This is a genomic window from Streptomyces gobiensis, assembly GCF_021216675.1.
Taxonomy (GTDB): Bacteria; Actinomycetota; Actinomycetes; order Streptomycetales; family Streptomycetaceae; genus Streptomyces; species Streptomyces gobiensis.
The window spans coordinates 2,690,730-3,142,500 of record NZ_CP086120.1; the positions used below are offsets into that span (position 1 = coordinate 2,690,730).

Annotated in this window: 405 protein-coding genes, 15 tRNA genes, 18 pseudogenes and 1 riboswitch (2 of these 439 only partly in view); of the genes and pseudogenes, 237 read left to right on the plus strand and 201 right to left on the minus strand. The window is 68.4% G+C overall.

The annotated features are described in order from the left end of the window. The 3 genes from metE to test1122_RS12450 form a co-directional block, all read left to right on the plus strand. Positions 1-1,826: the 3' portion of a 5-methyltetrahydropteroyltriglutamate--homocysteine S-methyltransferase gene (gene metE / locus test1122_RS12440; protein ID WP_232269236.1), read on the plus strand. It extends 490 nt beyond the left edge of the window; the window shows 1,826 of its 2,316 coding nt (coding positions 491-2,316); its start codon lies beyond the left edge, outside the window; it ends in the stop codon at positions 1,824-1,826. Positions 1,827-2,020: 194 nt separating this feature from the next. Then, positions 2,021-2,455, plus strand: a complete 435-nt coding sequence (locus test1122_RS12445) for a subtilase-type protease inhibitor (RefSeq protein ID WP_232269237.1) — start codon at positions 2,021-2,023, stop codon at positions 2,453-2,455. Positions 2,456-2,642: 187 nt separating this feature from the next. After that, positions 2,643-2,882: a hypothetical protein gene (locus tag test1122_RS12450; RefSeq protein ID WP_232269238.1), complete on the plus strand. Its 240-nt coding sequence runs from the start codon at positions 2,643-2,645 to the stop codon at positions 2,880-2,882. A gap of 110 nt (positions 2,883-2,992) precedes the next feature. Here test1122_RS12450 and test1122_RS12455 read toward each other — a convergent pair. The 3 genes from test1122_RS12455 to test1122_RS12465 form a co-directional block, all read right to left on the minus strand. Beyond that, positions 2,993-3,066, minus strand: a tRNA-Met gene (locus test1122_RS12455). Between the two features lie 62 nt (positions 3,067-3,128). Further along, positions 3,129-4,145 (minus strand): lytic transglycosylase domain-containing protein, encoded by a 1,017-nt coding sequence (locus test1122_RS12460; RefSeq protein ID WP_232271885.1) that lies wholly within the window; start codon positions 4,143-4,145, stop codon positions 3,129-3,131. A gap of 264 nt (positions 4,146-4,409) precedes the next feature. After that, complete coding sequence (locus test1122_RS12465; RefSeq protein WP_232269239.1) at positions 4,410-5,204, minus strand: VOC family protein; 795 nt, start codon at positions 5,202-5,204, stop codon at positions 4,410-4,412. Positions 5,205-5,355: 151 nt separating this feature from the next. Here test1122_RS12465 and test1122_RS12470 point away from each other — a divergent pair, with 151 nt between their 5' ends. Beyond that, entirely contained in the window at positions 5,356-6,243 is an 888-nt protein-coding gene (locus test1122_RS12470) for an LppU/SCO3897 family protein (RefSeq protein WP_232269240.1), read from the plus strand. Positions 6,244-6,401: 158 nt separating this feature from the next. Here test1122_RS12470 and test1122_RS12475 read toward each other — a convergent pair. Further along, positions 6,402-6,474 (minus strand) — tRNA-Arg (locus tag test1122_RS12475). Between the two features lie 161 nt (positions 6,475-6,635). Further along, positions 6,636-6,725 (minus strand) — tRNA-Ser (locus test1122_RS12480). A 210-nt stretch (positions 6,726-6,935) separates the two neighbouring features. Between test1122_RS12480 and test1122_RS12485 the strand changes: the two genes are divergently transcribed. Continuing rightward, on the plus strand, positions 6,936-7,355 hold the full coding sequence (locus tag test1122_RS12485; protein ID WP_232269241.1) for an SSI family serine proteinase inhibitor: 420 nt from the start codon (positions 6,936-6,938) through the stop codon (positions 7,353-7,355). A gap of 189 nt (positions 7,356-7,544) precedes the next feature. Then, positions 7,545-11,069 (plus strand): PAS domain-containing protein, encoded by a 3,525-nt coding sequence (locus tag test1122_RS12490; protein WP_232269242.1) that lies wholly within the window; start codon positions 7,545-7,547, stop codon positions 11,067-11,069. 49 nt (positions 11,070-11,118) lie between these two features. Here the strand turns inward: test1122_RS12490 and test1122_RS12495 are convergent, their stop codons facing one another. The 11 genes from test1122_RS12495 to test1122_RS26575 all read right to left on the minus strand — a co-directional run bounded on the left by test1122_RS12495 (position 11,119) and on the right by test1122_RS26575 (position 22,324). Then, positions 11,119-12,771 carry a long-chain fatty acid--CoA ligase gene (locus test1122_RS12495; protein ID WP_232269243.1) on the minus strand — a complete coding sequence of 551 codons (1,653 nt, stop codon included), beginning with the start codon at positions 12,769-12,771 and terminating at the stop codon, positions 11,119-11,121. Positions 12,772-12,905: 134 nt separating this feature from the next. Beyond that, positions 12,906-13,457, minus strand: a complete 552-nt coding sequence (locus test1122_RS12500) for a SigE family RNA polymerase sigma factor (RefSeq protein WP_232269244.1) — start codon at positions 13,455-13,457, stop codon at positions 12,906-12,908. 133 nt (positions 13,458-13,590) lie between these two features. After that, positions 13,591-14,421, minus strand: a complete 831-nt coding sequence (locus test1122_RS12505) for a DUF1906 domain-containing protein (RefSeq protein ID WP_232269245.1) — start codon at positions 14,419-14,421, stop codon at positions 13,591-13,593. Between the two features lie 52 nt (positions 14,422-14,473). After that, complete coding sequence (locus tag test1122_RS12510; protein WP_232269246.1) at positions 14,474-15,640, minus strand: lipid-transfer protein; 1,167 nt, start codon at positions 15,638-15,640, stop codon at positions 14,474-14,476. Then, a complete protein-coding gene (locus test1122_RS12515) occupies positions 15,637-16,080 on the minus strand; it encodes a MaoC family dehydratase (protein ID WP_232269247.1) in 444 nt (147 codons plus the stop codon). Before test1122_RS12515 ends, test1122_RS12510 begins: the two co-directional genes overlap by 4 nt. Continuing rightward, positions 16,077-17,129, minus strand: a complete 1,053-nt coding sequence (locus test1122_RS12520; protein WP_232269248.1) for an acyl-CoA dehydrogenase family protein — start codon at positions 17,127-17,129, stop codon at positions 16,077-16,079. Before test1122_RS12520 ends, test1122_RS12515 begins: the two co-directional genes overlap by 4 nt. Then, the gene (locus test1122_RS12525; protein ID WP_232269249.1) at positions 17,129-18,028 is read right to left on the minus strand and encodes a Zn-ribbon domain-containing OB-fold protein; all 900 of its coding nucleotides are present in this window, start codon (positions 18,026-18,028) and stop codon (positions 17,129-17,131) included. The genes test1122_RS12520 and test1122_RS12525 overlap by 1 nt, the downstream gene beginning before the upstream one ends. Continuing rightward, a complete protein-coding gene (locus test1122_RS12530) occupies positions 18,025-19,194 on the minus strand; it encodes an acyl-CoA dehydrogenase family protein (protein WP_232269250.1) in 1,170 nt (389 codons plus the stop codon). The genes test1122_RS12525 and test1122_RS12530 overlap by 4 nt, the downstream gene beginning before the upstream one ends. A gap of 138 nt (positions 19,195-19,332) precedes the next feature. After that, entirely contained in the window at positions 19,333-19,641 is a 309-nt protein-coding gene (locus test1122_RS12535; protein ID WP_232269251.1) for a hypothetical protein, read from the minus strand. 1,121 nt (positions 19,642-20,762) lie between these two features. Then, the gene (locus test1122_RS12545; protein WP_232269252.1) at positions 20,763-21,485 is read right to left on the minus strand and encodes a hypothetical protein; all 723 of its coding nucleotides are present in this window, start codon (positions 21,483-21,485) and stop codon (positions 20,763-20,765) included. Between the two features lie 716 nt (positions 21,486-22,201). After that, positions 22,202-22,324 (minus strand): hypothetical protein, encoded by a 123-nt coding sequence (locus test1122_RS26575; protein ID WP_277879823.1) that lies wholly within the window; start codon positions 22,322-22,324, stop codon positions 22,202-22,204. A 164-nt stretch (positions 22,325-22,488) separates the two neighbouring features. On the opposite strand from test1122_RS26575, the gene test1122_RS12550 reads away from it, so the two are divergent. Beyond that, positions 22,489-25,320, plus strand: coding sequence for a hypothetical protein (locus tag test1122_RS12550; protein ID WP_232269253.1), 2,832 nt, complete (start codon positions 22,489-22,491; stop codon positions 25,318-25,320). Positions 25,321-25,921: 601 nt separating this feature from the next. Here test1122_RS12550 and test1122_RS12555 read toward each other — a convergent pair. Next, positions 25,922-26,008 (minus strand) — tRNA-Ser (locus test1122_RS12555). A gap of 43 nt (positions 26,009-26,051) precedes the next feature. Beyond that, complete coding sequence (locus test1122_RS12560; protein WP_232269254.1) at positions 26,052-27,458, minus strand: S1C family serine protease; 1,407 nt, start codon at positions 27,456-27,458, stop codon at positions 26,052-26,054. Positions 27,459-27,658: 200 nt separating this feature from the next. Between test1122_RS12560 and test1122_RS12565 the strand changes: the two genes are divergently transcribed. The 3 genes from test1122_RS12565 to test1122_RS12575 all read left to right on the plus strand — a co-directional run bounded on the left by test1122_RS12565 (position 27,659) and on the right by test1122_RS12575 (position 30,164). Then, on the plus strand, positions 27,659-28,441 hold the full coding sequence (locus test1122_RS12565; protein ID WP_232269255.1) for a glycerophosphodiester phosphodiesterase family protein: 783 nt from the start codon (positions 27,659-27,661) through the stop codon (positions 28,439-28,441). 69 nt (positions 28,442-28,510) lie between these two features. After that, positions 28,511-29,116, plus strand: a complete 606-nt coding sequence (locus test1122_RS12570; protein ID WP_232269256.1) for an ATP-binding protein — start codon at positions 28,511-28,513, stop codon at positions 29,114-29,116. A gap of 79 nt (positions 29,117-29,195) precedes the next feature. Then, positions 29,196-30,164 (plus strand): DUF5926 family protein, encoded by a 969-nt coding sequence (locus test1122_RS12575; RefSeq protein WP_232271886.1) that lies wholly within the window; start codon positions 29,196-29,198, stop codon positions 30,162-30,164. A 207-nt stretch (positions 30,165-30,371) separates the two neighbouring features. Here test1122_RS12575 and test1122_RS12580 read toward each other — a convergent pair whose 3' ends face one another. Both test1122_RS12580 and test1122_RS12585 read right to left on the minus strand, forming a co-directional pair. After that, positions 30,372-31,028, minus strand: coding sequence for a hypothetical protein (locus test1122_RS12580; protein ID WP_232269257.1), 657 nt, complete (start codon positions 31,026-31,028; stop codon positions 30,372-30,374). An 81-nt stretch (positions 31,029-31,109) separates the two neighbouring features. Then, on the minus strand, positions 31,110-31,784 hold the full coding sequence (locus test1122_RS12585; protein WP_232269258.1) for a bifunctional DNA primase/polymerase: 675 nt from the start codon (positions 31,782-31,784) through the stop codon (positions 31,110-31,112). Positions 31,785-32,390: 606 nt separating this feature from the next. Between test1122_RS12585 and test1122_RS12590 the strand changes: the two genes are divergently transcribed. From test1122_RS12590 to test1122_RS12625, 8 genes are all read left to right on the plus strand, one after another. Continuing rightward, positions 32,391-33,881, plus strand: a complete 1,491-nt coding sequence (locus test1122_RS12590; RefSeq protein ID WP_232269259.1) for a PP2C family protein-serine/threonine phosphatase — start codon at positions 32,391-32,393, stop codon at positions 33,879-33,881. Positions 33,882-34,654: 773 nt separating this feature from the next. After that, positions 34,655-36,109 carry an aminopeptidase P family protein gene (locus tag test1122_RS12595; RefSeq protein ID WP_232269260.1) on the plus strand — a complete coding sequence of 485 codons (1,455 nt, stop codon included), beginning with the start codon at positions 34,655-34,657 and terminating at the stop codon, positions 36,107-36,109. Between the two features lie 308 nt (positions 36,110-36,417). Continuing rightward, on the plus strand, positions 36,418-38,508 hold the full coding sequence (locus test1122_RS12600; RefSeq protein WP_232269261.1) for a hypothetical protein: 2,091 nt from the start codon (positions 36,418-36,420) through the stop codon (positions 38,506-38,508). A gap of 31 nt (positions 38,509-38,539) precedes the next feature. Then, positions 38,540-40,159, plus strand: coding sequence for a GT4 family glycosyltransferase PelF (gene pelF / locus test1122_RS12605; protein WP_232269262.1), 1,620 nt, complete (start codon positions 38,540-38,542; stop codon positions 40,157-40,159). Continuing rightward, a complete protein-coding gene (locus test1122_RS12610) occupies positions 40,156-41,616 on the plus strand; it encodes a hypothetical protein (protein WP_232269263.1) in 1,461 nt (486 codons plus the stop codon). The genes pelF and test1122_RS12610 overlap by 4 nt, the downstream gene beginning before the upstream one ends. A 5-nt stretch (positions 41,617-41,621) precedes the next feature. Beyond that, complete coding sequence (locus tag test1122_RS12615) at positions 41,622-42,299, plus strand: spherulation-specific family 4 protein (RefSeq protein ID WP_232269264.1); 678 nt, start codon at positions 41,622-41,624, stop codon at positions 42,297-42,299. Positions 42,300-42,313: 14 nt separating this feature from the next. After that, positions 42,314-43,153: an endo alpha-1,4 polygalactosaminidase gene (locus tag test1122_RS12620; RefSeq protein ID WP_422397070.1), complete on the plus strand. Its 840-nt coding sequence runs from the start codon at positions 42,314-42,316 to the stop codon at positions 43,151-43,153. Positions 43,154-43,249: 96 nt separating this feature from the next. Beyond that, positions 43,250-43,918: a hypothetical protein gene (locus test1122_RS12625; RefSeq protein WP_232269265.1), complete on the plus strand. Its 669-nt coding sequence runs from the start codon at positions 43,250-43,252 to the stop codon at positions 43,916-43,918. Positions 43,919-43,977: 59 nt separating this feature from the next. On the opposite strand, the gene test1122_RS12630 is transcribed toward test1122_RS12625, so the two are convergent. The 4 genes from test1122_RS12630 to test1122_RS12645 form a co-directional block, all read right to left on the minus strand. Further along, positions 43,978-44,091: a DUF418 domain-containing protein gene (locus test1122_RS12630; RefSeq protein ID WP_277879900.1), complete on the minus strand. Its 114-nt coding sequence runs from the start codon at positions 44,089-44,091 to the stop codon at positions 43,978-43,980. Between the two features lie 37 nt (positions 44,092-44,128). Then, positions 44,129-46,897: a SpoIIE family protein phosphatase gene (locus tag test1122_RS12635; RefSeq protein ID WP_232269266.1), complete on the minus strand. Its 2,769-nt coding sequence runs from the start codon at positions 46,895-46,897 to the stop codon at positions 44,129-44,131. A 123-nt stretch (positions 46,898-47,020) separates the two neighbouring features. Continuing rightward, positions 47,021-48,670 carry a glycoside hydrolase family 13 protein gene (locus test1122_RS12640; RefSeq protein ID WP_232269267.1) on the minus strand — a complete coding sequence of 550 codons (1,650 nt, stop codon included), beginning with the start codon at positions 48,668-48,670 and terminating at the stop codon, positions 47,021-47,023. 295 nt (positions 48,671-48,965) lie between these two features. Continuing rightward, positions 48,966-49,412, minus strand: a complete 447-nt coding sequence (locus test1122_RS12645; RefSeq protein ID WP_232269268.1) for an ATP-binding protein — start codon at positions 49,410-49,412, stop codon at positions 48,966-48,968. A gap of 169 nt (positions 49,413-49,581) precedes the next feature. Here test1122_RS12645 and test1122_RS12650 point away from each other — a divergent pair, with 169 nt between their 5' ends. The 15 genes from test1122_RS12650 to test1122_RS12720 all read left to right on the plus strand — a co-directional run bounded on the left by test1122_RS12650 (position 49,582) and on the right by test1122_RS12720 (position 65,951). Next, positions 49,582-50,412: a hypothetical protein gene (locus tag test1122_RS12650; RefSeq protein ID WP_232269269.1), complete on the plus strand. Its 831-nt coding sequence runs from the start codon at positions 49,582-49,584 to the stop codon at positions 50,410-50,412. A gap of 93 nt (positions 50,413-50,505) precedes the next feature. Further along, positions 50,506-51,231, plus strand: a complete 726-nt coding sequence (locus test1122_RS12655) for a YcnI family copper-binding membrane protein (RefSeq protein ID WP_232269270.1) — start codon at positions 50,506-50,508, stop codon at positions 51,229-51,231. 76 nt (positions 51,232-51,307) lie between these two features. Then, positions 51,308-51,997 (plus strand): SCO family protein, encoded by a 690-nt coding sequence (locus tag test1122_RS12660; protein ID WP_232269271.1) that lies wholly within the window; start codon positions 51,308-51,310, stop codon positions 51,995-51,997. Continuing rightward, positions 51,994-52,452, plus strand: a complete 459-nt coding sequence (locus tag test1122_RS12665) for a copper chaperone PCu(A)C (RefSeq protein ID WP_232269272.1) — start codon at positions 51,994-51,996, stop codon at positions 52,450-52,452. The genes test1122_RS12660 and test1122_RS12665 overlap by 4 nt, the downstream gene beginning before the upstream one ends. A 13-nt stretch (positions 52,453-52,465) precedes the next feature. Then, positions 52,466-54,418 (plus strand): copper resistance CopC/CopD family protein, encoded by a 1,953-nt coding sequence (locus tag test1122_RS12670; RefSeq protein WP_232269273.1) that lies wholly within the window; start codon positions 52,466-52,468, stop codon positions 54,416-54,418. Between the two features lie 25 nt (positions 54,419-54,443). After that, a complete protein-coding gene (efeB, locus tag test1122_RS12675) occupies positions 54,444-55,712 on the plus strand; it encodes an iron uptake transporter deferrochelatase/peroxidase subunit (protein WP_232271889.1) in 1,269 nt (422 codons plus the stop codon). Between the two features lie 42 nt (positions 55,713-55,754). Further along, positions 55,755-56,684 carry a prephenate dehydratase gene (gene pheA / locus test1122_RS12680; RefSeq protein WP_232269274.1) on the plus strand — a complete coding sequence of 310 codons (930 nt, stop codon included), beginning with the start codon at positions 55,755-55,757 and terminating at the stop codon, positions 56,682-56,684. 566 nt (positions 56,685-57,250) lie between these two features. Next, positions 57,251-58,528, plus strand: a complete 1,278-nt coding sequence (serS, locus tag test1122_RS12685) for a serine--tRNA ligase (protein WP_232269275.1) — start codon at positions 57,251-57,253, stop codon at positions 58,526-58,528. Then, positions 58,525-59,328 carry an HAD family hydrolase gene (locus tag test1122_RS12690; protein WP_232269276.1) on the plus strand — a complete coding sequence of 268 codons (804 nt, stop codon included), beginning with the start codon at positions 58,525-58,527 and terminating at the stop codon, positions 59,326-59,328. Before serS ends, test1122_RS12690 begins: the two co-directional genes overlap by 4 nt. A gap of 613 nt (positions 59,329-59,941) precedes the next feature. Further along, positions 59,942-60,943, plus strand: coding sequence for an ABC transporter ATP-binding protein (locus test1122_RS12695; protein WP_232269277.1), 1,002 nt, complete (start codon positions 59,942-59,944; stop codon positions 60,941-60,943). After that, on the plus strand, positions 60,930-61,853 hold the full coding sequence (locus test1122_RS12700) for an ABC transporter permease (protein ID WP_232269278.1): 924 nt from the start codon (positions 60,930-60,932) through the stop codon (positions 61,851-61,853). The genes test1122_RS12695 and test1122_RS12700 overlap by 14 nt, the downstream gene beginning before the upstream one ends. After that, positions 61,850-62,767: an ABC transporter ATP-binding protein gene (locus test1122_RS12705; RefSeq protein ID WP_232269279.1), complete on the plus strand. Its 918-nt coding sequence runs from the start codon at positions 61,850-61,852 to the stop codon at positions 62,765-62,767. The genes test1122_RS12700 and test1122_RS12705 overlap by 4 nt, the downstream gene beginning before the upstream one ends. Before the next feature lie 71 nt (positions 62,768-62,838). Next, entirely contained in the window at positions 62,839-63,561 is a 723-nt protein-coding gene (locus test1122_RS12710) for an ABC transporter permease (RefSeq protein WP_232271890.1), read from the plus strand. Between the two features lie 96 nt (positions 63,562-63,657). Beyond that, positions 63,658-64,518 carry an ATP nucleotide 3'-pyrophosphokinase gene (locus test1122_RS12715; RefSeq protein WP_232269280.1) on the plus strand — a complete coding sequence of 287 codons (861 nt, stop codon included), beginning with the start codon at positions 63,658-63,660 and terminating at the stop codon, positions 64,516-64,518. Further along, positions 64,500-65,951: a dihydrolipoyl dehydrogenase family protein gene (locus tag test1122_RS12720; protein WP_232269281.1), complete on the plus strand. Its 1,452-nt coding sequence runs from the start codon at positions 64,500-64,502 to the stop codon at positions 65,949-65,951. Before test1122_RS12715 ends, test1122_RS12720 begins: the two co-directional genes overlap by 19 nt. Positions 65,952-65,961: 10 nt before the next feature. Here test1122_RS12720 and test1122_RS12725 read toward each other — a convergent pair whose 3' ends face one another. Continuing rightward, a complete protein-coding gene (locus test1122_RS12725) occupies positions 65,962-66,666 on the minus strand; it encodes an SDR family NAD(P)-dependent oxidoreductase (RefSeq protein ID WP_232269282.1) in 705 nt (234 codons plus the stop codon). Positions 66,667-67,017: 351 nt separating this feature from the next. On the opposite strand from test1122_RS12725, the gene test1122_RS12730 reads away from it, so the two are divergent. The 5 genes from test1122_RS12730 to test1122_RS12750 are packed head-to-tail and all read left to right on the plus strand — an operon-like array spanning position 67,018 to position 72,092. After that, on the plus strand, positions 67,018-67,881 hold the full coding sequence (locus tag test1122_RS12730) for a M24 family metallopeptidase (protein ID WP_232269283.1): 864 nt from the start codon (positions 67,018-67,020) through the stop codon (positions 67,879-67,881). After that, on the plus strand, positions 67,878-69,659 hold the full coding sequence (locus test1122_RS12735; RefSeq protein ID WP_232269284.1) for an SDR family oxidoreductase: 1,782 nt from the start codon (positions 67,878-67,880) through the stop codon (positions 69,657-69,659). The genes test1122_RS12730 and test1122_RS12735 overlap by 4 nt, the downstream gene beginning before the upstream one ends. A gap of 41 nt (positions 69,660-69,700) precedes the next feature. Next, entirely contained in the window at positions 69,701-70,603 is a 903-nt protein-coding gene (locus test1122_RS12740; protein ID WP_232269285.1) for a metal-dependent hydrolase, read from the plus strand. A gap of 4 nt (positions 70,604-70,607) precedes the next feature. Further along, positions 70,608-71,591, plus strand: coding sequence for a MerR family transcriptional regulator (locus test1122_RS12745; RefSeq protein ID WP_232269286.1), 984 nt, complete (start codon positions 70,608-70,610; stop codon positions 71,589-71,591). Positions 71,592-71,615: 24 nt separating this feature from the next. Next, positions 71,616-72,092 (plus strand): hypothetical protein, encoded by a 477-nt coding sequence (locus test1122_RS12750; protein WP_232269287.1) that lies wholly within the window; start codon positions 71,616-71,618, stop codon positions 72,090-72,092. Between the two features lie 8 nt (positions 72,093-72,100). Here test1122_RS12750 and htpX read toward each other — a convergent pair whose 3' ends face one another. The 3 genes from htpX to test1122_RS12765 all read right to left on the minus strand — a co-directional run bounded on the left by htpX (position 72,101) and on the right by test1122_RS12765 (position 74,586). After that, on the minus strand, positions 72,101-73,003 hold the full coding sequence (gene htpX / locus test1122_RS12755; protein WP_232269288.1) for a zinc metalloprotease HtpX: 903 nt from the start codon (positions 73,001-73,003) through the stop codon (positions 72,101-72,103). Positions 73,004-73,090: 87 nt separating this feature from the next. Next, positions 73,091-73,651, minus strand: coding sequence for a PspA-associated protein PspAB (gene pspAB, locus test1122_RS12760; RefSeq protein ID WP_232269289.1), 561 nt, complete (start codon positions 73,649-73,651; stop codon positions 73,091-73,093). A gap of 2 nt (positions 73,652-73,653) precedes the next feature. After that, positions 73,654-74,586: an LLM class flavin-dependent oxidoreductase gene (locus test1122_RS12765; protein ID WP_232269290.1), complete on the minus strand. Its 933-nt coding sequence runs from the start codon at positions 74,584-74,586 to the stop codon at positions 73,654-73,656. A 99-nt stretch (positions 74,587-74,685) separates the two neighbouring features. Between test1122_RS12765 and test1122_RS12770 the strand changes: the two genes are divergently transcribed. After that, positions 74,686-75,549 (plus strand): Cof-type HAD-IIB family hydrolase, encoded by an 864-nt coding sequence (locus tag test1122_RS12770; protein WP_232269291.1) that lies wholly within the window; start codon positions 74,686-74,688, stop codon positions 75,547-75,549. 7 nt (positions 75,550-75,556) lie between these two features. Here the strand turns inward: test1122_RS12770 and test1122_RS12775 are convergent, their stop codons facing one another. From test1122_RS12775 to test1122_RS12790, 4 genes are read right to left on the minus strand one after another with little or no spacing between them, the layout of a single operon-like run. After that, the gene (locus tag test1122_RS12775; protein ID WP_232269292.1) at positions 75,557-77,293 is read right to left on the minus strand and encodes a sensor histidine kinase; all 1,737 of its coding nucleotides are present in this window, start codon (positions 77,291-77,293) and stop codon (positions 75,557-75,559) included. 54 nt (positions 77,294-77,347) lie between these two features. Beyond that, entirely contained in the window at positions 77,348-80,839 is a 3,492-nt protein-coding gene (gene cydD / locus test1122_RS12780) for a thiol reductant ABC exporter subunit CydD (protein ID WP_232269293.1), read from the minus strand. A 15-nt stretch (positions 80,840-80,854) separates the two neighbouring features. Further along, the gene (gene cydB, locus test1122_RS12785; RefSeq protein WP_232269294.1) at positions 80,855-81,862 is read right to left on the minus strand and encodes a cytochrome d ubiquinol oxidase subunit II; all 1,008 of its coding nucleotides are present in this window, start codon (positions 81,860-81,862) and stop codon (positions 80,855-80,857) included. An 18-nt stretch (positions 81,863-81,880) separates the two neighbouring features. Continuing rightward, on the minus strand, positions 81,881-83,389 hold the full coding sequence (locus tag test1122_RS12790) for a cytochrome ubiquinol oxidase subunit I (RefSeq protein ID WP_232269295.1): 1,509 nt from the start codon (positions 83,387-83,389) through the stop codon (positions 81,881-81,883). Between the two features lie 121 nt (positions 83,390-83,510). Here test1122_RS12790 and test1122_RS12795 point away from each other — a divergent pair, with 121 nt between their 5' ends. Continuing rightward, on the plus strand, positions 83,511-83,879 hold the full coding sequence (locus test1122_RS12795; RefSeq protein WP_232269296.1) for a cyclophilin-like fold protein: 369 nt from the start codon (positions 83,511-83,513) through the stop codon (positions 83,877-83,879). Positions 83,880-84,390: 511 nt separating this feature from the next. Here the strand turns inward: test1122_RS12795 and hisC are convergent. Then, complete coding sequence (gene hisC, locus test1122_RS12800) at positions 84,391-85,470, minus strand: histidinol-phosphate transaminase (protein ID WP_232269297.1); 1,080 nt, start codon at positions 85,468-85,470, stop codon at positions 84,391-84,393. 334 nt (positions 85,471-85,804) lie between these two features. Here hisC and test1122_RS12805 point away from each other — a divergent pair, with 334 nt between their 5' ends. From test1122_RS12805 to test1122_RS26695, 5 genes are all read left to right on the plus strand, one after another. Then, on the plus strand, positions 85,805-86,917 hold the full coding sequence (locus test1122_RS12805) for a LacI family DNA-binding transcriptional regulator (protein WP_232269298.1): 1,113 nt from the start codon (positions 85,805-85,807) through the stop codon (positions 86,915-86,917). Between the two features lie 232 nt (positions 86,918-87,149). Next, positions 87,150-88,178 carry a metallophosphoesterase gene (locus test1122_RS12810; protein ID WP_232269299.1) on the plus strand — a complete coding sequence of 343 codons (1,029 nt, stop codon included), beginning with the start codon at positions 87,150-87,152 and terminating at the stop codon, positions 88,176-88,178. 276 nt (positions 88,179-88,454) lie between these two features. Then, positions 88,455-89,348, plus strand: a complete 894-nt coding sequence (locus test1122_RS12815; RefSeq protein ID WP_232269300.1) for a hypothetical protein — start codon at positions 88,455-88,457, stop codon at positions 89,346-89,348. A 240-nt stretch (positions 89,349-89,588) separates the two neighbouring features. Then, positions 89,589-89,807 (plus strand): hypothetical protein, encoded by a 219-nt coding sequence (locus test1122_RS26690; protein ID WP_338423534.1) that lies wholly within the window; start codon positions 89,589-89,591, stop codon positions 89,805-89,807. 7 nt (positions 89,808-89,814) lie between these two features. Then, entirely contained in the window at positions 89,815-89,961 is a 147-nt protein-coding gene (locus test1122_RS26695) for a CBS domain-containing protein (protein WP_338423535.1), read from the plus strand. Between the two features lie 147 nt (positions 89,962-90,108). On the opposite strand, the gene thiC is transcribed toward test1122_RS26695, so the two are convergent. Continuing rightward, positions 90,109-91,884 (minus strand): phosphomethylpyrimidine synthase ThiC, encoded by a 1,776-nt coding sequence (thiC, locus tag test1122_RS12825; protein ID WP_277879824.1) that lies wholly within the window; start codon positions 91,882-91,884, stop codon positions 90,109-90,111. A 192-nt stretch (positions 91,885-92,076) separates the two neighbouring features. Between thiC and test1122_RS12830 the strand changes: the two genes are divergently transcribed. Beyond that, positions 92,077-93,327 carry a YibE/F family protein gene (locus tag test1122_RS12830; protein WP_232269301.1) on the plus strand — a complete coding sequence of 417 codons (1,251 nt, stop codon included), beginning with the start codon at positions 92,077-92,079 and terminating at the stop codon, positions 93,325-93,327. A 39-nt stretch (positions 93,328-93,366) separates the two neighbouring features. Here the strand turns inward: test1122_RS12830 and test1122_RS12835 are convergent, their stop codons facing one another. From test1122_RS12835 to test1122_RS12845, 3 genes are all read right to left on the minus strand, one after another. Further along, on the minus strand, positions 93,367-93,786 hold the full coding sequence (locus test1122_RS12835) for an SsgA family sporulation/cell division regulator (RefSeq protein ID WP_232269302.1): 420 nt from the start codon (positions 93,784-93,786) through the stop codon (positions 93,367-93,369). A gap of 242 nt (positions 93,787-94,028) precedes the next feature. Continuing rightward, positions 94,029-94,241, minus strand: coding sequence for a DUF5326 family protein (locus test1122_RS12840; RefSeq protein ID WP_232269303.1), 213 nt, complete (start codon positions 94,239-94,241; stop codon positions 94,029-94,031). A 138-nt stretch (positions 94,242-94,379) separates the two neighbouring features. After that, complete coding sequence (locus tag test1122_RS12845) at positions 94,380-94,697, minus strand: cupin domain-containing protein (RefSeq protein ID WP_232269304.1); 318 nt, start codon at positions 94,695-94,697, stop codon at positions 94,380-94,382. A 50-nt stretch (positions 94,698-94,747) separates the two neighbouring features. Here test1122_RS12845 and test1122_RS12850 point away from each other — a divergent pair, with 50 nt between their 5' ends. The 5 genes from test1122_RS12850 (at position 94,748) to test1122_RS12870 (ending at position 98,467) form a co-directional block, all read left to right on the plus strand. Next, positions 94,748-95,125 carry a phage holin family protein gene (locus tag test1122_RS12850; protein WP_232269305.1) on the plus strand — a complete coding sequence of 126 codons (378 nt, stop codon included), beginning with the start codon at positions 94,748-94,750 and terminating at the stop codon, positions 95,123-95,125. A 139-nt stretch (positions 95,126-95,264) separates the two neighbouring features. After that, positions 95,265-95,699: a low molecular weight protein-tyrosine-phosphatase gene (locus test1122_RS12855; protein WP_422396976.1), complete on the plus strand. Its 435-nt coding sequence runs from the start codon at positions 95,265-95,267 to the stop codon at positions 95,697-95,699. Continuing rightward, positions 95,696-96,844, plus strand: a complete 1,149-nt coding sequence (locus test1122_RS12860) for a cystathionine gamma-lyase (RefSeq protein WP_232269307.1) — start codon at positions 95,696-95,698, stop codon at positions 96,842-96,844. The genes test1122_RS12855 and test1122_RS12860 overlap by 4 nt, the downstream gene beginning before the upstream one ends. 192 nt (positions 96,845-97,036) lie before the next feature. Beyond that, positions 97,037-97,933 carry a LysR family transcriptional regulator gene (locus test1122_RS12865; RefSeq protein ID WP_232269308.1) on the plus strand — a complete coding sequence of 299 codons (897 nt, stop codon included), beginning with the start codon at positions 97,037-97,039 and terminating at the stop codon, positions 97,931-97,933. A 36-nt stretch (positions 97,934-97,969) separates the two neighbouring features. Continuing rightward, complete coding sequence (locus tag test1122_RS12870) at positions 97,970-98,467, plus strand: NUDIX domain-containing protein (protein WP_232269309.1); 498 nt, start codon at positions 97,970-97,972, stop codon at positions 98,465-98,467. A 99-nt stretch (positions 98,468-98,566) separates the two neighbouring features. On the opposite strand, the gene test1122_RS12875 is transcribed toward test1122_RS12870, so the two are convergent. The 3 genes from test1122_RS12875 to test1122_RS12885 form a co-directional block, all read right to left on the minus strand. Beyond that, positions 98,567-99,373 (minus strand): pyridoxamine 5'-phosphate oxidase family protein, encoded by an 807-nt coding sequence (locus tag test1122_RS12875; protein ID WP_232269310.1) that lies wholly within the window; start codon positions 99,371-99,373, stop codon positions 98,567-98,569. A gap of 24 nt (positions 99,374-99,397) precedes the next feature. Continuing rightward, positions 99,398-100,705 (minus strand): globin domain-containing protein, encoded by a 1,308-nt coding sequence (locus test1122_RS12880; RefSeq protein ID WP_232269311.1) that lies wholly within the window; start codon positions 100,703-100,705, stop codon positions 99,398-99,400. 570 nt (positions 100,706-101,275) lie between these two features. Further along, complete coding sequence (locus test1122_RS12885; RefSeq protein ID WP_232269312.1) at positions 101,276-102,367, minus strand: restriction endonuclease; 1,092 nt, start codon at positions 102,365-102,367, stop codon at positions 101,276-101,278. Between the two features lie 135 nt (positions 102,368-102,502). Between test1122_RS12885 and test1122_RS12890 the strand changes: the two genes are divergently transcribed. Further along, complete coding sequence (locus test1122_RS12890) at positions 102,503-102,955, plus strand: GNAT family N-acetyltransferase (protein WP_232269313.1); 453 nt, start codon at positions 102,503-102,505, stop codon at positions 102,953-102,955. Between the two features lie 86 nt (positions 102,956-103,041). Here test1122_RS12890 and test1122_RS12895 read toward each other — a convergent pair whose 3' ends face one another. Continuing rightward, on the minus strand, positions 103,042-105,747 hold the full coding sequence (locus test1122_RS12895; RefSeq protein WP_232269314.1) for a transglycosylase domain-containing protein: 2,706 nt from the start codon (positions 105,745-105,747) through the stop codon (positions 103,042-103,044). Positions 105,748-106,122: 375 nt separating this feature from the next. On the opposite strand from test1122_RS12895, the gene test1122_RS12900 reads away from it, so the two are divergent. Continuing rightward, a complete protein-coding gene (locus test1122_RS12900) occupies positions 106,123-106,755 on the plus strand; it encodes a PadR family transcriptional regulator (protein ID WP_232269315.1) in 633 nt (210 codons plus the stop codon). Between the two features lie 50 nt (positions 106,756-106,805). Beyond that, positions 106,806-107,888 (plus strand): inositol-3-phosphate synthase, encoded by a 1,083-nt coding sequence (locus test1122_RS12905; protein WP_232269316.1) that lies wholly within the window; start codon positions 106,806-106,808, stop codon positions 107,886-107,888. Between the two features lie 158 nt (positions 107,889-108,046). Here the strand turns inward: test1122_RS12905 and test1122_RS12910 are convergent, their stop codons facing one another. The 3 genes from test1122_RS12910 to test1122_RS12920 form a co-directional block, all read right to left on the minus strand. Further along, positions 108,047-109,078 carry an alanine racemase gene (locus test1122_RS12910; protein WP_232269317.1) on the minus strand — a complete coding sequence of 344 codons (1,032 nt, stop codon included), beginning with the start codon at positions 109,076-109,078 and terminating at the stop codon, positions 108,047-108,049. Between the two features lie 48 nt (positions 109,079-109,126). Next, complete coding sequence (locus test1122_RS12915; RefSeq protein WP_232269318.1) at positions 109,127-110,248, minus strand: lipid II:glycine glycyltransferase FemX; 1,122 nt, start codon at positions 110,246-110,248, stop codon at positions 109,127-109,129. Between the two features lie 127 nt (positions 110,249-110,375). Continuing rightward, a complete protein-coding gene (locus test1122_RS12920) occupies positions 110,376-110,702 on the minus strand; it encodes a hypothetical protein (RefSeq protein WP_232269319.1) in 327 nt (108 codons plus the stop codon). Between the two features lie 289 nt (positions 110,703-110,991). Between test1122_RS12920 and rpsF the strand changes: the two genes are divergently transcribed. From rpsF to rplI, 4 genes are all read left to right on the plus strand, one after another. Further along, positions 110,992-111,282, plus strand: a complete 291-nt coding sequence (gene rpsF, locus test1122_RS12925; RefSeq protein ID WP_232269320.1) for a 30S ribosomal protein S6 — start codon at positions 110,992-110,994, stop codon at positions 111,280-111,282. 108 nt (positions 111,283-111,390) lie between these two features. Then, positions 111,391-111,975, plus strand: coding sequence for a single-stranded DNA-binding protein (locus test1122_RS12930; RefSeq protein WP_232269321.1), 585 nt, complete (start codon positions 111,391-111,393; stop codon positions 111,973-111,975). A gap of 46 nt (positions 111,976-112,021) precedes the next feature. Further along, entirely contained in the window at positions 112,022-112,258 is a 237-nt protein-coding gene (gene rpsR, locus test1122_RS12935; RefSeq protein ID WP_003978893.1) for a 30S ribosomal protein S18, read from the plus strand. An 18-nt stretch (positions 112,259-112,276) separates the two neighbouring features. Next, complete coding sequence (gene rplI, locus test1122_RS12940) at positions 112,277-112,723, plus strand: 50S ribosomal protein L9 (protein ID WP_232269322.1); 447 nt, start codon at positions 112,277-112,279, stop codon at positions 112,721-112,723. 93 nt (positions 112,724-112,816) lie between these two features. On the opposite strand, the gene test1122_RS12945 is transcribed toward rplI, so the two are convergent. Further along, positions 112,817-114,175 (minus strand): MATE family efflux transporter, encoded by a 1,359-nt coding sequence (locus test1122_RS12945; protein WP_232269323.1) that lies wholly within the window; start codon positions 114,173-114,175, stop codon positions 112,817-112,819. Positions 114,176-114,623: 448 nt separating this feature from the next. Between test1122_RS12945 and dnaB the strand changes: the two genes are divergently transcribed. The 3 genes from dnaB to test1122_RS12960 all read left to right on the plus strand — a co-directional run bounded on the left by dnaB (position 114,624) and on the right by test1122_RS12960 (position 119,159). Next, positions 114,624-116,108 (plus strand): replicative DNA helicase, encoded by a 1,485-nt coding sequence (dnaB, locus tag test1122_RS12950; protein WP_232269324.1) that lies wholly within the window; start codon positions 114,624-114,626, stop codon positions 116,106-116,108. Positions 116,109-116,182: 74 nt separating this feature from the next. Further along, positions 116,183-117,652, plus strand: a complete 1,470-nt coding sequence (locus test1122_RS12955) for a glycosyltransferase family 87 protein (RefSeq protein ID WP_232269325.1) — start codon at positions 116,183-116,185, stop codon at positions 117,650-117,652. A 226-nt stretch (positions 117,653-117,878) separates the two neighbouring features. Next, positions 117,879-119,159, plus strand: coding sequence for an MFS transporter (locus tag test1122_RS12960; protein ID WP_232269326.1), 1,281 nt, complete (start codon positions 117,879-117,881; stop codon positions 119,157-119,159). Positions 119,160-119,267: 108 nt separating this feature from the next. Here test1122_RS12960 and test1122_RS12965 read toward each other — a convergent pair whose 3' ends face one another. Next, a complete protein-coding gene (locus test1122_RS12965; RefSeq protein ID WP_232269327.1) occupies positions 119,268-120,800 on the minus strand; it encodes a CCA tRNA nucleotidyltransferase in 1,533 nt (510 codons plus the stop codon). A 192-nt stretch (positions 120,801-120,992) separates the two neighbouring features. On the opposite strand from test1122_RS12965, the gene test1122_RS12970 reads away from it, so the two are divergent. The 7 genes from test1122_RS12970 (at position 120,993) to trxA (ending at position 130,550) form a co-directional block, all read left to right on the plus strand. Further along, complete coding sequence (locus test1122_RS12970) at positions 120,993-123,296, plus strand: DUF6049 family protein (protein ID WP_232269328.1); 2,304 nt, start codon at positions 120,993-120,995, stop codon at positions 123,294-123,296. 98 nt (positions 123,297-123,394) lie between these two features. Beyond that, on the plus strand, positions 123,395-125,563 hold the full coding sequence (gene murJ, locus test1122_RS12975; protein ID WP_422397071.1) for a murein biosynthesis integral membrane protein MurJ: 2,169 nt from the start codon (positions 123,395-123,397) through the stop codon (positions 125,561-125,563). A gap of 119 nt (positions 125,564-125,682) precedes the next feature. Beyond that, complete coding sequence (locus test1122_RS12980) at positions 125,683-127,359, plus strand: protein kinase family protein (protein ID WP_232269330.1); 1,677 nt, start codon at positions 125,683-125,685, stop codon at positions 127,357-127,359. 23 nt (positions 127,360-127,382) lie between these two features. Then, complete coding sequence (sigM, locus tag test1122_RS12985) at positions 127,383-128,108, plus strand: RNA polymerase sigma factor SigM (RefSeq protein WP_422397072.1); 726 nt, start codon at positions 127,383-127,385, stop codon at positions 128,106-128,108. Beyond that, positions 128,105-129,082: a hypothetical protein gene (locus tag test1122_RS12990; protein WP_232269332.1), complete on the plus strand. Its 978-nt coding sequence runs from the start codon at positions 128,105-128,107 to the stop codon at positions 129,080-129,082. Before sigM ends, test1122_RS12990 begins: the two co-directional genes overlap by 4 nt. A 123-nt stretch (positions 129,083-129,205) precedes the next feature. Beyond that, positions 129,206-130,192, plus strand: a complete 987-nt coding sequence (trxB, locus tag test1122_RS12995) for a thioredoxin-disulfide reductase (RefSeq protein ID WP_232269333.1) — start codon at positions 129,206-129,208, stop codon at positions 130,190-130,192. 34 nt (positions 130,193-130,226) lie between these two features. Then, on the plus strand, positions 130,227-130,550 hold the full coding sequence (gene trxA / locus test1122_RS13000) for a thioredoxin (RefSeq protein WP_232269334.1): 324 nt from the start codon (positions 130,227-130,229) through the stop codon (positions 130,548-130,550). 98 nt (positions 130,551-130,648) lie between these two features. Here the strand turns inward: trxA and test1122_RS13005 are convergent, their stop codons facing one another. The 9 genes from test1122_RS13005 to rpmH all read right to left on the minus strand — a co-directional run bounded on the left by test1122_RS13005 (position 130,649) and on the right by rpmH (position 136,914). Continuing rightward, a complete protein-coding gene (locus test1122_RS13005) occupies positions 130,649-131,266 on the minus strand; it encodes a GNAT family N-acetyltransferase (protein WP_232269335.1) in 618 nt (205 codons plus the stop codon). 46 nt (positions 131,267-131,312) lie between these two features. Then, a complete protein-coding gene (locus test1122_RS13010) occupies positions 131,313-132,437 on the minus strand; it encodes a ParB/RepB/Spo0J family partition protein (RefSeq protein ID WP_232269336.1) in 1,125 nt (374 codons plus the stop codon). Further along, positions 132,434-133,483 carry a ParA family protein gene (locus test1122_RS13015; RefSeq protein ID WP_277879825.1) on the minus strand — a complete coding sequence of 350 codons (1,050 nt, stop codon included), beginning with the start codon at positions 133,481-133,483 and terminating at the stop codon, positions 132,434-132,436. Before test1122_RS13015 ends, test1122_RS13010 begins: the two co-directional genes overlap by 4 nt. 265 nt (positions 133,484-133,748) lie before the next feature. Continuing rightward, positions 133,749-134,480, minus strand: a complete 732-nt coding sequence (gene rsmG / locus test1122_RS13020; protein WP_232269338.1) for a 16S rRNA (guanine(527)-N(7))-methyltransferase RsmG — start codon at positions 134,478-134,480, stop codon at positions 133,749-133,751. After that, on the minus strand, positions 134,477-134,992 hold the full coding sequence (locus test1122_RS13025) for a Jag family protein (RefSeq protein ID WP_232269339.1): 516 nt from the start codon (positions 134,990-134,992) through the stop codon (positions 134,477-134,479). Before test1122_RS13025 ends, rsmG begins: the two co-directional genes overlap by 4 nt. A 14-nt stretch (positions 134,993-135,006) precedes the next feature. Next, positions 135,007-136,095: a membrane protein insertase YidC gene (gene yidC / locus test1122_RS13030; protein WP_232269340.1), complete on the minus strand. Its 1,089-nt coding sequence runs from the start codon at positions 136,093-136,095 to the stop codon at positions 135,007-135,009. 3 nt (positions 136,096-136,098) lie between these two features. Beyond that, complete coding sequence (yidD, locus tag test1122_RS13035; RefSeq protein WP_232269341.1) at positions 136,099-136,386, minus strand: membrane protein insertion efficiency factor YidD; 288 nt, start codon at positions 136,384-136,386, stop codon at positions 136,099-136,101. After that, positions 136,383-136,751: a ribonuclease P protein component gene (rnpA, locus tag test1122_RS13040; RefSeq protein ID WP_232269342.1), complete on the minus strand. Its 369-nt coding sequence runs from the start codon at positions 136,749-136,751 to the stop codon at positions 136,383-136,385. Before rnpA ends, yidD begins: the two co-directional genes overlap by 4 nt. Before the next feature lie 25 nt (positions 136,752-136,776). Continuing rightward, a complete protein-coding gene (rpmH, locus tag test1122_RS13045) occupies positions 136,777-136,914 on the minus strand; it encodes a 50S ribosomal protein L34 (protein ID WP_232269343.1) in 138 nt (45 codons plus the stop codon). A 438-nt stretch (positions 136,915-137,352) separates the two neighbouring features. Here rpmH and dnaA point away from each other — a divergent pair, with 438 nt between their 5' ends. The 12 genes from dnaA to test1122_RS13105 all read left to right on the plus strand — a co-directional run bounded on the left by dnaA (position 137,353) and on the right by test1122_RS13105 (position 152,363). Next, the gene (gene dnaA / locus test1122_RS13050) at positions 137,353-139,119 is read left to right on the plus strand and encodes a chromosomal replication initiator protein DnaA (protein WP_232269344.1); all 1,767 of its coding nucleotides are present in this window, start codon (positions 137,353-137,355) and stop codon (positions 139,117-139,119) included. Between the two features lie 1,243 nt (positions 139,120-140,362). Continuing rightward, on the plus strand, positions 140,363-141,493 hold the full coding sequence (gene dnaN / locus test1122_RS13055) for a DNA polymerase III subunit beta (RefSeq protein WP_232269345.1): 1,131 nt from the start codon (positions 140,363-140,365) through the stop codon (positions 141,491-141,493). A 101-nt stretch (positions 141,494-141,594) separates the two neighbouring features. Then, positions 141,595-142,485, plus strand: a complete 891-nt coding sequence (gene gnd, locus test1122_RS13060; RefSeq protein ID WP_232269346.1) for a phosphogluconate dehydrogenase (NAD(+)-dependent, decarboxylating) — start codon at positions 141,595-141,597, stop codon at positions 142,483-142,485. Between the two features lie 35 nt (positions 142,486-142,520). After that, positions 142,521-143,645, plus strand: a complete 1,125-nt coding sequence (recF, locus tag test1122_RS13065) for a DNA replication/repair protein RecF (RefSeq protein WP_232269347.1) — start codon at positions 142,521-142,523, stop codon at positions 143,643-143,645. Beyond that, a complete protein-coding gene (locus tag test1122_RS13070; protein WP_232269348.1) occupies positions 143,642-144,214 on the plus strand; it encodes a DciA family protein in 573 nt (190 codons plus the stop codon). The genes recF and test1122_RS13070 overlap by 4 nt, the downstream gene beginning before the upstream one ends. A gap of 256 nt (positions 144,215-144,470) precedes the next feature. Further along, positions 144,471-146,540 carry a DNA topoisomerase (ATP-hydrolyzing) subunit B gene (gene gyrB / locus test1122_RS13075; protein ID WP_277879826.1) on the plus strand — a complete coding sequence of 690 codons (2,070 nt, stop codon included), beginning with the start codon at positions 144,471-144,473 and terminating at the stop codon, positions 146,538-146,540. Between the two features lie 43 nt (positions 146,541-146,583). Further along, a complete protein-coding gene (gene gyrA, locus test1122_RS13080; protein ID WP_232269349.1) occupies positions 146,584-149,175 on the plus strand; it encodes a DNA gyrase subunit A in 2,592 nt (863 codons plus the stop codon). A gap of 101 nt (positions 149,176-149,276) precedes the next feature. Continuing rightward, the gene (locus test1122_RS13085) at positions 149,277-149,837 is read left to right on the plus strand and encodes a DUF3566 domain-containing protein (protein ID WP_232269350.1); all 561 of its coding nucleotides are present in this window, start codon (positions 149,277-149,279) and stop codon (positions 149,835-149,837) included. A 71-nt stretch (positions 149,838-149,908) separates the two neighbouring features. Next, positions 149,909-149,982, plus strand: a tRNA-Ile gene (locus test1122_RS13090). Between the two features lie 120 nt (positions 149,983-150,102). Beyond that, positions 150,103-150,237 (plus strand): DLW-39 family protein, encoded by a 135-nt coding sequence (locus test1122_RS13095; RefSeq protein WP_219818897.1) that lies wholly within the window; start codon positions 150,103-150,105, stop codon positions 150,235-150,237. 311 nt (positions 150,238-150,548) lie between these two features. Continuing rightward, complete coding sequence (locus tag test1122_RS13100) at positions 150,549-150,872, plus strand: hypothetical protein (RefSeq protein WP_422396977.1); 324 nt, start codon at positions 150,549-150,551, stop codon at positions 150,870-150,872. A 120-nt stretch (positions 150,873-150,992) separates the two neighbouring features. Next, positions 150,993-152,363, plus strand: a complete 1,371-nt coding sequence (locus test1122_RS13105) for a hypothetical protein (RefSeq protein WP_232269351.1) — start codon at positions 150,993-150,995, stop codon at positions 152,361-152,363. 38 nt (positions 152,364-152,401) lie between these two features. Here the strand turns inward: test1122_RS13105 and test1122_RS13110 are convergent, their stop codons facing one another. Next, entirely contained in the window at positions 152,402-153,601 is a 1,200-nt protein-coding gene (locus test1122_RS13110; RefSeq protein WP_232269352.1) for a serine/threonine-protein kinase, read from the minus strand. 40 nt (positions 153,602-153,641) lie between these two features. Then, positions 153,642-154,190 carry a helix-turn-helix domain-containing protein gene (locus test1122_RS13115; protein ID WP_232269353.1) on the minus strand — a complete coding sequence of 183 codons (549 nt, stop codon included), beginning with the start codon at positions 154,188-154,190 and terminating at the stop codon, positions 153,642-153,644. 129 nt (positions 154,191-154,319) lie between these two features. On the opposite strand from test1122_RS13115, the gene test1122_RS13120 reads away from it, so the two are divergent. From test1122_RS13120 to test1122_RS13145, 6 genes are all read left to right on the plus strand, one after another. Next, positions 154,320-154,392, plus strand: a tRNA-Ala gene (locus tag test1122_RS13120). 83 nt (positions 154,393-154,475) lie between these two features. After that, complete coding sequence (locus test1122_RS13125; RefSeq protein ID WP_232269354.1) at positions 154,476-154,688, plus strand: hypothetical protein; 213 nt, start codon at positions 154,476-154,478, stop codon at positions 154,686-154,688. Between the two features lie 15 nt (positions 154,689-154,703). Continuing rightward, positions 154,704-155,924 (plus strand): tyrosine-type recombinase/integrase, encoded by a 1,221-nt coding sequence (locus tag test1122_RS13130; protein WP_232269355.1) that lies wholly within the window; start codon positions 154,704-154,706, stop codon positions 155,922-155,924. A gap of 91 nt (positions 155,925-156,015) precedes the next feature. Further along, on the plus strand, positions 156,016-156,300 hold the full coding sequence (locus tag test1122_RS13135; RefSeq protein WP_232269356.1) for a hypothetical protein: 285 nt from the start codon (positions 156,016-156,018) through the stop codon (positions 156,298-156,300). Beyond that, positions 156,300-156,545 carry a hypothetical protein gene (locus test1122_RS13140; protein ID WP_232269357.1) on the plus strand — a complete coding sequence of 82 codons (246 nt, stop codon included), beginning with the start codon at positions 156,300-156,302 and terminating at the stop codon, positions 156,543-156,545. Before test1122_RS13135 ends, test1122_RS13140 begins: the two co-directional genes overlap by 1 nt. 42 nt (positions 156,546-156,587) lie before the next feature. Next, on the plus strand, positions 156,588-157,028 hold the full coding sequence (locus tag test1122_RS13145; RefSeq protein WP_232269358.1) for a hypothetical protein: 441 nt from the start codon (positions 156,588-156,590) through the stop codon (positions 157,026-157,028). 627 nt (positions 157,029-157,655) lie between these two features. Here test1122_RS13145 and test1122_RS13150 read toward each other — a convergent pair. The 5 genes from test1122_RS13150 to test1122_RS13170 all read right to left on the minus strand — a co-directional run bounded on the left by test1122_RS13150 (position 157,656) and on the right by test1122_RS13170 (position 165,531). Continuing rightward, positions 157,656-157,877 (minus strand): hypothetical protein, encoded by a 222-nt coding sequence (locus tag test1122_RS13150; RefSeq protein ID WP_232269359.1) that lies wholly within the window; start codon positions 157,875-157,877, stop codon positions 157,656-157,658. An 80-nt stretch (positions 157,878-157,957) separates the two neighbouring features. Next, entirely contained in the window at positions 157,958-158,659 is a 702-nt protein-coding gene (locus tag test1122_RS13155; RefSeq protein ID WP_232269360.1) for a 4'-phosphopantetheinyl transferase family protein, read from the minus strand. Positions 158,660-158,663: 4 nt separating this feature from the next. After that, a complete protein-coding gene (locus test1122_RS13160; protein ID WP_232269361.1) occupies positions 158,664-163,562 on the minus strand; it encodes an SDR family NAD(P)-dependent oxidoreductase in 4,899 nt (1,632 codons plus the stop codon). A 23-nt stretch (positions 163,563-163,585) separates the two neighbouring features. Continuing rightward, entirely contained in the window at positions 163,586-164,950 is a 1,365-nt protein-coding gene (locus tag test1122_RS13165; protein WP_232269362.1) for an acyltransferase domain-containing protein, read from the minus strand. A 155-nt stretch (positions 164,951-165,105) separates the two neighbouring features. Further along, on the minus strand, positions 165,106-165,531 hold the full coding sequence (locus test1122_RS13170; RefSeq protein ID WP_232269363.1) for a helix-turn-helix transcriptional regulator: 426 nt from the start codon (positions 165,529-165,531) through the stop codon (positions 165,106-165,108). 509 nt (positions 165,532-166,040) lie between these two features. Here test1122_RS13170 and test1122_RS13175 point away from each other — a divergent pair. Beyond that, positions 166,041-166,166: pseudogene (locus tag test1122_RS13175) on the plus strand (transposase); the annotation flags it as partial. Then, a pseudogene (locus test1122_RS26815) lies at positions 166,166-166,261 on the plus strand (transposase); the annotation flags it as partial. The pseudogenes test1122_RS13175 and test1122_RS26815, both read left to right, overlap by 1 nt. A 131-nt stretch (positions 166,262-166,392) precedes the next feature. Here the strand turns inward: test1122_RS26815 and test1122_RS13185 are convergent. The 6 genes from test1122_RS13185 to test1122_RS13210 form a co-directional block, all read right to left on the minus strand. Then, complete coding sequence (locus test1122_RS13185; RefSeq protein ID WP_232271893.1) at positions 166,393-167,166, minus strand: transposase family protein; 774 nt, start codon at positions 167,164-167,166, stop codon at positions 166,393-166,395. A 103-nt stretch (positions 167,167-167,269) separates the two neighbouring features. Next, complete coding sequence (locus tag test1122_RS13190) at positions 167,270-167,485, minus strand: hypothetical protein (RefSeq protein WP_232269365.1); 216 nt, start codon at positions 167,483-167,485, stop codon at positions 167,270-167,272. A 113-nt stretch (positions 167,486-167,598) separates the two neighbouring features. Then, positions 167,599-167,844: a winged helix-turn-helix domain-containing protein gene (locus test1122_RS13195; RefSeq protein WP_232269366.1), complete on the minus strand. Its 246-nt coding sequence runs from the start codon at positions 167,842-167,844 to the stop codon at positions 167,599-167,601. Between the two features lie 203 nt (positions 167,845-168,047). Next, positions 168,048-168,266 (minus strand): DUF397 domain-containing protein, encoded by a 219-nt coding sequence (locus test1122_RS13200; protein WP_232269367.1) that lies wholly within the window; start codon positions 168,264-168,266, stop codon positions 168,048-168,050. Then, positions 168,245-169,096, minus strand: coding sequence for a helix-turn-helix domain-containing protein (locus tag test1122_RS13205; protein WP_232269368.1), 852 nt, complete (start codon positions 169,094-169,096; stop codon positions 168,245-168,247). Before test1122_RS13205 ends, test1122_RS13200 begins: the two co-directional genes overlap by 22 nt. A 236-nt stretch (positions 169,097-169,332) precedes the next feature. Continuing rightward, positions 169,333-169,959, minus strand: a complete 627-nt coding sequence (locus test1122_RS13210) for a DUF5324 family protein (protein ID WP_232269369.1) — start codon at positions 169,957-169,959, stop codon at positions 169,333-169,335. Positions 169,960-170,245: 286 nt separating this feature from the next. Here test1122_RS13210 and test1122_RS13215 point away from each other — a divergent pair, with 286 nt between their 5' ends. Together test1122_RS13215 and test1122_RS13220 are read left to right on the plus strand one after the other, a co-directional pair. Next, the gene (locus tag test1122_RS13215) at positions 170,246-170,773 is read left to right on the plus strand and encodes a peptidylprolyl isomerase (RefSeq protein WP_232269370.1); all 528 of its coding nucleotides are present in this window, start codon (positions 170,246-170,248) and stop codon (positions 170,771-170,773) included. Positions 170,774-170,927: 154 nt separating this feature from the next. Continuing rightward, positions 170,928-171,827, plus strand: a complete 900-nt coding sequence (locus test1122_RS13220; RefSeq protein WP_232269371.1) for a rhomboid family intramembrane serine protease — start codon at positions 170,928-170,930, stop codon at positions 171,825-171,827. 265 nt (positions 171,828-172,092) lie between these two features. Here test1122_RS13220 and crgA read toward each other — a convergent pair whose 3' ends face one another. Then, entirely contained in the window at positions 172,093-172,347 is a 255-nt protein-coding gene (crgA, locus tag test1122_RS13225; protein WP_232269372.1) for a cell division protein CrgA, read from the minus strand. 99 nt (positions 172,348-172,446) lie between these two features. Here crgA and test1122_RS13230 point away from each other — a divergent pair, with 99 nt between their 5' ends. The 6 genes from test1122_RS13230 to test1122_RS13255 all read left to right on the plus strand — a co-directional run bounded on the left by test1122_RS13230 (position 172,447) and on the right by test1122_RS13255 (position 176,760). After that, positions 172,447-173,193: a DUF881 domain-containing protein gene (locus test1122_RS13230; protein WP_232269373.1), complete on the plus strand. Its 747-nt coding sequence runs from the start codon at positions 172,447-172,449 to the stop codon at positions 173,191-173,193. 6 nt (positions 173,194-173,199) lie between these two features. After that, complete coding sequence (locus test1122_RS13235) at positions 173,200-173,919, plus strand: class E sortase (RefSeq protein WP_232269374.1); 720 nt, start codon at positions 173,200-173,202, stop codon at positions 173,917-173,919. Between the two features lie 91 nt (positions 173,920-174,010). Then, entirely contained in the window at positions 174,011-174,172 is a 162-nt protein-coding gene (locus test1122_RS13240; protein WP_232269375.1) for a hypothetical protein, read from the plus strand. A gap of 15 nt (positions 174,173-174,187) precedes the next feature. Next, complete coding sequence (locus test1122_RS13245) at positions 174,188-174,817, plus strand: aminodeoxychorismate/anthranilate synthase component II (protein ID WP_232269376.1); 630 nt, start codon at positions 174,188-174,190, stop codon at positions 174,815-174,817. After that, positions 174,814-175,977, plus strand: a complete 1,164-nt coding sequence (locus tag test1122_RS13250) for a class E sortase (RefSeq protein WP_232269377.1) — start codon at positions 174,814-174,816, stop codon at positions 175,975-175,977. Before test1122_RS13245 ends, test1122_RS13250 begins: the two co-directional genes overlap by 4 nt. Positions 175,978-176,016: 39 nt before the next feature. Next, a complete protein-coding gene (locus tag test1122_RS13255) occupies positions 176,017-176,760 on the plus strand; it encodes a class E sortase (RefSeq protein ID WP_232271894.1) in 744 nt (247 codons plus the stop codon). A gap of 45 nt (positions 176,761-176,805) precedes the next feature. Here the strand turns inward: test1122_RS13255 and pknB are convergent, their stop codons facing one another. The 6 genes from pknB to test1122_RS13285 all read right to left on the minus strand — a co-directional run bounded on the left by pknB (position 176,806) and on the right by test1122_RS13285 (position 184,689). Continuing rightward, a complete protein-coding gene (gene pknB, locus test1122_RS13260; protein ID WP_232269378.1) occupies positions 176,806-178,806 on the minus strand; it encodes a Stk1 family PASTA domain-containing Ser/Thr kinase in 2,001 nt (666 codons plus the stop codon). 130 nt (positions 178,807-178,936) lie between these two features. Next, positions 178,937-180,397, minus strand: coding sequence for a peptidoglycan D,D-transpeptidase FtsI family protein (locus test1122_RS13265; protein WP_232269379.1), 1,461 nt, complete (start codon positions 180,395-180,397; stop codon positions 178,937-178,939). After that, a complete protein-coding gene (locus tag test1122_RS13270) occupies positions 180,394-181,800 on the minus strand; it encodes an FtsW/RodA/SpoVE family cell cycle protein (RefSeq protein WP_232269380.1) in 1,407 nt (468 codons plus the stop codon). Before test1122_RS13270 ends, test1122_RS13265 begins: the two co-directional genes overlap by 4 nt. A gap of 14 nt (positions 181,801-181,814) precedes the next feature. Next, complete coding sequence (locus test1122_RS13275) at positions 181,815-183,266, minus strand: Stp1/IreP family PP2C-type Ser/Thr phosphatase (protein ID WP_422396978.1); 1,452 nt, start codon at positions 183,264-183,266, stop codon at positions 181,815-181,817. Between the two features lie 66 nt (positions 183,267-183,332). Next, complete coding sequence (locus tag test1122_RS13280; protein ID WP_232269382.1) at positions 183,333-183,842, minus strand: FHA domain-containing protein FhaB/FipA; 510 nt, start codon at positions 183,840-183,842, stop codon at positions 183,333-183,335. A gap of 10 nt (positions 183,843-183,852) precedes the next feature. Further along, positions 183,853-184,689: an FhaA domain-containing protein gene (locus test1122_RS13285; RefSeq protein ID WP_232269383.1), complete on the minus strand. Its 837-nt coding sequence runs from the start codon at positions 184,687-184,689 to the stop codon at positions 183,853-183,855. Positions 184,690-185,043: 354 nt separating this feature from the next. Here test1122_RS13285 and test1122_RS13290 point away from each other — a divergent pair. The 3 genes from test1122_RS13290 to test1122_RS13300 all read left to right on the plus strand — a co-directional run bounded on the left by test1122_RS13290 (position 185,044) and on the right by test1122_RS13300 (position 187,026). Continuing rightward, positions 185,044-185,130: transfer RNA gene (locus tag test1122_RS13290), tRNA-Leu, on the plus strand. 251 nt (positions 185,131-185,381) lie between these two features. Further along, complete coding sequence (locus tag test1122_RS13295; protein WP_232269384.1) at positions 185,382-186,200, plus strand: hypothetical protein; 819 nt, start codon at positions 185,382-185,384, stop codon at positions 186,198-186,200. A gap of 31 nt (positions 186,201-186,231) precedes the next feature. Next, positions 186,232-187,026: a cobalt-precorrin-6A reductase gene (locus test1122_RS13300; RefSeq protein WP_232271895.1), complete on the plus strand. Its 795-nt coding sequence runs from the start codon at positions 186,232-186,234 to the stop codon at positions 187,024-187,026. On the opposite strand, the gene cobF is transcribed toward test1122_RS13300, so the two are convergent. Beyond that, on the minus strand, positions 186,956-187,756 hold the full coding sequence (gene cobF / locus test1122_RS13305) for a precorrin-6A synthase (deacetylating) (RefSeq protein WP_232269385.1): 801 nt from the start codon (positions 187,754-187,756) through the stop codon (positions 186,956-186,958). The two genes, test1122_RS13300 and cobF, sit on opposite strands and share 71 nt — an antisense overlap. A 360-nt stretch (positions 187,757-188,116) precedes the next feature. Here cobF and test1122_RS13310 point away from each other — a divergent pair, with 360 nt between their 5' ends. From test1122_RS13310 to meaB, 3 genes are read left to right on the plus strand one after another with little or no spacing between them, the layout of a single operon-like run. Further along, a complete protein-coding gene (locus tag test1122_RS13310) occupies positions 188,117-189,988 on the plus strand; it encodes a methylmalonyl-CoA mutase family protein (RefSeq protein WP_232269386.1) in 1,872 nt (623 codons plus the stop codon). After that, the gene (gene scpA / locus test1122_RS13315) at positions 189,988-192,201 is read left to right on the plus strand and encodes a methylmalonyl-CoA mutase (RefSeq protein WP_232269387.1); all 2,214 of its coding nucleotides are present in this window, start codon (positions 189,988-189,990) and stop codon (positions 192,199-192,201) included. Before test1122_RS13310 ends, scpA begins: the two co-directional genes overlap by 1 nt. A 12-nt stretch (positions 192,202-192,213) precedes the next feature. After that, complete coding sequence (gene meaB / locus test1122_RS13320) at positions 192,214-193,203, plus strand: methylmalonyl Co-A mutase-associated GTPase MeaB (protein WP_232269388.1); 990 nt, start codon at positions 192,214-192,216, stop codon at positions 193,201-193,203. An 82-nt stretch (positions 193,204-193,285) separates the two neighbouring features. Here the strand turns inward: meaB and test1122_RS13325 are convergent. After that, a pseudogene (locus test1122_RS13325) lies at positions 193,286-193,402 on the minus strand (DNA-binding response regulator); the annotation flags it as partial. A 413-nt stretch (positions 193,403-193,815) separates the two neighbouring features. Between test1122_RS13325 and test1122_RS13330 the strand changes: the two are divergent. From test1122_RS13330 to test1122_RS13340, 3 genes are all read left to right on the plus strand, one after another. Beyond that, a complete protein-coding gene (locus test1122_RS13330) occupies positions 193,816-194,262 on the plus strand; it encodes a peptidoglycan-binding domain-containing protein (RefSeq protein ID WP_232269389.1) in 447 nt (148 codons plus the stop codon). Positions 194,263-194,600: 338 nt separating this feature from the next. After that, positions 194,601-194,801: an HAD family hydrolase gene (locus test1122_RS13335; protein ID WP_232269390.1), complete on the plus strand. Its 201-nt coding sequence runs from the start codon at positions 194,601-194,603 to the stop codon at positions 194,799-194,801. Continuing rightward, complete coding sequence (locus test1122_RS13340; protein WP_232271896.1) at positions 194,801-194,998, plus strand: HAD family hydrolase; 198 nt, start codon at positions 194,801-194,803, stop codon at positions 194,996-194,998. Before test1122_RS13335 ends, test1122_RS13340 begins: the two co-directional genes overlap by 1 nt. A 22-nt stretch (positions 194,999-195,020) precedes the next feature. On the opposite strand, the gene test1122_RS13345 is transcribed toward test1122_RS13340, so the two are convergent. The 5 genes from test1122_RS13345 to test1122_RS13365 form a co-directional block, all read right to left on the minus strand. After that, positions 195,021-195,446 carry a hypothetical protein gene (locus tag test1122_RS13345; RefSeq protein ID WP_232269391.1) on the minus strand — a complete coding sequence of 142 codons (426 nt, stop codon included), beginning with the start codon at positions 195,444-195,446 and terminating at the stop codon, positions 195,021-195,023. A 204-nt stretch (positions 195,447-195,650) separates the two neighbouring features. Beyond that, positions 195,651-196,067: a PIN domain nuclease gene (locus test1122_RS13350; protein ID WP_232269392.1), complete on the minus strand. Its 417-nt coding sequence runs from the start codon at positions 196,065-196,067 to the stop codon at positions 195,651-195,653. Continuing rightward, entirely contained in the window at positions 196,064-196,318 is a 255-nt protein-coding gene (locus test1122_RS13355) for a type II toxin-antitoxin system VapB family antitoxin (protein ID WP_232269393.1), read from the minus strand. Before test1122_RS13355 ends, test1122_RS13350 begins: the two co-directional genes overlap by 4 nt. A 169-nt stretch (positions 196,319-196,487) precedes the next feature. After that, entirely contained in the window at positions 196,488-196,952 is a 465-nt protein-coding gene (locus test1122_RS13360) for a prevent-host-death family protein (protein WP_232269394.1), read from the minus strand. 114 nt (positions 196,953-197,066) lie between these two features. Continuing rightward, complete coding sequence (locus tag test1122_RS13365; protein ID WP_232269395.1) at positions 197,067-197,717, minus strand: FMN-dependent NADH-azoreductase; 651 nt, start codon at positions 197,715-197,717, stop codon at positions 197,067-197,069. A 107-nt stretch (positions 197,718-197,824) separates the two neighbouring features. On the opposite strand from test1122_RS13365, the gene test1122_RS13370 reads away from it, so the two are divergent. The 3 genes from test1122_RS13370 to test1122_RS13380 all read left to right on the plus strand — a co-directional run bounded on the left by test1122_RS13370 (position 197,825) and on the right by test1122_RS13380 (position 199,579). Next, positions 197,825-198,187 (plus strand): winged helix-turn-helix transcriptional regulator, encoded by a 363-nt coding sequence (locus test1122_RS13370; protein ID WP_232269396.1) that lies wholly within the window; start codon positions 197,825-197,827, stop codon positions 198,185-198,187. A gap of 32 nt (positions 198,188-198,219) precedes the next feature. Continuing rightward, the gene (locus test1122_RS13375) at positions 198,220-199,026 is read left to right on the plus strand and encodes a hypothetical protein (RefSeq protein ID WP_232269397.1); all 807 of its coding nucleotides are present in this window, start codon (positions 198,220-198,222) and stop codon (positions 199,024-199,026) included. Positions 199,027-199,240: 214 nt separating this feature from the next. Further along, entirely contained in the window at positions 199,241-199,579 is a 339-nt protein-coding gene (locus test1122_RS13380; protein ID WP_232269398.1) for a rhodanese-like domain-containing protein, read from the plus strand. Here test1122_RS13380 and test1122_RS13385 read toward each other — a convergent pair. From test1122_RS13385 to paaA, 6 genes are all read right to left on the minus strand, one after another. After that, positions 199,567-200,649 (minus strand): acyl-CoA dehydrogenase family protein, encoded by a 1,083-nt coding sequence (locus tag test1122_RS13385; RefSeq protein WP_232269399.1) that lies wholly within the window; start codon positions 200,647-200,649, stop codon positions 199,567-199,569. The two genes, test1122_RS13380 and test1122_RS13385, sit on opposite strands and share 13 nt — an antisense overlap. A 62-nt stretch (positions 200,650-200,711) precedes the next feature. Further along, on the minus strand, positions 200,712-201,755 hold the full coding sequence (locus test1122_RS13390) for a 2Fe-2S iron-sulfur cluster-binding protein (protein ID WP_232271897.1): 1,044 nt from the start codon (positions 201,753-201,755) through the stop codon (positions 200,712-200,714). Next, entirely contained in the window at positions 201,755-202,249 is a 495-nt protein-coding gene (gene paaD, locus test1122_RS13395; protein ID WP_232269400.1) for a 1,2-phenylacetyl-CoA epoxidase subunit PaaD, read from the minus strand. Before paaD ends, test1122_RS13390 begins: the two co-directional genes overlap by 1 nt. Next, complete coding sequence (paaC, locus tag test1122_RS13400; RefSeq protein ID WP_232269401.1) at positions 202,243-202,947, minus strand: 1,2-phenylacetyl-CoA epoxidase subunit PaaC; 705 nt, start codon at positions 202,945-202,947, stop codon at positions 202,243-202,245. The genes paaD and paaC overlap by 7 nt, the downstream gene beginning before the upstream one ends. Continuing rightward, complete coding sequence (gene paaB, locus test1122_RS13405; protein ID WP_232269402.1) at positions 202,944-203,231, minus strand: 1,2-phenylacetyl-CoA epoxidase subunit PaaB; 288 nt, start codon at positions 203,229-203,231, stop codon at positions 202,944-202,946. The genes paaC and paaB overlap by 4 nt, the downstream gene beginning before the upstream one ends. Further along, complete coding sequence (gene paaA / locus test1122_RS13410; RefSeq protein ID WP_232269403.1) at positions 203,228-204,244, minus strand: 1,2-phenylacetyl-CoA epoxidase subunit PaaA; 1,017 nt, start codon at positions 204,242-204,244, stop codon at positions 203,228-203,230. Before paaA ends, paaB begins: the two co-directional genes overlap by 4 nt. Before the next feature lie 123 nt (positions 204,245-204,367). On the opposite strand from paaA, the gene test1122_RS13415 reads away from it, so the two are divergent. Then, positions 204,368-205,048, plus strand: a complete 681-nt coding sequence (locus tag test1122_RS13415; RefSeq protein ID WP_232269404.1) for a DUF5819 family protein — start codon at positions 204,368-204,370, stop codon at positions 205,046-205,048. Further along, on the plus strand, positions 205,045-206,343 hold the full coding sequence (locus test1122_RS13420; RefSeq protein ID WP_232269405.1) for an HTTM domain-containing protein: 1,299 nt from the start codon (positions 205,045-205,047) through the stop codon (positions 206,341-206,343). The genes test1122_RS13415 and test1122_RS13420 overlap by 4 nt, the downstream gene beginning before the upstream one ends. A gap of 54 nt (positions 206,344-206,397) precedes the next feature. Here test1122_RS13420 and test1122_RS13425 read toward each other — a convergent pair. Then, positions 206,398-208,322: pseudogene (locus test1122_RS13425) on the minus strand (ABC transporter ATP-binding protein). Between the two features lie 229 nt (positions 208,323-208,551). Here test1122_RS13425 and test1122_RS13430 point away from each other — a divergent pair. Next, positions 208,552-209,790, plus strand: coding sequence for a S8 family peptidase (locus tag test1122_RS13430; RefSeq protein WP_232269406.1), 1,239 nt, complete (start codon positions 208,552-208,554; stop codon positions 209,788-209,790). Between the two features lie 33 nt (positions 209,791-209,823). Beyond that, positions 209,824-210,633 carry a TrmH family RNA methyltransferase gene (locus test1122_RS13435; protein ID WP_422396979.1) on the plus strand — a complete coding sequence of 270 codons (810 nt, stop codon included), beginning with the start codon at positions 209,824-209,826 and terminating at the stop codon, positions 210,631-210,633. Here test1122_RS13435 and paaN read toward each other — a convergent pair. Next, positions 210,590-212,284: a phenylacetic acid degradation protein PaaN gene (gene paaN / locus test1122_RS13440; protein ID WP_232269407.1), complete on the minus strand. Its 1,695-nt coding sequence runs from the start codon at positions 212,282-212,284 to the stop codon at positions 210,590-210,592. The two genes, test1122_RS13435 and paaN, sit on opposite strands and share 44 nt — an antisense overlap. 97 nt (positions 212,285-212,381) lie before the next feature. On the opposite strand from paaN, the gene test1122_RS13445 reads away from it, so the two are divergent. Both test1122_RS13445 and test1122_RS13450 read left to right on the plus strand, forming a co-directional pair. After that, entirely contained in the window at positions 212,382-213,878 is a 1,497-nt protein-coding gene (locus test1122_RS13445; RefSeq protein ID WP_232269408.1) for a 3-hydroxyacyl-CoA dehydrogenase, read from the plus strand. Continuing rightward, complete coding sequence (locus test1122_RS13450; RefSeq protein ID WP_232269409.1) at positions 213,875-214,462, plus strand: TetR/AcrR family transcriptional regulator; 588 nt, start codon at positions 213,875-213,877, stop codon at positions 214,460-214,462. The genes test1122_RS13445 and test1122_RS13450 overlap by 4 nt, the downstream gene beginning before the upstream one ends. A gap of 58 nt (positions 214,463-214,520) precedes the next feature. On the opposite strand, the gene test1122_RS13455 is transcribed toward test1122_RS13450, so the two are convergent. From test1122_RS13455 to test1122_RS13470, 4 genes are all read right to left on the minus strand, one after another. Further along, the gene (locus test1122_RS13455; protein ID WP_232269410.1) at positions 214,521-214,859 is read right to left on the minus strand and encodes a hypothetical protein; all 339 of its coding nucleotides are present in this window, start codon (positions 214,857-214,859) and stop codon (positions 214,521-214,523) included. Continuing rightward, positions 214,856-215,173, minus strand: coding sequence for a hypothetical protein (locus test1122_RS13460; RefSeq protein WP_232269411.1), 318 nt, complete (start codon positions 215,171-215,173; stop codon positions 214,856-214,858). The genes test1122_RS13455 and test1122_RS13460 overlap by 4 nt, the downstream gene beginning before the upstream one ends. A gap of 83 nt (positions 215,174-215,256) precedes the next feature. Then, positions 215,257-215,574 (minus strand): hypothetical protein, encoded by a 318-nt coding sequence (locus tag test1122_RS13465; protein WP_232269412.1) that lies wholly within the window; start codon positions 215,572-215,574, stop codon positions 215,257-215,259. Positions 215,575-215,771: 197 nt separating this feature from the next. Further along, positions 215,772-217,001 (minus strand): helix-turn-helix domain-containing protein, encoded by a 1,230-nt coding sequence (locus tag test1122_RS13470; protein WP_232269413.1) that lies wholly within the window; start codon positions 216,999-217,001, stop codon positions 215,772-215,774. A 471-nt stretch (positions 217,002-217,472) separates the two neighbouring features. Between test1122_RS13470 and test1122_RS13475 the strand changes: the two genes are divergently transcribed. Beyond that, the gene (locus test1122_RS13475) at positions 217,473-217,955 is read left to right on the plus strand and encodes a hypothetical protein (protein WP_232269414.1); all 483 of its coding nucleotides are present in this window, start codon (positions 217,473-217,475) and stop codon (positions 217,953-217,955) included. Between the two features lie 302 nt (positions 217,956-218,257). After that, positions 218,258-219,268, plus strand: coding sequence for a hypothetical protein (locus tag test1122_RS13485; RefSeq protein WP_232269415.1), 1,011 nt, complete (start codon positions 218,258-218,260; stop codon positions 219,266-219,268). A gap of 111 nt (positions 219,269-219,379) precedes the next feature. Here test1122_RS13485 and test1122_RS13490 read toward each other — a convergent pair whose 3' ends face one another. Next, positions 219,380-219,571: an SUMF1/EgtB/PvdO family nonheme iron enzyme gene (locus test1122_RS13490; RefSeq protein ID WP_232269416.1), complete on the minus strand. Its 192-nt coding sequence runs from the start codon at positions 219,569-219,571 to the stop codon at positions 219,380-219,382. Positions 219,572-219,627: 56 nt separating this feature from the next. Between test1122_RS13490 and test1122_RS13495 the strand changes: the two genes are divergently transcribed. Further along, positions 219,628-220,587, plus strand: a complete 960-nt coding sequence (locus tag test1122_RS13495; RefSeq protein WP_232269417.1) for a pirin family protein — start codon at positions 219,628-219,630, stop codon at positions 220,585-220,587. Between the two features lie 210 nt (positions 220,588-220,797). Here test1122_RS13495 and test1122_RS13500 read toward each other — a convergent pair whose 3' ends face one another. Beyond that, on the minus strand, positions 220,798-221,358 hold the full coding sequence (locus test1122_RS13500; protein WP_232269418.1) for a bacterial proteasome activator family protein: 561 nt from the start codon (positions 221,356-221,358) through the stop codon (positions 220,798-220,800). Between the two features lie 416 nt (positions 221,359-221,774). On the opposite strand from test1122_RS13500, the gene test1122_RS13505 reads away from it, so the two are divergent. Then, the gene (locus test1122_RS13505) at positions 221,775-221,966 is read left to right on the plus strand and encodes a hypothetical protein (RefSeq protein ID WP_232269419.1); all 192 of its coding nucleotides are present in this window, start codon (positions 221,775-221,777) and stop codon (positions 221,964-221,966) included. Between the two features lie 97 nt (positions 221,967-222,063). Here test1122_RS13505 and test1122_RS13510 read toward each other — a convergent pair whose 3' ends face one another. From test1122_RS13510 to pdhA (test1122_RS13540), 7 genes are read right to left on the minus strand one after another with little or no spacing between them, the layout of a single operon-like run. Beyond that, a complete protein-coding gene (locus test1122_RS13510) occupies positions 222,064-223,041 on the minus strand; it encodes an NAD(P)H-quinone oxidoreductase (protein ID WP_232269420.1) in 978 nt (325 codons plus the stop codon). A gap of 55 nt (positions 223,042-223,096) precedes the next feature. Beyond that, on the minus strand, positions 223,097-224,275 hold the full coding sequence (locus test1122_RS13515) for a potassium channel family protein (protein WP_232269421.1): 1,179 nt from the start codon (positions 224,273-224,275) through the stop codon (positions 223,097-223,099). Beyond that, positions 224,272-225,534 carry a molybdopterin molybdotransferase MoeA gene (locus tag test1122_RS13520; protein ID WP_232269422.1) on the minus strand — a complete coding sequence of 421 codons (1,263 nt, stop codon included), beginning with the start codon at positions 225,532-225,534 and terminating at the stop codon, positions 224,272-224,274. Before test1122_RS13520 ends, test1122_RS13515 begins: the two co-directional genes overlap by 4 nt. After that, positions 225,531-226,385, minus strand: coding sequence for an NTP transferase domain-containing protein (locus test1122_RS13525; RefSeq protein ID WP_232269423.1), 855 nt, complete (start codon positions 226,383-226,385; stop codon positions 225,531-225,533). Before test1122_RS13525 ends, test1122_RS13520 begins: the two co-directional genes overlap by 4 nt. A 3-nt stretch (positions 226,386-226,388) precedes the next feature. Beyond that, the gene (locus tag test1122_RS13530) at positions 226,389-227,657 is read right to left on the minus strand and encodes a dihydrolipoamide acetyltransferase family protein (RefSeq protein WP_232269424.1); all 1,269 of its coding nucleotides are present in this window, start codon (positions 227,655-227,657) and stop codon (positions 226,389-226,391) included. Continuing rightward, on the minus strand, positions 227,657-228,709 hold the full coding sequence (locus test1122_RS13535; RefSeq protein ID WP_232269425.1) for an alpha-ketoacid dehydrogenase subunit beta: 1,053 nt from the start codon (positions 228,707-228,709) through the stop codon (positions 227,657-227,659). The genes test1122_RS13530 and test1122_RS13535 overlap by 1 nt, the downstream gene beginning before the upstream one ends. Further along, positions 228,706-229,839, minus strand: a complete 1,134-nt coding sequence (pdhA, locus tag test1122_RS13540; RefSeq protein WP_232269426.1) for a pyruvate dehydrogenase (acetyl-transferring) E1 component subunit alpha — start codon at positions 229,837-229,839, stop codon at positions 228,706-228,708. The genes test1122_RS13535 and pdhA (test1122_RS13540) overlap by 4 nt, the downstream gene beginning before the upstream one ends. A 188-nt stretch (positions 229,840-230,027) precedes the next feature. Here pdhA (test1122_RS13540) and test1122_RS13545 point away from each other — a divergent pair, with 188 nt between their 5' ends. Further along, positions 230,028-230,480: an Lrp/AsnC family transcriptional regulator gene (locus tag test1122_RS13545; RefSeq protein ID WP_232269427.1), complete on the plus strand. Its 453-nt coding sequence runs from the start codon at positions 230,028-230,030 to the stop codon at positions 230,478-230,480. A gap of 120 nt (positions 230,481-230,600) precedes the next feature. Here the strand turns inward: test1122_RS13545 and test1122_RS13550 are convergent, their stop codons facing one another. Beyond that, positions 230,601-231,092, minus strand: coding sequence for an SseB family protein (locus test1122_RS13550; RefSeq protein ID WP_232269428.1), 492 nt, complete (start codon positions 231,090-231,092; stop codon positions 230,601-230,603). Between the two features lie 135 nt (positions 231,093-231,227). On the opposite strand from test1122_RS13550, the gene test1122_RS13555 reads away from it, so the two are divergent. Further along, on the plus strand, positions 231,228-233,054 hold the full coding sequence (locus test1122_RS13555) for an acyl-CoA dehydrogenase (protein WP_232269429.1): 1,827 nt from the start codon (positions 231,228-231,230) through the stop codon (positions 233,052-233,054). 141 nt (positions 233,055-233,195) lie between these two features. After that, the gene (locus test1122_RS13560; protein ID WP_232269430.1) at positions 233,196-234,482 is read left to right on the plus strand and encodes a M18 family aminopeptidase; all 1,287 of its coding nucleotides are present in this window, start codon (positions 233,196-233,198) and stop codon (positions 234,480-234,482) included. Between the two features lie 197 nt (positions 234,483-234,679). Here the strand turns inward: test1122_RS13560 and test1122_RS13565 are convergent, their stop codons facing one another. Continuing rightward, on the minus strand, positions 234,680-236,488 hold the full coding sequence (locus test1122_RS13565; RefSeq protein ID WP_232269431.1) for an NHL domain-containing thioredoxin family protein: 1,809 nt from the start codon (positions 236,486-236,488) through the stop codon (positions 234,680-234,682). A 54-nt stretch (positions 236,489-236,542) separates the two neighbouring features. Beyond that, positions 236,543-237,322: a carbon-nitrogen family hydrolase gene (locus test1122_RS13570; RefSeq protein WP_232269432.1), complete on the minus strand. Its 780-nt coding sequence runs from the start codon at positions 237,320-237,322 to the stop codon at positions 236,543-236,545. A 136-nt stretch (positions 237,323-237,458) separates the two neighbouring features. On the opposite strand from test1122_RS13570, the gene test1122_RS13575 reads away from it, so the two are divergent. Further along, the gene (locus tag test1122_RS13575) at positions 237,459-238,283 is read left to right on the plus strand and encodes a maleylpyruvate isomerase family mycothiol-dependent enzyme (protein ID WP_232269433.1); all 825 of its coding nucleotides are present in this window, start codon (positions 237,459-237,461) and stop codon (positions 238,281-238,283) included. Positions 238,284-238,314: 31 nt separating this feature from the next. Here the strand turns inward: test1122_RS13575 and test1122_RS13580 are convergent, their stop codons facing one another. From test1122_RS13580 to test1122_RS13590, 3 genes are all read right to left on the minus strand, one after another. After that, a complete protein-coding gene (locus tag test1122_RS13580; RefSeq protein WP_232269434.1) occupies positions 238,315-239,625 on the minus strand; it encodes an MFS transporter in 1,311 nt (436 codons plus the stop codon). Further along, complete coding sequence (locus test1122_RS13585; protein WP_232269435.1) at positions 239,622-240,296, minus strand: GntR family transcriptional regulator; 675 nt, start codon at positions 240,294-240,296, stop codon at positions 239,622-239,624. Before test1122_RS13585 ends, test1122_RS13580 begins: the two co-directional genes overlap by 4 nt. 118 nt (positions 240,297-240,414) lie before the next feature. Next, entirely contained in the window at positions 240,415-242,115 is a 1,701-nt protein-coding gene (locus tag test1122_RS13590) for a Stk1 family PASTA domain-containing Ser/Thr kinase (protein ID WP_232269436.1), read from the minus strand. A gap of 276 nt (positions 242,116-242,391) precedes the next feature. Between test1122_RS13590 and test1122_RS13595 the strand changes: the two genes are divergently transcribed. Then, positions 242,392-244,038 (plus strand): protein kinase domain-containing protein, encoded by a 1,647-nt coding sequence (locus test1122_RS13595; protein WP_232269437.1) that lies wholly within the window; start codon positions 242,392-242,394, stop codon positions 244,036-244,038. A 75-nt stretch (positions 244,039-244,113) separates the two neighbouring features. Continuing rightward, positions 244,114-245,151 carry a phosphotransferase gene (locus test1122_RS13600; protein ID WP_422396980.1) on the plus strand — a complete coding sequence of 346 codons (1,038 nt, stop codon included), beginning with the start codon at positions 244,114-244,116 and terminating at the stop codon, positions 245,149-245,151. Positions 245,152-245,435: 284 nt separating this feature from the next. Here the strand turns inward: test1122_RS13600 and test1122_RS13605 are convergent, their stop codons facing one another. Further along, positions 245,436-245,843 carry a pyridoxamine 5'-phosphate oxidase family protein gene (locus tag test1122_RS13605; RefSeq protein ID WP_232269439.1) on the minus strand — a complete coding sequence of 136 codons (408 nt, stop codon included), beginning with the start codon at positions 245,841-245,843 and terminating at the stop codon, positions 245,436-245,438. Then, positions 245,809-246,429, minus strand: a complete 621-nt coding sequence (locus test1122_RS13610; RefSeq protein WP_232269440.1) for a response regulator — start codon at positions 246,427-246,429, stop codon at positions 245,809-245,811. Before test1122_RS13610 ends, test1122_RS13605 begins: the two co-directional genes overlap by 35 nt. A gap of 403 nt (positions 246,430-246,832) precedes the next feature. Here test1122_RS13610 and pdhA (test1122_RS13615) point away from each other — a divergent pair, with 403 nt between their 5' ends. From pdhA (test1122_RS13615) to test1122_RS13625, 3 genes are read left to right on the plus strand one after another with little or no spacing between them, the layout of a single operon-like run. After that, entirely contained in the window at positions 246,833-248,008 is a 1,176-nt protein-coding gene (pdhA, locus tag test1122_RS13615) for a pyruvate dehydrogenase (acetyl-transferring) E1 component subunit alpha (protein WP_232269441.1), read from the plus strand. Positions 248,009-248,010: 2 nt separating this feature from the next. Further along, a complete protein-coding gene (locus tag test1122_RS13620) occupies positions 248,011-249,000 on the plus strand; it encodes an alpha-ketoacid dehydrogenase subunit beta (protein ID WP_232269442.1) in 990 nt (329 codons plus the stop codon). Between the two features lie 23 nt (positions 249,001-249,023). After that, on the plus strand, positions 249,024-250,418 hold the full coding sequence (locus test1122_RS13625) for a dihydrolipoamide acetyltransferase family protein (RefSeq protein ID WP_232269443.1): 1,395 nt from the start codon (positions 249,024-249,026) through the stop codon (positions 250,416-250,418). An 86-nt stretch (positions 250,419-250,504) separates the two neighbouring features. Here test1122_RS13625 and aspS read toward each other — a convergent pair whose 3' ends face one another. Next, positions 250,505-252,292, minus strand: coding sequence for an aspartate--tRNA ligase (gene aspS, locus test1122_RS13630; RefSeq protein WP_232269444.1), 1,788 nt, complete (start codon positions 252,290-252,292; stop codon positions 250,505-250,507). Between the two features lie 152 nt (positions 252,293-252,444). On the opposite strand from aspS, the gene test1122_RS13635 reads away from it, so the two are divergent. Then, positions 252,445-254,562: an ATP-binding SpoIIE family protein phosphatase gene (locus test1122_RS13635; protein WP_232269445.1), complete on the plus strand. Its 2,118-nt coding sequence runs from the start codon at positions 252,445-252,447 to the stop codon at positions 254,560-254,562. A 19-nt stretch (positions 254,563-254,581) separates the two neighbouring features. Here test1122_RS13635 and metG read toward each other — a convergent pair whose 3' ends face one another. After that, a complete protein-coding gene (metG, locus tag test1122_RS13640; RefSeq protein WP_232269446.1) occupies positions 254,582-256,294 on the minus strand; it encodes a methionine--tRNA ligase in 1,713 nt (570 codons plus the stop codon). Between the two features lie 98 nt (positions 256,295-256,392). Next, a complete protein-coding gene (locus tag test1122_RS13645) occupies positions 256,393-257,634 on the minus strand; it encodes a VWA domain-containing protein (protein WP_232269447.1) in 1,242 nt (413 codons plus the stop codon). Between the two features lie 117 nt (positions 257,635-257,751). Between test1122_RS13645 and test1122_RS13650 the strand changes: the two genes are divergently transcribed. Further along, a complete protein-coding gene (locus test1122_RS13650; protein ID WP_232269448.1) occupies positions 257,752-258,813 on the plus strand; it encodes an ABC transporter permease in 1,062 nt (353 codons plus the stop codon). Between the two features lie 40 nt (positions 258,814-258,853). Here test1122_RS13650 and test1122_RS13655 read toward each other — a convergent pair whose 3' ends face one another. Further along, positions 258,854-259,057 carry a cold-shock protein gene (locus tag test1122_RS13655; RefSeq protein ID WP_010986199.1) on the minus strand — a complete coding sequence of 68 codons (204 nt, stop codon included), beginning with the start codon at positions 259,055-259,057 and terminating at the stop codon, positions 258,854-258,856. A gap of 274 nt (positions 259,058-259,331) precedes the next feature. Between test1122_RS13655 and test1122_RS13660 the strand changes: the two genes are divergently transcribed. From test1122_RS13660 to test1122_RS13670, 3 genes are all read left to right on the plus strand, one after another. Further along, on the plus strand, positions 259,332-259,631 hold the full coding sequence (locus test1122_RS13660) for an SCO5918 family protein (protein ID WP_232269449.1): 300 nt from the start codon (positions 259,332-259,334) through the stop codon (positions 259,629-259,631). A gap of 61 nt (positions 259,632-259,692) precedes the next feature. Then, the gene (locus test1122_RS13665; protein WP_232269450.1) at positions 259,693-260,148 is read left to right on the plus strand and encodes a tellurite resistance TerB family protein; all 456 of its coding nucleotides are present in this window, start codon (positions 259,693-259,695) and stop codon (positions 260,146-260,148) included. 111 nt (positions 260,149-260,259) lie between these two features. Further along, positions 260,260-261,558 carry a glycosyltransferase family 87 protein gene (locus test1122_RS13670; protein ID WP_232269451.1) on the plus strand — a complete coding sequence of 433 codons (1,299 nt, stop codon included), beginning with the start codon at positions 260,260-260,262 and terminating at the stop codon, positions 261,556-261,558. 175 nt (positions 261,559-261,733) lie between these two features. Here the strand turns inward: test1122_RS13670 and test1122_RS13675 are convergent, their stop codons facing one another. Next, positions 261,734-262,099 (minus strand): PH domain-containing protein, encoded by a 366-nt coding sequence (locus test1122_RS13675; protein WP_232269452.1) that lies wholly within the window; start codon positions 262,097-262,099, stop codon positions 261,734-261,736. A gap of 202 nt (positions 262,100-262,301) precedes the next feature. Between test1122_RS13675 and test1122_RS13680 the strand changes: the two genes are divergently transcribed. Then, complete coding sequence (locus test1122_RS13680) at positions 262,302-262,952, plus strand: LmeA family phospholipid-binding protein (protein WP_232269453.1); 651 nt, start codon at positions 262,302-262,304, stop codon at positions 262,950-262,952. Further along, positions 262,949-263,212 carry a hypothetical protein gene (locus test1122_RS13685; RefSeq protein ID WP_232269454.1) on the plus strand — a complete coding sequence of 88 codons (264 nt, stop codon included), beginning with the start codon at positions 262,949-262,951 and terminating at the stop codon, positions 263,210-263,212. Before test1122_RS13680 ends, test1122_RS13685 begins: the two co-directional genes overlap by 4 nt. A 392-nt stretch (positions 263,213-263,604) precedes the next feature. Here the strand turns inward: test1122_RS13685 and test1122_RS13690 are convergent, their stop codons facing one another. From test1122_RS13690 to test1122_RS13730, 9 genes are all read right to left on the minus strand, one after another. Continuing rightward, positions 263,605-264,561, minus strand: a complete 957-nt coding sequence (locus test1122_RS13690; protein ID WP_232269455.1) for a ribose-phosphate diphosphokinase — start codon at positions 264,559-264,561, stop codon at positions 263,605-263,607. Next, positions 264,558-265,643: an alkene reductase gene (locus test1122_RS13695; protein ID WP_232269456.1), complete on the minus strand. Its 1,086-nt coding sequence runs from the start codon at positions 265,641-265,643 to the stop codon at positions 264,558-264,560. The genes test1122_RS13690 and test1122_RS13695 overlap by 4 nt, the downstream gene beginning before the upstream one ends. A 42-nt stretch (positions 265,644-265,685) precedes the next feature. After that, on the minus strand, positions 265,686-266,630 hold the full coding sequence (locus test1122_RS13700; protein ID WP_232269457.1) for a pseudouridine-5'-phosphate glycosidase: 945 nt from the start codon (positions 266,628-266,630) through the stop codon (positions 265,686-265,688). 7 nt (positions 266,631-266,637) lie between these two features. Next, positions 266,638-266,868 (minus strand): tautomerase family protein, encoded by a 231-nt coding sequence (locus test1122_RS13705; protein WP_232269458.1) that lies wholly within the window; start codon positions 266,866-266,868, stop codon positions 266,638-266,640. An 85-nt stretch (positions 266,869-266,953) separates the two neighbouring features. Then, positions 266,954-270,805 (minus strand): amino acid adenylation domain-containing protein, encoded by a 3,852-nt coding sequence (locus test1122_RS13710; RefSeq protein ID WP_232269459.1) that lies wholly within the window; start codon positions 270,803-270,805, stop codon positions 266,954-266,956. A 26-nt stretch (positions 270,806-270,831) separates the two neighbouring features. Continuing rightward, on the minus strand, positions 270,832-271,743 hold the full coding sequence (locus tag test1122_RS13715; protein WP_232269460.1) for an EamA family transporter: 912 nt from the start codon (positions 271,741-271,743) through the stop codon (positions 270,832-270,834). After that, complete coding sequence (upp, locus tag test1122_RS13720) at positions 271,740-272,405, minus strand: uracil phosphoribosyltransferase (protein WP_232269461.1); 666 nt, start codon at positions 272,403-272,405, stop codon at positions 271,740-271,742. Before upp ends, test1122_RS13715 begins: the two co-directional genes overlap by 4 nt. A gap of 101 nt (positions 272,406-272,506) precedes the next feature. Then, a complete protein-coding gene (locus tag test1122_RS13725; RefSeq protein ID WP_232269462.1) occupies positions 272,507-273,190 on the minus strand; it encodes a phosphoribosylanthranilate isomerase in 684 nt (227 codons plus the stop codon). A gap of 98 nt (positions 273,191-273,288) precedes the next feature. Further along, positions 273,289-273,978 carry a nitroreductase family protein gene (locus test1122_RS13730; RefSeq protein WP_232269463.1) on the minus strand — a complete coding sequence of 230 codons (690 nt, stop codon included), beginning with the start codon at positions 273,976-273,978 and terminating at the stop codon, positions 273,289-273,291. A gap of 74 nt (positions 273,979-274,052) precedes the next feature. Between test1122_RS13730 and test1122_RS13735 the strand changes: the two genes are divergently transcribed. The 4 genes and pseudogenes from test1122_RS13735 (at position 274,053) to test1122_RS13745 (ending at position 275,702) form a co-directional block, all read left to right on the plus strand. Continuing rightward, complete coding sequence (locus test1122_RS13735) at positions 274,053-274,544, plus strand: MarR family winged helix-turn-helix transcriptional regulator (RefSeq protein WP_232269464.1); 492 nt, start codon at positions 274,053-274,055, stop codon at positions 274,542-274,544. A 488-nt stretch (positions 274,545-275,032) separates the two neighbouring features. Next, positions 275,033-275,161, plus strand: a pseudogene (locus test1122_RS26820) (hypothetical protein); the annotation flags it as partial. Between the two features lie 44 nt (positions 275,162-275,205). After that, positions 275,206-275,427, plus strand: coding sequence for a hypothetical protein (locus tag test1122_RS13740; protein WP_232269465.1), 222 nt, complete (start codon positions 275,206-275,208; stop codon positions 275,425-275,427). Positions 275,428-275,432: 5 nt separating this feature from the next. Continuing rightward, positions 275,433-275,702 (plus strand): hypothetical protein, encoded by a 270-nt coding sequence (locus test1122_RS13745; RefSeq protein WP_232269466.1) that lies wholly within the window; start codon positions 275,433-275,435, stop codon positions 275,700-275,702. Positions 275,703-275,775: 73 nt separating this feature from the next. Here the strand turns inward: test1122_RS13745 and test1122_RS13750 are convergent, their stop codons facing one another. The 3 genes from test1122_RS13750 to test1122_RS13760 form a co-directional block, all read right to left on the minus strand. After that, positions 275,776-276,087: a response regulator transcription factor gene (locus test1122_RS13750; protein ID WP_232269467.1), complete on the minus strand. Its 312-nt coding sequence runs from the start codon at positions 276,085-276,087 to the stop codon at positions 275,776-275,778. 283 nt (positions 276,088-276,370) lie between these two features. Further along, positions 276,371-277,327 (minus strand): hypothetical protein, encoded by a 957-nt coding sequence (locus test1122_RS13755; protein ID WP_232269468.1) that lies wholly within the window; start codon positions 277,325-277,327, stop codon positions 276,371-276,373. Positions 277,328-277,440: 113 nt separating this feature from the next. After that, positions 277,441-277,845, minus strand: coding sequence for a peptidase inhibitor family I36 protein (locus tag test1122_RS13760; RefSeq protein WP_232269469.1), 405 nt, complete (start codon positions 277,843-277,845; stop codon positions 277,441-277,443). Between the two features lie 253 nt (positions 277,846-278,098). Here test1122_RS13760 and test1122_RS13765 point away from each other — a divergent pair, with 253 nt between their 5' ends. From test1122_RS13765 to test1122_RS13780, 4 genes are all read left to right on the plus strand, one after another. Further along, positions 278,099-278,590, plus strand: coding sequence for a hypothetical protein (locus test1122_RS13765; RefSeq protein ID WP_232269470.1), 492 nt, complete (start codon positions 278,099-278,101; stop codon positions 278,588-278,590). Between the two features lie 65 nt (positions 278,591-278,655). Next, entirely contained in the window at positions 278,656-280,122 is a 1,467-nt protein-coding gene (locus test1122_RS13770) for an efflux RND transporter periplasmic adaptor subunit (protein WP_232269471.1), read from the plus strand. Continuing rightward, positions 280,119-280,841 carry an ABC transporter ATP-binding protein gene (locus test1122_RS13775; protein WP_232269472.1) on the plus strand — a complete coding sequence of 241 codons (723 nt, stop codon included), beginning with the start codon at positions 280,119-280,121 and terminating at the stop codon, positions 280,839-280,841. Before test1122_RS13770 ends, test1122_RS13775 begins: the two co-directional genes overlap by 4 nt. A 14-nt stretch (positions 280,842-280,855) precedes the next feature. Next, on the plus strand, positions 280,856-282,103 hold the full coding sequence (locus test1122_RS13780) for an ABC transporter permease (protein WP_422397073.1): 1,248 nt from the start codon (positions 280,856-280,858) through the stop codon (positions 282,101-282,103). Positions 282,104-282,121: 18 nt separating this feature from the next. Here test1122_RS13780 and test1122_RS13785 read toward each other — a convergent pair whose 3' ends face one another. Beyond that, on the minus strand, positions 282,122-282,421 hold the full coding sequence (locus test1122_RS13785; protein ID WP_232269473.1) for a hypothetical protein: 300 nt from the start codon (positions 282,419-282,421) through the stop codon (positions 282,122-282,124). Between the two features lie 251 nt (positions 282,422-282,672). Here test1122_RS13785 and test1122_RS13790 point away from each other — a divergent pair, with 251 nt between their 5' ends. Then, positions 282,673-282,894: an excisionase family DNA-binding protein gene (locus test1122_RS13790; protein ID WP_232269474.1), complete on the plus strand. Its 222-nt coding sequence runs from the start codon at positions 282,673-282,675 to the stop codon at positions 282,892-282,894. Positions 282,895-282,921: 27 nt separating this feature from the next. Beyond that, entirely contained in the window at positions 282,922-283,248 is a 327-nt protein-coding gene (locus test1122_RS26700; protein ID WP_338423536.1) for a hypothetical protein, read from the plus strand. Between the two features lie 183 nt (positions 283,249-283,431). On the opposite strand, the gene test1122_RS13800 is transcribed toward test1122_RS26700, so the two are convergent. After that, positions 283,432-283,505 (minus strand) — tRNA-Gly (locus tag test1122_RS13800). 232 nt (positions 283,506-283,737) lie between these two features. Here test1122_RS13800 and test1122_RS13805 point away from each other — a divergent pair. The 4 genes and pseudogenes from test1122_RS13805 to test1122_RS13820 all read left to right on the plus strand — a co-directional run bounded on the left by test1122_RS13805 (position 283,738) and on the right by test1122_RS13820 (position 286,304). After that, positions 283,738-283,902, plus strand: a complete 165-nt coding sequence (locus tag test1122_RS13805; protein WP_232269475.1) for a hypothetical protein — start codon at positions 283,738-283,740, stop codon at positions 283,900-283,902. 59 nt (positions 283,903-283,961) lie between these two features. Then, the gene (gene dcd, locus test1122_RS13810; protein ID WP_232269476.1) at positions 283,962-284,537 is read left to right on the plus strand and encodes a dCTP deaminase; all 576 of its coding nucleotides are present in this window, start codon (positions 283,962-283,964) and stop codon (positions 284,535-284,537) included. 37 nt (positions 284,538-284,574) lie between these two features. Further along, positions 284,575-284,679: pseudogene (locus tag test1122_RS13815) on the plus strand (phosphoribosyltransferase); the annotation flags it as partial. A gap of 104 nt (positions 284,680-284,783) precedes the next feature. Then, on the plus strand, positions 284,784-286,304 hold the full coding sequence (locus test1122_RS13820) for a ricin-type beta-trefoil lectin domain protein (RefSeq protein WP_232269477.1): 1,521 nt from the start codon (positions 284,784-284,786) through the stop codon (positions 286,302-286,304). A gap of 83 nt (positions 286,305-286,387) precedes the next feature. Here test1122_RS13820 and test1122_RS13825 read toward each other — a convergent pair whose 3' ends face one another. From test1122_RS13825 to test1122_RS13855, 7 genes are all read right to left on the minus strand, one after another. Further along, positions 286,388-287,272, minus strand: coding sequence for a Yip1 family protein (locus test1122_RS13825; protein ID WP_232269478.1), 885 nt, complete (start codon positions 287,270-287,272; stop codon positions 286,388-286,390). Positions 287,273-287,385: 113 nt separating this feature from the next. Continuing rightward, on the minus strand, positions 287,386-287,808 hold the full coding sequence (locus tag test1122_RS13830) for an ATP-binding protein (protein WP_232269479.1): 423 nt from the start codon (positions 287,806-287,808) through the stop codon (positions 287,386-287,388). Next, on the minus strand, positions 287,802-288,698 hold the full coding sequence (locus test1122_RS13835; protein ID WP_232269480.1) for an MEDS domain-containing protein: 897 nt from the start codon (positions 288,696-288,698) through the stop codon (positions 287,802-287,804). Before test1122_RS13835 ends, test1122_RS13830 begins: the two co-directional genes overlap by 7 nt. A 221-nt stretch (positions 288,699-288,919) precedes the next feature. After that, positions 288,920-291,211, minus strand: a complete 2,292-nt coding sequence (locus test1122_RS13840; protein ID WP_232269481.1) for a (Fe-S)-binding protein — start codon at positions 291,209-291,211, stop codon at positions 288,920-288,922. Between the two features lie 590 nt (positions 291,212-291,801). Beyond that, on the minus strand, positions 291,802-292,899 hold the full coding sequence (locus test1122_RS13845) for a M23 family metallopeptidase (protein WP_232269482.1): 1,098 nt from the start codon (positions 292,897-292,899) through the stop codon (positions 291,802-291,804). Between the two features lie 138 nt (positions 292,900-293,037). Further along, positions 293,038-294,144: a sensor histidine kinase gene (locus test1122_RS13850; protein WP_232269483.1), complete on the minus strand. Its 1,107-nt coding sequence runs from the start codon at positions 294,142-294,144 to the stop codon at positions 293,038-293,040. Further along, positions 294,138-294,818, minus strand: a complete 681-nt coding sequence (locus test1122_RS13855) for a response regulator (RefSeq protein WP_232269484.1) — start codon at positions 294,816-294,818, stop codon at positions 294,138-294,140. Before test1122_RS13855 ends, test1122_RS13850 begins: the two co-directional genes overlap by 7 nt. Positions 294,819-294,961: 143 nt before the next feature. On the opposite strand from test1122_RS13855, the gene test1122_RS13860 reads away from it, so the two are divergent. From test1122_RS13860 to test1122_RS13885, 6 genes are all read left to right on the plus strand, one after another. Next, positions 294,962-295,846 carry a DUF4344 domain-containing metallopeptidase gene (locus tag test1122_RS13860; protein WP_232269485.1) on the plus strand — a complete coding sequence of 295 codons (885 nt, stop codon included), beginning with the start codon at positions 294,962-294,964 and terminating at the stop codon, positions 295,844-295,846. Positions 295,847-295,995: 149 nt separating this feature from the next. Continuing rightward, the gene (gene dnaK, locus test1122_RS13865; RefSeq protein WP_232269486.1) at positions 295,996-297,870 is read left to right on the plus strand and encodes a molecular chaperone DnaK; all 1,875 of its coding nucleotides are present in this window, start codon (positions 295,996-295,998) and stop codon (positions 297,868-297,870) included. Further along, on the plus strand, positions 297,867-298,547 hold the full coding sequence (gene grpE / locus test1122_RS13870; protein WP_232269487.1) for a nucleotide exchange factor GrpE: 681 nt from the start codon (positions 297,867-297,869) through the stop codon (positions 298,545-298,547). The genes dnaK and grpE overlap by 4 nt, the downstream gene beginning before the upstream one ends. A gap of 39 nt (positions 298,548-298,586) precedes the next feature. Further along, positions 298,587-299,768 carry a molecular chaperone DnaJ gene (gene dnaJ / locus test1122_RS13875; RefSeq protein WP_232269488.1) on the plus strand — a complete coding sequence of 394 codons (1,182 nt, stop codon included), beginning with the start codon at positions 298,587-298,589 and terminating at the stop codon, positions 299,766-299,768. Between the two features lies 1 nt (position 299,769). Beyond that, on the plus strand, positions 299,770-300,219 hold the full coding sequence (locus tag test1122_RS13880) for a heat shock protein transcriptional repressor HspR (RefSeq protein WP_232269489.1): 450 nt from the start codon (positions 299,770-299,772) through the stop codon (positions 300,217-300,219). 63 nt (positions 300,220-300,282) lie between these two features. Further along, complete coding sequence (locus test1122_RS13885; RefSeq protein WP_232269490.1) at positions 300,283-301,110, plus strand: trypsin-like serine peptidase; 828 nt, start codon at positions 300,283-300,285, stop codon at positions 301,108-301,110. A 315-nt stretch (positions 301,111-301,425) separates the two neighbouring features. On the opposite strand, the gene test1122_RS13890 is transcribed toward test1122_RS13885, so the two are convergent. Together test1122_RS13890 and test1122_RS13895 are read right to left on the minus strand one after the other, a co-directional pair. Then, positions 301,426-301,830, minus strand: a complete 405-nt coding sequence (locus test1122_RS13890) for a pyridoxamine 5'-phosphate oxidase family protein (RefSeq protein ID WP_232269491.1) — start codon at positions 301,828-301,830, stop codon at positions 301,426-301,428. A 24-nt stretch (positions 301,831-301,854) separates the two neighbouring features. Then, positions 301,855-302,418 (minus strand): annotated as a pseudogene (locus test1122_RS13895) (Uma2 family endonuclease). A gap of 181 nt (positions 302,419-302,599) precedes the next feature. Between test1122_RS13895 and clpB the strand changes: the two are divergent. From clpB to test1122_RS13960, 13 genes are all read left to right on the plus strand, one after another. After that, positions 302,600-305,206: an ATP-dependent chaperone ClpB gene (gene clpB / locus test1122_RS13900; protein ID WP_232269492.1), complete on the plus strand. Its 2,607-nt coding sequence runs from the start codon at positions 302,600-302,602 to the stop codon at positions 305,204-305,206. Between the two features lie 118 nt (positions 305,207-305,324). Continuing rightward, positions 305,325-305,858: a type III secretion system chaperone family protein gene (locus test1122_RS13905; RefSeq protein ID WP_232269493.1), complete on the plus strand. Its 534-nt coding sequence runs from the start codon at positions 305,325-305,327 to the stop codon at positions 305,856-305,858. 243 nt (positions 305,859-306,101) lie between these two features. Beyond that, complete coding sequence (locus test1122_RS13910) at positions 306,102-307,235, plus strand: aminotransferase class I/II-fold pyridoxal phosphate-dependent enzyme (RefSeq protein ID WP_232269494.1); 1,134 nt, start codon at positions 306,102-306,104, stop codon at positions 307,233-307,235. A 945-nt stretch (positions 307,236-308,180) separates the two neighbouring features. Then, entirely contained in the window at positions 308,181-308,705 is a 525-nt protein-coding gene (locus test1122_RS13915; protein ID WP_232269495.1) for a DUF2617 family protein, read from the plus strand. Between the two features lie 88 nt (positions 308,706-308,793). Then, positions 308,794-310,479 carry a polyamine aminopropyltransferase gene (locus test1122_RS13920; protein WP_232269496.1) on the plus strand — a complete coding sequence of 562 codons (1,686 nt, stop codon included), beginning with the start codon at positions 308,794-308,796 and terminating at the stop codon, positions 310,477-310,479. A 61-nt stretch (positions 310,480-310,540) separates the two neighbouring features. Next, positions 310,541-311,263 (plus strand): SRPBCC family protein, encoded by a 723-nt coding sequence (locus tag test1122_RS13925; protein WP_232269497.1) that lies wholly within the window; start codon positions 310,541-310,543, stop codon positions 311,261-311,263. A gap of 305 nt (positions 311,264-311,568) precedes the next feature. Next, a complete protein-coding gene (locus test1122_RS13930) occupies positions 311,569-312,387 on the plus strand; it encodes an aldose epimerase family protein (protein ID WP_232269498.1) in 819 nt (272 codons plus the stop codon). A gap of 10 nt (positions 312,388-312,397) precedes the next feature. After that, complete coding sequence (gene pyrE, locus test1122_RS13935; RefSeq protein WP_232269499.1) at positions 312,398-312,937, plus strand: orotate phosphoribosyltransferase; 540 nt, start codon at positions 312,398-312,400, stop codon at positions 312,935-312,937. Between the two features lie 190 nt (positions 312,938-313,127). Continuing rightward, positions 313,128-314,150, plus strand: a complete 1,023-nt coding sequence (gene fbaA, locus test1122_RS13940; protein WP_232269500.1) for a class II fructose-bisphosphate aldolase — start codon at positions 313,128-313,130, stop codon at positions 314,148-314,150. Positions 314,151-314,239: 89 nt separating this feature from the next. Further along, positions 314,240-314,653 (plus strand): DUF3151 domain-containing protein, encoded by a 414-nt coding sequence (locus test1122_RS13945; protein WP_232269501.1) that lies wholly within the window; start codon positions 314,240-314,242, stop codon positions 314,651-314,653. A gap of 78 nt (positions 314,654-314,731) precedes the next feature. Further along, entirely contained in the window at positions 314,732-315,544 is an 813-nt protein-coding gene (locus test1122_RS13950; RefSeq protein ID WP_232269502.1) for a tryptophan 2,3-dioxygenase family protein, read from the plus strand. A 264-nt stretch (positions 315,545-315,808) separates the two neighbouring features. Next, a complete protein-coding gene (gene kynU / locus test1122_RS13955; RefSeq protein WP_232269503.1) occupies positions 315,809-317,044 on the plus strand; it encodes a kynureninase in 1,236 nt (411 codons plus the stop codon). Positions 317,045-317,049: 5 nt separating this feature from the next. Beyond that, positions 317,050-317,757 carry an alpha/beta hydrolase family protein gene (locus test1122_RS13960; RefSeq protein ID WP_232271900.1) on the plus strand — a complete coding sequence of 236 codons (708 nt, stop codon included), beginning with the start codon at positions 317,050-317,052 and terminating at the stop codon, positions 317,755-317,757. On the opposite strand, the gene test1122_RS13965 is transcribed toward test1122_RS13960, so the two are convergent. The 4 genes and pseudogenes from test1122_RS13965 to test1122_RS13980 all read right to left on the minus strand — a co-directional run. Continuing rightward, on the minus strand, positions 317,723-318,595 hold the full coding sequence (locus test1122_RS13965; RefSeq protein WP_232269504.1) for a hypothetical protein: 873 nt from the start codon (positions 318,593-318,595) through the stop codon (positions 317,723-317,725). The genes test1122_RS13960 and test1122_RS13965 overlap by 35 nt on opposite strands. Then, entirely contained in the window at positions 318,592-319,881 is a 1,290-nt protein-coding gene (locus test1122_RS13970; RefSeq protein ID WP_232269505.1) for a glycosyltransferase family 4 protein, read from the minus strand. The genes test1122_RS13965 and test1122_RS13970 overlap by 4 nt, the downstream gene beginning before the upstream one ends. A 230-nt stretch (positions 319,882-320,111) precedes the next feature. Then, on the minus strand, positions 320,112-320,450 hold the full coding sequence (locus test1122_RS13975; RefSeq protein ID WP_232269506.1) for an XRE family transcriptional regulator: 339 nt from the start codon (positions 320,448-320,450) through the stop codon (positions 320,112-320,114). A 100-nt stretch (positions 320,451-320,550) separates the two neighbouring features. Next, positions 320,551-320,856 (minus strand): annotated as a pseudogene (locus test1122_RS13980) (type II toxin-antitoxin system RelE/ParE family toxin); the annotation flags it as partial. Between the two features lie 88 nt (positions 320,857-320,944). On the opposite strand from test1122_RS13980, the gene test1122_RS13985 reads away from it, so the two are divergent. Next, complete coding sequence (locus tag test1122_RS13985; protein ID WP_232269507.1) at positions 320,945-322,168, plus strand: cytochrome P450; 1,224 nt, start codon at positions 320,945-320,947, stop codon at positions 322,166-322,168. Between the two features lie 360 nt (positions 322,169-322,528). Here the strand turns inward: test1122_RS13985 and test1122_RS13990 are convergent, their stop codons facing one another. After that, the gene (locus test1122_RS13990; protein WP_232269508.1) at positions 322,529-323,815 is read right to left on the minus strand and encodes an adenylosuccinate synthase; all 1,287 of its coding nucleotides are present in this window, start codon (positions 323,813-323,815) and stop codon (positions 322,529-322,531) included. Between the two features lie 135 nt (positions 323,816-323,950). On the opposite strand from test1122_RS13990, the gene test1122_RS13995 reads away from it, so the two are divergent. After that, the gene (locus test1122_RS13995; protein WP_232269509.1) at positions 323,951-324,766 is read left to right on the plus strand and encodes a diacylglycerol kinase; all 816 of its coding nucleotides are present in this window, start codon (positions 323,951-323,953) and stop codon (positions 324,764-324,766) included. On the opposite strand, the gene test1122_RS14000 is transcribed toward test1122_RS13995, so the two are convergent. Continuing rightward, positions 324,734-325,270: a GbsR/MarR family transcriptional regulator gene (locus test1122_RS14000; RefSeq protein WP_232269510.1), complete on the minus strand. Its 537-nt coding sequence runs from the start codon at positions 325,268-325,270 to the stop codon at positions 324,734-324,736. The genes test1122_RS13995 and test1122_RS14000 overlap by 33 nt on opposite strands. 94 nt (positions 325,271-325,364) lie before the next feature. Here test1122_RS14000 and test1122_RS14005 point away from each other — a divergent pair, with 94 nt between their 5' ends. From test1122_RS14005 to test1122_RS14020, 4 genes are all read left to right on the plus strand, one after another. Then, positions 325,365-326,342: an ABC transporter ATP-binding protein gene (locus test1122_RS14005; protein WP_232269511.1), complete on the plus strand. Its 978-nt coding sequence runs from the start codon at positions 325,365-325,367 to the stop codon at positions 326,340-326,342. Next, positions 326,339-327,997 (plus strand): ABC transporter permease, encoded by a 1,659-nt coding sequence (locus test1122_RS14010; protein ID WP_232269512.1) that lies wholly within the window; start codon positions 326,339-326,341, stop codon positions 327,995-327,997. The genes test1122_RS14005 and test1122_RS14010 overlap by 4 nt, the downstream gene beginning before the upstream one ends. 163 nt (positions 327,998-328,160) lie before the next feature. Next, the gene (locus tag test1122_RS14015; RefSeq protein WP_232269513.1) at positions 328,161-328,781 is read left to right on the plus strand and encodes a hypothetical protein; all 621 of its coding nucleotides are present in this window, start codon (positions 328,161-328,163) and stop codon (positions 328,779-328,781) included. A gap of 17 nt (positions 328,782-328,798) precedes the next feature. Further along, positions 328,799-329,473 carry a class F sortase gene (locus tag test1122_RS14020; RefSeq protein ID WP_232269514.1) on the plus strand — a complete coding sequence of 225 codons (675 nt, stop codon included), beginning with the start codon at positions 328,799-328,801 and terminating at the stop codon, positions 329,471-329,473. Here test1122_RS14020 and test1122_RS14025 read toward each other — a convergent pair. The 3 genes from test1122_RS14025 to test1122_RS14035 form a co-directional block, all read right to left on the minus strand. Beyond that, positions 329,431-329,613, minus strand: coding sequence for a hypothetical protein (locus test1122_RS14025; protein WP_232269515.1), 183 nt, complete (start codon positions 329,611-329,613; stop codon positions 329,431-329,433). The two genes, test1122_RS14020 and test1122_RS14025, sit on opposite strands and share 43 nt — an antisense overlap. A 119-nt stretch (positions 329,614-329,732) precedes the next feature. Further along, positions 329,733-330,179 (minus strand): MarR family winged helix-turn-helix transcriptional regulator, encoded by a 447-nt coding sequence (locus test1122_RS14030; RefSeq protein WP_232269516.1) that lies wholly within the window; start codon positions 330,177-330,179, stop codon positions 329,733-329,735. Next, entirely contained in the window at positions 330,176-330,793 is a 618-nt protein-coding gene (locus test1122_RS14035; protein ID WP_232269517.1) for a DJ-1/PfpI family protein, read from the minus strand. The genes test1122_RS14030 and test1122_RS14035 overlap by 4 nt, the downstream gene beginning before the upstream one ends. A 129-nt stretch (positions 330,794-330,922) precedes the next feature. Here test1122_RS14035 and test1122_RS14040 point away from each other — a divergent pair, with 129 nt between their 5' ends. Both test1122_RS14040 and test1122_RS14045 read left to right on the plus strand, forming a co-directional pair. Continuing rightward, positions 330,923-332,263, plus strand: a complete 1,341-nt coding sequence (locus test1122_RS14040; protein WP_232269518.1) for an aspartate aminotransferase family protein — start codon at positions 330,923-330,925, stop codon at positions 332,261-332,263. 29 nt (positions 332,264-332,292) lie between these two features. Beyond that, positions 332,293-332,970, plus strand: a complete 678-nt coding sequence (locus test1122_RS14045) for a GntR family transcriptional regulator (protein WP_232269519.1) — start codon at positions 332,293-332,295, stop codon at positions 332,968-332,970. Positions 332,971-333,156: 186 nt separating this feature from the next. On the opposite strand, the gene test1122_RS14050 is transcribed toward test1122_RS14045, so the two are convergent. From test1122_RS14050 to purD, 4 genes are all read right to left on the minus strand, one after another. Beyond that, positions 333,157-334,056, minus strand: a complete 900-nt coding sequence (locus tag test1122_RS14050) for a phosphoribosylaminoimidazolesuccinocarboxamide synthase (RefSeq protein ID WP_232269520.1) — start codon at positions 334,054-334,056, stop codon at positions 333,157-333,159. 103 nt (positions 334,057-334,159) lie between these two features. Continuing rightward, positions 334,160-335,647 (minus strand): N,N-dimethylformamidase beta subunit family domain-containing protein, encoded by a 1,488-nt coding sequence (locus test1122_RS14055; protein ID WP_232269521.1) that lies wholly within the window; start codon positions 335,645-335,647, stop codon positions 334,160-334,162. A 195-nt stretch (positions 335,648-335,842) separates the two neighbouring features. Further along, positions 335,843-337,363 (minus strand): hypothetical protein, encoded by a 1,521-nt coding sequence (locus tag test1122_RS14060; RefSeq protein WP_232269522.1) that lies wholly within the window; start codon positions 337,361-337,363, stop codon positions 335,843-335,845. A gap of 225 nt (positions 337,364-337,588) precedes the next feature. Beyond that, positions 337,589-338,860, minus strand: a complete 1,272-nt coding sequence (gene purD, locus test1122_RS14065) for a phosphoribosylamine--glycine ligase (RefSeq protein ID WP_232269523.1) — start codon at positions 338,858-338,860, stop codon at positions 337,589-337,591. A 531-nt stretch (positions 338,861-339,391) separates the two neighbouring features. Here purD and test1122_RS14070 point away from each other — a divergent pair. Then, on the plus strand, positions 339,392-340,120 hold the full coding sequence (locus test1122_RS14070; protein WP_232269524.1) for an SLATT domain-containing protein: 729 nt from the start codon (positions 339,392-339,394) through the stop codon (positions 340,118-340,120). A gap of 440 nt (positions 340,121-340,560) precedes the next feature. Here test1122_RS14070 and test1122_RS14075 read toward each other — a convergent pair whose 3' ends face one another. The 4 genes from test1122_RS14075 to test1122_RS14090 form a co-directional block, all read right to left on the minus strand. Further along, positions 340,561-341,211: a hypothetical protein gene (locus tag test1122_RS14075; protein ID WP_232269525.1), complete on the minus strand. Its 651-nt coding sequence runs from the start codon at positions 341,209-341,211 to the stop codon at positions 340,561-340,563. Between the two features lie 156 nt (positions 341,212-341,367). Then, positions 341,368-341,440, minus strand: a tRNA-Gly gene (locus tag test1122_RS14080). Between the two features lie 74 nt (positions 341,441-341,514). Beyond that, positions 341,515-341,586 (minus strand) — tRNA-Gly (locus test1122_RS14085). Positions 341,587-341,686: 100 nt separating this feature from the next. Next, the gene (locus test1122_RS14090) at positions 341,687-342,004 is read right to left on the minus strand and encodes a histone-like nucleoid-structuring protein Lsr2 (protein WP_232269526.1); all 318 of its coding nucleotides are present in this window, start codon (positions 342,002-342,004) and stop codon (positions 341,687-341,689) included. Positions 342,005-342,340: 336 nt separating this feature from the next. On the opposite strand from test1122_RS14090, the gene purS reads away from it, so the two are divergent. The 3 genes from purS to purL are packed head-to-tail and all read left to right on the plus strand — an operon-like array spanning position 342,341 to position 345,551. Then, entirely contained in the window at positions 342,341-342,616 is a 276-nt protein-coding gene (purS, locus tag test1122_RS14095; protein ID WP_232269527.1) for a phosphoribosylformylglycinamidine synthase subunit PurS, read from the plus strand. Continuing rightward, positions 342,613-343,293: a phosphoribosylformylglycinamidine synthase subunit PurQ gene (gene purQ, locus test1122_RS14100; RefSeq protein WP_232269528.1), complete on the plus strand. Its 681-nt coding sequence runs from the start codon at positions 342,613-342,615 to the stop codon at positions 343,291-343,293. The genes purS and purQ overlap by 4 nt, the downstream gene beginning before the upstream one ends. Next, entirely contained in the window at positions 343,290-345,551 is a 2,262-nt protein-coding gene (purL, locus tag test1122_RS14105; RefSeq protein WP_232269529.1) for a phosphoribosylformylglycinamidine synthase subunit PurL, read from the plus strand. Before purQ ends, purL begins: the two co-directional genes overlap by 4 nt. Before the next feature lie 56 nt (positions 345,552-345,607). Here the strand turns inward: purL and test1122_RS14110 are convergent, their stop codons facing one another. Continuing rightward, positions 345,608-346,171: a PH domain-containing protein gene (locus tag test1122_RS14110; RefSeq protein ID WP_232269530.1), complete on the minus strand. Its 564-nt coding sequence runs from the start codon at positions 346,169-346,171 to the stop codon at positions 345,608-345,610. 74 nt (positions 346,172-346,245) lie between these two features. Here test1122_RS14110 and test1122_RS14115 point away from each other — a divergent pair, with 74 nt between their 5' ends. From test1122_RS14115 to purM, 3 genes are all read left to right on the plus strand, one after another. Beyond that, positions 346,246-347,049 (plus strand): maleylpyruvate isomerase family mycothiol-dependent enzyme, encoded by an 804-nt coding sequence (locus tag test1122_RS14115; protein WP_232269531.1) that lies wholly within the window; start codon positions 346,246-346,248, stop codon positions 347,047-347,049. 417 nt (positions 347,050-347,466) lie between these two features. After that, positions 347,467-349,032, plus strand: a complete 1,566-nt coding sequence (purF, locus tag test1122_RS14120; RefSeq protein ID WP_232269532.1) for an amidophosphoribosyltransferase — start codon at positions 347,467-347,469, stop codon at positions 349,030-349,032. Between the two features lie 69 nt (positions 349,033-349,101). After that, entirely contained in the window at positions 349,102-350,187 is a 1,086-nt protein-coding gene (gene purM, locus test1122_RS14125) for a phosphoribosylformylglycinamidine cyclo-ligase (RefSeq protein ID WP_232269533.1), read from the plus strand. Positions 350,188-350,304: 117 nt separating this feature from the next. Here the strand turns inward: purM and test1122_RS14130 are convergent, their stop codons facing one another. Together test1122_RS14130 and test1122_RS14135 are read right to left on the minus strand one after the other, a co-directional pair. Further along, positions 350,305-350,565, minus strand: a complete 261-nt coding sequence (locus test1122_RS14130) for a DUF3073 domain-containing protein (RefSeq protein ID WP_232269534.1) — start codon at positions 350,563-350,565, stop codon at positions 350,305-350,307. Positions 350,566-350,885: 320 nt separating this feature from the next. After that, positions 350,886-351,992 carry a Leu/Phe/Val dehydrogenase gene (locus test1122_RS14135; RefSeq protein ID WP_277879827.1) on the minus strand — a complete coding sequence of 369 codons (1,107 nt, stop codon included), beginning with the start codon at positions 351,990-351,992 and terminating at the stop codon, positions 350,886-350,888. A 157-nt stretch (positions 351,993-352,149) separates the two neighbouring features. On the opposite strand from test1122_RS14135, the gene test1122_RS14140 reads away from it, so the two are divergent. Together test1122_RS14140 and bldC are read left to right on the plus strand one after the other, a co-directional pair. Then, on the plus strand, positions 352,150-352,986 hold the full coding sequence (locus test1122_RS14140; RefSeq protein ID WP_232269535.1) for a DUF8083 family protein: 837 nt from the start codon (positions 352,150-352,152) through the stop codon (positions 352,984-352,986). A gap of 458 nt (positions 352,987-353,444) precedes the next feature. After that, on the plus strand, positions 353,445-353,651 hold the full coding sequence (gene bldC / locus test1122_RS14145) for a developmental transcriptional regulator BldC (RefSeq protein ID WP_003949541.1): 207 nt from the start codon (positions 353,445-353,447) through the stop codon (positions 353,649-353,651). A gap of 388 nt (positions 353,652-354,039) precedes the next feature. Here bldC and test1122_RS14150 read toward each other — a convergent pair whose 3' ends face one another. The 7 genes from test1122_RS14150 to test1122_RS14180 all read right to left on the minus strand — a co-directional run bounded on the left by test1122_RS14150 (position 354,040) and on the right by test1122_RS14180 (position 361,103). Continuing rightward, the gene (locus test1122_RS14150) at positions 354,040-354,222 is read right to left on the minus strand and encodes a DUF6274 family protein (RefSeq protein ID WP_232269536.1); all 183 of its coding nucleotides are present in this window, start codon (positions 354,220-354,222) and stop codon (positions 354,040-354,042) included. A 512-nt stretch (positions 354,223-354,734) separates the two neighbouring features. After that, positions 354,735-354,809: transfer RNA gene (locus test1122_RS14155), tRNA-Asp, on the minus strand. Positions 354,810-354,924: 115 nt separating this feature from the next. Continuing rightward, a complete protein-coding gene (gene hrpA, locus test1122_RS14160; protein WP_232269537.1) occupies positions 354,925-358,905 on the minus strand; it encodes an ATP-dependent RNA helicase HrpA in 3,981 nt (1,326 codons plus the stop codon). A gap of 165 nt (positions 358,906-359,070) precedes the next feature. Then, positions 359,071-359,144, minus strand: a tRNA-Phe gene (locus test1122_RS14165). 22 nt (positions 359,145-359,166) lie between these two features. Continuing rightward, positions 359,167-359,241 (minus strand) — tRNA-Asp (locus tag test1122_RS14170). Positions 359,242-359,280: 39 nt separating this feature from the next. Further along, positions 359,281-359,353: transfer RNA gene (locus tag test1122_RS14175), tRNA-Glu, on the minus strand. Positions 359,354-359,471: 118 nt separating this feature from the next. Then, positions 359,472-361,103, minus strand: a complete 1,632-nt coding sequence (locus test1122_RS14180) for a metallophosphoesterase family protein (RefSeq protein ID WP_338423537.1) — start codon at positions 361,101-361,103, stop codon at positions 359,472-359,474. A 68-nt stretch (positions 361,104-361,171) separates the two neighbouring features. Here test1122_RS14180 and test1122_RS14185 point away from each other — a divergent pair, with 68 nt between their 5' ends. From test1122_RS14185 to test1122_RS14235, 11 genes are all read left to right on the plus strand, one after another. Continuing rightward, entirely contained in the window at positions 361,172-361,534 is a 363-nt protein-coding gene (locus test1122_RS14185; protein ID WP_232269538.1) for a metallopeptidase family protein, read from the plus strand. Positions 361,535-361,547: 13 nt separating this feature from the next. Then, positions 361,548-362,087 carry a fluoride efflux transporter FluC gene (locus tag test1122_RS14190; protein WP_232269539.1) on the plus strand — a complete coding sequence of 180 codons (540 nt, stop codon included), beginning with the start codon at positions 361,548-361,550 and terminating at the stop codon, positions 362,085-362,087. After that, positions 362,084-362,458: a fluoride efflux transporter FluC gene (locus test1122_RS14195; RefSeq protein ID WP_232269540.1), complete on the plus strand. Its 375-nt coding sequence runs from the start codon at positions 362,084-362,086 to the stop codon at positions 362,456-362,458. The genes test1122_RS14190 and test1122_RS14195 overlap by 4 nt, the downstream gene beginning before the upstream one ends. Before the next feature lie 103 nt (positions 362,459-362,561). Further along, on the plus strand, positions 362,562-363,080 hold the full coding sequence (locus test1122_RS14200) for a hypothetical protein (protein ID WP_232269541.1): 519 nt from the start codon (positions 362,562-362,564) through the stop codon (positions 363,078-363,080). 243 nt (positions 363,081-363,323) lie between these two features. After that, positions 363,324-365,303 carry a DEAD/DEAH box helicase gene (locus test1122_RS14205; protein ID WP_232269542.1) on the plus strand — a complete coding sequence of 660 codons (1,980 nt, stop codon included), beginning with the start codon at positions 363,324-363,326 and terminating at the stop codon, positions 365,301-365,303. A 176-nt stretch (positions 365,304-365,479) separates the two neighbouring features. Then, positions 365,480-365,552: transfer RNA gene (locus tag test1122_RS14210), tRNA-Lys, on the plus strand. Positions 365,553-366,295: 743 nt separating this feature from the next. Beyond that, positions 366,296-366,583, plus strand: a complete 288-nt coding sequence (locus test1122_RS14215) for a hypothetical protein (protein ID WP_232269543.1) — start codon at positions 366,296-366,298, stop codon at positions 366,581-366,583. A 669-nt stretch (positions 366,584-367,252) separates the two neighbouring features. After that, complete coding sequence (locus test1122_RS14220) at positions 367,253-368,407, plus strand: tyrosine-type recombinase/integrase (protein ID WP_232269544.1); 1,155 nt, start codon at positions 367,253-367,255, stop codon at positions 368,405-368,407. A 65-nt stretch (positions 368,408-368,472) separates the two neighbouring features. Further along, positions 368,473-369,576 carry a tyrosine-type recombinase/integrase gene (locus test1122_RS14225; protein WP_232269545.1) on the plus strand — a complete coding sequence of 368 codons (1,104 nt, stop codon included), beginning with the start codon at positions 368,473-368,475 and terminating at the stop codon, positions 369,574-369,576. A gap of 16 nt (positions 369,577-369,592) precedes the next feature. After that, positions 369,593-369,943, plus strand: coding sequence for a helix-turn-helix domain-containing protein (locus test1122_RS14230; RefSeq protein WP_232269546.1), 351 nt, complete (start codon positions 369,593-369,595; stop codon positions 369,941-369,943). Then, positions 369,940-372,357 (plus strand): site-specific integrase, encoded by a 2,418-nt coding sequence (locus test1122_RS14235; RefSeq protein ID WP_232269547.1) that lies wholly within the window; start codon positions 369,940-369,942, stop codon positions 372,355-372,357. The genes test1122_RS14230 and test1122_RS14235 overlap by 4 nt, the downstream gene beginning before the upstream one ends. 59 nt (positions 372,358-372,416) lie before the next feature. Here the strand turns inward: test1122_RS14235 and test1122_RS14240 are convergent, their stop codons facing one another. Further along, positions 372,417-372,995: a GNAT family N-acetyltransferase gene (locus test1122_RS14240; protein ID WP_232271903.1), complete on the minus strand. Its 579-nt coding sequence runs from the start codon at positions 372,993-372,995 to the stop codon at positions 372,417-372,419. 265 nt (positions 372,996-373,260) lie between these two features. On the opposite strand from test1122_RS14240, the gene test1122_RS14245 reads away from it, so the two are divergent. Together test1122_RS14245 and test1122_RS14250 are read left to right on the plus strand one after the other, a co-directional pair. Further along, positions 373,261-373,587, plus strand: coding sequence for a helix-turn-helix domain-containing protein (locus tag test1122_RS14245; RefSeq protein ID WP_232269548.1), 327 nt, complete (start codon positions 373,261-373,263; stop codon positions 373,585-373,587). An 11-nt stretch (positions 373,588-373,598) separates the two neighbouring features. Beyond that, complete coding sequence (locus tag test1122_RS14250) at positions 373,599-375,044, plus strand: site-specific integrase (protein WP_232269549.1); 1,446 nt, start codon at positions 373,599-373,601, stop codon at positions 375,042-375,044. 39 nt (positions 375,045-375,083) lie between these two features. On the opposite strand, the gene test1122_RS14255 is transcribed toward test1122_RS14250, so the two are convergent. The 6 genes from test1122_RS14255 to test1122_RS14275 all read right to left on the minus strand — a co-directional run bounded on the left by test1122_RS14255 (position 375,084) and on the right by test1122_RS14275 (position 378,569). Then, entirely contained in the window at positions 375,084-375,614 is a 531-nt protein-coding gene (locus test1122_RS14255; RefSeq protein ID WP_232269550.1) for a hypothetical protein, read from the minus strand. Between the two features lie 330 nt (positions 375,615-375,944). Beyond that, positions 375,945-376,073, minus strand: a complete 129-nt coding sequence (locus tag test1122_RS26580; protein WP_277879828.1) for a hypothetical protein — start codon at positions 376,071-376,073, stop codon at positions 375,945-375,947. Next, a complete protein-coding gene (locus test1122_RS14260) occupies positions 376,060-376,614 on the minus strand; it encodes a glycine-rich domain-containing protein (RefSeq protein ID WP_232269551.1) in 555 nt (184 codons plus the stop codon). The genes test1122_RS26580 and test1122_RS14260 overlap by 14 nt, the downstream gene beginning before the upstream one ends. Before the next feature lie 174 nt (positions 376,615-376,788). Beyond that, positions 376,789-376,959, minus strand: coding sequence for a hypothetical protein (locus tag test1122_RS14265; RefSeq protein WP_232269552.1), 171 nt, complete (start codon positions 376,957-376,959; stop codon positions 376,789-376,791). Beyond that, the gene (locus tag test1122_RS14270) at positions 376,959-377,192 is read right to left on the minus strand and encodes a hypothetical protein (RefSeq protein WP_232269553.1); all 234 of its coding nucleotides are present in this window, start codon (positions 377,190-377,192) and stop codon (positions 376,959-376,961) included. The genes test1122_RS14265 and test1122_RS14270 overlap by 1 nt, the downstream gene beginning before the upstream one ends. A gap of 165 nt (positions 377,193-377,357) precedes the next feature. Then, positions 377,358-378,569, minus strand: coding sequence for a helix-turn-helix domain-containing protein (locus test1122_RS14275; RefSeq protein WP_232271904.1), 1,212 nt, complete (start codon positions 378,567-378,569; stop codon positions 377,358-377,360). A gap of 131 nt (positions 378,570-378,700) precedes the next feature. Here test1122_RS14275 and test1122_RS14280 point away from each other — a divergent pair, with 131 nt between their 5' ends. Beyond that, positions 378,701-378,925: a hypothetical protein gene (locus tag test1122_RS14280; protein ID WP_232269554.1), complete on the plus strand. Its 225-nt coding sequence runs from the start codon at positions 378,701-378,703 to the stop codon at positions 378,923-378,925. Here test1122_RS14280 and test1122_RS14285 read toward each other — a convergent pair. The 4 genes from test1122_RS14285 to test1122_RS14300 all read right to left on the minus strand — a co-directional run bounded on the left by test1122_RS14285 (position 378,915) and on the right by test1122_RS14300 (position 382,044). Then, entirely contained in the window at positions 378,915-379,295 is a 381-nt protein-coding gene (locus test1122_RS14285) for a hypothetical protein (protein ID WP_232269555.1), read from the minus strand. The genes test1122_RS14280 and test1122_RS14285 overlap by 11 nt on opposite strands. Before the next feature lie 9 nt (positions 379,296-379,304). Then, positions 379,305-379,748: a hypothetical protein gene (locus test1122_RS14290; protein ID WP_232269556.1), complete on the minus strand. Its 444-nt coding sequence runs from the start codon at positions 379,746-379,748 to the stop codon at positions 379,305-379,307. Positions 379,749-380,073: 325 nt separating this feature from the next. Further along, positions 380,074-380,622, minus strand: a complete 549-nt coding sequence (locus test1122_RS14295; RefSeq protein ID WP_232269557.1) for a hypothetical protein — start codon at positions 380,620-380,622, stop codon at positions 380,074-380,076. Between the two features lie 879 nt (positions 380,623-381,501). Continuing rightward, a complete protein-coding gene (locus test1122_RS14300) occupies positions 381,502-382,044 on the minus strand; it encodes a GNAT family N-acetyltransferase (protein WP_232269558.1) in 543 nt (180 codons plus the stop codon). A 415-nt stretch (positions 382,045-382,459) separates the two neighbouring features. Here test1122_RS14300 and test1122_RS14305 point away from each other — a divergent pair, with 415 nt between their 5' ends. The 3 genes from test1122_RS14305 to test1122_RS14315 all read left to right on the plus strand — a co-directional run bounded on the left by test1122_RS14305 (position 382,460) and on the right by test1122_RS14315 (position 385,916). Continuing rightward, positions 382,460-382,870, plus strand: a complete 411-nt coding sequence (locus tag test1122_RS14305; RefSeq protein WP_232269559.1) for a DUF5994 family protein — start codon at positions 382,460-382,462, stop codon at positions 382,868-382,870. 115 nt (positions 382,871-382,985) lie between these two features. Next, a complete protein-coding gene (locus tag test1122_RS14310) occupies positions 382,986-384,116 on the plus strand; it encodes a PP2C family protein-serine/threonine phosphatase (protein ID WP_232269560.1) in 1,131 nt (376 codons plus the stop codon). A 565-nt stretch (positions 384,117-384,681) separates the two neighbouring features. Then, positions 384,682-384,816: riboswitch (cyclic di-AMP (ydaO/yuaA leader) on the plus strand. 11 nt (positions 384,817-384,827) lie between these two features. After that, positions 384,828-385,916, plus strand: coding sequence for a M23 family metallopeptidase (locus tag test1122_RS14315; protein ID WP_232269561.1), 1,089 nt, complete (start codon positions 384,828-384,830; stop codon positions 385,914-385,916). A gap of 147 nt (positions 385,917-386,063) precedes the next feature. Here the strand turns inward: test1122_RS14315 and test1122_RS14320 are convergent, their stop codons facing one another. The 4 genes and pseudogenes from test1122_RS14320 to test1122_RS14335 all read right to left on the minus strand — a co-directional run bounded on the left by test1122_RS14320 (position 386,064) and on the right by test1122_RS14335 (position 390,750). Further along, on the minus strand, positions 386,064-387,359 hold the full coding sequence (locus test1122_RS14320; protein WP_232269562.1) for a preATP grasp domain-containing protein: 1,296 nt from the start codon (positions 387,357-387,359) through the stop codon (positions 386,064-386,066). Between the two features lie 62 nt (positions 387,360-387,421). Further along, a complete protein-coding gene (locus test1122_RS14325) occupies positions 387,422-388,144 on the minus strand; it encodes a hypothetical protein (RefSeq protein WP_232271905.1) in 723 nt (240 codons plus the stop codon). Then, complete coding sequence (locus test1122_RS14330) at positions 388,144-388,608, minus strand: PPOX class F420-dependent oxidoreductase (protein ID WP_232269563.1); 465 nt, start codon at positions 388,606-388,608, stop codon at positions 388,144-388,146. The genes test1122_RS14325 and test1122_RS14330 overlap by 1 nt, the downstream gene beginning before the upstream one ends. A gap of 29 nt (positions 388,609-388,637) precedes the next feature. Further along, a pseudogene (locus test1122_RS14335) lies at positions 388,638-390,750 on the minus strand (prolyl oligopeptidase family serine peptidase). A 284-nt stretch (positions 390,751-391,034) separates the two neighbouring features. On the opposite strand from test1122_RS14335, the gene test1122_RS14340 reads away from it, so the two are divergent. From test1122_RS14340 to test1122_RS14350, 3 genes are all read left to right on the plus strand, one after another. Further along, positions 391,035-391,259 carry a hypothetical protein gene (locus test1122_RS14340; RefSeq protein WP_232269564.1) on the plus strand — a complete coding sequence of 75 codons (225 nt, stop codon included), beginning with the start codon at positions 391,035-391,037 and terminating at the stop codon, positions 391,257-391,259. Positions 391,260-391,426: 167 nt separating this feature from the next. After that, on the plus strand, positions 391,427-393,397 hold the full coding sequence (locus test1122_RS14345) for a pre-toxin TG domain-containing protein (RefSeq protein ID WP_232269565.1): 1,971 nt from the start codon (positions 391,427-391,429) through the stop codon (positions 393,395-393,397). Then, positions 393,398-393,934: a hypothetical protein gene (locus test1122_RS14350; protein WP_232269566.1), complete on the plus strand. Its 537-nt coding sequence runs from the start codon at positions 393,398-393,400 to the stop codon at positions 393,932-393,934. Positions 393,935-394,017: 83 nt separating this feature from the next. Here the strand turns inward: test1122_RS14350 and test1122_RS14355 are convergent, their stop codons facing one another. From test1122_RS14355 to test1122_RS14370, 4 genes are all read right to left on the minus strand, one after another. Further along, positions 394,018-394,155 (minus strand): hypothetical protein, encoded by a 138-nt coding sequence (locus test1122_RS14355; RefSeq protein ID WP_232269567.1) that lies wholly within the window; start codon positions 394,153-394,155, stop codon positions 394,018-394,020. 194 nt (positions 394,156-394,349) lie between these two features. Beyond that, positions 394,350-395,147, minus strand: coding sequence for a hypothetical protein (locus test1122_RS14360; protein WP_232269568.1), 798 nt, complete (start codon positions 395,145-395,147; stop codon positions 394,350-394,352). A gap of 333 nt (positions 395,148-395,480) precedes the next feature. After that, positions 395,481-395,687: a hypothetical protein gene (locus tag test1122_RS14365; RefSeq protein ID WP_232269569.1), complete on the minus strand. Its 207-nt coding sequence runs from the start codon at positions 395,685-395,687 to the stop codon at positions 395,481-395,483. Between the two features lie 523 nt (positions 395,688-396,210). Further along, positions 396,211-397,788 carry an ISL3 family transposase gene (locus test1122_RS14370; protein ID WP_422396982.1) on the minus strand — a complete coding sequence of 526 codons (1,578 nt, stop codon included), beginning with the start codon at positions 397,786-397,788 and terminating at the stop codon, positions 396,211-396,213. Positions 397,789-398,109: 321 nt separating this feature from the next. Between test1122_RS14370 and test1122_RS14375 the strand changes: the two genes are divergently transcribed. The 10 genes and pseudogenes from test1122_RS14375 to test1122_RS14415 all read left to right on the plus strand — a co-directional run bounded on the left by test1122_RS14375 (position 398,110) and on the right by test1122_RS14415 (position 407,078). Beyond that, the gene (locus test1122_RS14375) at positions 398,110-398,673 is read left to right on the plus strand and encodes a hypothetical protein (RefSeq protein ID WP_232269570.1); all 564 of its coding nucleotides are present in this window, start codon (positions 398,110-398,112) and stop codon (positions 398,671-398,673) included. Positions 398,674-398,838: 165 nt separating this feature from the next. Continuing rightward, positions 398,839-399,588 carry a dienelactone hydrolase family protein gene (locus tag test1122_RS14380; RefSeq protein WP_232269571.1) on the plus strand — a complete coding sequence of 250 codons (750 nt, stop codon included), beginning with the start codon at positions 398,839-398,841 and terminating at the stop codon, positions 399,586-399,588. A 346-nt stretch (positions 399,589-399,934) separates the two neighbouring features. Then, positions 399,935-400,507: pseudogene (locus test1122_RS26825) on the plus strand (lasso peptide biosynthesis B2 protein); the annotation flags it as partial. Then, a pseudogene (locus test1122_RS26830) lies at positions 400,422-400,655 on the plus strand (hypothetical protein); the annotation flags it as partial. The pseudogenes test1122_RS26825 and test1122_RS26830, both read left to right, overlap by 86 nt. A gap of 36 nt (positions 400,656-400,691) precedes the next feature. Further along, positions 400,692-401,150, plus strand: a complete 459-nt coding sequence (locus test1122_RS14390) for a hypothetical protein (protein WP_232269572.1) — start codon at positions 400,692-400,694, stop codon at positions 401,148-401,150. After that, positions 401,117-401,713, plus strand: a complete 597-nt coding sequence (locus tag test1122_RS14395; RefSeq protein ID WP_232269573.1) for a pentapeptide repeat-containing protein — start codon at positions 401,117-401,119, stop codon at positions 401,711-401,713. The genes test1122_RS14390 and test1122_RS14395 overlap by 34 nt, the downstream gene beginning before the upstream one ends. 532 nt (positions 401,714-402,245) lie before the next feature. Then, complete coding sequence (locus test1122_RS14400) at positions 402,246-403,319, plus strand: DNA-methyltransferase (RefSeq protein ID WP_232269574.1); 1,074 nt, start codon at positions 402,246-402,248, stop codon at positions 403,317-403,319. Position 403,320: 1 nt separating this feature from the next. Continuing rightward, positions 403,321-404,034, plus strand: a complete 714-nt coding sequence (locus test1122_RS14405) for a hypothetical protein (RefSeq protein WP_232269575.1) — start codon at positions 403,321-403,323, stop codon at positions 404,032-404,034. Next, on the plus strand, positions 404,031-405,254 hold the full coding sequence (locus test1122_RS14410; protein ID WP_232269576.1) for an McrB family protein: 1,224 nt from the start codon (positions 404,031-404,033) through the stop codon (positions 405,252-405,254). The genes test1122_RS14405 and test1122_RS14410 overlap by 4 nt, the downstream gene beginning before the upstream one ends. A gap of 267 nt (positions 405,255-405,521) precedes the next feature. Continuing rightward, a complete protein-coding gene (locus test1122_RS14415; protein ID WP_232269577.1) occupies positions 405,522-407,078 on the plus strand; it encodes a DUF2357 domain-containing protein in 1,557 nt (518 codons plus the stop codon). Between the two features lie 100 nt (positions 407,079-407,178). On the opposite strand, the gene test1122_RS26835 is transcribed toward test1122_RS14415, so the two are convergent. Continuing rightward, complete coding sequence (locus test1122_RS26835) at positions 407,179-408,162, minus strand: PGN_0703 family putative restriction endonuclease (protein WP_422396983.1); 984 nt, start codon at positions 408,160-408,162, stop codon at positions 407,179-407,181. A gap of 279 nt (positions 408,163-408,441) precedes the next feature. Here test1122_RS26835 and test1122_RS14425 point away from each other — a divergent pair. The 3 genes and pseudogenes from test1122_RS14425 to test1122_RS14435 all read left to right on the plus strand — a co-directional run bounded on the left by test1122_RS14425 (position 408,442) and on the right by test1122_RS14435 (position 410,619). Continuing rightward, positions 408,442-409,238 (plus strand): annotated as a pseudogene (locus test1122_RS14425) (IS5 family transposase). 442 nt (positions 409,239-409,680) lie between these two features. After that, positions 409,681-410,433, plus strand: coding sequence for a hypothetical protein (locus test1122_RS14430; protein WP_232269579.1), 753 nt, complete (start codon positions 409,681-409,683; stop codon positions 410,431-410,433). Next, positions 410,434-410,619, plus strand: a complete 186-nt coding sequence (locus test1122_RS14435; RefSeq protein WP_232269580.1) for a hypothetical protein — start codon at positions 410,434-410,436, stop codon at positions 410,617-410,619. It abuts the gene before it with no gap. Here test1122_RS14435 and test1122_RS14440 read toward each other — a convergent pair. Continuing rightward, positions 410,616-410,825 (minus strand): hypothetical protein, encoded by a 210-nt coding sequence (locus tag test1122_RS14440; protein WP_232269581.1) that lies wholly within the window; start codon positions 410,823-410,825, stop codon positions 410,616-410,618. The genes test1122_RS14435 and test1122_RS14440 overlap by 4 nt on opposite strands. 655 nt (positions 410,826-411,480) lie before the next feature. Here test1122_RS14440 and test1122_RS26840 point away from each other — a divergent pair. After that, a complete protein-coding gene (locus test1122_RS26840) occupies positions 411,481-411,819 on the plus strand; it encodes an RDD family protein (RefSeq protein WP_422396984.1) in 339 nt (112 codons plus the stop codon). Between the two features lie 230 nt (positions 411,820-412,049). Here test1122_RS26840 and test1122_RS14445 read toward each other — a convergent pair whose 3' ends face one another. The 3 genes from test1122_RS14445 to test1122_RS14455 all read right to left on the minus strand — a co-directional run bounded on the left by test1122_RS14445 (position 412,050) and on the right by test1122_RS14455 (position 413,382). After that, the gene (locus test1122_RS14445) at positions 412,050-412,244 is read right to left on the minus strand and encodes a DUF397 domain-containing protein (protein ID WP_232269582.1); all 195 of its coding nucleotides are present in this window, start codon (positions 412,242-412,244) and stop codon (positions 412,050-412,052) included. A 75-nt stretch (positions 412,245-412,319) separates the two neighbouring features. Beyond that, entirely contained in the window at positions 412,320-412,520 is a 201-nt protein-coding gene (locus test1122_RS14450) for a DUF397 domain-containing protein (RefSeq protein ID WP_232269583.1), read from the minus strand. A 10-nt stretch (positions 412,521-412,530) separates the two neighbouring features. After that, the gene (locus tag test1122_RS14455) at positions 412,531-413,382 is read right to left on the minus strand and encodes a Scr1 family TA system antitoxin-like transcriptional regulator (RefSeq protein ID WP_232269584.1); all 852 of its coding nucleotides are present in this window, start codon (positions 413,380-413,382) and stop codon (positions 412,531-412,533) included. 690 nt (positions 413,383-414,072) lie between these two features. On the opposite strand from test1122_RS14455, the gene test1122_RS14460 reads away from it, so the two are divergent. Next, the gene (locus test1122_RS14460) at positions 414,073-414,594 is read left to right on the plus strand and encodes an ATP-binding protein (protein ID WP_232269585.1); all 522 of its coding nucleotides are present in this window, start codon (positions 414,073-414,075) and stop codon (positions 414,592-414,594) included. 210 nt (positions 414,595-414,804) lie between these two features. Beyond that, positions 414,805-415,226 (plus strand): annotated as a pseudogene (locus tag test1122_RS14465) ((deoxy)nucleoside triphosphate pyrophosphohydrolase). A 22-nt stretch (positions 415,227-415,248) separates the two neighbouring features. On the opposite strand, the pseudogene test1122_RS14470 reads toward test1122_RS14465, so the two are convergent. Continuing rightward, a pseudogene (locus tag test1122_RS14470) lies at positions 415,249-415,608 on the minus strand (DUF3427 domain-containing protein); the annotation flags it as partial. A 47-nt stretch (positions 415,609-415,655) separates the two neighbouring features. On the opposite strand from test1122_RS14470, the gene test1122_RS14475 reads away from it, so the two are divergent. After that, positions 415,656-416,455 (plus strand): IS5 family transposase gene (locus test1122_RS14475; RefSeq protein ID WP_422397074.1). Its coding sequence is split into 2 segments (ribosomal slippage): positions 415,656-415,991 and positions 415,994-416,455, totalling 798 coding nucleotides; the frame shifts between segments, so codons are not numbered across the junction. A gap of 4 nt (positions 416,456-416,459) precedes the next feature. Here the strand turns inward: test1122_RS14475 and test1122_RS14480 are convergent. After that, positions 416,460-419,159 (minus strand): annotated as a pseudogene (locus test1122_RS14480) (DEAD/DEAH box helicase family protein); the annotation flags it as partial. 363 nt (positions 419,160-419,522) lie between these two features. Here test1122_RS14480 and test1122_RS14485 point away from each other — a divergent pair. Both test1122_RS14485 and test1122_RS14490 read left to right on the plus strand, forming a co-directional pair. Next, on the plus strand, positions 419,523-419,678 hold the full coding sequence (locus test1122_RS14485) for a hypothetical protein (protein WP_232269587.1): 156 nt from the start codon (positions 419,523-419,525) through the stop codon (positions 419,676-419,678). A gap of 316 nt (positions 419,679-419,994) precedes the next feature. Next, entirely contained in the window at positions 419,995-420,999 is a 1,005-nt protein-coding gene (locus test1122_RS14490) for a ligand-gated ion channel (RefSeq protein ID WP_232269588.1), read from the plus strand. A 332-nt stretch (positions 421,000-421,331) separates the two neighbouring features. Here test1122_RS14490 and test1122_RS14495 read toward each other — a convergent pair whose 3' ends face one another. After that, positions 421,332-421,766, minus strand: coding sequence for a hypothetical protein (locus test1122_RS14495; RefSeq protein ID WP_232269589.1), 435 nt, complete (start codon positions 421,764-421,766; stop codon positions 421,332-421,334). Positions 421,767-422,010: 244 nt separating this feature from the next. After that, a pseudogene (locus tag test1122_RS14500) lies at positions 422,011-422,681 on the minus strand (IS5 family transposase); the annotation flags it as partial. A 160-nt stretch (positions 422,682-422,841) separates the two neighbouring features. Here test1122_RS14500 and test1122_RS14505 point away from each other — a divergent pair. From test1122_RS14505 to test1122_RS14525, 5 genes are all read left to right on the plus strand, one after another. Continuing rightward, the gene (locus test1122_RS14505) at positions 422,842-423,801 is read left to right on the plus strand and encodes a cucumopine synthase-related protein (protein WP_232269590.1); all 960 of its coding nucleotides are present in this window, start codon (positions 422,842-422,844) and stop codon (positions 423,799-423,801) included. Between the two features lie 83 nt (positions 423,802-423,884). Next, positions 423,885-424,931, plus strand: coding sequence for an NAD(P)/FAD-dependent oxidoreductase (locus test1122_RS14510; protein WP_232269591.1), 1,047 nt, complete (start codon positions 423,885-423,887; stop codon positions 424,929-424,931). Positions 424,932-424,986: 55 nt separating this feature from the next. Continuing rightward, positions 424,987-426,768: a carbamoyltransferase family protein gene (locus tag test1122_RS14515; protein WP_338423539.1), complete on the plus strand. Its 1,782-nt coding sequence runs from the start codon at positions 424,987-424,989 to the stop codon at positions 426,766-426,768. Between the two features lie 90 nt (positions 426,769-426,858). Next, positions 426,859-427,338 carry an SRPBCC family protein gene (locus test1122_RS14520; protein ID WP_232269593.1) on the plus strand — a complete coding sequence of 160 codons (480 nt, stop codon included), beginning with the start codon at positions 426,859-426,861 and terminating at the stop codon, positions 427,336-427,338. A gap of 5 nt (positions 427,339-427,343) precedes the next feature. Next, positions 427,344-427,961 (plus strand): histidine phosphatase family protein, encoded by a 618-nt coding sequence (locus tag test1122_RS14525; protein WP_422396985.1) that lies wholly within the window; start codon positions 427,344-427,346, stop codon positions 427,959-427,961. A gap of 94 nt (positions 427,962-428,055) precedes the next feature. Here test1122_RS14525 and test1122_RS14530 read toward each other — a convergent pair. Next, positions 428,056-428,527: pseudogene (locus tag test1122_RS14530) on the minus strand (PucR family transcriptional regulator ligand-binding domain-containing protein); the annotation flags it as partial. Positions 428,528-428,715: 188 nt separating this feature from the next. On the opposite strand from test1122_RS14530, the pseudogene test1122_RS14535 reads away from it, so the two are divergent. The 6 genes and pseudogenes from test1122_RS14535 to xdhC form a co-directional block, all read left to right on the plus strand. Next, positions 428,716-429,171 (plus strand): annotated as a pseudogene (locus tag test1122_RS14535) (FAD binding domain-containing protein); the annotation flags it as partial. 323 nt (positions 429,172-429,494) lie between these two features. Next, positions 429,495-431,834: a xanthine dehydrogenase subunit D gene (gene pucD / locus test1122_RS14540; RefSeq protein ID WP_232269594.1), complete on the plus strand. Its 2,340-nt coding sequence runs from the start codon at positions 429,495-429,497 to the stop codon at positions 431,832-431,834. Between the two features lie 151 nt (positions 431,835-431,985). Then, the gene (locus test1122_RS14545) at positions 431,986-432,489 is read left to right on the plus strand and encodes a nucleoside deaminase (protein WP_232269595.1); all 504 of its coding nucleotides are present in this window, start codon (positions 431,986-431,988) and stop codon (positions 432,487-432,489) included. An 829-nt stretch (positions 432,490-433,318) separates the two neighbouring features. After that, a complete protein-coding gene (locus test1122_RS14550) occupies positions 433,319-434,782 on the plus strand; it encodes a xanthine dehydrogenase small subunit (protein ID WP_232271908.1) in 1,464 nt (487 codons plus the stop codon). After that, complete coding sequence (gene xdhB / locus test1122_RS14555; protein WP_232269596.1) at positions 434,779-437,220, plus strand: xanthine dehydrogenase molybdopterin binding subunit; 2,442 nt, start codon at positions 434,779-434,781, stop codon at positions 437,218-437,220. The genes test1122_RS14550 and xdhB overlap by 4 nt, the downstream gene beginning before the upstream one ends. A 1-nt stretch (position 437,221) precedes the next feature. Further along, positions 437,222-438,031: a xanthine dehydrogenase accessory protein XdhC gene (gene xdhC / locus test1122_RS14560; RefSeq protein WP_232271909.1), complete on the plus strand. Its 810-nt coding sequence runs from the start codon at positions 437,222-437,224 to the stop codon at positions 438,029-438,031. Positions 438,032-438,066: 35 nt separating this feature from the next. On the opposite strand, the gene test1122_RS14565 is transcribed toward xdhC, so the two are convergent. Genes test1122_RS14565 through test1122_RS14580 form a run of 4 tightly spaced genes read right to left on the minus strand, consistent with a single transcriptional unit; the run spans position 438,067 to position 442,966 of the window. Next, positions 438,067-439,419 (minus strand): PrsW family intramembrane metalloprotease, encoded by a 1,353-nt coding sequence (locus test1122_RS14565; protein WP_422396986.1) that lies wholly within the window; start codon positions 439,417-439,419, stop codon positions 438,067-438,069. A 16-nt stretch (positions 439,420-439,435) separates the two neighbouring features. Next, on the minus strand, positions 439,436-440,185 hold the full coding sequence (gene trmB, locus test1122_RS14570; protein ID WP_232271911.1) for a tRNA (guanosine(46)-N7)-methyltransferase TrmB: 750 nt from the start codon (positions 440,183-440,185) through the stop codon (positions 439,436-439,438). Positions 440,186-440,230: 45 nt separating this feature from the next. Continuing rightward, on the minus strand, positions 440,231-441,463 hold the full coding sequence (lhgO, locus tag test1122_RS14575) for an L-2-hydroxyglutarate oxidase (RefSeq protein WP_232269597.1): 1,233 nt from the start codon (positions 441,461-441,463) through the stop codon (positions 440,231-440,233). A 45-nt stretch (positions 441,464-441,508) separates the two neighbouring features. Continuing rightward, complete coding sequence (locus tag test1122_RS14580) at positions 441,509-442,966, minus strand: NsdA family TPR-like regulatory protein (protein WP_232269598.1); 1,458 nt, start codon at positions 442,964-442,966, stop codon at positions 441,509-441,511. Between the two features lie 609 nt (positions 442,967-443,575). Here test1122_RS14580 and test1122_RS14585 point away from each other — a divergent pair. Further along, positions 443,576-445,729, plus strand: coding sequence for an asparagine synthase-related protein (locus test1122_RS14585; protein ID WP_232271912.1), 2,154 nt, complete (start codon positions 443,576-443,578; stop codon positions 445,727-445,729). A gap of 454 nt (positions 445,730-446,183) precedes the next feature. Here test1122_RS14585 and test1122_RS14590 read toward each other — a convergent pair whose 3' ends face one another. Together test1122_RS14590 and test1122_RS14595 are read right to left on the minus strand one after the other, a co-directional pair. Beyond that, the gene (locus tag test1122_RS14590; RefSeq protein ID WP_422396987.1) at positions 446,184-448,127 is read right to left on the minus strand and encodes a sigma-70 family RNA polymerase sigma factor; all 1,944 of its coding nucleotides are present in this window, start codon (positions 448,125-448,127) and stop codon (positions 446,184-446,186) included. Between the two features lie 224 nt (positions 448,128-448,351). Further along, positions 448,352-449,197: a TetR/AcrR family transcriptional regulator gene (locus test1122_RS14595; protein ID WP_422396988.1), complete on the minus strand. Its 846-nt coding sequence runs from the start codon at positions 449,195-449,197 to the stop codon at positions 448,352-448,354. A 412-nt stretch (positions 449,198-449,609) separates the two neighbouring features. Between test1122_RS14595 and test1122_RS14600 the strand changes: the two genes are divergently transcribed. Together test1122_RS14600 and test1122_RS14605 are read left to right on the plus strand one after the other, a co-directional pair. Further along, positions 449,610-450,992, plus strand: coding sequence for an NAD(P)/FAD-dependent oxidoreductase (locus tag test1122_RS14600; RefSeq protein ID WP_277879903.1), 1,383 nt, complete (start codon positions 449,610-449,612; stop codon positions 450,990-450,992). A gap of 165 nt (positions 450,993-451,157) precedes the next feature. Continuing rightward, positions 451,158-451,771: the 5' end (the start) of an ATP-binding SpoIIE family protein phosphatase gene (locus test1122_RS14605; RefSeq protein ID WP_232269600.1), read on the plus strand. The gene runs 1,144 nt beyond the window's last position; the window shows 614 of its 1,758 coding nt (coding positions 1-614); the start codon lies at positions 451,158-451,160; its stop codon lies beyond the right edge, outside the window.

The window sequence follows — 451,771 nt, forward strand, 5'->3', positions numbered from 1 at the left end:
GCTTTCTGCTGCTGGCCAAGCCCGCGCCCGGTACTGATCCCGGCTTCGCGCCGTTGACCCTGCTCGACCGGCTGCTGCCCGTATACGCCTCCGTACTCGCCGATCTACGGGCGGCCGGCGCCGAGTGGGTGCAGCTCGATGATCCCGTACTGGTCCAGGACCAGCCGGGCTCGGTGCTGGGCGCCACCGCTCGCGCCTACCGCGAACTGTGCGCCGCCGCGCCCCGGTCGGACCGTCCAAAGCTCCTGGTGGCCTCCTACTTCGACACCCTCGGCGAGGCGCTGCCGGTACTGGCCGACTCACCCGTCGAGGGGCTGGCCCTGGACTTCACCGGCCCGGCGGCGGCCAACCTCGACTGGCTGGCCAACATCGGCGGGGTGCGGGGAAAGCGGCTGATCGCGGGAGTGGTGGACGGCCGCAATGTCTGGGCGGCCGACCTGGGGCACGCCCTGGGCACCCTCGCCACCCTGCTCGGGCTGGCCGGTTCGGTGGATGTGGCACCGTCCTGCTCGCTGCTCCATGTCCCGCTCGATGTCGCCGCCGAACGGGATCTCGACCCACAGATCACCCGCTGGCTCTCCTTCGCCCGGCAGAAGACCGCCGAAGTGACCGTACTGGCCCGCGCCCTGACCGGGGGCCGGGACGCCGTCGCCCCGCAGCTCGCCGCGTCCCGGGCCGCGCGGGCCTCCCGGGCGGGCTCGGCGCTCACCCGGGACCCGGCCGTACGGGCGCGGTGTGCGGCGGTCACCGCCTCGGATGCCCGGCGCCCACAGCCGTATCCGGAGCGGGCCGCCGCCCAGCGGGCCCGGCTGGGGCTGCCGCCGCTGCCGACGACCAGCATCGGTTCCTTCCCGCAGACCGGCGAACTGCGCCAGGCGCGGGCGGCCTTGCGCGCGGGGCGGATCAGCGCGGACGCCTACCGGGAGCGGATCGCCGAGGAGATCCGCACGGTCATCGGCTGCCAGGAGGAGGCCGGGCTGGACGTACTGGTGCATGGCGAGCCCGAGCGCAACGACATGGTGCAGCACTTCGCCGAACGGCTCAGCGGCTTTCTTGCCACCCGGCACGGCTGGGTGCAGTCGTACGGCACCCGCTATGTACGCCCGCCGATCCTGGCCGGTGATGTGTCCCGTACGGCGCCGATGACCGTTGAATGGACCAGCTTCGCCCAGTCGTTGACCGACCGCCCGGTGAAGGGCATGCTCACCGGGCCGGTCACCATGCTGGCCTGGTCCTTCGTACGGGACGATCAGCCGCTGGCCGATACCGCCCGCCAGGTCGCCCTCGCGCTGCGCGATGAGGTGACCGATCTGGAGGCGGCGGGTACGGCGGTGATCCAGGTCGATGAGCCGGCGCTGCGTGAGCTGTTGCCGCTGCGGCGCGCGGCCCATCCGTCGTATACACGGTGGGCCACGGAAGCCTTCCGTCTCACCACCGGCAGAGTGCGGGCCGACACCCAGATCCACACCCATATGTGCTACGCCGAGTTCGGCGAAATCCTCTCCGCCATCGACGACCTGGACGCGGATGTGATCAGCCTGGAGGCGGCCCGGTCCCGGATGGGCATCGCCGCGGAACTGGCCGCGTCCGGCTACCCACGGGCCGTCGGACCAGGGGTGTACGACATCCACTCGCCGCGGATCCCCGGGGTCGGGGAGCTGACCGCACTGATCGAACAGGCCCTGCGCGCACTGCCGTCGTCCCGGCTGTGGATCAACCCGGACTGTGGTCTCAAGACCCGTACAACAGACGAAGTCCAGGCGGCTCTCCGGAACATGGTCACCGCCGCGCGGAATGTTTCAGGCCGATTGCGGGACGGTGCGTAACCGGCCATACACGCTTGGCGCCGGGTCCTGGGCAGCGATCCTGCCCAGGGCCCAGGGGTCAAAGCCCGTCACTTCCGGCCACTGATTCAACACGAAACGTTACTGAAACCGGCGGGTTCGATGTGCGTTTCGTGGAGATTCTCGGCAGACTCCGGAGCGTAATCCGTCACACACCAAGCGGAAGGATGCACACAATGCGGAACACCGCGCGACTGGCGGCGGCGGGCACTCTGTTAACAGCAGCAGTGTTCGGACCGCTGGGCGGCAGCGCCCTTGCCACCTCCACACAGTCGCCTTCTTCGCTCTACGCGCCCTCGGCGCTCACGCTCACCTTCGCCCATGGTGAGAGCGCCGCAGCCAGCACGCCGGAGCGGGCAGTGACCCTGTCCTGTACACCAAAGCCGACCGGCAGCCACCCGAAGCCGAAGGAAGCCTGCGAACAACTGCAGGCCGCGAACGGCAACTTCAACGCCCTGCCCGGCAGCGGCCAGGGGTACTGCACGATGGAGTACAACCCGGTGGTCGTGACCGCCCAGGGCGTCTGGGAAGGCAAGCGCGTCAACTACGAGCGCACCTTCGGGAACGACTGCGTCAAGAAGGCCGAAGGCATGGCCGTCTTTGACTTCTGAGGCCGGCTTCTGAGGCCAGCTAAGGCCCGCTTCTGAGGCCATTTCAGGCCGACCAGACCGTCCCGCGCCACCTCCCCGATGCGGGACAGGGCCGGGGGCGGCCGGGAGAAACCCCCGTTCTCCCGGCTCGCCCCCGGTTTCATTACTGGCGAGCACCAGAAATCGAACGCCAGTATGATGCCGAGTCGTGAGCGAGTACGAGTTCCCTGCGGATCTGCTGGAGGCCAAGCGGGAGTGGTTCGCCCTTGAACAGCAGTTGACAGAGCTCTCACCGCGGGAGGCGGAGCTACGGCGGCGCTTCCGTGAGCTATCCATTCAGATCTCCATCCATCCGTACTGGGAGACCTTCACAGACGGCGGCGTGGTCGCTGCGAGAATGGCGCTCAGACAGGCGGTCCGACCCCCATGGAGCCGCGATGGCCAGTAGTGACCCCGATGAACAGACCCGGCGACTGGCCCCTCGCGGTAGCCGTACGCGGTAGCTGTCACAAGAAATACCGCAGGGCCAGCACTTGAGTGCTGGCCCTGCGGCAGTAGTAGCGGGGACAGGATTTGAACCTGCGACCTCTGGGTTATGAGCCCAGCGAGCTACCGAGCTGCTCCACCCCGCGTCGGTAAACCCCACTCTACGCGACTGAGACCCCTCACGGAAATCGCATTCCGGAACCGGTCGTCAGCTGCCGCCAACAGACAGGGGCGACACCTTCCCCGTGGCCGGTACAGCGTCATTGTCCGTGTCTGTGTCCGTGTCCGCGTCGGTGTCGACGTCGGGAAGCTCAACCTCCGGGACGGTGACGCGGAGCTCATCGGACTCCGCCTCACGGCGGGGCTGCTCCGTCTTAGTCTTCGGTGTCGGCGATGGGGTGGCGGCGGGCGGGGGTGATGCCGGACTGCTGCTACTCGTCGGCGTGGGGATCGGCGTGGGCCGCGGTGTGCTGGGGGACTCCGCCTTGGGAACAGAGCCGCGGGGTGCCGTACCGGTGCTGTCCGGCAGCTCCCGGTAGCCCGTCTTGAAGTACGCGAACCATGACTTCACCACGCGCAGATACTCGGTGGAGCGGTTATAGCCCAGAATCGCGCGGTCAAGGTCGTACGGGTCCGACAAGTCCCGCCCGCCCGCGCACAGATAGCGTCCGGCCGCGAGGGCCGCGTCGTAGATGTTGTTGGGGTCCGTCTTGCCATCGCCATTGCTGTCCGCTCCCCAGACCGCCCAGGTGGACGGGATGAACTGCATCGGCCCGACGGCGCGGTCGAACACCCCGTCACCGTCATGGAGGCCGTTATCGGTGTCCCGGATGACAGCAAACCCATCGCCGTTCAACTGCGGTCCGAGGATGGGTGCCAGCGTCGTACCGGACGCGTCCACCCGGCCACCGCGTGCCTGGCCGGACTCCACCTGCCCAATGGCGGCAAGGAGCTCCCACCGCAGATTGCAGCCCGGCGCGCTCTTCGCAAGCGCCGCCTCCGCGGCCCTGTACGCGTCAAGAACAGTGGCCGGTATCCCGCCACGTCCCGCCGCGACAGATCCGGACGATACGGAGCCGACCTCATGAGTCACCAGCGGCGGCAGCTCAGTGCGGTACGGCGAATCCCCCGAGACCGTCGGCCCCGCCGACACCGCCGCCCGCTCCGCCGGTTCAGAACTCCGCCCCACTACCCCCGGCGCCTGCGAAGCGGTCAACGTCACCATCACCACCCCCGCGGTGAGCGTCCGCCTCATCCCCCTGCGCACTCGCAACGCAGCCCAAGCCGCCATACGCCAGACCCCTCCCGCATACACAACCGGTGCCGCGCCAGCTCACCGCGCGGAACCCCTGTCACCCTCTCTACGCGGCAAGGTGACGGATCCGTCGCGGAAGTTGGCCCCTTCCGCCTCCAGCTCGTGAAGGGGGAAGGGGCCTCTCCGGCCCGGCCCGGCCCGGGTGCGGGCGGCGAACCACCGTCGGCCGGGAGATCACATCTCAGCTGGGGTGAGCACGACGAAGTCCGCGCCGGACGGATCGACACAGACGGCCAGTCGGCCGACGCCCTCCGCGTCCTCCGGCCCCATCTGCACGCTGCCGCCATGCTCGGTGACCCTGGTGACCGTGGCGTCACAGTCCGCGGACCCGAACACCGGGTGCCAGTAGGGGCGGCCACCGGTCAGGGTGAGGTGCTCCGCGGCGAGCTGCATGATGCCGCCGTGCATACGCTCCGGGTCGAGGCCGGAAGGGGTGATGAGCGCATACGTACCGCCGCCGCCCGGCAGCGGTACGTCCTCGTACTGCCAGCCGAAGAGCTTGCCGTAGAAGTCCTTCGCGGCGGCCGCGTCGGTGGTGTAGAGCTCGGTCCAGGACAGGGTGCCCGTCCCGTCCACCGCCTCCAGGCCCTGATTGCTCCCCGGCTGCCATACGGCGAACTGGCCGCCCAACGGGTCACTGAGCTGAGCCATCCGGCCCTCCCCATCGGCGTCGAACGGGCCGACCCGCACGGTGCCGCCCGCCTCCGCCACGGCCTGGGCCGTGGCATCCGCGTCGGGGGTGTTGAAGTAGATCGTCCAGGCCGAGCGGGCCCCCTCCTCGGTGAGCGGGCCGACCGCGCCGACGGTCTTCCCGCCCAGTCGGAAGAGGCCGTATCCGCCGGCGTCCGGACCGAAGGACTGGTGCTCCCAGTCGAACACCGCACCATAGAACGCGGCCGCGGCGGCGACATCGGGGGCGCCCAGGTCGAGCCAGCAGGGGGAGCCGGGAACAAAGTCAGTAGTGATCATGCGATTTCCCTCCGTAATCAGTGACGATCCCAGCGTGACACCCACCCCGGACAGTCGCTCGCCGAGCTGCGGGCTGACGGGGACCGGTCAGCCCGGCGGATAGCATGCACACGCCACGCACATACGTTCGCAGACCGTTCCGGGGGACAGCATGAGCAACTCGTACGGGCCACCTGGCCAGTTCGGACCGGGTGCGCCGGGCCCACCACCCGGCCCGCCGCCGAGCCCGCAGATGCCGTACGGCCCGCCCTTTCCGCCCGGCGGCCCGCAGGGCCCCCGCAGGAACAACGGCGCGACGGTCGCGATCATCGTGATCTGCGGCGGCCTGGGGCTCGTGCTGATCGCGGGGCTCGCCCTGGCCTTCGGGCTGGGGTGGTTCGACTCCACGTCCGGCAACCGGGCGAAGGGGCCATCCATCTCCGGCGCCCCCACCTACGACAGCGACTCGGGCTACAGCTCGGGAGGGTCGTACGACACGCCCACCCCTGAGCCCACCACGGCGACCCCCGACCCCACCGCCACTGCCTTCAAGGCGGTCTCGGCCGGGGACTGCCTCACCGTCTACGACACCGGCTACGGCGGCAGCACCGCCCAGTGGAGCACGGACGTCCCACCGGCTCCCATCTCCTGCAGGAGCGAGAAGGCACTGGTCCAGGTCACCAAGGTCACGACCTACTCCAGCAGCTGCTCAAGCGGGACAGGGAAGTCCTACTGGTCCTACCGGTCCACCACCGACGGCGAGACCACGGTGCTCTGCCTCACCCGCATTTACCACAAGAACTACTGCCTCCTGGGCAAGCAGACCGGCACCGGCAGCAACGCCAGGATCAGCCTGGGGCCGATGACCGCCGTGAACTGCACGGACAAAAAGGTCCCCACCGCCTACAACCAGATCATGCACATCACCGGCGTCTACCAGGCACCAGCCAATGCCTCAGCCCGCAACTGTGCCCGCGTCCAAGGCGATCAGACGACGTACTGGGCATGGACGGTCAACGACGGCAAGACCCTGCTGTGCACCACGATCTTCAGAGGCTGAGCCGGGAGGCGAGGGCGGGACTCCCGCCCTCGCCGCAGCGGGAGTTGAGAAGAAGGCGGGATCTGTGGCGCCGGGAACCGGTTCTCCCACATTTCTCCCCGAACGACGAACGGGCCCCTAATGATCTAGATGATCAAGGGACCCGCTGGTCAGAGATGCGCGCTCGGCAGGATTCGAACCTGCAACCTTCTGATCCGTAGTCAGATGCTCTATCCGTTAAGCTACGAGCGCTTGGCTTTCCGGCGGTTTTCCCTGGCCGGTCGGCGTTGCGGGAACAACATTACATGACCCGTGCCCGGAGGCGAAATCCGTTTGGGGGACCCCCGCTGACCTGTGAAAAAACGGAAAAGCCCCGGTCGCGGACCGGGGCTTTGGTGATCGCGAAGATCGAGCGGAGGCTCCGGGATTTGAACCCGGGATGGGGGATCACCCCAAACCGCATTAGCAGTGCGGCGCCATAGACCAGACTAGGCGAAGCCTCCAGACACACCGGGACGAGCCGTGGTGTGTGCAGATGATGGCACAGCTCCAGGGGCTGCACCAATCGCCCCCTACGTTACCCGGCGGGCAGGCTCCTGGGCAAAGCGCTTATCGGAGAGCGCCCGAGTTGCGCAACGGCGCACGGGGCGGAGCGTTAGTAAGGGGTGGGACTCGACTCAGGTCCCGTCCGTCGCTGCCCTCCGGGAGCCATCATGATGCGCCGTATCGCCGCCACCGGTATTGCTGTGACCGCCGCCTTCTCCATTGCCGCCACCGTCCCCGCGCTGGGCTGCCCACCACCCGCCGGGGAGCACAGGCTCACCATCACATACAAGGAAGACAAGGACGCGGACGAGAAGGAATACGTCCTCCGGTGCAAACCCACCGGCGGCAACCATCCCGACGCGCAGGCTGCTTGTGACGCGGTGGACAAAGCGGTCAAGGGGCCCAAGAACCCCTGGGAGCCGGTCCCCGAGGACGCCCTCTGTACCCAGATCTACGGCGGTCCCCAGACCGCCCGGGTCACCGGGGTGTGGAACGGCCAGAAGATCAAGTCCGACTTCGACCGGACCAACGGCTGCGAGATCGCCCGCTGGGACACCCTCGTACCGGCACTGCCCAAGGCAGAGTGATCGCGCTCCCAGTCAGCCACAGGCATATGTCCGTCCCTGAGCGGGTGCGGGGGCTTTCATCCCCCGTCGGCAAGTCCACATCGACCGCCGCACGGACCGCCGCTGCCCGTAGACTCCCCCTGGTGACATGCCCGGGGTGGAAGGCAGACTGACCGGGCACCACGTGGTCAGCAGGGAGGAACGTTCGTCGTGAGCAGCAGGCCATCCCGAGGCGCTGCTCGCCTCGCCGCCATACTCGACGCGCTGCCCGATGCGCTGCTGCTCGTCAACGCCAACGGCACCGTGGTCAACGCCAACAGCATCGCGCTTGAGGTCTTCGAGACCCCGGGCACCGCGCTCATCGGGCGCGGGCTGCTCGATCTGCTGCCCGCCTTTGACTCCAAGCGCATCCCCGGTTCGATGCGCCGCCCGGATGAGCAGATCGAGGGACGGCAGCCGCCGACCCGCATGGTCGCGCGACGCACCGACGGCAGTGAGTTCCCGGTCGAGGTGACCAGCGCCAATCTGGCGAACGGGCGCACGCCCTACGAGTCCTCGTTCGAGGCGGCCTTCGCCGACCACGGCAACAGCTACACCGGCGATGAGCTGCTGATGCTTGTCGTACGGGACCTCACCGGCACGCTGGACACCGAGGCCGAGCTGGCCCGGCAGCAGCGGCAGACGGAGATGATCCTGCGCGCCGCCGCCGAGGGGGTCGTAGGCACCGACACCGAAGGCCGGGTCGTGCTGGTCAATCCGGCGGCCGCGCACATACTCGGCTACCGGGCCAGCGATCTGGGCGGACAGGAACTGCATCCGCTGGTGCACCACTCACGGGGTGACGGCTCTCCGCTCCCCTATGAGGAGACGCCGTTGGCCGACACGCTGCGGTCCGGGCGCAAGCACCGGGTACGTGGACAGGTGCTGTGGTCCAAGGACGGCCAGCGGGTGCCGGTGGATATGACCACCGCACCAGTGCGCGACGGTGAGCAGCTGGTCGGCGCGGTGCTGACGTTCACCGACCGGCGGGCGCAGGACGCCCTGGAGGCCCGGCATGAGCAGTTGCTCGCCGTGGTCGACGACGCGCTGCGGGGACCGCTGGAAGAGCTGCGCGGCGAGCTCGCGGGGCTGGCGGCTGATCCGGCCGGGCAACTATGGCCGGAGGCCAACCAGATCCTGCACCATCTGGCGGCCGGGTACGCCCGGATGACGACACTCGTCGACAATGTCGTGAGTTATCAGCGGCTGGATACGGGCTGCGACAAGCTGGAGCGTCAGCAGGTATCGCTGGACACCGTGGTGACCGCCGGGGTGGAGGGCGCGGTCGAGCTGATCGGTCCGGGGCGGGCGCAGTTCGCGGTGCACGCCCCGCCGATCAGGGCCGAGGTCGACCCGGACCGGCTGGCACTGGCGGTAGCCCACCTGGTCGCGGATGTGGCGGGTGTGGACGCCACCGGTTCCCGGATGGGCGGTGGCTCGGGCGACTCCACGATCGTGGTGGCGGCGGCGCACCGGGGTGGCGACAGCGACGGTGGCGGGGTCGTACGGATCGAGGTCCGTGGGCCGTACAGCGGTGGTAATCCGGTGCACCTGCCGATCGTGCGGGGCATCGTACGGCTGCATGGCGGCGTGCTCCAGACCCATGAGGTGCCGGGTGCGACGGGTGGCAGCGCGTATGTGCTGGAGGTGCCGGTCGGCACGGTGAGCGGGAACGCCACCGAGGCCGCTGCCGAGGGCGGTGCCGAAGGCGGTGCCATGGTGAAGGAGCCGCAGCGGGAGAACGAGACGACGGTGATGCCGGTTCCGGCGCAGCCGGCGCGGGGCACGCAGGAGGCGCGTGCCGCACAGCAGGTGTCGAGGCCCGAGCCTGAGCGGGCAGCACGGTCGGCCGCCGTGCCCGGGCCACGGGCCGAGATCGAGCCCGTGCCCGCGACCCCGACCGGGCGGCGGGCGCGGCGGGCGCTGAAGCCCTTGGAGGAGCGGAGCGACGGGGCGGGGGCGCGGAGCGACGGGGCGGGGATGCCGAGCGACGGGGCCGGGGTGCCGTCCGACGGCTCCGGGGAGCACTCCTTGGGGGGCCAGATCCCGGATCAGGTGCAGCCCGGCACCGGTCGGCGGGGCCGCCGGGCGAAACCCGACAGCCCCCAGAGCCCCCAGAGCCCCCAACCGCCTCAGACTCCCCAGCCCGCCGAGCAGCGCGCCCCGTTCGCACTGCCCCCTGCGGCCGCCGACCAGTCCCCGGCCCCAGCCCCAGCCCCCGCCCCACAGCCGGAACCCCAGCCGGAGCCGCAGCCCGCACCCCAGCCCGCACCCGAGCCCGCATCCGCCCCCGGCGCCGAGACGGACCGGCCGACCGGGCGGCGGCGTAAGCCCACACCGCCGCAGGAGGAGCCGCCACCGGCGTCCCCGGCCGCCCATCCGTTGCCGGAGGAGGTGCGTACCGGCGGGGAGCCGGAGGACCCCCGTGCCGCCGGGCATACGGTGGTGGCCGCGAGCCCCATCCTGGGCGGCGCCGCGCCGAGCCCCCCGGCCCAGCCCCAGCCGCTGTCAATGCCGGGCGGCAGGGAAAGCAACGGCGAAACGTCCTCGGGGATCAGCGTGCGTACCCTCGGCCAGGGCGTGTCCCTCACCCAGCAGGTCCCCGAGCAGCACTCCGGCCAGCACCAGATTCCGGCCCAGGACCCCCGTTCGCACCCCCAGCACACGCCTGCCAGCGGTACGGGCCGCCGTCGGAAGCTGGCCGCACCGGCGGAGAACGGCGAGGGCTCGGAGCAGCAGCCAGAAACGCAGGCCACAGCGGACCACGAGTCCGCCGTCCAGCCCGCGCCGCAGCCCGCGCTGCAGGGCGCCAGCTCGGCTCCGGCGCCCGCCCGGGAGTTCGCGATAGGCGCCCCGGATGCCGGTGCCGCCGAGGGCCCAGAACCGCTGGACGGCCCGAACGGCGCGGTTGAGGTGACCGACGCCGCCGCGATGACCACGCCGCTGCGGCCCATGGATGTGGACGACGAGCTGCCGCCGGAGCCGCTGGACAACCCGCGGCGGCTGCTCGTATGGCCGGAGCCGGATGTCCCGACCCAGCAGGCGCTGACCGATCGCGGCTACCGGCCGGTGATTGTGCACTCCCGGGAGGAGGTCGACGCCCAGATCGCGGCCTATCCGGCGGCGCTCTTCGTCGACCCGCTGACCGGCCCGATCACCCGCACCGCGCTGCAGTCGCTGCGCCAGGCCGCGGTCGCCGCCGAGGTGCCGGTGCTGGTGACGGCCGGTCTGGGGCAGGCGACCCGGGAGGCGGCCTATGGCGCCGACCCGGCCGTACTGCTCAAGGCGCTCGCCCCGCGCGACAGCGAGCAGCACCCGCCACGGGTGCTGCTCGTCGAGGAGCGGCAGGCGATCGCCCAGGCCTTCGCGGCGACCCTGGAGCGGCGGGGTATGCAGGTCGCGCACGCCCCGACCGACACCGAGGCGGTGCCGGTCGCGGAGCAGATCCGGCCGAATCTGGTGGTGATGGATCTGCACCAGGTCCGCCGCCGACGCGCCGGGATCATCGACTGGCTGCGGGTCAACGGCCTGCTGAACCGCACCCCGTTCGTGGTCTATACATCGGCCGATCTCGACCCGGCCGAGCTGCCTCGGCTCGCTTCGGGCGAGACGGTGCTGTTCCTCGCCGAGAGGTCCACGAGCCCGGAGGTGCAGTGCCGGATCGTGGACCTGCTCGCGAAGATCGGTGCCAACTAGAGGCCAGCCGGGGCCAGCCGGGGCGAGCCAGCGGCCAGCCAGGAGCTGGCTAAAGCCGTGTCACGTCCAGTTCGCCCGCCGCGTACTGGGCGCGCAGCACCTTCTTGTCGAACTTCCCCACGCTGGTCTTCGGCACCGTCGGTATCACCGACCAGCGCTCGGGCAGCTGCCAGCGGGCGATCCGCTCGCCGAGGAAGGTGTGCAGCTGCTCATAGGTGGCCTCAGCGCCGTCCCTGAGTACGACGGTGGCCAGCGGGCGCTCCCCCCACTTCTCGTCCGGAACGGCGACGACCGCCGCCTCGGCGACCGCCGGGTGGGCCATGAGATGGTTCTCCAGCTCCACCGAGGAGATCCATTCCCCACCGGACTTGATGACGTCCTTGGCCCGGTCCGTCAGCGTCAGATAGCCGTCCGGTGAGATGGTGCCGACATCGCCCGTGCGCAGCCAGCCGTCCTCGCTGAACTTGTCCCCGGGGCGCAGCGGCTCATCGGACGCCGCACCCCCGTAGTAGGCCCCCGCGATCCATGGGCCGCGTACCTCCAGCTCACCGGCTGTCTCGCCATCCCAGGGCGCGAAGGAGCCGTCAGGACTGGCGAGTCGTGCCTCGACGGAGGCGGGGAAACGGCCCTGGGTGAGGCGGTAGGCCCAGGTCTCGTCCTCGCTGAGCCCGGCGGGCGGGTGCGCGACCGTGCCCAGCGGTGAGGTCTCGGTCATGCCCCAGGCGTGTACGAGCGTGACGCCGTACCGCTCCTCGAAGGCGCGCATCAGGCTGGGCGGACAGGCTGAGCCGCCGATGACGACGCGGGCCATGGAGGAGATGTCGCGGGGCTTGGCGTCCAGCTCGGCCAGCAGCCCCTGCCAGATGGTGGGGACGGCGGCGCCCAGGCTGGGCCGTACCGTCTCGATCATCTCGGCGATCGGGCCGGGCTGCAGAAAGCGGTCCGTCATCAGCATCGAGGTGCCCGACATATAGGCGGCGTGCGGCAGCCCCCAGGCGTTGACATGGAACATCGGCACCACGGCCAGGGCCGTATCGGCCCCGGTCATACCGAACGCCTCGGCGCTGTTGACCTGCAGTGCGTGCAGATAGACCGAGCGGTGGCTGAAGAGCACGCCCTTGGGGTCGCCGGTCGTTCCGGAGGTGTAGCAGAGCGAGGCGGCCTGGCGCTCATCCACCTCCGGCCAGTCGTACGTGGTCGGACGGCCGGCGAGCAGTTCCTCGTACTCGTGCACCCGCGCGGTCGCCCCCTCCAGCGCGGAGCGGTCGCCCGGACCGGCCACGACGATGTGCTCAATGGAGGGGAGCTTCGGCAGCAGCGGAGCGAGCAGCGGCAGCAGGGTGCCGTTGACGATGACGACCCGGTCGGCGGCGTGGTTGACGATCCACACCAGCTGCTCGGGCGGCAGCCGCAGATTGAGGGTATGCAGCACCGCGCCCATGGACGGAATCGCCAGATAAGCCTCAAGGTGCTCGGCGTTGTTCCACATCAGCGTCCCGACCCGCTGATCGCCCTCGACGCCGAGCTCATCGCGGAGCGCGTGGGCGAGCTGTGCCGCGCGGGCGCCGGTCTCGGCGAAGGAGCGGCGCTGCGGCTCGGCCTCTCCGGTCCATGTGATGACCTGCGCCGTGCTATGCACCTTCGTGCCATGGGCGAGGATACGGCTCACCGTCAGCGGTACATCCTGCATCGTGCTCAGCACCAGGGGCCTCCTGAGGTATCGGATGTTTACGCGCGAGTAGCGCGAGCTCATCCCTCGGCAGCCTGCCACCGACCAAGCGGTATGTCACCCCGTCGTACGCGAAGTCATCCGGCAAAGTCCCGCGCTAGCGGCCCCTAGGCCGCGGTCCCCACCACATCCGCCGCGAGCTGCGCGTCCTCCCGCAGTTTGGCCAGCGCCCGGGACACCGCGCTCTTGACGGTGCCGACCGAGACGCCGAGCACCTCGGCGGTCTGCGCCTCGCTCAGATCCTCGTAGTACCGCAGCACGACCATGGCCCGCTGCCGGGCCGGCAGCTTGAGCACAGCTCGCCACATGGCATCCCGTATCGCCTGCTGCTCGGCCGGGTCCGGGGCCGGGACCGGTTCGGGCTCGGGCAGCTCGTCGCAGACGAACTCATCGACCTTGCGCTTACGCCACTGCGAGGTGCGGGTGTTGAGCAGCGCACGGCGCACATAGCCGTCCAGGGCCCGGTGGTCCTCGATCCGCTCCCACGCCAGGTATGTCTTGGTCAGCGCCGTCTGGAGCAGATCCTCGGCATCACTCGGGTTGGCCGTGAGGGAGCGGGCAGTGCGCAGCAGCACGGGCCCGCGCGCCTGCACGTACGACGAGAACGTCAGCGGCGTCACAAGCGGCGTCACGGTGGCGGATGTCCCAGGCGTGGTCATGGCTCAACGCTAGAAGCGGGCGGGGTACGGGCGGATCGGCCGGAAGTGCCGAGAAGGCTCCGCCTCAGGTTGTAGGGGTGGGGGCGGCCCCACCTCCTTGGGGTGGAGGCGGAGCACACGACAGATCAGGGACTCACCTGATGATCGCCACCGGAGCGTCCACCATATTGCTGTCGATCCGCATGCCGTGACCGCCGTAGCTGCGGTGTACATCCCCCTCGTACTGATGGATACGGCGGTGCGGAAACCACGCTGCGGGATCCAGCGAGGGCTCATCGCGGACCGAGGGTGCGACCCGCCATCGGGCGAACCAGATCACATCCGGCAGATCCATCACCCCTTCCTTACGCGCGGCCTCCATATGGGCCACCCCGGAGTCGGCGCCACTGTAGAAACCGGGGAAATAGCCATGCAGGCGCACCGCGCGGTTCCAGCCCCGGACGAAGCCGAGGGTGGTCGCGGCACAGGCGGTGTCGTGGTGGTCGTACTTCTCCATGTCCAGATAGAGCGGGCTGCCCTTCGCAAAGCCGTGGGCCCTGGCCTGCTCGACCGCGTCCAGCCCCTCACTCATGCCCTGACTCCAGGGCCTGTCGCTGTCCATCCGGACGCCTTGCTTGTTGGCGGCGCCGACGCAGGGGGACTGGGAGCCGACGTAGAGCGGCAGCACCTTCCAGCCCAGCCGGTCCACATTCCGTACCCAGGTCGCGTCGAGGTTCGGCTGTGTCGGGCAGGCCCGGCCCCGGCCGCCGAAGTAGACGCCGATGGCGCGGTACGGGGAGTCCAGCCAGGCCCGCATGGTGGCGTACGCCGGGGTCCGGCAGGTGTCCAGCGCGCGGCCGGTGAAGACGTCCGCGCCCTTCTCCCGGATATCGGCCTCCAGCTCGGAAGGGGGCGTGGGCGCGGCCCCGGTGAGGGCGGTGACCAGCACCAGCAGGAGGGCCGTCAGCTGAGTTCTCTGCCGCATACGGTGAGTGAAAGATCCGTACGCCGCCATACCCGGCAGACACGCCCGCCGTTCAGCCGTCTGCCCCGAGGAGCAGCCCGGAGGTTGGTACCCCGGTGCCCGCGGTGACCAGCACATGGGCGGCGCCGTCCACCTGGTTGACGGAGCTGCCCCGCACTTGCCGTACGGCCTCCGCGATGCCGTTCATGCCATGCAGATACGCCTCGCCGAGCTGCCCGCCATGGGTGTTGAGCGGCAGCATGCCCTCGGCGACGAAGCCGGCGGCCTCGCCCGGCGCACAGAAGCCGAACTCCTCCAACTGCATCAGTACGAACGGCGTGAAGTGGTCATAGAGGATGCCGACATCAACCTCGGCGGGGGTGAGTCCGCTCGTCCGCCACAGCTGCCGGGCGACCACGCTCATCTCGGGCAGCCCGGTGAGGTCATCGCGGTAGAAGCTGGTCATCTGCTCCTGTGCGCGGCCCGCCCCCTGCGCGGCGGCGGTGACGACGGCGGGACGTTGCCGCAGCTCCCGGGCGCGCTCCACTGACGTCAGGACCAGGGCCTGCCCGCCATCGGTCTCCTGGCAGCAGTCGAGCAGCCGCAGCGGTTCGGCGATCCACCGGGAGGCCGCATGGTCGGCGAGGGTGATGGGCCTGCCGTGAAAGTACGCGGCCGGATTCGCCGCCGCGTGCCGTCGGCCGGTGACGGCGACATGCCCGAAGACCTCGGGGGTGAGGCCGTAGGCGTACAAGTAGCGCTGCGCCGCCATCGCCACCCAGGAGGCGGGCGTAAGCAGCCCGAACGGCAGCGACCAGCCCAGCGCGACCCCTTCCGCGGACGGCTCGCGCCGCTGTACCCCGGCCCCGAAGCGCCGCCCGGAGCGCTCATTGAACGCCCGGTAGCAGACGACGACTTCGGCCACCCCGGCGGCTATGGCGAGCGCCGCCTGCTGCACGGTGGCGCAGGCGGCACCGCCGCCGTAGTGCACCCGGGAGAAGAAGGACAACTCGCCGATCCCCGCCGCCTGGGCGACGGTGATCTCCGGGCTGGTGTCCATGGTGAAGGTGACCAGCCCATCGACGTCACCCGGCCCGAGACCGGCATCCGCGAGCGCCGCTCGCACGGCCTCCACAGCCAGCCTGAGCTCACTGCGCCCGGAGTCCTTGGAAAACTCGGTGGCCCCGATCCCCACGATGGCGGCTTGGCCGCCGAGCGTGTCCGCGGTACGGATACTCATCCCCTGTCCCGCCCGATTGAGGGCCGGGGGTCTGGGGGCGGAGCCCCCGGGAACTCCACGGTCACCGTGCCGGTGACATGCGCGCCCAGCCGGTTCCTGCCGGTCACGGCGACCTCCGCGGTGCCGCCGCGCACCGCGGTCACCGTGCCGGTGAGGGTCATCTCATCCCCCGGGTAGTTCGGGGCGCCAAGCCGGATCCGCACCTGCCGTAACCGGGCCGTCGGCCCCGCCCACTCGGTGATATAGCGGCCGACCAGGCCGTTGGTCGTCAGGATGTTCATAAAGATGTCCGGCGACCCCTTCTCCTTGGCGAGCTCCACATCGTGGTGAACGTCCTGGTAGTCGCGGGTGGCGATGGCGCCCGCGACGATCAGAGTGCGGGTGATGGGGATACGCAGCGGGGGAAGCTCGTCCCCCGCTCGGGGGCTCGTGCCCGTCATCCGGCGGCCCTGCCTTCCTTCTCGGGCTGAGCGAGCAGCGAGCCAAGCTCGGCGAGCAGTTCAGCCGGGGAGCCGAGGTAGGCGTCCAGCTGCCGCCCCCAGAGAAAGTGCCGGTGGACCTCGGAGGTGACATCGGCGCCAACGCCGCCATGCAGATGCTGGCCCGTATGGACGACACGCCGGCCCGCCTCCGCCGCCCACCAGGCCGCGGTCAGCGAGTGCGTGTCGGCAGGCAGCCCCTGGTCATGGCGCCAGGCCGCCTCATGGGCCGTGACCCGAATGGACTCGATGTCCATATACGCGTCGGCGGCGCGAAGCTGGACCCCCTGGTTGGTGCTGAGCGGACGGCCGAACTGTTCCCGGTCGCCGGTGTACGCGACGGCCAGCGCGAGAGACCCCGCACAGACCCCGGCTTGCAGCGCCGCGAAGCCCGTACGAGCACGGGCGAGGGTGTCGTCATACCCGCCCGGACCCAACGCCACCGCGGGGGCGGCCGCCAGGGTCAGACGCCCGGCATCCCAGGGCGCGGTGGTCTCCACGGGCTCGATCAAGGTGGCGTCCTCGACCCGAAGCAGCCAGAGCTGTTGATCCGTATCGGGGATGAGGACATGGCTGGCGTCGCGGAGCCAGGGGACCAGCGGCAGGGTGCCGGTCAGCCGGTCACCGCCGTGCGAGCGTACGCGGCCACGCTGTGGAAAGGCGCCGGTGGCGACGGCCGTACCGGCGAGCAGCGCGGGCAGCAGCTGCGCCCTCAGCCCGGTGGTGCCATGACGGCTCACCGGTCCGATGCCGTAGAGGCAGGTGGCCGCGAGCGGAATCCCGGCGGTGCGCTTGCCCGCCTCCTCCAGGAGCAGACAGGTGCCCAGCAGCCCGGTCTCGGTTGCCCCCTCGAGCACGCCGGACGTACCCAGCGCCTTCCACAACTCACTGCCGGTGCCGTCGGCCTTGCTGTCGGCCTTGTCATCGGCCTTGTCATCGGCCTTCTCATCGAGGATCCGCGCGGCCAGCTCCACCAGTGCCAGCTGATCCTCATTGGGCGTGAAGTCCATCAGGCATCCACCCCCCGGAACACGGGCAGCTCCAGCTCCTCGTCCTCCACCCGGAGGAACTCCAGCTGAACGGGCATACCGATACGCACCTTGTCGTACGGCACACCGGTGATGTTGCTGATGATCCGCACGCCCTCGGCGAGTTCGATCAGAGCCACCGCATAGGGCGGGTCGAAGGCCGGGAAGGGCGGATGGTGCATGACCACATACGAGTACACCGTGCCGTGCCCGGCGGCTTCGACCGTGTCCCATTCCTGGCCACCGCACGCGTTACAGCCCGGGAGCCAGGGAAAGCGCAGGGTCGCACAGCGGGTGCAGCGCTGGATGAGCAGGCGGTGCTCGGCCACGCCCGCCCAGAAGCCCGCGTTGTCGCGGTTGACGACCGGCCGCGGACGCTTCTCCTTCGGCCTGCCCCGGCCCTTGTACTTGAGAATCCGGAAGCGGTGCCTGCCCGCGAGCTGATCACCCGCCCGGACATCCATCCGGGTGGTGATGAAGTAACCGGTGCCCAGCTTTGTGGCCTTACGCGTGGAGACCGACTCAATGACCGCGTCAAAGGTGATCCGGTCCCCGGGGCGAAGCGCCCGTGGATACTCCTGCTCGCAGTCGGTCGCGACGACCGACGTACAGCCCGCCGCATCGAGCGCGCCCAGCAGCGCGTCATAGGTGTCCGAGCGCCCGGAATCCGCCGGATGCCCGGCCAGCCCGCCCATCGTCCACACCTGGAGCATCGTCTGAGGCGCGGAGCCGTCCGGCGGCACGGGATGGCCCATCGCCTCGCACCAGTGCCGGATCATCGGCTCATTGACGGGATCCCTGCCCACGCCGGCCGTGGCCGCGGGCTGCCCCTCATACACCCTCAGCCGCTCATACAGCTCATCCCGCTCGCCCCCGCTCACCGCTGCTTCCTCCGCATACCCAGCCGCATCTTCGCGACGATCTCCCGCTGGACCTCGCTCACTCCGCCGCCGAAGGTGTTGATCTGCGCGGCACGATTCATCCGCTCCAGCTCACCGTCCCCGAAGACGCCCGGCGATCCGGCGCGGATCAGCCCGCTCTCACCGGTCACCTCCTGGCAGAGGGCGTACACGGCTACGGCGCTCTCGGTACCCGCGAACTTCACCCCGCTGGCATCCCCCGGGCTGAGCCGCCCCGCACCGACATCCCCCACCAGTCGCCAGCTGAGCAGCCGGGTCGCGGCGAGCCGGGCGTGTGCCTCGGCCAGCCGGGCCCGTACCCAGGGCTGGTCGGCCGGTCGTTCGCCAGTGGCGGGGTCGGGTGTACGGGCGTGGGTGAGCGCCGCCGCGTAGTGGTCCTCGGCCTGCATGCCCATGGCGGCCAGCGCGACCCGCTCATGGTTGAGCTGATGGGTGATGAGGCTCCAGCCGCCGTGCTCCGGACCGACGAGGTTCCCGGCGGGCACCCGTATGCCGTCGTAGTACGTCGCGGTGGTGGTCAGTCCGCCCACCGTCTCGATGGGCGTCCAGGAGAACCCGGGGGCGTCCGTCGGCACCAGGATGATGGAGATCCCCTGGTGCTTGGGGGCTTCCGGGTCCGTACGGCAGGCGAGCCAGATCCAGTCGGCGTGCTGGGCGTTGCTGGTGAAGGTCTTGTTTCCGTCGATGACCCAGTCGTTCCCCTCCCGCACCGCCCTCGTTCGGAGGGCAGCGAGGTCCGTACCGGCGCCCGGCTCCGTATAGCCGATGGCGAAGACCAGATCGCCGCGGAGGATGCGCGGCAGAAAGTAGGACTTCTGCTCCGCTGTCCCATACGTCATCAGGGTCGGCCCGACGGTATTGAGGGTGACCATCGAGACGGGTGCCCCGGCCCGGTAAGCCTCGTCGAAGAAGACGAACTGCTCCTCGGCACCGCGCCCCTGGCCGCCGTACTCGACCGGCCAGCCCAGGCCGAGCAGCCCATCGGCGCCCATCCGGCGGAGCAGCCGCCGCTGCCCGGCCGGATCACCGTTGAGAGCGGTGCGGCCACCCTTGGGCATCAGCCGGCGGAAGTACGCACGCAGCTCTGTACGCAGCTCCTGCTGGCGCGGGGTGGATGCGAAATCCATTCCCTGACTGTCCGTCAGATAGCGGGGCAGTGTCAAGGCCGGGCCCCCCAACACGACCGCGCGGCCGCACCGAAGTGCGGCCGCGCGGCCCTGACCCGTTCCCTTGGCGCCGGTCCCCCCAGAGGACCAGCTACCGGTTCACCAGGGGTAGAAACCGTAAGTGACCGAGTAGTTGGCCTGGTCAATGTGGCTGTGACCCCAGCCGTTCACGCTGGCGTTGTTGGCCTGGTTGGAAGCGCCCGCACCAGTGGCAGCCTGCTGGTTGGTGGTGGAGTTGCCGTTGTTGTCACCGGCGACGCCGCTGCCCACGCTGCCGACGGCAGACGCGTTCGATCCATCGTCCGCGAACGCGCCATTGTCGGCGTGGGCGACCCCGCCGAACAGGGCCACAGCCAGTGGCAGGGCGGCAGCTGTGGCGAAGACGCGGGCGATACGGATGCTTGCCATGTCAATTCCTCCAGGAATTTCTAACTCACTTACTCAGCGAGGTGGTTGGCCTAACCGCCTCGCGTTGCTACGACGTCGCGGGTCCAAAGGTGCCCGTAAAAACCCCGGCGAACCACCCACACCAACGCGATTCCCTCGCACGTATGACGATGTGTCGATAAACCTGCTTCGCGCCCCCAGAACGCGACTCCATGGGCCGTAAGAGATGAAGCGTTCCGGCAATCGCACCCCCGGGGACCCCCTTCCGGAAGAGAAAATTCCGCACGACTCCGGCCATACGGCCCCTCTCGACCACGCGCTGGCCGCGGCATCACCTCATCGGTCTCGACCTGGACGTATCCCATGGCGCGGACGGCCGCCGCGAACTCCAGTGCCTGACCCGCCAGCATGGCTTCGCCGCCCCGAGGCGATCACCGTGCTCAACCAGGGGGCGGCCACCACCTCTGGCTAGGCGGCCCCAGCTCCGTGACCGCCCGAGGCACCTACCATCCCGCCCCCGGCAGCACCACGCGAGCGCCCGCGCTGATCCCGCCCGCGCTGCCCCAACTCCTCACGCCCCTGCCGCCCGCCGCACTACCGGCCTCACCCGCTTTCGTACGCACCGCCCCGGCCGACCAGCACAACGCCCAGCTCTTCTGGGGGACCTGCCGGACCTTCGAATCGGGCCACGGCGGCGAACTCACTGCGGAGCCGACCGGAGCAACTGCGCCCACACGCGCGGTGCTGACCATCACCCCCGTCCACCCGACCACCACAGCCCGAAGGGTGACTGATCACCGTGGCTCCGCCCGCGAACGCCACCTCGAGCTCGCCGACGTCCTGGATGAACTCAGCATGTCCCGCGCCGCCTTCTACCGTCTGCGCGCCTGCGGCAAGGCTTCCCAAGTGCCTGAAGCTCCCCAACGGCCAGCTCCGCTTCCGCCACCGCGACGTCGACACCTGGCTCGACAACTGTGCGGGGGACCCAACTTGCTGACATTCGACGTCCGGATCTACTCGATCGAGGTCCGTCCGGACCGACGAAAGCCCAATCGCGTCCACTGGCAGGTGGTCGGCACGCCGCACTGGGAGGGGCGGCGCGGCGCGCGCGCAAGGCCCGGCCGCGGCCGTGTGTTCCGTCGTCAGGTGAGGATGCCGCCGCCCGCCGTGAGCCCGCCGATCCACATGACCACGCCGAGGAGCACGACCACCACCAGCGCGTACTTCACGGTGCTCCGTGCCGGGCCGTCGCTCTGCCACCTGGCCAGGGTGCCGAGCCCGGTGATCGCCAGCCCGATCACGCCGAACCCGGCCGAACCGATCCCGTTCTGGACCAGATTGCCCTGGCCCTCTTCGTCAGCGCGCAGCACCTCGTCTATGCCGTACTCCTCGACGAGCGCGCGCGCCGGGAAGGAGTCGCCGGGCTGCAGACCATCGGCGTCGTGCTTCTCGGTGAGTTCAACATCCTCGGCGACGGTCTTACCGTCAGAGGAGCGGAAGGTGCCGGTGCAGCGGGTCTCGCCCCCGCTGCTCGTGCCGCCCGTGCGCGCGCAGGAGCTCAGCGTGAAGGTGCCCTTGGTGCCGGTCTCCATGACCTCCCGGGGCCCCAGGTACTTCGACTCGAGCATCGCCCAGCTGATGAGCAACAGCAGCGCTCCGACGATCAACGCGCCGACCATCCTGGGACCCCGCGTGGAATCACGGTTCCGGGAGGCACCGCCCTGCCTCGCCCGGCCCTTCCCTCCCACGGCGCGCTTCGCCTCGCTCGGCCCCTCGCTGCCCTGCGTCCGCTGCCGCTCCGGCTGCTCCGGCTGCTCCGGCTGCTCCGGCTGCTCCGGCTGCTCCGGCTGCTCCGACGTACCCATTCCCAACCCCTCGTGCCTTGCCGCCGCTTCCTCGCGGGGAGGTACTTTAGGGCCTCCGCTGCGCAGTAGGGCCATGAGCTTCCCCTGCTCCCAGGGGCCTCGCCCTCGCGCCCTCGCCGCCCTCCGGCCCTCCGAAGGCGGTGCGGGCGGCAGCTGGGCTGGGCTTAGGTTCGTCGTTTGAGTCTTCGTGGAACAGCGAGCGGCGTCCGGTGCGTGCAGACGCAAGTCGGAGGATGTCCTCATGCTGGGCGTACTCGGACTCCGACAACGCAGCAGATGCGCGTGCCAGGCGTCGCGAGACGGCGAGCTTGCCCAAGCGGGTCGCATCGCCACCGTCCGGTTCCGCGTATGTCCGGGATCCGATGGGCACAGGGGGGCACACGGTCGCGAGACGGTTCGAATACAGAAGGGGTGCCACCGAATCCGGTGGCACCCCTTTTGACCTGCGTATACGTTGGCCAGCGCGGAGGCGGTGGGATTTGAACCCACGGTCACATCGCTGCCACGGCGGTTTCTAGAGGGTTTCCGTATTGCCCAACGCAGAGCGCTGGCCTAAGCGTTAGCGTTAGCATCGAATGAACCTGTTCTCAGATTCTTGGAATATCTCTGGGACACCGCAGGCGGAGAGACGCCGTCTACATCAGTAACTGTTCCTTTCGTCAGGGGTTTGGGCAAATGGCCCCGGCCCCTGACGTTTTTGGGGGGACGGGTGTGGGCTACGGGGCGAGGTGGTCTAGGAGCCAGGTGACGGCGGCGCGGACGGTGCCGGAGACGGCACCGCTGAGGGTGGCCCGGGCCAGGGTGAGGCGCTCGCGGCGGGTCAGGCGCTTGCGGGACATGAATACTCCACGGGTCGTGGTCAGCGAGTGGGCAGCCGGTCGGCTCGCTGACCACGTTCGACCCCGCGTGAAGATCGACTCCCAGTTGCGACGTGGCGGCAACTGAGGCCCAAGTTCGGGCTGTTCAGTCGATGTCAGGTGCGGGTGATGGGGATGATGGTGCGATGAGTCGCGACACGAGGGGCGGCCCGGCGAAGAGGCCTCGGACGCTGGAGCGGGCGCGGGTGGGATGGCCGCGTGCGCTGCGGGGACTGAAGGACTTGCTGTACGAGGTGTACCTGGCGGCGGGCACGCCGAGCCTGGATGAGATCGCCAATGACATCGCCAATGACATCGCCTCTGATGACCAGGGTCTGTCGGGGGCTCCCAGCAGGGATACCGTCCGCCGCGTCATCAGCGATCCGGGTCTGCCGCCCGGCCAGGCCGATGCGGTAGCGGTCGCCGTGGTGCTGGCCCGTCGCGCTGCATGGGAGGTGCGGGATCTGGCTGGGCAGGTGCGCGCGCTGTGGGTGGAGGCCCGGATGGTCCGGGGTGCGGGGCGGCCGATCGGCGAGTTCGACGACCGGCTCGTCCTGGACGACCTGGAGGTTCATCGGGCACTTGACGCCGGTGCCGACTGCCAGCAGCTCGGTGCCCTGCCCGCGTACGTCCCACGCGCGTTCGACGTATCCCTGCGTGAGGTGGTCGACTCCGCCGCGGACGGGCAGAGCGGGATCGCGGTCCTGGTTGCGGGATCTTCCACGGGCAAGACCCGCGCGTTGTGGGAAGCCATCAAGCAGCTACCGCACCCCTGGCGGCTGTGGCACCCCCTCACCCCCACCCGCCCCGATGCAGCCCTCGCCGAACTGCCGGACATCGCCCCCAGGACCGTGGTGTGGCTGAACGAAGCCCAGCACTACCTGACCCCGGACTCGGTTGGTGAACGAGTGGCCGCGGGCCTACGCGAGCTGCTACACAACCCGGCGCGAGGCCCGGTGCTGGTTCTGGCCACCCTGTGGCCCGAGCACTGGGATCGGCTCACCACGCGCTCTGACCCCGACCGGCACGCCCAGGCACGGGAGCTGCTGCGCGGGCACATGATCGGCGTGCCCGATGCGTTCACCGAGGCCGACTTGGCCGCTCTCGCGGACACAGCCAGCACCGACCCCCGGCTCATCGAGGCCGTCGAACGCACACGCGACGCCCAGATCACCCAGTACCTGGCCGGCGTACCTGTGCTCATGGACCGCTACCAAACCGCCCCGGCTGCCACCCGGGCACTCATCCACGCGGCCATGGATGCCCGGCGCCTCGGCGCCGGTCCCCGGATTCCGCTGGCCTGGCTGGCGGACGCGACCCCCGGCTACCTGACCAACACCGAGTACAACGCCCTCGGCGACAGCTGGCTGTCCCAGGCTCTCGACTACGTCACCCGGGAATGCAACGGCATCCGCGGCATTCTCACCCCCATCAAACCCGCCGCACCCCGCAACCAGCGCAACCGCCGCACACCGGCCGCCGCACACCCGACCGCCGGGCAGCCCGCCCGAGACACGCACGGGCCTCAGTACCAACTGGCCGACTACCTCGACCAATACGGCCGTAGCCGCCGTGCCAACCAGACACCACCCCTCGACTTCTGGACCGCAGCCGCAGACCACGCTCACCCAGCCGACATGACCCCACTCGGCGACGCCGCCTGGAACCTTGGCCTATATCGAGACTCCGCTCAACTCCACAAACACGCCACCGCCCATGGCAACCCTCAAGCGGCGATGCGCCTCCTCCGCTGCTTCCAACACCTGCATCCCACCGACCCCCGCCCCGCCCAATGGGCCGCGGCTCACGCCTCCCTCGATGACCCGAGCGGGGTGGCTTTCCTGTTGACCGCATTGCGGGACGCGGGGGCGGAGGAACAGGTTGGTGTGTTGCTGGACCGCGACCCCGCCATCCACACCCCCCTCGATGACCCGCTCGAGGTGGCCGAGCTGTTGGACAGCTTGCGGGAGGCGGGGGCGAAGGAACAGACGGCGGCCCTGGCCGCACGGGCCGTAGCCCAAGTTCCCCTCTATGACCCGAGCGAGGTGGCTTACCTGTTGGTCAGCTTGCGGGAGGTGGGGGCGGAGGAGCAGATGGCGGCCCTGGCCGCATGGGCCGTAGCCCAAGTTCCCCTCCATGACCCGAGCAAGGTGGCTTACCTGTTGGACAGCTTGCGGGAGGCGGGTGCCGAGGAGCAGGTTGGTGTGTTGCTGGACCGCGACCCCGCCGCGAATGCACCTGTCCATGCCCCGGGCGGAGTGGCTTACCTGTTGGACAGCTTGCGGAAGGCGGGGGCGGAGGAACAGACGGCGGCCCTGGCCGCACGGGCCGTAGCCCAAGTTCCCCTCGATGGCCCGAACGAGTTGGGCTTCTTGTTCGCCGTATTGCGGAAGGCGGGTGCCGAGGAGCAGGTTGGTGTGTTGCTGGACCGCGACCCCGCCATCCACACCCCCCTCGATGACCCGCTAGGGGTGGCTTACCTGTTGGTCAGCTTGCTCGAGGTGGGGGCGGAGGAGCAGATGGTGACCCTGGCTGCACGGGCCGTAGCCCAAGTTCCCCTCGATGACCCGGGCGGGGTGGCTTTCCTGTTGGTCGGATTGTGGAAGGCGGGGGCGGAGGAACAGACGGCGGCCCTGGCCGCACGGGCCGTAGCCCAAGTTCCCCTCGATGACCCAAACGAGTTGGGCTTCTTGTTCGCCGTATTGCGGGAGGTGGGGGCGAAGGAGCAGATAGCGGCCCTGGCTGCACGGGCCGTAGCCCAAGTTCGTTTCGATGACTCAAACGAGTTGTTGGGCCTCGTGCTCGCCGCATTGCGTGAGGTGGGGACGGAGGAGCAGATAGCGGCCATGGATGCACTGCTTCCGGTCGCAAGAGACCTCGGTCAATACAACAAGGTCGGCGGCAGCCAGGAACTCCGACTCGGGCGTGAGCCCGATGGAAGTGCCACCTCTCCGTGGACGTGGGAAGACCTGGAGTGAGCCGAGCTGAGCAGAAAGTTGTTCCCCCTCCCGTGCCGTCACCAGCGTGCCTGAATAACCCTCAGATGGACGTCCGAGATTCGGATGGTTGTTACGTGACCCGCATGAACAAGGCTCAACGGGCGACCGCGGCGGCCTGGGGTACACAGGCGGGTCAGAGCGTCTGAGTTGTCACACAGAACAGCTACTGAGCTGGCGAATGACCAGCTTCGGCTACAACAGATCCCAGTGTTTGGACCGCCGCCCATCCCCCAACACCGGTAGCGGCAGAGCTGGTCGGGAGGGCCAACCCCTCATGGACGCCCATATCCATGGAAGGCAGCGAAGCCTGCCTGGCCTGAGTAGATCCGGTGGAGGTGGCCAGGCGCGCTGGCCACAGTCCGGCAGTCCTGTGGCGGTTTTACGCGAAGCTGCTGCGAGGGCAGCAGTTGGAGGGCTCAGAGGAGTAGCCCGATACGGGCGGCCGACCCGACTTGGCCACAGGTTGGCCGCAAACGCCGGTCCACGCTGGAACAAGGTGGGGCAGGCTGACACAGAGAGTCACGAGCAAAGGCGCCCGGAGATCCGGGCGCCTTTCTCATCTGCGGCTTTGCCGTCTGGGCGGAGGCGGTGGGATTTGAACCCACGGTGACGTTGCCGCCACGACGGTTTTCAAGACCGTTCCCTTAGGCCGCTCGGGCACACCTCCCCACGCCGGGTCCGTGGACGCGGCGTGGGGATAGCCTAACCGGTCAGTCGTCGCCGGTGCGCTTGCCCAGGGTGATCTCGGTTGTGGCCTTTTTGCCGTTGCGCTCGTAGGTCACCTTGACCTTTTCGCCGGGCTCATGGGTCCAGATCTCGCTGATCAGGGTGGGGCCGCTGTCGATCGCCGTGCCGTCCATCCTGGTGATGACGTCGCCCGGCTTCAGTCCGGCCTTGTCCGCCGGGCCGCCGGGGACCACGGAGCCGGTGCCGTCCGCGGCCCTGGCCGAGATGGTGGCGCCCTGGCCCTGCTTGGTCATGTCGACCGTGGCGCCGATGACCGGGTAGACCGGGCGGCCGGTCTCGATCAGGGTCTGTGCGACCCGCTTTGCCTGGTCGATCGGGATGGCGAAGCCGAGGCCGATGCTGCCGGCCGAGCCGCCGCCGAGGCCGTCGCTCGCCGACTGGATGGCGGAGTTGACGCCGATGACCGCGCCCTTGGCGTTGAGCAGGGGGCCGCCGGAGTTGCCCGGGTTGATGGAGGCGTCGGTCTGCAGGGCGCTCATGTAGGAGGCCTTGGAGCCCTCGCCGTCGCTGGAGGCGACGGGGCGGTTCAGGGCGCTGACGATGCCGGTGGTGACGGTGCCGGACAGGCCGTAGGGGGCGCCGATCGCGATGGTCGGGTCGCCGACGGCGACCTCGTCCGACTTACCGAGGGGTACCGGCTTCAGCTTGCGGTCGCCGGGGTTCTTGAGCTTGATGACCGCGACGTCATAGCCCTGGGCACGGCCGACGACCTCGGCGGCGTACTTCTTGCCGTCGGAGAAGACCGTGGTCAGCCGGCCGCCGTCGGCCGCGCTGGCGACCACGTGGTTGTTGGTGAGGATGTGGCCCTGCTTGTCGAAGACGAAGCCGGTGCCGGTGCCGCCGCGGCCGCCGCCGTTGGTCTGGATCGTCGCCACGCTCGGCAGCGCCTTGGCGGCGATTCCGGCGACCGAGTCGGGGGCACGGCTGACGCTCTTGGGGCCGGACGGCGCGGTGATGGTGTCCGAGCTGGGGGCGTTATTGCGGTCGGCGGCCCAGAAGCCGATGCCGCCGCCGACGCCGCCCGCGATGAGGGCCACCGCGAGTGCGGCGGCGATGAGGCCGCCGCGCCTGCGCTCCGGGGGCGGCGGAGGCGGTATGGGAGCGCCCCAGGGCTGGCCGGGGCCGCCGTACGGGGGCGGCGGCGGACCGGCGGGGGCGGGGGGCGGCGTGGGGACGCCCCAGGGGCCGGGGTGACCGGCTGGCGGGGGCGGGCCGGGGGCGGCCGGGGGTTCCTCAGCGGGGTCGATCTTCCTTAGCTGGGTCGTCGACGACTCCTGCGGCGCCTCCTGCGGCACGCGGTCGGCAGGCGCCGTCTCGTCGGCCCGGCCCGCCTCCGGCGAGCGGTCGACGCCCTCGTGCTCGGTGCTCACAGCTATCTCCTCAGGTACACGGCAGTCACAGACAGGCAATCACGTTATGTCCAGTGTGCAGTCAGCTTTTCCCATCGCGTGTCAGGTCGGCGTAAGCCATACGGTGCACCGGCCCGCTCATTTCTTATCCCGGCAGAACGGGGCGCGGGCCGCTCGTAGCCGCGGCATCGTCCGACCGGGTGCGGTGGGACGATAATCCAGTGCGCCCCATTTCCGTCATCGCTCACCGCGGCGCCTCCGAGGATGCCGCCGAGCACACCCTCGCCGCGTACCGCAAAGCCATCGAGCACGGTGCTCACGCGCTCGAATGCGATGTGCGGCTCACCGCCGACGGCCATCTGGTCTGTGTCCACGACCGCCGGGTCAACCGCGTCTCCAACGGCCGTGGCGCCGTCTCCGCGCTGGAGCTCGCCGACCTCGCCGCGCTTGACTTCGGCTCCCTGAAGGACCCGTACGAGGGGCCCGACAGTGAGGACCGGGGCCGTACCTCTGTGCTGACCCTGGCCCGGCTGCTCAGGCTGGTCAAGGAGTCCGCTGAGGCAGGGCACCCCGTTGAGCTGGCCATTGAGACCAAGCACCCCTCCCGCTGGGCGGGCCAGGTCGAGGACCGGCTCATCGGCCTCCTCAGGGAGTACGAGCTGTCCACACAGGTCCGGGTGATGAGCTTCTCGGCCCGGTCACTGCACCGGATCCACACCGCCGCGCCACACATTCCGACCGTCTATCTGATGCAGTTCCTGCTGCCGCGCCACCGTGAGGGGCGGCTGCCGCCCGGGGTGCGGATCACGGGACCGAGCATGCGGATCGTCCGCAGCCACCCGGACTATGTGATCCGGGCGCAGCGCGCTGGGCACCAGGTGCACGTATGGACGGTGGACGATCCCATCGATGTCGAGCTCTGCGCCCGGCTCGATGTCGACGCCGTGATTACTAATCGACCGCGGCAAGTCTTGTCTCAGTTGTCGGAACTTGGGTGCGTCTAAGGCTTTAGTACTGGCGACTCAATTACGGGGAGTGCCCCGGCGCATTCGTTCCGTATCGCTTCGTTACGAATGCGTCAAGCGATCGCACCTGGCCGGTTTCCGGTCTGGGCCATTGGGGCATCCATCACGTGGCGTGGGGCAAAGGAGGTCTCGGGGGTGGCGTTGGTGGTGGCACATGAGGTGCCGACTTCGTCGACCATGGCCGTGCCCCATGGTCCTGTGGGCGTAGGTCAGGCGCGACGGCGTATGCGTGCGGAGCTACGCGCGTCCGGCACGCCCGATTCGGTTGTGGAAGACGCGGTTCTGATCCTTTCCGAAATGCTCAGCAACTCCTGCCGTCACGCGCGGCCGCTCTCCCCGGACGATTCGATACGGGCCGACTGGAGCCGGGACGCGGGAGGCGAGCTCACGATTTCCGTCACCGATGGTGGTGGCCCGACCCGACCACTTCCGGCCACTCCCTCGGTCACCGCACATGGCGGCCGGGGTCTGTCGATCATCACTTCGCTCGCCCGGGACTGGGGCGTACGCGAGGACGGCGCCATTGGCGGGGTGACCGTATGGGCCGTGGTGGCACCGGCCAATGGCTTTGGCACCGCACGCGGCTTCGGCCTGATCGACATCGAGAGCATCGATGAGATCGGCGAGATGAATGAGATAGACGAGCTCACGTAACACACGGAACGACGGGTAACGACGGGTTAGGCTCGCGCGCGACAGTGTTGCCAGGTTGTACGACACGGAGACCCGCGCCATGGCCAAGAAGCGCCGACCCCAGCCCAAGGCTTCCCAGCCGCAGCTCATCGACGGGGAGATCCCGGTCGTCGGTGCCCGTGAGCCATGCCCCTGTGGCTCCGGCCGCCGCTACAAGGCCTGCCACGGCCGTGCGGCCGCCCAGGCCGTGACCGAGCTGGTGCAGCGGCCGTTCGAGGGGCTCCCCGGAGAGTGCGACTGGGTCGCGCTGCGCGAGCTCGTGCCCGCCGCGACCGCCCCGCTCACCCTCAAGGACGGCCTCCCGGAGGACGTACCGTCGGCCACGCTCGCCACCGTGCTGCCGATGGCCTGGCCCGCGCTGCGCCGGGACGACGGCAGCGTCCTGCTGGGTCTGCAGAACGACACCTCGTCCGGTGACATCAGCCGCGATCTCGCCGATGTGCTGCTGCGCGCGATGAGCGACAAGCCCGGTAATCCGGTCGCCGCCGAGCGCACCACGGGTGAGGGTCCGCGACTTCAGGATCTGCTCGACACCAGCGCACCGTTCACGCCAGAGGTGCACTCCGGCTTTGAGTTCTGGCTGAGCGACGCCGAGAGCGCCACCGGCGAGGTGGCGGCCTCCCTGGAACGCGCCAACTCCGCCGCGCTGCCCACCTCCCGGCTCACCGGTGTGGAGGCCGCCTACTGGTGCGAGACCCCGGAGAAGAACCATCTGCGCTGGGTCATGCCGCATCCGGAGGACCAGCTCCTGAACGCCCTGGCGCGACTGCAGGCAGCGGGCGCCTCCTCGCTCGGTGAAGACACCCGTCTGGTCGGCTCGTTCCGGGCACATGGACTGATGGTGCCGGTCTGGGACCTGCCGAGCGGGATGACCGCCGACGCGTGCGAGCGGCCCGCGACAGCCTTCGCTGAGCGGCTTGGTGAGGCACTGGCCAGCAGCGCCCCGCTCAACTCGGAGGAGCGGCGGGCACGGAGCGGGCTCACCAACCGGCAGATCACCTTGAGCTAGCCGTCACCTTGAGCTAGCCGAACGAAGTAGTTGAATGATCAAGGAAGCGTGATTCCGGTCACAACTCCCGGCTTGAACAGTTAAATCCGCGTCTTAAAAGGCACGCCGGAATTTGCGAACGGCCAATCTCTTGTTACCGTTCTAGGAGCCCGGTCGCTGGTGCATCCCCCGTCGCCAGCGACCGGGCGTTTCCATATCCGGAACCGGTCAATCCACTTGTTCCGTAGGAGAGTTGCTTCCCGAGCGCAGCAGCATCCGGTCCTCACCCGGCGCCTCGATCTCCGCCACCGCCGAATAGGGGTGTTCACCCTGCACCGGGTGCACCGTGCGCTGCCGCGGGGTCTCACACATTCCCGGCCCACCCGACGCGGGCAGCGCGCAATACACCTGAAGTGTCCGCCCATCGGGCCGCATCAACGTCATGACGCCACGCAGCGGACGGCCACTCGTATTGCGGTAGTAGGTCCGTCCCCAGGTCGCGTGGTCCTCCGTCAGTACGCAGGTCTGCGCCTCCACCCCGGCGGTGGAGGCGAGTTCGGGGCCGCAGATCGCGGAAGGTCCGCTACCGGTGGCCGAGGAGAGGTCTTTTCCAGCCAGCGGCCCATCGGCCAAAGGAGTGCCCAGCGGCACACCCTGGGGAGAGGGCGACGCCCCGGCGGTTTGCCCCGGCGGGGCATCGGGAGAGGACACGGCGCGGGACACCCGTGACAGGGAGCCGGTCTTCCCGTCCTCCACTGTGGCTGGCTCCCCCGGCCCGGCCGTCGCGACCGCGAGAGGCAGCGCGACGGCGAGCGTGACCGCGACGGTGAGCACGGCCACGCGAAGGTTCGAGGCACGCTGCGACTTTGCCTGCGACTTTGACATGAGTCAGAACATATCGGGGGAATCACGGTGCTTGGCGCACTTCCAACCCGTATGGCGGACACGGCCGATGCCGCTCACACATCAGTACGCCAGCTGGCTCCCGCCGTCCGGTGCGGTGGCACTGGCCTGGACGAGGACATCGAGCAGCGCGTCCATCCGGGGCAGATACGGCTGACCCGCCGAGGCCCGCCCCCGCCCCACCGTCGGCGGCCGCTCCCAGCGCACCCGGCCGCCCCCCGTGGTCGAGGGCGGCAACGGCACATAACCGCCCTCCCCATGGAAGCGGAGCGAACTGGGCACCCAGTCCTGGGCGTAGAGCAGCTCGCCCAGCTCCGCGAGGTCGTACGGGGCCACCAGCAGGGAGAAGCGGCTGAGGGTCGCTACCACCGGGCCGGTGCGCACACCGCGCCGGTCGAGCTCGCGCAGCGCCCGCGCCCCGGCGATCGCCGGGAGGCTGAGCGCACACGGCGCCTGGCCGCCGGTGGCCAGAATGATGGGCGCGGTGGGGCGATTGGTCCACCACCAACGGACCATCCGGGCATCGGTCGTGGCGGCCAGCAGGCCGGGGTCGAAGGGATGCGCGCCGGGCACCACACAGTCGGGGTGCGGACAGGCGCACATACGTTTGGACTGGCGCTTGGACTCTCGCAGAGCCGCACCGGGGAGCACCGGCCACTGCCACTGGGTGGCACAGGTGAGCGCGGCACTACGCCGCGCCCAGCGGGTCACGCGTCGCCTTCCGAGGATCTCGCGCATGAGCGCTCGTTCCTTTCCGTTAACGCCAAAGATCGACAAGGATCTACCAAGGCCGACAAGGACCGTCGAGCCCATCACAACACGTGGATCTCACGTCACCGCACGTACAAAGCAGCGCATCACGCCGTGGGCCGAGCGTGGAACGTGGCGGGGGGTGGCGCGCGCATGGCGCTTACGCTCCGTACAGTCTGTACTTGCCTGGTGCTGTACTTGCCTGGTGCCCTGATCTTTTCGCCACTTACGGACACGGGCCCGGCAACTGCCGACTGAGACGCAGAGACCCGTCACCAGGTTCCGACCGGGCCCCTCTACCCCGCGTCCTGCATTTCCATACCTACCCAGAACCGGCCTTGTGACCGCTGCTGAATGACGTCAGTCGACCTCGAATTGACGCAACCAGGGTACTTTTCGCGCCAATCTGCGGGACACTCGGCTTGTCACCCCCCATAGCCAGGCACCGCCTGGACACCATCGCCCGCACAAGGACAATGCTGGACATCCTGTCATCAGTGCGTGTACATGTGGATGCATTGCTGGCGGAGTTCGCATGACATGGGGGTTTGCGATGCTATCGAGAGAAAAGACCTCCGGCGAAAGCCGCTGGCCATGAGTACGCACCACCCGCCAAAAGTGGCTGGAATCAACCCACCTGCGTCGCCGCCGGAGCACACTGCCCCGCCGAGTTCCTCCCCGCGCAGGTCACCCCGGCCCGCCGAGCCCGCGCACGGGTGCGCCGGGGAACACACCGCCCACGCCCCCGTCCCGGACGCCACCACCCGGACCGTTGACCAGCTCGCGGCCGTCCAGGACCGGCTCGCGTGCTGGATCGGCGACCTCACCACGCTGCATGACCTCACCGAGCGGCTGGCGCGCGCCGCCACCCTCGATGACACCCTGCAGGAGACGCTGCGCGCTGGTGCCGATCTGGTCGGCGCGCGCCGTGGGCTCATCGCACTGGAACCCACCGATGGTCTCGGTCCGCCCCGGATGATCGGGCTCGGCCTCGGACGGTCAGATCTCGGCCAGATCGAAACGCTTCCGCAGGCCTCGGCTCCCTATGGCCGCCTGCTGGACGGGCTGCCCGCACCCGGGCCCGGTCCCGACCCCGCGTACCGGGACCGGGACCGGGAAGAAATCACTCACTCCGATATCCCCGAGGAGGACGGCCTCGACCCCCGGCACCGCGAGGTCGCCGCGCGGCTCGGCTACGCCGCCAGCTACGCCGTCCCGCTGAGCACCGCCCACCCGGACCGGATGGGGGCCGCCGTCTGGCTCTATGACGAGCCCGCCGAGCCGACCGAGCGCCAGCGCCATCTACTGGGCCTCTACCTGCACTGCGCGGCGGAACACATCGCCCGGCAGATCGCCCTCGCCCGGGCCCAGGCCGCCGTCAGCACCGTCCGTGAGGAGCTGCTGCCCAGCCGGCTTCCCCGGGTGTCCGGGGTACGGCTGGCGGTACGGCACCGCACCGGGTCACGCGGTGGCGGTGACTGGTACGACGTGCTGCCGCTGCCCGAGGGCGCGCTCGGGCTCTCGGTTGGCGGGGTTACCGGCACCGGGCCGAGCGCGATCGCCGCGATGGGGCGGCTGCGGGCCTCCCTGCGCGCGTACGCGGTGATGGAGGGCGAGGATCCGGTCGCGGTGCTCTCGGATCTGGAGCTGCTGATGCGGCTTACGGAGCCGGCCCGTTCCGCCACGGCGCTCTTCGGCTACGCCGAACCGGCCGCCAGGAGGGTGGTGATCGCTGGGGCCGGGCACTGTCCGCCGCTGATCGTCGGGCCGCGGCGGTGTGAGTTCGCGGAGACCACGCTCTCCGCGCCGCTCGGGATGCTGGCGTGCTGGGAGGCGCCCAGCGTGGAACTGACGCTGGACGCTGGCGAAACGCTCCTGCTCTACAGCGACGGGCTGCTCCGCCGTACCGGTGAGCCGATGGACCGGGCCTTTGCCCGGCTGCAGGCTGCGGCGCTGCGTGCGGGGGCCTCGGTGGGGGATGATCCGGACGCGCTGGTGGACCAAGTCCTCAATACCGTCCTGTCGGACGGGCGGGCCGACGTGGACAGCGAGGAGGACGTGGTGCTCCTCGCCGCCCGGTTCTGACGCCCGCCCCGGGGCTCGCCGCGCTCGCGCCTACGGCGCGACCCAGCGGCTCCGCCGCGCGTGGCGGGGTTTGCGCCTGGCTGCGGGGTGCCGGGGTGGGTTTCCCCGTATCCCGCCCCTTCCCGGCTGTGCCGATATGCGGCTCCGCCGCGTGGCGGGGCTTCGCCCCGGGGCCCCCGGGAGGTTGGCCGGTGCGGGACGGTGGCCGGGGGTTGTGCCCACCACCCGCCCTTTCCCGGCTGCACCGATATGCGGCTCCGCCGCGCGGCGGGGCTCGCGCCCGGCTGCGGGGTGCCGGGGTGGGTTTCCCCGTATCCCGCCCCTTCCCGGAAACCGGGGCTTCGCCCCGGGGCCCCTGGGTGGCCCGGTGCGGGCCGGTGGCCGGGTTGTGCCCACCAAGCGTCGCGAGCTCCGTTGCGGGGTGGGCCGGAGCGTCGTGGCTGGTGTGGGTGGGTCGTTGCGTAGCAGGGCGGGCCCACGCCCCTCGCGGGGCTGCGAGTGCCCACAACAGGGGTGGGGTCTGGGGGCGGCAGCCCCCAGTTTCGGGAAGGGGCGGGTCAGGGGAACTCCCACCGCCGACAGCGTCGCTCAGCCAGCACCGACGGACGGAGTCCGGCGCAGGGGGCCGAAGCCCTTGAGGCGCCCCCGGCGCCGAGAGGTGCGAGGGCGCCGTTAAGAAGGGGCGGGCGCCGTTAAGCAGGGGCGGGTGCCGTTGAGAAACGGGCGCATACGATGGGGGTCCGGTCCCAGTGCGTACGCAAGGAGGCAGCGACGTGGCCGAGCAGCAGACTCCGGAGACCCCGGACGAGCAGCCCATCAAGCAGCGGAAGAACAGCCTGTACCCAGGCGTATCCGACGAGCTCGCCGAGAACATGAAGACCGGCTGGGCCGACACAGAGCTCCGTGACCTCCAGCCCATCGAGCAGGCTGAGCACACCGCCCGCCGCCGTGCAGCGCTCTCCGCCCGCTTCCCGGGTGAGCGCCTGGTGATTCCCGCGGGCAATCTCAAGACCCGCTCCAACGACACCGAGTACAGCTTCCGGTCATCCGTGGAGTACGCCTATCTCACCGGTGACCAGACCGAGGACGGCGTGCTCGTGCTGGAGCCCAGGGATGAGGGCGGGCATGACGCCGCGCTCTATCTGCTGCCGCGCTCCAACCGGGAGAACGGCGAGTTCTGGCTGGACGGCCAGGGCGAGCTGTGGGTCGGCCGCCGTCACAGCCTCACCGAGGCCGAGCAGCTGTACGGGATGCCGTGCGCGGATGTCCGTACGGTCGCCGACACCCTCAGGGCCGCGACCGGGCCGGTCCGTATCGTCCGGGGCCATGACGCCGGGCTGGAGGCCGCGCTCACCGACAAGGTCACCGCCGAGCGTGACGAGGAACTGCGGGTCTTCCTCTCCGAGGCGCGGCTGGTCAAGGATGAGTTCGAGATCGGCGAGCTGCAGAAGGCCGTGGACTCCACGGTCCGTGGCTTCGAGGACGTCGTGAAAATCCTCGACAAGGCCGAGGCCACCTCCGAGCGCTATATCGAGGGCACCTTCTTCCTGCGCGCCCGCGTCGAGGGCAATGACATCGGCTATGGCTCCATCTGCGCGGCTGGACCGCACGCCACCACCCTGCACTGGGTGCGCAACGACGGTCCCGTACGCTCCGGCGAGCTGCTTCTGCTGGACGCCGGGGTGGAGACCCACACCCTCTACACCGCCGATGTCACCCGCACCCTGCCGGTCAACGGCCGGTACACCGACCTGCAGCGCAAGATCTATGACGCGGTGTACGAGGCCCAGGAAGCGGGTATCGCGGCGGTCAAGCCGGGCGCCAAGTATCTGGACTTCCACCACGCCGCACAGCGCGTCCTCGCCGGGAAGCTGGTGGAGTGGGGGCTGCTGGAGGGCCCCGTGGAGCGGGTTCTGGAGCTGGGTCTGCAGCGCCGCTGGACGCTGCACGGCACCGGGCACATGCTCGGCATGGACGTTCACGACTGTGCGGTCGCCCGTCGGGAGACCTACGCCGAGGGGACGCTGGAGCCCGGGATGTGTCTCACCGTCGAGCCCGGTCTCTACTTCCAGGCCGACGATCTGACGGTGCCCGAGGAGTACCGGGGCATCGGCGTCCGTATCGAGGATGACGTCCTGGTGACGGAGGACGGTAACCGCAATCTGTCCGAGGGGCTGCCCCGCCGTTCGGCGGAGGTCGAGGCGTGGATGGCCACCCTCAAGGGCTGACGCGACGGCTGACGCCCGCCCAACGCAAGCCGCCGGGGCCGGACCTCTCCATGGAGAGGTCCGGCCCCGCTGCATAAGGCGGCTCGCCCACCCTTGCGCTCGCTACACCGTTTGCATCCTGTATGTTCGACTTTTAGCCAGCAGCACGCCATAGCTGGACTCAAGTCCGATGATTGGCTTTGCGGACGAATTGAGATTCAACACACACTCAGTCTGATTCGGCCACAACAACGCTGGTGAACCTCCATGCTGTTGCGCGACCGCTTGATCACGACTGGTTGAACTTCGCGCCTGCTGGGGGGACTTGTATGGCTCGCAGACCGTTCGCCGCCGGTGCCGCCGCGCTGCTGCTGGCCCTCGGGGCGGCTGACTACGGTGCAGCCGCGGCGGAGGGTCCCGGGGAGCCGGTACCCCGCATCGATCTGCGGGTCCTGGTGCTCGACAACGGCGGTCCGGCCACCGCCGCGATCCGCGCCCGACTGGACGGCAGCGGCACCCCGTACACCGCCGTAGACCTCACCGACCGGGCCCGTGAACGCATTGACGCCGACTTCCTCACCGCCACCGACACCACCGACACCGACAGCACTGACGGCGGCCGCCCGCACGCCCGCTTCCAGTCAGTGGTGACACCGGACGAGCAGCCGGCCGGTCTGGGCGGCGCCGAAGCCGATGCCCTCGCCGACTACCGGGCCCGCTTCGACATCCCGCAGGTGAACGCCTACGTTTATCCGAGCCCCGCGGTCGGTCTCAACTGGCCCGAGGAGCCCGGCTATACCGGCCCCCTGGACGGCGTAACGGCCAAGCTGACCAAGGCGGGCCGGGCCGGACCGTTCGGCTATCTCAGCGGCACCGTGCCCTTTGACGATCTGGACCCGGAGACCTCGGAGAGCTATGGCGCGCTGGCCGTGCCGCTTGCCGATCCCCCGGAGGGCAGCGAGTACACCAGCCTGCTGGACGCCCCGATCCCCGGCGACGGCACCGATGGGTCACTGATCGGCGAGTACGAGCACGACGGCCTGCGCGACCTGGTGGTGAACTTCGGCTACAACCAGCACCAGGCGCAGTTCCGGCTGCTGGCCCGGGGCATCGTCGACTGGCTCACCGACGGCGTACGGCTCGGCATGAGCCGTAACTACTTCGCCGTTCATGTCGACGACGTCTTCGCCCCCGACGACCGCTGGGACACCCAGCACAACTGCACCCCGGGCGACCACGACTGCGGTGCCGAAGGCCCCGGCCAACAGCCCAGCCCCATCCGGATGACCGCCGCCGACGCCCGGTACGCCGCCCGGTGGCAGCGGAACCACGGCTTCACCCTGGACATGGTCTACAACGCGGGCTCCGGCGAGATGTGGAAGCGGCAGAACGGCGGCCGGGACCCGCTCACCGACCAGCTCGTGGCCGACCGGGACGCCTTCCGCTGGATCAACCACACCTACACCCACCCCTATCTGGGCTGCCTCCAGGATGTCTCCGTGGTGCCGTGGCGCTGCGCCACCGACGCGGACGGCAACACCCGCTGGACCAGCCGGTCCACCATCACGGCCGAGATCCAGCGCAACCTCGACTGGGCCGCCACGCACGGTCTGCCCGTGGACCGCACCGAGCTGGTCACCGGCGAGCACTCCGGGCTCAGGACCCTGCCGCAGCAGCCCGACGACAACCCCAACCTCGGCCCGGCGCTGCGGGACACCGGGGTGCGCTGGATCGCCAGCGACAACTCACGGGAGCCACGGCAGCGCACCGTCGGGCCGGCCCGTACCGTGCCCCGCCATCCCATGAGCCTCTTCTACAACGTCGGCACCGCCGCCGAGCTGGTCGACGAGTACAACTGGATCTACACCAGCAAGGCCGACGGCGGCAGCGGCAGCTGCGAAACCGACCCCGCTGCCACCTGTCTGCCCGCACCGCTTGACCCGGACACCGGCTTCACCGGCCATATCGCCCCGCTGGAGGCCCGTACGGCCCTCACCCACGTGCTGGCGGGCGACCCGCGCCCGCACTACATCCATCAGTCCAACCTCGCCGAGGACCGGCTCGCCTACCCGGTGCTGAAGCGGGTGCTCGACGACTACCGCAAGCTGCACGCCGACAACACCCCGCTGATCAGTCCACGGCAGCGGGAGACCGGCACCGAGCTGCGGCGCCGGGCCCAGTGGCAACAGGCGCTGGCGGCCGGACAGATCACCGCCTACCGCATCGGTGACACCATCACCGTCCAGACCGCCGCGGGTGCCAACGCCCGCGCCATCCCGGCCACCGCACCCACCGGCACCACCACGACCGGCCCAGACGGCGGCACCACACCGTTCGGAGCCGCCTACGCCAACAACCGCTCCGGCTGGACCACACCTGACCGGCCCGGCACCACCCTCACTCTCAACCTGCCCCACTGACGCCATTCCTGCCCTGGGGGGAACCGCAGTTATGAGCGCCCTGCTGCACAGCGTGACGCGCGACTATGCCCGCAGCCGGCGCGGCGGCCGCCGCGTCACCCTGCTCACCGAAGGCACCTACCCACATGTCCATGGTGGGGTCAGCACCTGGTGCGACCAGCTCGTACGCGGCATGCCCGAGGTGGAGTTCCAGGTCATATCCCTGACCGGCAACGGCCGTGAGCCCGTCACCTGGGAGCTGCCGCCCAACGTCAGCCGGCACAGCGCCGTACCGCTGTGGGGCACACCGCCCGGCGGTGCCCGCCGGGCGCCCAGAGGCCGGCACCGCAGACGCTTCCTGGAGAGCTACGAGCGCTTCCTGCACGCGCTCCTCGACCCCGAACCCAGCGCTGAATTCACCCATGGCCTCTACGAGCTGGCCGCCCTCGCCCGCGCCGGACAGCTCACCGCCGCACTGCGTACCGAGGCCGCACTGCGCGCCCTCACCCGGGTGTGGACCTGGCCCTACGCACCCATCGCCGCCGCCCGGCCCACCCTGCACGACGCCCTCACCGCCACCGACCTGCTGGAACACACTCTGCGCCCACTCGCCATCCGGGTGCCGTCGGGCGGTATAGCGCACGCCGTCAGCGGCGGCCTCGCCACCCTGCCCGCGCTCGCCGCCCAGGAGCTGGACGGCACCCCCTTCCTCCTCACGGAGCACGGCATCTATCTGCGCGAGCGCTACCTCAGCTACCGCGGCACAGCGCCCAGTTCACCCAGTTCACCCGGTTCAGCCGATTCAGCCAGTTCGCCCAGCTCACCGGTCAAGGCGCTGATGCTCGGCTTCTACCGGCAGCTCGCCGCCGAGGGTTACCGCGCCGCCCGCCTGGTCACCCCCTGCAACCAGTACAACCGCCGCTGGGAAGAGCGCGGCGGCACCCCGGCCGAGCGAATCCGCACCGTCTACAACGGCGTTGACCCGAACCTCTTCCCGCACACCGGCCCGGAGCCGGAAACACTCACCCTCACCTGGGCGGGCCGTATCGACCCCATCAAGGACCTGGAAACCCTCATCCGGGCCTACGCCCTGCTGCGCCCCGAATTCCCCCAGCTACGGCTGCGGCTCTTCGGGGGCGTACCCAGCGGCGGCGAACGCTACCGGAACCACTGCGCCAAACTCGCCGCCACCCTCGGGGTGCTCGACGGCGTCACCTTCGAAGGCCGGATCAGCCAGGTCAGCCGGGCTTACGCGGCGGGCAGCGTGGTGCTGCTCTCCAGCATCAGCGAGGGCTTCCCCTTCAGCCTGATCGAGGCGATGTCCTGCGGCAGGGCCACCGTCTCCACCGATGTCGGGGGCGTCAGGGAAGCGGTCGGCGACACCGGGGAGGTGGTGCCGCCACGCGACCCCGAGGCGATGGCCGACGCCACCGCGGCGCTGCTGCGCGATCCGGAGCGCCGCGCCGAGCTGGGCGGCCGTGCCCGGCAGCGGGTGATCGACCAGTTCACGCTGCGCGCCTCGGTTGACGCGTTCCGGCGTATATACCGGGAGCTGGGCGCCGATATCCCGGTCGCACCCTTCACCCCGGCCGCCCCGGACAGCTGGGCCACCTGGGGCACCTGGGCCGCCACCCGCCAGGACGGCTCGCTCGCCCTGGGCGGCGCCCGGTGAACGACCGCAGGCAGGGGCACGGTCCGGGCCCCGCGGCCCGTACGAGCCGTGCGACCGTCACCGCGTGGAAGACCGCGCTGGAGGATCTCACCGACCGGATGTGGGAGGACTGCGCGGCGGCCGTACATCCGGAGGAGATCGCCGCGCTGCTGGAGGCCGATGGCCTGACCGACACACAGATCCAGACCCGTTACGGCTTCCCGGACTCCTTCGCGCTGGCCGAGGAGCTGTTCGCCCTGGTCCCCCGGGACCACCACCGGCCACCCCCGCCACAGCAGGCCACCCCATCCCCCGCCGAGCTGCTCCGCTACGGGCTGCGCGGCCTCGTCTTCGCCCTGCCCGCGCTCGGCTATGTCCTCGGCAGCCCACTGCTCAGCGGCCCCGCCGACGCGCCCACGCCGGGCAGCCTGCCGCCCGGCACCCTCACGCTGCTCGCCGGGGCGCTCACCGGCTGGGCCTGGAGCCAGGCGCTGGCGCACCGCGCCTACTTCCTGCTCGGTCTGGGCGACCGGGCCGCCGCCGCCCGCGCCCTGGCCCGGGGCGGGGCCCTCGGAGCGCTGGCGTCCGCCGTCGTGGCCGCCGCCGCGCCGGGTGGCGGGGCGGGCCCCTGGTCGTTCGCCGCCGGACAGGCCTGCTATCTGGCCAGCGCCACCGTGCTGCTGGTGTCAGGCCAGGAACGCGCCCTGTTCGCCGCCCTGTTACCGGTCACCGCCGGGGGTATCGCGGCCACGGCGTACGACCTGCCGGACGCTCTCCGCGCCGCCCTGCTGGGCTGTTCGCTGGCCGCCGTGGTGGCGCTGGCCGTGATGACCGTACTGGAGCAGCTGGCCGCTGACGGGGACGGCACCGACCGCCCGGCCGCCCCGGCACCGGCGCTGTGGGCGTCCGTGCCGTACGGGCTGCTGGGGCTGGGCACGGGTGTCCTGGTGATGCTGGCCATCCTCGCCGATGTGCTGCGGCACGGCGCCGAGGGCAGCATCGCCGCGCCCACCGCCCTCGCCCTCTCCCTGAGCATGGGACCCGCTGAGTGGCTGCTGGCCCGCTTCCGGGCCCGTACGCTGGCGAAGCTCCGGGACCGGACCACCTTCGCCGCCTTCCGCGGCACGGTCGCCGCGGAGCTGGCCTGCGGACTGCTCGGCTATCTGGCGGTGCTCGCGCTGCTCACCTGGGCGGGCGGCGTGCTGTGGCCCTACGGCCCGGACCCGCACGGCGCGGCGGGGCTCGCGCTACCGCTGCTGCTGGGCACGGTGCTGTGGACGGCGCTGCTGCTCCAGTCCTTCGGCCGGATCGCCGCCGCGGTCACGGCGTGCGGGGCGGCGGCCATCGCCGATGTCAGCGCGCTGCTGCTGCACCCGGCCTCCCCCGTCGCCATCCAGCTCGCGGTGTGCGCGGTGGCCGCGGCGGTACTGCCCGTACTGGCCTGGGCGCTGCTGGCCCGGGCGTGTTCTCACCGGTAACGGGGATGGACCCGAGGAGAGGCGTTGTGCGCCTGCTGGTGCCGCTGTACGAACACCCCGCCGACCGCCCCGAGGCCTGGCGCCAGCTGCTGCGCGCGGCACCCCGCCTCTACGGCGTCGTGCTCAACCCCGCCAGCGGTCCCGGCGCCGCCCCCGATCCCGGCTTCGCCCGGGCGGTGGACCGGCTACGCGCCGCCGGGGTACGGGTGCTCGGCTACGCCGATACCGACTACGGGCGCCGCCCGCCCGCCGACGTCCTCGCCGACCTGCTGCGCTACCGCCGCTGGTACGGCACCGACGGGGCGTTCCTGGACCAGGCGGCCGCCAGCCCACAGGCGCTGGCCCGCTACCGGGAACTGGCCGACGCGGCCCGCCAGGAAGCCGGTATCCGCACCCTCGCCCTCAACCCCGGGGTGCACCCCGACCCCGGCTATGCGGAGCTGGCGGATCTGCTGGTCACCTTTGAGGGCACCTGGCGGAGCTACCTGGCCGACCGGGTGCCTCGCTGGGCCCGGCTCCAGCCCCCGCAGCGGCTGTGCCATCTGGTGTACGGGGTCCCCCGTGGCCAGGGCGCCCACGCCGCCGCCCTGGCCGGACGGCGCGGCGCCGGGGTGTGCTGCGCGGTGCCGGGCACCATGCCGCACCCCTGGGACGGCCTGCCGGAGGAGCTGGTGACCGAGTGAACCGTATGAACGGTATGAACGGTGTGAACGGTGTGAGGTGTACAAAGCGGCGGTACGCGGCTGTCGCCGCCGCCCTCCTCGGCGTCCTGCTGGCCGCATGCTCCGCGGAGCCCACCTCCCCCCGCCCCGATAAGCCCGACAGCCGCCCCACCGGCGAGCGCTGGCAGCCCGGACCGGGCACCGACTGGCACTGGCAGCTCACCGGCAAGCTGAATATGGAGGTGGATGTCCCGGTCTATGACATCGACGGCTTCAACCACGACGCCTCGGTCGTCAAGCAGCTGCACAACCGGGGCGTCAAGGTCATCTGCTATATCAACGTCGGCGCCTGGGAGGACTTCCGCCCGGACGCCGACGCCTTCCCCAAGGAGCTGCGTGGCCGTGGCAACGGCTGGGAGGGCGAACGCTGGCTGGATATCCGCCGCACCGAGACGCTGCGTCCGCTGATCGCCAAACGCTTTGATATGTGCCGGGACAAGGGCTTTGACGCGGTGGAGCCGGATCTTCTGGACGGCTACCGCAATAAGACCGGCTTCCCGCTGACCGCCGCCGACCAGCTCAGCTACAACCGCATGATCGCGAAGCTGGCCCAGGACCGTGGCCTGGCCGTCGGGCTCAAGAACGACCTGGATCAAATCCCCGAGCTGGTCGACGACTTCGACTTCGCGGTCAACGAGGAGTGCGCCGCGTTCGATGAATGCGAACGCCTGAAGCCCTTCATCGACGCGGGCAAGGCCGTGTTCCATGTGGAGTACAACCTGCCAACGGAAAAGTTCTGTGCCCGGTCCCGGGAACTGAAGCTCAGCTCGATGGCCAAACGTCTCCATCTGGACGCCTGGCGCGCTCCCTGCTGACGTCCCCCATTTGGCTTTCCCCAGTGGTCCAGACCGGTTCCCGGATATCCCATGTCTCTGGGCGCGTTTCTGTCTCTCCCGCGTCCTGGAGGCACCATGCGTATACATACTCTCGCCGCCGCCGGAGCTCTGTCCACCGTGATCGCCCTGGGGACAGCGACACCAGCGGTGGCCGGCAGCGACATCATCATCCAGCCCAATCCGGTGGCACCAGGCGGTGATTTCTCCGTCTTCGACGGCGGAAACTGCACCACTGACACCGGTAGGGCCACCTTCAAGCCGCCAGAGGGCGGCGTCGGGCTGCCCGACGTGGAGATGGGCATGCTCGCCAATATGGTCGGCGGTACGGGGAAGGTGCCCACGGACGCCAAGCCAGGCCAGTACGAGGTCTCCGTCACCTGCGGCACCGAGGGCCCTTTCCTCGGCACCCTCACGGTGACCGGCGCCAGCAGGACCGCCAAACCTACCGGCGCGCCGAAGGACATCGAGAAAGACTTCGACAAGGACTTCGGGAAAGACGTCGAGAAGGGTTTCGAGAAGGACGTCGAAAAGGAAGCCCCGACCACCGGACCAGCCAAGCCTCCGCACAAATCCCTGGATAAATCCCCGCACACCTCTCCGTCCGCGGTCCCGAAGGGCCCGGTGAAGGGCGGCGTCGGCGGTTCGAACGAATCCATCAACTCCACGGCCTGGGCAGCCGGTGGAGCAGTGGTACTCGCGGTGATCGGCGGCGCCCTCTGGTACCGCCGCCACGGCCAGGCTTGACGGTGACCACCGCAGCCGTCCTCGCCGCGGCCCCGGCCACGGCGAGGACGGCTGCGGTGTCAGCGCCGTAGCGCCCGCTTCTGCACCGCCTCCAACGGCCCTTGGAAGAACCGGCGCAGCCACCAACTGGAGCCGACCAGGAGCAGCAGGCAGTACGCGCAGAACGCCCCCAGCTACCGGAGGACGGAGGACGGAGGGCGGGGGCAGGCGCTAGGGCAGTGGCTGTTCGGCCCAGATGACCTTGCCGAGGGGGGCGTATCTCGTTCCCCAGCGTTCGGCGATCTGAGCGACGAGGAACAGGCCACGGCCGCCTTCGTCCGTGGCGGCCGCATAGCGAAGGTGGGGAGAGGTGCTGCTGGCGTCGGACACCTCGCAGAGCAGGGTGCGGTCACGCAGCAGTCGCACCCGGATCGGCGGAGTGCCGTAGCGGATGGCGTTGGTGATCAGCTCGCTGAGGATCAGCTCCGTGGTGAAGGCCAGCTCGTCCAGGTCCCACGCGGCCAGCTGGGCTGCGACCGCTGCGCGCATATCGGCGACGGCCGCGGGTTCGAAGGGCACGTCCCATTCGGCGACCTGGTTGGCGTCCAGCACATGGGTGCGGGCGACGAGCAGGGCGACATCGTCGCTCGGCTGCTGGGGCAGCATGGCGTTGAGCACCGCTGAGCAGGTCTCCTCCGGTGACCGGCCGGGCTGGGCCAGAGCGTTCCGGAGGAGTTCGAACCCCTCGTCGATGTCCCGTTGCCGGTTCTCGATGAGCCCGTCGGTGTAGAGCACCAGCTGGCTTCCCTCGTCCAGCTGCAGTTCGGCGGTCTCGAAGGGCAGGCCCCCGACGCCGAGGGGCGGACCGACGGGCAGCTCGGGGAACTCGGCGGTGCCATCGGGGCGGACCAGCGCGGGACCGAGGTGGCCGGCCCGGGCCATGGTGCAGCGCCCGGAGACCGGGTCGTAGATCGCGTAGAGGCAGGTGACGCCCGTGATGCCTTCGGAGTGGCCTGCGGCCATCTCGTCCTGATCGATGCGGCCGACCAGCTCGTCGACGTGTCCGAGCAGCTCATCGGGCGGCAGGTCGAGGGTGGAGAAGTTGTGGACCGCGGTACGCAGACGGCCCATCGTGACGGCGGCGTGCAGGCCGTGGCCGACCACGTCGCCCACCACCAGCGCCACGCGGGCGCCCGGCAGCGGGATGACGTCGAACCAGTCCCCGCCCACCCCGGCCTGGGCGGGCAGATAGCGGTGGGCGATGGTGAGGGCGCTCTGCTCCGGCAGTCCCCGGGGCAGCAGGCTGCGCTGCAGCGTCACCGCCATGGTGTGTTCGCGGGTGAAGCGGCGGGCGTTGTCGATGCTGAGCGCGGCGCGGGCGGCCAGCTCCTCGGCCACGGACAGATCGTCCTCCTCAAAGGCCTCCGGCCGCTCGGAACGCCAGAAGGTGACCATGCCCAGGGAAACGCCCCGCGCCCGCAGCGGGACCGCGATCATCGAGTGGAATCCCTGCTCCACCACCCGTCTGGCCCGCTCGGGATCCTGCTCCTGCCAGCCGCCGAACGCCGGCATATCCGCCTCGAGAACCGCCCGGCCGGTGCCGAAGCCGAATGCCTGCGGTGTGCCCGGCGCGAAGCTGATCAGCTCACCCAGCGGATAGAAGGGGTGGCCCTCCTGGACGCCGCTCAGGGCCGTCCGGCGCATAGCCGTGCCCACCGGCTCCTCGCCGCGCAGTACCGAGTCCACCAAGTCGACGGAGACCGCGTCGGAGAAGCGGGCGACCGCGAACTCCGCCAGTTCCTCGGCGGTCCGCACCACATCGAGGGTGGTGCCGATCCGCATCCCGGCGTCGTACAGCAGTTGCAGCCGCCGCCGTGCCACCTCGGCCTTGCCGGAGAGGGCACGCAGCTCGGTGGTGTCCCGCAGCGTCGCCACGCTGCCGGGCGGCCCTCCGGGCCAGGCCGTGGGCCGGTGGTTGACGGCCAGCAGCCGGTCCCCGGCCATATGCACCTCGTCCGTGGCTATCCGCCCCGAGGTCAGCAGCCGCACCATGCCGGGGTCCAGGCCCAGGTCGGTGACGGGCCGCCCCTCCGCGTCCGGGGGCAGCGCCAGCAGCCGCGACGCCTCGTCGTTCGCGAGCAGCAGCCGCTTGTCGCCCCCGACGATGAGCACACCCTCCCGGACGCTGTGCAGGACGGTGTCGTGGTGCTCGTACATGCGCGTCATCTCGACCGGACCGAGGCCATGGGTCTGCCGCCGCAGCCGCCTGGTCACCAGCGCCGTACCGCCCAGCGCCACGGCGAGCGCGGCCGCGCCGGTACCGAAGATGATCGGCAGCTGCCGGTCCACCTCGCTGGTCACGTTCTCGACCTTGAGTCCGGCGGACACCAGGCCCACCACCGAGCCATCGGCACCGAACACCGGGACCACCGCCTGTACCTCGTGCCCGAGGGGGCCGTCCACGCTCTCCACGTGGGTACGGCCGGCCAGCGAGGGTTCGATGGTGCCGACGAACCTCTTTCCGATCCGGTCCGGCTGGGGGTGCGAATAGCGAATGCCATTCGTGTTCATGACAACGATAAAGTCGACACCGGCTGCTTTCCGGGCCGCTTCGGTACGTGGCTGGAGCACCGCGGCTGGATCGGGGCCCCTCAGCGTCTCCTCAAGACCCGGGGCGTGGGCGAAGCTCTGTGCGACGGCCACCGAACGGTCACGGGCCTCTTGCGAACCAGCGGTCCGGGACTGCAGGACGAGCGCCAGCACCGCTCCGACGACAAGCAGCAGCACGACCGCCACCTGCAGAATGAAGACCTGCCCGGCGACGCTGCGCACGTTGAGCTTCACCCGCCGCCGCTGTCCCGGCTGCTGCTCGGGCACATCGTGTCCGTGCCCCTCAGACTGGCCTTGATCCACATCCGGACCACTGCCCCGGCTGTGCACGCGCCGACCGGCCAGCGACCGGCTCCGCGCATCGCGGAAACGGCCAAAAAACCGGATCATGCTGACATATCTACATCCCCCAGCCAAGGTCTTCAACCCGGAGACCTGACCGAGTGTGCCAGGCCCGCCCAACGAACGCTTCAGCAGGTCTCTGGTCAGCGGGCAAGCTCCGGGCGCGGACCGTTACCGCGCGAGCCACACCGCGGTGTCCGGGGGAAGACGATCCGCCGTGAGCGGCTGGCTGGCCAGCAGCACCTCGTCGTGCGGCGGCAGCCGGTACGGCTCGGTCGAGAGATTGACGGCACACACGAAGCCGGGTTCGCGGGCGAAGGCGAGCACCCCGGCCGGTGCGTCCAGCCAGTGCAGGGTGCCCTCGCCCAGGGCGGCGTGCTCCCGGCGCAGGTGCAGGGCACGGCGGTAGAGCTCCAGCATGGAGGTGTCATCGCCGGTCTGCGCCTCGACGCTGCGGTTCTTCCAGTCCACCGGCTGGGGCAACCATGGCTCAGCCGTACTGCCCGGCGGGCTGAACCCGAACGGCGCGGTCCGGCCGGACCAGGGAATCGGCACCCGGCAGCCGTCCCGCCCCCGCTGGGTGTTCCCGGAGCGCTGCCAGATCGGGTCCTGGAGCACCTCCTCGGGCAGATCCTCCACCTCCGGCAGGCCAAGCTCCTCGCCCTGGTAGACATAGGCGCCGCCGGGAAGAGCCAGCATGAGCAGGGCCGCCGCCCGGGCCCGCCGCGTACCGAGCTCGACGTCGAGCGGATCGTCGGTGGAGAAGGGCTGCCCGGCCCCCCACTTGCGCTGCGGCCGGCCAAAGCGGCTCAGGTGACGTACAACGTCGTGGTTGGACAGCACCCAGGTGGCCGGTGCGCCCACCGCGTCCAGCGTCGCCCGGGTGGTGTCGATGACGTCGCGGAGCTGTGCGGCGTTCCATGTGGACAGCAGGAAGTCGAAGTTGAACGCGGTGTGCAGGCCGTCCTGCCGTACGTAGGCGGCCAGTCGCTCGGGGCTGTCCGCCCAGGCTTCGGCGACGAACATCCGGTCGCCGGGGAACTCGTCCGCCACGCGCCGCCAGGCGCGGTAGATGTCGTGCACCTCGTCCCGGTCCCAGTGCGGGTGACTGACACGCTGCTCCGCTGTCGCCGCCGCGGCCGATTCCGCGGCCACGTCCGCCAGCTCGGGGTGCTTGACCAGGCCGTGTGCCACGTCGATACGGAAGCCGTCGACGCCACGGGTGAACCAGTAGCGCAGGATCGACTCGAACTCCGCGCGCACCTCGGCGTGTTCCCAGTTGAGATCCGGCTGCTCGGGGGCGAAGAGGTGCAGATACCACTCACCCGGGCTGCCGTCGGGTTCGGTGACCCGGGTCCACGCCGGGCCGCCGAAGCCGGACTTCCAGTTGTTGGGCGGCTCGTCACCGCACGGGCCGCGGCCGGTACGGAAGATGTAGCGCGCCCGCTCCGGGCTGCCCGGCCCGGCCGCCAGCGCGGCGCGGAACCATGTGTGCTGATCGGAGGTGTGGTTGGGGACGATGTCAGCGATAACGCGGATGCCGTGCTGATGCGCCTCGTCAAGCAGCGCCTCGGCCTCGGCGAGCGTGCCGAACACCGGCTCGATGCCACGGTAGTCCGCCACGTCGTAACCGTGGTCGGCCATGGGGGACGGATACCAGGGAGTGATCCAGATGGCGTCGATGCCCAGATCCCTCAGATAGGGCAGCCGGGAGCGGATACCGGCGATGTCGCCGACCCCATCGCCGTTCCCGTCGGCGAAGCTGCGGATGTAGATCTGGTAGATGACGTCACTGCGCCACCAGGATGTGGAGCGGGGCATGTTCCTCCTTGACGTCTGAGCTCTTGGGGCAACTGCTCGGACGGCGGTGGCAGCCGTCGGCCACGGCGCGGCGTGCTCCGCTCCTCCGGCGTCTGCCGGAAGGACGCGCTGAGCGATCAGAACCATGATCAGACCATGAATGGCACAGCGTCCTGCCCACCCAGCTGAATCCTGCCCGGCAGCACACCCCGTCACTCCGCGGGCAGGCGGACACCGGCACGAACGCCACCGACACGGCCTCACCGGCTCGCCACGCATGACGGCCCCGCCCCAGCCGACCGGCGCTATGCCCCCTTCAGGACGCCTTGAGCAGGGCGTCGTCGCGCCACTTGAGGATCTTGTCGAAGGTCACCACCGCGCCATCGCCCGGTCGGTTACGGAAGCGGACATGGTCCGCGAGCGCCTCGATGAGATAGAGACCACGGCCGCACTCGGTCTGCGGGGAGTCCGCCAGCAGCATGGGCCTGCCATGGTGGCCATCCGGAAATCCAGGGCCATGGTCGGTGACCTCAATGCGGCACATATCGCCGTTCAGATATGCCGAAACGCGGTAACCATCGCTGCCCCCCTCCTCGCCCCCATGCTCGACGGCGTTTGCGCACGCCTCCGAGAGGGCGACGGAAAGTTCATAGGCGATATCAGGCTCCACCCCCGCTGTCTCCATCGTGCCGAGCAGAAGCCGCCGGGCGAAGGGAACGCTCGCAGCCTCGCGCCGCAAGTGGAGAGACCACCAGATGCTCATGCTCCAGCCTCCTGGCCGCGGCTCGACATACCGCCGACATACCGCTACGTATTGCCCTTATTGGCGGACCGTAAGCGTGAAGTTGACGACACACCGCCCATTCGGCGGATACAGGGAATCCCGAACCGGATGTAGAGCCATCGGTCACCGATGAGATGATGGGGCCGCCATGGATATGCCCGTCGTGCGTGCGAGCGCCGATATGCGACTACTGCGGGCCGCGGTCTTCACCGCGGCTTGCGTCACGCTGTCCGCAGCCGGGCACATTCTCGCGGCAGGTGCCACGATTCCGCTGTGGACGCTGGGCGCCGCCGTCGTACTGGTTTTCGCCGTCGCCGCGCCGCTGGCCGGACGCGAACGGTCGCTGCCGGGAATCGCCGGCGGGCTCGCGGGCGGGCAAATCGCCCTGCATATGCTCTTCGCCTGTGGCCAAGGCGCCACGGTGGCACCCTCCGGCGGCTCCGAGCGGGGCGGGCTGATGGCGCTCGCCAGCAGCCTGGTGTGCAATGCCCAGGCCCTGGGGCCGATGACCGAGGCGGAAGCCCACCGGATCGTCACCGATGCCGGGCTGGGCGGGCTGGTCGCTGAGCAAGGCGGGCATGCGACGGCTGCCCTCGGCTCCGGCGCCGGTCTCTCCCCCGGCGAGTGCCTGCAAGCCGTGGTCCGTACCGCGCTCGCCATGGCCTCCGGGCCCATGCTGCTGGGCCATCTGGCCGCCGCGCTCGGCGCGGGCTGGCTGCTGCGGCGCGGCGAGGCCGCGCTGTGGCGGCTGATCCGGCTGTCCGCCGTCGCCACCGATGAGCTGCTGCTGCGCGCGCTGCGGTCCGCCCTGGCCTGCGTACGTGCGCTGACCGCCGGGCTCGGGATGCCCGATGTGACCGTACGGATCGCCGACGCGGACCGGCACAACTCCCGTGCGCCCCAGCCGGGCGCGCTGCGGCACACCGTCACCCGGCGTGGACCACCCGCCGTGACCAGCGACTACGCGCTGACGGCCTGACGCGAGCACTCCCACGGCTGGGATGGGACAGCGGCGTCCGGCCGGACCTCACCCTGTCCTTACCCCTTCTTTCCTGTGGAGTGGTTCAACACCATGAACACCCTCTCGCGTTCTCTCACCACCATCGGTGGCCTCACAGCCGCCGCCGTACTGACCCTGACCGGCCCCGCCTTCGCGCATGTCTCCGTTGACCCCGGTGAAGTCCCGCAGGGCGGCTTCGCCACCATCAACTTCAAGGTCCCCAACGAGCGGGACAGCGCCTCAACCAGCAAGCTCGAGATCACTCTCCCCACCGATCACCCGGTGGCCTCGGTGATGCCGGAGCCGGTCCCCGGCTGGGACGTCAAGGTGGAGAAGGCCAAGCTCGACAAGCCCCTCACCATGCACGGTGAGGAGATCGACGAGGCCCCCAGCAAGATCACCTGGTCCGGTGGCACGATCGAGCCCGGCACCTTCCAGCGCTTCCCGGTCTCGATCGGACGGCTGCCCGAGGACGCCGACCAGCTGGTCTTCAAGGCGATCCAGACCTACGACAACGACGAGGTCGTGCGCTGGATCGAGGCACCGAAGGAAGGCGCCGACGAGCCCGACCACCCGGCTCCCGTCCTTGCCCTGACCCCTGCCTCCGACGACGGCCACGGCAGCCCGGACAGCCAGGGCAGCCAGAGCGGTGAGGACGCGCAGAACACCGCCAACGCCAGCGAAGAGAAGAGCTCCATGGACACCACCGCCCGGATCCTCGCCGCCATCGGCATTGTCACGGGCATCGGCGGCATCGGCTATGGGGTCCTCGCGGGGCGTCGCCGCAGCGCGGCCTGACAACCGCAGTATCCGTAGAAACCCGCAGAAACCCGCAGAAGCCGTAACCCACATAGCTGAGCAAGGAACAGGCTCCATGAACCCCTCACACGCACCCGCGCGCCGGGCGCGACGGCGCAGGGCCGGCCTCGGCCTCGCCCTCGCCGCCGCGCTCGCCGTGGGCGCCACCGCGTGCGGTAGCGCCGACAACGGCGACAGCGACTCCGTCGCCGATGTCTCCACGACACAGGACACCAAGCAGGGCATCGTGCTCGACCGGCCCTTCGAGAAACCGGACCTCGTGCTCACGGACACCAAGGGCAAGGAGTACGACCTGATCGAAGAGACGCAGGGCAAACCCACCGTGATCTACTTCGGCTACACCCACTGCCCCGATGTCTGCTCGCCGACCATGAGCAATATCGACATCGCCAAGAGAGCCCTGCCCAAGGCGGATCAGGACAACCTCAAGGTCATCTTCGTCACCACCGACCCCGAGCGGGACACCCCCGAGTCACTCGACAAGTGGCTGGCCGCCGTCGCCCCCGGCACCGTCGGTCTCACCGGCGACTTCGACACCATCCAGGCAGCCTCCCGCTCCCTGGGCATGGCGATCGACGCGCCCGTCAAGAAGAAGAACGGCGAGATCCTCTCCCAGCACGGCACCCAGGTCTTCGCCTTCTCCCCCAAGGACGACAAGGCCCACGTCATCTACCCGAATGACGCCGCCACCGTTGAGAACTTCGAGAAGGACTTCCCGAAGCTGATGAAGGGACAGCACCCATGATCCGCCACCGCACCACCCTGGCCTGCGCCTTCGCCCTGACCGCCGGACTGGCGCTCGGCGCCTGCTCAACCGGCGAAGCCAGCTCCGGTCCGCAGCTGAAGGCGGACGGCGCGTATGTGCCCGAGCCGGTCCTGGACACGATGGCCGCCGGCTACGTCACCCTCACCAACAGCGGTGACCAGGCCGACAAGCTCACCTCGGTCACCAGCGACCTCTCCGACGATGTGACGCTCCACAAGTCCGCCGGCAACAAGATGGAGCAGGTGAAGTCCTTCGGCATCCCCGCGAACGGGGAACTGAAGCTCAGCCGGGGCGGCAATCACATGATGTTCGCGGACCTCAAGAGAAAGCCGGACGCCGGCGAACGGGTTTCGGTGGAGCTGCACTTCGAAAAGTCCGATCCGATCAGACTCGACGTACCGGTCGAAGCGAAGAACTACGCCCCGCAGAAGTGAGGTTCTGACCGCGATGGCCACCACCGCCCCCCGCGCCGTAGTACGGCTGCCGCTCACAGCGGCAACAGCGGCCGTACTGCTCATCGCGGTGCTCAGCGTGTTCGGCAGCGCCACCCCCGCCGCCGCGCACGCCGCGCTGACCGGTAGCAGCCCGGCGCAGGGATCGGTGGTGGCCACAGCACCCGACACGGTCACCCTGACCTTCTCGGAGAAGGTCGCCATGTCCGATGACTCCATCCGGGTCCTCGACCCGGACGGGAAACGCGTCGACACCGGCGAACTCCAGGAGGACCTGGGCAGCGGCTCCGTCATCACCTACGGTGTCACACTGCGGCCCGAGGCACCCGACGGCACCCTCACCGTCGCCTGGCAGGCCGTCTCCGCCGACAGCCACCCCATCTCCGGTGCCTTCACCTTCTCCATCGGCGCCCCCTCCAAGACCACCGTCGACCTCCCCGAGCAGACAGTCGGCGGCGGCACCGTCGGCGCCCTCTACGGTGTGGCCCGCTACGCCGCGTACACCGGCTTCATCCTGCTCACCGGCGGCGCGGCCTTCGTACTCGGCTGCTGGCGCCAAGGTGGACAAACCCGGCCCATCCAGCGGCTGGTGGTCACCGGCTGGGCGACGCTGACAGCGGCGACCCTGACGATGCTGCTGCTCCGCCACCCCTATACGACCACTGGCGCGCTGTCCGACGCGTTCGACCTGACCGGGCTGAAATCCGTGCTGGATACCAAGCCGGGCGCGGCGCTGGTCTCCCGCCTGCTGCTCCTGGCGGTGGCAGCGCTCTTTGTCTCGGTGCTCTTCGGCACCCTCACCGCCCGGCACGGCGAGACCACCGGGCACCGCGAGGAGAAGGACCGCCGGGATCTGCTCTTCGGCCTCGCCATCGGCGGCACAGTGATCGCCACCGGACTCGGCGCGACCTGGGCCATGGCCGAGCACGCCTCCGCCGGTATTCAGTCCGGCATCGCCATGCCCTCCCATGTTCTGCATCTTCTCGCGGTGGCCTGCTGGCTCGGCGGCCTGGCTGCCCTCGTCAGCACCCTCTACTGGGGCCCGCCCGTGCCCCGTACCGCTGTCCGCCGCTTCTCCGGCCTCGCGTTCGGCAGCGTGCTGGTCCTTGCCGCCACCGGCCTCTATCAGTCCTGGCGCCAAGTCGGCAGCTGGTCCGCCCTGACCTCCACGTCGTACGGCCAACTCCTTATCGTCAAGGCCGCCCTGGTGGGCCTGCTGGTCGGCATGGCGTGGTTCTCCCGCCGCTGGACGGCCCGGTTGGCGGAAGTGCCGCCCACCGCCACCGCCACCGCCACCGCCACCGCTGACGACGACACACCGGGCGACGCCGACCAGGAAACCCCCACCCCCACCCCCACCGCCGACCCCGACACCGACCCCGACCCCGAGCGCGCCGCGCAGCTCGCCCGGCAGCGGACCGCCGTGGCAGCCGCCCGCCGCAAACGGAACCGGGACGCAGACCCGGAGCGCGCCGGGCTGCGGCGTTCCGTGCTGGCCGAGACCGCCGTAGCCGTCGTACTGCTCGCCGTGGCCACCGCGCTCACCAGCACCGAGCCCGCGCGGACCGTGGAAGCCGCCCGCGCGGCCAGCCCCGGCGCCACCACCGCCGTGCCCGACCGGCCGGTTTCCCTGTCCGTCCCCTTCGACACCGGCGGCCCCGAGGGCAAGGGCACCGCGCAGCTCAAACTCGACCCGGGCCGTTCCGGCGACAACTCCCTCGACGTCCGGACCGATGTGGACGCGGCCGAGATAAAGGTCGCCTTCACCCTCCCGGACAAGAACATCGGCCCGCTCCCGGTCACGCCCGGACCAGTGGCGAAGGACAAACGCCGCTGGCGGGCGGACGGCGTTCAGCTCCCCATACCCGGTGAGTGGGAGATCGCCGTCACCATCCGTACCTCGGACATCGACCAGGTGACCGAGACCAAGAACGTAAAGATCGGCTGAAGCGAAGCTCCCCATGAACAACGGCATGAACGACGGCATGAACGACAGCGTGAACGACAGCACAGACAACGACCTCACCCTCTCCCGACGCCGCCTCCTCGGTACCGTCAGCGCGGCAAGCGCCACCGGCATAGCGCTGGGCGCGGCGGGCGGCGCACTCGGCCACGCGACCGCCCAGGGCGACACCCCCACCGCGCTGACCACGGTCGGGACGAGTGCCATCGGCTTCCACGGCACCCGCCAGCCCGGCATCACCGATCCCCAGCAGGCGCACGGCCACCTGCTCGCCTTCGACCTGGCGCCGGGCGCGGGCCGTAAGGAGGCCGCCGCGCTGCTACGGCGCTGGTCGAAGACGGCCGAACAGCTCATGGCGGGCAAGGTGCCGACGGATGACACCGGCATCGCCCTCGACGCCGGACCGGCCTCCCTCACCGTGACCTTCGGTTTCGGCGCCAGCTTCTTCGACCGTACGAAGCTCACCAGCCAGCGCCCCGCCGCGCTCGCCCCACTCCCCGAGTTCTCCAATGACGCCCTTGACCCCAAGCGATCAAACGGCGACCTCTGGCTTCAGATCGGCGCCGACGATGCCCTCGTCGCCTTCCACGCACTGCGCGCGCTCCAGCGCGAGAGCGGCGATACGGCCCGTATCCGCTGGCAGATGAACGGTTTCAACCGTGCCCCCGGGGCCACGGCGAAGCCCATGACCGCCCGCAATCTGATGGGTCAGATCGACGGCACCAACAACCCCAAGGAGTCGGATGAGGACTTCGCCGAGCGGATCTTCGTGCCGCGCGATGGCGATCCAACCTGGATGAGAAACGGCTCATACGCCGTCGTACGCCGCATCCGGATGCTGCTGGACGACTGGGACCAGCAGTCACTGGCCGCCCAGGAGAAGGCCATCGGCCGCCGTAAGTCCGATGGCGCACCGCTGTCCGGAGGCACCGAGACCACTCCGCTCGATCTGGCGAAGCGCGGCAAGGACGGCCAGCTGGCCATCGCCGTCGACGCCCATGCCCGGATCTCGGCCCCGGAGACCAACGGCGGTGCGGCGATGCTCCGGCGGCCGTACTCGTACCACGACGGCTTTCTGCCGGATGGCGCCCCGGACGCCGGGCTGCTGTTCATCGCCTGGCAGGCGGACCCGCTGAAGGGCTTTGTCCCGGTACAGCGCAAGCTCGACCGGGGCGACGCGCTGTCCCGCTTCATCCGCCACGAGACGAGTGCGCTCTTCGCCGTTCCGGGCGGCGCGGGCGAGGGCGAGTACGTCGGCCAGCGGCTGCTCGAAAGCTGAGACCAGAGGACGCCCCAGGTCACCTCTGACTACTGTTGTCGCATGTCACCAGCGAGCCGCTACACCTATCTGGGTCCCGAGGGGACCTTCACCGAGGCCGCACTCCGTACGCTGCCCGAAGCCGCCACCCGTGAACTGGTGCCGATGGTGTCGGTGCCGGCCGCGCTCGATGCCGTACGCGCCGGGGAAGCGGCCGGCGCGCTCGTACCGATCGAGAACTCCGTGGAGGGCGGTGTCACCGCGACCCTCGATGAGCTGGCCTCCGGCGAGCCGCTGATGATCTACCGCGAGGTGCTGCTGCCGATCACCTTCGCGCTGCTGGTACGGCCCGGGACAAGCCTGGAAGAGATCAAGACGGTCACCGGGCATCCGGTCGCCCAGCCGCAGGTGCGCGGCTGGCTGGCGGCGCACCTGCCGAACGCGCTGTGGGAGTCGGCGGCATCCAACGCGGACGGCGCCCGGCTGGTGCAGGAGGGCCGCTATGACGCGGCGTTCGCGGGGGAGTTCGCGGCGGCGACCTACGGCCTTGAGGCTCTGATCACCGATATCCACGACGCCGAGAACGCGGTGACCCGTTTCGTACTCGTCGGCCGCCCGGCCCGTCCACCGGCTCCGACCGGGGCGGACAAGACCTCGGTGGTGATGTGGCTGCGCGAGGACCACCCCGGTGCGCTCCTTGAGCTGCTGCAGGAGTACGCCTCGCGCGGGGTCAACATGATGCGGATCGAGTCGCGGCCAACGGGTGAGGGAATCGGGCGTTACTGCTTCTCGGTGGACTGCGAGGGGCACATCCAGGACCGCCGGGTGGGCGATGTGCTGATGGGCCTGAAGCGGGCATGCCAGCAGGTCCGCTTCCTGGGTTCGTATCCGCGCGCCGACGGCGTGCGGCCCACACTGCGCGCCGGAACAACGGACACGGAGTTCACGGAAGCAGCGGACTGGGTGATGCGCTGCCTGGACGGCCGGGGCTGACCACTGCCCAGCACCACTGCCCAGCACCACTGCCCAGCGCTACTTAAAAAAGTTATCCACAGGGTGGATGCCGACCTGTGCACAAGTCGACAGTTGAGCCTGACGCTGTCGACAAATCCGCACTCGGGCCGAGAGCCGTCCACAGAGGAGAAGGTTGACCTTTGTCACCTTCATTCCCTCGACCAACCCTTTGGGGTGAGGTAAACCCCCTCGAATGAGTGGGAATCGGGGGTTTGAATAGGGATTTCACCGCCCCGCGCAAATCCCGCGGAACGATCTTCCCTAACTTCCACAGCTCCCCCCACGACCCTGTGGATAACTCATGGGGGAGGGTACAGGCGCTGTGGATAAGTCAGGCCAACTCCCGCCCCCCACAGGCCAGATCAGTCCACCTCGCTACCCAGTGTGCCCCATTTTAGTGGCATTGCCGAATTGATTGACCCCAAACATTTCACTGAATCAATAAAGCCCAGCAAACCGGGCAAAAAAGACAAAGAGCTGCAAAAGCTCTGCACCCCGCTCCGGCCCACTCCTGCCCCACTCAGGGGCAGGGATACCCTGGAACGGTGATTGACCTTCGCCTGCTCCGTGAGGACCCCGACCGTGTGCGCGCGTCCCAGCGCGCCCGAGGAGAGGATGTCGAGCTCGTCGACGCGCTCCTTGCCGCCGATGAGCGGCGCAGGTCATCCAGCGTCCGCTTCGATGAGCTGCGCTCCGAGCAGAAGCGGCTCGGCAAGCTGATCCCGAAGGCCACCGGCGACGAGAAGGCCGAGCTGCTGAAGAAGGCGGGCGAGCTGTCCGCCGCGGTGAAGGCCGCAGACGCCGAACAGGACGAGGCCGCCGAGGAGACCCAGCGGCTGCTGCTCCAGCTCGGCAATCTGGTGCACCCGGAAGTCCCCGTCGGCGGGGAAGAGGACTTCACCGTGCGGGAGACCATCGGTACCGTTCGCGACTTCGCGAGCGAGGGCTTTACGCCGAAGGACCATCTGGAGCTCGGCCAGCTGCTGGGCGCGATCGATGTCGAGCGCGGCGCCAAGGTGTCCGGTTCCCGCTTCTACTACCTGACCGGTGTCGGTGCCCTGCTGGAGCTGGCCCTGGTCAACGCCGCGATCGCGCAGGCGACCGAGGCGGGCTTCACCCCGATGCTGACCCCGGCGCTGGTCAAGCCGCGCGCCATGGAGGGCACCGGCTTCCTCGGCCAGGCCGCCGAGAACGTCTACCACCTGGAGAAGGACGACTACTACCTGGTCGGCACCTCCGAGGTCCCGCTCGCCGCGTATCACATGGACGAGATTGTCGAGGCCGACCGGCTGCCGCTGCGCTACGCGGGCTTCTCGCCCTGCTTCCGCCGCGAGGCGGGCTCATACGGCAAGGACACCCGGGGCATCTTCCGCGTCCACCAGTTCGACAAGGTCGAGATGTTCTCTTATGTCGACCCGGATGACTCCGAGGCCGAGCATCTGCGCCTGCTGGAGTGGGAGAAGCAGTGGCTGACCGGGCTTGAGCTGCCCTTCCAGGTGATCGATGTGGCCACCGGTGATCTGGGCTCCTCGGCCTCGCGCAAGTACGACTGCGAGGCGTGGATCCCGACCCAGGGCAAGTACCGCGAGCTGACGTCCGCCTCGAACTGCAATGAGTTCCAGGCGCGGCGGCTGTCCATCCGGATGCGCGACGGCAAGCACGTCAAGCCGCTGGCCACGCTGAACGGCACGCTCTGCGCGGTGCCGCGCACGATTGTGGCGCTCCTGGAGAACCACCAGCAGCCGGACGGCTCGGTGCGGGTGCCGCAGCTGCTGCGGCCGTATCTCGGCGGGCGCGAGCTGCTGGAACCGGTCGCCAAGTGAACTTCCCTTACGGTCTGGTCGCCACCGACCTCGATGGCACGCTGCTGCGCGGCGACGAGACGATCTCGCGGCGCACACGTGACGCGCTCGTCGCCGCTACGGCGTTGGGCGCCGCGCATATCGTGGTGACCGGGCGTGCCGTGCCCTGGACCAAGCACATCCTGGCCGACCTGGGATACCAGGGCCTGGCCGTCTGCGGCCAGGGTGCGCAGGTCTACCACGCGGGTGAGCAGCGGCTGCTGACCTCGGTCACGCTGGACCGGCAGTTGGCCGGGCTGGCACTGGCCAAGATCGAGGCGGAGGTCGGGCCGCTGGCCCTGGCGGCGTCCCGGGACGGCCTCGACGGCGACGTCCTGGTCGGCCCGGGGTACCGGGTCCAGGACGGCCCGCTGCCGGTACGGACCTTGCGGGACCCGGCGGAGCTGTGGGCGGCGCCGCTGAACAAGCTGTATCTCCAGCACCCGGAGCTGGACGACGACGCCCTCGCCAGGGCCGCCCGCGATGTCGCCGGGAATCTGGTCGGCGTCACCATGGCGGGTGAGGGCGTCGTTGAGCTGCTGCCGCTGGGTCTGTCGAAGGCGACTGGGCTGTCGTTGGCGGCCCGTCGGCTGGGCATCCGCGCGGAGGCGACGATCGCCTTCGGCGATATGCCGAACGACATCCCGATGTTCGCCTGGGCGGGGTGTGGTGTCGCCATGGCCAACGCGCATCCGGAGCTGTTGGCTGTCGCCGACGAGACGACGAAGTCGAACGAGGACGACGGCATCGCCCACACCCTGGAACGCCTGCTCCCCAGCTGACCAGCACCCCGGGAGGGTCTCCCCAAACCCGTTGTGGGCACCGCCCCGCCGAGTGTTGTGGGCACTCTCCCCCAGCTAACGCTGGGAGGTGCCCCCAGCCCCGCGAGGGGCGTGGGCCCACCCTGCTACGCAACCGCCCACCCACACCAGCCACAACGCTCCGGCCAACCCGGGGCGGAGCTCGCGACGCTTGGTGGGCACAACACCCGGCCACCGGCCCGCACCAGACCACCCCGGGGCCCCGGGGCAAAGCCCCGGTTCCGGGAAGGGGCGGGAATTGGGGGAACCCACCCCCGCGCCAGGCGAAGCCCCCGCACGCGGCGGAGCCGCATATCGGTGCAGCCGGGAAGGTGGGGGCACCTCCTGGGGGCACCTCCCAGACGAAGTCTGGGGGAGGTAGCTGGGGGAGGGATACGGGGACACCCACCCACGGCACCCCCGTAGCCGTACAGCCGGGAAGGGTTGGGCACAGGGAGACCCCCGGGGCGGAGCCCCGGCAGGGGGAGCCCTCCCTGGGGGCGAGGCCCCTACGGGGGCGTACGACCTGAGGGTGAGAGGGATACAGCCGCTCGGGCTGACGCCACATGTGCCCCGCACCACTACCGTCAACCACGTGACTGTGATCGCGACCGAAAGCCTCAGCAAGCGGTTCCCCCGGGTGACCGCGCTCGACCGGCTGACCGTCGACATCACACCAGGCGTGACCGGCCTGGTGGGTGCCAACGGAGCCGGTAAATCAACCCTGATCAAGATCTTGCTCGGGCTCTCCCCGGCGACCGAGGGCAACGCCAGCGTCCTCGGTCTGGATGTCCGTGACAACGGCTCCGCCATCCGGGAGCAGGTCGGCTATATGCCCGAACACGACTGTCTGCCGCCCGATGTGTCGGCGACCGAGTTCGTCGTCCATATGGCGCGGATGTCCGGGCTGCCACCCACCGCCGCCCGGGAACGCACCGCGGACACGCTGCGCCATGTCGGCCTCTATGAGGAGCGATACCGCCCCATCGGCGGCTACTCGACCGGTATGAAGCAGCGCGTCAAGCTGGCCCAGGCGCTCGTCCACGACCCCAAGCTGGTCCTGCTCGACGAGCCGACCAACGGCCTCGACCCGGTCGGCCGCGACGACATGCTGGGCCTGATCCGCCGTGTCCACACCGACTTCGGCATCTCGGTCCTGGTCACCTCGCATCTGCTCGGTGAGCTGGAGCGCACCTGCGACCATGTTGTCGTCATCGACGGCGGCAAGCTGCTGCGTTCCTCATCGACCGCCGACTTCACCCAGGCCACCGCGTCCCTCGCGGTGGAGGTGACCGATACCGACGCCCACCCCGACGGCACCGCCGCACTGCGCGCGGCGCTGGACGAGGCCGGGTTGCGGGTTCAGCCCTCCGGCGCGGTGGCCGATGACGCGCCCGGCGCCGGGCACATCCTGCTGGTGGACCTCATCGACGACACCGCGTACGACACCGTCCGGGACGCGATAGCGGACCTCGGCCTCGGCCTGGTCCGGATGGAGCAGCGCCGCCATCGCATCGCCGAGGTCTTCCAGACCGACCGTACTGATGGGACCGACCAGACCGACCGGGAAGGGGGCACCGGCGATGCAGCAGCCTGAGGCCACCCCAACGGCCGTCGCCGAGCGCGGCGGTACCAACGGGGCCAGCATCCACAACATCGGCTACCGCAACTACGAGGGCGCCCGGCTCGGCCGCGGCTATGTCCAGCGGTCGCTGTTCGCGCAGTCCCTGCGCGGCGCCTACGGCCTCGGCCGGTCGGCCAGGTCCAAGGCGCTGCCGATGGTTCTCTTCGGCGTGATGGTCGTGCCGGTCCTGATCGTGGTCGCGGTCGCCGTGGCGACGAACGCCAAGGACCTGCCGATGAAGTACACCGACTACGCGCTCTATACGGGGCCGCTCATCGGTCTGTATCTCGCCGGAATGGCACCGCAGTCCGTCTCCCGTGATCTGCGTTTCCACACCGTCCCGCTCTACTTCTCCCGGCCCCTTGAGCGTGTCGACTATGTGCTGGCCAAGTACGCGGCGATGGCCTCGGCGCTGTTCATCTTCACCGCCACGCCCCTCGTCGTGCTCTACGCGGGCGGGCTGCTGGCCAAGCTGGGCTTCGCCACCCAGACCAAGGGGCTGGCCCTGGGGCTTGTTTCGGTGGCCGTGCTCTCCGTCCTCTACGCCGGGATCGGCCTGGTCATCGCCGCGCTCACCCCGCGCCGTGGCTTCGGTGTCGCCGCGATCATCGCGGTGCTGACCATCCCCTACTTCGCGGTCACCACGGTGCAGTGGATCGCCTGGGAGCAGGGCGCGGCCAGTGCCGTCAGCTGGCTGGGCCTCGCCTCGCCGGGCACCCTGATGTCGGGCCTCCAGACGAAGTTCCTGAACGGGACGTCCGAATTCCCCGGCGAGCTCGTGCCCAGCCACGCCGCCGGGATCTGCTATCTCCTCGTAACCCTCGCCCTGGCCCTTGGCGCGTATGCCGTGCTGATGCGCCGTTACCGGAAGGCGGGCCTGTGAGCACCATCCGTATCGACCATGTCTCCCGCTGGTTCGGGAATGTCGTCGCCGTCAACGACATCACGATGGACATCGGCCCCGGTGTCACCGGACTGCTCGGCCCCAATGGCGCGGGCAAGTCCACGCTGATCAATATGATGGGCGGCTTCCTCGCCCCCTCCGTTGGCACCGTCACCCTCGATGGCACCACGATCTGGCGCGATGAGCAGGTCTACAAGGAGATTGGCCTCGTCCCCGAGCGGGAGGCGATGTACGACTTCCTCACCGGTGAGGAGTTCGTCCTGGCCAACGCCGAGCTGCACGGTCTGCCCGACCCCGGTGCTTCAGCCAGGCGCGCCCTGGCGACGGTGGAGATGGAGTACGCGCAGGACCGCAGGATCTCCACCTACAGCAAGGGCATGCGGCAGCGCGTCAAGATGGCCTCGGCCCTGGTCCACCACCCTTCCGTGCTGCTGCTGGACGAGCCGTTCAACGGCATGGACCCACGCCAGCGGATGCAGCTGATGGAGCTGCTGCGGCGGATGGGCGATGAGGGACGTACGGTCCTGTTCTCCTCGCACATTCTGGAGGAGGTCGAACAGCTCGCCTCCCACATCGAGGTGGTCGTCGCCGGACGGCACGCCGCCAGCGGCGACTTCCGCAAGATCCGCCGACTGATGACGGACCGCCCGCACCGCTATCTCGTACGCTCCACCGACGACCGGGCCCTGGCGGCCGCGCTGATCGCCGATCCCTGCACGGCCGGTATCGAACTCGACTGGAGCGAGCGGGCACTGCGCGTCCAAGCCATCGACTTCAACCGTTTCACCCAGGAACTGCCGCGCATCGCCCGCGCCCATGACATCCGGCTCCTCACGGTCTCCCCCTCGGATGAGTCCCTGGAGTCCGTCTTCTCCTACCTCGTCACCGCCTAGTAAGGGAGCCTTTCGCGATGTCTTCGGCGTCTTCAGCGTCTTCAGCGTCTCCGGTGTCTTCGGCGTTCTCGGTGTATGACCCCACCGTCGCCCGGCTCACCTACCGGGCCCTGCTCGGCCGCCGCCGGGCACTGATCCTCTGTGCGCTGCCCGCGCTGCTTCTCCTGATCGCCATTGCCGTACGCGGCTTCGGCGCCGCCGACGACGCGGTGGCGGTCCGACTGCTCAGCGGCTTCGCGCTCGCCACGATGGTGCCGCTGATCGGCGTTGTCGCCGGGACCGGTGCGATCAGCCCGGAGATAGATGATGGTTCGATCGTCTATCTGCTGGCCAAGCCGGTGCGGCGGGCCACGATCATCCTCACCAAGCTGACCGTCGCCATCGGCATCACCATGGCCTTCTCAGCGGTTCCGATGCTGATCGCCGGCTTGATTCTGGTCGGCAACAGCCAGCAGATCGCTATCGCCTTCACCATCGCCGCCGTTGTCGCCTCCATCGCCTACAGCGCCATCTTCCTGCTGCTGGGCACGGTCACCCGGCACGCGGTGATCTTCGGTCTGGTCTATGCCCTGGTCTGGGAGGCCCTGGTCGGCAATCTGGTGGCGGGCGCCCGAGCGCTCAGCGTGCAGCAGTGGTCGCTGGCGCTCGCCGACAAGGTGGTGGGCAGCGGAGTGAACATCGACCCCGAAGTCGGCCTGCCGGCTGCCGCGGTGCTGCTGGTGCTGGTGACCGTCGTGGGCACCTGGTACGCCGGGCGGAAGCTCGGGGTGCTGACCCTGGCCGGGGAGGAGTGACCAGAAACAGCCATCGGGCGTAAGCCCCGTTACACGCTGAATCCGTGCGCCGTTATACGCCGCGCAATGGCCGGACCAGCGAATGGGGCTTCCCCGATGACGTTCACCTTTCAGGCCGCCTGTACCGGCCGTACTGGCCGTACTGCCCGTGTCGTGACCGGGGCCGCCCTCGCCGCCGCGCTCAGCATGGCTTCCGTCCAGGGGGCCGCCGCCGTGAGCGTGGCCCAGCCGGGCGGCCCCGTCGCGCACAGCCCCTATCAGCCAGCCGATGACGGCTGGGAGAAGGACGGCCTGCGGCTGAACTCCGCGGACAACAGGGCCGTTGACGACTTCATCGACCAGGCCAAGCGGGCCGAGAAGGAGATCAGCCCGCAGATCAAAGCGGCCGCCGCGTGGAGCGGCGCCGAGCTGACCGGCTTCGACAAGCGCCTCAAGACGCCGGACTCGCTGAAGCGCAAGGTCGCCACCTGGCTGACGGCGGATCCCCACCAGAGCGTGCACGAGGCACTTGACGACATCAATGACTCGGTCCGCTATACCTTCCAGTGGCCGGACGAGCGGTACACCGAGGGCGTACGGACCGCGGCAGCCACCCTCTCCGGCTGGCGGCATGAGAACATCCGGTGGCGTAACACCTGGAAGAACCGGACCAGTTACAAGGCCATCAACTCCGCTTGGCGCGATCCCAAGCTGGCGCACAAGTACGAGGTGCAGTTCCACACCCCGGCCAGCCACAAGGCCACCGTGGACACCCATCCGCTCTACGAGGAGCAGCGGCTGCCCAGCACCCCGCCGGAGCGAGTGGCGGAGCTGCGGGAAGAGCAGGGCCGTATCTTCGCCGCCGTCCCGGTACCCGAGGGCGCCGACGACCTCGGCCCGCCGGAGCCCCGCCGACCGGCCCGAGTGCCCACACCCGCCGCCTGGGCCATCATGACGGGATGGACCTCTATGACGTGATCGTGCTCGGCGCGGGACCGCCAGGGGAGAACCTGGCCGACCGGGCCCGCGCCGCCGGACTGTCCGTGGCCATCGTGGAGAGCGAGCTGGCCGGCGGCGAGTGTTCCTACTGGGCCTGTATGCCCAGTAAGGCGCTGCTGCGGCCGGTCACCGCGCTGACCGAGGCCCGCCAGGTCGCCGGTGCCCGGGAGGCGGTCACCGGGGAGGTCGACGCGGCGGCGGTGCTGGCCCGGCGCGATGAGTTCGCCGCGCACTGGGACGACGAGGGGCAGCTGCGCTGGATCTCTTCCACCGGCGCCGACTTCGTACGCGGCCACGCCCGGATCGACGGTCCGTACCGGGTGATCGTCGAGACCCCGGAGGGCGTCCAGCGGCTGCTGACCGCCCGGCACGCGGTGGCCGTATGCACCGGCAGCCGGGCGGCGCTGCCCGAGCTGCCGGGCCTGGACCGTACCCAGCCCTGGACCAGTCGGCAGGGCACCGCCGCCCAGCGGGTCCCCGCCCGGCTGGCGGTGGTGGGCGGCGGCCCGGTCGGTGTGGAGCTGGCCACCGCCTGGCAGTCCCTCGGCTCGGCGGTGACCCTGCTGCTGCGCGGCGACCGGCTGCTGCCCCGGATGGAGCCCTTCGTCGGTGAGCTGGTCCGGGAAGGGCTGACGGCAGCCGGGGTGGAGGTCAGGAGGGGAGTCTCCGTGGCCGAGGTGCGGCGTGCGACACCGGAGGGCCCGGTGACGCTGCGGCTGTCCGGCCGGACGGCGGGGACAGGGGCGCAGGGGGCGGAGCTGATCGCGGACGAGGTGCTCTTCGCGACCGGCCGGGCACCGCGCACCGACGACATCGGACTGGAGACCATCGGCCTGGAACCGGGCAGCTGGCTGACGGTCGACGACACCTGCCGGGTGACCGGCGTGAACGGCGGCTGGCTCTACGCGGTCGGCGACGTCAACCACCGTGCGCTGCTGACCCACCAGGGTAAGTACCAGGCCCGGATCGCGGGTGCGGCCATCGTCGCCCGTGCCCAGGGTGTGCCGCTGCTGGAGACCGACCGCTGGGGCGCCCATGTGGCGACGGCGGACATCGTGGCCGTGCCCCAGGTGGTCTTCGGCATTCCGGAGGCCGCCGCGGTCGGGCTGACCAATGAGGAGGCACAGCGCCAGGGCATCCGGTCCCGCCCGGTCGACGTCGAGCTGGGCCAGGTGGCGGGCGCCGGGCTGTACGGCGACGACTACCGGGGACAGGCCCGGATGGTTGTCGACCTGGACCGGGAGGTGCTGGTCGGCGCCGCCTTCGTGGGGCCCGGGGTCAGCGAGCTGCTGCATTCGGCGACCGTGACGGTGGCCGGTGAGGTGCCGGTCGAACGGCTCTGGCACGCGGTTCCCGCCTTCCCGACGATCAGCGAGATCTGGCTGCGGCTGCTGGAGGCGTACCGGGGGTGAAGACCTGGGGCTATCCGCTGGCGGCTGACGAGTGGCCGCGCAGCGCGGCGCCGTTGACCTGGATCACCTGCGCCGTGATGTGCCCGGCCGAGTGCGAACCCAGCCAGTGCAGGGTCTCCGCCACATCGCCCGGCCCACCACCATCCGCCTCGCCACCCGCCTCGCCGTCCGTCTCCCTGGGGCCCGGCGATACGAGGTTGACGGTGATGCCCCGGTGGCTCAATTGCCGTGCCAGGCCGAAGGCATACGGGTGCAGTGCGGCCTTGCTCGCCGCGTAGGCGCCTGATCCGGTTGAGCTGAGGAAGAGCACCCGGCCGCCCGGGGAGGCGAGCCGGTCGCGCAGTGCCTCGGTGAGGAGTACGGCCGTAAGGGTGTTGAGCTGGAAGTTCACCGTCCAGTCGTGTGCGGCCACCGAGACCGGATCCCGGTCGGGGCCCTGCTCGGCGAGGCCGCCGGGCTCCGGCTCGGTGGTGTGCACCAGGACGTCCACCGCGCCGAGCTCATCCGCGATAAACCGGGCGGCATCCCGGGTGCCCTCGACCGTCGCCAGATTGGCTGCGAGGGGCACCGCGCCAGGGACCTCGCCGGTCGTCCGCTCCAGCGGCTCGGTGCGCCGCCCGATGAGCAGCACCTGGTCGCCGTCGGCCACGAAGCATCGGGCTGTGGCCAGGCCGATGTCTGTGCCGCCGCCGCTGATCACTACCGTGCGTGTCATAGCGGGAGCGTAACCCTGGCCGGGGGCGATACCCCGGCACCCCGGCCCTCCCCGTTTCGGGGCAGGCCCCCGGCTGTGCCGATGCGCGGCTCCACCGCGCGGCGGGGTTCCGCCCCGGGGTGCCGGGTTTACCCCGGGGTGCCGGGTTTACCCCGGGTGCAGGCCGGTGGCCGGTGTTGTGCCCACCCTCCCCCAGACTTCGTCTGGGAGGTGCCCCCACGCCTTGCGGAACGACTGCCCACAACACTTGGGTTACCTGGGGTATCCACAGGTTGTGCAGAGCTCTTGACGTAGCCACGTGGCGTTGTCACATTCGTCAGTGTCAAGTTACCCGCGACGGGACGGATGGCCATGTCTTCAGCTGCCCAAGGTGCCCAAGCCGCCCAAGCCGCCTCAGCCGATCTCCAGGGCTTCCGGGAGGTGCAGCGGCTCAGCTATGAGTGCGCGGAGGCGGTCGCCGCCCAGCTGGCACCGGGCGTAACCGAGCGCGAGGCCGCGCGCATGCAGCGCGAGTATCTGCGCGAGCGCGGCGTACGGGACTGGTTTCACCTGCCGTTCGCCTGGTTCGGCGACCGCACCGCCTTCACCGGCTTCAAGATCCCGCTGCAGTTCTTCCCCACCAATCGGCGGCTGGAGCCGGGCATGCCGTTCATCCTCGATATGGCCCCGGTCTACCGGGGCTATACCGCGGACATCGGATACTCCGGCTGCCTCGGCCTCAACCCGGTGCACAACCGGCTGCTCGCCGACCTGGAGGCGCACCGTGAGCTGATCCTGCGCGAGGTGCGCGAGCGCCGCTCGCTGCGTGAGATCTACGAGGACGTCGAGCGGCTGATGACACGGCAGGGCTACGCCAACCGGCACCGCGCGTATCCCTTCGGCGTCATCGCGCACAAGGTGGACCGGGTCAAGCCCCGCCGCTGGTCACCCACGCTCTTCGGCTTTGGCACCCAGTCGCTGAAGGGCCTGGCCAGCGACGCCCTGCACGGTCACCGGGAAGGCTGGTCCCCGCTGTGGAGCCCGTACAAGTTCTCCGACCATCCACCGCAGCCCGGCCTGTGGGCGGTCGAGCCCCATCTCGGCTTCCGGGGCACCGGCGCCAAGTTCGAGGAGATCCTGGTCGTCACCGACTCCAAGGATCCCGGGGAAAGCGCCTTCTGGCTGGACGACGATCTGCCGCATGTGCGGCGCTGGCAGGAGGAGAAGGCCGCATGAGCACGGAACTCAAGGGTGCGCGGGAGCGCTGGGTTCGGACCCCGGAAGGTATTGAGCTGTGCGTCGCCGAGATGGGCGACACTACGCAGCCGACGGTGGTGCTGGTGCACGGCTACCCGGACTCCAAGGAGGTCTGGTCGCAGGTCGCTCAGCGCCTGGCGGACCGCTTCCATGTCGTGCTGTACGACGTACGCGGCTGTGGCCGCTCCTCCGCGCCCAAGCCCCTGCGCGGCGGCTTCACGCTGGAGAAGCTGACCGATGACTTCCTGGCGGTCGCCGACGCCGTCTCCCCGGACCAGCCGGTACATCTGGTGGGGCACGACTGGGGCTCCGTGCAGGCCTGGGAGTTCGTCACGGTCAAGCGCACCGAGGGCCGTATCGCCTCCTTCACCTCCATGTCCGGGCCGTCCCTCGACCACTTCGGGCACTGGCTCAGGAAGCGGATGGTGCGCCCCACCCCACGCCGGGTGGGCCAGCTGCTCGGCCAGGGCGCCAAGTCCTGGTACGTCTATCTGCTGCACACCCCGGTACTGCCCGAGCTGGCCTGGAAGGGCCCGCTCGGCAAGCACTGGCCGAAGCTCCTGCGGCGAGTGGAGAAGGTCCCCGCGGACAACAACTATCCCACCGCGTCACTGCCCACCGACGCCGCGCACGGCGCCTGGCTGTACCGGGACAATGTGCGTGCCCGGCTCTTCCGCCCCCGTGCCGACGCCTACGCCCACGCGCCGGTACAGCTGATCACCCCGACCGGGGATATGTTCCTCTCCCCGAAGCTCTACGACGAGCTGGAGCTGTGGACACCCCAGCTCACCCGCCGCACGCTGCCCGCCAAACACTGGGTGCCGCGTACCCGCCCGGACCAGCTGGCCTCCTGGATCCATGAGTTCATCACGGCCACCGACTGGCGGGCAGGCACGGGCCCGGCCCGTGAGACGCTGGCCACCGGCGCTTACGCGGACCGGTTCGGCGGTCAGCTGGTGCTGGTCACCGGGGCCGCCAGCGGCATAGGGCGGGCGACCGCCTTCTCCTTCGCCGAAGCGGGGGCGCGCATCATCGCCGTCGACCGGGACGCCGAGGGCGCGGCCCGTACGGCCGATATGGCGCGGCTGATCGGCGCCCCCGACGCGTGGGGCGAGGCCGTCGATGTCACCGATGAGCAGGCCATGGAGAAGCTGGCCGACAAGGTCGCCGCCGAGTACGGGGTGCTGGACGTGCTGGTAAACAATGCCGGAATCGGGCTCTCCGGGTCTTTCCTCGACACCACGGCGGAGGACTGGAGGAAAGTCCTCGATGTCAATCTGTGGGGCGTCATCCACGGCTGCCGCCTCTTCGGCAAGCAGATGGCCGAGCGCGGCCAGGGCGGCCATATCGTCAACACCGCCTCGGCCGCCGCCTATCAGCCCTCCCGCGATCTGCCCGCCTACAGCACCTCCAAGGCCGCCGTGCTGATGCTCAGCGAGTGTCTGCGCGCCGAGCTGGCCGGACAGGGCATCGGTGTCTCCGCGATCTGCCCCGGCTTCGTCAATACGAACATCACCGCCACCGCACGGTTCACGGGCGTCAACCAGCAGGAGGAGAAGCGCCGCCAGGCCAAGGCCTCCCGCCTCTACGGAATGCGGAACTACCCGCCGGAGAAGGTCGCCGACGCGGTACTGCGCGCCGTCGTCCGCAACCAGGCGGTCGTCCCGGTCACCCCGGAGGCTCGCGGGGCCCACCTGCTGTCACGCTTCTCACCGCGCGCGCTGCGGGCGATAGCCCGCGTCAAACCACCGGTATAGGGCGGGCCGCCCGCGTTGCGACGCAGGAGGAGAAACACTCCATGAGGGACGACCACTACACCATCACGCCCCGCCGGGTCTCTTTCGACTGGCGGCGGACCCCACTGCACTGGATACCGGACGAGCCCACCGCCACCCATGTCGTCAACGTCCTCCATCTGCTTCTCCCCGCAGGGGAGCGGTGGTTCGTCAAGGTGTTCAAAGAGGCCCTGCCTCTCGTCCGTGACGAGGAGCTGATGAAGGACGTCAAGGGCTTCATGGGCCAGGAGGCCACCCACAGCGTCCAGCACTCCTATGTACTGGACCTCTTGGCGGCGCAGCGGCTGGACACCCGGCCGTATACCCAGCACATCGACTTCCTCTTCGAGAAGCTGCTGGGCGAGACCCCGCCCTTCAGCGTGCCTGTGCCGCCCAGGGAGTGGCTGCGCTTCCGGCTCTCACTGATCGCGGCCATCGAGCAGTTCACGGCCGTGCTGGGCAACTGGGTGCTGCACGCCGAGGGCCTGGACCGGGCGGACTCGGACGAGGTCATGCTCGATCTGCTGCGCTGGCATGGCGCCGAGGAGGTTGAGCACCGGCATGTCGCTTTCGATATGTACGAGCACTGCGGCGGCGATGGTCTGGCCCGCTATGCCCGCCGGATCGAGGGCATGGTGGTCACCGCCCCCATCCTCCTGTGGCTCTGGATCTGGGGAGCGTCCTACCTGATCCGCCACGATCCCCAACTGGCGGGCCGACTACGCTACTCACTGCGTGAGCACAACAAAGCAGTGGCCAAGGGCCTGCTGCCCACCTGGGGCGAGCTGTTCACGGCGATACCGCGCTACTTCCGCCGCTCCTACCACCCCTCGCAAGAAGGCTCGCTGCGCAAAGCCGTCGAGTATCTGGCGACCTCCCCAGCGGCCCGCGCCGCCGCGGGCGCCATCACCCGCAAGGCTGTGTGAACCCATGACCGAACCCACGACCGCCGCCGAGTACCGCGCCGAACACCGCGCCGAGTACCGCATTGAGGATCTGGCGCACCACAGCGGTGCCACGGTCCGTACGATCCGCGCCTACCAGGACCGCGGACTGCTGCCCAAGCCACAGCGCCGCGGCCGGGCCAATGTCTACGACGACACCCATCTGTCCCGGCTGCGCCAGATCGCGGATCTCCTGGATCGCGGCTACACCCTGGCCAGCATCAAGGAGCTCCTGGAAGCCTGGGACAACGGCCGTGGCCTGGGCGGGGTGCTGGGCCTGGTCGCCGAGGTCGACGGCCCCTGGACCGATGAGTCCCCGGACCGCGTCACCCGCGCCGACCTGGACGCCAGCTTCGGCGGCGAGCACAACGACGAAGCGGTCGCCGAGGCGGTGGCGCTGGGTGTGCTCGTCCCCGTCCCCGACCGCCCGGACGAGTTTCTGGTACCGAGCCCCCAGGAGCTGGCGGTAGCCGCCGAGCTCTACGCGGCCGGGGTGCCGTTGCTCGCCGTCACCGAGCATCTGCGCGAACTGCGTACCCAGGTCGAGCACATCGCCGCCCGTTTTCTGGACTTCACCCAGGAGCATGTCTTCGCCCGCTATCTGGGCCACCTCCACACCGACACGGAAGCGGCCGAGGCGGCGGCTCTGGTCCGCCGGCTGCGCCCGCTCGCCCAGCAGACCGTCGACGCCGAACTGGCCCGCGCCATGCGCACCCTGGCCGCCCAGCACCTGCGCCACCATCTGCACGCCATCCCCCCGTCCCCGGCCCCGCGGCCGGTCCCCCTCCCGCCGGAGACGGTCCGCGCGGTCCGTGACCTGGTGGGCGAGGGCGATATCGCCGCCTTCATCACGGCCGCTACCGAACGGGAAGTACAGGCCCGCACCATGGACAAGCTCACCCAGCAGAGTTCTTCCCCCGAAACCAGCACCACCGCGGCAGGGAAGGCAGCCCCCAGCCGGAACCCATAAGGACCCAAACCCCTCTTCCCAGGCGTGAGGACCGACCTGCCGCCGCGAACGCCGACCACCGTGCTGCTGGGAGAGCGGGAGTTCACCCTGCGACGGTCCCCGAGCGCCACCCGTACCCCCGAGGCCAGAGCGGGGGGCTGGCAGGACTGGAAGCTCTTCGAGGGCGACGATGTGGTCGCCGAGCTGTGGGATATCGCCGCCCCTTACCCCGGCGCGGCGGCGACCCGGACCCTGCACGGTGATCTACGCGGCGAGGAGCTGACCGTCACCGCCCGGCAGTCGCTACGCGCCCGGCGCCGCTTCATCGAGTTCACCGCCGCCGGCCGGACCCTGCGCATCGAGGCCCGCCCCTTCGGCCGCCAGGTGTGGGTGCGCGACCGCGTGGACGACGACCGCGAAGTCATCATGCTGGCCCTGCTGCACGCCTCCGGCGCCGAACGCTACGTCCTCGCTTCACCGCTGTGGCCAGTGAGGACGCAGCGTTCGGCGCCGGACCGCTGAGCGGACCCTCAGGGCCGTCCCAGTTCGCGGGAGATACGGCCCAGTTGGTCCAGGCGCTGTTCCAGCGTGGGGTGGGAGGCGAACAGCCGGCTCATCGACTTGCCGGAGAAGGCCGGGGCGAAGAAGAAGGCGTTGAACGGTTCCGCCTGACGCAGATCGCGGGTGGGGATCTGGGACATCTGCCCGGTGATCTTGGTGAGGGCGGCAGCCAGGGCCGAGGGCTTGCCGGTGAGCAGCGCGCCGCCACGGTCGGCGGAGAGCTCACGGTAGCGGGAGAGCAGCCGGGTGAGCAGGAAGCTGATCACGTAGACGACGGCGCTGATCAGCGGGATGAGCAGTGCGAGGATCGCGGTCTGGTTGTTGTGACGGCCACTGCGCATCAGACCGCTCCACAGCGCCATCCGGGTGATCGTCCCGGCCAGGACGCCCAGGAAGGCGGCGAAGGTCATGACGGCCACATCACGGTGGGCGACATGGGAGAGCTCATGGGCGAGAACGCCCTCCAGCTCTTCCGGGTCCAGTCGGCGCAGCAGCCCCGTTGTGGCGCAGACCAGGGCCTTTTCCTGGCTGCGTCCGGTGGCGAAGGCATTGGGGACATCGGAGTTGGCGATCGCCACGCGGGGCTTGGGCATATCGGCCATCGCGCACAGCCGGTCGATGGCGGCGTGCAGCTCAGGCGCCTGCTCGCGGGTGACCTCGCGGGCGCCCATGCTGTAGGCGGCGATCCGGTCGCTGAACCAGAACTGCGCGATGAACAGGCCGCCGGTGAAGACCAGGATCAGCAGCCAGATGTCGGGGAACGCGGCCAGCAGCACACCCATGAAGACCACGTACAGCAGCCCGATGAGGAACATCGTGGTCACCATGCGGCTTGTGAGCCCGCGATCCCGTGCGTATCGGGTCCGTGCCATGCGTCTCGCCTCCTCTTTGGACTGTACCGCCTTGTCCTGTTTGGGTGGCGTCAGTGCCTCTGCGTCAGTACGTCTGCGGGAGCACGTCTACAGGCCGGGGGCTCCCCAGACCGGGAACCAGCGGCTCAGGTCCTGCTCGACCGGGAGGTCGTTCGCCAGCAGGCTCCGCATCTGCAGCTCCAGCGCGTTGTCCCGCTTCTCCCCGCCCCGGGGCTCGGGGGCGAAGGGGTAGAACGTACCGCGTTTGTAGAGATACACCAGGCCCAGCGAGCGGCCCCGGTCGTCCTGGAAGGCGATGAGGGAGCAGAGCAGCTGCGGGCCGAAGCCGCCCTCCTGAAGGAACGTATTGACCGCGTGCAGGTCATTGACCAGGGACGCGATGTCATCGGGGGTGTGCCGGGAGAGCACCCAGGTGTAGCCGTACTGGTCCCGGCTGAACTCCACGGAGTCGAGCAGCCCCCGCACATCCTGCTGGAGCCGGTCGAAGGCGCCGCCCTCGACACTGGCGAAGCAGACCGAGCCAAGCCCGGTGGGGGTGAAGCCGCCCCCCGTCTGCAGGGTGATGGCGGCCGATGGCAGGGCGAAGAGCCGGTCGAGGTCGGGGCGGACGGGCTTCTTACGGCCGAAGAGCGTGTCCAGAAACCCCATGGTCAGCTCCCCTGCTCCGTCAGTTGGCCCTGCTGTGTCAGTTGGGCCAGGCCGTCCAGGGCAATCTTCTCAAAGACCCGCTCATCGGCGTCGAAGACCGTGCCGGGCAGCGGCCAGTGCAGCACGATCTCGTCGATGCCCAGCTCGGCGTAGGCCCCCGCGATATCCACAAAGGCGCTGACCGAGTCCAGCGGCCGCTCCGGGTTGAAGCCGGTGAGCAGGATCTTCCGGAGCTCGGCGGGGTCGCGGCCCGCCGCCACGCAGGCCTGGCCCAGCCGGTCGATCTGGCGGCCGACCGCGGCGAGCGAGTCCGCCGGGTCGCCGCTCTCCCGGGCCTTCGGATCACCGGTGGTCACCCACGCCTGGCCATGCCGGGCGGCCAGCCGGAAACCACGTGGCCCGGTGGCGGCCACGGCGAAGGGGAGCCGGGGGCGCTGCGTACAGCCGGGGATGTTGCGTACTTCGTGTGCGGAGTAGAAGTCGCCCTCGAACGAGGTGACGTCCTGGGACAGCAGCCGGTCGAGCAGCGGCACGAACTCCCCGAAGCGGTCGGCCCGTTCCTTCGGTGTCCAGGCCTCCTGCCCCAGCGCTGTGGCGTCAAAGCCGGCGCCGCCCGCGCCGATGCCCAGCGTGATCCGGCCACCGGAGATATCGTCGAGAGACAGCAGCTCCTTGGCGAGGGTGACCGGATGCCGGAAGTTCGGGGAGGTCACCAGGGTGCCCAGGCGGATGTGCTCGGTCGTCGTCGCCGCGGCGGTCAGGGTCGGCAACGCGCCGAACCAGGGGCCGTCTCGGAAGGGGACGCGCCAGGAGAGGTGGTCGTAGGTGTACGCGGTGTGGAATCCCAGCTCCTCGGCCCGCTGCCAGCGGTCCCTGCCGCCCTCGGCCCAGCGCCGTACGGGGAGGATGACGGTACTCAGTCGCAACGAAGCCATGCGGTCGAGCGTAAGGGCTGTCACCGGCAAGCCGTGACAGCGAGCTCATTCGGGCACCTTTCCGCACGCCTGTGCGTGCGCATGAGCGAGGATGTGACCGTGACTGAAGCCCCCGCCGCGCCCCCCGTCCGCCGTAACCGTCGCAGCCATCGCGTCCGGCTGATCGCCACCGATCTTGACGGCACCCTCCTGCACGACGACAAGTCCGTCTCGGACCGTACGGTCGCGGCGCTGGCGGCTGCCGAGCAGGCCGGGATCGAGGTCTTCTTTGTCACCGGGCGCCCGGCCCGCTGGATGGATGTCGTCAGCGACCATGTGCACGGGCATGGGCTGGCGATCTGCGCCAACGGGGCGGCCGTCGTCGATCTGCACCAGGGGCGCCGGATCGTGAAGGTGCGGGAGCTGTCGCGGGAGGCCGCGCTGGCGGTGGTGGCCGCGTTGCGCCTGGCCACGCCCGGGGTCAGCTTCGCCGTCGAGCGGACGAGCGGCATTCACTACGAGCCGGAGTATCCGCCGCTCTTCGAGGATCCGGGGGCGGTTGTCGCACCGGTCGCCAAGCTGCTCGGGGAAGAGGGCTCGTATCCCGGTCAGCCGGTGCTCAAGCTGCTCGCCCACCATGGCGAGCTGGAGCCGGACGCGTTCCTCCGGCTGGCCCGGGAGGCCGCGGGGCAGCTCGCCGAGTTCACCCGCTCCAGCTCGACCGCGCTGCTGGAGATCAGCGGCTCCGGGGTGAGCAAGGCCAGCACCCTCGCCGGCTGCTGCGCGGAACGCGGCATCGCGCCGGAGGAGGTCATCGCCTTCGGCGATATGCCCAACGATCTCCAGATGCTGGACTGGGCGGGTACCTCCTACGCCATGGCCAACGCCCACCCGGATGTGCTGGCTGCGACCACGCACCGTACGGACTCCAACGAGGACGACGGCGTAGCAGCCATCATCGAGCATCTGCTGAGCGCCCCCTAGACCTGGCCTAGACCGGCACCTCCCAGACCACCGCTGTACCGCCACCGTGCTCGCCGATCCCCGGCCCCCAGCGGCTGCTGCCACCCAGCTCCTCGGCCCGCCGCCGCAGGTTCCTCAGCCCGGAGCGGCGACCACCCGCCGGAACCCCCACCCCGTCATCGGCGACCGTCAGCCGCACCGCGTCCCGGCCGTCCGCCAGGACCGCCGTGGCGTCGACGGTCACCTCGATACGGGACGCCTCAGCGTGCCGTATCGCGTTCGACAGCGCTTCCCGCACCGCCGCGACCAGATTCCGGGCCGTCAGCTCACTCACCCTCGCGTCCACCGGACCGGTGAAGGTCGCCGACGGCTGGAACCCCAGCGGCAGCGCCACCATGCCGATCTCCCGCAGCACCCGGGTGCGCAGTGACGAGGGCGCCTCCGCAGGACCCTGCTGCAGCGCGAAGATCGCGGTGCGGATTTCCTGGATGGTCGTATCCAGCTCCTCGACGGCCTTGCTGACGCCCTCCCGCACCTCCGGGATCATGGCCCGGCGCTGGGCGCCCTCCAGCAGCATGCCGGTGGCGAAGAGCCGCTGGATCACCAGATCGTGCAGATCGCGGGCGATCCGGTCGCGGTCCTCATAGACCGCCAGCCGCTCCCGGTCCCGCTGTGCCTCGGTCAGCACCAGCGCCAGCGCGGCCTGGGAGGCGAACTGCTGGGCGAGGGTGCGCTCCGTCGTGGTGAAGCGCGGGGCCCCGGGAGCCCTTGGCAGCGCGAGCGTGCCGAGCACCCGGCCGCCGCTGTTCAGCGGCAGCAGCATGCTCGGGCCGAAACGGGAGGCCACCTTGGTGGTCATCCGCGGATCGGTCGCCGAGTCATCGACGAACACCGGTTCGCCCGCGAGCAGATGGGCGGTCACCGGGCTGTCCGGCGGCACCCTGGTGCCGACCAGGCCCGCCGGATCCTCCCCTGCGGCCGCCGCGATCTCCAGCCCGCCCTCCTCGGTGGGCATCAGCACCACCCCGGCCGCCGCGTCCGCCAGCTGTCTGGCCTGTTCGGCGACGACCTCCAGCGCATCATGGCCGTCACCCTGGAGGAGTGAGGTGGTCAGCGCCGCGCTGCCGTTGATCCAGCGCGACCGCTGCCGCGCCGACTCATGCAGCCGGGCATGGCCAATGGCGATCCCCGCCTCGGTGGCGACCACCCGCACCATATGCAGATCACCCACGCTGAACGGGCCACCGTCCCGCTTGTCCGCCAGATAGAGACTGCCGAACGGCTCCCCCTGCACCCGGATGGGCACGCCCAGGAAGCTCCGCGTCGGCGGGTGACCCGCCGGGAAGCCGGCGAACCGTGGATCGGCCGCCACATCCGGCACCAGGACCGGCTCCCCTTCCCTGGCCACCGCACCGAGCAGCCCGGCCCAGCCATCGGGCGGCCGCCCGGTCCGCTCCCGCGTCGCTTCATCGATGCCGACGCCGACACCGACGCCGACGCCATGGGTGATGAACTCCGCCAGCTCCGTGCCATCGGGGCTGAGTACGCCGATCGCCGCACAGCCGGCGCCGGTGAGCTCGGCGGCGGTCTCGGCGATCCGGTCGAGGATCGTCCGCAGCCCGACATCGGTACCGATGGAGACCATCGCCTCCAGCAGCTGCGGCAGCCTGCGAGCGATCTCGGGAGACAGACCCTGCAGGCTCTGGGCAGCCCGCAGCGCCGCGAACGAGCCGGTCTCATGCCGCTCAGGGAAGGGAACCGCCATGAGCGCGAGCCTAAAGCCTCGGACGAAAACGCGAAAATACTCCTTTAGATCCCTTTACCCGACACTTATCAACTGCTCAGTTTCCCGCTCCCGGGCCAGCATCTCGCGCAGCGGCCCCTCGGCCGCCGCCAGCTCCCGATACGAGCCGCGCTGCACAACCCGGCCCGCATGGAGAACGATCACCTCGTCAACCGCCGCCAGCCCCGTCAGCCGGTGTGTGATCAGGACCGTCGTACGGCCCTCGGTGGCGGCGAGCAGATCCGCGGTGAGCGCATCGGCGGTAGGCGGATCCAGGTGCTCGGCGGGCTCGTCCAGCACCAGCACCGGGAAGTCGGCGAGCAGGGCCCGTGCGAGCGCGAGACGCTGCCGCTGACCGCCGGAGAGCTGGGCGCCATGCTCACCGACGAGGGTGTCCAGACCCTTGGGCAGGGTGTCCACCCAGGTGAGCAGCCGGGCGGCGGCGAGGGCATGGCGGAGCTCATCGTCGGTGGCGGTGGTCCGTGCCAGCCGGAGATTCTCGCGCAGGGTGCTGTCGAAAGTGTGGGCGTCCTGGGCGCACAGGCCAACGCTGCGCCGCACGGTGTCCCCGTCGAGCTCAGCGGCCGGGATTCCGCCGAGGGTGTACGTCCCCTCCGCCGCGTCCAGAAAGCGGAGCAGGGTCAGCGCGAGGGTCGTCTTCCCGGAGCCGGAGGGCCCGACGACGGCCACCCGGCGGCCCGGGGTGAGGTCGAGGTCCAGCCCCGCGAGGGCGGGGCGCGACTGCCCGGGGTGCCGTGCGGTGAGCCCCCGCACGGTGACCGGGAACGGCGAGGGGGGCGCGGGCCTGGGGTCGGCCGGCTCCTGAACGGGTACGGGGGCGTCCAGCACCTCGTACACCCGCTCCGCGCTACGGCGCACCCGTTGCCGGTGCTGTACGGCGAGCGGCAGACCGAGCACCGCCTCAAAGGCGGCCAGCGGCGTCAGCACGACGACCGCCAGCCATACCCCGGCGAGGCGCCCCTCATACACGGCCTGTGCGCCGAACCAGGCCGCGGCGGTCACCGTCAACCCGGTGGCCAGCGCGGTCAGTCCGCCCGCCAGCGCGGTAGCGGCGGACGACCGGGCGGCGATCCGGGTGAGCGCGGTGTCGGCTTCCCTGACCGCCGCCATCCGGGCGGGCAGCGCCCCGGCGACCGTCAACTCCCCGGTGCCGGTGAGCAGATCGACGGTACGGGTGGCCAGGGTGCCCCGTACGGGGGCGAGTTGCCGCTCGGCACGGTGGGCGAGGGCGGCGGTGAGCAGCGGCACCCCGACCCCGGCGACGGCCAGCCCGACGGCGAGCACGGCCCCGGCTTCGGGGAGCAGCCACCCGGTGAACGCGACGCTGCCGGCTCCGACAACGGCCGCCACGGTGGCGGGCAGCAGCCACCGCAGGAAGTAGTCCTGCATCGCGTCCACATCCCCGACGAGCCGCGCCAGCAGATCCCCCTTACGCGTCTCCTTCAACCCCGCCGGAGCGAGCCGCTCCAGCCGCCGGTAGACACTCACCCGCAGATCCGCGAGTACGCGCAGGACCGCGTCATGGGACACCAGCCGCTCGGCATACCGGAATACGGCCCGCCCGATCCCGAAGGCCCGGGTGGCCGTCACGGCCACCATCAGATACAGCACCGGCGGCTGCTCGGACGCCCGGGAAATCAGCCACCCCGAAACAGCCATCAGCCCCACAGCACTGCCCAACGCGAGCGCCCCCAGCCCAGCCGCCAGCCCAAACCGCCCCCGCACCCCGTACCCGGCCCCCCGCACCCGCCCAAGCAGCGAGGTTTTCCCCAGCCCCGCCCCTTCCCGAAACCGGGGGCTCCGCCCCCAGTCCCCAGTGTTGTGGGCAGTCGTTCCGCCAGGGGCGGAACGGGTGGGCACAACACGACCCGCACCCGACAACGAACCGGAGTCCGGGGCGGAGCCCCGGTTTTCGGGAAGGGCCGGGATCGGGGAACCCAACCGCACCACCCGGTCGGCCAGTGACAGCAGCGCCGGACGGTGCACAACCAGCAGCACCGTACGCCCACGCGCCAGCCGCGCAACGGCCTCGACGACCGCAGCCTCCGTCGCCCCGTCCAGCGCCGATGTCGGCTCGTCCAGCAGCAGGACGGGCCGGTCGGCGAGGAACGCCCGTGCCAGGGCGACCCGTTGACGCTGGCCCGCGGAGAGCCCGGTGCCGCCCTCACCGAGCACCGTGCCGGGCGCCAGCTCAGCCGCGCTGGCGTCCCGTAGCGCCGCCAGGACCTCCGTATCCGATGCGTCCGGGCGGGCCAGCCGCACATTGTCGGCGATCGTGCCCGCGAAGAGATACGGGTGCTGCGGGACCCAGGCGATCCGGTCGTGACCGGGCGCCTGGACACGGCCGGAGTCGGGGCGGACGAAGCCCAGAATGGCGTTCAGGAGCGTGGTCTTACCGGACCCGGAAGGACCGACGACGGCGACCGTCTCACCGGGGGAGACCGCCAGACTGGTCGCGGGGAGTGAGTCAATCTCCCGGCCCGGGTGGCGTACCACCAGCTCCTCGACGCTGATCCCCGTGCTGCGCACGGGCCGCGCGTCAGCGGCTGGCGGCGCGGTCTCCAGGACCGTAAAGACCTCCTCGGCCGCCGAGAGCCCTTCGGCGGCCGCGTGATACTGCGCCCCGACCTGCCGCAGCGGCAGATACGCCTCCGGGGCGAGGATCAGCACCACCAGCCCCGTATAGAGGTCAAGTTCGCCGTGCACCAGCCGCATTCCGATGCCGACCGCGACCAGCGCGACCGAGATCGTCGCAAGGAGCTCCAGCGCGAACGAGGAGAGAAAAGCGATCCGCAGCGTGCGCAGCGTGGCGCGGCGGTAGTCCGCGGTGATGGCGCGGATGTTCTCCGTCTGCGCCTTCGCCCGCCCGAAAACCTTGAGCGTCGGCAGCCCGCCGACGACATCCAGAAAGTGGTGCGAGAGCCGGGACAGCATCCGCCACTGCCGGTCCATATGGGTCTGGGTGGCCCAGCCGATGAGCACCATGAAGACCGGGATCAGCGGCAGTGTGACGACGATCGTCAGCGCCGCGATCCAGTCGGACCACAGGATCCGCGCGAGCACGGCCACCGGCACCACGACCGCCAGGCCGAGCTGGGGGAGATAGCGGGCGAAGTAGTCGTCCAGCGCGTCCACGCCCCGGGTGGCCAGCGTGGCCAGCTCGCCGGTGCGCTGACCGCTCAGCCACCCGGGCCCCAGCGCCGTGGCGTGCGCCAGCAACCGCGTACGGAGCTCGGACTTGACCGCCGCGCTGGAGCGGTGCGCGGCGAGCTCGGTCAGCCAGGAGACCAGCGCCCGGCCGAGGGAGACCAGGATGAGCGCCAGCAGCGGCGTACGGAGGTCCGCCGCCGACGCGCCCTGCTGAAAGGCCCGTACGACGACTTCGGCGATGAGCATCGCCTGGCCGATGACCAGGCCCGCACCGGCCAGCCCGAGCACCACCGTGGCGAGCAGAAACAGCCGGGTGGTGCGGGCGTACCGGAGCAGGCGCGGGTCGACGGGTCGCATACGGTCCTCGCGGCCTCAGTGGTGGACGGGTTCGGCGATGTGCTGGGTGCCGATGCGCTTGCGGAAGACCCAGTAGGTCCAGCCCTGGTAGAGCAGGACGACGGGCGTGGCGATGGCCGCGAGCCAGGTCATGATCTTCAGGGTGTACGGGCTGGAGGAGGTGTTGGTGACGGTCAGGCTCCACTCCGGGTCCAGCGAGGACGGCATGACGTCCGGGAAGAGCGCCAGGAAGAGCATCGCGACCGTGGCCGCGATGGTCACCCCGGAGAAGGCGAAGGACCAGCCTTCTCGCCCGGCCATATTCGCCCCGAGCGCCGCGACCAGCGCCAGCACGGCCACGGTCATCGCGGCGAAGCTCTTGGCGTCACCGCTGTGCGACTGGGTCCAGCTCAGGAAGACCAGCGTCAGCGCCGCCGTCACCAGCCCCAGCGTCGTGGCCAGCCTGCGCGCCCGGATACGGATGTCTCCGACCGTCTTGAGTGCCGTGAACACCGCGCCATGGAAGGTGAAGAGGGTGAGGGTGACGAGCCCGCCAAGAATCGCGTGGGTGTTCAGCAGGTCGAAGAAGCTCCCGGCGTACTCCTTGTCGGGGCCGATCCGCACCCCGTACACGATGTTGGCGAAGATGACGCCCCACAGGAAGGCGGGCAGCAGGGAGGTCCAGAAGATGGCGTGCTCCCAGTTCCGCTGCCAGTGCTCCTCGGGCCGCTTGGCGCGGTACTCGAAGGCGACACCGCGCACGATGAGGCAGACGAGGATGATCAGCAGCGGCAGATAGAAGCCGGAGAAGAGGGTGGCGTACCAGTCGGGGAACGCGGCGAAGGTGGCGCCGCCGGCCGTCAGCAGCCACACCTCGTTGCCGTCCCAGACCGGCCCGATCGTGTTGATCAGGACCCGGCGCTCGCTCCGGTCGCGGGCGAGCACCTTGGTGAGGACGCCGACGCCGAAGTCAAAGCCCTCCAGGAAGAAGTAGCCGGTCCACAGGACGGCGATGAGGACGAACCAGATGTTGTGGAGTTCCATCACTCGCTCCTCAGCGGCTCAGTACGAGAAGGCCATGGGCCGGTCGGGGTCTGTGTCGTCGCCGCCGATCCTGGTGGGCGGGTTGAGGTCGGCCTCCGTCAGTTCGGGCGGTCCGGCCTTGACGTACTTCACGAGCAGCTTGACCTCGATCACGGCGAGCGCCGCGTAGAGCAGGGTGTAGACGGTCATCGAGGTGATCACTTCGCCCTGCGAGACGCTGGGCGATACGGCGGAGGAGGTGGGCAGCACCCCGTAGACCACCCAGGGCTGGCGGCCCATCTCGGTGAAGATCCAGCCCCAGGAGCTGGCGATGAGCGGAAAGCCAAGGGTGAGCACGGCGGCCCGCCAGTACCAGGTGGTCAGCTTGGGGCCGAGCTCCCCGTCCTTGGTGAGGGCGAGCCGTGGCACCTCGTCCTCACCGGTACGCAGCCGCTCGCTGAGCCAGCGCCTCTTACGGGTCAGCCAGAGTCCGATGACGCCGAGCCCGAAGGAAACCATGCCGAAGCCGATCATCCAGCGGAAGGACCAGTAGGCGACGGGGATATTGGGCCGGTAGTCGCCCGGTCCGTACTTCTCCTGCATCGCCTCGTTGGTGTCATTGATGCCGGGGACCGGATCGGAGAAGTTGTCGTGCGCGAGGAAGGAGAGCACGCCGGGGACCTCGATGGCGACCCTGTTGTGTCCCCTGTCGACATCACCGATGGCGAAGAGGGAGAAGGGGGCCGGGCCCTCGGTGTCCCACAGCGCCTCGGCGGCGGCCATCTTCATCGGCTGCTGGTCGTACATGATCTTGGCGAGCCGGTCGCCGCTGACGACCACGAGCAGTCCGGAGACGACCATGGTTACCAGCCCGAGGCGGAGCGAGGTCCGCATCACCGGTATGTGCTTCCTGCGGAGCAGGTGGTAGGCGGCGATGCCGACCATAAAGGCGGCGCCGGTGAGGAAGGCGGCGGTGATGGTGTGGAAGAACTGCGCCACCGCGGTGTTCTGGGTGAGGACCTGCCAGAAGTCGGTGAGCTCAGCCCGCCCGGCCTCCTCATTGATGCGGTAGCCGACCGGGTGCTGCATCCAGGAGTTGGCCGCCAGGATGAAGTACGCCGACAGGACCGTGCCGATCGCGACCATCCAGATGCAGGCGAGATGGATCTTCTGCGGCAGCTTGTCCCAGCCGAAGATCCACAGGCCGATGAAGGTGGACTCGAAGAAGAAGGCGATCAGCGCCTCGAAGGCGAGCGGAGCGCCGAAGACATCACCGACAAAGCGGGAGTAATCTGACCAGTTCATGCCGAACTGGAACTCCTGCAGGATGCCGGTGACGACACCCATCGCGATGTTGATCAGGAACAGCTTGCCCCAGAACTTGGTGGCCCTGAGGTACTTCTCCTTGTTGGTACGCACCCAGGCGGCCTGGAGGCCCGCGACGAGCGCGGCCAGCGAGATCGTCAGGGGAACGAAGAGGAAGTGGTAGACGGTCGTGATGCCGAACTGCCATCGCGCCAGGGTCTCCGGCGCCAGCGCGATTTCCACGTCGCTCCTCCGATTTTGTGAATGCGTTCACAATCACAAGCCATTATGACGCACCTCTGTTCGGGATCTTTGCGGGGGTACCCCCTTCACAGATTCGTCAACAAAATGTTGAATCGCGCCTATGGAGATTCGCATCATCTGGCCCGCCGGCCAGCTCACCGCACAACTCGACGACACCCCGACCAGCCGAGCGCTGCTTGACGCGCTCCCTATCGAGTCCTCGGCGAACACCTGGGGCGAAGAGGTCTACTTCGACACCCGGCTCACCCCGGTGCTGGAAAACAGCGCCCGCCAGGTCGTGGACCCCGGCACGGTCGCCTTCTGGACCGACGGGGACGCGCTGGCGCTGCCGTATGGCCCGACCCCGATTTCGCGCGGGGACGAGTGCCGTCTCGCCAGCCCGTGCAATGTGCTGGGCCGGGTGGACGGCGACCCCCGCGTCCTGGCGACCGTACGCAGCGGCGACCCCATTCGCGTAGAGGCCACGTAGCCCCTCCTCAACGGCACCCTCGCCCCGGGCTTCGGCCTCCCCTAGCCCTGGCGGGCTGGGAACCCCGTCCGTCAGTGGTGGCTGAGCCCCGCAGTCGGCGAAGGAATCCCCCTAACCCGACCCCTTCCCGGCTGTACCGTTTCGCGGCTCCGCCGCGTGGGCGGCTACCGCCCCCAGACCCCTCCACGTGTTGTGGGCACTCGCAGCCCCGCGAGGGGCTGTGGGTGGGCACAACACCGGCCACCGGCCCGGCACCGGACCAACCCCGGGGCCCCGGGGCGCGAGCCCCGGTTTCCGGGAAGGGGCGGGATAGGGGAAAACCCACCCACAGCACCCGCAGCCGGGCGCAAGCCCCGCCCCGCGGCGGAGCCGCATACCGGCACAGCCGGGAAGGTGGGGGCACCTCCTGGGCCGCACCTCGCACCCCCGCAGCCAGGAGGGACCACCCCGCGAGCCCGAGCCAAAGCGCGGGACCCAGGGGCAGCGCCCCAGGCCAGCCCCCACCGGCCGGCTACAGCTCCTTGCGGAAGGCCTCCGCCACCCGCAGGAAGATGTCATTCGCCGCAACCTCCCCAATCGTCACCCGCACCCCCTCCCCCGGAAAGGGCCGCACCACGGCCCCCGCCCGCTCCGCGGCCGCCGCGAAGTCGACCGTACGGTCCCCCAGCCGCAGCCAGACGAAGTTGGCCTGAGTCTCGGGGACCGTCCACCCCTGTGCGACCAGCTCACGGAAGACCCGGGACCGCTCGGCGACCAGCGCGTCCACCCGCTCCAGCAGCGCCGCCTCGCTGCGCAGCGAGGCGACCGCGGCATCCTGGGCGACCTGGCTCACCCCGAAGGGGACGGCCGTCTTACGCAGCGCCGCCGCGACCGGCTCATGCGCGATGGCAAAGCCGACCCGCAGCCCGGCCAGGCCGTAGGCCTTGGAGAAGGTGCGCAGCACACAGACGTTCGGACGGTCCCGGTAGAGCTCGATACCGTCCGGGACGCGCTCATCGCGGACGAACTCGCGGTAGGCCTCATCCAGCACGACCAGTACATCGCTCGGCACCCGGTCCAGGAAGCGCTCCAGCTCAGGGCGGCGAATGGCGGCACCGGTGGGGTTGTTCGGGCTGCAGACGAAGATCAGCCGGGTGCGCTCGGTGACCGCGTCCGCCATCGCGTCGAGGTCATGCTCCTCGGTTCCGGTCAGCGGCACCCGTACCGAGGCCGCCCCGGAGATCTGGGTGATGATCGGATATGCCTCAAAGGAGCGCCAGGCGTAGATCACCTCATCGCCCGGACCGGCCGTCGACTGCAACAGCTGCTGTGCCACCCCAACCGAGCCCGTCCCCGTCGCCAGATGCTCGACGGGAACCTCGAAACGATCTGCCAGCTCGGCCATCAGGCCCGTACAGGCCATATCCGGGTAGCGGTTGAAAGACCCGGCCGCGGCGACGGCGGACTCCAGCACACCGGGGAGCGGCGGATAGGGGTTCTCGTTGGAGGACAGCTTGTAGGCGACGGGACCATCCGCAGCCGCGGGCCTGCCGGGCTTGTAGGTCGGGATTCCATCGAGCGCCGCACGCAGCTTGGGGGTCTTGTCAGTCACCGCAGTCCTCCTTGAGCTCGCCATTACTGCTCACCTTAAGAGGAATCACCGGGTGCGGCGTACTGCCAATCCAGAACGGCGCTCGTGAAGATCCGCGCGCCAGTGGCGAACGCCGTGGCGCGCATCGCTCATGAAGGTGAGTTGAGACCTCATCGCAACAGCCATGGATGCATGGGAGCAAGCGCGCATATGACACCGGGGGCCTATAATCATGCCCCCAACTATCCTATTTTCCAAGGCAGTTAATGCTTTACGATCTTGCAGAAACGTACCTCTTCTCCACCGCCTCCACAGTCCCGCCTACGAGTCACCTCAGCCCTACTATCGGCTCGCCATGACAGCAGTAGGGAAGCACCAGGTGACCCGATCCACCAGCCGTCGACTGGGGCGTGCAGGCATCCGTGATGTCGCCGCAGCCGCCGGCGTGTCGATCACAACCGTCTCCGACGCACTCAACGGCAAGGGCCGGCTACCGGACGCCACCCGCCGCCACGTCCGCGAGGTCGCCGACCGGCTCGGCTACCGTCCCTCCGCCGCCGCCCGCACACTCCGCACCGGAAAGTCCGGACTGATCGGACTCACGGTCACCACGTACGGCGAAGAACCGTTCACCTTCACCGAGTTCGCTTATTTCGCGGAGATGGTGCGCGCCGCCACATCCGCCGCGCTGGCCCGGGGATACGCCCTGGTGATCCTGCCCGCCCCGGCCCGGCACAGCGCCATCGACGTCTGGTCCAATGTCGCCCTCGACGGCACCGTCGTCATCGACCCCTCGGACCACGACCCGGTCGTCACCGAGCTCGTCCGGCAGGGCATCCCGGTCGTCTCCGACGGCCGCCCAGGTGGCACCCTCCCGGTCACCGCATGGGTCGACAACGACCACGAGGCCGCCGTAACCGGCCTCCTGGATCACCTTGCCGAGTCCGGCGCCCGCCGTATCGGACTGCTCACCGGCACCAGCACCGACACCTATACGCGGCTGTCCACCACCGCCTATTTCGACTGGTGCGACCGGGTCGGCCAGGAGCCGGTCTATGAGTCCTACCCCGCCCATGACCCGTGCGCGGGCGCCATCGCCGCCGACCGGCTGCTCGCCCGGCCCGACCGACCCGACGCCGTCTACGGCCTGTTCGACCCCAACGGGACCGATCTGCTGGCCGCCGCCCGCCGCTATGGACTGCGGGTGCCCGAGGATCTGCTCCTCGTCTGCTGCAGCGAATCCACCGTCTACGCCACCACCGAACCACCGATCACCACGCTCTCCCTGAAACCGGGGCGCATCGGCACGGCCGTCATCCAGCTGCTCATCGACGCCATCGAAGGCGTCGACCACGGCCGTTCCGCTCAGCAGGTGATGCCGACCGATCTGATCGTGCGCACCTCATCCCAGCGACGCCACCCACGCCGCACCACCGTCAGCGCACCACGCGCACCCGCCGTGGACTGACGCCCCCACACCTCGCCCCTGTCCCACAACATCTCCCAGCGTCTTCAGATACCTGCTGGCACCTGGCGAAGACCCGGAGAATTCAGGAGAAATTCACGGCGCTCGCCCTGTCCGGCCCAATTGCCACCCCCCAGGTGCGTCACAAGCCCCGACCGGCATTCCTATGATGGGCGAACGGCACCAAGACCGGCTTCCGACCAGGGCTACTCCGGCAGGTGCACAGCGGCGCGTATTGGTGGAGGGGTCGATGACTCAGGGGGCCGGTCAGGGACCCAATGTGTGGCAGCACGCGGGCGTGGGAAGCGCCACTGGTCTGCCACACTCAAACGACACATATACCCCGACCCAGCGGGACCTGCCTGTGATCGGTAGTGGCACCGACCCCAACCGGACCCCCACCCTGGTGGACGTCCCCTCCCCAGCCGCGGCCATGCCCGGGGTGGGCGAAGGGCCTCTCTATGTCGTCGGCGATGTGCATGGATACCTCGATGAGCTGCGAGCCGCGCTGCTCAACGCGGGACTGATCGACACCGAGGACCACTGGGCCGCGGGCAACGCCCGGCTCTGGTTCCTCGGCGACTTCACCGACCGCGGCCCCGACGGCATCGGCGTTGTCGATCTCGTAATGCAGCTCTCCGCCGAGGCCGCGGCCGCCGGCGGCTACTGCAAGGCGCTGATGGGCAACCATGAGCTGCTGCTGATCGGCGCCAAGCGCTTCGGCGACACGCCGGTCGACTCCGGCGCGGGCACCGCCTCCTTCCAGGCCGCCTGGCTGCTCAACGGCGGCCAGCGCACCGATATGGAACGGCTCCAGGAGCACCACATCCAGTGGATGTCCCGGCTGGACGCCATGACCCTGGCCGACGGCCACCTGCTGGTGCACTCCGACACCACCGCGTATCTGGATTACGGCGACAGCATCACCGCCGTCAATGACGCCATCACCCAGGCGCTGGAGCGGCGCGACCCGAACGAGACCTGGGAACTCTTCCGCAAGTTCACCAAGCGCTTCGCCTTCCGTGATGAGGGTGCAGGACCGCAGGCGGTCCGCGAACTCCTGGATATGTACGGTGGCGAGCGGATCGTGCACGGACACAGCCCGATCCCCTATCTGCTCGGGGAAGTCGGCTCGGAAGACGGCGAGGACACCGTGCAGGTACACGGTCCGCATATCTACGCCGACCAACTCGCGATCGCCCTGGACGGCGGTGTGACCATGGCCGGAAAGCTACTTGTGGCCCAGCTGCCACTGCCTGCATGACACACCGATTCCGGCGAGGCCCGCTTGACGGACCACGTGAACGGGCAGTTGTACGAATAGAGACCCCACACAGCGGCTGACCCGCTGGGGGCAATTTCGGAAACACCCTGTCACCCTGTGCCGGAAGCGCTCTAACATCGGTGCTGCCCGTAAGCGAGCTTCTCCTCCGTATCTTCCAACCGCCGTCCGGCTACCACCCCTGAAGGAGGGGCTACGCCCCGCCCCACCGGATCGCCGGCAGTCGGCTGGCAGTCCGGCCCTACGGAGCATCGGGGGATGCACATGAACAGCGCTCCGCATCTGCGGCTTGAGGACCGGCCCGAATTCGAGCGAGCTCTCGACGAGGCGCTACGAACCGCACCTGACCGGCCCGAGCTGAAGGCCGTCGGAAAGCGGCTCAACACCGAGCAGTTGCGCACCATGGCGCTGAGCGCCTCCGCCGCCATCGCGGCCTGCGCCGCCACCGAATACCAGCACTTCGTACGGCTCCGGGAGGAGCTTCGCCAGCCCGCGCACGCCCCCTCGACGATGAGTCCGCCGGACTCCGGGACACGCGGCGGCGGAGGCGGAGTCGGTCTGGGCCTGGGCGGCGGCATGGGCGAGACGGGCGGCGCGGGACTGTTCGCCATCATCTCGGTGCTGGCACCGGTGCTCGCCGGAACGGCGGCGGCGATCTTCCTGATCGTCGGCTATGTGCTGCACATGGTGACCCCCGAGCCGTCAATCGCCGCACCGATGCGCAATGTGGGCTGGGTCTTCGCCGCACTGGCCGCCGCCAGCATTCTGATCGCCAGCGTCGGGCTGCTGCTCACCGCCGTGCGCAATGGATCGAATTCGATACAGGCCGGACCGGGCAACGGGCAGGGACAACTGGCCGATGAAGTGGCGCTCGCCCGGTCGGCCTGGCGGCAGGCGCTGCTGGAGCGCGGTATCCGGCCCTTCCTGCGGGAGGCACTGGCCGACCCGGACGGCTCCCCGGCCTCGCCCAGCTCGTATGTGCCCATCCCCAGAGAGAACCAGCCCGGCCGCACCCCGCGCCTGGGCTACTCACACCCCGGCTTCTCCAGCCCCGCGGACGACGGCCCCGAACAGACCAGCACCCGCCCACGCTTCTCCAGCCCCGACTTCTCCAGCCCGGACTACGGCGGCCCGGACCACAAACCGGAGTGAGCGGCGGACTCGCTCAACTGTCCAGCGGAATATCCTATTCCAGGCACATCGAGTGAACTTCCGTTTTCCGTCTGAGCAGACGGAAGCGCAAGAAGCCATCGACATCAATGACTTTGTCTACGCGGCAACGGGCGCACGGGTACGGAGGCTGACGACGCCGGACGGCGAACACTGGTTCCCGGCGGCTGATCTGCTCTCCGAGCTGGGTTGCACCAACCCGACAGCCCGCTCGCCTACGCGATGCCGGATCAGGTCGCCGACGCGATCGTACGGCTGGAGGAGCACAATCTCAGGGTGGACGAGCAGTTCGCCGCATCGCAGAACGAGCTCGTCCAGGCTACGCAGGAGGCCGTCAAAGTCACGCGGGTCACCGCACAAGCCCAGACGGACCTGCTGAAGGTGATGGACCGCATGGCCGGTCGCGCTGCATCTGCTGCCGCTCCTCATCAGCAACGGTGAGGTACGGATGTCCGTGGACTACATCGCCGTGAAATCCGCCATGACCGCACAGCAGACCAGCAGCGCCCTCAGCCTGCTTCGGCAGGTCGGCTGCATCCAGCAGGCGGGCTTCGCGGAGAACGGCAACCCGGTCTACGTACTCGCCCGGACGTAGCCGCCAGCGTATGAAGGGTCCGAAGCCGCAAGCCGAATTTGCGGCTTCGGACCCGGTTCATTTTACGAGCGGTGACCTAGCTCGAATCTATAGTTTGCACATTCCAGCAGGTCAGTTCCTGTGGATAACTCGCCGGGACAGTAGCTCTCACTCCGCGATCGGCAGATACACCCGGTTGCCCGCTGCCGCGAACTCCTCGGACTTCTCCGCCATTCCGGCCTCGATGTCGTCGACGCTGAGATCCCCGCCATGCTCGCGGCGGATGTCGTGCGAGATCTTCATGCTGCAGAACTTCGGCCCGCACATGGAGCAGAAGTGTGCGGTCTTCGCAGGCTCGGCCGGAAGCGTCTCGTCGTGGAACTCACGGGCCGTGTCCGGGTCCAGGGCCAGATTGAACTGGTCCTCCCAGCGGAACTCGAAACGGGCGTCCGAGAGCGCGTCGTCCCAGTCCTGGGCGCCGGGATGGCCCTTGGCCAGGTCCGCCGCATGGGCCGCGATCTTGTAGGTGATGACGCCGGTCTTGACGTCATCGCGGTTCGGCAGGCCCAGATGCTCCTTCGGCGTGACATAGCAGAGCATCGCCGTGCCCCACCAGGCGATCATCGCGGCGCCGATACCACTGGTGATGTGGTCGTAGGCCGGAGCGATGTCCGTCGTCAGGGGGCCGAGGGTGTAGAACGGGGCCTCCTCACAGATCTCCTGCTGGAGGTCGACATTCTCCTTGATCTTGTGCATCGGGACATGGCCCGGGCCCTCGATCATTGTCTGGACATCGTGCGCCTTGGCGATGCGGTTGAGCTCACCGAGGGTGCGCAGCTCGGCGAACTGCGCCTCGTCATTGGCGTCCGCGATGGAGCCGGGGCGCAGGCCGTCACCCAGCGAGAAGGTGATGTCGTACGCCTTGAGGATGTCGCACAGCTCCTCAAAGTGGGTGTAGAGGAAGCTCTCCTTGTGGTGCGCCAGACACCAGGCGGCCATGATTGAGCCGCCGCGCGAGACGATGCCGGTCTTGCGGCGGGCGGTCAGCGGCACATAGCGCAGCAGCACGCCCGCGTGGACGGTCATATAGTCCACGCCCTGCTCGGCCTGCTCAATGATGGTGTCCTTGTAGACCTCCCAGCTCAGCTCCTCGGCCTTGCCGTCCACCTTCTCCAGGGCCTGGTAGAGGGGGACGGTGCCGATCGGCACCGGGGAGTTGCGCAGTACCCACTCACGGGTGGTGTGGATGTTGCGGCCGGTGGAGAGGTCCATGACCGTGTCGGCGCCCCAGTGGGCCGCCCAGGTCATCTTGTCGACCTCTTCCTCGATCGAGGAGGTGACGGCGGAGTTGCCGATGTTGGCGTTGACCTTCACCAGGAAGTTCTTGCCGATGATCATCGGCTCGATCTCCGGGTGATTGACATTGGCCGGGAGGACGGCTCTTCCTGCGGCGATCTCATCGCGGACGAATTCCGGCGAGCAGTTCTCGCGGACCGCGACGTACTCCATCTCGGGGGTGATCTCGCCGCGCTTGGCGTAGGCGAGTTGAGAGACGGCCGCCCCGTCCCGGCCTCGCCGGGGCTGGCGCGGGCGGCCGGGGAAGACCGCGTCGAGGTTCTTCAGGCCTCCGCGCGGCGAGGTGTGCTTGATGCCGTCGTCCTCGGGGCGCAGCTCGCGTCCCGCGTACTCCTCGGTGTCTCCCCGGCTGATAATCCAGTTCTCCCGCAGCGGCGCCAGGCCACGGCGGACGTCGGTATCGATGTTGGGGTCGGTGTACGGACCGGATGTGTCGTACAGCGTCACATCCTTGCCGTTGGTGAGGTGCACTCGCCGCACCGGCACCCGGATGTCCGGGCGCGATCCGCTGACGTATCCCTTGTGCCAGCCGATCTGGGCGGAACCCGTGTCAGATTCCGCAGGCGTGCGTGCATCCTGCATGGTCATGTGACCCACTCCCTACGCCGGCATTACCCGGTAACAGGTTCGGCGGTCGACGCAGCTGTCTCCGTATATACCGATACGGACGTCAGCGCCCTCTCAGCCCCGTGCTCGGAGCTCCCGCGATGTGCAAAAAGGCACCTTTACGTTAGCGGTTCGTCCGGGCGCGGCGCCAGGGGGCCTTGCGATGATCGGTCTGTGGACCACTCACACAGCCATCACCATGGACCCGCTGCCCCCGTATCGAAGCATCTGCGCAAGATCATCGGCGCGGTGCTGATCCCGTTCGCCACGGCGGTGGTGGCCGGCCTGATTGTGCTGTGGCCGGGTGGAGCGCCCGAGCAGGACGAGCAGACCGGGGTCGGCTTCGACCGGCAGATGGAGAAGGCCCGGGTGACCAAGGTGGAGGAGGTGAACTGCAAGGACGTCCACGCACAGCAGCAGAACAACGACGCCGCCACCGATGGTCAGTGCCAGCAGGCGACCGTCGAAGTGACCACCGGCCCGCACCAGGGCCGTACCTTCACCGCCGTCATCACGCCCGATGACACCCGGCGGCTGTCCACGGGACAGAACGTCGTGGTGGCCTACGCGCCACAGGCACCGGAGGAGTTGCAGTACAGCGTCGTCGACGTGGACCGGAATTTCCCGATAATCCTCTTGGCAGTCTTCTTCGCGCTGGTGGTCGTGGCGGTGGGACGGCTACGTGGTGTACTGGCGCTGGTAGGTCTGGCGATCACCTTCGCGGTGCTGACGCTCTTTATCCTGCCCGCGATTCTGCAGGGCTCGAATCCGCTGGTGGTCGCGGTGGTCGGGGGCAGCACGATCATGCTGGTGACGCTGTATCTGTGCCATGGCCTCACCGCGCGCACCTCGGTGGCGGTGCTGGGCACCCTGATTTCGCTGGTGCTGATCGGGCTGCTCGGCTCGCTGTTCATCGCCTGGGCGAAGCTGACGGGCAACACAAATGACCAGACGGCGCTGGTGCACAGTCTCTATCCGGATATCGAGATCCGCGGCGTGCTGCTGGCCAGTGTGCTGATCGGCTCGCTGGGTGTGCTGGACGATGTGACGGTCACTCAGACCTCTGCGGTGTGGGAGCTGAAGCAGGCCGATCCCACGGCGACTTGGCGCACGCTCTACACCTCGGCGATGCGGATCGGCCGCGATCACATCGCGTCCGTGGTCAACACCCTGGTGCTGGCCTACGCGGGCGCGGCGCTGCCGCTGCTGCTGCTCTTCTCGGTCGCCCAGGCCAGTGTGAGCACCGTCGCGACCAGCGAACTGGTCGCGGAGGAAATCGTACGCACCCTGGTCGGCTCGATCGGCCTGGTCGCCTCGGTCCCGGTCACGACGGGCCTGGCGGCCCTGGTCGTCTCCACGGGTCTGAGCGGCACGGAACCGTCCGGCCCCAGCGGCCGGGGAAGGCGGCGCCGGGCGAAACGGTAGGAGCCCGGGGCGGGCTGGTCTGGGCTGGGCTGGGCTGGGCTAGGGCGTTTGGCTGGTGAGAATCTTGGTCAGTTCCGCGTCAATGTCCTCAAAGACCGCCTCTTGGCCGATCGGGACAATACGGTCCGTACGGTCCAGGAAGGCGACGATCGGAGGCGCGCTGGCGCGGAAGAGGGCCTGTTCCTGGCCGACTTGAAGCTGGATATGGAGGTCACCCAGATATTCGGCGGCGACCGGGCGGATGTGCACATCGCCCTCGCCAGCCGGGTGGCTGATGCCGTCGATCAGCAGTTCACGGCTGAAGACCCAGGTGACGGGCGCGTCGCCGGGCAGGCTGAAGGTGAGCCGGACCGCGTAAGGATCACCGGCGTCGTAGTCGAGCCCCACCGGAATACGGAAGGAGAGCTCGTCCGAGGCGAGAAAGTTCATTGCGATGTGTGCCTGAACCGTGTCACTCATGCAACTGACCCCGTTTCCTTGCAGCTGGAAGCTCCACAACCGTGCGTTTTCACATCAGATGCTGCGCTATATGCGAGCGTAGCCGATGTGTCACACTCCGCAGTTGATGGGCGTGCCCAAAAAAGCAAAGAAACCGCCGCACAGACGACTTGGCTGACGGCTGTCAGCACGCTGCGGGCTTCTGCACCGGCTCACCCGGACGGCGGAGCGCGAGCCGGTGCCACACACAACCGACGGGCTGTCTACCAGTTGCTGCTGGAGGACGACGTCATGAACTTCCGTACGACGAAGACCAGCGCCGCGACGATCGCGGCGAACAGCAGCACCTTGAAGAGCAGGCCCACCAGGATAGCCAGGAGCCAGGTGACAACCTTGAAGACGATCAGCGCGACCACGATGATCCCGACCCACTTCACCCACGACGGCATCCCCGCGAAGGTCTCCTTTGTGCTCATGCTCAGTCCCTGCTTCCCGTTTCCGCCGGATGGTGGCCCGATTCCGCCTTCGATGCTAGGCGGTGCCAAAGCACCGCGGGAGTGCCACCGCCCCCGGTCCTCCCCTGACCGGACCCCTAAGGGAGCTGCCGCGGCGCCTCAGCTCTCCGGAGGAGAGAAGACCACCATGACGCGCAGATCCTCGGTGATGTGGTGGAACTTATGCGGTACCCCGGCCGGCACATAGACCACGCTGCCCCGCGCCACCGGCGTTGTCTCATCGCCCACCGTGATCGATGCGCGGCCGCTGACCACGAAATACACCTCGTCCTGACGGTGCGGCCGCTGCGGATCCTGGGCGCCCTTGTCCAGCGCGTAGAGCCCGACCGACATGTTCCGTTCCCGCAGAAACTGCAGATACGCACCATCGTTGGCGGCCCGCTCCGCCTCCAGCTCCTCCAGCCGGAACGCTTTCATCTCCGCTGCCCCCTGCCCTGTCCCCGGTCATTTCTGGAACGATCTCACCCATGAAGAGTTTCCTCATCAAAACGATCGCCAACGCGATCGCCCTGGCGGTCGCCGTCTGGCTGCTGAGCGACATCACGCTCACCGGCGATGACACCACCAGCAGGACCATCACCCTGATCCTCGTCGCCCTGATCTTCGGGGTGGTGAACTACGTGGTCAAGCCGATCGCGAAGCTTCTCTCCTTCCCCGTGCTCGTCCTCACGCTCGGCCTGTTCGCACTGGTGATCAATGCGCTGATGCTGCTGCTCACCTCCTGGCTCGCCGACAAGCTGGACATCGGCTTCCATGTGGAGGGCTTCGGCACCGCGGTACTCGGCGGCTTGATCATCGCCATCGTCTCCTGGGCGGTGAGCATGGTTCTGCCCGACGACAGGTAACCACCACACGCACCCAACGCGATCACGGATGATGGGACGCATGCCCGCCGCTGAATCATCTGCGTCCCCCACGTCACCCGCGTCCCCTCACCCGTATCGCGTCTGCTTCGTCTGTACCGGCAACATCTGCCGCTCCCCGATGGCCGCCTCCGTGTTCCAGTCCCGCATCGCGAAGGCCGGGCTCGACGGCCAGGTCGAGGCCGACAGCGCGGGCACCGGCGGCTGGCATGCCGGCGACAGCGCTGACCCGCGCACAGCCGCCACCCTCACCGCGGCCGGATACGATCCAACCCACGCCGCACGCCAGTTCCGTTCCGACTGGTTCGACCGGCTGGACCTGGTGATCGCCCTCGACCGGGGCCATGAGCGTGAGCTGCGCCGGATGGCCCCCAGCGCCGCCGATGCCGACAAGGTGCGGCTGCTGCGCTCCTACGACCCACAGGCCTGCGGGGACCTCGATGTTCCCGATCCCTACTACGGTGGACGCGGGCTCTTCGACACCGTCCTGGCGCAGGTCGAGGCCGCGGTGCCGGGCCTGCTCAACGCCGTACGGAAAGAGCTCGAGAACCGATGACCGAACCGATGACCGGTGATGGGACGAGGGCCGTACGGGCCGGACTGCCGCCCAGCGACCCGTATGCGCCACCGCTGCCCGGGCCCGTGTTCGCGGCGCACTACCATCTGCCCGGCGATCCGGCCGAGGCACCGTACACCTATGGCCGGGACGGGAACCCGACCTGGACCGCGCTGGAACGGGCCATCGCCGAGCTGGAGGACCCCGGCGGCGCCGCCCAGGCGGTGGCCTTCGCCTCCGGGATGGCCGCGATCTCAGCGGTACTGCTCTCCCAGGTGCGGCAGGGCGACATCGTCGTCCTGCCCAGCGACGGCTACAACCTGCTGATCCCACTGCGCGAGCGGCTGGAAGGCTACGGCGCGAAGGTCCGTACGGTCGCGACCGGCAGCCGTGAGCAGTTCGAGGCCCTGGAAGGGGCCGCTATGGTGTGGCTGGAGACCCCCTCCAACCCGGGCCTGGCCGTCTGCGACATCCGTGCCCTGACCGAGGCCGCGCACCGGCAGGGCGCGCTGGTCGCCGTCGACAACACCCTCGCCACCCCGCTCGGCCAGCGCCCGCTGTCGCTCGGCGCCGACTTCGCGGTGGCCAGCGGCACCAAGGCGCTCACCGGGCACGGCGACATCCTGCTCGGCTACGCCGTCTGCCGGGACCGGGAGCGGGCCGATACCGTCCGCCACTGGCGCAAGATCGTCGGGGCCATCCCCGGCCCCATGGAGGCCTGGCTCGCCCACCGCAGCCTCGCCACCCTCCAGCTGCGGGTGGACCGGCAGGCCAGCACCGCGCTGACGGTCGCGCAAGCACTGAAGCAGCACCCCGAAGTGGCCGGACTGCGGCACCCCGGACTGCCGGACGACCCCGCACACGCGCTGGCCATACGGCAGATGCGCCGCTTCGGCTGCGTCATCTCCTTCACGCTGCCGGACCAGGCGTATGCCGAGCGCTTCCTGGCCGCCCTGCGGATCATCGGCGAAGCGACCAGTTTCGGCGGGGTACGCAGCACCGCCGAGCGGCGGGGCCGCTGGGACGGGGCCTACCGGGACGCGGTTCCGGACGGCTTTGTCCGGCTCTCGGTCGGGGCCGAGGACCCCGAGGACCTGGTGGCCGATGTGCTGCACGCGCTAGCCGCCGCGCGAGCGCAGGAGTGAACAAGCGGGCGGTTTGGAACTCCCCCCTCCCGCTCCAAACCGCCCACACACGACGCGCTTACCAGCGCGCCAAACCAGGCTAGTTGACCCTGCGTGGGTGTCCAATCACCGTATCGACACCTGCCTATAGGCTTATTTATCATTGATGAGCCGTCAGTGAACGCGGGGACAGGCATACCGTCCGGAGGGGACATGGACCTGGCCCTGTTACGCACGTTCCTCACCGTCTACCGAGCTGGCTCATTCACCCGCGCCGCCCCACTGCTGGGCCTCTCCCAGCCGGCCATCACCGGCCAGATCCGCTCGCTGGAACGGCAGTTAGGCCGCCCGCTCTTCATCCGTGGCGCCCGTGGCGTCACCCCCACCACAGTCGCCGAGGAGCTGGCCCACAAGGCCGCCCCGCATCTCGACGCCCTGCTGGCCATCACCGAAGCCGACCTGGACGCCACCTCCCCCACCCGCACCCTGCACCTCACCGGACCACCGGAGTTCACCGGTCTGCGCGCCATGCCCGCGCTCGCCCCCCTCGCAGCCCAGGGCGTCGCACTGCGCGCCTCCTTCGGCTCCGCCGAGGAGTGCCTCACCGGCCTCGCCGCCGGCCACCACGACCTGGCCATCACCACCGCCCGCCCGCGCGGCGAGGAACTGGCCGCCACCCCGCTCTGCGACGAGGAGCACGTCCTGGTCACCGCCCCCCGCTGGGCCGCCCGGCTCGGCGGCCCAGCGGTCGTACACGCCAAGGGCGCACCGGCGCTGGACGGTGTCCCGGTCATCGGCGTACACGAGACGCTGCCGCTGCTCACCCACTACTGGAACACGGTCTTCGACAGCGCCCCGGACCGCTCCGGCGCCATCGTCGTACCCGACCTGCGCGCCGTCCTGGAGTGCGTCACAACGGGCGCCGGACTCGCCGTACTGCCCCGCTATCTATGCCGCGCCGCCCTGGACAGCGGGGAGGTGGTGGCCCTGCTGGACCCACCGGTACCACCGCTGCGCACGTACTTTCTGGCCATCCGGGCCGGGACGCTCGCGCTGCCGCATATCGCCCGGGCTCATGAGTGGCTGCTGCGGGCCGCCGTGCACTGGTGAGGTTTCATTCACCCGGCCATGCGGGAGATCACAGTCATGGCCGAAGAACGTCCCGTGGTCAAACGCACCGCCCGCGCCATCCTGCTGGACAGCGACGCCGCCGGCTCCCCCGAGATGATCCTGATCAAACGCACCAAGCCCGGCCACGAACCGTACTGGATCACCCCTGGTGGCGGGGTGGAGCCAGCGGACGAGACCGTCATCGCGGCACTGCACCGCGAGGTCGACGAGGAGCTTGGCGCGAAGGTGACCGATGTCGTCCCCGCCTTCGTCGACACCGTCCACGGCTCCCCCTACCAACCCGCACATGGCGTGACGGTGCAGCACTTCTTCGTCTGCCGCCTCGCCTCCATGGACCTCACCCGCCGCCATGGCCCGGAGGTCGACGAGCCGCTGGGTGAATACGAGATCGTCCGCATCCCCTTCACCCGCGCCGGAGTGACCTCGGTCGAAGTCGTCCCGCCCGCACTCCGGGCCTACCTGTCAGAGAACATCGAAGGCATCCAAGCCCTCCTGGCCCCCGACCTCGGCTAACCAGGTGTTGCGGGCACTCGGTCTCCCCCAGAGGCACCCGGCCCCCGGGGCCAAGCCTCGCCACACGGCGGACCCGCACCCCGGCGAGCCGGGAAAGGGCTAGCCGAACCAGCCCTGGAAGGAGGCGCGTTCGTCGGCCGCCTTCCGCCGCCGCGCCTCCGCCTCCGCAAGCACCCGCTCAGCCTCCTCCCGCCAGGACAACGCCGACTGCTCCGGGCTCACCGGAGCCTGAGGCGCAGCCGCAGGAACAGGAACGGGAACGGGAACGGACCTCCCCGCCCCTTGGTCCCCGTGATCCCGGGCAACGCCAAAAAAGTCGCCGCCCTTGCGCTTGTAGTCATCGGTCCCCCACTCCCGCGCAGCCCGCTTAGGCGCCAACTGCAGATGCGGAATGTGCTTCGCGCAGTGGACGTACGCCTCCTCGACCTCGACCCGCACCCACAGCTCCGCCCGCCGCCCCGGTGCCGGATCGACCGGGAGATCCGGGTGGGCGGCGCGTATCTCCGCATCCTCCAAGATCTCCGCACGGCCGTTGATGTGCAGGCCGATCCGGGCCCGCAGGAAGTCAATCAGCAGAATGCCGAGTCGCGGATTCTCCTGGATATTGCCCAGGCTGGCGTGCACACCATTGCCCCGGTACTCGGGATAGGCGAGCGTCCGCTCGTCCAGAACCTGAAGAAATCCGGGCGGACCGGCCCGGAAGCTGCTGTCACACTCACCGTTCTGGTCGGCGGTGGCCAGAAAAAACATCTCCTGACGCTGGGTGAACTCCCGCATCCGCTCATTGAGATGGTCGAGCATCTGCTCGTCATAGAAGCGGTCCGCGCGCTCCGTGGAGCCGAGCCGCTCCTGGAGAACATGCTCGCCCGTACTGCCTGGGCGGGTGATGAGCTGGTCTTCTTCCACTTCTGCTGCCGCTCCTTCCACATATCAGTCTCCTGCCGCGGCCAACTCTTCCAGGGAATCGTGCCTTATGCGGTGGCTGGGAATACCGACTCCCTGCAGGGCGTCCACACCGCTGCGGATCAATCCAGGTGGCCCGGACACATAGCCGTCGTACGCGGTCCAGCGTCCCGACTGGCGTACCGCATCCGGCAATTGACCGGTGAGACCGGCGGCCCGGATCGGACAGCCATCGGCGACAACAGGGCGCACCGACAGCCAGGGATGCCGTTGGCCCAGCCGCAGCATCGTTTCCAGATCGTAGAGATCCTCATCACGGCGGGCCCCGTAGAAGACATCGACCAGCCGGGCCCGGCTGGACTCCGAGTGCGCCGCGACATCCTCGATCAGCGCCTTGATGGGTGCGATGCCGGTGCCGCCGCCAAGGCAGAGCAGACCGTTGTCCGTCTGATGGTCGAGCGTCATCGAGCCCGTGGGGGGCCCGAGCCGGACCACATCGCCGGGACGGGCGCGGTTGACCAGGGCGCTGGAGACCCAGCCCGCCGGTACGGCTTTGACATGGAAGGTCAGCAGCCCGTCCGGGCGCGGCGCGGTGGCGAAGGAGTAGTGCCGCCACACCCGTGGCCACCAGGGTGTCTCAATGCTGGTGTACTGGCCCGCGAGAAAGGGATAGGGCTGGTCGGGCCGTACGGTGATGATCGCGATGTCCCGGGTGCGCGGCTCATGCCGGACGATCTCCGCCTGCCACCACGCGGGTGCCCGCCGCTCATCCTCGGCGGCCGCGTCGATCATGATCTGGGAAATCGCGGTGTATGCCCGGACCCAGGCGGCCTCGGTCTGCGGGGACCAACTATGGTGCGCGTACCGGGTGAGCGCGCTGATCAGGCACTCACCGACGATCGGGTAGTGCTCGGGGCGGGTGCCGTATTTGCGGTGGCCGCGGCCGAGGCCCGACAGGTACTCGGTCAACACCTCAGCGTTATCGACATGCTGGGCGGCGGTGAGCAACGCCTTGAACAACCGGTCACGCTGGGTATCCATGGCGGCCGGAAAAAGATCGCGCAGCTGGGGCTGCTGGACGAAGAGGAGCGCGTAGAAGTATGCGGTGACCGCGTCGGCGACCGGCTCGATCTCGGCCATCGTACGGCGGATAAGGAGGGCATCCGGGGAAGGCTCGGCGCTTGGGCCCGTCTGGGCAGTCGGGGCGCTCGGGGCGCTCGGTTGAGTCGAGGCATCTGGTTCCGGGTGCCGTGTGCCTGGGCCGAACCAGCCCCAGTCACCACCGTTGCCGTTGTCTCCGGCGGGTATGCCGTTATCAGCCGACGTGGTGGTCATGATCTGTCTCGCCTCGTACGTCTTCCGGTCGGTCCATGCACTTCCGAAGTCAGAATGTGCCCGTGTTTCCCTCGACTTCTTTATGTCCTGGCCCACCGCGCATTCCAAGGTCAGGGACGGCTGCTCGGCTGAGCGCTGCGGCGTCATGCGAGGTCGACCATACCGTTACGGCATGAATGCACAAGTCCCGGACTGCAGTATTGGGAATTCCATGACCCACTACCCGGAGTACGGAAATTACCGGTCGTAACGGCCATATACTCACGACCGACTACACCGTGATACTCCCGGTGGCAGACGCCGGACAAGCCACGAAGCGCGAGCCTGCGCTCCCCTCGGTACGCACTGGCCACCCAGAGCCCTGGGGGCTTGCCCCGGCGTGGTGACGGCCGCTCCGAAACCGCCAGCACAGGCTAGGCGATTGTCGTACCAGCCGGGGTCATACGGCAGTTCCACACGGGCGCTGAGGCGGCCCAGGCACTCGTCGCGATGCCGATGGGGGCCGGGGCCGGGCCACCCTGCCGGGCGGCAAGGAGACACACCCGCTGCCGTGGGCAGAGTGACGGGGGTTCAGCCTGGGCGCAGCACCTGAAGCCGGGTCCCGGCGCTCCATGCCTCCAGCAGGCCCCGATGGACGGCGGTGACGCCGTGCTTAGCGGCCAGGTCGAGTGCGGCGGGGCTGAAGAGGGACGTGGTCACGAAGAGCGCGACATCGGCCTCGTACTCGACCTTGGCCATGCCGATGAACTTCTGCATCTCACCGGACTCCACCTTGCGATGCGGCGCGAAATGCTTGCACTGCACGACCAGCAACCGGCCATCAGCAGTCCGGCAGACGAGGTCGGCGCTCAGATCGCTGTTTGCGCTGGTGTTGGCGACGCTGACACAGCCATCCCGTCGGCACAGCCCGGCGATATGGTCCTCGAACTCCCGCCACGTCATGGCGTCCATGGCCGCCATACCGCCCGTGGCGGTCCACATCCGCTGGACCCGCTTGACCTGATTGATTTCCTCACGGAGCTCGCTGAGCTGACGACGCTGCTCGCTGTCGGACTGGATGGTGAGGTTGAGCAGCGGGACCACGGACTTGCCAACGACGGTACGCACGGCGTCCTCCGCGATCTGGACCGTGCGCTCGTCCGTGATCTGTGACAGATGCTCTGCGACCATCCGCGCGATGTGCTCGTCCAGCCATGCGGCAAGGCTGTGGACCAAGTTATCCACAGGCGGGTGGGAGTGTGCGGCTCGGTGGCGCTCTTCGGCGTCGAGAAGGTGTGTACGTACCTGACGTGCGACTTCGCTGTCGCGTAGCAGCATCGCGACATTGAGAACGGCTCGCCGGGAGAAGATCGCATATGAGCGGACTCGCGGATCGATCCCACAGAGGTCCTTGAAGGACCTCAGTTCTGGACCTGACAAAAGCCAGTACCCGTTGGACTCCAGTTCGTCGCGGTGGTCCTTCACGAGAGACTTAATGGCTTCGACACCCACTTCGAAGTAAGCGGCGAGGCCGGCCGTCGACGTATGCCGGTCGTCCGGCAGCAGTTCCAGCTTCTTGACCTTGTCAAGGACTTCCGTACGCTCCACCACGCTCTCGCGCAGCGTCTTCGACTCCAGCAGCACGCCTTCGTGCACCATGCGCTTCCCCTCCCAGCGAGTCATACCCAACACGGGATGGCGACGCTGATGACCCACCCCCAATAGGGCAACGAGTCAGCACGTATGAAGACACGACCGACTTGCGTGCTTGTGTACGAGCCATGCGCGCCGTATGTGCTCCGGCATAGGGTGCCGATCATGAGTGACCTCACGATCCGGCGTGCGAGCGCTGATGACGTGCCCGCCATCGTCGCCATGCTCGCCGATGACCATCTGGGGGCCCAGCGCGAGACACCCGGTGAGCTCGCCCCTTATCAGGCAGCGTTCGAGCAGATCGACGGAGATCCCCAGCAGCGTCTGGTCATCGCTGAACGCGATGGGCGCACCGTTGGCACGCTCCAGCTCACGGTCATCCCGGGCCTGTCCCGGCAGGGCGCCGCCCGCGCGCTCATCGAGGGTGTACGGGTGCACGCCGATGAGCGTGGCACGGGACTCGGCACCGATCTGATTGAGTGGGCAATCGAGGAATCCCGGCGGCTGAAGTGCGCGATGGTCCAGCTCACTTCGGACGCGACACGAGTTGACGCCCATCGCTTCTATGAGCGGCTCGGCTTTGCGGCCTCACACCTCGGCTTCAAGATGATGCTCTGAGCCAGTCGGCCCGCCAGGAGTTCACCACAGCAGTGGCCGGTCGCGGAGATCCACGACCGGCCACTGCTACAAGCGGTTCAGTTCAGCTATTCCTCGCTGTCACCACTCTCACCGTCCTTGCCGAAGATCGTGCCGCCGTTGTTGCCGTTGCCGCCCTTGTTGTCACCGCCACCGTCGCTTTGACCGTCCGTGGTGCCACCCCAGTCGGGGCCGTCGGTCTGGCCATCGGTCTCCCCGCCGGTCTGGCCATCCGTCTCACCGCCGGTCTGGCCGTCGGTCTCCCCGCCTGGGTCATCGCAGGTGATGTCGCCGGGCTTGCACTTCTCCTCGTCGGTCGGCCTGCCCGACTCGGTCGGCGTGGCCGACTCGGTGGGCTCCTCCTCGGGCTCCTCCTCTTCCGGCGTCTCGGTCTCGGTCGGAGTCGGAGTCGGGGCGCCGTCCTGGTCGACCTTCTCACCGATGGGCTCGGCCTTGGGGAAGGGCTCCGGCGCCTTCCCCTTCAGGGCTGCCTTCATGTAGTCCGTCCACACCTTGGCGGGCAGTCCGCCACCGGTGACGGCATCCTCGCCGCCGACGCCGTACATGGAAAGCGGCGTCCCGTCTCCGTTGGGGTCGGTGCGGAACATCGTGACGGAGGTGGACAGCTGAGGTGTGTAGCCGACCCACCACGCCGACTTGTTGTCATCGGTCGTACCGGTCTTGCCCGCCGCAGGACGGTTGAGTGCCCGCGCCGCTTTTCCGGAGCCGTTCGGGCCCTTGATGACGTTTTCCAGGACCTCCGTCACGTTATTGGCGACGTTCGCGTCAATCGACGCCTTCCGGGCGGGCTTCTCAAAGCTCCCCCAGTCCTCGCCCGCGTAGACCACGCGCTTCACCGAGTACGGCTCGGCCTGTTTGCCGGAGGCGGCAAAGGTGGCATAGGCATCGGCCATCCGGATCGCGCTGGGGGTTGAGGTGCCCAGGGCGAAGGATGGGTTCAGGTTGCGATCGATGCTCTCTTCCTTGATACCGGCGCTCATCGCCATCTCTTTCACCTTCTGCATGCCGACATCCATGCCGAGCTGGACAAAAGGTGTGTTGGCCGAGACCTCCATCGCCTTGCGCAGGCTGATGTAGTCCCAGTCCTTCTGCTTGAAGTTCACCTGGCGGAAGGGCTCGTTCTTCTTGTTCAGGTAGTCCGAACCATCCTGGTTTTTGATCTTGATTTTGTTGTCGCCGTTGTACTCACTGTCCGGCGAGATCGGCTGGCCCTCGCTCTTGTACGTACCGTGCGTCATCGCTGCAGCCAGCACGAAGGGCTTCCAGGTAGAGCCGACCGGGACGCCGAGGGTGTTGGCGTTGTTGAGGTAGTGGCCCTTGTCGTAGCCCTCACCTCCGTAGATCGCGACGATCTTGCCGTCATTCGGCACCACTGAGGCCGCACCGAACTGGACGAACGTATCGGCCTCGCGCTCCTCCGGGTCGATGTTGTCCTTACGAACCTGGTTGACCGTCTTCTCCAGCGTTTCGACCTTCTTTCGGTCGAAGGTCGTGTAGATCTGGTAGCCGCCCCGGTCGAACTGCTTTTTCTCGATGCCGCCCTTGTTCATGACCTCGTTCTTGGCGACGGCCATGAGATAGCCGACCTGCCCGGACTTGCTGCTCTGGTCCTTGCGAGGCACCGGTTCGGGGAACTCTTGGAACTTTTTCCGCTCCTCCAGCTCCATCCTCCCGACCTCGACCTGCCGGTCAAGAATCCACTCCCAGCGCTTCTCCGCGCGCTTGCGGTTCTCCTTGCGTGAGCTGTACGGCCCCTCGCCGCCCGCCGGGTCGTACAGGTCGGCGCCCTTGAGAACGGTGGCCAGCAGCGCGCTCTCATCCGGCTCCAGCTCCTCGGCGTTCTTGTTGTAGTACGCCTGCGCCGCCGCCTGGATGCCATAGGCGCCGCGCCCGTAGTAGCTCGTGTTGAGGTAGCCCTGCAGAATCTTGGGCTTGGACATCTGCGAGCCGACCTTTATGGAGATGAACAGCTCCTTGACCTTACGCGTGAGCGTCTGGTCCTGGGACAGAAAGGTGTTCTTGACGAACTGCTGAGTGATCGTCGAACCACCCTGGGTCTCCTGGCCCCTGGCCATATTGACCATCGCGCGAGCGATGCCCTTGGGGTCGATGCCCGAGTCCTCATAGAAGGTGGCGTTCTCGGCGGCGATCACGGCATCCTGCATTTCCTTAGGGATCTTGGAAATGTCGACATTCTGCCGGTTCGTCTGGCCGTCGCGCGCCATCACCGAGCCGTCTGCCCAGTAGTAGACGTTGTTCTGCGCCTTAGCGGCATCCGACTCGTTCGGCGGTTCGACCATCGCCAGCGCGACGCCTGCCAGCCCGACGATCAGACCGAGGAAGGCGACGCACATCCCGGCGATCTGCTTCCAGGACGGCAGCCACCGCCGCAGGCCGTACTTACCCGAACGGGGATAGTCGATGAACCGCTTCTTGCCCGGTGGCTCGGGGCGGCGCCCACGGCCACCACCACCGCGCGGGACATCTCCACCACCGCCACGGCGGCCTCTGCCGCCACCGCCCGCATAGCCGCCGCCTCCGGCATCTGCCGGGCTGCTGGCCGCCGCGCGGCGGCGGCCGCCGCGCTGGGCCGCACGGCGGGCCTCCGCGCGGCTGCTGTACGGGCTCTCGGCGGGTGCGCCGTATGAGCTGGTCGTTGCGCCGCTCGGCGGGGCCGCGCGGCGGCCGGGAGACGGCGGCTGCGCTGTGCGGCGGCCGCGTGACTGTGGCGGCTTTCGACGGTGCTCGCTCATGGGAACAGCTACTCCTCGGTCAGGCATCCACGCCTGAAGGCGGCAGTGTACTTCCGGTCCCCCGAAGTGCGTCCGTTCGTACAAATGGGCGCACTGCTTCCGGGACGAGGACGCTCACACGCGTCACATGGTTCCCGGTGGTGTTCTGCACAGCGACAGAGTACGCAGCTCCAAAACATGCCTTGACGGCTATTCACCCCAAAGCAGTCAGCTCGCCCACCGTGAATCACGGATGTGAGTCCAGTCACTCGCCCGCCTCTTGCCCTACAGGAGGCGCCGTTCTATCGTCTTGATGTATCGAGCCGATACATCAGCTCGGTATAACGGACAGACCGGCGGGCAGAGACCGATGGACGGGAAGGGGTGACGGTACCGATGAGCAGGCGTTCCGGCATCCTCGAGTTCGCTGTTCTCGGCCTGCTCCGCGAGTCCCCGATGCACGGTTACGAGCTGCGTAAGCGGCTCAACACCTCGCTGGGCGTCTTCCGGGCGTTCAGCTATGGCTCCCTCTACCCCTGCCTCAAGACCTTGGTCCAGCAGAGGTGGATCGCCGAGGAGCCGGGCAGCGCCGCCGAGGACCCCCTCGCGGCACCGCTCTCCGGACGCCGGGCGAAGATCGTCTATCGGCTGACGGCCGATGGCAAGGAGCACTTCGAGGAGCTGCTCGCCCAGACCGGCCCGGACGCCTGGGAGGACGAGCACTTCGGCGTTCGTTTCGCCTTCTTCGGCCAGACCTCACGGGATGTGCGGATGCGGGTGCTGGAAGGCCGCCGCAGCCGTCTGGAGGAGCGCCTCGACAAGATGCGGGCCTCGCTGGCCCGCACCCGGGAGCGACTGGACGACTACACGCTTGAGCTGCAGCGACACGGAATGGAGTCCGTGGAGCGCGAAGTCCGCTGGCTCAACGAGCTCATCGAGAGCGAGCGGGCAGGCCGGTCAGGAGATACGGGCGGTCTGCCCCGGCATCGGGGTCAGACCCCGCCGGATCCGTCCGATGACACCACCTGAGGCCCCGCACTGTGCGGGGCTTCATCGAGAACACACAGGGAGCAACCGGAATGGGTTCGGTTCGCGTAGCCATCGTCGGCGTGGGCAACTGCGCCGCCTCGCTGGTGCAGGGCGTCGAGTACTACAAGGACGCCGACCCGGACAGCCGCGTCCCGGGTCTGATGCATGTGCAGTTCGGCGACTACCACATCTCGGACATCGAGTTTGTGGCCGCCTTCGACGTCGACGCCAAGAAAGTCGGCCTCGATCTGGCAGACGCCATCGGCGCCAGCGAGAACAACACCATCAAGATCTGTGACGTGCCGTCCACTGGCGTTAAGGTCCAGCGCGGCCACACCTACGACGGTCTGGGGAAGTACTACCGCGAGACCATCGAGGAGTCGGCCGAGGAGCCGGTCGACATGGTCAAGACGCTCAAGGACGCCCAGGCCGATGTCCTCATCTGCTACCTGCCCGTGGGCTCGCAGACCGCCGTCGAGTACTACGCACAGGTGGCTCTTGACGCCAAGGTCGCCTTCGTCAACGCGCTGCCGGTCTTCATCGCCGGTACCAAGGAGTGGGCGGACAAGTTCACCGAGGCCGGTGTCCCGATCGTCGGTGACGACATCAAGTCCCAGGTGGGCGCCACCATCACGCACCGTGTGATGGCCAAGCTCTTCGAGGACCGCGGTGTCATCCTCGACCGCACCATGCAGCTGAACGTCGGCGGCAATATGGACTTCAAGAACATGCTCGAGCGCGAGCGCCTGGAGTCCAAGAAGATCTCCAAGACGCAGGCGGTCACCTCCCAGATCCCCGACCGGGACCTGGGTGCCGACAATGTCCACATCGGCCCGTCGGACTACGTCGCCTGGCTCGACGACCGCAAGTGGGCGTATGTCCGCCTGGAGGGCCGGGCGTTCGGCGATGCCCCGCTGAACCTGGAGTACAAGCTGGAGGTCTGGGACTCCCCGAACTCCGCTGGTGTCATCATCGACGCCCTGCGCGCCGCGAAGATCGCCAAGGACCGAGGCATCGGCGGCCCGATCCTCTCCGCCTCCTCCTACTTCATGAAGTCCCCGCCGGTGCAGTATTTCGACGATGTGGCCCGGGAGAACGTCGAGAAGTTCATCAAGGGGGAAGTGGAGCGCTAGCGGAACAGAGCACAGTGCGCTAGCGGAACAGAGCACGGTGCGCTAGCGGAACAGAGCGCTAAGCGTTCGCTGCTGATCCCTTAAGACGCGGAGGGGGTCATGTTTCACGTGAAACATGACCCCCTCCGCGTCGCGTCGTCCTGCTGCGCTGCCAAGCGTCAGCGATCCACCATGCGGTCGACCTGAGTCGTCGTATGCCGCAGATGCGCCACCAGCTCCTCGCCCACCTGCGGCTCCGGCGCATCGTCCGGAATGAAGAGGATCGACACCTGCATATGCGGCGGCTCCGCGAACCACCGCTGCCTCCCGCCCCATACGAACGGCGAGAGGTTCCGGTTCACCGTGGCCAGCCCCGCCCGGGCGACACCCTTCGCCCGCGACGTCATCCCATGCAACGCCTTCGGAGCCTCCAGGCCCACCCCGTGGGACGTACCGCCCGCCACCACGGCGAGCCAGCCGTCCCCCTGCGCCTTCTGCTGCCGATAGCCGAACCGGTCGCCCTTCATCACCCGGGTGACATCCAGCACCGCACCCCGGTACTCCGTCGCCTCATGATCACCCAGCCATAGCTGTGTCCCGATCCGGGCCCGGAACCGAGTCTGCGGGAACTGCTGCTGCAGCCGGGCGAACTCATCGGCCTTCAGATGGCTGACGAACATCGTCTCCAGCGGCAGCCGCGCGGCACGCAACCGATCCATCCAGCCGATGACCTCCTCCACCGCGTCCGAACCATCGGTACGGTCCAGCGGCAGATGGATCGCGAAGCCCTCCAGCCGTACATCGTCGATGACCGCGTGCAGCTTGCCGAGCTCCTCCTCCGAGACCCCGTGCCGCTTCATGCTGCTCATCACCTCGATGACCACGCGCGCGCCCACCAGCGCGCCCACCGCGTCCACCGAGGACACCGAGCGAATAGCCCGGTCGGGCAGCGGCACCGGCTCCTCGCCCCGGCGGAAGGGCGTCAGCACCAGCAGATCGCCACTGAACCAGTCCTTGATCCGAGCTGCTTCGTACGTGGTGCCGACGGCCAGGATGTCCGAGCCGAAGTTCGTGACCTCCTCGGCCAGCCGCTCATGCCCGAAGCCGTAGCCGTTGCCCTTGCAGACCGGGACGATGCCCGGGAACCGCTGAATCACCGACTGCTGGTGCGCCCGCCAGCGATCGGTGTCGACATAGAGGGAGAGCGCCATGGCCGGTAGGAAACCTTTCTCGTGGGTGAGACTCGTGCGTAGGACTCGTCAGCGGCGCGACATATAGATGTCGAGCGCCTTGTGCAGCAGCTTATTGAGGGGGAAGTCCCACTCACCGATGTACTCGGCAGCTTCACCGCCCGTACCCACCTTGAACTGGATCAGGCCGAAAAGGTGGTCGCTGTCGTCCAGAGAGTCCGAGATACCCCGCAGGTCGTACACGCTCGCCCCGAGCGCGTAGGCATCCTGCAGCATTCGCCACTGCATGGCGTTGGACGGGCGCACCTCCCGCTTGTGATTGGCGGAGGCGCCATAGGAGTACCAGACGTGCCCGCCTACGACCAGCATCGTCGCGGCGGCGACCACCTCGCCCTCGTGCTTGGCGAAGTACAGCCGCATACGGTTGGGGTCCTCGGTATTGAGAGCCGTCCACATGCGCTGGAAGTACGACAGCGGACGCGGCCGGAAACGGTCCCGCTCGGCCGTGATCTCATACAGCCGCTGCCACTCCGGCAGATCGTCGTAGCCGCCCTGTACGACCTCGACGCCCGCCTTGTCGGCCTTCTTGATGTTCCGCCGCCACAGCTGGTTGAAGCTCTTGTGCACCTCATCCAGCGTCCGTCCCGCCAGCGGCACTTGGTAGACATACCGTGGCTGGACATCGCCGAAGCCGGCGCCACCGTCCTCGCCCTGCTGCCAGCCCATCCGGCGCAGCCGGTCCGAGACCTCAAAGGCACGTGGCTCGATGTGCGTCGCCTCGACATCCCGCAGCCGCTTGACGTCCGGGTCCTGAATGCCCTTCTTCACCGCGGCGGCGTTCCAGCGCCGGATCACCACCGGCGGACCCATCTTCACCGAGAAGGCACCCTGCGTCTTCAGATGCGCCAGCATCGGCTGAAGCCAGTCCTCCAGATTCGGCGCATACCAGTTGATCACCGGGCCCTCGGGCAGATACGCCAGATAGCGCTTGACCTTCGGCAACTGCCGGTAGAGGACCAGACCCGCACCGACCAGCTCACCGCTCTTCTCGTCGAACCAGCCAAGGTTCTCCGAACGCCACTCGGACTTGACATCCGCCCACGCCGGAACCTGGCAGTGGCTAGCCGCGGGCAGATTCTGGATATACGCCAGATGCTGCTCGCGGCTGATAGTCCTCAGGGTCAAGCTCATGCGGGGCGCTCCTCCGGCGTACTTCGCTGGGTCTGCCGCGAAGCCTACTGCGCACAGAGGCGGCCCCGTATGGCCATACCTGTCCTGCCGTCCTGCTGTCCCTGTCTCCTCCGCCCCCGCCGTGTCGTTAGCCGATGACTCCACCGAAGAGACCGCCATGGGCCATACCGAGGTAGAGGCCCACAGCCGAGGCACCCAGCCCGATGATCAGCAGGAACCGCTCCCCGGTCGTCGCGGAGATCATCTGGCCCCACATCCCCGTGACGATCCCGGCCAGACCGGCCCAGGAAGCGATCAAGTGCAGACCGGGGAAGAAGGAGGTGACGAAGGCGACCGCACCAAGGAGCACCGTCGCCGCCACAAAGGTGTTCTCGACCGGATGCGCCTTGCCGTCGCTGTTGAGGACTGAGGTGACATGGGAGAGAAGACTGCGCTGACGTACTGCCTGTGCCATGGGGCACCTCCTGCCGGAAAGCGGCGCGTACCGTAGCGCCGCTCGCCCCGCAATCTGGATACGTCCCCCCACCGAAGGGAGGGGACGTATCCAGATTGCGGGGTGCACGGGCCGGATTTCAACCGGTGGCACGAGTGCGGGTACTCTGTACGGTCTGCACCGGTGTCTGTCCTGCTCACCATCGGTCAACCGCCGATTGTCAGTGGCGGCCGATACCGTTGCTTACGCATCACGACCCTCCTGCCACGGAACGACCGTGGCCGCTGAGTCCAGAGGAGGTGGGTTCTACATGCGTCACTACGAGGTGATGGTCATCCTCGACCCCGATCTCGAGGAGCGCGCTGTTTCGCCGCTGATCGAGAACTTCCTTTCCGTTGTCCGTGAGGGCAAGGGGAAGGTCGAAAAGGTCGACACCTGGGGCCGTCGTCGTCTCTCCTACGAGATCAACAAGAAGCCCGAGGGCATCTACTCGGTCATCGACCTGCAGGCCGAGCCTGCGGTCGTCAAGGAGCTCGACCGCCAGATGAACCTGAACGAGTCGGTCCTCCGGACCAAGGTCCTCCGTCCCTCGATTCACTGAGCCTCCCGGCTCAGCGGATCAAAGGATCTGAGTAGCAGCACCACGCCAGCACCACGCCAGCGCTACGCAGCACAAGCAGCCAGCAGCACCCCGCCGAGAGGTTCCCCCATGGCAGGCGAGACCGTCATCACGGTCGTCGGCAATCTGGTCGACGACCCCGAGCTGCGCTTCACCCCCTCCGGTGCGGCGGTCGCGAAGTTCCGTGTCGCGTCCACTCCCCGCACCTTCGACCGGCAGACCAATGAGTGGAAGGACGGCGACAGCCTGTTCCTGACCTGCTCGGTCTGGCGGCAGGCGGCGGAGAACGTCGCCGAGTCCCTCACCCGGGGGACGCGCGTCATCGTGCAGGGCCGCCTCAAGCAGCGGTCGTACGAAGACCGCGAGGGCATCAAGCGCACGGTCTACGAGCTGGACGTCGACGAGGTCGGCGCCAGCCTGCGCAACGCCACCGCGAAGGTCACCAAGACCACCGGTCGCGGTGGTCAGGGCGGTGGCTTCGGCGGCGGTGGCGGCCAAGGCGGCGGCTGGGGCGGCGGCTCCGGCGGCCAGCAGGGCGGCGGCGCCCCCGCGGGCGACCCGTGGGCGACCGGCGCTCCGGCCGGTGGCGGCGGACAGCAGGGCGGCGGCGGTGGCGGCTGGGGCGGAAGCTCCGGCGGCTCCGGCGGCGGCTACTCGGACGAGCCGCCCTTCTGAGGGCGTAGCTCAGCTACACACTTCTTGAAATCACTGGAGAGAGACAATGGCGAAGCCGCCTGCTCGCAAGCCTAAGAAGAAGGTTTGCGTGTTCTGCAAGGAGAAGATCTCCTACGTCGACTACAAGGACACGAACCTGCTGCGGAAGTTCATTTCCGACCGCGGCAAGATCCGTGCCCGCCGGGTCACCGGCAACTGCACCCAGCACCAGCGTGACGTCGCCACGGCCGTGAAGAACAGCCGTGAGATGGCGCTGCTGCCCTACACCTCGACCGCTCGATAAGGGAAGGGTGACCGACTGATGAAGATCATCCTGACCAACGAGGTCTCCGGCCTCGGTATCGCCGGCGATGTCGTCGAGGTGAAGGACGGGTACGCCCGTAACTACCTGCTGCCCCGCGGTTTCGCGATCCGCTGGACCAAGGGCGGCGAGAAGGACGTCGAGCAGATCCGTCGCGCTCGTAAGATCCGCGAGATCGCCACGATCGAGCAGGCCAATGACGTCAAGGGCCAGCTGGAGGGCGTCAAGGTACGCCTGAAGGTCCGCGCTGGTGAGGGCGGCCGTCTCTTCGGCTCCGTCACCCCCGCCGACATCGCCACCGCGGTGAAGTCGGCCGGCGGCCCGGACGTCGACAAGCGCCGCATCGAGCTGGGCTCCCCGATCAAGACTCTCGGCTCCCACGAGGTCTCGGTCCGCCTGCACACCGATGTTGTCGCGAAGGTCGGCATCGAGGTGCAGCCCGCGTAACACCTGCAGTTGAAGGGCCGTAACCCCGCCTGCGGGGTTACGGCCCTTCAGCATGAGCAAGCGAGGAGAGCTGGCGCGGTCAGGCCTGCATGGTCAGGCACGCACCGCGCCGGTGACGATCCAGCGGCCCGAACGGGCCCGTAGCCACAGCGTGACCAGCCGGACGCTCATCATCAGCCCCGCTATCGTCCCCCACAGCGCTGTCAGCCCGCCGCCAAGGCTGGGCACCAGCAGCGCCACCGGGGCGAAGACGGCCAGTACGACAAGCATCGCGTAGGCGAGATACGGACCGTCCCCGGCCCCCATCAGCACTCCGTCCAGGACGAAGACCACCCCGGCGATCGGCTGGGTGACCGCGACCACCAGCAGCGCGGGCAGCAGCCGGTCATGAACGGCCGTGTCGCTGGTGAACAACGGCAGAATGAGCGGGCGGGCCGCGACCACCAGCACGCCCAGCACCACCCCCGAGACAATCCCCCACTGCATCATGCGTCGGCACGCGGCCCGCGCGCCCGCCTCATCAGCGGCCCCCAGATAGCGGCCGATGATCGCCTGCCCGGCGATCGCGATGGCGTCGAGCGCGAAGGCCAGCAGCGACCAGAGAGTCAGCGTGATCTGGTGCGCGGCGATCTCCGCATCGCCGAGGCGGGCTGCGACCGCCGTCGCGATCAGCAGCACGGCGCGCAGTGAGAGCGTACGGATCAGCAGCGGCGTTCCGGCCTGTGCGCAGGCCCGGATGCCAGCCGCGTCCGGCCGCAGCGACGCACCGTGCTTTCCGGCGCCCCGCACGACCACCACCAGATACACGGCGGCCATGGCGAACTGGGCAAGCACCGTGCCCCAGGCGGAGCCCGCGATGCCGAGCCCGGCACCGTAGACGAGCGCGAAGTTCAGCAGCGCGTTGGCGGTGAAGCCGCCGATGGCGACATAGAGCGGCGTCCTGGTGTTCTGCAGCCCTCGCAGCACCCCGGTGGAGGCCAGGACTATCAGCATCGCGGGGATGCCGAGGGCGCTGATCCGCAGATACGTCACCGCGTAGGGCGCGGCGGTCTCAGAGGCCCCGAAGGCGCCGATGAGCGCGGGAGCGGTCGGCAGCACCACGGCGACCACGGCGAGGCCCAGCAGCAGCGCCAGCCAGATACCGTCCATGCCCTGGCGGATCGCGGCCGGGAGATCCCCGGCACCCACCCGGCGGGCCACGGCCGCGGTGGTGGCATAGGCGAGGAAGACGAAGACGTTGACGCCGGTGGTGAGCAGCGCCGCGGCGACGCCGAGCCCGGCGAGCTGCGGGGTGCCGAGGTGTCCGACGATCGCGCTGTCGGCCATGACGAACAGCGGCTCCGCGACCAGGGCGCCGAAGGCGGGCAGGGCGAGCGCGATGATCTCGCGGTCGTGCTTGCGCACGGTGGCGCGCACGCTGGCACGGTCCGTGGTCCCGGGTGCTGATGTCATAGTCCGATCCAAACATCCACAAGTAATAAGCGCAAGAGGCTATTGGGTATTACAGGAAGCGGTGAGCGGCAAGCTTGTCCGGGCCATTCGGCGCGATTTCGCCAAGAGCCCCGAAGTTTTTCTCCTACACAGCCCGTGGATGGAGAACCCGCAGGTCAGAGCAGCTCTCACAGCTCCACCCCCAGCTTCTCCACAGCGCTGTCCCCCGGCTCGTACACAGGAACCCCTGACTTCTCCACAGGATGCGTGGCATCACCCACAGGGGCCTGTGGATAACTGAATTGGCCTATGCCCCTCCCCGCCTTACCGTTGTCCGGCGCCTGCTCTCCGTTCCCCTCTTCTTCGCCCCGGACTCGACGCGCCGTAACCGGAGCTGGGCGTCCACATTGTCAGAGCGGTGCCGTAGGAAAGAGGGGCACTGCGGCACGGTACGGGAGGAGGTGGCGGGGTGACTCAGCCCGAGCATCTGGAGGACCCCTGGGCGGCGGAAGCCGCCGGGCCGGGCGACCGGCTGCCGGTATCCCGCCAGCGCCGCGGCAGCGCCGTCAACGGCGAGCAGCACGACCGGGGGCCGGGCCCGGAGTCCGGGGGAGGGTTCTCCGGTAACGCCTTCGAGAGAGTCCCACCGCAGGATCTGGACGCCGAACAGTCCGTGCTCGGCGGCATGCTGCTGTCCAAGGACGCCATCGCGGATGTCGTTGAGGTCCTGCAGGGCCAGGACTTCTACCGTCCGGCACACGAGACGGTCTACCAGGCGATCCTGGACCTCTACGCCAAGGGCGAGCCCGCTGACCCCATCACCGTCGCCGCTGAGCTCACCAAGCGCGGCGAGATCGCCAAGGTCGGCGGCAATGGCTATCTGCACTCCCTGGTCCGGACGGTCCCCACCGCGGCCAACGCCGAGTACTACGCGGAGATCGTCCATGAGAGGGCGGTGCTGCGCAGACTGGTGGAGGCGGGCACCCGTATCACGCAGATGGGATATGCGGCGGACGGCGATGTCGACGAGATCGTCAACTCCGCCCAGGCCGAGATCTACGCGGTCACCGAGCAGCGCACCTCGGAGGACTATCTCCCGCTCGGCGACATCATGGAGGGCGCCCTCGACGAGATTGAGGCGATCGGCTCCCGTAGCGGCCAGATGTCCGGCGTCCCCACGGGCTTCACGGATCTGGACTCCCTGACCAACGGGCTGCACCCCGGCCAGATGATCGTCATCGCGGCGCGGCCCGCGATGGGTAAGAGCACGCTGGCCCTGGACTTTGCCCGGGCCTGCTCCATCAGGCACAACATGCCCAGCGTGATTTTCTCGCTGGAGATGGGGCGGAATGAGATCGCCATGCGGCTTCTCTCCGCCGAGGCCCGGGTGGCGCTGCACCATATGCGGTCCGGCAGCATGACGGACGAAGACTGGAACCGGCTTGCCCGCCAGATGCCGGAGGTGACCGGGGCACCGCTCTTCATCGATGACTCCCCAAATCTTTCGATGATGGAGATCCGTGCCAAGTGCCGACGGCTGAAGCAGCGCAATGACCTCCAGCTGATCGTCATCGACTATCTCCAGCTGATGCAGACCGGCGGCTCGCGCCGCCCCGAGTCGCGTCAGCAGGAGGTCTCGGAGATGTCCCGTAACCTCAAGCTGCTCGCCAAGGAGCTTGAGGTCCCGGTGATCGCGCTGTCACAGCTCAACCGTGGCCCGGAGCAGCGCACGGACAAGAAGCCGATGGTCTCGGACCTCCGTGAGTCGGGATCGATCGAGCAGGATGCCGACATGGTCATCCTGCTGCACCGGGAGGACGCCTATGAGAAGGAATCTCCGCGCGCGGGCGAGGCAGACCTGATCGTGGCGAAGCACCGTAATGGCCCGACAGCGACGATCACGGTCGCCTTCCAGGGTCACTACTCCCGTTTTGTGGACATGGCCCAGACCTGACATGGCCCGACCTGACATGGGCCAGACCTGATGAGCGAGCCGCGAGGCCGTGTCCTTGAGGCAGGATGTGTCCCATGACCAGCGTGCGTGACGACAACCCGGTTCGGCCCACCACCCAGGATGAGATCGCCGCTGCGGGCAGTGAGCTGATCGGTGGGCCCGTGGGCAGGCGGGCATTGCTCGGACGGAGTTGGTGGACGCCGGTCCGGGTCGTGGCGCTTGTCGCGCTGGGGATGTTCGCGCTCGGCATGGTGCAGAAGCTGCCCTGTTACAACGGTGGCTGGTTCTTTGGCCAGGGCAGTCAGTATGTCCGTGCCTGTTACTCGGACATCCCGCACCTCTATACGGGCCGGGGGTTCGCTGATGGGCTGATTCCGTACTTCGACCAGATCAGCCAGCAGTCCGGTGGCATGGAGTATCTGGAGTATCCGGTGCTCACGGGGCTGTTTATGCAGGTGGCCGCCTGGCTCACTCCGGGCACCGACCAGATGATGTACGAGCAGCAGCTGTACTGGCTGGTCAACGCCGGGATGCTGATGATCTGTGCCGCCGTGATCGCGGTGTGTGTTGCCCGCACCCACCGTCGCCGTCCTTGGGACGCTCTCCTCATGGCGCTCGCTCCCGCCTTCGCGCTCACCGCGACCATCAACTGGGATCTGTTCGCCGTCGCCCTCACCGCCGCCGCGATGCTGATGTGGTCGCGCGGCCGTCCACTCGCCTTCGGTGTGCTGCTCGGCCTGGCGACCGCTGCCAAGCTCTATCCCGTACTGCTGCTGGGCCCACTGCTGGTGCTCTGCCTGCGTGCTGGTCGCTGGCGGGCTTATGGGTGGGCGCTGGGCGGCACGGTCGCAGCGTGGCTGGCGGTGAATCTGCCGGTACGGGCGTACGCCCCGGAAGGCTGGGCGAAGTTCTATACGTTCAGCCAGGAGCGGCCGGTGGACTTCGGTTCGGTCTGGCTGATCATCTCGCAGCGCACCGGCAATTCGCTGGACGACGTCAATATGTACGCCATGGCGCTGATGCTGCTGGGCTGCGCCGCGATCGGTGCCCTCACCCTGTACGCGCCACGCCGACCGCGCTTCGCCCAGCTCGCCTTTCTGGTGGTGGCGCTCTTCGTCCTCACCAACAAGGTCTACTCCCCGCAGTATGTGCTGTGGCTGATCCCGCTCGCCGCGCTGGCGCGGCCACGCTGGCGGGACTTCTTGATCTGGCAGGCCTGTGAGGTCACGTACTTCCTGGGCATCTGGTTCTATCTCGCGTACACGAGCGGCGGCGACCGGAGTCAGGGACTGCCCGCCGAGGGATATCACCTCGTCATCGCGGTGCATCTGCTGGGCACGCTCTATCTCTGCGCGATGGTCGTGCGTGACGCCTTGATGCCGGAGCGGGACAGCGTGCGCCGGGATGGCTCGGACGATCCCTCGGGCGGGGTGCTGGACCATGCCCCGGATGTCATCGCGCTGGGGTACCGGGCGCAGACCAGGAAGGCATCGCACTTCGACCGGCAGGGTATGTCGGTGCGTTGGGGTACCTCCGCAGGCTGAGGACGGCTGCACCCGCGGACACCACACCCCCAGCCGGACACTCGTGTTGGCCGATGTTTCACGTACTGCACCACTGTGGGGGGTAACCCCCACACCCCCAGCCGACTGGTGTTGGCTGATGTTTCACGTGCTGCACCACTGTGGGGGGTAACCCCCACACCCCCAGCCGACTGGTGTTGGCTGATGTTTCACGTGAAACGCGGCCCTGGTATGTGAGGCTGACCGCATGGCTGTTGTGCGGGCTGGGCTGATCCAAGACGGGCGCGTGCTGCTGCGGTTCCGTAACTTCCGGCGGCTCCTGCTGGTGCGTCTGCTGTCCCAGTTCGCCGATGGCGTCTACCAGGTCGCGCTCGCCACCTATGTTGTCTTCTCACCGGAGCAGGAGACCTCGCCCGCCGCCATCGCCTCCGCGATGGCGGTACTGCTGTTGCCGTACTCGTTGCTCGGCCCCTTCGCAGGTGTCCTGCTCGACCGCTGGAGACGTCGGCAAGTGCTGCTCTACGGCAACCTGCTGCGCGCCGTCCTCGCCAGCGGTACCGCCGCGCTGGTGCTGGGCTCGTCGCCCCTCTGGCTGTTCTACCTCTCCGCCCTCTCCGTCACTGCCATCAACCGCTTCATTCTCGCCGCGCTCTCGGCCGCGCTGCCCCGGGTTGTCGACGCGGAGCGGCTCGTCATGGCCAACTCCGTCTCGCCGACCGCCGGTACGATCGCCGCCACCATGGGGGGTGGGCTCGGGCTGGGCGTCCGGATCCTCCTCCCGGAGGGTGCCCACGCGGACGCCTTTGTGGTGGTGATCGCCGCTGGGATCTATCTCCTGGGCGGACTGTCCGCGCTCCGGATGGGCAAGGAGCTGCTGGGGCCCCAGTTGTCCTTCGTTCAGCCACGGGTGCTCCCGGCGGTGGCCGGCACCGTACGTGGGCTCTGGGAGGGGCTGCAGCATTTGGCAGAGCGACGCCTCGCGGCGAAAGCGCTGGCCGTGATGGCGCTGCTGCGCTTCTGCTATGGCGCGCTGACGGTCATGCTGCTGATGCTGGCCCGCTATGCCTGGGGCAACGGCGCCTCGGACGGTATGGCGCTGCTCGGGCTTGCCGTCGGCTTCTCGGGACTTGGCTTCTTCGCGGCGGCCGTACTGACCCCGTGGGGGGCACGGCGTTTTGGGCGGCTCGGCTGGATGGCCTTGTGTGCGGCGCTGGCCGCGGTTCTCCTACCCGCGCTGGGGCTGCCGTTCCAGCCAACGCCGATACTGATCGCGGCCTTTGTTCTGGGACTTGTCACCCAGAGCGCGAAGATCGTCACGGACACGGTGGTCCAGGCGACGGTGGACGATGGCTTCCGAGGAAGGGTCTTCTCTCTCTACGACATGCTCTTCAATGTCGCCTTCGTTGGTGCGGCCGGGGTCGCCTCGCTGATGCTGCCGCCGGATGGCCGCTCGGCCACGCTGGTGGTCACCGTGTCCCTGATCTACGTGGCTGTCGCTATCGCTGTCGCCAGATTCCGGCGTGAGTGAGTGACACAGGGGGCACGGCTGTCACCTTGAGCTGGCACCAGCGGGGCGCGGTGTTTCACGTGAAACACCGCGCCCCGCTGGTGGGTCCAGGCCCGCCCTGCCCCAGGCTCAGCTCTGCTGGGCCCACCAATCCTTGAGCGCCGCCACCGCCACGTCCCGTTCCATCGGGCCGTGCTCCAGACGGAGCTCCAGCAGATGCTGGTAGGCCTTACCGACCTCCGGGCCGGGGTCGACGCCCAGGACCTCCATGATCTCGTTGCCGTTGAGGTCCGGACGGATGGAGTCCAGCTCCTCCTGCTCCTGGAGCCGGGCGATGCGCTCCTCCAGGCCGTCGTACGCCCGCGCCAGCGCATTGGCCTTCCGCTTGTTCCGTGTAGTGCAGTCGGAGCGGGTCAGCTTGTGCAGCCGGTCAAGAAGCGGCCCCGCGTCTCGTACATAGCGCCGCACCGCCGAGTCCGTCCACTCCCCGGTTCCATAGCCATGGAAGCGCAGATGCAGCTCCACCAGCCGGGAAACATCCTTCACCAGCTCATTGGAGTACTTGAGCGCGGTCATCCGCTTCTTGGTCATCTTCGCGCCCACCACCTCGTGGTGGTGAAAGGAGACCCGGCCGCCCTTCTCGAAGCGGCGTGTCCTCGGCTTACCGATGTCATGCAGCAGAGCGGCCAGCCGCAGTGTCAGGTCAGGGCCCTCGTCCTCCAGATCCATGGCCTGCTCCAGGACCGTCAGCGAGTGCTCATAGACGTCCTTGTGCCGATGGTGCTCATCGCGCTCCAGCCGCAGCGCCGGGACCTCCGGGATGACACGGTCGGCGAGACCGGTGTTCACCAGGATCCGCAGGCCCTTACGGGGGTGATCAGAGAGGACCAGCTTGTTCAGCTCATCGCGCACCCGCTCCGCCGAGACGATCTCGATCCGGTCCGCCATCGCCTTCATCGCGGTGATGACATCGTCATCGACCTCGAAGTCGAGCTGGGCAGCGAAACGTGCGGCACGCATCATCCGCAGCGGGTCATCGGAAAAGGACTCCTCGGGGGTCCCCGGCGTACGCAGCAACCGGTGGGCCAGATCCTCCAGACCCTTATGCGGGTCGATAAAGGTCTTCTCCGGGAGCGCCACCGCCATCGCGTTGACGGTGAAGTCACGGCGGACCAGATCTTCCTCAATGGAGTCTCCGTAGGACACCTCGGGCTTACGGGAGGTCCGGTCATACGCTTCCGAGCGGTAAGTCGTCACCTCGATCTGGAAGTCTTGATAGTCGCTACCGCTCCGGGCCTGATAGTCGCTATCGCTCCGGGGGGCCTGCGCGTCGCTGCCGCTGCGAGCGGCCTTGCGGCAGCCCACCGTGCCGAAGGCGATACCGACGTCCCACACCGCATCCGCCCACGGTCTGACGATCTTGAGCACATCCTCGGGGCGGGCATCTGTCGTAAAGTCCAGATCATTACCGAGCCGCCCCAGCAACGCGTCCCGGACCGAGCCGCCGACCAGGGCCAGGGAGAAACCGGCCTCCCGGAAGCGGCGGGCGAGATCATCGGCTACGGGCGACACCCTGAGCAGCTCGCTCACGGCTCGGCGCTGCACCGCGCTGAGCTCATTGGTTGGCTGCTGGGCATGGCTGTCAGTGTTGGCGTTCGGCACAACAGCACAGGGTACGTGCCCTGCCCCCACCCGTGCGCCCCTGTACGGCCCCGGTACATGGCCCCGGGTACCAGCAGGGCGGGCGGAGGGCGGGTGACGCACTCCGCGGCACCTGCGGCCTGCGGGGATCGTTAGCATCTGAGGTGCGGTACGACCACCATTGAGCAAGCGGAAGACAGGACGGGCAAGCGCGTGGCCGAAGCGGCAGAGATGCATGGGACCCGTACCGCGTCTGTCCCCCGACGGTGGCTGCGTCGCGCGACGGCCGTGCTGGCCATGGCCCCGCTGCTCATGGGCGTCCTCCAGGCCGCTCCCGCCGCTCCCGCCGCGCACTCTGCGGCCACCGGCAGCGGATCCCGTACCGCCGAGGTCTCCATCACCGAGCTCACCCCGGCTACCCCGGATGCGAACGACACCCTCACCGTCTCCGGCACCGTCACCAACAAGGGCGCCTCGACCATCACCGGTGCCAAGGTGGGGCTGCGCACCGGTCCCCGGCTCCGCACCCGCAGCGCCATCGACCAGTCCGCAGCACGTACCGGTTTCTCGGCCGAGCTGGATGGCGACGGGGTAACCGGCAAGGAGGGCAGTACCGAGATCGCCGACATCACGGCCGGGGCAACCCGCTCCTTCACCCTCGAGGTTCCGGTGAAGAAGCTGCCGTTTGCTGAGAACGGCGTCTATCAGCTGGGCGTCACCGTCACTGGGCGGACCACGGGGGAGGCGTATCAGCGCGTACTGGGCATCGGGCGGACCTTCCTGCCCTGGCAGACCTCCGCGGTGGACACGAAGACCCAGTTCACCTTCCTCTGGCCGCTGATCTCCTCCTCGCATCTCACCGCCCGACGGGAATCCGATGAGCAGCAGACCCCGGTCTTCCGGGATGACGCGCTGGCTGCTGAGATCGCTCCCGGCGGACGGCTGCACCAGCTGGTGTCACTCGGCAAGGACCTGCCCGTGAGCTGGGTGATCGACCCGGATCTGCTCGCCACAGTGGAGGCGATGACCAAGCCGTACAAGGTCCAGACGGCGGATGGCAAAGTCGCGGGCAAGGGGCAGGACGCCGCCAAGAAGTGGCTCAACGATCTTCAGCAGGCGACCGAGGGCACGGAGATCATCGCACTGCCCTTCGGTGACCCGGATCTGGCCTCCCTCGCGCACCGCGGCAAGAACATCTCCGGCGCGCTCAGCCATCTGCGGCCCGCCACCGAGGTGGCCCGCACGACCGTTAAGACCATCCTCCACACCACACCGAACACCGACTTCGCCTGGCCGGTCGAGGGCGCTATCGATCCGTCGATCATCTCGGTCGCCACCTCGGCGGGCGCCCGTAAGGTGATCACACGCAGCGACAGTCTGCGGGAGCCGGCCCGGCTGTCCTACACCCCGAACGCGGCCCGGCCGATTGGTGGCGGCACCACCGCGGTGTCGGCGGACGCGCGGCTGTCAAAACTGTTCCAGGGCGATATGACGCGGGCGGAGAACTCCGTTCTCGCCGTACAGCGGTTTCTGGCCCAGACGCAGTCGATCACCGAGCAGGAGCCGGCGAAGCAGCGCAGCATCGTCATCGCCCCGCAGCGGACACCGACCGCCAGCCAGGCGCAGACGATGGCCGCCGCCGTGAGCGCCCTGCGGGAAAACGGCCAGTGGAGCGAGTTCGCGGACCTTTCCGATGCGGCCAAGGCCAAGCCCGACCCGGGCGCCAGTCGCCAGGTGCCGGGGGAGGGGTCGTACCCGGGAGGCCTGCGCAAGCGCGAGCTGAGCACCGAAGCGTTCGAGGAGATCCAGCGGACGCAGAGCGCTCTCGATGACTTCACGGTGATCCTCAGCAGGGATGACCGGGTCGTGCCGCCTTTCGGGAGCGCCATCCGGCGGGAGATGTCCACCTCCTGGCGTGGCCACCCCGAGGAGTCGGCCGACTACCGCAGCGATGTGCAGAGCTATCTGGTCGGACTCACCCGGGAGGTACGGCTCGTCCAGAAGTCGCGGATGACACTCTCCGGGCGGAGCGCGACCATCCCGGTCACCGTGCAGAACAATCTCGTACAGGCCGTCGACGGTCTGGAGCTGCGGCTGAAATCGGGCCGCCGGATCGGTCTGGAGATCAAGCCGGACCAGAAACCGGTAGTGGTGGAGGGCGGCCACAGTCAGTCGATTAAGTTCGACGCCACAGCGAAGGCTAACGGCCGTACGTTCGTGGAGGCACAGCTCTATACGAAGGACGGCAAGCCCTACGGCAAACCCATGACCTTCCAGGTCGATGTGACGGAGATCACCTCTACGGTGCTGCTGGTGATCGCGGGTGGCATGCTGCTGGTCGTGCTGGCCGGGATCCGGATGTACACCCAGCGCAAGCGGCGGGGACCGCAGCCGGACCCGGACGCGCCGCTGGGGGCCGCAGACGCCCCTGACCAGGACCCCGAGAGTGAAGACACCCAGGACACCGGGCCGGAAAGCAAGGACTCCCCAGGCTCAGGTGAGAAAGTGGACCGTTGAGCGAGGAGTCGGGCCGAGGGCCGGCCGCGGACAATGAGGTGGGGTACCCAGTGAATGTGCCGGACGACCGCGAAGGCGGCCAGGGCCAGGATCCGTATGTGCAGGACGCATATACGAACGATCCGTACCGGGATCGTGACCCTGCCGTCCAGGACCCGGTGAGCGAGGCGCTCCACGACCGTGTCGAGCACCCGCCGCCGCCTCCGCCGCCAGCGCCGGAGACGCTCTATCAGCCACCGCCGCCCCCTCGGCACGCACCGGACCCGCAGCGCTGGGCCGCACCCCCCGCGCCGGAGCCGGACGGGCCGTCGCGGTATCTGCCGTACGGTGACGAGGCGGCATCCGTACAGTTCACCGGCGTGGACGAGCTGATCACCAAGGCGCCCGACGATGACGACCGCGATGGGCCGGTGCCCCATAAACGGCCGGAAGACGCCTTCGAGCACCTCTTCCGGGACCAGCATCAGACCCCCCGAGCCCCCCAGCAGTCACCTCAGCAGGCCCTGCCACCGCAGGCACCGCCCCAGCCACCGCCGCAACCACCGGCACAGCGCCCCGAGCCCGAGCCGCAGCAGGCAGGGCAGGAGCCGCTGCCTGAGACGGAGCCCGCGGCCCCCAGCAAGCCCACCGGCCGTGGCGGCGGCATCCTCAAGTCCAGCGCCATCATGGCCGCGGGCACCCTGGTCTCCCGGCTCACCGGTTTCCTCCGCACCCTGGTCATCACGGCGGCGCTCGGCGCGGCGCTGCTCGGTGACTCCTACACCGTCGCGTACACCCTGCCGACGATGATCTACATGCTTTCGATCGGCGGCGGCCTCAACTCGGTCTTCGTCCCGCAGCTCGTGCGTGCCATGAAGAACGACGAGGACGGTGGCGAGGCCTACGCCAACCGCCTGCTCACCCTGGTGATGGTGATCCTCGGCGGCCTGGTGGCACTCACCGTGTTCGCCGCCCCGCTGCTCGTCAAGGCGCTGTCCGTCGAGATCGCGGGCAACCCGGACGCCAACAATGTCGCCGTTACCTTCGCCCGCTACTGCCTGCCCACCATCTTCTTCATGGGTGTGCATGTGGTGATGGGACAAATCCTCAACGCCCGCGGCCGCTTCGGCGCGATGATGTGGACCCCGGTCCTCAACAACGTCGTCATCATCTTCACCTTCAGTGCCTTTATCTGGGTCTACGGCACCTACCGAAGTTCCCAGCTCGGTGTCACCACCATCACCCCCGAGGGCGTGCGGCTGCTCGGCATCGGCACCCTGCTCGGCCTGGTGGTGCAGTCGCTGGCGATGCTCCCGTATCTGCGCGCGGCGGGCTTTCACTTCCGGCCGCGCTTCGACTGGAAGGGCCATGGCCTGGGCAAGGCCGCCAAGCTGGCCAAGTGGACGATTCTCTTTGTCCTCGCCAACCAGGCGGGCCTGATCGTCGTCACCCAGCTCGCCACCGCGGCCGGTGCCTCTGCGGACGCCGACGGCTATCCGGGTGCGGGCATCCTCGGATACAACAACGCCCTGCTGATCTGGCAGATGCCGCAGGCCATCATCACCGTCTCGGTGATGGCCGCCCTGCTGCCCCGGCTCTCCCGCTCCGCCCACGATGGGGACCAGGGCGCGGTCCGTGACGACCTCTCGCACGGTCTGCGCACCTCAGCCGTCGCCATCGTGCCCATCGCCTTCGCCTTCCTCGCGCTCGGCGTGCCGATGTGTCTGATGATGTACGCGTCGAACGGCCCGGTGGCGGCCAGCTCAATGGGCTTCATCCTGATGGCGTTTGGCGTCGGTCTGATCCCGTTCTCCGCCCAGTACGTCGTCCTGCGCGTCTTCTACGCGTTCGAAGACACCCGTACACCCTTCTACAACACCGTCATCGTCGCCATCGGCAACGCCACCGGAGCCGGGCTGAGTTACCTGCTGCTGCCCAGCCGGTGGGCTGTCGCCGGTATGGCCGCCTCCTATGGGCTCGCCTACGTCATTGGTGTCGCCGTCGCCTGGAAGCGGCTCAGCAAGAAGCTCGGCGGTGATCTGGACGGCTCCCATATCGTCCGCACATACGCCCGGCTGTGCCTCGCCAGCATCCCCGCCGCTCTGCTAAGCGGAGGCACCGCCTACGCTGCCGTACAGGCGTTGGGCAATGGCTTCACCGGCGGTGCGGCGGCTGTGGTCAGCGGCTCCATCGTGATGGGGCTGGTGTTCGTACTCGCTGCCAAGCGGATGCGGATCGAGGAACTCACCGCCATGATCGGCATGGTGCGGGCCAAGCTCGGCCGCTAGTACAACCATTGGCCGCCGTTGTGTGTCGTGCATAGCGGCGGACTGCGGGCACAATTGTCCTTGGCTGGGTTATCAGCGTTAGCAGCCTGACTGCAACGGATGGGGAGGCAGGAGCGACGGTGGCGGAACGGAGCACGGCTGCCGTCGACGTGGCGGACACGAGCGGTGAGAACAGCGGCGACGACAAGCCACTGACCGCACGGGCGGACGAGACCACGGCCGACGGTACGACGCCCCAGCAGAGCAACAGCGCGCCAGAGCTGCACAGCGGCCACAAGCTCGCCAGACGCTATCGCCTCGAGGAGTGCGTCACCCGGCTTGACGGCTTCAGCAGTTGGCGCGCCATGGACGAGAAACTGCGCCGGGCCGTCGGGGTCCACCTCCTGCCCGCCGACCATCCCCGAGCCCGCCCCGTCCTCGCCGCGGCCCGCTCCGCCGCGCTGCTCGGCGACCCCCGCTTCGTCCAGGTTCTGGACGCCGTCGAGGAGGACGACCTCGTCTATGTCGTCCATGAGTGGCTGCCCGACGCCACCCCGCTCACCACGCTCTTCGCCAGCGGCCCGCTGGAACCGCACGAGGCCTACCAACTCGTCAGCCAGGTCTCCCAGGCCATGGCAGCCGCCCACCGTGAGGGTCTGGCCCACCTCCGGCTGACGCCCAGCTCCGTGCTGCGCACCGGCACCGGTCAGTACCGCATTCGCGGCCTCGCCGTGAACGCCGCCCTCCGTGGCATCAGCAGCGACCACCCGCAGCGCACCGACACCGAGGCCGTCGGAGCACTGCTGTACGCGTCCCTCACCCAGCGCTGGCCGTACGAGCAGGACGCGTACGGGCTCAGTGGCATCGGCGGGCTGTCCGGTGACTCGCTGCTGTCGCCGGACCAGATCCGCGCCGGAGTCCACCGGGCCCTGTCCCAGCTCGCCATGCGCGCCCTCGTCAACGACGGCGCCACCGCCTCCAGCGAGGATCAGCCCTGTGCTACCCCGGAGGAACTGGTCAAGGCGGTCGCCGAGCTGCCCCGCATCCGGCCGCCGGAGCCCACCTTCAGCCAGCCCCCGCCGTACCAGCGCGCCCCCCACCGGCACAACGGCTACCAGCATGGCTCCTACGGCCCCGAGGCCGCCCGTACACCGGCCGGACCGGCCCGCTCCACCACCGTGCCCCCCGCCTCCCCACCGCCCACCCTGCCGGGGCGTACCGGCAAGGTCATCAAATGGGGGGTCTCAGCGCTGCTCATCGCCGCACTGGGACTCGCCAGCTGGCAGATCGCCGGAGCCCTGATGAATGGTGATGGCTCCGACGGCAGTTCGGAGACATCGAAGCAGAGCCAGGGCCACAGCCCGCGTCCGGCCACACCCACCGGCAAGCCAGTGGAGATCGTCTCGGCCAGGATCCTGGACAGCGGCAGTGAGCGAGGGGACACCGCCCCGGCCTATGACGGCAACCCGGACACCTACTGGCAGACCTTCAAATACGCAAGCGCCAAGTTCGGGAACCTCAAGCCCGGTGTCGGCCTGATTCTCGACCTCGGTGAGGTGAAGCAGGTCAGCAGCATCAAGGTCAGCTTCAAGGGGCAGACCGCCGTCGACTTCCTGGCGGCGCCCCAGACGACCGGGTCGATGCCCGTTTCGCACAGCGGCTTCAGCAAAGTCAGCAGCGGCACCGGCAGCGAGGTCACGCTCAAGGCCAAGAAGCCGATCAAGACGCGGTATGTCCTGGTGTGGGTCACTGAACTACCGCTCACCGAGCAGGGTGAATACCGCGCCCGGGTCACGGAGATCGACGTCAGCAGCTGATCCAGATCTCGGTGAGGGGAGGGCTGGCCATGGACCCAGGGGGCGACAACGCGGCACACGGTGCCCATGACGCCAAGGGCACCGCCCAGCCCGATGACCACGAGCTGCTTGCCCGCCATGTTGACGGCGACCCGGATGCCTTCACCGAGATCGTGCACCGCCACCGCGACCGGCTCTGGGCGGTGGCACTGCGCACCCTCGGCGACCGTGAGGAGGCCGCTGACGCCGTCCAGGACGCCCTCGTCTCCGCCTACCGCGCCGCCCATACGTTCCGTGGCCAGTCGGCCGTCACCACCTGGCTGCACCGCATCACCGTCAACGCATGTCTGGACCGCGCCCGCAAGACCGCTGCCCGCCGCACCTCCCCTGTCGCCGAGACCGAGCGGCTGGAGCAGCTTCTGGAGCCGCATGAGTCCGCCGCCGCTCCCGCCGAGCGCCACGATGTGCACCGTCAGCTCCTGGCAGCCCTCGCCAAGCTCCCCACCGAGCAGCGGGCCGCCCTGGTCCTCGTCGATATGCAGGGTTATCCGGTGGCGGAGGCCGCCCAGATACTTGGCGTCCCCGCCGGCACCATCAAGAGCCGCTGCGCCCGTGGCAGAGCCCGGCTGCTGCCGATGCTGACCCATCTGCGTCCGGAGGGTAGCCCGCCGGATCGTGGGGGAAGGAACCGGACGCAGGGGACATCCGTCCCACCGGCACGAGGGGCCGAAGGAACCGGAGCTGTGAAGGGCGGAGGTGGACCCACATGACATCCGCGTCTTTCGCGACGTCCGGCACCGACAACCACCCAGAGGTGGCAGAAATCTCCGCGCTCACCGAGGGGCTGTTGCCCCCCGGGCGCTCAGCGGATGTACGGACCCATCTCTCGGACTGCACCCTCTGTGCCGATGTACGGACCTCCCTTGACGAGATCCGCAGCGCACTGGGCACCCTGCCGGGCCCGCCCCGGATGCCGGATGACATCGCGGGCCGTATCGACGCGGCACTGGCCGCGGAGGCACTGCTGAACGCCACCGCACCGGAGTCGGCGGCCGATGTCCCACATGCTCCGTCACCGCTGGGGACGCAGCGGCCGTCAGCGGCTCCGCCGCGGGCCGCGTCCCCAGCGGGATACGGAACTGTTTCACGTGAAACGGCGCGCCCTCCGGGTCAGCCCAGCGCCGCCACCGGCCCCGGACGGCAGCCCAGTCGCAAGACCCGCCGCCGTCGCACCGCCCTGCTCAGTGCCACCGGCGCCCTCGCCGCCCTCGCGTTCGGCGCGTTCTTCATGCCCGGCCTGCTGAGCTCCGACAGCGGTTCCCGCTCCCCCGGCAACACGGCCCAGGCCGGCCAGGAGACCGCTACCAGCGGGCGTGGCCTCACCACCGCGAGTCTTGAGCACCAGGTGCACTCCCTGCTCGCCACGGCGCCTCAGGCGAATACCCGGGGCGCTCAGGAGAAGTCCGCCCCGGGCATCGGCGCCAAGGGCAGCTCCACCGCCTCCCCGCTTCATCAGCAGGGGACCGCCATTCCGGTCTGTGTCCAGCGAGGCATCGACCGTAGCGAGCCCCCGCTGGCCGCCTCCGAGGAGACGTTCGAGGGCTCACCCGCGTATCTCGTCGTGCTCCAGCATCCGGGTGACGAGCAGCGGGTCAACGCGTATGTCGTCGACGCGAGCTGCGTCACACAGTCGCCCGGCACACCGGGGAGCGTCCTGGCCGTGAGGACCTTCGATCGCCGTTAGATCGGCGTTGTACGGTCGTACGTGCGCCCTGCCGCTCCGGGAATGCCTGCCCCGTAGGATCCGTTGGGTGGGGTGAGAGCCTCGCCAGAACCCGGTATCCGTCGGCAGACAAGGAAGACACCCGTGAGCGACGTCCGTAACGTGATCATCATCGGCTCCGGGCCTGCGGGCTACACCGCCGCCCTCTACACGGCCCGCGCCTCCCTCGAGCCCCTGGTTTTCGAGGGCTCGGTCACCGCGGGTGGCGCGCTGATGAACACCACCGAGGTCGAGAACTTCCCCGGCTTCCGCGACAGCATTATGGGCCCCGAGCTGATGGACAATATGCGCGCCCAGGCCGAGCGCTTCGGCGCCGAGCTGATTCCGGACGATGTCACCGCCGTGGATCTCTCCGGCGAGATCAAGACCGTCACCGACTCGGCCGGCACCGTCCACCGGGCCCGGACCATCATCGTCAGCACCGGCTCCCAGCACCGCAAGCTCGGTCTGCCGATGGAGGACGAGCTCTCCGGACGCGGCGTCTCCTACTGCGCCACCTGCGACGGCTTCTTCTTCCGTGAGCAGGACATCGCCGTCATCGGCGGCGGCGACACCGCGATGGAGGAGGCAACCTTCCTCTCCCGGTTCGCCAAGTCCGTCACCGTCGTCCACCGCCGGGACGCCCTCCGCGCCTCCAAGGCGATGCAGGAACGCGCCTTCGCCGACCCGAAGATCAAATTCATCTGGGACAGCATGGTCGACGAGATCCACGAGGAGGACAACAAGCTCTCCGGTCTGACCCTGCGCAACACCAAGACCGGCGAGACCTCCGAGCTCCCGGTGACCGGTCTCTTCGTCGCCATCGGCCACGACCCGCGCACCGAACTGTTCAAGGGCGTCCTCACCTTCGATGACGACGGCTACATCATGGTCGACACTCCCTCCACCCGCACGAATGTCCCCGGTGTCTTCGCCGCAGGCGATGTCGTCGACCACACCTACCGCCAGGCCGTCACCGCAGCCGGCACCGGCTGCGCCGCCGCCCTGGACGCCGAGCGCTATCTGGCCGCTCTTGCCGACGGCAGCTCCGTCCCGGAGCCGGAGAAGACAACGGCCGCTGCCACCGTCTGATTTCTACACCCGCACCATCACCACAGGAGATTCCATGGCCACCGTGACCGCCACCGACGCCAACTTCGACGAGGTCGTCCTCAAGAGCGACAAGCCTGTACTCGTCGACTTCTGGGCAGCCTGGTGCGGCCCGTGCCGCCAGATCGCCCCGTCCCTGGACGCGATCTCGGAGGAGCAGGCCGAAAAGATCACCGTCGTCAAGCTCAACATCGACGAGAACCCGGCTACTGCCGCCAAGTACGGGATCATGTCCATCCCGACGATGAGCGTCTACCAGGACGGCGAGGTGGTGAAGACCATCGTCGGCGCCAAGCCGAAGGCTGCCATTGAGAAGGACCTCGCCGACTTTATCGGCTGAAGATCGTTCCTGGTTTCACGTGAAACGGGTCGCCCCGCGTCAGGGGCGACCCGTTCTCGTTGCTCCTCGTTGCTCCTCGTTTGCTCGCAACCCATGGCTCACAGCGGCCGCAGAACCGGGTCCTTCTGCACCGCGCCAAGGAGCTGATCCAGCGCCCGCTCCACATCCTCTTTCCAGGAGAGCGTCGTCCGCAGCTCCAGCCGCAGCCGTGGATAGTGATGATGCGGACGTACGGTCTTGAAGCCCACAGCGAGCAGGTACTCGGCCGGGAGCACACACGCGGGCTCTTTCCAACGGGCATCCGCGAAGGCCTCGATCGCCTTGAATCCCCGCCGCAGCAGATCCTTCGCCACGGTCTGCACCATCACCCGGCCCAGCCCCTGCCCTTGGTACGCGGGCAGCAACCGGGCCGTCATCAGCTGCACCGCGTCCGGGGACACCGGGCTTGTCGGGAAGGCAGTGGAGCGCGGGACATACGCCGGCGGCGCGTAGAGCACAAACCCCACCGGGGCCTCGTCGACATAGACGATCCGCCCGCACGATCCCCACTCCAGCAGCACAGCGGAGATCCAGGCTTCCTTCTCCAGATCCGGCCGGCCGGTCTTCACGGCCGCATCGCCGCTGACCGGGTCCAGCTCCCAGAAGACACATGTACGGCATTTCTTCGGGAGGTCCGGGAGATTGTCCAGCGTGAGCGGAACGAGTTGACGCCCCATGGATCCATCGTATCCATGGGGCGTCAACTCGTTGGGTTTCCCGCGCTCAGTCGCTGTCCTCAGACGGGTCCGCAGTGCTCTCAGCGAGCTTCTGCTCCAGCACCGGGCCTTCGCCCGGCGCCAGCTGCCCCAGGATCCGCTCCAGATCCTCCATTGAGGCGAACTCGACGACGATCTTGCCCTTCTTCTGCCCGAGATCGACCTTCACCCGGGTCTCAAAGCGGTCGGAGAGCCGCCCGGCCAGATGGTCAAGCGCCGGGGAGAGCCGCTTGCCCGCCCGCGGCCCCTTAGCCTTCGCCGGGCTCTTCTGCTCTGTCCCCAGCAGCGTGACAATCTCCTCGACCGCCCGCACCGACAGTCCCTCGGCCACAATGCGATGGGCGAGCCGGTCCTGCTCCTCGGAATCCTCCACCGAGAGCAGCGCACGGGCGTGCCCGGCCGAAAGCACCCCGGCTGCTACCCGCCGCTGCACCGACGGAGAGAGCCGCAGCAGCCGCAGGGTGTTGGAGACCTGCGGACGGGACCGGCCGATACGGTCCGCCAGCTGATCGTGGGTGCAGTCGAAATCCTTGAGCAACTGGTCATAGGCCGCGGCCTCTTCCAGCGGGTTGAGCTGTGCGCGGTGCAGGTTCTCCAGCAGCGCGTCGAGAAGGAGCTTGTCGTCCTCGGTGGCCCGGACGATCGCTGGGATCCTGTCCAGCCCCGCATCACGGCAGGCCCGCCAGCGCCGCTCACCCATGATGAGCTCATAGCTGTCCGGCCCCAGCTGCCGCACCACCACCGGCTGGAGCAGACCGACTTCCTTGATGGAGGTCACCAGCTCAGCGAGAGCGTCTTCGTCAAAGACCTCACGTGGCTGTCGCGGGTTGGGCGTGATGGCTTCCAGGGGCAGCTCGGCGAAGTGCGCTCCTGTCGCCTCGCCCTCAGCCACAAGGTCCTGTGCCCCGATGTGGTCCGCATCCTGGGAGATATTGTTCCGCGCAGCGCTGTCCGGGAGGGAGGTGACCTTGGCTGCCGCTACTCCCCGCTCCGGCGTCAGTACCGGCACCGCGGTTGGGGAAGTGGTGCCGTTGGATCCCACCAGTGGCGAGATGTTCTCATCCATCCCATTGGGCGCTGCGGGGATCAGTGCGCCAAGCCCACGGCCCAGCCCTCTACGTCGTTCGCTCACTGATGCCCCTCCACCATGCTCTGCTGTTGCTCCTGCTGCGCGACCGTCCCGCGCAATGCGATCTCCCGGGCCGCCTCCAGATAGGAGAGCGATCCACTGGAACCCGGATCGTATGTGAGTACCGTCTGCCCATAGCTGGGCGCCTCGGAGATACGGACTGACCGCGGGATATTGGTCCGCAGCACCTCCTTTCCGAAGTGACTGCGCACCTCCTCCGCCACCTGGGAGGCGAGCCGGGTCCGCCCGTCGTACATGGTCAGCAAAATCGTCGAGACATGAAGCTGGGGGTTGAGGTGCCCCTTCACCAGATCGACGTTCCGCAGCAGCTGCCCCAGACCCTCCAGCGCGTAGTACTCACACTGGATGGGAATGACCACCTCGGCGCCCGCGACCAACGCGTTGACGGTCAACAGGCCCAGGGAAGGCGGGCAGTCGATAAAGATGTAGTCGAGGGGCTGCTCATACGCGGTGATGGCGCGCTGCAACCGGCTCTCCCGGGCCACCAGCGAGACGAGTTCGATCTCCGCACCGGCGAGATCGATCGTGGCAGGAGCGCAGAACAGACCCTCCACATCCGACACCGGCTGGACGACCTCGGAGAGCGGCTTGCTCTCCACCAGGACGTCATAGACCGATGGAACATCGGAATGGTGGTCAATCCCCAGCGCTGTGGAGGCATTTCCTTGTGGATCAAGATCGATGACCAGCACCCGCGCACCGTGCAGCGCCAGCGAGGCAGCGAGGTTGACCGTGGTCGTCGTCTTTCCCACTCCGCCCTTCTGATTGGCCACAACCATGACCCGGGTCCGCTCAGGCCTGGGGAGGCCTTCACCGGCGCGGTTCATCGCCTCAACCGCCTGCTGGGCGGCGCGACCAATCGGGGTGTCATCCATGGGCGGCGGCGTCTCACGCGTTTCACGTGAAACATCCGCCATTGCAGAACGGGGACCGGGGACCGGATCGGCCATCGGCCCTGCGATGTTGGCGTCGGACCGCAACGGTTCACTCTCCTCGACATCAGGCTCGCAATGAACAGAGCCTGCCATGCCTTCGGGTTCGTGGACCACTGAGCCCCGCGTACCTGTGGACAAATCCTCGTCTGTGGACATCTCCGCGGAGCGGGACTGGCGTGATTTACGGTCGCGTGGCGCGGCAGCCGCGCGACCGCGACTGATGATTCCATGCAACAAGGAGCGACGTTTCACGTGAAACACGATGCACCCGCAACCAGCTAAGAATGCAACGACACTCCGGAATGCCCAGTTTTGCCGCTTTTATGGAGTATGAGGGGATCCCATCCCCGTGGTGGGTTCAGCGGCGGCGACGGCGGGCGGAACGACCGACCCGGGCCGCCTTGGCTCGCTTTGCCGCGAAGCGCACCCCGCCGGGGCTCTCCCCGACTTCCGCACGCACCACGGTCGACGGCGGATCCACGATCCCCTCGCCCACCTGCACCACCGAGGTCTCCACCACCCCGAGCTTCTGCAGCGCGGCCCGCGCCCCCTTCAGCTCCTCCTCGGCAGTGTCACCCTTGAGCGCCAGCATCTCGCCGTACGGCCGCAGCAGCGGCACGCCCCAGCCCGCCAGCCGGTCCAGCGGCGCCACCGCACGCGCGGTCACCACATGCACCGGCGGCAGCGTCCCCAGCACCTCCTCGGCCCGCCCTCGCACCACCGTGACATGGTCAAGCCCCAGGAGCTCCACGGCTTCCTGGAGGAAGGTCGTACGCCGCAGCAGCGGCTCCAGCAGCGTGATCTTGAGGTCCGGGCGTACCAGAGCGAGCGGGATACCCGGCAGCCCGGCGCCCGAACCCACATCGCAGACCGTCACGCCCTCGGGGACGGCCTCGGAGAGCACCGCGCAGTTCAGCAGATGGCGCCCCCACAGCCGAGGCACCTCACGCGGTCCGATCAGACCGCGGTTGACCCCCGCCTCCGCCAGCAGCTCCGCATAGCGGATCGCGTCCGGAAGACGGTCACCGAAAACCTCCCGCGCCACCTCCGGAACGGGAGGGAGCTCCTGCGGCGCCACTGGCTCGGTCACGGCAGCACTACCACGCAGCGGTGCGGCTCCTCGCCCTCAGACTCACTGCGCAGACCGGCCTCCGCCACGGCGTCGTGCACGACCTTGCGCTCAAAGGGCGTCATCGGCTTGAGCTTCACCGGCTCACCGCTGCCCTTGGCCTCCTCGGCCGCCTTGGCGCCCAGCTCCGTGAGCTCCGCGCGCTTACGGGCACGGAACCCGGCGATATCCAGCATCAGACGGCTACGGTCACCGGTCTCCCGGTGCACAGCGAGCCGGGTCAGCTCCTGCAGCGCCTCGAGCACCTCACCATCCCGGCCGACGAGCTTCTGCAGATCACGGCTGCCGGTGTCACTGATGATCGACACAGCGGCACGGTCCGCCTCAACGTCCATGTCGATGTCGCCGTCGAGATCCGCGATATCGAGAAGACCCTCAAGGTAGTCAGCCGCGATCTCACCCTCCTGCTCCAGGCGGGTCAGGGTGTCGGTGCCCTCAGCGGTGCCCTCAGCAGCTTCCGTCGTGTCCGTCACTGATGGACTCCTTCTTACTTCTTGGACTTCGTGGACTGCGGCTTCTTCTTGCCCTGCTGCGGCTTCTTGCCGCTCGACGCCCCACCCGAAGCGGGCTTGGCGTTCGGCGTGGGCTTGGCGCTCTGCGCGGGTGTCCCAGCATCGGGCTTCGCGCCAGCGGGCTTCGCCCCACCCGTCTGACGCTTGGACTTCGGCTGCCGCTTGGGCTGCTGCCGGGCCGCGCGGGCCTCCTCAACGGCCTTCTTCGCCTCAAGCTCCGCCGGGTCCTCCTTGATCTTGCCCTTGGCCCGCAGCTTCTCCTGACGCTGCTGGTAGGCGAGAGACCCCGGAGTCGGGTTGCGCTTGATGATGTACATCTGCTGCCCGAGCGTCCACACGTTCGTGGTCAGCCAGTAGACGAGGACACCGACGGGGAAGTTAATACCGAAGACGGCGAACATGATCGGGAAGACATACATCAGCAGTTTCTGCTGCTGCATAAACGGCGTCTTCACCGTCAGGTCGACGTTCTTCGTCATCAGCTGACGCTGGGTGTAGAACTGCGACAGCGACATCAGCACGATCATGATGACCGTGACGACGCGGACGTCGGTGAGCGTCGCTTCCGCCAGGTCCTGGACCTCGCGAGCGCCATCCATGAACTTCGCAGCGATCGGAGCACCGAAGATATGCGCGTTACGGGCGCTCTCCACCATGCCCGCGTCGAGGACACCGACCGGCTTGTCCTGAGAGATCTTGTTCAGCACCTGGAAGAGCGCGATGAAGAACGGCGACTGCGCCAGAATCGGCAAGCAGCTGGAGAGCGGGTTGGTGCCCGTCTCCTTGTACAGCTTCATCATCTCTTCGGACTGACGCTGCTTGTCGCTCTTGTAGCGCTCCTGGATCGCCTTCATCTTCGGCTGGAGCGCCTGCATATTCCGGGTCGCCTTGATCTGCTTCACAAAGAGCGGGATCAGCGCGATCCGGATCAGAACCACCAGAAAGACGATGGACAGACCCCAGGCCCAGCCGCTGTCCTCGTCAAAGACCAGGCTGAACAGCGAGTGGAACTGGACGATGATCCAGGAAACAGCGGTATAGAGAGGACCGAGGATCGTGTCCACGAATCAGGCTCCTTGGGCGTTGGACTGGGACCGATGCTGCCAGCGGCTGCGCAGCCGCTGATGCCAGACCGGGTGCTTCCGGGCGGGAACATGGTCGACACCACCGGGCGACCACGGGTTGCAGCGCAGGATGCGCCAGGCGGTCAGTGCCGTGCCTTTCACCGCCCCATGCCGGTTGATGGCCTCATAGCCGTAGTGCGAGCACGACGGGTAGTACCTGCACACCGGCCCGAGCATCGGACTGATGGTCCACTGGTACAGCTTGATCAACCACAGCAGCGGAAACTTCACGACGGCGGCCCTCCAAGCAGCCGCTGCAGCGCGGTATCGAGATCCCGGGCCAGCTGTTCGTGGTCCGCCTCGCCCGCGCCGGGCAGCGCCCGTACGACCACCAGGCTACCGGGGGGCAGGAGTGCCAGCCGGTCCCGTATCAGATGGCGCAGGCGCCGCTTCACACGGTTACGGACCACCGCGTTCCCAACGGCCTTGCTCACGACGAAACCCGCACGCGGTGGGGGAGCGATCTCCCCCGCCGTGTGCGGGTCCGTTCCGCTGCGTAGGTGGACGACAAGAAGCGGACGTCCAGCCCTGCGTCCTCGGCGTACCGCGGCCGCGAAGTCCTCGCGCCGCCTCAGCCGGTGCTCGGTAGGCAGCACGTCATGGACCTGTGGGTCAGGCTGCTCAGGCCGACAGGCGGGTGCGACCCTTGCTGCGGCGGGTCGCGATGATCGCGCGGCCGGCGCGGGTCCGCATGCGCAGCCGGAAGCCGTGGGTCTTCGCGCGGCGGCGGTTGTTCGGCTGGAAGGTGCGCTTGCTCACTCGGGGGCTCCAGAAATGCTTATGTCTCTACGAGACGGGCGTGGGGCGCCGACTGGCTGTCACCGTGCGCCCACGAGTAGCTCGCAACGCCCGAGTGCACCGCTTCATGATCTTGAGGATCTTTGCCCATCGGAGGCAGGCGGCAGCAGCCATCGACAACTCGACCTGGTCACGGTACGCGCGGCTGCCCCATCCGGTCAAACCAGGGCCACTCGGAGGAGCTGAACAGGACGCATGTTGCCGAAATATGGCCGTCCGTGTGCCCCATGGCCCCGGGGCTCACCACCCCATGACACATTTGTACACACCCTGTGGACAACGACTTGAGGTGCCGCTGCCACGACGACTACCGTGGCCGAACTTCGATTCCTTCCCAGCCGTCCCAAGAACCACACTTTCGTGGAAAGTGTCCCTCCAGCGAGTGAGAGAGCGTGCCCTGTGGCTGACCTACCTGCCGATCTTGCCGCAGTGTGGCCACGCGTGTTGAAGCACCTCCTCGGGGACGGGCATGGAGTCGAGGCGAAGGACCAACGCTGGCTGCGGGACTGCCAGCCACTGGTGCTGGTCTCCGGAACCGCACTGCTCGGGGTGCCCAATGAATACGCCAAGGGCGTCCTGGAGGGACGGCTCGCCCCGCTGATCAGCGACGCGCTCAGCCGCGAATGCCAGCAGCCGATCCGGCTCGCGATCACCGTCACCGGACCGGCCCCCGAAGCCCCGGCCGTACCGCCGCCCACGTCCAGCCCCGAGCAGCGGTACGAGGAGCCGCCCCGGTACGAGGAGCAGCGGTACGAGGACTCGCGGTACAACGAGCAGCGGTACGACGAGCAGCGCGAGCTGCCCACCGCCCGCCCGGCGTATCCGGACTATCCGCACGCACCACAGCCGCAGCAGCCGCAGCCGTCGCAGCACCACCAGCAACCCCAGCGCCAGCCCGGCCAGCCGCAGCCCGGCGCCTGGCCGCACCAGCGGGAGAGCGAAAGCTGGCAGCCGCCCCGCGATCCCTACCCGCCGCAGCCACAGCAGCCCTCGTACGGGACATACGACTCCTACGAGCAGCCACAGCACCCCGCACGCCGCTTCGACGAGGCCCCCAAACAGCTCCCCGCGCCCAGCGGCGCCCCCGGACCGCTCGCCGCCCAGCCCGCACCCGCGACCGGACCCGGCGAGCCCACCGCCCGGCTGAACCCGAAATACCTCTTCGACACCTTCGTCATCGGCGCCTCCAACCGCTTCGCGCACGCCGCCGCGGTCGCCGTCGCAGAGGCTCCGGCCAAGGCGTACAACCCGCTGTTCATCTACGGCGAGTCCGGCCTGGGCAAAACGCATCTGCTGCACGCCATCGGCCACTACGCCCGCAGCCTCTACCCAGGTACCCGGGTGCGCTATGTGAGCTCCGAGGAGTTCACCAACGAGTTCATCAACTCCATCCGTGACGGCAAGGCGGACGCCTTCCGCAAGCGCTACCGCGACATGGACATCCTGCTGGTCGACGACATCCAGTTCCTCGCGAGCAAGGAGTCGACGCAGGAGGAGTTCTTCCACACCTTCAATACGCTCCACAACGCCAACAAGCAGATCGTGCTCTCCAGCGACCGGCCGCCCAAGCAGCTGGTCACCCTGGAGGACCGGCTCCGCAACCGCTTCGAGTGGGGCCTGATCACCGATGTCCAGCCACCCGAGCTGGAGACCCGGATCGCGATCCTGCGGAAAAAGGCGGTGCAGGAGCAGCTCAACGCGCCGCCCGAGGTGCTGGAGTTCATCGCCTCCCGTATCTCACGCAATATCCGCGAGCTGGAGGGCGCGCTGATCCGGGTCACGGCGTTCGCCAGCCTCAACCGGCAGCCGGTCGATCTCGGGCTCACGGAGATCGTGCTGAAGGATCTGATCCCGGGCGGGGAGGACGCGACCCCGGAGATCACCGCACCCGCGATCATGGCGTCGACCGCGGACTACTTCGGGCTGACGGTGGATGATCTGTGCGGCTCCTCACGCAGCCGCGTCCTGGTCACCGCCCGGCAGATCGCCATGTATCTCTGCCGGGAGCTGACCGACCTCTCGCTGCCGAAGATCGGCGGCCAGTTCGGCGGCCGTGACCATACGACCGTGATGCACGCCGACCGGAAGATCCGTGCGTTGATGGCTGAGCGGCGCTCCATTTACAACCAGGTCACCGAGCTCACCAACCGCATCAAGAACGGCTGACGCCTGGGGCTGCGGTGCGGCGTGGGGCTTGCTGGGGCTTGCTGGGTGCCTCTGCGGTGGGCGCCGCCCCCGGCAACCCCTGCTCCGACTGTCCCGGACGGGGTGTCCCCGTATCCCTCCCCCAGACTCCGTCTGGGAGGTGCCCCCACCTTCCCGGCTGCACCGATATGCGGCTCCGCCGCGCGACGAGGCTCCGCCCGGCTCCGGGGTGCCGCAGGTGGGTGTCCCCGTATCCCGCCCCTTCCCGGAAACCGGGGCGCGAGCCCCGGACCCCGGGGTTGGCCGGTGCGGGCGGTGGCCGGGTGTTGTGCCCACCCGTGCCGCCCCTCGGGCGGCCCGAGTGCCCACAACACGGTGGCGCTCGAGTGCCCACAACACCTCGGGGGTCTGGGGGCGAAGCCCCCAGTTTCGGGAAGGGGCGGGTCAGGGGAATCCCTCCCCCGGCGGCGGCGCTCAGCCACAACCACCGACGGGCGGCCCGTCGCGGTAGCGCAGGCGCGCCGAAGCCCGGGAGGGGGCTCCCCCGGCGCTGGGGTGTTCGAATGCGTGGGGGCCGCCCCAAGATGTCCACAGCGCCGGTGGAGTTCGCCCGTCCACACCCTGGGGACCGCGAAGTTGTCCCGAAAGCTTCCACAGCGCGCCCGGCCGGGGCATCATCATCCGAGGTCATTGGCCTGTGGAACTGTGAACTCGAAAGATCCACAAGCTGTGGACGACACGGCGGGCGTCAGGCCGCCCCCTGACTTATCCACCACCAACCCACAGCATTCCCTGAGTTGTGCACAGCTTCTCCACACCCCTGTCCACTGTTCGGCAACGCGACGCGCCGGATCACCGGGTCGTGTGAAAGGCGTCACACGACCCCCACTGTTTGGGCTGTTGAGAACTTGGGGATTCCTGGGGACGACGCTGTGGGGAAGTCAGGGTGGGCTGGGGACCGGGTGTGCAGAACTTTTCGCCGTCCACAGCGACCCCCGCTTCGTCCACCGCTGCGCCCACAGGCCCGGTGGACAAAAAATGGGTGCTGACCTGCAGAAACTGAGTTATCCCCGGAATCCACAGGGCCTACTACTACGACCACAGAGTTAGACCGGGGAAATCGCTTGGAACCGGGGGCTGTGCACAACTCAGGGTGCGGGCGTCCTACCCATCTCGTCACGACTTGACCCCGAGCCGCACGAGCTGTCAGTGCGGTGCGTCAGACTGGTCTCCGGCAACCAGCAACAGCAGGAGGCGGCTGAAGGTGAAGATCCGGGTAGAGCGCGATGTACTGGCGGAGGCGGTGGCATGGGCCGCCAAGAGCCTTCCCGCCCGTCCGCCGGTGCCGGTCCTCGCAGGACTGCTGCTGAAGGCGGAGGAGGGGACGCTGAGCCTCTCCGGCTTTGACTACGAGGTCTCGGCCCGGGTCTCGGTCGAAGCGGAGGTGGAGGAGGAGGGCACCGTCCTCGTCTCCGGCAAGCTCCTCGCCGACATCTGCCGTGCGCTGCCCAACCGGCCCGTTGAGATTTCCACAGACGGTGTACGGGTGAGCGTCGTCTGCGGCTCCTCGCGGTTCACGCTCCACACCCTCCCGGTGGAGGAGTACCCGGCGCTGCCCGAGATGCCCACCGCTACCGGCACCGTCCCCGGTGAGGTCTTCGCGGCGGCCGCCGCGCAGGTCGCCATCGCCGCTGGTCGCGACGACACCCTGCCGGTGCTCACCGGTGTGCGGATCGAGATCGAGGGCGACACGGTCACGCTGGCATCCACCGACCGCTACCGCTTCGCGGTGCGTGAGTTCCTGTGGAAGCCGGAGACCCCGGATGTCTCCGCTGTCGCGCTGGTCCCGGCCAAGACGCTGCTGGATACCGCGAAGTCGCTGAGCGGCGGCGACACCGTGTCACTGGCGCTCTCCGGCTCCGGTGCGGGTGAGGGCCTCATCGGCTTCGAGGGCGCGGGCCGCCGTACCACCACCCGGCTGCTGGAAGGCGATCTGCCGAAGTACCGCACGCTGTTCCCGACCGAGTTCAACTCGGTCGCGGTGATCGAAACAGCGCCGTTCGTAGAGGCCGTGAAGCGCGTCGCGCTGGTCGCTGAGCGGAACACTCCGGTGCGGCTGAGCTTTGAGCAGGGCGTACTCATCCTGGAGGCCGGTTCCAGCGATGACGCACAGGCTGTGGAGCGGGTGGACGCGCGGCTGGAGGGTGACGACATCTCGATCGCCTTCAACCCTGGCTTTCTGCTGGAGGGGCTCAGCGCGATTGACTCGCCGGTCGCCCAGCTGTCCTTCACCACCTCCACCAAGCCCGCGCTGCTGGGCGGTAAGCCCGCGGTCGACGCGGAGGCGGACGACGCGTACAAGTACCTGATCATGCCGGTCCGCCTCAGCGGCTGAGCCAGGCTGAGCTCCGGGGTCCAGCCTGGGCAGGGGGCAGGGGACTGTCCGGCGTAGGCTCGTACGCACGTACGTGACGCACAGCAGAAAGGCCCACACTGATGGAGCTCGGTCTCATCGGTCTCGGCAAGATGGGCGGCAATATGCGCGAGCGCATCCGCCGCGCAGGCCACACCGTTATCGGCTATGACCGCAACGCTGACCTCGCCGATGTCCACAGCCTCAAGGAGCTTGTGGACGCCCTGGAGGGGCCGCGTGTGGTGTGGGTGATGGTCCCGTCCGGTGCGGCCACCCAGTCCACCATCGATGAGCTGGGCCAGCTGCTCTCGCCCGGCGATATCGTCGTCGACGGCGGCAACTCGCGCTGGACGGATGATGAGAAGCACGCCGACGAGCTGGCCGCCAAGGGCATTGGCTTTGTTGACTGTGGTGTCTCCGGTGGCGTGTGGGGTCTGGAGAACGGCTATGCGCTGATGTACGGCGGTGACCCCGAGCATGTCGCCAGGGTGCAGCCGGTCTTCGACGCGCTGAAGCCGGAGGGCGAGTTCGGCGCCGTCCACGCGGGCAGGGTCGGTGCTGGCCACTTCGCGAAGATGGTTCACAACGGCATTGAGTACGCGATGATGCAGGCCTTCGCCGAGGGCTGGGAGCTGCTGGAGGCCGTGGACTCGGTGACCGATGTCCGCGAGGTCTTCCGTTCCTGGCAGGAGGGCACGGTCATCCGCTCCTGGCTGCTGGATCTGGCGGTCAACGCGCTCGATGGCGATGAGCATCTGGACAAGCTGCGGGGTTTCGCGCAGGACTCCGGTGAGGGCCGGTGGACCGTGGAGGCGGCGATCGACAACGCGGTGCCGCTGCCCGCGATCACCGCGTCGCTCTTCGCCCGGTTCGCCTCCCGGCAGGAGGACTCCCCGCAGATGAAGATGATCGCCGCGCTGCGCAATCAGTTCGGCGGCCATGCGGTCGAGAACAAGGTCGAGAACAAGAAGTAGTCCACACGCTGGGGAGGGAGGTCAGGGCGTAGCCCATGCACGTTACGCATCTGTCGCTCGCCGACTTCCGCTCGTACGCCCGGGCCGAGGTCTCCCTTGATCCGGGCGTGACGGCTTTTGTGGGGCCCAATGGCCAGGGCAAGACCAATCTCGTCGAGGCGGTGGGCTATCTGGCCACGCTCGGCAGTCACCGGGTCTCCTCCGATGCCCCGCTGGTGCGGATGGGTGCCGACCGTGCTGTCATCAGGGCGGCGGTGACCCAGGGGGAGCGGCAGCAGCTCATTGAGCTGGAGCTGAACCCGGGGCGGGCCAATCGGGCCCGGATCAATCGTTCTTCGCAGGTCCGGCCGCGCGATGTGCTGGGCATGGTGCGTACGGTCCTGTTCGCGCCCGAGGATCTGGCCCTGGTGAAGGGGGATCCGGGCGAGCGTCGCCGGTTTCTGGATGAGCTGATCACTGCCCGTTCGCCGCGGATGGCGGGGGTGCGTTCGGACTATGACCGGGTGCTCAAGCAGCGCAATACGCTGCTGAAGTCGGCGGCGATGGCACGCCGCCATGGCAGCCGTGTCGGCAGCAGCATGGATCTGTCCACTCTCGATGTGTGGGATCAGCATCTGGCGCGGGCCGGTGCCGAGCTGCTGGCTCAGCGGCTCGATCTGATCGCCGCGCTGGAACCGCTGGCCGACAAGGCCTATGAGCGGCTGGCCCCGGGGGGTGGGCCGGTGGCTCTGGAGTATCGCTGCCCGGTCGGCGGCGGTTCCCGTGCGGAGTTGTATGAGCAGCTTCTCGGCGCTCTGGGCGAGGCTCGTCAGCAGGAGATCGAGCGTGGGGTGACGTTGGTCGGTCCGCACCGGGACGATCTGCTGCTCAAGCTGGGGCAGCTCCCGGCGAAGGGGTATGCCAGCCATGGTGAGTCCTGGTCGTTCGCGCTCGCGCTGCGGCTGGCGTCCTACGATCTGCTGTGCGCCGAGGGCGCTGAGCCGGTGCTGGTGCTGGACGATGTCTTCGCTGAGCTGGACACCAGGCGCCGGGAGCGGCTGGCGGAGCTGGTGGCGCCTGGTGAGCAGGTGCTGGTGACGGCTGCGGTTGCGGAGGATGTGCCGGGGGTGTTGTCGGGGGCGCGGTATGTGGTCGCCGATGGGGAGGTGACCCGGGTATGAGCGGTACGAGCGGTACGAGCGGTACGAGCGGGGACCGGGGAGAGCCGGGCCCGGGTGAGCAGTCTGTGCCGGAGCACTCGGGGGTGGATCTGGCGCGGGTCGCGCTGCGGGCCGCGAAGGAGCAGGCGAAGGCGCGGGGGGAGGCGTACCGGCAGAAGAAGCAGGCGCGCCGTGGGGGTTTGCGTTCCGGTGCGCGTCGCGATGGCCGGGATCCGCTGCCGCTGGGTGCCGCGATTGAGCGGCTGAAGACCGAGCGCGGCTGGGAGATGCCGATGGCGGTGGGCGGTGTGATGGGCCGCTGGCCGCAGCTGGTGGGGGAGGATCTGGCGAGACACTGTGCGCCGCGTAGCTATGACGAGCAGGAGCGGGTGCTGACGGTGCAGTGCGATTCGACGGCGTGGGCGACGCAGCTGCGGCTGCTGGCTCCGCAGCTGGTGCGTCGGCTGAACGATGATCTGGGTCAGGGCAGTGTGAAGTTGATCAAGGTTTTGGGGCCCGGGGGCCCGGAGCGCCGTTATGGCCCGCTGCGGGCGCCGGGGAGCCAGGGGCCCGGGGACACTTACGGGTGAGAATCCTGTGCGGGGAGTGACTCCGCTCACGGTAATCGGAGGTTGACAGCGCGAAGCGCTGAGCGCCCCTGTGAGCCTCTTGGGGGCCCGGTCTGCATATAGGGAGTCGGCGGACGCGAGTTCAGGGCGGCACATGCGGACTCAGGCACCGGCAAACCCCCATTCATCTCAGCGCTACCGGTAGACTGGGCGGCACCCGCCTTACTGCGGACCTAGTCGAACGACGCAGCCGCTCCCGCCTGCCGGGAGATGGCTTGTGCTGTGCCAGAAAGGGCGCTTCGTGGCCGATTCCGGCAACCCCAACGAGAATCTCCCGTCCAACGTCGAGCTTGCCTCTGCCGTGCCTCTGGGTGAGTCGGCGTATGACGCCAGCGCGATCACTGTCCTTGAAGGGCTGGACGCGGTCCGTAAGCGACCTGGCATGTACATCGGCTCGACCGGTGAGCGCGGTCTGCACCACTTGGTGTACGAGGTCGTCGACAACTCCGTCGATGAGGCGCTGGCCGGGCACGCGGACACCATCGATGTGACGCTTCTCGCCGATGGCGGCGTCAGGGTCATCGACAACGGCCGGGGTATCCCGGTGGACATCGTGCCGTCCGAGAAGAGGCCCGCGGTTGAGGTCGTGCTGACCGTGCTGCACGCGGGCGGGAAGTTCGGCGGGGGTGGCTATGCCGTCTCCGGTGGTCTGCACGGTGTCGGTGTCTCGGTTGTGAACGCGCTGTCGCAGAAGGTCGCTGTCGAGATCAAGCGGGATGGCTACCGCTGGACGCAGGACTACAAGCTGGGTGCGCCGACCGCGCCGCTGGCGAAGAATGAGCCCACCGAGGAGACCGGCACCATGGTCACCTTCTGGGCGGACAGCGACATCTTCGAGACGACTGACTACTCCTTTGAGACGCTGTCGCGGCGTTTCCAGGAGATGGCGTTTCTCAACAAGGGCCTGACCATCTCGCTGACCGATGAGCGGGAGGCGGCGAAGCTGACTTCCGGTGCGGACACCACGGACTCGGCTGATGAGGACCAGGCCCGCTCGGTTACGTACCACTACGAAGGCGGCATTACCGACTTTGTCCGGCACCTCAACTCCCGTAAGGGCGAGCCGGTGCACCCCTCGGTGATCGACATCGAGGCGGAGGACAAGGAGCGGATGCTCTCCCTTGAGATCGCGATGCAGTGGAACACCCAGTACACCGAGGGTGTCTACAGCTTCGCCAACACGATCCACACGCATGAGGGCGGTACGCACGAGGAGGGCTTCCGGGCCGCGCTGACCAGCCTGGTCAACCGCTACGCCCGGGACAAGAAGCTGCTCCGGGAGAAGGACGACAACCTCACGGGCGAGGACATCCGGGAGGGCCTGACCGCGATCATCTCGGTGAAACTGGGCGAGCCGCAGTTCGAGGGTCAGACCAAGACGAAGCTGGGCAACACCGAGGCGAAGACCTTCGTCCAGAAGATCGTCCATGAGCACCTCACCGACTGGCTGGACCGCAATCCGAATGAGGCCGCGGACATCATCCGCAAGGGCATCCAGGCTGCTACGGCCCGGGTAGCGGCCCGTAAGGCACGTGACCTGACCCGGCGCAAGGGCCTGCTGGAGACCGCCTCGCTGCCGGGCAAGCTGTCGGACTGCCAGTCCAATGACGCGGCCAAGTGCGAGATCTTCATCGTCGAGGGTGACTCCGCCGGCGGCTCGGCCAAGTCCGGCCGTGACCCGCAGTACCAGGCCATTCTGCCGATCCGCGGCAAGATCCTGAATGTTGAGAAGGCCCGGATCGACAGGGTGCTGCAGAACACCGAGGTGCAGGCGCTGATCTCGGCCTTCGGCACCGGCATCCACGAGGACTTTGACATCAGCAAGCTCCGCTATCACAAGATCATCTTGATGGCGGACGCCGATGTCGACGGTCAGCACATCAACACCCTGCTGCTGACGCTGCTGTTCCGCTTTATGCGGCCGCTGGTCGAGGCCGGGCATGTCTTTCTCTCCCAGCCCCCGCTCTACAAGATCAAGTGGAGCCGGGACGAGTTTGAGTACGCCTACTCCGACCGCGAGCGCGACCAGCTCATCCAGCTCGGCCGCGAGCAGGGCAAGCGGGTCCGTGATGACGCGATCCAGCGGTTCAAGGGTCTCGGTGAGATGAACGCCGAGGAGCTGCGCATCACCACCATGGACTCCGAGCACCGGGTACTGCGCCAGGTGACCATCGACGACGCGGCGGCGGCCGATGATCTGTTCTCCATCCTCATGGGCGAGGACGTGGAGTCGCGGCGCTCGTTCATCCAGCGCAATGCCAAGGACGTCCGTTTCCTCGACATCTGAGTCGGCCCCGGGCGCCGCATCCAGAAAGGGACTTTGAACAGCAATGGCCGACGAGATCACTCCTGATAACGCTCCAGAAGACGGCGTCGTCGTCGACACCAGCCTCGCCATGCGCGTCGAGCCGGTGACGCTTGAGACCGAGATGCAGCGTTCGTATCTCGACTACGCGATGAGCGTGATCGTCTCGCGTGCGCTGCCCGATGTCCGCGATGGCCTCAAGCCGGTGCACCGGCGGGTGCTGTACGCGATGTACGACGGCGGCTACCGGCCCGAGAAGGGCTACTACAAGTGCGCCCGTGTCGTCGGTGACGTCATGGGTACGTACCACCCGCACGGTGACTCCTCCATCTACGACGCCCTGGTCCGGCTCGCCCAGCTCTGGTCGATGCGGATGCCGCTGGTCGACTCCAACGGCAACTTCGGCTCGCCGGGCAATGACCCGGCCGCGGCCATGCGGTACACCGAGTGCCGGATGGCGCCGCTGGCCATGGAGATGCTCCGGGATATCGACGAGGAGACCGTCGACTTCCAGGACAACTACGACGGCCGTAACCAGGAGCCGACCGTCCTGCCGTCCCGCTTCCCGAACCTGCTGGTCAACGGCTCCGCGGGGATCGCGGTCGGGATGGCCACCAATATCCCGCCGCACAATCTGCGCGAGGTGGCGGCCGGTGCCCAGTGGTATCTGGAGCACCCGGAGGCCACCAACGAAGAGCTCCTGGACGCCCTGCTGGAGCGGATCAAGGGCCCGGACTTCCCGACCGGCGCGCTGGTGGTGGGCCGCAGCGGCATCGAGGAGGCGTACCGCACCGGGCGTGGCTCGATCACGATGCGGGCCATCGTCGAGGTTGAGGAGATCCAGGGCCGCCAGTGCCTGGTGGTCACCGAGCTGCCGTACCAGGTCAACCCGGACAATCTCGCGCTGAAGATCGCCGACCTGGTGAAGGACGGCCGGGTCGCGGGTATCGCGGACGTGCGGGATGAGACCAGCTCGCGCACCGGCCAGCGGCTGGTCATCGTTCTCAAGCGGGACGCGGTGGCCAAGGTCGTCCTCAACAACCTCTACAAGCACACCGATCTGCAGACCAACTTCGGCGCGAATATGCTCGCCCTGGTCGACGGGGTGCCGCGCACCCTGTCGCTGGACGCGTTCATCCGCAACTGGGTCACGCACCAGATCGATGTTGTGGTGCGCCGCACCCGCTTCCGGCTGCGCAAGGCGGAGGAACGCGCCCATATTCTGCGCGGTCTGCTGAAGGCGCTGGACGCGATCGACGAGGTCATCGCGCTGATCCGGCGCAGTGACACGGTCGATGTGGCCCGCACCGGGCTGATGGACCTGCTGACGATCGACGAGATCCAGGCGAACGCGATCCTGGAGATGCAGCTGCGCCGGCTGGCCGCCCTGGAGCGGCAGAAGATCACCGCCGAGCACGATGAGCTGCAGGCGAAGATCGAGGAGTACAACGCGATCCTGGCCTCCCCGCTGCGGCAGCGCGGGATCATCAGCGAGGAGCTGGCCGCGATCGTCGAGAAGTTCGGCAATGACCGGCGCTCGCAGCTGGTGCCCTTCGAAGGTGATATGTCCATCGAGGACCTGATCGCCGAGGAGGACATCGTCGTCACCATCACGCGTGGCGGCTATGTGAAGCGCACGAAGACCGACGACTACCGGGCGCAGAAGCGCGGCGGCAAGGGCGTACGGGGCACAAAGCTCAAGGAAGACGACATCGTCGACCACTTCTTTGTCTCCACGACCCACCACTGGCTGCTGTTCTTCACCAACAAGGGCCGGGTCTACCGGGCCAAGGCGTACGAGCTGCCGGACGCCGGCCGGGACGCGCGCGGGCAGCATGTGGCGAACCTGCTGGCCTTCCAGCCGGATGAGAAGATCGCCGAGATCCTCGCCATCCGGGACTACGAGGCGGTGCCGTATCTGGTGCTGGCGACCAAGTCGGGTCTGGTGAAGAAGACCCCGCTGAAGGACTACGACTCGCCGCGCTCGGGCGGCGTCATCGCGATCAATCTCCGGGAGATGGACGACGGCCGCGACGATGAGCTGATCGGCGCGGAGCTGGTCTCCCCCGATGATGATCTGCTGTTGATCAGCAAGAAGGCGCAGTCGATCCGCTTCACCGCTACGGATGAAGCTCTTCGTCCGATGGGACGCGCTACCTCGGGTGTGAAGGGCATGAGTTTCCGGGAGGGCGATGAACTCCTCTCGATGAATGTTGTCCGAGCCGGTACCTTCGTGTTCACCGCCACCGATGGCGGGTACGCGAAGCGCACCAACGTGGACGAGTACCGGGTCCAGGGTCGTGGCGGTCTGGGTATCAAGGCCGCCAAGATCGTGGAAGACCGTGGCTCGCTCGTCGGCGCGCTGGTGGTGGAGGAGACGGACGAGATCCTCGCCATCACGCTCGGCGGAGGTGTGATCCGTACGCGGGTCAGTGGGGTCAGGGAGACGGGCCGTGACACGATGGGCGTCCAACTGATCAACCTGGGTAAGCGGGATGCCGTCGTCGGTATCGCCCGCAATGCCGAGGCCGGCCGCGAGGCTGAGGAAGTCGAGGCTGAGGGCCCCGCAGCGGACGCAGAGGACGCGGCGGACACAGCCACGGACAACGAGGAGTAAGTCGTGAGCGGGACCACGGGCGGCGCGGAGATTGGCGGTGCCCGTGGTCCGTTCGCTGACGATGGTCGCTTCCAGGCGTATCCCACCGTGGGGGAACAACGATGACGAGTGCCCAGCCCCATTCACAGCAGGCACAGCCGCAACCGCAACCACAGCCGCAATCCCAGCAGCCGCCGCACCACCCGCCGCAGGCCTACCCGGCCCCCGGCGGCCAGCAGCAGGACTACGCGCCCGACGCCACCCAGGGCGGCGGCGTACGCCGCCCACGCACGGGAGCGCGTACCGTCCCGCGGATCCGTAAGGCGCGGCTGCGGGTGGCCAAGGCCGACCCATGGTCGGTGATGAAGGTCAGCTTTCTGCTCTCCATCGCGCTGGGTATCTGCACGATCGTCGCGGTTGCTGTGCTGTGGATGGTCATGGACGCCATGGGTGTTTTTGAGACCATCGGCAGGACGATCAGCGAGGCCACCGAATCGACGGAGAGCGGCGGCTTCGACCTGGAATCCTTCCTGTCGCTGCCCCGCGTGCTGACCTTCACCTCCATTATCGCGGTGATCGACGTGGTCCTGGCCACGGCGCTGGCCACCCTGGGGGCCTTCATCTACAACCTGTCCGCCGGTTTCGTCGGCGGTGTGGAGCTCACCCTGGCCGAGGACGAGTAAGCCCTGCCGGCGGTGGCTGAGAACGGATTTTGGGGCACGGCCAGGAATGCGCTAATCTTTCGGTGCAGCGCGGGGCTATAGCTCAGACGGTTAGAGCGCTTCCCTGATAAGGAAGAGGCCACAGGTTCAAGTCCTGTTAGCCCCACCGCGAGGATTGGCCCGGCCGGAGAAATCTCCGACCGGGCCGATCGCTTTTGGTTACGCGCGAGTTGGGTATCATCGGGCGCCAGAAGGTCCCAACGTCTCTGAAGGACGAGGTAACGCCGTGAAGAAGCTCCTCCTGGTCGCGCTGGCCGCCATCGGCGGACTCCTCGTGTACCGCCAGATCCAGGCGGACCGTGCCGAGCAGGACCTGTGGACGGAGGCAACTGACTCCGTGCCCGCCGGTCCGGGTGTCTGAGAGACCAGCAGCACCGACGAAGCCCCGGCTCAGGCCGGGGCTTCGTCGTGTTGCGGGACCGTGACGTACCTGCCCTTGAGGTGTGCAAGAGCAAACGAATACGGTGCTTGCGCTGCCTGCCGCGCTGGTTCCGGCGCGCCAGGCGGATCCGTGTATCGGTACAGCCGGGAAGGTCAGGGCCAGGACTGGGCCAGGACCTGGCTCTGCCCGGCGCCCTGGGGCGGCACTGACGGCACGTCTTGGGGAGCGGCCCAGACTTAGCCAGCCGGCGGATCAGGGGGAGGCAGGGCACGGCAGGTATCCAACGCCGGATGACGATGCTCACTGGTGAGGTGCTGGGTGCGGTGCCGGGCGTCCCAGTGGCCGTTGCTGATGGCAATGGCAGCCTGGTGATGGTGCTCGACTCATCCGGTCCGATGGGCGACGACGACGGCTCCGGAAGCACCCGTATCGGGGCGGCCCGCAACGCCGTGGGGTCCGTGGTGGACAGCCCGCTCGACGGTTACCCGACCGGGCTGCGGCTCTGCGGGGCGGGAAGCCGACCGCCGTCTCGGGGACGGTCACCTCGGTGCGGCAGGGCGGCGATTACTGCATCGCGGTCCCGCTCGGCGATTCCGGGGACGCCGGGGCGGTGATGGCTCCGGCGGTGCAGGATGGTCCGGGCCGGTGGGCGCGGCCGTGCATGCGCGGTGTCGTGGCGTAAGGCGGTAGGGGGCGGTAAGGGGAATGATCACGGATACGACGAGGGGTGGCGCGTGGTGAAGTGGCGCACGAAGGGTACGGGCGCGCGGATCGCCGCCGCCGTGGTGACGCTGTGCGCGGTAGCGGTCCTGCCGGGTCAGGCGGCGGCGGCCGAGGTGCCGGAGTATCAGATGGCTGAGGAGGCCAAGCCCATCAAGGGCGCCGCGAGCAGCGGAGACGCTCCGGAAATCAAGCCGGGCTTCTACACCGACACCATCGCGCGGGGCGAGGAGAAGTACTACAGCGTCACTCTGGACGCCACCTCGACCGCCTATATCTCCGCGGTCGCGGCACCGAAGCCCGGCACCAAGGTGGCGTCCTACGGGGACGGTATTGAGCTGGAGTTGAAGACCACCAGCGGTGAGAAGTGCGACACCAGCGGTGCGGCGTCCTTCAAGGGCGGTGAGGTGTCGTACCCGATCGGTGACTACGCGGCCCGCCGGATCGGCGGCGGTATCGACACCTGCCAGCAGGCCGGGCCGTATCTCTTCTCGGTCAAGCGCAAGGGCAAGGCGGCCTCCGATCCCGGTGAGTGGCCGGTCGAGATCCGCTATATGCGGGAGCCCGGTCTCAAGGGCAGCATTCCGGGGCCGCCCGGCCAGGGCACCTGGAGTTCAGAGCCGCCCACCCAGCCCACCGGGCAGGCCGACCAGGCCAAGGGCGGCACCAGCCTCAATGACGCCGGTGCGATAGGGCCCGGGGTATGGAAGGACCGGATCCAGCCGGGCGAGACCCGCTTCTACCGGGTGCCGGTCGACTGGGGGCAGCAGCTCTTCGCCGCGGCCGAACTGCCCAACGCCGAGCAGCAGGAGGAGGGATCGTCCAAGTATGTCTCCAAGGCGCTGGGACTGAATCTGTTCAACCCCGCACGGGCCGACATCGTGGATGACAACTTCACCTCGTATGACGGTGACCAGGCATCGGCCCCGCTGGGACTGCGGCCAGTGGAGTACGGCAACCGCTTTGACGACGAGGGTCGCGGGGCGAGCATCGCCGGGTGGTACTACCTTCAGGTCACCGTGCACCAGGACCTCGCGCAGTACTTCCCCAAGGGCGCGAACGTCACCCTCCGGGTCAAGTTCAGGGGCGAGCCCAAGGAGGCTCCCGACTACGACGGTGACGCCGTGGCCGCGGGCTTCGGCGTCACCGATGAGGACAGGAAGGCCGCTGAGCAGGGCCTGACGGCGGCCGATGTCGCGGACAGTGACAGCAAGCAGCTCATCGCCTGGGCCGGAATCGGCGCGGGCACCGTGCTGATCCTCGGGCTTGCCCTGTGGGTACTGATCGCCCGCCGCCGAGCCGCGGCCGCTGCCGCGCAGCCGCCGTACCCCACCACCGTGCATCAGCAGCCGGGCTATGGGCCACCGGACGGCTGGCAGCGGTAGCGGCCAGCCGGTCAGCCAGCCGGTCAGCGGTCAGTTAGTCAGGACTGGGTGAGCGCCCAGATCCCTACCGCGAAACAGAGCAAAGCGACCACCAGCACCGGGACCGCCACCTTCGGGGGCGGTCCCGGCCGCTTCATGGACCCCGGAACGGGCGCGTGCGGTGGCGTATGCGGCTGGGGCTGAGGCTGTGGCTGGTACGACGCATACGGTGACTGAGCCTGCCCCGGGGGCGGCGTTGGCGTCGGCGGAGTGCTCGGCTGCTGCGGTACCGGCATGCTGGTGGGCGGCGCCAGATGGAAGCTCCCCGTCTCCGAGGACGGGGTCGGCGGTGTGGGGAACGCCGCGGGCACGGTGGCCGCGATCGGTCCGTCCGGGCTGAACTCGGCGGGCAGTGGCCCGATATGGTCGAAGACCTCTACGGCCTCGTTCTCCGGCGTGGCGTCGGCCGCCAGCATCTCCGCCGCACCTGCGAGCGCCTTGCGGGCCCCGACGGCCGTCTTGAACCGGGCCTGCGGGTCTGGGTGCAGCAGATTGGCCAGCACCTGCCACAGTGGCTCCGGCAACCCGGCGGGCGCGGGCGGTATCCCGTGCTGATACGCCTCCACCAGCGCCCGGGCGTCCGGCTTCTTGCCGCTGAGCAGATAGAGCGCTACCAGGCCCACCGCGTAGAGATCGGCGGTGAAGTCCGGGTCGGCGCCCAGCATCTGCTCCGGGGCGAAGTAACCGGGCGTGCCCACCACATAGTTGGTCTCGGTCAGCCTCGGTTCACCCTTGCGCATCGCGATACCGAAGTCGGACAGGCGCAGATGCGGCCGGCCGGTTCCGGTCGCCTCCAGCAGGATGTTGGCGGGCTTGATGTCCCGGTGCACCACGTCCTCCGCGTGCACCGCGTTCAGTCCGGAAAGCAGCTGGTCCAGGAGCGTACAGACGAAGCTGGGCGGCAGCGGACCGTAGTCCGCGATGAGATGGGCGAGCGAGCCACCGCTGACCAGGTCCATGGTGAACAGGACCTTGTCGTCGTCGGCGGCCCAGCTGGCGGGCGCCAGCACATGCGGATGATCGATACGCAGCGCTTGCTCACGTACGAAGCGCAGCAGGGTGTGCGCATCGCTCTGCTGCAGCACCTTGGCCGCCACATACCGCTTGCGGCGTTGGTCCCAGGCCCGCCAGACCGCCCCCACCCCGCCGCGCCCTATCGGGTCGATCAGCTCGTACCGGCCCGCGAAGACCTCGCCCATGCTGCCGTGCCTGTCCTCTCAGTCAGCTCGATCAGCTCAGTCAGCCCTGGTGGGCTTCGTAGTGCTTGACGGCGTCCGAGGTTTTGCCAGCGCCGTACACCCGAAGGAACTCTGCCAGCTCCGGGTGGCTGTCGGCGAGTGTCTGCGACGCCTCGATGATGTCCTGGGCGTCCGAGATCGAGCGCAGCAGCGCCTGAATTTCCCGCACGGCGCGCTTCACCGTCGTCTGCTGCCCTGAAGTGCTGGTGTTCGAGGTGCTGTTGAGCACACTCTGTCCGGCGGTACGGCGGATCTCGTCCATCCGCTGGGTGGCCTCGGCGGCACTCACATGCCCGCTCGCGACCTCCGCGGCCAGCTCCTGAAGTGCTTGCACCCGCTGTACGACGGCCGGGTTTCCGATCTTGGCGCGCTGTCCGCTCATCAGCTGGGAGAGCATGGGAGCCGACAGCCCGAGCACCGTGGCGAGCCGAGCCTGGTTGAGGCCCAGATCATCGATCAGCCGACGGAAGAGAGTCCCGAGTGGTTCGCCATACCAGGCGCTCTGCAGCTCGCGCGCCTTCGCCGTGGATTCCTGCTGTGCTGCGTCCATGAATCTCTCCCCTGAGTCTCCCCTGTCCGCTTCGCGCCAGCGAACTTGCGGAGCATCCTACGGAGCCGGTGTGCCCGGGGCGATACCCGGTCGGAAACAGGCCGGGGGACCGGGTACTCTAGGGCCAGCGGGGCCTTAGCTCAGTTGGTAGAGCGCTGTCTTTGCATGGCAGATGTCAGGAGTTCGACTCTCCTAGGCTCCACTCGTTTGACCAGCCAGGACGCCGTATCGGCGCCCTGGCTGGTTCCACATGCCCATCAGGAATCCCATCAATACGGTCCGGGCATGACCACACAGCACCGGCAGCGGGGCAACATCCGGCAGCGCAACGGCGTCTACGAGGTCCGCATCTACGCCGGCCTCGACCCGCTGACCAAGAAGCGCATCTACCTCTCCGAGAGCGCCCACGACATCAAGAGCGCCGAGAAGGCGCGTACGCGGCTGCTCGCGCAGGCCGACGAGCAGAGACACCCCAAAACCAAGATCACGGTCGGGTAGGCGATCGACCAGTGGATGGCGGTCGCGCGGCTGGAAGAGGACACCCGCGAGCGGTACGAGATCGCGATCCGCATGCACCTGCGGCCGATCTTCGGGGAGGTGCAGGCCGCGAAGCTTCATCCACAGGCTGTGGAACTCTTCTATGCGCGATTGGAACGCTGCCGCGAGCAGCGTGAGGGGAAGCGCAACGGCAGGCCCGACCCCACGACGGGAAAGATCCACGAGTGCAGGCCGCTCTCCAACGGCTACCTGCGTAAGCTGCACTACATCCTTCGGCCGGCCCTGGAGCGTGCTTTCCGCTGGGACTACATCAGCAGCAACCCCATGGACCTGGTCGACGCACCGCCCGAGGACGAGCCGGAGCCCGATCCGCCCTCGGACGCCGAGGTCGCGGCCGTGCTCAACAGCGCCTGGCAGCGTGACCTGGACTGGGGCACTCTCCTCTTCCTCGTGGCCGTCACTGGCTGCCGCTGCGGTGAGCTGTGCGGACTGCGCTGGATGAATGTCGACTTCGACAACAGCGTCCTGTCTGTACGGCGGGCGACCAACAAGCGCAACCGCTTGAAGAAGACCAAGACCAGGCGAATCCGGCGCATCGCGATTGACCCCCTCACCGTGAGTGTTCTCCGCGACCACCTCGAACGGCACCAGAAGCGGGCCGCCGCCTGCAAAGGGAAGATCACGCCCGAGAGCTACGTCTTCTCGCTCGAGCCCGACGGCTCCGAGCCCATCACGAAGAACACCGTCACCCAGCGATACGGGCGCGAAGCCCGCCGCCACAAGCTCCGCAGCACCCGCCTGCAGTCGCTCCGCGACTACTCGGTCACCGAGCTCATCGTCGCCGGCGTCGACCTCCGCACCGTCTCCGGCCGCCACGGCCACAGCACGGGCGCCACGACACTGCGGCACTACGCGGCCTGGGTCGAGGTCGCCGACCAGCGCGCCGCCGAGATCCTCCCTGCCCGCCTGCCGGGGCCCCGCGACGCCTCGCCTCTGGACGGCGAGCTCGCTCCCTGGGAGAAGGTCACCGCAGAACTCCGCGAGGCCATCGAGGACGGCGTCATGGCGCCCGCCTCCGAGTTCCCTACGCTTGAGGACCTGGCGGCGACGTACGTGATCTCCCACGGCACCGCACACCGGGCCTTCGCGCAGCTCAAGAAGGAAGGCCTGATCGAGGTCAGCCGCGGCCGCCGGGCCATCGTCCGCTCCCGGGAGGGTTGCGCCGATGCCTCGTGACACCCGCCTGTCGGCCTTCTTCTCCCCAGCGACGGTCGTCCGCGCGTACCGTGTGTCACGGGACTCGCGACGACTGCGGGAGGCTCACGCGATGAGCGAGCGGAGCTGGACCATCGAGACGATCTGCGAGGCGCTGAGTAGCCCTGCAGCCAAGCAGCGGTTCCTCAGTGAGATCAACCGGGCCCCTGTGCACGAGATCGTCACCGTCTTCGCCAAGTGGCAGCGGATCGCTGCCGACCTCGCGGCTGCCGCCGAGCGCGGACGCGAGCTCGCCCGGGTCGAGGCCGAGACCGGGGAGATCCCCGGCGAGTGGATCGACGTGACCGACCGCATCCAGGCCGAGGCCGCTGCCGCACGCGCTCGCGGCGTCGCCTGATGACGTTCCGCCTCAAGTACGGCACCGGTACGGAAGCCGTGCAGGACGCCATGCCGCCGGCCGCAAGTGAACGGTCACCGCTCGCCCTCGCGGCAGCCTGTGAAGACCCGATCGGCGCGACCGAGCCGTACGGCGAGGACGACGGCGTGGTGCGCATGCTCGTGACCGAGCACGTGATCGCCGTGCTCCTGGTCGGCCAGGTGACGAAGACGGTGACCGTGCTGCAGCTCAGCTACACAGGCTGAGCTGTCCGGCTCGGTCGGTGATCCGAACACCAGGGGGGAGCCATGAAGCCGGACGGACTGAGCGAGTTCGAGTGGTGGTGGATGCGAATGCGTCATCCACGTGCCGAGCGGTTCTTCCTGTACTACCCAAACCAGGAGAACGGCGATCACCAGGTCATCAAAGTCTGCAGCCGCCTCGGCCACGATTCTGCGACCTTGATCTGGAAAATCTGCCATCCGTGCCGCCGTGGCGTCATCGCCAAGATCTCCATTGTCGATGGCTGGCAGCGGCAGGGCCTGGGACGGCGCTTGGTGCTGCGGGCAATGCAGGACACGGATGGCTACCACTGGACCACCTCGGGGCAGTCGCCGATGGCCCAGAAGTTCTTCCCGGCTCTGTCGCAGGAGACCGGGGCGGCCTTCACGCCGCTGGCACCGGTGTGCGAGCACATCCGGTCAGCTCGCCGCCGGTTCCCCAAGCCCCACCTCGAACACGCTGAGTGATGTGAGCTGTTGACCGGAGGGTGGGGGTCCCGAAATCGCCAGCGGTGTCAGCGAAAAACCGAATATCGCTGACAACGCTGACGGTCGCTGACATGAACGCTGACAGCAAAACTCCTAGTCAGCGTTTTCGCTGACATCGCTGACTCTCTGGCGGGGTCCGCGCTTCCGCCTCCGCTTGTGGACTACGGATGGTTACCCATGTCGATCGGCACATGCGAACGGTCGGCATGGTCGGCAACCGTGAAGAGGGGCTGGGTATCTGGTCGTGACCGGCGCTGTTTCCGCGGCCGACGGCTCGCCGGCCAGTACCTCCGCGACCGTCACCCGCGCGTTGCCCAACCGCTCAAGATAGTGTTCCGCCGTCTGGAGCGCGGCCTGCACCCGCTGGGCTTCCTCCCGTAGAGCACCACCTCTTCCCGGACCTTCTTCTCCCGAGTCTCCAGCAGACCGAGCACCGGCGGCACCAGCCACCTCCACGAGCGAGACGAACGAACGACCCACGCCCATCTCCCCCGCCGCTGACCGGAGTTCATGTCCGCCCCAGCCCGAATTAAACGATCACGTTCGGAAAGCGGATGGCGTCTCAGCGTGGTGTCCAGCCGAGCAGCCAGGCGGCGGGTAGGCCGATCAGCCAGCTGCCGATGAGGGTGACGCGGAAGCCGCCCTTGGTCTCGTCCAGTCCGCGCAGCAGTCCGACGCCGATGTCCTGGGGCAGTCGAAGAACTGCGTCACAGCGGCGACGAGGAGCAGGTTGGTGGAGATGGCGATCTCGACGTGCTCGCCGGGTACGAAGAACGGTGCCAAGATGAGCTCGGGTGCGGCCACGTGGATGACGGCTACCACGGTCATGACGGCGACCGCGCAGGCTAGGGCGGTGTTCTTCAGACGCTGGACCGCTTCCAGGTTCTTGAGGGGTTCCCGGCTGACGCCTATGGAGGCGACGCGGAGTAGGAGGCCCTAGGCGCCGCCCCGCCCTGTCTTCCCCCTTCGCTGATAGGCGCGCTGTGTTCGCCGGGGCCGGCGAAGGGGGCCAGGACCGCGAGGGTTGCGACGGCGGGCTGTTGTGGCGGGGTGAGGGGAGACAGCTGCCATCCGTTTGGGTTGGAGTCCTTGCCCAGCCGCTCCAGGTGCGGCCGGGGGTGGAGAGCTACCTCGATGTCAACCAAGGAGCGCACCAATGGCCACCCGATGGCTTTGGCCACGGCCTCCTTGGCGGTCCAGATCTGGTGGAAGGCTGCCGTCTTGTCATGTGGCGGCGCCAGGGACAACTCGGCTCGCTCAAGTGCGGTGAGAGCCATCCGCAGCAGGGGCGGGCCGGGCACCTGGAGGGTGGCTTCGATGTCGATGCCGACGGAAAAGCCTTCGGCCAGTGCGGCCACGGTTGTCAGGCTGCTGTGGGAGACGCTGAGCCCGATGGGCGGCAGGCCGCGCGGGCGCAGGAGCGCGGGCCGCCCGGCCTCGTCCCGGTACAGGGGGATCTGCTGGGGCGGTAGGTGCAGGGCGTGGCTGGCGGCGAGGGTGAGTAGCCGGCGTCCGCTTCCCAGCCGCGGTGGCACAGTTGAGGTGTGCCACCACAGCTCGACCTGGCCTGCGGGGCAGCGCAGGTGGGTGTGGAGGAGGGTGGGTGCCATGGCGTTACCCGGGTACCTGGGCCACAGTGACGGCGTCTATACCGGTGACTTGGGCCAGGATACGGCCGTCCGCTGCGAGGGCGGTGCAAGTGCCGGAGTCGGCTGTGTAGCGCAAGCTGATGCCGGATGGATGGGTGTGGGCGAAGGAGGCGTCGTCACCTTCGTCGTAGACGGTGACGCGGGCCAGTTGGCGGGGGACGAAGACTGCTTGCGTCCTGCCGTCCTTCTTGTGCAGCGCGGGGGTGCGAAGCAGGGCGTCAAGCAGTGTGACCGGGATAGGCGTTCCCGGAATGCCGGCGTCGGTCTGGTCGGCCCGGGGCTTCCATTCCGCGGCGCTGGCTCGCGCGGCAGTGCGCTGGCGTTCAGTGGCCTGGAAGATGCCGGAGAGGCGGACGGGGCAGTCGGGTGCGTAATACGGGTCGGTGACCGTGCTCCAGTCGTTCTCGTCGGGCAGGGGGCCGGTTGGAGCGGGGGCCGCGGTGGGCCCTCCCAGAAGGACGGTGGCCCGGAAGTGCTCACGGTCACGGGCCAGCACTCGGCCGTTGGGCGTGGTGGTGTCCGTGCAGCCGGTTACGGCGATGGCGCGGTGGATGGTGGCCGGGTCGCCGACCACCTGGGCAGTGATCTTCAGGGTGGTCGGGGGCCGGCCTTTCAGGGTGCGGACGAACGCGGTGAACGCGATGTCGCGCAGGCTGTGCAGCCGAAGCCCCGGAGCGAGGGCTTTGCCGGCTTCGGCGGCAAGCGCCAGGAGGAGGGCGCCGGGCACGGTCGGACGGTTGTCGGCGACATGGTCCAGCAAGTAGGGGTGCTGGTGGAGGTCGAAGGTGACCTGCCAGCGGGCGCTGGTGTGCGACTTCTCGATGGCGGGACCCAGCAGCCCGCGCGCAGGTGGTGAGGGTTTTGGGGCCGGGGAGGATACTGGGGCTTGGGGTGGGCTGAGGAAGCCGGGGAATTGGTGGTGGAGGGCGCGGCTTTCGGCCTCGCCGATGAAGGCGATCAGGGGTTCGCCGGGCTGGCGGGAAAGTTCGTCGAGGAAGTGTGCCACCCCCTCGTCAGTGGGCGTCTTGGTGAGTCGGCTCGAGCTGGTGGCCCAGGCATCGCTGATCGGTCCGGTCCCGAGTCCGGTTTCACCCCAGAGAGTCCAGGCGATGGTGAATTCGCCGCTGGCTTTTCCGGTGGCCTCGGCGGCTGCGGCGAGGAAGTCATTGGGCGGGGCATAGATGCTTTCACCGGGCAACCCCATCACCGAGGCCATGGAGCCGAAGTTGCACCACAGGCTTGGCGCGAGGGTGCCGGAGAAGGCCGCGCGCAGGTGGTGGTAGCCCTTGACTTTGACGTCGCGGATGTGGTGGAGGGCCGTGGTGTCCAGCCGGGTGATTTCCCCTGGGTAGTGCAGGCCCGCGCCGTGGACGAGCAGGTCGACGTGCCCGTCGCTGACGCGCACGTGATTCGCAGCGGTCTCGACCGCGGTGGGGTCGGTGACGTCGCAGGTGAGGAAGTGCACGCTGTCGGCGCCGCACAGCCCGCGTAGCGTGAGCAGGTTGCGCTGTGATTCGCGGGCGTTGAGCAGCCTGTTGAAGGCGGCGTTGATGTCCCGTACCGATCGGGACGCATCGTTGGCGCGCTGCTCGCTGATGTAGCGGGCGCGCTGGGCGGGAAGTTGATCGTCGGTGGCGTCCAGGAGCTCGGCTGGAACATCGGTGAGACGGCTGGAGCCGAGCAGCCACAGCTTCAGCGGCATGCGACGGGCCAGACCGAGCATGCAGGCGGCGGTGATGCCGCGGGCGCCGCCGGTGACCACGACGACGGCTCCGGGCTCGAGCGGCAGTGTGCCAGGGGGCGTCTTACGGGGGCTGAGGCGCTGCACAAGCCGGGTCTGCGCGTTGTGCATGACGACCGGGAATCCCTGGTGGCGCTCGGCCTCGGCGGCCAGCGCCTTCAGCGCGGATGTCGGCTCTCGGGTGTCGGTGAGCAGTGCGGTGACGGTGCAGCCGGTCATCTCCCAGGCGAGGCTCTTGGCGAGTCCGGTGAGGAGGCTCGCGTAGGGGTGAGGGGCCTGACGGACAAAGGGTGTGAGCACGGTTGTGGCCAGCGATCCGCCGCTGTTCAGGGAGCCGTGGAGGGCCTGTACGGCCAGGAATGTTGCTTCCTGGACGGCGGCGAGGGATGGCCAGCTGGGGGCGCCGTGCAGTGACGCGACGACGCGTACGTGCTGGAAGGGCGGCGTGGTCCCGCTCAGTGCGTCGCCCACCGCTTGCGCGAGGTCGTCATCGGCTCGGACGGCGAGCAGGTGGCAGAAGGGGCTGCTGCGCACCATGGGACGCAGGACTGTACTGCTTGCCGGGTCCGCGATGATCAGGGTGCGGGATGGGAGTATCGGCCCGGAGGGTTCGGCGTGAAGCGGTCCCGCGGGGTGCCATTGGGGCAGGTAGCGGGAGGTCTTCCTGCGCGTCTGGCCGGACGCTGCTTCGGCGGGGAGTTGCTTGATCACGGTCATGAGATCATCTGCTGCCAGGTAGGTGCGGTCTTCGGTGGTCTGTGGGCGCTTCGGCAGGCGGACAAGTGCATCCGACAGGTGCTCTAGGACGGGCCAGGCATGGTCGCGGGCGGTAGAGACCCGGGCGAGTGCGATAAGGAAGGCGCCCTCCGCCGGCGCGGTCTCGCTCAGCTCGTGCAACTGTGCATACAGCGGCTCGCTGCCGCCGCTTACCCCGATGACGAGGGCCAAGTCCAGTTCGCCATGACGTAGGTAGCGTTCGGCGGTGCGCAGCGCGGTGCGGCCGGAGGTGGTGCCGGTGTCGAGGGTCATGGTGGGCCCGTGCAGATCGTGGTGGTTCGCGATACGTGCCGCGATGATGTTGGGCATCAGGCCGGGCAGGGAGTCCTCACCTGTGGCCGGGGCCCGGGATCGCACGGCGGAGATGAATGCCTCAGTGGCGGAACGCAGCGCGTCCCTGTCGATCCGCTCGTCGATGGGGGCGGATTCGGCGAACGCGCGAAGTGAGTCGGCGTAGCAGCGGATGTTCGCATCCAGGCCTTTGACGGGGAGGCCGCTGAAGGCGGCGAATACCCCACTGGTCTCCTCCAGCCCGTCCCACAACGCAGTATCGGCCGGTCCGGTGAGCCGACCCGCGGCCTGCAAGGCCATCAGCTGACTGCGATCCATGGCTGCCGTGGTACGTGGCGGGAGTCGCAGTCCGCTCAGGGGCGGCACCGGGTAGGGCGTACTGAAGCTGCGCTGCTCGGCAGGGGGAAGGCCAGCGGCCAGGCGGCGCCGGATCTCAACAGCGTCCGGTATCCCCGGCAGATGGGCCGTCCAGTCCACGATCACCACTTCGTCTTCGGTGCCGAGGATCGGCGGCAGGGCTCGAGGCGGCGTGGCTGCGGGCGCTGGTTCATCCTGCAGGAGAAGGTGGGCGTTGGTGCCGCCGAAGCCGAAGGAGGACACGCCGACCGTCCGAGGGCGGTCCGTGCGGCGGGGCAGGGAGGTGTGTCTGATAGGGATGCGCACCCGGTCTGTGGTGTGCGTATCCTGCGCAGGTTCACAGGGTCGTTGCGCGGGCACGGTGTCGTGGGCCAGCCCCAGCAGGGCGTGTACCACGGAGACCACGCCTGCCGACCACCCGGTATGGCCCACCAGGGACTTGTTGGATGTGCACAGTAGACCACCGGGTGGCGCGGCTTGGTGGAGGGTGTTTCGTTCCACGGCGTCGCCGGCCGGTGTTCCGGTGCCGTGGGCCACCACCCAGTCCACCGCGCCGGCCGCCACACTGTTTACGGCTCGGGCGCGGGCCAGGGCTCGCTCCTGCCCGGTGGCGTTGGGGGCGTAGATGGCTTTGCCCCGGCCGTCGGAGGCCGCACCGAATCCGGCGAGTACGGCGAGCACGCGGTCACCGTCGGCGCGAGCGCGGCTGAGCCGCTTCAGTGCCACCAGGCCGGCGCCGTCGGCGAACAGTACGCCATCAGCCCGCGGGTCGAAGGCCAACACCCGACCGGAGCGGCTCAACCCCTGCAGCTTCGCGAACTCCACACTGAAACGCGGCCGGAAGGAGTGGGCACCACCGCAGAAAGCGACGTCGCAGTCGCCGACGAGCAGGCTCTTGACCCCCAGATCGATGGCGAAGAGGGACGAGGAGCAGGCGGTATCCACCACCTGTACCGGGGTATCCGCTGGCAGCAGCCCTTCGATGGCGGCCCTGGTCGCCGCAAGCGGCAGGTGACGCGTCACCCGGCCGGCGTGCGGATAGTTGCTGCGCAGCGCCGCCCGGAGCCTGTCGCGCAGGTCGTCGTCGGCCGTTCCAGGCCAGCGCGCCGCGATGCCGTCTGCCGCGGTCTCGACGACCGCGCTCTCCTCCACGTGCTGGCTGCCCTCATTCCAACCTCCGATGAAGCAGGCGCTACGTGCCTGCCCGCCGACGGTCAGCCGCGCCGCCCCGCACTGCAGCAGCGCCTGGCGCAGCCAGCAGCTCACGTGGTCGCCGTCGTTGACGCCGACTGCCGGTTTCTGCCGGATGTATCCCGCGTGCCGACTGTAGGTACGATCCTCCGCGTCCGTATCCGGCGACCAGAAGTACTCCAGTGGAAAGCGATCCCCCGGTTCGCTGAAGGCAGGCTGGCCGGCCAGCAGCAGCGCCCAGAACGACTTGGGATCACCGGCTCCCGGCACGACCACGCCCATGCCGACCACCGCGACTGCATCGGCCTCACCGTGATCAGTCGCACGGTCGTCCCTTGGTGTGGCCACGGCGCCGGGGGCCGCCGCGGACGCCCGAATGTGGTCGGCGTGCTCTACCCCATCCAAGGGGTCCTCGATGCCGTCCGGCTCGGCCACATCGTCGGGCAGCGTCCTTTGTGCCGAGCCGCTGAGATTGCGGACGGCCGCGACTATCGCAGCTGCACCCACCCGCACCGCCCCATCTGGCGCGCTCACTGGTCGCCCCCGCCGTCCTCGTCGATGACGACAGGAAGACCGCTGATGAAGTCGGCTACTGCGGAGAGGGTCGTGTAGCTGGTCAGCCGCTCCCCGGAATCCGGCAACTTCCGCCCGTACCGCTCCAGGGCCTGGGCCAGGAGACCGGACTGCTTGAGGGAGTCGATGCCCAAGTCGGCTTCCAGGTCGGCAAGTGGCGTCAGGACATCCGGAGGGTAGCCCAGGGCATCGGCGTACATCTCCCGTAGCTCTGCGACGAGCACGTCATGCTCGGGAAGCACCGAGACGTCACTCGGCGCGGTCTCTTCGGGCGTCACGGCGACCGCGCCAACGCGGTGTTCAGCCTCGCCCGGTGTCCCTCCGGCAGGTGGGGGAGCAGGAACGGCCGCTGCGGCGCCGTCCGGGCGTAGATCACGGATCGTGGCGAACAGGCTGTCCATATCCACCCGGTACTGCAGCGGCGCGATCGTCCGGACACCGACCACTGCGCTGCTCACCAGATCCGTGAGAATGCCTCGTGGGCCGCACTCGATGAACACCCGCACCCCTTCGGCGTGCAGTTCCCGCAGCGCCGTGTGGAAACCGGTGGGCCGCGTCAGGTGCGCGGCTACCAGCTCCGACGCATCCTCGGTGCCCTCCAGAATGCGCCCGAGGATTGGCGAGTACACCCGGTAGCCCGGGGCATGTGACGGCAGGCGGGCTGCGCGCTCGGTGAACAGCCAGGCGGACCCTGCAAGCATCCGGTTGTGGAACGGGTAGGGCACCCGCAGGTGCGTGGCCTGCAGACCGAGTGCCTCGGCCGCCTTCAGGATCCGCTGCAGCGCCGCCCTCGGGCCGGACAGCACACACTGCCCGGGTCCGTTGTCGGCGGCGATCTCCACCGCCCACTCCCCAGTGGCACCGATCAGCTGCCGGGCCCGGGCTGCCGGCACATTGACGGCCACCATTCCGCCTGCCCCGGGCCGGGCCTCCGTCAGCGCCTGGTCACGGGCGGCAACCAGCGCCACGCCGTCCTCTAGGGCAAAGACACCGGCCGCGGTCAGGGCGATGAGTTCCCCGAAGCTGTGTCCGGCAAGGACGTCAGGGCGCAGGCCACAGCGGCGGGTCAGCAGCTCGAAGAGCACCATCTCGGCCGCGAAGATCGCTAAGTGGAGATCTGGCGGAGACTCCTCGACGAGCTCATCGAGCGTGGGCGAGCCCTTCTCCAACAGCAACCGCGAAACCGGCGGACGTCCCAGCCGCTCCGCCGCCTGGTCAATCCGATCCAGCGTCTCATCGACCAAGGGATCGGCGAGCAGACCGAGGATTCCGGGGCAGTAGGCCCCCTGGCCGGGAAAGAGGAATACGCACGGTTCACTCATGGTGCCGACCAACTCCGGAACGTGGGTTACTGCCGGGCCGGGGGGGGTGCCCGCAGTGGTAATCCGAGTGTTTACCAGGCTCTGGCAACCAGCGACAGGACCCAACGAACTAGTAGAACTGCTCCATGCTCAATGGCCCTCTTGCCGAACAGCCGTCATGCAGTAGACCCCGCCTGGCGGGACTGCCCGCTGGCCAGCGCGATGTAGGCAGCCTCCGTACGACTCCGAGCACGCAGTTTCACGAAGATCGACCGGACGTGGTTCTTCACCGTCCGCTCAGAAATCCTTAATTCCGCGCCGATGGCCTTGTTGGTCAAACCGCGGGCCAGTAGCTCCAGAACACTCTGCTCCCTCGCCGTGAGCTGCTGCGAGAGTTCCATGCCGACCACCTGCCCAGCCGCCGACTCCGCTCTCCCCGGTGGGGCCTGACACGCCACCTGCAGCTCACGCAGTGCCACGCGCAACGCTTCGAGACCTGCTTCTGTTTCCCGGAGCGATGAAACGATGGAGTCAACCATCGATGCCACCTGAGAGCGATACGCCGCGTGCTCGGCGCAGCATGCTTTTATCGCTTCGCCCATCCCAACACCCGTCTTCCAGGACGGATGACCCAGAGTATCCGTACACCGCTACGTATAAACTCCCCCCCAACGCCCCAGGTGCTACCGCCCAAATGCGTAGAAATAATGGGTAGGTTGTAGCACGAGGCATTCACGTAGCGATAGATAGAGGCAAGGCGATGCACAAACGCGCGCCCCGCGCACTTCAATCCCAAGGGAGCAGGGTCGCAGATGCCTCTTCGTACGGGGGCCAGAGCAGCAGCCCATCACCGTGGGGGTGGCGGGCTGTGGCTCCACAATTGGCGATGTGGAGTAGCCGGGCATCCCATCCGCGCGAACTTCCCTCCCAGCCGGGATGCCGAAACACGGCAAGCCCGGTGGGCCCCGGACGCCCACCCGGTTCGAAGAATCACAGCCAGCCACCCACCATGACGTGGGCAACACCGTCAAACAATGGCGGATCTAACGATCACGGAAACGATGTGAGGTGACCGAATCCGCCGTTGAGCCCGAGGACCGTGACCTGCCTGACCGACATCGGCCCGGTGGAGGTGAAGGTGCCCCGCGATTCCGCCGGTACCTTCGAGCCGCAGATCGTCAAGAAGCGGCAGCGCCGCCTGATCGGTGTCGATGAGATGGTGCTCTGGCTGTCCGCGTCGAGGACGTCCTCATGCTCGTCTGCGACGGGCTGAAGGGCCTGCCCGACGTGGTCGAGACCGTCTGGCCCCGCACGATCGTGCAGACCTTGCTTCCGGCCGCACAGTTTCCTCTCACGTACGCCCAGTGGCACAAGCAGCCTGCGGAAGACACGGCACGCGGCCTAAAGCGTGTTGCAGAAGGCCGTGATCAGGCAGTCTGAGCTGGGCGATCGGCGTGTGATGGTCATGCGGCGAGGGCGAGGTTGTGCATGCGGGCGACGGCCTGGACGGCGTGGTGGAGGCCGTCGCCGCGCTGTCGGCAGTCACGGAAGATCTTGTAGTTTTTCATCCGGCTGAAGACGTGCTCGACGCGGGCGCGGACCTTGCGGTGGGCGGCGTTGTCCTCCTCCTCGCCCTTCAGCAGCGGCCGTCCGGGACGTTTGCGGTGCGGTACCACCAAGCCCGTGTTGAGGTAGGCGCCATCGCCGAGCACCGTCATCCCCCGGCAGTGCTCGGCCAGACCCGCCTCCCGCCAGGCCTTGGCATCCGCGGTGGTGCCCGGCACCGGGCGGGCTGTGGCCACCACGAGTCGGGTGTCCGCATCCACGATGCCCTGCACATTCGCCGAGAACCGGCAGTTATGCGAGGAGGTGCCCACGCTCCGGTCGCGGACCGGGATGAGCGTGCCGTCCACGATCCACAACCGCTCAACCGCATCCTGCTGGGCCCGGACCGGTTCCAGCGCGAACAGCCGCTGGATCACCCGGCACACCGTGGTCGGCGAGACGCCGAACAGCGGGGCCAACTGCCGCATCGTGAGGTTCGTGCGGTAGTAGACCGCCACCAGCAGCACCCGTTCGGCCAGCGGCAGCCGCCACGGGCGTCCCCATCCGCAGCCCTCGCCGCCGCGTTCCCGGACCGCTTTCAGCAGCCGCCCGAACTGATCGCCCCGCAGCCCGGTGAACGTCTCCACCCACACCCGCTCAGCCGTCAACACCCCTACACATACAGGGGAGATGGCCTGATCACGGCCTTCTGCAACACGCTTTAGGGTCTGTTGCGAAATGCAGGCCGTCGCCGAGGATGGGCTCATGAGCAACGACTTGGTGGGGTTCCTGCGTTCACTCGACGAGGAAGCTGAGCTGGTCGGCCGATACGACGCGATGACGACCGCGGACAGTGGGCACCAACGACAGACGGAACTGGCGTTCAGCGGTCCAGCGGGCGCCCATCAATCCGCGTGCGAATCCCAGCCAAAACGCGGAACCAGGGGAGTCCCGGGAGGCCCCGGAGGAGCCATAGGGCAGGTCGCTGACCTGCGGAGACCGTTCGCACACTTTTGCATGGCAGATGTCAGGAGTTCGACTCTCCTAGGCTCCACTCGCTGACCAGCCGGAACGCCATTGTGGCGGTCCGGCTGGTGACGTTTTGGGCGCTGCTGCGAGCGGTGCTATGGGTGCCGCAGCACATAGACCGGGGCGCCGTCGGAGGTGGCGTTGATCTGCCGGATGCAGCCCCGCTTGAGCAGGAAACGCAGACAGTCATGGACCCGGTGCACGCTCAGCCCGGTGCGGGCGGCGATCTCCGCAAGTGTGTAGCGGGCCTCTCCGCGCTCCACGAGCACGGGCACGATGGAGACGGCCACAGCCCATACGTAGTCTGTGATCGTCAGCCGGGCCTTCCAGGCCGCGAGCACCCCGTCGGCGGTGAGCGGCGGCGGTTTCGGTTCGCGTCTTGCCGTGCCGTGTGCTCAGACGGCGTGCTCTGGTTGTCCGACATTGAGCGTCACCTCCGTCACGGAACGTAGGCGGTTCCACGATCCGAAATCCAACCGGATAGACAGAAGTTCGCTCAATAGGTGCGGAATGGGGCATTCCGTTGGCGCGCTGAGTCGAATAGCTATACGGGGGCACGGAACTGCCCGTGCCGGACGCCTGTGACGAAGGCTGACCAGGTGGCCGCCGGGAAGATGAGTGCCGGACCGAGCGGGGCCTTGCTGTCCCGGACCGGCACCACATCGGTGAGTCCAGCGGCTACTTCGACGCACGCGCCGCCGTCTGGGTTGCTGTAACTGGACTTGCGCCAGGCGGCAGTGCTCAGATCCCGGGCGGTTCCCATAGCGTGCTGTCCTCCATGGCTGCTCTGAGGAAGGCTGCGGACTCCTTCGGGGGGAGGGCGTAGGCCCTCAGCAGATCGTATGACAGCTGGAACTGGGTCACCTCGTCCTGGTTCTCGAACAGTTGGCCAAAGTCGTTGCCCTCCTTGTAGGCCACCCAGGAGTAATGATCCTTCAGCCTGAGAATGGTGAGCGAACCGCCCATCAGGGCGTGTTCTCCATGGGAGAAGGGGAGCACCTGGAGTTTCACGGTGGGCGAGTCGGCGAACTCGGCCAGATGGCCGAGCTGCCTGCGCATCACGGCCTCACCACCGACGGGTCGGCGGATCACGGCCTCATCGAGGATCCCCCAGAGGTGACTTGGCGGGTCGGCCGTGAGGAGCCTCTTGCGGCCCATGCGGGCCTGGACCTTCTCTTCGAGTTCATCCTCGCTCGCATGGGGATTGCCGGCACGCAGCTGGGCGCGGGCGTACTCCTCGGTCTGGAGAAGGCCATCCACCGACTGCGCCATGTAGGTCTGCAGAACGGTCGCCCGCGACTCATAGTCCATGTAGCGCCGGTAGCGGTTGGGGAAGGTCTCCTTGTTGACCAGCTCCCACAGCAACGTGAACTGCTTGTCCGTGTCGAAGACGATGTCCAGCGACGCGGCGAGATCCTGTGGCGGTCGGCGCTCTCCGATCTCGATGCGGTAGAGGTGTGTGCGGTCGTAGCTGACGAGGTCTGAGAGCTTGGCCAGTGACCACTCCTCGTTCCTGCGGTGGCGGCGCATCGTGTAACCGAAGAGGTGGAGGCTGGAGTACGAGGGCGTCAGTTCGTGGGATGGCTTGGCCATGGCAACTCCCTGTGTTGGCAAGGCCGGTGGGCAACACCGAGTGCCTACTCAGCGTAGCGTCGTGCTCTCACACTGTGAGCGGAACGGTGAAACTCGGCGTTACGGGAGCCATCCACGACGATGGCGGCGTCACGGCGCCAGCAAGGGGAGCAGCAGGGGGAGAAGCAGGGGAGCAGCAAGGGTGAGGGCCGTGGACTCCGGCGAGTCCACGGCCCTCGGTGGTGGCGGATGGGCGCTCAGTGGGGTTCTTCGCGTTCCGTCTTGGCCTCTGTCTCGACCTCGGCTTCGAGGGGCGCGCCTTCGGTCGGGCTGATCGGGGAGCGGTCATCCACCTCCGTGGGAGCCGGCGGCTCGACCAGCCAGTCGGGGTTGGCCTGCTTGTCCCACCAGCGCCAGGCGGCGACGGCGACACCCGTGAGGACGCTCAGCATGACCAGGCGCTTGAACACCCTGCCGTTACGGGCCCGGCGCGCCCGCTTCCGGCTGAGCTTTCGCACCTCGGCCGGGGTGACCTCGCCACGGAGCGCGGCGAGCGCGGCCGTGGAGCGGGCGAGTGCTTCCTCCCGGGCCGGTCCGGCGGCCACGCGGGCCGCTTCCATCCTGGGGGCGGTGTACTCGGCGGCCTGGCGGGCGGCCCTGAGGGTCTGTTCGGCGGCGCGGGTCGCGGCATGGTCGACGGCCGATGGCAGATTCTGACGAGCGTGCGAAATACGCGGTGCCAGCCGGTGCTCGTACTGCTCCTGTGCGGCGCACTGGGCCTGCCGCGCGGCATGGCTCACCCTGGGCGCCACCGCGTCCAAGGCGTGCCGCACGCTGTCCTTCGTGGTGCTCTTCGCGGCGCGCACGCTGTCCTTGCGGGTCACGGTGTTCTCCTCCTCGGTGGCGTGTCGGTTGTCGCCTTTACACCCGTTTGAAGATCATGCCTGGTTGTCTGGGATGCGGCATGTGCGGGTGGGCATCCGGGTCACGTAGTACCGCGTCTTTGTGGCTTGAAGCCGACAATGCCATGATTCGCGCCATCGTGCTCTGGTACGACTGGCATTCGGCAGCCTCTCGTCCGGTCACCACCCCTATGGGGGCTTCGCGCACCTCCGGTTCTCGTACATGGGAGGATCGGGAAACGTCACAGAGGACTATGGAAGGTAGATCGTGGCTGAGCAGCTTTACGCCACCCTGAAGACCAACCAAGGCGACATCGAGGTTCAGCTCTTCCCGAACCACGCGCCGAAGACGGTCAAGAACTTCGTTGAGCTCGCTGAGGGCTCCCGCGAGTGGACGCATCCGGCCACCGGTAAGAAGTCCACCGACAAGCTGTATGACGGCACGGTCTTCCACCGGGTGATCAGCGGCTTTATGATCCAGGGCGGCGACCCGCTGGGTAACGGCACCGGTGGTCCCGGGTACGAGTTCGGTGACGAGATCCACCCGGACCTCGCCTTCGACAAGCCGTACCTGCTGGCCATGGCCAACGCCGGTCCGGGCACCAACGGCTCGCAGTTCTTCATCACCGTCTCGCCGACGGCCTGGCTGACCGGTAAGCACACCATCTTCGGTGAGGTCGCGACCGAGGCCGGGAAGAAGCTCGTAAACGCGATCGCGAGCACCCAGACGAACCCGCGCACCGACCGCCCGGTGCAGGATGTCGTGATCGAGTCGGTCGTCATCGAGCGTCGCTGATCCCCCGGTCCGGGGAACCGCTCCGCCCCATCTGTCCGTAAGACAGATGGGGCGGATTCCGTATGTGGCGTATGTGGCGTACGTGGCGTGCAGGGTGGGCACGGGGTCGGTACAGCGGGCACGGGCAGGTGGACGGAAGGGTGGAAGGGGAGCCATGGAGGACCAGCAGGGTGGTCAGGGCGGCCGGCAACACCAGTTGCCGGGCTGCTACCGGCATCCGGACCGGGAGACCGGTATCAGCTGCACCCGGTGCGAGAAGCCGATCTGCCCCGACTGCATGATCGCCGCCTCGGTGGGCTATCAGTGCCCGGACTGTGTGCGCGGCGGCTCCGGCACCGGACATGGCCCGGCCGCCAACCAGCCGCGCACGCTCGCCGGCGGCACGCTCGTGCGGGATACCCGGCTGATCACCAAGATCCTCCTGGGGATGAACGTCGCGGTCTTCATCGCGGTGCTGTCGGTCGGCGATCAGCTGGTCACCGAGCTCGGGATGATTGGCTACGCGTCCGTCGATCTGTTCGGCAGCGACTGGATAGGTGTCGCGGATGGTGAGTGGTACCGGCTGCTGACGTCGGCCTTTCTCCACCAGGAGATCTGGCACATCGGCTTCAACATGATGGCGCTGTGGTTCCTCGGCCCACCGCTGGAGGCCGCCCTGGGCCGTAGCCGGTTCCTCGCGCTGTATCTGCTGTCCGCACTCGGCGGTAATGTCCTGACATACTGGCTGATGGCGCAGAACCAGCTCTCACTGGGCGCCTCGGGAGCGATCTTCGGATTGTTCGGGGCCACCGCGGTGCTGATGCGGCGGATGCGTTACGACATGCGCCCCATCGTCGTTCTTCTGGTCATCAACCTGGTCATCACCTTTATGCCAGGCTTGAACATCGCCTGGCAGGCGCATCTGGGTGGGCTGATCGTGGGCGCGGCGATCGCCTACGCCATGGTGCACGCGCCGCGCGAGAGGCGGACCCTGGTGCAGTACGGTACCTGCGCCGCGGTGGCGCTGGTGCTGGTCATCGCCGGTGTGGCGCGAACCCTGATGCTACTCGGCTGACGGCCATGGCTCCCCTTCAACCCTTCAACGAAAAAGTTATCCACAGACGGTAGGGGATCTTGTGCATGACGCGAGGAGCGCCCTCCTCGGGTCGCACAGAGGTCCGTTTCCCCTGTGGGATCAGCGGATATAGGGGACTCGCATGGCGGGCGGCCAACTGCGGAGGCCGTCAACCCCCACTAAGTTATCCACAGATCTTCTGAACTTTTCCCAGGCCTGTGGACGGGCTGTGGATAACTCAAGGGGGCTTGGGTTGCTGCCCCGGCTACTTCCACTGGGTGGAGACGACGAAGCCCACCGCGATGAAGCCGAAGCCGACCACGATGTTCCAGTTGCCCAGGGCCTCAACCGGCAGCTTGCCCTCGGTCACATAGAAGACAACGATCCACGCCAAGCCGATCGCGAACATCGCCAGCATCAGCGGCGCGACCCAGCGCCGCCCGGAACTCAGATCGATCTTCGTCTGCTTCACCGGCTGGGTGTGATCGTCTTTCTTCTTGCGGATCCGTGACTTCGGCACGAGGGGCTCTCCTGTCGATGCGCTCTGATCGCGCGGAATCGGTGCTGCTGTAGTCCGTTAGCGTAGTGCTTCCATGCGGTGGAAGGAGACAAGGGTACGGTGACCACATCCCGCTTCCGACCTGCCCGGCTCGCGACCATTGGTGTCTTCGCCCTCGCCGGACTGATCTTCTGGGTCAGCTTCAACACCGCACAGGGGACAAACCTCCGCAGCGACGAGTCCATGCTGCGTTTCTCCGACCTTATTCAGGAGCGTAGTCGCGAGAACGACAAGCTGGAATCCTCCACGGCCAGGCTCCGTGCCGAGGTCGCCTCCCTCGCCAAGCGCGACAGCGGCAGTACCGAGTCCGAGAAGAAGCGGCTGCGCGGCGTTGAGTGGGCCGCGGGCGCCCATGAGCTCTCCGGCCGGGGGCTGACCGTCACGCTCACTGACGCGCCGTCCAACGCCACCGCCAAGATCCCCGGCGTACCCGAGCCGCAACCCGATGACCTGGTCATTCACCAGCAGGATCTACAGGCCGCCGTGAACGCGCTGTGGCAGGGCGGCGCCGAAGGCATCCAGGTGATGGACCAGCGGTTGATCTCCACCAGCGCCGTGCGTTGCGTCGGCAACACCCTGATCCTTCAGGGCCAGCTCTACTCCCCGCCCTACACGGTCACCGCGGTCGGCGATCCAGCCCAGCTCCGCAGGGCTCTCGACGGCTCCTCGGCGATCAGGACCTACAAGCTGTATGTCGACGCCTATGGGCTCGGCTGGAAGGTCGACGAACACAAGGCGAACGCACCCGTGACACTGCCGGGCTACTCGGGCACAGTGGATCTCCACCACGCGAAGCCCCTGGAGTAGTGACACATGCCGGTGCGGGCGGTCGTCAGAGCGTTCAGCGAGCTGTGCGTCACCGTCGGCACCGTGATCGTGCTGTTTGTGGTCTACCTCCTGTACTGGACGGGCATACGGGCCGAGGCCGCCGTCGACAGCGGGATCAACCGGCTTGCGGAGCAGTGGGCGGCCGAGCCGGTGGAGGCGGGAGCGCAGGAGCCGGAGTCGGAATCGGAGCAGGAGGCAGAGCAGGAGGCGGAGCCGTATCGGGACGGCAGGCCGTTCGCTGTGATGTACATCCCCCGGTTCGGAGCGGGCTGGGCCAAGCCCGTGCTGGAGAACACCGAGGCCAGCACCCTCAAGAAGGGGCTCGGCCGCTACCCCGGCTCCGACCGGCTCGGGGCGAAGGGCAACTTCGCGGTCGCCGGGCACCGGCGTACCCACGGCGACCCCTTCAAGGACTTCCCCCGGCTGCGCCCCGGCGACGCGGTCGTCGTCCAGGACGGCACCACCTGGTACACGTACCGGATCGAACGCCGCCCGTACCGCACCCTGCCCACCGACACCGGTGTCGTCGCCGCCCTGCCCCGCCCCCTCAACCAGGACGCGGCGCCGTTCACCGAGCCGGGCCGCTATCTCACCCTCACCACCTGTGAACCGGAGTGGGGTAGCAGCCACCGGCTGATCGCCTGGGCCCGGCTCGACGCGACCCAGCCGGTGACGGAAGGGAAGCCGGCCGCCTTGCGAGACTGATGCCCGCACGCTTGCCCCGGGACGTACTCTGGGTGGGCGCACCGAACGCATTGACCCGGGCGCATGGCTGGGGAAGGGACGGCACTACGGCATGTACGGCTGGATCTGGCGGCATCTGCCGGGCAACGCATATGTGCGGGCAGCGCTCTCGCTCGTGCTGGTACTGGCAACCGTGTACGTGCTTTTCCAGTACGTCTTCCCATGGGCGGAACCGCTGTTGCCCTTCAATGATGTGACCGTGGACGAGGGCTGACGGGGGCGAGGGCTGATGAGCGCACGGATTCTCGTTGTCGACAACTACGACAGTTTTGTTTTCAATCTCGTTCAGTACCTCTACCAGCTGGGCGCGGAGTGCGAGGTGCTGCGCAACGATGAGGTGCGGACCGAGCACGCGCAGGACGGTTTCGACGGGGTGCTGCTGTCCCCTGGGCCGGGCACGCCCGAGCACGCCGGGGTCTGCGTCGAGATGGTGCGGCACTGTGCGGCCACCGAGGTGCCGGTCTTCGGTGTGTGTCTGGGTATGCAGTCGATGGCGGTCGCCTACGGCGGTGTTGTGGACCGGGCGCCCGAGCTGCTGCACGGCAAGACCTCGTTGGTGACGCACGACGGTACCGGTGTCTTCGCGGGGTTGCCTTCGCCGTTTACGGCGACTCGCTACCATTCGCTGGCGGCCGAGCCGCAGTTCGTTCCGGATGAGCTGGAGGTCACCGCGCGCACCGAATCAGGCGTGATCATGGGGATGCGGCACCGGGAACTCCTGGTCGAAGGCGTGCAGTTCCACCCTGAGTCGGTGCTCACCGAGTGGGGTCACCGGATGCTCGCCAACTGGCTGGTGGAGTGCGGCGACAGCGGTGCCGTGGAGCGTTCCGAGGGGCTTGCCCCGGTGGTCGGGACGTGACGGCGCTGCGCCCGGAGAACGGTGCGGCCTACGATCCATACGCTGACCCGAACGCCTACGAGGCGGCGGTCGGCCGCCTCAGCGATCCGCTGAACGATCCCCTGCCCGGGCAGCAGGAGCAGGAGCAGCGGTACGAGGATACGTATCAGCGGCCCTACGAGGCGCCGTACGAGGCGCCGTACGAGGCGTCCTACGGGGCCTCGTACGGGGCGTCATACGGGGCGTCCTACGGGGCGGCGTATGCGGAGCCGCAGCAGCAGGGGTACTACGACCCGTACGAGCCCATAACCGGACCGGTAGCCGAGCCGGTAGCTGAGCCCGTAGCCGAGCCGGTTCCCGGGCACGTTCCCGAGCCGGTCTTTGACGATGAGACCGTTGCGCTGCGGCAGGCCGAGGAGCCTGTGCCCACCCCGCGGCCGTCCGGCGAGGGGCGGGCCGCGCGGCGGAAGGCGGCGGCGCGGGCGGCGAAGAAGCGCAGGGACAGTCCTGGGGTCATCGCCAGCCGCGTCATCGGTGAGCTGTTTATAACGATGGGTGTGCTGTTGCTGCTCTTCGTCACCTATCAGCTCTGGTGGACGAATGTCCTCGCCGATCAGCAGGCGAGCGGTGCGGCCAAGAGCCTGGAGAAGGAGTGGGGGTCGGGTGACCAGGAGCGCGAGCCTGGGGCCTTCGCACCGGGCAAGGGTTTCGCGATCATGTACATCCCCAAGCTGGATGTGCGGGTCCCGATCGCTGAGGGTATCGACAAGCCCACGGTGCTGGACCGTGGCATGGTCGGGCACTACGACGAGGAGTCCGGTCTGAAGACCGCGATGCCCTGGGACAAGCAGGGGAACTTCGGGCTGGCCGCGCACCGTAACACCCATGGTGAGCCGTTCCGTTACATCAATAAGCTGGTGGAGGGCGACCCGATCATCGTGGAGACGCAGAGCACGTACTACACGTACGAGATGACGAGCCGGCTGCCCTCCACCTCGCCGTCGAACGTCGATGTGATCAGCCCGGTGCCGCAGCAGTCGGGCTTCACCAAGCCAGGCCGCTACATCACCCTGACCACCTGCACGCCGGAATTCACCTCCAAGTACCGTCTGATCGTCTGGGGGAAAATGGTCGACGAGCGCCCGCGGAGCAAGGGGAAGCCGGACGCGCTCGTTGAGTAGCGAACAGAGCGCGAACAGCGGAAGCGGACGGTGTCAGCAGTGCCAGTGACCGAGCGGGACCAGGCGGAGACCGAGGAGCGCCCACGGGGTCCCCGTCGGACGCGCAGCCGAATAGCCGCCGCCGTCAGCGTCTTTGGAGAGTTGCTGATCACCACGGGGCTGATCCTGGCGCTCTTTGTCGCCTACTCCCTGTGGTGGACGAATGTCCTCGCCGACCAGGAGGCCAAGCGCGAGAGCGACAAGGTGCGGGACAGCTGGGCGGCGGACGAGGACACCGGCCCCGGCGACCGGGACACCAAGGACGGCATCGGCTTTCTGCATGTCCCGGCGATGGGCAAGGGCGAGATCCTGGTCAAGGAGGGCATCAACCCCAAGGAGCTCAACCAGGGCATCGCGGGCTACTACGACAAGCCGGTCAAGTCGGCGATGCCCTGGGACCAGCGGGGCAACTTCTCCCTGGCGGCGCACCGGGACGGGCACGGCGCGAAGTTCCACAACATTCACAAGATCAAGAAAGGTGACCCGGTCGTCTTCGAGACGAAGAACACCTGGTTCATCTACAAGGTCTACGCGATCCTGCCGCAGACCTCGAAGTTCAACGTCGAGGTACTGGACTCCGTCCCCAAGGAGTCGGGGAAGAAGAAGGCGGGCCGCTACATCACGCTGACCACCTGCACTCCGGTCTTCACCTCCAACTACCGCTACATCGTCTGGGGCGAGCTGGAGCGCACCGAGTCCGTCGACGCGGACCGTACGCCGCCGCAGGAGCTGGCAGGCGGCTGACGCGCGGGCGGGGAAGCCCGCGCGTCGCTTGTCGCCTACGCCGGATCAGTCCTCGTCGGGGTTCCAGCCGCCGTTGGAGCCCCGGATGAAGCCGCCGATGTCTTCTCCGCCGCCGCTGTCCTGGCCGCCGTTGTTTCCGTTGCCCTCGTCAAAGGTGAAGACCGTGACGGTGGAGTCCTTCTCGACCTCGGTGCCGCCGTTGGGATCGGTCTTGATCACCCGTGCGTCGCCGTCGTCGGACCCCTGGACCTGTACCTGGAGACCGGCACCTTCCAGTTCCTTAAGGGCCTTGTCCAGCTTCTTGCCGGTGACGTCCGGCACCGTGACGGTTTCCTTCTCGGGCGTCGTGGCCACGGTCAGGGTGACCTGCGAGTTCTTGGCGGCCTGACTGTTGGCGGCCGGGTCCTGGGAGATGACCGCGTTGTCGGCCCGGGAATCGTCTTCTTTGTCGATCCGGGCGACGGTGAAGCCGAGCGCTACGAGCTGCTGCTTGGCCTCGTTGAAGTCCTTGCCGAGGACGCTTGGCACCCGCCGGGTGACGGTCTCGACGACCGACAGGGTGACCGTGGACTTCCGCTGGGCCTTGCTGCCGCCCCTTGGATCCTGGTTGGTGACCGTGCCTTCCGGCTCGGTGGAGGAGGTGACGGACTTCTTCTTGACGTTGAACCCGGCTCCCTCCAGCTCGGACTTGGCGCTGTCGAAGGACTTCCCCTCGACATCGGGAACCTCGATCGGTGCCGGGCCCTTGGACATGATCAGGGTGATGGTGTCGTCCCGTTTGGCCTGGGTGCCAGCCTTCGGGTCGGTCTCGCAGACCGTTTTCTTCTTTTGCTCACAGTGCTTGCTGCCACCCTTGACGACCGTGAACCCGGCGTTCTCGGCCTCGGCTTCGGCCTTCTTGAAGGGCTCCCCCACGAGGTTGGGCACCGTCAGGTCGTCCGGGGGCGAGCCGCCGAAGACGGCCTTGCCGATGAAGATCGCACCGATCAGGACCAGGATGGCCGCGAGGACAAGCAGGATCGTGGAGGTGTGGCTCTTCTTCTGCTGGCGGCGACTGTGGCCGCGGGGCTCGTCGTAGCCGTAACCGCCGTCGTCGTCGCGCATCGGCGGCAGCATGGAGGTCTGCCCGGCGCCCTGCGGGTGCAGGGCCTGGGTGGGCTGGTCGTCGGCGTAGCCGACCGCGGCCATGGCGGCGGCGCCGACCGGCTGGCCGTCCAGGGAGGCCTCGATATCGGCGCGCATCTCGTCAGCGGACTGGTAGCGGTAGTCCCGGTCCTTGGCGAGCGCCTTCAGGACTATCGCGTCCTTCTCGGGCGTGATCTCGGGGTCGAAGGTGCTCGGAGGCTGCGGTTCTTCCCGTACGTGCTGGTAGGCGACCGCGACCGGCGAATCCCCTACGAAGGGCGGCCGGACCGCCAGCAGCTCGTAGAGGAGACAGCCGGTGGAGTAGAGGTCGGAGCGGGCGTCGACCTGCTCGCCCTTGGCCTGCTCCGGGGAGAGGTACTGGGCGGTGCCGATGACGGCGGCGGTCTGCGTCATGGTCATGCCGGAGTCGCCCATGGCGCGGGCGATGCCGAAGTCCATCACCTTGACCTGGCCGGTGCGCGTCAGCATGACGTTCGCGGGCTTGATGTCGCGGTGGACGATGCCGTTGCGGTGTGAGTACTCCAGGGCCTGGAGGACGCCGACGCACATTTCCAGGGCGCGCTCGGGCAGCAGCTTGCGGCCGGAGTGAAGCAGCTCACGCAGCGTGGAGCCGTCCACGTACTCCATGACGATGTACGGGATGGAGATCCCGTCGACGTAGTCCTCGCCGGTGTCGTAGACGGCGACGATCGCCGGATGGTTGAGCGAGGCGGCCGACTGGGCCTCACGGCGGAACCGGGCCTGGAAAGACGGGTCGCGGGCGAGGTCCACCCGAAGCGTCTTCACGGCGACGGTGCGGCCCAGGCGGGTGTCATGGGCGAGGTACACCTCGGCCATACCGCCGCGGCCGAGCACCTGGCCCAGCTCGTACCGGCCGCCTAGGCGACGCGGCTCGTCCATATCTCCAGCCCTCTCCGTTCGTCCCGGCCGTACCGGTGTGCGGCCCGGCGGTGTGCTGCTCGGCATACCGTACCCGGACCGTCCAGTCCTGCGGCCGGGACGTGATGTTCGTCCCGTTTGACTCCCGGGCTCATCGCTTGCTGTCCAGGACGGCCTTCATCACGTCCACGGCGATCGGGGCGGCGAGGCCGCCACCGGAGATCTCGTTGCGCTTGGCATTGCTGTCCTCGACGACCACGGCCACGGCGACCGGGGAGCCGCTTTCGGTTTTGGCGTAGGAGATGAACCACGCGTACGGGTTGTCCTTGTTCTCCTCGCCGCGCTGTGCGGTACCGGTCTTGCCGCCCACGGTGACCCCGGGGAGCTGTGCGTTGCTGCCGGTGCCCTCGTTGACGACCGTCTCCATCATGTCCTGGAGCTTCTTGGCGTTGGGGGCGGAGACGGCCTGGCCCATTTCCTCGGGCTCGGTCTGCTCGACGACGCTGCGCGGGCCTTCCAGGCTGTCGACCATGTACGGCTTCATCAGCTTGCCGTCGTTGGCGACGGCGGCGGTGACCATGGCCATCTGGAGGGGGGTGGCCCGGTTGGAGGCCTGGCCGATACCGGCCTGGGCGTTCTGCGGGGCGTTGTCCTCGGGATAGATACTCGCGACGGCCCGGGTGGGGGTGAAGACCTCTTTGTTGAAGCCGAACTTCTCGGCCTGCTTGATCATTTCTTCATTGCCGAGGTCGTTGCTGATGGCGGCGAAGGTGGCGTTGCAGGACCACTGCATGGCGACGCGGAGCGTGGCCTTGTCGCACCTCGCGTCGTTGCCTTCGTTGCCCAGCTCATGGGTGGACTGCGGCAGCTGGAACGGGCTGGCGATGCCGGTGCTCTTGTCGATGTCGTACCTGCCGCTCTCCAGCCCCGCGGCGGCGGTGACCACCTTGAAGGTGGAGCCGGGGGCGTAGGTCTGGCGCAGTGCCCGGTTGAGCATCGGCTCGTCGGCGTTCTTCTCCTTGCCGAGGGCGACCCAGTTCTTCTCGTCGTCCTTGGAGTTGCCGGCGATGAGGGAGGGGTCGTACGAGGGGGTGCTGGCCAGGGCGAGGATGGCGCCGGTCTGCGGGTCGATCGCGGCGACCGCGCCCTTCTTGGTGCCCAGCCCCTTGAAGGCGGCCTCCTGGGCCCGGGCGTTCAGCGTCGTGACGACATTGCCGCCTTCCTTCGGCTTGCCGGTGAGCATGTCGATGGTGCGGTTGAAGAACAGCCGGTCGTCGTTGCCGGTGAGTATCGAGTCGTGAATCTCTTCCAGCTGGGTGCCGCCGAAGGCCTGCGAGGCGCGGCCGGTGACCGGGGCCCACATTTTGCCGTTCTTGTAGGTGCGCTTGTACTTGAAGTCGCTGCCGGTGGTCTCGGTGGAGCCGGTGATGGGCTTGCCCTCGACGATGATGTTGCCGCGTGGGTGGGAGTAGCGGTCGATGGCGACCCGGCGGTTTTTGTCGTGGTTCTTGATCTCGTCGGCCTGGACGAACTGGACCCAGTTGACCCGGACCAGCAGGGCCATGATCAGCACGCCGCAGAAGATGGCGACCCTGCGCAGGGGCTTGTTCATGGCTTAACCACCTGGGTCATCTCGGCATCGGGGGACGGGGCGGGGGCCGGGGCTGGGCGGCGGGCCGTGTCGCTGACTCTCAGCAGGATCGCGACCAAGGCCCAGTTGGCGATCACCGATGAGCCGCCCTGTGCGAGGAAGGGCATGGTCATACCGGTGAGCGGGATCAGCGCGGTGACGCCGCCCGCGACGACGAAGACCTGGATGGCGAACGCGCCGGAGAGGCCGACGGCCAGCAGCTTGCCGAAGGGGTCGCGGGCGGCGAGGGCGGTACGGATGCCGCGCTCGATGAGCAGTCCGTAGAGGATCAGGATGGCCATCAGACCGGTCAGGCCCAGCTCTTCGCCGACGGTGGCGAGGATGTAGTCGCTCTTGGTGGCGATGCCGCCGATGAGGCGGGAGAAGCCCTGGCCGAGTCCGGAGCCGAAGAGTCCGCCGGAGCCGAAGGCGTACATGGCCTGGGCGGTTTCGGTGACGCCGCCGTTGGGGGCGAGCGCGAGGGGGTTGAGCCAGTTCTGCACACGGCTGCCGACGTGCTGGTTGACGGAGGCGACGGCGACGGCGCCTGCGGCGGAGAGCAGCAGGCCGAAGAGGATCCAGCTGGTGCGCTCGGTGGCGACGTAGAGCATCACCACGAACATGCCGAAGAAGAGCAGTGAGGTACCCAGGTCGGTTTCGAAGACCAGGATCAGCAGGCTGAGCGCCCAGATGGCCAGGATCGGGCCGAGGTCGCGGCCGCGCGGCAGATACAGACCCATGAAGCGGCGGCTGGCCAGGGCCAGGGCATCGCGCTTGACCATCAGATAGCCGGCGAAGAAGACGGTGATAATGATCTTGGCGAACTCGCCGGGCTGGAGGGAGCCCACACCGGGGATGGTGATCCAGATCTTGGCGCCGTTGACCCCGGGGAAGAACATCGGCAGGGCCAGCAGGACCAGCGCGACGGCCATGGAGATATAGGTGTAGCGCTGCAGGATGCGGTGGTCCTTGAGGAAGACCAGCACGCCGATGAAGAGCGCGATCCCCAGGGCGGACCACATCAGCTGGGCGGGCGCCGCGTTGGCGGGCTTCAGCGCGGGTTCCAGGTCGAGCCGCCAGATCAGCACCAGGCCCAGGCCGTTGAGCAGGGTGGCGATCGGCAGCATCAGGGGGTCGGCGTAGGGGGCGTACCTGCGTACGACGAGGTGGGTGACGCCCGCGAGGAGGCCCAGGCCCAGGCCGTAGCTGATCATTCCGGTGGGGATGGTGCCGTCCTTGGCCAGGCCGACATTGGCGTAGGCGAAGACGGGAATGAGCACGGCGAAGATGAGCAGGGCGAGCTCGGTATTGCGTCGGCTGGGCAGCCCGCCGGGGGAGACGGTGGTGTTGCTGCCCGTGTTGATGCCGGTGTTGATGCTGCTCATAAGCTACGCGCCCCTCATGGCGTCCGGCACCGCTTGGCGAGCCGCTGCTGCTGGTCGGTCAGGCGGGGGCCGGGGCTGGGCTTGGCGTCCGGTCCCTTGCTGTCGGAGCTGTCGGAGCTGTCGGACTGCCTCTGGCTGGCGACGATCTCGCAGACCTCGGCCTGCGTCCGAAGCTCGGCGATCTTGTCCTGGGCCTGGCTCAGGCTGTCCATGGCGATGGTGTCCTGGACCTGGGTGCGCTGGTAGAACGGCAGGTACTTGAGTTCGATGTCGGTGTTTTCCTTGACCTCGCTGAGGTCGATCCCGGCCAGGGTCTGGCTGATGCCCTGGTACAGCGCGACATTGTCGCCCTTGGCGCCGACGTAGTACTGCGTCTTGGTCCAGCGCCAGCCCGCGTAGAGCCCACCGCCAATGACGGCGAGAATCAGGGCGATGAACAGCGACCGCTTGAGCCACCTACCGCGTTTGCGCGGCTGGATGTAGTCATCGGCGCCGAACGCGCCGTACGGGCCCGCCACCCCGGCGGCGTTTCTGCCGCTGCCGGGCGGGCCGAAGCCCTCCGGTGGGGGGCCGGCGGGCTGGTGCGGCAGGGCTCCGGCGGCTCCGGCGCGGCTGAGTTCGGCGGCGCGGGCTGCCGGAGTCTGCAGGGCGCCCGGGTCGCCGCCGAGCGGGCTCTGCGTCTCGGCGACGGCTCCCACGATGACGGGGGTGTCGTTGAGCTGGGTGGCGACGGTGTCGTTGTCGTCGACGTCGAGGACATCGGCGACGATGCAGGTGATGTTGTCCGGGCCGCCACCGCGCAGGGCGAGCTGGATGAGCTCTTCGATGGTCTCCTGCGGGCCCTGGTAGTCCGCGAGGGTCTCCTCCATCGTCTGATGGCTGACCACGCCGGACAGTCCGTCGGAGCAGAGGAGATAGCGGTCCCCGGCGCGTACTTCGCGGATGGACAGATCGGGCTCGACATGCTCGCCGCTGCCCAGGGCCCGCATCAGCAGGGAGCGCTGCGGATGGGTGGTCGCTTCCTCTTCGGTGATGCGGCCCTCGTCGACCAGGCGCTGGACCCAGGTGTGGTCCTGGGTGATCTGGCTGAGGACGCCGTCGCGCAGCAGATACGCGCGGGAGTCGCCGACATGGACAAGGCCGAGCCGCTGGCCGGTCCACAGCAGCGCGGTAAGGGTGGTGCCCATGCCCTCGAGCTGTGGGTCCTCCTCGACCATGACGCGTAGCTGCTCGTTGGCGCGCTGCACGGTCTCGCCGAGGGAGGTGAGGAGGTCGGAGCCGGGGATGTCCTCGTCGAGCTCGACGATGGCGGAGATCACCTCGGAGCTGGCGATCTCACCGGCGGCCTGGCCGCCCATGCCGTCAGCGACAGCGAGCAGCCGGGGACCGGCGTAACCGGAGTCCTCGTTGTGCTCGCGGATCATGCCATCGTGCGATCCAGCTGCGAAACGCAGTGACAGACTCATGCGCACCTCGCCTGTCGGCTCCGGGTACATCCGCACGGTGCCCACCCTCCGGTCGTCATGTTCGTACTACTTCCGCAGCTCGATGACCGTCTTGCCGATACGGATCGGCGCTCCGGGCGGAATCGGCGTCGGTGTGGTGAGTCGGGTCCTGTCGAGATAGGTGCCATTGGTGGATCCGAGGTCCTCGACGATCCACTGGCCGTCGCGGTCCGGGTAGATCCTGGCATGCCTGCTGGACGCGTAGTCGTCGTCCAGCACAATCGTCGAGTCATGCGCCCGGCCGAGGGTGATGGTCTGGCCCTGAAGGGCCACCGTGGTGCCGGTGAGTGATCCCTCGGACACCACAAGTTTGGTCGGGGCGCCGCGTTTCTGGCGGTTCCCCCGGCTGGGCTGCTGCTGGCGTGGTGACGCCTGCCGGGCCGGTGCGGGCCGCTGTTCACCGCCGCGGCGCCCGGAGCGCTGGGTCACCCGGGTGCCGAACAGGTCGCTGCGGATGACCTGCACGGCCACGATGACGAACAGCCACAGTACGGCGAGAAAACCCAGCCGCATGACCGTGAGGGTCAGCTCTGACATTGCCCCCGCTTCACCCTTCGGCTTGCCGGTAAATGATCGTGGTGCTGCCCACGACGATGCGTGAGCCGTCGCGGAGCGTAGCGCGCGTAGTGTGCTGTCCGTCCACCACGATGCCGTTGGTGGAGCCCAGATCCTGAATGGTGGACGGGGATGACGGGGATCCGGCCCGGATTTCGCAGTGCCGCCGGGAGACTCCGGGGTCGTCGATACGGACGTCCGCCTCGGTCGAGCGGCCCAGTACGAGGGTGGGGCGGGAGATCTGGTGGCGGGTGCCGTTGATCTCGACCCAGCGCCGGGTCTGGGTGTGCGGCATGGGTCCCGGGGCGGCGGGTGCGCCGGGCGGCGGGGCGCTGGGCATCCGGGGCGCGCCCGCCGGCATGGGCGGTGCGCCACTGGGGCGCTGCGGTACTCCGGCGCTGGTGGCGCCCTGGCTGATGCCGGGGCTGCTCGGCTGCGGATGCGGCTGGGAGGTGCTGGAGGCGAGGGTGCGGCTGCGGACCCGGTAGAGCCCGGTGTCGAGGTCCTCGGCCTTTTCCAGGTGGACCTTGATGGTGCCCATGAACGTATAGCGCTGCTGCTTGGCGTATTCGCGCACCATGCTGGCGAGCTCATCGCTGAGCTGCCCGGAGTAGGGGCTGAGCCGGTCATGGTCGGGCGCGCTGAGCTCGACGATGAAGTCGTTGGGGACGACGGTCCGCTCGCGGTTCCAGATCGTCGCGTTGTTGTCGCACTCACGCTGGAGGGCGCCAGCGATCTCCACCGGCTGCACCTCGGACTTGAAGACCTTGGCGAAGGTGCCGTTTACGAGACCCTCGAGTCGCTGCTCGAAGCGCTTCAGAACTCCCACGGTGCACCTCCTTCCCAACTGTCCGGCGCTCTAGTGCGCTGCGTGCGCGCAGCGGCTGTCGATACTGCTTACTGATCGTATCCACGCGCGGGGAAAACAGCTGGTTCCGCGTCGTGGTCTGGTGCGTGAGTGTCACCTCTCACACGGACCCCTCCACAGCGATCGTAGAGGGGGTCCATAGCAGTGTCCCCCACCGGCGGCGGTATCGGCGACGGTCACTGTGGATGTGGCGGTCACTATGGATGTGAAGGCACCGTCGGGGGCGTGCTAATCTTCTGGATGTCGGCAGGCGCTCGCACATGACCCGGACAGCAAGCCCGGAGGATGTGCGAGAGTTGAACCGGCAGCACCCATGCGCGGGTGGCGGAATAGGCAGACGCGCTGGATTCAGGTTCCAGTGCCCGAAAGGGCGTGGGGGTTCAACTCCCCCCTCGCGCACCAGATGGAAGCAGAGCCCCCGCTCCGGAGAGATCCGGAGCGGGGGCTCTGCTGTATGCGGCTGGGGTGAGAGCTTTGTCACAGGTGTACAGGTATGGTCGGCGGGTGTCGCTCGGTGAGCGGGCTGTTGCTGGCCGTGGTGGGCCTGTGCCGCTGGGGTATTTTATGAGCGGCGTGTGGCGCGGAATCGTCTCTTTGGGTGCTGTCTCTTTTATGGCGATTTCCCAGAATATTGCTGGGGAGTTGGGTGAGGCATGGAGCCGAGGCAGTTGTGGGACCGGAACACAGTGCTCGCGGAGGCGTTCTGTCTCAGCGATGAGCGTGTGCGATCGGCGCAGAGTGTCCTTGATCAGCGGCAGGCGCACAGATCGCGGCTGCTGGCCGCCTTCGCCGTGACCGTCGGCAGCGACAGGTCGGTGGCGGATCTGCTGGGGCTGAGCGAGCGTGAGGTGCGGGTCGCCCGCCGTACCGTCGGCAAGGACGACGCCAGACGCGTGGCCAAGGACATGCTTGAGGCAGCGCCTGCGTCAGCAGCGGCGGCAGAGCCGCAGGGCGGTGCCGACTCCGCGCCGCCCGCGACGGCAGCGCCGCCGCACCATTGCGACGCAGCGGCCGGTGCGGGTGCCGGTGCGGGTGCCGGGGCCGGTGCGGGTGCGGGTGCCGAGCCGTACTCGGCTTCGACCGCCGAGGGCCCGGCGGTCCGGGAGACGGCGTGGACCACCGCCATGGACGCTGTGCTCATCGACAGCTGGCAGTCCGGCATCGATCTGCGCGTGCTGGCGGACGAGTTCGGCATCGAGCTCGCCAGGCTGGTGTTCCGCATCCAGCAGCTGGCCGCCGAAGGCCGCCTCAACTACCCGCAGGTCGGCGCGGGCACGGAGGATCGCTCCGGTCGGCACCGCCGCGAAGCGGGCGGCCCGTCCCCTGCGTACGACACCTACGGCGATACGGTTGCGGCGCCCTCCGGATGGGAGGCCCCGGCCACGATCCCGCAGCAGATGGTGGCCCACTACCTGCCGTCGGGGCACACCTCCTGGCCGCAGTACAACATGGCGGGCTCGCCCGCTCGTTAGCCTCGTTGGTCTCGTGAGCAGGGAGCGTGGGATGGCGCATGTGCTGGTGCTCGGTGGCACCGCCGAGGCGCGGCGGCTGGCCGGGGAGCTGGCCGGGCTGCCGGGTGTGCGTACCACCACGTCCCTGGCGGGCCGGGTGGCCCGGCCCCGGATGCCGGTGGGTGAGGTCCGTATCGGGGGCTTTGGCGGGGCGGCGGGGCTGGCCGACTGGCTGGGCGCGCAGGGGGTGACCGCGGTGGTGGACGCGACGCATCCCTTCGCCGGGACCATCAGCGCCGGGGCGGCGGAGGCTGCCGGGCTGACCGGGGTGCCGCTGATCGCGCTGCGCCGCTCCGGGTGGACGGCCGGACCGGGGGATCGCTGGCTGCCGGTGGATTCGCTGGCCGGGGCCGCGGCGCTGCTGCCCTCGCTGGGCGGCCGGGTGTTCCTCAGCACCGGGCGGCTGGGGCTTGCGGCCTTCGCGGACCTGGACGAGCTGTGGTTTCTCGTACGGACGGTGGACCGGCCGCGGCCGCCACTGCCGCGTCAGGCCGAGATCCTGCTCGAGCGGGGGCCGTTCTCGGTGCCGGATGAGCGGGAGCTGCTGCTCCGGCACCGTATCGAGGTGCTGGTCACCAAGGACAGCGGCGGTGACGCCACCGCCGGCAAGCTGGTCGCGGCCCGGGAGCTGGGGCTGCCGGTGGTCATGGTGCGGCGCCCGCCGCCGCCCGCCGGGGTGACGACCGTGCCGGATATCGCCGGGGTCGTCCGATGGCTCAGCGGTCTTCCGGGGTTTCCCGGATTTCCCGGTTCTGCCGGGTCCTTCGAAGCAGATAAGTGTCCATGATCCAGCCCTTGTTCTCACGCGCCTGAGCACGGAGCTCCGCGATGCGCTCAGCGGTCTGCGCTACGGGGCCCGCGACGAGGATTTCGTCCGGGGTGCCCACGTAGGCACCCCAGTAGATATCCATGTCCTCGTTCGTGAACTGGCTGAAGGTCTGGTGGGCGTCCAGCATCACGACCACATCGTCGACGCCTTCGGGGAAGCCCTCGGACAGCCGCCGTCCGGTGGTGATCTGCACGGGACGGCCGATCCGGTTGAGCGCGATGCGGTGCTTGGCGGCCAGCGCTGAGACGCTGCTGATGCCGGGGATCACCTCGTAGTCGAACTCCACCGTCTCCCGGGCCAGGACGTCTTCGAGGATGGCGAGCGTGCTGTCGTAGAGGGCGGGGTCGCCCCAGACCAGGAAGGCGCCGCACTCGCCGTCGGCGAGCTCGTCGCGGATCAGCCGCTCGTAGATGTCGGCCCGTCGGTGCCGCCAGTCGTCGACCGCCGGGGGGTAGTTGGTGGTCGTACGGTCGCGATCGCGGGCCGGGTCACGGGCCTCGACCAGGCGGTACGACGGCTGCTCGATATAGCGGTCGAGGATCTCGTGGCGCAGCCCGATGAGGTCGTGCTTTTCCTGGCCCTTGTCCAGGAGGAAGAACGTGTTGGCGCGGTTGAGTGCGTGGATCGCCTGCACCGTCAGTTGTTCGGGGTCGCCCGCGCCGATGCCGATCACCAGGATTCGTCTCACCCGGCTGAGTCTGCCGCACACCGCGGGGCACCCGCGCCGGTGGGGGCTCCCCCCGGCTGCGGGGGTGCCGGGGTGGGTTTCCCCAATTCCCGCCCCTTCCCGGAAACCGGGGCTTCGCCCCGGGGCCCCGGGGCGGCCGGTGCGGGCCGGTGGGCGGGTGTTGTGCCCACCCGTGCCGCCCCTCGGGCGGCCCGAGTGCCCACAACAGGGTGGGGGTCTGGGGGCGGCAGCCCCCCAGTTTCGGGAAGGGGCCGGGTTAGGGGACTCCCTCCGCCGAGGCGGCCGCCGCCGGAAAAGGCGGTCAAGGTCACAGCTGTGCGGCGGTGCGCTCAGGCGTGCGGTTCCCCTAGCCTGCCGTGCATGACGGTCCTGCCTGATGACGGGCTTCCGCTGGCCGCCGAGTTCCCCGATGTCACCCGTGAGCAGTGGCAGCGCCTTGTCGAAGGTGTGCTGCGTAAGACTGGCACGAGTGAGGCCACCGGGGTCGCGGCCGAGGATGCGCTGTCCACCGAGATTGAGGACGGGCTCCGCACGAGCCCGCTGTACACCGCGGACGACAGTGCCCAGCCCATCGGGTTTCCGGGCTTTCCGCCCTATCTGCGCGGGAGTGTGCCCGAAGGCAATGTGCTGTCGGGGTGGGATGTACGCCAGCAGCACCGTCGGCCCGACGCCCGGCATTCCAATGAGGCGGTTCTCGCCGATCTGGAGAACGGGGTCAGCTCGCTGTGGCTGGTGCTCGGCCGGGCCGGGATCGATATCGCTGAGCTGCCCACCGTCCTGGAGGGCGTCTATCTCGATCTGGCCCCCGTCGTCCTGGACGCGGGTGCCGACTTCGAGGCGGCGGCGCAAGCACTGCTGCGGGTCTACGCGGAGCGGGACGTGCCGCCCTCCGTCGCGGCGGGCAACCTCGGCGCCGACCCGCTGGGCCTGCTGGCCCGTACCGGAGACGGCGACAACACCGCCGTACAGCTGGCCACGGCCGCCGACTGGGCGCGCCGGCACGGGCGGACCTACCCAGGGCTGCGCACCCTCACCGTGGACGCGCTGCCGTATCACGAGGCCGGTGGCTCACCCGCCGAGGAGCTGGGCTGCTCGCTGGCCACCGGCGTCGCCTATCTGCGGCAGCTCACCGAGGCCGGGCTGAGCATCGCGGAGGCCTGCGCGCAGCTGGAGTTCCGGTACGCGGCGACCGCCGACCAGTTTGTGACCATCGCCAAGCTCCGTGCCGCACGGCGGCTGTGGGCCCGGGTCGCCGAGGTCTGCGGGGCGGAGCCCGCCGCCGGGGCGCAGCGGCAGCACGCTGTCACCTCCCCGGTGATGATGACGCGTCGGGATCCCTGGGTGAACATGCTCCGTACGACCGTGGCCTCGCTGGCCGCCGGGGTCGGCGGCGCCGACTCCGTGACCGTGCTGCCCTTTGACCACGCGGCCGGGCTGCCGGACGCCTTCGCGCGCCGTATCGCCCGTAACACCTCGACGATTCTGGTCGAGGAGTCCCATGTGGCGCGGGTGATCGACCCGGCGGGCGGCTCCTGGTACGTGGAGCGGCTCACCGATGAGCTGGCGCGGGCCGCCTGGGGCTGGTTCCAGGAGATCGAACGAGCCGGGGGCCAGGAGTCGGCGCTGCGGGACGGTGTCGTACGGGAGCGGCTGGACCGCACCTGGCGGCGCCGGAGGGATGAGCTGGCGCATCGCCGGGAGCCGATCACCGGGGTGAGTGAGTTCCCCTTCCTCGCCGAGGAGCCGGTCCGCCGGGACGCGGCGCCCGAGGAAGCGGGGGGCGGGCTGCCCCGGGTGCGCCGGGATGAGGCGTACGAGGCGTTGCGGGCCCGCTCCGATGGGCAGCTGGCAGCTACGGGGGCTCGCCCGAAGGTGCTGCTGGCGGCGCTGGGTCCGGCGGCCGCGTACACCGGGCGGGCGACCTTCGCCGCGAACCTCTTCCAGGCGGGCGGTATTGAGCCGGTCCGGGAGGAGGTCACCGCGGAGCCGACGGCCGTGGCTGACGCGCTGAAGCGCAGCGGTACGACGGTGGTCTGTCTCTGCTCAAGCGACCGGGTGTACGGCGAGCAGGCCGAGGCGGTGGCCGAGGCGTTCAGGGCGGCCGGTGCCCGGAGGGTGTTCCTCGCCGGGCGGCCGGAGCAGCGGCCCGCCGGGGTGGATGAGTTCATCGTCGCGGGCGGCGACGCGGTCACCTTCTTGACTGGTGTCCTTGACGAGCTGGGAGTGGCGTGATGAGCAGGGCCGTGCCGAACTTCGGCGATATCGGGTTCGGGTCCGAACCGGTCTCCGGTCCCGACGGCGACCAGTGGCGTGCCGAGCTGGAGAAGAACACCGGTAAGAGTGCCGAGGACTTGGTGTGGGAGACACCGGAGGGCATCGGCGTCCAGCCGCTGTATACGGCGGACGACCTGGCCGGGGTGGACTTCCTGGGTACCTATCCGGGGCTGGCCCCGTATCTGCGCGGCCCGTATCCCACGATGTATGTCAACCAGCCGTGGACGATCCGGCAGTACGCCGGTTTCTCCACCGCCGAGGAGTCCAACGCCTTCTACCGGCGCAATCTGGCCGCCGGGCAGAAGGGCCTGTCGGTCGCCTTCGATCTGCCGACCCACCGCGGCTACGACAGCGACCACCCCCGGGTCACCGGCGATGTGGGCATGGCGGGCGTGGCCATTGACTCCATCTATGACATGCGGCAGCTCTTCGACGGCATTCCGCTGGACAAGATGAGCGTGTCGATGACGATGAACGGTGCCGTGCTGCCCGTACTGGCGCTGTACATCGTGGCCGCCGAGGAACAGGGCGTGCCGCCGGAGAAGCTGGCCGGGACCATTCAGAACGACATTCTCAAAGAGTTCATGGTCCGCAACACCTATATCTATCCGCCGCTGCCGTCGATGCGGATCATCTCCGATATCTTCGCGTTCACCTCGCAGAAGATGCCGCGCTACAACTCCATCTCCATCTCCGGCTACCACATCCAGGAGGCCGGGGCCACGGCCGATCTGGAGCTGGCCTACACCCTCGCCGATGGCGTGGAGTACCTGCGCGCCGGGCTCGGCGCCGGTCTCGATGTGGACGCCTTCGCGCCCCGGCTGTCGTTCTTCTGGGCGATCGGCATGAACTTCTTTATGGAGATCGCCAAGCTGCGCGCGGCCCGGCTGCTGTGGGCCAAGCTGGTCAAGCAGTTCGACCCGAAGAACGCCAAGTCCCTCTCCCTGCGCACCCACTCGCAGACCTCCGGCTGGTCCCTGACCGCGCAGGATGTGTTCAACAACGTCACCCGTACCTGTGTGGAGGCGATGGCCGCGACCCAGGGCCACACCCAGTCGCTGCACACCAACGCGCTGGATGAGGCCCTCGCCCTGCCCACCGACTTCTCGGCGCGGATCGCCCGCAACACCCAGCTGCTGCTGCAGCAGGAGTCGGGAACCTGCCGGGTGATCGACCCATGGGGCGGCAGCGCGTACGTCGAGAAGCTCACGCACGATCTCGCGCGGCGTGCCTGGCAGCACATCGAGGAGGTCGAGGCGGCGGGCGGCATGGCCAAGGCCATCGACGCGGGCATCCCCAAGCTGCGGGTGGAGGAGGCCGCAGCCCGCACCCAGGCCCGTATTGACTCCGGTCGGCAGCCGGTGATCGGCGTCAACAAGTACCGGGTGGACAGCGATGAGCAGATCGATGTCCTCAAGGTCGACAACTCCTCGGTACGCACCCAGCAGATCGAAAAGCTGCGGCGGCTGCGTGAGGAGCGGGACGAGGCGGTCTGCCAGGACGCCCTGCGCGCGCTCACGGCGGCGGCCGAGGAGGGCCATCGCGATGGCGGCGGGCTGGAAGGGAACCTGCTGCATCTGGCGGTGAACGCGGCCCGCGCCAAGGCGACGGTCGGTGAGATCTCGGACGCGTTGGAGAAGGTGTACGGGCGCCACTCCGGGCAGATCCGTACCATCTCGGGTGTGTACCGAGACGAAGCCGGGCCGTCCTCCGGCCTTGAACGTACCCGGACTCTGGTGGCGGACTTCGAGCAGGCGGAGGGCCGCCGCCCCCGCATCCTGGTCGCCAAGATGGGCCAGGACGGGCACGACCGGGGCCAGAAGGTCATCGCGACCGCCTTCGCGGACCTCGGCTTCGATGTCGATGTCGGCCCGCTCTTCCAGACCCCGGCCGAGGTGGCCCGGCAGGCGGTGGAGGCCGATGTGCACATCATCGGGGTCTCCTCGCTGGCCGCGGGGCATCTCACGCTGGTCCCGGCGCTGCGCGAAGAGCTGGCCGGGCAGGACCGGGAGGACATCATGATCGTGGTGGGCGGCGTGATCCCGCCGCAGGATGTCGAGCCGCTACGGGAGATGGGCGCCGCGGCGGTCTTCCCGCCCGGCACGGTGATCCCGGACGCCGCCTATGACTTGGTACGGTCGCTGGCCGCGTCCCTTGACCACGAGCTGTAGGCCCGTACGTCCATGCCGCCGAAGATTGATATCGACGCGTACGCGCAGGGTGTGCTCGCTGGCTCGCGCGCGTATATCGCCCGTGCCATCACCCTGGTCGAGTCCACCCGCCCGGACCACCGGCAGCTCGCCCAGCGGTTGCTGGTGGAGCTCCTGCCCTCTTCGGGCCGGGCCCGGCGGGTAGGCATCAGCGGAGTACCCGGTGTAGGCAAGTCGACCTTTATCGACGCCATGGGTTCGATGTTGACCGGTCTCGGCCACCGGGTGGCGGTTCTCGCCGTCGACCCGTCCTCCGGGCGCACCGGGGGCTCCATCCTGGGTGACAAGACCCGGATGGAGCGGCTCGCGGTGGACCCGGCGGCCTTCGTCCGGCCGTCACCGACCGCCGGCACGCTGGGCGGGGTGGCCCGGGCGACCCGGGAGACCATCGTGGTGATGGAAGCCGCGGGCTATGACGTGGTGCTGGTCGAGACTGTGGGCGTGGGCCAGTCCGAGGTGACCGTCTCGGGCATGGTCGACTCCTTTCTCCTCCTGACCCTGGCCCGTACCGGCGATCAGCTCCAGGGCATCAAGAAGGGCGTGCTGGAGCTGGCGGACGTGGTCGCCGTCAACAAGGCCGACGGCCCCCATGAGCGCGACGCCCGCTCGGCTGCCCGGGAACTCTCCGGCGCGCTACGGCTGTTGCAGCCCCCGGACTCCCCCTGGAACCCGCCGGTGCTCACCTGCAGCGCACACGAGTCCCGGGGCCTTGACGACGTGTGGGACCGCCTGGAGCAGCACCGTAAGACCCTGGACGGCACGGGAGCCCTGGCGGCCAAGCGGCGTGACCAGCAGGTGGAGTGGGTCTGGTCCATGGTCCGCGACCAGCTCCTTGACCGGCTCCGGGGCCACCCGGAGGTACGCCGCCTGGCCCCGGACCTGGAGGCCCAGGTCCGCGACGGCACCCTGACGGCGACCCTCGCCGCCGACCGCCTGCTGAACGCGTTCGGTGCGGGGGGCTAGAGAGACGACCCAGTCAGCGCCCAGTCTGCGTGTGTGCTGTCAACTATCCCATTTCTGCACCGAATAGCGCAGCTCACGCGCGTGCCTCGCGGCCGTTCGCCGCCTCCGCGACCGCGTCGATGTCGTCGGCCGGGGTGAGAATCATCCTGATGCCCGCCCGAACGAGCGGCTCGTCATCCGTGACGAGAACCCTGATCAGACTCTCCTGCGCGGTCTTGAGCGGTCATACCTGCGGGCACTTCGTCATCATTCCCGAGCGAGCCGCCCGCCCGGACATCACGGCGCCGGTCGTGCATCGGGTTCCCGCCTCACAGGCGGCTACCCGGCAACGGGGCCCGGAAGCGGACGGCAGCAGGAAGAGGGCCGCCGCCACGTCCCCGACGACCACGGTCCGCACCGGACGGCGGTTCCCGCACCGGTACAGAATCGGCCCCGTCCGCCGCAGCCGTCCCACCGTACCCCCACGTCGGACGGCGTCCCAGCAGGTCAGCGCGTGGGACGTCCCACGAGTACGTCACTTCTGCGGCAACTGTGGCGGCCCCTGCTCCCCGCCCGGAGTCTTGCTGCCGAGCCGGCCGGTGCGGTCGGCTCGGCCCATCGGAAAGGAAACGAATGCGAGCCTTAACGAGGACGCTCGTCAGTGTCACCACCGCCGTCGGGATTGCCGCCGGGAGTCTGGCAGCTGCGGGCACCAGCTTCGCTGCGCCCGCGCCGGCCACGCAGCCGGCGGCGAGCTCCGAGGCTGTCGCCCCGCTCGCGGTGGTCAACCTCGGCCTGAGCACCACGCAGGCCAAGAAGCTCCAGCGTGTGCTGAAGGCCAACTGGGGCTACAGCGGCGCCATCGACGGGCAGCTCGGCACCAACAGCTGGAAGTCGATGCAGCGCTACCTCAAGAAGTACTGGGGCTACACCAGCGGGATCGACGGAATCGTCGGAAGCGGCACGGTGAAGGCGTTGCAGCGCTGGCTGAAGAGCAACTGGGGCTACACCGGCGCCATCGACGGAATCGCCGGATCGGGGACCAAGGCCGCGCTCAAGCGGTACGTCAACTCCCTCTAGAACCTATCGCGAAAGACCCGTCGCACACACCGGAGGACAGGCCCCACCGCCTCCGGTGCGTGCGATCGTTACCGCTCCGGACAGCTCAGCACGCCGATCTCGCCTGCGACGGCCGCCGAACAGTACGGGGTGACTCGTATCGTCAGCGTAGAGCCGCTGGGGGCGATGGGACGCTGGATGTGCCGGATCGGGGGACGGGACGGAGACGAAAGTGCAGCTTGTGCTGTGGGACATCGACCACACGCTGATCGGACACGCGCGCCACCGAGCTGCGCAAGCGCGGACACGCCCTGCCGGGTGCTGCCGCGGCATTGGACGCCTCGGCCGCTGAGCCGGGTATGACGCAGACCGTCCTCACCGGGAACGTGCGCGGCGTCGCCGAGATCAAGCTCCAGACGTTCGGTCTGGACCATCACATCGACTGGGACATCGGCGCTTATGGCGAGGACGACGACGTACGCGCCGAGCTTGTACGCATCGCGTTGGGCCGCGCCGCAGCGAAGGCAGGGCAGCCCATGAGCCCACGGAGACGGCGCTGATCGGCGATACCTCAGCGGATGTCGAGGCAGGTCACGAAAGCCGAGTCCGTGTCATCGCAGTCGCCTCCGGGCGTAGCAATGAGGAGGAGCCGCGGGCCGCTGGTGCGGAGAGCATCCTTCCAGACCTCCGTGACACGGATCTGCTGGTCAGGCTGGACCCGGGGCAGCCCGGTTCTGCGCTGCCCCGAGTTGGGTGACTTTCCGGCACCTTGACTGAGGTCATGCCACCTGTTGTAGCTCAAGCTTCCGGGCGGTCTTGCGTCGGCTCGGGGCGACGGCGTCGATGGTTCCGGCTCCTCGGCCTGGGGTGTGGTCCCAGACCTCCAGCTTGGCGGCGACCTTCTTCAGTCGGGAGTCGCCGGGCGGGACGTCGATGTGGAAGTGGGATTCCTTGACCGGGCTGAGGTCGCTGCCCCAGCGTACGACGCCGTCGAGGTCGGCGAGGATGTCCCGGATGATGAGGTGCTCCTCGGGGAAGAAGCCGTCCTTGGCGCCGATTGGGTAGTGCAGCGGGCGGATCGCTATGGCCGTGCCCGACAGGTAGTTCGACTCATACGGTGCCGCGATGGCACGGTCGGCGGTGTGGCCGGTGATCTCGTTCTGCTCGACATTCGCGTCGATCTCGTAGAGGAACCGCTGGGCCACATACAGCAGGATCGTGGCCGCCGCGCCATCGGCGAGTGGGACGGACAGATGGCTGCCTTCGATGCGCTGGAGACTTGCCTGGTCGAGGACGGGCCAGCCGTTCGCGCTGGTCTTCTCTGCGTTCCCTCCGGGCCCCGGCTCTCCAGTAGCTCGAGCAGACCTTCAGCGGCGGGTGCGGCAGCGCCAGTCGCTTCCAGGGACATCTCAGTCAGCAGTCCCGGGTTCGGCCACCCACTGCGTGGCCTGGCCGGTGACCGAGGCGATCATGTCGTAATCGCCGTCGTAGTGCAGCACCGTCACCTCATACCGCTCGGCGGTGGCTGCGATCAGCAGATCGGTCAGGGACAACGCGCGGTGGAAGCCCGCGTTCATCGCCTCGCTCTGCACCTTCAGAGCACGGTCCCAGATCTCGTCGTTCATGGGCAGGTAGTCGAACGAGCGCAGCATCGTGCGCAGTCGCAGCGCTTCTGCCTTGTTGCGGGCGCTGTAGAGGACTTCGTACTCCACGGCGCCGCACGAGATGAGCAGGCCACGCTCGTTCAGACTGTCTAGCATTGGTTCGACGCCGGGCTTGCCCCAGCGGGCAAGAGCGGACTTGTCGATCAGGTACCGCTGGGTCACGCGGCATTCCCCTGCCCGGTGCGACGCTTCAGGGCGCCCTCCGGGTCCCGGGGGCCGGTCTTCGCACGGATCTCGGCGAATACGTCGTCAAACTCCCCTGCCTTGATCGCATCAGCCAACTCGCGACGGAGGCGAGTCCTGACACCCTCCTCCATGGCAGCCCGGACAGCAGCAGCTTTGGTCTTGGTTCCGTACAGGCGCATGGCCTCTTCGACCATTTCGTCATCGAGGTCGATCACAGTTCGCGACATACACAAACGATATCATCAGAGGCAGAATAACGGCATCGTTTCTTCTGTTTCGGTAAGCGAATACGTGCAGGCCGCGCGTCGGCGTCACGGCTGAGCGGCCCGTCCGCGTAGGCAGCTCGGCCAGGCCTGCCCTGCGCTGACCCCCGCAGAGTGGGCCCCCTCTTCGGACTCACGGACAGCTCACCGGCCCGTAGTCGGTGCCGTCCAGGGGCCGTGTCAGCTCCGCGTACAGTTCGGGGTCGGCCTTGATCCGGGCGGTGGACCGCCAAGCGGCGACGGTGGTGTTCACGGGGCCGTATGCGTCGATGTCGGAGGCGTCCTGCACCGACTGGACCAGTTCGACCACAAACTCCCGCACCTCCTCGGCGGACAGGTGACGTGTCCAGGGGAAGATCTCGGGGAGCGAGAGCAGCAGGGCGCGGGCGCCTTCGTCGGTCTTGACCAGCGCGGCAAAGGTGCGGGCAATCGTGGTGACCGCCTCGTCGCGGCGCTCTTCCTGCTCAGATGTGGTCAGTATCAGGTCGGCCCCATCGCGCCGGGTAATGCGCAGGCGCTCGGCCGCCTTCAGCTTCTCGGCCACCTCACCTGGTCTCTTGGACAACTCGGAAAACGTGACGTCATCGGTCGTCGTCATGCCTTTCACCGTACGTACGTCGGAACTAGTTCCGAAGCCAGTGCGGAGCTGGCGACAGCACCGCTGGACCACCAGCGGGGCTGTCGCGTGTGCTGCGGGCTCGGCCCGTCAGGTTCAGGAGGCGAGTCTGGTGGCCAGGGCCTTGCCCTTGGCCTCGGCGTCCTGGTGGGCCTTGGTGCGGGAGGCCTCGAAGAGCGGGATCAGTTCGGCCATTGCGGGCATGGCCGGGGCCATGGTGAGCTCCGGGACGATGAAGTCGGTCTCCAGGCCGAGGAAGTCGCCCAGGAGCATCCGCAGATAGTTCAGGACGTACTCCCGGCCCTCCTGGGGCGTGCCGGGGGCGAATGAGCCGCCCCGGCTGGCGACGACCGTTACCGGTTTGCCGGCGGCGGAGGGCTGCTCGGTCATCACCGTGCGGCCGACGACGATCACGTGGTCCAGCCACGCCTTCAGGGTGGAGGGGATCGAGTAGTTGTGCATCGGTGCGCCGATGAGGACCGCGTCCGCCTCCTCCAGCTCCTGGATGAGCGTTTCACGCAGTGCGAAGGCCGCCTGCTGCTCGGGGGTGCGCTCGGCGGGGTCGGTGTAGCCCGCGTAGAAGGCGGCGGCGTCGATGTGCGGCAGGGGGTCGGCTGCCAGATCGCGGTAGATCACCTTGCCCTCCGGGTGCTGGCTCTCCCATGCCTGGCGGAAGACGGTGGCAACGGCGCGGGAGGTGGAGTTGTCGCCGTTCAGCGAGGAGTCGAGGTGCAGCAGGGTGGCCATGACGGTGCTCCTGAGTCGTAGGTGAGCTAGTTTTACCCCTGTTGCTATTCATAGCATAGGTGCTTACTTTTTCGCAGCCCCTTGTCTCGGGGCAGTACTCTGGGGTCATGGCTGAGCCACAAGAGAGCTGCACTTCGCCTGAGCACGGGCTCACCCGCGTCTTCCAAGTACTGGGCAAGCGCTGGACGGGGATGATCATCGCCGCGCTGATGAGCGGGCCCGGTCACTTCGCGGAGCTGCGGCGGGCGGTCCCCGGCATCAGCGAGCGGATGCTCTCCGACCGGCTGGCGGAGCTGGCCTCGCTGGGACTGGTGCTGCGGTGCGTGGAGGAGGGCCCGCCGCTGCGGGTCTGCTACCGGCTGACCGAGGCGGGGCTGGCGCTCAAGCCCGCGATGGTGGAGCTGACCCGGTGGGCGGAGGAATGTCTGCCGGAAGAGGGGGCCCGGTGCCCGGAGCAGTTCCGGGCATGAGCGGTCCGCCGGACGGCACGTAGGCTGGCCCGGTGACGAATCCGGAGACACAGGAGCAGACGCCGGAACCCGCCACGGACCGGTTGGAGCGGGCCGTAGGGGCGGCGGAGACCGCGCTGATCGAGTTTGAGATCGCGGTGGAGACCTTCCGGATCGAGGTGGAGAACTTTTCCCGGCTGCACCATCAGCGGCTCGGCCCGATGTACGCGCGGCTGGATGAGCTGGACGCGCAGATCGCGGAGGCCGTCGCGGCGCGGTCCGGGGATCCGGAGGATCTGCGTAGGGCGAGTGAGGCGCGGGGCGCCGTGCTGCCGATGCCGGGGGTGGATGAGCTGTTCGGCGGCTGGATCCAGTCGGAGGGCCTGTCGCCGGAGGCTCAGGCGATGCTCACCGAGCAGTCCGTGCGGCCGCCGGAGCGGGTACGGCCGAGCGAGGAGGCCCGCCGGATCTTCCGTGAGCTGGTGCGCAAGGCGCATCCGGATCTGGCCTCGGACGAGGCGGAGCGGGAGCGGCGCGATGCGTTCATCGTGCGGGTCAACCGGGCCTACGCGGATGGCGACGTGGCCGTACTGACCGAGCTCGCGGAGGAGTGGGCGGCCGGGCCGCAGCCTCAGCGGGCGCGGCTGAGCCGCAGCGAGGAGCTGTACGCCCGGCTGGAGTGGCTGGCGGAGCGCAAGGAGTGGCTGGCTCAGGTGGCGGCTGAGCTGGAGGAGAGCGCGATTGGTGCCATGCTGAAGATGGCGCCGGATGATCCTGATCAGTTGCTGAACGAGATCGGTGAGCAGTTGCTTGCGGATGTCGCGCAGCGGGAGGCGCGGCTGGCGGAGCTTGTTGGCTAGCGCGGTGGGTTTCCCCTGTCCCGCCCCTTCCCGGAACCGGGGCTTCGCCCCGGGGCCCCGGGGCCCCGGGGCCCCGGGGCCCCGGGGGTGGCCGGTGCGGGACGGTGGCCGGGTGTTGTGCCCACCCTCCCCCAGCTACCGCTGGGCGGTGCCCCCACGCCCTGCGGAACGACTGCCCACAACGCGGTGTGCGTACTACGGAGAGGTTGGATCGATGCAGTTTGGGGCGTTGCCTGCGGTGGAGGTCGGGGATGTTCCGGCCGATGGGTTCGTGCTGGATGTCCGGGAGGACGATGAGTGGGCGGCCGGGCACGCTGAGGGTGCGCTGCATGTGCCGATGTCCGGCTTTGTCGCCCGCCTCGGTGAGGTGACGGAGCAGGCCGGGGACCAGCGGATTTTTGTGGTCTGCCGGGTGGGTGGCCGCTCCGCGCAGGTGACTCAGTATTTGGTGGGGCAGGGGTTTGACGCCGTGAACGTTGAGGGGGGCATGCAGGCCTGGGAAGCGGCCGGGCGGCCGTTGGTGGGGGACGTGGATCCGGCTTACGTGCTCTGAGCTGCCAGTAGCTCGCCGAGGGTTTCCTCGTGGGCCGCGGCGGGGCCCAGGGAGAGTTCCAGCTGCTTGGCCCAGGCGTGGTAGCGGTGCAGCGGATAGTCGGTGTCCGAGCCGAGGCCGCCGTGCAGATGCTGGGCGGTCTGGACCGTACGGCGTACCCCCTCGGCGGCCCAGATCTTCGCTACGGCGACCTCGGTGGGGGCCAGCCGCCAGGCCGCCTGCCATAGCGTGGCTTCCATCGCCCGTAGGTCGATATAGCGGTCGGCGGCCTGCATGGCGACCGCCTGGAAAGTGGCGACAGGGAAGCCGAACTGTTCGCGTTTGCTGGTGTATTCGCTGGTCATCAGCAGCACCATCTCGCCCAGACCGAGCGCCAGCGCACAGGTGCCGGTGGCCAGCAGCCGGTGCAGCCAGTCGGCGGCGCCCTCGGCGGTGATCATGGAGCCGGGGTCGGTACGGACCGTATCGAGGTGGAGCTCGGCATAGGGTTCACCGCTGGTGGAGACCTGGGAGGCGAGGGTCAGGCCCTCGGCGGTGCGGGGGATCAGGGCGAGGACCGCGCGGCCCTCCGGGGTGTGCGCGGGGATGAGTACGTGGTCGCAGGTACGGGCGTAGGGTACGGCGGTCTGGACGCCGTCCAGGAGCCAGGCGTCGCCCTCCCGGCGGGCCACGACCGCGCGTTCGGCCGGTTCATGGCCGGTGCGGCCGTGCGCGGCGACGGTGACGGCCGCCTCGCCCCGGGCGATACGGGGCAGCAGCCCGTCGCGCAGCGCCTCGGAGCCGTACAGGCGGATGGCGAGCGCGGCGGCGCCGGTTTCCAGCAGGGGCACCCGGGCCAGTACCTTCGCCGATTCGCGCAGGACCAGACAGAGCGCGATGGGGTCGGGGTCGATCGGCAGGCTGATGAGGCCCGCGTCGGCGAGCTTGCCCCACAGGGCGCGGTCGAAGTCCGGGTCCACCGCGCCCGGCACCAGGGTAGGGCTGGGCACGCCGTCGGGGGCGACGCCGGAGAAGACGGCCCGGGCCGCCTCGACGGCCGCCTGCTGCTCCTCGGTGAAGCTGAAGTCCACTGCTCGCCCCTTTCATTCCTGTGCTGACGGCCCGTCAGGTCAGGGGCGTCAGGTTAGGGGTGTCAGGCGTCGAAGTCCACCTCGACGGACCCGGTCACCGGATGGGACTGGCAGGCCAGCACATAGCCCGCGTCCAGCTCCTCCCGCTCCAGCGCGAAGTTACGGTCCATCCGCACCTCGCCGCTCAGCAGCCGCACCCGGCAGGTGCCGCAGACCCCGCCCTTGCAGGCGTACGGGGCGTCAGCGCGGTTGCGCAGCACCGTTTCCAGTACCGTTTCGCCGTCCTGGACCGGCCAGCTGCCGCTGCGGCCGTCCAGGGTCGCGGTCACCGTGGAGCCGCCGGGCGAGGTCCAGGTACGGGGGGCCGCCGGGGCGTCGGCGGCATGGAAGATCTCCTGGTGGATACGGTCTTCGGCCACCCCGAGTCCGGTCAGCGCCCGCTGCGCGCCCTGAATGAGTCCATACGGCCCGCACAGGAACCAGCCGTCGACCTCCGTCACCGGCAGCAGCGCCGGGAGCAGCGCGGCGAGCCGCTCCGTGTCCAGCCGTCCGGAGGGCAGGCCCGTCTGCTGTTCCTCACGGGAGAAGGTGTGCACCAGCTGGAAGCGGTCGGGGAAGCGGTCCTTGAGGTCGGCGACCTCCTCCAGGAACATCGCCGCCGCCACGGTGCGGTCGCTGCGGATGAGGCAGAAGCGGGCGGTGGGCTCGCGCTCCAGCAGGGTCGTGGCGATGGAGAGCACCGGGGTGATGCCGCTGCCGCCGACAATGGCGGCGAAGTGCCCGGGGCGCGGCTCAAGGACGAAGCGGCCCATAGGCGGCATGACCTCGACGGTGTCGCCGACGGCGAGCTCCTTGAGGGCGAAGGTGGAGAAGGAGCCGTCCTCGATCAGCCGGATGCCGATCCGCAGGACCGGGTCGGCGGTGGCCGCGGTGCAGATGGAGTAGGAGCGCCGTATCTCCTCGCCGTCGGCGATCCGGCGCAGGTTGAGGTGCTGGCCGGGGGTGTGGCGGAAGGTTTCCCGCAGCTGTGGCGGCACCGCGAAAGTGACGGCCACGGAGTCATCGGTGAGCTGTTCGACCTCGGCGACCCGGAGCGGATGAAAGATCACTGGAGCTCCTTGAAGTGGTCGAAGGGCTCGCGGCAGGACTCACAGCGGCGCAGGGCCTTGCAGGCGGTGGAGGAGAAGCGGCTCAGCAGGGTGGTGTCCGTGGACCCGCACTGCGGGCAGCGGATGGCGAGATCAACGGTGACGGGGCCGGGGGCGGGGCCGGTGGGCCGGGGCGGGGCTATGCCGGACTCGGCCAGCTTGCGGCGGCCTTCGGCCGTGATGTCATCCGTGGACCAGGCCGGGGCGAGCACCCTGCGCACGGAGACCTCCGGGATGCCGTGGTCGCGCAGGACGCGTTCGATGTCCGCTGACATGGCTTCGACGGCGGGGCAGCCGGTGTAGGTCGGGGTCAGCTCGACCTCGACCCGGCCGGGGCCGGTGAGGCGCAGACCGCGCAGGACGCCCAGCTCGGCCAGGGTGATCACCGGCAGCTCGGGGTCCGGGACCGCGCCCGCCAGCTGCCGCAGCTCCTCCTCAAGGGCCGTCACCATGACGCCCCCGGGTGGCTGCGGTGCAGATGCTGCATCTCGGCGAGCAGGAGGCCGAAGGGCTCGGTGTGGATGCCCTGGCGGCCCGCGCCCGCCGCCCACGGGCTCTGCCGCGGGCCCTCGGGCAGCTTCAGTGTGGCCTGCTCGACGATGGCGGTGACGCTGTTCGTCCAGGTGGCCTGAAGGGCGTCCCAGTTGACCTCCAGCCCCTCCACGGGCTGGAAGAGCTCACCGGTGTACCGCCACAGGGTGTCCAGGCCGCGCTGCATCCGTTCGTGGCTCTCCTCGGTACCGTCGCCCAGCCGCAGCGTCCAGTGCTCGGCGTGGTCGCGGTGGTACGCGGTCTCCTTCACCGCCTTGCCGGCCAGTGCGGCGATGGGCTCCTCACCACCGGCCAGCTCCCCGTACAGCAGCTCCTGATAGGTGGAGAAGTACAGCTGCCGGGCGATGGTCTGGGCGAAGTCGCCATTGGGCTGCTCCACCAGCTGAACGTTGCGGAAGGAGCGTTCCTCGCGCAGATACGCCAGCCGGTCCTCCTCGCCGACCAGCGAGAGCAGCGTACGGGCCTGCCCCAGCAGGTCCAGCGCGATATTGGCGAGTGCGACCTCCTCCTCCAGAACGGGGGCGTGGCCCGCCCACTCCCCCAGCCGGTGGGAGATGATCAGGGCGTCGTCCCCAAGTGCCAGGGCTGCCTTGCTCATAGGTTTCGCACCCCCTCGGGGACCTCGTAGAAGGTGGGATGGCGGTAGGGCTTGTCGGCAGCGGGCTCGAAGAAGGGGTCCTTCTCGTCCGGGGAGGAGGCGGTGATCCCGGCGGACGGCACCACCCAGATGGATACGCCCTCGCCCCGGCGGGTGTAGAGATCCCGGGCGTTACGCAGCGCCATTTCCGCGTCGGGGGCGTGCAGGCTCCCCGCGTGGGTGTGTGACAGGCCCCGCCTGCCGCGGACGAAGACCTCCCACAGCGGCCAGTCACTGCTGCTCATCGCTCGTCCCCCTTCACCTGCTGAGTGGCGTGCTCGGCGGTGTGCTTGGTGGCGTAGGCCGTCGCCGCCTCACGTACCCAGGCGCCGTTCTCATGGGCCCGTCGCCGTTGGGTGATCCGCTGCTCATTGCAGGGGCCGTTGCCCTTCAGCACGCTGTGGAACTCCGCCCAGTCGATGGGGCCGAAGTCGTAGTGCCCGCGCTCCTCGTTCCAGGCCAGCTCCGGGTCGGGGAGGGTCAGGCCCAGCGCCTCGGCCTGAGGGACGCAGATGTCGACAAAGCGCTGGCGCAGTTCGTCGTTCGAGTGCCGCTTGATCTTCCAGGCCATCGACTGCGCGGAGTGCGCGGACTCGTCGTCGGGCGGGCCGAACATCATCAGCGAGGGCCACCACCAGCGGTTCACGGCGTCCTGTGCCATCTCGTGCTGGGCTTCGGTGCCCCGGCTGAGGGCCAGCAGCAGCTCGTATCCCTGGCGTTGGTGGAAGGACTCCTCCTTGCAGATACGGACCATCGCACGGGCGTACGGACCGTAGGAGCAGCGGCACAGCGGCACCTGATTGGTGATGGCCGCGCCGTCCACCAGCCAGCCGATGGCGCCGACGTCGGCCCAGGTCAGCGTGGGGTAGTTAAAGATCGAGGAGTACTTCTGGCGGCCGCTGTGCAGCTTGTCGAGCAGCTCAGCGCGGCCGGTGCCCAGGGTCTCGGCGGCGCTGTAGAGATACAGCCCGTGCCCGGCCTCGTCCTGGACCTTCGCCATCAGGATCGCCTTGCGGCGCAGTGAGGGCGCGCGGGTGATCCAGTTTGCCTCGGGCTGCATGCCGATGATCTCGGAGTGCGCGTGCTGGGCGATCTGGCGCACCAGGGTGGCCCGGTAGGCGTCCGGCATCCAGTCGCGTGGCTCGATCCGCTCATCCGCCGCGACGGCGGTCTCGAAGGCGGCCGCGAAGGCGGATTCATCCGCCCCGGACCCTCCAGAACCTGCTCCGGGATCCCGTTCCGGCAGCACTGTCGTCATGCTGAGCTCCCTTGCCCGAGCCGACCAACCGACCGATCGTTCGGTCCAATGGTGGGCGGCGGCGCTACAGGGTGTCAAGAGAATGACTAACCTCTGGGGAGCGGATCGAGGGAACGGGCAGGGATGGAGTCAGAAGCTGAGGCGCGAGAGGGCGCCCCGAACAGTGGGGTGATGGCCCTCTCGCCATCGTCACGGGTGATCCTGGCGATCGCCGTCGCGGTGGCCGCGGTGGCCGTCGCGGTCCACCTCGGCATGATCTTCCTTCATGTCGCGCCGTCGAACACACTCACCAAGCAGCACGGCGCCACGATCGACAGATACGTGTACCCGGAGTACGAGCAGAACTGGAAGCTGTTCGCCCCCAACCCACTGCAGCAGAACATAGCCGTGCACGCCCGTGCCGACATCCGTAAGCCCGATGGGGTACTGGAGCGGACCGGCTGGGTCAATCTCACCGCCATCGACGCCGAGAACATACGCGGAAGCTTCGCCCCCAGCCATATCTCGCAGAACGAACTCCGCCGTGCCTGGGACTTCTTCAACAACTCCCATGACACGGACAACAAGCGCACGGGTCTGCGCGGCGAACTCTCCGAGGCGTATCTCAAGCGGATCGTGCTGCTGCGGCTCGCCACCGGGGCGCGGACGGCGCCCGATGAGGTGCGGCAGATCCAGGTCCGCTCCGCGACCAGCGCGGTCTCCCCGCCACCGTGGAGCGGGGAGAAGGTCGATACCGAGACCAAGTACCGGGTGCTGCCCTGGTGGCCGGTGACCGACGAGGACATTCCCGGGGGTGCGCGATGACACCGCAGACGGCCGTTCCCAGGCCCGTGCCCCCCAAGGCCAAGCTCAGCGCCCGCTTCGACGGAGCGCTCATCCGGGGCTTCTCCAAGATCACCGGGCAGGCCCTGGGTCCGTATCAGACCGCGATCGTCCGGATCGGCTTCGCCTTCACCTGGCTGGTCTTCCTGCTGCGTGAGTTCCCGCACCGCCATGAGCTCTACGGCCCGGACTCGCCCTGGAGCTGGGCGCTCGCCGAGCGGCTGGTCGAGGGCAACCGGGCCTTTACGGTGCTGCTGTGGACCGACAGCGGTGTCTGGTTCGAGACGGTCTATCTGCTGGCCATCGCGGCCAGCGTCGGCCTGCTGCTGGGCTGGCGCACCCGTGGCATGTCGGTGCTTTTCATGATCGGCGTGCTGTCGTTGCAGAACCGCAGCGTGTTCATGGGAGACGGCGGCGACAACGTCATCCATCTGCTGGCGATGTATCTCGTACTCACCCGCTGCGGCCAGGTCTGGTCGCTGGACGCCCGCCGGGCCCGGCGCGACCCCGGGGCACAGAACCCCGACATCACCGGCATCCTGCTGTGGACGGCGTCCGGCATCGTCCTGGCCCTCGCCACCGGACTGGGCTTGCTGACCTGGTTCGACAGCCAGGGCGGGCCGCTGCCGCTGCTCGGCTGGGCACCGGTTCTCTGGACGCTGTGGTGCATATACGCGGCGTGGTGGGCACTGCGCCGCTTCGCCCCCCGCGAACCACGGGCCGTCTGTGACGCGCTGGCGAATCTCGTGCACAACGGCGCCCTCTTCGTGATCATCGTCGAAGTCTGTCTGATCTACGCCACGGCGGGCTGGTACAAGGTCCAGGGGTCCCGCTGGCAGGACGGCACCGCCGTCTACTACCCCATGCATCTGGACTACTTCGCCCCCTGGCCCGCCCTCTCCGAGGCCCTGGGCAACAGCGGCCTGATCATCCTGATCCTCACCTACGGCACCGTGATCGTGCAGGTCGCCTTCCCCTTCACCCTCTTCAACCGGCGCGTGAAGAACGTGCTGCTCGCGGTGATGATCCTGGAACACGCCTCGATCGCGGTGATCCTGGGACTGCCCTTCTTCTCTCTGGCGATGATCGCCGCCGACGCGGTCTTCCTGCCGACGGCGTTCCTGCTGTGGCTGGGCGCGCGGTCCAGTGGGCTCCTGGGACGGTTCCGCCGTCGGCCTCCGCAGGCCCCGGCCGTCCCCCGCCCACGGTCCCCGGTCGTGCCGGACCCGGACCTGGACCCGGAACCGGACGCGGAGCGGGTGAGTCACCGCCCGTAGGCAGCACTCACCCGCACCGCACTTCACCGGTCACCAGGCACCGGTAGTCACCGGTCACCGGTCGTCTGTCACCCGGTCATCTGCCAGCTCCGGCTGGTTGCTGCGGTCCATCTGCAGTCGCCACAGGTCCTGGAACAGGCCGGGGCGGCTGGTCAGCTCGGTGAAGCGGCCCTCCTGCACGATGCGGCCCCGGTCAAGGACGACGATGCGGTCCGCCGCGGCCACATTCGCGAGGCGATGGGTGATCAGGACGATGGCGCGGGTCTGAGCGAGCTCACGCAGGCCGGTGAAGATGCGGTGTTCGGCGCGGGCGTCCAGCGCGGCAGTGGGTTCGTCCATGACCAGCAGTCCCGCCTGACGGTGGAAGGCGCGGGCGATGGCGATGCGCTGCCACTGGCCGCCGGAGAGTTCCTGGCCGCCGAGCCATTCGCGGGCCAGCAGCGTGCCGAGGCCGGAGCGCAGGCCGGTGATGACTTCCCCGGCTCCGGATGCTTCGCAGGCGGCGTGGACCGCCTGGTCGCCGTATTCCGTGGGCTGCCCGAGGGTGATGTTCTCCCGCGCGGTGAGCGGCCAGCGCGCGTAGTCCTGGGGAACCATGGCGACCTGGGCCCACAGGGCTTCCGGGGCCATGTCGTCGGTCCTTGTTCCGTCCCAGGTCACGCTGCCGGTGGTGGGCAGATAGAGACCGGTGAGGAGCTTGGCCAGGGTGGTCTTGCCGGAGCCGTTCTCTCCGACGAGGGCGACGATCTCGCCTCGCCGTACGGTGAGGGAGACCCCGCGCAGGGCATCCTTGTCGGCCTCCTCGTAACGGAAGACCGCGTCCCTGGCCGCCACTTCGGCGGGCGGCTTGGGCTGGGCCTGGCCGCGTCGCATACGGAAACCCCCGGCCTGCTCCAGGAAGTTCCGCCAGTCGTCCAGGTAGAAACCGAAGCGCATCATGCGGGCGCCACCGCTCACGATGCCCCGCACAGCCTGCCCGGCGGTCTGGAGGGCGAAGACCGCCCCGCCGGCGTTCGCCACCGACATACGGCCGCTGGCCAGCAGCCACAGCAGCGTGAACCAGACGATCCCGGAGCCGACGCCGCCGACCAGGGCCCCGGTGAGCGCCATCCGGGCGCCGGTGTTCACCGCCTGGCGTTCAGCGGCGTTGACGCGGTCGTTGATCCGCCGGTACTTGCCGACCAGAAACCGGCCCATGGTGCCGGCGCGGACCTGGTCGGCGGCGAGGTGATTGCACATATGCCAGCGCAGGACGCCCAGCATGCGGCTGTGCCCGGACATCCCGAGCGCGGACAGATAGCGGACGCGGGCGGCACGGGTCTGCGCTACGGCCTGCGGCAGGCAGGCGAGCACGAGAAGAGGCAGCAGCAACGGATGCAGCACCGCGAGGACTCCGGCCCCGGCGATGAGTGAGGCGGTCGCGGCCAGCACCTCCTGGCCCTCGCCGATCAGATCCGGCGTCCGCTCCGCTCCCCGGTCGGCGGCCTCCCGGCGTTCGTCGAAGCCCGGGCTGTCATAGGCGGCCAGCTCGGCGTTGACGGCCGCGTCCAGCATCATCAGCTCCGCCTCACGGGCCATCAGCGGCCCGAGCCGGGAGGACAGCCACGTCACGGTGATACCCAGCACGGCCCGGACCCCGGCGGCCCCTGCCAGCACGGCGAGCGAGGGCCAGGCGGAGACGAGCCGCTGGACGATATCGCCGTCACCGACCAGCGCCGCGATGGTGCCGGTGATGGCCAGCAGCCCGAAGGCCTGCATCGCCCCCGCAAGGGTCTGGCACACCAGCAGCCCCATCGCGGCGCGCCGGTCCACCCGCCACGCGAGGGCGAGGGACCGGCGTACGAGATGGGGCAGCCGACGGGCCAATCCCCGGTAGTGATCTTTGCTGCGGCCTTCGCGTGACTGCCCGTCACATCCACAAACCGCAGTTCCTCGCTCTGGTTCGGGTCAGTGGTGTCCGACCCCGACGCGTCTCTCATGGTGGCTATTCGGTCACGTAACGTGACGCACGCGCGAGCCGTTTTTCACCCGCCGCACACCCGGTGTTCGAAGCCACGGCTGGGCTGCTCCCATGGCGTGGCGCTGCTGCACTCGTACGGGCCCGCCTCCGCTCGACCGTTCGATTGACGCGGCTCAAGTCGGCGCGTGCCGGGGACGAAAGATCAACTGGCCGAACGACCGCGATCACCGTTCCGAACGGAGCACCGAATGCGCATGCTCTCGCGTACCGCGGCAGCCGCCCTGCTGCTGCTCGGCCCGCTGGTCCTCCCCCCGGCAGCCGCAGCACACCCCGACCACGACCCCACGCCCACCACCGCCCCCACCGCCCCTGCCGACCGCGCTCCCGCTCCGCTGCACCGCTCGGCCGACGCCCTGCCGGGCCGGTACATCGTCACGCTGGAGCCGAAGACCGACGTGGCGGCCGCGGCCAGCCAGCTCGGTGTGAAGCCGCTCTTCCAGTACAAGACGGCCCTTCGCGGATTCGCCGCCAGCCTCAGCCCGGATCAGCTGGCAGCGGTACGGAAGTTCCCCGGCGTCGCGGCCGTCGAGGAGGACAGCGCGGTGTCCGTTCCCGAGACCGCCGCGAGGAGACCAACCGGCCGTGCCGCCCGGGGCGCCCGGGTGCCGGCCGCCAGCTGGGGGCTGGACCGGATCGATCAGCGGAACCTGCCGCTCGATGGCCAGTTCAACGTCAACCGCAGTGGCCTGGGCGCCAGCATCTACATCACCGACACCGGCATCGACTACTTCCACAGCGAGTTCGGCGGGCGCGCCGTCTTCGGCTTCGACGCCATCGGCGACGGCCGCCGGGGCCGGGACTGCCACGGTCACGGTACCCATGTCGCGGGCACCGCGGGCGGCGCCACGTACGGGGTGGCACGCCAGGCCACGCTGGTCAGCGTGCGGGTGCTCGACTGCGCGGGCGAGGGCACCCTGTCCGGGGTCATCGCCGCGTTCGACTGGGTGGCCGACAACGCCCGCCAGCCCGCCGTGCTGAACGCCTCGTTCGGCGACGACCGCTCCCCGGCCACAAACCGCGCCGTGAACACGCTGGCCACCAGGGGCGTTCTGCCGGTCGCCGCGGCCGGAAACGACGCCAAGGACGCCTGCCAGGTCTCACCCGCGAGCGCGGACCGGGCGTTCACCGTCGGGGCGACCGACCAGCAGGACAGGCAGACCAGCTTCAGCAACTTCGGCGAGTGCCTGTCGCTGTACGCCCCGGGTGCCCAGATCGTCTCCGCGAGGCTGGGCGGCGGCAGCAGGACGCTGGACGGGACCTCGATGGCCGCGCCGCACGTCGCGGGCGTCGCGGCTCTCTACAAGACCGCGAACCCGAACGCCGACGCGGCGACCGTCACGACATGGCTCAACAACACCTCCACCAAGGGCGTTCTCACGGTGGACGAGACCTCGCTCAACCGCCTGCTCTTCACCGGCGGTCTGTGACCCGGGGACCCGGGCGAGCCGTAGGCTGGGGCGGTGACCAGGGACGATACCGACGATATCCACGACGCCCAGGACGCGGTACGGGCGTGGCGGGCCGCCCCGGCCGGGGCCGTACTGCTGGACGGCTTCCACGCACTCAAGCACGCGCTGCGGTTCGGCGCCCGGGTGCGGACGGTGCTCGTCGAGGACCGGGCCGCCGCGCTGGCGCTGGGTGAGGAGCTGGCGGGGGATATCGCGGAGCGGCTTGACGCGCTGGCGGTCGAGGTGGGCCGGGAGACGCTGCGGGGGCTGGTGCCCCGGCCGCATCCGACCGGGGTCGCGGCGCTTGCCGAGCGCCCGGACCGGCAGGCCAACCTGGCCGTGCTGGGCGGGCTGCCGCGCCGGGCCCCCGTGGTGGTGCTGGAGGAGCCGCGGAACCTGGGCAACATCGGGGCCGTGGTCCGGCTGGCGGCCGGGATGGGGGTGACCGGGGTGGTGACCACCGGGGGCGCCGACCCCTGGCACCCCAATGCCGTGCGGGGCGGGGCCGGGCTGCACTACGCCACGGCGGTGGAGCGGGTGACGCCGGACGCACTGCCGAGTGGGCCGCTGTATGTCCTGGACCCGGAAGGGGCGGATATCCGGGCCACCGCCATCCCCGATGACGCGCTGCTCGCCTTCGGTACGGAGCGGCACGGGGTCTCCCCGGAACTGCGGGCGCGGGCAGACCACTTGGTGGCCCTGCCCATGCGCCCGCAGGTATCCAGCTACAACCTGGCCACCAGCGTGGCGATGGCCCTCTACCACTGGTCGACAGGGCCTAGGCGGGGCGGCGTACCTCCACCGTGCGGAAGCGGGGGGTGACGAAGGCGCCGTCGCATAGCGCCGCGTTGGCGGCCGGGTTGCCGCCGGAGCCGTGGAAGTCGGAGAAGGCCGCGGTCTGGTTGACGTAGACACCGCCGGTGAGGTTGAGCGACAGCTGGGCGCATTCCTGGAGGCAGGCGTCCTCGATCAGCCGCTCGGCGTTCGGGTCCGTGGTGTACGCGCCGACGGTCATCGCGCCCTTCTCCCGGATCGTGCGGCACAGCAGCGCCACCGCGTCCTCCGTGGAGTCCATGGCGACCGCGAAGGAGACCGGGCCGAAGCACTCGCTGAGGTAGGACTCCTCGGCGTCCGGCTTGGCCCGGTCCAGCTTGACGATGACCGGGGTGCGGACGGTGGCTTCGGGGAAGTCGGGGTGGCGGATGGTGCGGGAGGCCAGGGCGGTCTCGCCCAGCGCGGGGGCCGCTTCCAGGCGCTCCTTGACCTGGGGGTTGACGATGGCGCCGAGCAGGGCGTTGGCGCGGGCGTCGTCGCCGAGGAGCTTGTCCACCGCCGTGGCGAGGTCGCTCACCACCTCGTCGTAGGACTTGTCCCCGGCGTCGGTGGCGATGCCGTCCCGGGGGATCAGCAGGTTCTGCGGGGTGGTGCACATCTGGCCGCTGTAGAGGGAGAGGGAGAACGCCAGGTTGGCCAGCATGCCCTGGTAGTCGTCGGTGGAGTCGATGATGACGGTGTTGACTCCGGCCTTCTCCGTGAAGACCTGCGCCTGCCGGGCGTTGGCCTCCAGCCAGTCGCCGAAGGCGGTGCCGCCGGTGTAGTCGATGATGCGGATCTCGGGGCGTACGGCGAGGGTCTTGGCGATGCCCTCGCCGTCCCGTTCGGCGGCCAGTGAGACCAGGTTGGGGTCGAAGCCCGTCTCGGCCAGCACCTCGCGGGCGATCCGTACCGTGAGCGCCAGCGGCAGCACCGCGCGCGGGTGCGGCTTGACGAGGACCGGGTTGCCGGTGGCCAGCGAGGCGAACAGGCCCGGGTAGCCGTTCCAGGTGGGGAAGGTGTTGCAGCCGATGAGGAGTGAGATGCCGCGCGGAACCGGGGTGAAGCGCTTGTCCAGCTGGAGCGGGTCGCGTTTGCCCTGGGGCTTGGTCCAGTGCGCCGAGTCCGGGGTGCGGGCCTGCTCGACGTAGGCGTAGGCCACCGCCTCCAGGCCGCGGTCCTGGGCGTGTGGCCCGCCCGCCTGCAGGGCCATCATGAAGGCCTGTCCGCTGGTGTGCATGACCGCGTGGGCGAACTCATGGGTACGGGCGTTGATCCGGGCCAGGATCTCCAGGCACACCGCCGCCCGGGTCTCGGGGCCCGTCGCCCGCCAGGCGGGCATGGCCTCGCGCATCGCGGGGAGCAGGACATCGGGGTCGGTGTGCGGGTACTCGATGCCCAGCTTGATGCCGTACGGCGAGGTTTCGCCGCCGGTCCAGCCGTCCTCGCCGGGCTGGTCCAGCTCGAAGCGCCGGCCGCGCAGCGCGTCGAAGGCCGCCTGACCGTCGGCGGCGCTCAGCGAGCCATGCTCGGCGCCGTAAGCCTTCGGGTGCTCCGGATACGGCGACCAGTACGCCCGGCTACGGATCGTGTCCAGCGCCTGGTCGAGCGTGGGACGGTGCTTCTCGATCAACTGCACTGCGTTGAGTGCGGCGGCCATCAGGGACCAACTCCTCGTCGAGGTGGGCGATGGATGGGCAGGTACAGGTAGACAGAGTTAGAGTAACCGAACGATCGGTCGGGACAAGGGGGCAAGAATGGACACCGTGGGCACTGTCGCCGTCGTGGGCACCGGGACCATGGGCCAGGGCATCGCCCAGGTCGCGCTGGTCGCCGGGCACCGGGTCCGGCTGCACGATGTGGCGCCGGAACGGGCCGCGCAGACCGCCGCCGCGATCGGCCACCGGCTTGACCGCCTCGTCGAGAAGGGCCAGCTGACCGCCGAGGAGCAGGCCGCCGCGGCGGCCCGGCTGCATCCGGCCGGAGAGCTGGGTGAACTGGCCGACGCGGACCTGGTCGTCGAGGCGATCCTGGAGGACCTGGGCGCCAAACAGCAGCTGTTCAGCGCCCTGGAATCCGTCGTCAGCGAGCGCTGCCTCCTCGCCACCAACACCTCCTCGCTCTCCGTCACCGCCATCGCCGCCGCCCTGCGTTTCCCGGGCCGCTGTGTCGGCCTGCACTTCTTCAACCCCGCGCCGCTGCTCCCGCTCGTCGAGGTGGTCAGCGGCCACGCGACGGACCCGTCGGCCGCCGACCGGGCGTACGACCTCGCCACCGCCTGGGGCAAGACCCCTGTCCGTTGCGCCGACACCCCCGGCTTCATCGTCAACCGCGTAGCCCGCCCCTTCTACGCCGAGGCGTTCCGGGTCTACGAGGAGCGGGCCGCCGACCCGGCCACCCTTGACGCGGTGCTGCGCGAGTGCGGCGGTTTCCGGATGGGCCCCTTCCAGCTCACCGATCTGATCGGCCAGGACGTCAATGAGGCCGTGACCACGTCCGTATGGGACTCCTTCTTCCAGGACCCGAAGTTCACGCCCTCCCTCGCCCAGCGCCGCCTCGTACAGTCCGGTCAGCTCGGCCGCAAGTCGGGCCAGGGATGGTACGGATACGGCCCCGAGGACGAGCCGTCCCCTGCGCCGCACACCGCGGCGGCCTGCCCGGCGCCCGAGGCGGTGGAGGTCCATGGCGACCTGGGCCCCGCCGCCGTACTGCCGGAGCTGCTGGCCGGGGCCGGTATCAAGGCCGACCGGGTCGGCGTGACCGGGCAGGGCTACATCGCTCTGCCCGGGGGCGGCCGCCTGCTGCTGGCCAACGGCTACGCGCCGCAGGGCCCCGAGATCCACTTCGACCTCGCGCTGGACTACCGGACGGCTGCCCGTATCGCCCTCGCCCCCGCCGACCCCGTCTCCGCGGGGGACCGCCGGGCGGCGACCGGCCTCTTCCAGGCCCTGGGCAAGCAGGTCAGCGTGATCGAGCCGGTTCCCGGGCTGATCGTGGCCCGTACGGTCGCGATGCTGGCCGACTTCGCCGTGGACGCGCTGGCCCGGTCCGTAGCGACCGAGGAGGACATCGATACGGCGATGCGGCTCGGGGTGAACTATCCACGCGGCCCCCTGGAGTGGGGCGACGCCCTCGGCCCGGAGTGGGTGGAGCAGGTACTGCGCCGACTGCACGCCTGCTATCCCACCGGGCGCTACGCCCCCTCACAGGCCCTCCTCCGACGGAAGCTCCGCAGGCAGGATGCACAATCATGACCATGGCCAAGCGCGATACGTACACACCCGAAACCCTCCTCACGGTCGCTGTGCGGGTGTTCAACGAGCGCGGCTATGACGGTACGTCGATGGAGCACCTCTCCAAGGCCGCCGGGATCTCCAAGTCCTCCATTTACCACCATGTCCGGGGCAAGGAGGAACTGCTGCGCCGGGCGATAAGCCGGGCGCTGGACGGTCTCTTCGGCATTCTCGACGAGCCCGCCGCGCGTACGGGGCGGGCCATCGAACGCCTTGAGTACGTCACGCGGCGCACCGCCGAGGTCCTGATGGCCGAGCTGCCCTACGTCACGCTGCTGCTGCGCGTGCACGGCAACACGGACACCGAGCGCTGGGCGATGGCCCGGCGCCGGGAGTTCGACCACCGGGTCGCGGAGCTGCTGAAGCAGGCGGCGGCGGACGGCGATCTGCGGCCGGATGTGGATGTCCGGCTGGCTACCCGACTGCTCTTCGGGATGATCAACTCCATTGTGGAGTGGTACCGGCCGGAGCGGGGCGGTCACGGCACGAGCGAGGAGGTTGCCGAAGCGGTAGTCCGCACAGCCTTCGCAGGCCTCCGAACGTAGGGCCTTTTCCTCTTACCTCCCCTTCCGAATCTTGGGACCCTGCCGTACAGGGCACAGGTCATACCTCTTGGTGCCGTAGTGCGTTGCGGTATTCGGTGAGTAGTTGGCGCGATTGGTTGCAGTCATCGCCTGCGGTGCATGGGGTGCACTGGACGGCGTGGTCGAGGAAGGTGCGCCAGAGTTGGTCGGCGTCGGTGTCGTGCGGGTCGGCCGCCACTTCAGCGAGTAGTTGGTCGGCTGCCATCAGGACCGCGATGGACCAGGCCAGCGTGCCGCTGGGGTCGATCCATGCGGTGCCGTTGCCGTCGCGGTGCAGGTCGCCGTGGTCGGCGGCACGGCGGCAGGGCAGCGGGTGTTCGGGGTGCGTGGCGCCGCACAGCTCCTTGCCGGTGGTCACAGCGCACCCCTGTACACGTAGGGGTCCGTGTCGGTGTTGAACTGCGCGGCCGCGATCAAGTCCTGGCGGCGCTGACGCTGCTCCTCGGCCGCGACGTACGGCCGCACCAGGGGCAACGCGTCGGCGCACAGCGGCTCGTCGAGCCCGTACGGTGATCGGTGGCGGGGCAGCGGCGTAGGGGGCGGCGCGGGCGCTGGAGCGGGCGGCTGGGGCGGGTTCGGGGCGATCGGGTGCATCGGGTGCCGTTCCTCCAGCCCGTACAGGGCCGTGATCGCTGCTCTGGCCAGAGCGGTCAGTGCGTGGATAATGCTCATGTCGATCTCCTGCGTAGGTCGGCCACGCCCCGGGAGGTCTCGCCACCTTGCCGGGGTCTTCTTGTGGCAGGGTCATGAATCGGTTACGCCCTGGGCCCGAGGGCATCAGCTGTTGCGGCTGTCAGTGCCTTGTGCAGCAGCTCGGGGTCGGTCAGGTAGCGGCCCGGGGCAAGCGGTACCCGCCAGCGCAGACCAGGCCCCTCCGTGAACCACTGGGGCGGCACGGCGACATGGCATGTCTCGCCCAGCACAACGACGTGCCGGAGCTCCCAGCCGTCAGCCGTGCCTGGCGGGATCAGCCAGTACCAGACACGGCCGAAGCCGTCCTCGATCACGGCACCAGAGTCCTCGCCCAGTCGTGGCAGCGCCAGCGCGCCGAGCCAGCGCGGCACACGGACCATGTCCCACCACCGTCCCGCAGGCATCACCTGCACATCAGGCCCGGTGGGCGGTCTCCACGGTGTAGCGGGATTGAGGTAGGTCGGCACGGGATCCCCCGGCAGGTCGGTGATTAGATGACAACCGACCGTAGGGGCGCCTGCTGGGGGCAAGGGGTACAGTCCCTACCCCCTCGCGGAGGGGTAGGTTTCCTACCCGATCAGACGGTCAGGTTCAGCGTCCGCGCCAGGTCCCGCACATCGTCCGCGCTGGAGGCGGAAGCCCTCGGCAACATGTCAGAGACCATCGACTTGGCGAACAGCGAAAACCCGAACGTATCGAGGGACACCTCACGCGCCTTGCTCATCTGGTACACCGCCGCGTCATCGTTGCCGAGCTGGTGATGGGCACGGGCGATCTCCACCAGATACCGCGACTTGCGCGTGCGGGACGGCAGTGCCGAAGGGTCGATCTTCTTCGCCATGTCGAGCGCCCGTGCGGGCTGCTGAAGATCAAGGTGGATGGTGACGGCGTAGTGCTCGACCATGCCGGTTCCGACCATCAGCCAGGGGTGCGTGTACCCGTCGGTGTCGCGGGCCGCACGCCCGGCTTTGTCGTGGTGATGCCAGGCTTCGCCTTCCCGGCCGGTCTTGGCGTACGACAGGGCAGCCGCCAGGTGCATCAGGCTGTAAAGCGCCCGGTGTTCCCGGGAGGATTCGCAGCGGAGCATGTCGGCGATACGAAGAGCGATCTCTACCCTGGCGTCTGCGGCTTCCCCCGCGTCCCGCCACACGTGGTTCAGGTACCAAGCAGCTCCGGCCATGGCTGCCGGGTCGTCAGCGTCCTCAGCGCTCAGCATCGCTCGGTCGGATGCCATGTAGACCAGCTCAGGGGCGGGCTGGAACGTACAGAACAGCTGCGTCAGGTGGTAGACCTGCGTCATGAGACGGGCCATCTCACGACGCTCCGTGCCGTCGAGCCCGCGCAACGCCCGACGGCCGTCAACAAGCAGTCCCGGCAGCAGCGGTGCCACAGCGGTCCGTTCCTCGCGGCTGGAGTGCCAGGCACGCCAGGCCGCAGCGACTCGTGCAGCGAAGGCGGACAGGTCTACCGGCTCGTCCGGACCGCTAGTTACGGGGGAGGAGACCAGGGATGTGCGGACGGTATCCAGAGATTCGTGAGAACGCTTGGCATAGCGGCTCCTGGCGATCCGCTCGTCTCCGGTCAGCTCGGCGATGTCGTCAATGCCGAGGGCCTCGGCGAGGCGTAGTAGCCGGGGCAGCCTGGGCATGCTGATACGGTCGTTCTCGATGGCTTTGACCCACTCCGGGGAGCGCCCGACCAGTCCCGCGAGGACAGTTCGGGTAATCCCCCTGCGTGTGCGGTGCTTCTGTACACGCTGCCCGAAGGTCTGCGGGTGCTCTGCCGACATGTCGGTGCTCTGTGGCATGCTGAACTCCGTTGCGTAAGCCGTTCTGCGGTCGCACTCAGAACGGTACGCGCCCCCGTTACTGCGGGGGAACAGCTCGCGGCCCCCATCACACGGTGGGGGCCTCGTGCGCTCGCCGGAGTGACCGGCGGCCGACTGCTCGACCTGGCCCGCCGGGACCCGCGCCAGCACGCCGAGCCCGCAGCCGCCTCCATCCGGCACGCTCTCGCCCACAGAGGCCCAGAAGCAGGGCGGCCACGCCCTGCACCGGATCGGCCTTGCCAAGTGCGCGTTCCTTGCCGGTGACATCAGGACCGCCACGGACGAGACGCACCGAGCTGTCGCTGCGGCGGCGCGCACGAGGTCCGGCCGCGTCCACACCCAGCTCGCTCACCTCTACCCGTACACCGTGGGACGAGATGCTCCAAGGTCCGTACGGGAAGCGCGCGATAGCATCCGCGATCTGCTGTCAAGCTGAAAAGGGAGGACCCGGTGACGACCCTCGCGGTGACCGGCCACATGGATCTGAGCGACCCGACCGTGCCGCTGGTGCGAGCGGCCCAGGACGAGCTGCTCCAGCGGTATGAGGGCGATCTGGTCGGGGTGTCGTGTATCGCGAAGGGCGCCGACTCGGTCTTCGCTGAGGCCGTGCTCGACGCCGGTGGCAAGCTGATCGTGGTGATCCCGTCGGAGGACTATCGGGCGCGGAAGGTGAAGCCTGATCACGCGGCCGATTTCGATCGGCTCGCCGACGCGGCGGCCGAGGCGCTGGTGATGCCGCACGAGACCGCGAACCGCGCGGCGTACGAGGCGGCGAACCGGGTGCTGCTGGAGCGGGCGGATCGCCTGGTGGCTGTGTGGGACGGGCGGCCGCCCTCGGGAAAGGGTGGGGGCACTGCGGACACCGTGGTGCAGGCTCGTGCAGCGGGAGTGCCGGTGGATGTGGTCTGGCCGCAGGGAGCATCGCGCGGCTGACGTTCGGGATACGGCCCGGCTGGCGCAGGCTGCCCCTCGCCCAGCAGGTTAAGAACTCGCGGGTTACGCGCATGCAGCCCTACGGGCAGCACCGGCTTGTCGCCGATTTCAACGAACGCGCCCGCCAGCTCGTCACCGCCGCATAGGCACTCCTAAATCGCGGGGAAGGCAAGTGATCTTGTCGACGTACGTGTACGTTGGGTCACGGCCCGCTTCGTATACGTAACGAAGCAGCCCTTGGCAGGTGTGCAACCACCGCGCCAAGGGCCTACACCGACGAGTGGACAGGACCTCCACCGCCCATGCACTGCGATGTTAGCGCGCCCGTGCGTGCTCCCTTCCTGCAAACGCCCGAAGCGCTGATCGATGATGTCGCCGTTCCTGACAGCGCCTTCCGTCTCCTCCAAGGAATGGTCAAGCTCCCGCCCCGCAACAGGCACAACAGCGACGCCGTCGCGAGGAAGCTGCGGATGGGCAAGGAGAAGACCAACGCCGCCCGCAAAGCCCTGCGCGCACTCGGCCACTGGCACGCCCGCAAACGGCGCAACCCCCGGGGCGAACTCCGCGACCAGCGCCTGGCCTCCCTCACCCCACTCCGGACCAAGGCAGAGATCGAAGCCGGATGGGCTGCGGCCGAAGAAGCCATGCGGCTGGGCAAGGACACCGCCGCATCCCGGAAACTGGGGGTACGCATCCTCAACTCCGCCCCATGGCTGGCCCCACAACCGGCCGCCGGTACACCCGCCCCACGGCCCACCCGGCCACGCCCCCAGGAAGGGGACCAGACAGACGTACACCACACCCCCCACCCACTCCCCACAACCCAGCCCCAGCCTCAGCCTCAGCACGAGAACAAACCCAAGGCGCAGCCGGAGACCGGGCTTTCACCACTCACCGGTCCCCTCGCCACCTACGCCAGCCGCGCCGAAACCGCCCTGCTTCAGCTACGCCGCAGCACACCGCAGCTGGCCCTCGCCGTGCCCGAAGCACGTGAACTCGCCCAGATCGCCGGGCACTACCTGCTGCGCGGCGAAGGCCCCGAAATCATCCGGGCCGTGGTCGCCCAAGGGCTGCCGCCAGACGGAATCCGCTCCCCAAGGGGCTTCGTACGCCAGCGGCTCCTGCGCTACCTTCCCCCGCTGCCGCCCTGGTCCAAACCGCCCAAGCCGAACCTCCGCAAGACGGAGAAACCACCCCCCGCGCCCACAAGTCAGCCCGAGCCGCCGCTTCCCCGGCCCGGCAGCCCAGCCGACCTCATCCGGCAAGGCCAAGGCTGGCGGACCGCATTCCGGGCCGCCGCCCAGGAGACATAACGGGGCACCGGCCGCAGTGACCACCCGGCAGGGTTCCAATCGTCATCCCGTCACTCGGCAGGCGGCATGCTCTCCGCTGCTACGACGCAGCGGGGGGCTGCCCTTGAGTTCCTAGCGTCCGGGCCGGGACTCGGTGGCGCACCGTTCCCAGACATTGCCGCACAGGTCGAAGACGCCCAGCGGGCTCACGCCGCTCTGGTACCGGCTGACTGGCGTGGTGCGTCCTATCCCCGATTCGCGGACGTTGCGTTTGGCAGCGGTCGCGGAGTGGCCCACGGATACGGGTTCCGGAACAGCCGCCACTTGGTAGATGTTCAGCGTTCAACTACATTGGGCCCACCAGTCGAGGAGGTCTGCTCATGCCCGCGATCACCGCCCCGAACCCTCTCGCGCTGCCGCGCGTCGCGGCACCCGCGGGTGAGGTCGCAGCGCGGCCCGTGCTCGCTGTAACGACCGCGCCCAGCGGCTTGGAAGGCGAGGGCTTCCCCGTGCGCCGTGCCTTCGCCGGGATCAACTACCAGTACCTTGACCCGTTCATCATGATGGACCAGATGGGTGAGGTGGATTACGCCCCGGGCGAGCCCAAGGGCACCCCTTGGCATCCGCACCGTGGCTTCGAGACCGTCACGTATCTCATCGACGGAACGTTTGTCCATCAGGACTCCGAGGGCGGTGGCGGCACCATCAGCGGCGGTGACACCCAGTGGATGACCGCCGGGTCCGGGCTGCTGCATATCGAGGCACCCCCGGAGGAACTGGTGGTCAAGGGCGGCCTCTTCCACGGCGTCCAGCTGTGGGTGAACCTTCCGGCGAAGGACAAGATGAGGAACCCCCGCTACCAGGACATCCACGGCGGCAAGGTCAAGCTCCTCAGCACCCCGGACGGCGGCGCGCTGCTCCGCCTGATCGCCGGTGAGCTGGACGGTCACGAGGGACCGGGCATCACGCACAGCCCGATCACAATGGTCCACGCGACCGTCACCCCCGGCGCGCGGATTACTCTGCCGTGGCGGCCGGACTGGAACGCGCTCGCCTATGTGCTCGCCGGGCGAGGATCGGTCGGTACGGACCGACGGCCCGTCCGTCTTGGCCAGACCGCGGTCTTCGGTGACGGCGACTCCCTGACGCTGCGGGCGGACGAGTCCCAGGACTCCCACCACCCCGCCCTGGATGTCATCCTCCTCGGCGGCCGCCCCATCCGCGAGCCGATGGCCCACTATGGGCCGTTCGTCATGAACACCCAGGCGGAACTGACCCAGGCCTTCAATGACTTCCAGGCAGGCCGCCTGGGGCGCATACCTGCCACCACCGCTTCTTGATGCGGGACAGCCAGCCCAGCTCCGCCGGGCGGCCCGACACGGGGGATTCCCCCAATGCCCGCCCCTTCCCGTAACCGGGGCTTCGCCCCCGGGGCCCCGAAGTTTGTCGGTGCGGGCCGGTGGCCGGTGTTGTGCCCACTCACAGCCCCTCGCGGGGCTGCGAGTGCCCACAACACCGGGGGTTGGGGAACCCCGGCAGCGGTGGTTGAGTCAGAGGTACGGGCCTGAGCGGTCTGGGCCGTGTTCGGTGGGGGCCTCCTCGCCCTCCGGCATCACGCCTGGGGGCAACGCCCGCCGCATCTGCTCCAACTGCGCCCGCGCAGCCATCTGCTGAGCGAAAAGCGTGGTCTGGATCCCGTGGAAGAGCCCTTCCAGCCACCCCACCAGCTGGGCCTGAGCGATGCGCAGCTCAGCCTCGGTAGGCACGACGTCATCCGTGAAGGGCAACGAAATCCGCTCCAGCTCATCGATCAGCTCGGGCGCCAGCCCGTCCTCCAGCTCCTTGACCGAGCTGGCGTGGATCTCCTTGAGCCGGGCACGGCTCGCCTCGTCCAGCGGTGCCGCTTTGACCTCCTCCAGCAGCTGCTTGATCATGCTGCCAATACGCATGACCTTCGCGGGCTGTTCGACCATTTCCATCACGGGAACCTCACGTGACTCCTCCTCGCCATCACCGCCCTTCTGGGCGGCACTGCCGAGGGCCATCCCGTCCGGACCGACGACCAGGACGTGCTGGCTCTCCTGCGATGGTTCGTTCCTCCGCTGTGTCATACCCCTATTCTGCATTCCCCGCCCCTTCTCACCGGCGCCGCAGTCGCAGTCCGAGAAATGCCAGGCCAAGGCCGAGTGAGGCCAGCCCCGCGCCCAGCGGCAGCACGGGAAGAAGCTCATTTCGGGGGGCGCTGAGCAAGCGGTCGTCGCCTGCTTCGGCCGGCTCGTCCTCGTCCGCGTAGAGATCGTGGTTGCCGAAGGCAGGCTGCAGGACCTGAGGCCGCCCTGGGGCCCAGGGCCGTACGGGCCACTCCGGGGCCGATGGAGGCCGTGCCCGCCGGCGCCCTGCGGCGTCCTCCGCGGCGAGCGAGGGAGAGGGCTCCGGGCCGGTCGCCGATGGACCGGCGCCGGGTCCCGATGGCGACGGCGACGAGTCCGACGGTGCCGGTGTCGAACCGGGCGGCGCGGCTGAGCCCGTGGGGTCCGGGCCGGCATCGGCGGTATCGGAGGCGCCGGGCTGTGGTGATCCGCCGCCGATCACCGGTATCGAGAACGTGGAGGACGGCTCCGGCGAAGACGAAGGCGTAGGGGAGGTGCTGACGGCAACCGGGGCCGTCAGCACCGCCGTACTCAGGAACAGCCCGATCGCACACGCCTTCACCGGGTGAGTCCCCTCCGAGCGAGCCATTCGAGCCGAGCCATTCGCTGATCAGCTACCCAGCCTCACATGAATGAATACGCTCAGCATCCTGGGCGGAAGGGTTTTCAGAGAGTAAGGATGATCTTCCCTACATGGCTGCCGCTCTCCATGGCCCGGTGTGCGTCCGCCGCCTCCGCCATGGGCAGTCGCCGGTCCACCACGGCCCGTACTCGTCCGCTCTCGATCAACGGCCAGACGTGCTCCCGTACCGCCGCGACGATCGCCGCCTTCTCCGCGACCGGGCGGGCACGCAGGGAGGTCGCGATCAGAGCACCCCGCTTGGCGAGCAGTGCGCCAAGGTTCAACTCGCCCTTGACGCCGCCCTGCAGACCGATGACGACGATCCGGCCGTTCACGGCGAGCGCCTTGATGTTCCGCGTCAGATACTTCGCGCCGATGATGTCGAGGACGACGTCCGCGCCATGTCCGTCCGTGGCCTTCTTCAGCTCCTCGACGAAATCCTGTTCGTGGTAGTCGATGAGGATGTCCGCGCCCAGCTCCGCACAGCGCGCCAGCTTCTCGGCGCTGCCCGCGGTGACCGCCACCCGGGCGCCGACCGCCTTCGCCAGCTGGATCGCCATCGTGCCGATACCGCTGGCGCCGCCATGCACCAGCAGCGTCTCACCGGGACGAAGGTGCGCGATCAGGAAAACGTTGGACCAGACCGTGGCGGCCACTTCGGGGAGGGCGGCCGCGGTGACCAGGTCGACCCCCTCCGGCACCGGCAGCAGCTGCCCCGCCGGCACCGCGACCCGCTCCGCGTATCCGCCGCCGCTCAGCAGCGCGCACACCTCATCGCCGACCGCCCAGCCACTGACCCCCGGCCCCAGCGCGGCGACCCGGCCCGCGCACTCCAGGCCCGGATACGGGGAGGCCCCCGGCGGTGGATCGTAAAAGCCCTGCCGTTGCAGCAGATCGGCCCGGTTGACGCCGCTGGCCGCGACCTCGATCAGTACCTCGCCCTCACCGGGCACGGGGTCGGGGACCTCGGCCCAGAGCAGGGCGTCGGGACCACCGGGTTCAGGAAGAGTGATGGCGTACATAGGGGAACCACCTTAGGGGAACGGCCTCAATGGCCTCCCCGCTGTTCCGGTTCGTCTACTGGCCCAGTTCGTCGCGGGGTTCCTGCCAGGAGGGTTTGGCGGGCTCCATCTTGGGCGGGGTGAGCAGCCCGCCGGTGTCCTCGTCCTCGCTCTTGCGCAGCTTGGTCGTCGTCGCCCCCTCCTTTATCCGGCGGATCGCCACCAACCGGTCCTCCGGCTGCAGCGTCGCCGCGTCCGCCTCATCAAAGCCCAGCAGCCGATGTCCCCTTATCACCGAGACGACCAGGTCACGGAGCTCCCGTGGCGAGCGGCCCACTTCCGCCTTGGTCACCGGGCGCTCGATAATGCGCAGGCCGTGGCCATGCTGGATCAGATCCTCCATCACCTGACCGGCGCTCGGGCTGATCAGCGACAGGCCCAGCAGACGGCCCGCCGCGCCGGAGCTGGTGATGACCGAGTCCGCACCGGACTGCCGCAGCAGCGGAGCGTTCTCCTCCTCCCGCACCGCCACCACGATGTTGAGCGACCGGTTCATCTGCCGGGCGGTCAGAGTGACCAGCACCGCGGTGTCGTCGCGCTGTGGGGCGACGACGATCTGCCGGGCCCGGTCGACCCGGGCCCGCTCCAGCACGCTGGAGCGGGTGGCGTCGCCGACCACGCCCGCGAAGCCGTCCGCGTTGGCGGCGTCGATCACCTTGGCGCTGGGGTCCACCACCACGATCTGTTCCTTGGCGAGCCCGGTCGCCAGCAGGGTCTCGGCGGCGGACCGGCCCTTGGTGCCGAAGCCGATGATGACGATGTGGTCGCGCACGCGAGTCCTCCAGTGCGTAAGCCGCCACTGCTCACGAGTGCGTTCGGTGAGCACTTCCAGTGTGGTGCCGATCAGGATCAGCACGAACAGCACCCGCAGCGGGGTGGTGATAAAGGTGGTGATCAGCCGCGCCTCGGTGGTGACCGGGGCGATGTCGCCATAGCCGGTGGTCGACAGGGAAACCGTGGAGTAATACAGCGCGTCCAGAAAGTTGACCGCGCCGTCCACATCATCCGTAAAGCCGTCCCGGCCGAACCAGACGACGAAGGCGTTGGTGAAGAGCACGATATGGGCGACCAGCAACCGCTTGGCCACCTGGATCGCCGGGCCGGTGAGCTGCCGGGGCAGCTGCACCCGGAAGGTGTGTTCATCGGCGAAGGTCGTTTTCCCCATGGTGATGGGGTTACGGAGGCGGAGCTTCATGCCCAGGGGAGTTCCAGAAGTTCTACGGCTGTGCCCGGGGTGGCACCGCCGGGTGGGATGACCGCCAGCGCGGTGGCCGAGGCGATCCCACGGAGCATAGCCGGGCCGTGGTAGCGCAGGGGACGCGCCTCGCCCGTGATGTGGATCACGGGGACGAGCCGGGTGTCCTGGGGGTGTCCGGGAGCCGCGTCGGTGAGCCGGGCGGTGACCGGCTCGGGGTCCGGGTTCCGGTCGGCGAGGGTGCGCAGCAGCGGCTCGGCGAGGGTGAGCAGCCCGGATACGGCGGCCAGCGGGTTGCCGGGCAGGCCGATGAGATGCCGCCCCGCCTCGTCCGGCAGCGCCGCGAGCAGCATGGGGTGGCCCGGGCGGACGGCGACCCCGTCGACGAGCAGTGTCGCGCCGATCCGCGCCAGCGTGGGGTGCACATGGTCGACGGGGCCGGACGCGGTGCCGCCGGTGCTGACGACCAGGTCGGCGGTGGTCGTGGTGACCGCCTTGTACAGCGCGTCGGCGTCATCGCCCAGCTGCCGGGTGGCCAGGACATCGGCGCCCAGGGCCGTGAGCCAGGGGGCCAGCATGGGGCCGAGCGCGTCCCGGATACGGCCGTCCCGTGGGGTGCCCTGGTGCAGCAGCTCATCGCCGAGTACGAGGACTTCGACCCGGGGGCGCCGGGTCACGGTCAGCACGTCATACCCAGCGGCGGCGGCGAGCCCCAGCACCGCCGGGGTCACGGTGGCCCCGGCGGGCAGCAGCAGATCACCGGCCCGGCATTCCTGGCCCCGCGGCCGGATATCGGTGCCCTGCGGGGGCGAGGCGGGAGCGGCCAGCCTGTCCCCCTCGGCGGCGCCGTGCTCGGAGCGGAGGACGGCGGTGGCGCCCCGTGGGATCCGGGCACCGGTGGCGATGGGTACGGCGTGGCCGTCGGGGAGCGAGTCGGGGTCCGCGCCCGCGAGGATGCCGGGCTCCCCGGGGGGCACCGTGAGCAGCCAGGGTCCCGGTCCGGATACCGCCCAGCCGTCCATGGCGGCGGTATCGAAGGCGGGGAGGTCGGTGAGGGCGGCCAGCGGGGCGGCCAGCGTGTGGTGCAGGGCACGGTCGAGGGGGATCTCGGTGGGCTCGCCGGGGGTCACGGCGTCGCGGGCGATCGCGCGGGCTGCCGCCCAGCCGCACCCGGCGGGGTGGGCGGGCTGCGGGCGCGCCCCGGCGGCGGCCCCGGCGCCGTTCACGAGGGCCAGCACCTCATCAAAGTCGTCACTCATTCCGTTCCCGCGTTCCCCGCGTCTTCTGAGCCTTCCGCTGCTTCCGCTGCCCATCGGGCGGCGAGCACGGCGGCCTTACGGGCTGCCGCCGCGACCTCTTCGGGCGAGCCACCCCGCTGCGCGGCGGCGTATCCGACCAGGAACGTCGTCAGTGGGGCGGCCGGGCGGGCGACCCCATGCGCGGCGTCCCGCGCGAGATCGAGCAGCTCGTCCGTGTCGACGTCGAGGTCGATGCCCAGCTCGGCCTTGACTGCGGAAATCCATTCATCCAGCACGTGACCATGCTCCCTGATACGGGCCCGGGCGGCCGCGATGTCTTCCCAGGTGTCGCAGTCCAGGGCCTCGGGCGGGGTAGCCGTGGTGATACGGCTCAGCGTCAGCTCGGCGGTGAGCAGTCGGAGAGGAAGATTGTCGAGCCGTCCGTGCTCGGTGGCAAGCAGTGCGAGCTCCCGGCGCAGCGATTCGGTGCGGTACGCGCCAAGAAGCGGCTGGTCCCGCCCGTCATTGACGATGGCCCCGTCCTGGCCGGGCGCGGCCGTCAGCCGCCGTACGGTCTCGGCCCGCAAGAACGGCAGATCACCGGACAGCACCAGCACGGTGTCCTCCTTGACCTCCCGCAGCCCGGCGTCGATGGCAGCCAGCGGCCCACCACCGGGCCGCTCCTCCCGGGTCCATACGACATGTCGGTACGTGGGCCGCCGGGGCCCCACGACAACGGTCCGCGCCGCGTTCGCGCAGGCGGCCAGCGTCCGGTCGAGCAGCGACCGGCCCCCGATGGTGAGGGCCGGTTTGTCCGCCCCGCCCAGGCGGCGGGCACGGCCGCCCGCGATAACGATCGCGTCGTAGGTCACGTACTAGAGCGTACGGAGCAGCACGGCCGGTTGCTCCACGCAGTCCGCGACATAGCGCAGGAAGCCGCCCGCGGTACCGCCGTCGCAGACCCGGTGGTCAAAGGTGAGGGAGAGCTGCACCACATGCCGCACCGCGAGCTCCCCCTCATGTACCCAGGGCTTGGGGGTGATCCGCCCGACCCCCAGCATGGCCGCCTCGGGGAAGTTGATGATGGGCGTGGACCCGTCCACCCCGAATACGCCGTAGTTGTTGAGCGTGAACGTCCCGCCGGTCAGCTCGGCGGGCGGCAGCTGCCCGGCCCGGGCGGCCTCGGTGAGGCGCGTCATCTCGGCGCCGAGGTCCTGCGCGTTACGGGCGTGCGCGTCGCGGACGACGGGTACGACGAGCCCTCGGTCGGTCTGCGCCGCGAACCCCAGGTGCACGGCGGGCAGCCGTACGATCTCCCGGGCCTCGGTGTCCACGGTCGCGTTCAGCTCGGGGTGCCGCGCCAGCGCGGCCGTACAGATGCGGGCCAGTACGGCGAGCAGCGGCACGTCCATCACCCGGCGGGCGGCCAGCAGCTCGGTGGCGTCGGCATCCACCCAGCAGGTGGCCTCGGGAATCTCCCGGCGGCTGCGCGCCAGCTTCTCGGCGACGGCTCCCCGGACACCCTTGAGTGGGATGCGCTCGCCGGTTGCCGCCTCGGGGGTGGATGCGGCCCGCCGCTCCACGTCGGCCCGCAGGATCAGACCGTCCGGGCCGGAGCCGGTGATCTCGCGCAGGTCGATCCCCTGTTCCCGGGCGAGGCGCCGCACGAGCGGTGAGATCACGGCAATGGTGTTGTCCCCGGTCCCGCCCCTTCCCGTAACCGGGGACTCCGCCCCCGGACCCCCGGTCCTCAATCTCCCCCAGCTACCTCCCCCAGACTCTGTCTGGGAGGTGCCCCCAGGAGGTGCCCCCAGGACAGGCCGGGTTCGAGCCCGCGGCGCACTCGTGCCGTAGCCGACCAGGACGTTGCCGGAGCCGGCGTCGGGCTGCTCGGCGAGGGTGCCGGAGGCCACCGTCACCAGGGGGGCGCCGACGGGGATCTCGTCCCCGGCGTCCCCGTAGCGGGCCGTGACCACACCGCCGTAGGGGCACGGCACCTCGACCAGCGCCTTGGCCGTCTCCACCTCAACCACCGGCTGATCAACGGCGACCACCTCGCCGACCTCGACCAGCCACCGCGTGATCTCGGCCTCCGTCAGCCCCTCCCCCAGATCGGGCAGGGTGAACTCACGTACCTCAGCCATCAGCGGCCACCCCCTTCCGTCCACTGAGACTCCCACTGCAACCGGCCGACCGCATCCAGCACGCGGTCGACGCCCGGCAGATGGTGCCGCTCCAGCATCGGCGGCGGATACGGAATGTCGAAGCCCGCCACCCGCAGCACCGGCGCCTCCAGATAGTGGAAGCAGCGCTCGCTGATCCGTGCCGCGATCTCACCGCCCGGTCCGCCGAAGCCACCGGACTCATGCACGACAACCGCCCGTCCGGTGCGCCGCACCGAGGCGCAGACCGTCTCGTCGTCGAAGGGCACCAGCGACCGCAGATCCACGACCTCCAGGTCCCAGCCCTCCGACCGCCCGGCCTCCGCCGTCTCCAGGCAGACGGGGACCGAGGGCCCGTAGGTCACCAGCGTGGCCGAGGTGCCGGTGCGCCGTACCGCCGCACGGCCGATCGGGGCGACCGGCTCGGGTGCCTGGGCCGACCAGTCCGCCTTCGACCAGTACAGCCGCTTCGGCTCCAGGAAGATCACCGGGTCGTCCGAGGCGATCGCCGCCCGCAGCAGCCCGTACGCGTCGGCGACCGTCGCCGGAGCGACCACATGCAGGCCGGGCGTCGCCATGTAGTACGCCTCGGAGGAATCGCTGTGGTGCTCCACCCCGCCGATCCCACCGCCGTACGGCACCCGGATGGTGATCGGCAGCGGCAGCGCGCCCCGCGTACGGTTCCGCATCCGTGACACATGGGAGATCAGCTGCTCAAAGGCGGGATACGCGAACGCGTCGAACTGCATCTCGACCACCGGCCGCAGCCCGTACATCGCCATACCGACCGCCGCGCCCAGAATTCCGGCCTCGGCCAGCGGCGTATCCGTACAGCGGTCGTCGCCGAACTCCTTCGCCAGCCCGTCCGTCACCCGGAAGACCCCGCCCAGCGTGCCGACATCCTCGCCCAGCACATGGACCCGGCCGTCCTCGGCCATCGCGTCCCGCATCGCACGGGTCAGCGCCTGCGCCATGGTGGCGGGCTTACGGGCTGCGCCCGTGCCCGTACCGGTATCAACTGCCGCCGTGCTCATCGCTCTTCTCCCTCAGCTCCCTCAGCGTCCAGCTCCGCCTGCAACTGGGCGGCCTGTTCCCGCAGTTGTGAGGTCTGCTGCGCGTAGACATGGTCAAAGAGCGACATCGGGTCGAGCTCCGGGTTCTCGTTCATCCGGTCCCGCAGATCGGCGGCGAGCCGCTCCGCCGCGTCCCGTGCCGTGCGTATGACGTCATCGTCCAGCAGCTCGCGGGAGGTCAGCTCGCGCTCCAGCAGGGTGATCGGGTCGTGTTCACGCCACGCCGCCACCTCGGCGTCAGCGCGATAGCGCGTCGCGTCATCGGCGTTCGTATGCGCCTCGATCCGGTAGGTCACCGCTTCGACCAGCGTCGGCCCGCCGCCGCGCCGGGCCCGGTCGATCGCCCCGGTCAGCACCTCGTGCACCGCTGCCGCGTCATTGCCGTCGACCAGTCGCCCCGGCATGCCATAGCCGACCGCCTTGTGCGCCAGTGAGGGCGCGGCGGTCTGCTTGGCCAGCGGGACGGAGATCGCGAAGCCGTTGTTCTGTACGAGGAAGACCACCGGCGCCTGCCATACGGCCGCGAAGTTCAGCGCCTCGTGGAAGTCGCCCTCACTGGTGCCGCCGTCGCCGACCAGGGCGAGGGCCACCACATCATCGCCCGCCAGCCGCGCGGCGTGCGCCAGCCCGACCGCGTGCGGAAGCTGGGTGGCCAGCGGGGTGCACAGCGGGGCGACCCGGTGCTGATGCGGGTCGTACCCGCTGTGCCAGTCGCCGCGCAGCAGCGACAGCGCCTGCACGGAGTCAACGCCGCGGGCGACGGCGGCGAAGGTGTCGCGGTAGCTGGGGAAGAGCCAGTCCCGGTCCGCCAGCGCGAGCGCGGCGGCGACCTGGCAGGCCTCCTGACCGACCGAGGAGGGGTAGACGGCCAGCCGTCCCTGCTTGGTCAGCGCGGTGGCCTGCTGGTTGTAGCGGCGGCCACGGATCAGCTGGGCGTAGAGCTCCCGGAGGAGTTCGGGGTCGAGCTGGGCACCGGTGCCCAGCAGACGGTACGGCTCCTCATCCGGCAGCAGCGGCGTCGCATCGGTGCGGGGGCGCCAGGAAGGGGGCGGAGCGGGACGCCAGTCGCCTGGCTGCTCTAGGACCGTCATATCGAGCACACCTCCTCGTAGGGGCAAGCAAGGGGCGTGGGGGCGTTGTACGCCCCCTACCGATTGTTCGGTCCACGGCACATTCTGGCTACAGGCGGGGGAGGCCTGTGGACAAATGGCTGGGCAGGCACTGGGATGACAACAGGACGTCCATCGAGGGGAGGCCCCAGCGCATGGGGGACGGACAGATGGCTCCACGGCCGCTCGACACCATCGACCGCGCGATCCTCCGCATGCTCCAGACCGATGGCCGCGCGTCCATACGCTCCGTAGCCGAGCGGGTACATGTGTCCCGGGCGAACGCCTACGCCCGGATCAACCGGCTCATCGATGACGGGGTGATCCGGGGTTTCAGCGCCCGGGTGGATCAGGAGCGGGCCGGGCAGGGAGCGTCGGCGTACATCACGCTCAAGATCGTGCAGAACTCCTGGCGCACGGTACGGGAACGGCTCCAGGAGCTGCCGGGTGCGGCCCATATTGCGCTGGTCAGCGGGGACTTCGATGTGCTGCTGCTGGTGCATACCGCGGACAACCGGGCGCTACGGGAGCTGGTGCTGACGCGTATCCAGGCGATACCGGAGGTACTGAGCACCCGGACGTTGCTGGTCTTCGAGGAGACGGACCTGGACCCGGCGCCGTAGCACCCGGGGGGCTCCGGGAGGTGCCCCCACAACACTGTGGGGGGCTGGGGGCGGCAGCCCACAGTTTCGGGAAGGGGCGGGATTGGGGAAAGACCGCCCGGACGCCGCCCAGCCGTACAGCTAGCCGTACATGCGGCGCATCGCGAAGTCGACCATCTCCTCGACCGCCTTCGCGTCGAAGACGACCCGGTGATCGCCCTCCATATCCAGTACGAAGCCATAGCCGGAGGGCAGCAGATCCAGCACCTCCGCGCCCGTGATCACGAAGTACTTCGACTCCTTGCCCGCGTAACGGCGCAGTTCCTTGAGCGTGGTGAACATCGGGATCACCGGCTGCTGGGTGTTGTGCAGCGCCAGAAAGCCGGGGGTGTCACCGCGCGGGCAGTAGACCTTGGAGGTCGAGAAGATCCCCTGGAAGTCCTCGGGTGACATCACCCCCGTGGTGAAGGCCCGCACGGCCTCGGCGAGGGACGGTGGGGACGGCTCCGGGTAGAGCGGCTGCTGGGGCGGCGGCGACTGCTGGCCATAGCCGGGCGGCGGCTGCTGCGGCGGGGGCTGGGCCGCGTAGTGCTGCTGATGCCCCGCGGAGGCGGTCTGCTCGTAGCCGTACATGAGGCAAAGGGTAACGAGTCACACTCGAACGGTTTGGGGTTGATTCTTATTACCGACGGGTAGCATGATGGCGACTACTGACTGGTATGCAATCTGGAGGAGTCCTCCCTCCCCGTCCTTACGGAGCCTGTCGCCATGGGGCACTACAAGTCGAATCTCCGCGACATCGAGTTCAACCTGTTCGAGGTCCTCGGGCGCGACTCGGTGTACGGCACCGGCCCGTTCGCGGAGATGGACATCGAGACCGCCAAGAGCGTGCTCTCTGAGATCGCACGTCTCTCTGAGAATGAGCTGGCCGCGTCCTTCGAGGACGCCGACCGCAATCCTCCGGTCTTCGACCCGGAGACCAACACCGCACCGGTGCCGGACTCCTTCAAGAAGAGCTACCAGGCGTACATGGACGCCGAGTGGTGGCGGCTGGGCATCCCGGAGGCGCTCGGCGGCACCGCCGCGCCGCGCTCCCTGCTGTGGGCCTTCGCCGAGACCATCCTGGGCTCCAACCCGGCCGTGTGGATGTACGCCTCCGGCCCGGCCTTCGCCGGTGTCCTCTACGAGGAGGGCACCGAGGATCAGTACAAGATCGCCCAGCTGATGGTGGACAAGCAGTGGGGCTCCACCATGGTGCTGACTGAGCCGGACGCGGGCTCCGACGTCGGCGCGGGCCGCACCAAGGCCGTCAAGCAGGAGGACGGCTCCTGGCACATCGAGGGCGTGAAGCGCTTCATCACCTCCGGTGAGCACGACATGTCCGAGAACATCGTGCACTTCGTCCTCGCCCGCCCCGAGGGCCACGGCCCCGGCACCAAGGGCCTCTCCCTCTTCATCGTGCCGAAGTACGACTTCGACTGGGAGACCGGCGAGCTCGGCGAGCGCAACGGCGTCTACGCCACCAACGTCGAGCACAAGATGGGCCTCAAGGCCTCCAACACCTGTGAGATGACCTTCGGCGCCAACGCCCCGGCCAAGGGCTGGCTGCTCGGCGAGAAGCACGACGGCATCCGCCAGATGTTCAAGATCATCGAGTTCGCCCGGATGATGGTCGGTACGAAGGCCATCGCGACCCTCTCGACCGGCTACCTCAACGCCCTGGAGTACGCCAAGGAACGGGTGCAGGGCGCCGACCTGGCGCAGTTCACCGACAAGACCGCGCCGCGCGTCACCATCACCCACCACCCCGATGTACGCCGCTCGCTGATGACGCAGAAGGCGTACGCCGAGGGCATGCGCGCCCTGGTCCTCTACACCGCTTCCATCCAGGACGAGATCCTGATCAAGGAAGCCGCGGGTGAGGACGCCTCGGCGGCGATCCGCCTCAACGACCTGCTCCTGCCGATCGTCAAGGGCTACGGCTCCGAGAGGTCCTATGAGCAGCTGGCGCAGTCGCTGCAGACCCTCGGTGGCTCCGGGTACCTCCAGGAGTACCCGGTCGAGCAGTACATCCGGGACGCCAAGATCGACACCCTCTATGAGGGCACCACGGCGATCCAGGGCCAGGACTACTTCTTCCGGAAGGTCGTCCGGGACCAGGGCCAGGCGCTGACCGCCCTCTCCGAGGACATCAAGAAGTTCCTCGCCGAGGCGCACGGCGGCGAGGAGCTCGCCCAGGCCCGCGAGCAGCTTTCCCAGGCCGCCGTGGATCTCGAGGCGATCGTCGGCGCCATGCTGACCGACCTCGCGGCCACCGAGAAGGACGTCAAGTCCATCTACAAGGTCGGTCTGAACACCACCCGCTTCCTGATGGCCTCCGGCGATGTCGTCATCGGCTATCTGCTGCTCAAGGGCGCGGCGGTCGCGGCCGACAAGCTGCCGGGCGCCTCCGCCAAGGACAAGCCGTTCTACACGGGCAAGATCGCGGCGGCGAAGTTCTTCGCGGCCAACGTCCTGCCGGGCGTCGCCGTGCAGCGGCAGCTCGCCGAGGCCATCGACCTGTCCATCATGGAGCTGGACGAAGAGGCCTTCTGAGACAGCGTCCCAAGCACGCGTGAGGTCCCGCTCCCGGTCGGGGGGAGCGGGACCTCGCCGTGTCCGTAAGGGCCCCGTACGGGGCGAGAGCAGCCGTCAGCTGGCCGGGGGCCGTCGCTGAGGGTCCGTATCCTGGACGGTATGGCTGCGTTCCCCTCCTTCGACCGGTCCCACACCGACGACCTCCTGGCCTTCCTCGCGGCCTCTCCCACGCCGTATCACGCGGTGACGAGCGCCGCCGAGCGGCTGGAGAAGGCCGGTTTCCGGGAGGTCTCGGAGACCGCCCGGTGGGACGCGTCGACCGGCGGCAAGTATGTGCTGCGCGGTGGCGCGATCATCGCGTGGTACGTGCCGGAGGAAGCGGCAGCGGCCACGCCGTACCGGATCGTCGGGGCGCACACCGACTCACCGAATCTACGGGTGAAGCCGTCCCCCGACACCGGCTCGCACGGCTGGCGGCAGCTCGCCGTGGAGATCTACGGCGGCACCCTGCTCAACACCTGGCTGGACCGGGACCTGGGGCTCGCCGGACGGCTCTCTCTGCGGGACGGGTCCGCCCGGCTGGTGAACATCGACCGGCCGCTGCTGCGCGTACCGCAGCTCGCCATCCATCTTGACCGGCAGGTCAATGAGGGGCTGAAGCTGGACCGGCAGCGCCATATGAATCCCATCTGGGGCATCGGCGACCCGCGGGAGGGCGATCTGATCGCCTTTCTCGCCGAGGAGGCCGGGACCCCGGCCGGGGATGTCATCGGCTGGGATCTGATGACGCACAGCGTCGAACCGCCCGCCTATCTGGGCCGCGACCGGGAGCTGATCGCCGGGCCGCGTCTGGACAACCTGCTGTCCGTGCACGCCGGTACGGCCGCGCTGGCGGAGGTCGCCGGTCAGGACCTCCCGTATATCCCGGTGCTGGCCGCGTTCGACCACGAGGAGAACGGCAGCCAGTCCGATACCGGCGCCGACGGCCCGCTGCTCGGCAATGTGCTGGAACGCTCCGTCTTCGCGCGGGGCGGTTCCTACGAGGACCGGGCGCGAGCGTACGCGGGTACGGTCTGCCTCTCCTCCGATACGGGCCACGCCGTGCACCCCAACTACGCCGACCGTCACGACCCCACCCACCACCCGATGCCGAACGGCGGCCCGATCCTCAAGGTCAACGTCAACCAGCGTTACGCCACCGACGGCACCGGGCGCGGGACCTTCGCCGCTGCCTGCGAGAAGGCCGGGGTGCCATGGCAGAGCTTCGTCTCCAACAACGCGATGCCCTGTGGCACCACGATCGGTCCCATCACGGCGGCCCGGCACGGGATTTCGACCGTTGACATCGGGGTGGCCATTCTGTCGATGCACTCGGCGCGGGAGCTGGCCGGTGCGGATGACCCACATCTGCTGACGAGTGCGCTGACGGCGTTTCTGCGGGGGTGACCGACCGGAGCGATGGGCTCCGGTCCGCCGTTTCCTGTCGATGGGCTGTCAAATGTCCATGACACAACCGTGAAGATCACGTACGAGAGTGGTGCGCAACGGGGGAAACGGGGAGAACGGGGGAGCGGGGGCGGACCGGCAACGGTCCGCCCCTCTTTTTACGTCCAAGAAGCGCTGAGGCGCTGAACCCTGCCCGGTCAGCCCGCGTCCATCCCCGCCAGCACCAGCGGCAGCCTCTTCGCGCCGCTGTCCGTCACCCGTACCGGGACGCCCCAGTCCTGCTGGTGGACATGGCAGGCCGGGTACTCGTTTGACGGATCGTCATCGCAGGACGCGGCCATCGCGGAGACATGCAGCACGCCCTCGGGTATGCCCGGGGCGAGGGTCAGCTCGCGGGACAGTTCTGTGGCCGGGCCCGCGCCTTCGGCCAGCAGTTCCGGTGGGGTGGCGCTGACCAGGAGACGGGTGGAGGGGCCATACCTGGTGTCGAGCTTCTGGCCCGGCGGGGGCTGGAAGATCACGTCCAGCTGGAGGGTGCCGGGTGCCACATCGGTCGCCGCCCGTTGGGTGCGGTGGGCCACCGACTCCACCTGGACCGCCTCCTCGGGGAGGCGAAGGCGGGTGAGGCGGTGGCGGGCGGACTCCACGACGACGATGTCCTGGTCGGCCAGCACCGCGTCGGAGGGCTCCCGCAGATCCGTGGCGAGCGTGGTGACCTCACCGGTCGCCGGGTCGAAGCGGCGCAGGGCGTGGTTGTACGTATCGGAGATCGCCACCGAGCCGTCGGGCAGGGCGGTGACCCCCAGGGGGTGCTGGAGCAGCGCCCGGTCGGCGGCACCATCGCGGTGGCCGAAGTCGAAGAGGCCGGTGCCGACGGCCGTATGGACGACGAGGTCGCCGTCGACCCAGCGCACCGCCGAGGTCTCCGAGTCGGCGATCCACAGCCGGTCCCCGGTGGCGGCGAGCCCGGAGGGCTGGGCGAACCAGGCCTCGGTGGCCGGGCCGTCGACCAGGCCCTCGTTCGTCGTACCAGCCGCGACGGCGACCGTGCCGTCGGCGGGGTCGTAGGTCCACAGCTGGTGGACACCGGCCATCGCGATCCACAGCCGGTCCGCGAACCAGGCCACATCCCAGGGGGAGGAGAGGGCCACCTCCCGGGCGGGCCCGGAGGTGGGCGAGCCCTGCCACCACTGCTGGCCGGTCCCGGCGATCGTACGGACCTCACCGCTGGCCGGGTCGTACGTACGCAGCGCGTGGTTGACGGTGTCCGCGACCACCACGGTCTTGTCCGGCAGCAGAGCGAGCCCCTGCGGTTCGCTGAACTGGGCCTTCTCCGCAGGGCCATCGGTGAGGCCACGCACCCCGGTGCCCACCCGCCGCAGCACCGTCTCCCCGTCCGCCGCCAGCTCCACCAGCGCGTGCCGGGTGGAGTCGGAAACCAGGAAGGTGCCGCCGGGCAGCAGCAGTGCCTTGCCGGGGAAGCGGAGGTCCGTCGCGACCGGCTCCGGGGGTACGTACGGACCGTCCCCGCGCCGCAGGGTGCCCTTGGCGGCGTGCTCGGCTGTCAGCTCCTCCACCAGCGCCGCGATGGCGTGCGCATGCCCCTCACCGGCGTGCTGGGCGACGACATACCCCTCCGGGTCGATCACGACCAGCGTCGGCCAGGCCCGTACGGCGTACTGCTTCCAGGTGGCCAGCGTGGGGTCGTCAAGGACCGGGTGGTGCACCTCATAGCGCTCGACGGCGTCGATGACCGACTGGTGCTCGGCCTCATGCGCGAACTTCGGCGAATGGACGCCGATGATCACCACGGTGTCGCGGTGCTTGTCCTCTAGCTCTCGCAGCTCGTCCAGAACATGCAGACAGTTCACACAGCAGAAGGTCCAGAAGTCCAGGATGACAATGCGTCCTCGCAGGTCAGCGAGGGTGAGATCGGTACCGCCGGTGTTGAGCCAGCCGCCCTCGCCGATCAGCTCGGGGGCCCGGACGCGCGCACGTGAAGCCATGGCCCCAGTCAATCAGGCACCCAGCGGCGGGTGGGCGCCCTGGGGGTGCTCTGCCTACAGCACCCTGTCCTTCAGGGCGGGGAAGTCCTCGCGGACCTTTGCCACCTGCGCCGGATCGAACTCGGCGGTGATCACCTGCTCCGTCGCGTCCGGTGCCTCGGCCAGCATCTCGCCCCAGGGGTCGATGATCGCGCTGCGGCCCGCCTGCGGTACCCCGGCGTGGGTGCCCGCGGTGCCGCAGGCCAGGACATAGCACTGGTTCTCGACCGCCCGGGCCCGGGCCAGCAGCGTCCAGTGCGCGGCGCGCTGGTCGGGCCAGCCCGCCGGGATGACCAGCAGCTGGGACCCCGCGTCGGTCAGTGCCCGGAAGAGCTCCGGGAAGCGCAGGTCGTAGCAGGTGGCCAGGCCCACCGTGAGCGCCGGGAGGCTGACGGTCACCGGTTCATCGCCGGCGGACATCAGGGTCACCTCGCCACGGTCAAAGCCAAAGCGGTGGATCTTCCGGTACGTACGGGCGAGTTCGCCGTCGGGTGAGAAGACCAGCGAGGTGTTGTACAGGGCGCCATCAGGGGCGCGTTCCACAATGGACCCGGCGTGCAGCCATACCCGTGCATCACCTGCCGCCTGAGCCATCACCTCGGCGGTCGGCCCGGTCCGTACCGGCTCAGCTTCCGCCTCGAAGCGGTCGAACGCGAAGGCACCCACGGTCCAAAGCTCAGGCAGCACCACCAGGTCCGCTCCGGACTGATCACGTACGAACGAAGCGGCCCTGTCGCGGCGCGAATTGACCGGCTCATCCGGGTCCACACCGATCTGGATCAGTGAAGCGCGCACCGTACCACCGTCCATGGATTCGAAGGGGTCAAACTGGGCCTACGATCGTCACCCAAAAGCACTGCCGGGGTGCCCGTGCGCAGACTAACTTGAGAGCACCCAGACCGCGAACGATCCGTACGCAATGAGGGGTCACGTGACCGAGCACCCGAGCCTTCAGCCCTACGTTGACGCCTGGACGCACTCCATCGAAGCCATATCCGAGTTGGTGAACCCGCTCGTCGAGGGCGAGTGGAACCGGGCCACAGAGTGCCCGGGATGGTCGGTGCGGGACGTCGTCTCGCACATCATCGGTATCGAGTGCGAGCTTCTGGGCGATCCACGACCGATCCACTCCCTGCCGCGTGATCTTCGCCATGTCGTCGATGAGACCAGCCGCCGGATGGAGGTCCAGGTCGATGTGCGGCGGCACCACACCGGCCCGGAGATGACCAGCGAGCTGGAGTACACCATCATCCGCCGCTCACGGCAGCTGCGGAATGAGAAGCGGGCTCCGTCGGCCAGGATGATGACCCCGCTGGGCATGGAGCTCACCCTTGAACGCCTGCTGCAGCTGCGGGCCTTCGATGTCTGGGCCCATGAGCAGGATCTGCGCCGGGCGCTGGGCACGCCGGGCAACCTTGACTCACCGGGCGCGCTGATCGCCCGCGATGTGCTGGTGGCAGGGTTGCCAAAGGTGGTCGCCAAGAAGGCCTCGGCACCGGCGAATTCCGCGGTGGTCTTCGATGTGAGCGGGCCGGTGGAGTTCATGCGGACGGTCCGGGTCGACCAGGGCGGCACGGCCACGGTCAACGGCAGCCCCTCGCTGGGCCCCGCGGTGACCTTCTCACTGGACTGGGAGACCTATGTCCGGCTGGCCTGCGGCCGGGTACGGCCGGACGCCGTGGCCGACAGGGTGAAGGTCGAGGGCGATACGGCGCTGGCCAAGGCGATTCTGGGCCACTTCGCGGTAACGCCGTAGGGGCTTGCCCCGGGGATCGGGGAAAGGCCCGCTACGCCGGTACGTGGACCGCCTCCACACGGCTGGCGACGATACGTTCCCGTTCCCGGCGGTCCGCGCGCCCGCGCAGCCGCAGAATCTGGCTGACCCCAAGGGCCTGCAGCACAAAGACGCTGGCGAAGGCCACCCGGAAATTGTCCCCGGTGGCATCGAGCAGCACACCAACGGCCAGCAGCGTCGTCATGGACGCGGTGAAGCCGCCCATATTGACGATCCCGGAGGCCGTCCCCTGCCGCTCCGGCGGGTTGGCCGGGCGGGCGAAGTCAAAGCCGACCATGGAGGCCGGGCCGCAGGCGCCCAGTACAGCGCACATCACCACCAGCGCCCACACCGGCGCCTGCCCCGGCCAGGCCAGCACAGCGCCCCAGACGACCGCGGTGGCCGCGACCGTGCCCAGCGCGATGGGGGCCCGCGCGCGATGGTGCCGGGCGATGATCTGGCCGTAGACCAGCCCGATCGCCATATTCGAGAGCACCACCACCGTCAGCAGCGTCCCGGCGTCGGCGAGTGTGAGTCCCTGCGCCTCGACGAGGAAGGGCAGTCCCCACAGCAGCAGAAAGACCATCGCCGGGAACTGGGTGGTGAAGTGCACCCACATGCCGAGCCGGGTGCCCGGCTCCCGCCAGGCGTCGGCGATCTGCCGTCGGACGTACCCCCGCCCGGTGTGAACCGCCTGCCGGGGTCCGAACCCCTCGGGCTGATCCTTCAGGAACACCAGCACAAGGACGAGGATGAGAACGCCGCCCGCCGCGCTGCCGGCGAAGGTCGGTGTCCAGCCATATGTGTGCAGCACGCGGGCCAGCACCAGTGTGGTGACCAGATTTCCCGCCATCCCGATCAGCCCGGCGATCTGCGCGATCAGCGGTCCGCGCTTCGCCGGGAACCAGCGGGCGCCCAGCCGCAGCACACTGATGAAGGTCATCGCGTCACCGCAGCCCAGCAGCGCCCGGCAGGCCAGCGCCATGGCGTAGGAGCTGGACAGCGCGAAGCCGAACTGTCCGAGGGTGAACAGCACGATGCCGAGGGTCAGCACCTTCTTGGTCCCCCATCGGTCGACCAGCAGCCCGACCGGGATCTGCATCCCGGCGTAGACGAGCAGCTGGAGGATGGAGAAGGTGGACAGCGCGGAGGCGTTGATCCCGAAGCGGTCAGCGGCGTTGATCCCCGCCACGCCGAGGCTGGTCCGGTAGGTGATGGCGATGAAGTAGACCGCGACCCCGAGCCCCCACATGGCGATGGCGCGGCGGCCGCCCGGCGGGTCCCCGGGCAGCCGTATGTTCCCCCGTCCGCTGGGTCCGCTCATCGCCCAACGCCGCGCAGCAGCTCATGCACCGAGCTGACATGCCGGTGCACGGCATCGGCCGCGGCCTCGCGGTCCCCGGCCCGGATGGCCTCCAGGATCTCGGTGTGCTCGGCGATGTTCTTGGCGATCCGCTCGGGGTGGGCATGCATCACGGCCACCCCCATACGCAGCTGGCGGTCCCGGAGCTGGTCGTAGAGCCGGGAGAGAATCTCATTCCCGGTGCTCTTGACGATGGCCGCGTGGAAACACCGGTCGGTGACCGCCACGTCCGCCAGCTCCCCGGCTTCGGCCTGGGCCCGCTGCTGCTCCAGCAGCTCCGTCAGCTGCTCGATCAGCGCGGCTGCGGCCGGGGCCGCCGGGGCCGCCGCCGCGTGCCGCGCGGCGTGTTCTTCGACGAGAAGCCGCGTCTCCACGACATCGGCGATCTCCCGCGTGGACACCGGAAGGACGAGCGCGCCCTTCTTGGGGTAGAGCTTGATCAGCCCTTCCACCTCAAGCCGGAGCAGCGCTTCCCGTACGGGCGTCCGGGACACCCCCACGGCCTCGGCCAGCTCGCCCTCGGTGAGCAGCGCCCCGCCCTCAAAGTGCCGCTCCAGCAGGGCCTGCTTGACATATCCGTAGACACGCTCGGCGGCGGGCGGCTGCTTGGCGGGGGCGGCGGGAGAGGTCATGCGCACACCTTAGATACAACAGGTATGCGTATGAAATCGGTTTCCGCCATGCGGACGGCCGGACGGCCGGACGGCCGGACGGTAGGACAGCGGGATGCCGACGCCCGAGGCGAGGTAGTCAGCCCGCCTTGCCGGTGGAAACGACGAGGTTGATCTCGTCGTTCTCCGGGTCAAAGGGCTGATAGGCCTTCGGCGACTGCCTGAGGACGATGTTCTTGCCGTAGATGGCCTCGTCCTCGTAGTCCAGATCCGAGTTGAGCTTCCAGCCCGCCTTGCTGATGCACTCCCGCACCGAGCCGAGGTTCTTGAAGGAGAGGTTCGGCATGGACTTCCGGGGCTCGTCCTTGTCCCGGTCCGCGAAGTAGTCGCGCGCCTCGGTGCAGTCCGTGGCGTCGATGGTCTTGGTCTTGTCCTCGGGCTTGAAGTCGATTACGTCGTCGTCGTCATCGTCGTCATCGTCATTGTTGTTGTTGCTGTTCTGGTTACCGGAAGTGTCCGGAGCGGACGTCGCTGGGGCGTCACCCGCCTGCGGCTCGTCGCCGCCGCCGTCCCCGCCCCGCACCGCGATGATGATGCCCACCGCGATGATCACGACCAGCGCCGTGACCGCGGCACCGATGATCAGCGGCGTGTTCTTGTTGCCGCCACCGCCACCGGGCTGGGTGCCGGCCGCCGGGACCATGTGGTAGGGCGGTGGGGTGGAATAGCCGCTGGCCTGCATGGCGTTGGCGGGCGGGGGCGTGGACGGGCCGTAGCCGTGCAGGTTGCCGTAGGGCGTCGGCCCCTGGTAGCTGCCCTGCTGACCCATGGGCATGGTGCTCGGTGGTGGCGGTGTGCCGGTGGCGTTGACCGGCGGGAAGACCGACTGGGCCAGGCCCGCTCCGCTGTTGGCGGGCGGACCGCCGCTGATGATGAGCGGCGCCGCGCCGGAAGCCGCGCCCGAGCCGCCGAGCCGCTCGCACTCCTGATGCATGGTCTCGGCGGTGGGGAAACGCTCGTTCGGGTTCTTCCGCAGCGACCGTGCGACCAGTGCGTCCACGGCCGGCGGCACCGACTGGTTGATGGAGGACGGCGCGACCGGCTCCTCCTGGACATGCGCGTAGGCGATGGCCAATGGCGAGTCCGCGTCAAAAGGCAGCCGCCCGGTGAGCAGCTCGAAGAGCATGATGCCGACCGTGTAGAGATCGGAGCGGGCGTCCACGCCGCGCCCCAGCGCCTGCTCCGGCGACAGATACTGCGGGGTGCCGACGACCATGCCGGTCTGGGTCATGGACGTCACACCCGACTGCATGGCGCGGGCGATGCCGAAGTCCATGACTTTGACCACACCACGGCGGGTCATCATCACATTGCCCGGTTTGATGTCCCGGTGGACCAGGCCCATCTCATGGCTGGCCTCGAGCGCCGCCAGCACATCACCTGTGATCTTGAGGGCCTTCGCGGTCGGCATCGCGCCGTGCTGGGCTATGTCCTCGTCGAGTACGTTGCGCAGCGGCTTGCCGTCCACGTACTCCATGACGATGTACGGCACGGTGTTGCCGTCGATCTCGTCCTCGCCTGAGTCAAAAACCGAGACGATATTGGTATGTGTCAGCTTGGCGACGGCCTGCGCCTCCCGCCGGAAGCGCTCCCGGAAGGCGGCCTCACGGCCCAGCTCGGTGTGGAGGGTCTTGACCGCGACCTGGCGGTCGAGCACAGAGTCGTAAGCGAGGTGGACGGAAGCCATGCCACCGGCGCCCAGCAGGTCCCGAAGCTGATAGCGGCCGTTGCCGACGGTGCGGCCCTCATAGTTGTCCGGCTGTGCGCCCTCGTCACTCATCTGACTGCTTCCCCCTTGGCGCCGCAGCCCACCCACGGACCAGACTCTGCGCATGTACGGTTGCTATTGATCGGGATACCTGGGCCAAGTCTGCCCCAGGGGTGTGACGAGTCAAGCCGCTTGCCCGTTCCGTGACCCGATGCACGGAACGTACGTGCGCGTACTCCGGGTATAAGGCCGTAACTTGCCAGCCCCAGCAGGGAGCGGGTTGGATAGCTTGCCCATCCCCCCACACGCTCGCCCGCACCCAGCGGGTTCCAACTACGGCGAGGACTGATGGCACAGACGCAATCCGCCGGAGGCCCTCCGGAGCCTGACGAGACGGGCAACGGTGCGTCTAGCGCTCCAGAAATGTGGGGAAATAACGGACTTGTCGGCGATGGCCGGTACCGCCTCACCGGCCGTCTCGGCCGTGGTGGCATGGCCGAGGTCTTCGCCGCCGAGGACGTCCGCCTGGGCCGCACCGTCGCCGTCAAGCTGCTCCGCTCCGACCTCGCCGAGGACCCGGTCTCCAAGGCCCGGTTCACTCGCGAGGCCCAGTCCGTCGCCGGGCTGAACCATCACGCCGTCGTCGCCGTATACGACTCCGGCGAGGACACCATTGACGGCAACACCGTGCCGTACATCGTGATGGAGCTGGTCGAGGGCCGTACGATCCGCGATCTGCTCATCAGCGCCGAGGCCCCGCCGCCGGACCAGGCGCTGATCATCGTCTCCGGAGTGCTGGAAGCGCTGGCCTACAGCCACCAGCACGGCATCGTGCACCGCGACATCAAGCCCGCCAACGTCATCATCACCCACACCGGCGCGGTCAAGGTGATGGACTTCGGCATCGCCCGGGCGCTGCACGGAGCGTCCCAGACCATGACCCAGACCGGCATGGTGATGGGCACACCGCAGTATCTGTCACCCGAGCAGGCGCTCGGCAAGACGGTCGACACCCGTTCCGATCTCTACGCCACCGGGTGTCTGCTCTACGAACTGCTCACCCTGCGCCCCCCCTTCACCGGCGAGACGCCGCTCTCCGTCGTCTATCAGCATGTCCAGGACGACCCGGTGCTGCCGTCGGAGGTCTCCGACGCGGTGCCGCCGGAGCTCGACGGCCTGGTGATGCGCTCCCTCGCCAAGGACCCGGACGACCGCTTCCAGTCCGCCGAGGAGATGCGCGGGCTCGCCCAGTACGCGCTGCGCCAGCTGCAGGAGCAGGGCGGCCACACCGGCGGCCTGTGGAACACCGGTCCGGTGCACGCCGGGGGCACCCCGGCCATGGGCGTGCCCGCGGTCGGCGCCCAGCAGCACGCCCCCAGCGGCGATACCCCGACTCAGCTGGCCCCGCCGATGCTGATGGGCCGGCCGGACCGCGATAACGGAGGGTACGAGGGCGGCCCACGGGGCGGTGGGAAGAGCGGCGGCATAAAGTACGCGTTCGTCGCCTTCTTCGCGGTGCTCGCGGTCGCGGCGGGTGTGTTCTTCGCGATGCAGAACGCCGACACAGGACAGCAGCAGAAGAAGACCCCGGCGGAGAACAGCATCTCGCCCACCGAGGAGAAGACCTCCAAGGACCCAGCCTCGGAGCCGCCCAGCCAGGCCCCGACCGAGGACGCCAACACCACCGGCGAGTGGGGCAATCAGCAACCGACGCCCCCGCCGTTCACCCCCACCGCCCCACCGACCACCGACGACCCGGACCCGACCGAAGAGCCCACCGAAACCGACGACACCGGCACCGACGACGGGGGTACCGGCAGTAGCCCCACCGAGGGCCAGCAGGGCGGTACCAGTGAGGGTGACACCGACGGCAAGAACCCGAGCGGTGGCGACTCGGGCGGCGGCGACGAGGGCGGCACCGATCAAGGCGCCGACCCGGGTGGCGGCGAGGAAGGCGGCACCAACCAGCAGGGCGGAGCCGGCGACAGCGCCTGACGGCGCGTAAGTCGGTTATCACATCGGACGGGTGTGCTGCGATGATCTGGGGGAGGTCTTCCGGCCCCCAGTACGATGCCGCTCGTGCAGCCACCCGGAGCGCTCCGTCAGCGCACCCTCAGCACCCTGTTGCGCCGTTACGGCGCGGGGGAACCGCTGTCCTGTGAACCAGTGGCCCAGGGGCTGCTCAACCGCGGCTACCGGATCTCCACCACCCGGGGCCGGTTCTTTCTGAAGCACCACCTCGACGGCGACCCGGTCACCATCGGCCACCAACACCGTGCCACCGCCCGGCTGGGCGCCGTCGGGGTCCCCGTCGTACCGCCCGTACCCGACCCGGAAGGCCACACCGTCGCCGTCGTCGGCGGCCGCTGCTACGCCCTGCACCCCTGGGTTGAGGGCCGCCACCGGGACGGTGGCCAGCTGACCCGCGCACAGTCCCGTCGGCTCGGCGCCCTCCTCGGACTCGTCCATGTCCGGCTGGAACAGGTGATACTGGCCTCCCCGAACGAGGACGCCGTGCCCTCGCACACCAGCGCCGACCCCGCGCACACCCATCTGCTCATCGATGGGCTGCTGAGCCGGATCCGCGCCCGGCGCTCACCCGACAGCTTCGATGTGCTGGCCGAACACCGGCTGCTGGAGCGCCGCGCGCTGCTTCGTGAGCACGCACACCGCCGTCCGGCCGAGGGCACCGAGCCGGTCGCGGGCTGGGTGCACGGTGACTTCCATCCGTTCAATCTGCTCTACCGCACCGAGGCCCCCTTCGAACCCGTCGCGATCGTCGACTGGGACCGGCTCGGGGTGCAGCCGCGCGCCGAGGAGGCGGTGCGGGCCGCCGCGATCTTCTTCGTACAGCCCGATGGGACGCTGGAGTTGTCCAAGGTGCGCTCCTACGCCCGCGCTTACCGGCGGGCGGCCGGTGCGGATGCCGAGGAACTGGCCGCGGCCGTGCATCGGGTGTGGTGGGAGCGGCTGAATGACTTCTGGATGCTGCGGTGGCGGTATCAGCGGGGGGACCGCCGTGCGGATTCGCAGTTTCCGGCGGCTGCGGCGTTGATTGTCTGGTGGACGCGGGAGTATGGGGTGGTGCGCGACGCGTTCTGCACGTAGCCGGTGGGTGTTCCCCCCCCCCGCCACGTGGCGGGGCTTCGCCCGGCTGCGGGGGTGCCTGGGGTGGGTTTCCCCAATTCCCGCCCCTTCCCGGAAACCGGGGCTTCGCCCCGGGGGCCCCGGGGTCGCCGGGTGCGGGCCGGTGGCCGGGTGTTGTGCCCACCAAGCGTCGCGAGCTCCGCCCCGGGGTGGGCCGGAGCGTCGTGGCTGGGTGGGTGGGGGGTTGCGTAGCAGGGTGGGCCCACGCCCCTCGCGGGGCTGCGAGTGCCCACAACGGGGGCGGGTTAGGTGTGGTGGGGGACGTTTGTTAGGTGGTGGAGTTGGATGAATTGGGGGTCGATGCGGAGGTACGCGGGGTCGAAGGGGGCGCCGTCCGCGGTGCTTGAGAGGGGGCCGAAGCGGGCCAGCTGCGCCGCGTTCGGCGTGATCAGCCGCGCTGTCCCCACGAACTGCACGGACCACACATCGTCCCCACCGTGGCCGACATTGTCCGCCTCGTAGGCGACCACGCTGCCATCACAGGCACGGTGATAGCCGAAGCCCCTGTGGAGCCGGATCAGCACGGCCCCGTCCAGCACCACATGCCGGGCGATCGTGACAAAGGGGAGCGCCTGTCTGCTTGCCCCGACCCTGCCGTACGGAGTACGGGCCAGCAGCTCAATGGCGCGGGCTTCCTCTTCCTCGGTCGGCATGGGTCCACTCTGCCTGAATCCGGGCCACATACGCGGCTGCCTGCGCACGGCGTTCCATGCCGAGCTTGGCGAGCAGGCTGGAGACATAATTCTTGATTGTTTTTTCGGCGAGACGCAGCCGCTCACCGATCGCCCGATTGGTGAGTCCCTCGCCGATCAGATCGAGAATCTTCCGCTCCTGCTCGGTGAGGTGCGCCAGCCGCTCATCGCCCTTCGCGCGGCCCCCGTCCCGCAGCCGCTCCAGCACCCGCTGGGTGGCCACCGGGTCCAGCAGCGACTTCCCGGCCGCCACATCCCGTACGGCCTGCAACAGCTCGGCGCCGCGGATCGCCTTGAGCACATAGCCGGAGGCGCCAGCCATGATCGCGTCGAAGAGGGCCTCGTCATCGGCGAACGAGGTCAGCATCAGGCACTTGATGTCCTCGTCCCCGGAGCGGATCTCCCGGCAGACCTCGACCCCGCTGCCGTCCGGCAGCCTGACATCCAGCACCGCGACATCGGGCCGGGCCGCGGGAATCCGGACCAGGGCGTCGGCGACCGTACCGGCCTCACCGACGACCTCGATATCCGGCTCCACGGCCAGCATCTCGTGTACCCCACGGCGGACTACCTCATGGTCATCCAGCAGGAATACGGTGATTTTCCATCTTCGCGCACACGATCAGTCTCACATACCGCCCCGCCGTTGCTCTTCCCGTGGCCATGCCGCCCGGGTTAACGTGCGCTTGTCCTTCAGGCTTGCAAGGCTGTGACCAGTGACGTTCCCGGCTTTCGCGATTTACTTGGAAATCCAAGGAAAATTGCAGGTCAGCAGTGTTTCGCACACACAAGGTGGAACTAGGTAACGTGCCTTTTGCGGGCCGTCGAACGGGACACCTGTCACGCTCGGTCCGTCCGCGCCGCACCCACCCCGTGCGCCGCAACGGCACCGGGCGAGCCGCACTGGCTCATCCGGAGACCCCGGGGGCCGGACAGACGGAGGAGCACACGTGACCGTGGAAAGCACTGCCGCGCGCAAGCCGCGCCGCAGCAGCGGTGGAAAGCGCGCGACGAAAAAGACCGCGCAAACGGCCGCCGCAGCGCAGCCGGAGCTCGTACAACTGCTGACCCCGGAGGGAGAGCGGGTCGAGCATCCGGAATACGCCATCGACCTGACCCCGGAGGAGCTGCGCGGGCTGTACCGCGACATGGTGCTCACCCGGCGCTTCGACGCCGAGGCCACCGCGCTGCAGCGGCAGGGCGAGCTGGGCCTGTGGGCTTCACTGCTGGGCCAGGAGGCCGCCCAGATCGGCTCGGGCCGGGCGCTGCGCGACGATGACTATGTCTTCCCGACCTACCGCGAGCATGGCGTGGCCTGGTGCCGTGGGGTCGACCCGACCAATCTGCTCGGCATGTTCCGCGGGGTGAACAACGGCGGCTGGGACCCGAACAGCAACAACTTCCACCTCTACACCATCGTGATCGGCTCCCAGGCGCTGCACGCCACCGGCTACGCCATGGGCGTGACCAAGGACGGCGCCGACTCGGCCGTCATCGCCTACTTCGGCGACGGCGCCTCCAGCCAGGGCGATGTGGCCGAGGCCTTCACCTTCTCGGCGGTCTACAACGCCCCGGTGGTCTTCTTCTGCCAGAACAACCAGTGGGCGATCTCCGAGCCCGCCGAGCGCCAGTCCCGGGTGCCGATCTATCAGCGCTCACAGGGCTTCGGCTTCCCCGGAGTCCGGGTGGACGGCAATGACGTCCTCGCTGTCCTCGCCGTGACCAGGGCGGCCCTGGAGCGGGCACGCTCCGGGGAGGGCCCGACCCTGGTGGAGGCCTTCACCTACCGGATGGGCGCCCACACCACCTCCGATGACCCGACGCGCTACCGGCACGACGATGAGCGCGTGGCCTGGGAGGCCAAGGATCCGATCCTGCGGCTGAAGACCTATCTGGAGCGGGAGGGCCTGGCCGACGAGGCCTTCTTCACCGGCCTGGAGACCGAGAGCGAGGAGCTGGGCCAGCATGTGCGGGAGCAGATCCGCACCATGCCCGACCCCGACACCATGGCGATCTTCGAGAATGTCTACGCCGACGGCCATGCGCTTGTCGACGAGGAGCGCGCTCAGTTCGCCGAGTACCTGGCGTCCTTCGCCGACTCCCACGAAGAGGGGAAGGGCAACTGACCATGGCTGCCACGTCCAAGAGCAAGATGCCGATCGCCAAGGCCCTCAATGAGTCGCTGCGCAAGGCGCTGGAGACCGACCCCAAGGTCCTGATCATGGGAGAGGACGTCGGCAAGCTCGGCGGCGTCTTCCGGATCACCGACGGGCTGCAGAAGGACTTCGGCGAGGACCGGGTCATCGACACCCCGCTGGCCGAGTCCGGCATCGTCGGCACCGCCATCGGGCTGGCCCTGCGCGGCTACCGGCCGGTGGTGGAGATCCAGTTCGACGGCTTTGTCTTCCCCGCCTACGACCAGATCGTCACCCAGCTGGCGAAGATGCACGCCCGGGCGCTGGGCAAGATCAAGCTGCCGGTCGTCATCCGTATCCCGTACGCGGGCGGCATCGGCGCGGTCGAGCACCACAGCGAGTCCCCGGAGGCGCTGTTCGCACATGTCGCGGGGCTGAAGTGTGTCTCGCCGTCCAACGCCTCGGACGCCTACTGGATGCTGCAGCAGGCCATCGACAGCGACGACCCGGTGATCTTCTTTGAGCCCAAGCGCCGCTACTGGGACAAGGGCGAGGTCGACACCTCGGCCATCCCGGACCCGCTGCACGAGGCGCGTGTCGCCCAGGCGGGTACGGACCTCACCCTGGCGGCCTACGGGCCCATGGTGAAAACCTGTCTGGAGGTCGCCGCGGCGGCTCAGGAAGAGGGCAAGTCCCTGGAGGTCGTCGATCTGCGCTCGATGTCGCCGATCGACTTCGACACCCTTCAGCGCTCGGTTGAGAAGACCGGCCGCCTGGTGGTCGTGCATGAGGCACCGGTTTTCCTGGGTACCGGCTCGGAGATCGCCGCCCGGATCACCGAACGGTGCTTCTACCACCTGGAGGCGCCGGTGCTCCGCGTCGGTGGCTTCCATGCGCCATATCCGCCCGCCCGGCTGGAGGATGAGTACCTTCCGGGTCTGGACCGCGTGCTTGACGCCGTCGACCGCGCGCTGGCGTACTGAGAGGGCTGAGGAGAGTCGTGACGATGACTGCCACCCAAGAGCGGTTCCGCGAGTTCAAGATGCCCGACGTGGGCGAGGGACTCACCGAGGCCGAGATCCTCAAATGGCACGTACAGCCCGGTGACATGGTGACGGACGGTCAGGTCGTCTGTGAGGTCGAGACGGCGAAGGCCGCCGTCGAGCTGCCGATCCCCTTCAACGGGGCGGTCAGCGAACTGCGCTTCGACGAGGGCACGACGGTCGATGTGGGTACGCCGATCATCGTGGTCGATACGGACCCGAGCGCCGGTGCGCCCGCGGCCGCACCGGAAGCCCCGGCCGAGCCCGAGGCGGCGGCCGAAACGGGGGCGGCGGCCGAGGCCGAGCCGGAGGGCGGCAAGCGTCAGCCGGTGCTGGTCGGTTACGGCGTCTCAGCGGCCTCGACCAAGCGCCGCCCGCGCAAGGGTGGCCCCCCGCAGGCCGCGCAGGCGGCCGTACAGGCCGAGCTCAACGGCACCGCTCCCGCGGCGGCGCCGCCCCGGCCGCTGGCCAAGCCGCCGGTACGTAAGCTCGCCAAGGATCTGGGCGTCGATCTGACCACCGTCACCCCGACCGGGCCGGACGGAATCATCACCCGGGAGGATGTGCAGGCCGCCGCGGCCCCCACGCCGGAGCCCGTGGCAGCCCCCGAGGCCCCGGCCCCGGCACCCTCCGTGGAGCCGCAGTCCCTGGCCGCCATCCGGGAGCGCCGGGTGCCGGTCAAGGGTGTACGCAAGGCCACGGCGGCGGCGATGGTGTCCAGCGCCTTCACCGCGCCGCATGTCACGGAGTTTGTGACGGTCGATGTCACCCGCACCATGAAGCTCGTCCAGAACCTCAAGCAGGATCCGGAGATGGCGGGCCTGCGGGTCAACCCGCTGCTGATGGTCGCCAAGGCGCTGCTGGTGGCCATCCGCCGTAACCCGGATGTCAACGCGTCCTGGGACGAGGAGAACCAGGAGATTGTCTACAAGGACTACGTCAACCTGGGAATCGCGGCGGCCACGCCGCGTGGGCTGATCGTCCCGAACATCAAGGACGCCCAGGCCAAGACCCTGCCGGAACTCTCCCGGTCCCTCAGCGAGTTGATCTCCACGGCCCGGGAGGGCAAGACCTCCCCGGCCGATATGCAGGGCGGCACGGTCACCATCACCAATGTCGGTGTCTTCGGCGTCGACACGGGCACGCCCATTCTGAACCCGGGCGAATCCGCGATTCTCGCCTTCGGCGCGGTCAAGGACCAGCCCTGGGTCCACAAGGGCAAGGTCAAGCCACGCAAGGTCACCACCCTGGCCCTCTCCTTCGACCACCGCCTGGTCGACGGCGAACTCGGCTCCAAGGTCCTGGCCGACACAGCGGCGATCCTGGAACACCCCAAGCGCCTTATGACCTGGACATAGGGAGGCAGCCCTCAGGGCTGTCCCTTGACCCCGGCGGTGCTGCCCAAGGGGGGCGGGGCGCTTTGGCGGCCTCGCCCCCCTTGGGGCTACTTCGTGGGCTTGAAGCGGAGCTGGGGCGAGGGGGCCTTGCTGATGCTGAGGTGGAGTTCCTTCAGGCGGGCGTCGTCGACCTCGCTGGGTGCGCCCATCAGCAGGTCCTGCGCGTTGCCGTTCAGCGGGAACGCGATCGTCTCGCGGATGTTGGGCTCGTCCGCCAGCAGCATGACGATACGGTCCACGCCCGGGGCGATGCCGCCGTGCGGCGGGGCGCCGAACTTGAAGGCGCGGAGCATGCCGCCGAACTCCTGCTCCACGGTCTCCTTGGTGTAACCGGCGATCTCGAAGGCCTTGTACATGATCTCCGGCTCATGGTTACGGATGGCGCCGGAGGAGAGCTCAACGCCGTTGCAGACGATGTCGTACTGCCAGGCGAGGACGTCCAGCGGGTCCTGGGTCTCCAGGGCCTCCAGACCGCCCTGCGGCATCGAGAAGGGGTTGTGGGAGAACTCGATCTTGCCGGTGTCCTCGTCCTTCTCGTACATCGGGAAGTCCACGATCCAGCAGAACCGGAAGACGTTCTCCTCGAAGTGCCCGGCGCGCTTGGCCGCCTCGACCCGGACGGCGCTCATGATCTTGGAGACCTCGTCGAACTCACCGGCGCCGAAGAAGATGGACGTGCCCGGCTTGGCGTTCAGCGTGGTGAGGAGTGCCGAGATGTTCTCATCGGTGAGGAACTTGGCGATCGGGCCGGTCAGCGCGTTGTCGTCACCGACCCGCACCCAGGCCAGGCCCTTGGCACCCTGCTGGATCGCGAAGTCCCCCAGCTGGTCGAAGAACTTCCGCGGCCGGTCCGCGGTGTCCGGCACGGCCATGGCCCGTACATGCTTGTCGGCGAAGGCATTGAAGCCCGACCCCGCGAAGACATCCGAGACATCCACCAGCTCCAGCTGAGCACGCAGGTCCGGCTTGTCGGTGCCGTACTTGACCATCGCCTCGCGGAACGGAATACGGACGAACGGCGAGGTGACCTCGCGGCCGCCGCCGAACTCCTGGAAGAGCTCGGTCATCACCGTCTCGATGACCTGGAAGACATCCTCCTGCTCGACAAAGCTCATCTCGACATCGAGCTGGTAGAACTCGCCCGGTGAGCGGTCGGCGCGGGCGTCCTCGTCACGGAAGCAGGGCGCGATCTGGAAGTAACGGTCAAAGCCCGCGATCATCAGCAGCTGCTTGAACTGCTGGGGGGCCTGCGGAAGCGCGTAGAAGTTGCCCGGGTGCAGCCGGGACGGCACCAGGAAGTCGCGCGCGCCCTCGGGGGAGGTGGCGGACAGAATCGGGGTCGCCATCTCGTTGAAGCCCAGGGTGGTCATCTTCTGCCGGATGGCGGAGATGACGGCCGTACGCAGCAGGATGTTGCGGTGCATCCGCTCGCGGCGCAGATCGAGGAAGCGGTACTCAAGCCGCTTCTCCTCATTGACGCCGTCCTCGGTGTTGATCGTGAAGGGGACCTGGTCGGCGGTGCCCAGCACCTCCACCTCGCTGACCTCGACCTCGATCTCGCCGGTCGGCAGCTCGGGGTTGATGTTGTCGGCGCCCCGGTTGACGACCTTGCCGTCGATCCGGACCACGGTCTCCTTGGTGAGGTGGCTCAGCGCCTCGTTCGCGGCGGTGCCGGGGCGCGCGACCAGCTGGACCAGGCCATAGTGGTCACGGAGATCGATGAAGAGGATGCCGCCCAGGTCGCGCCGATTGTGCAGCCAGCCGCTGAGCCGGACGTCGGCGTCGACGTCGGAAGCGCGAAGCTCGCCGCAGTTGTGGGACCGGTACCGATGCATCATTCATCCAAGTCGTCAGGTCAGGTGCTGTGCCTACTGGCGGGCCTCTCAGCCTACCGTCCAGGCCCAAGGCGTACGCCGTGGCTCAGCCCCGCACTCCGAGCCCGCACTCCGGCCAGCCCCGTCGCCGGGTTCCTCATAGAGTGGTGCATATGCGCACCGAGGATGTCCTGGCGGCCACCGGGACCGGCATATGGCGCTGGAACAACGCCTCCGGCCAGGTCACCCTGGACGCGAAGGCGGCGGAACTGCTTGGCCTGCCGCCCGAGCGGATCACCGCCACCGAGTCCGCCGTGCGCGCACGCTTCCACGTTGTCGACTTTGTTGAGCTCGGCGGCATCGTCACCCTCGCCGTCGCCGAGGGCCGGATCGCCGAGGCCCGGCTCCGGGTGGTGGCCGGGGACGGCACGGCGCTACGGACCGTACGCGTCCGGCTGCACCCGCACCCCAACGGTGACAGCGACCACGTACCGGGCTCGCCCTACGTACTGGTCGGCACGGTCTCCGAGGTGCCCGAGCCGTCCCCGGCGCAGACCCCGGTCACCGGGGACTGGCGGCGGTCCCGGGAGGCCTTTCTGCTGGACGCCGGGCGGGCGCTGGCCGAGGCGCGGTCGACCGCCGAGGTGCTGCGGGTCGCCGCGACGCTCTCCATGCCCGGTTTCTCCCCTGCCGGTCTCGCCGTCTTCGGGCTGGAGGGCGACCGGCTGTCGGTGATCGGCCACCATGGGCATGAGCCCGGCTCCGAGGATCCGTTTCTCGATATGCCGCTGCACACCTCGTATCCGGCCGCTGATGTGGTGCGGACCGGACGGGCGATCTACCTCACCAGCCCGGAGGAGTACCAGCGCCGCTACCCGGCCACCTGGTCGCTGGCCGAGCCGTTCGGCCGCCAGTCCTGGGCCTTTCTGCCGTTGATCGTCGCGGGCCGCACCATTGGCGCCTGGATGGCGTCGTTCGGCTATCGGGTCGCCTTCACCCCGGATGAGCGATCCGTGCTGACCACGGTGGCGCGGATGCTCGCGCAGGCGCTGTCCCGGGCGTATCTCCATGAGTCCGAGCGTGAGCTGACCGAGGGGTTGCAGCGCACCATGCGGCCCGCCCACAAGCCGGATATCAAGGGCTTGTCGATCGCCGCGCGCTATATCCCGACCGGCGGCGGGCTCCAGGTCGGCGGCGACTGGTATGACGTCATCCCGCTGCCGTCGGGGCGTACGGCCCTGGTCATCGGTGATGTACAGGGCCACGATGTACGAGCCGCCGGGATCATGGCGCAGCTGCGGATCGCGCTGCGGGCGTACGCGGCCGAGGGACACCGGCCGGACGCGGTGCTCTCCCGGGCCTCCCGCTTCCTGGCCGGGATGGGCGCCGCATCGGTCAGCGATCCCGACGGGGACCCGGACTGCAGCGATGAGCGCTTCGCGACCTGCCTCTATATCGAGGCCGACCCGGTCACCGGCACGCTCGATATCGCCCGCGCGGGACACCACGACCCCGCGACACGGCTGGCCGACGGCACACTGCTGGTCCGCCCCACGGCGGGCGGGCTGCCGCTGGGCATCGAAACGGACGACGACTATCCGACCACCCGGCTGGTGCTTGAGCCCGGCGAGACGCTGCTGGCCTGCACGGACGGGTTGATCGAGACCGGTGGCCATGACGTCGAGACCGGCTGGGCCCGGATCCGCGAGGTGTTCGGGGCACGGCCGGAGGCGAAGGTCGAAGAGCTGGCCGACGCGCTGGTACAGGCCGTCCATGGGCCGCCCTCGCACCATATGACCGGGCCGCTCGCCGACCGCCGTGAGGACGACATCGCGCTGCTGCTGCTGAGCCGCGACACCGGGCTCTTGGCGGAGACCATCACCGCGCGGCGTACGGTCTCCACGATCGCGCAGGCCGACGCCGCACGGATCGCGGAGGCCCGGCACCAGTTGCAGGAGCTGCTGTACGACTGGATGGTCGAGGACCAGGTGGACGGGGCGGTGCTGATGCTCTCGGAGATGCTGACGAACGTCCTGGTGCACACGGAGGGCGACGCGCTGATGGTCGCCGAGATCACGGGCGACCGTGGGGCCCGCCGGCTCCGGGTGGATGTCGCCGACAAGAGCGATGAGCTGCCCCACCGGCGCCACCCCGGCGAGCTGGCCTCCTCCGGACGCGGCCTGATCCTGATGGATCTGCTGGCCGGTGCGTGGGGCGTGGACCCGAGGGGTGAGGGCAAGTCGATCTGGTTCGAGATCCGGGAGGACTCACCCCCACCGGTCTGGGGCTAGTGCGCTCTAGTGTGCTCGGTTACGCGCCCTCGCCGCCGAAGCGCTCGCGATAGGACTCGAGGTCTTCCTCGGTGATCTTCGCAAAGAGCACCGGCGGCACCGTAAAGGCCGTACCCGCCGGGACGGAGTCCAGCGCGCGGGCCTCATCGGATGTCACCCACGCCCTGTCATCACCGGCCAGCGCGAACGCGGCGCGCATCGCCCTCGCCGATGTCGGAATGAACGGCTCGGAGATCACCGAGTACAGATGGATCAGGTTCATTGCCGTACGGAGCGTCAGCGCCGCCGCGTCCTGATCCGTCTTGATCTCCAGCCAGGGCGCCTTCTCCTCCAGATACGCGTTGCCCGCGCTCCACAGCGACCGCAGCGACTGCGCCGCCTTGCGGAACTGCAGGGTGTCCATGTGCTGCTCGTACTCCGCGAGCAGCTGAGCGATCTCCTCGCCCAGCTTCCGCTCGGCCTCCCCGGCCGCCGCGCCCGCCGGGACAGCGTCGCCGAACCGCTTACGGGAGAAGGTCAGCACCCGGTTCACAAAGTTGCCGAGGGTGTCGGCCAGGTCCTTGTTCACCGACGCGGAGAACAGCTCCCAGGTGAAGCTGGTGTCATCCGACTCCGGCGCGTGCGCCATAAGGAAGTAACGCCAGTAGTCGGCGGGCAGCAGCTCCAGCGCGGCGTCGGTGAAGATGCCGCGCTTCTGGGAGGTGGAGAACTTGCCGCCGTAGTAGTTGAGCCAGTTGAAGGCCTTGACGTAGTCGACCTTCTTCCAGGGGTTACGGGTGCCGAGCTGAGTGGCCGGGAACATCACCGTGTGGAACGGGACATTGTCCTTCGCCATGAACTCGGTGTAGTAGACGTCATCCGCCTCGTACCACCAGGACTCCCAGTCACGGTTCGCCGGGTCCTGGTCGGACCACTCCTTGGTGGCGCCGATGTACTCGATCGGGGCGTCGAACCACACGTAGAAGACCTTGCCCTCGGCCGCCAGCTCCGGCCAGGTGTCGGCCGGAACCGGCACGCCCCAGTCCAGATCACGGGTGATGGAGCGGTCCTGCAACCCCTCGGTCAGCCACTTGCGAGCGATGGAGGAGGCGAGCGTCGGCCACTCCTGGCCGACCGCGTCGATCCACGCCTCGACCTCATTGGCCAGCTTCGACTGGAGGAGGAAGAGATGCTTGGTCTCCCGGACCTCCAGCTCGCTGCTGCCGCTGATCGCCGAGCGGGCGTCGATCAGGTCGGTCGGATCCAGCACCCGGGTGCAGTTCTCGCACTGGTCGCCGCGCGCCTTGTCGTAGCCGCAGTGCGGACAGGTACCGACGATGTAGCGGTCCGGCAGGAAGCGGCCATCCGTCAGCGAATACACCTGACGGATGGCACGCTCCTCGATGAAGCCGTTCTCGTTCAGGCTGCGGGCGATGCGCTGGGTGATCTCGACGTTCTGCTCCGAGGAGCTTCGGCCGAAATAGTCGAAGGCCAGGCTGAAGCCGTCGTAGATCGCCTTCTGCGCGTCATGCTGCTGGGCGCAGAACTCCGACACCGGCAGCCCGGCCTCCTTGGCGGCCAGCTCGGCGGGGGTGCCGTGCTCGTCAGTGGCACAGATGTACAGCACGTCATGGCCGCGCTGACGCATATAGCGGGCATAGACATCGGCCGGGAGCATGGACCCCACCATGTTGCCCAGGTGCTTGATCCCGTTGATGTAGGGAAGGGCGCTTGTGATGAGGTGTCGAGCCATTGCGGCTGCTCCCAAGTCGTTACTGTGCGTGACTATATGCTCCGATGAGCCGCCAAATATCGTATCCGAGCCCCGGCCACCACCCGCCCGGAGTTTCCTCAGCGAACGATGCCCGCTTCCCGGGCCGCTGCCAGCCACCGTGGGAATTCCTCGGTCAGTCCCTCATACAGATCGGCGTCCGTAAGCTCGCGCGGTTCCAGTCCGGCGTGGAAGAAGCCCGCGTTGTCAATGGTCCGCTTCTCCGGGACCGGCAGTCCACTGTCCAGCTTCCGCAGAAAGTTCAGCCCTGCGGATTTGGGGTCGCCAAAGCCGATGAACTGCCAGAAGAGCGGCTTGTCCGCGGCCTCGCAGAGCGCCCGCTCGGCGGCGGCCTTGCTGGTGGGAGCGCCGTCCGTCTGGAAGATCACCAGGGCCGGGTCGGTCGCGCCGGACTTCTCGTAGTGCTCGACGACAGCCTCGATGGCGCAGTGGTAGCTCGTACGGCCCATATGCCCGTAGGTGTCGTGCAGCTCCCCGATACGGCCGGCGTAATGGGTGAGAGAGATGTCGGCGGTGCCATCGATATCGGTCGAGAAGAACACAACGGGGACGATGCCGTCGTCATCGAGGTTCGCGGACAGGCCCAGCACCTGCTCGGCGAGGTGCTGGACGGTGCCGTCCTTGTAATAGCGCCGCATCGACCCGGAGCGGTCCAGCACGAGGTAGACGGCCGCCCGCTGCCCGGACAGCCCATGCTTCTCCAGCGACACGGCGGCCGCCTTGTACAGGCCGACCAGCTCGGGCGCCTTCGCTTCCACCGCCGCCAGCCCGGACCCGGCGACGATTTCAGCCTTTGAGCCCGACTCGGCGGTGGTGGGCTCGGGCTCAGCCAGGTCCGTAGCCGCGTCATCGGCTTCCGTTTCCGCTTCCACCGGAGCGGTACGCGACGCGGGTGCGGTCGCTGGCTCCGTCTCCGGCGCAGCGGCGGTCTCGGGCTGCGGCTCCGGGGCGGGCTCGGGCTCAGCCGGGTCTGTAGCGGCGTCATCGGTCTCTGCTCCCGCTGCCGCCGGAGCGGTACGCGACACGGGCGCGCTCTCCGGCCGTGTCGCGGGTGCGGGTCGGGCTTCCGGCTCGGCGGCGGTCTCGGGCTGCGGCTCCGGGGCGGGCTCGGGACTGGGCTCGGGCGTGGTGGCGGCTGCGGGTGCTGGCTCGGCCTTCGGCTCCGTCGCGGACTCCCGCGTGGTCTCGGGCCGGGGCTCCGCCTCGCTCGGGGGCGTCGATTCCGACGATTCCGCCTTATCGACACTCTCCGTCGACTGGGGACGTCCGAACACATTCCGCAGGAGGCTCCGTATGCCCATAGGAGAGGCCTTTCCATTGAGTTGGTGCGGTGGCGGACCGCAAGACTAACGGTCGCTGTCAGCCGTTCGGCCCAGCTATAGGTGCACACCGCTGGCCCGCCCCGAAGGCTGGGGCGCATGGCATCGGCAGCGGCGGGCGGCAAGGGCGGCAAGGACGGCTTCCTCGGTGAGCTGAGGGACGCGGTGTCACTGCGCGCCGCCCTGCTGGTGCTCGGAGTGCTCGCGCTGCAACTGGCCTTCGTCACCTCCTACCTCGGTGCCTTCCACAACCCCACCCCCGACAAGGTCCCCATCGCGGTGGTCGCACCACAGCAGGTGCAGGATGAGTACACGCAGCGCCTCGACACCCTGCCGGGCACCCCGCTCAAGGTGCGCACTGCGACCGACGACGAGGCCGAGGCCGTTCAGCAGATCAAGAACCGGAAGATCGATGGCGCTCTCGTCGTCGATCCAGCCGGTACGACCGACCGGCTGCTGGTGGCCAGCGGCGCGGGTGCCTCTCTCTCCCAAGCCCTGGAACAGGTCATCAGGGCGGTCCAGCAGGCCCAGCAGCGCCTCGTTGAGGTCGAGGATGTGGTCCCGGTCGAGAAGGGGGACGCCCGTGGGCTGTCCTCGTTCTATCTCGTCGTCGGCTGGTCCGTGGGCGGCTATCTGATCGCCGCGATTCTCGCGATGAGCTACGGTGCCCGGCCCATCAACCTCAGCCGGGCACTGATCCGGCTGGGCGCCCTCGCGGTCTACGCCATCGTCGCGGGGCTGGGCGGCGCGCTGATCGCCGGGCCCGTACTGGGCGCGCTGCCCGGTAACCCGCTGGCGCTGTGGGGCCTGGGAGCCCTGATCGTCTTCGCGGTCGGCGCGGCCACCCTCGCCCTGCAGGGTATGGCCGGGGTCATCGGCATCGGCGTGGCGATCCTGCTGGTGGTGGTCCTGGGCAATCCCAGCGCGGGCGGTGCTTACCCCGGCCCGCTGCTCCCGCCCTTCTGGCGGACGATCGGCCCCGCGTTCCCGCCCGGCGCGGGCACCTGGTCGGCCCGCTCCATCGCCTACTTCGACGGCGCGGCCATCACCGGTCCGCTGCTGGTGCTCGCCGCCTGGGCGGTGGCGGGCCTGGCCCTCACCCTGCTCTTCGCGGTGTTGCGCGGCAGGGGGCAGAACGCGGCCGGGGCCCGCACCCCTTAGAGGTGCGGGCCCCAGCTGTCTGGCGCGTTGTCGTCCGCTATCAGGCGGGGACGATGTTCTCGGCCTGCGGGCCCTTCTGGCCCTGCGTGACGTCGAAGGTCACCTTCTGGCCTTCCTGGAGCTCACGGAAGCCCTGGGTGGCGATGTTCGAGTAGTGGGCGAAGACGTCGGCGCCGCCGCCGTCCTGCTCAATGAAGCCGAAACCCTTTTCGGCGTTGAACCACTTCACGGTGCCAGTAGCCATGTTCTATCTCCTTCATGGGGGCAGTGCTGGAGTACGCACCTTGCGAACTCCGCGTCGCCGCAATGACCCCATCCGGAGAAACCGGAAAAAACAAAACGCGCCTGATGCGTCATTCGCTCAGGCGCGCATAAAGTTTATGGGTACCAAAACTGCAACTGGAACCAACCTAGCACACATCTCAGCATCGTCAGTATCGTTGGGAGGGTGACGGACAGCCCTGGCTGTGCGACGCTGGTCACACCGGGCATCACCCCCTTCTCCCCGTAGAGGCACTATGCGCTGCATCATCGCTGGCTATCCCTTTGACCTGACCGCGAGCGAGGTGGAGCACGCGATGAGCGGCACCAAGCCCGAGTCCGTCACCGGCGTCTCCGTACAGATCGGTCGGCGTGCGTACCCCGTCATGCAGGTGGGTGCAGTGATCACCCGACAGGACCGGCGGGACTTCACCGCCTTCGAGGTGACGCGCGCGATGAAGCGGCTGGGCTTCACCTGCAACCCCGCGCCGAGCCCCGCCACGCCCGACCCGCTTTCAGTCAACTCCCTCGGATCGACCGTCCGTTCCCCTTGGTAGCTTCTACGGTGATATAGGCATTGATCACCGACCAAATTGAGCACCGCACCAAGGAGACCCGATGGCCCTCTGGGACCGCATCAAGGAGTCCGCGTCGACGATGCAGACTCAGCTCAACGCGAAGAAGAACGATCTGAAGAGCGGCGGTTTCCGCGATGCGAGCATGGCGATGTGTGCCCTGGTGGCTGCCGCGGACGGCTCCATCGATGCCGCGGAGCGGCAGCGTGTCGCCTCCCTGATCGCCAACAATGAGGTCCTGCAGAACTTCCCCGCCGACGATCTGCAGCGGCTCTTCAACGACTACTGCCAGAAGCTGACCACCGACTTCGACTTCGGCAAGGTCAGCCTGATGCAGACCATCGGCAAGGTGCAGAAGAAGCCGACCGAGGCCCGTGCGGTCATCCAGATCGGCATCGTCATCGGTGGCGCCGACGGCAACTTCGACCAGAGCGAACGGGCCATTGTCCGAGAGGCCTGCTTCGCCTTGGGCATTGAGCCGCGCGAGTTCGACGTCTGAGGCCTGAGCCCCGGTTCCGCCCCTGAGGTCGGGGGCCCAGGCCACCCGTCTGGGCCCAGCCAATTCACGCGTTCGGGGCACGCCCGGGGCCGGTATCGCCTCTTCTCGTATATGGAAGATCGTGGAGAGACGCGCCCCGCTGCTGGTACGGCCCACATCTGGGCGGCGGTCACGGCCTGGTGCCTGACCCGGCTTTGGCTGGTGACGGCGGCGCTGAAGATCAATCCGGTGACCGGCCGGGGGACACTCGACCCTTCGGTCGCAAAGGTCTACCAGGGCTGGTACGAGGTGCTGAGTACCGGCGCCTTCCCGCTGGACGACGTCAGCTGGCAGTACCCGCCGGGCGCCGCCGCCCCGATCATGGCCCCGGCGCTGCTCCCGGGCCTGGACTACGGCCACGCCTTTGTCGTGCTGTGCGCGGTGTGCGACGCGGCGGTGCTGGTGGCACTGGCGCGCAGGGGGGCGCGCCGGGACCGTTCCATGGCCGGTGTCTGGCTGTGGATCGTGGGTCTGGCGGTGCTCAGCACCCTTCCCTGGAACCGCTTCGATCTCTTGGTCACCGCCGTCGCGATAGCCGCCCTGCTCGTCGCCGCCGCCCAACGTCCCTGGGCCGACCACGCCTTTGGCGCCCTCACCGCGGCCGGGGCGATGATCAAGGTGTGGCCGGTGCTGCTTCTCGCGGCCACCACCCGGGGCCGCCGTACCCGTATCGCCTGGTCCGCCGCAGCCCTGGCCATGGCTCTGCTGGCGCTCGGCTTCGCGCTCGCCATGCCGAACGCGTTCGCGTTCCTCACCGCACAGCGCGAACGGGGCATCCAGATTGAGTCAGTGGGCTCCATGCCCTTCCACATCGCCCGCCACTTCGGCTGGAGCGGCACCTGGGCGGCCAAGGACGGCTCGCATGAGTTCGTCGGCCCGTATGTGGAGCTGGCGAGCCGGATCAGCCAGGCGCTGAGCGTGCTGGCCCTGGGTTGGCTGCTGTGGTGGCGTAACCGGTCGTACCGCACGGCGGCTCCCTGGGTTCTGCCCGACGCGGCGCTGACGGCGGTGCTGCTGTTTGTGGTGACCAGCCGGGTGATCAGCCCGCAGTATCTGGTGTGGCTGGTCGGGCTGGCCGCCGTATGTCTGCTGCGGCGGGACACCACTCAACGTCCGGTGGCCTGGCTGCTGCTGGCCGCATGCGTGTTCACCACGCTTGAATTCCCATTGCTGTACCGGGAGTTGCGGGACGACGCCGATCCGCTGGCCATCGCCGTACTGTACGCACGCAATCTGCTCCTGCTGTCCGCAGCCGCCGTGTCCGCCGTACGGCTGTGGCGGGCGACGGTCCGTCATACGGTCGCCGACCCCATGGTGACGCGGAAACTCACCGTCCCCGACCGGCCCTTGCCTGCCGCCCGCCCCCGCTGAGCGCGACGCCGCCCCGGCGAGCCATGGCCCGCCGGGGCCAGCGGACCGCCGCGAAACTCACCGCCGTCGGCCGGATCGCCGTGTGTTCCCCGGCCGAGTGTCCGGAATGCCGCACCCCATCAGCCGCGCCGCAGTAACCACCCACACAACGGGCGTGCTTCCCCGGCCCCGTAGGCTATTTCGTCACGAACTGGGTGAGGATGGCCTGGACTTCGTAGATGTCAACGCCCTTGGTGAAGGTTTTCTCGATGGGGGCGGCGTTGCTGGAGATCCAGATCTTGAGCTCCGCGTCGAGGTCGAATGTACCGGCGGTCTCCACCGCGAAGTGCGTGATGCTCTTGTAGGGAATGGAGTGGTACTCCACCTTCTTGCCTGTTATTCCCTGCTTGTCGACGAGGATGAGCCGACGGTCGGTGAAGAGGATGGTGTCGCGTATTAGCTGGTACGCGGCGTGCACCTGCTCGCCCTGCCCCAGCAGCCGCGCGTAGTCCTGCTGCGCCGCCATCGGATCGACAGTGTGTGCGTTTCCGAACAGCGCCATGATGGCCCCCGCCTATTGAAGTTGCACGATGTTCGCACTGTATACCGGTCAGCAGTGCGGATGCCGCGCGTCGCGCGCAGGAACTCGGCGGCCGGTACTACCAGCCGCTGACCCGATCACGGGCCGCATAGGGTGACCTGTCGGCATCACGACGGTGATACCGACATGGCGTCACACGACCAACTACAGCGGGGAGAACACCATGCGCGCGCTGCGCCGAACCGTCATCACCCTTATCGTCCTGGCCGTGATATTCATCGGGGCGGACAGGCTCGCTCTCTGGTTCGCCGAAGACTTCCTGGCCGGCAAAGTCACCTCCGCCACCGCATCCGCCACCGGTTCCGGAGAGGGAAAGACGCAGGTCGATATCGAGGGCTTTCCGTTTCTCACCCAGGTCCTGGGCAAGGAGCTCCATGAGATCAGGATCTCCGCTGACGACACCGCTCCCGCCAACGGCAGCGGCATCGCGGTACGTGACATCAAGGGCACGGCCCATGGGGTGAAGATCACCGGCGGCTTCTCCGGTGCGGTCGCCGAGCAAGTTGAGGGCACCGCCACCGTCACCTACGCGTCCATCGCCCGTGCCCTGGACGGCGACACCGGGAAGACCGAGATCGCCCCAGTCACCGGCGGCCCGGACCGGATCCGCATTACCCGGGACGGCATGCATGTCATCGCCCGGATCTCCACCGACGGCAACACCATCCGTATCACCCCGGAGACCGAGGGAGCTCCGGAGCAGAACATCTCCCTGACCGGGATCCCCTGGGGCATCACAGCCAAGACCGTGCAGGCCACCGACGACGGAATCAAGGTGTCCTTCGCCGGAAACGGAGTCACCCTCGCCGGGTGAGCCTGAGGAAAGAGCCAGCGGAGTGCCGCAGGAGAGAGATCCCGGACAGCGCATTACTGGAGCGGGGGGCCGGGAAGACGGCGGCGTTCCTGTCGCGGGCGGTCTTCGACAGCATGCTCGGCCTGGGACCGGTGCGGGTGCTGGATCTGCTGGACCAGGCCCTGGCCGAGCAAACCGGTACCGTCTTCCAGGACGCGAATGAACGCCTTCAGCGCGCGGTCAACGTCAGTCAGGAGCGTACGCCTCATGGCGGCCGGTGAAGGCCGCAGTGGAATACGTGGACGTGGTCCCCGAGCCGGTCACCGACGAGCGCCTGACCGCGTGGCTCACCGAGCGGGAGAACAGCTTCCCTGCATGGGCCGGGAAAGCAGGCGAGAGAGTACGAGGGCGAGTTTGGGTACGACACCACCCTCCGACGCGCGATCCGCTAGGCGGGGCCTCCTGAAAATTGTCTGGCCCAGAAGCAACCCTCCGGGCCATTTGCTCGGGCTGTCGTGGAACGGGTGACGGGAATCGAACCGCGCTCTGAGCCTTGAAATCACCCGGGACCTGGCGGGAAATTGGCAGGTCGTGCCGGGCAGCGACTTCATCCTCAGCAGAGACAAGCGGGCCGCCCAGGATCCCCACGTAAGCGGCCCGCTTGTTCGAAGGTTTACCGATCCTGCAGAAGCCGGGTCACAGACCCGTTCTCGAACACCTCCCGTACGGCGCTCGCGATCAGAGGCGCGATCGGCAGGACAGTGACCTTGTCCAAGGCGAGGTCCGCGGGCACTGGCAGGGTGTCGGTGAAGATGAACTCGCTGACCTTCGAGTTCATCAGCCGGTCGCCTGCGGGGCCTGAGAGCACGCCGTGCGTGGCCGCCACGATCACATCCTCCGCCCCCTGAGCGAACAGCGCGTCGGCAGCGGCGCAGATTGTGCCACCTGTGTCGATCATGTCATCGACCAGGACACACACCCGGCCCTGCACCTCACCCACGACCTCGTGCGCTGTGACCTGGTTCGCGACGTCCCTGTCACGCCGCTTGTGCACGATAGCCAGAGGCGCCCCGAGACGGTCACACCAGCCGTCCGCCACCCGCACGCGCCCCGCATCGGGGGAGACGACCGTCAACTTCTTCCGGTCGCCCTTGGCGCCGACGTACTCCGCAAGCACCGGCCTGGCGAACAGATGGTCCACGGGGCCGTCGAAGAAGCCCTGGATCTGGTCGGCGTGCAGGTCGATGGTCAGGATCCGGTCCGCGCCCGCGGTCTTCAGCAGATCGGCCATGAGCCGGGCTGAGATGGGCTCCCGGCCGCTGTGTTTGCGATCCTGCCGGGCGTAGCCGTAGAACGGCACGATGACGGTGATGTTCTGTGCGGAGGCCCGCTTCAGCGCGTCAATCATGACCAGCTGTTCCATGATCGACTTGTTAATGGGGGCTGTGTGGCTCTGCATGAGGAAGCAGTCCGCACCCCGCACTGACGCCTGATAGCGGACGTAGATCTCGCCGTTGGCGAAGTCGATCGCCTTCGTGGGCACCAGCGACGTCCCCAGCTCGTCAGCGACCGCCTCGGCCAGCCGGGGGTGCGCACGCCCGGAGAACAGCAGCATCTGCCTCTCGTTCATGTGACGTCCCCCTGCCGCAGGACCGGGTAGTCGGTGTATCCACGATGGTCGCCACCGTAGAGCGCACTCTCATCGACCGTGTTGTACGGACCGCCGGCACGGATACGGTCCGGCAAGTCCGGATTGGCCAGGAACATGGCGCCGAAGCAGACGGCATCAGCGACCCCGTCATTCAGAGCCTCGGTTGCGGTCTCCGGGCTGACCGGCCCCGCATCGGTGGTGGAGTGTGGGTTGAGAATCAGCTGCCCCTGCCACTGCTCACGCACCGCCAGCGTCTGGGGCCGGTTTGCGGCCTCCATCACATGCAAGAACGCCAGCGGCGGCAGTGCTTGGACCAGCTCGGCGTACAGATGGGCGGTGTCGCTCTCGGCGATGTCGTTGTACGGGTTGGCGGGCGAGATGCGCATCCCGACCCTGTCGGCTCCTATTCGTCCGGCGGTGGCCTCGGCCACTTCGGCCACGAAGCGGGTACGGGCAGCAACGCTGCCGCCGTATGCGTCGGTGCGGTGGTTGGTGTTGTCCGACAGGAACTGATGGAGCAGGAATCCGTTACCGGCGTGCAGCTCAACCCCGTCGAATCCGGCATCGATGGCGTTCTGGGACGCGGCCGCGAAGTCGCGGACGGCCTGGGCGATCTCGTCGGCCGTCAGTTCGTGCGGCACTGGGTAGTCCAACGGGCCGTCGGGGCCGAAGCACTGCCCGGCGGCGGCTATCGGGGAGGGTGCGACCGAATGGTGCGCGCTGGGATACAGCGAGGGATGGCCGATGCGCCCGGAGTGCATCAGCTGAGCCACGATCCGGCCGTCGGCCCGGTGCACGGCTTCGGTGACGGGCTGCCAGGAAGCGACCTGCTCGTCAGTGTGCAGCCCTGGGGTATTGAGGAACCCCTGGCCGACGGTGCTGGGCTGGATGCCTTCGGTAATGATGAGGCCGGCGCTGGCACGCTGGGCGTAGTAGGTGGCCATCAGCTCAGTGGCCCGGCCGTCGGCGGTGGCCCGGTTCCGCGTCATGGGGGCCATGACCATGCGGTTGTTCAGGGCCAGTTTGCCCAGGGTGACCGGTTCGAACAGCGTCTTGGACATGCTTCTCCTGCTAGGGATCGTTGAAGTGAAGTGGGGCAGGATCTATTCGCCTGAGAGTTCGGCACGGTGCCGGGCGTGCGCGACGGCCAGGCGCCCCGCAACCTCGGCGCAAGACACCAGAACCGCCATGTTGGCCTGCGCCGATCGCCCGTCGGTGGCTGCGTCTACCGCCCGCATCAGGTACTTGGTAATGCCTTGACCTGAGACGCCGTCTCGCCCGGCCGCGGCCACGGTCTTGCGGATAGCCGCGTCGACCTCTGCAGAGTCGATGGCGTCTTCTTCCCTGACCGGCGTGGTGATCAGGAACGAGCTGTGATTGCCCAGCGCCCAGTGGGCCTCGATGGCGCGGGCAATGATCTGCTCGTCGTCCAGCCGGTGCGGGGCACGATGGCCACTCGTGCGGCAGTAGAAGGCAGGGAAGTCATCCGACTGGTAGGAGACCACCGGAACACACTGCGTTTCCAGGTACTCCAGGGTCAGCCCCAGGTCCAGGATCATCTTCGCGCCTGCGCAGACGACGGCGACTTTGGAGCGGGTGAACTGGATCAGATCCGAGGAGATGTCGAACGTTTCCTGGGCGCCGCGGTGAACCCCGCCGATGCCGGCGGAGGAGAAGAACGGGATCCCCGCCAGCTCGGCCGCCACGACCGAGGACGCCACGGTCGTGGCGCCCATGCCGCCCTGGGCCAACACGACCGGCATATCGCGGCTGGAGACCTTCGGAATCCCCGGCGTGGCTGCGAACCGCTCAATGTCCTCGTCCGTCATGCCGACGCGTATCGCGCCATTTTCGATGCAGATCGTCGCTGGTACCGCTCCGCCGACCCGAACCGCGGCTTCCACCTTCCGGGCGGTGGCCGCGTTGTCCGGATACGGCAGACCGTGCGTGATGACGTTGCTTTCCAGCGCCACGATCGGCGCGTTCTCGTGGAGGGCCTGGTGGACCTCGTCGCTGTAGATGATCGGGATGCCGCTGCGTGCACTCATTGGGCTCTCACTTCTTCTTCCCGTAAGCGGGTGCTCTGATCAGCAGGTCCTCCCGCGCGAAGATCTCTGCGAGGACTTGCTCGTTCCAGTCGTTCTTCGCGATCGGCTCCAGCGCGATCGAGATGGTCTCTTCTCCGGTGTCGAAGGTGTCCATGACGGCCTTGCTGACCGCCGCGTCGATCGCCTGGCTCTGCTCTTCGGTGAAGTCCCTGGGTGAGGTGGGGCTGGGGCGGCACACCGGTCGCGAAACGCCGCGTTGGCCGGTGTGCCGTCCTGTCCTCCCCCGGTGGGGGGATTGCCGGGGCGAGGAGTCTGGTGCTTGCTCAGCTCAAGGCCAGCCGGGTGCGGATGGCCCCCACCAGCTCGGCGACGCCGTGGCTTTTGAGCACCTGGTAGTGGTCGCCTTCGAGGTCGAGCACGGTGGGCGGGGCTGCCGAATAGCCGGAACGGCCTTCGATGAAGGAATAGTCGTCCCCGCTCGCCTTGAAGATCGTCACCGGTGCGTCGAGTCGGCGTTCGGACAGCTCATCGAACGAGTAGTCGAACTCGTAGGTCTCCCCGACGATGCGTGTGATGCGCCGGACCAGCTCCTTATCCAGCGCAGGGAAGGCTGCGGCGATGCAGGCCACGAAGCTGTCCTCATCCCGTGTGGCCCGCAGGCACGCATACAGCTCGGGTCCGGTGATCGAGCCCGCGAAGACGGAGAACAGGATCGTTACGTAGGCAGGGTTGCGGTAGGAGGCTTCACGGCCGTGCTGCCGCCTGTCTACCTGCCGCACCTTGGGGTTGCCGGGACAGATCAGCAGCAGGTTCTCCACCTTCTCCCCGGCCTGCTCCAGCTGCCACGCGGTCTCGAAGGCCACCCGGGCGCCGAAGGAGTAGCCCCACAGGGTGTAGGGGCCTTCGGACTGGGCGCGGCGGATCTCCTCCACATCGGCCGCGGCCATGTCCCGGATGGTGGGGTAGGGCACCTCGCCTGTGTTGATGCCGGCCGCCTGGATGCCGTAGAAGGGGCCACCTGTGCCCGCCTCTTGGGCCAGGAGACGCAGGTTCATGGGGTATCCGCCAAGACCCGGCCAGGCGAACACCGGCGTTCCTTCGCCCCCGTCGTGCAGAAGCAGCAGGCGCGAAGACGGCTCGGGGCTGTCGTCCTCGATGCGGGCTGCGAGATCGCCCAGCTTGGAGTACTCGAAGAGGATCTGCAGGGGTAGGGAGGTCCCGAACTCCCGGTTGATCTTGTGCGTGAGCATCACGGCGATCAGAGAGTTCCCCCCAGAGGCGAAGAAGGTGTCCTCCATCGAGACATCCGAATACTTCAGCGCCTTCCCCCACGCGTCGACCAGCCATCGTTCAACCGGCGTCTCAGGGGCCACATAAGTTGCAGCGGTATTCGCGGCATCATTCACCTCCTCCGAGGCCGCCAGGGCTTTGCAGTCGATCTTTCCATTGGCGGTCAGGGGCAGCTCGTCCAGCATCAGCACCCGGTTGGGGATCATGTAGTCGGGGAGGAACCGGGCAAGGTCGTCCCGGATCATCTCGGTCGGGCCTTTCATATGGACCGAGTCCTCGCGCATGCCGGTGGAGCGGATCTGCTCCTCGCTGACCTTGCCGCCGAGGAAGAAGTACGACGCTCCCGAAGCGACGCCGGCGTCGTCGAGGATGTCGTCGATGCGCTGCGCGGCCGGAAGTGGATACCCCGTCTTCGAGGAGTAGCCGGAGGACATGAAGCCCAGCTGCAAGCCGTTGCGCTGTAGATGGTGCAGCTTCTTGCCCAGACTCACGTACTCCAGCCAGCCCTGGTCGGCCCTGCTGACCGCGGTGATCCCGAAACTCGCGGACTCATAGGCGCCCTGATTGATCGCGATGACGTGCTTCTTCAGCACCATCTCATCCGAGATGCGGTCGAAGTCGCCGTCAGCGTAGCGGTACATGCCGCTCCGCAGCCCCTCCACGCGGCCCGGGTGGGCCTGCAGGAATATCTCCACTGCGTCGAAGCCGGGCTGCCCGTCGTTGGAGCCGATCTCGAACGTCCCCAGGTAGTAGTCCTCTCCGGCCACGTCCAGGACGTCCTTCACCGACTGCCGGTACCCCGCCGGCCGGATCGTCAGCCCGTACTCGGGCAGCACTTCCTCGAATACGCCCAGCATGTGGCCGGTCTCGAACTCCAGCACCTCCTGGATGTTGTTGCGGTACACCGGCTCGATTGCCTGCTTCTTGCCCAGGAAGTGCACCTCCACGCCTTCCGGTGCCGGGCACTGCGCATCACTGACACGCACCAGCGTGTGATCCATGGGGTGGAAGTAGTAGACGCCCGCATCCAGCCCCGCGACACCGCCGGTCTCCAGATACATCTGCGTGGCATACAGCGCCCCCGGGGAGGCGTAGGCATACTTCGGCAGCAGCCGTTCCTCGCTGTAGAACGGGCCGAACCAGCGCAGTATCTCGCCCAGCTCAGCGCGTCGCAGCTGATCGACGCTGCGTGAGTAGCTGGTCACCTCACGGGGCTGGAGCAGCTCCCGCAGGTCGGCGTAGGAGACCTCGCCGCCCTCGTAGAACCGGTAGGTCTTACGGGCGAACACCTCCCGCCGCTGTCGGCTCGACTCCTTACCTCCGGGCAGCTCGATCACCGGTCGGATCCGAAGCTCCTCAGGGTCCCGAAGGCCTGGGTTGGACAGCTGGGCCTTGACCTGAAGCTTGCTCTCCTTGGACTGGTGGTGGGAGCCGTGGTTGCCCTGGTCCATCAGGGCGGCTTCCTTGGGGTTCAGCTCTACGCACGCGACGAGGTTCTGGAAGCCGGTGCGCGGGTCGTCGGTGACCACAGCAGCGGCCCGCTTGACCCAGATATGCTCCTCGATCGCCGAGGCGATCTCCTCCAGCTCCACGCGGTAGCCGCGCAGCTTGACCTGGGAGTCCGCACGGCCGGAGAACTGGATCGTCCCATCGGGGTTCCAGTACGCCAGGTCACCGGTCTTGTACAGGCGCTCGCACGGGATGAACGGGTGAGTGATAAAGCGTTCCTTCGTCTGCCCGGGCAGATTCAGGTAGCCGCGGGCCAGTTGAGCCCCGCCGATGTACAGCTCGCCCTTCTCCCCGATATTCACCGGCTGCAGGTTCTCATCGAGGATGAAGCACGTCGTGTTGTCCACTGGCACACCGATGGACACGATCGCGGACGCCTCCTCGTCGCCGAGGGTTTCCGGATCGATCAGATGAGCGGTCGCGTTGATGGTGCACTCGGTCGGGCCGTACAGGTTGACCAGCGACGAGCGTGGCATCTCCTCGGCGAAGGCCCGCGCCAGCTTGGTGGTCAGCGCCTCACCGCCGGAGAACACCTGCTTGAGTGAGGTGCACGACGGGAGGTTCTCGGTGTCCAGCAGGGCCTGCAGCAGCGTGGGCACGCACTGGAGCGTGGTCACCTTGTTCTTCACGATCGTGTCGATCAGTGCCTCGGGGTCCCGGTAGATGCCGGGCGCACCCATGACGACCCGCCCGCCGACGGCGGGGGCGAGGATCTCCCACTGTGCGGCGTCGAAACTCATCGGCGTCTTCTGCAGCACGGTGGTGCCGGGGCCGAGGTAGCCACAGGCCTGCATCCAGCGAAGCTGAGAGACGATGCTGCGGTGCTCGATCATCACGCCCTTCGGACGGCCCGTGGATCCGGAGGTGTAGATGACGTACGCCAGGTTGTCCGGGCGCAGTGGTTCCCACGTCCGTCGGATCCACGCTCCTGTCGGGACTGTGCTCGTATCGCCCACGGTGACGATCGTGGTGCTGTTGGGCGCCAGCTCCTCCACGCGGGCCGCCAGGTGCTCCTGCGTTACGATGACCTTCGCGGCGGAATTCTTGATCATGTAGCGCAGCCGGTCGTCCGGATACTCCGGCGACAGCGGCAGATAGGATCCCCCCGAGGCGAGGATGCCCCACGCGCCGATCATGAGCTCCAACGACGGTTCGACGTACAGGCCCACCGGGGTGTCGGCCCCAGCGCCCAGGTATCGCAGATACAGAGCCAGCTGGCTTGAATTGGCCTGCAGTTCCCGGTAGGTCAGCTCCTGGCCGTCGTAGACAACAGCGACGGCCTCTGGATGCGTGCTGGCCTGCTGCCTGAGCAGGTCTGGCAGCCGGGTGCTGTAGAGAGTGTCAGTTCTTCGCGTGCTGAATGCCTGCGTTTCCAACGTGTCCCCCGTCTGACGGTGCGCGATTACGCGTTGATGATTTCTTCGGACTTTTTTTGCGTCTGTGCTGTCTTGCGACGCCCTCCTCTGGGCTGGGCCAGGACGACCGCGGCGACCACGGCCAGGGCGCCGGTGATCTGGAGAGGCGACAGGGCCTGGTTCAGGACGAGATAGCCGAGGACCGTTGCGGCCAGTGGAGACGCGAAACTCAAGAACGAGACGGCGAGTGCGGGCAGTCGTTCCACGCCGCGGAACCAGATCGCGTAGGCGAACAGCGCCCCGATCAGGCCGAGATAGCCGAAACCTGCGAGGTTGGCACCGCTGATGGTGCTGGGCAGGCCTTCGCCTATCAGCGTGACCGGCGCGAGGACGAGCCCGCCGACAGTCAGTTGCCATCCGGTGAAGGGCAGCAGCCCCACCCCCTCCGGTCGCCCCCAGCGCTTCGTGAGTACGATCCCTGCCGCCATGCTCACCGCGCCCAGGAGTCCAGCCCCGACACCCACCGCATCCAGAGCCGCGTGCGGTTGCAAAACCAGCAATCCGACACCGCCGGCACCCAGCACGCAAGCGGCCACGTGGATCGGGTTGACCTTGTCCTTGAGCAGCAGCGCCGACAAGATCAGCACCACCATCGGCTGTACGGACATCACCAGGGCCGCGACTCCGCCGGGGAGGTGGTAGGCGGCGACGAACAGCAGGTAGAAGAAGGCGCCGATGTTCAGTACGCCAAGAACCAGGGCCCGCCACCACCACACGCCGCGGGGCAGCGCCCGGCCGAGCGCCAGGAGAACCAGACCTGCGGGCAGGGCTCGGATCACCGAAGCGAGCAGTGGCCTGTCCGGGGGCAGGAGTTCGGTAGTGACGAGGTAAGTGGAGCCCCAGATCGAGGGTGCGAGAGCGGTGAGGGCGGAGTCGATTACGACCCGGTTGCGCTTCACCGGGCCACAGCCGAATCGGTCGTGCCGAAGAATCGGTCCCCGAAGTCCCCAATGCCGGGCACCATGAAGGCGTTCTCGTTGAGGCGGTCCTCGATGGCAGAGGTGGCGATCTTGACCTTCGGGTGCTTGCCGCAGACGGCGTGGATGCCCTCGGGCGCGGTGAGGAAGTTGATGAAGACGATGTTCTCCTCGCGCACGCCGGCATCCAGGAGGACGCCGATCGCAGCGAGGGCGCTGCCCCCGGTGGCGAGCATCGGTTCGAGGAGAAGCACATGCCGATCGGCGATGTCGTCCGGCAGATTCGAGTAGTACAGGTGAGGGAGCTTGGTCTTCTTGTCCCGCTGGATGAGGATCTTGCCGATGCGGATGCCGGGGTGGACATCCCGCAACTCGGCTTCCATGGACTCCCCGGCCCGGATGACGGGTACGGCGCACAGCTGGGAAGCGAACTTCAGACCGTGGTAGGTCTCTCCGACGGGGGTGGTGACCTCGTGTTTGTCGAACGGCAGGAGATCCAGGCCCGCCTCCAGCAGGAGGCGGATGATGCGCCGGGAGTAGAAGACGAAGTCCGCGCGGGAGGCGTTGCGGTCTCGGATGATCGTGTGCATTGCCCGCAGTTGATTGGTCTGCGGGAGTAGGTGGACGTTGTGGCCAGTCGCCATGAGAACCTACTTGTCGTCGGTTGATGGAGCCCGGCTGCGGGCGGCTGAATGCTTGGCGGCGAGGCCGCCCGCAGCTGGAGATCAAGCGATGCCCAGCGAGATCAGGCGATCTCGGCGAAGGCTCGGCGGGACTCGGCCACGAACTTCGCGACCTTGGCGCGGTCCTTACGGCCGTCCGGGCCTTCCAGGCCGGTGTGGGCATCCACCGCGGCGGGCTCGACCACGCGGATCGCCTCGGCGACGTTCTCCGGATTCAGGCCACCCGCCATCATCAGAGGCTTCGGCGAACGGCGGACCAGCTCGGCGCTCACTCCCCAGTCGTGCGTGAGGCCAGTGGCGCCCTTCGCGCCGGTGGCAGGGTTGAAGGTGTCGGTGATGAACATGTCCACCGAATCGGCGACCTCGTCGACCAGCTTCAGCAGCCCGTCGGCATTGTCCTCGCGCACCACCAGACTCTTCAGCACATACAGGTCAGGCCGGGCAGCCTTGAGCTTGCGCAGCTGTGTTACCTCCACATCCCCGTGAAGCTGCACGGCGGTCACGCCGAGCTGGGTGGTGAAGGCGCTGATCTCCTGTGCGTCGGTGAGGTAACTGATCAGGACACCGGCCTGGGGTGCCTTCAGGCCGCCGATGATGCGAACCGCGTCCGGCTCGGAGATGTCGTCCTTGCCCGAGGGCAGGCGCAGGGGGAAACCGAACCAGTCGACGCCTTCCTCGACGAGCAGCGCCGCCTCTTTGTCGTCGATGATTCCGGCGACCTGGACCAGATTCTTCATGTCCGTCATTGCATGTTCCTTTTGTCCGAGGTGAATGAGGGCAGCACGAAGTGCCCCCGGGCACGTGCTGTTGGTGGTTGGCGTCCGCTTGGTGACTGTTGGCGGGGTCAGACCCGGACGGTCCGCCCCGGGACGGAGTCGTAGCCGCGGCCGTAACGGCCATCGAAGGCGTTCTGCGCGAGCGGCCTGCGGCCGGGGTGCCGGCGTTCCTCCGCAGCCTTGCCCACCGGCAGCAGCATCGCGATGTGCAGATCATCGCGGTCCTCAATGCCGATGACCTTCTTGACCTTGCATTCGTCCCAGCCGTTCATCGGTGAGGTGGCAAGGCCCATGGAGGCGGCGGTGACCATCGCATAGGTGGCGGCGATGACTGCGTCCTTGATCGCGTATTCACGCAGCAGGCCACGCTCCTCCAGATCCCTGTGGAAGTCCAGGCTGGCCTGCGAGAACCCGGCAATGAACTGTTCGTTCCACGCGCCGTTCTTGCGCGCCTGCTCGTAGACGTCACTCAGGTCCTCACGCCAGGTCTGACTGGAGGCCACGAAGACCAGCGTCACTGGCGCTTCCTGCGGGTGCGGCTGGCCGCCGGTGGCCCAGGCGAGGCCGTCGCGGCCCTCTTGATCGGAGACGACGACGACGGAGCGGGCCTGCACGTTCCAGCTGGAGGGTGCCTCCAGTGTCAGGTCGAGCAGCTCGGTCAGCCGCTCGACCGGGATGGGGTCGGGCAGATAGTGGCGAATGCTGCGACGTGCACGAATGGCCTGCGGTACCGTCAGTGGAGCGGTCTCGTTGATCATAGGGAAACCTAACCACTATCTTAACTCTAAGGCAATAGATATCTCACCCCTAAGGCAGCCGCTAGGCTGACGGCATGACTGACCACGTAGACCGCGTCATGGCGCAGTGGGCAGAGCAAGCCCCCGATCTCGACGCATCCCCCATGGCCGTCGTCGGCCGCATCAAGCGACTCGCGCAAATCATCGAAGGTGAACTGCGAGCCACCTATAAGAATCACAGCCTCGACGTCGCAGCCTTCGACGTCCTCGCCACCCTCCGCCGCAGCCCCCCACCGCACCGCCTGACCCCCGCCGAACTCATGCGTACCTCCATGGTCACCTCAGGTGCCATCACTCAGCGTCTGGACCGCCTCGAAGGCCGCGGGCTGATCACCCGCACCCGCAGAGAACACGACGCACGCAGCTTCGACGTCGCCCTCACCGACGACGGACGTGCCCTCGTCGACGAGGCACTCCTCGACAACGTAGCGACCCAGAACCGACTGCTCGCCGGACTCACCCGCGCTCAGCGCGACCGCATGGCAAAGGACTTGCGTGGCCTACTGGAATCCCTCGGCGACATCTGAGTGCGAGGGCCCATAAGAGGTCTTGACAATAGACAAGGCCCAGGTTGCTGACCTGGGCCTTCACCGTGGAGCGGACGACGGGAATCGAACCCGCGCTCTGAGCTTGGGAGTCCTGTGGTCCACGGGTGGGCTTGTGCAGGTCAGGCAAAAGGGTGCCTCTGTGGCATGCGAGCGGTGGGGCCAAGGGCTGTACCCGTGCTGACTGCTGCGTACCGGTCCTACTGGTGCGGCAGTGGTGCAGTGCCGGGCTGTCGGGGTGCAGGTGCTGGGTTGCGAACTCCTCCGAGTGCTCAGATACCGATGATCTGGACGCGGTCGCCGCACAGTCGGGCCATGTCATCGATGTCGGAGGTCAGTACGGCCTACTTGTGGCTGTGTAGTTCTGTGCCTTTGAGGTGAGCGCATGCCGCGTTTCGAGATCGTGGCGACTCTCTCAGCTGTAGCGGACCAGGTGTTCGAGAGGTGCCTCGACGTGGAGGCAACGGTCGATGGCCGCCGCGGCGGTGGCTCTCGTCTGGTTTTACGAGGGTTTCTGGTGCAAGGTGCTGCCCGGACGCGCCGACCACCGTGCGATCGTCGCCGACGCTCCTTTCGTGCCCGAGGCGGCGGTCACCCCGTTGCTCGTGGCGATGGGACTGGCCGAGGTCGGTATCGCCTCTGGGTGCTCAGTGGGCTGCGCCCGTATCTGGCGGCGGCCGTGCAGACCGGGCTGCTGGTCGCCCTCAACACGGGTGGTCTGCTCTTTTCCGGCGGCAACATCGAGGAGCTCGGACGGATGCTCACCGCCAACCTCGCTCGTCGCGCTGATCTGGCTCGTCGCCGAGCGGCACAGCGGCATGCGGAGCCCGCTGCCGGTCGCGACATGACCGGCATGAGGGGATGAGCGGCATGGGCGGCAAGAGTGGGATGAGTGGTGTGAGCGGCATGGGCGGCACCCCCTGGTCGCGGGGGCGCATCCTCCCCGGGCCGGGTCGCGGGCCGCGGCTGCTGTTCGGCAGGATGTACGAGGATCCACGCGTCGAGCTGGCCGTACCTCCTGCGGTGACACGCCGCGTCACCGTGACGATCAAGGGCTACGGGGCGTTCGGTGTGCCGTTTACCCGCCCCACGGCGGGCGGCGAGCCTGCGCTGGGTCGCTGGCCTGCCTGTCTGGCTTGAAGGGGCGCGGCTCTGGAAGCGGTCCGCCAGTCTCGCCGGGTGGATGGGGCAGCCTCTCGCCATAGGCAGGGCGTCACAGTGGGCGCGGTCCGGCCGGCCCGGCAGGGCGGGCTGGTCGGCTGATCGTGTGCGAATCTCCGGATGCGGGCGTCTCCGGAGAGTGTGATCCAGTACTTGTCTCCCAAGCCGTTGTGAGCGAGTGCAGGTAGGAGGCCGCGCAGAGTTGGTGGTACTGCAGGGGCCCGAGCTTGTGCCGGATCTTCTCGATGTGGAATCGCACGGTGCGGCGGCTGATGCCTAGTTGCTCTGCCATGTCGTTGTAGGACGGGGCGTGTGCCAGCAGCGAGAAGACCTCGGCTTCCCTGTTGCTGAGCGTGTCGGTCATGGTGAGGGCCGCAGCCAGGGGTGCCGGCAAGGCTGCTGGCAACTCGCTTGAACGTGGAGAACTTGTCGCGTACACGCTCTACATACTCACATCTTCGTGATCATGGACAGTGCGCTCGGTCTGAGCCGGTCCATCGCGCGCCGTTCGAACACGTCAACGGGCTCCCTGACGGTGTGGACTCGCCGCCGGACCGCGCTACTGTCGAACGTGGCGGTGTTCCAGGCGGGTTGGCACACGCCCCCCTGGCCGGGGGCGAAACGGATGCCGACTCGCTCGGCCCCTCTTAGGAGAGCAGAGTGGCGGCCAGCTTCATCCGGTCCTCGTGCTGCTGACGGGCGAGGTTCAGCGTCTCGGCGTTCTTGTCGATCAGCCGCTTCTGGTACGCGGTGGTCACCGCATAGCGGACGCCGACCAGGTTGACTTTCTTCTTGCACGCGATATCCGCTGTAGCCGCGGCGATGGCGTCGGGCGAGGACAGCTCCTCGTTCTGGATGCCGAGTTCGTTGGCCGCGTCCATGGGGTTGGTGACGGAGTACCCGGACTTCTTCATGCAAGCCGACCACTTCTTGTCGTTCGCTCGCACGCGGGAGTCCGCGCGGGTCTGGGACTCCGCCTCGCTCCTGAGGTTGAACACGTACATGATGTCCACGGCGTTCGGCTTCGGTGCGTAGAGCTTGAGGAACGCCTCGCGGCTGCAGCCGCCTACGGGAACGGCCTGGCCGTTGACCTTCTGGCTGCTGCCGCCCTCGCGTTGGGCGGCCTCCTGGCTCATCGGCAGGGATTGCGGGTTGGTGTCATCCGCACCGCCGAGGACCAGTCGCTCGGTGCTGGACAGGGCGGGCCGGGCAGGCCGCTTGCGTTTTGCGGCGGCGGTGGCCAGCGGGTTCCCGTACCCGTACCGGGCGACTTCCTTGGCGTCGACCACACCGAAGATGTAGCGGTTGTCCGTCGCCGGAGCCGTTTGCTGCGGGGGCGGCGTGTAGGCGAATCCGAACCGGGACATGCACTCGACCACGAGAGCGTCTTGCGCGCTGCTGAGTTTCCGCCGTTCGTCGTTGGTGGCCTCATAGGTGCCCAGAGGGAATTCGAGGTGCTTCGTCTCCAGCATGACCGGGATTTCCCCCGGGTCGGGTTCGCCGACCGTGTTGCCGGACTCGGGGGTGCCGGCGCAGGCGGTCAACAGCACTGTGCACGCGGTGGTGAGCGCGGGGGTGATCCGCCGGACAAGGGGAGAGGGCATGCGGGTCCTCGGAGGAGTTCGGGAAGAGCCGTACGGCCGCTATTCCGCCGAGGGCACGGGTCGGAACATCGGCCGTACGCTGTCTGCGATGTCGGATGAGGCGAGCTCTGTCCTCAGCTGTTGGTCGCGGAGATCTCGTTCTTGAAGGTGCTGGAGGCGTCGCCCGAGTAGCCGCTCGGGATGGTGCCCCAGGACCCGCGATAGTTGGCGTCCGTGTAGACGTAGTAGTCGAAGACGTTGTCCCGGTTCCAGTAGGAAGCCGTGTTGTCGTTGGTGGTCTGGCCCGAGCCGCTGCAGCTTCCCTTGAACTTGTCGTTCGAGAAGTCGCTGTCACTGTCGTAGACGTCGAAGACACAGCCGCCGAGGCCAGAGTTGTAGTACAGGCCGAACTCGTTCGTCTCGAGAACACCGTCCTTGAAGTCGGCTGCGGCGCTGGTCGTCGTGCCGATCAGCAGACCGGCAGTCGCGACGGCGATGGTTGCCAGCGCCCCGAGGCGGTGGGTCGTGCTCCTGGACATCATGTCTCCTGGTGGGAATCCGGGGGTCCGTTTACAGAAACGCCAGGGTGATCCAACACGCCACCTGACGGGGCGTCTACTGGCGCGAGGGACAGTAGTGGCGCCTGTGACGGACTGGTAGGTTCCCTGGTGTTCTCGTAGCGGACCGTCAAGTTGCCTGGCCCATAGGCCGAGTTCCCAAGGCCGCGTTCCCATCCCTCCCACCGTTTCCCATGCGTGTTCCCGTGCGTGGTTTCAGCTCAGGAGTCGCCGCATGCGCCCTGCTCTTCTCGTCTGCGGAGCCGCTCTGGCGGCTCTCGCGTTGACCGGCTGTGCCGGTTCGTCCGATGGCGCGGCCGAACCGTCCGCGAGCCCGTCGGAGACGGTGAGCGCGGAGGAGACCGCCTACTACCGCTGCCTCGAGAAGAACGGACTCGTTCTGGAGACGCCCAACCCGGGCCAGCTCCGCGTAGACAAGGACAAGAACACGGACGAGGCGGCGGCCACGGCGGCCGAGGAGACGTGCCGGGACTTTCTGAAGGCGATACCCGATCCGCCGGTCTCCGAGGAGAGACTGGCGGCGGCGCGAAAGGTGAGCGCCTGCGTACGGGAGAAGGGCTACGAGGATTACCCGGACCCCGACCCGAAGACCGGTGAGGTGGACCTGGAGGCCGCGGGGGTTGCCGAGGACCCGGAGCTGCGCGCCGCGCTGCAGGACTGCCGGCCGACGGGCACCGGGGTGGGTGACGCCGTCGTCGGCGGCTGAGCTGGTGGTACGCAGGGTGGAGGGAAAGGACGAGTGTGGTCGTCGGTGCCGGGGAGCGTAGGGCTGTGACGGGCGATGTGACGGGGGCCGTGAAGCCCGAGGCGGCGGCGGGTTCTCCCGGAAGCTTGCGTAGGCGCCGCCGCTGGGTGGTCGCCGTGGCCGCCGGTGCGGCGCTGGTCGCGCTGAGCGGACTTGGCGCCTCGCTGGTGATCAAGTCGCCCGCACAGGCGGCGGCCGAGGCCGGACCGCCGCCCAGGGACGTGCTGACGGCTCCGGTGGAGCACCGGGTGCTGGTGTCGTCGCTGATCACCCGGGGCCAGGTGGTCGCGGGGCAGACGGCGAGGATCGCTCCGCAGATCTCGGGCGGAGAAGGAACCTCGGGCGCGGTGATCACCAAGATCGCGGCGCAGGCCGGGTCCGAGGTGAAGCAGGGGCAGGTGCTGCTGGAGGTCGCCGGACGGCCGGTGTTTGCGCTCAAGGGCACTGTGCCGGTCTACCGGGACCTACGGCCGGGCGCCACCGGCAAGGACGTCGCCCAGCTCCAGAAGGCGCTGCGGGACCTCGGGCACGGCACCGGCAGCGACCCGGAGGGAACCTTCGGCGCGGGGACCAAGAAGGCGTTGACCGCGTTCTATGCCTCGATCGGCTACGACCCGCGGCCCGCCCAGGACGACGAGGGAGCCGCGCTGGACACAGCCGAGAAGACGGTGAAGGGCGCCGAACGCGCCTTGGAGGACGCCGAGGGCGCCGCCGAGGACGCCGACGACGCCGGGACGGACGACGGCGGGAGTCGGGGCAAGGCCGTCGACCGCGCTCGGGAGGATCTCGCCGATGCTCGGAAGGCGTACGCCAAGGCCCAGGCACAGTCCGGCCCGATGCTCCCGGCCGGGGAGGCGGTGTTCCTGGAGGGCTTTCCGGCCCGGGTGGGCTCGGTGCAGGGCCGGGTTGGCGACCAGGTGACGGGCACCGCCATGGTCGTCTCGTCGGGACGCCTACTGGTGGAGGCGTACGTACCCGAGTACCAGAAGGGGCTGCTCCGTTCCGACCAGCCGGTGGAGATCCACTCTGAGCTCAGTGGAGTGACCGCAACAGGGAAGGTGACCTCGGTCGCGGACACCATGACCACGCGCGGCCAGTCCTCCGGCGGCGGCGGGGACAAGGGTGACGGCGCGGCCGGCCCGGTCGGCGGGGAGTCCGGATACCTGGTGCGGATCACGCCGGACAAGGCACTCGACCCCCGGCTGACCGGCTACGACGTCCGGCTCACCATCGAGGCGGCGTCCACCGGCGACAAGGCTCTGGTGGTGCCTGTCACCGCGATCACCTCGGGCGCGGACGGCCGCACCGTGGTCACGGTGGCAGACGACGGGGGGCGGCAGCGCAGAGTGGAGGTCCGCTCCGGGACCAGCGGCGACGGGTACGTCGCCGTGGAGCCGGTGGCGAAGGGCGGCTTGAAGGCCGGCGACCTGGTGGTCACGGGAGTCGACGCGGGCCGGTCGCCGTCGGACGCGGCGGGTGGGACGGCGCCGTGACGTACGAACCCGCCACGCCCGTCATCGAGTTCCGGCAGGTCGGGCTCACCTATCCGGGCCCGCCGCCGGTCGCGGCCCTCAAGCCGTGCGATCTGACCGTGCGGCGCGGGGAGTTCGTGACCGTGGTCGGCCCGTCGGGGTCCGGCAAGTCGACCTTCCTCAACATCGTCGGTCTGCTCGACAGCCCCACCGGGGGCCGTTACCTGCTGGACGGCCTGGACACCTCCGCCCTCAAAGACGCCGAACGCACCGCGTTGCGCGGCCGTCGGATCGGTTTCGTCTTCCAGTCGTTCCATCTGCTGCCGCACCGCAGCGCGCAGGAGAACGTCGAGCTGGCGCTCGTGTACAACGGGTCGCCCCGCCGAACGCGCCGCGCGGACGCCCGGGAGGCGCTGGAGCGGGTGGGCCTCGGCCATCGTGCCGCCGCCGTGCCCACTCGGCTCTCGGGCGGTGAACGGCAGCGGGTGGCCATCGCCCGCGCCCTGGTGGCCCGTCCCGCCCTGCTGTTGTGCGACGAGCCCACCGGCAACCTCGACACGGACAACGCCCGTTCTGTGCTGGCCCTGCTGGACGAGTTGCATGTGGGCGGTATGACGGTGCTGGTCATCACCCACGACGCCGACGTGGCCCGGCGCGGCAGCCGTACCGTCGCGGTCCGGGACGGCGTCCTGCGCGAGCAGCTCGCCGGGGTTCTCGCGGGCGGACCGGAGGCACTGTGATCCGACTGCGCCGCGTGCTCCGACCCGGCCGCCGCACGCCCGGGCGCACCGTGCCCTTGTCCGTTCTGCCGCTGAGGGACCTGCTGGGCGAGGCGTTCGCCGGCATGCTCCAGCGCCCCGGCCGCTCGGCGTTGACCGCGCTGGGTACGGTCCTGGGCGTCGGCACCTTCGTGGCGATCCTCGGCCTGACCGCGACCACGTCCTCGCAGATCGACGGACGCTTCAACGCGCTGACCGCGACGGAGGTGACGATCGAAGACGTCGCCGCCGAGCAGGACCCGCACGCGGGGCCCGCCTTCCCCGAGAACGCGGACGACCGGATCGGCGCGCTCAACGGCGTCCGGGCCGCCGGTGTGTACTGGACCGTCCGCACCGGAGCCGATACCCAGGTCCGTGCCGCCCTGATCGGGGCGAAGACACAGGGTTCCGACATCGACGTGGTCGCAGCCTCCCCGGGGGTCCTCCAGGCTGCTCAGCCCACCGTCTCCCAGGGGCGCTTGTACGACCGGAAGATGGACGAGGACGGCGAGTTCGTCACCGTCCTCGGCTCCGGGGTGGCCTCCCGGCTCGGCATCACCACTCTGCGGAGTCACCCGGCCGTGTTCATCGGGGACCAGCCGTTCACCGTCGTCGGGATCATCAACGACACCCAGCGCAAGGCGGACCTGCTGCTGTCGGTGATCGTGCCGCGGACCACCGCCGAGAAGGTGTGGGATCCGCCGGAGGGTGGCGGTGCGTCGATGCTGGTGGCGACGGAATTGGGAGCGGCGCAGCAGGTCGCCGAACTGGCGCCCACCGCGCTGCGGCCCGACCACCCCGAATACCTGAAGGCCGTGCCGCCGCCCGATCCGAAGGCCCTGCGGACGGGAGTGGGCGACGACCTGGGCCGGCTCTTCCTGCTGCTTGCCGCGATCTGCCTGGTCATCGGCGCGGTCGGGATCGCCAACACCACCCTGGTGGCGGTTCTGGAACGCACCGGCGAGATCGGCCTGCGGCGGGCCCTGGGGGCGCGGGGTCGGCACGTTATGGCGCAGTTCCTGGCCGAGTCCGGCGCGCTGGGCGCGCTCGGCGGGCTCGTCGGCACCTCGCTGGGGGTGATCACGGTGGTGACAGTTGCGGCGGCCCGCTCCTGGACCCCGGTCGTCCATCCGGCGACGGTCCTGGCCGCGCCCGTGATCGGCCTGATCACGGGGGTCCTGGCCGGCCTCTATCCCTCTTGGCGGGCCTCCTGCGTCCAGCCTGCCGAGGCGCTGCGGCGCTGACGTCGGACCGGGCCATCCTCAGCAGCCGACCCGGTGCGAAAGCAGCCGGCCCGGTGCGAAACCGGGCGGCCGTGACCGTCCGGGGCTCCTGCGCAGAGCCGTGATCCACTCCACGATGTCCCGCGGGTTCTGGCCGAACCGCTTCTCGGTGGAGCCCCCGACCGGCATCCGCGGATCGGGGTCTCGACCAAGGTCGGTTTCATTCCGGTCCCCGATCGTCAGGCGGCGGTCAGTGCCGGAGTGCCGCCCGGCGGCCAGGGCGACCGGGGCCGCTGCCTCAGCCGCCCGTACATCGCCCGGCAGCTCGCCCTGAGCCACGCCCGCCTGAGCTGGTCTTCGTGCACAACCCGGAAGACGACGCAGCGGCCCCGGGACGGGGTGCTGCAGTCGCTCACCTTGGCGTTCGAGGAGATGGAGGGCACGGCGGACTCCGGCTTGATACCCGGCTACGGCGTGGCTACCTGGACGGGGGTCGCACCACCGCGCCAGCGAAGGAACCCCCTTGTGCCAAGAGGCCATACCACCCTGCCCTCCCGCGCCACCCCCGTCTCCTCCACGCCGCGACGGAGGTGATCACGCATGCTGACCGGCTGCTCACCGTGGAGGAGACTGCCGAGCGCCTGGGTACCGGCGTGCGCTTCGTCCGGCGCCGCGTGGTCGAACGCCATATCCGCTACGTGAAGTTGGGCAAGCACATCCGCATCGCCGACAGCGTCCTCGACGCGTACGTTGTGGAGCGGACGGTCGAGCCGGTCCGAAGGCGGTGTTCCCGCTACGGGAAGGCGGCCTGATGGCGCCGCGCAGGCCGCAGCGGCGGCGTGACTTCGGCAGCCTTCGAGGAGTTCGCCCTCACGTGGGTCGACGAGCTGGGCCTCGCGGTTACTGCCGACCTGTACCGGCTCCTGCTCCATCTCGCCTGGTTCACTGAGCCTGGCGAGAACGGCCTGCTGTTCGTCGGAGAGAAGGGCGCCCTTTCCGCCGTACGACCTTCGGGCCGTAAGTGGCGCAAGGTCCGTGCCCTGGTCGGGCTGCCGGACAACATCCGCTTCTACGATCTCCGGCACACCGGCCACACCCTCTCCACCTGGTCCGGCGCGCCGCCGAAGGACACACTGGCAGGGCCCCAGCCGCCCCCTGGTGAGTGACGCGGGTCGCGGAGAGTGCGTCTCGGGATTCGAGACGCGTGAGTGGGGTCGCCCCCCGAATGGGGCGACGTAGGCCCAACCAGCCGTCCCTCTTATGGCACTTAGGGGCATGCAGAGGGTACGGCGCCCTCGAATTGGACTAGACGAAAACAAACCCCAGGTCGTTGACCTGGGGTTTCGCTCTGGAGCGGGCGACGGGAATCGAACCCGCGCTCTGAGCTTGGGAAGCTCATGTTCTACCATTAAACTACGCCCGCAAGGAGCGGTATGTCCCTAGAGATGGAGCCCGCTCGTCGCCGCACACTGTACCTCATGGCGGACCCCCGGTGCACAGGCCGAGGGGTCCGTTTCTTTTTCCCGGGTGGGGGATGCGGGCAGCGGGGAAAGGGAGTTGAGGCGTACGGTGGATCGCGGAGTGCCGGGAGGTCTGGTGTCTGGGTCATCCCCTATCGTGGCTTTTGTCGTCCACGTACTTGGGGAGAGGAAGCGATGGAGACCACCGTCGTCCGCTGCGCCGAAGGGCATGTGTTCAACACCGCGACATTCCCGATGCAGCAGCTTGGCAGCGACCGGATCGGCCCCGGGCGGCTGCTGCGGTGTCCGCGCTGCGCTCGGCTGCGGCATGCCGTGCCGGTGAAGACCCGGAAGCACTGATCTTGAGACAGGGCCCGGTCCGATTGGGCCGGGCCCCTGTCTGCGCGTACTCTCAGGACGTGCTTCTCTCAGACAAGGACATCCGGACCGAGATTGACGCGGGTCGGGTTCGGATTGATCCGTACGACCCCTCGATGGTTCAGCCGTCCAGTATCGATGTCCGGCTGGACCGTTTCTTCCGGGTGTTCGAGAACCACCGCTACCCGCACATCGATCCGGCCGTCGAGCAGCCCGATCTGACCCGGCTGATCGAGCCCCAGGGCGATGAGCCGTTCATCCTGCACCCCGGGGAGTTTGTGCTCGCCTCGACGTATGAGGTGGTCTCCCTGCCCGAGGACATCGCCTCGCGGCTGGAGGGGAAGAGCTCGCTGGGCAGGCTGGGGCTGCTGACGCACTCCACGGCGGGGTTCATCGACCCCGGCTTCTCCGGGCATGTGACGCTGGAGCTCAGCAATGTCGCCACCCTGCCCATGAAGCTCTGGCCCGGTATGAAGATCGGGCAGCTCTGTATGTTCCGGCTCACCTCTCCCGCCGAGCATCCCTATGGCTCCGCCCGTTATGGCTCCCGCTACCAGGGTCAGCGCGGTCCGACGCCGTCGCGTTCTTATCTGAACTTCCATCGCACGCAGGTCTGAGGGCGTATGAGCGCGGTGCGGGGGAGCTGAACCGCCGGTCAAGCGTGAGTGCGTGTGGAAGCGCACTGACGAGTGGATCAACTTCCCCTGGTGCGTTGAGTCTCCGGTCCTACGCCGAGCGGGGCAGATCCTCGGTGCCTGAGCGCGGGGGCTTCCGTTATTGATGTGTGCATGGGGGTTCCCTCTTCTGTTACCTGCAAGTAAAAACCGTGGGTAACAGGCATGTCTGCGTGAGGGAGAACCCCCATGACACGTGGCAAACACCGAACCGGACGTATACAGGCCGTCTGCGTCGCGGTAACCGCACTGGCGCTGTTAGCCGTGGGGGCACCCGCGGTGGCGCAGGACAGTACACCTCAGGCCGAAAGTACGCCGCTGCCGCCCGAGTTGGAGGAGATCCGGGCCGCGGAGGCCAGAGTTCTCTACGGGGATCCGGCCGAGCGGCCGATGGAACAGCGCAAGACCTCACTGATCTCGCTGGGCGACAGCGAGATATCGGGTGAGGGCGTCGGCACCTATGAGCCCGGCACCGATGGGCCGGACAACTGGTGCCACCGGTCGCCCGATGTGGCGATCCACCGGACCGGGATCGCGGCGGACGAGACATACAACGTCGCCTGCTCCGGGGCCTCCACCGTCCATATCAGGATCGGCGGACGGCAGCAGTACGCCGATGAGCTGGTGCAGAGCGACAGTCTGGCGATCAAGGCGCGTAACACCAGGCTGAAGATGATCGTGCTGGTCGCGGGCGCCAATGATGATCTGCAGTTCGGGTCGGTCATGACGGACTGCGTCGTGCGGTGGTTTACGCTCCAGGGGCCCTGTGCGCCCAAGTACGAGCCGGGCTGGCAGGGCCGGGTCGACGGGCTGGTGCCCAAGGTCACCTCGACCGTCAACGACCTCAAGAAGGTGATGCGGGACGCGGGTTACGCGGATGGTGACTACAAGCTCGTGGTGATGAGTTACCCCAGCCCGGTCGGGCCGGATGTCGAGGACAATCCCCAGTACCCCGGCAAGCTGCCGGGCGGCTGCACCGGCTACACCTCGGACGCGCGCTGGGCGCGGGACTACGCCGTGCCGCGCTTCCAGGACGGCATCCGTAAGGTCGCGCAGAGCACCGGGGCGCACTACCTGGACGCCTCGCGGCTTTTCCAGGGGCATGAGGTGTGTATGGAGAATCCCTGGGCCCGTGGGCTGTGGGTGGAGCTGTCCAACCCCTTCCCGCCGGATGAGAACTCCGTACGGCAGTCCTTCCACCCCAACTACCGTGGCCATGGCGCCTTCGCCGCCTGCCTGACGCAGCTGGACGCCTCCGGCCTGCGGGAGGCGTCCTGCGCCGACCCGTCCGGGGCCGGGCAGCCGGAGCTGTATCCGGTGGCCTGGGACGACGCCTTCGCGCCGCTGCGCAATGCGGGGACAGGGAGCTGTCTGGACGCGGACAAGGCAAGCAGCCGCGACGGGACCGCGGTGCGGGGCTGGGAATGCCACGGTCAGCGCAACCAGGGCTGGTGGTACGACGAGCGCAGTAAGCAGCTCTATACCGAGCTGACCCACGACCGGTGTCTCGATGTGCCCCGCGGGAAGTATGAGCCGGGCGCGGGGCTTGTGCTGTGGAACTGCTCGGGGAGCGAGAACCAGCGGTTCATCCGGGACGGCGGGGCGATCAAGCCCGCCGCCGCGCCACAGCTGTGTCTGGCGCTGTCGGACGCGCGTGATCAGGTGCGCCTGCGGCAGTGCGATGGCTCGGACAGCCAGCGGTTCGGCTAGAGGGGTGAGGGAGAGGGCCCCATCGCTAAGAAGCAGGCGGGGCCCTCTTCGTATGCGCTTTACGGCATGCGCGACGGCATGGGTTACAGCGTGCCCAGCTTGATCAGTACGAGCAGTGCGATGAGCTGGATCGAGGACGCGCCCAGCGCCTTCTGCCATGGCAGATCGTGAGAGCGGCTGACCATCGAGGTGAAGAGCGCGCCCGCCGCGACCCAGGTGACCCAGCCGAGGACCTGGACGAAGGGCGCGTTGCCGCTGAGGAAGAGGGCGAAGAACAGCCGGGGGGCATCCGTAATCGACGCGATCAGCATCGCCAGGCCGACCGTTGGCCCCCAGGCTCCGTCGCCGCCGAACTGCCGGGCCAGCGTGTGCGTGACCGAGCCCAGTACCAGCCCGGAGAGTACGACCGCGATGCCGGTGACGATCACGTAGGGGACGGCGCTGGCGAGCGTCGAGTTCAGCACATCCTCGCGGGCCTGGTCGAAGCCGAAGACGGCGAGCAGCCCGTAGAGGAAGGTGACGATGATCGCCGGGCCCCATACGGAGTGGTCACGCATCTGCCAGAAGGTGGCGTTCGGCCGGAGGACAATGCCGCTCAGCAGCTGCTTCCAGGGCAGCTTCGGCCCGATGGCGGGAGCGGTGGTGCGGCCCGCGGCGTAGGTGGCGCCCTGGTTGTAGCCGTAGTCCGGCTCCTCGCCGAAGCGGAACTGCTGGGTGTGACCCGGAGCGTTGGCATACGGATCGGGGCCGGTTTGGCCGTCGAAGTACTCCGGCTCACCGTGCCCGCCCCGCTGCCAGGGCCCCTGCTGGCCCTGCGGCGCCTGCTGCCCGTACGGCGAGTACGGGCCCGGCGCCTGCTGAGGGGCACCCTGCGGGTGTTGTGAGTGCTGCGGGGTCTGCGGGGGGTAAGGCCCCTGCTGTTGTGCGTTCCGCGGGTCCCGGCCGCGTCCGATCCTGAATCCAGCCACGTAATCGAACGTACCGTGCTCAGCGGGAGGCCGATGCCGCACCCGGGGAATATGGGCGTTATTGGGGGCTGATCGGTCCGCATTGTGGCTGGTTCGGTACATCCCAGCGGGCGTCAGTCCAGCGACACCCCCAGGGTGACGATCGCGCCCGGGTGGGCGGCGGCGATCGTCAGCCGGTCGGTGGTGAGCCGGGCGAGCCACAGCCCGCGGCCACCCGGTCCGCCGTCCAGACCGGGGAGCAGTTCCGGGATGACATCCGCCGTAAAGCCGGGGCCGGAGTCGGTGACGCGGGCCTCCAGCTCAGCGCCGATGCGGCGTAGCAGCAGCTGGCCCTCGCCGCCCGCGTGCTCGATCGCGTTTGACACGACCGCGTCGACCGCCAGGACGAACTCACCCCGCCGTGGCTCTGTCAGCCCGGCCCAGGCCGCGCACTCCTCGACGCCGACCCGAAGCTGCGGGAGTGTGCGGGCGGTGAAGCGGCGTTTGAGCAGTTGTTGTTCGGGTCGGCTGGAGCGGGAACTGGACCTCGCTAGCATCCGCACTCCACCTCCACCTCCACCAGAGCGAGCGACTCCACCAACTCCGCACCGAGCTTACGGAGCGTATTGGCCTGGAAAGGGACGCAGTGCACCTCAATACGGTCGTGTCCGTCGGCGTCCGAGGCGAGCAACAGCAGATCGGTCGCGCAGCCGATGCTGAGGAAGTGGAGCCGGGTGAGGTCCACGATCAGACAGCGGGAGCGGGTGGTCTGGGAGAGACCGTCGCGCAGTGCCTCGGTGAAGGCGAGCCGGGTATTGAGGTCGGCGTCGCCTATGAGCCGGACCGAGCCGTCGGCGTAGATCGTGCGCAGGATTCCCAGCCCCGCGAGTACGTTATGGGGGTGTGCGCCGCACATGGCATCCAGCACCTCCTCGCTGAACCGACGGCCGTCGTATGCGCAGAGCTCGCTGTAGGCCCGACCGGTGAACAGATGGTCCGCGCGGGACTCCCGCCGCATCACCCCGTCGACGTCCATGTGGAGGGCCTGGACCCAGGCCATATCGATAAAGGCGCGTGCGGCCGTATACCCCTCCTCGACCGCGCGCGCGGTCTCCTCGCGGAGCCGGGCCCACTGCCGCTCGCTGGTGAACCGCCGGTCGGGGTGGATGAGCTCGCCCATGGTGGTCAGTACGAGCTGACCACTGTGCCGGGCTTCGGCCAGGGCCGGGTCATGGCCGCCCAGCCGGACGAGCGCCTCGGCCGTGGGCACCTCGGGGTCGAGCAGGGCCAGGACCTTCTCACCGAGGAGCAGGCCCGTACGGACGAATACGGAGGCGATCTCCCAGCGGGTGGCGTCGTTGTCGTAGCGGAGGAAGGCGTGGTCGCCGGGGCGCAGCCGCTGTACGGAGATGGTGTGGTGCGGGCATGCCGCCTGGTCCACAGGCATAGCGTCGAGGCTAGGCCGCTCGGGCGGTGTCCAACAGTGGGGCGTGGGGGCTGTCTTGTTCGGTGCGATGGCTGACCGAAAGGGATCAGTGCCTGCTCGAAGGGGTTCGTATTTGCTCGCACGGGAGTGTTTCCCCAACCCCGGCGGTCGGCCCCCATACGGCGATGGCCGGCCCCGCGAGCTGCAGGGCCGGCCATCGGCCGTATGGGAGCCTTGCCCGGCTACTGGGCGGGCTGGGGCTCTGGGGCGGCGGACTCCGTGGTGTCGCCGTCCTCCGGCCCCTCCGGTCCCGCCGGGGTCCTGACCGACTCCAGCAGGAGCTGGGCGACGTCCACGACCTGGACCGACTCCTTGGCCGACCCGTCGTTCTTCTTGCCGTTGACCGAATCGGTCAGCATGACCAGGCAGAACGGGCAGGCGGTGGAGACGATGTCCGGGTTGAGGGACAGCGCCTCGTCCACCCGCTCGTTGTTGACGCGCTTGCCGATCCGCTCTTCCATCCACATCCGCGCGCCACCGGCGCCACAGCAGAAGCCGCGCTCCTTGTGGCGGTGCATCTCCTCGTTGCGCAGCCCGGGGACCTTCCCGATGATCTCGCGCGGCGGGGTGTACACCTGGTTGTGCCGGCCCAGGTAGCAGGGGTCGTGGTAGGTGATCAGACCCTCAACCGGGGTGACCGGGATCAGCTTGCCCTCGTCGATGAGGTGCTGGAGCAGCTGGGTGTGGTGGATGACCTCGTACTCGCCGCCCAGCTGCGGGTACTCATTGGCGATGGTGTTGAAGCAGTGCGGGCAGGTGGAGACGATCTTCTTCTTGGACTTGGGGACGGTGATCCCCTCGTCCTCATCCTCACCGAAGGCCGCGTTCAGCGTGGCGACGTTCTCCTCGCCGAGCTGCTGGAACAGGAACTCATTGCCCAGGCGGCGGGCCGAGTCACCGGTGCACTTCTCATCGCCGCCCATGATCGCGAACTTGACGCCCGCGATGTGCAGCAGCTCCGCGAAGGCCTTGGTGGTCTTCTTGGCCCGGTCCTCCAGGGCACCGGCGCAGCCGACCCAGAAGAGGTAGTCAACCTCGGTGAGGTCATCGACCGTCTTGCCGACGACCGGCACCTCGAAGTCGACCTCCTTGGTCCACTCCAGCCGCTGCTTCTTGGCCAGCCCCCAGGGGTTGCCCTTCTTCTCCAGGTTCTTGAGCATCGTGCCCGCCTCGGAGGGGAAGGCGGACTCGATCATCACCTGGTAGCGGCGCATGTCGACGATGTGGTCGACATGCTCGATGTCCACCGGGCACTGCTCCACGCAGGCGCCGCAGGTGGTGCAGGACCACAGCACATCGGGGTCGATGACCCCGTTCTCCTCGTACGTACCGATCAGCGGGCGCTCGGCCTCGGCCAGCGCGCTGGCGGGGACGTCCTTCAGCTGCTCGGCGGTGGCCTTCTCCTCGCCCTCCATGGTCTTGCCGCCGCCCGCGAGCAGATACGGGGCCTTGGCGTACGCGTGGTCGCGCAGCGACATGATCAGCAGCTTCGGGGAGAGCGGCTTGCCGGTGTTCCAGGCGGGGCACTGCGACTGGCAGCGACCGCACTCGGTGCAGGTGGAGAAGTCGAGGATGCCTTTCCAGGAGAAGTGCTCGACCTGGGACACACCGAACTGGGTCTCTTCGCCGCCCTCCTCGTCGAAGACCGTCTCGAAGTCGATCGGCTTGCCGCCCGAGGTCATCGGCTGAAGCTCGCCCAGCGCGGTGCCGCCCTTGGCGTCACGCTTGAACCAGATGTTGGGGAAGGCGAGGAAGCGGTGCCAGGCCACCCCCATGTTGGTGTTCAGGCTGACCGTGATCATCCAGATCATCGTCGTGCCCAGCTTCACCATCGCCCAGAAGTAGACGAGGTTCTGCAGGGCGGTCAGGCTCAGCCCGCCGAAGAGGGCGACCAGCGGGTACGAGACGAAGTAGGCGGGTTCGTAGCTCTCCACGTGGTGCAGCGCGCCCTCCAGGCCGCGCAGCATCAGGATGGCCAGACCGATGATGAAGATGACGTACTCGACGAAGTACCCCTGCCAGGCCTTCGACCCCGCGAAGCGCGACTTGCGGCCTGCCCGGGAGGGCAGGCTCAGCAGTCGGATCACCATCAGCGTGGCGATGCCCACCGTGGTCATCAGACCGATGAACTCGATGTACATCTCATACGGCAGGAAGCCGCCGAGCAGCGGCAGCGCCCAGTCGGCCTGGAAGAGCTGGCCGTATGCGTTGATGATCGTCGGCGGCAGCGTCAGGAAGCCGATCGCCACGAACCAGTGGGCGACGCCGACGACGGCCCAGCGGTTCATCCGCGTGTGACCGAGGAATTCCCTGATCAGGGTGGCCGTGCGCAGCTTCCAGTCGTTGGTGCGCGATCCTGCCGGGACCGGCTGGCCGAGCTTCACAAAGCGGTAGATCTGTGCGATGGCGCGAGCGAAGAGCGCGACGCCGACCGCGGTGAGTGCCAGCGTGACGATGATCGCGGCGAGTTGCATGACGGCTCCTCGAACCTGCGGGGGCAGTGCCGGTGCCTGCGAGGGCAGGCTTACTAAGCAGTAACTTATCCAGTCTGTATGAGACTACCCACTATCCGCCCCTCGCTGTAGCGAGGCCAGCGGTGATCTGCGGCACCCCTCTGTTACGGCGTCCTCGCGCCTCTCGGCCCCAGGGGCCCTCGCGGGCTTCGGGCCGCCCCGTCGGTGCTGGCCGAGCACCGCTGTCGGCGGAGGGATTCCCCTAACCCGGCCCCTTCCCGAAACTGGGGGCTGCCGCCCCCAGACCCCCAGCGTTGTGGGCACTCGCAGCCCCGCGAGGGGCTGTGGGTGGGCACAACCCCCGGCCACCGGCCTGCACCCGGCCAACCCCGGGGCCCCGGGGCGAAGCCCCGGTTTCCGGGAAGGGGCGGGATACGGGGGACACCCACCCACGACACCCGCCCCGGGGCGGAGCCCCGCCACGCGGCGGAGCCGCATATCGGCACAGCCGGGAAGGGGCGGGCATAGGGGACACCCACCCACGGCACCCGCCCCGGGGCGGAGCCCCGCCGCGCGGCGGAGCCGCATAGCGGTACACCCCGCCCTGGGCGCTAGAGGCGGACGCCGCGTTCGCGCAGCCAGGGGACGGGATCGACACCGGCCCCGTACTGAGGCGTGACGCGTACCTCGAAATGCAGATGCGGCCCGCTCGCATTGCCACTCGCACCGGCCAGCCCGATCTGCTCCCCCGGCCGCACCCGCTGCCCCGGCCTGGCCTGCAACAGGGACAGATGGGCGTACTGGGTGTAGTAGCCGTTGTCATGGCGGATCAGCAGCTGGTTACCGAAACCGTCCCCGCAGGTCGCCACCGTCACCGTGCCCGCACCGGCGGCGCGCACAGGGGTTCCGGGGTCGACCGCGAAGTCCTGCCCGCTGTGCCGGTGAGCCCAGTGGCGGCCCCGCTCGGCGTACCCAGCGGACAGCCGGTATCGCTCCACCGGGGCGACCCAGCCGGACCGCCGCCGTGGGGGTGGCCCGGCCGGTGGGCCGGTAGCGCAGCCGCGCGCGGCGGGCGGCGCGCCGAAGGCGCTGAGCAGCAGCCCGACCTGCCGCTCGACCCGGGACAGCTTCGCCTCGATACCCCGCTTGATCTTGTTCTGGCGAGCCTGGTCCCGCCGTAGCCGCTCCAGCGCCCGGTCCGCCGCGGCCTTGCTCCGTGCCACATCGTCCCGGGCCCGCTCGGCCCGCTCAGCCAGCTGGGCCGCGGCCCGGTTGCCCCGGAGCAAGGAGGAGGTCTGCGCCAGAAACTCCTCCGGCGAGTCGGCCAGCATCAGCTGGGCGCTGGGCAGCAGTCCTCCCGAAGCCCCCGAACGGTACTGCCGGGCGGCCATCCCCCCGACGGTCCGGCGCAGTTCGGCGTACGCGTGCCGCTTGCTGTCCAGCGCGTCCGTCAGCCGGTTGACCGTACGGCGCTGCCGCTTGGTCGCGCGGCGGACCTTCTCGTACGTACGGGAGGCACCTGCCGCCGCCCGGTAGACGCGTGCGGCGTCGGCCTCGGCGGCGGCGATACGGATGGTGACTTCCTGCCGCCCACGGTCGTCGGCCCGGCTGGGAGCGGCGTCGAATATGGGCAGCGCCGGCACCAGGAGTGCGCCCAGCAGGGCGGTCAGCGCTCGGGCTGGATACGACGCACGCACAGACACCAACACCAGCACGATCTCCCGTCAGGCCATGGGCTCATCCGGCTCATCCAGCTCCGGATACCGCCTGGCCTGTCCTGGCGCTGTGATCGTTAAATGGTGTGGCGGAATAATTCCATCCAATACAGGAAAAAGCGGGTAGTTGTATTAATCTCCTGACCGGCCCGTGCTCTGCACCGGCAACTGGGCCTGGACCCGGAAGCCACCGTCGTCCGTCGGCCCCGCCGTACAGCCGCCGCCGAGCTGCTGGGCACGCTCCCGCAGCCCCACCAGCCCATGGCCGCCGCCCGGCAGCCGCATCGCCTCGGCGTCCCGGGCGGCCGGGCCATTGCTGACCTCGACGTGGAGCCGGTCGTCAGCCTCCCACAGCCGCACCTGGACCGTGGCGCCCGGCGCGTGCTTACGGATATTGGTCAGCGACTCCTGGACCGTACGGAAGGCGGCCCGCTCCACCGCCTCCGGATAGCGGCTCTCCTCCGGCACCGCGTCCAGCATCGCGGAATCCGCGGCGAAGCCCACGTCCAGGTCGACCTCCAGCCCGCTGTCCGCGATCAGCCGGGGCAGATCGGCCAGCCGGGGCTGTGGGCTGAGCTGTTGGGCGCTGCCGCCCGCCGCCCGTAGCACCCCCACCAGGTGGCGCAGTTCATCCAGGGTGGCGATCGACAGTGCCCGGATGGTGCCCGCGGTCTCCTTGGCGGCGGGGTCGCCGGTGCTGATGCGCAGGGCCCCTGCCTGGAGGCTGATCAGGCTCACCTGATGGGCGACCACATCATGCATCTCCCGGGCCAGCCGGGCCCGTTCGGTGCTCAGTACCCGCTCGGCGAGCAGTTCGTTCTCCCGGCCCCGGGCGGCGACCAGCAGGCCGATGGCGATGGGCGCGGCGATGACCACCCCCGTATCGGCGATATCCAGCAGGATCTCCCGGACCGGGCTCTGGAAGAGGTCGTCCGCCGGGTTCGGAACGAAGTAGGCCAGGGCGAACAGCAGGGCGCACCCCGCGAGCGTGCGGCGGCCGCCGCGGTACCGGGCGACGGTGTAGAGGGCGATCAGCGGGGCGAACCAGATGAAGCCGATATACAGCCCGAGCAGCGCCACCAGCAGCACCGGGACCGGCCAGCGGCGGCGCAGCAGCAGCGCCCCGGCGGCGGCCAGCGAGAACCAGAGTTCCTTGCTGGGCGTGACCCCGTTGACCAGCAGCGCGTCGGCGCCCGCGAGGACGGCCGGGCCCAGCAGGGAGAGTGCCGGTCTCAGCATGGTTCACCCGGCCGCCCGGTGAGCCCGGCGCGGTCGGCGACGATCGCCGCCTGCACCCGGTTGATGCCGCCCAGCTTGCTGAGCAGCGCGCTGACATGGTCCTTGACCGTGCCGTGTGCCAGGCCCATCTGCCGGGCGATGGCCGCGTTCGACATGCCGTCGGCAAGCAGGGTCAGCACCTCACGCTCCCGTGGGGTGAGCGTGGCCACGGCCCGTACCGCTTCGGGTGTTCCTCCGACACCCTCCAGATAGCCGCCTATCACCGCCCGGGTGACGCCCGGGTCGAGGGTGGCCTCACCCGCGGCCAGCGACCGTACGGCCTGGATGAGCCGTTCCGGTTCGGCGTCCTTGAGGAGATAGCCCGCCGCGCCCAGCCGGAGCGCGGCCGTCAGATAATCGTCCGCGTCAAAGGTGGTCAGCATCGACACTGCGGGCCGCCGCCGCCAGCTGTGCCGCCCATACGCCTCACACAGCCCACGCAGTACGGCCAGCCCGTCCACCTGCGGCATCCGGATGTCCAGCAGCACGACATCGGGCCGGGCGGCCAGTACGGTCTCCACGGCCCCGGGCCCCGAGCAGTCCGCGACGACCTCGATGTCCTCGGCGGTGCCCAGGATCATCCGTACGCCGGACCGGACCAGCTGCTCGTCGTCGACGACGACCACTCGAATCACGGGTTCCGCTCTTTCCGCTCGCTCAGCTCGCTCAGCTCTTCCGTGTCACCACTCTTCCGCGTCACCACCCCGCCGACTGGCGGGGGCGGATGGCGACGTGTGGTGGATCCGCACCGGGGGCCGGTTGCTGGAGAGTAAGGGGTATGCCTGGACGCTACGCCACCTCTGACCTGTCCTCCCGGTGGCCCACAGCCCTCGGGACCATTCTGTTGGTGGCCTTCGCACTGGTGTGCCTGGTGGTGGTGCCACTGCTTCTCGTCACCTCCGGCGCCGGTGCCGACCAGACGAGGACGGGCTCGGGCGGCTTTGTTCCGGAGTACGGTAAGCCAGCCGGGGGCACTGCCCGGGAGCGGGCGTTTCTGCAGGACCACAGGGTGCTGGAAGAGGTCTCCGGGCGGCTCAACGAGCTTGTCGCGATGCCCGCCACGGTGCGGATGACCGGCCGCTCCTGTGGTGACACGGAGGTGGCGTACGACCCTGAGCGCGCGCGTATCGATGTCTGCTACGAGTTTGTGGCCGAGGTCCGGGAGATGTTCGCGGCGGCGCCCTCCGCAGCGGACGCCGATATCGCTGATATCGCCGATGCTGTCGTGGACCGGAAGACCGTGGGCGTGATGACCGAGGCCCTGTACCACGAGGCCGGTCATGCGCTGCTGGACAAGCTGGCGCTGCCCTACACGGGGCGTGAGGAGGATGTGGCGGATCAGTTCGCCGCCTACAGCCTTATCCCGCAGGGTAAGAAGGGCCAGGCGGCGATTCTGGCCGCCGCCGAGAACTATGAGCTGTATGCCGAGGACACCGACCCCCGGGATGTTGACTTCGCCGGTCCGCACGCCGCCGACGCCGTCCGGGCGGTCAACTACCACTCGTATCTCTACGGGTCGGACCCAAAGCGCTACCGGCATCTCGTGGGCGACAACCGGCTCTCCGAGGACCGCGCCGGGCTCTCCGAAGAGGAGTACGACGCCCTGCGGCATGGCTGGGACGCGCTTCTGCGGCCGCATCTCACACGCCGCGACCAGCCCTGACCGGGCGGTTGCGTGTAAGGGCTGGATAAGAGTTGAGTCGGCTGCACTCAGGTACTTTGACGCCGGGCCACCTTGTGATGCACTCTTGAGCCAGTTCCACTCAATACTGAGTTACTGAGCTGTAAGACATAGCTGGAGGAGAGTCCGAAATGGCACGTGCGGTCGGCATCGACCTGGGTACGACGAACTCCGTCGTCAGTGTTCTCGAGGGCGGTGAGCCCACCGTCATCACCAACGCCGAGGGCGCCAGGACCACGCCGTCCGTTGTCGCCTTTGCGAAGAACGGTGAGGTTCTGGTCGGCGAGGTAGCCAAGCGCCAGGCCGTCACCAACGTCGACAGGACCGTCCGGTCGGTCAAGCGCCACATGGGCACCGACTGGAAGATCAACCTGGACGGCAAGGACTTCAACCCGCAGCAGATGAGCGCGTTCATCCTGCAGAAGCTCAAGCGGGACGCCGAGGCCTACCTGGGCGAGAAGGTCACCGACGCCGTGATCACCGTCCCGGCGTACTTCAACGACCACGAGCGGCAGGCCACCAAGGAGGCCGGTGAGATCGCGGGCCTCAACGTCCTGCGTATCGTCAACGAGCCGACCGCCGCCGCGCTGGCCTACGGCATGGAGAAGGAAGACCAGACCATCCTGGTCTTCGACCTCGGTGGCGGCACCTTCGATGTCTCGCTGCTGGAGATCGGCGACGGCGTCGTCGAGGTGAAGGCCACCAACGGCGACAACCACCTCGGTGGTGACGACTGGGACCAGCGCATCGTCGACTACCTGGTCAGGCAGTTCCAGTCCGGGCACGGCGTGGACCTGGCCAAGGACAAGATGGCGCTGCAGCGGCTGCGTGAGGCCGCCGAGAAGGCGAAGATCGAGCTGTCCTCGTCCACCGAGACCACGATCAACCTCCCCTACATCACCGCCTCCGCCGAGGGCCCGCTGCACCTGGACGAGAAGCTGACCCGGGCGCAGTTCCAGCAGCTCACCCAGGATCTGCTGGAGCGCTGCAAGACCCCGTTCCACAACGTGATCAAGGACGCTGGCATCCAGCTCTCCGAGATCAACCACGTGGTCCTGGTCGGCGGCTCCACCCGGATGCCCGCTGTCGCCGAGCTCGTCAAGGACCTGACCGGCGGCAAGGACGCCAACAAGGGCGTCAACCCGGATGAGGTGGTCGCCATCGGCGCCACCCTGCAGGCCGGTGTGCTCAAGGGTGAGGTCAAGGACGTTCTGCTGCTGGACGTCACCCCGCTGTCCCTCGGTATCGAGACCAAGGGCGGCATCATGACCAAGCTGATCGAGCGCAACACCACGATCCCGACCAAGCGCTCGGAGATCTTCACCACGGCCGAGGACAACCAGCCGTCCGTGCAGATCCAGGTCTACCAGGGCGAGCGCGAGATCGCCGCGTACAACAAGAAGCTCGGGATGTTCGAGCTGACCGGTCTGCCGCCCGCCCCGCGCGGCGTCCCGCAGATCGAGGTCACCTTCGACATCGACGCCAACGGCATCATGCACGTCTCCGCCAAGGACCTCGGTACCGGCAAGGAGCAGCGCATGACCGTCACCGGTGGCTCCGCGCTGCCGAAGGAAGACATCGAGCGCATGATGCGCGATGCCGAGCAGTACGCCGATGAGGACCACCGGCGCCGGGAGGCCGCTGAGAGCCGTAACCAGGGCGAGCAGCTGGTCTACACGACCGAGAAGTTCCTCAAGGACAACGACGAGAAGGTGCCCGCGGACGTCAAGTCCGAGGTCGAGGCCGCGCTGACCGACCTCAAGGAGAAGCTGAAGGGCGAGGACACCGCCGCCATTCGCGAGGCCTCCGAGAAGGTCGCGGCCACCAGCCAGAAGCTGGGCCAGGCGCTCTACGCGGACGCCCAGGCGCAGCAGGCCGCCGGCGGTGCCGCGCCGGGCGGTGCCGGTTCGCCTGACGGCCAGGGTGCTCAGGGCGGCGCTGGCGACGAAGATGTCGTCGACGCCGAGATCGTGGACGACGAGAAGCCGAAGGGTGGTGCCGCGTGACGGAGGAGACCCCGGGCTTCGAGAACAACAACCAGGAGCCTGAAGTCCCCGCCGACGCCGCCGCACAGTCCGAGGACGCCGCGGTACAGGCCGCCGGACTCGCCGACCAGGCGGGTCAGGCGGCCCCGGCCGGGGGCTCGCAGGAGCTCCAGGGAGTAGCCCTCACCGCGCAGCTGGACCAGGCCCGTACGGCGCTCAATGAGCGCACGGCGGATCTGCAGCGGCTGCAGGCCGAGTTCGCCAACTACCGCCGCCGGGTGGAGCGGGACCGTGTCTCCGTCAAGGAGGTCGCGATCGCCAATCTGCTGACCGAGCTGCTGCCGGTGCTCGATGACATCGGCCGCGCCCGGGACCACGGCGAGCTGGTCGGCGGCTTCAAGTCGGTGGCCGAATCGCTGGAGATGGTCGCGGCGAAGATGGGCCTGCAGCAGTTCGGTAAGGAGGGTGAGCCCTTCGACCCGATGGTGCATGAGGCGCTGATGCACTCGTACTCACCGGATGTCACCGAGACGACATGCGTGCAGATCCTGCAGCCCGGGTATCGCATCGGCGAGCGTACGATCCGCCCAGCGCGGGTCGGTGTCGCCGAGCCGCAGCCCGGCGCCGCGCCGCAGGCACCGAAGGGTGAGGAAGCACCGGCGACGGGCGAGGAGAACGGTGGCCCGGACGAGGGCTGACGTGAAGGCTGGAGAAGAACGGAAGGAGGGGCGCCGAGGATGAGTCTCAGCAGAGAAGTGCTGGAAAAGGATCTGTATAAAACCCTCGGCGTTCCCAAGGACGCCACCGAGGCGGAGATCAAGAAGGCGTACCGGAAGCTCGCCCGCGAGTACCATCCGGACGCCAACAAGGGCGACGCCAGGGCGGAGGAGCGCTTCAAGGAGGTCTCCGAGGCCAACGACATCCTCTCCGACCCCAAGCAGCGCAAGGAGTACGACGAAGCGCGCAGCCTGCTGGGCGCGGGCGGCTTCCGCCCGGGCCCGGGCACCGGCGGCAGCTTCAACTTCGACCTGGGCGACCTCTTCGGCGGCACCCAGGGCCCCGGCGGCCCCGGTGGCGCGGGCGGCTTCGGCGGCGGTCTCGGCGATGTGTTCGGCGGGCTGTTCAACCGTGGCGGCGCCGGCACCCGTACGCAGCCCCGCCGTGGCCAGGACATCGAGTCCGAGGTGACGCTCAGCTTCACCGAGGCGGTCGACGGGGCCACGGTCCCGCTGCGGATGTCCAGCAGCGCGGCGTGCAAGGCCTGTTCGGGCACCGGCGACAAGCACGGCACGCCCAGGGTGTGCCCGACCTGTGTCGGCACCGGGCAGGTCAGCCGGGGTGGCGGTGGCGGCTTCTCGCTCACCGACCCCTGTCTGGACTGCCGGGGCCGGGGCCTGATCGCCCAGGACCCGTGCGAGGTCTGCAAGGGCAGCGGCCGGGCCACCAGTTCGCGCACCATGCAGGTCCGGATCCCCGCCGGGGTCGCGGACGGGCAGCGCATCCGGCTGCGCGGCAAGGGCGCGCCGGGCGAGCGGGGCGGCCCGAACGGTGACCTCTATGTCGTCGTCCACGTCGACCAGCACCCGGTCTTCGGCCGCCGGGGCGACAATCTCACCGTGACGGTGCCGGTCACCTTCACGGAAGCGGCGCTGGGTGGTGAGATCAAGGTGCCGACGCTCGGCGGACCGCCGGTCACGCTCAAGCTGCCGCCCGGGACACCGAGTGGCCGCACGCTGCGGGCCCGGGGCAAGGGCGCGGTACGTCAGGACGGCACTCGGGGCGATCTTCTGGTCACCGTCGAGATCGCCGTACCGAAGGATCTGAACAAGAAGGCGAAGGAGACCCTGGAGTCCTTCCGCGACGCTACCGCGGGAGAGGACCCACGGGCGGCGCTGTTCGAGGCCGCGAAGGGAGACTGAGGTGGACGGCCGAGGTGTACGCAGGAATCCATACGAGCTGACCGATGAGTCGCCGGTCTACGTCATCTCGGTCGCCGCTCAGCTCTCCGGGCTGCACCCGCAGACCCTGCGCCAGTACGACCGCCTCGGCCTGGTCTCCCCGGACCGCACGGCCGGGCGCGGCCGCCGGTACTCGGCGCGCGACATCCAGCTGCTGCGTGAGGTCCAGCGCCTGAGCCAGGACGAGGGCATCAACCTCGCCGGGATCAAGCGCATCATCGAGCTGGAGAATCAGGTGGCCGCGCTCCAGTCGCGGGTCGCCGAGCTGCAGCAGGCGCTGGAGGGCGCGGCGGTCACCATGCGCCAGCGCGAGGCCCAGGTACACGCCTCCTACCGCCGCGACCTGGTCCCGTACCAGGACGTCCAGCAGTCCAGCGCCCTGGTCGTCTGGCGCCCGGGGCGCGGAGAGTAGTCGCGTAACCCGGTCGGCTCCACGTGACTGGCTGATGGCGCTGAGTCACCACACCGTGGTGGCATGGAGCAGATACGCAGGGTGATAGCCGGCCTCGCGACCGGCGTCACCGCCATAGCACTGGTCGGCGTCACCTTCCCTGGCCCCCGGGCCGCTGACATTCCCGATTCCCGGGGAGATCCCTGGGCTGGTAAGCCCGTGGAGAGCGTGGGCAAGATCATTACGGATCTCGGCGACGGCAGGGTGGGCGTCTGCTCTGGCGCCGTCGTCGATTCCCCCAGCGGCAGTGTCGTGGCCACCGCCGCGCACTGCGTCAATACGCCGGACTTCCCTGACACCCCGATACGCGGGTGGTTCGCCCCCGGATACGACCGCATCGGCACGGCGGGTGCGATGAAGTCCGGGTGGAAGATCGAGTCGTATCACACCCCGCCGGGCTGGGATGTCAGCCAGCGGATCGAGAAGATACTTCCCCATGACTACGCGTTTGTGACCGTCGAGAAGAAGGACGGCGAGTCGGTCCAGGACGCTCACGGTGCGAACGCGCTGGCGTTCACGCCTGTCGACGCCCGTCAGCGGGTTGTCGCGTTGGGCTATGCGGCCGGGCCGCCGTTTGACGGCGAGTCGCTGAGCTACTGCGCGGGCGCGGTGGAGCTGCTTACCGAGGTGACCGCGCACAAGTCGAACGTCGGCGGTCTGCTGCTGGAGCCTTGCCGGCTGACGCGGGGGGCCAGTGGGGGGCCCTGGCTGCAGGGCTTCGACGAGGCGTCGCGGACTGGCACGGTGGTCGGCGTGCTGTCGGTGGGCAGCGGCGCGGGGCAGGTGCTGGGGCGGCCCTATCCGGCTCATACGGGTAGGGCGCTGTTTGAGCGGGCGGCCCGCGCGTCCTAGCCGGGCGGCTGGTGGAGTTTCCCCCGACCCCGCCCCTTCCCGGAAACCGGGGCCTCGCCCCGGGGCCCCTTGTCCGGTGCGGGTCGGTGGCCGGGTGTTGTGCCCACCAAGCGTCGCGAGCTCCGTTGCGGGGTGGGCCGGAGCGTCGTGGTTGGTGTGGGTGGGTGGTTGCGTAGCAGGGCGGGCCCACGCCCCTCGCGGGGCTGGAGGCACCTCCTGGGGGCACCTCCCTGGGGGCACCTCCCAGCGGTAGCTGGGGGAGGAGTCTGGGGGAGTTAGCTGGGGGAGAGTGCCCACAACATTGGGAGGCGCCTGCTAGGCGTGGCCCATGGCTCGGGTGAGGGTGATTTCGATCAGGACACGGTCCGGGTTGGGCTTCGGGGTGCGGCCGTAGCGCTCGGCGTAGCGGGCGACCGCGTCCGCGATGGCCGGTGCGTCCGTACGGACCGTGGCGACGCCCTCCAGCGTCGCCCAGCGCCCCCGGTGCACCTGGCACACCGCGACCCGCGCACCTTCCGGGCCCGCGGCGAGGATGTGGGCGACCTTGGCGCTGTGCTTGTTGGTGATGACCCGGGCCAATCCCGCCCCCGGGTCGTAGGTGACACCGACCGGGACGACGTGCGGAGTGCCGTCGGGCCGCGTGGTCGTCAGGGTGCACAGGTGGTACTCACGCCAGAACGCGAGGTACTCCGGGCTCGGGTCACGTACGTCGATCGCCATGCAGGAAGGGTAGTGGGCGAGGGGTCAGACGAGGTCCCTGGTCTCCAGCTCGAAGGAGAAGAGAGCGGGGAGGGCGATGGATTTGCCGGGGGCGACGGAGCGCGTCTCGGTGTAGTCCTGGCCGGATGGCTCGCTGAGGAGGGTGACTCTGCGCTGTTCGCGATCTACGAGGAGTTAGAGGGGGATATCGGCGCGGGCGTAGCAGTGCCGTTTGGTGACGCGGTCCCTGTGTGGTCTGGCGTTGGTCACCTCGGTGACCATGGCGACCCCGTCGCAGGGCATCCAGGGTTCGGCATCCTGGAAAAGCCCGAGTTCGCGTGGCACGAAGGTGGCGTCCGGAATTGCCCGATTCGTAGGGCCGGGAATCAGCCCCTTGTTGCCGGAGAACTGCATGTCCGTCTTCGCGTGCCGGTACACCTGCTGGACGAGCCTGGAAAGACAGTGTTCGTGATCGCCGTCCGGTGGCGGTGAGACAACGATCTCCCCCTCGATGAGCTCGGCACGCAGGCCTTCGGGGGGCTCCAGAGTCAGAAAGCTCTCCAGGAGGAGGTCTTTCTGGGTGGGCGGCTGGTGTGGCATGGGCGTCATGCTGCACCGCGCCGCAGCCGGTGGCGGAGCGCGTACCCGGTCGTTCACCCTGAAGTGTGGCGGTGATCCGCGAGGTAAGAGGGTGAATCTGAGGCATTGAGTGGAGTAGACTCAACTTTATGCAGGTTCTCTAAAGCAGCGTGCCGAGGAGCCCAAGACCCGCAAGGAGGAGAGACCGCACGTGGATGCCGAGCTGACGAACAAGAGCCGGGAAGCGATCGGCGCGGCGAACAACCGCGCCATCACCGATGGTCACCCCGACATCACTCCGGCCCATCTGCTGCTGGCCCTGCTGGAGGGCGCGGAGAACGAGAACATCCAGGATCTGCTCGCCGCCGTCGACGCGGATCAGGCCGCCCTGCGCTCCGGTGTCGAGCGGCTGCTCGCCGGGCTCCCCACCGTGCAGGGCACCAGCGTCGCCAAGCCGCAGCCCAACCGGGAGCTGCTGGCCGTTATCGCCGACGCTGCCCAGCGGGCCAAGGAGCTGGGCGACGCCTATGTCTCCACCGAGCATCTCCTCATCGGTATCGCCGCCAAGGGCGGCCACACCGGCGAGCTGCTGACCGAGCAGGGCGGGAGCGCCAAGAAGCTGCTCGCCGCCTTTGAGCAGATCCGTGGCGGTCAGCGGGTGACCACGCCCGACCCGGAGGGCACGTACAAGGCGCTGGAGAAGTTCGGTACGGACCTCACCGCCGCCGCCCGGGAGGGCAGGCTCGACCCGGTCATCGGCCGGGATCAGGAGATCCGCCGGGTGGTGCAGGTGCTCTCCCGGCGTACGAAGAACAACCCCGTGCTCATCGGTGAGCCGGGCGTCGGCAAGACCGCTGTCGTAGAGGGCCTGGCGCAGCGCGTCGTCAAGGGCGATGTGCCCGAGTCGCTGCGGAACAAGCGGCTGGTCGCGCTCGATCTGGGTGCGATGGTGGCCGGTGCCAAGTACCGGGGTGAGTTCGAGGAGCGCCTGAAGACCGTACTGTCCGAGATCAAGTCCAGCGACGGCCAGATCATCACCTTCATCGACGAGCTGCACACCGTGGTCGGGGCCGGTGCGGGCGGCGACTCCGCGATGGACGCGGGCAATATGCTCAAGCCGATGCTGGCCCGCGGCGAGCTGCGGATGGTCGGCGCCACCACGCTCGATGAGTACCGCGAGCGGATCGAGAAGGACGCCGCGCTGGAGCGCCGCTTCCAGCAGGTGCTGGTCGCCGAGCCGACCGTGGAGGACTCCATCGCGATTCTGCGCGGGCTCAAGGGCCGTTACGAGGCACACCACAAGGTGCAGATCGCCGATGGCGCGCTGGTCGCCGCGGCGACCCTGTCCGACCGCTACATCACCTCCCGGTTCCTGCCGGACAAGGCCATCGACCTGGTCGATGAGGCGGCCTCTCGGCTCCGGATGGAGATCGACTCCTCCCCGGTAGAGATCGATGAACTTCAGCGTTCCGTCGACCGGATGAAGATGGAGGAGATGGCCCTTGCCACCGAGTCCGACCCCGGCTCTCAGGAGCGGCTGGCCAGGCTCAAGCGCGACCTCGCCGACCGTGAGGAGGAGCTGCGTGGCCTGACCGCCCGCTGGGAGAAGGAGAAGCAGGCCCTCAACCGCGTCGGTGAGCTCAAGGAGCGCCTCGATGAGCTGCGCGGCCAGGCCGAGCGCGCGGAGCGCGATGGCGACTTCGATACGGCCTCCAAGCTGATCTACGGGGAGATCCCCGGTCTGGAGCGGCAGCTGGAGGAGGCGGCGAAGGCCGAGGCCGAGCAGGAAGCGGCCCAGGACACCATGGTCAAGGAGGAGGTCGGTACCGACGACATCGCCGATGTGGTCGCCTCCTGGACCGGCATCCCCGCCGGGCGGCTGCTGGAGGGCGAGACCCAGAAGCTGCTGCGGATGGAGGACGAGCTCGGCAAGCGGCTGATCGGCCAGACCGAGGCGGTACGGGCGGTCTCCGACGCGGTACGCCGCAGCCGCGCCGGAGTCGCCGATCCGGACCGGCCCACCGGCTCCTTCCTCTTCCTCGGCCCGACCGGTGTCGGCAAGACCGAGCTGGCCAAGGCGCTCGCGGACTTCCTCTTCGACGATGAGCGGGCGATGGTCCGTATCGATATGAGTGAGTACAGCGAGAAGCACAGCGTCGCCCGGCTGGTGGGCGCGCCCCCCGGCTATGTCGGCTACGAGGAGGGCGGCCAGCTGACGGAGGCGGTACGGCGGCGCCCGTACACGGTCGTACTGCTCGATGAGGTGGAGAAGGCCCACCATGAGGTCTTCGACATCCTGCTCCAGGTACTCGACGACGGTCGGCTGACCGATGGCCAGGGGCGGACGGTGGACTTCCGTAACACCATCCTGGTGCTCACCTCCAACCTGGGCAGCCAGTACCTGATGGACACCCTCGCCAAGGAGGAGGAGAAACGGGAGAAGGTCCTGGCCACGGTCCGTAGCTCCTTCCGTCCGGAGTTTCTGAACCGGCTGGACGATGTGGTCGTCTTCTCCGCGCTCAGCAGCATCGAGCTGGAGCGGATCGCCGCGCTGCAGATCGCCAGCCTGCAGAAGCGGCTGGCCGAGCGCCGTCTCTCGCTGGAGGTCACCGACGCCGCCCTGCACTGGCTGGCGGTCGAGGGCAACGATCCGGCGTACGGCGCCCGCCCGCTGCGCCGCCTGGTCCAGACGGCCATCGGTGACCAGCTCGCGCGGGAGATCCTGGCGGGCGAGATCAAGGACGGCGAAACGGTTCGCGTGGATGTTGCCGGTGAGGCCGTGGGTAATGGGCTGGTCGTGGGGCCGGTACGGGCCTGACGGTGCACCCGATCACCGGGTGTAACAGGCCACTTAGCCACCACTCAGCCGACCGGGCTTGCCAGGACGGGGTCAAAGTGAGGGAGGATGGACGGAGCCGTACGAAGGGAACACCCACGTGAGCATCGACCCGTCCTCGATTCCGAATTTCGGGGGCAAACAGCCTGAACCCGAGGGGAGCGGCGGCCCGGCAGGTCCGGTCATCCCGGACCAGGACTTGGTCAAGCAGCTTCTCGACCAGATGGAGCTGAAGTACGTCGTCGACGACGAGGGTGACCTCGCCGCGCCGTGGGAGGAATTCCGGACGTACTTTATGTTCCGTGGAGAGGACGAACAGCAGGTCTTCTCGGTCCGTACGTTCTACGACCGGCCTCACCCGATCGATGACAAGATCAAGCTTCTGGAGTCGGTCGACGACTGGAACCGTCGCACCCTGTGGCCCAAGGTCTACAGCCACACCCATGACGATGGCACGGTCCGGCTGATCGGTGAGGCACAGATGCTGATCGGCACCGGTGTCTCGCTGGAGCACTTTGTCTCCAGCACGGTCAGCTGGGTGCGGGCCTCGATTGAGTTCGACAAGTGGCTTGTCGACACGCTCGGTCTGGAGAAGGACGCCGAGTCCGGACCCGACGAGTCCGACGAGGGCTAGACGAGGGCTTACAGCGCTCATCAGGACCGAACCACCACCACACCGGCCCCCAGGCACTCGCCTGGGGGCCGGTGCGCGTTGTCCTGCCGCGCGCCTATGGTGAGGGCGAACCTCTGGCCGACGACTGCTGACGACTGCTGACGACTGCTGATGACGCCGATGAGGCGATGACTCGGAAAGCGGGATGGCATGGATACTCAGGCGACCCCAGCGCGGTGGAGCGCCGCGGCGCGGGTGCGGGGCATGGGTACGTCGATCTTCACGGAGATGACGGAGCTGGCGCGGCGCACGGGGGCGGTAAACCTGGGGCAGGGCGTGCCGGAGCTGGACAGCCCCGCCACGCTGCTCAAGGACGTGGCCGACGCGGTGCTGTCGGGCCACAACCAGTATCCGCCCGCGCACGGTTTCCCGGCGCTACGGGAGGCCATCGCGGCACATCAGCTCCGCCGGTACGGCCTCGACTACCAGGCCCAGGGGGAGGTACTGGTCACCACGGGCGCGACCGAAGCCCTCGCCTCGGCGCTGCTTGCGCTGTGCGACCCGGCGGACGAGATCCTCGCCTTCGACCCCTGCTACGACGCCTACGCGGCGGACTCCCGGCTCGCCGGCGCCCAGCTCATCGGCGTCCCGCTGGTCCTCGACGGCGACGGCTTCGCCCTTGACGCGGACGCGCTGCGGGCCGCCGTAACGTCCCGGACCCGGATGCTGATCCTGAACACCCCGCACAATCCCACGGGCAAGGTGTTCACGGCCGGGGAACTGGCCGCCATCGCCGATATCTGCCGCGAACACTCGTTGACGGTCGTCACGGACGAGGTCTACGAGCACCTCATCTATGACAACAGCGCGCACCATCTGACCATCGCGGCGCTGCCCGGCATGCGGGAGCGGACGCTGATCATCTCCTCGGCGGGCAAGACCTTCAACACGACGGGCTGGAAGGTCGGTTGGCTCTGCGGCCCGGCGCCGCTCGTGGCCGCGGCCGGCGCCGCGAAGCAGTTTCTGACCTACGCCTCTGGCACCCCGTACCAGGAGGCCCTGGCACGGGCGCTCGGTTCGGTGGAGGAGTGGGCGACCGAGCTACGGGGCACACTGCGCCGGAACCGGGACCTGCTGAGCGACGGCCTGTCCCGGGCCGGGCTACGCCCCTTCCGCGCGGACGCCGGCTATTTCGTACAGGCCGACGTACGGCCGTGGGGCTACCAGGACGGTGTGCGGTTCTGCCGTGACCTTCCGGAGCGGGCGGGCGTCGTGGCCATCCCCACCTCGGCCTTCTACGTCAGTGCGGACGCCCCCGCCTGGCTGGTCCGCTTCTCCTTCTGCAAGCAGGCCCCCTCCCTCCAGACAGCCGTAACCCGCCTGGCGACCGCCCGCTGATCCCGCCGCGACCGGCCCGCCGGACTTCTCCCCTAACCCACCCCTTCCCGAAACTGGGGGCTTGCGCCCCCAGACCCCCACAGTGTTGTGGGCAGTCGTTCCGCTGGGCGTGGGGGCACCTCCCAGCGGTAGCTGGGGGAGGGTGGGCACAACCCCGGCCACCGGAGCCGCACCGGCCACCCCGGGGCCCGGGGCTACGCCCCGGTTTCCGGGAAGGGGCGGGATACGGGGAAACCCACCACGGCACCCCCGCAGCCGGGCGAAGCCCCGCCGCGCGGCGGCAGCCGCACATCGGTACAGCCGGGAAGGGGCGGGATACGGGGACACCCCCACCCCGGCCACCCCGGAGCCGCACCGTGATACGGGACGCCATCACGATCTCGTTCAGTCTGTGGTGGTGAACCTCTGAACTTCCTCAACTCCGCTTTGAGACCGGCCGGGCCGGGGAACCAGCCCGGCACACGTGACACAGCGCATCTGACGGCACAACACAGGGGGAAGTGCAATGGGGGAATTCGGATTCATCATCATCGTCGTCGGTTTGGTCGTTGTGGCGGCCCTGGTGAGATGGCTCGTAGGGGCCGTGTCCACCAGCGGTGGGGGGCGTAGCTCTTGGCGCGGCGGATCGTCCAGTGGCGGCTACTGGGGCGCTGGGGGCGGGGGTGGGGGCTTCTCCGGCGGGGGAGACGGCGGCTCCTGCGCCGGCGGCGACGGCGGAGGTGGCGGGGGCGGTTGCTGACCCGCATTACCCAAGTGGTGGGCGCTCGTTGAACATATGACCAGTTCGGCCCTCGCCGGTATGGAACCCCAGCGGAGTTGGGTAAAACCGCTGTGGACTTGGCACGAATCATGATTCGGTAAAGCCGTATCCGGACCCCACGTGGGCACGAGCCGGCGAACGAAGAGTCCCGAACCTCCACACTGTGTGCTTTGCGGAGCCGACCCATGCTCACCACTCTCAAAACTGCCTACACCGACACCCGAGCCGGCGACCTCGCCTGGGCGCTCGGCCGGGAACCACTGCCCTCGCTGGCAGCGCTCGACCTGGAACTCTCCGGCGCCAAGGTGCAGTTGCGGCTGCTTGGCGCCTCCCATCAGGTACTGCTCGAAGAGGAGAACGGAGTCTGTTCTGAGACCGTGGCCTGTATGCCCGGCAGCAGCACTCCGCTGCCGGTAGGCGTCTCCAAGCGGCTCGGCACCTTGGACTATGAGTTCGCCGCGCGCGTTGAAACCCTTTCCCACGGTTGCTTCGCGGGCCGTGCCCAGGAGCTGCTGGCGCTGGTCGCCGATCACCCCCATGGCCTCGCCGGGACCTTCCCCGGCAGCCCGAACGCGTTCACCGCGCTTCTCGTGCAGCGCATGAAGGGCCAGGTGTGCTGGCGTACCTGGCACTCCTATCCGCAGGAAGGGCGGCTGGTCGCGACCCGCACCCGGGTGGGCATATCCACCCCGGGGGAGGCCCAGGCCTAGTACGCCGTTACTCGGTGTACCGAGCCCCCTGAAAATTCCACTCCTGTGGGTGACTTGATGGACGATTAGTGTCACGTAGCGTTCACCCATGATCGACCAGCCCGTGTCCGCACCGGTGGCGCAGCAGCCAGATCACGGGTCGGATGTGGCACCCGCGCAGCTGCCGGTGCCGCCTGGACTCGGCCGCCTTCTCGTCCTGGGCTCTGTCTTTATCTGCGCCGCCTGCGGTCTCGTATACGAGCTCGAACTTGTCGCCCTGGCCTCGTACTTGGTCGGCGACTCGGTGACCCAGGCATCCATCGTGCTCTCCGTGATGGTCTTCGCCATGGGCATCGGCTCACTCCTCGCGAAACGATTGTGCTACCGCGCGGCAGCGGGCTTTGGCTTTATTGAGGCGCTGCTCGCGCTCATCGGCGGCGTTTCCGCTATGGCGCTGTACGCGTGCTTCGCCTGGTTCGGGGAATCGCGTATCGCGCTCGTCGGCTTCTCCCTCGCCATCGGGGTGCTCATCGGCGCCGAGATGCCGCTGCTGATGACCCTCATCCAGCGCGTCCGCGCCCAGGACGCGGGCGGCGCGGTCGCCGATCTCTTCGCCGCCGACTATGTCGGCGCGCTCGTCGGCGGTCTGGCGTTTCCCTTCCTCCTCCTGCCCTTCCTCGGTCAGCTCACCGGTGCGCTGCTGGTCGGCGTGGTGAACACGGTGGCGGGCGGTGTCGTGGTGCTGTGGCTCTTCCGGCACGATCTCAGCGCCTTCTGCCGGGGTGCGCTGCTGGTGGTCAACATCGGGGTGGTAGTGCTGCTCGCCGCGGCCGCCGCGTTCGCCGGGAGCTTTGAGGAGGCGGCGCGGCGCGCGGTGTACGGCGGCGATGTACGGGTCGCGATGTGGACCGATGTCCAGGAGATCGTGCTCACCGAGGGCCGGGGTGATGGCGAGCCGGGTGAGCACCGTCCGCATGGCCTCGAGCTGTTCATCGACGGCCGGCTACGGGTGTGCAGCGCGGATGAGGCCCGCTATCACCAGGCGCTCGTCCACCCCGCGATGGCCTCGGGGCCGCACGCCCGGGTGCTCATCCTGGGCGGCGGCGATGGGCTCGCCCTGCGCGAAGTGCTTCGCTACGACGACGTACGGGCCGTGACCGTTGTCGATATTGACCCGGGCGTCATCGAACTGGCCCGTACCGATCCCCCGTTGAGCGCCCTCAATGAGGGCTCCCTGGACGACCCCCGGGTCCGGATCGAGACCGCGGACGCCTTCCACTGGCTGCGTGGTGGGCCCGGCCCGGGCGAAGCTCCGTATGACGTCATCATCTCCGGCCTCCCGGACCCCCGGATCACCGCCAGCACCAAGCTGTACTCCCAGGAGTTCTACGGCCTGGTCCGCCGCTCCCTGGCCGACGATGGCCGGGTCGCCGTGCACGCGGGCTCGCCGGTTACCGACCGCCGAGCCTTCTGGACGGTCGACGCGACCCTCCGTACGGCCGGTCTGCACCCCACCCCGTACGCCGTCGACGGCCGGGTTTCCGGCTTCACCTCGGGCCCCGACCGTTCCCAGAACCAGCACGCCCCCGGCGTACATCCCACTGACCGCCGTACCGACTGGGGCTTCCTCCTCGCCGCCCCCGGCACCGCACCACCCCTCACCCTCCCGCCGGGCGACGCCCGCCCCAAGGCTCTCACCGAACCCGACCTGCACCGTGCGGCCATCGCGGCCGAACGCCAGCGGATGCCGGACCTGCCGCCCTCGACGCTGATGCACCCCCGCTATCTGGGGTGACGCGCGGTGGAATGCCCACGACTGGGGACATGTCACAGGAGTCGTGGGTAGGCTCCGCCCCATGGAGCATGAGATGTACGTTCCGTTCCCTGTCGGTTCCGTGCGCGCCGCGCTCGCTGAGCCGGAGCGCGTGGTGCGCTGTGTGCCGGGGTTGCAGCTGGACGCCCAGGGTGATGCGGCCGAGGACAGTGGTGCGGTCGAAGGGCGGCTGCGGGTCCGGATCGGGGGCTCCACCATTACGTATCGCGGTGTCCTGAGCCTGACCGAGCGGGAGAACGGTTTCGCCGTAGCGGGCGAAGGCACCGAGGCGCGGGGCAGCGGATCGGTGAAGCTCGCGCTCACGGTGGTGCCGCGGGACGCCGAGGACGGTCAGGGCACGGTGCTGGCGTGCTCCGGGACGGTGCGGGGCGAGGGGCGGATCGCGGAGTTCGAGGACAAGCAGGCGCTGGCCGTGGGGCGGCGGCTGCTGGACCGTTTCGGTACGGCGTTCGCGGAGAGTCTGGCGGTGGACACACCCGCCGATGACAACGAGCGGGCCATCCCCGGGATCCCGTCCCCGGAGGCTGCCACGGAGCCGTCCGCGGAAGCGGCGCATGCCCGGCGGACCATGATCGGGCGCAGCGCGGAAGAGGTGGACCACGCACCGCCGCGCGGCCGTTACGCGCCGGTTCCCGCGCCCGAGACCAGCTCCACCACCGCCACACTGCGCTGGGCGGCCCCTGCGGCCGCCCTGGCACTGGCCACCGCGGTAGTAGTAAGCCGAGCCCTCCGCCGCCGCCGGTAACCCACCCGGGGGCAAGTCCCCCGAAACTGGGGGCTGACGCCCCCAGACCCCGAGGTGTTGTGGGCACTCGGTCCGCCCGAGGGGCGGAACGGGTGGGCACAACACCGGCCACCGGAGCGCACCGGCAAACCCCGGGGCCCGGGGCGAAGCCCCGGTTACGGGAAGGGGCGGGAATTGGGGAAACCCACCCACGGCAACCCCGCAGCCAGGCGGAGCCCCGCAGCCGGGCGGAGCCCCGCAGCCAGGGCGGCACCCCGCTACGTGGCGCCGCCGCACGGCGGCCCCATACCGCCTACGCTCGTTACGTGACCACCCACACAACCCAAGTCCACCTCGCAGCCGCAGAAACCGAGCTCACCATCGAGCCCGCCCACGGCTGCCGAATCGCCTCGCTGAAGGTGCGCGGCACCGAGCTGCTGCGGCAAGGCGAGAAGTACGGCTCCTTCGTGATGGTGCCCTGGTGCGGCCGCACCGACCGAGGCCGCGTGGTCAACGGCGGCGAGACGTACCACCTGCCGGTCACCGACGGCCCACACGCCATGCACGGCCTCGCCCGCGCCGCCGCCTGGCAGACCGTACGGATGAACGAAAGATCCGCGGCCTTCACCTATGAGCTGGGCATGGCCGACCCCTGGCCCTGGCCCGGCACGGTCACCCAGGTCATCGAGGTGGCCGAGGACGGCGGCGGTGTGACGCTCGCCCTGGGCGTGGAGACGATCGGCGACTCCTTCCCCGCCCAGGTGGGCTGGCACCCCTGGTTCCTGCGGAACCTGGGCCAGGGAGGCCAGGACGTCCGCATTGACTTCAGCCCCGAGTGGCAGGAGGAGCGCGGCGACGACGAGCTGCCCACGGGCAGACGGATCGACCCGCGGCCCGGCCCCTGGGACGACTGTTTCGGTATGCCGGACGGCGTCGATGTCACCCTCACCTGGCCCGGGGAGCTGGAGCTCAAGGTCGTCAGCCGGTCCGCCGAGTGGGTCGTGATCTACGACAAGCAGGAGACCGCCGTCTGCGTCGAGCCGCAGTCCGGCCCGCCCAACGGGCTCAATACGGATCCCCGGCTGGTCACCCCCATCGAGCCGCTGGAGATTGCCACGACATGGTCATGGAAGGTCCTGGCTTAGGCTCATTCCCATGAGCGACGTTCGTGCTGAGCTGCTGCGGCAGATCAAGGAAAAGGCCGTGGTGCACGGCAAGGTGACCCTCTCCTCCGGGGCGGAGGCGGACTTCTATGTCGATCTGCGCCGGATCACCCTCGATGGCGAGGCCGCACCGCTGACCGGTCAGGTCATGCTCGACCTGACCGCCGATCTGGACTATGACGCGGTCGGTGGGCTCACGCTGGGCGCCGACCCGGTGGCCGCCTCGATGCTGCACGCCGCCGCCGCTCGCGGACAGCGGCTGGACGCCTTCGTCGTACGGAAGGCGGGCAAGGCGCACGGGCTGCAGCGGCGGATCGAGGGACCGGACATCAAGGGCCGTCGAGTGCTGATCGTCGAGGACACCTCGACCACCGGGGGCTCACCCCTGACCGCCGTGGAGGCCGCCCGGGAGGCGGGCGCTGAGGTCGTCGCGGTCGCCACGATCGTGGAGCGGAGCGCGGCGCGGGCCATGGCGGAGGCGGGCCTGGAGTACCGCTACGCCTACGACCTCAAGGCCCTCGACCTGGCCTGACCGGGTCCGGCCAGCGGTTTCACGTGAAACCGCTGGCGCGCCCGCCCGTGCCTTGGCGAACCGGGGAATCCAGGCGGACTGGAGCATCCGAGCGCGTCTGGGAAGATGGGTTTGACGATGACGTCGCCCCAAGGTCAGGGCCCAGCTCGCACCCATACGCACACCCGCACATCTCACAAGGAGCGGACAGATGCCCATCGCAACCCCCGAGGTCTATAACGAGATGCTCGACCGGGCGAAGGCAGGCAAGTTCGCCTACCCGGCCATCAACGTCACCTCGACTCAGACCCTGCATGCGGCACTGCGGGGCTTCGCCGAGGCCGAGAGCGACGGCATCGTTCAGATCTCCACCGGTGGTGCGGAGTTCCTGGGCGGCCAGTACAGCAAGGACATGGTCACCGGCGCGGTCGCGCTGGCCGAGTTCGCGCACATCGTCGCCAAGAAGTACCCGGTGAACATCGCCCTGCACACCGACCACTGCCCCAAGGACAAGCTCGACGGCTATGTCCGCCCGCTGATCGAGGTCTCCCGGGAACGGGTGGCCGCCGGTCAGAACCCGCTCTTCCAGTCCCATATGTGGGACGGATCCGCCGAGACGCTCGCGGACAACCTGGAGATCGGCCAGGAGCTGCTGGCCGCGGCCGCCGCCGCCAAGATCATCCTTGAGGTCGAGATCACCCCGACCGGTGGTGAGGAAGACGGTGTCACCCACGAGATCAACGACGAGCTGTACACCACCGTCGACGACGCGCTGCGTACCGCCGAAGCGCTGGGCCTGGGCGAGAAGGGCCGCTACCTGCTCGCCGCCTCCTTCGGCAATGTCCACGGCGTCTACAAGCCGGGCAATGTCGTCCTCCGCCCCGAGCTCCTCAAGGACCTCCAGGAGGGCGTCGCCGCCAAGCACGGCAAGCAGAACCCGTTCGACTTCGTCTTCCACGGCGGCTCCGGCTCCACCGAGCAGGAGATCGCGACCGCGCTGGAGAACGGCGTGGTCAAGATGAACCTGGACACGGACACCCAGTACGCCTTCACCCGCCCGGTCGCGGACCACATGTTCCGTAACTACGACGGCGTCCTGAAGGTCGACGGCGAGGTCGGCAACAAGAAGACCTACGACCCGCGCAGCTGGGGCAAGCTCGCCGAGGCCTCCATGGCCGAGCGGGTGCAGAAGGCCTGCGCCGACCTGCGCGCCACCGGCACCAAGCTGAAGTAAGCACGCTGCAGTAAGCACATATCCGCATTGCGAAAGGGTCCGGCACCCGCCGGGCCCTTTCGCCTGCCCGGCACGGCACACTTGGACGTATGGCCATTCACGAGAACCTCCTCGGGGGACCGCCCCCGACCCACCTCCCCGACGACCCGGAGCCGCGCGAGCTGCTCGCGTCGGGCGCCGCGCCCGCCGATGTCGCCGCAAAATACCCGACCTCCTCCCTGGCCTGGGCCCAGCTCGCGGACGACGCCTTCGAGGCCGGGCGTCCAGTCGAGTCCTACGCCTACGCCCGCACCGGCTATCACCGCGGGCTGGACGCCCTCCGCCGCAGCGGCTGGAAGGGGCATGGCCCGGTGCCGTTCGAGCACGAGCCGAACCGCGGCTTCCTCCGCGCTCTGCACGCCCTGGCCCGCGCCGCTCAGGCCATCGGCGAGCAGGACGAGTACGAGCGCTGCTCCACCTTCCTCAAGGAGAGCTCGCCCACCGCGGCGGCGACCCTGTCCTGAGCCCTTGCCGTCACCGGGCCCGCCAGAGATGATCTCTGGAGAGCCCGGTGACCCCGGGTGAGGCATTGAGGAGAAGCCATGTCGGAGACCCCGAACCTGGATTTCGCAGGTACGACCCCCTACGAGGACTACGTACAGGCTGATGTCCTCACCCACCTCCAGCACCCGCTCTCCGAGGACCCCGGAGAGATGGTGTTCCTGGTGACCACGCAGGTCATGGAGCTGTGGTTCACCGTCATCGTGCATGAGTGGCAGACCGCCGCCCAGGCGCTGCGCAGAAACGACCTGCGCGCCGCGCTGGAAGCCCTGAAGCGTTCCGCCTACGAGCTGGAGTCGCTCAACGCTTCCTGGAAGCCGCTGGCCCACCTCACTCCCGCGCAGTTCAACTCCTACCGCTCCGCCCTCGGCGAAGGCTCCGGCTTTCAGTCGGCGATGTACCGCCGGATGGAATTCCTGCTTGGCGAGAAGTCCGCGTCGATGCTCGTACCGCACCGTGGCGCACCGCGCGTCCACGATGAGCTGGAGAAGGCGCTGCACGAGCCCAGCCTCTACGACGAGGTGCTGGGCTATCTCGCCCGCCAGGGCGCCGGTATCCCGGAGCGGGTACTGAGCCGCGACATCACCCAGCGCTATGAGCCCGACCCGGACGTCGAGGCCGCCTGGGCCCGTATCTACGCCGGTGACCCCGACACCGGCCCCGCCCGCCTCGGCGAGGCGCTGACCGAGGTCGCCGAGCTGGTGTGGCGCTGGCGTAACGACCACTTGGTCGCCACCCGCCGCGCGATGGGCGCCAAGGCCGGGACCGGTGGCTCCGCGGGCGTGGCCTGGCTGGAGAAACGTGCCAGCAAGAACGTCTTCCCGGAGCTGTGGACGGCGAGAAGCCAGGTCTAGGAACCCCGTCACGGGGTGGGCGTAGTCGCCTTGGCTGGTGTGGGTGGTGGGTTGCCTTGCGGGGTTGGGCTCGGTTACGAGCCCGGGGAAGCGCACGATGAAGGAACCCCGTCACGGGGTGGGCGTAGTCGTCGTGGCTGGTGTGGGTGGTGGGTTGCCTTGCGGGGTTGGGCTGGGTTACGAGCCCGGTGGAGCGCACGATGAAAAGGTGTGGGTCTGGGGCGGTGGCCCCGCTTCGAAGTGGACGAAAGGTTGGTGGTTGTGGTGAGCAGTGGCCTGCCTGCCGGAGTGAGCCTGCGTGCGGAGGCGGCGTGGCTGGACGCAGCCGACCAGCTCGCCGGCGTCCGTGACCGCTTCGTGCTCGATGAGACCACCGTCTACCTCGACGGCAACTCCCTGGGCGCCCTCCCGGCCACCGTCCCCGACCGGGTCGCCGATGTCATCGCCCGGGAGTGGGGCGAGCTGCGTATCCGCTCCTGGACCGAGTCCGGCTGGTGGGAGGCGCCCGAGCGGATCGGGGACCGTATCGCACCGCTGATCGGCGCGGCACCCGGCCAGGTCGTGGTGGGCGACTCGACCTCCGTCAATGTCTTCAAGGCCGTCGTAGCCGCCGTACGTCTCGCGGCGGCGGACTCTCGCTCTCGCTCCCGCTCCCGCTCCCGCGACGAAATCCTGGTCGACGCCACCACCTTCCCCACCGACGGCTATATCGCCGAGTCCGCCGCCCGGATGACCGGCCGCACCGTACGGCCCGTAGCCCCCGCCGAGATGCCCGGGGCCGTCGGCCCGCGTACCGCCGCCGTCCTCGTCAACCATGTCGACTACCGCAGCGGCGAGCTCTACGACCTGCCCGCCATCACCGCCGCCACCCACGCCGCGGGCGCGTATCTCGTCGCGGACCTGTGCCACAGCGCGGGCGCGCTCCCCGTCGGCCTCGACGAGCACGGCATCGACTTCGCCATCGGGTGCACCTACAAGTACCTCAACGGCGGCCCGGGCTCCCCCGCGTATCTCTATGTGCGCCGCGAGCACCAGCCCCGCTTTGACTCCCCGCTCCCCGGCTGGAACTCCCACCGCGACCCCTTCGCCATGACCCCCGACTACGCCCCTGCCGAGGGCCCGGCCCGGGGCCGGGTCGGGACGCCGGACATCCTCTCCATGCTGGCGCTCGAAGCCGCGCTGGAGGTGTGGCAGGACGTGGACATCGCAGCCGTACGCACCAAGTCGCTGGCCGTCACGGACTTCTTCCTCCGCTGCGTCGAGGCCAGCGCACCCGCCGCACGGGTCGCCCCCCTCACCCCGGCCGATCACACCCGTCGCGGCAGCCAGATCTCCCTGCGCTGTGCGGACGCGAAGCGGGTCATGGGCGAGCTGATCGCCCGTCGCGTCGTCGGCGACTTCCGCGAACCGGACGTCTTGCGCTTTGGATTCACCCCGCTGTACACCTCATTCACCGATGCGGAGCGTGCCGCGCGGGTACTGGGGGAGGTCGTGTCGTGAGCCAGATGGAGCAGTCGGCCCTGATGGAGCTGGCGTCGGTGGAGCCGGGGAGCACGGAGAGCTACGGGAAGCACCCTTCCCAGGTCATAGACCGGTACGGGAAGGGGTCCGGGCCCCGGGTGACCGTGCTGCACGGCGGCTACTGGCGGGAGACCTACGACCGTACCCACCTCTCACCCTTCGCCGCCGCGCTCGCCGCCCAGGGCTTCTCCGTCGAACTGGTCGAGTACCGCCGCGTGGGTGGCGGGGGAGGCTGGCCGCAGACCGCCGAGGACATCGAGGCCGCCCTCACCCACCTCGGCGGCCCGCCCAAGGTGCTGCTGGGCCACTCCGCGGGCGGCCAGCTCGCGCTCTGGGCGGCGGCGACACGGGACCGGGCGGCGGACCGGGTGATCGCGGTGGCCCCCATCGCGGACCTCTCCCGCGCCTACGATCTGGGGCTCAGCGACGGCGCGGTAACCGACTTCCTCGGCGGCCAGGCTTTTGTCGCCGAACGGCTCCCGGAGGCCGACCCCATGCGGCTGCTGCCCCGGGTCCCGGTGGAGGTCGTGCACGGCACGGCGGACCTGGACGTCCCCATCGAGCTCTCCCGCCGCTACGCCAACAACTGGGGCGCCCGCCTCCAGCTCCTCCCCGGCACCGGCCACTTCGCGCCCTTCCACCCCACCAAACCGGCCTTCAATGTCCTGCTGGACATGATCCGCCGCGCGTGACCACGGACAGATTGTTCTCCACCGTGTAATACGGGCGCAGTTGCAACCGGCGAGTGCCGCTGCCCGCCACCGGCACGGTCATCGACGGGAGAGTGAGTACCCGCTTCTTGTCATGGATGTCGTCCAGGATCCGGCCCAGTCGGCAAGCGGTCTCACCCACCCGTACGTACAGATCCCACACGACCTCGCCGCCCTCCCCGCCGCGCCACTGCGCCGGGGTGACGGTGAACCGGTAGGCATACGCGCCAGTCCGCTCCCCTTCGACTTCAGCGCCGCCGTCCCCCGCCGACGCCTCGCCCCGGCGCCGCAGCTCAAGCGTGGCCTCACCGGCATCCGCACCGGCATCCGCAGCGAACCCGTGCAGGGCGGCGTTGACGGTCAGGGTGCCGTTCGCCGCCACGTGCAGCTCGCCCGCCTCGGCGTGCCGCTCCCGTTCCCATACCCGCAGGGCCAGGGTGCCGTCGCCGGTACGGTAGGGCAGCCGGACCAGCAGCGGGCCGGGGCCGTTCGCCCGCTGCGGTGACAGCAGTTGCCGGGTATCGAGCACTCCCGCACCGGACAGCGGTCGCGGCTCCTGGCCCGGGGTGGCCAGGAGGAGGTCCCAGTGACCCTCGCGCAAGAGCCCAGGGGCGGGCGGCAGTACGGCCTGAACACGCTCACCCTGCGCGACCGGGCGCCCTGCCAGGTCCGCCAGCACGGTTTCGCACGCCAGCCGCAGCTGCGCCGTGGCACGGCCGCGGTGCCGAAGCAGCAGCTCCGCCCCCTCGACGGCCGTACGGTCCCTGTGCAGCTGCACGGTCATCGCACGGTCCTCGGCGATACGGCAGTCGGCGATCACAGCAGGATTCCTCTCTCCACGCGGGTGCGCGTGAGCGCCCGGCCTGCGCGGCGCAACGCCCCCCGCGCCAGCAGCCTGGACGTGGCGGCATGCACCCGGAACCGCCCCACCAGGCCCGGGGCGTGAGCCATATCCCCGGCCCGGTCGGCTGCCAGCTCACCGATAAGCCGCTCGTACCGCCCGGCGACCTCCTCGGGCGCGAACCGTTCAGTGGCCCGCTGCCGTGCCGCCTGCCCCATACGGGTGCGCAGCTCCTGGTCGCCCATCAGCTCACGCAGCGCGTCGGCGAAGGCGCCCACGTTGTCGCGCGGCACCAGCCGTCCGTTCTCCCGGTCCTGGATAATCTCGGCCGGGCCATGCGGGCAGTCGGTGCTGACAACCGGAAGCCCGCAGCGCATCGCTTCGACGATGGTCATACCGAAGGACTCATGCGCGGAGGTCACCGCAGCGATCGAGCCCTTGACCCACTCGGCCTCAATGGGTATGGCGGGCCCCATCAGCAGCACCCGATTGTGCAGTCCCCGGCACTGGATGTACGAGCCAAGGGTCTTACGCGCTTCTCCCTCCCCGTAGATGCGCAGCGTCCAGTCGGGAAAGTCCGGGCTGACCCGCGCGAAGGCATCGACGAGCATGCCGTACCGTTTCGTCCGCACGATCCGCCCGGCGGCGACGACCATGCGCGCACTGCCATCCGCCGGGGCAATATCCGGATTCGGCACGGAGTTGGGGATGGCCAGCACCCGGGTGCCGGAAAGATGCATTCCGCTACGGTGGCAGCGCGCATCGGCCTCCGTCATGGTGACCAGCGCGTCCAACCCCCGGTAATGTTCCTGCAGTTCAATCCGCAGCCGGTGCGGATGGCCGTCATGGGTGAGATGTTCCTGCCCGATACGGACCGCCTGCCGGGGGCCGAACCGGGCGAGCAGCGCGTTCAGCCCCGCCCGGGTGCCAATGACGACGTCGCTCTCGGCCCGCCCGAACCAGTCAAGTATCCGCTGCTCAGCCAGCCGGTGATACTGATGAGCCCGGCTGTCACCCTTCGGGAACACACTCCCCGGTACGCGCGACAGCGGGTCAGCCATATCGGCCGACCCCTTTCGCCGGTCCACCAGCGGCGTGACCGGAATCCCGGGAAACTCCGCGAGCTGAGGCGTTTCCCGGTGCCGGAACACCGAGACCAGCTCCACGTCATGCCCCCGCTCGGCCAGCGAGCGGGCCAGGGTAAATGTGGTCCGGGATGTGCCGCCGACGGCGTAGGCATTGTGCAGCAAGAGCGTGATCCGCAAGTGAACTTCCCCGTTCGGTGGGCTATGGATACGAGCGTGGCCGTCATGGAATGGGAGGAGGTCAACCTCCGCGCACACGGCCCCGCATCGCGCACCTTACAAGGACGGAACGGACCTTCGTGAAAAGGGAGTTCAGGTAGGCAGAAAATATGCTGCCGCCTGTTGAGATGGCAATCCCGCGTTATACCGGAATCAGTAACTCCGCACGCGCCGTGCTGTCACCACCTGCGTCAGGCGACGGTGTACTCCGTGTCGCCGAAGTCCGCCACGACCCGCAGTTTGCCGCCGAGTGCCTCGACATAGGAGCGCAATGTGGCCACTTCAGTGCGGTCGATCTCGCCATGCTCTATGGCGGAGACCCGGGGAGCCGAGACACCCATCGTCTTCGCGACCCCGCGCTGGGTCAGAGCTTGGTCCTGGCGGATCTCGGCGAGCTTGTAGGCGCGGATCTCCGCGTCCAGCCGCTCCATGGCGGCCCGCTTCTCTTCTGCGGTACGCACGGGCAGCCCAGCTGCCTCTCGACGCTCGTAGACCTGTCGCTTCACGTCTTCCCAACGGACAGTGTTCATTCGTACTCCCGGGTGTCGAGCTCTGCGAGGTGGCTCTGGGGTAGCGCTTTTCGGCGATGGGGATATTGACGTCGTACCACCCGTTCCAGTTACCTGCTTTGTCTCCAGCGACGAGCAGTACTGCCCGGCGGACAGGGTCGAAGGCGAAGAGGATACGGATCTCCGCGACGCCGGCGGACCCTGGACGTAGCTCCTTCATGTGGTGCTGTTCCGAGCCCTTGATCCGGTCTACCAGCGGCCGACCGAGAGTGGGTCCGGTCGCAGCAAGCTTCTCGATTGCGTCCTCTACCTGCTCGGCGCTGTTCCAGTCCTCCTGCGCTAGTGCGTCGAACCAGGCAGCTACCTCTGCCACCAGGACCACTTCCCATTGAGCCATGAGGCAGAAGTTAACGCAAGCGTTAACCATGGCGTGCCGTCCTCGGTGATCTTCACCCGAACGTGCGGCGGGCGGCGCCGCCCTTGGCGCGGTGGGCTGGGGCGTCTAGCGTCGCGCCATGAGCAGCGAGGCCGTATCTGGTGCGGAATTCGACCCGTGGTCGCCCGAGTTCGTCGCCGATCCGTATCCCGCATACGCGGCGTTGCGGGAGCGTGGGCGGGCGCACTGGTTTGAGCGGTCCCAGCAGTGGTTGATCCCGCGTTATGCGGATGTCAGCGCCCTGCTGCGGGACCGGCGGCTTGGGCGGACGTATCTGCACCGGTTTACGCATGAGGAGTTCGGCCAGACTCCGCCGCCCGCCGGGCAGGAGCCGTTCCACACCCTCAACGACCATGGGCTGCTTGAGCTGGAGCCGCCGGACCACACCCGGATCCGGCGGCTGGTCGGGAAGGCGTTTACGCCCAGGACGGTGGAGCGGCTGGCGCCCACCGTGCGGCGGCTGGCCGAGGGGTTGGTCGATGACCTCGCGGCCGATGGCGGTGGGGATCTGATCGAACGGATCGCGGAGCCGTTGCCGGTGGCGGTGATCGCCGAGATGCTCGGTATTCCGGTGGCGGACCGGCCGTTGCTGCGGCCCTGGTCGGCGGATATCTGCGGGATGTTCGAGCTGAATCCGCGGGAGGAGACCGCGCGGCGGGCGGTGCGGGCCTCCGAGGAGTTCTCGGCGTATCTGCGGGAACTGATCGCTGTACGGCGCCGGGCGCCCGGCGAGGATCTGATCAGCGCGCTCATCGCCGCGCACGATGCGGAGGACCGGCTCTCCGAGCAGGAGATGATCTCCACCTGCGTGCTGCTGCTGAACGCCGGGCACGAGGCGACGGTGGGAACCACGGGAAATGGGTGGTGGAGCCTCTTCCGGAACCCCGGCGAACTGGCCCGGCTTCGGGCGGACCCGGGGCTGCTGCCGGGGGCGGTGGAGGAGCTGATGCGCTTTGACACGCCGCTGCAGATGTTCGAGCGATGGGTGCTGGATGACATCGAGGTGGGCGGGACCACAATTCCGCGTGGCGCGGAGGTCGCCCTGCTCTTCGGCTCGGCGAACCGGGATCCGGCCCGGTTCGCCGACCCGGACCGGCTGGATCTGGGGCGCCGGGACAACCCGCACCTGAGTTTCGGTGCGGGCATCCACTACTGCCTGGGTGCCCCGCTGGCCCGCGTTGAGCTGGCCGCGTCCTTCGGCGCGCTGCTCCGCCGGGCACCGACGCTGCGGCTCGCGGCGGAGCCGCAGTGGCGGTCGGGGTACGTCATCCGGGGACTGCGGGAGCTGTGGGTCGAGGTCTGAGGTGGTTTTCCCCAGCCCCGCCCCTTCCCGAAACTGGGGCTTGGCCCCCAGACCCCCAGTGCTGTGGGCACTCGCAGCCCCGCGAGGGGCTGTGGGTGGGCACAACACCGGCCACCGGCCCGCACCGCCAAACCCCGGGGCGAAGCCCCGGTTTCCGGGAAGGGGCGGGATACGGGGGCACCCACCCACGGCACGCCCGAAGCCGGGCGGAGCGAGGCGAAACCCCGCCGCGCGGCGGAGACGCGTATCGGTACAGCCAGGAAGGTCGGGGCACCTCCTGGGGGAGGTAGCTGGGGGACGCCTACCCCCGGCACCCCTGGCGCGGGCCGGTGAGCCTGCGCCAGGGGTGCCGGGGACGGGTCAGTCCAGGAACGAGTTGATCTGGATCGTCTCGTCGCGGCCGGGGCCGACGCCGATCGCGGAGATCGGGGCGCCGGACATCTCCTCCAGCGCCTTCACGTAGGCCTGGGCGTTCTTCGGCAGGTCGGAGAAGGACTTCGCCTTGGTGATGTCCTCCGACCAGCCCGGCAGGAACTCATAGACCGGCTTCGCGTGATGGAAATCACTCTGGCTGTACGGCAGCTCCTCGACCCGCTTGCCCTCGATCTCGTAGGCGACACAGACCGGGATCTGCTCCCAGCCGGTGAGCACATCGAGCTTGGTCAGAAAGAAGTCGGTGAGGCCGTTGACCCGGGTCGCATAGCGGGCGATCACCGCGTCGAACCAGCCGCAGCGGCGGTCCCGGCCGGTGGTGACGCCGCGCTCGCCGCCGATGGTGCGCAGCGCCTCGCCGTCCTTGTCGAGGAGCTCGGTGGGGAACGGACCGGCGCCGACGCGGGTGGTGTACGCCTTGAGGATGCCGATGACCCGGCTGATCTTCGTCGGGCCCACGCCCGCGCCCGTGCAGGCGCCGCCCGCGGTGGGGTTGGAAGAGGTGACGAAGGGGTACGTGCCGTGGTCGACATCGAGCAGGGTGCCCTGGCCGCCCTCGAAGAGGACGACCTTGCCGTCGTCGATGGCGTTGTTCAGGATCAGCGTGGTGTCGCAGACACAGCCGGCCAGCTGGTCGGCGTAGCCCAGCAGCTCCTCGACGACCTGCTCCGGCTTGATCGAGCGGCGGTTGTAGAGCTTGGCGAGGACCTGGTTCTTGAAGTCGAGGGCCGCCTCGACCTTCTGCCGCAGGATCGACTCGTCGAAGAGGTCCTGGACCCGGATACCCACCCGGTTGATCTTGTCCGCGTAGGTCGGGCCGATACCTCGTCCCGTGGTGCCGATCTTGCGCTTTCCGAGGAAGCGTTCCGTCACCTTGTCGACCTCGGTGTGGTACGGCGTGATCAGGTGCGCGTTACCACTGAGCAGCAGCTTGGAGGTGTCGACGCCACGCTGCTGCAGCCCGCTCAGCTCGGAGAGCAGGACCGCGGGGTCGACGACGACACCATTGCCGATAACCGGGGTGCAGCCGGGGGAGAGGATCCCGGAGGGGAGGAGATGCAGCGCGTATTTCTGGTCGCCGACGACGACCGTGTGGCCGGCGTTGTTGCCGCCCTGGAAGCGCACCACATAGTCCACGGAGCCGCCGAGCAGGTCGGTGGCCTTTCCCTTGCCCTCATCACCCCACTGAGCACCGAGCAGCACAAGTGCGGGCACAGGCGTACACCCCTTCCGGGCGGGGCATGTCCAACGTGCGTAGAGCCGCGGACCGGGTGCCCCGGATAGACGAAGCCCCTGGCGCAACAGCGACAGGGGCTCTTGCACCGAGAGGTTACCTGAGGAAGGACGAAGGTGTCGGCTCCAGACCTGCTCGTGGTCGTCGATCCGGCTGCCCGGCGCATAGACGGCGAGTCCGTACGGATCGCGAAGGACGTGCTGTGCGCGGGTGCGCCCGGCGCGAAAGTGTGCCTCCCCGAGGGCCGGGAGGATGTCGCTCGGGCGCTCGCCCGGCGCGGCAGCCGGCAGCCGGTGGTGGTCGGCGATGACCGGGCACTGCTGTGCGCGGTGGAGCTGCTGCACCGGGACCGGGCGCTGGCGGATGCCGCGCTGGCGGTGGTGCCGGTGGGGGCGGCCGGGGCGGTCGCGCTGGCCCACGGGCTGGGCGTGCCGCTGGATGTGGTGACCGCGGCGCGGGCGGTGCTGGCCGGGGTGGAGCGGCGGCTTGACCTGCTGGTCGACGACTGTGACGCGGTGGTGCTGGGCGGACTGCGTATTCCGGCCGCCCGGAAGGCACCGGGACAGCCGGGGCAGCCGGGACATTCGGGGCCGCCGGGGGTACGCGGTGCGCTGAGCCGGTGCGCCTCGCTGGTACGGCCGTCCTGGCCACCGTCGCCGCTGCTGCCCCGGCTGCGGGTGGAGGCGGACGGGGTGGTGCTGGCGGAGCCGGGGAGTCCGGTGGCGGAGGTGTCCGTGTCGACACAGACCGGGGGTGCGGGCGGCGGTCTGGCCGATGTGGTGGTGCGGCGGGCGGCCGTGGGGTTCCAGAAGTCCGGGTCCTCGCTGGTACGGGCCCGGGCGCGGGCCGTCACCGTTTCCGGGCCGGATTTCCATCCCCGTACCTGGACGGTGGCGCCGTCAGCCCTCCGGCTGACCGTCCCCGGGAGCTGAGGAGCCCCGCTGCTCCAGCCGGTGCTGGTGCCAGCGCTCCATCAGAGAGCTGAGCTCCTTGCGCATGAACTCGAAGAACTCCGCCGTCTCGGCCAGCCGGTGACCGGCGGGGGTGTCGGGGCCAAGGGCGTCGATGCCCGCCTTGAAGGTGCTCATCCAGCGGCCTATGACGGCGTCGCGGTTGGTCAGCGCCTCGTACCAGACGTCCGCGTGCACCCGGTAGCGCTCGCGCCGGGAGCCGGGCACGCGCTCGCGGGTGACCATATGGACCTGGGCGAGATAGCGAACCGCGCCGGAGACCGCGGCCGGGCTGATCTGCAGCCGCTCGGCGAGCTCGGCGGAGCTGAGTGCTCCGGAGTCGGAGGCGAGAAGGCATGCGAAGACGCGCGAGGCCATCCGCTGCATACCGGCTTCGGTGAGATCCGCGGCGAACCGCTCGACGAAGGCCGACACCGCTTCGTCGTATGCGCTGGAATGCTCAGGCTGTTCTTCGTTCTTGGACACCACTTCACCATCCTCCCAGGTGGGGAGCCCGCCTCATGGTTTTTAGCGTTCCATAACCTTCACAAATTTGTGAAGTTAGCGTAGCTTCTCAAGTATGACCACGGCAACCACGGCCACAGCCACCACCACAGCCATCTCCGTATCCGGCCTCGTCAAGACCTTCGGCCGTACACGGGCCCTCGACGGCCTCGACTTCAGCGTTACGGCCGGGGAGGTACACGGCTTCCTCGGCCCCAATGGTGCGGGCAAGTCGACCACCATCCGGGTCCTGCTCGGCCTGCTCCGCGCAGACTCCGGCACGGCCCGGATGCTCGGCCGTGATCCCTGGCACGACGCCGTCGAGCTGCACAAACGCCTCGCATACGTGCCCGGCGACGTGGAGCTCTGGCCCAATCTCACCGGCGGCGAGGCCATCGACCTGCTTGCCCGGCTGCGCGGTGGGATCTCCCGGGAGCGCCGCGATGAGCTCATCGAGCGCTTCGACCTCGACCCCACCAAGAAGGGGCGCAGCTACTCCAAGGGCAACCGGCAGAAGGTCGCCATCGTGGCCGCGCTGGCCTCCGACGCCGAGCTGCTGATCCTGGACGAGCCCACATCGGGGCTCGACCCGCTGATGGAAGTGGTCTTCCAGGACGTCATCTTCCAGGCCAGGGCGGCGGGCAAGACCGTGCTGCTCTCCAGCCATATCCTCGCCCAGGTCGAGAAGCTCGCCGACCGGATCAGCATCATCCGGCTTGGCAAGATCGTCCAGTCCGGGACGCTGAGCGAAATGCGCCACCTCACCCGGACCACGATCGAGGCGGAGACCGAACAGCCGGCCACCGGCTTTCACACGCTTCCCGGGGTGCACGATCTGCGGACCGCGGACGGACGGGTGCGCTTCGCCGTGGACGGCGACCACCTCGATGGCGTCGTACGTCGCCTGGGCGAGCTCGGCCTCCGCAGCCTGACCAGCCATCCGCCGACGCTCGAAGAGCTCATGCTGCGCCACTACGGCGATGAGCTCGCCGAGACCAACGGCAGCGGCAAGGGCAATGGCAGCGGCAACGCCAGCAACGGAGACGTCCGATGACCACCACCGCCCCCGCCCCCAGGGCGCCGGAGCGCGCCGAGCGCGCCGCCGGGGGCGACACCCTGGCCGGAACCGGCGCTCTCCTCCGGTTCGCCCTGCGCCGGGACCGGATCCGCCTCCCGGTCTGGATCCTCGCCCTGTGGCTCGGCACCCTGCTGACGGCCCAGAGCTACCAGGACCTCTACGCCACAGCGGCCGAGCGGCAGTCGGTCGCCGAAACCATGGACAGCCCCGCCGGGCTCGCCATGTCCGGGCCGAGCCGCTATCTGGCCGACTACACCTACGGCTCGATGCTGAGCCACCAGATGCTCGGCTTTGTCACCATCCTGGTGGCGATCATGAGCGTGCTGATCGTCTGCCGGCACACCCGCACCGAGGAGGAGACGGGCCGCGCCGAGCTGGTGCGCTCCACCGTCGTCGGACGGCACGCCTATCTGACGGCCGCGCTGACGGTGGCGCTCCTCGCCAACCTCGCCCTGGCCCTGCTGCTCACCGTGGGCCTGGCCGGGCTGGGGATCGAGGGCATCACCTGGGGCGGCTCCCTGCTCTACGGTGCCGCGCACGCCGCGGTGGGCCTCGTCTTCGCGGCCGTCGCCGCGGTGACCGTGCAGCTCACCGCGCACTCCCGGGGCGCCTCCGGGATGGCGCTCGCGGTGCTCGGCGTCGCCTATGTGCTGCGCGTCTCGGGCGATGTGGGCAGCGACGCGATGGCGTGGCTGTCGCCCATCGGCTGGGCCCAGCGCACCTACGCGTATGTCGACGACCGCTGGTGGCCGCTGCTTCCGGCGCTCGTACTGACCGCGGTCGCCGCCACGGCGGCGTATGCGCTCAGCACCCGCCGGGACGTCGGCGCCGGTCTGCGGGCGGCCCGGCTGGGCCGGGCGACCGCCTCCGAGTGGCTCGTCCACCCGTTCGGCTTCGCGCTGCGGCTGCACCGCGGGCTGCTGACCGGCTTTGGCGCCGGGCTGTTCTTCATGGGCGTCTCGTACGGGTCGATCCTGGGCGAAGCCGAGAAGATGCTGGAGAACGTCACCGCGCTGGAGGAGGCGCTCGATGAGATCGGCGGGGGCTCGGTCGCCGAGTCTTTCGCCTCCATGGCCATGGTCGTGGTCGCGATCGTCGCTTCCATCTATGTGGTGATGGCCGCGCTGCGACCCCGCGCTGAGGAGAGCACGGGCCGGGCCGAGCCACTGCTGGCCACCGCGCTGTCCCGCGCCCGCTGGGCCGGCAGCCACCTGGCCGTCGCCATGACCGGCGGCACCGTGCTGCTGCTCCTGGCCGGTCTCGGCTTCGGTCTGACGGGGGCGGCGTCCGTGGGGGACAGCAGCCTGCTGCCCAGGCTGCTCGGCGCGGCGGTGGCCTACGCACCGGCGCTCTGGGTGACCGCCGGGGTCACGGTGGTGCTCTTCGGCTGGCTGCCACGGGCGAGCGCGGCGGCGTGGCTGGTCGTGGTGTACGCCTTTGTCGTCGGCTATCTGGGGCAGATCCTGCGGTTCCCGGACTGGATGAACAACCTCTCCCCCTTCGGGCACGTACCGCGGCTGCCCGCGGCGTCACTGGACTGGACACCGCTGGTGATCCTCACCGCACTGGCGGCCGCCCTGGTGGCCGTCGGCCTGGCGGGCCTGCGCCGCCGGGACCTGGAGAGCAAGTAGGCGGCACGTAGCCACGCCCACGGTTGGGCCAACGAGACACCCGGCGGGAGGTACAGCGGGTGCGGCGCACCCGGGGCCCTGATCGCATGAGTGGCGAGGCGCGCAATGCTCCGCGGGGGAACCGCCCCCGCACGCGCCCCACCTGATGGAGGTCACGCTTCTCATGAAGATGCGCTCTCTCGCGGCCGCGGCCGCGTCCACCGCACTCGTCCTCACTACGGCCGGTCCTGCCGTAGCGGGTGGCGACCCCAGCGACGCGGGCGGTCTGAAGATCATCCCGTCGTCCGCCGGGGCGGGTGCCACAGTAAAGGTCAAGGCACTCTGCAAGGCCGGGGGCGAGGGCACCGTCGCTTCCAGAGCCTTCGAGGAAAGCCGGGCCCTTCTCGACGGGCGTCACCACGATGGTGACCACCACGACGGTGACCACCACGACGATCGCGACCACGGTACCAAGGGCAAGGAGGGCAAGGACGGCAAGGAGGACATGATCCACCACCACAAGCCGTTCGCCAAGGCCACGGTCCGGCACGAGGGTCTGAAGAAGGGCGAGACGTTCAAGGTCGTCGGCTTCTGCAAGGACGGCAAGCAGCTGACCGGCACCTTCACCTTCACTGGTGTCAGCGGTGGTGCGCACGCCGGTCTGGGCGGCCTCTCGGGCGGCTCCGGCTCCAGCCTCTCGGTCACCACCACAACGGCTGCCAGCGTCGCGGGCGGACTGGCCGTGGCCGGGGTCGCCGGCTACGTACTCGTCTGGCGTCGCCGAGCAGGCGCCGACCACGCATGAGGCACCCCCGGATAGCCATGACCACCCGACAGCAGCGGCTCGCGGCCCGCGGCCGCCGTCTTGAGACGGTGACCGCGGCCGTGACCGTGCTCGCCGCCGCCATACTGTGCGCCGCCGTGCCCGCCGACGAGGACCGCACCGCCAGCCAGCGGCGTATGAAGGAACAGACTCAGGTGGCCAAGGGCGTTTCCCGGCCCGAAGCCGTCGACACCCGGCCGCCGCTCAGCGATCCCGTCCAGCTGCCCCGCTCGGAGCCCACCCGGGTGCTCATCCCGCAACTCGGCACGGATATCGAGGTCTTCGCCGCCGATGCCGAGGACGACGGCACTCCGCCGACACCGGACGAGAACGACGCCCTGCGCGCGGCCTGGTACCAGGGTGGCCCGGCCCCCGGCGAGCAGGGACCCGCGCTGCTCATCGGGCACCTCGACACCGATGATGGCCCGGCCGCCTTCGCCGGGCTCGGCTCGCTGGAACCGGGGGCGGAGATCCATGTCGAGCGGGAGGACGGCGACACCGCCGTCTTCACCGTGGACTCGGTCGAGCAGTATCAGAAGGACGACTTCCCCAACGACCGGGTCTACGGGCTCACCAGGACTCCGCAACTGCGACTGATCACCTGCGGCGGCAGCTGGAGCCAGGAGGACGGCTACGACGCGAACATCGTCGCCTTCGCCAGCCTCAAGAGCTGATCACCTCCTTGGGGTGCCTCCTCGTGCAACAGCGTGATCAGCGCGAAGAGCGAGGCCAGCAGAGCCAGGATGGCCAGGGCGGCGACCAGTACCGCCCCCCAGGACCAAGGACAGTCCGCCCATAACCTCTTCAGCCTCATCGTGGAGCTCCTCCCCGTATCCTCTGGTCCGGCTGAGGATACGGCGAATAGGTTCACTGCACACGAAGTCGCTCCAGCCCGCTCCTCTTACGCCTCCAGCCCGCTCCCCGCCCCCGCCCTCACCCCTCAATCCCCTCCAGGGCGCCGGAGAGCCGTTCCAGAGCCGCCACCAGCTGTGCCAACTCCGCCTCCCCGCCGACCGCTTCGGTCAGCCGGACCGCGAACTCCGCATGGCCCGGCCCGATTTGTTCGATGGCAGCCCGGCCCTCCTCGGTCGGTGTGAGCAGCTTCGCCCGGCGGTGCGCGGGGTTCGGTTCGTATGCCGCCAGCCCCCGCTCGACCAGCAGATCGGCGATGCGCTGCACGCTCTGCCGGGTGATGCCCATCGTGCGGGCGATCCCCGCCACCGGCAGCGGCTCACGCAGCACCGCGCCGAGCACCTGCCACCAGGCGGCGGTCAGCCCGGCGGGCTTGGCCAGGCCCTCGGCGACGGTCAGAAACTGGCCGTTCAGCCGGAAGGAGGTGAGCGCCGCCCGACTGAGGAGCTCCTGTTCGGCACGGCTCATCCGGCCGCTCCCCCGGCACCCTCGGCCGCCACCGCGACCTCATAGGCGCTGACATCCGAGTGCGCGTACAGCCGGAACCAGGCGTCCAGCACCGCCGGCTCCAGCAGCTCCAGCCGGGCGAGGATCTCCCGGGCGAAGGCCACAGGCTCGGTGGGCCCGGCAGTGATCACATCGCGGTCGGTCACCGCGTCCGCCTCGCGGTAGTGCGCGCCGCCCGCGTAGCCCGTCATCTCCAGCACCGGCGCGACCGAGCTGGTGTGCTTACGGTCGTCCAGCAGCCCCTCGGCCGCCAGCGCGCTGGTCGCCCCGCAGATCGCCGCGACCGGCACCCCGGCGGCCAGGAACTCCCGGGCCTTGGCGGCGAACGGCGGGATCGCCCGCTCCCAGTCGCCCGCGCCCGGCAGAACCAGCATCGCGCTGTCCTGCGGACGCAGCTGGTCCAGTGTGCGGTCGGGCAGCACACTCAGCCCGCCCATGGTCGTCACCGGCTCCGGCTGCTGAGCGACGGTGATCACCTGGCAGCCGTTCTTCCGCAGATACGGGGTCACATGCCCGATCTCCCAGTCAGCGAGCCCGTCGTACAGGGCTATGTGCACGGTCTTGGTGGCTATCATGACAGTAGTCTGTCGAGAGGACAGCATGCTGTCAATAGCGATGGCGAGCTAGGCTGAAGATCCCGAGCGCGTGCGCACGGCGTCAGAGGCAAGAGGGCAAGAGGCAGGATGCAAGAGGTTGAGGTACGTATGAGCAGCAAGGAAGCGGTCAAGGCCGCCGACCGTGCGCATGTCTTCCACTCCTGGTCCGCCCAGGGCCTCATCGACCCGCTTCCCGTCGAACGGGCCGCGGGCTCGTACTTCTGGGACTACGACGGCAGGCGCTACCTCGACTTCTCCTCCCAGCTGGTGAACACCAACATCGGCCACCAGCACCCCAAGGTCGTCGCCGCGATCCAGGAGCAGGCGGCGAAGATGTGCACCGTCGCCCCCGGCTTCGCGGTGGACGTACGCTCCGAGGCCGCCCGGCTGATCGCCGAGCGCACCCCTGGTGATCTGGACAAGATCTTCTTCACCAATGGCGGCGCCGAGGCCGTGGAGAACGCCGTACGGATGGCCCGGCTGCACACCGGCCGCCCCAAGCTGCTGTCCGCCTACCGTTCGTACCACGGCGCCACCGCCGCCGCGATCAACCTCACCGGGGATCCGCGCCGTTGGGCCTCCGATACCGGCTCCGCGGGCGTCGTCCACTTCTGGGGGCCGTACCTCTACCGTTCGCACTTCCACGCCGAGACCGAGCAGCAGGAGTGCGCACGGGCGCTGGCGCACCTTGAGGAGACCGTCGCCTTCGAGGGCCCGCAGACCATTGCCGCGATCATCCTGGAGACCGTCGTCGGCGGCGGGGGCATCCTGGTGCCGCCGCCCGGCTACCTCCAGGGCGTACGCGACCTCTGCGACCGCTACGGCATCGTCCTTGTCTTCGACGAGGTCATGGCGGGCTTCGGCCGTACGGGCGCGTGGTTCGCCCTCGACCACTTCGGCGTCACCCCGGATCTGCTGACCTTCGCCAAGGGCGTCAACTCCGGCTATGTGCCGCTCGGCGGTGTCGCCATCTCCGCGAAGATCGCTGCCGACTTCGACCAGCGGCCCTACCCGGGCGGTCTCACCTACTCCGGACACCCGCTCGCCTGCGCCTCCGCCGTCGCGACGATCAACGCCATGGCGGAGGAGGGCATCGTCGAGCACGCCGCGCATATCGGCGCGACCGTCCTCGGCCCCGGGCTGCGGGAGCTCGCCGAGCGGCACCCCTCGATTGGCGAGGTGCGCGGCATGGGCGTCTTCTGGGCGCTCGACCTGGTACGCGACCGTACGACCCGGGAGCCCCTGGTCCCGTACAACGCCACCGGTGACGCCTTCCGGCCGATGGCCGACTTCGCGGCGGCCTGCAAGCAGCGGGGGCTGTGGCCGTTCGTCAATATGAACCGCACACATGTCGTGCCGCCCTGCACGATCAGCGAGACGGAGGCGAAGGAAGGCCTTGCCGTCCTTGACGAGGCACTGACGGCGGCGGATGCGCACACCCTAGGGTGAGCGAAACCCCCACTAAGGAGAACGCTCTCATGCCCGGCGCTATCACCCGCAGCACCCTGCGCCAGCAGATCGCGGACGCGCTGCGTGACGAAGTGCTGGCCGGGCGGCTTCCGGCCGGGCGACAGTTCACCGTCAAGGAGATCGCTGAGCAGTACGGGGTCTCCGCGACCCCGGTGCGTGAGGCACTGGTCGACCTGTCCGCACAGGGCCTGCTCGAGGCCGACCACCACCGGGGCTTCAGAGTCCACGAGTTCACGCTGGCCGACTTCACCGCGATGGTCGAGGCCCGCACCCTCATCATCGAGGGCATCTTCCGCAAGTCGGCGGCTCATGAGGCGCCGCCCGCCCCCTCCGCCAAGATGCTGGCCTCCATCCGCCGCCGCGCCGAGGCCTCCCAGCGAGCGGCGCTCGCCGGGGACCTCGATGTGCTGATCGCCTACGACCTCCGCTTCTGGCGGGAGCTGGGCGAGCTCGTCGGCAACCCCTACGTCTCCGACTTCCTGGACCGGGTCCGCGTCCACTGCTGGGTGTTCGCCGTCCCCTATCTGCGGGCTCAGCCCGATCTTCGGGGGATGCTGTGGGCCGGCCACCTTGAGCTGATCGATGCGGTTGAACGGCGAGACGCGGATGGCGCGGAGCGCGTTGTCGCGGCCTACAACGCCCACTCCCTCACCCTGATCCACACCCTGGCCACGGCCAGCCCGTAGCCGGGTTGCCAGACCCCACCCCAGTTGTGGGCACTCTCCCCCAGCTATCGCTGGGAGGTGCCCCCAGCCCCGCGAGGGGCTGTGGGTGGGCACAACCCGGCCACCGGCCGCACCCGGCAAACGCCGGGGGCCCCGGGGCAAAGCCCCGGTTTCCGGGAAGGGGCGGGACAGGGGAAGACCCCCCGGTCAGCTCCAGGGGCTGCCGGTCAGCCGCTCGTACGCCTCGACGTACTTCGCCCGCGTCTGCTCGACGATCTCCGGGGGCAGCTCCGGCGGCGGCTGCTCACCCGTCCGGTCCCAGCCCGCCTCCGGGCTGGTGAGCCAGTCACGGACGAACTGCTTGTCGAAGGACAGCTGGGCCCGCCCCGGCTCCCACCGCTCAGCAGGCCAGAAACGGGACGAGTCCGGCGTCAGCACCTCATCCGCGAGCACGAGCGTGCCGTCGTCCCATCCGAACTCAAACTTCGTATCCGCCAGGATGATCCCCCGGTCCCGGGCGGTGTCCCGGGCCCGTCCGTAGACCGCGAGGGTGATCTGGCGGAGCTGGGCGGCGGTCTCGGCGCCGACCTCGCGGGCGACTTCCTCGTAGGAGACGTTCTCGTCGTGGTCGCCGACCTCCGCCTTGGTGGCCGGAGTGAAGATCGGTGCGGGCAGCTCCGAGCCGTCGACCAGGCCCTCGGGGAGGGCGAGGCCGCAGACCGTGCGGGACTCCTGGTACTCGACCAGCCCCGAACCGGCCAGATAGCCCCGGGCCACACACTCGACCGGGATCATCCGCAGCGAGGTGCAGACCATGGTGCGCCCCGCCCAGTCGGCCGGGGCACCCTCCGGGACCTCGGTGGACAGCACATGGTTGGGCACCAGATCGGCGACCTGGTCGAACCACCACAGGGAGAGCTGGGTGAGAATGCGCCCCTTGTCGGGGATCTCCGTGGGCAGCACCCAGTCATACGCGGAGATCCGGTCGCTGGCGACCAGCACGAGATCTCCTGACTCATTCCGGTAGAGGTCGCGCACTTTGCCGGTGTGCAGGTGCATCAGGCCAGGCACCTGCACGGGCTCGGGCTTCTCGACGAATCCGGACACAAGTCCTCCATGGAGAGTTCTACGAGACCTACCGATTCTCCCGTATGGACCCGCAGAGGGCACGGCGGGGGGCACGGCGGGGGGGGCAAGCACCCAGCCGAGGTCAGTCGCGCTTGCAGATCCGGTCCAGCAGATTCGCTGTCGCGCGCTGGATCCGGGTGTCGGTGTGGCCCGGCCGGTCGAGCGCCGGGGACCAGGCGAAGGTGCCGGAGGAGAAGACCAGGGCGCCGCTGGGCGCACGGTAGAGGGAGGTCTCCTGGTGGCGGCGGACGCCGCCTGCGTCCTGGTACGGAGAGTGGGCGAGCAGGATCCGGTGGGTGTGCTCCGGCAGCTGGGTGCGGGGGAAGTAGCGGTCGGCCTCGCCCGCGACCAGGCCCGGCAGCTCATCGCCGTCGCCCGCGCCGGTGGCGTCCCACAGCCAGTGGTCGGCGTTCCGTACGACCAGCGGATGCGGGGCCGGAACCTGCCCCGCGTACTGGATGCCCAGCAGCTGCTGCTCCGGCTCGGCCTGCTCCCGCCAGAGCGCGGGTCGGCCCGGCCCGCGCCGCTTGCGGCAGCTCAGCAGCCGGTCGGGCTCACCGGACGGCAGGGAGCTCAGTTCCACCTGCCAGTACACGCTGTTGGCCGAGAGAAAGACCAGTGCGGTGCCGCTGTCCCGGGCCTTCTCAACGGTCCGGCGCATCGACACCGACCAGTACTCGTCGTGGCCCGGGAAAACCAGCCCCCGGTAGCGGGTGGGGTCGACACGGCCCGCGTGCAGATCACGCGCGTCCGCGTACCCGAGGTCGTAGCCATAGCGCTCGGCCCAGCGGATGAAATCGTAGGCGTGCCCCACATGGAGGGGCAGCCCCGCGCCCGCGTACGGCCGGTCGAAGGAGACCGTGACGGCCGCGTCCTGTTCGCCCAGCAGCCGACCCTGATCGTCCCAGGCGTGGTAGAGGCTGGCGCCGGTGCGGCCGTCCTCCGGGAAGAGGTTGTACGCCTGCCAGGTGATGTCCGGCAGCACCAGCAGCAGATCGGCGGTGCGGACATCGCGGATGGTGAAGGGGATATGTGAGCGGTTGCCGTCGGCGCTGGTGAGGACGGCGACATGGGCGCCGGTGCTCCAGTAGTCCGGGATCTGCAGCCGCCAGGACAGCCACCAGTTGTGGCAGGAGATGGTGCGCTCAGCGGCGAGCGGTGCGGGCTGCACGATCCCGGAGAGCCGTGGGCTGGTGGTGATCTTGGTAGCGCCCTCACCGTCATAGTGGCCGATGCGGTAAATATCCATACTGAACGGCTGCGGCGGATTGACCGTGATCCGGAAGTCGATGGACTCGCCGGGGGCGACGGAGCCGGTTGAGGCGAAGCCCTTGATCTGGCAGTGCACATCGTCCGCGGTACAGGTGGAACGGCCGGAAGCGCGCTGACCCGGGAGGATACGGCCATCGGCGGCGAGGTTGGCCCGGTCGACGTACCAGGGGATGACCTGGCCATTGTCGAAGTAATGCTCGCTGCCGCGCAGCCAGGGCAACGGCCCCTGCCCGAACGGGTCCGTGACCGCGTGTGCGAGCGCGCCCGACTCCCAGCGTCGGATCTGCTCCGTCCCCACCTGTCCGTTCCCCTCCTCCTGTGCCTTGTTGTCCCCGTTGCCCCGATGCCAGGACCAGCACATCACATAGTGCAGTCATTCCGTCACCGTTCATCCTGAATTGGTTGGGGTATCTGGTTGAACCGACCGTTGGCCCAGACCAGTTCGGATCAGCCCCAGCTCAGCCCCTGACTCATATTCACATCAGCCCCTGACTCAGATCAGCCGTACGGGCTTGTCGGCGCGGACCCCGACCGTCGCCAGCCAGTCGCGCAGCGGCTGGGCGTCGCCGTCCTCGGCCAGCGAGAGCACTGGCCGGGTCAGATCGGCCCGCCGTTCCCCGTCGACCAGCAGGGCGGGCCCGTCCAGCCAGTCGAGCCCCGGCTCGGCGCCGCCGGTGTCGATGACGGCGCAGCAGACCGCCGCGGCGATGTGATCCGCCAGCAGCTCCCGGCCGCTGCGCGGCGGCGGTGGCGGAAACCCCATGGGCGCCGCGTCACCGGGGAAACCTGGTATCAGGCCGCCGGTGTCCTGTGCCGGGACCGCAGTCCGTCGCTCGGCCCGCGCGGCGTCGGCGCTGATCCGCGCGGCGAGCACGGTGCGGTCCGGCACCTTGTCCAGCCGGTCCATGATCCGGGCCAGCGTCGGGCGGCCACCGGGGCCCTCGGTGGCGTCCAGGGCGGCGAAGAGGCGGGCTGCCTCGGTGCGCCAGATACGGTCCACCACCTCCTCCGGATACGCCGCCCAGTCGACCGGCGACCAGTCCGGGCCCGGCTCGGCCGGACCGCCGTGGAAGAGCCGGGCGGCGAGCAGGGAGACCTGCTCGTCAACGGCGCCGGGCTCCTCCAGCAGATCGCAGGCGGGCCGCTCGCCCAGCCGGGAGGTGAAGCCCTCGGCCAGCCGGTCCCGGCGGGAGAGCTCGGTGAGGGCGGAGACCACCCCGGCGTCCAGTCGGGACGGCCAGCGCCCGGTGCGCCAGGCGGGCAGCGCGACCCGGGTCAGCAGCCGGTCCCAGCCCGCGTAGGCGAGTCCGACCTGCTCCTGGGCGACGATCCGCAGGCCGTAGTCCACGGTCTGGGCGCGGGCCGACGCGGCGGCGGCGACCAGCCGCTCCATCTCCGCGGCGTGCGGCCCGATGGCCCGTAGCAGCAGCCGGGCGAGCCAGCCGACCCGCTCATGTGCCACGGCGGCGTCCAGGGCCCGTACGACCCGGCGGGCCGCGGCGATGTCCGGATGCGCGGAGGGCCCCGTACCGGCGACGACCGGGGCGAGCAGGGCGCGGAGCTCGGCGACGCGCATCCACCACAGAAAAGGCGAGCCGATGACCAGGACGGGGGAGTCGCCGCCCCGGTCCTCCAGCCAGCTGTCGCAGTCCGGGGTGAGCGCGAGGGCGGCCGGTGCCGGGACATCGAGCCGGTCGGAGAGATCGCGGATCAGCCGGTACAGATCGGGGGCGGAGCGCTCCTCGACCGGGACGGTGGGGGAGATGGCGGTACGCGCGCGGGCGATCACGGTGGTGGTGGCGGCTCCCGCCGCCAGCGCCACCACGGCGACGAGGACGAGGGCCCAGCGCAAGCCGCTCCAGCCGCCGCCGATATGGCCCGTCGCTCCACCTGTGACCAGAATGACGGCAGCCGCCGTAGGCAGCAGCGCGACGGCGAACGCCGCGCCGCGAATCCGCAGCACGGCCAGCGCGTGATCCCGCGCCGACCGGGTGCCCGTTGCCGGAACTCCCATGGGTCCGCTCACCCCCTGCCGTATCGAGAGTGCCTGGTACTCCCCCACTGTCGCACCGGGCACGGACATCGCAATGTGTGCTGGGCCAGTTGATCCAGAGCACCTGGCCTGCTGCGCGGAACCCTAGTTGGGCCCCGCGCGAGCGTCAGCTGGATACGGGACTGGTCACTCGATGGAATGGCTTTGGGTAGAGGTGTTGCGGAACCGGTCCTGCCGTAGGTGTCCCTATTCGGCTGCTTCGGCCGCCCGCTGGGCGATGTCGCCGCGGTGGTGCGAACCGGCCAGGGAAATCCGGCCCACGGCCTGGTAGGCGCGCTCCCGGGCCTGCGCGAGATCGGCGCCGGTAGCGGTCACCGACAGCACCCGGCCCCCGGCGCTGAGCACTCGCCCGGCCTCGTCAAGCCGCGTACCGGCGTGCAGCACATACGCCTCCGGGGCGTCCTGCTCCGCGACCGCCTCCAGCCCCTCGACCGGGTCTCCGGTGCGGGGCGAGGCCGGATAGCCCTGCGAGGCGATGACGACGGTGACGGCGGCGCCGTCACTCCAGCGCAGCGGCGGGAACGTGGCGAGCTGCCCGGTCGCGGCGGCCCGCAGCAGCCCGGCCAGCGGCGTCTTGAGCCGGGCCAGCACCGCCTGGGTCTCCGGGTCACCGAAGCGGGCGTTGAACTCGATGACGCGCACCCCGCGCGAAGTGATCGCAAGGCCCGCGTAGAGCAGCCCGGAGAAGGGCGTGCCCCGGCGGCGCAGCTCATCGACGGTGGGCTGCAACACGGTGGCCTGGACCTCGTCGACCAGCTTGGGATCGGCCCAGGGGAGCGGGGAGTAGGCGCCCATGCCACCGGTGTTGGGGCCCTCGTCACCGTCGTAGGCGCGCTTGAAGTCCTGTGCGGGCTGCAACGGCACGACGGTCTCACCGTCGGTGACGGCGAAGAGGGACACCTCGGGTCCGTCCAGGAACTCCTCGATCACCACCCGGCCACAGGCGAGGGCATGCTCCCGGGCGGCGGCCAGGTCGCCGGTGACGACGACCCCCTTACCGGCGGCGAGGCCATCGTCCTTGACCACATACGGGGCGCCGAAGGCGTCAAGCGCCTCGTCGATCTCCTCGGCGGTCGTGCATACGTAGCTACGCGCCGTGGGCACCCCGGCGGCGGCCATCACGTCCTTGGCGAACGCCTTGGAGCCCTCCAGCTCCGCGGCCTCGGCGGATGGCCCGAAGACCGGGATACCGCGCTCCCGTACGGCGTCGGCGACGCCAGCGACGAGCGGCGCCTCCGGGCCGACGATCACCAGATCGGCGCCGGTCAGCCCGAGCTCGTCCGCCGCCAGCGCGGCGACCGCGGCGCCGTCCAGCGCGTCCACCGGGTGCGGGGTCGCCACCTCCGCCGTCCCGGCATTGCCGGGGGCGCAGTGCAGCGCGGTGACGTCGGGATCGAGGGAGAGAGAGCGGCACAGGGCGTGTTCGCGGGCACCGCCGCCGATGACAAGGACCTTCACGCCCCGAAGCCTAGCCCCCGGGTGTTGTGGGCACTCTCCCCCAGCTAACGCTGGGAGGTGCCCCCAGCCCCGCGAGGGGCTGTGGGTGGGCACAACCCGGCCACCGGCCCGCACCGGGCCACCCCCGGGGCCCCGGGGGCGAAGCCCCGGTTTCCGGGAAGGGGCGGGATACGGGGACACCCACCCACGGCACCCGCAGCCGGGCGGAGCCAGGCGAAGCCCCGCCACGCGGCGGAGCCGCATATCGGCACAGCCGGGAAGGGGCGGGAATTGGGGAACACCCACCCACAGCACGCCCGGAGCCAGGCGGAGCCCCGCCACGCGGCGGAGCCGCGTACCGGTACAGCCGGGAAGGGGCGGCAGCAGGCCGCAGGGCGCACTCTTTCGGGTGAGAGCGGGAAATCCGCTATACCTGACCGGGATCCACTTCCGGGCGGAAAACCGCCGCAAGCCGCATCGCGACCCCACTTTCGAGGGTAGAAATGGGTGCTCCGTGTGAGTCGGAGCGCGGCTTGTTGTGGGGAGTGGCGGGTGAGTCAGCCGGAAATGCAGCCCGAGGGCGCTAGGCGGGACGGTCGAGGGGATCTGCTCGGCCGCTCCTTTCCGCTCGGCGACTGGGGGGAGCCCGCTGAGCGGCTTGACGAGCTGTACCAGTGGGTGGAGCAGGGCGCCCTCCGGGTCATCGACTGGTATCTCATCGACCGCGGCTGGAAGCGCCGCGCCGCCCGGGCGCTGCGGGCCGGGACCGCGGCGGGGCTCGCGGTCGGTGCCATACTCCTGCTGCTGGACCTGACCGGAGTGCTGGGCTCCGCCCTGGCCTGGGGCTACCTTTCGCTGCTCGGCGCGGCGATCTGTGTGGGCTGCGACCGCTGGTTCGGGCTGACCTCCGGCTGGATGCGCGATGTCGCCACCGCGCAGGCGGTGCAGCGGCGGCTGGAGGCGCTGCAGTACGACTGGGCGTCGGAGTCCGTACGGGAAGTGCTCGGCCCGGCCGAGGGCACGGCGAGTGAGGCCGCGGAGCGGTGTCTGGGGGTGCTACGGCGCTTCGCGGAGGATGTGACGGAGATCGTCCGGGCCGAGACCGCTGACTGGATGGCCGAGTTCCGCTCCGGGCCGGTTCCGGTTCTCACGCAGTCCCTGGTGCCCGGTACTTGGGCCTCGCGCCCGGAGTCCAACGGGGCCAGCGCTCCCCGTTTCCCGCTTCCCCCGGGGGCCCGCCCGAACATGCCCCGCCAGCGTCCGCCGGAGGGCCCGCGCTGATCCGCTTACGGCTCCGCGCATACGCACCCGGCGCCTGGGTTGCCCGTAATCCCTCCCCTTCCGGCTGTACCGGTACGCGGCTCCGCGCGGCTGGCTCCGCCCGGCTGCGGGGTGCCGTGGGTGTTCCCCGTACCCCCCGCCCCTTCCCGGCTGTACCGGTACGCGGCTCCGCCGCGCGGCGGGGCTTCGCCCCTTTTGCGGGGGGCCGTGGGTGGGTTTCCCCGTATCCCGCCCCTTCCCGTAACCGGGGCTTTGCCCCGGGGCCCCGGGGCTGGCCCGGTGCGGGCCGGTGGCCGGGTTGTGCCCACCCACAGCCCCTCGCGGGGCTGCGAGTGCCCACAACGCCTCGGGGCCCGAGCGCCCACAACGCCTCGGGGTCTGGGGCGCAAGCCCCCAGTTTCGGGAAGGGGCGGGTTAGGGGAGAGCCCCGGCCGGGACGGTCAGCTGAAGACGATCATTGAGCCCTGGGCCAGGCTGCGGGTGGTTGCCGCGTGCAGGCCGAGCCAGACATGGCGTTCCCGGGCGAAGGGCCCGCCGTCCTGGGGCGCGGGAGCCGCAGGCTCCTCCAGCTCCGTGGGACGGACGGGCGGCGCCGGCGCCGGGGGCGGGTTGGCCGGGTCCAGGCCGAGGTGAGGGGCGACGGCCTCGAGCTCGCGCAGCAACCCGTGGCTGGAGCCGAGCGGTCCACCCCCCGCCAGCAGCTCGTCGTTGGACAGCGGTGCCGCGAAGTCGATGGGTACGTACGCACCCGCATGGTCGTAGTGCCAGACCAGATGCGACTGCTGGGCGGTCGCCTCGAACATCTCCAGGAGCTGTTCATAGTCGCTGCCCAGCGCGTCCACCGGCGTCACCTCCAGCCCGTGCAGCTGAAGGAGATACGCCCGCCGCAGAAAGTGCAGGGCGTCGTAGTCAAAGCCGGCTATCGGGGCGACTTCGCCCGACAATCCCGGCATATAGCCATACACGGGAACCGAAGGCAGCCCCGCCTCGTGCAGGGCCTTGTCGTAGATCGCGATTTCCTCGGCGAACGGATTGTCGGGGCTGTGGCAGAGCACATCGACGAGGGGGACCAGCCAGAGGTCACAGGCCAAGGGAACTCCAAAGGCGACAACCGGTAGTCGGGACAGCGTAGTGCCGCACCTACGGTGTGCGAAGAGCCCCGGTCCTGAAGGCCCTGAGGCCCTGAAGACCGCGGCACCTGTTTCCACGACAAAGGCCCCGGTCCGAAGACCGGGGCCTTATCCCTGAGCGGACGACGAGGCTCGAACTCGCGACCTCAACCTTGGCAAGGTTGCGCTCTACCAACTGAGCTACGTCCGCGTGCCTCCACCCGGCTTTCACCGGGCGGCGCAACAGCTACTCTACCTGATCGTTTAGACCACTTGAGCAGTCAGAGCGGGTGACAGGGATCGCACACTGCGCCTCCCTCTTGGAAAGAGGGCGCTCTACTACTGAGCTACACCCGCATGACCTGCGACTTCGGGCCTTTTCGGGCCCGCCCTCGCGGCGTGTTCCAGACTCTAGCGGATCACCCCGGGTGCCGTGCAAGTCGGTGGGTGTCGCGGCTCAACTCGCCGCGCTGAACGCCTCGTAGACCTTCTTCGGGATACGACCACGGGCGGGCACCTCATAGCCATGGGACTTCGCCCACGCGCGCACCGTCTGCGGATTCGGTGCGATCGCGGTGTGGTGGTAGGTCTTGCCCGATTTCGACCGCTTGCGACCGGCCCTCACATACGGTGCAAGAGTGCCCCGTAGTTTCTTTGCATTGGCCGAGTTGAGATCGATCTCGTAGGTCTTCCCGTCGAGGCCGAAGGCAACCGTCTCGGACGCTTCCCCGCCGTCGATGTCGTCGGAGAGTGTGACCACAACGCGCTGTGCCACGGATATCGGTCCTTTCGGGAGGATCGCCACCTGTTATCTGGTGCGATCACCGCGCTGACGTGCGGAGATGCCCTGCATCCCGGAGATCCGGGGCATCTTCATTTCATTTTTACAGCGGCACCCATTGCATTGCGAAGCGGGGGGATTTTCCCCCGCGTGTCATGCCGCAATCGGGACCATACGTTTTCCCTGTGGTTTCGTGCAGGGGTTTCCGGTCCCGAGATACGAATGTGATGCCGTCTTCATCATAGTCCCTCCTATATCTACCCGCGTAGATTTTTCTGGCGGGTACGCTGAGAAGCGCAGCGTCAAGCACCAACACCACCGGGAGTACCTGTGGCTCGCGTCGTAGTCGACGTCATGCTCAAGCCGGAGATCCTCGACCCCCAGGGGCAGGCGGTGCAGCGCGCACTGCCCCGGCTCGGATTCGAGGGCATCGCCGATGTCCGCCAGGGCAAGCGCTTCGAGCTGGAAGTGGAGGGCCCCGTCGATGACGCCGCCCTCGCCCGTGTCCATGAACTGGCGGAGAAGTTCCTCGCCAACACCGTCATCGAGGACTTCACGGTCCGTATCGAAGAGACCGAGCAGACCGAAGAGGCGGCCGCGGCGTGACCACGCGTATCGGAGTCGTTACTTTCCCCGGTTCTCTCGATGACCAGGACGCCCTGCGCGCGGTCCGGCTCGCGGGTGGTGAGCCCGTTTCCCTCTGGCACCGCGACAAAGATCTGCATCAGGTTGACGCGGTGGTCCTCCCCGGCGGTTTCAGCTACGGCGACTATCTGCGCTGCGGTGCCATCGCCCGTTTCTCGCCCGTCATGGAGACGGTGATCGAGCAGGCGAGGGCCGGAATGCCGGTCCTGGGAATCTGCAATGGCTTCCAGGTGCTGTGCGAATCGCATCTGCTGCCCGGCGCGCTGACCCGCAACGACCATCTGCACTTCATCTGCCGTGACCAGACGCTTCGCGTGGAGAACGCCACCACCGCCTGGACCACCGACTACAGCCAGGGACAGGAGATCACTGTTCCGCTGAAGAACGGTGAGGGCGGCTATGTCGCCGACTGGCGGACCCTCGACGCCTTGGAGGCGGAGGGCCGTGTCGTCTTCCGCTATGTCGGTACGAACCCGAATGGCTCCCGCCGCGATATCGCCGGGATCTCCAATGAGGCCGGGAACGTGGTCGGCCTCATGCCGCACCCCGAGCACGCCGTCGAGACCCTGACCGGCCCGACCACCGACGGGCTGGGATTCTTCACCTCGGCACTCAAGACTCTGGTGGACGCCCGATGACTCTCGACACCGTCAAGCACGCCACAGACACCCCCGATACCGGTCTGCCCTGGGCCGAACTCGGTCTTAAGCAGGACGAGTACGAGCGCATCCGGGAGATCCTCGGCCGCCGCCCGACCGGCGCCGAGCTCGCCATGTACTCGGTGATGTGGTCCGAGCACTGTTCGTACAAGTCCAGCAAGGTGCATCTGCGCCAGTTCGGCGAGAAGGCCCCCGAATCCGATGCCCTCCTCGTCGGTATCGGCGAGAACGCCGGCGTGGTCGACGTCGGCCAGGGGTACGCCGTCACCTTCAAGGTGGAGTCCCACAACCACCCCTCCTACATCGAGCCCTACCAGGGCGCGGCCACCGGTATCGGCGGCATCGTCCGCGACATCCTCGCCATGGGCGCCCGCCCGGTCGCCGTGATGGACCCGCTGCGCTTCGGCGCCGCCGACCACCCCGACACCAAGCGGGTGCTGCCCGGCGTCGTCGCGGGCATCGGCGGCTACGGCAACTGCCTGGGCCTGCCCAACATCGGCGGCGAGGTCGTCTTCGACTCCTGCTACCAGGGCAACCCGCTGGTCAACGCCCTGTGCGTGGGCGTGATGAAGCACGAGGACATCCACCTCGCCAAGGCCTCGGGCACCGGCAACAAGGTCATCCTCTATGGCGCGCGTACGGGCGGCGACGGCATCGGCGGCGTCTCCGTTCTCGCCTCCGAAACCTTTGACGCTGATTCTCCCGACGGGGCCTCCGCCAATCGCCCCGCCGTCCAGGTCGGCGACCCCTTCCAGGAGAAGCTGCTCATCGAGTGCACCCTGGAGGTCTTCCGGGAAGAGCTGGTCGTCGGCATCCAGGACCTCGGCGGCGCGGGCCTGTCCTGCGCCACCAGCGAGCTGGCGAGCGCGGGCTCCGGCGGTATGCGCGTTGAGCTGGACACCGTCCCGCTCCGCGACGCGACGCTCTCTCCCGAGGAAATCCTCATGAGCGAGTCCCAGGAGCGGATGTGCGCGGTCGTCGCCCCGGAGAACGTGGACCGCTTTCTGCAGATCTGCGAGAAGTGGGACGTCATCGCCACCGTCATCGGTGAGGTCACCGAGGGCGACCGGCTGGAGATCTTCTGGCACGGCGAGCAGATCGTCGACGTACCGCCGCGCACGGTCGCCCACGAGGGCCCGGTCTACGAGCGGCCGTACGAGCGCCCGGCCTGGCAGGACACCCTCCAGGCGGACGACGCGAACAAGCTGCCCCGCCCGCAGACGGGCGACGAGCTCCGCACCGATGTACTGAAGCTGGTCGGCTCACCCAACCAGGCCGCCAAGTCCTGGATCACCGACCAGTACGACCGCTACGTCCTCGGTAACACGGTCCTCGCCCAGCCGGAGGACAGCGGCATGATCCGCATCGATGACGACACCAACCTCGGTGTCGCCCTCGCCACGGACGGCAACGGCCGCTACGCCAAGCTCGACCCCTATACGGGCGCCCAGCTCGCCCTCGTCGAGTCCTACCGCAATGTCGCGGCCACCGGTGCCAAGCCGCTCGCCGTCACCAACTGCCTCAACTTCGGCTCCCCCGAGGACCCGGCGGCCATGTGGCAGTTCGCCGAGGCGGCGCGCGGTCTCGCCGACGCCTGCCAGCAGCTCGGTACCCCGGTCACCGGCGGCAATGTCTCCCTCTACAACCAGACGGGCGACGTCGCCATCCACCCGACCCCGGTCGTCGGCGTACTGGGTGTCATCGACGATGTCACCCGGCGCACCCCGATCGCCTTCACCGACGAGGGTCACCTGATCTACCTCCTCGGCGACACCAGGGAGGAGCTGGGCGGCTCGGCCTGGTCCCAGGTGGCCCACGACCACCTCGGCGGTCTGCCCCCGCAGGTCGACCTCGACCGGGAGCGTCTGCTGGCCGAGATCCTGATCTCGGCCTCCCGCGACGGCATGATTGACGCGGCTCATGACCTGAGCGACGGCGGCCTCATCCAGGCCGTGGTGGAGTCCTGCCTGAAGGGCGGCAGGGGAGCCCGGCTGATCACCCCTGACGGACTCGACCCCTTCGTCTTCCTCTTCTCCGAGTCCGCTGGCCGTGCGATCGTCGCCGTCCCGCGCAGCGAGGAGGTCCGCTTCAACGACATGTGCGGCGCCCGGGGCCTCCCGGTCACCCGCATTGGCGTGGTCGACGGCCAGGACATCGAGCTCCAGGGCCAGTTCAGCATCCCGCTGAGCGTCCTGAAGGAAGCCCACGAGGCCACCATCCCGGCCCTGCTCAGCTGACGGGCTGCGGGTGCCCTGCCCTCTAAGTCTTAGGGCAGGGCACCCCGCAGGTCGGGTCAGCGCATGGGCGGCATCATCCCGTCAGGCCCCGGTCCCGGCCCTGCCAGCCCCGGCCCCATCTGCTGATGCCGCTGCTCCTCATCAACCGCCCGGTAGATCTTGGCCTTCAGCCCTTCCGGGTCCGGCACATGCTTGAGCGTCATCATCCCCTGCTCAGAGGCAGACTGAATGCTCAGCGTTCCGTAGCGCATCATCCGCTCCCAGAGCGAGGCCTTGAACGAGACATCATTGACCCGGATCAGCGGAATGCTGCGGCCCGCCTTCGTCAGGAACCCACTGCGCTTGTAGATCCGCTTCGTGGTCAGGATGTACATCGTGCTGCGCCACTTCAGCAGCGGGATCAGCCAGAACCACAGCGAGGCGAGCACGGCGGCACCGAGCACCACATAGATGGCCATCTTGTCCCACTCCTCGCCGGATGGGATCACCCAGATGAGCGCGCCCGCCACCAGCCAGATGAGACAGAGCATCAGAAACTCACTGACCATCTCGGTCCAGTGCTGCCGGGTGACTTGCACCAGCTCTTCATCATCGGCGAGGTAACGATCCGCAATAGCCATGAAGCGATCCTGGCACACCGGGTCCTTCCCGCCTACCCGCCCAAGGACAGCGCCGACCGTTACTCTCTTCTCCCATGCCACCCGCACGACGCAAGCCCCGCAGCTACGACCCCGCCAGGGTGCGGGACGCGCTCGCCGCGCAGGTCGAGACGGTGCGTACGGCCGCGCATGGCTGCACGGCCGAACAGCTCGCGTTGGACTCCGGTCTGCCCGGCTGGGACGTCCACCACCTCCTGGTGCATATCGCTCAGCAGATCGATGCCGTACCCCGGCTGCTCGCCGAGCCCGCCCCCACCGTGAACCGGCCCGAGGCGGACCTGAGGACGTGGGCGGTCTCCACCGCGGCCGTCGCTGAAGAGCTTGACGCCCGTACCCGGGAGGAGGCCGTCCGGACCAAGGACCCTGCCGCGTCCATCGACGTTGCCGCCCAGGAGCTGGAACCGGTGCTGGAGATGGCGGTGCGCGAGGACGTGCTGCTGCCGCATCCCTTCGGCGCGATGCGGGCGCTGGATTTCACCATCACCCGCCTGGTGGAGCTGGTGGTCCACACCGACGATCTCGCCCGCGCCACCAGCAGCCCGGTACGGCTGGACCGCTACGCCCTCGCCTCCGTCGTCCGGCTGCTCGCCGACGTGCTCGCCACGAAGGCACCCGGCCGCTCTGTCGAGGTCCGAATCCCGCCCTTCGCGGTCGTGCAGTGCGTCGAGGGTCCCCGCCATACGCGGGGCACCCCGGCCAACGTTGTCGAAACCGACCCCCTCACCTGGTTCCGCCTGGCTACGGGACGGGTGCCGTGGTCCCGCGCGGTCGCCTCCGGCGCGATCTCCGCCAGCGGCCCCCGCGCAGACCTCTCCCCCCACCTCCCGGTACTGACCTGACCACCCCCGCGCCCGGTGGAAGCCCCCAAACCCCGACCCCGTTGTGGGCACTCGCAGCCCCGCGAGGGGCTGTGGGTGGGCACAACACCGGCCACCGGCCCGCACCGGGCCAACCCCGGGGCCCCGGGGCGAAGCCCCGGTTTCCGGGAAGGGGCGGGAATTGGGGAAACCCACCCCGGCACCGTGGGCCAACCCCCGCCCCCGTGGCGGAGCCGCACCCCCGCGGCACCCCGGAGCCGGGCGGAGCCCGCGGCGCGGCGGAGCCGAGAGCCCGGGAGCCTCCGGCGCCGGGACGGCGCCCGCGCGCCGCCGAAAAGGAGACCTCGGTCTCGTAGGAAAGCGCCGCACCGCAGGTCACGGGGGTCCGGGGCGCTCCCCGATTCGGAGTAACCCAGGGGCCGGTCTAGACTCGGAGGCGTGCCACGTGGTGACGGACGACTCAGCCACGACCTGCTCCCCGGCGAGAAGGGCCCCCAGGACGCTTGCGGCGTCTTCGGAGTCTGGGCACCCGGTGAAGAGGTCGCCAAACTCTCTTATTTCGGGCTGTACGCGCTGCAGCACCGAGGACAGGAGTCCGCGGGGATCGCGGTGAGCAACGGCTCCCAGATCCTCGTCTTCAAGGACATGGGCCTGGTCTCCCAGGTCTTCGACGAGACCTCCCTCGGGTCCCTGCGGGGCCACATCGCCGTGGGCCACGCCCGCTACTCGACGACCGGCGCCTCCGTCTGGGAGAACGCCCAGCCCACGTTCCGCGCCACCGGCCATGGCTCCATCGCGCTGGGCCACAACGGCAACCTGGTCAACACCGCCGAGCTCTCCGAGCTCGTCGCCAAGCTCTCCTCCGGCAGTGGCAACGGCCGGGCCAACCAGGTCGCGGCCACCAATGACACCGACCTGGTCACCGCACTGCTCGCGGGCCAGACCGACGAGGACGGCAAGCCGCTGACCGTCGAGGAGGCCGCACCGCGGGTGCTGCCCAAGGTCATGGGCGCCTTCTCCTTCGTCTTCATGGACGAGCACACCCTGTACGCCGCCCGCGATCCGCAGGGCATACGCCCCCTCGTGCTCGGTCGGCTGGAGCGCGGCTGGGTGGTCGCCAGCGAGACCGCCGCCCTCGATATCGTCGGCGCCTCCTTCATCCGGGAGGTCGAGCCCGGCGAGCTGATCGCCGTCGACGAGAACGGGCTCCGGTCCAGCCGCTTCGCGGAGGCAAAGCCCAAGGGCTGTGTCTTCGAGTATGTGTACCTCGCCCGTCCCGATACGGACATCGCGGGCCGCAATGTCTACCTCTCCCGGGTCGAGATGGGCCGCAAGCTCGCCGCAGAGGCCCCGGCCGAGGCCGACCTGGTGATACCGACGCCTGAGTCCGGCACCCCCGCCGCCATCGGCTACGCGGAGGCCAGCGGAATCCCGTTCGGTGCCGGTCTGGTGAAGAACTCCTACGTCGGCCGGACCTTCATCCAGCCCTCGCAGACCATCCGCCAGCTCGGTATCCGGCTGAAGCTCAACCCGCTCAAGGAGGTCATCCGGGGCAAGCGCCTGGTGGTCGTGGATGACTCCATCGTCCGTGGCAACACCCAGCGCGCCCTGGTCCGGATGCTCCGTGAGGCGGGCGCCGCCGAGGTGCACATCCGTATCTCCTCGCCGCCCATCAAGTGGCCGTGCTTCTTCGGTATCGACTTCGCCACCCGCGCCGAGCTGATCGGCAATGGGCTCAGCGTCGAGGAGATCGGCAAGTCGCTGGGCGCCGACTCGCTCTCGTACATCTCCATCGACGGCATGATCGAGGCGACCACCATCGCCAAGCCGAACCTCTGCCGCGCCTGCTTCGACGGCGAGTACCCGATGGATCTGCCCGACCCGGAGCTGCTGGGCAAGCACCTTCTGGAGTCCGAGACCGAGCAGACCGCCAAGCCGGATGTGGACGGCGTACAGACCCTGCTCACCGGCCCCGGCGGCGCCGACGCGCTGCGCCGCCCGTAGCCAGCCGGTCACCCAGCCACCCAGCCAGACAGTCAGCTACTCAGCCAGACAGCCAGACGAGAGAGACGCATGACCCAGACTGAAGGCGGAACTGAAGGCGAAGGCGCCAGCTACGCCGCCGCCGGCGTGGACATCGAGGCGGGCGACCGCGCTGTCGACCTGATGAAGGACTGGGTGCGCAAGGCCCAGCGCCCCGAGTCCCTCGGCGGTCTCGGCGGCTTCGCCGGGCTCTTCGACGCCTCCGCGCTCAAGCGCTATGAGCGCCCGCTGCTCGCTTCCGCCACCGACGGTGTGGGTACCAAGGTCGCCATCGCCCAGAAGATGGATATCCACGACACGATCGGCCATGACCTGGTCGCCATGGTCGTCGACGATCTGGTCGTCTGTGGCGCCGAGCCGCTGTTCATGACCGATTACATCTGCGTCGGCAAGGTCGTCCCCGAGCGGGTGTCCGCGATCGTCAAGGGCATCGCCGAGGGCTGTGTCCTGGCGGGCTGCGCCCTCGTCGGCGGCGAGACCGCCGAGCACCCGGGGCTGCTGGGCCCGGATGAGTACGACGTGGCGGGCGCGGGCACCGGTGTGGTCGAGGCCGACCGGGTGCTGGGCGCGGATCGTATCCGTACGGGCGACGCCGTCATCGCGATGGCATCCTCCGGCCTTCACTCCAACGGGTACTCGCTGGTCCGTCATGTGCTCTTCGACCGGGCCGGCTGGACGCTGGACCGGGATGTGCCGGAGTTCGGCCGGACCCTGGGCGAGGAGCTCCTCGAACCCACCAAGATCTACTCACTGGACTGTCTGGCGCTGACCCGCACCACCGAGGTGCACGCCTTCTCGCACATCACCGGCGGCGGGCTCGCCAGCAATCTGGCCCGAGTCATCCCGGATGAGCTGCATGCCACCGTTGACCGCTCCACCTGGACCCCGGGCGCCGTCTTCGACACCGTGCGAGCGCTCGGTGCTGTCACCCGCTCCGAGCTGGAGAAGACCCTGAACATGGGCGTCGGCATGATGGCTGTGGTGCCCCAGGAGTCGGTTGATGCGGCCCTGACGACCCTCGCTGACCGGGGCGTGGACGCCTGGGTCGCCGGCGAGATCACCGAGCGCGGAGACCGTGCCGAAGCGGCGGCCCTCACCGGTGACTACGCGGCCTGAAGCAGCGCCCTGATACAGCGCTGATGCAGGCCGTATGCAGCACAGAACCCGGTCTGGCGGCTGCCGGACCGGGCTCACTGTGCGATTGTTCCCCGCAGGGGTTGGACGGAACGCGCGTCAGGCGCGCCGCCGCTGCGACGGCGAGTCGGACGACTTCTCGTCGTCTTCGTCCTCGTCGTCGGCGTTGTACAGATCCGCGTACTGTGCGTACGGGTCGTCGTCCAGCTCATCGTCCTCGAAGCGCTCGCCGTTCGGCGGCTGATTCGACGTCGATGCGCCCAGCTCCTCGGCCAGGCGTGAGAGATCCGTCCCACCGCTGTTGTACTTCAGCTGGCGGGCGACCTTCGTCTGCTTGGCCTTGGCCCGGCCGCGCCCCATGGCTCGACCCCCTCAACGACGGGGCTCGACGGCCCCAGAGTCTTGACACGCGTTCATGATTCAGAGCGGACTCTCTCATGAGAGACCGGCTCGTGGGCTTCAACGGTACCTGCTTCCGCGGCCGTACGGTACGCCGCCCGCACGACCCAGCAGGTCCCCGACGTGCCCAGAGACCCATTCTTTGCTGGTCAGCAACGATTTTACCCGCTGTGCAACGCGTGACCCGCCGAAGGGCGGTGAGAGATATCTCCCTCACCGCCCGTCACCCAGCGTGACGAAACCACTGCCCCCGGGGCGCCGTTACTCCCGGGGAACGCGGCTCAGCGGCCCGCTCTGGCCATGCGGTGTTCCGCGATGCGGTCCGCGGCGACCGCCGGCGGTACCCCGTCGCTCTTGGCCCGCAGGAATATCTCCACCGTCGTATCGAAGATCTTCGCCGCCTTTGCCTTCGCACGAGCGAAGTCAAAGCCATGGAGTTCCTCCGCCACCTGGATCACACCGCCGGCGTTCACCACATAGTCCGGGGCGTAGAGGATGCCCCGGTCGGCGAGGTCCTTCTCGACGCCCGGGTGGGCGAGCTGGTTGTTGGCCGCGCCGCAGACCACCTTGGCGGTCAGCACCGGCACGGTGTCATCGTTCAGCGCGCCGCCCAGCGCGCAGGGGGCGTAGATATCCAGGCCCTCGGTCCGGATGAGGGCGTCCGTGTCCACGACCACGGCGGCCTCGGGGTGCGCGGAGCGTACGCGCTGAACCGCCTCCGGCCGCACATCCGTGATCACGACCTCGGCGCCGTCCTCCAGCAGATGCTCCACCAGGTGGTGGCCGACCTTGCCGACCCCGGCGATGCCGACCTTACGGCCGCGCAGCGTGGGCGCGTCCCACAGATGCTGGGCGCTGGCCCGCATGCCCTGGAAGACGCCGAAGGCGGTCAGCACGGACGAGTCGCCCGCGCCGCCGTTCGCGGGGGAGCGGCCGGTCGTCCAGCGGCACTCACGGGCGATGACATCCATGTCGTGGACATAGGTGCCGACATCGCAGGCGGTCACATAGCGCCCGCCGAGCGCGGCGACAAACCGCCCGTAGGCCAGCAGCAGCTCTTCGGTCTTGATCTTTTCCGGATCGCCGATGATCACGGCCTTGCCGCCGCCGTGCTCCAGCCCGGCGAGCGCGTTCTTGTAGGACATGCCCCGGGCAAGGTTCAGCGCGTCCAGGACGGCCGCCTCCTCGGGGAACTCCTCGTCCTCGTACGCGTGAAACCGGGTGCCGCCGAGGGCGGGACCCAGGGCGGTGGAGTGGATCGCGATGACTGCTTTCAGGCCGCTGGCACGGTCCTGGCAGAGCACAACCTGCTCGTGGCCGCCCTGCTCCGAGTGGAAGAGGGTCTGCAACACGCCGTCGACGCTGACGGCTGGACGTACGTCGGTCACGGTGGTGACTCCTGTATGACGCGGTGGACACCCTCCTGCGGGTGGGGAGGGCCTGTAGAGCAGCAGCGTAGACCTGTCGGCGTGGCGGATCGTCGCAGTGCCACTATCGGGGTAAGCAGCACGTTGGCGTCTGCCGCAGAAAAGGGAGGGAACGCCTGTGGCCCCCACTCCGGCCGTGACGGTGCCGTACGCGGCGTACTTGCGGGTATACGAGCCGCTGGCCGCTTTCCCCGAGCCGGAGCGCTCGCACTGGGTGCGCTATGCCAGGCGCGAGGACCACCCCGGAGCCCAGGACGAGCTCCGGCGTGCGCTCGCCGATCTGCTGCCGGTGCCGCCGGTCGCGGTGCCGGTGCGGGAGAGCGCCGACGCGTTCGTGGCCGAGGTGGACGGTGTCACCTGCGTCTGCCCGTGGCGCACCCGGCTGCGTGGCTGGCTGGCGCTCATGGAGGCGGCCGATGAGCTGCCCGAGCCGGTGCTGGACGCAGCGCTCCCGCCGGTCGTCCGCCGCCAGGCCGCGGACGACTACGACCGCTGGCGGGAGCGGAATCCGGACGCCCGGCCATGGATCCGTTCGGCGCTCTGGCATGTCCCGGTCCGGTGGTTCCTGCTTTTCAGGGATGAAGAGCGCGATTATGGGAAGGCGGACGAAGGTCTCGTCCTGCGCTACCGCACCCCCATGGTCCAGGCTAGGCGTCGCGTCGCACGTTCGCTGAAGCTCCTCCGCGCTGAACTGGAGGAGGGGCCGCTGGTTGACGGGCTGGTAGATGTGGGGCGGTGGCTCGAGGAGTTCCACCCCCGTTCGCTGGTCGAGCTGGACTACGGAGGGCTGGTGCACACCATCCCCGAAGAACAGCTTGCCGCTGACCACTCGGCAGCGGACGCCGCCGAGGGACTGGCGGCGCTGCGCGCGGGGGACGCGGAGCGTGCTGGTGAGCTGTACGACCGGCTCACGGAGCGTTGGCGCGCCGTGCGGGAGCGACAGTTCGCCAGCTAGGGAGAGGCCCTGGGACCTAGGTCCCGATCCGGGGCATTACCCCCAAGCGTGACGGATAGCACTAAAGAGGCCCTTGCCCTCAAGCCCGTTCCTCGTGTCAAAATAGGACAAGGAGCCCGGGAGGGCCTCCTTCCGTCCGACTAAGGACGGACACTTCGGTATTGCACTTCTTGTTAGCTCTGGTGTCACCTGGTCAGCCTCTGTGACTGATCGTCACGGGCGGGTAACTGTCCGTTATGGCATGGTCCATCGGTATCCGCCGAGGTTGAACACCTGAGAGGGCAATTCCATCGGTTTGGCCGACGTGGCTGGACAGATGGTGTAGTTGTAGTGCCGAGGACAAGCCGTTCGTCCTATAACCGACTCGGCCTGCGTGCGCCATTTCGGGCAACGCGGGCCAAGGTGCAGAATTTAGAGGAAAGAACCGTGATGGTTCGGTTCTCCCGAGGAGGCCGCTCATGACCGCTCGCACCCCTGATGCCGAGCCGCTGCTGACCCCGGCTGAGGTTGCCACGATGTTCCGCGTGGATCCGAAGACGGTCACACGCTGGGCTAAAGCAGGCAAGCTCACGTCCATCCGCACGCTCGGAGGGCACCGCCGCTACCGCGAAGCGGAGGTACGCGCTTTGCTCGCGGGCATCCCGCAGCAGCGCAGCGAGGCCTGAATAACCGCATAACGGGCGTTCGCAGGGCCCCCCACCCTGTGTGGCGCCGCCAAGCAGTAAGCGTCAGGTAGCTGTCCCCCATGGTTGCTTGACGTTGATCGCGTCGGACTCCGCCGGGTCCGGCGCGATCTTTTATGCCCTGCTGCTTCCCTGCTGCTCTCCTACTGCTTCCCTGCTGCAGGGCTCATGTGCGGGCAGTGCAATTGCACATATTAAATTGACGGCGTGTAGGAACGGAATAAACCCCACCGTCTCCTGAAGAAGTTCGGTGACTCCCGTCACAGCGGCCCACCCCTTGCCGCGTCGTACGGCACTGCGGTAGTGGAAGCCGCGCATGCTCACCCAACCCACCCTCGCACCCAAGGGTGGGTTCATGCGGGCGCTTTCGTCACTGAGGTGAGCGACTTTGGTCAGCACCCGGAGCGGTCTCCGGGTGCTCCAGGGCGAGTCGCAGCAGCCGGTGGCATATGGGGCAGTGACGGGTCACATGGCGGTACCGCGTAGCGGCCGACAGATGCGCGCGCAGCAGAGCTCGCGTCTCATGGCGCGGGTAGCCCGGAGTCGTCGTCATCGCCCACCTCCCTCTTAGCAGAGGTACTCGCGCTCCATGGCGCCGTCAAGGGGGCAGATACAGCCAGCATGTGCCCCTGGCCGATTCCCCCCGCGGGGCGGTGGCGGGGGGCTTCCCCAATTCCCACCCCTCCCCGAAACTTGGGGGCTCCGCCCCCAGACCCCCACAGCGTTGTGGGCACTCGCAGCCCCGCGAGGGGCTGTGGGTGGGCACAACACCCGGCCACCGGCCCGCACCGGGCCACCCCCGGGGGCCCCGGGGGGGGAGCCCCGGTTTCCGGGAAGGGGCGGGATACGGGGACCCCCACCCACGGCACCCCCGGAGCCGGGCGGAGCCCCGCCACGCGGCGGAGCCGCATGTCGGGTACAGCCGGGTAGGGGCGGGCGTAGGGGAACCCCACCCCCGCGCGCTGCGGCGAAGCTCCGCCGCGCGGCGCAGCCGCGTATCGGGGCAGGAGGGGGGAAACGGAAGAAGCGCCCGGCTCCCTGGGGGAGTTGGGCGCTTCTGGGATGCGGTCCTGACGGGATTTGAACCCGCGGCCTCCACCTTGACAGGGTGGCGAGCACTCCAAACTGCTCCACAGGACCCAGTACGCGACGCGGCGCGGCGCGAAAACAGACTCTACAGCAGGTCAGCCGCGCATTGCGAACTCACTCAACGCAACCAAAGCGCTACCGCGCAACCACCCCGCACTACCCCGCGCTACGGCGCCGCCGCGTCCACGGCCTTGATGATGCGTTTGTCCGAGACCGGGTACGCCGTGCCCAGCGCGTGCGCGAAGTAGCTGACCCGTAGCTCCTCGATCATCCAGCGGATCTCCCGCGTCTGCTGCGGCACCGGCCGCCCCGGCGGGAACTGCTCCAGGAGCCAGGCGTATTCGTCCTGCATCTCCTTCACCTTCGCCATCCGGGTGCGGTCCCGCTCCGCGTTGGTGGGGAGCTGCTGGAGGCGACGGTCGGCGGCCACCAGGTACCGCATCAGATCGGGCAGCCGCTTGACGCCGTGCGCGGTGACAAAGCCGGGGCAGATCAGCGCGTCGAGCTGTTCCTTGATGTCGGTCAGGGACGGCACCAGGGTCAGGCTCTTGGTGGCCTTCAGCCGCCGCTCGCAGGACTGCCAGGCCGCAAGGATCTCCTGGACCTGCTGGACGGTCCGCAGCGTCGCGTCGACGATATCCGCGCGTACCGCGTCGAAGAGTTTGCGGAAGCTCTCCTCGTCCCAGACCGGGCCGCCACGGGCGGCGATCAGCCGGTCGGCGGCGGCGGAGACGCAGTCTTCGAAGAGCGCCTGCACGCTGCCGTGCGGGGACCGGGAGAGCGCGAGCTTCTGCTGGTTGGTCAGCTTGGACTGGGCGAACTTGGCCGGATCAGCGGGGAGGTTCAGCAGGATGAGGCGGCGGGTGCCGCGCCACATCGCCTGCTGCTGTTCATCCTCGGTGTCAAAGAGCTTTACGGAGACCGAGGTGCCCTCGTCGACCAGGGCCGGGTACGCCTTGACCGGCTGGCCCGCCCGCCGGGACTCAAAGGTGCGGCTGAGCGTGCCGATCGTCCAGCTGGTGAGGCCCGTACGCTGCTCAGCGGGGGCGTTGCCGCCCGAGGCCTCGAAGGCCCTGGACAGGGCCGCCTGTGCCTTCGGCTTGAGCCGCAGCTTCAGCGCCTCAAGGTCCTTGTCCTCAGCGATCTTGCGGCGGCGCTCATCCACCACCCGGAAGGTGATTTTGAGATGGTCGGGGACCTTGGCCAGATCGAAGTCCTCCGGGGACATCCGCACGCCGCCCATGCGCTGAAGATCACGGGCCAGGGCGGCGGTCAGCGGCTCCTGCTCCCGGTCCCGGTCCCGCTCCTGCTCCTGCTCCTGCTCCCGTGATGGTCCGGCTCCGGCCAGGAACCGCTGGGCGAAATTCGGTGCCGGTACGTAATTGCGGCGGATGGGTTTGGGCAGGGAGCGGATCAGCTCGGTGACCAAGTCCTCCCGTAGTCCCGGGATCTGCCAGTCGAAGCCTTCGGGGGTGACCTGGTTGAGCACCTGGAGCGGGATATGGACGGTGACACCGTCGGCGTCCGCACCCGGCTCAAACTGATAGGTGACCTTGAGCTTCAGCTTCCCCTGCCGCCAGCTGTCCGGATAATCCGCCTTGGTGACTTCCTCGGCCCGCTCATTGATGAGCATCGACTTCTCGAAGTTGAGCAGGTCCGGCTCTTCCCGGCGCTTCTTCTTCCACCAGGAGTCGAAGTGCGCGCCGGAGACCACATCGTCCGGGATGCGCTGATCGTAGAAGTCATAGAGGGTCTCGTCATCGACCAGGATGTCGCGGCGACGTGCCCGGTGCTCCAGTTCCGCTACCTCGCCCAGGAGTTTGCGGTTGTCATGGAAGAACTGATGGTGGGTCCGCCAGTCGCCCTCCACCAGGGCATTGCGGATGAACAGGTCGCGGCAGGTCTCCGGGGCGATCCGGCCGTAGTTGGCCTTCCGCTGGGCGACGATCGGCACACCGTAGAGCGTGACCTTCTCGTACGCCATCACGGCCGCCTGCTTCTGCTCCCAGTGCGGCTCGCTGTAGGTGCGCTTGACCAGATGCTGGGCCAGCGGCTCTACCCAGTCGGGGTCGATCCTGGCGTTCACCCGGGCCCACAGCCGGGAGGTTTCCACCAGCTCGGCGGACATCAGCCAGCGCGGCGGCTTCTTGAAGAGCGCGGAGCCGGGGAAGACCGCGAACTTGGTGCTGCGGGCGCCCAGATATTCGTGCTTCTCCGGATCCTTCAGCCCAATGTGCGAGAGCAACCCGGCGAGCAGCGACTGATGGATGGCGTCGGGGGAGGCGTCCTGCTCCGACAGATGGACGCCCATGGTCTTGGCGACCTGACGGAGCTGCGTATAGATGTCCTGCCATTCGCGTATCCGCAGATAGTTGAGGAACTCCGCCTTGCACATCCGGCGGAAGGCGGAGGAGGACAGCGCTTTTTGCTGCTCACGGATATAGCGCCACAGATTCAGAAAAGCGAGGAAGTCGCTCGTCTCATCCTTGAACCGGGCGTGCTGCTGATCGGCCTGCTGCTGCTTGTCGGAGGGGCGCTCGCGCGGGTCCTGAATGGACAGGGCCGCCGCGATGACCATGACCTCACGGACACAGCCGTTGCGGTCCGCCTCCAACACCATCCGGGCCAGCCGGGGGTCGACCGGGAGCTGGGCGAGCTTACGGCCCAGATCGGTCAGCCGACCGGCGCGCAGCGCGCCCAGCTCCTCGAGCAGCTGGACGCCCGCCTTGATGCTGCGGTGGTCCGGGGCGTCGATAAAGGGGAACTTCCCGATCTCGCCCAGGCCGGCGGCGTTCATCTGCAGGATGACGGAGGCCAGGTTCGTACGCAGGATCTCGGCGTCGGTGAACTCCGGGCGGGTGAGGAAGTCGTCCTCGGAGTAGAGCCGGATGCAGATGCCGTCCGAGGTACGGCCGCAGCGGCCCTTGCGCTGGTTGGCGCTGGCCTGCGAGACCGGCTCGATGGGGAGCCGCTGGACCTTGGTGCGGTGGCTGTAGCGGGAGATCCGGGCCCGGCCCGGGTCGATCACATATTTGATGCCGGGAACGGTCAGCGACGTCTCGGCGACATTGGTGGCGAGGACGATCCGTCTGCCCGTATGCCGCTGGAAGACACGGTGCTGCTCGGCGTGGGACAGCCGGGCGTAGAGGGGCAGGACCTCGGTCAGCCGCAGGTTCTTCCTGTTCAGCGCGTCCGCCGTATCGCGGATCTCCCGCTCGCCGGAGAGAAAGACCAGGATGTCGCCCGGCCCCTCGGCCTGGAGCTCATCGACGGCGTCACAGATCGCGGTGATCTGGTCACGGTCGCTGTCGTCGCCATCGCCGTCGCCGTCGCCATCCTCGAGCAGCGGCCGATAGCGGACCTCGACGGGATACGTACGCCCGCTGACCTCGACGATCGGCGCGTCGTTGCCCTTGCCGTCGCCGAAATGCCGCGAGAAGCGTTCCGGGTCGATGGTCGCCGAGGTGATGATGACCTTCAGATCCGGGCGCCTGGGCAGCAGCTGGGCGAGATAGCCGAGCAGGAAGTCGATATTGAGGCTGCGCTCATGGGCCTCGTCAATGATGATCGTGTCGTACTGGCGCAGCTCGCGGTCGGTCTGGATTTCGGCGAGCAGAATGCCGTCCGTCATCAGCTTGACCAGGGTGGTGTCCTTCACCTGGTCGGTGAAACGGACCCGCCAGCCCACCGCCTCGCCCAGCGGGGTGTTCAGCTCCTCGGCCACCCGCTCCGCGACCGTACGGGCCGCGATCCGGCGGGGCTGGGTGTGTCCGATCGTGCCCTTGATCCCCCGGCCCAGCTCCAGACAGATCTTCGGGATCTGGGTGGTCTTGCCGGAGCCTGTCTCACCCGCGATGATCACGACCTGGTGATCGCGGATGGCCTTGCTGATCTCGTCCTTCCGCTGGCTGACCGGCAGCTGCTCCGGATACGTCACCTTGGGCACGGCGGCGCGACGGTTCGCGACCCGCAGCTCGGCCTGCTCGATCTCGGTGGCGATCTCGGCCAGGACGGCCTGCTTGGCCTCCGGCTTACGGATCCGGCGGGCACCGTCGAGCCGTCGGCCCAGCCGCCGCTCGTCTCGCGGCATCAGCTCGGGCAGCCGCTCCAGGAGGGCGGGCAGGGTGAGGACAGGCACAGTGGACATACGGCTTCCAGGATCGCATCTCGCGTCAGCGTGCTGCGACAGGCTTTTGCGGCATGGCTGGTGGTGGGGGCCGTGGTGGTGGGGGTGGCGTACGAATTGGCGGTACATGCCCGGCAAAAAGCCCCACCGGGATCACCCGGCGGGGCTTTTCGCTGTTCAGCGCTGTGGCTGGGGCCGGGGTCGAACCGGCGACCTTCCGCTTTTCAGGCGGACGCTCGTACCAACTGAGCTACCCAGCCACGCGGCTCAGCGGAGCCGCAGCGGTCCTGACGGGATTTGAACCCGCGGCCTCCACCTTGACAGGGTGGCGAGCACTCCAAACTGCTCCACAGGACCAAGCGTAGTGCGAGCACTAGTCTCGCACAGGGTGTTGCGTGCCCCCAACGGGATTCGAACCCGTGCTACCGCCTTGAAAGGGCGGCGTCCTGGGCCACTAGACGATGAGGGCTGATGGCCCACCTGGGCGCTTCGTCAGCGCGTCGGGGACGTGAGAAGCATATGGGAAACCGCGACCGATCGCCAAAACAGATTCTCGTGGGCCGGGTTTTCGGGCCTCAGTCCTCGGGTCACTCCCGTGCCGCTGGTGACTCCCGTTCCCCCGGAGACCCCGGTGCCGCCGGTGACTCCGGTGACTCTGTTGGTTCCGGTGACTCCGTCGGCTCCGCTGGGCCCGGTGGCTCTGCCGCACCCGGTGGCAGGTGGCGGCTCACCTCGGCGGTCGTCATGCCCAGCCCGCCCAGGGTGATCTCGTCCCAGGCCTGGAGCTGTCCGGTGTCCTGGCTGAAGTAGAGCACCGATGCCGAGACGTTCTCCGGCACCTTGCCCTCCACCGCGCGCAGTCCGCCGCCGCCCGTGGAGCCCTCGATCATCAGCAGGGTGCCCTTGTCCAGGGTCCGCTGCTTGCGGTTGTGGGTATGCCCGGTCAGCGCCAGCGGCACCTCCCCGTCGGTCTGCTCGGCCAGCACCGGGTTGTGGGCCACCGCGATGTCCACCGGCTTTCCCCGGGCCTTCTGGGCCCGTAGCGTTCTGGCTAGCTTGCGGCCCGCCGCCGCCTCCGCCGGATCGCCGGCGGCGACGACCGAGCGGTCCGGGGTGAACTGGGGGTCGCCCATGCCCGCGATCCGCAGCCCGGCGACCTCGACCGGCTTGCCGTCGTCCAGGACATGCACATTCGCCTTCTCGCCCAGATACTCCTGGGTCGTCTGCGAGTCATGGTTCCCACGCACCCAGACAAAGGGAGCGCCAAGGTCCTCCACCGGGTCCAGGAAGGGGTTCTCGGCGCTGGTGCCATGGTCCATCGTGTCGCCCGCGTCGATGATCAAGTCGATCTCGTACTGCTCGACCAGCGACTTGATGATCGACCAGGCGGCCGGGTTGAGATGGATGTCCGAGACATGCAGCACCCGGGTGGTATTCGGGTCGGGCTGGTAGGTGGGGAGCGTGGAGGCCGCGTCGTAGAGCTTGGTCACATTGGTCACCAGCCGGGCAAGCTCCTGCTGGTAGACGTTGAACTCGGTGACAATGTTGCGGGCATCGCCGACCAGGCTCTGCGCGCCCGCGAGCAGCCCGGAGAACTTCGGCTCAAGTATCGCCTTCTCGTTCCAGGTCGCATACGCCGTAGCGCCCGAGGACACCAGCAGCGCGAGCGCCAGCGCGCCCGCGGTCAGGGCGCGCCGGGGGCGCCGGTAGACGGCCAGCCCGAGGGCGGTGGCGCCGACGACAACGGCGATACAGGACCGCAGGGCCAGATCCCGGGTGCCGGACTCCACATCACGGGCCACCGTCTGCTGCAGTCCGGTGATCCGCTCCGGGTGGTTGACCAGATATCCGGCCCGCTCCGGGTCCAGCGCGGAGACATCCACATCGAGCCGGAGCGGTGCGTGATGGCTCTCCAGCTCAAGCGCGCCCAGCGGTGGCACATTGATCTTTGTGCCGCCGTAGACGGAGGGACGCAGCGTCATGGTGGTGTCCACGGGCCCCACCGGCTTGTGCACACTCCCCACGATCAGGAGCCCCAGCCACGCCCCCAGCAGCGTGACGACCGCCATCCCGAGTGCTCGGGCATACGGGTGCGGCGGGCTGACCAGCGAGACGGTGGGGGTGCGGTGATGGGCACGGTAACGCCGCAGGAGGGCGCCGGGGGCGGCGCCGCCCACCCTGCCGAGCGAGCCACGGAGCATCCGGAGAGCACGGGCCATGCGGAGCCGTATGCCCGTTCCGCGGGCCGACTATGCGATGGGAGGGGGGCGTACCCGACAATGGGTTAGTGCTGGAGATGACGCGCGAGGAGTTCGAGGAACTGGTCGCCGAGGCGCTGGACCGCATTCCGCCTGAGCTGACGCGGCTGATGGACAATGTGGCGGTCTTTGTCGAGGACGAGCCCTCCAAGGACGACCCGGAGCTGCTGGGGCTCTACGAGGGGACGCCGCTGACCGAGCGCGGTGAGTGGTACGCCGGGGTGCTGCCGGACCGTATCTCGATCTATATGGGGCCGACCCTGCGGATGTGCGAGCGGGACGGCGGGGACCGTGAGCTGGTCGTCGAGGAAGTCGAGATCACGGTGGTGCATGAAATCGCCCACCACTTCGGCATCGAGGACGAACGGCTGCACGCACTGGGGTACGGATGAGTCTGGGGTACGGATGAGCGCCGAACACGAGGCGGCGGCGCTGCACGGCGGCGTGGAGCATCCGGAGGCGATCGATCCGGATGTCGATCTCCATGTCCCGCAGCACCGGCTGGAGACGGCCGGCCGGCACGCCTGGCAGGTTCTGGCGGCGATCGCGGTGGGCGGCGCGGTCGGCGGGCTGGGCCGGTACGGGCTCACGCTCGTCTGGCCGGGCGAGGGGAGCGGCTTTCCGCTGGGGATGTTTGTGGCGAATGTGCTGGGATGTGCGCTCATCGGGGTGCTGATGGTGCTGGTGAGCGAGCGCGGTACGCCGGTGAATCCGCTGGTGCGGCCCTTCCTGGGGGTGGGGGTGCTCGGCGGCTTCACCAGCTTTTCGACGTACGCGATCGATGTGTCCCGGCTGCTGGATGAGGGTGCCGCCGGGGTCGCCCTGGCGTATATGGGCGGCACGGTGATCGCCGCGCTGATCGCCGTGTGGGCCGGGGCGGCGGCCGTACGGGCGCTGGTGCGCCGGTTCGAATCGCCGTCGGGGACGCCGGGGGCGGCCCCGTGACCTGGCTGCTGGTGGCGCTGGGCGCCGCCGTGGGCGCGCCGCTGCGGTATCTGGCCGACCGGGCGGTGCAGATCCGGCATGACTCGGTCTTTCCGTGGGGGACGTTGGTGGTCAACGCCGGGGGGAGTCTGGTGCTGGGCGTACTGACGGGTGCGGTGACCGGTGGCGCGGTCGGCTCCGGTGCCCAGGCGCTGCTCGGTACGGGGCTGTGCGGGGCGCTGACCACGTACTCGACCTTCTCCTACGAGACGCTGCGACTGGCCGAGCGCGGCTGGAAGTTCCTGGCGGTGGCCAATGTGACGGCGACGTTCTTCGTCGGTCTGGGCGCGGTCTACTTCGGCTTCACCCTGACCCGGGATCTGCTGATGTGACCAGCCGGGCACGTACTGGGCACGCGGGCGGCGTGTCCTCAGCGCGGCCAAGGGAGTTGGGCAGGGGGCTCTCCCGCTCACCCGTCCCGGAAGGTGTCCGCCCGTGCGCTGTCCCCGCGCCCATGCCTCTCTGGCGGTCCGTATGACCGTCGCCGTACTCGCGCTGGCCGCGGTCAGTGGCTGTATGACCGTCGGCGCGGAGGAGGACGACCACAAGCCCGCCCCGGCGGGCCGGACTTCCTCCCCGGACAAGGGCCAGAACGCGGTACCGGACGGGGGAGTACGCAAGGAACCGCGTGGCGTCCCGACGGGGCCCAAGGCGCGCCCGGAGGCGGGGGAGGGCCCCTCCGAGTCGCCGTCCGCCGAGCAGCCCGGGAAGTCAGGGAGGCCGGGAAAGCAGGCCGGGCAGAGCGCCACCCCCGGCGTCAGCGACCCAAGTCGCCCGGGAGACTCCTCGCAAGCCCGCCCGGCGCCGCCTGGCACGTCGTCCCCGTCACCCTCGACGAGTACGTCCCCGCAGGCATCGCCGTCCGAGTCGCCCACCCCGTCCCAGAGTGTGAGCCCGACCACATCTCCGCAGCCCTCCCCGGACCCGGGCGAGGACGCGTCCGATACTGAGTGAACCGAACCGAATGAACCGAACTGGGTGATACGTAGCACCCCTCGGGGCAGCGGGTTTGCGCATCCCGCCCCTGGGTGCGTATGGTGGTAGATCGTTTGATCCCATTTGCCCGGCGCCCCAACCGAAGCGCGCCGCGTGGCGCGTTCCTTTGCTTAACCGTGGGCTGACCGCATAGAGGCGGTCGTGTGCGAATCACGGAGTTATGGGCGCGTGCCGAAGAACTCCGGAAGGTTCGCATTTCGCATGCCAATTGCCACCCCTGACGTCGTCCTGCCCGAGGACGAGCAGCTGGCGGAGAAGACCGTCACCTTTGCCGACCTCGGTCTCCCCGACCCGGTCGTACGCAAGCTCGCCCAGAACGGCGTCACCTCCCCCTTCCCCATCCAGGCCGCGACCATCCCGGACGCGCTGGCGGGCAAGGACATCCTCGGCCGTGGCCGTACCGGCTCCGGCAAGACTCTGAGCTTCGGCCTGCCCCTGCTCACCCGGCTGGAGGGCCGCCGCACCGAGCGGAAGCGCCCGCGCGGTGTCATCCTGACCCCGACCCGCGAGCTGGCCATGCAGGTCTCCGACGCGCTGCAGCCGTACGGCGATGTCCTCGGCCTCAAGCTGAAGGTCGTCTGCGGCGGCACCTCCATGGGCAACCAGATCGGTGCGCTGGAACGCGGTGTTGACGTCCTCGTCGCCACCCCCGGCCGACTGCGTGACCTGATCAACCGGGGCGCCTGCTCGCTCGACGCCATTGAGGTCGCCGTGCTGGACGAGGCCGACCAGATGGCTGACCTGGGCTTCCTGCCCGAGGTCACCGAGCTGCTCGACCTGGTCCCGGCCGGCGGTCAGCGGATGCTGTTCTCCGCGACGCTGGAGAACGAGATCGACTCCCTGGTCAAGCGCTACCTCGTCGACCCCGTCAGCCATGAGGTCGACGCGGCGCAGGGCGCGGTCACCACCATGACCCACCACGTCCTGGTCGTGAAGCCGCGCGACAAGACCCCCGTCACTGCCGCCATCGCCGCCCGCAAGGGCCGCACGATCATCTTTGTGCGCACCCAGCTCGGCGCCGACCGGGTCGCCGAGCAGGTCCGTGAGGCCGGGGTGAAGGCCGACGCGCTGCACGGCGGTATGACCCAGGGCGCCCGTACCCGCACGCTGGCCGACTTCAAGGACGGCTACGTCAATGTCCTGGTCGCCACCGATGTCGCCGCTCGCGGCATCCACGTCGACGGCATCGACCTGGTCCTGAACGTCGACCCGGCCGGTGACCACAAGGACTATCTGCACCGCTCGGGCCGTACCGCCCGCGCCGGCCAGTCCGGCACGGTCGTCTCGCTGGCCCTGCCGCACCAGCGCCGCCAGATCTTCCGGCTGATGGAGGACGCGGGTGTCGACGCCACACGGCACATCATCGGCCGTGGCGATGTCTTCGATGAGGACGTGGCCCGTATCACCGGCGCTCGCTCGCTCAGCGAGGTGCAGGCCGAGTCCGCCGCCAACGCCGCCAAGCAGGCCGAGCGTGAGGTCACCGACCTCACCCGGAAGCTGGAGAAGGCCCAGCGCCGTGCGCTCGAACTCCGCGAGGAGGCCGACCAGCTGACGGCCCGTGCCGCCCGGGAGCGGGGCGACGACCCGGTGGAGGCGGTGGCCCAGGCCGCCGAGGCGCTGGCCAAGGAGGCCGCCGAGGAGGCCGCGCGCGAGGCCAAGGCGGCCGCCGCGCGTGCCGAGAAGGAGCGCAAGGCCGCGGAGAACCGCGATGAGCGCAAGCGCGACGGCTCTTACGAGCGCCGTGACCGCCCCTACAACCGCGACCGTCGCGAGGGCGACCGGGACCGTGGTGGCTTCCGCCGCGACGACCGCCCGGCGCGCTCGTACGACCGCCGTGACGGCGACCGCCCCCCGTTCAACCGCGATCGCCGCGACGACCGCCGCGACGGTGACCGCCCGTTCAACCGGGACCGCCGCGACGACCGCCGGGGCAACGACCGCGGCGAGCGCCGTGACCGTCCGTTCAACCGGGACCGTCGCGAGGGCGACCGGGACCGTGGTGGCTTCCGCCGCGACGACCGCCCGGCGCGTCCGTTCGAGCGCCGCGACGACCGCCGCCCGTACGGCCGCCGTGACGACCACCGCGGCGGCACCAACCCCGGCGGCAACTCCGGCAGCAACACCGGCGGCCGCTCCTTCGACCGCCGCACCGACAAGCCGCGCTGGAAGCGCAACGGCTGAGCCCTACTGACGGCTGAGCGCGGCTGACCGCCCCGCTGACAGCCGCCGCCAGGCCCCGGGAAAGCTCTGCGTTCCCGGGGCTTTGTGCGTAGCCGGACCGGGTTGGGGACCCGAACGACAGAACCCGTTCGGGTCTCCGGCTTCCGTCCGGCTATGCTTCGGGGGAGCACGACCACGGGCCGTTAGCTCAATTGGCAGAGCAGCGGACTTTTAATCCGTTGGTTGTGGGTTCGAGTCCCACACGGCCTACCGAACGGCTCAACAGGGAAACCCTTGTTGTCCAGCGGCGGGGCGCTCTGGCTGATCTTGTTCAGCCGGGGCGCCTTCGTCGTTTCGGGCCAAGGTGAGCCCGAAGTGAGCCCGCCGGTTTCAACGATGCGCGCCTCGCGCGCGTGGGCACCCTCGCTCACCTGCTGCTACCGGACGTAGGAAGCCCCGGGAGACGGACACACGTACATCTCCCGGGGCTGTGGGGCCCGCGTCCCCGTCGTCAGAGCGGGAAGGGCGCACCTCGCGCGGTAGCGCCGTCCACGGACCGACGGGGGACCGCCCGCCCCGCGCTGCCAGGGGGCTGGATAGCGGGGCAGGCGGCCGTCTGGGCCCCGTCCCGGGTTCAGGGCCCGCACCCCGACAGGCCCGGGACGGGGAGTCTTACGGCCCAAATCCGGTTCCGGAGCTGGGGTTACGCCCGCTGTGGGGGTGTGACCCAGATACGCGTCAAAGGGGCAATGAGGTGATCTTGAAGCCCTGAAGGGCCCGGCCCGTCACCCGTTCGGCGCAGTCGTTGGTGGTGATGTTGTGGCCAAGCGCCTGGGGTGCGTGGACGGACTCGGCGACACCGCGGTGTGGGGAAACGGCTCTCCTGGACGGTGCGACGGCTACTTTGTACCGTGGGTCAGAGATAGGAGACCGGGGCCTTTAAGAGAGAGCGCCGACTGGTTGCCGACGCCTACGACGTGCGTGGGAGGCTGCTCGGGGGGAGGATCTGGACCATGTTGATGCTCACCCCCACGGCCATCGAGGCCGTTCGCACGATGATCAGCACGGAGGGCGCGCCGGCGGACGCCGGGCTGCGCATTTCCGCGACCGACGGTTCCGAGACCTTGCAGCTTGGGGTCACCGCGGCACCCGCCGATGGCGACGAGGTCATGGTCGTCGAAGGAGCTCGGCTCTTCCTGGACGAGCAGGCCGCGGCCTTCCTGGACGACAAGATCCTCGACACTGGACTGGACGCCGACGGCCAAGGCGCCTTGGTTCTCGGTCAGCAGCACAACAGCTAGAGCGATCCATACGTCGTTCCGTACCGCGCCCCGCACTCGGTGGCCAAGGAATGGACTCTTGCGCCAGACCGAGCCGCTTGAGACCGGCTGTCTCTTGGCCCGGCGGCCGAATCTGGCCGCCGGGCCGACCAGCTCAGTCGGTGTCAGGGCTCAGTGCGTGTTTTTAAGCCACCGCGCTTGCCACCGCCCGCACGAGAGTCTCAGTCGAGATCCCGATCAATCGGCTGCCTATGGGGCTGCTTGACATCGGACGAGGATCGCAGCATCACGGCCAAGACCATGGTGCGACGCTTGAACCGTGGGTACGCGGTCCGCTCGATCGAGGTCACAACCCACCCCAGCCCAAGACGGCAACAACATCACCACCCAACGACTGCGCCGAACGGGTGATGGGCCGGGTCCTTCAGGGCTTCAAGATCACCTTATTGCCCCTTTGACGCGTATCTGGGAACCGGCGCGAATCGCATCTGATGCGAACTGGACTCATCTTGCGCCGCATTGGTCGAGCGGCTCCCGGGAAGCCGCTGATCAGCACGTACATGGCTCGCCGTGTACTCGCAGGGACGGTAGCTGACAGCCCTGCTCGCTGTCGTGCCGCTTCACTCGATGGGATGACTGACCTGCCATTCCGCTCCGGGCTTCGCATCTGATGCGAGATTCTCGCGACGGATGCGATCTACGGAGCGTGATGATTTGGCGGGCAAGGACGGGACCGTGCCGGGGCTCGCGCGGCTGCACCTGGCCGATGGGGTGCCGCTGCTGAGGCCGGACGAGCAGGTCTTCGAGGCGATGCTGGACGGTTGGCGTAACCAGCAGCTGGCCCGGAACCTCGCGCTGTCGACCATCAACGGCCGTGAGCGGAAGGTGCGGGCGTTCGCCGCCCACGCGGACGCCTTCCCCTGGAGCTGGTCCTCGTCGCTGGCGGACGAGTGGTTCGGCGACCTGCGGGCCGTTCGTGGCTGCGTACGTTCGACGCTGCGCGGCTACCAGGAGGCGGTGCGGCTGTTCTGTGACTACGCCATCGACCCGGCCTACGGCTGGGCGGCCGAGTGTGAGCGGCGGTTCGGCACTCATCCGATCCAGGTCTGCCACGAGTGGAACACCGCCGTGCACATGCAGGAGTGCGAGGCCGAGTCCCCGAAACGGGCCTTCACCCGGGACGAGTTGCAGGCGTTCTTCGATCACGCCGACGATCAGGTCAGCCGCGTGCGTGGACGCGGCCGCAAGGGCTGGCTGCCCGCCTTCCGCGACGCGATGCTCTTCAAGACCGCGTACGCCTACGGACTACGGCGGAACGAGACCCGCATGCTGGACACCGCCGACTTCGGCCGCAACCCCGAAGGCCCGGAGTTCGGCGAGTTCGGCGCCTGCTACGTCCGCCACGGCAAGGCGAAGAAGGGCTCGCCGCCCAAGCGCCGCAGCGTGCTGACGATATGGGAATGGTCGGCCGAGATCCTCGATCAGTGGACGAGCGAGGTCCGGCCCGCCATGCGGCACGCGGACGGGCCTGCCCTGTGGCCGTCGGAACGCGGACGCCGGCTCGGGCTGCAGCGGCTGGACTCCCGCTTCGCCACCTACCGAGACGACCTCGGCCTCGACCCGGTCCTGGACTTCCACTCGCTACGAAGATCCTACGTCACCCACCTGATCGAAGACGGCTGGGACGCGTTCTTCGTGCAGTCCCAGGCTGGCCACGATCACGCAAGCACAACCTCGATCTACACCAACCCTCGGGAATTGCATCAGACGGGTGAGGATCCGCAGGTCACCTGGTTGCGACAGGAAGCGGAAGCAGTTCATAGCCTCTACGAACTGGCCTCCTGAGCAGGCATGTTGCCGAATTGATCCCTTCTGATGCATGATCTGCCCTCCAGAAGGGATGGTCTGGAGTGGTGCATCAGCGCAAGGTGGCCCTGGCCGGGTCGGCTCAACTGGAGCTCGTCTCCGGGGTGGTCCAGCTGCGTCCTGAGGACGCGATGTTCGACGCGATGCTGCGGGGCTGGCGGGCTCAGCAGAAGTCGCGGGGGCTGAAGGACGACACGATCGACCCGAGGGAACGGCTGATCCGCCGGTTCCTGGACTTCACGAACGAGTATCCGTGGCGATGGACGCCAGCCCACCTGGACGAATGGTCGGTGTCGTTGACGAGCGAGAGGCACTTGGCGCCGTCCACGGTCCGCAGCTACCAGGGCACGGTCCGGCTGTTCACCGAACTCCTCATCGACGCCCGCTACGGCTGGTTCCCGGCCTGTGAGGAAGCCTTCGGCACCTTCCCGGTGGCGATCTGCCACGAATGGAACACCGTCCCTCACCTGCAGGATTACGAAGGAGACCCGGAGGCACGGCCGTTCACCAGGGAAGAGCTGCAGCTCTTCCTCGACTACGCCGACGACCAGGTCGAACGAGCGGTACGGGCGAAACGCAAGGGAGTCCTGGCGGCCTACCGCGACGCCACCCTCTTCAAGGTCATCTACGGGTGGGGGCTTCGCCGGACCGAGACGTCCAAGCTCGATGTGGTCGACTTCGGACGCAACCCGCAGGCTCGGCAGTTCGGCCGGTACGGCACGCTCAACGTCCGCTACGGCAAAGCCAAGAAGGGCCAGCCGCCGCGGCGGCGGAACGTGCTGTCAGTGATGGACTGGGCCGTCGAGGCGGTCGCCGACTACGTCGAGAACGTCCGCCCGCGCTTCGGGTTCTCCGATCACCCCGCTCTGTGGATCACCGAGCGCGGGGGCCGCCTGCAGCCCGGCTCGATCAACGACCGGTTCGAGGCATACCGGGACGCCCTCGGGCTGCCCAAAGAGTTGACCCCGCACGGACTTCGCCACTCATACGTCACGCATCTGACCGAGGATGGGGTGGACCGGCGCTTCATCCAGCAGCAGGTCGGCCACGAGTGCGACAGCTCCCTGGCCATCTACACGCACGTCAGCGACGACTTCATGAACACTTCCCTGCACAAGGCACTGGCCCCGGCGTTCGCCGGAGCCTGACAGGAGGGATCCGGCGATGGCCGCCAAACTCGACTACCACTGGCACCTGCGCAAAGTCATGGCCGACCGCGGGATGTTCTCCACCACCGACCTCCTCCCTCTGCTCGCCGAACGTGGCATCACGCTCTCCACGAGCCAGGTCTACCGGCTCGTCGTCGAGCGACCGGAGCGACTGAGCCTGAAGATCCTCATGGCCCTGCTCGACATCCTCGACTGCACCATGGACGACCTCATCGAGCCCATTGCGGCGGCCGGGTCCGTGAAGAAGCCGAAGAAGGCAGCCGCCGGTGGCTCGGCGTCCGATGCGGAGGGACTCGGCGGGCTGCGGCCAAAGCGGGCCCGGATCAGGGGTGTTGACCGATCATGACTGCGGCTGACCAGCTCGACCGCGCCGTCGCAGACCCGGTCGGCTTGATCACGGACCTCGTCGCCGACGTCGAGAAGGAACTCGACGTCGAGACCATCCGGGCCGTGGTCACCGAGGTCGCGGGCGGTCGCGCGAAGTCACGACGCCTGGCGCAAGCCCTGGCGATACGCCCCGCCGTGCTGACCGACGGCCGCTCCCCGGCGCCCCGGGCCGTCGGCGATCTACTCATCGAGCTCCGCAAGGCCGGCGCCTTGGCGATCGCACCGCCGGTCTGTGCCGAGTGCGGCAAGAAGCTGCGAACTCTCCAGCGCAAGGGCCAGGACTGGTACTGCGGAGTCTGCGGGCAGGAGACCGCCGAGTGCACCGCCTGCGGCAACGTCCGACGCGTTGGCTTCCGGGACCGCAAGGGGCTGCCGCGCTGTTCGATGTGTCCCGACCACGACGACCGTGATCCAGCCATGGTCGTCCACGAACTGATCAACGCGATCGCTCCGGGCGCCGACGGTGACGTAGTCGCCGAGGCCCTCCGCCGGACGGCACCCCACCGTCCCCACTATCGCCAGCGAGTGGTCTGGGTCCTGGAGGAGAACCCCCGGCTGCTGACCGGGGAGGGATATCTGGCGCCGCTTCGCGCCATCTTGCGGTTCATCGACCTATTGCACACGGCAGGCGTCGCCGGGATCGTCCGGCCCACCTGCCCTCGCTGCCACCGGGTGGTCCGCATCGACAAGCCGCTGGATGGGCAGCGGGTCTGCCGCAACTGCATCGCCAAGTCCCGCTTCGAAGAATGCGTACGCTGCGGCGCTCGGCGCGAGCCAGCCACCCGCGACGCCGAGGGGCGACCGCTGTGTCCGAGCTGCCTGGTCAGGGACCCGGCGAACCTGGAGACATGCACCGTCTGCGGCGAGTCACGCATGGTCAACTGCCGCACCACGGACGGGCCGATCTGCCCGAACTGCCGCCCCTTGCCCGTACTGCTTTGCTCGATCTGCGGCCGCACCGCACCCTGCATGCTCTCGAAACTCACCGGCCTGCCCCGCTGCGGCGGCTGTGACAGGCGCCAAGCTCACTGCACCGCCTGCGGACGATTGCGCGGCATTCACTCCGGCACCGCCGACGCCCCCATTTGCGGCCCCTGCACCACGCCGGACGCTGAACTCTGGCGTCCCTGTCCGACCTGCGGACAAGCCGAGCGGCTGCACGCGCCGGGACCGTGCCCTCGTTGCACACTCAAGCAACGGCTCCACGAGATCCTCGCCGACGACACCGGCTCTATAACCCCGAAGCTGCAGCCCCTCCACGACGCCCTGGCCAGCACTGAACGGGCCGGCACCGCCATGCGCTGGCTTTCCAAGGGCATCGTCTCCACTGTCCTGTCCGATCTTGGCTCTGGCCGTCGTCCCCTCACCCACGCGGCCCTAGACGAACTCCTTGAAGGCAAGGTCGTCGAGCACATCCGCAGTGTTCTCGTCGCCACCGGCGTCCTACCCAGGCGGGACGAGCAGATGGTCCGTCTCGAACGGCATGTGAAGAACCTCGTCGCCTCGCATGCGACCGTCGAGGGACGGAAAATCCTGCACCGGTACGCAACTTGGCACCTTCTTCGTCGGCTTCGCCGACGAAGCCGGGGCACGGAGGTCACCCACTACCAACTCGCGGTTGCGCGGCAACATCTGCGGGCGGCCGTCCGCCTCCTGGACTGGATCGAGGACCAGAACCTCACCCTTGCCACCTGCTGTCAGGCCGACCTCGAACGCTGGATGACCAGCGACGACGTCCGCCACCGCCGGGAGACAGGCCACTTCGTGCGCTGGGCTCTGGCCCAGAAGATCACCCGCGATCTCAGCTTCCCCGCCGTGAGATGGAACGGCCCCACTCAGGCGATGGACGACGACGCCCGCTGGGACACCACCCGTCGACTGCTGCACGACGACGCCCTCAAGCCCGAAGACCGCCTCGCCGGCCTGCTGTTACTCCTCTATGCCCAGTGGCCCGCTGCGATTTCCCGGCTCACCGTCGACCACATCGAGGAGACGGACGGAGCCGTCCGCATCCACCTCGGTGCCGTCCCGGTCGAACTTCCGGCACCTGTCGCTGAACTCGCCCTCCAACAAGTCGCGGTCCGTCGCAGCCATGCCGTCCTCGCCCGGACAGACTCACCCTGGCTGTTCCCCGGAGGCCAGCCCGGCCGCCCGATCAGTGCCTGGGCCATGGGCGAACGGCTCCGCAAACTCGGCATCCGGCTCGCGGAAGCACGCTCGACCGCGCTCTTCCAACTCGCCACCGAGCTGCCCGCAGCAGTCCTCGCCCGCACCCTCGGCATCGACATCACCGTCGCTGTCAAATGGCAGCGGGCCGCCGCCGGAGACTGGGCCGCTTACGCAGCCGAGGTCAGCCGCCGGAACAGCTCGTGACGCGATGCAGGACTAATCTGGGACGGTCAACCCGGAGCTCTGCTCTCCCTGCCCTGGTCTCATCCACCGACCGCGGGGCGAGCAAGCTCTCTGATCGAATGCCGTTGGGCGAACTCATCGGCGAGCATGCCCATCACGACGAGATCATGGTGGCGGCCGGCAAGGAACACGCGATCGCGGAGGCGCCCCTCCTCGACGAAACCGAGCCGACGATGAAGTGCTAGCGACGCCTCGTTTTGCGCGAAGATCCGTGCTTCGCACTTGTGATAACGCCGCTCGGCGAACATGAAACGCAGCAGCATCACCACGGCTTCCGCCGCATAGCCCTTGCGCCGGTGATCAGCACCGATCGTGACGCCGTACTCGAACCAGCCCGCATGCGGATCAGCCTGGTGCGAGCCGACAGCACCGACTATTTCCCCCGCGTCGACGTCCTCGATCGCCAACTGGAAGCAGTCGCTATCGGACTTGGCAGCGGCCTGTTCCTTCGCCCAGGCACGAAATCCTTCGGCGGAACGAGGCAGGTTCAGCAGGTCGCCCATCCGCTCTTCGTCCACGGCGAACCGCATGAACGCGGTCCAGTCGTCAGGCTCGATACCGCGCAGGCGTATCCGATTGCCAGTCCAGAACGATGTCATCCCCCATTCGATCACGCCGCAGAGTGCGAAGTACAGACCACTCGCCAACCCCGACACGCCATGTGACCTGGCACTTCGAGGTTGCCGAACGCTCACCCCAGGGTGGTCAGGTCCCGCTCGGAGAACCTCTCGTTCCAGAGGCATTCAGGCAGTTCCAATACCCGACTCCACCATTATGCGTATCCTCCGACTTCCGCACCCGCACGCTGCGGCGGGCCCTGGACGCCACGGTCGAGGCCGCGCTCAAGCCCGCCAGGAGGGCCTGATGAAACGCCAGGTCAGCTACCAGTGGCGGCTGCGCGAGCTTATGGCCGCCGCCGGGATGTTCACCACCAGCGAGCTTGCCCCGCCTCTCGCCGAGCGCGGCATCAACCTCTCGCTCTCCCAAGTCCACCGGCTCGTCACCGGCACCCCCGAACGGCTGTCCCTGCCGGTGCTGGCCGCGCTCTGCGACATCTTCGAGTGCACCCCGGCGGACCTGATCGCCACCAAGGCGGAGAACGCCGCGGTCCGCAAGGTCGCCGCCGACAACGCGGTCGTCGACCTGTCGGCGGTCCGCCCCAAGCGCGCCCGTATCCGGCCCGAAGGATGAGCCGGACCCGAGTGCCCGCGAGCGCGCGGTTCTGCACCCGCTGCGGCCGGGCAGTGCGGCCCGAGACGAACCGCTGGCCCGAGGGCTACATCTGCCAGACCTGTATGACTCGGGCCCTGGAGACCTATGGAACGTGCGTCGGCTGCGGCGTCGAGCGGCTCACCCCCGGCCTCACGCCGGACGGCGGCAAGCTCTGCACGGACTGCGCGGGCGGACTCGGCGACTTCATCTGCGAACGCTGCGGCCAGGAAGCCAGGCGCTACCGTCGCGGCATCTGCGGCCGGTGCGTCCTGACCGAACGCCTCCATGAGCTCCTCGACGACGGCACCGGCAGCGTCCGGGTCGAACTCCTCCCCCTGTTCGATGCGCTTCGGCAGATGAAACGCCCCTGGGGCGGGATGACCTGGACCGGCCACCCCCACGTCCAGCGCAACCTGCGGGCCCTGGCCCGCAGCGAAGTCCCGCTGACCCACGACGGATTGAGCCAGCTCACCCCTTGGCGTTCGGTCGCCTACCTGCGCGACCTGCTCATGGAGACTGGCATCCTGCCTCCGGCCGACCGACAGCTGCTGCTCTTCCAGCGATGGCTCGCCGAGAAGCTGCCCGCCGTCGATGTCGATCACCGGCGGCTGCTGGAGCTCTTCGCCGCCTGGCACGTCCAGCGCCGCCTGAACACCCTGGCCGCTCGTGGCCCACTGACCAGCGACCAGATCCGGCAGGCACGGGACGAGATCCGTCTCGCGACCGCCTTCCTCGCCCACCTCGCCGAGCGCGGACACACGCTCGTCGACTGCACCCAGGCCGATGTCGACACCTGGTACGCAGACGGCTACACCGCCCGGCGCCTCACCCATGCGTTCCTGCGGTGGGCGATGCGCTCCAAGCACATGCTCGCCCTCACCGTCCCGCACCGCTCAACGAGCAACCCCGCTCCGATCGCCCAGCACCAGCGCCTCGCGCTGCTGCGGCAGGCCGTGAACCGCGAGGACGTCCCGCTCCAGGACCGTGTCGCTGCCATGCTTGTCCTTCTCTACGCGCAGCCACTGACCCGGATTGCCAGGCTCACCACCGACGATGTCCTCCTGGAGGATGGCGAGGTCCTCGTCCGGCTCGGCGATCCGCCGTCGCCCGTTCCCGAGCCCTTCGCCGGGCTGATGCTGGCCTACCTCGCCCAGCGCCCGAACACCATGACCGCCACCAACCCCGAAGCCCGCTGGCTGTTCCCCGGCCGCCGGGCCGGGCAGCCCATGACCTCGAACACCCTCGAACTCCGGCTCCGGCGCCTGGGCTTCCCCACCCAGCGGGGACGCACGGCGGCGATCCGGCACCTCGTCCTCCAGGCCCCCGCACCGGTGGTCGCCCGCATGCTCGGCTACCACGACGACACCACCGCCCAACTCGCGGCGGAGGCCGGAGGAACCTGGCGCCACTACGCTCCGGGCGACCACGCGCGGTGACGACGAGCCCTCACTCGCTGACGAATGGGCGACGGTCCATTACGCGAGGTCGCCAGTTGTTTTGACCCCCTCATTCGGCGGCCGGGGCGGGGGAGGGGGAGCGGGGCCCCTCGGGGTGCCTGGGGGGTCCGGGGCGTGCCGGGGGAAGTTGGTGGCAGTAAGGTGCCCCGTCTTGCCGTAGACGCCGATGAGGCCGGGGCCGGGGTCGAGGGACAGGCGCCAGTCGGTATAGGCACCGATGATCAGTTCCGCGGGCTGCTGATCGCCCGGCGGCAGGTCGGTGACGATGAACGCCCGGCCCGCGCTGTCGGCCCAGCTCCCGAAGATCTTCTGCACGTGCTGCACCGCCTCCCGGCGGCTGCCGGTGCCGTGCCGGGCGATGTAGGCGCGGAAGTCCTCAGCCTGTGCGGCCGACTGCTTCGGATCGGGGTCCTCGGGCAGGGACTCGGACGGCATGGAAGGCAGCCCGTCGTCCTGCTGTGGCCACAGAGGAGCGCACCCCGGTGTGGCGAGCAGCAGGGCTGCCGCCAGGGCGGCGCCGGTGATGGTGGCCGTCCTCAATTTCCGCATGCGGGCAGCCTCGCACATGTCCGAGCTGGTTCCCGCCCCCTTCGTCGGGATGCTGCTGGGCTACCCGGGCCAGCGGCCGAACACCATGACCGCAACAATCCCGACGCCGATCGCTCTTCCCCCGCCGACGAGCCGGACAACCCATGACCCCGGATCCCCCCGGCGACCACTCACGGTGAGACGAGCCCTCACACGCTGAGGAATACGCGACTCACGAATACGCGAGCTCGCCAGTTTCACCCCGGCTGTGGGCCGTGCAGCTCAGCGACCGGGCACACGGGCCCCGGCCGCCCGCCACAGGGGCAGACGACCGGGGCCGTAGACAGACGCTCAGTCCTCCTCGACGGGGATGATGAAGCCGCGGAGCGGGCGCTCAGGCAGCCCGCTTTCTACCTCGGCTTCCTGGCGGGCCCGGATGGCTGCGACGACTTCCTCATATCGCGGGTCAATCCACTCCACTGGCTACCTCCCTGTCAGTTGCCCCACCGTAGCGGCTGGAGTCTTCTACCGGCTGCGCGCCGGGTCCGGGCCCGGGGCGGGGGGTGGGGCCGATCGGCCCGCAGCCTCCCGGCGGGGTGTGCCCGCAGCTTGCCGTGACGGGCACCAGTTCCTTCGCCGGCACGCGCCACAGGTCGTAGTCGACCGGGTGGCCAGCCTCCTGCATCAGCGCTGTGGTGCGGTCGATGATCTGCTGGGTCTGGCGCTCGGGGTCGGGCCGCTCGGGGTAGTGGTGCACCATGCCGCCGAGCCGGTCACACAGTCGGGCGTAGGTGCCGGTATGGAGAATGAGGGCGTGCCATCCCTCGTCAACTACCCGCGAGGGGGCGATGCGGGCGGTGCGGTAGTGCGCCGCGGTGGCGACGAACGCGAGGGCCTGGCCGACGATGCGGCTGGCCATCTGGTAGTTCATACCGGTGTTGTTGTCCATCACGGTGGCGGTCACTGCGTCGAATTCCGGGTCGGTCAGCAACGCGCGGGCGTCGGGTCCGGGAATGCTCAATGCTCTACCTCCGATGCATGTGGGTGTGCGGGAAGCCCGCCCCGGCTGGTCGTCCGTCCTCACCAAGGGGCACCAGCCGGAGCGGGAGCTAAATCCCGCCACCCCGGGCCGATATGCCTGGATCGTTTCCGGGGCGGCGGGGTGCCTGCCTGCGACGGGGACGCAGGCAGGCGGCTATCGGCGGCCGGGTGGTCTCCTGGCCCGGTGCCGGGGGCACTGGCAGGGCGGGTAGGTGCCCGGCAGGATCAGCCGCTCGGGGTCGTGCACGTCATCGCGGACCGTCGTGGAGGACAGGACCGGTGTCCGTGTCCCGTCCGCCCGGACCCGGTACACCGTGAGGGTCATCACGACCGGCTCCCCTCGTCCAGGAGCTCCCGCAGCTGCTCACCCGCAAACAGGATGGCGAGCGCGTATTCCAGCTCCGGGCTGGTGATGGCCCAGGTGTCGGCCAGCGCATCACGGTGAACACCCTCATGCCCGGCCTCCCGGACACAGGGCAGACGGGAACAGACCAGAGGCGGCCTCTGCTGCCAGCCGGGGCGGCGGGCTCCACACAGGGCCTTGATACGGGGCGTCATGGGTGGGTCCACTTCCTCACTGCTGCGTGAAGCGGCGCCGACCCGGGGCCCTGGCGGGGTTTCTCCAGTCGGCGCCGCCGTCCAGTGAGCGCACGCTAGGACCGCGTACAGCAGCGTGACAGTGACGCTACGTGCCACTTTGCCACGGTGGTAGGACGCCGCGTCCTACCCGTCGAGGTGGAGCCGATCGGCGAGTTCGGTGACCGGCGAGGTACGGCGCCGTTCCCGGCCCCGCAGTTCGGCCACGATCCGCCGCGTGGTGCCGTGGTAGCGCATCCACTCCGGGGCATCTTGCTCGGCCGCCAGCAGGGCCCGCACCGTGCTGTCGTCCTTGCCCAAGTCGGCGTACGCCAGGGCCCGATCGACGTGGAAGCGGGCCCGCCAGGTGGGCGGGAGCGAGGCGAGTTCGGGCACCGTACGGGCCGCTGTGAGGGCCTTGGCGCTCTGCTCCATCTCCACCAGGAAGTTGACTTTCGCCACGCCCGCGTTGGTCGGGCCGAACGGGGTCGCGTAGTCCAGCCGGTCCCGGCCGATACGGGCGGCGGCGGCCGATGCCATGTTCAGCAGCTCTTCCACGGTGTTGTGCTTGCCCTGCCGCACGGTGGCGGTGGCAGCCCGCAGGAGCAGGATTCCCCACAGCGACAGATCCAGCGGTGCGGAGCGAAAACTGGGCTCGATCTTCTCGGCGCAGGCCAGGGCTATGTGTTCGGCGTCCTCCAACCGGCCCTGCTTGGTGAAGATCCACGACAGAGAGGAGATGCCCAGGGTCTCCAGGTGTGGGTCATCCGAGCGGCGCGCGGCGGCCATGGCGCGCTCTATCGCGGTGAACGCCGCATCTTCCTTACCCAGTGCGGTGAGCGTGGTCGCGGCCACTTGGTAGGCCTCGGCGAGCACCGCGTAGGCGGCGGCCTGGTCGGGCCCGGTGTGTGCGTGGGCGGCGGTCCGGGCGTCCCGGATGAGCTGGGGCAGCATGTTTCCGATGGCGCCCATACGGCCCTCACGGCGGATGCGTTCGGTCGAGTGCAGCGCGGCCCGCAACGCCCCCACGGTGGGTGGGTCTTCTGGGTCGGGGTCCTCGCCAAGGAGGTCGGTTATGGGTGAGACGGCTTGCCGCAGGGCCAGCACCGAGGGGGAGCCGCTGTCGTCGTGGGCTTCGAAGGTGGTGGGTTGGCCGATCAGTACGGATGGCTCCACATCGAGCGCGCGGGCAAGCCGGTTGATGGTGGACAGCCGCGCGGTTTGACGTCGGCCCTGCTCCAGTTTCCGTACGACGTCGACGGATATGGCTGCGCGTTCTGCGAGTCGTTCTTGGGTGAGGCCCCGTCGGGACCTTAGTCGGGCGATTCGGTCGCCGATGCTGTGCTCATCGTTGTGCATGGGCACCCCCGCCAGGTGGATGCTCTCCACGCTACCTGTGACCCGTTTCGGGGAGATAGTAAAGCGGCCGCCGCGGTTTGACGGGGCCGCTGTTGTGCTGTGCGGGCTAACTCCCGGATACCGCCCACGTCGTGCCTGGTGCACCTCCACACTGGCCCGTATGGCTGTGCAATACGCCGTACAAGGCCGATGACGAGAGCGAAGTCCGCCGCGCCCTCGAGCGGCTGTGCGCTGCCCTCGAGCTCGAGCCGTTGGGCCGGCCGATACAGGCCCCTGGCCGGGCACGCTGGCTCGCCAGAGCCGTACCCGCCGACCACGGCGGCGAGCAGCGGGCTGGCTCAAGAGTCAGCGGCTGATGGTGTCGAGGAAAGTTTGGGCGTGGGCGCGCTCGCTCACATCAAAGCAATCGGGGTTCGGGAGGATTGTGTTGAAGGCGACCGAGGCATAGCTGAGGGCTTCCGCTCTGTCCTCGTCCTGTTCGCGGGTCCCTCGGATGTCGTCCTCGCCCGGTATTGATTCGGAAGCGTCCTCCATGTTGTCAGCGACCACTTGTCGTGCGTCTTCGCACGCGGCTGCCGTGTCGTCTGGCGGTTCGGGTGCGGTGGCGCGGCCGAGGGCGAAGCTGCCTGCTGCGATGGCTCCTGCTGCGGCTACAGCGATGCCCCACACGAGTGCACGGCGGCGGGGCCGTGGCTGGCCTTCAACTGGAACCTCCACGTTGTCCATCTTCTCGTCCTAAGAGTTGGGGCAGATGTACTTGCGTACGGCCTCATTGATCTTCTTGGCCTCAGCCTCGGTGACTTCCCGGAGAGGGCCCTTGCCGAAGCGCTTCTGCGCGGACCAGACGGCCCTGTCCCCGTCGAGGCTGGAGCACTGGTTACGGCCGTTGTCGATGGCGTCCTCTTCGCCCTTGTCGTCGACGAACCAGGGGTCGATGGCGCGGAGCGCGTCGAGGTACCCGGTGCGGGCCTGCCCGGTCGGGCCCTTCGGGATGCCGGAGTCAACTTTGGCGGGCGGGCTGCTGGCTGCCTCGCCACTGTCCTCGGCTTCTTTCTCGACCGGCGCGCCCACGGTGGCCGAGGGCTTGGCTTCGGGCTCGGCGGTGTCCTCTTCGGCGGCGCATGCGGTGAGCGGCAGCGCGAGGGCAGCGGCGAGTACGGCAATGGTGCGGATACGCATCGGTGCTCCGTGATGGTGGGAACGGGGAGGGGCGGCGGTGGTTTGACTGCCGGGTGGGGATGTGGGTTGTATCACTCGTTTGAGTGATGTGGCGGGTGGCCAGTGTCCGCGCTGGGGCTTCGTCCACCAGCTGCGCCTATACGGCTTCGGCGCCCGGCGGGCGGCTCCAACACCCTGTATCCGGCCGTTTCCGTGTGCTGGCCGCCCGGCCCGAAACCCGATATCGGCGCAGGTCACAGGCCAGTTCGGCTGATATCAGAGGCGAAACCGGTTTCGGGCAGGGGCGAAACCACCCCGGCACCCGAAACCGGCCCCGGGGCCCCTTCTACGCGTCCCCTTCGGCGGCCTCGCGTGGCTCGGGAAGGTCGGCGTACCGCACGCCCTTGGCGCCGCCGCAGCACTCCCGGATGGTCAGCTGCTGGGTGGGCACCTTGTGCGGCTTTAGCGCGGCGCTGAACGCTGTGGAGCTGGCGGCCGCGTCCGTCTCCAGCCACGCCCCGTACAGATTCGCCCGGTAGGCGGCCAGGGCCTCCACCAGCCGGTGTGAGTGCACGGCCTCGGCCCCATCTGGCCAGACGGCCCGCAGGTGGTCGACGATCGTCGTCACGCCCACCTCTTCGACCTGCTCCCCGACGGCTTCACCGGAGAGGGTCCCGGCGGCGGTGCGCAGGGCGAGCGCCCGCTTGGCGATGTCCTCGGCTTCGGTCTGCTTGATGAACGCGGCCCGCACGGTGGTGCCCTCACGGCCGCGGGCCAGGATGCCGGTCCCCTGCTCGTCAATGGAGATGTCCGTCGCCCGCAGGCCCCGTTCGTGCGCGCCGGTCCGAAGTCCACGGAGCAGATCGACAAGATGAAGGCCGCGGAGACTGACCACGTGGTGAACGGTTGCCAAGGGGACCCGACGGCGGAGGACCCGAACTCGCTGTGCCACGGCATCCTCGGCGTGACCATCGGGGCATTCACGCTGGACATGACCCTCCGCACGGATGAGGCGGGCCGGTAGCGGCTTGTATGCCATCGGCCTCGCCCCGTTGGCGCTGCGTCGCGCTCCGGCGCCGCGACGCGCGACCCGTGGGACATCGTCAACGCGGGAGCTCGCCGACGGATCGGTCGGCCCGAACACGAACCTGGGCGACGCGGTCGACGCAGCCTCGGATCTGCTGCGCGCCTTCGGCATTAACCCGGTTCGCGGCGAGGGACGTGGGGAGTGAGCCCGCAGCGACAATGTGAGGGGTCGTCACGTAGGTGAGCCCGGTGTGAGCCCGGACGCCTTTGTACGAGACGTCACCAGTCGGTACGCGAAATGGCGCGCACCCGCCCTGGCCTGGACCGGAAGGACTGTGCCGGATCATGCGTCACCGTCCGGCACGGACTCATCGGGACTTTTTTAATCCGTTGGTTGTGGGTTCGAGTCCCACACGGCCTACCGTGGAATCCGCCGGTCAGACTTCTCTGACCGGCGGTTTTCGCTGTCCTGACCTTGGCAAGCGCCCGGGATCGGTGGGACATGGTGCGCGAACCGTTCTCCGAAGCTGAGCCCGGGGGCGCAGCGCAGGTCATTCCAGAGCGGTGGGCTGTCGAACCAGTGGTCCGTAGCGATCATGTCCAGCGCGTGGGTGGCCGCTGGCTGTCCAGCCAGCCAGGCGTGTCCGGAGGGTGAGGGTGATGGTCGAGCGGCGCAGATCCCGAAGCGTGATCGGAGGTGCTGCCAGGAGCCGTCTTCGCCGTTTCTCCTGCTTACAGACCGGAGTGGTCAGTGTATGAGGCGTCGGACCCACACGTCGAGAAGTGATGTTCCCGGGGACGGACGGAGTTGTCCGAACTTCGTCCAGGCCCATGCCTGATATGCGGCCTGGGCCCGGCTGTTGGCCGGGGCGACGCACGCGACGGCCAAGGCGGCGCCGCAGCGGGTCAGAAGGTGGTCCTCAAGGCGGGTGGCGACCTGGCGGCGCCGATGGGGAGGCATGACCATCACCTCGGCCATGACGAAGACCTGCCCCGAAGCGGTGAGTTCTTCCACCTCTGAGGGGAGCGTGCCGGAGAAACCCTGCCACCAGGTGCCCTTGCGGTCAGCCCGGAACCCGTAGGCGCAACCGGCCAAGGGCGTGGGGCCCGCGACCGACATCTCGAACCCGGAGCGCTTGACGTGACCCGCGAACCGTCGCAGGAACTTCTGCCGGTCACCAAACTCCTCGCCCGGTACGCCGTCGTACGCCTCGACGTGCATATCCGCAATGGCCTCTCGCTGTGTCTCGGCCTGCCACCGAGTCAGCCGCCGTAGGTACATCTCCGCCATACGCTTCTCCTATGCCGCCACCGGGAACGCCCCGCCTTCGCATAGTGACAGCCCGAAGCGGCACGGAGAACCCGGCACCGGGCCGTGGTCCGTTCCGCCCGTTGCCGGAGTAGGGAGTAGGCTAGAAAAACCGAGAGTATTCCGAGCACCGGCTGCCGCGCCGATGCCGTTCTCCATGAGCGATGACGCCAGGTGTCCCGCCCCTAGCCGCCCATTTCGGCTCTCCTCGCGGCGCGCCAGCCGCTTCCGGGGCGCCGAGGTCCCGCGCCCACTGATCCACTGCTCCCTGCGGGCATACCGCTCACTCCAGATCTGAGGACATCATGCACTGCGCACACGCCCTGTGCTTCCCGGCAGCTCCAGTCACCGCGTTCACAGAATGCCCAGGACCGTGAGAGGCCGTGCCTCGCATGCCGTGCCTCCGCCGCCGGCCCGGGTATCGCTGGCGCCGGAAGTCCTCGGGCCGCACTGTGTCGACGGCGCTTGGTGGCCCCGCACCCGCGGTCTGCACCGTGAGCTGCTCCCTTTGCTGAGGGCCTTGGCGCCCCGCTGGGACGACATCACCCGCGTCACGGTGCACGCCGACATGTGGCGCCCTGGTCACAGATCGATACAGCTCGCCGGCCGGACGATCCGCATCTTTCTCTCCGACCGCGCCGAGAGCCGCCATACCATCTGCCTGCTCTCACACGGTGGCGGCTGTTGCGACCTGCTGGTCGTACCGCCCCCGACCATCCAGGCAGAGGCAGAACTGCTCCTGGCGGCGGCGGGACGCCCGCACGCGTCGCGTCCGCCCGCCGAGCCCAGGCAGCTTCACGAGCACTGAACCCCACGGAGCGGGGCCACGGCTCAGCTTCCCTCAGGCGTGAGCCCCCGGCCGTGTCCACCCGGATGGCTGTCGTCGGCTCGCCCGGGGCGGGCATGGCCGGGAGATTGAGACCATGGGCAGGCGAGGGCGGCCGGAGGCGTTGGCGGGTAACCGGGTCCTTTTGCTGCTGCCCGCCCTGCTGATCGTATTCGGGGTCATCGTCCACCTGGCCACCCCCGCGCACGTCGCCTTCTCGGCACTCTTCGCCGCTGCCCCACTGGTCGTCGCCCCGCTGTTCTCCGCCCGCGCCACCGCGCTGGCCGGTCTGGCCGCGACGCTCACCCTGGGCGTGCTGCTTCCCCTCAATGACCGTGTGGTCACGACCGATGAACTGATGAAGGTCGCCACCGTGGCCTCGCTGTCCGCCCTGGCCCTCTTCATCAACCACGTCGTGCGGGAGGCCGAGAAACGGCTCGCCTCCGCCCGCGGCGTCGCCGAGGCCGCCCAGCTGGCCGTGCTGCCGACACCCCCGGCCCGGATAGGCGCACTGGAGATCGCCGCCCGCTATGAGGCGGCCCACGCCGATGCGCTGATCGGCGGCGATCTCTACGCGGTCGAAAAGACCCCGCACGGCGTCCGGCTGCTCGTCGGCGATGTACGCGGCAAGGGCCTGGGCGCGGTCGGGGCGGTGGCCCTGGCCATCGGCACCTTCCGGGAGGCCGCCGAGCAGGAGACCTCGCTGGAGCAGGTCGCCGCCCGGCTGGACCACGCGCTGCTCCGGGAGCGGCAGCGCAGGGAGGGCGTGGAGTACGTCGAGGGTTTCATCACGGCCGTACTGGCGGAGGTGGCCGACAACGACCGGCTACGGCTGGTGAACCGGGGCCATCCGCCGCCGCTGCTGCTGTATGCCGACGGCGCAGACGGCACCGACGGCACCGACGGCACCGTACGGACCCTGGAGCCGTCCACGCCCGCGCTGCCGCTGGGCCTGGGAGACCTGAACGCCGACCGGCCCGTCCCGGTCGGCACCGATGAGACCGCCTTCCCGCCCGGCGCGACCCTGCTCCTCTACACGGACGGCCTCACCGAGGCCCGCAACGCCAGCGGCGCCTTCTACGAACCGGCCCGCCGCGCCTCCACAGGCGGCTGGGCCCAGCGCGACCCGGACGGCCTGCTGGACGCGCTACTCGCCGACGTGGCCAGACACACAGCCGGCGAACCCACCGACGACATGGCCCTACTAGCAGTAGCCAACCGCCCATAGCCGTTGTGGGCAGTCGTTCGTTGTGGGCAGTCGTTCCGCAGGGCGTGGGGGCACCTCCTGGGGGCACCCCCAGCGGTAGCTGGGGCAGGGACCGGGGAAAGCACCCTCCCGAGCAACGTAACCCTCGCACAACATGACGATGAGCGGTCACATAAGGCATATGGCGCCATGGTCTGGTGTGCCCTGCAACGCACCAGGGCACGCCCCGTGACGGCCCATTACGTCGCCTTCAGCCGGACGTGCAGCCGTCAGTTGGTGCCCACCCTGAATGGACGGGACCGCATCGGACTCACAACTGCTATCACCCAGCGTGATTGAGTCGAATCCCTCCGCATAACAACTTGGCTAAGAAGCGGAAGACTTGGATTTATTTTACTCGTGGTTATGCCCGACTCTGTCCGGCCGAGCGAGGAAAGTCGTGGTGGCGGTGGCTACTTATTCCCAGGAGGACTTGGAATCCAGCGTCCGGGTCTATTAACGTTCGATAACGCAGCGCGGTCGTCACTGCCGTCGCAAGAGGCGGCACCGTGCGCCTTGGCCGAATCCTGACAGTGCACTATCAGGCACAACAACTGCACCAAAGGAACCGGGGAACCACCACCTTGGGGTGAATCGGGCAGCTTCCCCTGGAAGTTGCCGGTAGGAGACCTTCCTGCTCCGAACCCGTCAGCTAACCCGGTAGGCGAGAAGGAAGGAAAGGAGAGCGCCCCCGTGGCGTCAAGCAGGCCTGCCCCCGAGGCTCCATACAACGAACTCCATGAGCCCCGCGAGTTCGGCGAACCCGGTGAGTCCGGTGAGTACGCTGCCTATGGCCCGTCCGCCGGTGATTCCTGGGACGAGTGGAATCCCACCGAAGACTCCATACGCCCCGTACGTGGCCGCCATCGCGTAGGCAAGCAGCGCGGCGGCATGGGACGCAGCGGCGCGGTCCTCGGTGTCGGCATGGTCGCGGCCATCGGCGCGGGCGGCATGGCCACCGCGCAGGACAAGCCCAAGGCGCCCGTCTCCATGCCGGACGTACTGCCCGACATGGCCGATCTCCCCGGCGTCGGCGACCTTGTGTCCGGTGGCAGCGACGGCAACGCGGCCGATACGACCGTGGCCGCCGCCCCCCTCACCCAGGCCGGGCTGAGCGGCGCGGACACCGCCGCGGGCCAGACCGACGCGGGCGAGGCACTCCGGGCCCGGATACTTCAGCAGGCCGACCAGCAGCAGGCCGCCGCCGACCAGCAGGCGCTGGAGGCCGCCGCCTCGGAGGCCGCCGCCAAGGCCGCGGAAGCGGCCGCCGCCGAGGCGGCCAAGGTGGCCGAGGCGGAGCGCAAGGCGGAGGCCGAGCGGCGGCGGAAGGCCGAGGAGGAGCGTAAGCGCAAGGCGGAGGAGGAGCGGCTGCGCAAGCTCGCCGCCAGCTTCACCCTCCCGCTCAGCTCCTACCAGGGACTTGGGCCCGGCTACGGTTCCTCCGGTTCCATGTGGAGCGCCAACCACACCGGCCAGGACTTCACCGCCTCCAGCGGCACACCGGTCAAGGCGGTGCACACCGGCACCATCAAGGAAGCGGGCTGGGCCGGTTCGTACGGCTACCGCATTGTCCTGGAGCTCGATGACGGCACCGAAATCTGGTACGCCCACCTCTCCTCCATGATCAAGACCAGCGGCAAGGTCACCACCGGCGACACCATCGGCCGAGTCGGCTCCACCGGCAACTCCTCCGGCCCGCACCTCCACCTGGAGGTCCGCCCCGGCGGCGGCGACCCCGTCGACCCCCTCGCCTGGCTACGCGGCAAGGGTCTCAACGTCTAGCCCGCCGCCCCTCATCCCCCGTACCCCTGTACCCCGTCGCCGTCCCGCACCAGGAGGGGACGGGACGGCGACGCCTGCCCCGGCGGCCCTGGTGGACCACCCCCCGACACCAGGGCCGCCGGCCTTTCGTGGGCCCGCCCGATGCGACTACCGCAGCCCCAACTCCGCGTGCACCGCCCGTTCCAGCTCCAGCACCCGCTCATGGCTGTCCCCGATGACCAGATACGACCACCTGCCCTCCGGCACCAGGGCGCTGTTGAGCAGGACCGCACCTTCCGCGTGCTTCCGGTCGAACGCCAGGCCGCCCGTGCGCAACCGCGCCACGGCCTGGCCGAAGTCCCGTGGCATGCCGCCCGGCCGGCAGTCGGCGACCCATACGGGCCCCGGCGCACCAGCCCCACCACCCACACGGGCATCCGGGACCAAGCGGTGAACCAGCACGTCAAAAGTGGTGGTGCCGGTACGGCGGACATTGCTCTCAATGGCGTACACACGGCCGTCCCCGGTGAGTCTGGCGTCGACCGAGCAGTGCCCGTAGTAGCCATGTTCGGCCAGGTAGTGACCGAACCGTTCACCCATCCACAGCAAACGGTCAGTCCCCTCGCCTGCCGTCTCCGGCGTCTCCGGCAGCGGAGAGCAGTACCCGCGATAGGCGTCTTCGGTATTGCGCATCATCCCGTGGTACAGCACCCGGGCCCCGCCGGGCTCCGCCAGCACCTGCACACTCACATCCAGTGCCGCGTCGATGTACTCCTCGACGACCCACCCGCCCGGCAGATCACCCGCCGTCCGCAGATACGCGGAGATCCGCTCCTCAATCTCCGCCGGACTGGCCTGCGGCAGACGCGTGATGCCATACCCATTCGACGAACGGGCCGGTTTGACGATCAGCTGGGGATACGCCGACATCTCCGAGACGGCCGCCCGCAGCTCCGCCGCATCGCGGCAGACCCTGCCATCCGGGACCGGGAAAGCCAGCCGCTCCGCCGCCTCCCGGAAGCCGCTTTTGGCGTTGAGCCGGTAGACCGCGTCCAGCGCCTCGTTCCCCACCCCCGCCGACCCGTAATGGTGCAGCGGAAGCCCAAGCGTGGCGGCCAGCTCAGCAATTGACCGGTCCAGCTGGTACGGCAGAATCCGCATCTCCGGCCGGCCCTCGGCGATCTCGCGCAGCCGGCCCATGACCCCGTCCCGCCGGACGGCCTCGGCCAGCGGAACCTTCGTGCCGGACGGCACGGTCAGCACCGTCACCGCGTCCGGGTCCACCTCAATAAGCTCGCACGCGTACGCCTTGAACGCGGGCGGTACGGGCAGCGGCGTCACCACCACATCACCGGGCTCGACAAGCCAGATCTTCCGCGGAGACTGCGCCACCGTGGCCCCCAGCAGGCCTGACAGCCAGGTGTCCGACAGGATCTCGCTGATCCGGTTCGACAGAATCAGCAACGGGTCTCGCTCACTCTGTGCATCGGCTCTATACACAGAGAATTACTTTACTGGTCACCCCCCTAAAGCACATACGGGGCGAATTCCGGCTGTTCCACCACCCACCCCTCATCCCGGAATACCGCCGTCCCTTTTCCTGCAAGCTCCGGATCCTCCCGCGCTCTCCTCACCCACGACTCCGGCGTCGCCCCGAACAATTCCCGCAGCCGCACCGACTGCCGCAACAGCCCGGCCAGCACCGACCGCTGCTCACCCCCCGCCCGCAGCGACCCATCCGGATACCCGAGCACTCCCCGCCGATTGACGTACACATACGCCCCTATAAACGACGCCCCCGCTATATCCGCGCCGTCCCCCGGCACCGTCACAGGGAACTCATCCGCAGGCAGAAAAGCCCGCTTGAACGGCAGCTCCGTACGATCCACCGCCGCCAGCTGCGCCTCCTCCAGCCAGGTCACCACCAGCGCCGATTCCCGCCCCAGCAGCAGCCAGGGCGAGGCCGACACATATCCCACCCGGCTGATGTGCCCGGACAGCCCCACCCCCACGCCGCGCACCCGTACCGGCACCATCGGCACCGTGCCGGACACACCGGCCCGCGCCAGCTTGTAGCTCAACTGCGCGGGCGACGCGTTGGACCCCACCGCCAGCACCGGCACCCGCCCCGCCGCGTCGTACCCCCGCAGCGGCAGCAACTCCCCACCGGACAACAGCCCCGGCCTGTCCACCACCCGCCCCGGATACGCCAGCGGCTCCAGCAGCGGCACCGCCCCCAGCCCCCGCATCACTCGCGGTACTTCCCATACGCGTGCTCAACCTCAAGCCGTACGACCAACCGCCGCTCAGCGACCATCGCCGCCCGGAACTCCTCCCAGTCCGGATGCTCCCCCCGAATGGCCCGATAGACGTCAATCAGTTCCGCCACCACATCGTCATACGGATCCGCCGCCACCCCCGACAGCTCAGCCGTCCCCTCACCCACCGTCCAGGCCCAGCCGTCCTCGGACATCACATGAAAACAAGCCCGCGGATCCCGCCGCAGATTCCGCACTTTGGCCCGGTCGTCGGTCGTAGAGATCCGGACGATCCGCTCATCCGGGTCATACGCATAATTAACGTTGGACAGCTGCGGCCACCCATCCCCCTTAAGGGTGGCCAGCACCCCAAGCTTCCGCTCAGCGAACAACGCCAGCAACGCACCTTCTGCCACGAAGAACTCCTCTCCCGTCAGCGAGTCCACCGTAGCCATACCCACCCCAATCGGGCGCCCTCCACCTCTCAGCGCGCCGCCCGCCGTGACAACCCCAGCGCACGACGCAGAAAGTCCAGCTGGTGCAGCAGCAGATTCTCCGCCACCCCCTCCTCCGAGGGCAGATGCGTCGCCCGGGGCAGCGGCAGCACCTCGTGCGGCCGCCCGGCTGCCAGCAGTGCGGCGGACAACCGCAGGGTGTGCGCCGCGACCACGTTGTCGTCGGCGAGCCCGTGCACCAGCAGCAGCGGGCGGCTCAGCGACGCCGCCCTCCAGGATCGGCGAGCAGCGGTCGTAGGCCTCCGGGTGCTCATCGGGGTGACCGAGATGCCGCTCCCGCCAGTGCGTGTCGTACAGCCGCTGGTCGGTGACGGGGGCTCCGGCGACGGCGGCGTGGAAGACATCAGGGCGGCGCAGCACCGCAAGAGCCGCGAGGAACCCGCCGAAGGACCACCCGCGGATGCCCACCCGGGTCAGATCCAGCGAGGGACACCGCCCGGCGGCCTCCTGAAGCGCCGCCACCTGGTCGTCCAGCACCGGTCCGGCAAGGTCCAGATGGACCGCCCGCTCCCACGCGGGCCCACGGCCGGGCGTGCCGCGGCCGTCCACCGCGAGCACCGCGAAGCCCTGCTCGGCGAACCACTGCGAGACATACGTCCACCACGCCTGCTCAGCGGTCACCTTGCGCAACGCGGGTCCGGCGTAGGGGTCCATCAGCACCGGCAGCGGACCGTCTCCGGGACGGTGCCAGGACGGCAGGAACAGGGCGGCGCGCAGCTTGCGGGGTCCAAGGGACAGCATCTCCACCCGCGGCTCCAGCACCGGCCGCTCGGCATACGAGGCGATCTCCCCCTCGCCGGCCTCCCACAGGACAGCAGTACGACTACCCGGGCGATCCAGGGTGCGGGAGACGAGGACGGTGGTGCCAGCCCGCCGCGTACCACTGTGTACACCGGACTCGTCGCTCAACCGCCGTAGCCCCGAGGCGGGATCGTAGGCCCACAGATGCGTCTGCGTCGGCTCTTCCGACGCGGCGAACAGCACCGTCTCCCCATCTACCGCCAGCACGGCCGTCAGCTGAAGACCAGGCGGGGTAACGGACCGCCCGCCAACCACCAGCCGCCGCGTATCGTCCTGATCGGCGCTGGTCAACAGGACGCCTCCTGCAGTCCGCGCGGGCAGCCCCGGTACGAGCTCCACCCAGGCGTCGCTGTGCTGCTCCGCCAGCACCTCGGTAGCGCCGGTGACGGCGTCGATGCCAAGCACCCGAACGTGCCGCTGACTGCGGCTCTGCACGGCGGCGTAGGGCCCGTACGCATCCCAGCCCGCGCTCGGCAGATACTCAAACGCCCCGGCATCCCAGTCCACAGCCGTGCGCTCCGCCGACGTGCCGCCCTCCACATCCACAACCCACAGACTCACCCCGGCGTTGGCAGTGCCGACAGCCGGGTAGGGCAAGGCGACCGGCGAACGGGCGGGATCTGTGGGATCGGCGAGATACCACCGCTGTACGGCAAAGGTGTCCACCCTGGCGACCAGCACCCGGCGCCCGTCCGGCGCCCACCAGTAACCACCGGGACGCCCCATCGACTCGGCGGCGACATGCTCGGCCAGCCCGAAGCCAACCTCGGGCCCGTCCGGCACAGCGACCGTCCGGTCCCCGTCCCCATCAGCCCCCACCACACGCAGAGCGCCCCCACTGACATAGGCGATCCACCGCCCTGTCGGATCCGGCCGGGGATCGACCACCGGCTCCACGGCAGGAAGCCGCCGTACCGCACCATCCGAGGTCCGGACCGTCCACAGCTGCCCCGAGAGCGCGAAGGCCAGCAACTGACAGCCACCATCCGCCGCGTAGCCGACAATCCCGGAAGACAACTCCCGAGCGTGCTCCCGACGAGCCCGCTCCTCACGCGCCAACCGCTCAACGGCACCACCCAGCAGACTGCGCGGATCCACCAGCAGCCGCTCTTCCCCACTCGCGCAGTCGAGCGCCCACAGACAGGAAACCGGGTCGTCCCCGGCCCTGCTGCGCAGAAAGAAAACCGTGCCCCCATCCGACGACACGGTGAACCGTCCAGGCGTACCAAGGCTGAACCGCCGAGTCCGGGCAAGCTGACGAGGTAACGAAGACATGGCCATTCTCAACACCCTGCCACCCCAAAACCCACCCCCGCACCGGCTTTTACCCCCGGGCGCCCCTGCCCTGGTCAGCCTGTGCACTCATCGCCCTCACCCCGCTGGCACTCCTCATCTACGCCTTGGAACGCAACCACCGCCGCCAGCCCCACCCCCCTCCACCCCTGCCCGGCAGCGAGGACATCCAGGACCGCGACACCCGAACGCATCCGCGCCGAACTCCGCGCGGCCACAGATCGCTTGACTAAGGGGTGTACTCCCGTTCCGCACCCGAGGGAGCCGGATCGATGCCCCAGCGCTTCCACGCGGCGGCAGCCGCCGCCCGTGACATCGGCGACCTGAACACGCTGCGCATGGTGCTGGCGCTGGGGGACCTCCGGACAGAGCCGCTCGCCGTGTGCAACCGGCCCCGTAGCAGCGGAGAAGTGCGGGGCTCGCACGGGCGTACACGTACCGTCTGCGGGCCAGTGCCCCAAGGGTTCGATAAGTACCGCCGCAGAACCAGCGGTTGAGTCTTGAATTCCTGCGTTCACCCCGGTGCTACCGTACTCATCAGTAACTATGACGGGCACCCGTCAGGGGGAAGCCGCGGATCGCAAACCCTAAGAGAGCGTTGCGGCCCGCTCCTTAGACCAATTAGACCAAGGAATCCATGCACCACAGATTCATATCCAGAGTCGTGATCACCACGACCGCACTGTGCGTCCTGCTCGCCACAGGCGCCGGGAACGGCGACAGCGCGTATGCCGCCGAACAGAAGCAGCAGCGCAGTCTTGTCGATATCGCCAAGCGGGTCTCGGAGTACGCGCAATGCGACGACCTTCGGCTACGGGAGAAGGCGAAGTGTTTGCGTGAGTTCGGGGGCAAGGCCGTCAAGGTCGGCGCCGGTACGGCACTGTTCCTGTACGGCACGCAGAGCGCGATGAAGGACCAGGGCGCCCGCTTCGCCAGCCTCAACAAAGAACTGAAGACGCTCAAGGACCTCAAGCTCGCTGAGCTGGAGGATCCTGCCAAGGCGGGCGACGCTAAGCATCAGGAGAAGAGCCTGACCCACGCGGTCAGGGCTTTCCGGGCTGCCAAGCCTCATTTGAAGAGCCTCGGCGCCGACATCGCCGCGGCCGACCGGCTGATGGGAGCCGAAACCGACTCCCTGGTTGCTCTAAGCATGCTGACTGTCATGCTGGGCGACCACTACGCGGAGTCGAAACCACTGCCTGAGGGCACCAAGCCCACCAAGCCCGCCAAGCCGCTCATCGACTGGGACAAGGAGCTCAAGGAGCTCGGCGAGGCCTTCGACCAGATGAACGCGGGCTTCGAGCAGATGAACCGCGGCCTCAAGCAGATGAACGCGGGCGTCGCCCAGGTCAACAAGGGGCTTGAGCAGGCGAACAAGGGCATCGCCCAGGCTAACCGCGGTATGGACGAGATGAACGCGGGCATCGCCCAGGCCAACCGCGGCATGGACCGGGCCAACAAGGCAGTCCCCGGCATCAAGAAGGGGGCGGAGAAGCTCGGCGAAGTCTCGGACATCGACTACTCCGGTATCGGAGACACCTGGGGCTCCGGCTCAACGGGCCTGGACAACGCCGAACAGCGGCGTTGGATGTCCCTGTTGCTGGACCTGATTCCCGGCATCGGCGACGGAAAAGGGATCATCGAGGCTGTGACCGGCCAGGACTTGGCCACCGGCGAAAAGCTCAACGGCACCGACCGCCTGCTAGGTTCGCTCGTGGTCCTGCGCTGGCTCAAGGTGGGCGGCAAGGTCCTGAGGGCCGAGGACGTCCGCGACGCACGCAAGGGCAAAGGGGCCGCTGCCTGCGTCCCAGACAACAGTTTCGTTCCCGGCACCCCAGTGCTCCTGGCCGACGGCACCCGCACCCCGATCGAAGAGGTGCGGGTGGGGGACCAGGTCCTGGCCACCGACCCCCAGTCGGGCCGGACCGAGTCGGCGCCCGTCACCGCCCTGATCAGCAGCGAGGGCACGAAGCAGCTCGTCCGCATCACCATCGACACCGGCGGTGACCAGGAGCGGCACACGAGCAGCCTCACCGCCACCGGCCGTCATCCCCTCTGGACCGAACGCCCTGGGCGTTGGACCGACGCCGCAGACCTCCGGGCTGGTATGTGGTTGCGCACCAGCGCCGGCACCCTCGCCCAGATCACCGGCGTCAAAGCCTGGACCGCCCCGCGCCAGCAGGTGCACAACCTCACCGTCGCCGGCCTGCACACGTACTACGTACTGGCGGGCGATAGTCCGGTCCTGGTCCACAACGCCAAAAAGAACAAGTGCGGCCTCATCGTCGATCACGTGGGCCAGGTGGACCAGGATTGGGTGACAAAGGGAGCTCACGTCAATATGAAGGACGGCATGGAGGTGGCGATCCGCCCGGACGGCAAGGGCGGCATCAAGGGCGAGGCGATACGTCTGAAGAACGGGACCGCCACGCAGAAGCAGGTGGATGCCGTGATCGCATCCATCAAGTCCAACCCGAAACTGCGTGCGGACATGATCAGGGTGACGAAGTCCGCCAAGGAGGTCTTCGAGTCCAGCGCCAAGGCCATGAAGGAGGGTCGCAACCCGCAGTGGCGCTTCAGCAACGACCGGACGGCAGAATTGCAGGCCTTGATCAACGCCATGGAGAAGATGTAAATGCTCGACCTCGACTTCTATGCCCATGTCGCAACCCGTGGCGACGTGCTGGGGGCCGGCATCGGCACGCAACCCGCCGAGTGGGAGGCGAAGCTGGGTTCCGACTACCTCGATGACAGGTCGCAGGGCATCATGCGCCGGGACTACGGACTCGTGGAGCTTTCGTTCCAGGAGGACCAGGACGCGTGGCTGTGCTTCGGCATCAGCGTGCAGGTTCACCGCCTGCGACAGGGTGACGTGTCCACGGTTCCAGCACCCCTCCGGAACAGGTACGGCCGTTTTGCTACCCGCGTGACGTTCGACGAGCTGACCGCCGTGATCAACGGCCTGGGCTACTCGATCGAGCCGGACAACGACGCGACGACGAGGGACATCCACCGGTACCGGGTGCCCGAGACCGGCGCGAGGATCTTCGTCGTCGCGGATCCCGATCCTTATGGCTACGGCGAAGTGGATCCAGACGAGCCTGCCAAACAGGAGGCGGGGGATGTCTGGGCCATCAACTTGTCGCCAGCCTGGTGGTCGCCGGCGGACTGAGCCGGAACTCATCTCGAACCCCTGTGCACGGGCGCGGCGGTCACTCTCCTGGGTGGCCGCCGCCCCGGTCGGTCCGGCATCGCTCAGCGGCGGTCGGCGGCGGCGAGGGTGTGGGTGGGTTCGTGGAGCGCGGCGTGGAGCCGGTCCGCGTCGGTGAGCGGCAGGGTCGCGACGTCCCGGTGACCGACCCGCGGCCGGGCAGCCCGTACAGCGGCGCGCACGCGCTGCCGACCAGCGCCCTGTGCGCGACCGTGCCGGGCGGCACGAGGAAGCCGAGGGTGTCGCCCGCGTAGTCGTGGAGCACGGGGCCGACGCCGTGACCGTGGCGGAGGATGTTGACCGCTTCAAGGCCCTGCCGGGCCGACCTTTACCTCACTCCCGACCACAGCATGCTCGACCAGCCAAAAGGCAGCGATCAAGTGCGGTTGAACAACAGCTTCTCAGCCATCACGCCCGTTCCTTTATCTGTGCCGCAGGAGCGGGCCCATACGGTGACCCGGGCGCCGTGCACCGTGATCGTCCGGCAATCGTTGAAGTGCTTGCCCAGAGCATCCCGTTTAACGGTCTCCTGAGGGGTTTCGTCGAGCGGCTGCCCCTCGGGATCTGCGAGGGCGATGATGCGGTCGGCGGCGGCAATGCGTTCGCGGATGTCCCCGGCCGGATATTCGATGCCGTGCAGGGTCCCGGACTTCTCCGGGGTCTCCTTCAACGCGATGTCATCGAGCATCCGGTACGGAACCGGGGAGTGCAGTAGCCAGTCGCGCCGTCGGGACGGGGTGAACAGGACTGTGTCGCCGGGCTCGGCAACCTCACGCACAGCGGTGGATACCGCAAACGCGTTGTCCTTGCGGGCCTCGGGGCTACGCATTGCGGTGTGCCATGGTGCCAGCACAGCGGCCAGAACTGCCGGAACCACCGCAACGGCCGCCCACCGGTACGGAGGGTGCGGGAAGATATGGCGGATCCCTTCCGGGCCGACAGCCCAGTCAGCAACAGCGCCCACCAGCAGGGCGAGCCCGCACATGCAGTACACGACGTACCGGTCGACGTAATAGGGCTTGACCATCGACAGCAGGATGAGCAGCCCGGGTGGAAGAGCTAGCAGGGAGAAGGCCAGGGCCCGCATCCCGACAGGTCCGCGCACCGGATACTTCACGGCGGTCAGCAGCATCCCGGCCGACGCGACCGCGATGAACCCGGCCCATTCGGTCACACCAGGCCGCGAGAGCCATCCGAGCTGCGTACCAGCCTGCCCCACGGCAAGAGCAGCAAGCGGGGCGGTCCCGACCGCCACAGTGGCGGCCGAGACGGTGAACGCACGGAGCACGGGGCGCGGTGCGCCAGTGAAGCGGAGCGCCACCCCCCGTGAGCGACCAGAGCGAAGGCCGCGAACAGATTCAGCCAGCAGCCCACCAGACCGGCGACGGCATATGCCACCCAGAAGCAGGTTCGGTTGTCTTCTGCGGCACGGACGAGAAACCAGGTGGCCACACCACGCATGCGGCCACCAAAGCGTACGAACGGCCTTCCTGCGCATAGTGCTGCACTATCGGAGTGATGGCGTAGCGAGTCCTGCCAGGAGCCCCGCACGGGAGGAGACGAGCCGCTTCCCGATTGCGGCGACACCGGCCGCCACAATGGCGGTAGCGACCACGGAAGGCAGGCGGAGGGCGACCAGGCCGCCGTCCCACACAGCGAGCCAGCCGTGCATCAGCAGGTAGTAGAAGCTGTGGACAGCATCAATGTTCTGCACCAGCCCTTACAGCTCCGACACAGTGCGGTGTGCAACGGCTTCGGTCACGGCTTCGCCCCGCCACATTGAACCGTCGCGGCGGATCCCCCACACCCCCAACAGCAGCGCCACCGTGGCCGGGACCACTGCTATCAGACCTCGGCCTTGCCCCTGCCGCGTCATGGTCAGTGCGCTGGGCGATAACCGCATTCGCCGTTCTTCTGTTGTAGAAATGACAGCCTCCCGTTTACGTGCTGCTGGTCAAACGGCACCGTACGGCAGCGGAGTTGCCAGGCATCGGGACGGCCATCGTGGACTCCTTTGTCCTTGATCGGCCTCGTTACCGCCCGCAGACCCCGGGCCGCACCTGCACCGTTCGGGCCGTCGGCGGAGGCCACCGATCAGTCCAGCCGATCACAACAACGCTCTCTGTGGCCTTGAGACTTCTCGTCTCACCTTGCCACGCCCGCCGCCCCAGGCATCCTGAGAGGGTCCGTCAAGTTAACGGCTCTGTCGCATAATCGGTGGTCGCGCTTCGTGTTGATCAGTGCAGGAGTATGCGGTGGCGGAGGAGGGCGAACCCGGCGCGGCCGTGCATCTGCCTCATGAGCCTCTTCGTACGGGTGTTGACGCCTTCGGTGCGGCCGTTGTGGTGCGGGAGGGTGCGGCCGGCGGCGACGGCCGCGCGGTCGAGTTCGAGGCCGTTGGCGAAGGCGTGCAGGTAGGGAAGGTCGGAGGCACGCACGGCGGTGATCCACTTCGTGAGTGCCGCGTCGTTGCCCGGAGCCGGAGTGAGGAGTTCAGCGAACTCCCGGACGAGCCTGGCGAGCTCGGTCATCTCGGGGCAAGAGGTGGTGAGCTCCCTTAGGAGCTCGGCATCCTTGTCCCGCAGGTTGCCGGGGTGGCTGAGGAGGAGGCGGGCCAGCCGCTGCGGGGTGGTGACGGGCCGGTCGCCCTCGGCCCGGCCCTGGGTGAGGTATCGGTAGAGGAGGTTGAGGCTGCCGGTGTAGCCCAGCTCCTTGATCTCACGGAACAGCTGCTTGACGGGGACGCCGGGGTCGGCGGCGCGGCGCTCGCGGAGTTGATCGCGGTAGGGATCGACAAGGGTGGGCCGGTAGCGCGGTGCTCGGCGCAGGGCCTCGGGTTCCCGGGTCCGTGCGTAGCGCTTGACCGTGTTGAGGGCGAGGTTGAGGCGGCGGGCGCATTCGAGCAGGCCGACGCCCTTGCCGAGGAGGTCGTGGACGGCGTGCCAGCGCTCGCGGGTGGTCTGCTCGTGCACGCCCGCGGGGCGGGGCGTGTTGGCGGTGGCCCAGCAGGAGCTGTGAGAGCGGACGGTGGCCAGCGTCTTGTCGCAGAGGTTCTTCCAGATGTGCCAGCGGTCGCTGACCTGCACCGCACCGGGCAGGGCCCGGCGGATTGCCTCGCCGTAGGCCCCCGAGCCGTCGCGGCAGACGATCTCGACGCCGGGATGCTCGCGCAGCCACCTTTCGAGCGTGTCCGCGCTGCGGTCCGTCAGTACGTCGATCCGCTCGCCGGTCTCGGCGTCGGTAAGGATGGTGGCGTAGCGGTGCCGCCGCTTCAGGGCGAAGTCGTCAACGCCGAGCACCCGCGGCACACGCAGCGGGGGCAGCGGCAGCCTCGTCAGCATCCGCAGCGCGGTCGAGCGGGAGATCGAAGCGGCGAGGACGTGGGAGAGGCGGGCGCCTGCGCGGCCCGCTAACTCCTTGACGACCGCGCCGAGTTGGCTGGCCAGCCGGGGCGCCCTGGCCGCCACCGGCGGCGGCTTCGTCCTGGGCGGGGTCGTGCGGCGTTGGTAGCGCTCGAGCAGGCCGGGCACCTGCTCGCGGAACGTCTGCCGCGGGCAGTCCAGCACCGGGCACACCAGGCGCCGTACCCGCACCGACACCACCACCCGTCGGCCGTCCACCGGCACGTCCGCCACCGTGCGCCCATGGAAACCATGCACCCTCTCGGTCAGCGTCCCGCACACCGGGCACGGCACCGGCTCCTTCCGTGTCTTCGTCGACACCCGGATCATTTCGCCCTCGTCCACCACGTCCCCGATAACCAGTGGCGACAGGCCCGAAAACACTGTGTTCACAACCTCGTTGACATCTCCCACACGATGTCAACGACGCCAGTCACCCTCCGTCACCACCGGAAGTGCGACAGAGCCTTTCTATTTACAGTCCCACCACTGGATCAGCGTCGCGATGCGCGGGCAGGACGCGACACTGGAACGGGCTCTGCGTTAACCGGCAACTCGAAGAGGCCCTCACCCACGGACCCGATCCACTCCACCTCGCCGAGATATTCGGGCTCGACGCGAAGACCGCTATGCGCTACGCGGACTCCGCACGAGCCCTGCTGGAGCAAGCCGCTGAACAGCAACTTCGACGAAATCTGCTCGACCGGGGCACACCATGAAGGGAATCATGGGCGGGTGACGTCGACCGAAGCAGCAGCAAGTGCCCTACAGGACCATGCCGCCCTCTGGAGTATGGGAGAAGTCCGGGCCAGCGACGTCGTCAATGCCGCCTGTGATGCGCTCGTTGCCGGACTCGACAGCCCTGGGCTCCGGACGTTGGCCGCCTGCACGCGTGCCGAGGCGGACTACGACGTGCACGACTTGCTCCCTGAAGCACTCAGCGAGCTCGGGCTCACCTTCTATCCGATCGCCAGCGATGCCGGCCAAGAAGTCGCCGCCCGAGCGCTGGCACGTCGCATGCTCGTCGGCGAGCTGACACCTCGGGAGTTCACCTTCCGGATTCACCAGCGCTACGGACACGAGCTGCCCTTGACTGAACGAATTGCCGAACTCGACGACGAATACGACACCCTCGAATACGGCGACAGAACAGTGCCGGAGGTCGACGCTGAGGTCACGGCCGAAGCCCGCCACCTCGCAGCCCACCCCCTCATGTTCTCGCCGAACCCACGGACACACCCAGCTGATGCACACGGACCGACCCGCGAGTTCCGGCTGAACAGGCTTCAGTTGCCCTGAACCCCCGTGGCTCACCGGGGTTGAGGAACTAGCGGACAGCCGTTATCGCTGAGAATGATCACGATTCGGGTTAACTTGGGGGTCTGGTCATCGCTGGGTTGATCTCTGGTTGACCTCGACCCTGATAGAGGCTGTGCACTGGTACCAGCCCAAGGAAGGAAGAGCTTGCCCACCAAGACACTGCAGATTCCCACCACGGACGGCCAGGCCGACGCTTTCGCCGCCTTCCCCGACCGTGGCGAGCGGCACCCGGGGGCGCTGCTGTACACGGACGCCTTCGGCGTGCGGCCCGTGCTGGGGGAGATGGCCCGCGAACTGGCCAAGCACGGGTACTACGTGCTCGTCCCCAACCTCTACTACCGGCACGGCCCGGCACCGGTGATCGAACTTCCCGAGCACATCGGAGAAGAGATCCGGCCCGCGGTCATCGCCCAGCTGATGCCCTTGATCGAAGCGCACACCACCGAACGTGCCCTGCGCGACGCCGACGCCTACCTCGGGTTCCTCACCACCCAGCCCGAGGTCAGCGGCGAACCGGTCGCCGTGATCGGCTACTGCATGGGCGCCGTCCTGGCGATGCGCACCGCAGCGGCCCACCCCGACCAGGTGGCCGCCGTCGCCGGATTCCACCCCGGCCCCTTGGTCACCGACGCGCCCGACAGCCCGCACCGCCTCGTCCCCAAGCTCACCGCCCAAGTCCACCTCGGCCTCGCCGAAAACGACATGCCGTCCGAGGCCATCAGCGAGCTCAACCGGTCCCTGGATGCCGCAGGTGCCGGCTACACCTGCGAGATCTACCCCGGCACCGTCCACGGCTTCACCATGTCCGACACCGACGCCTTCAACCCCTCCGCACTGCAGCGCCACTGGGACCGCCTGCTCCCCCTCCTCGACCGCACCCTGGCCAACAGCTGAAGCTCCGGCTCGAAAACCAAACCTGAAGCTCTGTGCCCAGGAGTCCCAGCTCGCACGCCAGCCGCAAAGTAGCGGCCGGTACCTGGTGATCGTGGTCATGCGCCGCAATCGCGTGTACCTGGTGACAGCTTCCTTAACGACGAGCCATCACCGCGGCGGCGGGACCCGGCCCGACCCCCTTGGAGATCTCGTTGACGGCGTGCAAGGTACGCAGCGCGAGCTGGGCGGCCGCATCCTGCGCAAGGTCAGGTGGCGGCCTGGACTAGCGCCCGAACTGTTCAGCGGGCATGAAGGAGTCTTCCTGAGATGGGGTCAGGCGGCCTGGCCGTAGCGTTCCGGGGCGCGGGCAGCCACCTACGATCAGGCCGCACACGCCCGCCACGTGGTGACCACGGTGAGCCCACGCTGCGGCAGCGGCTACGGCTGCCTGCCCCGCTCCATCGCTACCGCCCTGCTCTGCCGCATACGCGGCGCCTGGCCGACCTGGAAAACCGGCGTGCGCTTCCCGCCCCTGACCTCCCGTGCCTGGCTGGAAGTCGCCAAGACCGGGGGCTTCTACAGCCGTGGCGCCTTCGTCCCCGTCCCACCCGAACTGGATGACGAACTCCTCGACCTTGTCTACTCCGACACCGCCCTGATGACGCACGTGCCCAAGGCCGAGGACACGGCCGGGCGCTACAGCTCCACCTCCCAGCCCCGCGTCATCGCCGGCATGCTGGAAGCCTTCCAGCTCACCGCCGGCATGCGCGTGCTGGAGATCGGCGCGGGGACCGGCTACAACGCCACCCTGATCACAGCGATCACCGGCGTCGAGGTGGTCACCATCGACGTCTGTGACGTCATCGTCACCGAAGCCACACAAGCCACCGCGCGGGCCGGGGAGAAGAACGTCACCGCACTGGTACCGGACGGCTATCTCGGCTGCGCCGGGCGCGGGCCCGTACGACCGGATCGTCGTCACCTGCGGCGTCACCGGTCTCTCACCGTACTGGCTCGACCAGCTCACCGGCGACGGCCTGATCGTCGTCCCGGTCGCCCACGGTGGTTTCCACCCCACCCTCGCTGTCACCCGTGACGGAGCCCGCCTTACAGGCCATGGCGTCATGTCGAGCGACTTCATGAGCGCCACCGGCCCGCTGTATGCATGGCCCGAGGCCCAGATCCAGGCCCTCCCCGAGCCCCTGCCCGCCCAGAAGCTCACCACCCGCAAGAACATCGGCCCCGCCCTGGAGCCCGACGCTTACTACGACCTGTGGTTCCACCTCGCCTGCCAATCCCGCCGCACCATCCGCGCCTACATCGACGGCCTCAACCCCGCCCTGGGCATGGCCTGCCTCCACGACGCGAAACACGGCACCGCCTGGATCCAACGCACCGGCGACGCCCACTACATCGGCACCCCGGCCCTCGCCGACGAACTCGCCACCCACGTCCAGACGTGGGCCAACCTCGACCAGCCGGCCATTTCTGACCACTACGCCGTCTTCGAACGCATAGATGCCGACGATCCGGTCTTCCATCCGGCCGGATGGCGCCTCTGGGAAGACCATGCGGAGGGATAGCTCCCATCGACGTCTGTGGCGGGAGAACCGTGTCATCTGGTATCCGTGATAAGTGGACCCCGGCTGTTCTCCCCGCGAACCCTGAGGCCGCCCCACAAGGTCACCGCTTGGTTGGGGACGGTGGAAAGCTCTACGCAATAGATCTCGACCTACGTGGCGCTGACCTTTCTGGCGGAAATTTCTCAGAGTCGTGGTTCACAGAGGCGCTTCTGAGTGAAGTGCCACTAGTGGGTACAGACTTCTATCGAGCTGACTTGGAAGGCGCTGATCTTTCCGGCGCTGACTTGACGGAATCCTGCCTTGTGCGGGCGAACCTAGACGAGACGACGCTTCGGCTCGCGCGGTTGGACCATGCGAACATGGTCAAGGCTTCGCTCCACTCGGTCGGTGCTTCTGGGGCAAGCTTCCAGGGAGCTCGGCTCATGGATACGTCTCTCGGTGGTGTTGACCTGCGCGGGGCAGACCTGTCTGGCGCTGTCGCGAGCGAGACGATTCTCAGGGCCCGTGTGTGGATGGGCAGACCAGAGTTCACGGCCTCTCAGGCACAGTGTTTGGCCCTGTGACTCTGTTCTCCAGCGGTTCGACCGTCGAGCTCAAGGGCAAGGAACTGGAGCAGTGGCTCAACAGGCGTGGTGCTCAGGTCGAAGTGCTAGCCTCGATCTTGCATGAGGGTCCGTCAGCTTGCTGACGGGCCCTTTCCGCTCGTTCGGGGTGGGGATTTTGCAGGTGGGCAGGCTGGTGGCCCGGCTGTCGCGTCGGGTGGGCGCCGGGTTCCACGGCTCCGGGTTGGTGGGTGCTCGTCGGGACAGATCGTTGTCGCAGGTCAGCCGGGGTTCGGCAGGACCCGCAGTCGTGGCACACTCCCCTACGCCCACCTGCAGGTGATCAAACCAGCTGACAGTACGGGGTCGTGAGTCCGGCAGGCTCTCACACAGTTATCCACAGCCTGCAAACCATGCAGATCTCCGCCGGTACAGTGGGTTCGCTGCCCAGCGTCGCGCTAAGCGAGAATCGGACGTGTTCTGTAGCGGAGAGTAGCGGGTTTAGGGATGGGGTTCGCGCAGGGACAGCACTGGCGACCTAACGTGCTACTTGGTGGATGGAGACATGGAGCCTTTGGAAACACCGGTCATGCGAGAGATCTCCGCCATGGGCGAGGGTGTCTCAGCGAGGCAAGCACCCCTGCCACCAGGTCGTGCGTCCGTTGACGATGGCAAGTTGAAGGACACACCAGCGAACCGTGCGCTGCATCCCGTGGTGACACCGCAGGCTCTCTTTACGGATCCAGAACTGATTGACCACACCTACTACGCTGACGAGAAGGCTGTCGTGCTCCGCGACGACGTCCGCGCTGGGCTACGTAAATTGATCGATGCGGGAATCAAAGTCGACTGCATTGTGACTTCGCCGCCCTACTACGGGCAACGTGATTACGGATACGATGGTCAACTTGGCCTCGAAGAGCGCCCGCAACAGTTCATCGACAACCTGGTGGAGGTGTTCCAGCTGTGTTGGGAGGTTCTCAGCGATACTGGTTCGCTGTGGATCAACATCGGTGACACCTACTGGAGTGGCAAGGGCGCGCATAAGAGCGGTGAAGCGAAGCAGGGAGCGCGACGCTTCGGAATCAGACCCCAAGACCGGCCCGGAGATGGCAAGTGGGCGCGGCCGAAGCAGTTGCTTCTAATCCCTCATAGGCTTGCTATCGCTCTGCAGGAAGCCGGCTGGCTTGTCCGCAACGACAATGTGTGGGTGAAGCCCAATCCTGTTCCAGATCAGGTACGTGATCGCTGCTCGATCTCACACGAGTACGTGTTCCATTTGACGAAAAGCCGCTGGTACTACTTCGATCGCCTCCCTGTAGGGAGAAAGCAAGAGAAGACGGGGCGCGTCCTGCCACCGCTCGACACGTGGGATGCGCGAACTGCCTCTGGCAACGGAGGAAAGCACCGCGCAGCGTTCTCTGATGATCTCGTGCGAATCCCAATCTTGGCGACGACGCCCCCTCAAGGAATCGTGCTGGATCCATTTAATGGGTCGGGAACGTCCATGTTGTTTGCCAGGTCGAACGGAATCCGCTCAATTGGAATTGACCTCAGTGAGGATTACTGCGAGCACGTTGCCGATGAGCTCAAGAAGCTAGACAGTCAACTCGACTTGGAGTCGTGAGGTGCCGATTTACCTGTCGAAGACCGCTCTCAAAGAAGCCGTTCGCCGACTCGGGGAGTCATCAGCCGCGGCTCGGCTCGGTGACTTCCTGGTCTTCAAGAGGGCTCTGGAGATCAAAAAGGTGGAGGTGCAGGGGCAAGACTCGGCAACCGAGCCCACCGACGTCGTCACAGGCACCAAGTCGCAGCACTTCGTGCAGGCGATTGAGCAACTTACCTTGTGTCACCCAGATCTGGGCGCAGGAGGTGAGGCCGAAAACCCGTACTTCGTTCCGTTCGGAGCCACGCGTGAGAAGAACCGTGGCTACCGTTCCCACAAGTATCCATCGAATGGATCATCTGACACAGTTAGTCGCTGGCAGTCTCAAAGTGCCACGCCGCCGCTGAAGCTGGTGCCCGGAACCAGTCCAAAGGCCTTCAGGTTCGAAGAGCGGAGCAAGCAGGAACTGGAGTCGTTCTTCATTGTTAAGGGTGCACAGGGTAATTTCTCTGGGGAGCGACCGCGGATACTTGACACTGCCATCTGGTGGTTCCGATTTACTGATCTCGAGGAGAGATTTCAGCGCGAGCCTACCGAGGAGGAGCTGATTGATGCGGCTATCACCGACCTCGGACTAAATGATGCTGAACTCGATGCCCTGTTTACTGCGAGAAATGAGAATCTGCTCGATTTGGCGTCGCAAGTCGAATCGACGACCGCTGAGGAGTCCTTGTGACGCACGCTTTCGCCGATACGCTCGCCGATCCAGCGGAATACCTCCCAGCGGCCCCTCAGCCTCGAGCTTCGACACCACTATCCACTCCAACGTCGACTTCCGCAGCGCCGTCCGCAAACCTTGCAGAGCAGATAGAGCATGTCGCGCAGTACGTAGCCACCCGGGGCTTCGTATTCGACCCCTGGCAAATTGCTGCTTTCATTACGGCCGTGCGTACCAAGCCGTTTGTGATTCTGGCCGGCATCTCGGGAACCGGAAAGACCAAGCTACCTAGGCTTGTGGCTGAGGCGACTGGAGCTAAATGTATCACCGTCCCTGTTCGCCCAGACTGGACTGACAGCAGTGATCTGATCGGCTTTGAGCGACTCGATGGTTCGTTTCAACCCGGAGAACTGTTGCGTGTTGCTCGCCAGGCGCAGGAGCATCCCGAGCAACAGTTCTTCTTCGTATTGGACGAGATGAACATTGCGCGGGTTGAATATTATCTGGCTGAAGTGCTTAGCCACTTGGAGAACCGTAGCCGGGACTCTGACGGCAGAGTTATGTCTGACCCCCTGGCCCCCCATCTGGTTGATTCAGCTGCGAATGAATGGGCGCAGGTGCGGCTGCCAGATAATCTGTGCCTCGTTGGCTCTGTCAACATGGATGAGACCACGTATGGCTTCTCCAAGAAAGTTCTTGACCGTGCCTTCGTGATTGAGTTCTCGCAAGTCGACTTGTCTGCCGTGAAGCCGACGAATGGGCAATCTGTACAACCAGCCCAATGGGAATGTTCTCACTGGAAGGCTCGTGCGCTCTCGCTGAGCAGTCATCCCGACTGTGATACTGAAGCGGTTGCCTCTATCATCGAAACCCTGACAGAGGTCAATGGGATTCTGGAGCAAGGCCAGCTTCAATTCGGCTATCGGGTGCGCGATGAAATCACCATGTTCTGCCTCGCAGCGAAGGATTGTGCAGACCTGTTTGCTACGTCCAACTCCGGGACGGTCGATCCGCTTGATCTCGCTATAGCGATGAAGGTGCTGCCACGAGTACAGGGTGGAGGAGCGACCATCCGGAACGTACTCGACAGCCTCCACGTTTGGGCATCTCCATCTTCGGAAGAGGAAGCTCATGGAGTACCCTCGGGCAACGATTCCCAGTACCCGTTCTGCACTGACCGACTGGAGCTCATGCTGCGACGTTTGCAGGAAACGGGCTTCACTAACTTCTGGCTGTAGCGCATGGTAAGCGAACGCTTGCTTCAAGTCGTTACGCCATTCGCGACTGTGGAGATCCATGGGCCGCGACGGGCACGCTGGGCTCTCTCGACTCCGTCGGACGTTGAGCCACGACTCGAGATTGAGGCATCGACTGGCTCAGCCGGTGTGCAGGTGGTGGGACGTTCTGACTCTGCCTCGGGTATAGCTGGGGCAGAGTTCCCACATTTCTTCGAGGAAACTACTTACCGGATAAGAGTTAAGTCCCGTATTCCGGGAAGATCTCCAGTGCTGGTACACCGCGATCCCCTGCTACTTAATTCCATCGACTCCTATCCAGAGGACTTGATGTGCGCCGGGTCAGTAAATTTTGGTCGGCAGGTTGGTTTGTGCACCTTGGAGGTGGGCGTCGGTCACGAAACATTGCGGCTGACAATCGAGGTTTTCCCTGCCAAGATTGACTACGCTACCGATTACCAGGACCTGCTCTCTGATGTAGCGGCTACGTCTCGGGCACTTGCGTTGGAGTATCTGCGAGCCACATACCAGACGGGTGAAACTCGTGACGTTCGAGATGCGACCAGTCTCGATTGGATAACGCTGTTGCGCAATGAGATCAGCCTGCTGGTTCGATCAATCCGGTACGTTAATGAGCACCCGCACAGAGCGCTGAGTCGCGAGATTGACTATGTACGTGTCGACCGCATCAAGCGCGCAGATGCGACCATCCGCAAGGCAATCGTACGAGGCCGTGGGCAGGGTCCTTGGACTGAACTGCCAGGCGCTGGCCGCATCCGAAGCGTTCTGCCAGCATCCCGCAGCCGCGAGACCTTGGATACCGCTGAACACCGGTGGCTTCGTCTGCAGCTCGCTCTGATCCGCGATCGACTATCAGACATCCATGCCACTGTGTCCGCGGAGCTGGAACGGTCCCGGACAGGCGGAGGCGCCGCGCCAGCAAGGCTGGTGGCTGAGGAAAGGGAGGTTGCCGGCTTCTCCCGGAGTATCTCGGAGCTGCTGGCACTTCCGCTGTTCGACAGTATAACGGAGCCTCCTCCATCAGGCTTCGCTTCGCTCACGCTGCTGAGTGGTATCGGGTACGGCGAAGCTCATCGTGTGATCATGGTGTTGAGGCTTGGGTTGTCGATCCACGGCGAATCCTTTGACCTATCAGTCATGGATGTTCATGGCCTGTACGAAACTTGGTGCTACCTCGAAGTTCTGAGGATTGTTTTGGCGAAGACGGGCGGATCTGCCGACCTTTCGACCTTGTTGAGAGTGGAAGAGAGTGGCATTCGGGTACGCCTGGCTCAGGGGCGACGCACGGCTGTTACATGTAAATCACCCACTGTCACACTCGATGTTTCTTACAACGATCATTACCGAGGGCTAACGGGGCAGCAGAAACCGGATATCGTTCTTAAGTTTCGGCATGATGGCTGGCCAGATCTGATCGTCTTGCTTGATGCAAAGTATCGGCTGGATGCTTCAGACGGCTACCAGCATCAATTCGGCTGCCCGGGCCCTCCAATTGATGCCATTAACGCCCTTCATCGTTATAGGGATGCGATCGTGGTTGGTCGGGGGGAAAGCAAAGCCCGTCCCGTTGTGAAGGGGGCGGCACTATTTCCTCTGTCCAGCGCTGCGTCTTCAGAATTTCCTAACTTGAAACTTCGTGAGGCGCTCGAATCGCTTGGAATTGGAGCACTTCCTTTCTTGCCAGGAAACATACAACATGTTGAGGATTGGCTGGATGGGCTACTGACACTCGCACCGGAAGACCTTGCTGTGCCCGGTCCTCCGTTTGCAGGCCTGACTGAGAGACGTAGTCGAGGTTTGGACTGATCACGCTCGGAGAAGTTTTGAGCAGGTGGGAATCCGTTTGCGAGTCGGTGACGAGGGGTTCGCTTGCCGCGGCGGGGAGGCAACTACTGTAACTACTAACCTAAGCACGCCGATTATCTAGATATTTCATCCAGGAGGCTTCGCTCAGCTCGTGGTCCAAGTATCGGATCCTGAGTGTCTGGGCAACGGTTCGTTGGTATTTTGACGTCGCCGTTATCCTCATTTGGGAGACTAGTTGATCCAAACTAGCCACCTTCATGAGATCCGGCCTATTGAGTGCTTCTCGATACAGTTCTGCCGTTTTAGGTGCCGATTGGTCGCCAGGGTGATGTAGGACAAGAATGGTAGGGAGATCCCCTCCTTTGTGAGTGGTGAGCCAAAGATCGGCGGCTAGGGCATGACACCGAAGCAATTGGTTGACTGGTCGAGATTGACTTTTTCGGTCGCTTAGATCCCATAGCCCGGTTTCGATTGCTAGCGCTTGATATTTAGGATTCTCGGAAACCTTCAAATGACGGCTGTTGAAACGGTCGGAATACTTGACTTCGACGGCAAGGCCAAGGGGACCGCTTTCGGTTTCGAGATGGATCCACGCATCCAGCCTTGTCATGTCTCCGAGGTGAAGGTTGCGCCTCTGAGGAGCGAACTCGACATCCATCTTGGTAACCCGCTTGATTTTCATGCCAATTAGGCCGCTTATGGAGCGAGCGGCCCAGTCGGGGTCTTCCTTCAAGGGGGCCAGGAGATTGATAGTCAACGCTTGACTGGATGTCAGGTACCTTGTGCAGCGAATAGGGTCAACTCCCCAGCCATCGCGCCTGCGTGTCCGGTAGAGATTCTCTGCGGAAAGCGTGGTGAAGTTCTTCCCGGCTGCGGCGTCTTCGGGATGCAGAATGCTGCCACTCGGTCGGTTTCCGGAGTGGGGTTCAGTGTTCCCATATCTCGGGAGTTTTAGTATGTGCTGGCGATACCATGATTGATGGAATCTAACCCGTGCCCGGATTCCTGATTCGCCCGGGGCTTGCGGACCGATACCCTGGATATCGGAGGGACGCGCCATCGGGTTTGATGAGGTGTTGGCCATTGTGGTACTCCAGTGTGGCGCGGCGCGTCCTGTGCTGTCCGATCTTATCCGATTGCGGAGGGCGTTTTAGCTTAAGGTTAGGCTCCGGATGCGCGTGCACTTGTAGGGGGTTGGTGACATGTGGAGCGTTCCTGGAAGGCTTCAGTTGCTTCTTTGACGTCTGGGCTTGGGTTCGCTTGACGGCCTACGAGCTCGTAACACGATCTTGTTGTGGTGTGCTGGTTGCGGTGACTGGTGTAATGATTCGGCTGTTCGTGCTGTGTGAGTACCCGGCCGTGGATCGTGGATGACGACTTGTGGGCGCTGATCGAGCCGCTGCTGCCGCCCTGGCCGGAGAAGGCGCCGGGGACGCGACCGGTGGCGGACCGGCTGTGTCTGCAGGGGCATCCTGTACGTGCTCTACAACGACATTGCCTGGCAACTCCCGCCCTTGGAGCTTGGGTTAGGCTCGGGACAGACCTGCTGGCGGCGCCTGGACCGCTGGCAGTAGGCTGGGGTCTTCGACCAGCTGCACCGAGATCCTGCTTGCCGAACTCAACGTGGGCCGGCGAACTCGACTGGTCCAGGGCCGGCGTGGACAGCTCCCACATCCGCGCGAAAAGAGAGGCGAACCGACACCGGTCCGTCGCCGGTCGACCGGGCGGAAGGCGGGCAGCAAACACCACCTGATCTTCGACGGACACGGTACCCCGTTCAAGGTCATCACCACCGCGGCCGACGTCAACGACGTCACCCAGACCCTCGCCCTCGTCGACGGCATCCCGCCCGTGGTCGGACGGCCCGGCTGCCCGCGCCGCCGCCCCGACTCACTTCTCGGCGACAGGGGCTACGGCTCCAACCCCAACCGCCGAGAGCTGCGCAAGCGGCGGATCCTGCCGTTCATCTCCCGCAAGGGCGCCCCGAACATCAAGGGCCTGGGCAAACTCCGCTACGTCGTCGAGCAGACCTTCGCCCTCCTCCACCAGTTCAAGCGCCTCGCCGTCCGCTGGGAACGCCGAACCGCACTCCACGACGTGTTCATCTCGTTGGCCTCCAGCCTCATCTGCTGGAGACGTCTCAAGAAGGCCCGCCCGTGATCCTGTTACGAGCTCTACGGGAGCAGAGCCTGGCTGTCGCCACTCGGCGGCCAGCATGTGGTCGCGGCGGGAACACCGCCAGTAGCAACCCGCCCGGCGTCTGGGTCTGTCTCCGCGGTCATTGGCCGCAGCACCACTACGGGCATCGAACGAGTGTTTCCGAACGTGCGCATTGGGCGGTGGGCGCGCTCGTCGAGTTGGCGAGTTCGTGGTCATGGTCATGGTTTCGACGGTGATGGAACCGTGGTAGTTGGCCATCTGACTGCTGGCCGGGGGATGTGGGTGAGGATGTCGTCTGACCGTCGACTGTCAACACTCGCTCATATAAGTGTCCGTTGGCTTCACGCTGTGTTCGTAGTCGTACAGTTGGTAGACGTTTGTGCGATACGTAGGGCGGGGGAGCCCCGTGGAGCGGGTGCTGATGGTTGGGGGCAGCACAGCTGTGTCACTAGAGATGTGTCGGCAGGAGGTAGACCGTACCGATCCGTCCGGGATACCGGAGTTCACCGGTGACTTAGGCCTACTGGAGAAGGACGCGGCCGCTTTACGGAAGGACGCGGCCGCGATCCGGAAAACCGGTACGGACGTGAACTCCAGCTTCCAGGGACTGTCAGGCTTCTACGACGCTCCAGAGGCGGAGCAGCTGTTCGCGACGACGAAGCCGGTGGCTGATCGGGCGGACGGGTTTGCTGGTGATCTGGAGAAGGCCGCTAAAGCGCTGGCTGAGTACGCCGCTGAGGCTGACCCGATCGTACGGGAGCTTCGGGGGCCGAAGGCACAGGCGACCGCGTTCGTCGCCTCTGTTGAGGGGGAGGACGGATGGCGGAATGACAAGGACAAGGCCGCCCGGAACAACGCTCTGGTGCAGGAAGTCAATGTGGCCGTTGCCCGGTTCCATGACGCGGAGCGCCGTGCCGCCAGCAAGATCAGTGCCCTGGTGGGCGGAACTCAGTGGGTGGCCGGTGATCCCACGGCTGAGAAGCAGAAGGCCAACGCTTACGGCCTGAGCGTGGAGGACATGAAGCAGGCCACGGACACTCCGTGGGGCAAGGCGGTGGAGCCGCCTCGTGACTGGCTGGAGTCCCTGGGCAATGGCATCAAGACCTTTGTGTGGGACGGCTTCACGGATGCCTGGTCCGGTCTGGGAAATGTGGTCGGCGGGGTCGGTCTGTACGTGGCCTCGCCGTATGAGTAGGTGCTGGACAAGACCCTGGGCGCGGCCGAACCGTCCGAGGACGAAGAACGGATGAAACAAGCGACCAGGGACTTCGGCAAGTCGCTGGTCGCCTGGGACGAGTGGGGCAAGAACCCCGCCCGCGCGGCGGAACGGTCACCTTCAACATCCTCACCCTCGGCATTGGCGGCACCAAGGCCGGACTAGCGGGCAAGGCCGCCAAGACGGTGAACGCTGTAGGCAAAGCCGGGACGTATGTCGATCCCATGGCCTACGTCGGCAGAGGCCTGAGCAACGAAGCCATCACCCGCCTCGCCAAAGCATTCGGCCTCACCGCCCAACTCTGCAAAGTCATCCCCGGCATCAAGAAACTGCCCGGCGGCGGCATACAGCACCCCCCAGTACGGCAGCATCGACCAACACGGCAACGTCACCACCCCCGACGGCCGCAGCCACCCCGTCGAAGACGCCCCACCGGAACCTTCCCCCGCCGACCGCCTCAACCGCAACACCAACCAACCCCCACCCCCCAAAGCGAACCCGCCTTCTTCGGCACCAACCGCACACCACCAGGGGCCACCGCACACGTACCTGACAACGTGCCGGGTGCTGGCCGCGACCTGCCCGGTGGCACGAACGCACCCACCAACGCCACCGCCCACGCGGGAGACGGTCTCCCCGGCAACGGCGCGGACCGCGCTTCCCCAGACAGCCCCGGTCGTGACTCTTCGGGTCAAGGCCGTGACGCCGCTCCAGGTGGCGCAAGCACGGTTGATCACGGGCCCACAAATGGTGGTGCCCCTGAGAGTGGCGAAGGCACGCCAGGGCCCAACGGCAACGGCGGCCCCGCCGAGGGTGGGCCGCATCGGCCATCGGAGTCTGTCCGGTACGCCGAGAACAGTGAACCTCAGCCATTCCAGCGGGGTGGGGAAACGGAGCGGAGTATCCGTGAGGAGTTGCGCGGGACAAGCGTTAAGCCTCAGGACCTGGAGAAGGCGTTAGCCAACCTTGCGGTTCACTCAGCTGGGAAGGAGATCGCTGAAGCCATAGCATCTGGAAGGCTGAGCGGTGCTCACCTCGATCAGGCCTGACCGGGCCGGTCCCCTGTTCTTGACGATCCTGGTCACTTGGCTCACGGCGTCATTGCTGTTGTACTTCGCGCTACCCCTGACCCTATTCGGTTGCACGCTCGGTAAGCGGATTTGTGGAGTGCAAGTGACGCACCAACGGAACGGCGAGTGCAGCGGCTTCTGGCGAGCAGTGGGCCGGGAGGCCTTCTGGCTGATTTCACTTCCCACCCCGGTCCCTTGGCCTGCTAAATCCCTGTGGTGCTGCTGGGATAAGCCGTTCCAACTGTGCCTGCACGACAAGGTGTCGGGAACTGTGGTGGTGCGGCGTATGAGCTGACTCTCAGGAGTCAGCTCCGGACAGAGGAAGGTCAGGCCTCAGGACGCCGCCTGCCGTTGTGTCAGGGGGAAAGTTCCAGGCTGCACCGCTCCGGTATTTATGTCGACACTGACGTTGGCTCGGTAGCGCTCTGTGATACACGTTCCTTGCCAAGCGGCGGAATGCTGTTCTCCATACATAACCAGACCCCCGTGCTGCGTTGGTGGTGGGAAGCCTGCGGATTCGGCTTGCTATCTCAGGTGGTCGAACTTCCGAAGCTTGACTCCGAGTATGAGCGACTGGAGGTTCTTGTGGCTGGCGTTGACGATCACGTCCGGGTCGTCGCTCTCGCGCACGAGGGCGCTACCCTCAGCCCCAGTTGCGATCTCCAGGCAATCGGTGGCACTGGCCGAGTATGAGGACTTTTGCCACCAAATTTTCGACATAATTAAACTTTCGAGGTTATTGTGTCAGTTCATGATGAAGGATCCCATGCCACCAGAAGCGAGGTTGAGGGGTCGCTAGCTGAGGTGGTGGAATCCTCCGGACTTGAGACCACGCACGAGTGCACGGAGATTCTCGCGGCTGGTGGTAATGATCTCCTCGGGGCGGTCGCCTTCTCGCAGGAGTATGACCTCCGTGCCCTCAGGGGCAAGCGCAAGCTCAACGCAGTCTCCTTGGTTGGTAGAGTATGAGGATTTTTGCCAGCGGATTTCCGACATTGTCACGCCTTCATAGTTTGTGTGCGATATTGCGGATAAAATCCCGCGAATCCTTGGGGGGAAGGGAAGTCTCTTCGATATGCTCCAAGATGGCCCGATAGTTGGCTAGGTGAGTCTCGGCATCAATCAGTACCCCCTCTGTGGCCAGATCTAGGTGCACCGTGTCAAGCTGCCGAACTGGTCCACATGCGTACAGGATTGAACTTCCTGCGTAGGTGTGTCCACCCGCCGAGAATGGCACGGCGCGAATGGTGATGTTGTCCCGCTCTGATGCCTCCAGCAGGTACTGAAGCTGACTGCGCAGCACCTTCGCGCCGCCGAACTCCATCCGCATGGCGGCTTCATGAATCAAGAAGGTGCACTGTGGTGCGCCAGGCTTATCAAGAACGTCCCTTCGCCGCATGCGGAATGAGATCAGGCGACGATGGTCCGCTGGGGCAAGCTGGGGAATGTTTGTGGAGAAAACCGCCTTGGCATATTCTTCAGTCTGTAGCAGTCCGGGAACATGCATCGACTGCATGCTGTGCAGAGTGACTGCGCGGTGTTCGAGTTCGGCCAAGTCCAGCAAGGTTGTAGTCAGACTACCCCTGTACTCCTCCCACCAGCCTTTCCGTCGCTCCTCCGCCATGGTGGCAAGCGCATCGATGTACATCTGATCCGCGCACGCATAGATGCTGGCCAGGGTTCGAACCCGGTCCGCACTGATCCCGAACCGTCCGGCTTCGAGATTACTGATCCCGGTCCGATTGGTGCTGATCGCTTCGGCAGCCCGCTGGGCAGTCATCCCAGCGCGCTCACGCATCTTGCGTAGCTCGGTGCCAAGTCGTCGCTGCCTGGCGGTCGGTGCCTCTCTTGGTGGCATGTCTGCCTTCCTGGTCGTGTCTCGCCCATGTTGTCATACCCACGATCACGAGCGACGGGCCACTCCAACGAGTTATGCGCATCGGTAGCACGCGTTGGTGACTCTGTCCTATGGTCGGTCACGCAGCGAGGTCGCCAGTAAACCCGCAGTGCAGCTGCCTGCGCCTGCCCACAGGTGCTTGGGTGGCCCAGCCACGGTGGCGACACCCATGTGAAGGCACACGTTGGGAGATACGCATGACCGCTTCGCCATCGCAGCCTGCCCCTGACTCCGAGGGAGGCGACTGGGCCATCCCTTTGCATGACTCAGCGGCGAGAGCACAAGCAGAACCCCAGAAAGAAGTAGGTGGAGATGGCGAACGGCCCCATCTCGTACCAGCGTCCGGTGTGGTTCATGTGCCGCCTGGCACGCGCGTGAAGCCATGTCCCTTCCCATGTTCCATCTGTCAGCGGAAGGGACGGCAGGGGCGGCGACATGGCAGTGAAGAGCCCGTCAGTCTTGGGGAGTTGAGGCAGCGAGTCGAGGACTTGAACGACAGGATCCGCAGGCATCTGGGGCAGGAGCGTGGCGGCAGTGAGTGAACGAGGAAACAGGCTGATGGGCGGGACTCTTACGGTTCCGCTGCTCGCCCGGCCGGAAGTTGTGGCCGACCTACGCCGACGGGGCCGATCTCACCTTGTGCTCTGGGGGGTGTCATCACTCAGCGATGCCGCCCAGCTCTGCGTAAGCGAGATGGTCACTAACACCATCGTGCACGTCGGCAAGGGGACCCCCATCGTTCTGCACATCTCGACGTCCAGCACTCGTCTGCGGATCGAGCTGACTGACCCCGACCCCCGGGCTTTGCCCACTCTCCTCAGCACCACGGAGAGCGAGGAGTCAGGCCGAGGGGTGGCTGTGCTGGACACCGTGGCGGTCCTGTCATCCAGCACGATGACACCAAGACCGTCTGGTGCGAGCTGGATGCGGCGACCGCCGTGCCCAGCGGTCATCAGGGGCCCCTCCCCGGAGGGGAGTGCCGAGGCGCTGATCACCCGCTACGGCGGGTCGGACAACCTGGCGGATGGCCTCGGCCCCGGCACGGCTCATGAGACGGCCGTCTGCCTGATCGCTGACCTGCTGCGCTGGCTCCGTGCGCAAGGTCGTTGCTCTGATGCTGCGGTGCTCGCGACACTGACGCGTCTCGCGGTAGAAGTCGGTGCAGGCGAGTGATGGGGATCTCCAACGCGGCTCTTAGCGAGATTGTCGATACATTCGGCGGTGAGGTATCAGACTGGCGGGACGATTGCTTGCGTGACTATGACGAGCTCAGATGCGACTTCGCGTTGGAGGCGTGGGAGCTGATGTCCCAGCTGGCCGACGTGGACTTCTCCTCGGCTCGTGGGTGACTCCCTGTCGCTGTTCGGGACGTAAGCTGCGCCTATGACTCGGCGCGATCCGGAGTGCAAGGTGGTTGTGGGCGGCGCTGTGTGTGACCGGGGGAGGTTGATGGCGGCAAGACGAACTGCCCCAGCTGTTCTCGCGGGACGCTGGGAGCTGCCTGGCGGCAAGGTCGAGCCGGGCGAGACTCCGGAACAGGCGCTGGTCCGCGAGCTGCGCGAGGAGCTTGGTATCGAGGTGAAGCCCCTTGCGCGAGTCGCAGGGGAGTGGCCGCTACAGCCGGGCCTTGTGCTGCACGTGTGGCGGGCGCAGCTGCTGGAGGGTGAGCCGCGCCCGCTCCAAGACCACGATGAGCTGCGCTGGCTCACCCCGGACAGGCCTTTGATGTCGATTGGCTCGAACAGGACCGCCCAGCGGTGACCGCAGTTGTCCGGTCACTGATGAGTGCGGAGGTAGCTCAGTGACCGGACGCTGATCGATCGATCCCTATCCTCCGACGATACTGGAGTACGTCCAGATGTCGGCGGGAAGTTCATGGCGAAGCTTCCAGACGATGCCCATGGGCTTGCTGCCCTCGTGAGACTCGTACTCGGCAGGACTAAGCAGCGTCCACGGCTGAGGGCCGCCAATGTCGGTCTTCTTGTAGCGACGGACGAACAGGAGGACATCGCTGCCACGCTCCTTGTGGTGCTGGTAGCGCTGTCCGGTTGTCGAAGTCGCAGACGTTTGGTTTTGGGACTCCCAGTGAAAGCGGTCCGCGCTCATCGCATAGTCCTTATAGCGCGTTTGCGGGGAGAAGTCCTTCTCGTCCTTCTCAAGGGTTATCAGCAGGGCATCGGTATTAAGAAGTCATCTCATTTGGACGACTCGGTAAACTGTCGGTCGTGGTGGGGATCGTTGAGCGGCTGGTGCCGGACGAGTTGTGGGAGTTGTTCCAGCGGGTGGTGCCAGAGGCGCCGTCGCGGCCTCAGGGGGGTGGGCGACGGCGGCATGGTGACAGGGAGGTGCTGGCGGCGATTGTGTTCGTTGCCACGTCAGGCTGTACGTGGCAGCAGTTGCCGTCGGCGTCGTTCGGGCCGTCGGGGGCAACGGCCCACCGCCGCTTCTCCGAGTGGACGAAGGCCAGGGTATGGGCCAAGCTCCACCGCCTGGTCCTCGACGAGCTGGGTGCCCGCGGCGAGTTGGACTGGTCCCGCTGCGCGATCGACTCGGTGAACATGCGGGCCCTGAAAAGGGGGACCTGACAGGTCCGAATCCTATCGACCGGGGCAAGTACGGCTCGAAGATCCACTTGATCACCGAGCGGACCGGTCTGCCCTTGTCCGTCGGTATTTCAGGGGCGAACCTGCACGACAGCCAGGCCCTGATACCCCTGGTGAAGGGCATACCGCCGATCCGCTCCCGCCGCGGACGGCGACGGCGCAGGCCGGGAAAGCTTCACGCCGACAAAGGCTATGACTACGCTCACCTGCGGCGATGGTTACGCGAGCGCGGCATCACCCACCGCATAGCCCGCAAGGGAATCGAGTCCTCGCAGCGACTGGGCCGCCACCGTTGGACCGTTGAGCGCACCATGGCTTGGCTCGCCGGCTGCCGACGCCTCCACCGACGCTACGAGCGCAAAGCCGAGCACTTCCTCGCCTTCACCAGCATCGCGTGCACCCTCATCTGCTACCGCAGACTCGCCAATTGAGATGACTTCTAAGGCCTTCGCACCACTTCACTCCCTCGCGGAAGTTGCCGGGCTTGAAGCCGTCCACGGCTGCCTGGCCGAGAGCAGGAAGTATCTCTTCGCGGCTGTACGCCGCGTGAACCGTCAGAGGGATTGCTCCATGCTCGCTCACGAGCGGGATTGGATAGTGTTCCGTGCGCTCGAGGTTGTACGACAACATCTGCCGCAACTCATCGCGGAAGACCGGTTGCTGGCGCAGGTGATCGAACCCCTCGGCGTAGCTGCGGAACTTTCCGCCCACGGGCCAGAGCGAGAAGAACAGCATCCGAGCGTAGGCGCGTCCTAGTTCATCCAGCTCTTCATAGCGTGGCGCGTCGTGGCCGAGTATCTGGGAGTAGGCCGCTACCCGTGCCGGATCGTCGACGTGGAGGAAGGCCATTGCGCGCTTGAGGAGTTGCTCTTCGCCGTCGGGTGCTTCGCTGGCGATGAGGTTGGCTCGGCGCAGGAGCCCTGTCCAGGAGCCGCTGCCCTTGTAGAGCTCCTTGAGCTCGCGACCGCTCTCCCGTAGATAGTCAGCCAGCCGGGGCTGGGAGTAGTCCGCAACCTCACGCGCCAGCTGGGTCACATTGACGTTGAGCTGGCTCTTGATGTTGTCAAGGATTCGTTCCTTTGACTTCCGCTCCAGGATAATTTGACAGCCGGAGGGGAGCTTGGGAAAGTCACGTTGGATGTGGTCGACCAAACGACTACGAGTGAGGTTTGTCAGGGCTCTGAACTGGTTCTCGAACCGGAACTCCTTGCGGTGCTGGCCGATGAAGTCGAGCACCGTGAGGACAGCTTTGTCTGGGGTTCGGCGTAGCCCGCGTCCGAGTTGCTGCAGAAAGACCGTGGCGCTGGACGTTGGACGGAGAAGCAGCAGCGTGTCGACGTCAGGTACATCCAGCCCTTCGTTGAAGAGGTCCACTGAGAACAGCACCTGGATCTTGCCGTCCTTGAGCTCGCTCAGCGCTGTCTCTCGCTCCTGGGCGTGGCTTGTTCCGTCTAGAGCTTTCGCCTTGAACCCGGCCTTCTGGAAGCAGTCCGCCATGAAGCGGGCGTGTGCTACGGACACGCAGAAGCCCAAGGCGCGCAGGGTGCTGGGATCGGTGACCTTGTCCTGGATGGCTTTGATGATGAGTCGCGCCCGCGCATGGTTGCCAGTGAAGAGCTTGTCCAGCTCGCTGATGTCATAGGACCCTCGCTTCCACGTCACCGTCTCCAGGTCCGTGCTGTCGGCGATCCCGAAGTAGTGGAAAGGACTGAGGAGATCATTCTCCAGTGCTTCCCAGAGGCGCATCTCGGCGGCAATATGCCCGCCAAAGAACTCATCCTGAACGTTTCTTCCGTCCAGACGTTCTGGCGTGGCTGTCAGGCCAAGGAGCTCAATGGGTTGAAAGTGGTCAATGAGCCGACGGTAGGTGTTCGCCACCGCATGATGGAACTCATCGATCACAATGACATCGAAGTGGTGAGGGTTCAGTTGGTCCAGAGATCTGGCGCTCAATGACTGGACGCTGGCGAACACATGCTGCCAGTCCCGTGGGATCTCCCCGCCGACGAAGAGCTCACCGAAGTTCGCATCGTCCAAGACCTCTTGGTACGTACGCAGCGACTGCTTGAGGATCTCCTTGCGGTGCGCCACAAAGAGCAGCTTGAGTTGCCGTCCTGGATGAGTTCTCTTGAGACGTTTGTAGTCAAGCGCTGCCATAACGGTCTTACCAGTGCCAGTGGCGGCAACGAGCAGGTTCCGGTGACGACCGTGAATGTCTCGCTCGACCTGGAGCCGCTCCAGCATGTCCTGCTGGTGAGGGTATGGCCGTACCTCAAGGCCAGAGAGGCTAATGGCATGTGTATCGCCTCGCTGCTTACCTGTGGCCTGGATGAGCGCTTCGTCCAGTCGCCGGTGATCTCTGTCGGGGTCGTATGACTCGAAGGCTGCCTCACTCCAGTAAGAGTCGAAGGTCGCCTCGAACTTCTTCAGGACAGCAGGTGTTGCGACTGACGACAGACGGACGTTCCACTCCAAGCCATCGAGCAGCGCAGCCTTGGAGAGGTTCGAGCTACCTACGTAGGCCGTGTCGTACCCCGTGTGGCGGCGGAAGAGCCAAGCTTTCGCGTGCAGGCGCGTCGATCGTGTCTCATAGTTGACCTTGACCTCGGCGTTGAACTCTCTGACTAGGCGGTCAAGCGCGCGTCGCTCCGTGGCGCCGATGTACGTCGTCGTGATGACGCGGATACGCACCCCTCGGCTGCTGGCAGCCTTGAGTGAGTCCTCTAGGACGCGCAAGCCATGCCACTTCACAAAGGCACAGAGCAGGTCGATACGGTCAGCTGTCTCCAACTCGGCACGCAGTTCATAACCGAGATTGGGGTCCTCGGGAGAGTTCGTAATCAGCGCGCTCTCAGAGAGCGGGGTAGCCGGTCGTACTGTGTAGACACCGGGGGCCTGCTGCTCAGCAATGGCAACCAACTGGCGCGGTCCATCCGCGATGAACTCGATCAACTCGCGTGCGCCTTCGTGGCTGCTTAGGGCCTCAAGAATGTTGTTTGCCTCTTCCACCCGCCGCTCAGGTGGCATCGAGGCGAGCAGCTGGCGCACAGTGTCGGCGATGTGCCGAGCGAGGATGTGCGGCGATGACTGGTCACCCACTCTCTGCTCGGCGGCGTGCCATCCCTCGGCGTGCATCTCGGTGAGCCGCTGCTCTAGTCGGGACGTGATCAGACGCTCGTAGATCCCCGGGACCGGAGGGGCCTGTTCTGCGAAGGCATCGATCACGTCATGACTCCTGCTGGTATGGGCTGTTGGTGTCGTATCGTTCTATCAACGGGCTCTGACAGCGCACGTAACTTCATGATCGCGTAAGCGCGAGTACGATGTGGGTCATTGTCCGTATATGATTGCTCTGCTTCTCGCTTTGATCACCCCTGCTTAGTGTCGGGCACGGGCATGGGGGATCTGCTGCTTGAGATGGCTTGGCTTGATGTACTCGGCTCCTTGGCGCGATCACGTCGCCAGCGCGGGCGCCACCATGCGGGGTGACAGGCCGAGTTGGCGCCGTACGTACAGGACCGGGTGCCGCTGCCGTCGATGGGCACCATCGCCCTCCTTCTCGGTCTCACCCTGCTTGTGGTCGCGGTCGGCTCGCTGGCCCCTGCCCGACGAGCTGCACGTATGTCCCCCACCGATGCGATCCAGGACTGGTGAGCACCTCCCATGAGCAAGAGACGATCAAAGACGGCACGGCGGCGCACTGCTGTTCTGCTGCGCTCGTGGGCCTGAGACCCGTGTGGCAGGTCGGGGCGGCAACCGTGCGTGGTTGCCGCCCCGATGGATTTCCGTAGCCCACGCCGGGGAATGCAGAACGTCAACTGGGTGCCTGGGGAGCCTAGTTACAGGATCGCGACTGGGGTATGGCGATTGCCACGGGAGGTCGGCGGGGTGGCGATCGTACGGTCCGCGAGGTGGACTCCGATGTCGCGCGGCGGCCCTGAGCCGGGCTGGTGTGGGGGCGGGTCTTCGTATGAGCTCGGCGACGAACCGGGTCGGCTGCTGGGTGTGGAGGGTCTGCGCCGCGCTGTGCGTAGCCGTAGCAGCGGTGGCCGTTGTTGCAGCTCCGGTGGCGCAGGCGGACGGGCCGGTCACCTGCAAGGTGGGCGCGTATGTGATGGACACGTACGACTTCAGCCCGGCTGGCGGCTCCTTCCGTGCGGATCTGTGGGTGTGGAGCCTGTGCCCTGACGAGGGGCATGACCCGCTGGAGGTCATGGAGTTCACCAACGCCAACAAGGTGGAGAAGAGCCTGCACGCGACCACGCCGGTCGACGAAGGCGTCTGGGGGTATATGAAGGTCGTGGGAAGTTTCCGGGTCGACTGGGATACCCGGGCGTTCCCTTTTGACCGGCATCGGCTGGTCATCGCTATGGAGCCGACCGACGATATCTCCGACTCCAGATATGTGGCCGACAAGGAGAACACCACCTACGATCTCGACGCGATCCCCGAGGAATGGCAGATCGTGTCCTTTCGGATCGTCAAGAGCCGTCATACCTATCGCACCACATTCGGTGACCCCGCCCTGAAGCCGGAGAAGGGAAGCACCTACGACCGGCTCGAACTGCAGATGGACATCGCTCGGGCCGAGTACAACAGCTTCATCAAGCTGACCGGCCCGGTCTATGTGGCTTCGATGATCACGTTGGTGATCTTCGTTCTGGTACTGGACAGCGCTGAGGTCATGCTCGGGCGCCTGAGCCTGCTGGGGGCGGTGCTGTTCGCGATCGTGGTGAATATGCAGCAGTCGTCGACCACGATCGGTGCCGAGACGGCACTGACCCTCACGGACAAAATCCATATCCTGGGTCTCGTCTTCACCATCATCATGCTCGGGATCACCATCATCACCTGGACGACTTCCGGGGGCAGCGACCGGAACCCCAGCCGGGAACGCCGCCGGGTGATTATCGCGGCGGTGATGTACGTCCTGAGCAACCTGGCGGTGATCCTCCCGGCGGCGATTTCGGGCTGAGGGTGGCTACCAAGCCCTGCCTGCCTTTTCGCCTGCCTGCCTTTTCGACGGTGCTCGAAAGGCTTGGGCGTGGCCTCCTGAGCGGTTCAGCATGGGGTGTGCCGGACGGGGGAGCGGGAGCCGGACACTGCGTGCCGGATGTGCCGGTGTGCACGACCACCGCCTCATCCTCTACTGGAACAGCGGCCCGCTGGCCGGTACGAAGATCGGTCCCACCCGTAAGCTCAACTGCGGGTAGTGCGCATCGGCCGCTCAGCCCGCTCAGGCCGCTCAGCCCGATGACCGTCGGTTCCGTGCGGTGACGGAACCGACGGTCATGGTCATTCAGCAGCTCAGTGGCTGAAGTAGACCGTGGCCGGTCGCACCGCGTTCCAGCCGCGGACCTTCGGCTTACCCAGCCTGTTGCCCCACGGGACCGTGCACTTTCCGCCTCCGGAGCCGCAGTTGTACCACTTAGCCTTCCCGTTCTTGCCGTACCCCCGGACCTGCAGGGCGGTGTAGCGGTCGGTCGCCGTCCACTTGATCCCGAGCTTGTATCCCGCATGTCCGGCAACACTGCAGCTCGACGTGGAGTATGAGTACTTGACAGCCGTCGCCACCAGGTGTCCGCCACAACGGCCCTTGCTGGTCACCGTCTGGCTGTGCGTCTGGGTGCTGGGTTGGGCCCTGGGGGCGGTGTTATCGGCCGAGGCGGCAGGCGCGAGGGCCAGGCCGCCGAACACCGTGGCTGTGGTCAGGGCCATAGCGATGCGCTTGGACGCTTTCATGAGAACTCCTTTGTGGCGGAGGGCGACGGCGCACATGCCGTTTCGCCTGATGACGCTGCACATGCTGTGGTCTCGGGCGGCGTCCCTGGAAGGAGATCGCGGTGGGACGGGACAGGGAGGGATATCCCAGCTGTTGATCAGCCAGGACGGTTCACCGTCCGGGACGGCATGGGACGCGTGGGGCAGGCGTTGGGACGCTGGTGCTGAGGGGACTCGACGGCGGGGCTAGGCCGTTTCTTTTGGATCACCTCGCTGACCAGATGAAGATGGCGGCGAGGTGGAGTCCGGCGAGGTAGATGGTGGCGGTCTTGTCGTAGCGGGTGGCCAGGCCGCGCCATTGCTTGAGTCTGTTGATGCAGCGCTCGACCGTGTTGCGCCGCTTGTAGGCGTCGCGGTCGAAGGCTGGTGGTCTGCCGCCGCGGCTGCCGCGGCGTTTGCGGTTGGCGGCCTGGTCGGCGGGCTGCGGGATCACGGCCCGGATCCCGCGCCGACGGAGATGGGTCCGGATCGCGCGGGATGAGTAGGCCTTGTCGGCCAGGATCACGTCCGGCGTGATCCTGGGCCGGCCGATTGGCCGGGGCACCCGTAAGCGGGCCATGACCTCGGGGAATGCGGGTGCGTCACCTGCCTGGCCAGGCGTGATGACGAAGGCCAGGGGCCGGCAGTGGCTGTCCGCGGCGAGGTGGATCTTGGTGGTCAGTCCGCCGCGGGAGCGTCCGAGGGCATGGTCGTCCGGCTCGCCGGCCGGGGCCCCTTTTGACGGGCCCCGGCGGCGTGCTGGTGGGCTCGGACGATGGTGGAGTCGACCGCGACGACCCAGTCCAGGTCGCCTTCGGCGTCGGCCTGGGCGAGCAGGGCGGTGAAGACCTTCTCCCAGGTGCCGTCGGCGGCCCACTTCCGCAGGCGGTCGTGGGAGGGTGGCTCATTGACCATTAACCGGAGGGCCTGATTCTCGTAGAAAGACACGAACTACGGGTCTCAGGCTGCTGACATTTCATGTTTTCGACGCCTGGCTGAAGCCCGCCTGCCGACGATGTACTCCTCGGACAAGCCGAACCAACGAACGGGGAAAGCCTTGTCTGAGAAGCTGCCTGGCCGTCAGATCGAGATCTCCTGGCCCAACCTCGGCATCACGGTCACAGCCGACCTTGACGACCGCAACCCGGCACTCGCCGACGCCCTGTGGGAGTCCCTGCCGTACCAGAGCCTCCAGGGACACGCCCTCATCGCGGGAGAACACCTCTACCACGTAGCGCCGATACCCACCCTGCTGCACACCCCCCACGCCACCCGCATCCCCGACCGGCGCGAGGCCCCCAACGGCACCGTGTTCTGCTCCGGCTTGCTGCACCTGGGCATCAAGTACGGCACCCTGACCGAGCCGATGCCCGCCACCCCCGTTGGCCAGATCCGTGAGGCAGACATGCCCGCCCTGCTGGAAGCCGGGGCCGCGATCTGGGACGCCGTCTACTCCACAAAGAAGCAGATCCTCGCCGAAGTCCGCCGCGCAGGCGAGTCGGGCGGCCACCGCATCCCGATGCTCCACGCCACCAACACGGCCGCCAGCCACCTGATCGCCGACATCTTCGCCGAGACCGAGAAGATCTGGCTCGCACCCCCGGCCGAGCTGGACGACCTCCACCAGGGCATCATCCCCTCCCAGGCAGGCAACTTCGGCACCGTCCTTCCCACCCTGCTATTCGTCAACGGCGAGACCCGGCCCCTGGGTTACGCCGCCTACGGCGGACTCGTGCGCGCCGCCGTCCAGGACATGCCCATGGCCTCCCTCGTCCACATGGCCCGCCTCCTGGTCGGCGTCCCCGCCGAGTTCCTGGGCTACTGCGGCCTGGAGAAACTGTGGGCGTTCACCCAGCGCTTCCTTGACGTCCTCGACCGCCTCGACCGTGACGACTTCTACGCCGTCACCAGCCAGATGGCCCTCTACATCAACTGCCTCGGCGGCTGGAACCTCCACCTGTACCCGTGGGAGACCGGAGACCACCTGCGCCAGCAGGACGCCAAGGAAGGCGCGTAGCCATGCCCGGAGCGGAGGCGCCGAGGAGATGACGACACCGCCACTCATCCCCGCCACCTGAACCCCACACCAAAGGAGAAATCTTGAGCGCCCTGCCTGCCCGGGCTGACGCTGTCGTCATCGGCGGGGGAGTGATCGGAACCTCCGCCGCCTACCACCTCGCCGAAGCCGGCATGAACACCGTGCTGCTGGAACGCGGCAGCCTCGGCGGCGGGGCCTCGGCGCACACCGCGGGCATGGTCCGCACCTACTTCCCCGGCGACCCCTACACCGGGCAAATGGCCGTGCGCAGCTTGAACGCCTACCACGACTTCGCCCGCCACACCGCAGCCCCCCTCGGCCTGAAGCGGCTCGGGTTCATGGTGCTGTTCACCGAAGAAGAGCAGATCGCCAAATTCGAGGCCACCCATCAAGCCCAGCAGGCCGCCGGCGTCCACGTCGGCCTGATCAGTGCCCGCGAAGCGTCCGGACTCAACCCGCTGATCAACGAACGCGCCGTCCTGGCCGCCGCCTGGTCTCCTGAGGCATACCACGTAGATGGCCTCGACATCGTCCGCGGCTACGCCGCCGCCGCCCGCAATCACGGTGCCCGCCTGTTCACCCACACACCCGTCACAGGCATCGACGACGACAACACCATCCACACCCCACAGGGCAGCATCAAGGCAGACAGCATTGTGTGCACGGCCGGGCCCTGGTCCCGCGAGGTGGCATCCATGGCGTCGGTCGACCTGCCGATGACACCTCACGCGATCGAGATGCTGTTCACCGACATCCCGCCCTCCCCGCAGCGCGAGATGCCCATGACGATGCACGCCACATCCGGCCTGCGGATCCGCTCATGGAAGGACCGCATCCTCCTCGCCATGGGCGTACCCAAGGCCGGCGAAGCACGCGAAGCCTGGCTCGGCCGCATCGCCGGCCATCTCGGCACCCTGTACCCCGCCTTGGACGGCATTGGCCTGCATCGCGCGTGGACCGGCGACTTCGACGCCAGCCCCAACAACACCGCCCTCATCGGCGAACACCCCACCCGCCGCTTCCTGTACGCGGCCGGATTCACCGGCGCGGGCCTGTGCCAGGCACCCGCGGCCGGGGAGAAGCTCCGCGACCTGCTGATCGTCAAGTAGCCCCATAACAGGAGAGAATGCCGTGATTGTTCTGGGATGTAATGGTTTCAGTCGGGTGTCGGAGTTCTTCTCCGAACGCCTCGGTGCGACCGGCATCAACAAGCATTACCTCTTGGGCCACGACGCCGCCGCCGCACTCCTGATGGACGGCCGCCTGGTCGCCGCGGTAGAGGAAGAACGCCTCAACCGGGAGAAGAAGACCACCGACTTCCCCACGAACGCGATCGACTGGTGCCTAAAGGAAGCCGGGATCACGTTCGATGACGTCGACCTGTTCGCCTTCCCCTGGAACTGGACCACCCAAGTTCTGGACGAGATCCTGGACGGCATCCGCACCTCGCCGATGCCGCAGGCCGCGAAGAACAGCCTCATGGGCGACATGACGGACTTGTTCGACCAGGTCGTCAGCCACGAGGCGATCCTCGCAGACTTCGAAGCCCGCACCGGACACCGCCCCGACCCGGCCAAAGTCCGCTTCGTCCCTCACCACCTGGCCCACGCTACGACCGGCTACTACCTCGCCGGCATGAAGGACTCCGCGTTCCTCGTCAGTGACGGCCGCGCCGAACGCTTCTCGACCTTGATGGGCGAGATCCGCAACGGCCAGATCACCGTCTTCGACGACACCGTCACCGGCTCCCAGTACTCCATCGGCACCCTGTTCTCCGCCATCACCCGCTTCCTCGGCTTCGTCCCCAACAACGACGAGTACAAAGTGATGGGTCTGGCCGGATACACCGCCCCCCCGACTCCGAACCCGTTCATCGACCACCTTCTGACGCTGCACGACGACGGCCGCTACACCTTCACCAAGCCCCTTCAGACCGACAACCCCCACAGCCACGACGCCCTGTTCGAGGAGTACTTCGGACCCTTCGAAGACACCCTCGAATACAAGGCCCGCGTCGCCGCCGCCGCGCAGCAGATGCTGAACGTCGCCACCGCCCACCAGGTCCGCCACCTGGAGAACAGGACGGATCTCGACCGGCTGTTGTTCGAAGGCGGCGTCGCCCTGAACTGCCTGAACAACACCCCGATGTTCGAAGGCTCCCGCTTCGAGGACATGCAGGTCAGCTTCGGTGCCTCTGACACCGGCATCACCATCGGAGCCGCAGCCCACGCCTGGCTCAACCACCCCGACACCGACCCCGCGAACATCCTCGCCGCCGCCGCACCCGTCACCCCCTATCTGGGCCCGGCCTACGACGACGCCGCGATCGAGGAGGCCCTTGAGGGATTCACCGGCCGCGTCCTCGTCTCGCGCCTGGACGATGACGAGGTCATCGAGTATGTGGCGAAGCTGCTGACGAAGAAGGTCGTCATCGGCTGGTTCGAAGGCCGCATCGAGCACGGGCCACGCGCGCTGGGGCATCGCAGCATCCTCGCGAACCCCGGCTTCACCGACATCAAGGACATCATCAACACCCGGGTCAAGCACCGCGAACCCTTCCGCCCGTTCGCTCCCCTTGTCCTCGAAGAGCAGGCGCCGAAGATCTTCGACATGGGGCGTAAGACCAGCTCCCCGTACATGACGTTCGTCTTCCCCGTCCGCGACGAATACAAGGACCGCATCCCCGGCGCCGTACACGTGGACGGCACCTCCCGTATCCAGACCCTGGCAGACGAGGGAACCCCACGGCTTACGGCACTGCTGCGGAAGTTCACCGAACTCACCGACACCCCCTGCCTGATCAACACCTCGTTCAATGTCGCCGGCGAACCCATCGTCTGCACCCCCACCGACGCCCTTAACTGCTTTATGGGCACCGAGATCGACTATCTGATCCTCGGAAACCACCTCGTCACCAAGAACGAGTCCCCGGAGTCCACGCGATAACCACCACCAACGCCCCCGACCGCACCGCGCCGTTCGGCGCGTGGGTTGCCAAGACCGACCGCGTCAACTACTAGAAGAAGGAGCACCCCGGTGCCGATCCAGCGCAAGCACACCATGTACCACTCCACCATCCTTGAGGCCGGCCCGGACACCGTGTGGGCGACTGTCCGCGACGCCATGAAGATCCTGGAGATCGTGTCCCCGGGCGACTTGGACATCCACACTGACGTCACCTGGACGGAAGGCGGCTCGGTGGACACGGTCCCGGCCCGCTACGACTTCAAGCTCACGCTCAACGGCGGCCTGGTCCAGCAGGAGATCGCTGCCCGAGACGAGATCAACAAGACCCAGTCCTACCGGGCCGTCGCCCCCACCAGCGGAGTCAACAGCTACGAGGCCACCATCCGCGTACGCCCCATCACCAACGACCCGGCCCGCAGCTTCTTCGAGTGGTCCCGGATCCTGGAGATCGCCGACGACGCCGACCTGAACGTGGTCGAGGCCATCATCGGCGTCATGGAGAAGCAGACCGACGCCGTACGAGACCACTTCGCGAAGACCGCGAAGTGAGTGACGTGACGACGCTCGTACTGCTGCGGCACGGCGAAACCCTGCTCACCCCGCAACGGCGGCTCTCCGGCAGCGGAGGATCCAACCCGGGACTCTCACCGGCCGGACGCCGCCAAGCCCAGGCGGCAGCAGACGCCCTCACTCACCGCGGCGACATCGAGGCGGTCGTCACTTCACCGATGCGGCGCTGCCAGGAGACCGCTCAGTCCGTGGCCGCGCGCCTCGGCCTGAGCGTCCAGGTCGACCGGGACCTGCGGGAAGCGGACTTCGGTGCTTGGGAGGGCCTGACCTTCACCGAAGTCCGCGAACGCTACCCGGACGACCTGAGCGCATGGCTCGCCTCGCCCGAGGCTCCCCCCTCGGGCGCAGACGAGACCATGCAACAGGTCACCCGCCGGGCCGCCGCCGTACGAGACGGCCTCCTGGCCCAGTACGCCGGCGCCACGGTTCTGGTCGTCTCCCACGTCGGACCACTCAGAGCCCTGATCCGCCTCGCCCTCCAGGCCCCACCACACAGTTTGTTCCGCATGGAAGTCGCAGCAGCCTCCCTGTCGACGGTGACGTACGACAAGGACGGCACCGGCACGGTGCAGGCCCTCAACGACACCCACCACTTGAACTGAACTGCATGCCAAGGGGCCCGGCACACATCACGTGTGCCGGGCCCCTTGGCATGTTTGCTTCAGGCGGCTTCTGACTCGTCCTCATCGGTCTCGACCAGTCGCCCGCGCCGGCCTCCACGGCGAGCAGCCAGTCGGGCAGGACCGTCTCGCGTACGTCGTGGGAGGCGGAGGCCGATCCGCGGCCGTGGGCCGCGGCCAGGTCGCCGGCCTGCTCGCCGGACACCTGACGCACCACATGCTCGGTGATTGTGACGAAGGCCACGTGCTCATTGATGGCGAAAAGCGGCATACGGCACCGAATGCAAGCCGCCACGAGGTCGCCGGGATGTCGCCGAGCCAGGCCTCGCCGACCACTGGACCGGCCACGCCGGTGGACGCGAAGATGCGTGCGAACGGCTCGGAGTCGGCGGCGTCGCGACGCCAGGCGAGGCCCGTGAGGACCAGTCCGCCGCCGGTGAGATAGCGGCTGGGATCCCTCAGTCCGTGGACGTCATCACGCCGCGGACCGTGCGCGTCGTCGCCGAATGTGACCAGCGGAAAGCGCTGGGGTTACTGAGTTCTGTCATTCATATGAATCTACAAGAGGGGCCAGCCGACCAGCCAATTCCTTCATGGTTTCGGTGACTGACCCTCGACGGGGCCCGGCGGGTGTACTTGCGCCATTCCGCATTGACAGCACGTGAACGAGTCACGGGAGGGACTTCGGTCCTCTGGGGCGAAACGAACGCCCCGATACGAATGAAAAGAGCCGTACATGGACTTCCTTCGCCCCGCCAGCTGGGAGGAGGCGCTCGCCGCCAAGGCTGAGCATTCCACGGCTGTGCCGATTGCGGGGGGCACCGACATCATGATCGAGATCAACTTCGACCACCGGCGCCCCGAGTACCTGCTCAACCTCAACCGGATCACAGAGCTGAGCGAGTGGCATGTCGGCGAGGAGAACGTCGCCCTCGGCCCCTCGGTGTCGTACGCCTCGCACACCGTGGCCTCCCCGCAGATCCGCAGCCGTGGCGGCGTCGGCGGCAACCTCGGTTGCGCCTCGCTGGCCGGTGACTCCCACCCGGCGCTGCTCTCCTCGGGCGCCGATGTCGAGGTCGAGTCGCAGGCCCGTGGTTCGCGGCTGATCCCGATCGACGAGTTCTACAAGGGCGTCAAGCGCAACGCCCTCGAGGCGGACGAGCTGATCAAGGCCATCCACATCCCCAAGGCGGGGTGCATCACCAACGTCGCCCAGAAGCACAACAAGGGCGGCATCGGCGCGATCGGCCCTGGCCCGGCCCCGGCCCCAGGCCAGGGCGGGCCCGTTCAGCACGTCGATGGGCGCGGTTGCCTGGTCACCCCGGGCCTGGTGAACACCCACCATCACCTCTACCGGTGGGGCACCCGCGGCCATGCCCATCGGAGATCGACATTTCCCGCGAGTTGCGGGACGTCAGCAAACTGCCTGCCAAGCGGGCGTATTCACCCCACTCCGCCCGAACTCACTCGGCCCAAACTCGGGCTGCCGAGTGACCAGACAATGGAGGCTTCCTGATGGCCAACCAGACTTCTCCCGCCCGCACCCAGCAGGATCTCAATGAGTCGATCACCGGGGGGATCGGCGACAGCCCGTTGCGGCCGGACGGAACGCTGAAGGTAAGCGGGGAGTACGCCTACTCCTCGGATCTGTGGGCGGAGGACATGCTCTGGGGCGCGACACTGCGCAGCCCGCACCCCTATGCGCGGATCAAGTCGATCGACATAGGCCCCGCGCTCAAGCATCCCGGCGTGTACGCGGTGCTGACCCACGAGGACGTCCCCGGCGAGAACATCTACGGCCTGAAGGTCGCCGATACGCCGGCGCTTGCCGAGGACATCGTGCGCTACCAGGGCGAGCCGGTTGCCCTTGTTGCCGCCGATCACCCGGAGACGGCCCGGCGCGCGCTGGAAAAGATCGTGGTCGACTACGAGGTATTCGAGCCGATCACCGACCCGGAGCGGGCCGCGCACGACGACACGCTGCCCAAGCTGCACCCCGAGCACCCCGAGGGCAACGTGGTGCGCTACCAGCCGATCACCAAGGGGGACCCGGAAGCCAAGGCCGACGTCGTGGTGTCCGATGTGTACACCCTGGGCATGCAGGACCAGGCGTTCCTCGGGCCGGAATCCGGTTTGGCCATCCCGGCCGAGGACGGCGGGGTTGACCTGTTCATCGCCACCCAGTGGCTGCACGTGGACCAGAAGCAGACGGCGCGGGCGCTCGGGCTCCCGGTCGAGAAGGTGCGCTTCACCATGTCCGGTGTCGGCGGTGCCTTCGGTGGCCGCGAGGACCTGTCCATGCAGATCCACTGCTGCATGCTGGCGCTGCACACCGGCAAGCCGGTGAAGATGGTCTACAACAGGGAAGAGTCCTTCTACGGCCACGTGCACCGCCACCCGGCGAAGATGTATTACGAGCACGGCGCGACCAAGGACGGCAAGCTCGTCTACATCAAGGCGAAGATGTACTTCGACGGCGGCGCGTATGCCTCCAAGACCCCGGTCGTGGTCAGCAACGCCACTTCGCTGGGCACCGGGCCGTACGAGGTACCCAACGTCAAGATCGAGGGTTGGGGCCTGTACACGAACAACCCGCCGTGCGGCGCGATGCGTGGCCTCGGCGCCGTGCAGCCCGCATACGCCTACGAGTCCCAGATGGACAAACTCGCCAAGGCGTTGGACATGGACCCGGTGCGGTTGCGTCAGCTCAACGCTGTCGAGGAGGGCTCGACCATGCACACCGGGCAGGTCCTTGATTCCCCCGCGCCGATCGCCGAGCTGCTGCAGCGCCTCAAGGACATGCCGCTGCCGCCGGAGGACGCCTGGAAGACCGCCGACGGCCAGGCCGACGTCCGCGGCCTGCCTGGCGGTCTGTCCAACACCTCGCACGGTGAAGGCGTTGTTCGGGGCGTCGGCTACAGCGTGATCATCAAGAACGTTTCCTACGCGGAAGGCGCCGACGACTACTCCACGGCGCGGGTGCGGTTGCAGGCCATTGGTGGCGAACCGGTGGCGATGGTGCACACCGCGGCGGCCGAGGTCGGGCAGGGCCTGCACACCGTGCAGCAGCAGATCGTTCGCAGCGAACTCGGCGTGGAGCGGGTGAACACCCACCCGACCGACACCAACGTCGGCGACGCGGGGTCGAGCTCGGCTTCCCGGCAGACCTACATCACCGGCGGTGCCGTCAAGAACGCGTGTGAAGCCGTCCGCGAGGTGCTCTTCGATCGGGTTGCCCAGCGTTTCGGCGCAAACCCCGAGGATCTGTCGCTTACCGGTGGCAAGGTTGTTTCCCAAGCCACCGGTGTCATCGCCGATCTCGTCGACGTGCTCGGCGATGACGTGATCGAGGAAACCAGGGAATACCACCACCTGCAGACATACGCGATGGACCCGGTGACCGGACAGAGCCGGCGGGTGCACGTCCAGCACGCTTACTCCGCGCACCGGGCGGTGGTGGAGGTGGACACCGAGCTGGGTCTGGTCAAGGTCGTGCAGCTGGACTGTGCGCAGGACGTCGGCAAGGCCATCAACCCGGACGCCGTCCTCGGGCAGATCCACGGTGGTTCCACACAGGGACTCGGCCTTGCCGTGATGGAGGAGATCCAGGTCAAGGACGGCAAGATCCGCAACCCGTCGTTCACCGACTACCTGATCCCGACCATTCTGGACACGCCGTCGATGACGGTGGATGTGATCGAAAGGGCCGACCCGAACTCGCCGTACGGCGTGCGTGGTGTCGGCGAGCCGCCCACCATTTCCGCCACCCCGGCGGTCGTGAACGCCATCCGCAACGCGACAGGGTTGAACCTGACCCACACCCCGGTCTCACCGGAGCACATCGTCGGCGTCTAGCCGCGCTGATCCCCCGGGTGTCGCCGACCGAGCTGATCTCAAGGCGGCACCCGCAGATCCCCACTGTTGCCCCGGATGCTCTGCCCGTGCGGTGTCCCGCACGGGCAGAGCATCCGGGGAGCCCCCACCGCCTGCGAAAAAAGGAGTAACCATGACCACGCACACCCAAGAAACGAGCATCCAGGAGACCGAGCGCGCCTGGATGGACGAGGCCATCGACCTTGCCACCAACAGCGTGAAGAACGGCGGCGGCCCGTTCGGCGCACTGATCGCCAAGAACGGCGAGATTGTCGCGATCGGAAACAACCAGGTCACCGCGACCCTGGACCCGACAGCGCATGGCGAGGTGAGCGCGATCCGTGCCGCCTGCAAGCAACTGGACACCTTCTCGCTCGAGGGCTGCGTCCTGGTCACCTCGTGTGAGCCATGCCCGATGTGTCTTTCCTCTGCGCTGTGGGCGCGAGTCGACCGGATCATCTTCGCCGCTGATCGGGATGACGCTGCGGTGGCCGGTTTCGACGACCGCAAGTTCTACGAGCTGTTCGACAAGAAGCCCGCGGATCTGTGGCCGATGGCGGTCGAGCAGCTGGACCTGCCGAACCGTACGGCCCCGTTCGACGCGTGGCTGGCCAAGTCCGACCGCATCGACTACTGAAAACCCGGTTCACCGCGCACTGGCATCGAGTGAATCGAACCAACCAGACCGCTGTGGATCCCAGAACTTTCCGGCACCGCAATAAGGAGTGAACATCCACGAACACAAGTGAATACCCCGCACGTTGGGTGTCGGCATGACGACCGGGTCGTCCGCCGGCCTTGGGGCCGTCTCCAGGGACCTCGTCGTCACGCGGCGCAGGTGCCGAGCCCGGTAGGCGGCCCCCGCTCCGCTGGTCGACGCGCGGACCTTCCTGCGCGGAGCGGGGGCCGCCTCCCGGGCTGTGGGCGGTTCGTCGCTCCCGGCCGCGACTCCTACGACGCGACCGCGTCTGCCTTGAACGCCGGCGGATAGTGCTTCATGACCACAAGATGCCCGTTCTCAGATCCTCAAGATCCACGTCTCAAGTGTCCAAGAGCGGGGGTCAAGGCCCCCAGCAGTGGCGCCCCAGCCTGAAATCCGATCGGTTCTCGAGAGACCGAGGCCAACCCCTTGACCTCTGTGGCCCCAGCTACTACTTTGCGGTAAACGTCGGCCCATAATTATCGAAAGGAGGCGACCAACGGATGTACACCAACTCTGATCTCGGTCGCCTCGCCCACCGCACGGTCTGGGTTCCGGGTCGAATCGCGCACGGCTGCTGAGCACGCCGTTCTGATGTGCCCGTCCGTGGCACATTCTGAGTTTTCCGTCACCACCTCCCGGCATGTCGCTGTTACGTGCCGTTTTGCGCCCGCTCCTCGTACGTGGCGCGTCTGAACACAGAAAGCTGCCCGAAATTGGCGAACATGATGAATCGACCGACCGCGCACCGAAACGAAGGCCTGTCATGGTAGCGGCACGGATCACGGTCAACGGGAAAGAAACACCGATTTCACCGGCTGCGCCCCACACCACAATGCTGGATTTTCTGCGCGAGCGTGGCCTCACCGGCACCAAGGAGGGCTGCGCCGAGGGTGAATGCGGCGCCTGTTCGGTCCTGGTGGCCCGTCCCGGGGTGAACAAGCCCACCGACTGGGTGGCGGTCAACGCCTGTCTGGTCCCGGTCGCGGCGCTCGACGGTCAGGAGATCATTACCTCCGAAGGTCTCGCCACCACCGACGAACCCGGCATGTCGCCCACCCTGCACCCGGTGCAGGAGGAGATGGCGGTCCGCGGCGGCTCCCAATGCGGTTACTGCACGCCGGGATTCATCTGCAGCATGGCCGCCGAGTACTACCGACCCGACCGCTGCGCACACGCGGACTCGGCCGACAGCGCCGACGCCGAGCACGGTCCGAACGGTTTCGATCTGCACGCGCTGAGCGGAAACCTGTGCCGCTGCACCGGTTATCGCCCGATTCGCGATGCCGCATTCGCCGTCGGTACGCCCACCGGTGAGGACCCGCTGGCGCAGCGTCGCGAGCAGGCTCCGCCCGCACCGGTCGCCACCGAGTACACCCAGGACGACAGCGCCTTCCTGCGGAAGAGCACCCTGGCCGAAACGCTGCAGCTGCTGCGCGAGCGGCCCGACGCGGTGGTGCTCGCCGGCTCCACCGACTGGGGCGTGGAGGTGAACATCCGTTCCCGCCGGGCGGATTGCGTGGTCGCCATCGACCGGCTGTCCGAACTGCGGGAGCTGCGAGTCGAATCCGACCACATCGAGATCGGGGCGGCGCTGACGCTCACCGAGATCGAACGCCGCCTCGACGGCAGCGTCCCGCTGCTGGCAGAGCTGTTCCCGCAGTTCGCATCCCGCCTCATCCGCAACGGTGCGACCCTCGGCGGCAACCTGGGTACCGGCTCCCCCATCGGTGACAGCCCGCCGGTGCTGCTCGCGCTGGAGGCATCGGTGGTGCTCGCCGACGCCGACGGTGAGCGCGAGGTCCCGCTGGCGGACTACTTCACCGGCTATCGGCAGAGCGTACGCCGTCCCGGCGAGCTGATCCGCACGGTGCGCATCCCGCTGCCCCTGTCGCCGGTCGTGGCCTTCCACAAGATCGCCAAGCGGCGCTTTGACGACATCTCCAGCGTGGCAGTCGCTTTCGCGCTCGACATCGAGGACGGGATCGTCCGCAAGGCACGCATCGGCCTGGGCGGCGTGGCCGCCACCCCGATCCGTGCCCTCGCTACCGAGGCTGCCCTGGAGGGCGAGCCGTGGGCGGCGGAGACTGTCCAGGCCGCGGCCCCGTTGCTGCAGGCCGAGGGCACGCCGATGAACGATCATCGCGCCAGCGCCGACTACCGCTCCGCGATGCTCGGCCAGAGCCTGCTGAAGCTGAACGCGCAAACCACCGAGGCGGTGTCGTCATGAGCCATTTGTCCGAGCGCCCCGAAAAGTCTGTCGTCGGCGTCTCGATGCCGCACGAGAGTGCCGCCCTGCACGTCACCGGCGCCGCGCTCTACACCGACGACCTGGTCTGTCGCACCAAGGACGTGCTGCACGCCTACCCGGTCCAGGTCATGAAGGCCCACGGCAGGATCACCGCGCTGCGCACCGAGCCCGCGCTCGTCGTGCCCGGTGTGGTCCGCGTGCTGACCGGTGCCGACGTGCCCGGCATCAACGATGCCGGGATGAAGCATGACGAACCGCTGTTCCCCGACGAGGTCATGTTCTACGGCCACGCGGTCGCCTGGGTGCTCGCCGAGACCCTGGAGGCGGCCCGGCTCGGTGCGGCGGCCGTCGAGGTGGAACTCGACGAACAGCCCTCCCTGATCACGCTGCAGGACGCGATCGCGGCCAACAGTTTTCACGGCGCTCGGCCCGTGATGCTGACTGGCGACGTCGACGCCGGCTTTGCCGACTCCGCGCACGTGTTCACCGGCGAGTTCCAGTTCTCCGATCAGGAACACTTCTACCTCGAGACGCACGCGGCGCTGGCCTATGTCGACGAGGCCGAGCAGGTGTTCGTCCAGAGCAGCACCCAGCATCCTTCGGAGACCCAGGAAATCGTCGCGCACGTGCTCGGTCTGCACAGCCACGAGGTGACCGTGCAGTGTCTGCGGATGGGTGGCGGCTTCGGCGGCAAGGAGATGCAGCCACACGGGTTCGCGGCCGTCGCCGCGCTCGGCGCCAAGCTGACCGGTCGGCCGGTTCGGCTGCGGCTCAACCGGACTCAGGACCTGACCATGTCCGGTAAGCGGCACGGATTCCACGCCAAGTGGAAGATCGGCTTCGACGCCGACGGCCGCATCCAGGCCCTGGACGCCACCTTGACCGCGGACGGCGGCTGGAGCCTGGACCTCTCCGAGCCGGTGCTGGCCCGTGCGCTGTGCCACATCGACAACACCTACTGGCTTCCCAACGCGCGCATCGCCGGTCGCATCGCCAAGACCAACAAGGTCTCCAACACCGCGTTCCGCGGCTTCGGCGGACCGCAGGGCATGCTGGTGATCGAGGACATCCTGGGCCGGTGCGCGCCGCTGCTCGGCCTGGATCCCATGGAGTTGCGGGAGCGCAACTTCTACCGGCAGGGCCAGTCGACGCCGTACGGCCAGCCGGTCGCTCACCCCGAGCGGATCTCCGTCACCTGGCAGCAGGTTCAGAACAGCGCCGGCATCGCCGATCGCAAGCGCGAGATCGCGGCCTTCAATGCCACGCACCCGAACACCAAGCGGGCGCTTGCGATCACCGGCGTCAAGTTCGGAATCTCGTTCAACCTCACCGCCTTCAACCAGGGCGGCGCGCTGGTGCTGATCTACAAGGACGGCTCGGTCCTGATCAACCACGGCGGCACCGAGATGGGCCAGGGCCTGCACACCAAGATGCTGCAGGTGGCCGCGACCACGCTGGGTATCCCGCTGCACAAGGTGCGGCTGGCCCCGACGCGAACCGACAAGGTGCCCAACACCTCTGCCACCGCCGCCAGTTCCGGTGCGGATCTCAACGGTGCGGCGGTGAAGAACGCCTGCGAGCAGCTGCGCGAACGGCTGCTGCAGGTGGCCGGCACCCAGCTGAGTGCGAACGCCTCGGATGTGCGCATCGTCGAGGGTGTCGCGCGCGCCCTCGGCAACGACAAGGAGCTGGCCTGGGACGACCTGGTGCGCACCGCGTACTTCCAGCGAGTCCAGTTGTCGGCGGCCGGTTTCTACCGGACCGAGGGTCTGCACTGGGACGCCAAGACTTTCCACGGCTCCCCGTTCAAGTACTTCGCCTATGGCGCCGCCGCAGCCGAGGTGGAGGTGGACGGCTTCACCGGCGCGTACCGCATCCGGCGGGTGGACATCGTGCACGATGTCGGCGACAGCCTGTCCCCGATGATCGACATCGGTCAGGTCGAGGGTGGTTTCGTGCAGGGCGCGGGCTGGCTGACCCTCGAGGACATGCGCTGGGACGCCAGTGACGGGCCGAACCGCGGTCGGCTGCTGACCCAGGCCGCGAGCACCTACAAGCTGCCGAGCTTCTCGGAGATGCCCGAGGAGTTCAACGTCACGCTTCTGGAGAACGCCACCGAAGAGGGCGCGGTGTACGGGTCCAAGGCGGTGGGTGAGCCTCCGCTGATGCTGGCGTTCTCCGTGCGAGAAGCGTTGCGGCAGGCCGCCGCCGCGTTCGGGCCGAACGGGGTCAGCGTCGAGTTGGCCTCGCCCGCGACGCCGGAGGCGGTGTACTGGGCGATCCAGGCGGCTCGCCAGGGCGATGCCTCCCGGAACGGTTACGCCCGCAACGGGTTTGCCACCAACGGCCACGCAGGAAACGGGCACGCCGCCAACGGCCAGATCCGAACCGACGCAGAAGCGTTGAGCGGTGCCTGACATGACGTGGGTCGCCGCGGTCGCACGGTTGCGAGCACGCCGGGAGTCCGGCGTGCTGGTGACCGTCGCGACCGTGCGCGGCCATGCCCCGCGCGAGGCCGGTGCGAAACTCGTTGTGGGACAGACCGAGGCGTGGGGCTCGATCGGTGGCGGCAATGTCGAGGCCGTCGCGATCGATCGGGCCCGGGAGATGATCGCCGCGTCCAAACCGGAGCCGGAGCTGATTGATTTCGCCCTGAACGACAAGGTGACCAACCAGCATGGCGTGCAGTGCTGCGGCGGCACGGTCTCGGTGCTGCTCGAACCGCTGCCGGTGGTACGGGCGGTGGCGATCTTCGGCGTCGGGCACGTCGGGCTGGAACTGGCGCGCATCCTGGCACGTCAGGACCTCGACCTCCATCTGATCGACAGCCGCTCCGACATGCTCAGCGAGGAGCGGCTCGACGTGCTGGCAGACGCGGTGGCGCAGGTGCACGTGCATCACACGCCGCTGCTGCCCGAGGAGGTGCTGGCGGAGTTGCCGCGCGGCACCCACATCCTGATCATGACCCATGATCACGCCGAGGACGCCGCTCTGTGCGACGCCGCCTTGCGCACAACCCATCTCGGCTCCATCGGGCTGATCGGGTCGGCGGCCAAGTGGGTGCGGTTCCGCAAACGCCTCGCCACCGAGGGCGGTCACGACGAGGCCACCATCGATCGGATCAAGACCCCGATCGGGCTGGCCGACGTCACCGGCAAGGAACCCGCGACAATTGCCGTGAGCGTCGCTGCCGATTTGCTGCGCACCCTCGAAACCGAGAGGAACTGACTCGCGGGGCACCCCTGTCGTCTCCGGCTGTAGTACTAGTACGCAGGGCGGTTGTCTGAGTGCGGAGGGAAGTCACCGTATGGGCCGCCGTAACCGCCGTAGCCCCCGTAACCGCCCCACTGGGGTGGGATATACGGCCGGGCGTGGGCCAGGGCCGCGGACGTGGTGACGGGGCTGGCTACCGGGCGGCGGGTGAGGAGGTGGTAGAGGAGCTCCTGTTCGCGGGCGGGGAAGTCGGGGGGTGCGGAGCCCCGTTCGGCGCGGGCGCGGAGGAGGGCCAGGGAGGTGGCGGCGGCGTGGTATTCGGAGACCGTCTGGGCGCCGGTGGGGCCGTGGGTGCGGCGGGCCAGGTTACGGGCGTGGGCGCGGGCCCGCATGGAGCCCAGGGCCCAGGGTTCGGGGTGGGCCAGCCAGCCGGCGTCGGCGTAGGCGTGGAGGGTGGCCCGTACGGTCCGTAGGTCCTTCTGGCGGGACCAGACCGCCAGCCAGGTGAGGGTGACGAAGACCGGGATCATGAACAGGGCGTAGACGGCGAGGAAGTGGAAGCCGGTGAGGGAGGCCGAGCCGTTCCACAGGGCGTGCAGCAGCATGGCGGTGAGCAGGCCCAGCAGGGGAAGCGTGATACGGACCGCGCGGCGGCGGGTGCCCAGGGCGGCGGCTATGCCGAAGCCTATGCCGGTCAGCGCGGTGAAGAGCGGGTGCGCGAAGGGCGACATCACGATGCGGATGAAGAACGTCGCGGCCGTGGTGGAGGGCAGGCCAGTGGAGCCCAGGGCCTGGTCCTCGCCGTAGGCGCTGCCCAGATAGAGGATGTTCTCGGTGAAGGCGAAGCCGGTCGCGGTGATGCCCGCGATGACGATCCCGGCGACCACGCCCTCGAAGTCCCGGCGGCGGTGGAGAAAGAGGATGAGGATCGCGGCGGCCTTGGCGGTTTCCTCGACGATCGGCGCGATGAGCGTCGCGCTGAGGGTCTCCGTGTCGGGGCTGGTGCCGGTGCCGGTGCCGGTGTCGCTGCCGGCCATGACCGTGGTCGCCAGCCACTCCGTGGCGAGGCTGTTGGCGACGATGGCGACCAGGGTGGCGGCGCACGCGCCCCAGGCGAAGGCGAAAACCAGGTTGCGCCAGGGCGTGGGCTCGACGCTGTCGATCCAGCGGAAGGCCGCTATCAGGAGCGGCACCGGGAGGGTGGACAGGAGCAGGCCGATGATGAAGCCCTCGGTGCCCGTCTGTTCGCGGACGATCGCGAGGATCGTGAGTCCGGACAGGGCGAGCAGGAGACCGGCGGTTATCGCGCGCAAAGTGCGGCTGTGCCACCACGGGGCCCGGCGTGGCGCGTAATGCCAGTTGGCCGGTGCCGTGGGCATCGCGGGGAAGTGCGGATTCTGCACTCGTAGAGCCTAGGCCCTAGCTTGCGGAGGCTGCTGGGCGGCGGCGGAAGAGGAGGTCGCGGACCGTATGTCCCTTGTGCAGGCCCTGCCCCTCGAAGCGGGTGCGGGGGCGGGACGCGGGGCGCGGGGCGTAACCGCCGTCCGGCTGGGTGTTCTCGAACGCGGGGTGGGCGGTGAGGACGTCCAGCATCTGCTCCGCGTAGGGCTCCCAGTCGGTCGCGCAGTGGACCAGGGCGCCGGGGGCCAGCCGGGTGGCGGCCAGGTCCAGGAACTCGGGCTGGATGATACGGCGCTTGTGGTGCCGCTTCTTGGGCCATGGGTCGGGGAAGAAGACACGCAGGCCGGAGAGGGTGCCGGGGGCGAGCATCTCGCGCAGCAGGATGATCGCGTCGCCGTTGGCGACCCGGATGTTGGTGAGACCCATCTCTTCGGCGAGGCGCAGCAGGTTGCCCTGGCCAGGGGTGTGGACATCGGCGGCGAGAATGCCGGTCGCCGGGTCTTCGGCGGCCATCCGGGCGGTGGCCTCGCCCATGCCGAAGCCGATCTCCAGGACGATGGGGGAGCCCGGGGGAAGGGTGTCAAAGAGGGTGTCCAGGTCGAGGACGTGGAGGCCGTCGATATCGATGCCCCACTGGGGCCACAGGCGGTGCAGCGCGTCGCGCTGGCCTTGGGTGACCCGGCTGCGGCGGGGCTGGAAGCTGCGGATACGGCGCTCGTGGTGCGATCCGGCGGGGTCGGCGGCGGGGCCGGTGCCGGGCTCGAACATGGGGGATTTCTCGGACACAGTGTGTTCGATTCTACGTGGGCGGTTCTACGCGGGCAGGCGGGTGAGCAGACGGTCCGCGATCTCCCGGCCGATGGGCAGGGAAGCCGTCGCCGCCGGGGAGGGGGCGTTCAGCACATGGACCGTATGCGGGGCCTCGGTGATCAGGAAGTCGTCGACGAGCGTGCCGTCCCGCAGCACCGCCTGGGCGCGTACCCCGGCCGGGGCGGGGATGAGGTCATCCGGCTCCACCTCCGGCAGCAGGCGGCGGACCGCGGTGGTGAAGGCGGCCTTGGACAGGGAGCGGCGCAGCTCGCCCCCTCCGTAGCGCCAGTGGCGGCGGGCTATGCGCCAGGATCCGGGCCAGGCCAGGGACCGGGTGAGGTCGCCCACCCGGACCGTACGCCAGTCGTACCCCTCGCGCGCCAGCGCCGGTACGGCGTTCGGCCCGACATGGACGCCGCCGTCGACGCCGCGGGTGAGGTGGACGCCCAGGAAGGGGAAGGCGGGGTCAGGCACCGGGTAGACCAGGCCCTGCACCAGATCCGTACGGGGCGGGGCCAGGGAGAAGTACTCGCCCCGGAACGGGACGATACGGGCCGGGGGGTCGTCGCCCGCCAGCTGGGCGATCTTGTCGCAGTGCAGGCCCGCGCAGTTGACCAGGGTCCGGGACCGGAAGACGGCCCCGGATGTCGTACGGACCGCGACGCCCATCCCCTCCCGGCGGTCGATCGCCTCGACGCGGCAGCCGTACCGCACGTCCGCGCCCGCGTCGGAGGCCAGCCGGGCCAGCTCCCTGGTGACCGCGGTGAAGTCGCAGATGCCGGTCGTGGCGACATGGATCGCCGCCAGCCCCTGGATACGCGGCTCATGCCCGGCGATCTGGGCGGGGCCCAGCTCCCGCACCGGGATGCCGTTCTCCCGGCCCCGCTGGGCCAGGGCGTGCAGACGGGGGAGCTCGGCACGGTCCGTCGCGACGATCAGCTTTCCGGTGACCTCATGCGGAATGCCGTGCTCTGCGCAGAATTTCACCATCTCCGCGGCGCCCTGTGTCGCGAAGCGGGCCTTGAGGGACCCCGGGCGGTAGTAGATACCGCTGTGGATCACGCCGCTGTTCCGGCCGGTCTGGTGCCGGGCCGGGGCGGGCTCCTTCTCCAGGACCGTCACCTGGATGCCCGGCCGGGCGCGGGTGAGCGCGTACGCGGTCGACAGGCCGACGATTCCGCCGCCGATCACCAGCACGTCGCAGTCGTACGTCCAGTCGTACTTCACAGGCACCACGGCACCATCATGGACCTGAGCACTGACAACGCGCCGCGATCTTCGTCACGCCGGGGCCACCAGCAGCGGCCTCGCCCGCTCCCGCAGCTCCGCGACCCGCGGCTCATCGCCGTACGGCTCCAGCCGGTGCAGCAGATCCCGCACATATTCCGTCGTACGGGCCGAGGAGATCCGCCCCGCGACCTCCACCGCCCGGGTCCCGGCCGCGCACGCCGCGTCCAGATTGCCGGACTCCAGCTCCGCCACCGCCGAGACCACCAGCCGCAGCCCATGTGACCGTACGAACTCCTCCGTGGGCCGGGAGAGCGCCTGCTCGGTGAAGCGCCGCACCTGACGTGGGGCCTTCAGATCCCGGTAGCACTCCGCCGCATCCGCCGCCAGCCGGTCATACGAATAGAAGTCCAGCCAGGGCGGATCCTGGTCGCCCTCCCGGGCCCGCTCCAGCCAGCCCTCCGCCGCCGCCAGCGCCGTGCCGCAGGCCGCCGAGTCGCTGGCCTTCGCCTGGGCTCGCGCCTCCACCAGGTGGAAGAAGCTCATCACCCGGGCCGTCGCCAGCCCCCGGTTGCGCTCCAGCGCGGCCTGCGCCAGATCGACGCCCTCATCGGCGAAGCCCCGGTAGGTCGCCTGCAGGGACATGGACGCCAGCACATAACCGCCCAGCGGCACATCCGCCGCCGCCCGGGCCAGCCGCAGCGCCTGGATGTAGTACCGCTGCGCCGCCTCCTGCTGCCCGGTGTCGAAGGCCATCCACCCGGCCAGCCGGGTGAGTTCAGCGGTGGCGCCGAAGAGGGAACGTCCCACCTCGTCGGTGTACGAGCCCAGCAGCAGCGGGGCCGCGTCGACCCGCAGACACTCCGGGACCATCGACGAACGCCAGTCGCCCCCGCCGTACTTGGAGTCCCAGCGACGTGCCTCCTCCGCCGCCTCCCGCAGCTTCGACACATCGCTGTGGCCCACCCGCAGCGGTGACCCCGCAGCGGTGCCGTGGTCCCCTTCCGAGACTGCCGAGGCTGCCGAGACCGCCGAGGCCTCGCGCGCCACCGAGCTGTCGGCCGGGGTTATCAGCCAGCGTGAAGCCGGCGTGGCGTACGCGCTCACCGCGAACGATCCGGCCAGCGACTGCCATATCCCCCCACTGCCGCGCCGACCGGCGAGATCCAGCCGGTACAGATCAGTTGCAGCCTTTACGGCCGCACCCACGTCGCGCGGGAAGGCGAGGCCGATCTCGGGCGCCGGATCGGCGTCCGCGAGGCCGATCTCGTGCAGCGGAACCGGGCGGCCGAGCTTGCTGCCGATCGCCGCGGCGATCAGATGGGGCGCCGCTCCCTGTGGCACCATCCCCTTCGACACCCAGCGGGCCACCGAGGTCTTGTCGTAGCGAAGCGTCAGGCCTCTTTGGGCGCCCAGGTCATTGACCCTCCGGGCGAGTCCGGCGTTGCTGATTCCCGCGAGTGCGAGAACGGTACCGAGCTTTTCATTCGGTCCGCGTGGCTCTCTGGACATGCGCGCACCCCTGACACACCGACGGCCGCCCCCCAACCTGATGAACATGCTCGGGGCATTCGTGAACCCAGCGTAGTTCGCCGCATCCCGACCGTTAAGGGGCGGCTTCCCGGATGGCGGGAATCATCTTCGTACACCAGTGCGTTTGGGATTTCGGTCGGCGTCCCGCCGGCCGTGCCACCGAGCGGTCCGCCGCTTGTGCATGTGCACCGGCTGTGTGGCCGTGCGCCCGTCCGTGCGCTCTGTGCGAGGCCGGGCGGGAGCGTTTCCATGGGTCCTGCGTGGGTCGGCCCACTGCACTGGATCCAGTGGGCTGGGGGATGCCACCGCCTCATTCCCCGCGGGCGGTGGTTCGGTCCGGGAGATGTTCACATCTCCCGGACCGTCATATGCGTTCCACATAGGCCTTGTATACGACCCAACAAGCGCCGACGTCTGGCCTGAAGTTGGCTGAATGTCGCTGTTTGAATCGCGGCTGCCCAGCCGCCAACTCCCCCGAACACGCCCATAAGCACGCCCCCTTCGCGCCTCTCTTGCGCCCTTCTCATGGCAGCATGGGCAGTTGCGGGCCAGGAGTCAGGCCAGGAGTCACAGGCGGAGGCGGCGGCTATGCGGTGGTTGGTGGGATGGAACAGCACCGCCGCAACGGCGAGCCCCCGGACCCTGCACCCCGTCGGCTCCCAGCAACTGTGGTGCGACCCCGACCCCTTGTGGGCGGTCGGCGACTGGCGGACCGACGAAGTACGGGTCGTCGAAGCCGACCCCGCCACCCGGCTCGCGGTCTTCGGCCGCTGCGGGGCGAGCGATGACCAGCTACGCGTCGGGCTGTTCGCGGCGCGCGGCGGTGCCCTGCGCCATCTGACCGCCTGGCCCGGCTCCTATACGGCCGTCGCCCGCATCGGCCGCCGTATCGCCATCACCACCGACCTGGCCGGTGCCCGGCCCGTGTTCCACACCCCCTGGGCGGGCGGCACCGCCTACGCCACCGCCGCCCTGCCGCTCGCCGACCTCATCGAGGCCCAGCTCGACGTCAGCCACCTCGCCGCGCTGCTCGCCGCCCCCGACTCGCCCGAGGCGCTGGGCGACAGCACGCCCTACGCGGGTGTGCACCGCGTACCGCCCGGGCACGCGCTGATCCTGCGCGAGGGCGGCTCCCGGGAGATCGCCAGCTATGAGCCGACCGCGCCAACCGTCGTAGCCGCCCCGCCCCTTGACGCGGGAAAGGCGGTCGAGGGCGTACGGGAAGCCCTGGTCGAGGCCGTACGGGTACGGCTGGCCGCACCCCGGCACGCACCCGAGGGGGCGTACCCGGGCGGCGGCCCCGGCCTGGACGGGTACGACGGGCTGGACCCCGGCCCCATCCCCGGCATGGGCCCCGCCGAGCGGCGAGCCGGTCGCGGCGCTCCGGTGCCCGGCATCGGGGCGGACCTCTCCGGCGGCTCCGCCTCCGCCACCCTCGCCCTGCTCGCCGCCGGGCTGCCGGGCGTGCCCGGAACGATGTTCGGCACCCCGGGTACGACCGCCGGGGAACGGCTCCTGGCGGTCACCTTCAACGATCTGACGGGCGGCCATCCGGGCCATGGCGATACCAGCCGGGAAGCCGAGCTGGAGCGGGCCCGCGCGGTCGCGGAGAACCCCCGGCTGCACCATGTCATCGTGGCGGCCGGCGAAGAGGCGCTGCCGTACGCGGATCTGGACGGCGGACCGCTGACCGATGAGCCGGGCCCCTCGCTGGTGTTCGCCGAGCGGCACCGCCGGCGGCTGTCCGCGGGCAGCGCGGACCATCTGACCGGCCACGGCGCCCGGCAGGTGCTCGACGCGCACCCGGCCCGCCTCGCCGATCTGCTGCTGGACCGAAGACGCCGCCATCTGCTGCGCCCGGTCGCCGCGCTGGCCCGTACCGGTCTGGCCGAGGGCTCGCGCGGCACGTCGGTGCTGGTGCCGCTGACCGTGTACCGCGCGGCGCGACGGCTCGCCCGTACGAGCCAGCGGGACGGCGTCACCCAGGCCGCGCGGCGGCTGCGCGAGGGCCAGTTCGGGGCCTCGGGCCCGTTGGAGGGCGCGCTCGGCGCCTCCCTCGCCGCGCTCACCTGGTGCCGCCCGGGACCGGCCGCGCGCTGGCTGACCGGGGAGGCGCTGGCAGAAGTATCGGTTCGCCTGGAGAGTGCGGCGATCCGCTCCTCCCATACGGGCTTCAGCAGCCGCCCTGGCGTACGGCGGGCACGGGCGGCCCTCGCCCGGCAGGCGGCGGACTACCGGGTCCTGGAGCAGGCCGCCGAGATCCGCAGCCAGCGGCTGCACGCCCCGTTCCTGGACAACCAGGTCGTACGCGCCGCATGGGAGCTGCCCGAAGCGCTACGGGTACGGCCCGGGGCGCGGGCGGCGGTGCTGCGGACCGTACTCGCCGGGGCCGGGATCCACGATCTGCCGCCCGGCTGGGGCGCGACCTCGCATGCCGCGCACGCGGCGGCCGTACGGGCCGGGCTGCGGCTCGCGGTCGAGGAACTGCTCGAGCTCTTCGACGCGCCGCTGCTCGCGGACGCGGGGCTGATTGAGGCGCGGGTCGTCCGGGAGGCGCTGTGGGCGGCCGCCGAGGGCGAGCCGCTCGCGCTGGACGGGCTGGCGGAGCTGGTCTCCACGGAGCTGTGGCTACGGCGGCTGCTGGCCCGGCGGGGTACGTGCTGGACGGGTTCGTCGGCGCCCCGCCAACGCGCGGTAGCCGCCGGCGTCCCCCAGGGCTCCCCCCTCCCCCCGGCCCACTGACCCGCCGCCCAGCCCCGCCCGGCTGCGGCTCCGCCGCGTGGCGGGGCTCCACCACGGGGCGGGCGGTCCCCGCCCCGGGGCCGGGTCTCCGCCCGGCTGCGGGGGTGCTGTGGGTGGGTTTCCCCGTATCCCGCCCCTTCCCGGAAACCGGGGAGTAGCCCCGGGCCCCGGGGTGGTCGGTGCGGCTCCGGTGGCCGGGTGTTGTGCCCACCCGTGCCGCCCCTCGGGCGGCCCGAGTGCCCACAACATGGTGGGCTCCGGGGTTGCTGGGTGCGGGCCGGTGGCCCGTGTTGTGCCCACCCTTTCCCAGCTACCTCCCCCAGACTCCGTCTGGGAGGTGCCCCCAGGAGGTGCCCCCACGCCCCTCGGGCGGACCGAGTGCCCACAACGGGGTGGGGGTCTGGGGGCGCTAGCCCCCGGTTTCGGGAAGGGGTGGGATAGGGGTAATCCACCCCTAGCGGCAGTGGATTACCGAGTGGGCCCAGTCCGCCAGTGCGACCGTGCCGAACGGCGTATGCGGCTCAACGACCAGCCGCATCGTCGTCACACCACTCAGCGGCACACTCACCGGCACCGGCGGCTCCCCACCCCGCACCACACCGGACTGCCACAACTGCCGCTCATCGCCGTACACGGCGAACCGGATCGCGCCGGACCCCATCGTCAGGTCGTCGACACCGACCAGCGCCTCGTACGAGGCGCAGTCCCGGTTGAGGTCGATGGTCACGGACGACGGTGCGTTCACGGTAATCCCGTGCCCATACCGCTGGCCGCCGATCCGCAGATCCGAGCGCTGCCACACCCAGCTGCTGCTGCCGACCCGGATCTTCGGCTCATCGTCGCCGCCGAGGGCGTCCCAGCCGAGCTGGTTCACCTGATACGCGGCCGGAGCCGGCGCCGTAGGAGTCGGAGTGGGCGTGGGCGTGGGTGTGGGCGTAAGCGTCGGTGTCGGGGTGGGCGTGGGCGTAGGCGTGAGCGTGAACGTAGGCGTCGGGGTGGGCGTCGGGGTCAGCATCAGAGTAGGCGTCGGGGTGGGGGTGGGCGTCGGCGTAAGCCGCAGGGTCGTCGTGGAGGCCGACGGCGCGGCCGCCGCCGGTGTCCAGGGCGGCTGCTCCGGTTCCCGCTCCCGCTCCCGCTCCCGCTCCGGGGACAGCGACGGCGACGGCACGTTCGGCGCCGAAGACGGCTGTGCCTGCGCCGGCGGCGCAGGCGGATCCTTCTTCGGGTTCCCCGCCATCGCGAGGATCAGCGCCGCCGCCACCGCCGACGCGGCCAGCGCGCTCGCCGCGATACCGGCCTTCGCCGGGCCGCCGAGCCCTTCGGACGCCACACCCCCGGAAGCCCCCGCCCCGGCCTTGCCGCCCGCCGCCGCGGCCGTGCCCGTGGCGGCCGCCGCACCGGCGCCCCCCGCGATCGCACCGGCCGCCTTGACCGAGTACGTAGCCGCGAACCAGCCGATGACCGCGACCGGCAGCAGCGCACGCAGCCGCTTGTTGACGTTCTTGACCTCCAGCGCCGCCACACGGCACTTGGCGCACCCCGCCAAGTGCCTACGCAGCCCCCGCTCAGCCCGCACCCGCAGGCCCCCACGGGCATACGCGCCCAGCCGGTCGGCATAGCGGGCGCAGGCACCACCCGTTGTCAGCGACTCGTTCACATGAGCCTGGAGATACGCCTGCTTCAGGCCCTCCCGCGCCCGGTGCGCCAGCACCGCCGTGGCGTTGGCGGTCAGGCCCAGGATCGGGGCCACATCCTGGGGGGACGATTCCTCAACGGTGGTGTGCCACAGCACGGTCTGCCACCGCTCAGGCAGGGTACGGAAAGCCTGCACCACCATCGACTGCTCGGCCTCATGCATGGCCAGCACATCCGCGCCGAGGTCGAGGGTGTCCTCCTCGCTGGCCCGCGATCCGACCGCCGACACCGCGAACACCGCGAAGTCCTCGACCAGGTGCTCACGCTTGGCCGTCCTGCCCCAGGCCGCGGCGGCATGCCGCACAGCGGTCAGCAGATAGGCCCGCACTGCGGTGTCCGGCCCCCTGCCGCCCTGTACCGCCTGGAGCGTACGGGCGAACACCTCATTGGTGAGGTCATCCGCCGTGTCGGAGTCCCGGCAACACGTACGGGCGTACCGGCGTACGGCTTCCGCATGGCGCCGGTAGAGCTCGTCGTACGCCTCGGGGTCACCGCTACGCATCCGGGACACCAACTCGGTGTCACCAACGGGCTCTTCCCCATGTCCCGGCTGTCCCGGCTGACCCGGCTGTCCCGGAAGCCCCGGCTGGGACCCGGTCGCCTTGCGCTGCTGCGGCACTGAGCGCCGCCCCCGCCGACCACCTGACTCACCCGGCTTGCGCCTGTCCCCGTCGTGCGGTTCATTCCGCCCGTCAACACCCATCGCGGAAGCCCCCCGACACGCTGTTTCTCTCCAACTTCCAGAAGCGTGCCACACGGTCGTGTCAAAGGAGCCAGCCCTGCGACTCAACCACTCGTCCGGGGTGACCCCACGCCGCGAGGCCGTGAAACCCACCCGTATGGGTGATGCGAAATTGCCTGGCCCGTACAGGCCCGGTAAAGGACCTGTACGGGCCAGGCGAAGGACCAGGACTCGTATCGGGACCGTCAGACGCCCGGTCGGGACCGCAGTCCTTCCAGCAGGATGTCCAGCAGCCGGGTCGAGGCCTCGGCCTGCTGCGCGGCGTCCGGCAGCGAGGGCGCGGCTGTGGCTATCACCAGCAGCACATCAGCGACCGTCACATCGGAGCGCAGCTCACCAGCCGCGCGGGCCCGCTGCACCAGCTGCCCGACCACGTTCAACAGCTCCGTGGCGCTCCGGTCCTCCGGCTGGAAGCCATCCAGCTCCACCCCCGGAGCTTCGGAAGCCTCGCCAGCCTCGGGAGCCGTCTGCTGCTCGACCAGCCGCAGCTCCGGCGTCTGCGCGTTATCCACCGACTGCCGCTGCTGCGGCACCCGCGGCTCATGCTCACGCCCATAGACGCCGACGACGCCATCGACGCCTACGACCCCTGCGAACTCTTCCGCGTCCGGCGCCCCGACCCGCAGGACCCGCGGCGGCAGCAGCCGCCCAGCGCCCGAGGCCACTGATGTGCGCAGAAACCGTGAAAGAGCCGACCACGGCTCCTCCTCCTGCCCCAGCGCTGCCCGAGCCTGCTCGGTCAGCCGGGCTGTCTCCTCCTCCGCTATCCGTCGGACCAGCACGTCCTTGCTGGGGAAGCGGCGATACACCGTCCCCACACCGACCCGGGCCCGGCGCGCCACATCCTCCATGGGCGCGCCATACCCCAGCTCGCCAAAGACCTCGCGAGCCGCGCGCAGTACGTGTTCCAGATTCCGCTGGGCGTCGACCCGCAATGGCGTGGTCCGGCCGCCGCCCCCGCTCATCCCTTCGGAAGCGACAAGGGTCGCCTCATGAGAGCGCTGAACGTCATGAATGCCCTGAATGCGCATATGTGTTCCCCCGGTAATGACTGTCTCCCCCCGGAGACTCCCCGTCTTACCGTCGTGGCGATGAGGGTCACCCCCGTCACCCCGACGAAGTAAGAACATAGTTGAGCGGTGGTCATGAGAGAAGAGGGCGGTTCCGGCCGGACTGCCCCCCGATCGGAGTACAACCCTGGTCCGTCCCCTTTGGTGGCACCTCGCCTCACCCCAGGAACCTTGCTGACCTGGACTTTCATCCTACGGGCCCACTCTGCGGCCAAACCGGAGCCCCCACCTCCCCCGGTCACACATTTATCGAGACCTGTGGACAAACATCCGTCTGTGGGTGCGTCATGGACAGGTGACGCATGGACAGAGGCATGGGCAAGGGCCAAAGGCGACCAAGGATTCAGCACCAGCACCCGCACTGGGAGCAGGACTGGGAGCAGCGCGGGAGCCAGCGCGCATCCTCGTGGTCGGCGGTGGCTATGTCGGCATGTACACCGCCCTCCGCCTGCAGAAAAAGCTCAAGCACGAGCTCAAGATGGGGCGTGAGGGACGCGGTGGTGTCGAGATCGTCCTCATCAGCCCCGAGTCGTATATGACGTACCAGCCCTTCCTCCCCGAAGCCGGCGCGGGCAATATCTCCCCGCGCCATGTCGTCGTCCCGCTGCGCCGCGTACTGCCCGACTGCAAGATCCTGGTCGGTGAGGCCAAGGCCATCGACCACGCGAAGCGCGTCGCCACGGTCCAGACCCTTGCCACCGAGGAACGGGACGACACCGGCCCTCTTCAGCTGGGTTACGACGAGCTGGTGCTCGCCCCCGGCTCCATCTCCCGTGCCCTGCCCATCCCCGGTCTCGCCGACTTCGGCATTGGCTTCAAGACCGTCGAAGAGGCCATCGGCCTGCGCAATCACGTCCTCGAACAGCTCGACATCGCGTCCTCCACCCGCAATCCGGAGATCCGGGACGCCGCCCTCACCTTCGTCTTCGTCGGCGGCGGCTACGCCGGTGTCGAAGCCCTTGGCGAGCTGGAGGACATGGCCCGCTACGCCTGCCGCTACTACCACAACCTCAGCCCCGAGGAGCAGAAGTGGATCCTCGTCGAGGCGAGCGACAAGATCCTTCCCGAGGTCGGCGAGGAGATGGGCAAGTACGCCGTACGGGAGCTACGCGGCCGTAACATCGATGTCCGCCTGGAAACCCTGCTCAAATCCTGCGAGGACCGTGTCGCCGTACTCAGCGACGGCTCGCGCCATCCCTGTCGCACGCTCGTATGGACCGCGGGCGTCAAACCGCACCCCATCCTCGCCGCCACTGATCTCCCCCTGACGGAACGCGGCAGCCTGCGCTGTGCCGCGACCCTCCAGATCGACGGTACGGAGCACGCCTGGGCCGCCGGTGACGCCGCCGCGGTCCCTGACCTCTCCGCCAAGGATCCGGACGCGGAGTGCGCCCCCAACGCCCAGCACGCCGTCCGCCAGGCGCGCGTTCTCGGCGACAACCTCGCTGCGTCGCTGCGCGGTAAGCCGCTGACCGTCTACCGCCACTCGTACGCGGGTTCTGTCGCTTCCCTCGGCCTCCACAAGGGAGTCGCCCGCGTATACGGTCGCAAGCTCAAGGGCTACCCCGCCTGGTTCATGCACCGCGTTTACCACCTCAGCCGGGTGCCGACCGTCAACCGCAAGGCTCGCGTACTCGCCGAATGGACACTCGCCGGATTCTTCAAGAGAGAGATCGTCTCCCTTGGTTCCCTGGAACACCCCAGGGCCGAGTTCGAGATGGCCGCCGGAGAAGGCCGCCGTCCCGGGGACCGCTGACGGATGTCATTCCCCTCGGCCACACTGGACATGTGACCATGGGTGGGCTCGCATTAGCGAAGAGTCACGAGTCAGCCAGCAGCACCCCAGCAGCACCCCCCAGCAGCACCCCCAGACCCCCGACAGAACCTCATAGCCCCTCAGCAGAATCGGATCTGAACCGCAGTGAACTTCACGCGCTGGAGCGCCCGCCTGCCCGGTACGCAGCGACGCACCGTCGCCGCGCAAGCGGACCAGTCCGCCGACTCCGTGCCGGCCGCCCGTGGTGAGCTCGCCGATCCGGCCATCGCTGACGCGCCCGACGACCCCGACGGAACCGCCCGCACCATCGACGCGCTCTCCGTCCACGATCTGCTGGGTCAGGTCCCCGCCCCGGTCGTCGTCGTCCAGGGCCCCGACCACCGCATCGCCTACGTCAACGACGCCTACGCCATGGCCTTCGGCAACCGCAACTGCGGCACTCCCGCCCGCGCCGCCCTCCCCGAGCTGGTCGAGCTCGGCCTGCTGCCCCTCATGGATCAGGTCCAGCGCAGCGGCAAACCCCGCACGGTCAAGGCCCGCCAGGTCCCCAGCGAGCCCAAGCACAGCTACTACACGTTCACCTGCACCCCGATCGAGCTGGCCGGGAACGGCGGGAACGGCGGGAACGGAAGGAAAGACTGGAAGAAGGAGTGGAAGAGGGACGGCAAGGACAGTAAGGACGGTAGGAACGGCAAGAAGGGCGACGACCGAGGCGTCCTGGTCTTCGCCGCCGACGTCACCGACCAGGTCGAATCCGC

Coding starts and splice junctions, on each gene's coding strand:
- test1122_RS12445 (WP_232269237.1), top strand. CDS start 2,021: ATGCGGAACACCGCGCGACTGGCGGCGGCGGGCACTCTGTTAACAGCA.
- test1122_RS12460 (WP_232271885.1), bottom strand. CDS start 4,145: ATGGTGACGTTGACCGCTTCGCAGGCGCCGGGGGTAGTGGGGCGGAGT.
- test1122_RS12465 (WP_232269239.1), bottom strand. CDS start 5,204: ATGATCACTACTGACTTTGTTCCCGGCTCCCCCTGCTGGCTCGACCTG.
- test1122_RS12470 (WP_232269240.1), top strand. CDS start 5,356: ATGAGCAACTCGTACGGGCCACCTGGCCAGTTCGGACCGGGTGCGCCG.
- test1122_RS12485 (WP_232269241.1), top strand. CDS start 6,936: ATGATGCGCCGTATCGCCGCCACCGGTATTGCTGTGACCGCCGCCTTC.
- test1122_RS12500 (WP_232269244.1), bottom strand. CDS start 13,457: ATGACCACGCCTGGGACATCCGCCACCGTGACGCCGCTTGTGACGCCG.
- test1122_RS12505 (WP_232269245.1), bottom strand. CDS start 14,421: ATGCGGCAGAGAACTCAGCTGACGGCCCTCCTGCTGGTGCTGGTCACC.
- test1122_RS12510 (WP_232269246.1), bottom strand. CDS start 15,640: ATGAGTATCCGTACCGCGGACACGCTCGGCGGCCAAGCCGCCATCGTG.
- test1122_RS12515 (WP_232269247.1), bottom strand. CDS start 16,080: ATGACGGGCACGAGCCCCCGAGCGGGGGACGAGCTTCCCCCGCTGCGT.
- test1122_RS12520 (WP_232269248.1), bottom strand. CDS start 17,129: ATGGACTTCACGCCCAATGAGGATCAGCTGGCACTGGTGGAGCTGGCC.
- test1122_RS12530 (WP_232269250.1), bottom strand. CDS start 19,194: ATGGATTTCGCATCCACCCCGCGCCAGCAGGAGCTGCGTACAGAGCTG.
- test1122_RS12535 (WP_232269251.1), bottom strand. CDS start 19,641: ATGGCAAGCATCCGTATCGCCCGCGTCTTCGCCACAGCTGCCGCCCTG.
- test1122_RS12545 (WP_232269252.1), bottom strand. CDS start 21,485: ATGGGTACGTCGGAGCAGCCGGAGCAGCCGGAGCAGCCGGAGCAGCCG.
- test1122_RS26575 (WP_277879823.1), bottom strand. CDS start 22,324: ATGTCCCGCAAGCGCCTGACCCGCCGCGAGCGCCTCACCCTGGCCCGG.
- test1122_RS12550 (WP_232269253.1), top strand. CDS start 22,489: ATGAGTCGCGACACGAGGGGCGGCCCGGCGAAGAGGCCTCGGACGCTG.
- test1122_RS12570 (WP_232269256.1), top strand. CDS start 28,511: ATGCGTCAAGCGATCGCACCTGGCCGGTTTCCGGTCTGGGCCATTGGG.
- test1122_RS12575 (WP_232271886.1), top strand. CDS start 29,196: ATGGCCAAGAAGCGCCGACCCCAGCCCAAGGCTTCCCAGCCGCAGCTC.
- test1122_RS12580 (WP_232269257.1), bottom strand. CDS start 31,028: ATGTCAAAGTCGCAGGCAAAGTCGCAGCGTGCCTCGAACCTTCGCGTG.
- test1122_RS12585 (WP_232269258.1), bottom strand. CDS start 31,784: ATGCGCGAGATCCTCGGAAGGCGACGCGTGACCCGCTGGGCGCGGCGT.
- test1122_RS12590 (WP_232269259.1), top strand. CDS start 32,391: ATGAGTACGCACCACCCGCCAAAAGTGGCTGGAATCAACCCACCTGCG.
- test1122_RS12600 (WP_232269261.1), top strand. CDS start 36,418: ATGGCTCGCAGACCGTTCGCCGCCGGTGCCGCCGCGCTGCTGCTGGCC.
- pelF (WP_232269262.1), top strand. CDS start 38,540: ATGAGCGCCCTGCTGCACAGCGTGACGCGCGACTATGCCCGCAGCCGG.
- test1122_RS12615 (WP_232269264.1), top strand. CDS start 41,622: ATGGACCCGAGGAGAGGCGTTGTGCGCCTGCTGGTGCCGCTGTACGAA.
- test1122_RS12620 (WP_422397070.1), top strand. CDS start 42,314: ATGAACGGTGTGAACGGTGTGAGGTGTACAAAGCGGCGGTACGCGGCT.
- test1122_RS12625 (WP_232269265.1), top strand. CDS start 43,250: ATGCGTATACATACTCTCGCCGCCGCCGGAGCTCTGTCCACCGTGATC.
- test1122_RS12635 (WP_232269266.1), bottom strand. CDS start 46,897: ATGATCCGGTTTTTTGGCCGTTTCCGCGATGCGCGGAGCCGGTCGCTG.
- test1122_RS12640 (WP_232269267.1), bottom strand. CDS start 48,670: ATGCCCCGCTCCACATCCTGGTGGCGCAGTGACGTCATCTACCAGATC.
- test1122_RS12645 (WP_232269268.1), bottom strand. CDS start 49,412: ATGAGCATCTGGTGGTCTCTCCACTTGCGGCGCGAGGCTGCGAGCGTT.
- test1122_RS12650 (WP_232269269.1), top strand. CDS start 49,582: ATGGATATGCCCGTCGTGCGTGCGAGCGCCGATATGCGACTACTGCGG.
- test1122_RS12655 (WP_232269270.1), top strand. CDS start 50,506: ATGAACACCCTCTCGCGTTCTCTCACCACCATCGGTGGCCTCACAGCC.
- test1122_RS12660 (WP_232269271.1), top strand. CDS start 51,308: ATGAACCCCTCACACGCACCCGCGCGCCGGGCGCGACGGCGCAGGGCC.
- test1122_RS12665 (WP_232269272.1), top strand. CDS start 51,994: ATGATCCGCCACCGCACCACCCTGGCCTGCGCCTTCGCCCTGACCGCC.
- test1122_RS12670 (WP_232269273.1), top strand. CDS start 52,466: ATGGCCACCACCGCCCCCCGCGCCGTAGTACGGCTGCCGCTCACAGCG.
- efeB (WP_232271889.1), top strand. CDS start 54,444: ATGAACGACGGCATGAACGACAGCGTGAACGACAGCACAGACAACGAC.
- pheA (WP_232269274.1), top strand. CDS start 55,755: ATGTCACCAGCGAGCCGCTACACCTATCTGGGTCCCGAGGGGACCTTC.
- test1122_RS12700 (WP_232269278.1), top strand. CDS start 60,930: ATGCAGCAGCCTGAGGCCACCCCAACGGCCGTCGCCGAGCGCGGCGGT.
- test1122_RS12715 (WP_232269280.1), top strand. CDS start 63,658: ATGACGTTCACCTTTCAGGCCGCCTGTACCGGCCGTACTGGCCGTACT.
- test1122_RS12720 (WP_232269281.1), top strand. CDS start 64,500: ATGGACCTCTATGACGTGATCGTGCTCGGCGCGGGACCGCCAGGGGAG.
- test1122_RS12725 (WP_232269282.1), bottom strand. CDS start 66,666: ATGACACGCACGGTAGTGATCAGCGGCGGCGGCACAGACATCGGCCTG.
- test1122_RS12730 (WP_232269283.1), top strand. CDS start 67,018: ATGTCTTCAGCTGCCCAAGGTGCCCAAGCCGCCCAAGCCGCCTCAGCC.
- test1122_RS12735 (WP_232269284.1), top strand. CDS start 67,878: ATGAGCACGGAACTCAAGGGTGCGCGGGAGCGCTGGGTTCGGACCCCG.
- test1122_RS12740 (WP_232269285.1), top strand. CDS start 69,701: ATGAGGGACGACCACTACACCATCACGCCCCGCCGGGTCTCTTTCGAC.
- test1122_RS12745 (WP_232269286.1), top strand. CDS start 70,608: ATGACCGAACCCACGACCGCCGCCGAGTACCGCGCCGAACACCGCGCC.
- htpX (WP_232269288.1), bottom strand. CDS start 73,003: ATGGCACGGACCCGATACGCACGGGATCGCGGGCTCACAAGCCGCATG.
- pspAB (WP_232269289.1), bottom strand. CDS start 73,651: ATGGGGTTTCTGGACACGCTCTTCGGCCGTAAGAAGCCCGTCCGCCCC.
- test1122_RS12765 (WP_232269290.1), bottom strand. CDS start 74,586: ATGGCTTCGTTGCGACTGAGTACCGTCATCCTCCCCGTACGGCGCTGG.
- test1122_RS12775 (WP_232269292.1), bottom strand. CDS start 77,293: ATGGCGGTTCCCTTCCCTGAGCGGCATGAGACCGGCTCGTTCGCGGCG.
- cydD (WP_232269293.1), bottom strand. CDS start 80,839: ATGCGACCCGTCGACCCGCGCCTGCTCCGGTACGCCCGCACCACCCGG.
- cydB (WP_232269294.1), bottom strand. CDS start 81,862: ATGGAACTCCACAACATCTGGTTCGTCCTCATCGCCGTCCTGTGGACC.
- test1122_RS12795 (WP_232269296.1), top strand. CDS start 83,511: ATGGAGATTCGCATCATCTGGCCCGCCGGCCAGCTCACCGCACAACTC.
- test1122_RS12805 (WP_232269298.1), top strand. CDS start 85,805: ATGACAGCAGTAGGGAAGCACCAGGTGACCCGATCCACCAGCCGTCGA.
- test1122_RS12815 (WP_232269300.1), top strand. CDS start 88,455: ATGCACATGAACAGCGCTCCGCATCTGCGGCTTGAGGACCGGCCCGAA.
- test1122_RS26690 (WP_338423534.1), top strand. CDS start 89,589: ATGCCGGATCAGGTCGCCGACGCGATCGTACGGCTGGAGGAGCACAAT.
- test1122_RS26695 (WP_338423535.1), top strand. CDS start 89,815: ATGTCCGTGGACTACATCGCCGTGAAATCCGCCATGACCGCACAGCAG.
- thiC (WP_277879824.1), bottom strand. CDS start 91,884: ATGACCATGCAGGATGCACGCACGCCTGCGGAATCTGACACGGGTTCC.
- test1122_RS12835 (WP_232269302.1), bottom strand. CDS start 93,786: ATGAGTGACACGGTTCAGGCACACATCGCAATGAACTTTCTCGCCTCG.
- test1122_RS12840 (WP_232269303.1), bottom strand. CDS start 94,241: ATGAGCACAAAGGAGACCTTCGCGGGGATGCCGTCGTGGGTGAAGTGG.
- test1122_RS12845 (WP_232269304.1), bottom strand. CDS start 94,697: ATGAAAGCGTTCCGGCTGGAGGAGCTGGAGGCGGAGCGGGCCGCCAAC.
- test1122_RS12850 (WP_232269305.1), top strand. CDS start 94,748: ATGAAGAGTTTCCTCATCAAAACGATCGCCAACGCGATCGCCCTGGCG.
- test1122_RS12855 (WP_422396976.1), top strand. CDS start 95,265: ATGGCCGCCTCCGTGTTCCAGTCCCGCATCGCGAAGGCCGGGCTCGAC.
- test1122_RS12860 (WP_232269307.1), top strand. CDS start 95,696: ATGACCGAACCGATGACCGGTGATGGGACGAGGGCCGTACGGGCCGGA.
- test1122_RS12865 (WP_232269308.1), top strand. CDS start 97,037: ATGGACCTGGCCCTGTTACGCACGTTCCTCACCGTCTACCGAGCTGGC.
- test1122_RS12870 (WP_232269309.1), top strand. CDS start 97,970: ATGGCCGAAGAACGTCCCGTGGTCAAACGCACCGCCCGCGCCATCCTG.
- test1122_RS12880 (WP_232269311.1), bottom strand. CDS start 100,705: ATGACCACCACGTCGGCTGATAACGGCATACCCGCCGGAGACAACGGC.
- test1122_RS12885 (WP_232269312.1), bottom strand. CDS start 102,367: ATGACTCGCTGGGAGGGGAAGCGCATGGTGCACGAAGGCGTGCTGCTG.
- test1122_RS12890 (WP_232269313.1), top strand. CDS start 102,503: ATGAGTGACCTCACGATCCGGCGTGCGAGCGCTGATGACGTGCCCGCC.
- test1122_RS12895 (WP_232269314.1), bottom strand. CDS start 105,747: ATGAGCGAGCACCGTCGAAAGCCGCCACAGTCACGCGGCCGCCGCACA.
- test1122_RS12900 (WP_232269315.1), top strand. CDS start 106,123: ATGAGCAGGCGTTCCGGCATCCTCGAGTTCGCTGTTCTCGGCCTGCTC.
- test1122_RS12905 (WP_232269316.1), top strand. CDS start 106,806: ATGGGTTCGGTTCGCGTAGCCATCGTCGGCGTGGGCAACTGCGCCGCC.
- test1122_RS12910 (WP_232269317.1), bottom strand. CDS start 109,078: ATGGCGCTCTCCCTCTATGTCGACACCGATCGCTGGCGGGCGCACCAG.
- test1122_RS12915 (WP_232269318.1), bottom strand. CDS start 110,248: ATGAGCTTGACCCTGAGGACTATCAGCCGCGAGCAGCATCTGGCGTAT.
- test1122_RS12920 (WP_232269319.1), bottom strand. CDS start 110,702: ATGGCACAGGCAGTACGTCAGCGCAGTCTTCTCTCCCATGTCACCTCA.
- rpsF (WP_232269320.1), top strand. CDS start 110,992: ATGCGTCACTACGAGGTGATGGTCATCCTCGACCCCGATCTCGAGGAG.
- test1122_RS12930 (WP_232269321.1), top strand. CDS start 111,391: ATGGCAGGCGAGACCGTCATCACGGTCGTCGGCAATCTGGTCGACGAC.
- rpsR (WP_003978893.1), top strand. CDS start 112,022: ATGGCGAAGCCGCCTGCTCGCAAGCCTAAGAAGAAGGTTTGCGTGTTC.
- rplI (WP_232269322.1), top strand. CDS start 112,277: ATGAAGATCATCCTGACCAACGAGGTCTCCGGCCTCGGTATCGCCGGC.
- test1122_RS12945 (WP_232269323.1), bottom strand. CDS start 114,175: ATGACATCAGCACCCGGGACCACGGACCGTGCCAGCGTGCGCGCCACC.
- test1122_RS12955 (WP_232269325.1), top strand. CDS start 116,183: ATGACCAGCGTGCGTGACGACAACCCGGTTCGGCCCACCACCCAGGAT.
- test1122_RS12960 (WP_232269326.1), top strand. CDS start 117,879: ATGGCTGTTGTGCGGGCTGGGCTGATCCAAGACGGGCGCGTGCTGCTG.
- test1122_RS12990 (WP_232269332.1), top strand. CDS start 128,105: ATGACATCCGCGTCTTTCGCGACGTCCGGCACCGACAACCACCCAGAG.
- trxA (WP_232269334.1), top strand. CDS start 130,227: ATGGCCACCGTGACCGCCACCGACGCCAACTTCGACGAGGTCGTCCTC.
- test1122_RS13005 (WP_232269335.1), bottom strand. CDS start 131,266: ATGGGGCGTCAACTCGTTCCGCTCACGCTGGACAATCTCCCGGACCTC.
- test1122_RS13015 (WP_277879825.1), bottom strand. CDS start 133,483: ATGGCAGGCTCTGTTCATTGCGAGCCTGATGTCGAGGAGAGTGAACCG.
- gnd (WP_232269346.1), top strand. CDS start 141,595: ATGGAGCTCGGTCTCATCGGTCTCGGCAAGATGGGCGGCAATATGCGC.
- recF (WP_232269347.1), top strand. CDS start 142,521: ATGCACGTTACGCATCTGTCGCTCGCCGACTTCCGCTCGTACGCCCGG.
- test1122_RS13070 (WP_232269348.1), top strand. CDS start 143,642: ATGAGCGGTACGAGCGGTACGAGCGGTACGAGCGGGGACCGGGGAGAG.
- gyrA (WP_232269349.1), top strand. CDS start 146,584: ATGGCCGACGAGATCACTCCTGATAACGCTCCAGAAGACGGCGTCGTC.
- test1122_RS13085 (WP_232269350.1), top strand. CDS start 149,277: ATGACGAGTGCCCAGCCCCATTCACAGCAGGCACAGCCGCAACCGCAA.
- test1122_RS13100 (WP_422396977.1), top strand. CDS start 150,549: ATGACGATGCTCACTGGTGAGGTGCTGGGTGCGGTGCCGGGCGTCCCA.
- test1122_RS13110 (WP_232269352.1), bottom strand. CDS start 153,601: ATGGGCGAGGTCTTCGCGGGCCGGTACGAGCTGATCGACCCGATAGGG.
- test1122_RS13115 (WP_232269353.1), bottom strand. CDS start 154,190: ATGGACGCAGCACAGCAGGAATCCACGGCGAAGGCGCGCGAGCTGCAG.
- test1122_RS13125 (WP_232269354.1), top strand. CDS start 154,476: ATGACCACACAGCACCGGCAGCGGGGCAACATCCGGCAGCGCAACGGC.
- test1122_RS13130 (WP_232269355.1), top strand. CDS start 154,704: ATGGCGGTCGCGCGGCTGGAAGAGGACACCCGCGAGCGGTACGAGATC.
- test1122_RS13135 (WP_232269356.1), top strand. CDS start 156,016: ATGAGCGAGCGGAGCTGGACCATCGAGACGATCTGCGAGGCGCTGAGT.
- test1122_RS13140 (WP_232269357.1), top strand. CDS start 156,300: ATGACGTTCCGCCTCAAGTACGGCACCGGTACGGAAGCCGTGCAGGAC.
- test1122_RS13145 (WP_232269358.1), top strand. CDS start 156,588: ATGAAGCCGGACGGACTGAGCGAGTTCGAGTGGTGGTGGATGCGAATG.
- test1122_RS13150 (WP_232269359.1), bottom strand. CDS start 157,877: ATGACCGTGGTAGCCGTCATCCACGTGGCCGCACCCGAGCTCATCTTG.
- test1122_RS13155 (WP_232269360.1), bottom strand. CDS start 158,659: ATGGCACCCACCCTCCTCCACACCCACCTGCGCTGCCCCGCAGGCCAG.
- test1122_RS13165 (WP_232269362.1), bottom strand. CDS start 164,950: ATGAGTGAACCGTGCGTATTCCTCTTTCCCGGCCAGGGGGCCTACTGC.
- test1122_RS13170 (WP_232269363.1), bottom strand. CDS start 165,531: ATGGGCGAAGCGATAAAAGCATGCTGCGCCGAGCACGCGGCGTATCGC.
- test1122_RS13200 (WP_232269367.1), bottom strand. CDS start 168,266: ATGGGAACCGCCCGGGATCTGAGCACTGCCGCCTGGCGCAAGTCCAGT.
- test1122_RS13205 (WP_232269368.1), bottom strand. CDS start 169,096: ATGGCCAAGCCATCCCACGAACTGACGCCCTCGTACTCCAGCCTCCAC.
- test1122_RS13220 (WP_232269371.1), top strand. CDS start 170,928: ATGGAGGACCAGCAGGGTGGTCAGGGCGGCCGGCAACACCAGTTGCCG.
- test1122_RS13235 (WP_232269374.1), top strand. CDS start 173,200: ATGCCGGTGCGGGCGGTCGTCAGAGCGTTCAGCGAGCTGTGCGTCACC.
- test1122_RS13240 (WP_232269375.1), top strand. CDS start 174,011: ATGTACGGCTGGATCTGGCGGCATCTGCCGGGCAACGCATATGTGCGG.
- test1122_RS13245 (WP_232269376.1), top strand. CDS start 174,188: ATGAGCGCACGGATTCTCGTTGTCGACAACTACGACAGTTTTGTTTTC.
- pknB (WP_232269378.1), bottom strand. CDS start 178,806: ATGGACGAGCCGCGTCGCCTAGGCGGCCGGTACGAGCTGGGCCAGGTG.
- test1122_RS13265 (WP_232269379.1), bottom strand. CDS start 180,397: ATGAACAAGCCCCTGCGCAGGGTCGCCATCTTCTGCGGCGTGCTGATC.
- test1122_RS13270 (WP_232269380.1), bottom strand. CDS start 181,800: ATGAGCAGCATCAACACCGGCATCAACACGGGCAGCAACACCACCGTC.
- test1122_RS13275 (WP_422396978.1), bottom strand. CDS start 183,266: ATGAGTCTGTCACTGCGTTTCGCAGCTGGATCGCACGATGGCATGATC.
- test1122_RS13280 (WP_232269382.1), bottom strand. CDS start 183,842: ATGTCAGAGCTGACCCTCACGGTCATGCGGCTGGGTTTTCTCGCCGTA.
- test1122_RS13295 (WP_232269384.1), top strand. CDS start 185,382: ATGGAGCCGAGGCAGTTGTGGGACCGGAACACAGTGCTCGCGGAGGCG.
- test1122_RS13300 (WP_232271895.1), top strand. CDS start 186,232: ATGGCGCATGTGCTGGTGCTCGGTGGCACCGCCGAGGCGCGGCGGCTG.
- test1122_RS13310 (WP_232269386.1), top strand. CDS start 188,117: ATGACGGTCCTGCCTGATGACGGGCTTCCGCTGGCCGCCGAGTTCCCC.
- scpA (WP_232269387.1), top strand. CDS start 189,988: ATGAGCAGGGCCGTGCCGAACTTCGGCGATATCGGGTTCGGGTCCGAA.
- meaB (WP_232269388.1), top strand. CDS start 192,214: ATGCCGCCGAAGATTGATATCGACGCGTACGCGCAGGGTGTGCTCGCT.
- test1122_RS13330 (WP_232269389.1), top strand. CDS start 193,816: ATGCGAGCCTTAACGAGGACGCTCGTCAGTGTCACCACCGCCGTCGGG.
- test1122_RS13335 (WP_232269390.1), top strand. CDS start 194,601: ATGACGCAGACCGTCCTCACCGGGAACGTGCGCGGCGTCGCCGAGATC.
- test1122_RS13355 (WP_232269393.1), bottom strand. CDS start 196,318: ATGTCGCGAACTGTGATCGACCTCGATGACGAAATGGTCGAAGAGGCC.
- test1122_RS13360 (WP_232269394.1), bottom strand. CDS start 196,952: ATGACGACGACCGATGACGTCACGTTTTCCGAGTTGTCCAAGAGACCA.
- test1122_RS13365 (WP_232269395.1), bottom strand. CDS start 197,717: ATGGCCACCCTGCTGCACCTCGACTCCTCGCTGAACGGCGACAACTCC.
- test1122_RS13370 (WP_232269396.1), top strand. CDS start 197,825: ATGGCTGAGCCACAAGAGAGCTGCACTTCGCCTGAGCACGGGCTCACC.
- test1122_RS13380 (WP_232269398.1), top strand. CDS start 199,241: ATGCAGTTTGGGGCGTTGCCTGCGGTGGAGGTCGGGGATGTTCCGGCC.
- paaD (WP_232269400.1), bottom strand. CDS start 202,249: ATGGTGACGGCCCTTGAGGAGGAGCTGCGGCAGCTGGCGGGCGCGGTC.
- paaC (WP_232269401.1), bottom strand. CDS start 202,947: ATGAGCAAGGCAGCCCTGGCACTTGGGGACGACGCCCTGATCATCTCC.
- paaB (WP_232269402.1), bottom strand. CDS start 203,231: ATGAGCAGCAGTGACTGGCCGCTGTGGGAGGTCTTCGTCCGCGGCAGG.
- paaA (WP_232269403.1), bottom strand. CDS start 204,244: ATGACGACAGTGCTGCCGGAACGGGATCCCGGAGCAGGTTCTGGAGGG.
- test1122_RS13415 (WP_232269404.1), top strand. CDS start 204,368: ATGGAGTCAGAAGCTGAGGCGCGAGAGGGCGCCCCGAACAGTGGGGTG.
- test1122_RS13420 (WP_232269405.1), top strand. CDS start 205,045: ATGACACCGCAGACGGCCGTTCCCAGGCCCGTGCCCCCCAAGGCCAAG.
- test1122_RS13430 (WP_232269406.1), top strand. CDS start 208,552: ATGCGCATGCTCTCGCGTACCGCGGCAGCCGCCCTGCTGCTGCTCGGC.
- paaN (WP_232269407.1), bottom strand. CDS start 212,284: ATGGCCGCCGCACTCAACGCAGTGCAGTTGATCGAGAAGCACCGTCCC.
- test1122_RS13445 (WP_232269408.1), top strand. CDS start 212,382: ATGGACACCGTGGGCACTGTCGCCGTCGTGGGCACCGGGACCATGGGC.
- test1122_RS13450 (WP_232269409.1), top strand. CDS start 213,875: ATGACCATGGCCAAGCGCGATACGTACACACCCGAAACCCTCCTCACG.
- test1122_RS13460 (WP_232269411.1), bottom strand. CDS start 215,173: ATGAGCATTATCCACGCACTGACCGCTCTGGCCAGAGCAGCGATCACG.
- test1122_RS13465 (WP_232269412.1), bottom strand. CDS start 215,574: ATGGTCCGTGTGCCGCGCTGGCTCGGCGCGCTGGCGCTGCCACGACTG.
- test1122_RS13470 (WP_232269413.1), bottom strand. CDS start 217,001: ATGCCACAGAGCACCGACATGTCGGCAGAGCACCCGCAGACCTTCGGG.
- test1122_RS13485 (WP_232269415.1), top strand. CDS start 218,258: ATGCACTGCGATGTTAGCGCGCCCGTGCGTGCTCCCTTCCTGCAAACG.
- test1122_RS13495 (WP_232269417.1), top strand. CDS start 219,628: ATGCCCGCGATCACCGCCCCGAACCCTCTCGCGCTGCCGCGCGTCGCG.
- test1122_RS13500 (WP_232269418.1), bottom strand. CDS start 221,358: ATGACACAGCGGAGGAACGAACCATCGCAGGAGAGCCAGCACGTCCTG.
- test1122_RS13510 (WP_232269420.1), bottom strand. CDS start 223,041: ATGTACGCCATCACTCTTCCTGAACCCGGTGGTCCCGACGCCCTGCTC.
- test1122_RS13515 (WP_232269421.1), bottom strand. CDS start 224,275: ATGAAGCTCCGCCTCCGTAACCCCATCACCATGGGGAAAACGACCTTC.
- test1122_RS13520 (WP_232269422.1), bottom strand. CDS start 225,534: ATGAGTGACGACTTTGATGAGGTGCTGGCCCTCGTGAACGGCGCCGGG.
- test1122_RS13530 (WP_232269424.1), bottom strand. CDS start 227,657: ATGGCTGAGGTACGTGAGTTCACCCTGCCCGATCTGGGGGAGGGGCTG.
- test1122_RS13535 (WP_232269425.1), bottom strand. CDS start 228,709: ATGAGCACGGCGGCAGTTGATACCGGTACGGGCACGGGCGCAGCCCGT.
- pdhA (WP_232269426.1), bottom strand. CDS start 229,839: ATGACGGTCCTAGAGCAGCCAGGCGACTGGCGTCCCGCTCCGCCCCCT.
- test1122_RS13545 (WP_232269427.1), top strand. CDS start 230,028: ATGGCTCCACGGCCGCTCGACACCATCGACCGCGCGATCCTCCGCATG.
- test1122_RS13550 (WP_232269428.1), bottom strand. CDS start 231,092: ATGTACGGCTACGAGCAGACCGCCTCCGCGGGGCATCAGCAGCACTAC.
- test1122_RS13555 (WP_232269429.1), top strand. CDS start 231,228: ATGGGGCACTACAAGTCGAATCTCCGCGACATCGAGTTCAACCTGTTC.
- test1122_RS13560 (WP_232269430.1), top strand. CDS start 233,196: ATGGCTGCGTTCCCCTCCTTCGACCGGTCCCACACCGACGACCTCCTG.
- test1122_RS13565 (WP_232269431.1), bottom strand. CDS start 236,488: ATGGCTTCACGTGCGCGCGTCCGGGCCCCCGAGCTGATCGGCGAGGGC.
- test1122_RS13580 (WP_232269434.1), bottom strand. CDS start 239,625: ATGAGCGGACCCAGCGGACGGGGGAACATACGGCTGCCCGGGGACCCG.
- test1122_RS13585 (WP_232269435.1), bottom strand. CDS start 240,296: ATGACCTCTCCCGCCGCCCCCGCCAAGCAGCCGCCCGCCGCCGAGCGT.
- test1122_RS13590 (WP_232269436.1), bottom strand. CDS start 242,115: ATGAGTGACGAGGGCGCACAGCCGGACAACTATGAGGGCCGCACCGTC.
- test1122_RS13595 (WP_232269437.1), top strand. CDS start 242,392: ATGGCACAGACGCAATCCGCCGGAGGCCCTCCGGAGCCTGACGAGACG.
- test1122_RS13600 (WP_422396980.1), top strand. CDS start 244,114: ATGCCGCTCGTGCAGCCACCCGGAGCGCTCCGTCAGCGCACCCTCAGC.
- test1122_RS13605 (WP_232269439.1), bottom strand. CDS start 245,843: ATGCCGACCGAGGAAGAGGAAGCCCGCGCCATTGAGCTGCTGGCCCGT.
- test1122_RS13610 (WP_232269440.1), bottom strand. CDS start 246,429: ATGCTGGCCGTGGAGCCGGATATCGAGGTCGTCGGTGAGGCCGGTACG.
- test1122_RS13620 (WP_232269442.1), top strand. CDS start 248,011: ATGGCTGCCACGTCCAAGAGCAAGATGCCGATCGCCAAGGCCCTCAAT.
- test1122_RS13625 (WP_232269443.1), top strand. CDS start 249,024: ATGACTGCCACCCAAGAGCGGTTCCGCGAGTTCAAGATGCCCGACGTG.
- aspS (WP_232269444.1), bottom strand. CDS start 252,292: ATGCATCGGTACCGGTCCCACAACTGCGGCGAGCTTCGCGCTTCCGAC.
- test1122_RS13635 (WP_232269445.1), top strand. CDS start 252,445: ATGCGCACCGAGGATGTCCTGGCGGCCACCGGGACCGGCATATGGCGC.
- metG (WP_232269446.1), bottom strand. CDS start 256,294: ATGGCTCGACACCTCATCACAAGCGCCCTTCCCTACATCAACGGGATC.
- test1122_RS13645 (WP_232269447.1), bottom strand. CDS start 257,634: ATGGGCATACGGAGCCTCCTGCGGAATGTGTTCGGACGTCCCCAGTCG.
- test1122_RS13650 (WP_232269448.1), top strand. CDS start 257,752: ATGGCATCGGCAGCGGCGGGCGGCAAGGGCGGCAAGGACGGCTTCCTC.
- test1122_RS13655 (WP_010986199.1), bottom strand. CDS start 259,057: ATGGCTACTGGCACCGTGAAGTGGTTCAACGCCGAAAAGGGTTTCGGC.
- test1122_RS13660 (WP_232269449.1), top strand. CDS start 259,332: ATGCGCTGCATCATCGCTGGCTATCCCTTTGACCTGACCGCGAGCGAG.
- test1122_RS13665 (WP_232269450.1), top strand. CDS start 259,693: ATGGCCCTCTGGGACCGCATCAAGGAGTCCGCGTCGACGATGCAGACT.
- test1122_RS13670 (WP_232269451.1), top strand. CDS start 260,260: ATGGAAGATCGTGGAGAGACGCGCCCCGCTGCTGGTACGGCCCACATC.
- test1122_RS13675 (WP_232269452.1), bottom strand. CDS start 262,099: ATGGCGCTGTTCGGAAACGCACACACTGTCGATCCGATGGCGGCGCAG.
- test1122_RS13680 (WP_232269453.1), top strand. CDS start 262,302: ATGCGCGCGCTGCGCCGAACCGTCATCACCCTTATCGTCCTGGCCGTG.
- test1122_RS13690 (WP_232269455.1), bottom strand. CDS start 264,561: ATGAACGAGAGGCAGATGCTGCTGTTCTCCGGGCGTGCGCACCCCCGG.
- test1122_RS13695 (WP_232269456.1), bottom strand. CDS start 265,643: ATGTCCAAGACGCTGTTCGAACCGGTCACCCTGGGCAAACTGGCCCTG.
- test1122_RS13700 (WP_232269457.1), bottom strand. CDS start 266,630: ATGAGTGCACGCAGCGGCATCCCGATCATCTACAGCGACGAGGTCCAC.
- upp (WP_232269461.1), bottom strand. CDS start 272,405: ATGGCGACTGGCCACAACGTCCACCTACTCCCGCAGACCAATCAACTG.
- test1122_RS13725 (WP_232269462.1), bottom strand. CDS start 273,190: ATGACGGACATGAAGAATCTGGTCCAGGTCGCCGGAATCATCGACGAC.
- test1122_RS13730 (WP_232269463.1), bottom strand. CDS start 273,978: ATGATCAACGAGACCGCTCCACTGACGGTACCGCAGGCCATTCGTGCA.
- test1122_RS13735 (WP_232269464.1), top strand. CDS start 274,053: ATGACTGACCACGTAGACCGCGTCATGGCGCAGTGGGCAGAGCAAGCC.
- test1122_RS13745 (WP_232269466.1), top strand. CDS start 275,433: ATGGGCGGCAAGAGTGGGATGAGTGGTGTGAGCGGCATGGGCGGCACC.
- test1122_RS13750 (WP_232269467.1), bottom strand. CDS start 276,087: ATGACCGACACGCTCAGCAACAGGGAAGCCGAGGTCTTCTCGCTGCTG.
- test1122_RS13755 (WP_232269468.1), bottom strand. CDS start 277,327: ATGCCCTCTCCCCTTGTCCGGCGGATCACCCCCGCGCTCACCACCGCG.
- test1122_RS13760 (WP_232269469.1), bottom strand. CDS start 277,845: ATGTCCAGGAGCACGACCCACCGCCTCGGGGCGCTGGCAACCATCGCC.
- test1122_RS13765 (WP_232269470.1), top strand. CDS start 278,099: ATGCGCCCTGCTCTTCTCGTCTGCGGAGCCGCTCTGGCGGCTCTCGCG.
- test1122_RS13805 (WP_232269475.1), top strand. CDS start 283,738: ATGGAGACCACCGTCGTCCGCTGCGCCGAAGGGCATGTGTTCAACACC.
- test1122_RS13820 (WP_232269477.1), top strand. CDS start 284,784: ATGACACGTGGCAAACACCGAACCGGACGTATACAGGCCGTCTGCGTC.
- test1122_RS13830 (WP_232269479.1), bottom strand. CDS start 287,808: ATGCTAGCGAGGTCCAGTTCCCGCTCCAGCCGACCCGAACAACAACTG.
- test1122_RS13835 (WP_232269480.1), bottom strand. CDS start 288,698: ATGCCTGTGGACCAGGCGGCATGCCCGCACCACACCATCTCCGTACAG.
- test1122_RS13840 (WP_232269481.1), bottom strand. CDS start 291,211: ATGCAACTCGCCGCGATCATCGTCACGCTGGCACTCACCGCGGTCGGC.
- test1122_RS13850 (WP_232269483.1), bottom strand. CDS start 294,144: ATGCTGAGACCGGCACTCTCCCTGCTGGGCCCGGCCGTCCTCGCGGGC.
- test1122_RS13860 (WP_232269485.1), top strand. CDS start 294,962: ATGCCTGGACGCTACGCCACCTCTGACCTGTCCTCCCGGTGGCCCACA.
- dnaK (WP_232269486.1), top strand. CDS start 295,996: ATGGCACGTGCGGTCGGCATCGACCTGGGTACGACGAACTCCGTCGTC.
- dnaJ (WP_232269488.1), top strand. CDS start 298,587: ATGAGTCTCAGCAGAGAAGTGCTGGAAAAGGATCTGTATAAAACCCTC.
- test1122_RS13885 (WP_232269490.1), top strand. CDS start 300,283: ATGGAGCAGATACGCAGGGTGATAGCCGGCCTCGCGACCGGCGTCACC.
- test1122_RS13890 (WP_232269491.1), bottom strand. CDS start 301,830: ATGGCGATCGACGTACGTGACCCGAGCCCGGAGTACCTCGCGTTCTGG.
- test1122_RS13910 (WP_232269494.1), top strand. CDS start 306,102: ATGGGTACGTCGATCTTCACGGAGATGACGGAGCTGGCGCGGCGCACG.
- test1122_RS13915 (WP_232269495.1), top strand. CDS start 308,181: ATGCTCACCACTCTCAAAACTGCCTACACCGACACCCGAGCCGGCGAC.
- test1122_RS13920 (WP_232269496.1), top strand. CDS start 308,794: ATGATCGACCAGCCCGTGTCCGCACCGGTGGCGCAGCAGCCAGATCAC.
- test1122_RS13925 (WP_232269497.1), top strand. CDS start 310,541: ATGGAGCATGAGATGTACGTTCCGTTCCCTGTCGGTTCCGTGCGCGCC.
- pyrE (WP_232269499.1), top strand. CDS start 312,398: ATGAGCGACGTTCGTGCTGAGCTGCTGCGGCAGATCAAGGAAAAGGCC.
- fbaA (WP_232269500.1), top strand. CDS start 313,128: ATGCCCATCGCAACCCCCGAGGTCTATAACGAGATGCTCGACCGGGCG.
- test1122_RS13945 (WP_232269501.1), top strand. CDS start 314,240: ATGGCCATTCACGAGAACCTCCTCGGGGGACCGCCCCCGACCCACCTC.
- test1122_RS13950 (WP_232269502.1), top strand. CDS start 314,732: ATGTCGGAGACCCCGAACCTGGATTTCGCAGGTACGACCCCCTACGAG.
- test1122_RS13960 (WP_232271900.1), top strand. CDS start 317,050: ATGGAGCAGTCGGCCCTGATGGAGCTGGCGTCGGTGGAGCCGGGGAGC.
- test1122_RS13975 (WP_232269506.1), bottom strand. CDS start 320,450: ATGAACACTGTCCGTTGGGAAGACGTGAAGCGACAGGTCTACGAGCGT.
- test1122_RS13985 (WP_232269507.1), top strand. CDS start 320,945: ATGAGCAGCGAGGCCGTATCTGGTGCGGAATTCGACCCGTGGTCGCCC.
- test1122_RS14005 (WP_232269511.1), top strand. CDS start 325,365: ATGACCACGGCAACCACGGCCACAGCCACCACCACAGCCATCTCCGTA.
- test1122_RS14010 (WP_232269512.1), top strand. CDS start 326,339: ATGACCACCACCGCCCCCGCCCCCAGGGCGCCGGAGCGCGCCGAGCGC.
- test1122_RS14015 (WP_232269513.1), top strand. CDS start 328,161: ATGAAGATGCGCTCTCTCGCGGCCGCGGCCGCGTCCACCGCACTCGTC.
- test1122_RS14020 (WP_232269514.1), top strand. CDS start 328,799: ATGACCACCCGACAGCAGCGGCTCGCGGCCCGCGGCCGCCGTCTTGAG.
- test1122_RS14025 (WP_232269515.1), bottom strand. CDS start 329,613: ATGAGGCTGAAGAGGTTATGGGCGGACTGTCCTTGGTCCTGGGGGGCG.
- test1122_RS14030 (WP_232269516.1), bottom strand. CDS start 330,179: ATGAGCCGTGCCGAACAGGAGCTCCTCAGTCGGGCGGCGCTCACCTCC.
- test1122_RS14035 (WP_232269517.1), bottom strand. CDS start 330,793: ATGATAGCCACCAAGACCGTGCACATAGCCCTGTACGACGGGCTCGCT.
- test1122_RS14040 (WP_232269518.1), top strand. CDS start 330,923: ATGAGCAGCAAGGAAGCGGTCAAGGCCGCCGACCGTGCGCATGTCTTC.
- test1122_RS14045 (WP_232269519.1), top strand. CDS start 332,293: ATGCCCGGCGCTATCACCCGCAGCACCCTGCGCCAGCAGATCGCGGAC.
- test1122_RS14060 (WP_232269522.1), bottom strand. CDS start 337,363: ATGGGAGTTCCGGCAACGGGCACCCGGTCGGCGCGGGATCACGCGCTG.
- purL (WP_232269529.1), top strand. CDS start 343,290: ATGACTCTCGACACCGTCAAGCACGCCACAGACACCCCCGATACCGGT.
- test1122_RS14110 (WP_232269530.1), bottom strand. CDS start 346,171: ATGGCTATTGCGGATCGTTACCTCGCCGATGATGAAGAGCTGGTGCAA.
- test1122_RS14115 (WP_232269531.1), top strand. CDS start 346,246: ATGCCACCCGCACGACGCAAGCCCCGCAGCTACGACCCCGCCAGGGTG.
- purM (WP_232269533.1), top strand. CDS start 349,102: ATGACCCAGACTGAAGGCGGAACTGAAGGCGAAGGCGCCAGCTACGCC.
- test1122_RS14130 (WP_232269534.1), bottom strand. CDS start 350,565: ATGGGGCGCGGCCGGGCCAAGGCCAAGCAGACGAAGGTCGCCCGCCAG.
- bldC (WP_003949541.1), top strand. CDS start 353,445: ATGACCGCTCGCACCCCTGATGCCGAGCCGCTGCTGACCCCGGCTGAG.
- test1122_RS14150 (WP_232269536.1), bottom strand. CDS start 354,222: ATGACGACGACTCCGGGCTACCCGCGCCATGAGACGCGAGCTCTGCTG.
- hrpA (WP_232269537.1), bottom strand. CDS start 358,905: ATGTCCACTGTGCCTGTCCTCACCCTGCCCGCCCTCCTGGAGCGGCTG.
- test1122_RS14180 (WP_338423537.1), bottom strand. CDS start 361,103: ATGGCCCGTGCTCTCCGGATGCTCCGTGGCTCGCTCGGCAGGGTGGGC.
- test1122_RS14190 (WP_232269539.1), top strand. CDS start 361,548: ATGAGCGCCGAACACGAGGCGGCGGCGCTGCACGGCGGCGTGGAGCAT.
- test1122_RS14205 (WP_232269542.1), top strand. CDS start 363,324: ATGCCAATTGCCACCCCTGACGTCGTCCTGCCCGAGGACGAGCAGCTG.
- test1122_RS14215 (WP_232269543.1), top strand. CDS start 366,296: ATGTTGATGCTCACCCCCACGGCCATCGAGGCCGTTCGCACGATGATC.
- test1122_RS14220 (WP_232269544.1), top strand. CDS start 367,253: ATGCGATCTACGGAGCGTGATGATTTGGCGGGCAAGGACGGGACCGTG.
- test1122_RS14230 (WP_232269546.1), top strand. CDS start 369,593: ATGGCCGCCAAACTCGACTACCACTGGCACCTGCGCAAAGTCATGGCC.
- test1122_RS14235 (WP_232269547.1), top strand. CDS start 369,940: ATGACTGCGGCTGACCAGCTCGACCGCGCCGTCGCAGACCCGGTCGGC.
- test1122_RS14240 (WP_232271903.1), bottom strand. CDS start 372,995: ATGACATCGTTCTGGACTGGCAATCGGATACGCCTGCGCGGTATCGAG.
- test1122_RS14245 (WP_232269548.1), top strand. CDS start 373,261: ATGAAACGCCAGGTCAGCTACCAGTGGCGGCTGCGCGAGCTTATGGCC.
- test1122_RS14255 (WP_232269550.1), bottom strand. CDS start 375,614: ATGCGGAAATTGAGGACGGCCACCATCACCGGCGCCGCCCTGGCGGCA.
- test1122_RS14265 (WP_232269552.1), bottom strand. CDS start 376,959: ATGACCCTCACGGTGTACCGGGTCCGGGCGGACGGGACACGGACACCG.
- test1122_RS14270 (WP_232269553.1), bottom strand. CDS start 377,192: ATGACGCCCCGTATCAAGGCCCTGTGTGGAGCCCGCCGCCCCGGCTGG.
- test1122_RS14275 (WP_232271904.1), bottom strand. CDS start 378,569: ATGCACAACGATGAGCACAGCATCGGCGACCGAATCGCCCGACTAAGG.
- test1122_RS14285 (WP_232269555.1), bottom strand. CDS start 379,295: ATGGACAACGTGGAGGTTCCAGTTGAAGGCCAGCCACGGCCCCGCCGC.
- test1122_RS14290 (WP_232269556.1), bottom strand. CDS start 379,748: ATGCGTATCCGCACCATTGCCGTACTCGCCGCTGCCCTCGCGCTGCCG.
- test1122_RS14300 (WP_232269558.1), bottom strand. CDS start 382,044: ATGGCGGAGATGTACCTACGGCGGCTGACTCGGTGGCAGGCCGAGACA.
- test1122_RS14310 (WP_232269560.1), top strand. CDS start 382,986: ATGGGCAGGCGAGGGCGGCCGGAGGCGTTGGCGGGTAACCGGGTCCTT.
- test1122_RS14325 (WP_232271905.1), bottom strand. CDS start 388,144: ATGCGGGGGCTGGGGGCGGTGCCGCTGCTGGAGCCGCTGGCGTATCCG.
- test1122_RS14330 (WP_232269563.1), bottom strand. CDS start 388,608: ATGGCTACGGTGGACTCGCTGACGGGAGAGGAGTTCTTCGTGGCAGAA.
- test1122_RS14340 (WP_232269564.1), top strand. CDS start 391,035: ATGCCCCAGCGCTTCCACGCGGCGGCAGCCGCCGCCCGTGACATCGGC.
- test1122_RS14350 (WP_232269566.1), top strand. CDS start 393,398: ATGCTCGACCTCGACTTCTATGCCCATGTCGCAACCCGTGGCGACGTG.
- test1122_RS14390 (WP_232269572.1), top strand. CDS start 400,692: ATGTCGAGCGACTTCATGAGCGCCACCGGCCCGCTGTATGCATGGCCC.
- test1122_RS14395 (WP_232269573.1), top strand. CDS start 401,117: ATGGCGCCTCTGGGAAGACCATGCGGAGGGATAGCTCCCATCGACGTC.
- test1122_RS26835 (WP_422396983.1), bottom strand. CDS start 408,162: ATGGCCAACACCTCATCAAACCCGATGGCGCGTCCCTCCGATATCCAG.
- test1122_RS14440 (WP_232269581.1), bottom strand. CDS start 410,825: ATGCTGCCGTACTGGGGGGTGCTGTATGCCGCCGCCGGGCAGTTTCTT.
- test1122_RS14445 (WP_232269582.1), bottom strand. CDS start 412,244: ATGTCGAAAATTTGGTGGCAAAAGTCCTCATACTCGGCCAGTGCCACC.
- test1122_RS14450 (WP_232269583.1), bottom strand. CDS start 412,520: ATGTCGGAAATCCGCTGGCAAAAATCCTCATACTCTACCAACCAAGGA.
- test1122_RS14455 (WP_232269584.1), bottom strand. CDS start 413,382: ATGCCACCAAGAGAGGCACCGACCGCCAGGCAGCGACGACTTGGCACC.
- test1122_RS14490 (WP_232269588.1), top strand. CDS start 419,995: ATGAGCTCGGCGACGAACCGGGTCGGCTGCTGGGTGTGGAGGGTCTGC.
- test1122_RS14495 (WP_232269589.1), bottom strand. CDS start 421,766: ATGAAAGCGTCCAAGCGCATCGCTATGGCCCTGACCACAGCCACGGTG.
- pucD (WP_232269594.1), top strand. CDS start 429,495: ATGGCCAACCAGACTTCTCCCGCCCGCACCCAGCAGGATCTCAATGAG.
- test1122_RS14545 (WP_232269595.1), top strand. CDS start 431,986: ATGACCACGCACACCCAAGAAACGAGCATCCAGGAGACCGAGCGCGCC.
- test1122_RS14550 (WP_232271908.1), top strand. CDS start 433,319: ATGGTAGCGGCACGGATCACGGTCAACGGGAAAGAAACACCGATTTCA.
- xdhB (WP_232269596.1), top strand. CDS start 434,779: ATGAGCCATTTGTCCGAGCGCCCCGAAAAGTCTGTCGTCGGCGTCTCG.
- xdhC (WP_232271909.1), top strand. CDS start 437,222: ATGACGTGGGTCGCCGCGGTCGCACGGTTGCGAGCACGCCGGGAGTCC.
- trmB (WP_232271911.1), bottom strand. CDS start 440,185: ATGTTCGAGCCCGGCACCGGCCCCGCCGCCGACCCCGCCGGATCGCAC.
- test1122_RS14580 (WP_232269598.1), bottom strand. CDS start 442,966: ATGTCCAGAGAGCCACGCGGACCGAATGAAAAGCTCGGTACCGTTCTC.
- test1122_RS14585 (WP_232271912.1), top strand. CDS start 443,576: ATGCGGTGGTTGGTGGGATGGAACAGCACCGCCGCAACGGCGAGCCCC.
- test1122_RS14590 (WP_422396987.1), bottom strand. CDS start 448,127: ATGGGTGTTGACGGGCGGAATGAACCGCACGACGGGGACAGGCGCAAG.
- test1122_RS14595 (WP_422396988.1), bottom strand. CDS start 449,197: ATGCGCATTCAGGGCATTCATGACGTTCAGCGCTCTCATGAGGCGACC.